The 461,373-nt window shown below is 42.0% G+C and carries 445 protein-coding genes, 10 tRNA genes and 14 pseudogenes; 262 read left to right on the forward strand and 207 right to left on the reverse strand.

From position 1 onward, the window contains the following. Nucleotides 1-20: 20 nt before the first annotated feature. A complete protein-coding gene (locus ABM313_RS08380; protein WP_434687229.1) occupies nucleotides 21-296 on the reverse strand; it encodes a type II toxin-antitoxin system RelE family toxin in 276 nt (91 codons plus the stop codon). Between the two features lie 50 nt (nucleotides 297-346). Here ABM313_RS08380 and ABM313_RS08385 point away from each other — a divergent pair, with 50 nt between their 5' ends. Together ABM313_RS08385 and ABM313_RS08390 are read left to right on the forward strand one after the other, a co-directional pair. Further along, nucleotides 347-847, forward strand: a complete 501-nt coding sequence (locus ABM313_RS08385; RefSeq protein ID WP_434683803.1) for a helix-turn-helix domain-containing protein — start codon at nucleotides 347-349, stop codon at nucleotides 845-847. 2 nt (nucleotides 848-849) lie between these two features. Next, nucleotides 850-1,419: an IS630 family transposase gene (locus ABM313_RS08390; protein WP_434683804.1), complete on the forward strand. Its 570-nt coding sequence runs from the start codon at nucleotides 850-852 to the stop codon at nucleotides 1,417-1,419. Nucleotides 1,420-1,432: 13 nt separating this feature from the next. Here the strand turns inward: ABM313_RS08390 and ABM313_RS08395 are convergent, their stop codons facing one another. Then, nucleotides 1,433-1,693 carry a hypothetical protein gene (locus ABM313_RS08395; protein WP_434687231.1) on the reverse strand — a complete coding sequence of 87 codons (261 nt, stop codon included), beginning with the start codon at nucleotides 1,691-1,693 and terminating at the stop codon, nucleotides 1,433-1,435. Between the two features lie 229 nt (nucleotides 1,694-1,922). Between ABM313_RS08395 and ABM313_RS08400 the strand changes: the two genes are divergently transcribed. Beyond that, nucleotides 1,923-3,953, forward strand: coding sequence for a protein kinase domain-containing protein (locus ABM313_RS08400; protein ID WP_434687233.1), 2,031 nt, complete (start codon nucleotides 1,923-1,925; stop codon nucleotides 3,951-3,953). A gap of 49 nt (nucleotides 3,954-4,002) precedes the next feature. On the opposite strand, the gene ABM313_RS08405 is transcribed toward ABM313_RS08400, so the two are convergent. The 5 genes from ABM313_RS08405 to thrC all read right to left on the reverse strand — a co-directional run bounded on the left by ABM313_RS08405 (nucleotide 4,003) and on the right by thrC (nucleotide 8,307). Further along, nucleotides 4,003-4,131: a hypothetical protein gene (locus ABM313_RS08405; RefSeq protein WP_434687235.1), complete on the reverse strand. Its 129-nt coding sequence runs from the start codon at nucleotides 4,129-4,131 to the stop codon at nucleotides 4,003-4,005. Continuing rightward, a complete protein-coding gene (locus ABM313_RS08410; protein WP_434687236.1) occupies nucleotides 4,103-4,696 on the reverse strand; it encodes a Uma2 family endonuclease in 594 nt (197 codons plus the stop codon). The genes ABM313_RS08405 and ABM313_RS08410 overlap by 29 nt, the downstream gene beginning before the upstream one ends. Before the next feature lie 75 nt (nucleotides 4,697-4,771). After that, the gene (locus tag ABM313_RS08415; protein ID WP_434687238.1) at nucleotides 4,772-5,959 is read right to left on the reverse strand and encodes a DNA double-strand break repair nuclease NurA; all 1,188 of its coding nucleotides are present in this window, start codon (nucleotides 5,957-5,959) and stop codon (nucleotides 4,772-4,774) included. A gap of 57 nt (nucleotides 5,960-6,016) precedes the next feature. Continuing rightward, entirely contained in the window at nucleotides 6,017-6,946 is a 930-nt protein-coding gene (locus tag ABM313_RS08420) for an EAL domain-containing protein (RefSeq protein WP_434687240.1), read from the reverse strand. A 53-nt stretch (nucleotides 6,947-6,999) separates the two neighbouring features. Continuing rightward, nucleotides 7,000-8,307: a threonine synthase gene (gene thrC, locus ABM313_RS08425; RefSeq protein ID WP_434687242.1), complete on the reverse strand. Its 1,308-nt coding sequence runs from the start codon at nucleotides 8,305-8,307 to the stop codon at nucleotides 7,000-7,002. Between the two features lie 270 nt (nucleotides 8,308-8,577). Between thrC and ABM313_RS08430 the strand changes: the two genes are divergently transcribed. Both ABM313_RS08430 and ABM313_RS08435 read left to right on the forward strand, forming a co-directional pair. Further along, entirely contained in the window at nucleotides 8,578-8,853 is a 276-nt protein-coding gene (locus ABM313_RS08430; protein WP_434687244.1) for an AbrB/MazE/SpoVT family DNA-binding domain-containing protein, read from the forward strand. Further along, nucleotides 8,828-9,160, forward strand: coding sequence for a type II toxin-antitoxin system PemK/MazF family toxin (locus ABM313_RS08435; protein WP_434687246.1), 333 nt, complete (start codon nucleotides 8,828-8,830; stop codon nucleotides 9,158-9,160). Before ABM313_RS08430 ends, ABM313_RS08435 begins: the two co-directional genes overlap by 26 nt. Before the next feature lie 42 nt (nucleotides 9,161-9,202). Here ABM313_RS08435 and ABM313_RS08440 read toward each other — a convergent pair whose 3' ends face one another. Then, nucleotides 9,203-11,599 carry a GH36-type glycosyl hydrolase domain-containing protein gene (locus tag ABM313_RS08440; RefSeq protein ID WP_434687247.1) on the reverse strand — a complete coding sequence of 799 codons (2,397 nt, stop codon included), beginning with the start codon at nucleotides 11,597-11,599 and terminating at the stop codon, nucleotides 9,203-9,205. 133 nt (nucleotides 11,600-11,732) lie between these two features. Between ABM313_RS08440 and ABM313_RS08445 the strand changes: the two genes are divergently transcribed. Genes ABM313_RS08445 through recF form a run of 3 tightly spaced genes read left to right on the forward strand, consistent with a single transcriptional unit; the run spans nucleotide 11,733 to nucleotide 13,862 of the window. Beyond that, nucleotides 11,733-12,296, forward strand: coding sequence for an EndoU domain-containing protein (locus tag ABM313_RS08445; protein WP_434687249.1), 564 nt, complete (start codon nucleotides 11,733-11,735; stop codon nucleotides 12,294-12,296). Nucleotides 12,297-12,349: 53 nt separating this feature from the next. Then, nucleotides 12,350-12,676 (forward strand): YacL family protein, encoded by a 327-nt coding sequence (locus tag ABM313_RS08450; RefSeq protein ID WP_434687251.1) that lies wholly within the window; start codon nucleotides 12,350-12,352, stop codon nucleotides 12,674-12,676. 55 nt (nucleotides 12,677-12,731) lie between these two features. Continuing rightward, entirely contained in the window at nucleotides 12,732-13,862 is a 1,131-nt protein-coding gene (gene recF / locus ABM313_RS08455) for a DNA replication/repair protein RecF (RefSeq protein WP_434687253.1), read from the forward strand. Between the two features lie 43 nt (nucleotides 13,863-13,905). Here recF and ABM313_RS08460 read toward each other — a convergent pair whose 3' ends face one another. Then, a complete protein-coding gene (locus ABM313_RS08460; protein ID WP_094529391.1) occupies nucleotides 13,906-14,286 on the reverse strand; it encodes an AbrB family transcriptional regulator in 381 nt (126 codons plus the stop codon). 337 nt (nucleotides 14,287-14,623) lie between these two features. Here ABM313_RS08460 and rppA point away from each other — a divergent pair, with 337 nt between their 5' ends. Both rppA and rppB read left to right on the forward strand, forming a co-directional pair. Continuing rightward, nucleotides 14,624-15,316: a two-component system response regulator RppA gene (gene rppA / locus ABM313_RS08465; RefSeq protein ID WP_434687255.1), complete on the forward strand. Its 693-nt coding sequence runs from the start codon at nucleotides 14,624-14,626 to the stop codon at nucleotides 15,314-15,316. A gap of 93 nt (nucleotides 15,317-15,409) precedes the next feature. Then, nucleotides 15,410-16,744: a two-component system sensor histidine kinase RppB gene (gene rppB / locus ABM313_RS08470; RefSeq protein WP_434687256.1), complete on the forward strand. Its 1,335-nt coding sequence runs from the start codon at nucleotides 15,410-15,412 to the stop codon at nucleotides 16,742-16,744. 361 nt (nucleotides 16,745-17,105) lie between these two features. Here the strand turns inward: rppB and ABM313_RS08475 are convergent, their stop codons facing one another. The 5 genes from ABM313_RS08475 to ABM313_RS08495 form a co-directional block, all read right to left on the reverse strand. Continuing rightward, nucleotides 17,106-18,695, reverse strand: coding sequence for an IS5 family transposase (locus ABM313_RS08475; protein WP_434683668.1), 1,590 nt, complete (start codon nucleotides 18,693-18,695; stop codon nucleotides 17,106-17,108). 503 nt (nucleotides 18,696-19,198) lie between these two features. After that, on the reverse strand, nucleotides 19,199-20,131 hold the full coding sequence (locus ABM313_RS08480; RefSeq protein WP_434687258.1) for a ParA family protein: 933 nt from the start codon (nucleotides 20,129-20,131) through the stop codon (nucleotides 19,199-19,201). 47 nt (nucleotides 20,132-20,178) lie between these two features. Beyond that, a complete protein-coding gene (locus ABM313_RS08485; protein ID WP_281008198.1) occupies nucleotides 20,179-20,544 on the reverse strand; it encodes a hypothetical protein in 366 nt (121 codons plus the stop codon). 62 nt (nucleotides 20,545-20,606) lie between these two features. After that, complete coding sequence (locus ABM313_RS08490; protein ID WP_281008197.1) at nucleotides 20,607-20,948, reverse strand: XisI protein; 342 nt, start codon at nucleotides 20,946-20,948, stop codon at nucleotides 20,607-20,609. Then, nucleotides 20,936-21,355 (reverse strand): XisH family protein, encoded by a 420-nt coding sequence (locus tag ABM313_RS08495; protein WP_407072964.1) that lies wholly within the window; start codon nucleotides 21,353-21,355, stop codon nucleotides 20,936-20,938. The genes ABM313_RS08490 and ABM313_RS08495 overlap by 13 nt, the downstream gene beginning before the upstream one ends. A 233-nt stretch (nucleotides 21,356-21,588) precedes the next feature. Here ABM313_RS08495 and ABM313_RS08500 point away from each other — a divergent pair, with 233 nt between their 5' ends. The 5 genes from ABM313_RS08500 (at nucleotide 21,589) to ABM313_RS08520 (ending at nucleotide 26,717) form a co-directional block, all read left to right on the forward strand. After that, nucleotides 21,589-22,299, forward strand: a complete 711-nt coding sequence (locus tag ABM313_RS08500; protein ID WP_434687260.1) for a DUF305 domain-containing protein — start codon at nucleotides 21,589-21,591, stop codon at nucleotides 22,297-22,299. 103 nt (nucleotides 22,300-22,402) lie between these two features. Next, nucleotides 22,403-24,016, forward strand: a complete 1,614-nt coding sequence (locus ABM313_RS08505; protein ID WP_434687261.1) for an efflux RND transporter periplasmic adaptor subunit — start codon at nucleotides 22,403-22,405, stop codon at nucleotides 24,014-24,016. A 457-nt stretch (nucleotides 24,017-24,473) separates the two neighbouring features. Then, on the forward strand, nucleotides 24,474-24,695 hold the full coding sequence (locus ABM313_RS08510; protein WP_281008718.1) for a hypothetical protein: 222 nt from the start codon (nucleotides 24,474-24,476) through the stop codon (nucleotides 24,693-24,695). Continuing rightward, a complete protein-coding gene (locus tag ABM313_RS08515; RefSeq protein WP_434687262.1) occupies nucleotides 24,688-25,008 on the forward strand; it encodes a hypothetical protein in 321 nt (106 codons plus the stop codon). The genes ABM313_RS08510 and ABM313_RS08515 overlap by 8 nt, the downstream gene beginning before the upstream one ends. A gap of 117 nt (nucleotides 25,009-25,125) precedes the next feature. Continuing rightward, nucleotides 25,126-26,717, forward strand: a protein-coding gene (locus tag ABM313_RS08520) for an IS5 family transposase (protein ID WP_434687264.1) whose coding sequence is annotated in 2 segments (ribosomal slippage) — nucleotides 25,126-25,422 and nucleotides 25,425-26,717 — 1,590 coding nt in all. Because the reading frame shifts where the segments join, the coding sequence is not laid out codon by codon here. A gap of 205 nt (nucleotides 26,718-26,922) precedes the next feature. Here the strand turns inward: ABM313_RS08520 and ABM313_RS08525 are convergent. Beyond that, nucleotides 26,923-28,278 (reverse strand): GTPase, encoded by a 1,356-nt coding sequence (locus ABM313_RS08525; protein WP_434687266.1) that lies wholly within the window; start codon nucleotides 28,276-28,278, stop codon nucleotides 26,923-26,925. Nucleotides 28,279-28,437: 159 nt separating this feature from the next. Continuing rightward, complete coding sequence (locus ABM313_RS08530; RefSeq protein ID WP_434687268.1) at nucleotides 28,438-29,280, reverse strand: hypothetical protein; 843 nt, start codon at nucleotides 29,278-29,280, stop codon at nucleotides 28,438-28,440. Between the two features lie 362 nt (nucleotides 29,281-29,642). Here ABM313_RS08530 and ABM313_RS08535 point away from each other — a divergent pair, with 362 nt between their 5' ends. Together ABM313_RS08535 and ABM313_RS08540 are read left to right on the forward strand one after the other, a co-directional pair. Next, nucleotides 29,643-32,786: an efflux RND transporter permease subunit gene (locus ABM313_RS08535; protein ID WP_434687269.1), complete on the forward strand. Its 3,144-nt coding sequence runs from the start codon at nucleotides 29,643-29,645 to the stop codon at nucleotides 32,784-32,786. Nucleotides 32,787-32,822: 36 nt separating this feature from the next. Next, on the forward strand, nucleotides 32,823-33,323 hold the full coding sequence (locus ABM313_RS08540; protein WP_434687271.1) for a hypothetical protein: 501 nt from the start codon (nucleotides 32,823-32,825) through the stop codon (nucleotides 33,321-33,323). A 1-nt stretch (nucleotide 33,324) separates the two neighbouring features. Here the strand turns inward: ABM313_RS08540 and ABM313_RS08545 are convergent, their stop codons facing one another. Further along, nucleotides 33,325-36,336, reverse strand: a complete 3,012-nt coding sequence (locus tag ABM313_RS08545; protein ID WP_434687272.1) for an AAA family ATPase — start codon at nucleotides 36,334-36,336, stop codon at nucleotides 33,325-33,327. A 138-nt stretch (nucleotides 36,337-36,474) separates the two neighbouring features. Between ABM313_RS08545 and ABM313_RS08550 the strand changes: the two genes are divergently transcribed. Next, complete coding sequence (locus tag ABM313_RS08550) at nucleotides 36,475-36,837, forward strand: hypothetical protein (RefSeq protein WP_434687274.1); 363 nt, start codon at nucleotides 36,475-36,477, stop codon at nucleotides 36,835-36,837. Between the two features lie 243 nt (nucleotides 36,838-37,080). Further along, the gene (locus ABM313_RS08555) at nucleotides 37,081-41,349 is read left to right on the forward strand and encodes a response regulator (RefSeq protein WP_434687276.1); all 4,269 of its coding nucleotides are present in this window, start codon (nucleotides 37,081-37,083) and stop codon (nucleotides 41,347-41,349) included. A 27-nt stretch (nucleotides 41,350-41,376) separates the two neighbouring features. On the opposite strand, the gene cutA is transcribed toward ABM313_RS08555, so the two are convergent. Both cutA and psb29 read right to left on the reverse strand, forming a co-directional pair. Beyond that, on the reverse strand, nucleotides 41,377-41,703 hold the full coding sequence (gene cutA / locus ABM313_RS08560) for a divalent-cation tolerance protein CutA (RefSeq protein WP_434687277.1): 327 nt from the start codon (nucleotides 41,701-41,703) through the stop codon (nucleotides 41,377-41,379). Nucleotides 41,704-41,814: 111 nt separating this feature from the next. Next, complete coding sequence (gene psb29, locus ABM313_RS08565; protein ID WP_434687279.1) at nucleotides 41,815-42,522, reverse strand: photosystem II biogenesis protein Psp29; 708 nt, start codon at nucleotides 42,520-42,522, stop codon at nucleotides 41,815-41,817. A 309-nt stretch (nucleotides 42,523-42,831) separates the two neighbouring features. On the opposite strand from psb29, the gene ABM313_RS08570 reads away from it, so the two are divergent. Next, nucleotides 42,832-44,331, forward strand: coding sequence for a class I adenylate-forming enzyme family protein (locus ABM313_RS08570; protein WP_434687281.1), 1,500 nt, complete (start codon nucleotides 42,832-42,834; stop codon nucleotides 44,329-44,331). A 43-nt stretch (nucleotides 44,332-44,374) separates the two neighbouring features. Here the strand turns inward: ABM313_RS08570 and ABM313_RS08575 are convergent, their stop codons facing one another. The 3 genes from ABM313_RS08575 to ABM313_RS08585 form a co-directional block, all read right to left on the reverse strand. Next, the gene (locus ABM313_RS08575) at nucleotides 44,375-46,168 is read right to left on the reverse strand and encodes a DUF3685 domain-containing protein (protein WP_434687283.1); all 1,794 of its coding nucleotides are present in this window, start codon (nucleotides 46,166-46,168) and stop codon (nucleotides 44,375-44,377) included. A 64-nt stretch (nucleotides 46,169-46,232) separates the two neighbouring features. Continuing rightward, nucleotides 46,233-47,528: a histidine kinase dimerization/phospho-acceptor domain-containing protein gene (locus tag ABM313_RS08580; RefSeq protein ID WP_434687284.1), complete on the reverse strand. Its 1,296-nt coding sequence runs from the start codon at nucleotides 47,526-47,528 to the stop codon at nucleotides 46,233-46,235. A 347-nt stretch (nucleotides 47,529-47,875) separates the two neighbouring features. After that, complete coding sequence (locus ABM313_RS08585; protein WP_434687286.1) at nucleotides 47,876-48,394, reverse strand: photosystem II protein Psb27; 519 nt, start codon at nucleotides 48,392-48,394, stop codon at nucleotides 47,876-47,878. A gap of 338 nt (nucleotides 48,395-48,732) precedes the next feature. On the opposite strand from ABM313_RS08585, the gene ABM313_RS08590 reads away from it, so the two are divergent. Beyond that, nucleotides 48,733-50,016 carry a DUF4912 domain-containing protein gene (locus ABM313_RS08590; RefSeq protein ID WP_434687287.1) on the forward strand — a complete coding sequence of 428 codons (1,284 nt, stop codon included), beginning with the start codon at nucleotides 48,733-48,735 and terminating at the stop codon, nucleotides 50,014-50,016. A gap of 72 nt (nucleotides 50,017-50,088) precedes the next feature. Here the strand turns inward: ABM313_RS08590 and ABM313_RS08595 are convergent, their stop codons facing one another. Then, a complete protein-coding gene (locus tag ABM313_RS08595) occupies nucleotides 50,089-52,371 on the reverse strand; it encodes an FdhF/YdeP family oxidoreductase (protein ID WP_434687288.1) in 2,283 nt (760 codons plus the stop codon). Nucleotides 52,372-52,450: 79 nt separating this feature from the next. Beyond that, nucleotides 52,451-53,581 carry a sensor histidine kinase gene (locus tag ABM313_RS08600; protein ID WP_434687290.1) on the reverse strand — a complete coding sequence of 377 codons (1,131 nt, stop codon included), beginning with the start codon at nucleotides 53,579-53,581 and terminating at the stop codon, nucleotides 52,451-52,453. A 99-nt stretch (nucleotides 53,582-53,680) separates the two neighbouring features. Here ABM313_RS08600 and ABM313_RS08605 point away from each other — a divergent pair, with 99 nt between their 5' ends. Further along, entirely contained in the window at nucleotides 53,681-53,983 is a 303-nt protein-coding gene (locus ABM313_RS08605) for a hypothetical protein (protein ID WP_434687292.1), read from the forward strand. Between the two features lie 124 nt (nucleotides 53,984-54,107). Then, a complete protein-coding gene (dxs, locus tag ABM313_RS08610) occupies nucleotides 54,108-56,027 on the forward strand; it encodes a 1-deoxy-D-xylulose-5-phosphate synthase (RefSeq protein WP_434687294.1) in 1,920 nt (639 codons plus the stop codon). A 52-nt stretch (nucleotides 56,028-56,079) separates the two neighbouring features. Here dxs and ABM313_RS08615 read toward each other — a convergent pair whose 3' ends face one another. Both ABM313_RS08615 and ABM313_RS08620 read right to left on the reverse strand, forming a co-directional pair. Next, the gene (locus tag ABM313_RS08615; protein WP_434687295.1) at nucleotides 56,080-56,937 is read right to left on the reverse strand and encodes a class I SAM-dependent methyltransferase; all 858 of its coding nucleotides are present in this window, start codon (nucleotides 56,935-56,937) and stop codon (nucleotides 56,080-56,082) included. Nucleotides 56,938-57,221: 284 nt separating this feature from the next. Beyond that, entirely contained in the window at nucleotides 57,222-58,433 is a 1,212-nt protein-coding gene (locus ABM313_RS08620; protein WP_434687297.1) for an FIST signal transduction protein, read from the reverse strand. 454 nt (nucleotides 58,434-58,887) lie between these two features. On the opposite strand from ABM313_RS08620, the gene apcB reads away from it, so the two are divergent. The 4 genes from apcB (at nucleotide 58,888) to ABM313_RS08640 (ending at nucleotide 62,083) form a co-directional block, all read left to right on the forward strand. Then, on the forward strand, nucleotides 58,888-59,385 hold the full coding sequence (gene apcB / locus ABM313_RS08625) for an allophycocyanin subunit beta (RefSeq protein ID WP_434687299.1): 498 nt from the start codon (nucleotides 58,888-58,890) through the stop codon (nucleotides 59,383-59,385). A 118-nt stretch (nucleotides 59,386-59,503) separates the two neighbouring features. After that, complete coding sequence (fba, locus tag ABM313_RS08630; protein WP_434687301.1) at nucleotides 59,504-60,583, forward strand: class II fructose-bisphosphate aldolase; 1,080 nt, start codon at nucleotides 59,504-59,506, stop codon at nucleotides 60,581-60,583. Nucleotides 60,584-60,753: 170 nt separating this feature from the next. Beyond that, on the forward strand, nucleotides 60,754-61,662 hold the full coding sequence (locus ABM313_RS08635; RefSeq protein ID WP_434687302.1) for a response regulator: 909 nt from the start codon (nucleotides 60,754-60,756) through the stop codon (nucleotides 61,660-61,662). Continuing rightward, entirely contained in the window at nucleotides 61,649-62,083 is a 435-nt protein-coding gene (locus tag ABM313_RS08640) for an HD domain-containing protein (RefSeq protein WP_434687304.1), read from the forward strand. Before ABM313_RS08635 ends, ABM313_RS08640 begins: the two co-directional genes overlap by 14 nt. Nucleotides 62,084-62,117: 34 nt before the next feature. Here ABM313_RS08640 and ABM313_RS08645 read toward each other — a convergent pair whose 3' ends face one another. Further along, the gene (locus tag ABM313_RS08645) at nucleotides 62,118-62,453 is read right to left on the reverse strand and encodes a hypothetical protein (protein WP_434687306.1); all 336 of its coding nucleotides are present in this window, start codon (nucleotides 62,451-62,453) and stop codon (nucleotides 62,118-62,120) included. Between the two features lie 91 nt (nucleotides 62,454-62,544). Between ABM313_RS08645 and ABM313_RS08650 the strand changes: the two genes are divergently transcribed. From ABM313_RS08650 to ABM313_RS08705, 12 genes are all read left to right on the forward strand, one after another. Beyond that, entirely contained in the window at nucleotides 62,545-62,856 is a 312-nt protein-coding gene (locus ABM313_RS08650; RefSeq protein ID WP_434687308.1) for a hypothetical protein, read from the forward strand. A 170-nt stretch (nucleotides 62,857-63,026) separates the two neighbouring features. Continuing rightward, nucleotides 63,027-63,557 (forward strand): HNH endonuclease, encoded by a 531-nt coding sequence (locus ABM313_RS08655; RefSeq protein WP_434687309.1) that lies wholly within the window; start codon nucleotides 63,027-63,029, stop codon nucleotides 63,555-63,557. Further along, nucleotides 63,550-64,032 carry an alr0857 family protein gene (locus ABM313_RS08660; protein WP_434687311.1) on the forward strand — a complete coding sequence of 161 codons (483 nt, stop codon included), beginning with the start codon at nucleotides 63,550-63,552 and terminating at the stop codon, nucleotides 64,030-64,032. Before ABM313_RS08655 ends, ABM313_RS08660 begins: the two co-directional genes overlap by 8 nt. A gap of 300 nt (nucleotides 64,033-64,332) precedes the next feature. Further along, nucleotides 64,333-64,406: transfer RNA gene (locus ABM313_RS08665), tRNA-Phe, on the forward strand. A 49-nt stretch (nucleotides 64,407-64,455) separates the two neighbouring features. Further along, nucleotides 64,456-64,528 (forward strand) — tRNA-Asn (locus ABM313_RS08670). Nucleotides 64,529-64,539: 11 nt separating this feature from the next. Beyond that, nucleotides 64,540-64,612, forward strand: a tRNA-Leu gene (locus tag ABM313_RS08675). Nucleotides 64,613-64,653: 41 nt separating this feature from the next. Then, nucleotides 64,654-64,725: transfer RNA gene (locus ABM313_RS08680), tRNA-Pro, on the forward strand. Between the two features lie 73 nt (nucleotides 64,726-64,798). Then, a tRNA-Met gene (locus ABM313_RS08685) sits at nucleotides 64,799-64,875 on the forward strand. Between the two features lie 51 nt (nucleotides 64,876-64,926). Then, nucleotides 64,927-64,999: transfer RNA gene (locus ABM313_RS08690), tRNA-Thr, on the forward strand. Nucleotides 65,000-65,149: 150 nt separating this feature from the next. After that, nucleotides 65,150-65,620, forward strand: coding sequence for a hypothetical protein (locus ABM313_RS08695; protein WP_434687312.1), 471 nt, complete (start codon nucleotides 65,150-65,152; stop codon nucleotides 65,618-65,620). Between the two features lie 95 nt (nucleotides 65,621-65,715). Next, nucleotides 65,716-65,787: transfer RNA gene (locus ABM313_RS08700), tRNA-Arg, on the forward strand. Between the two features lie 191 nt (nucleotides 65,788-65,978). Beyond that, nucleotides 65,979-67,199 carry a DUF4336 domain-containing protein gene (locus ABM313_RS08705; protein WP_434687313.1) on the forward strand — a complete coding sequence of 407 codons (1,221 nt, stop codon included), beginning with the start codon at nucleotides 65,979-65,981 and terminating at the stop codon, nucleotides 67,197-67,199. A gap of 367 nt (nucleotides 67,200-67,566) precedes the next feature. Here ABM313_RS08705 and ABM313_RS08710 read toward each other — a convergent pair whose 3' ends face one another. Continuing rightward, nucleotides 67,567-68,805: a Zn-dependent hydrolase gene (locus tag ABM313_RS08710; RefSeq protein WP_434687315.1), complete on the reverse strand. Its 1,239-nt coding sequence runs from the start codon at nucleotides 68,803-68,805 to the stop codon at nucleotides 67,567-67,569. Between the two features lie 394 nt (nucleotides 68,806-69,199). On the opposite strand from ABM313_RS08710, the gene ABM313_RS08715 reads away from it, so the two are divergent. The 17 genes and pseudogenes from ABM313_RS08715 to ABM313_RS08795 all read left to right on the forward strand — a co-directional run bounded on the left by ABM313_RS08715 (nucleotide 69,200) and on the right by ABM313_RS08795 (nucleotide 84,756). Continuing rightward, entirely contained in the window at nucleotides 69,200-69,898 is a 699-nt protein-coding gene (locus ABM313_RS08715; RefSeq protein WP_190579254.1) for a GntR family transcriptional regulator, read from the forward strand. 17 nt (nucleotides 69,899-69,915) lie between these two features. Continuing rightward, complete coding sequence (locus ABM313_RS08720) at nucleotides 69,916-70,554, forward strand: Uma2 family endonuclease (protein ID WP_434687317.1); 639 nt, start codon at nucleotides 69,916-69,918, stop codon at nucleotides 70,552-70,554. Between the two features lie 38 nt (nucleotides 70,555-70,592). Further along, nucleotides 70,593-71,045, forward strand: a complete 453-nt coding sequence (locus ABM313_RS08725) for a DUF29 domain-containing protein (protein WP_434687319.1) — start codon at nucleotides 70,593-70,595, stop codon at nucleotides 71,043-71,045. 110 nt (nucleotides 71,046-71,155) lie between these two features. Continuing rightward, nucleotides 71,156-71,995 carry a YaaW family protein gene (locus ABM313_RS08730; RefSeq protein ID WP_434687321.1) on the forward strand — a complete coding sequence of 280 codons (840 nt, stop codon included), beginning with the start codon at nucleotides 71,156-71,158 and terminating at the stop codon, nucleotides 71,993-71,995. An 84-nt stretch (nucleotides 71,996-72,079) separates the two neighbouring features. Then, a complete protein-coding gene (locus tag ABM313_RS08735; RefSeq protein WP_434687322.1) occupies nucleotides 72,080-72,721 on the forward strand; it encodes a chorismate lyase in 642 nt (213 codons plus the stop codon). Between the two features lie 170 nt (nucleotides 72,722-72,891). Then, nucleotides 72,892-73,377 (forward strand): pantetheine-phosphate adenylyltransferase, encoded by a 486-nt coding sequence (coaD, locus tag ABM313_RS08740; RefSeq protein ID WP_434688422.1) that lies wholly within the window; start codon nucleotides 72,892-72,894, stop codon nucleotides 73,375-73,377. 444 nt (nucleotides 73,378-73,821) lie between these two features. Beyond that, nucleotides 73,822-76,881, forward strand: coding sequence for an ATP-binding protein (locus ABM313_RS08745; protein ID WP_434687323.1), 3,060 nt, complete (start codon nucleotides 73,822-73,824; stop codon nucleotides 76,879-76,881). An 18-nt stretch (nucleotides 76,882-76,899) separates the two neighbouring features. Then, nucleotides 76,900-77,181: pseudogene (locus ABM313_RS08750) on the forward strand (response regulator); the annotation flags it as partial. Nucleotides 77,182-77,365: 184 nt separating this feature from the next. Continuing rightward, nucleotides 77,366-77,962, forward strand: coding sequence for a GerMN domain-containing protein (locus ABM313_RS08755; protein WP_434687324.1), 597 nt, complete (start codon nucleotides 77,366-77,368; stop codon nucleotides 77,960-77,962). Nucleotides 77,963-78,013: 51 nt separating this feature from the next. Then, nucleotides 78,014-79,585 (forward strand): glycoside hydrolase family 3 N-terminal domain-containing protein, encoded by a 1,572-nt coding sequence (locus ABM313_RS08760; protein WP_434687326.1) that lies wholly within the window; start codon nucleotides 78,014-78,016, stop codon nucleotides 79,583-79,585. 2 nt (nucleotides 79,586-79,587) lie between these two features. Continuing rightward, entirely contained in the window at nucleotides 79,588-80,250 is a 663-nt protein-coding gene (locus ABM313_RS08765) for a class I SAM-dependent methyltransferase (protein WP_434687327.1), read from the forward strand. A 94-nt stretch (nucleotides 80,251-80,344) separates the two neighbouring features. Next, nucleotides 80,345-81,808 (forward strand): D-alanyl-D-alanine carboxypeptidase/D-alanyl-D-alanine endopeptidase, encoded by a 1,464-nt coding sequence (gene dacB / locus ABM313_RS08770; protein WP_434687329.1) that lies wholly within the window; start codon nucleotides 80,345-80,347, stop codon nucleotides 81,806-81,808. Beyond that, nucleotides 81,805-82,296 (forward strand): hypothetical protein, encoded by a 492-nt coding sequence (locus tag ABM313_RS08775; protein ID WP_434687330.1) that lies wholly within the window; start codon nucleotides 81,805-81,807, stop codon nucleotides 82,294-82,296. Before dacB ends, ABM313_RS08775 begins: the two co-directional genes overlap by 4 nt. Nucleotides 82,297-82,554: 258 nt before the next feature. After that, nucleotides 82,555-83,334: an MlaE family lipid ABC transporter permease subunit gene (locus ABM313_RS08780; protein ID WP_434687332.1), complete on the forward strand. Its 780-nt coding sequence runs from the start codon at nucleotides 82,555-82,557 to the stop codon at nucleotides 83,332-83,334. Nucleotides 83,335-83,524: 190 nt separating this feature from the next. Beyond that, on the forward strand, nucleotides 83,525-83,821 hold the full coding sequence (locus ABM313_RS08785; RefSeq protein WP_434687333.1) for a hypothetical protein: 297 nt from the start codon (nucleotides 83,525-83,527) through the stop codon (nucleotides 83,819-83,821). Nucleotides 83,822-83,849: 28 nt separating this feature from the next. Next, the gene (locus ABM313_RS08790) at nucleotides 83,850-84,344 is read left to right on the forward strand and encodes a hypothetical protein (RefSeq protein ID WP_434687335.1); all 495 of its coding nucleotides are present in this window, start codon (nucleotides 83,850-83,852) and stop codon (nucleotides 84,342-84,344) included. Between the two features lies 1 nt (nucleotide 84,345). Continuing rightward, nucleotides 84,346-84,756, forward strand: a complete 411-nt coding sequence (locus ABM313_RS08795) for a HEPN domain-containing protein (RefSeq protein WP_434687337.1) — start codon at nucleotides 84,346-84,348, stop codon at nucleotides 84,754-84,756. Here the strand turns inward: ABM313_RS08795 and ABM313_RS08800 are convergent, their stop codons facing one another. Together ABM313_RS08800 and ABM313_RS08805 are read right to left on the reverse strand one after the other, a co-directional pair. Further along, entirely contained in the window at nucleotides 84,757-85,827 is a 1,071-nt protein-coding gene (locus ABM313_RS08800; protein WP_434687338.1) for a nuclease-related domain-containing protein, read from the reverse strand. 82 nt (nucleotides 85,828-85,909) lie between these two features. Then, nucleotides 85,910-88,054 carry a polyribonucleotide nucleotidyltransferase gene (locus ABM313_RS08805; protein WP_434687340.1) on the reverse strand — a complete coding sequence of 715 codons (2,145 nt, stop codon included), beginning with the start codon at nucleotides 88,052-88,054 and terminating at the stop codon, nucleotides 85,910-85,912. Between the two features lie 276 nt (nucleotides 88,055-88,330). Here ABM313_RS08805 and ABM313_RS08810 point away from each other — a divergent pair, with 276 nt between their 5' ends. Continuing rightward, nucleotides 88,331-88,720, forward strand: coding sequence for a universal stress protein (locus tag ABM313_RS08810; RefSeq protein ID WP_434687342.1), 390 nt, complete (start codon nucleotides 88,331-88,333; stop codon nucleotides 88,718-88,720). Nucleotides 88,721-88,808: 88 nt separating this feature from the next. Here ABM313_RS08810 and ABM313_RS08815 read toward each other — a convergent pair whose 3' ends face one another. The 3 genes from ABM313_RS08815 to ABM313_RS08825 all read right to left on the reverse strand — a co-directional run bounded on the left by ABM313_RS08815 (nucleotide 88,809) and on the right by ABM313_RS08825 (nucleotide 91,426). Further along, nucleotides 88,809-89,951 (reverse strand): cysteine desulfurase family protein, encoded by a 1,143-nt coding sequence (locus tag ABM313_RS08815; RefSeq protein WP_434687344.1) that lies wholly within the window; start codon nucleotides 89,949-89,951, stop codon nucleotides 88,809-88,811. A gap of 63 nt (nucleotides 89,952-90,014) precedes the next feature. After that, nucleotides 90,015-90,809, reverse strand: coding sequence for a TatD family hydrolase (locus ABM313_RS08820; RefSeq protein ID WP_434687346.1), 795 nt, complete (start codon nucleotides 90,807-90,809; stop codon nucleotides 90,015-90,017). A 224-nt stretch (nucleotides 90,810-91,033) separates the two neighbouring features. Next, a complete protein-coding gene (locus tag ABM313_RS08825; RefSeq protein ID WP_094529700.1) occupies nucleotides 91,034-91,426 on the reverse strand; it encodes an AbrB family transcriptional regulator in 393 nt (130 codons plus the stop codon). Nucleotides 91,427-92,448: 1,022 nt separating this feature from the next. Between ABM313_RS08825 and argC the strand changes: the two genes are divergently transcribed. Both argC and thiL read left to right on the forward strand, forming a co-directional pair. After that, the gene (gene argC / locus ABM313_RS08830; RefSeq protein ID WP_434687347.1) at nucleotides 92,449-93,507 is read left to right on the forward strand and encodes an N-acetyl-gamma-glutamyl-phosphate reductase; all 1,059 of its coding nucleotides are present in this window, start codon (nucleotides 92,449-92,451) and stop codon (nucleotides 93,505-93,507) included. 39 nt (nucleotides 93,508-93,546) lie between these two features. Further along, complete coding sequence (gene thiL / locus ABM313_RS08835; protein ID WP_434687349.1) at nucleotides 93,547-94,560, forward strand: thiamine-phosphate kinase; 1,014 nt, start codon at nucleotides 93,547-93,549, stop codon at nucleotides 94,558-94,560. A 39-nt stretch (nucleotides 94,561-94,599) separates the two neighbouring features. On the opposite strand, the gene rlmN is transcribed toward thiL, so the two are convergent. Beyond that, entirely contained in the window at nucleotides 94,600-95,670 is a 1,071-nt protein-coding gene (gene rlmN, locus ABM313_RS08840; RefSeq protein WP_434687351.1) for a 23S rRNA (adenine(2503)-C(2))-methyltransferase RlmN, read from the reverse strand. A gap of 292 nt (nucleotides 95,671-95,962) precedes the next feature. Here rlmN and ABM313_RS08845 point away from each other — a divergent pair, with 292 nt between their 5' ends. Further along, the gene (locus ABM313_RS08845) at nucleotides 95,963-96,949 is read left to right on the forward strand and encodes a metallophosphoesterase (protein WP_434687353.1); all 987 of its coding nucleotides are present in this window, start codon (nucleotides 95,963-95,965) and stop codon (nucleotides 96,947-96,949) included. A 53-nt stretch (nucleotides 96,950-97,002) separates the two neighbouring features. After that, nucleotides 97,003-97,755 carry a GvpL/GvpF family gas vesicle protein gene (locus ABM313_RS08850; RefSeq protein WP_434687355.1) on the forward strand — a complete coding sequence of 251 codons (753 nt, stop codon included), beginning with the start codon at nucleotides 97,003-97,005 and terminating at the stop codon, nucleotides 97,753-97,755. Nucleotides 97,756-98,022: 267 nt separating this feature from the next. On the opposite strand, the gene ABM313_RS08855 is transcribed toward ABM313_RS08850, so the two are convergent. From ABM313_RS08855 to glpX, 4 genes are all read right to left on the reverse strand, one after another. Beyond that, complete coding sequence (locus ABM313_RS08855) at nucleotides 98,023-98,466, reverse strand: HHL1-like protein (RefSeq protein WP_434687356.1); 444 nt, start codon at nucleotides 98,464-98,466, stop codon at nucleotides 98,023-98,025. 213 nt (nucleotides 98,467-98,679) lie between these two features. After that, nucleotides 98,680-99,156, reverse strand: coding sequence for a lecithin retinol acyltransferase family protein (locus tag ABM313_RS08860; protein WP_434687360.1), 477 nt, complete (start codon nucleotides 99,154-99,156; stop codon nucleotides 98,680-98,682). Between the two features lie 76 nt (nucleotides 99,157-99,232). Next, nucleotides 99,233-100,534: a glutamyl-tRNA reductase gene (locus ABM313_RS08865; RefSeq protein WP_434687361.1), complete on the reverse strand. Its 1,302-nt coding sequence runs from the start codon at nucleotides 100,532-100,534 to the stop codon at nucleotides 99,233-99,235. Between the two features lie 335 nt (nucleotides 100,535-100,869). Beyond that, nucleotides 100,870-101,913, reverse strand: coding sequence for a class II fructose-bisphosphatase (gene glpX / locus ABM313_RS08870; RefSeq protein ID WP_434687363.1), 1,044 nt, complete (start codon nucleotides 101,911-101,913; stop codon nucleotides 100,870-100,872). Nucleotides 101,914-102,211: 298 nt separating this feature from the next. On the opposite strand from glpX, the gene purF reads away from it, so the two are divergent. Together purF and ABM313_RS08880 are read left to right on the forward strand one after the other, a co-directional pair. After that, nucleotides 102,212-103,723: an amidophosphoribosyltransferase gene (purF, locus tag ABM313_RS08875; protein WP_434687364.1), complete on the forward strand. Its 1,512-nt coding sequence runs from the start codon at nucleotides 102,212-102,214 to the stop codon at nucleotides 103,721-103,723. Then, a complete protein-coding gene (locus ABM313_RS08880; protein WP_434687366.1) occupies nucleotides 103,720-104,181 on the forward strand; it encodes a VOC family protein in 462 nt (153 codons plus the stop codon). The genes purF and ABM313_RS08880 overlap by 4 nt, the downstream gene beginning before the upstream one ends. Nucleotides 104,182-104,205: 24 nt before the next feature. Here ABM313_RS08880 and ABM313_RS08885 read toward each other — a convergent pair whose 3' ends face one another. Continuing rightward, complete coding sequence (locus ABM313_RS08885; RefSeq protein WP_434687367.1) at nucleotides 104,206-104,394, reverse strand: hypothetical protein; 189 nt, start codon at nucleotides 104,392-104,394, stop codon at nucleotides 104,206-104,208. A 170-nt stretch (nucleotides 104,395-104,564) separates the two neighbouring features. After that, nucleotides 104,565-104,915 (reverse strand): Spx/MgsR family RNA polymerase-binding regulatory protein, encoded by a 351-nt coding sequence (locus tag ABM313_RS08890; protein WP_434687369.1) that lies wholly within the window; start codon nucleotides 104,913-104,915, stop codon nucleotides 104,565-104,567. A gap of 582 nt (nucleotides 104,916-105,497) precedes the next feature. Here ABM313_RS08890 and ABM313_RS08895 point away from each other — a divergent pair. From ABM313_RS08895 to hemH, 3 genes are all read left to right on the forward strand, one after another. Beyond that, complete coding sequence (locus tag ABM313_RS08895) at nucleotides 105,498-106,463, forward strand: DUF362 domain-containing protein (RefSeq protein ID WP_434687371.1); 966 nt, start codon at nucleotides 105,498-105,500, stop codon at nucleotides 106,461-106,463. Then, nucleotides 106,450-106,836 carry a response regulator gene (locus ABM313_RS08900; RefSeq protein WP_434687372.1) on the forward strand — a complete coding sequence of 129 codons (387 nt, stop codon included), beginning with the start codon at nucleotides 106,450-106,452 and terminating at the stop codon, nucleotides 106,834-106,836. Before ABM313_RS08895 ends, ABM313_RS08900 begins: the two co-directional genes overlap by 14 nt. Before the next feature lie 220 nt (nucleotides 106,837-107,056). Beyond that, nucleotides 107,057-108,070: a ferrochelatase gene (gene hemH / locus ABM313_RS08905; RefSeq protein ID WP_434687373.1), complete on the forward strand. Its 1,014-nt coding sequence runs from the start codon at nucleotides 107,057-107,059 to the stop codon at nucleotides 108,068-108,070. Nucleotides 108,071-108,100: 30 nt separating this feature from the next. Here the strand turns inward: hemH and ABM313_RS08910 are convergent, their stop codons facing one another. The 18 genes from ABM313_RS08910 to ABM313_RS08995 form a co-directional block, all read right to left on the reverse strand. Further along, complete coding sequence (locus ABM313_RS08910; RefSeq protein ID WP_434688424.1) at nucleotides 108,101-108,862, reverse strand: molybdopterin-dependent oxidoreductase; 762 nt, start codon at nucleotides 108,860-108,862, stop codon at nucleotides 108,101-108,103. Between the two features lie 109 nt (nucleotides 108,863-108,971). After that, nucleotides 108,972-109,556, reverse strand: a complete 585-nt coding sequence (locus tag ABM313_RS08915) for a cytochrome b/b6 domain-containing protein (protein ID WP_434687375.1) — start codon at nucleotides 109,554-109,556, stop codon at nucleotides 108,972-108,974. 88 nt (nucleotides 109,557-109,644) lie between these two features. After that, on the reverse strand, nucleotides 109,645-110,337 hold the full coding sequence (locus tag ABM313_RS08920; protein ID WP_434687377.1) for a cytochrome c biogenesis CcdA family protein: 693 nt from the start codon (nucleotides 110,335-110,337) through the stop codon (nucleotides 109,645-109,647). A 5-nt stretch (nucleotides 110,338-110,342) separates the two neighbouring features. Then, nucleotides 110,343-110,984: a thioredoxin family protein gene (locus tag ABM313_RS08925; RefSeq protein WP_434687378.1), complete on the reverse strand. Its 642-nt coding sequence runs from the start codon at nucleotides 110,982-110,984 to the stop codon at nucleotides 110,343-110,345. Nucleotides 110,985-110,991: 7 nt separating this feature from the next. Beyond that, nucleotides 110,992-111,498: a DM13 domain-containing protein gene (locus ABM313_RS08930; protein WP_434687380.1), complete on the reverse strand. Its 507-nt coding sequence runs from the start codon at nucleotides 111,496-111,498 to the stop codon at nucleotides 110,992-110,994. A gap of 108 nt (nucleotides 111,499-111,606) precedes the next feature. Further along, the gene (locus tag ABM313_RS08935) at nucleotides 111,607-112,047 is read right to left on the reverse strand and encodes a pentapeptide MXKDX repeat protein (RefSeq protein ID WP_434687381.1); all 441 of its coding nucleotides are present in this window, start codon (nucleotides 112,045-112,047) and stop codon (nucleotides 111,607-111,609) included. A gap of 316 nt (nucleotides 112,048-112,363) precedes the next feature. Further along, nucleotides 112,364-113,167 (reverse strand): anti-sigma factor, encoded by an 804-nt coding sequence (locus ABM313_RS08940; protein ID WP_434687383.1) that lies wholly within the window; start codon nucleotides 113,165-113,167, stop codon nucleotides 112,364-112,366. Nucleotides 113,168-113,172: 5 nt separating this feature from the next. Beyond that, nucleotides 113,173-113,739: a sigma-70 family RNA polymerase sigma factor gene (locus tag ABM313_RS08945; protein ID WP_434687385.1), complete on the reverse strand. Its 567-nt coding sequence runs from the start codon at nucleotides 113,737-113,739 to the stop codon at nucleotides 113,173-113,175. 105 nt (nucleotides 113,740-113,844) lie between these two features. Continuing rightward, nucleotides 113,845-114,417 (reverse strand): Npun_F5749 family FMN-dependent PPOX-type flavoprotein, encoded by a 573-nt coding sequence (locus tag ABM313_RS08950; protein WP_434687386.1) that lies wholly within the window; start codon nucleotides 114,415-114,417, stop codon nucleotides 113,845-113,847. 226 nt (nucleotides 114,418-114,643) lie between these two features. Next, on the reverse strand, nucleotides 114,644-114,823 hold the full coding sequence (locus ABM313_RS08955) for a hypothetical protein (RefSeq protein ID WP_434687387.1): 180 nt from the start codon (nucleotides 114,821-114,823) through the stop codon (nucleotides 114,644-114,646). After that, nucleotides 114,810-115,058 (reverse strand): XisI protein, encoded by a 249-nt coding sequence (locus tag ABM313_RS08960; RefSeq protein ID WP_434687389.1) that lies wholly within the window; start codon nucleotides 115,056-115,058, stop codon nucleotides 114,810-114,812. Before ABM313_RS08960 ends, ABM313_RS08955 begins: the two co-directional genes overlap by 14 nt. Before the next feature lie 26 nt (nucleotides 115,059-115,084). Continuing rightward, nucleotides 115,085-115,441, reverse strand: a complete 357-nt coding sequence (locus ABM313_RS08965; protein ID WP_434688426.1) for a type II toxin-antitoxin system VapC family toxin — start codon at nucleotides 115,439-115,441, stop codon at nucleotides 115,085-115,087. An 83-nt stretch (nucleotides 115,442-115,524) separates the two neighbouring features. Then, a complete protein-coding gene (locus ABM313_RS08970; RefSeq protein WP_434687391.1) occupies nucleotides 115,525-115,767 on the reverse strand; it encodes a hypothetical protein in 243 nt (80 codons plus the stop codon). A 199-nt stretch (nucleotides 115,768-115,966) separates the two neighbouring features. Further along, the gene (locus ABM313_RS08975; RefSeq protein WP_434687392.1) at nucleotides 115,967-116,299 is read right to left on the reverse strand and encodes a DNA-binding protein; all 333 of its coding nucleotides are present in this window, start codon (nucleotides 116,297-116,299) and stop codon (nucleotides 115,967-115,969) included. A 31-nt stretch (nucleotides 116,300-116,330) separates the two neighbouring features. Next, entirely contained in the window at nucleotides 116,331-116,753 is a 423-nt protein-coding gene (locus tag ABM313_RS08980; protein WP_434687394.1) for a type II toxin-antitoxin system VapC family toxin, read from the reverse strand. Next, nucleotides 116,750-117,007: a FitA-like ribbon-helix-helix domain-containing protein gene (locus tag ABM313_RS08985; protein WP_434687395.1), complete on the reverse strand. Its 258-nt coding sequence runs from the start codon at nucleotides 117,005-117,007 to the stop codon at nucleotides 116,750-116,752. The genes ABM313_RS08980 and ABM313_RS08985 overlap by 4 nt, the downstream gene beginning before the upstream one ends. Before the next feature lie 123 nt (nucleotides 117,008-117,130). Further along, nucleotides 117,131-119,449, reverse strand: a complete 2,319-nt coding sequence (locus ABM313_RS08990; protein WP_434687397.1) for a tetratricopeptide repeat protein — start codon at nucleotides 119,447-119,449, stop codon at nucleotides 117,131-117,133. A gap of 87 nt (nucleotides 119,450-119,536) precedes the next feature. Continuing rightward, nucleotides 119,537-119,983, reverse strand: coding sequence for a hypothetical protein (locus ABM313_RS08995; RefSeq protein ID WP_434687399.1), 447 nt, complete (start codon nucleotides 119,981-119,983; stop codon nucleotides 119,537-119,539). A gap of 126 nt (nucleotides 119,984-120,109) precedes the next feature. Between ABM313_RS08995 and ABM313_RS09000 the strand changes: the two genes are divergently transcribed. The 3 genes from ABM313_RS09000 (at nucleotide 120,110) to secA (ending at nucleotide 126,670) form a co-directional block, all read left to right on the forward strand. After that, nucleotides 120,110-122,167 (forward strand): hypothetical protein, encoded by a 2,058-nt coding sequence (locus tag ABM313_RS09000; RefSeq protein WP_434687400.1) that lies wholly within the window; start codon nucleotides 120,110-120,112, stop codon nucleotides 122,165-122,167. Nucleotides 122,168-122,384: 217 nt separating this feature from the next. Further along, on the forward strand, nucleotides 122,385-123,668 hold the full coding sequence (locus ABM313_RS09005; RefSeq protein ID WP_434687402.1) for a Glu/Leu/Phe/Val family dehydrogenase: 1,284 nt from the start codon (nucleotides 122,385-122,387) through the stop codon (nucleotides 123,666-123,668). Nucleotides 123,669-123,862: 194 nt separating this feature from the next. Further along, nucleotides 123,863-126,670: a preprotein translocase subunit SecA gene (secA, locus tag ABM313_RS09010; protein ID WP_434687403.1), complete on the forward strand. Its 2,808-nt coding sequence runs from the start codon at nucleotides 123,863-123,865 to the stop codon at nucleotides 126,668-126,670. Nucleotides 126,671-126,775: 105 nt separating this feature from the next. Here secA and ABM313_RS09015 read toward each other — a convergent pair whose 3' ends face one another. The 10 genes and pseudogenes from ABM313_RS09015 to ABM313_RS09060 form a co-directional block, all read right to left on the reverse strand. After that, nucleotides 126,776-127,102 carry a DUF433 domain-containing protein gene (locus tag ABM313_RS09015; protein WP_434687405.1) on the reverse strand — a complete coding sequence of 109 codons (327 nt, stop codon included), beginning with the start codon at nucleotides 127,100-127,102 and terminating at the stop codon, nucleotides 126,776-126,778. Between the two features lie 134 nt (nucleotides 127,103-127,236). Then, a complete protein-coding gene (locus ABM313_RS09020; RefSeq protein ID WP_434687407.1) occupies nucleotides 127,237-127,674 on the reverse strand; it encodes a DUF6036 family nucleotidyltransferase in 438 nt (145 codons plus the stop codon). Continuing rightward, entirely contained in the window at nucleotides 127,619-127,807 is a 189-nt protein-coding gene (locus ABM313_RS09025) for a hypothetical protein (RefSeq protein ID WP_434687409.1), read from the reverse strand. The genes ABM313_RS09020 and ABM313_RS09025 overlap by 56 nt, the downstream gene beginning before the upstream one ends. 134 nt (nucleotides 127,808-127,941) lie before the next feature. Next, the gene (locus tag ABM313_RS09030; RefSeq protein WP_434687411.1) at nucleotides 127,942-128,163 is read right to left on the reverse strand and encodes a hypothetical protein; all 222 of its coding nucleotides are present in this window, start codon (nucleotides 128,161-128,163) and stop codon (nucleotides 127,942-127,944) included. Then, nucleotides 128,156-128,473: pseudogene (locus tag ABM313_RS09035) on the reverse strand (DUF4258 domain-containing protein). Before ABM313_RS09035 ends, ABM313_RS09030 begins: the two are co-directional and overlap by 8 nt. Nucleotides 128,474-128,593: 120 nt before the next feature. Beyond that, nucleotides 128,594-128,992, reverse strand: a complete 399-nt coding sequence (locus ABM313_RS09040) for a type II toxin-antitoxin system VapC family toxin (RefSeq protein WP_434687412.1) — start codon at nucleotides 128,990-128,992, stop codon at nucleotides 128,594-128,596. A gap of 1 nt (nucleotide 128,993) precedes the next feature. Further along, a complete protein-coding gene (vapB, locus tag ABM313_RS09045) occupies nucleotides 128,994-129,218 on the reverse strand; it encodes a type II toxin-antitoxin system VapB family antitoxin (RefSeq protein WP_434687414.1) in 225 nt (74 codons plus the stop codon). Nucleotides 129,219-129,409: 191 nt separating this feature from the next. Continuing rightward, a complete protein-coding gene (locus ABM313_RS09050) occupies nucleotides 129,410-129,706 on the reverse strand; it encodes a hypothetical protein (protein ID WP_434687416.1) in 297 nt (98 codons plus the stop codon). Between the two features lie 114 nt (nucleotides 129,707-129,820). Continuing rightward, entirely contained in the window at nucleotides 129,821-130,141 is a 321-nt protein-coding gene (locus tag ABM313_RS09055) for a DUF5615 family PIN-like protein (RefSeq protein ID WP_434687418.1), read from the reverse strand. Nucleotide 130,142: 1 nt separating this feature from the next. After that, a complete protein-coding gene (locus ABM313_RS09060; RefSeq protein WP_434687420.1) occupies nucleotides 130,143-130,361 on the reverse strand; it encodes a DUF433 domain-containing protein in 219 nt (72 codons plus the stop codon). 168 nt (nucleotides 130,362-130,529) lie between these two features. Between ABM313_RS09060 and ABM313_RS09065 the strand changes: the two genes are divergently transcribed. Further along, complete coding sequence (locus ABM313_RS09065) at nucleotides 130,530-130,874, forward strand: hypothetical protein (RefSeq protein ID WP_434687422.1); 345 nt, start codon at nucleotides 130,530-130,532, stop codon at nucleotides 130,872-130,874. Between the two features lie 124 nt (nucleotides 130,875-130,998). Here ABM313_RS09065 and ABM313_RS09070 read toward each other — a convergent pair whose 3' ends face one another. The 3 genes from ABM313_RS09070 to ABM313_RS09080 are packed head-to-tail and all read right to left on the reverse strand — an operon-like array spanning nucleotide 130,999 to nucleotide 134,900. Then, on the reverse strand, nucleotides 130,999-132,300 hold the full coding sequence (locus ABM313_RS09070) for a DUF1802 family protein (RefSeq protein ID WP_434687423.1): 1,302 nt from the start codon (nucleotides 132,298-132,300) through the stop codon (nucleotides 130,999-131,001). Between the two features lie 2 nt (nucleotides 132,301-132,302). Then, nucleotides 132,303-134,234 (reverse strand): hypothetical protein, encoded by a 1,932-nt coding sequence (locus ABM313_RS09075; protein WP_434687425.1) that lies wholly within the window; start codon nucleotides 134,232-134,234, stop codon nucleotides 132,303-132,305. 27 nt (nucleotides 134,235-134,261) lie between these two features. Next, a complete protein-coding gene (locus ABM313_RS09080; RefSeq protein WP_434687427.1) occupies nucleotides 134,262-134,900 on the reverse strand; it encodes a hypothetical protein in 639 nt (212 codons plus the stop codon). A gap of 209 nt (nucleotides 134,901-135,109) precedes the next feature. Here ABM313_RS09080 and ABM313_RS09085 point away from each other — a divergent pair, with 209 nt between their 5' ends. Continuing rightward, the gene (locus ABM313_RS09085; RefSeq protein WP_434687429.1) at nucleotides 135,110-136,123 is read left to right on the forward strand and encodes an agmatine deiminase family protein; all 1,014 of its coding nucleotides are present in this window, start codon (nucleotides 135,110-135,112) and stop codon (nucleotides 136,121-136,123) included. 692 nt (nucleotides 136,124-136,815) lie between these two features. On the opposite strand, the gene ABM313_RS09090 is transcribed toward ABM313_RS09085, so the two are convergent. The 4 genes from ABM313_RS09090 to ABM313_RS09105 form a co-directional block, all read right to left on the reverse strand. Then, the gene (locus ABM313_RS09090; RefSeq protein WP_434687431.1) at nucleotides 136,816-137,529 is read right to left on the reverse strand and encodes a hypothetical protein; all 714 of its coding nucleotides are present in this window, start codon (nucleotides 137,527-137,529) and stop codon (nucleotides 136,816-136,818) included. Between the two features lie 428 nt (nucleotides 137,530-137,957). Then, nucleotides 137,958-138,704, reverse strand: a complete 747-nt coding sequence (locus tag ABM313_RS09095) for a hypothetical protein (protein ID WP_434687433.1) — start codon at nucleotides 138,702-138,704, stop codon at nucleotides 137,958-137,960. Nucleotides 138,705-139,130: 426 nt separating this feature from the next. Then, nucleotides 139,131-139,853, reverse strand: a complete 723-nt coding sequence (locus ABM313_RS09100) for a hypothetical protein (RefSeq protein WP_434687434.1) — start codon at nucleotides 139,851-139,853, stop codon at nucleotides 139,131-139,133. A 481-nt stretch (nucleotides 139,854-140,334) separates the two neighbouring features. Next, a complete protein-coding gene (locus ABM313_RS09105; protein ID WP_434687436.1) occupies nucleotides 140,335-142,185 on the reverse strand; it encodes an iron uptake porin in 1,851 nt (616 codons plus the stop codon). A 218-nt stretch (nucleotides 142,186-142,403) separates the two neighbouring features. Between ABM313_RS09105 and ABM313_RS09110 the strand changes: the two genes are divergently transcribed. From ABM313_RS09110 to ABM313_RS09120, 3 genes are all read left to right on the forward strand, one after another. Then, nucleotides 142,404-143,369 (forward strand): 50S ribosomal protein L11 methyltransferase, encoded by a 966-nt coding sequence (locus ABM313_RS09110; RefSeq protein ID WP_434687438.1) that lies wholly within the window; start codon nucleotides 142,404-142,406, stop codon nucleotides 143,367-143,369. Nucleotides 143,370-143,449: 80 nt separating this feature from the next. Next, on the forward strand, nucleotides 143,450-143,773 hold the full coding sequence (locus tag ABM313_RS09115) for a hypothetical protein (protein WP_434687440.1): 324 nt from the start codon (nucleotides 143,450-143,452) through the stop codon (nucleotides 143,771-143,773). 498 nt (nucleotides 143,774-144,271) lie between these two features. Then, entirely contained in the window at nucleotides 144,272-144,499 is a 228-nt protein-coding gene (locus ABM313_RS09120; RefSeq protein ID WP_434687442.1) for a hypothetical protein, read from the forward strand. A gap of 96 nt (nucleotides 144,500-144,595) precedes the next feature. Here the strand turns inward: ABM313_RS09120 and ABM313_RS09125 are convergent, their stop codons facing one another. The 3 genes from ABM313_RS09125 to ABM313_RS09135 all read right to left on the reverse strand — a co-directional run bounded on the left by ABM313_RS09125 (nucleotide 144,596) and on the right by ABM313_RS09135 (nucleotide 147,333). Continuing rightward, nucleotides 144,596-144,946 (reverse strand): hypothetical protein, encoded by a 351-nt coding sequence (locus ABM313_RS09125; RefSeq protein WP_434687444.1) that lies wholly within the window; start codon nucleotides 144,944-144,946, stop codon nucleotides 144,596-144,598. A 175-nt stretch (nucleotides 144,947-145,121) separates the two neighbouring features. Next, nucleotides 145,122-146,699, reverse strand: coding sequence for a hypothetical protein (locus ABM313_RS09130; protein WP_434687445.1), 1,578 nt, complete (start codon nucleotides 146,697-146,699; stop codon nucleotides 145,122-145,124). A gap of 13 nt (nucleotides 146,700-146,712) precedes the next feature. Next, nucleotides 146,713-147,333 carry an RNA polymerase sigma factor gene (locus ABM313_RS09135; protein WP_094528826.1) on the reverse strand — a complete coding sequence of 207 codons (621 nt, stop codon included), beginning with the start codon at nucleotides 147,331-147,333 and terminating at the stop codon, nucleotides 146,713-146,715. Between the two features lie 196 nt (nucleotides 147,334-147,529). Between ABM313_RS09135 and ABM313_RS09140 the strand changes: the two genes are divergently transcribed. The 4 genes from ABM313_RS09140 (at nucleotide 147,530) to ABM313_RS09155 (ending at nucleotide 150,150) form a co-directional block, all read left to right on the forward strand. Continuing rightward, complete coding sequence (locus tag ABM313_RS09140) at nucleotides 147,530-147,778, forward strand: hypothetical protein (RefSeq protein WP_434687447.1); 249 nt, start codon at nucleotides 147,530-147,532, stop codon at nucleotides 147,776-147,778. Next, complete coding sequence (locus ABM313_RS09145) at nucleotides 147,759-148,112, forward strand: type II toxin-antitoxin system PemK/MazF family toxin (protein ID WP_434687448.1); 354 nt, start codon at nucleotides 147,759-147,761, stop codon at nucleotides 148,110-148,112. Before ABM313_RS09140 ends, ABM313_RS09145 begins: the two co-directional genes overlap by 20 nt. Before the next feature lie 2 nt (nucleotides 148,113-148,114). Further along, nucleotides 148,115-148,759: an NlpC/P60 family protein gene (locus tag ABM313_RS09150; protein WP_434687449.1), complete on the forward strand. Its 645-nt coding sequence runs from the start codon at nucleotides 148,115-148,117 to the stop codon at nucleotides 148,757-148,759. A 311-nt stretch (nucleotides 148,760-149,070) separates the two neighbouring features. Continuing rightward, entirely contained in the window at nucleotides 149,071-150,150 is a 1,080-nt protein-coding gene (locus ABM313_RS09155) for a DUF1176 domain-containing protein (RefSeq protein ID WP_434687451.1), read from the forward strand. Nucleotides 150,151-150,265: 115 nt separating this feature from the next. On the opposite strand, the gene ABM313_RS09160 is transcribed toward ABM313_RS09155, so the two are convergent. From ABM313_RS09160 to hpf, 4 genes are all read right to left on the reverse strand, one after another. Beyond that, nucleotides 150,266-151,402, reverse strand: coding sequence for an energy transducer TonB (locus ABM313_RS09160; RefSeq protein ID WP_434687453.1), 1,137 nt, complete (start codon nucleotides 151,400-151,402; stop codon nucleotides 150,266-150,268). 53 nt (nucleotides 151,403-151,455) lie between these two features. Continuing rightward, on the reverse strand, nucleotides 151,456-151,890 hold the full coding sequence (locus ABM313_RS09165) for an ExbD/TolR family protein (protein ID WP_434687455.1): 435 nt from the start codon (nucleotides 151,888-151,890) through the stop codon (nucleotides 151,456-151,458). A gap of 57 nt (nucleotides 151,891-151,947) precedes the next feature. Continuing rightward, complete coding sequence (gene queF / locus ABM313_RS09170; protein ID WP_434687456.1) at nucleotides 151,948-152,334, reverse strand: preQ(1) synthase; 387 nt, start codon at nucleotides 152,332-152,334, stop codon at nucleotides 151,948-151,950. A gap of 251 nt (nucleotides 152,335-152,585) precedes the next feature. Beyond that, entirely contained in the window at nucleotides 152,586-153,161 is a 576-nt protein-coding gene (gene hpf / locus ABM313_RS09175) for a ribosome hibernation-promoting factor, HPF/YfiA family (RefSeq protein WP_434687458.1), read from the reverse strand. Nucleotides 153,162-153,619: 458 nt separating this feature from the next. Here hpf and ABM313_RS09180 point away from each other — a divergent pair, with 458 nt between their 5' ends. Beyond that, a complete protein-coding gene (locus tag ABM313_RS09180) occupies nucleotides 153,620-155,209 on the forward strand; it encodes a glucose-6-phosphate isomerase (protein ID WP_434687460.1) in 1,590 nt (529 codons plus the stop codon). A 509-nt stretch (nucleotides 155,210-155,718) separates the two neighbouring features. Continuing rightward, a complete protein-coding gene (locus ABM313_RS09185) occupies nucleotides 155,719-156,255 on the forward strand; it encodes a cyclic nucleotide-binding domain-containing protein (protein WP_434687462.1) in 537 nt (178 codons plus the stop codon). Between the two features lie 332 nt (nucleotides 156,256-156,587). Here the strand turns inward: ABM313_RS09185 and ABM313_RS09190 are convergent, their stop codons facing one another. From ABM313_RS09190 to efp, 3 genes are all read right to left on the reverse strand, one after another. Then, complete coding sequence (locus ABM313_RS09190) at nucleotides 156,588-156,824, reverse strand: hypothetical protein (protein WP_434687463.1); 237 nt, start codon at nucleotides 156,822-156,824, stop codon at nucleotides 156,588-156,590. A 460-nt stretch (nucleotides 156,825-157,284) separates the two neighbouring features. Beyond that, on the reverse strand, nucleotides 157,285-157,776 hold the full coding sequence (gene accB, locus ABM313_RS09195) for an acetyl-CoA carboxylase biotin carboxyl carrier protein (protein WP_434687465.1): 492 nt from the start codon (nucleotides 157,774-157,776) through the stop codon (nucleotides 157,285-157,287). Further along, nucleotides 157,777-158,337, reverse strand: coding sequence for an elongation factor P (gene efp, locus ABM313_RS09200; RefSeq protein WP_190576698.1), 561 nt, complete (start codon nucleotides 158,335-158,337; stop codon nucleotides 157,777-157,779). It abuts the gene before it with no gap. Nucleotides 158,338-158,682: 345 nt separating this feature from the next. On the opposite strand from efp, the gene trxA reads away from it, so the two are divergent. Then, nucleotides 158,683-159,000, forward strand: a complete 318-nt coding sequence (gene trxA, locus ABM313_RS09205; protein WP_094528793.1) for a thioredoxin — start codon at nucleotides 158,683-158,685, stop codon at nucleotides 158,998-159,000. A 32-nt stretch (nucleotides 159,001-159,032) separates the two neighbouring features. Here trxA and ABM313_RS09210 read toward each other — a convergent pair whose 3' ends face one another. Further along, nucleotides 159,033-160,148 carry a CobW family GTP-binding protein gene (locus tag ABM313_RS09210; RefSeq protein ID WP_434687466.1) on the reverse strand — a complete coding sequence of 372 codons (1,116 nt, stop codon included), beginning with the start codon at nucleotides 160,146-160,148 and terminating at the stop codon, nucleotides 159,033-159,035. Between the two features lie 351 nt (nucleotides 160,149-160,499). On the opposite strand from ABM313_RS09210, the gene ABM313_RS09215 reads away from it, so the two are divergent. Next, nucleotides 160,500-161,000 carry a hypothetical protein gene (locus tag ABM313_RS09215; RefSeq protein WP_434687468.1) on the forward strand — a complete coding sequence of 167 codons (501 nt, stop codon included), beginning with the start codon at nucleotides 160,500-160,502 and terminating at the stop codon, nucleotides 160,998-161,000. Here ABM313_RS09215 and ABM313_RS09220 read toward each other — a convergent pair whose 3' ends face one another. Both ABM313_RS09220 and ABM313_RS09225 read right to left on the reverse strand, forming a co-directional pair. After that, complete coding sequence (locus tag ABM313_RS09220; protein ID WP_434687470.1) at nucleotides 161,001-161,345, reverse strand: slr1659 superfamily regulator; 345 nt, start codon at nucleotides 161,343-161,345, stop codon at nucleotides 161,001-161,003. A gap of 86 nt (nucleotides 161,346-161,431) precedes the next feature. Further along, on the reverse strand, nucleotides 161,432-162,019 hold the full coding sequence (locus ABM313_RS09225) for a DUF6272 family protein (RefSeq protein WP_434687472.1): 588 nt from the start codon (nucleotides 162,017-162,019) through the stop codon (nucleotides 161,432-161,434). Between the two features lie 471 nt (nucleotides 162,020-162,490). On the opposite strand from ABM313_RS09225, the gene ABM313_RS09230 reads away from it, so the two are divergent. From ABM313_RS09230 to ABM313_RS09240, 3 genes are all read left to right on the forward strand, one after another. Beyond that, a complete protein-coding gene (locus tag ABM313_RS09230) occupies nucleotides 162,491-162,730 on the forward strand; it encodes a DDE transposase family protein (RefSeq protein ID WP_434687474.1) in 240 nt (79 codons plus the stop codon). 118 nt (nucleotides 162,731-162,848) lie between these two features. Continuing rightward, a complete protein-coding gene (gene trpA, locus ABM313_RS09235) occupies nucleotides 162,849-163,643 on the forward strand; it encodes a tryptophan synthase subunit alpha (protein ID WP_434687475.1) in 795 nt (264 codons plus the stop codon). 102 nt (nucleotides 163,644-163,745) lie between these two features. Then, complete coding sequence (locus tag ABM313_RS09240; RefSeq protein WP_434687477.1) at nucleotides 163,746-164,930, forward strand: coenzyme F420-0:L-glutamate ligase; 1,185 nt, start codon at nucleotides 163,746-163,748, stop codon at nucleotides 164,928-164,930. Between the two features lie 135 nt (nucleotides 164,931-165,065). On the opposite strand, the gene ABM313_RS09245 is transcribed toward ABM313_RS09240, so the two are convergent. Further along, nucleotides 165,066-166,709, reverse strand: a complete 1,644-nt coding sequence (locus ABM313_RS09245; protein WP_434687479.1) for a ShlB/FhaC/HecB family hemolysin secretion/activation protein — start codon at nucleotides 166,707-166,709, stop codon at nucleotides 165,066-165,068. Nucleotides 166,710-167,083: 374 nt separating this feature from the next. On the opposite strand from ABM313_RS09245, the gene ABM313_RS09250 reads away from it, so the two are divergent. Then, nucleotides 167,084-169,621, forward strand: a complete 2,538-nt coding sequence (locus ABM313_RS09250) for a filamentous hemagglutinin N-terminal domain-containing protein (RefSeq protein ID WP_434687480.1) — start codon at nucleotides 167,084-167,086, stop codon at nucleotides 169,619-169,621. A 60-nt stretch (nucleotides 169,622-169,681) separates the two neighbouring features. Further along, nucleotides 169,682-172,108: a CHAT domain-containing protein gene (locus tag ABM313_RS09255; protein ID WP_434687482.1), complete on the forward strand. Its 2,427-nt coding sequence runs from the start codon at nucleotides 169,682-169,684 to the stop codon at nucleotides 172,106-172,108. A gap of 29 nt (nucleotides 172,109-172,137) precedes the next feature. On the opposite strand, the gene ABM313_RS09260 is transcribed toward ABM313_RS09255, so the two are convergent. Beyond that, nucleotides 172,138-172,227 carry a cytochrome b6-f complex subunit PetN gene (locus ABM313_RS09260; protein ID WP_094535177.1) on the reverse strand — a complete coding sequence of 30 codons (90 nt, stop codon included), beginning with the start codon at nucleotides 172,225-172,227 and terminating at the stop codon, nucleotides 172,138-172,140. Between the two features lie 484 nt (nucleotides 172,228-172,711). Between ABM313_RS09260 and ABM313_RS09265 the strand changes: the two genes are divergently transcribed. Then, on the forward strand, nucleotides 172,712-173,536 hold the full coding sequence (locus tag ABM313_RS09265) for a DUF928 domain-containing protein (RefSeq protein ID WP_434687483.1): 825 nt from the start codon (nucleotides 172,712-172,714) through the stop codon (nucleotides 173,534-173,536). 100 nt (nucleotides 173,537-173,636) lie between these two features. After that, nucleotides 173,637-175,946, forward strand: coding sequence for a CHASE2 domain-containing protein (locus tag ABM313_RS09270; RefSeq protein ID WP_434687484.1), 2,310 nt, complete (start codon nucleotides 173,637-173,639; stop codon nucleotides 175,944-175,946). Nucleotides 175,947-176,182: 236 nt separating this feature from the next. Here ABM313_RS09270 and ABM313_RS09275 read toward each other — a convergent pair whose 3' ends face one another. Beyond that, nucleotides 176,183-176,605 (reverse strand): hypothetical protein, encoded by a 423-nt coding sequence (locus ABM313_RS09275; protein ID WP_434687486.1) that lies wholly within the window; start codon nucleotides 176,603-176,605, stop codon nucleotides 176,183-176,185. Between the two features lie 153 nt (nucleotides 176,606-176,758). Between ABM313_RS09275 and ABM313_RS09280 the strand changes: the two genes are divergently transcribed. After that, nucleotides 176,759-177,586 (forward strand): peroxiredoxin-like family protein, encoded by an 828-nt coding sequence (locus tag ABM313_RS09280; protein WP_434687488.1) that lies wholly within the window; start codon nucleotides 176,759-176,761, stop codon nucleotides 177,584-177,586. Here ABM313_RS09280 and ABM313_RS09285 read toward each other — a convergent pair. After that, a complete protein-coding gene (locus ABM313_RS09285) occupies nucleotides 177,583-178,065 on the reverse strand; it encodes a late competence development ComFB family protein (RefSeq protein ID WP_434688428.1) in 483 nt (160 codons plus the stop codon). The two genes, ABM313_RS09280 and ABM313_RS09285, sit on opposite strands and share 4 nt — an antisense overlap. A gap of 99 nt (nucleotides 178,066-178,164) precedes the next feature. Next, on the reverse strand, nucleotides 178,165-180,384 hold the full coding sequence (locus ABM313_RS09290; RefSeq protein ID WP_434687490.1) for a glycoside hydrolase: 2,220 nt from the start codon (nucleotides 180,382-180,384) through the stop codon (nucleotides 178,165-178,167). Nucleotides 180,385-180,387: 3 nt separating this feature from the next. Between ABM313_RS09290 and ABM313_RS09295 the strand changes: the two genes are divergently transcribed. The 4 genes from ABM313_RS09295 (at nucleotide 180,388) to ABM313_RS09310 (ending at nucleotide 185,618) form a co-directional block, all read left to right on the forward strand. Then, nucleotides 180,388-181,020 carry a DUF192 domain-containing protein gene (locus ABM313_RS09295; RefSeq protein WP_434687491.1) on the forward strand — a complete coding sequence of 211 codons (633 nt, stop codon included), beginning with the start codon at nucleotides 180,388-180,390 and terminating at the stop codon, nucleotides 181,018-181,020. A 375-nt stretch (nucleotides 181,021-181,395) separates the two neighbouring features. After that, nucleotides 181,396-181,896, forward strand: coding sequence for a hypothetical protein (locus tag ABM313_RS09300; protein WP_434687492.1), 501 nt, complete (start codon nucleotides 181,396-181,398; stop codon nucleotides 181,894-181,896). Between the two features lie 349 nt (nucleotides 181,897-182,245). Beyond that, nucleotides 182,246-184,129: a glutamine--fructose-6-phosphate transaminase (isomerizing) gene (gene glmS / locus ABM313_RS09305; protein WP_434687494.1), complete on the forward strand. Its 1,884-nt coding sequence runs from the start codon at nucleotides 182,246-182,248 to the stop codon at nucleotides 184,127-184,129. Nucleotides 184,130-184,193: 64 nt separating this feature from the next. Continuing rightward, nucleotides 184,194-185,618 (forward strand): flavin monoamine oxidase family protein, encoded by a 1,425-nt coding sequence (locus tag ABM313_RS09310; protein WP_434687496.1) that lies wholly within the window; start codon nucleotides 184,194-184,196, stop codon nucleotides 185,616-185,618. 35 nt (nucleotides 185,619-185,653) lie between these two features. Here the strand turns inward: ABM313_RS09310 and ABM313_RS09315 are convergent, their stop codons facing one another. Then, on the reverse strand, nucleotides 185,654-188,809 hold the full coding sequence (locus tag ABM313_RS09315; protein ID WP_434687497.1) for a tetratricopeptide repeat protein: 3,156 nt from the start codon (nucleotides 188,807-188,809) through the stop codon (nucleotides 185,654-185,656). 62 nt (nucleotides 188,810-188,871) lie between these two features. On the opposite strand from ABM313_RS09315, the gene ABM313_RS09320 reads away from it, so the two are divergent. Next, a complete protein-coding gene (locus tag ABM313_RS09320) occupies nucleotides 188,872-189,249 on the forward strand; it encodes a CU044_2847 family protein (RefSeq protein ID WP_434687499.1) in 378 nt (125 codons plus the stop codon). A gap of 31 nt (nucleotides 189,250-189,280) precedes the next feature. Here the strand turns inward: ABM313_RS09320 and ABM313_RS09325 are convergent, their stop codons facing one another. Next, complete coding sequence (locus ABM313_RS09325; protein ID WP_434687501.1) at nucleotides 189,281-190,621, reverse strand: efflux RND transporter periplasmic adaptor subunit; 1,341 nt, start codon at nucleotides 190,619-190,621, stop codon at nucleotides 189,281-189,283. Between the two features lie 375 nt (nucleotides 190,622-190,996). Here ABM313_RS09325 and ABM313_RS09330 point away from each other — a divergent pair, with 375 nt between their 5' ends. Continuing rightward, entirely contained in the window at nucleotides 190,997-192,013 is a 1,017-nt protein-coding gene (locus ABM313_RS09330) for an FHA domain-containing protein (protein ID WP_434687503.1), read from the forward strand. Between the two features lie 410 nt (nucleotides 192,014-192,423). On the opposite strand, the gene ABM313_RS09335 is transcribed toward ABM313_RS09330, so the two are convergent. Beyond that, the gene (locus ABM313_RS09335; RefSeq protein WP_434687505.1) at nucleotides 192,424-193,347 is read right to left on the reverse strand and encodes a peptidoglycan DD-metalloendopeptidase family protein; all 924 of its coding nucleotides are present in this window, start codon (nucleotides 193,345-193,347) and stop codon (nucleotides 192,424-192,426) included. 367 nt (nucleotides 193,348-193,714) lie between these two features. On the opposite strand from ABM313_RS09335, the gene ABM313_RS09340 reads away from it, so the two are divergent. The 5 genes and pseudogenes from ABM313_RS09340 (at nucleotide 193,715) to ABM313_RS09360 (ending at nucleotide 197,453) form a co-directional block, all read left to right on the forward strand. Next, nucleotides 193,715-193,927, forward strand: coding sequence for a hypothetical protein (locus ABM313_RS09340; protein WP_434687507.1), 213 nt, complete (start codon nucleotides 193,715-193,717; stop codon nucleotides 193,925-193,927). Nucleotides 193,928-193,931: 4 nt separating this feature from the next. Further along, entirely contained in the window at nucleotides 193,932-194,432 is a 501-nt protein-coding gene (locus tag ABM313_RS09345) for a helix-turn-helix domain-containing protein (RefSeq protein ID WP_434683803.1), read from the forward strand. A 2-nt stretch (nucleotides 194,433-194,434) separates the two neighbouring features. Next, the gene (locus ABM313_RS09350) at nucleotides 194,435-195,004 is read left to right on the forward strand and encodes an IS630 family transposase (protein ID WP_434683804.1); all 570 of its coding nucleotides are present in this window, start codon (nucleotides 194,435-194,437) and stop codon (nucleotides 195,002-195,004) included. Between the two features lie 6 nt (nucleotides 195,005-195,010). Continuing rightward, a pseudogene (locus ABM313_RS09355) lies at nucleotides 195,011-196,357 on the forward strand (bifunctional orotidine-5'-phosphate decarboxylase/orotate phosphoribosyltransferase); the annotation flags it as partial. Nucleotides 196,358-196,577: 220 nt separating this feature from the next. After that, nucleotides 196,578-197,453: a hypothetical protein gene (locus ABM313_RS09360; protein ID WP_434687509.1), complete on the forward strand. Its 876-nt coding sequence runs from the start codon at nucleotides 196,578-196,580 to the stop codon at nucleotides 197,451-197,453. 266 nt (nucleotides 197,454-197,719) lie between these two features. Here ABM313_RS09360 and ABM313_RS09365 read toward each other — a convergent pair whose 3' ends face one another. Continuing rightward, a complete protein-coding gene (locus ABM313_RS09365; protein WP_434687510.1) occupies nucleotides 197,720-198,322 on the reverse strand; it encodes a hypothetical protein in 603 nt (200 codons plus the stop codon). Nucleotides 198,323-198,556: 234 nt separating this feature from the next. On the opposite strand from ABM313_RS09365, the gene ABM313_RS09370 reads away from it, so the two are divergent. Further along, complete coding sequence (locus tag ABM313_RS09370) at nucleotides 198,557-199,369, forward strand: MerR family transcriptional regulator (RefSeq protein ID WP_434687512.1); 813 nt, start codon at nucleotides 198,557-198,559, stop codon at nucleotides 199,367-199,369. Between the two features lie 83 nt (nucleotides 199,370-199,452). On the opposite strand, the gene ABM313_RS09375 is transcribed toward ABM313_RS09370, so the two are convergent. The 12 genes and pseudogenes from ABM313_RS09375 to ABM313_RS09430 all read right to left on the reverse strand — a co-directional run. Then, the gene (locus ABM313_RS09375) at nucleotides 199,453-199,866 is read right to left on the reverse strand and encodes a hypothetical protein (RefSeq protein ID WP_434687514.1); all 414 of its coding nucleotides are present in this window, start codon (nucleotides 199,864-199,866) and stop codon (nucleotides 199,453-199,455) included. Between the two features lie 230 nt (nucleotides 199,867-200,096). Further along, nucleotides 200,097-203,804, reverse strand: a complete 3,708-nt coding sequence (locus ABM313_RS09380; protein ID WP_434687516.1) for a tetratricopeptide repeat protein — start codon at nucleotides 203,802-203,804, stop codon at nucleotides 200,097-200,099. A 263-nt stretch (nucleotides 203,805-204,067) separates the two neighbouring features. Next, a complete protein-coding gene (locus tag ABM313_RS09385) occupies nucleotides 204,068-204,508 on the reverse strand; it encodes a putative toxin-antitoxin system toxin component, PIN family (protein ID WP_434687518.1) in 441 nt (146 codons plus the stop codon). Continuing rightward, nucleotides 204,505-204,912 (reverse strand): hypothetical protein, encoded by a 408-nt coding sequence (locus ABM313_RS09390; RefSeq protein WP_434687520.1) that lies wholly within the window; start codon nucleotides 204,910-204,912, stop codon nucleotides 204,505-204,507. Before ABM313_RS09390 ends, ABM313_RS09385 begins: the two co-directional genes overlap by 4 nt. Nucleotides 204,913-205,040: 128 nt before the next feature. After that, a complete protein-coding gene (locus ABM313_RS09395) occupies nucleotides 205,041-205,457 on the reverse strand; it encodes a hypothetical protein (RefSeq protein WP_434687522.1) in 417 nt (138 codons plus the stop codon). A gap of 84 nt (nucleotides 205,458-205,541) precedes the next feature. Then, the gene (bchI, locus tag ABM313_RS09400; RefSeq protein ID WP_434687523.1) at nucleotides 205,542-206,615 is read right to left on the reverse strand and encodes a magnesium chelatase ATPase subunit I; all 1,074 of its coding nucleotides are present in this window, start codon (nucleotides 206,613-206,615) and stop codon (nucleotides 205,542-205,544) included. A 141-nt stretch (nucleotides 206,616-206,756) separates the two neighbouring features. Next, complete coding sequence (locus tag ABM313_RS09405) at nucleotides 206,757-207,383, reverse strand: DUF938 domain-containing protein (protein ID WP_434687525.1); 627 nt, start codon at nucleotides 207,381-207,383, stop codon at nucleotides 206,757-206,759. Nucleotides 207,384-207,447: 64 nt separating this feature from the next. Continuing rightward, nucleotides 207,448-208,023, reverse strand: a complete 576-nt coding sequence (locus ABM313_RS09410) for a Uma2 family endonuclease (RefSeq protein ID WP_434687526.1) — start codon at nucleotides 208,021-208,023, stop codon at nucleotides 207,448-207,450. 281 nt (nucleotides 208,024-208,304) lie between these two features. Beyond that, nucleotides 208,305-209,345, reverse strand: a complete 1,041-nt coding sequence (locus ABM313_RS09415) for a peptidoglycan DD-metalloendopeptidase family protein (RefSeq protein WP_434687527.1) — start codon at nucleotides 209,343-209,345, stop codon at nucleotides 208,305-208,307. Between the two features lie 9 nt (nucleotides 209,346-209,354). After that, entirely contained in the window at nucleotides 209,355-210,107 is a 753-nt protein-coding gene (locus tag ABM313_RS09420; protein WP_434687528.1) for a biotin--[acetyl-CoA-carboxylase] ligase, read from the reverse strand. Between the two features lie 12 nt (nucleotides 210,108-210,119). Further along, entirely contained in the window at nucleotides 210,120-210,356 is a 237-nt protein-coding gene (locus ABM313_RS09425; protein WP_434687530.1) for a phospholipid scramblase-related protein, read from the reverse strand. A gap of 13 nt (nucleotides 210,357-210,369) precedes the next feature. Next, nucleotides 210,370-210,711, reverse strand: a pseudogene (locus ABM313_RS09430) (phospholipid scramblase-related protein); the annotation flags it as partial. Nucleotides 210,712-210,897: 186 nt separating this feature from the next. On the opposite strand from ABM313_RS09430, the gene ABM313_RS09435 reads away from it, so the two are divergent. The 7 genes from ABM313_RS09435 (at nucleotide 210,898) to ABM313_RS09465 (ending at nucleotide 216,740) form a co-directional block, all read left to right on the forward strand. After that, complete coding sequence (locus ABM313_RS09435; RefSeq protein WP_434687532.1) at nucleotides 210,898-211,386, forward strand: DUF2656 domain-containing protein; 489 nt, start codon at nucleotides 210,898-210,900, stop codon at nucleotides 211,384-211,386. 486 nt (nucleotides 211,387-211,872) lie between these two features. Continuing rightward, on the forward strand, nucleotides 211,873-212,733 hold the full coding sequence (locus ABM313_RS09440) for a phycobilisome rod-core linker polypeptide (protein ID WP_434687534.1): 861 nt from the start codon (nucleotides 211,873-211,875) through the stop codon (nucleotides 212,731-212,733). Between the two features lie 117 nt (nucleotides 212,734-212,850). After that, nucleotides 212,851-213,603 carry a phycobilisome rod-core linker polypeptide gene (locus tag ABM313_RS09445; protein WP_434687536.1) on the forward strand — a complete coding sequence of 251 codons (753 nt, stop codon included), beginning with the start codon at nucleotides 212,851-212,853 and terminating at the stop codon, nucleotides 213,601-213,603. 220 nt (nucleotides 213,604-213,823) lie between these two features. Further along, on the forward strand, nucleotides 213,824-215,020 hold the full coding sequence (locus ABM313_RS09450; protein ID WP_434687538.1) for a phycobilisome linker polypeptide: 1,197 nt from the start codon (nucleotides 213,824-213,826) through the stop codon (nucleotides 215,018-215,020). Nucleotides 215,021-215,031: 11 nt separating this feature from the next. Continuing rightward, nucleotides 215,032-215,574, forward strand: a complete 543-nt coding sequence (locus ABM313_RS09455) for a phycobiliprotein lyase (protein WP_434687540.1) — start codon at nucleotides 215,032-215,034, stop codon at nucleotides 215,572-215,574. Nucleotides 215,575-215,788: 214 nt separating this feature from the next. Beyond that, on the forward strand, nucleotides 215,789-216,397 hold the full coding sequence (locus ABM313_RS09460) for a chromophore lyase CpcT/CpeT (RefSeq protein ID WP_434687541.1): 609 nt from the start codon (nucleotides 215,789-215,791) through the stop codon (nucleotides 216,395-216,397). Further along, nucleotides 216,375-216,740 (forward strand): CpeR family transcriptional regulator, encoded by a 366-nt coding sequence (locus ABM313_RS09465; protein WP_434687542.1) that lies wholly within the window; start codon nucleotides 216,375-216,377, stop codon nucleotides 216,738-216,740. The genes ABM313_RS09460 and ABM313_RS09465 overlap by 23 nt, the downstream gene beginning before the upstream one ends. 77 nt (nucleotides 216,741-216,817) lie before the next feature. On the opposite strand, the gene gcvP is transcribed toward ABM313_RS09465, so the two are convergent. After that, on the reverse strand, nucleotides 216,818-219,799 hold the full coding sequence (gcvP, locus tag ABM313_RS09470; RefSeq protein WP_434687544.1) for an aminomethyl-transferring glycine dehydrogenase: 2,982 nt from the start codon (nucleotides 219,797-219,799) through the stop codon (nucleotides 216,818-216,820). Nucleotides 219,800-220,015: 216 nt separating this feature from the next. Further along, nucleotides 220,016-220,630 carry a GGDEF domain-containing protein gene (locus tag ABM313_RS09475; RefSeq protein ID WP_434687545.1) on the reverse strand — a complete coding sequence of 205 codons (615 nt, stop codon included), beginning with the start codon at nucleotides 220,628-220,630 and terminating at the stop codon, nucleotides 220,016-220,018. 490 nt (nucleotides 220,631-221,120) lie between these two features. Here ABM313_RS09475 and ABM313_RS09480 point away from each other — a divergent pair, with 490 nt between their 5' ends. The 6 genes from ABM313_RS09480 (at nucleotide 221,121) to ABM313_RS09505 (ending at nucleotide 226,529) form a co-directional block, all read left to right on the forward strand. Further along, nucleotides 221,121-222,035: a carbohydrate ABC transporter permease gene (locus tag ABM313_RS09480; protein ID WP_434687548.1), complete on the forward strand. Its 915-nt coding sequence runs from the start codon at nucleotides 221,121-221,123 to the stop codon at nucleotides 222,033-222,035. A 15-nt stretch (nucleotides 222,036-222,050) separates the two neighbouring features. After that, entirely contained in the window at nucleotides 222,051-222,902 is an 852-nt protein-coding gene (gene blaOXA, locus ABM313_RS09485) for a class D beta-lactamase (protein ID WP_434687549.1), read from the forward strand. Nucleotides 222,903-222,936: 34 nt separating this feature from the next. Next, the gene (locus ABM313_RS09490; RefSeq protein ID WP_434687550.1) at nucleotides 222,937-223,785 is read left to right on the forward strand and encodes a carbohydrate ABC transporter permease; all 849 of its coding nucleotides are present in this window, start codon (nucleotides 222,937-222,939) and stop codon (nucleotides 223,783-223,785) included. A gap of 187 nt (nucleotides 223,786-223,972) precedes the next feature. Then, a complete protein-coding gene (locus ABM313_RS09495) occupies nucleotides 223,973-225,637 on the forward strand; it encodes a DUF1565 domain-containing protein (protein ID WP_434687551.1) in 1,665 nt (554 codons plus the stop codon). Nucleotides 225,638-225,727: 90 nt separating this feature from the next. Beyond that, a complete protein-coding gene (locus tag ABM313_RS09500) occupies nucleotides 225,728-226,099 on the forward strand; it encodes a single-stranded DNA-binding protein (RefSeq protein ID WP_434687553.1) in 372 nt (123 codons plus the stop codon). 133 nt (nucleotides 226,100-226,232) lie between these two features. Next, nucleotides 226,233-226,529, forward strand: coding sequence for a DUF760 domain-containing protein (locus ABM313_RS09505; protein WP_434687555.1), 297 nt, complete (start codon nucleotides 226,233-226,235; stop codon nucleotides 226,527-226,529). Between the two features lie 177 nt (nucleotides 226,530-226,706). Here the strand turns inward: ABM313_RS09505 and crtR are convergent, their stop codons facing one another. Further along, nucleotides 226,707-227,591 (reverse strand): beta-carotene hydroxylase, encoded by an 885-nt coding sequence (crtR, locus tag ABM313_RS09510; protein ID WP_434687557.1) that lies wholly within the window; start codon nucleotides 227,589-227,591, stop codon nucleotides 226,707-226,709. Between the two features lie 452 nt (nucleotides 227,592-228,043). Between crtR and ABM313_RS09515 the strand changes: the two genes are divergently transcribed. After that, nucleotides 228,044-229,631, forward strand: a protein-coding gene (locus ABM313_RS09515) for an IS5 family transposase (RefSeq protein ID WP_434687559.1) whose coding sequence is annotated in 2 segments (ribosomal slippage) — nucleotides 228,044-229,008 and nucleotides 229,007-229,631 — 1,590 coding nt in all. Because the reading frame shifts where the segments join, the coding sequence is not laid out codon by codon here. An 18-nt stretch (nucleotides 229,632-229,649) separates the two neighbouring features. Here the strand turns inward: ABM313_RS09515 and ABM313_RS09520 are convergent. Next, entirely contained in the window at nucleotides 229,650-231,368 is a 1,719-nt protein-coding gene (locus ABM313_RS09520; protein WP_434687561.1) for a response regulator, read from the reverse strand. An 850-nt stretch (nucleotides 231,369-232,218) separates the two neighbouring features. Here ABM313_RS09520 and ABM313_RS09525 point away from each other — a divergent pair. Further along, nucleotides 232,219-232,386, forward strand: coding sequence for a hypothetical protein (locus ABM313_RS09525; RefSeq protein ID WP_434687563.1), 168 nt, complete (start codon nucleotides 232,219-232,221; stop codon nucleotides 232,384-232,386). Nucleotides 232,387-232,576: 190 nt separating this feature from the next. Here the strand turns inward: ABM313_RS09525 and ABM313_RS09530 are convergent, their stop codons facing one another. The 11 genes and pseudogenes from ABM313_RS09530 to ABM313_RS09580 form a co-directional block, all read right to left on the reverse strand. Continuing rightward, nucleotides 232,577-233,794 (reverse strand): TonB family protein, encoded by a 1,218-nt coding sequence (locus ABM313_RS09530; protein ID WP_434687564.1) that lies wholly within the window; start codon nucleotides 233,792-233,794, stop codon nucleotides 232,577-232,579. A 30-nt stretch (nucleotides 233,795-233,824) separates the two neighbouring features. Further along, nucleotides 233,825-234,253, reverse strand: coding sequence for an ExbD/TolR family protein (locus tag ABM313_RS09535; protein WP_434687565.1), 429 nt, complete (start codon nucleotides 234,251-234,253; stop codon nucleotides 233,825-233,827). After that, nucleotides 234,246-234,887, reverse strand: a complete 642-nt coding sequence (locus tag ABM313_RS09540) for a MotA/TolQ/ExbB proton channel family protein (protein ID WP_434687566.1) — start codon at nucleotides 234,885-234,887, stop codon at nucleotides 234,246-234,248. Before ABM313_RS09540 ends, ABM313_RS09535 begins: the two co-directional genes overlap by 8 nt. Nucleotides 234,888-235,221: 334 nt before the next feature. Then, nucleotides 235,222-236,142 carry an ABC transporter substrate-binding protein gene (locus tag ABM313_RS09545; protein ID WP_434687567.1) on the reverse strand — a complete coding sequence of 307 codons (921 nt, stop codon included), beginning with the start codon at nucleotides 236,140-236,142 and terminating at the stop codon, nucleotides 235,222-235,224. Between the two features lie 576 nt (nucleotides 236,143-236,718). Further along, nucleotides 236,719-237,057 (reverse strand): annotated as a pseudogene (locus ABM313_RS09550) (VOC family protein); the annotation flags it as partial. A 69-nt stretch (nucleotides 237,058-237,126) separates the two neighbouring features. Continuing rightward, the gene (locus ABM313_RS09555) at nucleotides 237,127-239,778 is read right to left on the reverse strand and encodes a TonB-dependent hemoglobin/transferrin/lactoferrin family receptor (protein WP_434687569.1); all 2,652 of its coding nucleotides are present in this window, start codon (nucleotides 239,776-239,778) and stop codon (nucleotides 237,127-237,129) included. 180 nt (nucleotides 239,779-239,958) lie between these two features. After that, nucleotides 239,959-240,810, reverse strand: coding sequence for an ABC transporter ATP-binding protein (locus tag ABM313_RS09560; RefSeq protein ID WP_434687571.1), 852 nt, complete (start codon nucleotides 240,808-240,810; stop codon nucleotides 239,959-239,961). Between the two features lie 2 nt (nucleotides 240,811-240,812). Then, on the reverse strand, nucleotides 240,813-241,736 hold the full coding sequence (locus ABM313_RS09565) for a FecCD family ABC transporter permease (RefSeq protein WP_434688430.1): 924 nt from the start codon (nucleotides 241,734-241,736) through the stop codon (nucleotides 240,813-240,815). Between the two features lie 127 nt (nucleotides 241,737-241,863). Further along, on the reverse strand, nucleotides 241,864-242,373 hold the full coding sequence (gene fldA / locus ABM313_RS09570; protein WP_434687572.1) for a flavodoxin FldA: 510 nt from the start codon (nucleotides 242,371-242,373) through the stop codon (nucleotides 241,864-241,866). 51 nt (nucleotides 242,374-242,424) lie between these two features. Beyond that, the gene (locus ABM313_RS09575; RefSeq protein WP_434687574.1) at nucleotides 242,425-243,078 is read right to left on the reverse strand and encodes a Crp/Fnr family transcriptional regulator; all 654 of its coding nucleotides are present in this window, start codon (nucleotides 243,076-243,078) and stop codon (nucleotides 242,425-242,427) included. Between the two features lie 185 nt (nucleotides 243,079-243,263). Beyond that, on the reverse strand, nucleotides 243,264-244,295 hold the full coding sequence (locus ABM313_RS09580) for a chlorophyll a/b binding light-harvesting protein (RefSeq protein ID WP_434687575.1): 1,032 nt from the start codon (nucleotides 244,293-244,295) through the stop codon (nucleotides 243,264-243,266). A 239-nt stretch (nucleotides 244,296-244,534) separates the two neighbouring features. Between ABM313_RS09580 and ABM313_RS09585 the strand changes: the two genes are divergently transcribed. Further along, nucleotides 244,535-245,194 carry a class I SAM-dependent methyltransferase gene (locus ABM313_RS09585; RefSeq protein ID WP_434687577.1) on the forward strand — a complete coding sequence of 220 codons (660 nt, stop codon included), beginning with the start codon at nucleotides 244,535-244,537 and terminating at the stop codon, nucleotides 245,192-245,194. 102 nt (nucleotides 245,195-245,296) lie between these two features. Then, complete coding sequence (gene thiO / locus ABM313_RS09590; protein WP_434687579.1) at nucleotides 245,297-246,328, forward strand: glycine oxidase ThiO; 1,032 nt, start codon at nucleotides 245,297-245,299, stop codon at nucleotides 246,326-246,328. Between the two features lie 34 nt (nucleotides 246,329-246,362). On the opposite strand, the gene ABM313_RS09595 is transcribed toward thiO, so the two are convergent. From ABM313_RS09595 to ABM313_RS09605, 3 genes are all read right to left on the reverse strand, one after another. Next, nucleotides 246,363-246,932, reverse strand: a complete 570-nt coding sequence (locus tag ABM313_RS09595) for a Uma2 family endonuclease (protein WP_434687580.1) — start codon at nucleotides 246,930-246,932, stop codon at nucleotides 246,363-246,365. 288 nt (nucleotides 246,933-247,220) lie between these two features. Continuing rightward, complete coding sequence (menD, locus tag ABM313_RS09600; RefSeq protein WP_434687581.1) at nucleotides 247,221-249,011, reverse strand: 2-succinyl-5-enolpyruvyl-6-hydroxy-3-cyclohexene-1-carboxylic-acid synthase; 1,791 nt, start codon at nucleotides 249,009-249,011, stop codon at nucleotides 247,221-247,223. Beyond that, complete coding sequence (locus ABM313_RS09605) at nucleotides 249,008-249,622, reverse strand: nucleoside triphosphate pyrophosphatase (protein ID WP_434687582.1); 615 nt, start codon at nucleotides 249,620-249,622, stop codon at nucleotides 249,008-249,010. Before ABM313_RS09605 ends, menD begins: the two co-directional genes overlap by 4 nt. Nucleotides 249,623-249,976: 354 nt before the next feature. On the opposite strand from ABM313_RS09605, the gene ABM313_RS09610 reads away from it, so the two are divergent. The 11 genes and pseudogenes from ABM313_RS09610 to ABM313_RS09660 all read left to right on the forward strand — a co-directional run bounded on the left by ABM313_RS09610 (nucleotide 249,977) and on the right by ABM313_RS09660 (nucleotide 259,524). After that, nucleotides 249,977-251,422 carry a folate/biopterin family MFS transporter gene (locus ABM313_RS09610; protein ID WP_434687583.1) on the forward strand — a complete coding sequence of 482 codons (1,446 nt, stop codon included), beginning with the start codon at nucleotides 249,977-249,979 and terminating at the stop codon, nucleotides 251,420-251,422. Between the two features lie 551 nt (nucleotides 251,423-251,973). Continuing rightward, nucleotides 251,974-252,555, forward strand: coding sequence for a DUF6232 family protein (locus ABM313_RS09615; RefSeq protein ID WP_434687585.1), 582 nt, complete (start codon nucleotides 251,974-251,976; stop codon nucleotides 252,553-252,555). Nucleotides 252,556-252,567: 12 nt separating this feature from the next. Continuing rightward, nucleotides 252,568-252,933, forward strand: a complete 366-nt coding sequence (locus ABM313_RS09620) for a hypothetical protein (RefSeq protein WP_434687587.1) — start codon at nucleotides 252,568-252,570, stop codon at nucleotides 252,931-252,933. 162 nt (nucleotides 252,934-253,095) lie between these two features. Beyond that, nucleotides 253,096-253,557, forward strand: a complete 462-nt coding sequence (locus tag ABM313_RS09625; RefSeq protein ID WP_434687589.1) for a hypothetical protein — start codon at nucleotides 253,096-253,098, stop codon at nucleotides 253,555-253,557. 135 nt (nucleotides 253,558-253,692) lie between these two features. Continuing rightward, nucleotides 253,693-254,685 (forward strand): PDDEXK nuclease domain-containing protein, encoded by a 993-nt coding sequence (locus ABM313_RS09630; protein ID WP_434687591.1) that lies wholly within the window; start codon nucleotides 253,693-253,695, stop codon nucleotides 254,683-254,685. 216 nt (nucleotides 254,686-254,901) lie between these two features. Then, nucleotides 254,902-256,055, forward strand: a protein-coding gene (locus ABM313_RS09635; protein ID WP_434687592.1) for an IS630 family transposase whose coding sequence is annotated in 2 segments (ribosomal slippage) — nucleotides 254,902-255,343 and nucleotides 255,343-256,055 — 1,155 coding nt in all. Because the reading frame shifts where the segments join, the coding sequence is not laid out codon by codon here. 310 nt (nucleotides 256,056-256,365) lie between these two features. Beyond that, nucleotides 256,366-257,518 (forward strand): annotated as a pseudogene (locus tag ABM313_RS09640) (IS630 family transposase). Nucleotides 257,519-257,709: 191 nt separating this feature from the next. Then, nucleotides 257,710-257,977 (forward strand): annotated as a pseudogene (locus tag ABM313_RS09645) (BrnT family toxin). Then, nucleotides 257,964-258,227 carry a hypothetical protein gene (locus tag ABM313_RS09650; protein ID WP_434687594.1) on the forward strand — a complete coding sequence of 88 codons (264 nt, stop codon included), beginning with the start codon at nucleotides 257,964-257,966 and terminating at the stop codon, nucleotides 258,225-258,227. Before ABM313_RS09645 ends, ABM313_RS09650 begins: the two are co-directional and overlap by 14 nt. Nucleotides 258,228-258,451: 224 nt before the next feature. Further along, entirely contained in the window at nucleotides 258,452-258,952 is a 501-nt protein-coding gene (locus tag ABM313_RS09655) for a helix-turn-helix domain-containing protein (protein WP_434683803.1), read from the forward strand. 2 nt (nucleotides 258,953-258,954) lie between these two features. Next, nucleotides 258,955-259,524 carry an IS630 family transposase gene (locus ABM313_RS09660; protein WP_434683804.1) on the forward strand — a complete coding sequence of 190 codons (570 nt, stop codon included), beginning with the start codon at nucleotides 258,955-258,957 and terminating at the stop codon, nucleotides 259,522-259,524. Between the two features lie 15 nt (nucleotides 259,525-259,539). Here ABM313_RS09660 and ABM313_RS09665 read toward each other — a convergent pair whose 3' ends face one another. The 5 genes from ABM313_RS09665 to ABM313_RS09685 all read right to left on the reverse strand — a co-directional run bounded on the left by ABM313_RS09665 (nucleotide 259,540) and on the right by ABM313_RS09685 (nucleotide 265,465). Next, nucleotides 259,540-260,250 (reverse strand): hypothetical protein, encoded by a 711-nt coding sequence (locus tag ABM313_RS09665; RefSeq protein ID WP_434687596.1) that lies wholly within the window; start codon nucleotides 260,248-260,250, stop codon nucleotides 259,540-259,542. A gap of 182 nt (nucleotides 260,251-260,432) precedes the next feature. Next, on the reverse strand, nucleotides 260,433-261,341 hold the full coding sequence (locus ABM313_RS09670) for a M15 family metallopeptidase (protein ID WP_434687598.1): 909 nt from the start codon (nucleotides 261,339-261,341) through the stop codon (nucleotides 260,433-260,435). A gap of 240 nt (nucleotides 261,342-261,581) precedes the next feature. Then, a complete protein-coding gene (locus ABM313_RS09675; protein ID WP_434687600.1) occupies nucleotides 261,582-261,989 on the reverse strand; it encodes a VOC family protein in 408 nt (135 codons plus the stop codon). Nucleotides 261,990-262,116: 127 nt separating this feature from the next. Beyond that, nucleotides 262,117-263,163, reverse strand: coding sequence for an anthranilate phosphoribosyltransferase (gene trpD, locus ABM313_RS09680; protein ID WP_434687601.1), 1,047 nt, complete (start codon nucleotides 263,161-263,163; stop codon nucleotides 262,117-262,119). A gap of 160 nt (nucleotides 263,164-263,323) precedes the next feature. Then, complete coding sequence (locus ABM313_RS09685) at nucleotides 263,324-265,465, reverse strand: sugar transferase (RefSeq protein WP_434687603.1); 2,142 nt, start codon at nucleotides 265,463-265,465, stop codon at nucleotides 263,324-263,326. 147 nt (nucleotides 265,466-265,612) lie between these two features. On the opposite strand from ABM313_RS09685, the gene ABM313_RS09690 reads away from it, so the two are divergent. Beyond that, nucleotides 265,613-265,897, forward strand: a complete 285-nt coding sequence (locus ABM313_RS09690; protein ID WP_434687605.1) for a DUF427 domain-containing protein — start codon at nucleotides 265,613-265,615, stop codon at nucleotides 265,895-265,897. 84 nt (nucleotides 265,898-265,981) lie between these two features. On the opposite strand, the gene ABM313_RS09695 is transcribed toward ABM313_RS09690, so the two are convergent. The 3 genes from ABM313_RS09695 to ABM313_RS09705 all read right to left on the reverse strand — a co-directional run bounded on the left by ABM313_RS09695 (nucleotide 265,982) and on the right by ABM313_RS09705 (nucleotide 268,949). Then, a complete protein-coding gene (locus ABM313_RS09695; RefSeq protein ID WP_434687607.1) occupies nucleotides 265,982-267,676 on the reverse strand; it encodes a GspE/PulE family protein in 1,695 nt (564 codons plus the stop codon). Nucleotides 267,677-267,789: 113 nt separating this feature from the next. Beyond that, the gene (locus ABM313_RS09700; RefSeq protein ID WP_281007483.1) at nucleotides 267,790-267,978 is read right to left on the reverse strand and encodes a PCP reductase family protein; all 189 of its coding nucleotides are present in this window, start codon (nucleotides 267,976-267,978) and stop codon (nucleotides 267,790-267,792) included. 404 nt (nucleotides 267,979-268,382) lie between these two features. Then, entirely contained in the window at nucleotides 268,383-268,949 is a 567-nt protein-coding gene (locus ABM313_RS09705) for a PadR family transcriptional regulator (RefSeq protein ID WP_434687609.1), read from the reverse strand. A 175-nt stretch (nucleotides 268,950-269,124) separates the two neighbouring features. On the opposite strand from ABM313_RS09705, the gene ABM313_RS09710 reads away from it, so the two are divergent. From ABM313_RS09710 to ABM313_RS09720, 3 genes are read left to right on the forward strand one after another with little or no spacing between them, the layout of a single operon-like run. Then, complete coding sequence (locus ABM313_RS09710; protein ID WP_434687611.1) at nucleotides 269,125-270,141, forward strand: NAD-dependent epimerase/dehydratase family protein; 1,017 nt, start codon at nucleotides 269,125-269,127, stop codon at nucleotides 270,139-270,141. 22 nt (nucleotides 270,142-270,163) lie between these two features. Then, nucleotides 270,164-270,622: a cupin domain-containing protein gene (locus ABM313_RS09715; protein WP_434687613.1), complete on the forward strand. Its 459-nt coding sequence runs from the start codon at nucleotides 270,164-270,166 to the stop codon at nucleotides 270,620-270,622. A 37-nt stretch (nucleotides 270,623-270,659) separates the two neighbouring features. Continuing rightward, entirely contained in the window at nucleotides 270,660-272,084 is a 1,425-nt protein-coding gene (locus ABM313_RS09720; protein ID WP_434687615.1) for a carotenoid oxygenase family protein, read from the forward strand. A 159-nt stretch (nucleotides 272,085-272,243) separates the two neighbouring features. On the opposite strand, the gene ABM313_RS09725 is transcribed toward ABM313_RS09720, so the two are convergent. From ABM313_RS09725 to ABM313_RS09740, 4 genes are all read right to left on the reverse strand, one after another. Then, nucleotides 272,244-272,870: a MotA/TolQ/ExbB proton channel family protein gene (locus ABM313_RS09725; RefSeq protein ID WP_434687616.1), complete on the reverse strand. Its 627-nt coding sequence runs from the start codon at nucleotides 272,868-272,870 to the stop codon at nucleotides 272,244-272,246. Continuing rightward, nucleotides 272,863-273,246, reverse strand: coding sequence for a 30S ribosome-binding factor RbfA (gene rbfA / locus ABM313_RS09730; RefSeq protein WP_434687618.1), 384 nt, complete (start codon nucleotides 273,244-273,246; stop codon nucleotides 272,863-272,865). Before rbfA ends, ABM313_RS09725 begins: the two co-directional genes overlap by 8 nt. Before the next feature lie 208 nt (nucleotides 273,247-273,454). Continuing rightward, entirely contained in the window at nucleotides 273,455-273,757 is a 303-nt protein-coding gene (locus ABM313_RS09735) for a DUF6464 family protein (RefSeq protein WP_434687620.1), read from the reverse strand. 58 nt (nucleotides 273,758-273,815) lie between these two features. Then, entirely contained in the window at nucleotides 273,816-274,019 is a 204-nt protein-coding gene (locus ABM313_RS09740) for a DUF751 family protein (RefSeq protein ID WP_434687621.1), read from the reverse strand. A 413-nt stretch (nucleotides 274,020-274,432) separates the two neighbouring features. Between ABM313_RS09740 and ABM313_RS09745 the strand changes: the two genes are divergently transcribed. Both ABM313_RS09745 and ABM313_RS09750 read left to right on the forward strand, forming a co-directional pair. Continuing rightward, nucleotides 274,433-277,807: a CHAT domain-containing protein gene (locus ABM313_RS09745; RefSeq protein WP_434687623.1), complete on the forward strand. Its 3,375-nt coding sequence runs from the start codon at nucleotides 274,433-274,435 to the stop codon at nucleotides 277,805-277,807. A gap of 231 nt (nucleotides 277,808-278,038) precedes the next feature. Then, complete coding sequence (locus ABM313_RS09750) at nucleotides 278,039-279,118, forward strand: hypothetical protein (RefSeq protein WP_434687625.1); 1,080 nt, start codon at nucleotides 278,039-278,041, stop codon at nucleotides 279,116-279,118. A gap of 15 nt (nucleotides 279,119-279,133) precedes the next feature. Here the strand turns inward: ABM313_RS09750 and ABM313_RS09755 are convergent, their stop codons facing one another. Next, a complete protein-coding gene (locus tag ABM313_RS09755) occupies nucleotides 279,134-281,893 on the reverse strand; it encodes a response regulator (RefSeq protein WP_434687626.1) in 2,760 nt (919 codons plus the stop codon). A gap of 785 nt (nucleotides 281,894-282,678) precedes the next feature. Between ABM313_RS09755 and rplC the strand changes: the two genes are divergently transcribed. The 21 genes from rplC to infA all read left to right on the forward strand — a co-directional run bounded on the left by rplC (nucleotide 282,679) and on the right by infA (nucleotide 294,176). Beyond that, the gene (rplC, locus tag ABM313_RS09760; RefSeq protein ID WP_434687627.1) at nucleotides 282,679-283,320 is read left to right on the forward strand and encodes a 50S ribosomal protein L3; all 642 of its coding nucleotides are present in this window, start codon (nucleotides 282,679-282,681) and stop codon (nucleotides 283,318-283,320) included. Between the two features lie 41 nt (nucleotides 283,321-283,361). Further along, nucleotides 283,362-284,033: a 50S ribosomal protein L4 gene (gene rplD / locus ABM313_RS09765; RefSeq protein WP_434687629.1), complete on the forward strand. Its 672-nt coding sequence runs from the start codon at nucleotides 283,362-283,364 to the stop codon at nucleotides 284,031-284,033. Nucleotides 284,034-284,061: 28 nt separating this feature from the next. After that, complete coding sequence (locus tag ABM313_RS09770) at nucleotides 284,062-284,376, forward strand: 50S ribosomal protein L23 (protein WP_434687631.1); 315 nt, start codon at nucleotides 284,062-284,064, stop codon at nucleotides 284,374-284,376. A 52-nt stretch (nucleotides 284,377-284,428) separates the two neighbouring features. After that, nucleotides 284,429-285,295 carry a 50S ribosomal protein L2 gene (rplB, locus tag ABM313_RS09775; protein WP_434687632.1) on the forward strand — a complete coding sequence of 289 codons (867 nt, stop codon included), beginning with the start codon at nucleotides 284,429-284,431 and terminating at the stop codon, nucleotides 285,293-285,295. Between the two features lie 63 nt (nucleotides 285,296-285,358). Beyond that, on the forward strand, nucleotides 285,359-285,637 hold the full coding sequence (rpsS, locus tag ABM313_RS09780; protein ID WP_094530961.1) for a 30S ribosomal protein S19: 279 nt from the start codon (nucleotides 285,359-285,361) through the stop codon (nucleotides 285,635-285,637). 18 nt (nucleotides 285,638-285,655) lie between these two features. After that, nucleotides 285,656-286,012, forward strand: a complete 357-nt coding sequence (gene rplV / locus ABM313_RS09785) for a 50S ribosomal protein L22 (RefSeq protein ID WP_009625485.1) — start codon at nucleotides 285,656-285,658, stop codon at nucleotides 286,010-286,012. A gap of 2 nt (nucleotides 286,013-286,014) precedes the next feature. Then, nucleotides 286,015-286,761: a 30S ribosomal protein S3 gene (gene rpsC / locus ABM313_RS09790; protein ID WP_094530963.1), complete on the forward strand. Its 747-nt coding sequence runs from the start codon at nucleotides 286,015-286,017 to the stop codon at nucleotides 286,759-286,761. Nucleotides 286,762-286,788: 27 nt separating this feature from the next. Next, the gene (gene rplP, locus ABM313_RS09795) at nucleotides 286,789-287,202 is read left to right on the forward strand and encodes a 50S ribosomal protein L16 (RefSeq protein WP_094530965.1); all 414 of its coding nucleotides are present in this window, start codon (nucleotides 286,789-286,791) and stop codon (nucleotides 287,200-287,202) included. 4 nt (nucleotides 287,203-287,206) lie between these two features. After that, complete coding sequence (gene rpmC, locus ABM313_RS09800; RefSeq protein WP_094530967.1) at nucleotides 287,207-287,410, forward strand: 50S ribosomal protein L29; 204 nt, start codon at nucleotides 287,207-287,209, stop codon at nucleotides 287,408-287,410. A 33-nt stretch (nucleotides 287,411-287,443) separates the two neighbouring features. Next, nucleotides 287,444-287,695: a 30S ribosomal protein S17 gene (gene rpsQ / locus ABM313_RS09805; RefSeq protein WP_094530969.1), complete on the forward strand. Its 252-nt coding sequence runs from the start codon at nucleotides 287,444-287,446 to the stop codon at nucleotides 287,693-287,695. Between the two features lie 3 nt (nucleotides 287,696-287,698). Then, complete coding sequence (gene rplN / locus ABM313_RS09810; protein ID WP_009625480.1) at nucleotides 287,699-288,067, forward strand: 50S ribosomal protein L14; 369 nt, start codon at nucleotides 287,699-287,701, stop codon at nucleotides 288,065-288,067. After that, nucleotides 288,067-288,450, forward strand: a complete 384-nt coding sequence (gene rplX, locus ABM313_RS09815; RefSeq protein ID WP_094530974.1) for a 50S ribosomal protein L24 — start codon at nucleotides 288,067-288,069, stop codon at nucleotides 288,448-288,450. Before rplN ends, rplX begins: the two co-directional genes overlap by 1 nt. Nucleotides 288,451-288,498: 48 nt before the next feature. Continuing rightward, nucleotides 288,499-289,044, forward strand: a complete 546-nt coding sequence (gene rplE / locus ABM313_RS09820; RefSeq protein WP_190579364.1) for a 50S ribosomal protein L5 — start codon at nucleotides 288,499-288,501, stop codon at nucleotides 289,042-289,044. Nucleotides 289,045-289,067: 23 nt separating this feature from the next. Next, a complete protein-coding gene (gene rpsH / locus ABM313_RS09825) occupies nucleotides 289,068-289,469 on the forward strand; it encodes a 30S ribosomal protein S8 (RefSeq protein ID WP_094530978.1) in 402 nt (133 codons plus the stop codon). A 72-nt stretch (nucleotides 289,470-289,541) separates the two neighbouring features. Next, nucleotides 289,542-290,105 carry a 50S ribosomal protein L6 gene (gene rplF, locus ABM313_RS09830; RefSeq protein WP_434687637.1) on the forward strand — a complete coding sequence of 188 codons (564 nt, stop codon included), beginning with the start codon at nucleotides 289,542-289,544 and terminating at the stop codon, nucleotides 290,103-290,105. A gap of 93 nt (nucleotides 290,106-290,198) precedes the next feature. Next, the gene (rplR, locus tag ABM313_RS09835) at nucleotides 290,199-290,561 is read left to right on the forward strand and encodes a 50S ribosomal protein L18 (protein ID WP_434687639.1); all 363 of its coding nucleotides are present in this window, start codon (nucleotides 290,199-290,201) and stop codon (nucleotides 290,559-290,561) included. A gap of 35 nt (nucleotides 290,562-290,596) precedes the next feature. Further along, nucleotides 290,597-291,211, forward strand: coding sequence for a 30S ribosomal protein S5 (gene rpsE / locus ABM313_RS09840; RefSeq protein WP_190579360.1), 615 nt, complete (start codon nucleotides 290,597-290,599; stop codon nucleotides 291,209-291,211). A gap of 51 nt (nucleotides 291,212-291,262) precedes the next feature. Beyond that, nucleotides 291,263-291,706: a 50S ribosomal protein L15 gene (gene rplO / locus ABM313_RS09845; RefSeq protein ID WP_434687641.1), complete on the forward strand. Its 444-nt coding sequence runs from the start codon at nucleotides 291,263-291,265 to the stop codon at nucleotides 291,704-291,706. Nucleotides 291,707-291,957: 251 nt separating this feature from the next. Further along, on the forward strand, nucleotides 291,958-293,298 hold the full coding sequence (secY, locus tag ABM313_RS09850; RefSeq protein WP_434687643.1) for a preprotein translocase subunit SecY: 1,341 nt from the start codon (nucleotides 291,958-291,960) through the stop codon (nucleotides 293,296-293,298). Continuing rightward, the gene (locus tag ABM313_RS09855; RefSeq protein WP_434687645.1) at nucleotides 293,298-293,855 is read left to right on the forward strand and encodes an adenylate kinase; all 558 of its coding nucleotides are present in this window, start codon (nucleotides 293,298-293,300) and stop codon (nucleotides 293,853-293,855) included. The genes secY and ABM313_RS09855 overlap by 1 nt, the downstream gene beginning before the upstream one ends. Before the next feature lie 81 nt (nucleotides 293,856-293,936). Continuing rightward, a complete protein-coding gene (infA, locus tag ABM313_RS09860; protein WP_094530993.1) occupies nucleotides 293,937-294,176 on the forward strand; it encodes a translation initiation factor IF-1 in 240 nt (79 codons plus the stop codon). Between the two features lie 94 nt (nucleotides 294,177-294,270). Here the strand turns inward: infA and ABM313_RS09865 are convergent, their stop codons facing one another. After that, a complete protein-coding gene (locus ABM313_RS09865) occupies nucleotides 294,271-294,846 on the reverse strand; it encodes a gamma-glutamylcyclotransferase (RefSeq protein WP_434687647.1) in 576 nt (191 codons plus the stop codon). A 166-nt stretch (nucleotides 294,847-295,012) separates the two neighbouring features. On the opposite strand from ABM313_RS09865, the gene ABM313_RS09870 reads away from it, so the two are divergent. Both ABM313_RS09870 and ABM313_RS09875 read left to right on the forward strand, forming a co-directional pair. After that, nucleotides 295,013-296,236 (forward strand): chromate transporter, encoded by a 1,224-nt coding sequence (locus ABM313_RS09870; RefSeq protein ID WP_434687648.1) that lies wholly within the window; start codon nucleotides 295,013-295,015, stop codon nucleotides 296,234-296,236. Nucleotides 296,237-296,331: 95 nt separating this feature from the next. Then, nucleotides 296,332-297,057 (forward strand): Uma2 family endonuclease, encoded by a 726-nt coding sequence (locus ABM313_RS09875; RefSeq protein ID WP_434687650.1) that lies wholly within the window; start codon nucleotides 296,332-296,334, stop codon nucleotides 297,055-297,057. Here ABM313_RS09875 and ABM313_RS09880 read toward each other — a convergent pair whose 3' ends face one another. Both ABM313_RS09880 and dnaG read right to left on the reverse strand, forming a co-directional pair. Further along, nucleotides 297,058-297,642 carry a Uma2 family endonuclease gene (locus ABM313_RS09880; protein WP_434688432.1) on the reverse strand — a complete coding sequence of 195 codons (585 nt, stop codon included), beginning with the start codon at nucleotides 297,640-297,642 and terminating at the stop codon, nucleotides 297,058-297,060. Nucleotides 297,643-297,694: 52 nt separating this feature from the next. After that, on the reverse strand, nucleotides 297,695-299,653 hold the full coding sequence (gene dnaG / locus ABM313_RS09885) for a DNA primase (RefSeq protein WP_434687652.1): 1,959 nt from the start codon (nucleotides 299,651-299,653) through the stop codon (nucleotides 297,695-297,697). A gap of 152 nt (nucleotides 299,654-299,805) precedes the next feature. Here dnaG and tnpC (ABM313_RS09890) point away from each other — a divergent pair, with 152 nt between their 5' ends. The 3 genes from tnpC (ABM313_RS09890) (at nucleotide 299,806) to ABM313_RS09900 (ending at nucleotide 302,050) form a co-directional block, all read left to right on the forward strand. After that, the gene (gene tnpC / locus ABM313_RS09890; protein WP_434683540.1) at nucleotides 299,806-301,161 is read left to right on the forward strand and encodes an IS66 family transposase; all 1,356 of its coding nucleotides are present in this window, start codon (nucleotides 299,806-299,808) and stop codon (nucleotides 301,159-301,161) included. A gap of 146 nt (nucleotides 301,162-301,307) precedes the next feature. Continuing rightward, nucleotides 301,308-301,727, forward strand: a complete 420-nt coding sequence (locus tag ABM313_RS09895; protein WP_434687653.1) for an element excision factor XisH family protein — start codon at nucleotides 301,308-301,310, stop codon at nucleotides 301,725-301,727. After that, on the forward strand, nucleotides 301,715-302,050 hold the full coding sequence (locus ABM313_RS09900) for a XisI protein (RefSeq protein ID WP_434687655.1): 336 nt from the start codon (nucleotides 301,715-301,717) through the stop codon (nucleotides 302,048-302,050). Before ABM313_RS09895 ends, ABM313_RS09900 begins: the two co-directional genes overlap by 13 nt. A gap of 90 nt (nucleotides 302,051-302,140) precedes the next feature. On the opposite strand, the gene ABM313_RS09905 is transcribed toward ABM313_RS09900, so the two are convergent. The 3 genes from ABM313_RS09905 to ABM313_RS09915 form a co-directional block, all read right to left on the reverse strand. Further along, the gene (locus tag ABM313_RS09905; RefSeq protein ID WP_434687657.1) at nucleotides 302,141-302,380 is read right to left on the reverse strand and encodes a DUF433 domain-containing protein; all 240 of its coding nucleotides are present in this window, start codon (nucleotides 302,378-302,380) and stop codon (nucleotides 302,141-302,143) included. Between the two features lie 95 nt (nucleotides 302,381-302,475). Beyond that, complete coding sequence (locus tag ABM313_RS09910; protein ID WP_434687658.1) at nucleotides 302,476-304,227, reverse strand: hypothetical protein; 1,752 nt, start codon at nucleotides 304,225-304,227, stop codon at nucleotides 302,476-302,478. A 155-nt stretch (nucleotides 304,228-304,382) separates the two neighbouring features. After that, a complete protein-coding gene (locus tag ABM313_RS09915; protein WP_434687660.1) occupies nucleotides 304,383-306,443 on the reverse strand; it encodes a M48 family metalloprotease in 2,061 nt (686 codons plus the stop codon). Between the two features lie 151 nt (nucleotides 306,444-306,594). On the opposite strand from ABM313_RS09915, the gene ABM313_RS09920 reads away from it, so the two are divergent. Continuing rightward, nucleotides 306,595-307,326: a phycocyanobilin:ferredoxin oxidoreductase gene (locus ABM313_RS09920; RefSeq protein ID WP_434687662.1), complete on the forward strand. Its 732-nt coding sequence runs from the start codon at nucleotides 306,595-306,597 to the stop codon at nucleotides 307,324-307,326. 29 nt (nucleotides 307,327-307,355) lie between these two features. Here the strand turns inward: ABM313_RS09920 and ABM313_RS09925 are convergent, their stop codons facing one another. Further along, nucleotides 307,356-307,937: a phycobilisome protein gene (locus ABM313_RS09925; protein WP_434687664.1), complete on the reverse strand. Its 582-nt coding sequence runs from the start codon at nucleotides 307,935-307,937 to the stop codon at nucleotides 307,356-307,358. Nucleotides 307,938-307,997: 60 nt separating this feature from the next. On the opposite strand from ABM313_RS09925, the gene ABM313_RS09930 reads away from it, so the two are divergent. Next, nucleotides 307,998-308,657: a HEAT repeat domain-containing protein gene (locus ABM313_RS09930; protein ID WP_434687666.1), complete on the forward strand. Its 660-nt coding sequence runs from the start codon at nucleotides 307,998-308,000 to the stop codon at nucleotides 308,655-308,657. A 282-nt stretch (nucleotides 308,658-308,939) separates the two neighbouring features. Beyond that, a complete protein-coding gene (locus tag ABM313_RS09935) occupies nucleotides 308,940-309,146 on the forward strand; it encodes a hypothetical protein (RefSeq protein WP_434687668.1) in 207 nt (68 codons plus the stop codon). A gap of 36 nt (nucleotides 309,147-309,182) precedes the next feature. Here ABM313_RS09935 and ABM313_RS09940 read toward each other — a convergent pair whose 3' ends face one another. After that, nucleotides 309,183-310,943, reverse strand: coding sequence for a SulP family inorganic anion transporter (locus ABM313_RS09940; protein ID WP_434687670.1), 1,761 nt, complete (start codon nucleotides 310,941-310,943; stop codon nucleotides 309,183-309,185). Between the two features lie 171 nt (nucleotides 310,944-311,114). Between ABM313_RS09940 and ABM313_RS09945 the strand changes: the two genes are divergently transcribed. The 4 genes from ABM313_RS09945 (at nucleotide 311,115) to ABM313_RS09960 (ending at nucleotide 313,729) form a co-directional block, all read left to right on the forward strand. Beyond that, nucleotides 311,115-311,390, forward strand: a complete 276-nt coding sequence (locus tag ABM313_RS09945) for a CopG family transcriptional regulator (protein ID WP_434687672.1) — start codon at nucleotides 311,115-311,117, stop codon at nucleotides 311,388-311,390. Next, nucleotides 311,383-311,799 (forward strand): type II toxin-antitoxin system VapC family toxin, encoded by a 417-nt coding sequence (locus ABM313_RS09950; RefSeq protein ID WP_434687674.1) that lies wholly within the window; start codon nucleotides 311,383-311,385, stop codon nucleotides 311,797-311,799. The genes ABM313_RS09945 and ABM313_RS09950 overlap by 8 nt, the downstream gene beginning before the upstream one ends. 113 nt (nucleotides 311,800-311,912) lie before the next feature. Next, nucleotides 311,913-313,049 (forward strand): phosphotransferase enzyme family protein, encoded by a 1,137-nt coding sequence (locus tag ABM313_RS09955; RefSeq protein WP_434687675.1) that lies wholly within the window; start codon nucleotides 311,913-311,915, stop codon nucleotides 313,047-313,049. Nucleotides 313,050-313,081: 32 nt separating this feature from the next. Continuing rightward, nucleotides 313,082-313,729 (forward strand): DUF7003 family protein, encoded by a 648-nt coding sequence (locus tag ABM313_RS09960; protein ID WP_434687677.1) that lies wholly within the window; start codon nucleotides 313,082-313,084, stop codon nucleotides 313,727-313,729. 57 nt (nucleotides 313,730-313,786) lie between these two features. Here the strand turns inward: ABM313_RS09960 and ABM313_RS09965 are convergent, their stop codons facing one another. Beyond that, complete coding sequence (locus ABM313_RS09965; RefSeq protein WP_434687679.1) at nucleotides 313,787-315,478, reverse strand: ABC1 kinase family protein; 1,692 nt, start codon at nucleotides 315,476-315,478, stop codon at nucleotides 313,787-313,789. Between the two features lie 330 nt (nucleotides 315,479-315,808). Here ABM313_RS09965 and ABM313_RS09970 point away from each other — a divergent pair, with 330 nt between their 5' ends. The 6 genes from ABM313_RS09970 to ychF all read left to right on the forward strand — a co-directional run bounded on the left by ABM313_RS09970 (nucleotide 315,809) and on the right by ychF (nucleotide 324,987). Further along, nucleotides 315,809-316,492 carry a hypothetical protein gene (locus ABM313_RS09970; RefSeq protein WP_434687681.1) on the forward strand — a complete coding sequence of 228 codons (684 nt, stop codon included), beginning with the start codon at nucleotides 315,809-315,811 and terminating at the stop codon, nucleotides 316,490-316,492. Between the two features lie 111 nt (nucleotides 316,493-316,603). Continuing rightward, nucleotides 316,604-319,462 carry a BON domain-containing protein gene (locus ABM313_RS09975; protein ID WP_434687682.1) on the forward strand — a complete coding sequence of 953 codons (2,859 nt, stop codon included), beginning with the start codon at nucleotides 316,604-316,606 and terminating at the stop codon, nucleotides 319,460-319,462. Beyond that, nucleotides 319,463-320,020 carry a Rab family GTPase gene (locus ABM313_RS09980; protein ID WP_434687683.1) on the forward strand — a complete coding sequence of 186 codons (558 nt, stop codon included), beginning with the start codon at nucleotides 319,463-319,465 and terminating at the stop codon, nucleotides 320,018-320,020. 98 nt (nucleotides 320,021-320,118) lie between these two features. Further along, the gene (locus tag ABM313_RS09985; RefSeq protein ID WP_434687684.1) at nucleotides 320,119-322,650 is read left to right on the forward strand and encodes a response regulator; all 2,532 of its coding nucleotides are present in this window, start codon (nucleotides 320,119-320,121) and stop codon (nucleotides 322,648-322,650) included. Between the two features lie 171 nt (nucleotides 322,651-322,821). Then, the gene (locus ABM313_RS09990; protein WP_434684046.1) at nucleotides 322,822-323,673 is read left to right on the forward strand and encodes an IS5 family transposase; all 852 of its coding nucleotides are present in this window, start codon (nucleotides 322,822-322,824) and stop codon (nucleotides 323,671-323,673) included. Between the two features lie 222 nt (nucleotides 323,674-323,895). Continuing rightward, nucleotides 323,896-324,987 (forward strand): redox-regulated ATPase YchF, encoded by a 1,092-nt coding sequence (ychF, locus tag ABM313_RS09995; protein WP_434687686.1) that lies wholly within the window; start codon nucleotides 323,896-323,898, stop codon nucleotides 324,985-324,987. A 571-nt stretch (nucleotides 324,988-325,558) separates the two neighbouring features. Here the strand turns inward: ychF and ABM313_RS10000 are convergent. From ABM313_RS10000 to ABM313_RS10015, 4 genes are all read right to left on the reverse strand, one after another. Further along, complete coding sequence (locus tag ABM313_RS10000) at nucleotides 325,559-328,162, reverse strand: chloride channel protein (protein ID WP_434687688.1); 2,604 nt, start codon at nucleotides 328,160-328,162, stop codon at nucleotides 325,559-325,561. Nucleotides 328,163-328,465: 303 nt separating this feature from the next. Then, a complete protein-coding gene (locus tag ABM313_RS10005) occupies nucleotides 328,466-328,957 on the reverse strand; it encodes a GNAT family N-acetyltransferase (RefSeq protein ID WP_434687690.1) in 492 nt (163 codons plus the stop codon). Between the two features lie 47 nt (nucleotides 328,958-329,004). Next, entirely contained in the window at nucleotides 329,005-329,427 is a 423-nt protein-coding gene (locus ABM313_RS10010; protein WP_434687692.1) for a hypothetical protein, read from the reverse strand. Between the two features lie 33 nt (nucleotides 329,428-329,460). Then, nucleotides 329,461-329,871 carry a DUF4259 domain-containing protein gene (locus tag ABM313_RS10015; protein ID WP_434687694.1) on the reverse strand — a complete coding sequence of 137 codons (411 nt, stop codon included), beginning with the start codon at nucleotides 329,869-329,871 and terminating at the stop codon, nucleotides 329,461-329,463. Between the two features lie 452 nt (nucleotides 329,872-330,323). Between ABM313_RS10015 and ABM313_RS10020 the strand changes: the two genes are divergently transcribed. The 5 genes from ABM313_RS10020 (at nucleotide 330,324) to accC (ending at nucleotide 338,166) form a co-directional block, all read left to right on the forward strand. Continuing rightward, on the forward strand, nucleotides 330,324-331,628 hold the full coding sequence (locus ABM313_RS10020) for a serpin family protein (RefSeq protein ID WP_434687696.1): 1,305 nt from the start codon (nucleotides 330,324-330,326) through the stop codon (nucleotides 331,626-331,628). 87 nt (nucleotides 331,629-331,715) lie between these two features. Beyond that, nucleotides 331,716-333,803 carry an NAD-dependent DNA ligase LigA gene (gene ligA / locus ABM313_RS10025; protein ID WP_434687697.1) on the forward strand — a complete coding sequence of 696 codons (2,088 nt, stop codon included), beginning with the start codon at nucleotides 331,716-331,718 and terminating at the stop codon, nucleotides 333,801-333,803. A gap of 289 nt (nucleotides 333,804-334,092) precedes the next feature. Then, on the forward strand, nucleotides 334,093-335,463 hold the full coding sequence (gorA, locus tag ABM313_RS10030; RefSeq protein ID WP_434687698.1) for a glutathione-disulfide reductase: 1,371 nt from the start codon (nucleotides 334,093-334,095) through the stop codon (nucleotides 335,461-335,463). A gap of 757 nt (nucleotides 335,464-336,220) precedes the next feature. Further along, entirely contained in the window at nucleotides 336,221-336,484 is a 264-nt protein-coding gene (locus ABM313_RS10035; RefSeq protein WP_434687699.1) for a hypothetical protein, read from the forward strand. 317 nt (nucleotides 336,485-336,801) lie between these two features. Further along, the gene (gene accC, locus ABM313_RS10040; protein ID WP_434687700.1) at nucleotides 336,802-338,166 is read left to right on the forward strand and encodes an acetyl-CoA carboxylase biotin carboxylase subunit; all 1,365 of its coding nucleotides are present in this window, start codon (nucleotides 336,802-336,804) and stop codon (nucleotides 338,164-338,166) included. A 147-nt stretch (nucleotides 338,167-338,313) separates the two neighbouring features. Here the strand turns inward: accC and ABM313_RS10045 are convergent. The 3 pseudogenes from ABM313_RS10045 to ABM313_RS10055 form a co-directional block, all read right to left on the reverse strand. Beyond that, nucleotides 338,314-338,708, reverse strand: a pseudogene (locus tag ABM313_RS10045) (transposase); the annotation flags it as partial. Between the two features lie 16 nt (nucleotides 338,709-338,724). Continuing rightward, nucleotides 338,725-339,959: pseudogene (locus ABM313_RS10050) on the reverse strand (IS256 family transposase). 76 nt (nucleotides 339,960-340,035) lie between these two features. After that, a pseudogene (locus ABM313_RS10055) lies at nucleotides 340,036-340,563 on the reverse strand (transposase); the annotation flags it as partial. 89 nt (nucleotides 340,564-340,652) lie between these two features. Here ABM313_RS10055 and ABM313_RS10060 point away from each other — a divergent pair. The 4 genes and pseudogenes from ABM313_RS10060 to ABM313_RS10075 form a co-directional block, all read left to right on the forward strand. Beyond that, nucleotides 340,653-341,000, forward strand: a pseudogene (locus ABM313_RS10060) (transposase); the annotation flags it as partial. Nucleotides 341,001-341,036: 36 nt separating this feature from the next. Next, entirely contained in the window at nucleotides 341,037-341,411 is a 375-nt protein-coding gene (locus ABM313_RS10065) for a transposase (protein WP_434687702.1), read from the forward strand. Between the two features lie 24 nt (nucleotides 341,412-341,435). Continuing rightward, complete coding sequence (locus ABM313_RS10070) at nucleotides 341,436-341,900, forward strand: transposase (RefSeq protein WP_434688433.1); 465 nt, start codon at nucleotides 341,436-341,438, stop codon at nucleotides 341,898-341,900. 28 nt (nucleotides 341,901-341,928) lie between these two features. After that, a complete protein-coding gene (locus ABM313_RS10075) occupies nucleotides 341,929-343,185 on the forward strand; it encodes a voltage-gated chloride channel family protein (protein WP_434687703.1) in 1,257 nt (418 codons plus the stop codon). Nucleotides 343,186-343,190: 5 nt separating this feature from the next. Here the strand turns inward: ABM313_RS10075 and ABM313_RS10080 are convergent, their stop codons facing one another. After that, nucleotides 343,191-344,054, reverse strand: coding sequence for an alpha/beta fold hydrolase (locus ABM313_RS10080; protein ID WP_434687704.1), 864 nt, complete (start codon nucleotides 344,052-344,054; stop codon nucleotides 343,191-343,193). 176 nt (nucleotides 344,055-344,230) lie between these two features. On the opposite strand from ABM313_RS10080, the gene ABM313_RS10085 reads away from it, so the two are divergent. Beyond that, nucleotides 344,231-345,013: a rhodanese-related sulfurtransferase gene (locus ABM313_RS10085; RefSeq protein WP_434687705.1), complete on the forward strand. Its 783-nt coding sequence runs from the start codon at nucleotides 344,231-344,233 to the stop codon at nucleotides 345,011-345,013. Nucleotides 345,014-345,139: 126 nt separating this feature from the next. Here ABM313_RS10085 and ABM313_RS10090 read toward each other — a convergent pair. The 7 genes from ABM313_RS10090 to rpsJ all read right to left on the reverse strand — a co-directional run bounded on the left by ABM313_RS10090 (nucleotide 345,140) and on the right by rpsJ (nucleotide 352,319). Continuing rightward, nucleotides 345,140-345,213 (reverse strand) — tRNA-Arg (locus tag ABM313_RS10090). 245 nt (nucleotides 345,214-345,458) lie between these two features. Then, nucleotides 345,459-346,757: a TldD/PmbA family protein gene (locus tag ABM313_RS10095; protein ID WP_434687706.1), complete on the reverse strand. Its 1,299-nt coding sequence runs from the start codon at nucleotides 346,755-346,757 to the stop codon at nucleotides 345,459-345,461. 62 nt (nucleotides 346,758-346,819) lie between these two features. Next, a complete protein-coding gene (locus ABM313_RS10100) occupies nucleotides 346,820-347,701 on the reverse strand; it encodes a M23 family metallopeptidase (RefSeq protein WP_434687708.1) in 882 nt (293 codons plus the stop codon). 353 nt (nucleotides 347,702-348,054) lie between these two features. Continuing rightward, a complete protein-coding gene (locus ABM313_RS10105; RefSeq protein WP_434687709.1) occupies nucleotides 348,055-348,759 on the reverse strand; it encodes a hypothetical protein in 705 nt (234 codons plus the stop codon). A gap of 34 nt (nucleotides 348,760-348,793) precedes the next feature. Further along, nucleotides 348,794-350,554 carry an iron uptake porin gene (locus tag ABM313_RS10110; protein ID WP_434687710.1) on the reverse strand — a complete coding sequence of 587 codons (1,761 nt, stop codon included), beginning with the start codon at nucleotides 350,552-350,554 and terminating at the stop codon, nucleotides 348,794-348,796. 209 nt (nucleotides 350,555-350,763) lie between these two features. Continuing rightward, complete coding sequence (locus ABM313_RS10115) at nucleotides 350,764-351,777, reverse strand: MBL fold metallo-hydrolase (RefSeq protein ID WP_434687711.1); 1,014 nt, start codon at nucleotides 351,775-351,777, stop codon at nucleotides 350,764-350,766. Between the two features lie 227 nt (nucleotides 351,778-352,004). Beyond that, nucleotides 352,005-352,319 (reverse strand): 30S ribosomal protein S10, encoded by a 315-nt coding sequence (gene rpsJ, locus ABM313_RS10120; RefSeq protein WP_009625825.1) that lies wholly within the window; start codon nucleotides 352,317-352,319, stop codon nucleotides 352,005-352,007. Between the two features lie 302 nt (nucleotides 352,320-352,621). On the opposite strand from rpsJ, the gene ndhL reads away from it, so the two are divergent. The 3 genes from ndhL (at nucleotide 352,622) to ABM313_RS10135 (ending at nucleotide 354,920) form a co-directional block, all read left to right on the forward strand. Beyond that, nucleotides 352,622-352,852 carry an NAD(P)H-quinone oxidoreductase subunit L gene (ndhL, locus tag ABM313_RS10125; protein WP_434687712.1) on the forward strand — a complete coding sequence of 77 codons (231 nt, stop codon included), beginning with the start codon at nucleotides 352,622-352,624 and terminating at the stop codon, nucleotides 352,850-352,852. A 62-nt stretch (nucleotides 352,853-352,914) separates the two neighbouring features. Then, entirely contained in the window at nucleotides 352,915-353,244 is a 330-nt protein-coding gene (locus tag ABM313_RS10130) for a DUF3007 family protein (protein ID WP_434688435.1), read from the forward strand. Continuing rightward, on the forward strand, nucleotides 353,241-354,920 hold the full coding sequence (locus ABM313_RS10135) for a hypothetical protein (protein ID WP_434687713.1): 1,680 nt from the start codon (nucleotides 353,241-353,243) through the stop codon (nucleotides 354,918-354,920). Before ABM313_RS10130 ends, ABM313_RS10135 begins: the two co-directional genes overlap by 4 nt. Before the next feature lie 27 nt (nucleotides 354,921-354,947). Here ABM313_RS10135 and ABM313_RS10140 read toward each other — a convergent pair whose 3' ends face one another. Next, nucleotides 354,948-356,384, reverse strand: coding sequence for a type IV pilus twitching motility protein PilT (locus ABM313_RS10140; RefSeq protein WP_434687714.1), 1,437 nt, complete (start codon nucleotides 356,382-356,384; stop codon nucleotides 354,948-354,950). 154 nt (nucleotides 356,385-356,538) lie between these two features. Here ABM313_RS10140 and map point away from each other — a divergent pair, with 154 nt between their 5' ends. The 3 genes from map to ABM313_RS10155 are packed head-to-tail and all read left to right on the forward strand — an operon-like array spanning nucleotide 356,539 to nucleotide 359,281. Further along, nucleotides 356,539-357,384 (forward strand): type I methionyl aminopeptidase, encoded by an 846-nt coding sequence (gene map, locus ABM313_RS10145; RefSeq protein ID WP_434687715.1) that lies wholly within the window; start codon nucleotides 356,539-356,541, stop codon nucleotides 357,382-357,384. 57 nt (nucleotides 357,385-357,441) lie between these two features. Further along, the gene (locus ABM313_RS10150) at nucleotides 357,442-358,116 is read left to right on the forward strand and encodes an SDR family oxidoreductase (protein ID WP_434687716.1); all 675 of its coding nucleotides are present in this window, start codon (nucleotides 357,442-357,444) and stop codon (nucleotides 358,114-358,116) included. Continuing rightward, nucleotides 358,097-359,281 carry a LysM peptidoglycan-binding domain-containing protein gene (locus ABM313_RS10155; RefSeq protein ID WP_434687717.1) on the forward strand — a complete coding sequence of 395 codons (1,185 nt, stop codon included), beginning with the start codon at nucleotides 358,097-358,099 and terminating at the stop codon, nucleotides 359,279-359,281. Before ABM313_RS10150 ends, ABM313_RS10155 begins: the two co-directional genes overlap by 20 nt. Nucleotides 359,282-359,372: 91 nt before the next feature. Here the strand turns inward: ABM313_RS10155 and ABM313_RS10160 are convergent, their stop codons facing one another. Next, nucleotides 359,373-360,128 carry a hypothetical protein gene (locus ABM313_RS10160; protein ID WP_434687718.1) on the reverse strand — a complete coding sequence of 252 codons (756 nt, stop codon included), beginning with the start codon at nucleotides 360,126-360,128 and terminating at the stop codon, nucleotides 359,373-359,375. Nucleotides 360,129-360,218: 90 nt separating this feature from the next. Here ABM313_RS10160 and ABM313_RS10165 point away from each other — a divergent pair. Further along, nucleotides 360,219-360,290, forward strand: a tRNA-Ile gene (locus ABM313_RS10165). 357 nt (nucleotides 360,291-360,647) lie between these two features. Next, nucleotides 360,648-361,508 carry a tetratricopeptide repeat protein gene (locus ABM313_RS10170; protein WP_434687719.1) on the forward strand — a complete coding sequence of 287 codons (861 nt, stop codon included), beginning with the start codon at nucleotides 360,648-360,650 and terminating at the stop codon, nucleotides 361,506-361,508. A gap of 129 nt (nucleotides 361,509-361,637) precedes the next feature. Here the strand turns inward: ABM313_RS10170 and fmt are convergent, their stop codons facing one another. Both fmt and ABM313_RS10180 read right to left on the reverse strand, forming a co-directional pair. Then, nucleotides 361,638-362,573: a methionyl-tRNA formyltransferase gene (fmt, locus tag ABM313_RS10175; protein ID WP_434687720.1), complete on the reverse strand. Its 936-nt coding sequence runs from the start codon at nucleotides 362,571-362,573 to the stop codon at nucleotides 361,638-361,640. Between the two features lie 56 nt (nucleotides 362,574-362,629). Beyond that, nucleotides 362,630-364,423 carry a DUF389 domain-containing protein gene (locus tag ABM313_RS10180; protein WP_434687721.1) on the reverse strand — a complete coding sequence of 598 codons (1,794 nt, stop codon included), beginning with the start codon at nucleotides 364,421-364,423 and terminating at the stop codon, nucleotides 362,630-362,632. Nucleotides 364,424-364,649: 226 nt separating this feature from the next. On the opposite strand from ABM313_RS10180, the gene ftsH (ABM313_RS10185) reads away from it, so the two are divergent. The 4 genes from ftsH (ABM313_RS10185) to ABM313_RS10200 all read left to right on the forward strand — a co-directional run bounded on the left by ftsH (ABM313_RS10185) (nucleotide 364,650) and on the right by ABM313_RS10200 (nucleotide 368,693). After that, nucleotides 364,650-366,521, forward strand: coding sequence for an ATP-dependent zinc metalloprotease FtsH (gene ftsH / locus ABM313_RS10185; protein ID WP_434687722.1), 1,872 nt, complete (start codon nucleotides 364,650-364,652; stop codon nucleotides 366,519-366,521). Between the two features lie 138 nt (nucleotides 366,522-366,659). Then, nucleotides 366,660-367,331, forward strand: a complete 672-nt coding sequence (locus ABM313_RS10190) for a cold shock domain-containing protein (protein ID WP_434687723.1) — start codon at nucleotides 366,660-366,662, stop codon at nucleotides 367,329-367,331. Nucleotides 367,332-367,362: 31 nt separating this feature from the next. Continuing rightward, nucleotides 367,363-368,040 carry an SAM-dependent methyltransferase gene (locus tag ABM313_RS10195; RefSeq protein WP_434687724.1) on the forward strand — a complete coding sequence of 226 codons (678 nt, stop codon included), beginning with the start codon at nucleotides 367,363-367,365 and terminating at the stop codon, nucleotides 368,038-368,040. Nucleotides 368,041-368,249: 209 nt separating this feature from the next. Next, a complete protein-coding gene (locus ABM313_RS10200; protein ID WP_434687725.1) occupies nucleotides 368,250-368,693 on the forward strand; it encodes a UvrD-helicase domain-containing protein in 444 nt (147 codons plus the stop codon). Here the strand turns inward: ABM313_RS10200 and ABM313_RS10205 are convergent. The 3 genes from ABM313_RS10205 to ndhO form a co-directional block, all read right to left on the reverse strand. Continuing rightward, nucleotides 368,658-369,829 (reverse strand): IS630 family transposase gene (locus ABM313_RS10205; protein ID WP_434687726.1). Its coding sequence is split into 2 segments (ribosomal slippage): nucleotides 368,658-369,388 and nucleotides 369,388-369,829, totalling 1,173 coding nucleotides; the frame shifts between segments, so codons are not numbered across the junction. The genes ABM313_RS10200 and ABM313_RS10205 overlap by 36 nt on opposite strands. 46 nt (nucleotides 369,830-369,875) lie before the next feature. After that, entirely contained in the window at nucleotides 369,876-370,151 is a 276-nt protein-coding gene (locus ABM313_RS10210) for a 5'/3'-nucleotidase SurE (RefSeq protein ID WP_434687727.1), read from the reverse strand. A 230-nt stretch (nucleotides 370,152-370,381) separates the two neighbouring features. Continuing rightward, nucleotides 370,382-370,600 (reverse strand): NAD(P)H-quinone oxidoreductase subunit O, encoded by a 219-nt coding sequence (gene ndhO, locus ABM313_RS10215; protein ID WP_281007872.1) that lies wholly within the window; start codon nucleotides 370,598-370,600, stop codon nucleotides 370,382-370,384. 195 nt (nucleotides 370,601-370,795) lie between these two features. On the opposite strand from ndhO, the gene ABM313_RS10220 reads away from it, so the two are divergent. After that, nucleotides 370,796-371,044: a Ycf34 family protein gene (locus ABM313_RS10220; RefSeq protein WP_434687728.1), complete on the forward strand. Its 249-nt coding sequence runs from the start codon at nucleotides 370,796-370,798 to the stop codon at nucleotides 371,042-371,044. Nucleotides 371,045-371,157: 113 nt separating this feature from the next. Continuing rightward, nucleotides 371,158-372,114: an N-acetylmuramoyl-L-alanine amidase-like domain-containing protein gene (locus ABM313_RS10225; protein WP_434687729.1), complete on the forward strand. Its 957-nt coding sequence runs from the start codon at nucleotides 371,158-371,160 to the stop codon at nucleotides 372,112-372,114. A 62-nt stretch (nucleotides 372,115-372,176) separates the two neighbouring features. Here ABM313_RS10225 and prmA read toward each other — a convergent pair whose 3' ends face one another. Further along, on the reverse strand, nucleotides 372,177-373,100 hold the full coding sequence (gene prmA, locus ABM313_RS10230) for a 50S ribosomal protein L11 methyltransferase (RefSeq protein WP_434687730.1): 924 nt from the start codon (nucleotides 373,098-373,100) through the stop codon (nucleotides 372,177-372,179). A gap of 79 nt (nucleotides 373,101-373,179) precedes the next feature. After that, nucleotides 373,180-373,581, reverse strand: a complete 402-nt coding sequence (locus ABM313_RS10235; RefSeq protein ID WP_434687731.1) for a DUF4346 domain-containing protein — start codon at nucleotides 373,579-373,581, stop codon at nucleotides 373,180-373,182. A 211-nt stretch (nucleotides 373,582-373,792) separates the two neighbouring features. Between ABM313_RS10235 and ABM313_RS10240 the strand changes: the two genes are divergently transcribed. Further along, nucleotides 373,793-375,517 (forward strand): protein kinase domain-containing protein, encoded by a 1,725-nt coding sequence (locus tag ABM313_RS10240; RefSeq protein ID WP_434687732.1) that lies wholly within the window; start codon nucleotides 373,793-373,795, stop codon nucleotides 375,515-375,517. 63 nt (nucleotides 375,518-375,580) lie between these two features. Then, entirely contained in the window at nucleotides 375,581-376,387 is an 807-nt protein-coding gene (locus tag ABM313_RS10245; RefSeq protein ID WP_434687734.1) for a DUF429 domain-containing protein, read from the forward strand. Between the two features lie 218 nt (nucleotides 376,388-376,605). On the opposite strand, the gene ABM313_RS10250 is transcribed toward ABM313_RS10245, so the two are convergent. Together ABM313_RS10250 and cobA are read right to left on the reverse strand one after the other, a co-directional pair. Further along, entirely contained in the window at nucleotides 376,606-376,986 is a 381-nt protein-coding gene (locus ABM313_RS10250; protein WP_434687736.1) for a HepT-like ribonuclease domain-containing protein, read from the reverse strand. A gap of 36 nt (nucleotides 376,987-377,022) precedes the next feature. Next, entirely contained in the window at nucleotides 377,023-377,802 is a 780-nt protein-coding gene (gene cobA, locus ABM313_RS10255; protein WP_434687738.1) for a uroporphyrinogen-III C-methyltransferase, read from the reverse strand. A gap of 379 nt (nucleotides 377,803-378,181) precedes the next feature. Between cobA and ABM313_RS10260 the strand changes: the two genes are divergently transcribed. From ABM313_RS10260 to ABM313_RS10280, 5 genes are all read left to right on the forward strand, one after another. Next, the gene (locus ABM313_RS10260; RefSeq protein WP_434687739.1) at nucleotides 378,182-379,384 is read left to right on the forward strand and encodes a pentapeptide repeat-containing protein; all 1,203 of its coding nucleotides are present in this window, start codon (nucleotides 378,182-378,184) and stop codon (nucleotides 379,382-379,384) included. Between the two features lie 64 nt (nucleotides 379,385-379,448). Next, nucleotides 379,449-380,348, forward strand: a complete 900-nt coding sequence (locus ABM313_RS10265) for a pentapeptide repeat-containing protein (RefSeq protein ID WP_434687741.1) — start codon at nucleotides 379,449-379,451, stop codon at nucleotides 380,346-380,348. 223 nt (nucleotides 380,349-380,571) lie between these two features. After that, complete coding sequence (gene pyrH, locus ABM313_RS10270; RefSeq protein WP_434687742.1) at nucleotides 380,572-381,363, forward strand: UMP kinase; 792 nt, start codon at nucleotides 380,572-380,574, stop codon at nucleotides 381,361-381,363. After that, nucleotides 381,350-381,898 (forward strand): ribosome recycling factor, encoded by a 549-nt coding sequence (gene frr / locus ABM313_RS10275; protein WP_434687744.1) that lies wholly within the window; start codon nucleotides 381,350-381,352, stop codon nucleotides 381,896-381,898. Before pyrH ends, frr begins: the two co-directional genes overlap by 14 nt. A 332-nt stretch (nucleotides 381,899-382,230) precedes the next feature. Then, nucleotides 382,231-382,746, forward strand: a complete 516-nt coding sequence (locus tag ABM313_RS10280) for a GUN4 domain-containing protein (protein ID WP_434687745.1) — start codon at nucleotides 382,231-382,233, stop codon at nucleotides 382,744-382,746. A 264-nt stretch (nucleotides 382,747-383,010) separates the two neighbouring features. Here the strand turns inward: ABM313_RS10280 and ABM313_RS10285 are convergent, their stop codons facing one another. Both ABM313_RS10285 and petC read right to left on the reverse strand, forming a co-directional pair. Continuing rightward, a complete protein-coding gene (locus ABM313_RS10285; RefSeq protein WP_434687746.1) occupies nucleotides 383,011-383,994 on the reverse strand; it encodes an apocytochrome f in 984 nt (327 codons plus the stop codon). A 78-nt stretch (nucleotides 383,995-384,072) separates the two neighbouring features. Next, the gene (petC, locus tag ABM313_RS10290) at nucleotides 384,073-384,612 is read right to left on the reverse strand and encodes a cytochrome b6-f complex iron-sulfur subunit (protein ID WP_434687747.1); all 540 of its coding nucleotides are present in this window, start codon (nucleotides 384,610-384,612) and stop codon (nucleotides 384,073-384,075) included. A 227-nt stretch (nucleotides 384,613-384,839) separates the two neighbouring features. Between petC and ABM313_RS10295 the strand changes: the two genes are divergently transcribed. Next, nucleotides 384,840-386,669, forward strand: a complete 1,830-nt coding sequence (locus ABM313_RS10295) for a serine/threonine-protein kinase (RefSeq protein ID WP_434687748.1) — start codon at nucleotides 384,840-384,842, stop codon at nucleotides 386,667-386,669. Between the two features lie 230 nt (nucleotides 386,670-386,899). Here the strand turns inward: ABM313_RS10295 and ABM313_RS10300 are convergent, their stop codons facing one another. Beyond that, on the reverse strand, nucleotides 386,900-389,152 hold the full coding sequence (locus ABM313_RS10300) for an Rne/Rng family ribonuclease (protein ID WP_434687749.1): 2,253 nt from the start codon (nucleotides 389,150-389,152) through the stop codon (nucleotides 386,900-386,902). Between the two features lie 573 nt (nucleotides 389,153-389,725). Between ABM313_RS10300 and ABM313_RS10305 the strand changes: the two genes are divergently transcribed. The 3 genes from ABM313_RS10305 (at nucleotide 389,726) to ribH (ending at nucleotide 392,047) form a co-directional block, all read left to right on the forward strand. Further along, nucleotides 389,726-391,135, forward strand: coding sequence for a histidine phosphatase family protein (locus tag ABM313_RS10305; RefSeq protein WP_434687750.1), 1,410 nt, complete (start codon nucleotides 389,726-389,728; stop codon nucleotides 391,133-391,135). A 121-nt stretch (nucleotides 391,136-391,256) separates the two neighbouring features. After that, a complete protein-coding gene (psbZ, locus tag ABM313_RS10310; protein WP_072143510.1) occupies nucleotides 391,257-391,445 on the forward strand; it encodes a photosystem II reaction center protein PsbZ in 189 nt (62 codons plus the stop codon). Nucleotides 391,446-391,558: 113 nt separating this feature from the next. Continuing rightward, nucleotides 391,559-392,047 carry a 6,7-dimethyl-8-ribityllumazine synthase gene (gene ribH, locus ABM313_RS10315; protein WP_434687752.1) on the forward strand — a complete coding sequence of 163 codons (489 nt, stop codon included), beginning with the start codon at nucleotides 391,559-391,561 and terminating at the stop codon, nucleotides 392,045-392,047. 23 nt (nucleotides 392,048-392,070) lie between these two features. Here ribH and ABM313_RS10320 read toward each other — a convergent pair whose 3' ends face one another. Both ABM313_RS10320 and ABM313_RS10325 read right to left on the reverse strand, forming a co-directional pair. Then, nucleotides 392,071-392,514 carry an RrF2 family transcriptional regulator gene (locus ABM313_RS10320; protein ID WP_434687753.1) on the reverse strand — a complete coding sequence of 148 codons (444 nt, stop codon included), beginning with the start codon at nucleotides 392,512-392,514 and terminating at the stop codon, nucleotides 392,071-392,073. 80 nt (nucleotides 392,515-392,594) lie between these two features. Further along, nucleotides 392,595-392,750, reverse strand: coding sequence for a hypothetical protein (locus ABM313_RS10325; RefSeq protein WP_434687754.1), 156 nt, complete (start codon nucleotides 392,748-392,750; stop codon nucleotides 392,595-392,597). A 343-nt stretch (nucleotides 392,751-393,093) separates the two neighbouring features. Between ABM313_RS10325 and ABM313_RS10330 the strand changes: the two genes are divergently transcribed. From ABM313_RS10330 to ABM313_RS10350, 5 genes are all read left to right on the forward strand, one after another. Next, nucleotides 393,094-393,753 (forward strand): sigma-70 family RNA polymerase sigma factor, encoded by a 660-nt coding sequence (locus ABM313_RS10330; RefSeq protein WP_434687755.1) that lies wholly within the window; start codon nucleotides 393,094-393,096, stop codon nucleotides 393,751-393,753. A 19-nt stretch (nucleotides 393,754-393,772) separates the two neighbouring features. Continuing rightward, entirely contained in the window at nucleotides 393,773-394,261 is a 489-nt protein-coding gene (locus tag ABM313_RS10335) for a hypothetical protein (RefSeq protein WP_434687756.1), read from the forward strand. A gap of 299 nt (nucleotides 394,262-394,560) precedes the next feature. Next, nucleotides 394,561-395,793: an HhoA/HhoB/HtrA family serine endopeptidase gene (locus ABM313_RS10340; RefSeq protein ID WP_434687758.1), complete on the forward strand. Its 1,233-nt coding sequence runs from the start codon at nucleotides 394,561-394,563 to the stop codon at nucleotides 395,791-395,793. A gap of 94 nt (nucleotides 395,794-395,887) precedes the next feature. Beyond that, complete coding sequence (locus ABM313_RS10345; RefSeq protein ID WP_434687760.1) at nucleotides 395,888-396,655, forward strand: hypothetical protein; 768 nt, start codon at nucleotides 395,888-395,890, stop codon at nucleotides 396,653-396,655. 212 nt (nucleotides 396,656-396,867) lie between these two features. Continuing rightward, nucleotides 396,868-398,001 (forward strand): tetratricopeptide repeat protein, encoded by a 1,134-nt coding sequence (locus ABM313_RS10350; RefSeq protein ID WP_434687762.1) that lies wholly within the window; start codon nucleotides 396,868-396,870, stop codon nucleotides 397,999-398,001. On the opposite strand, the gene cbiB is transcribed toward ABM313_RS10350, so the two are convergent. Both cbiB and ABM313_RS10360 read right to left on the reverse strand, forming a co-directional pair. After that, the gene (cbiB, locus tag ABM313_RS10355; protein ID WP_434688437.1) at nucleotides 397,991-399,025 is read right to left on the reverse strand and encodes an adenosylcobinamide-phosphate synthase CbiB; all 1,035 of its coding nucleotides are present in this window, start codon (nucleotides 399,023-399,025) and stop codon (nucleotides 397,991-397,993) included. The two genes, ABM313_RS10350 and cbiB, sit on opposite strands and share 11 nt — an antisense overlap. A gap of 87 nt (nucleotides 399,026-399,112) precedes the next feature. Beyond that, on the reverse strand, nucleotides 399,113-401,281 hold the full coding sequence (locus ABM313_RS10360) for an NACHT domain-containing protein (RefSeq protein ID WP_434687764.1): 2,169 nt from the start codon (nucleotides 401,279-401,281) through the stop codon (nucleotides 399,113-399,115). A gap of 607 nt (nucleotides 401,282-401,888) precedes the next feature. On the opposite strand from ABM313_RS10360, the gene ABM313_RS10365 reads away from it, so the two are divergent. The 13 genes and pseudogenes from ABM313_RS10365 to ABM313_RS10425 all read left to right on the forward strand — a co-directional run bounded on the left by ABM313_RS10365 (nucleotide 401,889) and on the right by ABM313_RS10425 (nucleotide 414,914). Beyond that, complete coding sequence (locus tag ABM313_RS10365; protein WP_434687766.1) at nucleotides 401,889-402,446, forward strand: protoglobin domain-containing protein; 558 nt, start codon at nucleotides 401,889-401,891, stop codon at nucleotides 402,444-402,446. A 30-nt stretch (nucleotides 402,447-402,476) separates the two neighbouring features. Next, the gene (locus ABM313_RS10370; RefSeq protein WP_434687768.1) at nucleotides 402,477-402,935 is read left to right on the forward strand and encodes a hypothetical protein; all 459 of its coding nucleotides are present in this window, start codon (nucleotides 402,477-402,479) and stop codon (nucleotides 402,933-402,935) included. Nucleotides 402,936-403,009: 74 nt separating this feature from the next. After that, nucleotides 403,010-403,381, forward strand: a complete 372-nt coding sequence (locus tag ABM313_RS10375) for a roadblock/LC7 domain-containing protein (RefSeq protein ID WP_434687770.1) — start codon at nucleotides 403,010-403,012, stop codon at nucleotides 403,379-403,381. A gap of 89 nt (nucleotides 403,382-403,470) precedes the next feature. After that, a complete protein-coding gene (locus ABM313_RS10380) occupies nucleotides 403,471-404,010 on the forward strand; it encodes a GTP-binding protein (protein WP_281009122.1) in 540 nt (179 codons plus the stop codon). A 97-nt stretch (nucleotides 404,011-404,107) separates the two neighbouring features. Further along, complete coding sequence (locus ABM313_RS10385; protein ID WP_434687771.1) at nucleotides 404,108-404,986, forward strand: DUF4388 domain-containing protein; 879 nt, start codon at nucleotides 404,108-404,110, stop codon at nucleotides 404,984-404,986. Between the two features lie 176 nt (nucleotides 404,987-405,162). Then, the gene (locus ABM313_RS10390; protein ID WP_434687772.1) at nucleotides 405,163-406,659 is read left to right on the forward strand and encodes a cobyric acid synthase; all 1,497 of its coding nucleotides are present in this window, start codon (nucleotides 405,163-405,165) and stop codon (nucleotides 406,657-406,659) included. A gap of 240 nt (nucleotides 406,660-406,899) precedes the next feature. Continuing rightward, complete coding sequence (locus ABM313_RS10395) at nucleotides 406,900-407,298, forward strand: sugar ABC transporter permease (RefSeq protein WP_434687773.1); 399 nt, start codon at nucleotides 406,900-406,902, stop codon at nucleotides 407,296-407,298. A gap of 6 nt (nucleotides 407,299-407,304) precedes the next feature. Then, the gene (locus tag ABM313_RS10400; protein WP_434687774.1) at nucleotides 407,305-409,131 is read left to right on the forward strand and encodes a caspase, EACC1-associated type; all 1,827 of its coding nucleotides are present in this window, start codon (nucleotides 407,305-407,307) and stop codon (nucleotides 409,129-409,131) included. A 433-nt stretch (nucleotides 409,132-409,564) separates the two neighbouring features. Beyond that, a pseudogene (locus ABM313_RS10405) lies at nucleotides 409,565-409,708 on the forward strand (transposase); the annotation flags it as partial. Nucleotides 409,709-409,766: 58 nt separating this feature from the next. Continuing rightward, the gene (tnpC, locus tag ABM313_RS10410; protein WP_434683540.1) at nucleotides 409,767-411,122 is read left to right on the forward strand and encodes an IS66 family transposase; all 1,356 of its coding nucleotides are present in this window, start codon (nucleotides 409,767-409,769) and stop codon (nucleotides 411,120-411,122) included. After that, on the forward strand, nucleotides 411,119-411,502 hold the full coding sequence (locus ABM313_RS10415; protein ID WP_434687775.1) for a transposase: 384 nt from the start codon (nucleotides 411,119-411,121) through the stop codon (nucleotides 411,500-411,502). Before tnpC (ABM313_RS10410) ends, ABM313_RS10415 begins: the two co-directional genes overlap by 4 nt. 276 nt (nucleotides 411,503-411,778) lie before the next feature. Then, nucleotides 411,779-413,479 carry a dipeptide ABC transporter ATP-binding protein gene (locus ABM313_RS10420; RefSeq protein ID WP_434687777.1) on the forward strand — a complete coding sequence of 567 codons (1,701 nt, stop codon included), beginning with the start codon at nucleotides 411,779-411,781 and terminating at the stop codon, nucleotides 413,477-413,479. A 79-nt stretch (nucleotides 413,480-413,558) separates the two neighbouring features. Then, nucleotides 413,559-414,914 carry a pyridoxal phosphate-dependent decarboxylase family protein gene (locus ABM313_RS10425; RefSeq protein ID WP_434687779.1) on the forward strand — a complete coding sequence of 452 codons (1,356 nt, stop codon included), beginning with the start codon at nucleotides 413,559-413,561 and terminating at the stop codon, nucleotides 414,912-414,914. 98 nt (nucleotides 414,915-415,012) lie between these two features. Here the strand turns inward: ABM313_RS10425 and ABM313_RS10430 are convergent. Then, a pseudogene (locus ABM313_RS10430) lies at nucleotides 415,013-415,800 on the reverse strand (ISAs1 family transposase). Nucleotides 415,801-416,267: 467 nt separating this feature from the next. On the opposite strand from ABM313_RS10430, the gene ABM313_RS10435 reads away from it, so the two are divergent. From ABM313_RS10435 to ABM313_RS10445, 3 genes are all read left to right on the forward strand, one after another. Next, complete coding sequence (locus tag ABM313_RS10435; protein WP_434688439.1) at nucleotides 416,268-417,239, forward strand: ISKra4 family transposase; 972 nt, start codon at nucleotides 416,268-416,270, stop codon at nucleotides 417,237-417,239. A gap of 57 nt (nucleotides 417,240-417,296) precedes the next feature. After that, nucleotides 417,297-418,124: a serine/threonine-protein kinase gene (locus ABM313_RS10440; protein WP_434687780.1), complete on the forward strand. Its 828-nt coding sequence runs from the start codon at nucleotides 417,297-417,299 to the stop codon at nucleotides 418,122-418,124. 259 nt (nucleotides 418,125-418,383) lie between these two features. Continuing rightward, nucleotides 418,384-419,202, forward strand: a complete 819-nt coding sequence (locus ABM313_RS10445) for a hypothetical protein (RefSeq protein ID WP_434687782.1) — start codon at nucleotides 418,384-418,386, stop codon at nucleotides 419,200-419,202. 72 nt (nucleotides 419,203-419,274) lie between these two features. Here the strand turns inward: ABM313_RS10445 and ABM313_RS10450 are convergent, their stop codons facing one another. The 4 genes from ABM313_RS10450 to ABM313_RS10465 form a co-directional block, all read right to left on the reverse strand. Then, nucleotides 419,275-419,523, reverse strand: coding sequence for a hypothetical protein (locus ABM313_RS10450; protein ID WP_434687784.1), 249 nt, complete (start codon nucleotides 419,521-419,523; stop codon nucleotides 419,275-419,277). Nucleotides 419,524-419,630: 107 nt separating this feature from the next. After that, entirely contained in the window at nucleotides 419,631-419,888 is a 258-nt protein-coding gene (locus ABM313_RS10455) for a BrnA antitoxin family protein (RefSeq protein WP_434687786.1), read from the reverse strand. Further along, nucleotides 419,857-420,126: a BrnT family toxin gene (locus tag ABM313_RS10460; RefSeq protein ID WP_434687787.1), complete on the reverse strand. Its 270-nt coding sequence runs from the start codon at nucleotides 420,124-420,126 to the stop codon at nucleotides 419,857-419,859. Before ABM313_RS10460 ends, ABM313_RS10455 begins: the two co-directional genes overlap by 32 nt. A 75-nt stretch (nucleotides 420,127-420,201) precedes the next feature. After that, a complete protein-coding gene (locus ABM313_RS10465) occupies nucleotides 420,202-420,336 on the reverse strand; it encodes a hypothetical protein (RefSeq protein WP_434687789.1) in 135 nt (44 codons plus the stop codon). A 362-nt stretch (nucleotides 420,337-420,698) separates the two neighbouring features. On the opposite strand from ABM313_RS10465, the gene ABM313_RS10470 reads away from it, so the two are divergent. From ABM313_RS10470 to ABM313_RS10500, 7 genes are all read left to right on the forward strand, one after another. Then, complete coding sequence (locus tag ABM313_RS10470) at nucleotides 420,699-421,739, forward strand: M28 family peptidase (protein WP_434687790.1); 1,041 nt, start codon at nucleotides 420,699-420,701, stop codon at nucleotides 421,737-421,739. Between the two features lie 44 nt (nucleotides 421,740-421,783). Continuing rightward, nucleotides 421,784-422,377, forward strand: coding sequence for a chromophore lyase CpcT/CpeT (locus ABM313_RS10475; RefSeq protein ID WP_434687792.1), 594 nt, complete (start codon nucleotides 421,784-421,786; stop codon nucleotides 422,375-422,377). Nucleotides 422,378-422,479: 102 nt separating this feature from the next. Further along, nucleotides 422,480-423,121 carry a hypothetical protein gene (locus ABM313_RS10480; protein WP_434687794.1) on the forward strand — a complete coding sequence of 214 codons (642 nt, stop codon included), beginning with the start codon at nucleotides 422,480-422,482 and terminating at the stop codon, nucleotides 423,119-423,121. A 201-nt stretch (nucleotides 423,122-423,322) separates the two neighbouring features. Beyond that, a complete protein-coding gene (locus ABM313_RS10485) occupies nucleotides 423,323-423,568 on the forward strand; it encodes a hypothetical protein (RefSeq protein WP_434687796.1) in 246 nt (81 codons plus the stop codon). Nucleotides 423,569-423,643: 75 nt separating this feature from the next. Beyond that, complete coding sequence (locus ABM313_RS10490; protein WP_281008048.1) at nucleotides 423,644-423,982, forward strand: YbaB/EbfC family nucleoid-associated protein; 339 nt, start codon at nucleotides 423,644-423,646, stop codon at nucleotides 423,980-423,982. Nucleotides 423,983-424,059: 77 nt separating this feature from the next. Then, entirely contained in the window at nucleotides 424,060-424,305 is a 246-nt protein-coding gene (locus ABM313_RS10495) for a DUF3134 domain-containing protein (protein WP_094532883.1), read from the forward strand. A gap of 40 nt (nucleotides 424,306-424,345) precedes the next feature. Next, nucleotides 424,346-424,576: a TIGR02450 family Trp-rich protein gene (locus tag ABM313_RS10500; protein ID WP_434687799.1), complete on the forward strand. Its 231-nt coding sequence runs from the start codon at nucleotides 424,346-424,348 to the stop codon at nucleotides 424,574-424,576. Nucleotides 424,577-424,630: 54 nt separating this feature from the next. On the opposite strand, the gene ABM313_RS10505 is transcribed toward ABM313_RS10500, so the two are convergent. From ABM313_RS10505 to bcp, 3 genes are all read right to left on the reverse strand, one after another. Then, the gene (locus ABM313_RS10505; protein WP_434687801.1) at nucleotides 424,631-425,734 is read right to left on the reverse strand and encodes a phosphotransacetylase family protein; all 1,104 of its coding nucleotides are present in this window, start codon (nucleotides 425,732-425,734) and stop codon (nucleotides 424,631-424,633) included. Between the two features lie 159 nt (nucleotides 425,735-425,893). Beyond that, nucleotides 425,894-426,769 carry a dihydropteroate synthase gene (folP, locus tag ABM313_RS10510; protein ID WP_434687803.1) on the reverse strand — a complete coding sequence of 292 codons (876 nt, stop codon included), beginning with the start codon at nucleotides 426,767-426,769 and terminating at the stop codon, nucleotides 425,894-425,896. Nucleotides 426,770-426,844: 75 nt separating this feature from the next. Then, nucleotides 426,845-427,300 carry a thioredoxin-dependent thiol peroxidase gene (gene bcp / locus ABM313_RS10515; RefSeq protein ID WP_434687804.1) on the reverse strand — a complete coding sequence of 152 codons (456 nt, stop codon included), beginning with the start codon at nucleotides 427,298-427,300 and terminating at the stop codon, nucleotides 426,845-426,847. A gap of 257 nt (nucleotides 427,301-427,557) precedes the next feature. On the opposite strand from bcp, the gene ABM313_RS10520 reads away from it, so the two are divergent. The 4 genes from ABM313_RS10520 to mltG all read left to right on the forward strand — a co-directional run bounded on the left by ABM313_RS10520 (nucleotide 427,558) and on the right by mltG (nucleotide 430,480). Beyond that, complete coding sequence (locus tag ABM313_RS10520) at nucleotides 427,558-428,199, forward strand: bifunctional 4-hydroxy-2-oxoglutarate aldolase/2-dehydro-3-deoxy-phosphogluconate aldolase (RefSeq protein WP_434687806.1); 642 nt, start codon at nucleotides 427,558-427,560, stop codon at nucleotides 428,197-428,199. Nucleotides 428,200-428,312: 113 nt separating this feature from the next. Next, entirely contained in the window at nucleotides 428,313-428,741 is a 429-nt protein-coding gene (gene ruvX / locus ABM313_RS10525; protein ID WP_434687808.1) for a Holliday junction resolvase RuvX, read from the forward strand. Between the two features lie 130 nt (nucleotides 428,742-428,871). Further along, on the forward strand, nucleotides 428,872-429,426 hold the full coding sequence (locus tag ABM313_RS10530) for a DUF3727 domain-containing protein (protein ID WP_094532895.1): 555 nt from the start codon (nucleotides 428,872-428,874) through the stop codon (nucleotides 429,424-429,426). Continuing rightward, nucleotides 429,389-430,480: an endolytic transglycosylase MltG gene (gene mltG / locus ABM313_RS10535; protein ID WP_434687810.1), complete on the forward strand. Its 1,092-nt coding sequence runs from the start codon at nucleotides 429,389-429,391 to the stop codon at nucleotides 430,478-430,480. The genes ABM313_RS10530 and mltG overlap by 38 nt, the downstream gene beginning before the upstream one ends. A gap of 84 nt (nucleotides 430,481-430,564) precedes the next feature. On the opposite strand, the gene ABM313_RS10540 is transcribed toward mltG, so the two are convergent. Both ABM313_RS10540 and ABM313_RS10545 read right to left on the reverse strand, forming a co-directional pair. Then, complete coding sequence (locus ABM313_RS10540; protein ID WP_434683804.1) at nucleotides 430,565-431,134, reverse strand: IS630 family transposase; 570 nt, start codon at nucleotides 431,132-431,134, stop codon at nucleotides 430,565-430,567. Between the two features lie 2 nt (nucleotides 431,135-431,136). Further along, nucleotides 431,137-431,637, reverse strand: coding sequence for a helix-turn-helix domain-containing protein (locus ABM313_RS10545; protein WP_434683803.1), 501 nt, complete (start codon nucleotides 431,635-431,637; stop codon nucleotides 431,137-431,139). A gap of 99 nt (nucleotides 431,638-431,736) precedes the next feature. Between ABM313_RS10545 and ABM313_RS10550 the strand changes: the two genes are divergently transcribed. Beyond that, nucleotides 431,737-432,279 carry a YqeG family HAD IIIA-type phosphatase gene (locus tag ABM313_RS10550; RefSeq protein ID WP_434688440.1) on the forward strand — a complete coding sequence of 181 codons (543 nt, stop codon included), beginning with the start codon at nucleotides 431,737-431,739 and terminating at the stop codon, nucleotides 432,277-432,279. Nucleotides 432,280-432,412: 133 nt separating this feature from the next. On the opposite strand, the gene ABM313_RS10555 is transcribed toward ABM313_RS10550, so the two are convergent. Next, entirely contained in the window at nucleotides 432,413-435,397 is a 2,985-nt protein-coding gene (locus ABM313_RS10555) for a UPF0182 family protein (RefSeq protein ID WP_434687813.1), read from the reverse strand. Between the two features lie 192 nt (nucleotides 435,398-435,589). Here ABM313_RS10555 and argF point away from each other — a divergent pair, with 192 nt between their 5' ends. Further along, nucleotides 435,590-436,501 carry an ornithine carbamoyltransferase gene (argF, locus tag ABM313_RS10560; protein ID WP_434687815.1) on the forward strand — a complete coding sequence of 304 codons (912 nt, stop codon included), beginning with the start codon at nucleotides 435,590-435,592 and terminating at the stop codon, nucleotides 436,499-436,501. 112 nt (nucleotides 436,502-436,613) lie between these two features. Next, a complete protein-coding gene (locus ABM313_RS10565) occupies nucleotides 436,614-437,717 on the forward strand; it encodes an adenylate/guanylate cyclase domain-containing protein (RefSeq protein WP_434687817.1) in 1,104 nt (367 codons plus the stop codon). 86 nt (nucleotides 437,718-437,803) lie between these two features. On the opposite strand, the gene ABM313_RS10570 is transcribed toward ABM313_RS10565, so the two are convergent. The 4 genes from ABM313_RS10570 to ABM313_RS10585 all read right to left on the reverse strand — a co-directional run bounded on the left by ABM313_RS10570 (nucleotide 437,804) and on the right by ABM313_RS10585 (nucleotide 440,281). Beyond that, nucleotides 437,804-438,874: a response regulator gene (locus tag ABM313_RS10570; RefSeq protein ID WP_434687819.1), complete on the reverse strand. Its 1,071-nt coding sequence runs from the start codon at nucleotides 438,872-438,874 to the stop codon at nucleotides 437,804-437,806. 233 nt (nucleotides 438,875-439,107) lie between these two features. Continuing rightward, a complete protein-coding gene (locus ABM313_RS10575) occupies nucleotides 439,108-439,491 on the reverse strand; it encodes a DUF1636 family protein (RefSeq protein ID WP_434687821.1) in 384 nt (127 codons plus the stop codon). Between the two features lie 116 nt (nucleotides 439,492-439,607). Then, the gene (locus ABM313_RS10580; RefSeq protein ID WP_190580749.1) at nucleotides 439,608-439,886 is read right to left on the reverse strand and encodes a DUF2973 domain-containing protein; all 279 of its coding nucleotides are present in this window, start codon (nucleotides 439,884-439,886) and stop codon (nucleotides 439,608-439,610) included. 77 nt (nucleotides 439,887-439,963) lie between these two features. Continuing rightward, on the reverse strand, nucleotides 439,964-440,281 hold the full coding sequence (locus ABM313_RS10585; RefSeq protein WP_281006949.1) for a DUF2605 domain-containing protein: 318 nt from the start codon (nucleotides 440,279-440,281) through the stop codon (nucleotides 439,964-439,966). A 112-nt stretch (nucleotides 440,282-440,393) separates the two neighbouring features. Here ABM313_RS10585 and mazG point away from each other — a divergent pair, with 112 nt between their 5' ends. Beyond that, nucleotides 440,394-441,215 (forward strand): nucleoside triphosphate pyrophosphohydrolase, encoded by an 822-nt coding sequence (gene mazG, locus ABM313_RS10590; protein WP_434687823.1) that lies wholly within the window; start codon nucleotides 440,394-440,396, stop codon nucleotides 441,213-441,215. Nucleotides 441,216-441,238: 23 nt separating this feature from the next. On the opposite strand, the gene ABM313_RS10595 is transcribed toward mazG, so the two are convergent. Together ABM313_RS10595 and ABM313_RS10600 are read right to left on the reverse strand one after the other, a co-directional pair. Next, nucleotides 441,239-441,418, reverse strand: a complete 180-nt coding sequence (locus ABM313_RS10595) for a hypothetical protein (protein WP_434687825.1) — start codon at nucleotides 441,416-441,418, stop codon at nucleotides 441,239-441,241. Nucleotides 441,419-441,540: 122 nt separating this feature from the next. Further along, nucleotides 441,541-441,621, reverse strand: a tRNA-Leu gene (locus ABM313_RS10600). 394 nt (nucleotides 441,622-442,015) lie between these two features. Here ABM313_RS10600 and ABM313_RS10605 point away from each other — a divergent pair. From ABM313_RS10605 to ABM313_RS10625, 5 genes are all read left to right on the forward strand, one after another. Continuing rightward, nucleotides 442,016-442,936, forward strand: coding sequence for an alpha/beta hydrolase (locus tag ABM313_RS10605; protein ID WP_434687827.1), 921 nt, complete (start codon nucleotides 442,016-442,018; stop codon nucleotides 442,934-442,936). Between the two features lie 238 nt (nucleotides 442,937-443,174). After that, nucleotides 443,175-443,393 carry a hypothetical protein gene (locus ABM313_RS10610; protein WP_434687828.1) on the forward strand — a complete coding sequence of 73 codons (219 nt, stop codon included), beginning with the start codon at nucleotides 443,175-443,177 and terminating at the stop codon, nucleotides 443,391-443,393. Between the two features lie 71 nt (nucleotides 443,394-443,464). Next, entirely contained in the window at nucleotides 443,465-443,692 is a 228-nt protein-coding gene (locus tag ABM313_RS10615) for a DUF2281 domain-containing protein (protein WP_434687830.1), read from the forward strand. After that, entirely contained in the window at nucleotides 443,689-443,943 is a 255-nt protein-coding gene (locus tag ABM313_RS10620; protein WP_434687832.1) for a type II toxin-antitoxin system RelE family toxin, read from the forward strand. The genes ABM313_RS10615 and ABM313_RS10620 overlap by 4 nt, the downstream gene beginning before the upstream one ends. A gap of 140 nt (nucleotides 443,944-444,083) precedes the next feature. Beyond that, entirely contained in the window at nucleotides 444,084-446,135 is a 2,052-nt protein-coding gene (locus ABM313_RS10625) for an endonuclease MutS2 (protein WP_434687834.1), read from the forward strand. A gap of 132 nt (nucleotides 446,136-446,267) precedes the next feature. On the opposite strand, the gene ABM313_RS10630 is transcribed toward ABM313_RS10625, so the two are convergent. After that, the gene (locus tag ABM313_RS10630; RefSeq protein WP_434687836.1) at nucleotides 446,268-446,933 is read right to left on the reverse strand and encodes an HAD-IB family phosphatase; all 666 of its coding nucleotides are present in this window, start codon (nucleotides 446,931-446,933) and stop codon (nucleotides 446,268-446,270) included. 372 nt (nucleotides 446,934-447,305) lie between these two features. On the opposite strand from ABM313_RS10630, the gene ABM313_RS10635 reads away from it, so the two are divergent. Further along, nucleotides 447,306-447,761, forward strand: coding sequence for a nitrate reductase associated protein (locus ABM313_RS10635; protein ID WP_434687838.1), 456 nt, complete (start codon nucleotides 447,306-447,308; stop codon nucleotides 447,759-447,761). A 31-nt stretch (nucleotides 447,762-447,792) separates the two neighbouring features. Here the strand turns inward: ABM313_RS10635 and ABM313_RS10640 are convergent, their stop codons facing one another. After that, nucleotides 447,793-448,470: a response regulator transcription factor gene (locus ABM313_RS10640; RefSeq protein WP_434687839.1), complete on the reverse strand. Its 678-nt coding sequence runs from the start codon at nucleotides 448,468-448,470 to the stop codon at nucleotides 447,793-447,795. Nucleotides 448,471-448,895: 425 nt separating this feature from the next. On the opposite strand from ABM313_RS10640, the gene hemL reads away from it, so the two are divergent. From hemL to ftsH (ABM313_RS10655), 3 genes are all read left to right on the forward strand, one after another. After that, nucleotides 448,896-450,206, forward strand: coding sequence for a glutamate-1-semialdehyde 2,1-aminomutase (gene hemL, locus ABM313_RS10645; protein ID WP_434687840.1), 1,311 nt, complete (start codon nucleotides 448,896-448,898; stop codon nucleotides 450,204-450,206). 181 nt (nucleotides 450,207-450,387) lie between these two features. Next, nucleotides 450,388-451,014 carry a hypothetical protein gene (locus ABM313_RS10650; protein ID WP_434687842.1) on the forward strand — a complete coding sequence of 209 codons (627 nt, stop codon included), beginning with the start codon at nucleotides 450,388-450,390 and terminating at the stop codon, nucleotides 451,012-451,014. 148 nt (nucleotides 451,015-451,162) lie between these two features. Next, the gene (ftsH, locus tag ABM313_RS10655) at nucleotides 451,163-453,049 is read left to right on the forward strand and encodes an ATP-dependent zinc metalloprotease FtsH (RefSeq protein WP_434687843.1); all 1,887 of its coding nucleotides are present in this window, start codon (nucleotides 451,163-451,165) and stop codon (nucleotides 453,047-453,049) included. A 12-nt stretch (nucleotides 453,050-453,061) separates the two neighbouring features. Here ftsH (ABM313_RS10655) and ABM313_RS10660 read toward each other — a convergent pair whose 3' ends face one another. The 4 genes and pseudogenes from ABM313_RS10660 to ABM313_RS10675 all read right to left on the reverse strand — a co-directional run bounded on the left by ABM313_RS10660 (nucleotide 453,062) and on the right by ABM313_RS10675 (nucleotide 455,216). Next, on the reverse strand, nucleotides 453,062-453,235 hold the full coding sequence (locus ABM313_RS10660; RefSeq protein ID WP_434687845.1) for a hypothetical protein: 174 nt from the start codon (nucleotides 453,233-453,235) through the stop codon (nucleotides 453,062-453,064). Nucleotides 453,236-453,293: 58 nt separating this feature from the next. Further along, on the reverse strand, nucleotides 453,294-453,632 hold the full coding sequence (locus tag ABM313_RS10665; protein WP_434687846.1) for a DUF29 family protein: 339 nt from the start codon (nucleotides 453,630-453,632) through the stop codon (nucleotides 453,294-453,296). Beyond that, a pseudogene (gene tnpC, locus ABM313_RS10670) lies at nucleotides 453,592-455,009 on the reverse strand (IS66 family transposase). Before tnpC (ABM313_RS10670) ends, ABM313_RS10665 begins: the two are co-directional and overlap by 41 nt. A gap of 30 nt (nucleotides 455,010-455,039) precedes the next feature. Continuing rightward, on the reverse strand, nucleotides 455,040-455,216 hold the full coding sequence (locus tag ABM313_RS10675; RefSeq protein ID WP_434687848.1) for a DUF29 family protein: 177 nt from the start codon (nucleotides 455,214-455,216) through the stop codon (nucleotides 455,040-455,042). A gap of 57 nt (nucleotides 455,217-455,273) precedes the next feature. Here ABM313_RS10675 and ABM313_RS10680 point away from each other — a divergent pair, with 57 nt between their 5' ends. The 3 genes from ABM313_RS10680 (at nucleotide 455,274) to ABM313_RS10690 (ending at nucleotide 457,519) form a co-directional block, all read left to right on the forward strand. Next, nucleotides 455,274-455,534 carry a hypothetical protein gene (locus tag ABM313_RS10680; protein WP_434687850.1) on the forward strand — a complete coding sequence of 87 codons (261 nt, stop codon included), beginning with the start codon at nucleotides 455,274-455,276 and terminating at the stop codon, nucleotides 455,532-455,534. Between the two features lie 111 nt (nucleotides 455,535-455,645). Continuing rightward, nucleotides 455,646-456,773, forward strand: coding sequence for an AAA family ATPase (locus ABM313_RS10685; RefSeq protein ID WP_434687852.1), 1,128 nt, complete (start codon nucleotides 455,646-455,648; stop codon nucleotides 456,771-456,773). Beyond that, the gene (locus tag ABM313_RS10690; RefSeq protein WP_434687854.1) at nucleotides 456,770-457,519 is read left to right on the forward strand and encodes a DUF4435 domain-containing protein; all 750 of its coding nucleotides are present in this window, start codon (nucleotides 456,770-456,772) and stop codon (nucleotides 457,517-457,519) included. Before ABM313_RS10685 ends, ABM313_RS10690 begins: the two co-directional genes overlap by 4 nt. Nucleotides 457,520-457,563: 44 nt before the next feature. Here the strand turns inward: ABM313_RS10690 and ABM313_RS10695 are convergent, their stop codons facing one another. Further along, on the reverse strand, nucleotides 457,564-458,181 hold the full coding sequence (locus tag ABM313_RS10695; protein WP_434687856.1) for a Uma2 family endonuclease: 618 nt from the start codon (nucleotides 458,179-458,181) through the stop codon (nucleotides 457,564-457,566). A 200-nt stretch (nucleotides 458,182-458,381) separates the two neighbouring features. Between ABM313_RS10695 and lpdA the strand changes: the two genes are divergently transcribed. The 4 genes from lpdA to ABM313_RS10715 all read left to right on the forward strand — a co-directional run bounded on the left by lpdA (nucleotide 458,382) and on the right by ABM313_RS10715 (nucleotide 461,128). Next, a complete protein-coding gene (gene lpdA / locus ABM313_RS10700) occupies nucleotides 458,382-459,785 on the forward strand; it encodes a dihydrolipoyl dehydrogenase (RefSeq protein WP_434687857.1) in 1,404 nt (467 codons plus the stop codon). Nucleotides 459,786-459,882: 97 nt separating this feature from the next. Beyond that, entirely contained in the window at nucleotides 459,883-460,338 is a 456-nt protein-coding gene (locus ABM313_RS10705) for a hypothetical protein (protein WP_434687859.1), read from the forward strand. Between the two features lie 30 nt (nucleotides 460,339-460,368). Next, the gene (locus tag ABM313_RS10710) at nucleotides 460,369-460,707 is read left to right on the forward strand and encodes a hypothetical protein (RefSeq protein WP_434687861.1); all 339 of its coding nucleotides are present in this window, start codon (nucleotides 460,369-460,371) and stop codon (nucleotides 460,705-460,707) included. Between the two features lie 82 nt (nucleotides 460,708-460,789). Then, nucleotides 460,790-461,128 carry a PadR family transcriptional regulator gene (locus tag ABM313_RS10715; protein WP_434687862.1) on the forward strand — a complete coding sequence of 113 codons (339 nt, stop codon included), beginning with the start codon at nucleotides 460,790-460,792 and terminating at the stop codon, nucleotides 461,126-461,128. 44 nt (nucleotides 461,129-461,172) lie between these two features. Here ABM313_RS10715 and ABM313_RS10720 read toward each other — a convergent pair whose 3' ends face one another. Next, on the reverse strand, nucleotides 461,173-461,346 hold the full coding sequence (locus ABM313_RS10720; protein WP_434685516.1) for a hypothetical protein: 174 nt from the start codon (nucleotides 461,344-461,346) through the stop codon (nucleotides 461,173-461,175). Between the last annotated feature and the right edge of the window lie 27 nt (nucleotides 461,347-461,373).

Raw genomic sequence — 461,373 nt, forward strand, 5'->3', positions numbered from 1 at the left:
CGCTTTTTTTGTACTAAAAATTATGGGAAATAGCGATAAATTTCTTTGCGATGCAATACCCTAGAAAATGTAACAGTTTCACCTTCAAAAATCACTCCAATTCGATAATCCCCTACTTTGATTCGATACGCATTTTCATACCCCTGTAGCTTTTTGACATTTTTGATATCTGCTAACCCAGCAAGTTTTGGAATCTCCTCAAATACAAGGCTGTTTATGGGTTTGAAGTAAGGTGTACTTCTGAGAGCCTTAAGTTCTTTAAGAAAGCTAGGAAGATAATTAATACCAAAACACAAAGAAGAGGCAACAGATGATATAAGAGAAAAAGGAGAAAGAGGATAACAAAATGGCAGGGGTATATAGATTAGAAATAAGTGAAAGCGAAGAAGAGCTAAAAGAGATGCTAGGGCGGCAGAAAACAGGCTCAGATAAAGAACGAGTGCAAGTATTGTACTTACTGAAAAGCAAGCAAGCTGGCACAGTGCAAGCCGCCGCTCAACTAATCGGGAGAAACCGTAGCACAGTGCAAGAGTGGATCAGAGGATATCGAGAGGGAGGAATAGCAGGAATACTAAGCCATAAACCAAGAGTAGGCAGAATACCCAAAATCCCAGATTGGGCGCAAAAAGCACTGGACAAACAACTGCAACAGGAAAAAGGATTTAATAGCTACGGAGAGATACGACAATGGCTACAGGAAAAACTAGGAATCGAAAGTACCTATAAAAATGTGCATGACTTGGTGCATTACCGAATGAAGGCAAAACCAAAGGTAGCCCGTCCCTATAGCGCCAGTCAAAACCAAGGGCAACGCGAGGAATATAAAAAAAACTCTCGGATAACCTAGCCATGGTGGCATGGTATGCCGTGACCGTGTTGGGATTAACGGGAAAAGTCCGATTCTTTTGTCAAGACGAAACAAGGATTGGTTTGAAAACCATCAGTGGTCGTAAAATAACGGCTCGTGGGGTCAAACCCAAGGCAAAAGTCCAGTGGCAGTTTCAGGCTACATGGTTATACGGCATCGTCGAACCTGCGACGGGAGAAAGCTTTTTCTATGAATTTAGTCATCTCAACACTGACTGTTTTCAAATATTTCTAGACCTTGTATCAGAGAAATTTGCAGACAGCATAATTATCTTGCAAGTTGATCAGGCTGGTTGTCATCGGGCTAAGCGTTTACGATTACCTCACAATATCATTTTGATATTTCAGCCTGCTCATTCTCCAGAATTAAACCCAATTGAGCGGGTTTGGCTACATTTGAAGCAAGGGTTGAGATTTTCTTTACCCAAAAATATGGATGAGTTGCGGCTTTTGGTCAAGAATCGTCTCTCCGAAATGACTAAATCTGTAATTGCTTCTCTTGTCGGTAGAGATTCCATACTGGATGCTCTATCTGTTGCCTCTCTTTTGTGATTTGGTATAACATTCATTCTCTTTCCATTTCTGCAAGTGCTTCTTGGAGACTAATCGGCTTTTCATCCTTGACTTCTAGCATGGCATGGACAAGCCCTAAATCTTCAATGGCTTCAACAATTGCAGGATCTTGAGAATGGCTTTCTGATTCTGGGGTAACGCTTTCACGAAACAAACGAATAATTTGTAAAAGGTTTGACCAATATTGCTCAGGGATTTTGTCTAACTCGTTGGCTAATTCTTCTGCAAATATAGTTGGGCTATTGGTTGACATCTTGATTATCCCTAAATGCAAGGCATTTTTAGGTTAGCACAGTTGGATTGGGATGATAGTTGTCTTAGTGTATGGAAGTCAAACAATTTTTATGATTTACAAAAACCAAGTAAATATGGCATAAATATAAAACTAGATTGATATTAAGCACAAAAGCTAGGTGTCAAGTATTTTCTAAACCGAGAATCTAGTTTTGTAATGCAAATTCTATGGTGTGAGATTGGTTTGTATGCTTGATCAAATGCTGATGGATCGCTTTCGGATCGTTAAACAGATTGGCTTTGGTGCTTTTGGTGAGACGTTTTTGGCTGAAGATACTCACAAACGCCTTAGCAATCAAGCTAGCTCTCAATGCGTGGTCAAGCGGCTAATTACCCAAACTGATCCTACCCATATTGCAATTACAAGGCAGATGTTTGAGCGTGAAGCATCTAAGTTGGATGATCTCAACCATTGGGGTATTCCTAAACTGATTGCCTATTTTGAAGATAATGGGCAGTTCTACTTAGTCCAAGAATTTATTGATGGTCATCCGCTCTCTGATGAGATTAACCATACTGTCAAATGGTCAGAAGCAAGGACTAGAGGTTTACTGCGTGAAGTATTAGAGATTTTGGCGTATGTCCATAGTCAAGGCTCGATCCATCGGGATCTAAAACCAAGTAATATCATGCGCCGCCGTGCTAATGACAAGATTGTGCTGATTGACTTTGGTGCGGTGCGTGAGGTGCAGCAAAACCAGACTAATATGGCAGTTGGTTTGGCGAGTGGCACGATCGCGATCGGGACGCTTGGATATATGCCTGCGGAACAAACTCAAGGTAGACCATGCTTTGCGAGTGACATCTATGCAGTTGGTTGTATGGCGATCGAGGCTCTCACTGCCGAACCTCCCTATGGTCATGGTTTTGAGCAAGATGCGGAAACGGGTGAGTTTAGCTGGCGGCATAAGGCTCAGGTGAGTGATGATTTTGTGGAATATATCGACAAGATGGTGCGCTATGACTTCCGCCAAAGATATCGCAATGCGGAACAAGCTCTAACAGTTTTGCAAACCCTCAAACCTTTAGCACCACAACCAACGACGATCATAGTCACTCAACCAGAGGCGGCTCTTCCATCACCCAACGAATCAAAAACTATAGAACCAACTCAAGTAACTACTCCACAACCAGATTTATTATCAACTGAGTTATTAGTCTCTCTACCAAATTCTGCATCTTCTTCAACAATAGTTATTCCATCAGAACCTAAGCCTGACTCAACTGCTTCAACTATTGTTACTCAGCCAAATGTTCAGCATGAAGCTTCAACTTTAGAGTCAATGAAAGTGGAAGAATTAAATCAGATAACTAAGCCTGAACCGGACTTGTCTGAGGATGATGGCTCAGAATCTACTTTTAATGATTTCTTAACTGATGAATCCAAATCTTTTTCCAATTCAATAGGATCTGGTGTTATTTCCCAAAAAATGAAAGCCTATCTCTTACTGGGAATTGCGCCATTATGCTTTACGGTGATCGTGTTGTCTATTTTTGCAAGACCATATCTATTCAATCCCACATTTTTTACTTGTTTTATAGCTTTTACATATTTTAGTCTTGCAGCTTATTACTTTATCTATAAACTGTGCGGTAAGAACAAGACTTGGTGGGTGATTCTAGGTGCAGCAATATTTACAGCAGTGGTTGTTATAAGCCCAATTTATCCTAGCTTTTTAAAGTTCTTTAACAGTATTGTGCCTAAGCTTGTTCTAGGGCAACAGGAAGATAGCTTTATCAATGTTTTGAGTAGAAATTTTCTTGTGTGGAGCTTAAGGGATACGCTACTCAAATCTCTTCCAATTTTTGCACTTTGGTTTATTGGTTTACGACTAGGAAAGAAACAGCGTTTGTTTGTAGGTGTTAGCGACCCTCTAGATGGAATTTTGATAGGTGCGGCTTCAGCAGTTGGATTTAATTTAGCGTACATCTTGGTTATCCCTGAATTATTTGTTATTACAGAACTGACAAAATTCCTAGAGAGTCTCTGCATAATATCAGGGGACATAGCATATGGCGGATTATTCGGCTATTTTATTGGTTTAAGTACTGTAAAAACCTCACTGCGTCTGCAAATTCTCACGATTGGATATCTTAGTTCAGCTTTGCTTCACGTACTAATGTGGACAAATAGTAATTTTGCAATAGTCGGTCTTGTCTATTACACAATTTTAATAGTAGCAATTCGTAAAGTCCGTAGGTTGCCTTCAAGGGGGTGATTTATAGCTGACGATCGCTGTTTGATATTGAGATTTAGGTGATCAGTTTTTATTGGTTGTGAGGGGCGATCGCTGTTTGATATTGGGGGAATAGGCGATCGGGTGTTGGGTTGTGGGGGGCGATCGCAGTTTGATTGTTGAATAGGCAATTAGGATTGCTGAAAGTCAACATTTTCATAGATAAGTGACAGTGGAAGACTAAGATCTATGCTCGTTAATTGAACTTCAGGATCGTTAACGGTTAAATCAGAACTATTGATTGTTAGATATTCCCAAACCTCTGTACGATCGCTACGGCGATAGAACTCAATACTCGGAGAATCTGAATTGATAAGCATATATTCTTGTAATGAATCGATCTTTAGATAGTTGCGTAACTTAATCCCGCGATCGCGACTTTCCGTAGCAGGGGATAAGACTTCAGCGATTAAACAAGGATATTGTAAAAACTCACTAGCACCGCGATCGCGAGGATCGCAACTAACAACTACATCAGGAAAGTAATAAACATTACTTGGAATAGTCATGAGTTTTGCATCACCGCCAAGAACTCGGCAACCTCTTCCACGTAAATGACTTCGGAGCAGTACGATCAAATTAAGGGCAATTTCGTTGTTTTCCAGTTTCCCACCTGTCACCTCAATAACCTCTCCATACTCGTACTCATATCTACCTTCTTGTATTACTTCCCACTCTAGGTATTCTGTAGGAGATAGGCTAGGCGATGAAATAGTAGAAATCATACATTTTGCCCACAATTTTATGTTGATTATAATTATAAATAATATTTAGCGATCGCTGTTTTGATGTTGAGATAATTAAGCAATGCTGCTGCGCTTGCGAGACTCCTTGTAAGAAGTGGTCACATTGCGTAAGCCCGATTTCACCATTTGCTGCTCTAGAATTGCAAAAAAGCGGCGGCGATCGCTACCAGTGACTACTGCTTGGTTATGGGCTTCCGCTAGGGCAACAGGATAGCCATAACCCTTTTGTACTTGCGCGAGAATGATTTGCAAAGCCTGCGATCGCAGTTCTACGTCTAGAGCAGTCCAAGCTGGCATCTCAATTCTGGCGATTTCCGTACCGACATGCAGATAACAAAAATAAATCTGATGTTCTCCATATTCTTCCATAATCCTTGCATGGCTTTGCCAAAGAGGACTGCATTCACCTGCTTTCAGCAAGCGACTCCATAAAGTGCCATCGCGTAACGGTTGAATTTGACTGCAAGGCGCAGAATCAAGAGGCTTAGCAAAGCAGTGAGTATTGCAATCAGGCTTCTCAAAAGGACAGAGTTGTAAGCGTAAAAAGTTAGTGGCTTCCGCAGCACGAGGAGCACTGATATAGCCTGCGAGGGGAACCCGTTGAGCTTTCAAATCGTCCCATGCGGCGAGAATATCTGGCAAAAGTTGCGATCGCGGATCGGCTGGAATCTCATCAAACTCCCAATGGACTAAGGCTCCATCGCTAAAAGCTAATATTGGCGACTGAGGATAGCTCGCAATTGTGGCGATCGCTAAATTAGCTAGTGCCACATTCTCGGCAACAGTGCGTTTGAGCGTCATCCATTGCTCTGTCTGAATTCCCCATTGACGGGCTTTATAGAGATCTTCTGTTTTATAAAAGACCTCAGGAACATTATCGAGTAAGGGATAGATTCCAGAATTGTAGTGAATCGCAACTCGACCGACATTAATCAAATAGCAATAGGCAATTTCATGGCGGCTAGGGGCAATCTGTGAGCCATCGGTGGCGAGAACAATGTGCGGTGTGTTTATGGGTAATATTGTTTGAATTTCTCCCAGAGGTTCAACAGGTTCCGCACAATTAAACATGAAGCGATCGCGCAGGATTTCACTATGATTACAAAGATTTGTTTGGTTTTTAGCAGCTTGATGAAATATGGTTTCAGCGAGATCGAGTTTAACTGTCAACTGTTGGGCTTCCCTTTGCAATTGTTCAGACATTCCTTGCATTTGTCCCATCAACTTTTGTAAATCCAGCATAAGTACTTCTCTAAATTTTCTAGTAAAGTTTTAAGGGATTCTACGCAATATCAGTCATCACTTCCCATCAAAGATAGATTGAATAAAATCACTGATGGCCTCCCAAGCATGACGGTCTTGGAAGATATTTATACCTAAGAAACTTTTGATAATATATAGTAAGACTAAAATAGCAATAACTCGGATCAGCATTAAACCAATTAGCCCAAAGGTTTTGGGCTTTTCTTGAGGTCTGCACAAAGAATATCCTTGTACTCCTTTTATTCCTAAATTGTTTGCAAAGCTTAAAGCAAATTTATCATCAATTCCCTTAAGAACACATTGCTTTTGGTAAATTTTACTTGTATAGGCGATCGCGGTTACTAGCTGTTTTTGGGCTAAAGATAAAGGTTGTCGAGCAAAGCTGCGATCTAGTTTAATTAGAGCTACTGGTAATTGTTGTAGTTGCAATAAAGAAAAAAATCTACCCGTAAAGTTATCCATCACAACATCACAGCCCATCATCTGTAATTCTGTAATAAATGGAAGTACTAGTGATTGTTGCTGAGAAAGAATCTCTTCTTCTATTTCAAAACCAATTCTTTTTGCAGAAACTTTATATTGATTGAACCATGTATAAAGTTGGGATAAAAATTCCTGATCTACAAAAATTTCATCAGATAAATTAATCGAAATTTTTATATTAGGTTGCTGCGATAATACGGCAATGGATTTTTCCACAACAATCCGATCTAATTGGTTGAGTAATTGAGTGTTTTGGAGAGCAATTAATAATTCTTGTGGTTGTCGTAAATTGCCTTGTTCGTCTCGCCAACGTACTAGCACTTCATTATGTAATATCTTGCCTGTAGCCAACTCATAAACTGGTTGAAACCATAACTCAAACTTCTCAGCTTCCAACCGAATCTCTGGAAATTCTTCTTCTAATTGGAGATCGATATGAGCAGTGGTAAGGGGATTAAATTCAGGTTCCATAAGTTCGACCATACAAAATAAGAGCAGTGCTTTGCGCTGCTCTTATTTTTAGGAAATGAATAAAATTAGACGGATACAGTTTGCCATTCGAGTTTATCTAAGGTGTGTGAACGCTCTAGCGCACGCTCGAAACTGTCAAGTTTTGGCTCAATTAAGAATGGCTCACCAACATAGCCTTGGATTGCTTCTTGAGTTTTCAATCCATTGCCTGTGATGTATACAACAGTGGTTTCTTCAGGATCGATTTTGCCAGCTTCCACTAATTTCTTGAGAACAGCGATCGTCGTACCACCAGCAGTCTCTGTGAAGATACCTTCAGTTTCCGCAAGCAATTTCATTGCTTGGGTGATTTCATCGTCATTTACAGACTCGATGTTGCCATTGGTCTTGTGAGCAATGTCGATCGCATAGATACCATCAGCAGGGTTACCGATCGCCAAGCTCTTGGCAATAGTTTTAGGTTTAACAGGAGTAATAAAGTCGCGACCTTCCTTGTAAGCGGATGCGATCGGTGAACAACCTTCAGCCTGTGCGCCACTGAATCGAACAGCTTTGTCATCGACTAAGCCAACCTTCACAAATTCATTGAAGCCTTTATAAATCTTGGTGAACAGGGAGCCAGAAGCTAGAGGTGCAACGATGTGATCGGGCAACTTCCAACCGAGTTGTTCGACAACCTCATAGGCAAGGGTCTTGGAACCTTCGGAGTAGTAAGGACGGAGATTGATATTGACAAAACCCCACCCGTGAGTATTCGCGACTTCTGAACAAAGACGGTTTACTTGGTCGTAGTTACCATGTACCGAGAAAACTTTGGGATTGTAAATGGTTGTGCCAAGAACTTTACCTGCTTCGAGGTCAGAGGGAATGAACACACAACACTCTAAGCCTGCATGGGCAGCGATCGCGGCGGTGGAGTTGGCAAGGTTGCCAGTACTCGCGCAAGCAACAGTAGTGAAACCTAATTCACGAGCTCGGCTGAGAGCTACAGATACAACACGATCCTTGAAGCTCAAGGTGGGCATGTTGACAGCATCATTTTTGATGTAGAGATTTTTGATGCCGAGACGCTTTGCAAGACGGTTAGCTTTGATCAAAGGCGTCATGCCAGTGGACACATCGATATAGTCGTCAGTCTTGACTGGTAGGAAATCGCGATAGCGCCAGATTGAGAGGGGACCAGCTTGAATTGTTTCACGGCTGACTCTAGCGGCGATCGCATCATAGTTATAGGCAACCTCTAGAGGACCAAAGCACAGTTCACAAACATGCATCGCTTTGGCTTCATATTCTGCACCGCACTCTTTGCACTTGAGATTACTAAATGTATCAACGCGATCGCTGGTGTAAGGAGAAACAATCGTTGCAGTCATGTTCTTGGTTGCCCTTTGAATCAATAAAAGGTGTTTGTTTTGAATTACTTATTGAAAGGAACATTAACATAGGCATTAATTGTCGTCAAATATACCCGACTGAAATAGTCGGGTATTACTTTGTGAGTTGGATTGTTCTTTACATGGTGCAAAAAAAAATGAGATGCAGCGCTTGTCGCTACATCTCATTTTTTGATTGACATTAATCATATAAGTAACTACAGTAATTACATCTTAAGATTATATAAATCTATTTCCTATCTAGCAGCCATGAAAAATAATCACCGCACCCATAGCATCAAGCTAGTCTCGATTGGAAATTCTAAGGGCGTAAGATTACCTAAACTCATATTGCAGAAGTATGGATTTTCGGACACATTACTTCTAGAAGAAACAGAGCAAGGTATTCTGTTGCGTCAAAAAGATAGTACTAAGTTATCTTGGAAAGAAACTTATCAAGAAATGGCTCAAGAGAAGGAAGACTGGAGTGAGTTTGATAATACTTTGCTAGATGGTCTAGATGATGTTGCAACCGAAACGTTATGAAATCTATTTTGCTGATCTCAATCCTACTCTTGGCAGTGAAATCAGCAAGATTCGTCCTGTGGTTGTGATTAGCCAGAATGACATGAATTCCTTACTAGAGACTGTGATTATTTGTCCTCTAACTTCCAAAATTCATCCCAAATGGCGTAGTCGTCTCCAAATCAATTGTGCTGGCAGCCTTGCGGAAGTTGCTGTTGATCAAATCCGCACTATTAGTAAAACTCGTCTAAAAAATAAGATTGATATTTTAAGTAATGATCAAGCTGCTCAATTGAGGAGACTGATTACAGAAATGTATGGTGAATAATTCCAGTCAGCTAGAGGTCGCAAAGCGACTTCTAGCTAAATCTTAGAGATGAACAGCGATCGCTATTTCCTCTTTCTTATAGAGAGCCAGATCGATGAAGTTAGTTTCTACAACTTCACCATTCACTGTCATTTGTTTAACATCGCTATGATTAACTACGGTCAGCGAGAGAGTCTTACCGCGAAACTTGCGCTGTGCAGTGAAGCCCGACCATTCGCTAGGAATTTTGGGATCGATGATCATGCCTGTGAAAGTAGGTTGAAATCCTAGGATGTAGTCAATACCAATGCGTAGCATCCACACCGCCGTGCCTGTCAGCCATGAATGGCTTGCCTGTCCTTGGGTTTCGTGATCAGGACTAGTCACATATTCAGGATAGACGTAAGGTTCTGTTTCAAAGCGATCGCATTTATCATCAGTGGCTTGTGAGGAATTAATCGGCATCATCCGACGATAGATTTCCCATGCAAATTCGGTGTCACCATTGAGCAGAGAAGCGAGCACAAACCAAGATGAGGCATGATTAAATACTGCACCGTTCTCTTTCTTCCCTGGTACACAACGACTAATTAGCCCAACCGTATCATCAATTTCTGTAAAGGATGGCGCAACGATCTGCATTCCAAAAGGTGTTGCGAGATATTCACGACTACTTGCCATCGCTTTATCAGCGCGATCGCTTGGTGCAAGTTCCGAAATCACTGCCCATGATTGAGCGTTGAGGAAGATTTTGCCCTGAGTTGCACTTGATACACCAATCGGTTCACCATTGTCACGGAAGGCGCGTAAATACCATTCGCCATCCCAACAAATGTCATTAGTTACTTGACGCAAATGTTCATAGAATTTTTGGAATCTGTCGATCGCCTCGCGATCGCCTTGATGTTCACAGACAGGCAATGACTTATTTAACACATAGCCCAAGAAGAAAGCACCCCAAGTAGTTTCGCCCTTGCCCTGTGAGCCAACATGGTCGAGCGTATCATTCCAATCGCCTGTAAAGATGCGGGGCATACCTCGCTCACCTGTGTTGGCGATCGCAAAGTCTAGCGCTCTTACCAAATGCTCATAAACTATCCCTGAAGTATCATCATGGTAAGGAACTACTTCTTCTAAAATCGAGAAATCACCAGTCTCTTTGAGATATTCAACAATGCCAAAAGGAATCCAAAGCGGCGTATCAGAATGGTTAGTGCGTTCGCCAGTATTGGTTAGCACAAAATAATTATGTAAAGTGGAACCGTCCTTAAATTGGAAGTTCAGGGCTTTAATCAATCTTTCTCTGACTCGCGCAGGATCAACCATCACCACACCAAGAATATCTTGGAAGCGATCGCGCATTCCCGTACCAAAAAGCAACCCTCCATGATAGTAGCCCGAATTTCGCGCCATATCAAAAGTTACCGCTGCCTGATACTGATTCCAGACATTGATCATGGCGTTAAATGCTGCATCTGGTGTTTGTACCTGCACACAGGACAAATGCTGATCCCATTTTTGTTTGAGTTGCTCAAATTGACGATCAACAACTTCCACAATCTTGCCCCCCTTTACAAGGGGGGTAGGGGGGATCTCTTTCGGAGCAATCTCCAAAACAACTGCAAAATCTACAGAACTATTTGCCGCCAAGCTAATCTTCGATTGCAACGCCACCACAGGATCGCCAGCCGTGATTTCTGTGTTTTTCATTACCCCTGTTTCTACAGCTTCAGGATTCGATTCCGATCGCCATCTGCCGATGAAAGTATCGAGACTACTATCAAAACCAGAAATCGGTAAACTTTGAGAAAAATAAATCTGATACTTCCAATCAATATTTGGCTGCTTCACGGAAACGCCTTTATTCAACACCCAATAGCGGCGGGTGGCTACTAGGGCTTGCAAATCTTGATCAAAATGAATATCCGTGAAATGTTTGTCATTCGGTTGATTAATTTGATCATTGAGAGCATTCCCCATCAACAATTCCAAAAAGGAATAAACTTCTAAATCTCGCGTCTGTCCTGACAGTTCTGTTAACTTCACGCGCCAAACTTCAGCATTAGTATCGGTGGGAACGAAGTAAGTAATTTCGCCACGAATTCCATTAATCTCTGTCGTGATTTTAGTGTATCCCTGACCATGCCGACATTCATAGAAGTCATAGTTAAGGTGAATTGTCGGCGACCAACTCAGTGACCAATATTTTCCTGTAGCAGTATCTTTGATCATCACATAGCGCCCAGGACGGTCCCAAGGAAGGCAGTTATAACGCATCCGACTAATGCGGTTATCGCGGGGCGAGTCCAAGAAGCTAAAGCCACCTCCTGTATGGGAAATCAGCCCTGCATACTGGCTATTCCACATATAGTTAAACCAAGGGCGCGGGGTGCGCGGATTTGTAATCACAAATTCCCGATAATCTTCGGTGTAATAGCCGTATTGGTTTGCGATCGCCACAGTTTAAAATCTTCCTTCTTTGTATAATAATCATGTTTTGTGGTTAATCAGTGACCATAAAACATAACCAGATTGCGACATAGATTATCTCAATTTTTCACCCCAATTTTTTAGAGCAGTTTTAAATAAAACTATGGCAGGCACAATAATCTCTAAGTTAGTAGTTGGTTTAACTTCGCTCGGTACGCTACTTAGCACAGTTTTTCTTAATCCACAGGCTACCACTCCTCAAACTCAACTTTCTATCCCAACAGTCCAGAACTTCAGCCTTACCACGATCGCTAAAGCTCCTATTGCTAAGGCGTTGACAATTAATAAAACCCACATTTTTCTTGGAGAAATTAATCGCCGAGGCTTGGCAGTTGGTTATCATCATCGTCTTAATGGCAAAGATGCTAATAATGCAAAAATTGTCAAAATTACAGGATTGCCAAATCAGCAAGGCGTTTACATCGGTCGTGTTGAGATTCGTAATCCTGCCAATGGTCAATGGGTTAGCAAAATTTCTAGTTCTTCCTTTTTCCCAGATCGCTGGTCTCAGGCTCAAGTTTTGTCAGAAATTAAAAGTGCTTTTAACTCCGCAAACAAATCTAGAGAACCTTGGCAAGGTACTTCAACTAGCGGATTAAGAATTGAAGGTTATTACAATAAAGCGACAAATACAATTACCACGGCTTATCCCATTTACCGTAGGTAAGTGGAATGTACAATGCATCACATTCCCATTTACCGCATTTTCTCTAAAGTATAATGATCAATATCAAATTCTATCGAGATGAAGAAGGCTACTTTAAAGCTGATACCGAGCCTAAATATCAACTATTTAGTCAATACTTGGAGTCAGAAATCCAAGGCGTTGCGGCTGTATGTGCAGAAATTTTAGCAATAATCCAAGAGATTGAGATCGGCGATCGCCTTCAGGCTGAAGGGATCGGTAATGCTTATGGGCTAAAAATCACTACAAAAACTGTAAACATTTGGAGTGAATATACAGAAACTGAACTAAGCTTAGAACTACCTATTGCAGATTTCAAACAAGCTTTAGAGAGTTGTTACAAATTTTGCGATCGCCTCTAATCCCAATTCTGCGAAGTATCGCGATATTTCGCAAAATTAAGAAAAATACCCTGTAATGTACCTTAAATCTCTACACATCAAGCAGTTTCGTAACTACATCGATCAAGAAGTTAACTTCACAGCACCCAAGACGGTAATCGTGGGTAATAATGCTCAGGGAAAATCTAACTTACTCGAAGCGGTCTTGCTATTAGCAACCCTACGATCACATCGAGTTAGTAAGGATCGTGACTTAGTGCTTAATGGTGAAGCGATCGGAGAAATTGCGGCAACTTGCCAGCGATCGCACATACCAGAAAGCTACCCCGTGGAATTATTGATGCGGATAAGAGCCAGTGGCAAGCGGACTCTGAATGTGAATGGGGTCAATCAAGCAAGATCTCTGGATTTTTTAGGAAATCTAAATGCAGTTATGTTTTCAAGTTTAGACTTGGACTTGGTGCGGGGGAGTCCTGAAAGTCGGCGCAATTGGTTGGATACAGTTTTGATTCAATTAGAGCCAATTTACATCAATCTTTTGCAACAATATAATCAAGTTTTGCGACAACGGAATGCGTTATTAAAGTCAATTAAACAGGGACAAATCAACTATGAACCGCAACAAATGGCTCTGTGGGATGCTCAATTGGTAACTGCGGGGACACGTTTGATTCGGAGGCGATCGCGTTTATTAGAGAGATTAACCCCGATTGCGCGGGCTTGGCATCAAGCAATTAGCGGTGGTAGTGAGTATTTAGAAATTACTTATGTTCCAAAATTTACTTTTGCGCCAATGGATACAGTGGAACATATTCACCAAGCTTTTTTTGATGCGATTTTGCAGAAAGCAACCATTGAACAACATCAAGGCTCAAGTTTAGTTGGTCCCCACCGTGATGAAGTTTATCTGACAATTAATACTACACCTGCGCGAGAATATGGCTCTCAAGGTCAGCAGCGCACTTTAGTACTAGCACTAAAACTGGCTGAGTTAGAATTGCTAGAATCGGTAGTTGGAGAACCGCCATTATTGCTATTAGATGATGTCCTTGCTGAACTTGATCTCCAAAGACAAGATCATCTGCTGAATGCGATTGGAGATCGTGTCCAGACAATTATTACGACTACACATCTTGGCTCATTTGATGCTCAATGGCTAAATTCTGCCCGAATTTTTCAAGTAGAAAATGGCAAAATTTTATCTTAAAAAACACAAAACAAGCTTGTGAAGCAAACTTGTTTTGTGTTTTTTATTCGTCGTCGTCTGCACCAACTTGACGTAAATGAATATGTTTACGTCCGAGGCGAATTTCTAATTCGTCCCCAGCCTGTAAACCCATCAATTGTGTATAAGCTGAGCCAATTAGTAGGTTGCCATTTTTCTGTACACTAACTCGATAACTGGCACTACGTCCACCTTTGCCACTACCTTTTGCTTCAAGTTCAACTCCATCCGCTTCCATCAAGGCATTATAAAACTTCATCAAGTTAACACGAGCTTGATTATTTTTGGTAACAGTAGCATATCCACAAGCCTTAGCTTTTTCTTCTTTCGACAGATGCTCTAGTTCTTTGACTTTCTGTAATAATGCATCACCAGAGAGTTGTACTGGTTGTTTGATTTTTGCCATTTGTTCTTAACAGTTTAATATTTAATATTTATACATTAGTATCTAAGATAATTGTACTACTAGTCAAACTTTTTTGAGAAGATATACAACCTATTAGTTTTTACAGATAACTATCATCTATATCTAATTAAATTATTCATGTAAAGTAAAAGGTTCTTAATAGGTTTGGAACTTAAAACAATGAAATCCATTTTAATCATTAGAAAGACTATAAAATTTATGAAGGCAATTCATGACAATCTGAAGTCTCAAAAATGCAGTAATAATTCAGTAAATGTAATTGACAAACTCAAGTGCAGTTTATCAACCAATTGAAACTTAACTATCAATAAAAAACATGAGAGTTTTACTCGTTGAGGACGAAATTGACTTAGGGATGGCAATTCAACGTAGTCTCAAACAAGAAAAATACATTGTTGATTGGGTGCAAGATGGCAAAGAAGCATGGGACTATCTTGATCGCCAGCCCACACAATATACTGTGGCAATTTTGGACTGGATGTTACCGCAGCTTTCAGGATTAGAATTATGTAAACGATTACGCAAAAATCAAAATCCCTTGCCTGTAATTATCCTTACAGCAAAAGATCGGATTGAAGATCGTGTTCAAGGACTAGATGCAGGAGCCGATGACTATCTAGCTAAACCATTTGGGATGTTAGAGTTATTGGCAAGATTGAGGGCTTTGCAAAGGCGATCGCCCCAAATTCAAGCCACACAGTTAAAAGTTGCTAATCTTGTTCTTGATTACAATACCTGCACCATTGCTGCCTATGACATTAATGGGAAATACCAAATTATTCAATTGACGGCTAAAGAGTTTCAGCTTTTAGAATATTTCATGCAGCATCCTCATCAAATTTTGACCCGTGATCAGATTCTGGGTCGGCTATGGGAAATGCAAGCAGAACCAGAAAGTAATGTGGTTGCTGCCCAAATCAGGCTGTTGCGGCGGCGATTGGCAGAATATGGACAGGAAAAACTAATTGAAACTGTTTATGGTTTGGGTTATCGGTTTAATGTTAACTAAAGCTGTCGCATATCTTGAAAACCCAGTTGTGCATCGCGGCGGAGCCGCGATGCACAACTGGGTTTTAATTAAGCGCAAATCGCTGTAACAACTATGAATCACGATAGTGTCTTTTTCAAAGCAAAAGTATCCTTAGCCCTTTGGTATGCGGGAGTGATGGGAGTAATCTTGGGATTGTCTGGACTTGGTGCTTATCAGGTGATGGCTCATGCTCACTGGCATGGCGTTGATCAAGAGCTAATAGCAGTCTCTGGCAATCTTCACGATGCTTTAGAACCAAATTTGGAACAGACTGGAAAAATTAGTGCCAATGTACAGAGAATTTTACCTAAGCTTTGCATTATTGGGGAATCATGCGACCCCGATCGCGATCGCCATGTTTTAGGAATTACTAAACAAGAGGGCTATTACGTCAGATTGCTCGATCTTTCGGGACGACTATTGGGGACGGTGGGACAACAAGTAGAAGCAGTTTCATTTAGCAAAGAAGCAATAAGTTGGCATACGTTAGAAGACGCTCAGGGAAATCGATACCATCAAGTTGCTTTACTTTTAAAAAATAATGCTGGACAGCCTTGGGGCTACTTGCAAATTGGGCGATCGCTACAAGACTATGACCAGCATCTAAATGAGTCCAAATTTGCCTTATTGACAGGATTACCGATCGCCTTTTTGTTGGTCAGCATGGCAAGCTGGTACTTATCAGAAAAAGCGATGCGTCCAGTCTATGCCTCCTATCAACAAATTCAGCAATTCACCGCCGATGCTGCCCATGAAATCCGCACACCGCTCGCTTCGATTCGGGCGACAGTGGAATCGGTGCTAATGAGTGATTTAGTTTCTGAAAAAGAATCACGGGAAACTCTACAGACTATTGATCGCCAAACGATTCGCCTCTCGCAATTAGTGCAGGATTTGCTAATGCTCTCTCGAATGGAAGGACAGGTTTCCAAGCAATCACCCAGCCAATCCTGTTGTCTCAATGACATTGTGAGTGACTTAATCGAAGAAGTAGCCGCGATCGCGGTGCAGTCACAAATTACGCTACATTTGCAACTCGTGAACAAGATTCCGATCTATGTTGCGGGTAATGAAGAACAAATCTATCGCTTGATTTTTAATATTCTGATCAATGCTATCCATTACACTCCAGAAGGTGGCAAAGTCCAAATATTTTTGGAACAGAGCGATCGCATGGCAACGATCCGTATTGAGGACAATGGTATCGGTATTGCTGAGGCTGATTTACCACATATTTTTGATCGTTTCTATCGCGCCCACAGTGATCGCTCTCGGCAAACGGGTGGAACTGGTTTGGGACTTGCCATTGCTATGGCGATCGCAAAGTCTCATCAGGGCAATATCCAAGTCAAAAGTCAACTCGGCAAAGGCAGTATATTCACGATTCGATTGGGACTTAATGATTGAGAAATCTAATCAAAACCCTTAGATATTCTTAAATGCTGCCAATCATTTATCGCTTTGGGCAAGACAAAGCCAAATTATAGGTAGTCCTAATTAAACAGATAATGATGGGCGTTGCGAGCAACGCCCATCATTATCTGTTTAATTTAGATTTTTAAAGTAATTGACTATGCTCTCTTCAGCTTTAATGACAGGCAAAAATAACTGGTACTCCCATCCTTCTCCAGCAGGCTGATCCTTTTTAGCAATGTAGTCTTGCCTTGGACCGCCTTTGCCTTCCACACCTGCATAACGTTCCACAGCATGAAAGACAAAGATTCTAGCGTAAGCATAGCCGAGTAAGTAGGGCTTGCTGAAAAAGAGACTAAGGGAAAAGTAGTGGGCAAAGAGGAAGGGGATAATACTTTGAGTGTCTACAAGGAAATTGCCAAGAAAAAGAATTAAAGTTAAAAAGGGGTTTCCAAGAAGGAAGAACAAAGAGTTGCCAGCAAAAGATAAACCAAGACAAACCGAAAAAAGCAAGCTGCTTGAGCAGCGCTTCCAAATTCATCACCAAGAAAGTGATAGCGATCGCCGTTTCCGATGTATTTGCCAACTTGGACATGACGCGATTTAGACTGAACCGTCGTTTAGCCAGTCCAAACTTACCTTCAATTTGATTGCGAACCTTAGCATCTTCGAGAGTCTGCTTGCGAATAGCCGCCAACTCATCGGGTACAGGTCTGCCCAAAGGCGGAGCCGTAATCCGAATACCGAGATTTCGACAATAGGCGCGATTGCTGCGAGTGCGGTAAATCTGGTCAACGTAAACCGCTTCAGGATAATGTCCAAAGCGAGATTTAAACAATGCTACTTGTTGCTGCAAATCCCCCGATTCATTGAAGTTATCCCAACTGAGATGGTCGAGAAAGGCATGACCATCGACACAACTAACTGAGAGTTTAGCGCCAAACTCCACAGGTGTTCCTGCCTTACCTCTGACAATCGGACGTACATGAGGTTGCGTAATACTGACGATGCGGTCATCTATGCGATGACCACCTTGCTCGTACATCCATTGTTGTTGCCGATATACTTCACTGACGACTAGCAAGTTCCGATAGAGACTCCTCTTCAATTCCGATAGCTTTGCCCCTGCGGCAATTAGAGTGTCAATATGGGCAAGATTGCGACGCACATATCCCAACTGTTGGCGCAATGCTTTGCGAATCCTTTTACGATTGGGTTGGCGTTGTTTGGCAATTTGGAGATACGCTGTCCTTGCTTCACGGCGATAGGTGCGTGGTTTCTTCGCTAATTGTTCTTTCACTTGTTGGTAAAGAGCATCAATCACTATTTCCGTTTGTTCTCTTGCTTCGTTCAACAGTTTGATGTCAGTGGGATAACGGATGTCGGATGGCGCGACTGTTGCATCTAGCAGCAATTTTCCTTGGTTTGCTGGTTCTGGTTCTTTCTGTTCCTTTTCTATATTCTGCTCTTCTAACTTCTCTTCTATCTCTTCTCTTTCTTCTTTCTTGTACTGCTTTGCTTCCTTCTCTTTTTGTCCCGACTCTTTAGGAGGCTTCACAATCCGTTCGTTGATTCTGCCCACGATCTCTAGATTCAATCGCTTGCGGAAATGTACCATCATGCTTGCTTCAAATGGGGCGTTGTCGCTGTACTCTGATAAGCCTAGGAAGTATTGTAAATATGGATTCTCACGAATTTGTTCTACTGTCTCTTCGTCACTTGTTCCTAGCTTCTCTTTGATGATCAGCGCCCCAAGTGCTATCCGAAATGGTTTTGCTGGTGCTCCTTGTCCTTCGCTAAATTGTTCTGCATATTCATTCTCAAATTCTTCCCACGGCACTAGTTCTGCTAATCTTACCCATCGATTTTCTCCTGATAGTTTGCCGCCAAATGGTAAGTAGAAGTTCTCGAATGATAGCTGTCCTGTGGGGGATTGTCGGTACATGCAATTTTATTGGTGCAAGGGTTTTTCTAGCTTTTCTTGCTTTTTCTTGCATTTTATCTGTTTTCGTTCTCCTTAGAAACCTTTGCTTGTATGCTTTTCTTGCTTTTTCAGTAAGCCCTAAGTATAGGCATAACATACCAAATAGGACAGCGAGCAATTTATTTTTCTTCTGCATAATCATCGAATAAATTGTAAAAATAGCGATGCTAAACTAGCAAATATCTGCAAGTGATTTTGATCTACTGTAAAGACGGCAGAGCGTTTCTAAAAAGTTCCCAATTTGCATCGAACAAACGGGCTAACGGTGTAGCTGCAATCTGATATTAAAAAAATTTATTAGAAACTTACTATTTAAAATTATCTTACGAGGCATCTCAAATTGAATCAAAGCAAGGTGCGTTACATTTCATTAATGCGCCCTACAAGATCAGCGATCTCCCCTCTCCAATTCCCAAAAAACAGCGAACATCATCATGCAATTAATAATTTTGTTTAAATGAAACTTACTTAGTACGGTCTAGTATTTCAGTAACTAGATTTTCCCATTCCATCTGATGAATTTCTTGTTGCTTTTTTAAATTACTATCAGAAGGAGTATATTCAATTAGGGGACGATTATTTGCTTCGGCTTTACGAATAATATCCGCATTTTTAATAAAACTTTTAAATATTACAGAAGCTTTGCTTTTGCGAATGTTTCTTGCTTCCCATTCGCGAAACTCTCTATCCCACTTTTTATTTTCAAGCGTTGCTTGGGAATCAATTTTTGAATAAAGCACCCCAAGCAATTCAACTTCACAGGAAGCTTTGCATTTCTTTAACCGATCTACACGTTCAACAATTTTGTCTAATCCCCAATGGGAATAAGCGTCTAGAAATGTTGGAACTATAAAATAACGACTGAGAGAGAGAGCATTTAGAGTGATCAGTCCAAGACTCGGTGGACAATCAACGATAATATGCGTATAAGCTCTACCGTATGGATCATTTAGTTTGTGTAAAGCATTAAAGAGGATATCTGTTGCACTAAGGTAGTAGCGATGATAGCCCACAAGTTTGTCCTGAATATCAATAAGTTTAAGACTAGATGGAAGTAAATCAAGCTTTAATCCTTCAATAGGCGTTACCCTAATGTTATTGAGATTAAATGTTTCACTATCATCTTCTCTCTTTATTTCATGATCGAAAAGTTGGTATAGTGTTTTGTTGTTTTTATCTATTTCTGTATACTGATCTTTATTCAAAAGCGTCAGTGAAGCATTGCTTTGAGGATCTAGATCGATAAGTAAAACTGATGCTGGTTTCTTATTATTACCAGATTTTGGTTCGAGTTCTCTTTTTGCTAAAGTAGCTGCAACATTTACCGCAGATGTTGTTTTCCCCACCCCACCCTTGAGATTTATAAAGCTAATTACTGTAGCGTTTCCGATCTTCATTTATTTGTCGAGTTTATGGATGTTTTAACAACGTAATTTGGAATTATCTAACGGCGACAAATCTGATTGTAATTGTTTTGTAGAAACTGTTCTGCAACATATCCAAATTCTTTGAGATCAGGAATATATATACGAACCCAAGAAACTCCTTCTGAAACACCTTCACAGCTTATAACATAAATTCGATCTCCTTTGCTTAAAGTTGCGAAAACAAATCCCCCATTACCTTGTCTAGTCGCTAAGTTTCGTACATTCACATCATCTGCGATTACCAGTGTTGTAGACTGACCTCTGATAAATTTTTGAGCAACTGCTTCTCTAGGATTGAATAGTAGTTTGCCAGCATTTGCCGAGAATACGGGAAACAAGCTAAAAGTAATAGCCGTAAGTAGAGAGAAATTTCTAAATGACATTCTAAACATATCTAAAATATTGGCAATTTCTAAAAGTCTATTGGTGACGATGAGTAGAATTTTTAAGCTACAGCAAACTCCGTTAACTTCCGAGTCTCAGGATCATGAAAAGCCAAAACAATATCAGACTTAGGAATACCTTCCGTTAACAACTCATTAGCAATCCCCTCTTCAGTCCAATCCTCCTCGATATAAACCTTCTCATTTTTAATACTAATATGAACATGAGTATTATTGATTCTCTTCTGATTAACCCAATCTATAGACATCCATAGATAATGATCATGCACTTCATCAAAAATCAAGCAAGTTTGATATTTTTTTCTAGCCGAGCGATTAGCAAGATAATCATGCTCCGTCAATATGCTTTTAATGATTTGACGATAATTAGTTAATTTGTCCATTGCACTATCTCTTCCTTTTCTATATTTACAACAAGTAAAGCAAGTTGATTTAATTTGACTATTGCTTGGATTGATTTTCTTTGGAAGAAGGTGTTATATACTTCATCTTTGATAGCCAAGTAAATCTCTTGATATTCATCTTGCAATAATCGAATTAAATCTCGATAAATTATATACTGCCCCAAAGCTAACTCAAAGTCTTTAACCAGTGAAAGACTAATGAAGCTTTTAATTTCAATAATAATTTTGCGCTGCCTTTGTGTTTCTGAAATAAATTTTTCCACAGCTAAATCAGGAAAAAGTTCAAGATCTTCATACTCTAGCGGATAAGGATCAGCCGTAATCATCCAACCATCCTTAACTAAAGCATTTTTGATAGCCTGATGGTAAATATCCTTTGCCATAATTTTCCATGTTTACTCAACATACATTAACAAATTAAGCACCTATTCAATCCCCCTAACCATCGATCACCATACTCATAAACTTTTCAACAAGCAATCAAGCGATCGCACATGCTACTAGAGCAGGCTAGTGATACCATTCGAGTCAAGCTTTACTTTTGAGATTTGCCTTTTCATGCTCATTTCATTTTCTTGTGAAACACTACAGTGTAAGAATCCTACGCACTGTTCAAGATATGACTATGTTATTTACTGCAAAACGACGATTAGCCTCAACTTTACTAATTTTAGCGGCGGCAAGTAGTAATTTAGCGGCTTGCACAGCTAGCACTCAAACATCAGCAGAGACGGCAACAGCCAACCCCGAAGCGATAAAGACCGAAAAGCAAGCAGGTAAACCATCGCCAATGAATCATTCAGGTGGCATGATGTCCCATGATTCTATGGATTTGGGAGTAGCTGATGCAGAATATGACTTACGGTTTATTGATGGCATGACACCCCATCATCAAGGTGCGATCACCATGGCACAAGATGTCTTAAAGAATTCTCAACGTCCCGAATTACGGAAGTTAGCTAACGAGATTATAGCCGCACAGGAAAAAGAGATCGCGCAGATGGGGGAATGGCGCAAAGCTTGGTATCCCAAAGCTGGAGACAAGTTAGTGATGTGGCACGAAGACATGAAGCACTCCATGGAAATGAGTCCAGAGTTTCGTAAAAACATGATGATGACTATGGATTTGGGAAGTGCTGATGATCAATTTGATTTGCGATTTATCGAAGCCATGATTCCTCACCACGAAGGGGCTTTAGTGATGGCAAAGGATGCGATCGCCAAGTCAAAACGTCCTGAAATTCAGAAACTCGCTCAAGAGATTCTTGATTCTCAAAAAGCAGAAATTGAACAGATGCAAGCATGGCGCAAAACTTGGTACGGCAAGTAGAAATGTTTAGCACCACATGTAAGGGCAATTCATGAATTGCCCTTACATGTGGTGAGGGTTTCAATTTGGTTCGGTGCAAATCCTAGATGTAGTAAGGCAATTTATGAAAAGAATTTATGGCACTTGTCTGAGCTTAGTTTTGCTTGTCAATCCCTTGCTTAATCCTGTGGCAATCCATGCCCATGCAGGGCATGGCGATGAGTTTGGACATGGTGATGCGATTGCCAATCCATCGGCGATTGAAATTGATCTGAATACGGCTCAAAAAGTGGGCATCAAAGTTGAACCTGTCAGCAAGAAGACTATGGCGATCGCTATCAAAGCGACGGGGCAGATTGAACCTTTACCAGATGGCAAGGTGAAAGTGACCTCACCGATTAAGGGAACTTTGATTTCTTTGCTAGTGCAACCTGGGGATAAGGTAGAAGCAGGTCAAGTGGTCGCGGTGCTATCCAGTCCTGAACTGACGGATTTGCGGGTGAATGCCCTAGAGAAACAAACTGACGCTGTGGCAAGTGTGCAGGAAGCGATCGCGAATTTACAATTTGCCAAACAGAACTATGGCAATCAACAGCAGATTGTGGAAGCGGAACTGCGGCAAGCGGAAACTGAGTTGAAGATTGATCAGGAACGTTACGAACGCGATCGCGAATTACTGGCAAGTGGCGCGATCGCAAGGCGACAATTCCAAGAATCGGAGAGCCGATTTCTCGCGGCTAAATCAAATCTATCAAAGGCATCAGGTCGTCTGCCGTTGCTAGAAGCGGCTGCTCAAGTCACCAAAGCCGAAGCAATGCTAGAAGCAGCCCAATCGAAGGTTGAGCTAAGTGGTTCGGCATATGCCGCCCGTTTACGACAGTTAGATTCCAATGCTGACGCTGACGGTACGGTGACAATTGTTGCGCCGATTTCAGGTGTGGTTAGCGATCGCGAAGCCACGGTTGGCGAAGGTTTTGAAGAAGCGGGTAAACCAATCATGACGATTGTGAATGATCGCCGCGTCTTTGCTACCGCGAATATTTTTGAAAAGGATATCAATCGCATTAAGATCGGACAAAAGATTAATGTCACTGTCACAGGAATATCAACCAATTCCCCAACTAATACAAAGCTTCAAGGCACAATTACCACCATCGGCTCGGTAATTGCAGGCGAACAGCGCGTTATCCCTGTTAAAGCAGAAATTAATAATGCTAATGGACAGCTAAAAGCGGGGATGTTCGCGGAATTGGAACTTCTCACCAGTCAAGCCTTAAATCCTTTGATCGCAATTCCTGCGATTGCGGTAGTAGATGTGCAAGGCAAACAATTAGTCTATGTCCAGAATGGTAAATCCTTTGAACCAACGGAAGTTACTCTCGGTCAAGCATCCGATGGCTTTGTGGAAGTAAAAAGTGGCTTGTTTGAAGGCGATCGCATTGTGACTGAGGGAGCGCCTTTGCTTTATGCCCAATCGCTGCGCGGTAATCCCAATAAGGCTACGGTTGTAGAGACTAATGCAGATAGTAACAAAGCTTTATCTCTGCCTTGGTGGAGTTTCCTCATTGCCACAGGTGTAGTCGGTAGTGCAGTTTATGGAGGCTATTGGCTGGGTAAGCGCAAGAATTTAGCGACAAATAATACTAACAATGTGTTTTCTCCAAATTCTATAGAAACCATCTATCTCCCTAGCCTGCCAACTTCTGCTGCCACAAAAGCGGAAGGAGATCCAGAATAAACCGATGCTCAACTCTATTCTCAAATGAGCGATCGCTCAGCGTTGGTTAGTTCGGCGCAATTGTGATCACAGGCAGTTACAACCTCACGCGGATGCCCCTCGATGTATTACCTAGCTTTGCGCCGCCACATTCGGAGATCGCTTAATTATTATTTATCTTTGCGGCGGAACGCATCCTGAAAGGAATCGCCAATAACTTCTCGGAACTCATCCACAAAGCCGACAATTTTTGATTGCTTAAACTTGGCTAAAAATAGACAACTTTAACGGGCGTATCGGTTTTGGTATAACGGTCTAGTTGAGCCGACATAGACAAACTTTTGCTTTTACAGATTGCTTTTGAAAGGTGGCTCCAACGCAGTGTTAGAGGGCTTTCGAGGGATGGGGGGTAGCGCAAAGGTGGTGTTATACTGGGATAGAGTGCAAGAAATCAAGATCTATAGCTTTCTTAAAATCTATGCTGACAACTACTCAATTTGTTCCCATGCTTAGGCAATTGTCTTCCTCCGACAAGCTTTTATTACTTAACTTTCTTGTAGCCGAGTTGCTCAGAGAGTCTGGTATTGTACCGCTATCTATTCAAGACGACCTGCCTAGACAAGGTTTACATGACTCTTTTGAGGCTGCTGCCATTCTTGCTCAAGCATTAAAAGAGAAACAAGAATTGACTCATGGCTAATAAGGTAAGATTTGCTTTCACTGAGGTAGATCCTAGTCTTGGGGCATTAAGTACGCTTCCTTATTTACCATTGACATTAACTTATCAAAGTCAATCCTTGAGTGTTTCGGGTTTGTTGGATACTGGCTCTAGTGTTAATGTCTTACCTTATGAAATGGGTCTTGCCTTGGGTGCGGTCTGGGAAAATCAAAGGCTATCCTTACCATTAGGAGGTAATTTAGCTAGATTTGAAGCTCGTGCATTGGTTGTCAATGCTTCTGTTGAAGATTTCCCTGCTGTAGATTTGGCTTTTGCTTGGACTCAAGATAAATAGGGCTTACTGAAAAAGCAAGAAAAGCATACAAGCAAAGGTTTCTAAGGAGAACGAAAACAGATAAAATGCAAGAAAAAGCAAGAAAAGCTAGAAAAACCCTTGCACCAATAAAATTGCATGTACCGACAATCCCCCACAGGACAGCTATCATTCGAGAACTTCTACTTACCATTTGGCGGCAAACTATCAGGAGAAAATCGATGGGTAAGATTAGCAGAACTAGTGCCGTGGGAAGAATTTGAGAATGAATATGCAGAACAATTTAGCGAAGGACAAGGAGCACCAGCAAAACCATTTCGGATAGCACTTGGGGCGCTGATCATCAAAGAGAAGCTAGGAACAAGTGACGAAGAGACAGTAGAACAAATTCGTGAGAATCCATATTTACAATACTTCCTAGGCTTATCAGAGTACAGCGCGACAACGCCCCATTTGAAGCAAGCATGATGGTACATTTCCGCAAGCGATTGAATCTAGAGATCGTGGGCAGAATCAACGAACGGATTGTGAAGCCTCCTAAAGAGTCGGGACAAAAAGAGAAGGAAGCAAAGCAGTACAAGAAAGAAGAAAGAGAAGAGATAGAAGAGAAGTTAGAAGAGCAGAATATAGAAAAGGAACAGAAAGAACCAGAACCAGCAAACCAAGGAAAATTGCTGCTAGATGCAACAGTCGCGCCATCCGACATCCGTTATCCCACTGACATCAAACTGTTGAACGAAGCAAGAGAACAAACGGAAATAGTGATTGATGCTCTTTACCAACAAGTGAAAGAACAATTAGCGAAGAAACCACGCACCTATCGCCGTGAAGCAAGGACAGCGTATCTCCAAATTGCCAAACAACGCCAACCCAATCGTAAAAGGATTCGCAAAGCATTGCGCCAACAGTTGGGATATGTGCGTCGCAATCTTGCCCATATTGACACTCTAATTGCCGCAGGGGCAAAGCTATCGGAATTGAAGAGGAGTCTCTATCGGAACTTGCTAGTCGTCAGTGAAGTATATCGGCAACAACAATGGATGTACGAGCAAGGTGGTCATCGCATAGATGACCGCATCGTCAGTATTACGCAACCTCATGTACGTCCGATTGTCAGAGGTAAGGCAGGAACACCTGTGGAGTTTGGCGCTAAACTCTCAGTTAGTTGTGTCGATGGTCATGCCTTTCTCGACCATCTCAGTTGGGATAACTTCAATGAATCGGGGGATTTGCAGCAACAAGTAGCATTGTTTAAATCTCGCTTTGGACATTATCCTGAAGCGGTTTACGTTGACCAGATTTACCGCACTCGCAGCAATCGCGCCTATTGTCGAAATCTCGGTATTCGGATTACGGCTCCGCCTTTGGGCAGACCTGTACCCGATGAGTTGGCGGCTATTCGCAAGCAGACTCTCGAAGATGCTAAGGTTCGCAATCAAATTGAAGGTAAGTTTGGACTGGCTAAACGACGGTTCAGTCTAAATCGCGTCATGTCCAAGTTGGCAAATACATCGGAAACGGCGATCGCTATCACTTTCTTGGTGATGAATTTGGAAGCGCTGCTCAAGCAGCTTGCTTTTTTCGGTTTGTCTTGGTTTATCTTTTGCTGGCAACTCTTTGTTCTTCCTTCTTGGAAACCCCTTTTTAACTTTAATTCTTTTTCTTGGCAATTTCCTTGTAGACACTCAAAGTATTATCCCCTTCCTCTTTGCCCACTACTTTTCCCTTAGTCTCTTTTTCAGCAAGCCCTAAATATGCACCGCTAATACTAGGACATATGAATTTCTTTCTTGCATTCGATGTGTGTTTTTACAGAGCCGAATCAGCATTTGAGATTAGCCAAAAATAGTTTGACAAAAAAAGAGGTGCGTTACATTTCATTAACTTACCCTACAAGATGGTTGGAACTATAACCCACGAAAAAAATTAGGACTTTCAAATCAAGCCATCGATTATATCTCTAAAATTAAGAGAACCTATTTTAGTTATGTCAGTAAATGCAAATTTCTTTAATTTGCGTTCCATTTGTTCTCTATATTCTCGAAATTTTGACTTTAAGATGTCTTCTTCCGATAATTCTAAGCCAGTTGAAAGCACGAAATTAACTGAAGCAAGCATTGCTCCTGTAATAGATATTGCTGTAATTGCGGCAGCCACTTCAACTATTCCTGTCGGAGGTATAAAGGAAGTAAAGAATAGAAAAACATTCGTTGCTATAGCTTGTCCTGCAAATACTGGGAGAATTGCTAAGGCGGCTCCTTTCGAGAGAATTTTGCCAGTATAAAGGTAATAAAGAGAGCCAATTGCTGCAACTTGGGTAGCAGTAATAAAGAAAGCTTTACCAGGAAAGACAGCTTGTACACCAACGGCTACAACTGCTGCAATTATTATTCCTAGGGCATATGAGCGCTTCTCAGTCATATGCCTAGCTAGTAAAAGCTTTTTTCCCTGAGAATCCAAAAAACTTTCTATATCCTCTCTAAGTTGTATTACTCCACGAACATCCAAGGGGGTATCAGATGGCAACTGTGGATCATACCCAAAGGTGCAGACTGGATAGACTTTATCAGCTTTCAGGCAGTCTTTCCATTGCTGTATTATATCTGTGAGAGCTTTTGGATTGTACCTATCCCATTCATCACGTTTGTTTAGAACCAAGAAAACAGATCTACAACTTTGTTTTAAATCATCAAAATATTGCTTCTGAGATGCATCTATCGCACCAGTAACAACCAATATTCCTACATCAATATTCTTTAAAAAATCTTGAGTAGTTTGACTATTTTCTTCCCGCACATCACCAAGTCCTGGCGAGTCAATCAATCTCACTCTTTCGTCCAACCTGAATACATTTAATTTAGTAGTGACTCCAGCTTTTACCCCAACCTCCGCAATAGCATTTCTGCGTGTACGCATTAGTAGCGCATTAATCAAAGAACTTTTGCCAGAGCTAACGTTTCCTATGACTACAATATTCAAAGTCTTGTGAAAATCTTGGGCGTGTTCTTCATACGCTACTCCAATATCTTTAAAGAAACTCTCTGATTGTTCTTTTTGTTCTTTCTCTACTGCCTTCCACGCTTCTTTGATAAGGCTGTTGTAAAACACTCTATACCGATCATTTAGCAAATCTATTTCAGTAGAATTTCCAACACGATCAATTTTGATCGCCTTTGTTGCACCCTGATGAGCTTTGAGTAACTCTCCGTCATGATTTTTAATTTCTAAAGTCTTAGATGCAAAATCTAAGATGACTGTATAGTGTCTATTCTGTAAATTAAATGTAGCCATAGTACGATTCTGAAAATTTCTGATGATATAAAACTTTGCCGAACTGCTGCTTAATAATTATTAAGTATAATGGCTCAAATCATCGACGGCAGATAACCTCGAATATTTCGCCAGCAGCTTTCGACCGTCAGTTACATTTGTTTTGTTAGATCGCGTCACTTAGTTTTGTTTGACTTTTAACTTGATTTCATCATTTGAGCCATATGGGATATCTGTAAGCTGTTTATTTACGATTAAATCGAATACGTTATCTGCTCCTCTCCGAATACTCTCCGTCAGAACACCAATTCCTATATCCAATTGAGGTTTTACTTCGTCAAATTGTGTTACTACTCCAGAGTCTGAAATACTGGAAGTAAATTCTCTTACAGAAATCAAATTGTTTCTATTAAAGAATGTTGCAAATTGAGATGATCTAAACTCATGGACAAATGAGCATCGATAGAATTTGTAGATAAGAGCAGCGTAAGTGAACGATGAAATTGCCGAGTCTGAATTTTTGAGAGTTAAAGAGTCAGAAATTGGATATTGTCTATGACATTTTTCGTATATCGTTTTTAGCTCCGAAACAGTAGGATCTGCATAAACTCTATGGGATTCACGTTCACGTCGATTTTCCAACCATTTTGCTTTAACTTCATTTGCAAATGGATCTTCAATCTTTTGCTTCTTTAAAGAGAAAACGAGAAAAGGCGTACAGATGCGTTCCATCTGACTGTGGGTATCCAAGTGAATTAGAAAGGCAGTAAACCTATCTCGATTGCCTGAGCATTGACATTGACTAATTGATTCCCAAATAGATGCTAAGCCATCTATAGCAGCACAACTAATAACATAGGCATCAACGTAAAAGTTCGCAAAGGGATTAAAATCTGCGAACGACATTTCCATCCCATGACCATTAACGGTGACTGTTCCATTAATTAATTGTTCACAAAGCAATGCTCTGTAGTAATAAAATTTTTTAACGCGCTCAGCAAAATCTTGTACATCGTTCATCATTAGCCTCAGACTATGTTCTTCCAGAGATCTAACTATATGCTATCTTGCAGATCGCAGGATAAAACCTACAAGAAAAATGTTATACAGATTTTTGCAGGATAATATGCCTGAATAGAGCTTTATTTAGCAAAATACAGCATAAGATTCCTAAATCTATCCTGAAAAGCAATCCGCCTATCCCATCCCCAACTGATCAAGTTGGGCGATCGCCTCGAAAACCACTCGTTCCCGTTAGTGATGCAATTCGAGTCAAGCATTACTTCTAGGATTTGCTTTTTCATGCTCATTTCATTTTCTTGTGAAACACTACAGAGTGCCAACTTCTGCTGCCACAAAAACGGAAGGAAAGCCAGAATAAGCCTATGCTCAACTCTATTCTCAAATGGTCGATCGCTCAGCGTTGGTTAGTTGTCATCGGTGCAATTGTAATTACCATTCTAGGTAGTTACAACCTGACGCGGATGCCCCTCGATGTATTCCCTAGCTTCGCGCCGCCACAGGTAGAAATTCAGACAGAAGCCGAGGGGTTAGCTCCTGAAGAAATCGAATCATTAATTACCTTGCCCATTGAAAGCGCCGTTAACGGTACGCCCGATGTGGTGACTGTGCGATCGGCTTCAGCCGTGGGAATTTCTACGGTCAAAATTATTTTTGATGGCAATACAGATATTTATAAGGCGCGTCAATTAGTTGCCGAACGCTTACAGCAAGTGCGTGCCAAATTGCCTGAGAATGCCAAAGAGCCAGAAATATCGCCAGTATCTTCACCGATTGGCACAATTTTGATGTATGCCTTTACCGTGGAAGAAAATCAAAATAATTCAGAGCCAAAAACTGACTTAATGGAAGTGCGGCGACTGGTCGATCGCAATGTTTCCAATCGCATCTTGGCAGTGGCGGGAGTATCACAGGCGATCGCCTATGGTGGTGATGTTAGGCAATATCAGGTTTTAGTCGATCCTGCTAAATTAGTTGCTTTTAATGTCTCTTTGGAGCAGGTGACTGAAGCCGCAAGTCAGGCGAATCTAAATGCCGCAGGTGGATTTTTAATTACGACCGATCGCGAAGAAATTATTCGCGGGGTGGGACGGATTGAAACCGTTGAACAGTTGGCGGAAGCAGTGGTGACGGCTCGCGATGGTAAGCCTGTGAAATTGAGCGATGTTGCTGAAGTGAAATTGGGAGCCGCCCTCTCACGGGGAGATGGTAGCGTCAATGGCAAGCGGGCAGTCGTATTGCTCATCAATAAGCAACCACAAGCCGATACTCCCACCGTGACCCGTGCCGTCGAAAAAGCGATCGCTGAAGTGCAAGCTGCCCTTCCCAAAGATGTGAAGGTACAAGTTACCTTTCGTCAAGAGAGCTTTATTGAGTCCGCGATCAATAATGTGCGTGACTCCCTCCGTGACGGCATCATCATCGTGGCGATTATCATGATCATGTTCCTGATGAATTGGCGCACGGCTGTCATTACCCTCAGTGCAATTCCTTTATCAATTCTCATTGGGATGCTGATTTTGTCATGGTTTGGACAAGGGATTAATACGATGACTTTGGGGGGGCTGGCAGTGGCGATCGGGTCGGTAGTCGATGACTCCATCGTGGATATGGAAAACTGCTATCGAGGAATGCGCCAGAACCAAGCGGTCGGCAATCCCAAGCATCCTTTTACAGTGGTTTATGATACTTCCGTTGAAGTGCGCGTCAGCGTGATTTTCTCCACGATTATTATTGGTGTGGTTTTTGCGCCAATTTTTACGCTGACGGGAGTGGAAGGAAATATTTTTGCACCAATGGGCGTGGCTTATCTCGTATCTATTTTTGCCTCAACCCTAGTGGCGATGACTCTATCCCCTGCGCTCTGTGCAATTTTATTAACTTCCTGTCAACTACCTAGCGATGAAACTTGGGTAAGTAACTTTGCTCAGAAGCTCTATCGTCCTTTGTTAAATCTATCCATTCATCGTCCCAAATTAATTCTATTTCCTGCGATCGCCGCCTTAGTTGCCTCTCTAATCATCTTGCCCACCCTCGGTCGGGTTTTCTTGCCAGAATTTCAAGAGCGATCGCTAGTCAATACGATATTGCTTTACCCTGGCACTTCGCTGGAACGAACAAATCGCATGGGCTTAGCACTTCAAGACGCACTCAAGGATGACCCGCACTTCACAACTGTACAGTTACGATCTGGTCGCGCCCCTGGGGATGCGGATGCGGGAGGCGTAAACCTTGGTCATGTGGATATAGAACTTAGCGATCGCGGCATCCAAGATCGCGCAGGTAGCATCGCTAAACTACGTCAAGAATTTAATAAATTGCCTGGAGTCGCATCTAACATCGGCGGATTTATTTCCCATCGCATGGATGAAGTCCTCTCTGGAGTTCGCAGTGCGATCGCCGTTAAAGTGTTCGGTCAAGATTTAGAAGAATTAAGGGCGATCGGTAGAGAAGTGGAAACTACGATGAAGGGAATTGACGGGCTGGTGGATTTGCAACTAGAGCCGCAAGTTCCTGTTCGACAATTGCAAATCAAATTTGATCGACCGATGGCAGCAAGGTATGGTTTAACGATTGGACATCTCGCCGAAATGGTAGAAACTTCCCTCAATGGCAAAACGGTATCCCAAGTATTGCAAGGTCAGCAATTATTCGATCTAGTCGTATGGCTGAAACCTGAAGCCAGAAATAACCTTGATGTAATTCAAAATCTATTAGTCGATACCCCCACAGGGCAAAAAATTCCCTTATCACAAGTTGCTCAAATTGAATATGGAACAGGCGCAAATACCATCAATCGCGAAAATGTTTCCCGTCTGCTCGTAGTTTCGGCTAACGTATCGGGACGGGATCTGCGATCGCTGGTTAACGAGATTCAGGAAAAGGTGAAGCAGCAGGTGATCTTACCCGCAGGCTATTTTATCCAGTACGGTGGACAGTTTGAATCCGAAGAACGCGCCACCCAAAACCTACTTGTCTTTGGCAGTCTCGCCGCCCTAATTATCGCAGTGCTGATGTATTTCGCCGTCAAATCCATTCCTGCAATGTTAATGATCATGGTGAATTTACCCCTCGCTTTAGTTGGTGGCATTTTAGCGATCGCCATTAGTGGTAGCGTAATTTCCGTTGCCTCTCTAGTTGGTTTCATTACCCTATTCGGAGTTGCCGTGAGAAATGGATTACTACTAGTCGATAACTACAATCAAAAATTTGCGAAGGGAATTCCCTTCCAGCAAGTAATCCATGAAGGTTCAATGGAGCGTCTAGCCGCCATTTTGATGACAGCTCTCACCTCAGCGCTCGGCATGGTTCCTCTCGTCATCGGCACAGGTGCTGGCAAAGAAATCCTCCAACCTCTTGCAGTTGTGGTATTAGGCGGTTTAGTGACCTCTACGGCTCTAACTCTATTGGTACTACCTGCCTTATATTCCCAATTTGGGAAGTATGTCGCACCTAAACCAGAGCTTGCGTCTCCTGCTAAGCGAGAGACACAAGCCTCTATACTTTAAATTTTCACTCATTCTTCTAAAAGGAACTCTATTTATATGCGATCGCCGAAACTTCTACTCATTGGTATTGTTTTTGCAAATATCCTAGCTGCTTGCAGCAATAGCCCGACTAGCACCAGTCCCACAACAAGCCCCAACGCAGTCACCACAACTAAACCAACTCCTCAAACTGTCGCTAAAACAGACACCAAAGCTGCTCAAAAACCAGAAAATCATGGCAAACCTAATCAGGGTGGACAAGTCGTTGAGGCTGGCGCTTATCATTTAGAACTGTTAATGGTTAAAGAAGAAAACAATATTCATCTCGACTTCTTCCTGCAAACAGGCGACACTCACGAAGCAATTCCTGATGCCAAGGTAACAGCCCAAGTCCAATTTCCCGATGGCTCTCAAAAATCCTATGACCTCACCTATGATGCGCCAAATAAGCATTACGCCACTAACTTACCAACCAACGCTTCAGGAGAATACAAAATTGCAGTTCTCACCGATATTAAGGGTGAAAAAGTGAATGGACGCTTTAACTTTAAATTGTAATTTAGCCAACTAATTGTACAGTGGAGCCTTCCTCACTCTTTGATACTTCGATTAGTGTGTTAAAGGCTTCCTTCATTTGTGGCATATGGGTAATTACCAAGATACATTCAAAATCTGGCGCGATCGCATTAATGGCACTGACAAGGCGATCACAACCTAATTGGTCTTGACTACCAAAGCCTTCATCGATAATTAGGGTCTGCAAAGTGCTGCCTTTGCGCTGGGCAAGGACACGGGAGAGGGCAAGCCGCACCGCAAAGTTAATCCGAAAGGCTTCTCCTCCCGAATAGGTTTCATAGGGTCTAGTACCTTTGGTATCAGCAATCTCGATATCGAGGGTTTCGATAATGCGATCGCTTTTTTTGCCAGATTTTTGGGTGATGAATCGCACGTTTAATTGGCGATCGCTGAGTTGAGCGAGAATTTGATTAGCTTCTACTTCAATTTGTGGCAGTACATTTTCGAGCATGAGGGCTTGAATGCCATTTTTACCAAAGGCTTGATAAAGCTCAGTGTGGATGCGTTGCCTTTGACGGGCTGCTTCGATTTGAGTGAGAGTTTCTTGTTCGCGTTGACGACTTAGCTCTAGTTGTTGTTGGGCTTGCTGAAGGCTACCAATTTGGGCTAGGAGTACATCCATTTGCGATCGCCAATTTTGTAAACTTTGTCTCAAGGAGTTAATTTCCTGTACATGATCGCCATGTACAGCTTGGCATTGTGACTGTAGTTGAGAAATTTGAGTAGTAATGTTTTGTAACTCTTGTTGATTAGTGCTTTGAGTTTGCTGTAAATGCTCAACCTGTTGTTGAAGTTCAGGATATTCCTGCTCAGCATGAGTAAGTTCTTGATAGCGCAGTAATGACGGGGTTAGCTCTTGTTTTTGGGTGCGGAGTTGTTGATGGCGATCAGGTTCGTAAGCTAGTTGAGTAAGGGCGCGATCGCATTGTTCGAGTTCATGCTGTACTTCTAAATCAATGAGGTTTTTGGTGAGACGATCTTGCAATTGGTTAATTTTGGTTTGCAGATCAGGAATTTTTTGAGACAGGTTATCGGCTTGACGCTGAGCATTTTTTAATTCTGACTGCTTGATTTCCGCCCAACGCCAACGCTCGACATCACCACGAGCTAAGGCATGATTTTTTTCATCGTAGGCAAATTTATGAATATTCTTATCGATCAGTTCCATTTCCTCCCATGCGTCACGCATATAGTTTTGATTTTGGAGACGATCTCGTAAATCCACAATCTCTGCATCAATGAGGACTAGTCTTTGCTGTGCTTCCGCGATCGCCTTCAGGCGTTCCTGTAAAGTACCTTTACGTTGAATCAAATCATTTAACGGTGCGATTTCTTTTTTTAAAACGCGATACTCTTCTCGTAAGACTTCTATTTCACAATTGGAAGCGGCTTGCTGTTCCTTCACCACCCAAATATCTGCTTGTAGATCGCGAGATTCCTGTTTGTGCTTTTTCTGGACTAACTGCCAATGGGCTTCATCAAGGGGGCGATCGCAGAGTGGACAAGGAGCATTAGGGACAGTTAACTGACGCATTTTGGCTTCTAATTTATTAAAAGCAGCCTCACTATCCGCCAATCGCGTTTTTAGGCGCTCCAAAAAATCACGCCGTTCTAGCCCTTTTTCATGGACACGCTGTTGATAGACTTGCTTATTTTGCAATAAAACAATTTGCCGATCTAGCTCCTTCGCATTAATCAGTAATTGATCGTGATTTTTGACTTGTAAATATAACTGTTCGCGTTTCGCAACTAATTCATCTAGTTTTGCCGCAAGTTTTGTCTGCTCCCGTTCTAATTGATGCTTAAGAACTTGATGACGGTGCACTAGTGGTGTGGATTGAGCATGGAGGCGATCAAATTCCTGTAATATTGCCCTTGCTTTATGTAATTCAGCGATCGCTGCTTCGATTTCGGTAGCACGACTGAGAATCCCTTTTAAGTCACTTTCCTGCTGCACTAGAGACTCTAATTGGGCTTCATAATGTCTTAACTGCCCTTTGAGTTCACTTTGCAAACTCGTGAGTTTATGGCTAAATTCGCCGCGCCGATCGCAAAGATGTTGGTATTTCTGAAACTTACGCTCTAGGTCTGATTCTTGTGTAGATAGCAATTGATAGCGCTCATAGTTTTGCAAAATCTGCGATCGCGTTGCTATACATAACTCTAATTGCTGTAATTGTCGGCGTTGACTAGAGAGTTGTCTATCAATTTGAGAAAGACTACTGGTAATCGTAGCTTGTTGCTGTTGTTGCCAAGTTAACTGCTGTGAAAGGTTTTGATATTGTTTCTGCAAATCTTCCACCACTTGCAAGCGGGCGCGATCGCGACTTTCCCATGCTTGCAAATCCGTTAACTGTGATCGCAAAAGTTCTAACTGCGGTGCGATCTTTTCTCCATCTTGAATTTGATCCCGCAGATGTACCAGCATATTCTCTAAAACTGCTGACTCGCCTTTGCTAGTTCGCGCAATATCTTTGGCTCGTTCCGCCAACTCGTCATACTGTGACAGAGACAGCATATCAGCAAGAATCTGCTTGCGATCGCTAGGACGTTTTAGCATAAATTCATCGGCGCGACCTTGACGCAAGTATGCCGAATTGACGAAGGTTTCGTAATCCATTTTTAGGTGCGAAATGATAGTCTGCTGTGTTGATTGCACCTTGCGCTCAGTCAGGGATTTAAATTTTCCTTCACTCTGTACCTGAAATTCCAAAGAAGTTGAACTATTGCGCGATCGGGTTCTAATGATCCGATAGACTTCACCACCTGCGATAAAAGTGAAGTCTACTTGTGCTTCTTTAGAACCTACATGAATTACATCATCTTGGCTTGCCACACGGCTTACACCCCAAATCACCCAAGAAATCGCCTCTAATAAAGAAGACTTTCCCGCCCCATTTGCACCACAAATACAAGCAACATGTAGCCCGCTAAAATCTAAGGCTAATTGTTGATAGCTCAAGAAATTTTTTAATCGCAATTTCTGAGGGATCATACTTTCCTGTAATTTGTTATGTCAGAATCTTTCTGATAGAGTTATACTAATTGTTATTTAATTATCATAATAATGTATTGTCTAACAAGAGTTTAGCTCTTAATAGGCGCGGTATAACCAACAAAAGCTGAGAGCGTCATGGAAGTATGGGAAGAAATTAGCCGCCAAAGAGTAAAGTACATCGTCGATAGCTATCAGTTAGATGGCGATGACGATGAAGATTTTTATGAATATTTAGAAGATTTATTACAAGCCTATGCACCACCTCAAATTGAATTAGCGCTTGTAGAAGTTTTAATTGAGAGTTGGCGGTTTACACCGATGATGCGTGGTGTAATGTTTCTAAAGCGATCGCATGATCTGTTAAGAAATTGGGAAACCAATCCGATTACACCACATATTTCCCCCACACATTTCCGTCTAATTACAGGTTTAGATCCTACACCAGTATTTGGTAATGGAGTTATGCAGCCAAGCAGAAATGTATTCTCAACGATTTAAGGTGAGTTTAAAGGAAGTAAAGCCTCTTTAATTCCCTAGTACTTTATTGTGGTTTGTGCTGTTTCCCTTGCCTTACTTTGTACTAACAGAAAAAACGAAACTTTTGAAAGTATTGCTTTGTAACGCTTTTAAAAGTTTTTTATAGTTTGATTGATAAAAATACCATCATCTAAAACCTAAACATATTTATCAGATAGCCTTTGTCTTTGTAAGTTAAAATGAACAAAGAGTAATGATTATTCAATGAACTTTTCTCCTCCAATTGCAAAGTTTCTACGCAAATTTTTTATCGATAAATCTAAAGATGAATTTCAGGATAAATTTCCAAATAGATTCACTCTGAAATATTTGTTTGTATTTTTATTGTTTGCCACTCTAGGATACTTAGGAAATTATTTTCGGCTACCTTTGTTTTTTGGCGTTGACTTATTGTTCGGCAGTATTTCTGTCCTGATCGCTACTTATATCTATGGAACCAAGATGGGGGTAATGGTTTCCGTGGTCGCTAGTACTTATACCTATTTCCTATGGGGACAACCCTACGCCGCAGTGCTATTGATTTTAGAAAGCCTTTGGGTAGGTATAGGGTTGCGTTATCAGGAAAAGCATCAGCAATCACGCAACATGGTGTTCCTTGTGCTGTCCTATTGGTTATTTCTGGGTACGCCATTATGCTTTATTTCTTATATTTTCTTTCTCAAATTTGGATTTAGCTCAGTTGTTTTAGTTGTTCTTAAGCAAGTAATTAATGGCTCCTTTAATGCAGTGATTGCAACTCTATGTATTAACTACTTACCAATAAGACAATGGTTGCGGAAAGAACAAGGCGATCGGCAACACCAGACTATCCAGCAAATGCTGTTTTATCTGTTGTTAGCCTTTGTTTTTATCCCGATTCTCACGATCGCCATTTTGACAGGGCAATATTTTTTGCAAAATATTAACTATGAAATTGATAATCAATTACGTTCTAGTGTGTCATCTCTCAACATTGATCTAAAATTTTGGCATCAACGCAACGCCCAGATTTTACAAAGCCTAGCTAATATTGGATCTGAGGAGAAAAACTTAGAACGCTTACAATTTGCCACTACATCGTTAGGGAAAGGCACACCTACGTTTCTGTCTATTCATACTACAGATGCTGAAGGAAGAGTTTTGACAACATTTTCTCGAGTGCCTGATACAGATATAGCTAGTCTTAGTCAAACTATTGCTAAGACTGATATCTTTCAAAAGGTTAAATCCACTTTAAGCATCACCTTTGGAGATGTTCACATTGATAAAATGACATCTAAACCACATATTGATGTTGCTGTCCCTATCTTTAAAGACAATCGCTTTGATGGCACCGTTATTGCATCTCTAAACATTTCTCATATTAAAGATTTTTTAACAGAAGCAGCAACAACATGGAAAACAGAAGCTTTTCTAATTGATCGCCATAAAAAAATAATTTCTACAACTTCTCCAGATTTTTTGACAGGACAGATTTTCGACTTACACCAAGGGGGAAAAACGATCGCTTTTGGGACTGATCAGATTCAATGGTTTCCGCATCTCAAGGGTGCAGCAGCCATGACTCGATGGCGCAAGTCTTATTATTTACAGAAAGTTTCGATTAATAATGAGATTCCTTGGGATCTAGTTGTGCGTTTATCACCAGTCCCATACATCGATACGCTTGAGTCATTACACACTAAAATTCTCTTGATCATTCTTGCTATCATCCTGCCAGCAACAATTGTCGCAAATTCCCTTAGTCGTAGTTTTGCGAAGCCGATCGCTAAGTTAATGAGACTAACCACAGATCTCCAGAAAAATCTAGCAAAGGACAATGATTTTACTTGGAATGCTAGCAATTTGAAGGAAATTGATACCCTTGGTTACAATTTCCAAGTTATGGCGATCGCGCTTCAAGAGAAGTTTCAAGAAATTGAACAGACCAATCAAAGTTTAGAACTACGCATCCAAGAACGCACTGCTGAACTGCAAGCCAATCAACAAAGGCTAGAACTAATTACGAATTCTATGCCAGGCATGGTATATCAATTTCGGCGCGATCCCGAAGGGAAATATTCTATAACTTACATTAGTAAAGGAGCAGTTGAAATTTATGAAATAACAGTCGATCAGGTTTATGCAGACCCCAACTGTATTATGGGACTAACAGTTCCTGAAGATAGCCACATGGTAAGAGAGAGTATTGAAGAGTCAGCACGAACTTTAAACAAATGGAGCATGACTTATCGAGTTGTTTTGGCAACTGGCAAGCTTAAATGGTTAGCTGGTAGCGCAATTCCGATCCCTCACGATGATGGCAGTACTATTTGGAATGGTGTAATCACAGATGTCACTGATCGCAAACTAGCGAGCGCCACCCTCGAAAAACGGGAAAGTTATCTGGCTATGCTAGTTGAAATTCAACGCCATTTACTTGCCGAAAGTATTAACAATCATGAATATGTCGATATTCTGCGATTACTGGGTAAAGTATCTGATTTCTCAAGTGTCAAACTATTTGTTTGTGAACACAAGCCATTTGAAGAGTCCGATATCAAGATACATTCTGCCTGGTATGCTTCAAATATCAGTCATCCTGAAGAATTAGAACAGACTAGATTTATCCAAATGCTCTTTACTTGGCAATGGATAGCACGACTTACCAATGGCGAAATCGTCAATGAGTCTTTATCAACTATTACCGAAATTGAAAGACCTATTTTAGATTCTAAAAATCTTCGCTCAATTTTAATGATACCTATAGTCGTTAGTGATAAGTTCTGGGGATTTTTGAGTTTCCATGATTACCATAGCGATCGCTTACGCGATCCTGTAGAAGTAAGTCTATTAAGAGTTTCAGCTTCTTCTTTAGCAATGCATCTAGAACGTCAGCAAGCAAAGATGGAAATGCTACAAGCAATGGAGTCCGCCCAAACTGCTAACCGTGCTAAGAGTGAGTTTCTCGCAACCATGAGTCATGAAATTCGCACACCGATGAATGCAGTGATTGGTATGTCAAGTCTATTATTAGATTCAGATCTCAGCCCAGATCAACAGGAGTTTGCAGAAATTATCAGGTCAAGCGGAGATAATTTACTCACAATTATTAATGACATTCTCGACTTCTCAAAAATTGAATCAGGAAAATTAAGCTTAGATATACAGCCTTTTAATTTACGAGCTTGCATCGAAGAATCTTTAGATCTTTTAGCTTCTACGGCAATTAATAAGGGGATCGAGCTAGCCTATTGTATAGATACTGATGTACCTGAACAGATTGTCAGCGATATAACCCGTCTCAGACAAATATTGGTAAATCTATTTAGTAATGCCGTTAAATTTACAGCTCAAGGAGCCGTGACGTTAAGAGTATCGGTACAAGAAGTTGATCAGCAATATCAAAATTATCAGTTACTATTTGTTGTTAAAGATACTGGCATTGGTATTCCAAAAGATCGTTATGAACGCTTATTTAGACCCTTTAGCCAAGTGGACTCATCGACTACGCGCCAATATGGTGGCACAGGTTTAGGACTAGCGATCGCTAATCAATTAACGCTACTGATGGGTGGCGAGATGTCTGTAGAGAGCGAAGTTGGAGTTGGTTCAACTTTTACTTTTACGATTTCTACAGTTGCAGACACGACCCAGATAGTGAATGCAGATTGGGATTCCATGTTTATTGGAAAACGACTATTAATTCTTGAAGATAATGATGTTAGCTGCGAAAGCTTAGTTCTATTGGCTCAAGAATTACAAATGGAAGTGATGGCAACTCAATCTAGTGAGCAAGCGATCGCATGGTTACAGAGTGAGCCCAAATTTGATTGGGCAATTGTTGATGCTAGCATTCCTATATCTAATGCTAATGATCAGGATGCTAGTAATAATCGCGACAATTGTGGCATCAGAAAATTAATGCGGACACAATCAAGTTCTTTGCCAATGATTTTACTTTCCCATCGGTTAAGTTGCGAATTATGCAAGCCTGATCCAATCACAGTATGTCTGAGCAAACCAATTAAGCAATCGCAACTATATAAATCTTTGCTGAAGATTAGTAGTTATCATCCCTTACTTGAAAGCCAATCCAAAATGAAAGATATTTCATTTTTTAATGAAAACTTTGCTACTAGTTTCCCTCTAAAGATTTTACTAGCGGAAGATAATATTGTTAATCAAAAAGTTGCGACTCGGTTTCTCAATCGCTTAGGATATCGGGTCGATGTTGTAGCTAATGGACTAGAAGTTTTAGAGTCAATATACCGCCAAAAATACGATGTAATTTTGATGGATGTGCATATGCCAGAGATGGATGGATTGACTGCCACAAAAAGAATCGTCGCAGAATTTAGGCAAAAGCCTTGGATTATTGCGCTAACAGCTAATGCCGTACAGGGAGATCGCGAGATTTGTCTGGCACTAGGAATGCAAGATTATGTCAGCAAACCGATTCAAATTCAGGATTTAATGCAAGCCTTAGAAAGGGCATACAGTAGTTTGCAATAGTGAGCCGTGCTTGGCGCAGCGCTTGAACTATGGTTGATTGATTACCCAATTAAGATAATCTCGATCAACGGCGATCACAGGAATAGCTATAACTTCGGGGGTTTCGTAAGGATGTAGCGATCGCAGTCTAGAAGATAATGCTTCATAATTGGCTTGCAGAGTTTTGATCAAGACTAAATGCTCTGATTCTTGGCATAGTTCGCCTTGCCACATGTAGGTAGAAGTCATGCTAGGCATCACCTGTACACAAGCAGCCAGTTTTTCTTCAACCAATATTTTGGCAATACTATGAGCTTGATTGACCTCAGGCATTGTTATCATTACAACAATTAAGGTTGGTTCCGAGCTTGACATGATTAGTTTTATAGCGTTAATCAAGTCATTTTAGATCCAAAATAGAATGGCGGCGCTTCGCGCCGCCATTCTATTTTGGATTTTAATTTGGAAGGCTTTGCCTTCTATTTTTTATGTATTTTCGGTAGTTTCTGTAGATGCAGCGCTGATTGAAGCAGATTCTTTTTGAGCACGTTTTTTACGTTCAGCCTCTACCATGTCAGCAATCATTTGACGAGCTTGCTCGATCTTGTCGAGATTGGAGCGATATAGGTCAATATCTTTGAGTAAGCGATCGCTACCAAATTTCAGCGTTTCACCTACTAATTTGATCACTTCTTCACGCTTCGTACTATCAGCAATATCGTCAGGATCGCTAATTTCTAGCAATGCGTAAAGCCCTACACCCAGCAAGCGACTATATTTGAAGTTTTCTTTATTAGCAATCGTCTTTAATTGTCCAGACAAAGGCTCAAGGTGGATACCAGAGTCTAAGCTGGTCAACAGGGTTTTAATTTCTTGAGGTGATCGCGTAGCGAGGTCGCTCAGAGTTGTCGCATCTTGGCGAATGCGATCGGAGTCAAACTGAAGCGCCGAACACAATGCATGAAATACTGCAAAGCGATCGGTTTCAGGCTTGTACCCCACTGTAAAGCGATCGAAAGTAGTCACAAAACCTAATGCAAAAATTGCGTCATATACAAATGTTTGATTGACTTTCAGTAGATGGATTTCCACCAAAAGCTCATCCACAACCCGTCTATAGACTTGATTGACTGGCTTGGGGAAAGCTAAATAAAAATCTTTTTTAGTATCAGAAACAGTACGAACGGTATTCACAGTCAACAAAACCTAAAGACAAGATAGTTCAAATTATCATCGCACAGTTAGCCATAGCATCAGTCTATCGCTATAGATAAATTTTGGTGTATAAAAGCGAGTGGTGACATGAAGCAACGCCACTCACTTTTTTTGTTTTGGTTTTTGATAAAATTACGAGCAGTGCTTTGTGCGGTAACTATAATAATTTCCGAGCAAAGTAAGTGTGGCTTAGCCACATTTACTAAAAAATTTCTTGGTTCATGTTTGAATGCAACATGCTGTAATTCTAGGCGATCGCCACATTAAAAATTTTAGGTAAATCCAGTCATGAATTTAGCTCGGCTAATTTCCGAAACCGCAGCAAAATATGCTGACAAACCAGCGATCGTATTTGGAGACAAAACTTGGACTTACCAAGATTTTGATCTCCTAGTACAGCGTTATGCCACTCATCTCGATCGCCTAGGTATCAAAAAAGGCGATCGCGTTGCAGTCCAATTACCAAAATGCATCGAATTTTTATTTTTTCATTTTGCGATTCTCTCTATTGGTGCGATCTCCTTACCACTCAACCCCGACTATCGCCCTGAAGAAATTGACTATTTCTTGACGGATTCAGGTAGCTCTTTATATGTGACTACTCGCGACATTTTTAGCAAAGTACAATCGGCAATCCAGCATTTATCAGAATTGCAAATCCTACTCAAAGAAGAACAACTTCTCCCATCAGTAGAAGCTATTCTTCCCAAATACATCGCAGGTGGTGATGATATTGCCATGATCTGCTACACATCAGGCACAACAGGACGTTGTAAAGGCGCGGCAATTTCCCATCACAATCTCATCGCCAACATGAAAGCTTTACATAAAGCATGGGAATGGAGCGATCGCGATATTCTATTACATGTCTTACCTCTATTTCATGTACATGGCTTGAATGTCGCCGCTTTAGGATGTCTCTACGCAGGTGCAACCATGATCATGCTAGAGAAATTTGAACCACGCCGCGTCTGGTCAACTTTAACATCATCAAATTGCACCTTGTTCATGGGTGTTCCCACTATTTATCAACGACTGATTAATGAATGGGAAAAACTAGAACCTCAACCAGATTTGCGTAATATGCGCCTATTTGTTTCTGGTTCTGCACCCCTCAGCGATCAACAGTTCTCTCAATTTGAAAATATGACAGGTTTTCGCATCCTTGAACGTTATGGCATGACCGAAACAGGGATGAATGCATCGAATCTTATTGATCCAGAACATCGCAAAGCCAAGAGTGTCGGGTTTCCTTTGGATGGCGTAGAAATTCGGATTGTCAATCGTGATGGTGAAGATGTGGCGATCGCTGAGGTCGGTGAAGTTTGGATTCGTGGCGCAAATGTCTTTCAAGGCTATTGGGGTATGCCAGACAAAACAGCAGAGTCATTTACAGATGGATGGTTTCACACGGGTGATTTGGGATTTCAAGATCCCGATGATCACAACAGACTGTACTTAGTCGGTCGTGCTAAGGAGCTAATTATTACAGGTGGATTTAATGTCTATCCCAAAGAAATCGAAAATGTTCTCGAATCCCATGCAAATGTCAAAGAATCGGCGGTAGTGGGATTGCCAGATACTGATTTTGGTGAAAAAGTTGTCGCTGCGATCGCCCTTAAAGATGCTATTACAATTACCCATGAAGAGTTAATCACCCATTGCAAAAGTCGCCTCGCCACGTACAAATGTCCTAAGCAAATATTCTTTGTCGCAGAACTTCCCCGCAATGCGATGGGGAAAATCCAGAAAAATGTTTTAGTCCAACAGATTAGCACTTTGCCATAAATTGTTGAGCACGCCGCTTAGCCGCAACAAAAAGTAGGCTAGCCTACTTTTTGTTGCGGTTTTCTTGCCAAGCATTGCCTATTCCTTGCACTACACCACGCCCAATCAAACCAATGCCCCGACCAATCACGTTGGTTAATACATACACAAATCCGCTACCAATAAAAGAGATCGCTGATTTTAGTCTTGGTGCGATCGTATCTTGTAATTCCAGTACTAAAGTAACAGCCAGTTGTACTCCTTCTAGCTGTTGTAGCTCTTCATTACGAGGGGTATAGATAGTTACTCTTTTGATGCCGCGATCGGCAAAGGTCAATAAAATATGACGACTCTCAAAGATTAATTGCGGTTCACTAATATACTTTTCTAAGCGATATTTCCAAGATAAATCATTGCGAAATCGTTCGATTTCACGAGTCGCAAGCAAATTATAGCGATAGAAATTATGCTTGATTTCTTCAATATTGGCGAAATTATTTAAGAGTGGTTGAATTACGGCATTAGCAATTTGAATAATCAAATTATCTAATATTATCTCTACTCTCTGCATTGCTTCAGGTGTTCCAATAGCAGCACTAGAGTCATCGATTACTAATTCTGTTTCAAATAATAGATGGGATAGAAAATTATCAAATTGAGGGATTTTATCTAAAAACTCTGTCTGTACAATCTCTTCTTCCTTGAGTAAAATATCCACAACATTAACTTCAGAATCAATATTATTCAGCACATAATATTTGCCAAAAAAATTAATTATTGTTTCCTGCCAAATACTTTTTAAAATATCAGGTATTTTCAGTTCTAATTGTGATGGTTGAATTTGAGAAAACCGTAAATCAGTGATGCTTTGTTCGATTTGGCGCAAAGCAACATATAGAAGTTGTCGCTTTTTCTCATCTTTCAAAATATCAATTTCTAACGGAGTTTTACTTATATTTAATAAGCTAGATTGTAGTTTGTTAACCGTTTTGTCCCATAGACTTGCTTGGACAGCCAAAGCATTATTTCTGGCTTGCTCCTCAGTTTGATCTTGGGCTGTGTTGTTAGCTTTTTTGGTTGTGCGATCGCTTATTTCTCCATCAAAATCAATAAATTTTTCGTCCAGATTAGAAACTGTATTTGCTGGTGGCATAGCTGGTTCTATTTGCTGTCCCCATAACCGATTCACTAACCAACGCGCCGCTTGTAATTCTCTAGCCTGCCCCGCTAAAACCATTTTGGCAATCTGATCGCTAATCTGGTCACTATTGGTACTAGCTAAATTAGCCTTGACTTCAGCTAATACCCGATCAATTCCTCGCATTCCTGACAAATAGAAATTACGCTTTACGATCGCCACAATAGTTTGCTCAGGCAAATTTCTCATTAAGCGATTGGATTGCTTAGATTGATTGATAACAAGTCTTTGGCGATCGTCTAGATACTGATTTCCTAGAGCAACTTGGCGAATCGCAGTTATTAATTCATCAGGATTAGCTCCCTTCAGACAATATCCCTCAACACCAGTGCGCAAAACCATCTCCACTACTGGAGGCTCTTGTGGATAACTCAATACCAAAATTGGCAATTGGGGATACTCCAACTTTAAGCGTTGACATAGTTCTAGACCAGCTTGACAATTGATTGCTGCCAATTCCGAATTTTTTGTGCCTATATTTAGATCGAGAATTGCTAGATCAAAATCTCCTCCTCCCCGCAAAATACCTAAAACCTCAGCCACCGTCTCCGCTTCAGCCACCACTTCCAATTCTGAAAATTGTGCCAGCCACGATCGCATTCCCATCCGAAAAATGCGATCAGCATCTATTAAAAGTAATCTATATATCTCGTCACTCATTGGGAAACTAGTCAGACGATTTTGAACAATATATCTTAAAGTAGTTCCTTGATTAGCTTAATACTTAAATAAATGGCAGAAAGATTGTTAGGATTTCACCGTCATAAGCCGAACTAGTAGAATGCATTCTGACGGTCAGCTTTCCGCCGAGCGCTTTTAGTAAAGTCTTTGTAGTTGGCAAACTCAAACTTAAGGTTCCAGTCTCAGGTTGCAGCATCAGCCATTGCCCTACTGCCTTGAGTAATGGTAAGTCCCCCCCACCTTGTCGCGTTACTTGTGATTGAAACTGTAGCTTTAGATATTCACCAGCACTGGTTAGGATAAGCTGAATATGACTATCGGGCGGAAAACTGCGAACTAAGCGATCAATTAGTCCATTGAGAACTTGAGAGAGCAGGGGAGCATTGCTCAAAATTGCAGGAATCTCCGTCGGTAAGATCATTTCTAAGGATATCTGTCGTCGCCCAGCATGTTCTTGCCAACGCATAAACCCATCACTCAAGATCTCTTCTATTTGGGTTGCTTCCAACATAATTGCGTAACTATCAAGTTGCGCGGCTTCAAAAATCAAATTAAATCGCTCAATCTGCTCTGTACATTCTGCATCAACTCGATCTAATCGCGTTTTTACTTCCGCCGATATATCTTTACGACGCTTTAGCGATCGCACCAACATACGGATCGTCGTCAGCGGAGTTCGCACCTCATGGGTAATTGCCTTGATGATATCAACTTCTTGGATTTCAGGGATCGATAACTCCTGATGAATTGAAGACTGTGCCATTAAAATGGTGCTAAATCTTGCCATGATTGCATAGGAAGGCAAGTTAAGCGGAAATTGTTGCAGCTTTTTTTGTAATAAATTCTGTTGATCATTACGCCGAATCCGCGTTAGAAGCACAGCGATCGCCGCTTGAATAGCATGGGGATGAAGTGACCAAATACAGCTATGACTTTTTGTCGATGAGAGAACTAAAACACTAAAAATGTCAGTGACTAAAATGCAAAACCATTCTTGATTGAGGGGATCGGCTTTGGGGAGCGGGACAACTTGAGTGTTGCTAATTGGTAAAGAACCTGCTGGGAATAGTGAAGATTTACTGGTAGTAAATACCCAAGTTTGTAATTCGGGTTGGCGATAGACCGCATTCGGAAAAATATATGGATGATGAGTTAACAAAAAGCCTTTGAGCTGTGGCTGCATCGAAAATTGCTGGAGAACAGCAATCAATTGATACCAAAATTCCTTTGCGTCAGTTTGATGCAACTCTTCAACAAACTCACGGGTTTGCAGATCTTGATGCAGTGCTTCGTATATTGTCGCCAATCCTGTTGCCAATGTTTCGTCATCCTCAAGCAAGCTAGTTATATCATTTCAAGAAACTGCACTTAAGCCATTATGTAAGCCCCTGTAACACCAAAACATAAAATGGCTATGCCATTTTATGTTTTTAAAACCCTTACGGGTTGTTGTTAATTAACAAAAGTGTCACAACACTTTTGTTAATTTGTCAGTAACTAGGCATAAAAAAGCTCAAGAAGAAACTAAAGCAACACAGTCTAAGATCCCCGACTTTTTCTAAGCAAGCAAAGACTATTTGCAAATTCACCAAAAAAAGTCGCGGATCTGTGCATTTACAGGGTTCTCTTAATGACCTACTTAACCTATTTAATTAAGTCATTCAGTGAAGTTTCGCAAAAGTAAAATTACCGTCCTTGAGTTAAAGCAGTTTCAGCACGGTCAAACTCTTGTAACAAGCGATCGCGAACCTTAGCAGGTACTGCACGCTTGATCGAACCATTGTAGTACCCTGCCAAAGTATTCAATGCAGTTAGCATTGTTGTATAGGAATACAAACCACTCTTTTCGCGATCGGCGCGATAACGGGATACATAGGCATTAATTTTGTATCTTGCTGATGTTTTAACCGCAGCACGGTTTTCAGCATCTTCTGGTAGATTAATCGCTTCTCGCAACGTTTTGATCGTGTCAGTTGTATCAGCGAGATAATTACCTGTCAAACCTGCATTGACAAGCGTTTGTATTTCTTTCGTTGATAACACTTCACCCTTTTTAGCAAACAATGCAGCATTTGCTGCTGGGGTAAAACTGCTAAGTACCACTAAGGCAACCAGTGTAAAAGCGATTGCCGAACGACATAAGCCTTGTAAAGTACCTTTTAAAACTTCTAAAGACTTACATAAAGACTCGTATTTTGCCTTCATATTTATAAAAATACATATTTGTTGTCCCTCTAATCTTATGGCTTTTCGGGCAACCTCCCCTAGTATCCAAAGGAGGGGATCGCAATGTTATGGTTTCATGACATTGCGATCCCCCATTAAATTTGCCCAAGTGATCGCCACAACAATGACAGGTATTTGGTTTTGGCTAAGTATTTGTACTGAAAACTCTTAATAAACTTGTCTAAACCAATAGAAGATAACCCTTTCAGCCATTGACCTTCTCCGAAAATTTGGCAAAATGTATTTAGCTACAGACCGAACCCTCAGTTCAGTGCAACTGAGGTAGATACCATTAAAAGCAGTTGGAGGTTAATTGTATGGCGAGGGAACGTCCTCCCCTAGAAGAAATGACCTTGCGTCAACTTCGCAAAGTAGCAGCAGAGCTAGAGATTTCTCGTTACAGTCGAATGCGAAAATCACAGCTCTTAGCTGATATCCAAACTATTCTTACGGCTCAAGGTGCAGCCTCAACCCAAGCAGATCGTAGTAACTCGGAGACACAGGAAATCGTGGAAGCATCAAAGTTTAATTTAGGTAGTGAAGAAACTGAAGAAGCCCTAGAATCACTTGCTGCCATTGATCAAAGTATCGGTGATTTGCCAAGTGGTTATGGTGAAAGTCGAATCGTTCTATTACCTCGTGATCCTCAATGGGCTTACGTGTATTGGGATGTGCCAAATTCTCAAAAGGAAGAATTACGTCGTCAAGGTGGACAGCAGTTGGCTCTACGTTTATATGATGCCACTGATATCAACTTGGACTACCAAACTCCCAATAACTTACAGGAATATAACAGCGATGAACTCGCTCGCGAATGGTACTTACCAATACCAATTAGCGATCGCGACTATGTAGCCGAACTTGGCTATCGTTGTGCTGATGGTCGTTGGTTAGTGTTAACGCGCTCCAAAGTTGTTCACGTTCCCCCAGTATTCCCATCGGAATGGGTAGAAGACAACTTCATTACCGTACCTTGGGATCAAACACTCAAGGGTCAGACCTTCTTCACTCTGGTTCCTCCAGCTAAGAAAGTTGCTCCTGCTCCCGAAGAAACAGCTACTACCAGCAGCGATACTTCCTACGACGAAATCTTTAATATTGCCCGTGAAGCTGAAGTACAGAGAATCTCTGGCTCTCTATATGGCTCTATGCAGCATGAGTCGGGAATTGGTATGGCTCCTGAGTCAATTAGTTCCTATGTCTTCCCATCTGGTGCAGGATTGTTTGCAGGTGCGGCAGGGGCAATCAGTGCTAGCGGCATTAACTACTCTGGCATTGGCATGTCCAGCTATAGTTTCTTCTCTAGCGAAGCTCCCATCCGCCCTCGCCAATTCTGGCTAGTTGCTGATGCTGAATTGATTGTCTATGGTGCAACTGAGCCTGATGCTTCTGTCACCATTGGTGGTCGTCCGATTAAGCTCAATGCTGACGGTACATTCCGCTTCCATACTTCTTTCCAAGATGGTATTCAAGATTATCCAATCTTTGCAGTTGCTGCGGATGGCGAACAAAATCGCGCTATTCACATGAAGTTCGAGCGTCAAACCCTTGAGCGTCGCACTAACACCAAAGAGGAAGCTATTCCTGAATGGATCAGCTAAGTTCTAAAAAGACCTTGTAAATAAAGAAAGGCGGCGCTTCGCGCCGCCTTTCTTTATTTGGGTTTTAAGATTCTATTTAAAACTTGTATCGCTATAAACAGCAACAGGAACACGCTTAAAAGCAGGTGTGCCACAACGCTGATCAATGGGAGCGCTAAAGATGGCATTAACTTCAGGATAAAACATTAGCGCTGAACCTTCACGGATTTGTCCATAGATGATTTCCACATTTTCCATTTTGCCTGCATTTCCTTTTACTGTTATAGATTGATGTTCTTGAAAGCCAGTGCGATCGCCATCCATTTTATTCATCAAAATGCAATTGCGATGGGGCATTCCCCGATAATAGTCACCATCTTTATACACAACGGTATTGTGTTGTGAATAGCTGCGACCAGTCCCAAGGGAAAGAACAATTGCTTGAGCATTTTTGGGCAAATCAAAGCTAGAAATCGTTGGCAATTCTAGCTTAGGTAAGGGAGTGGCAAACATTTGGGCTTTGCCCGATCGCGTGGGAAATTTTGGCTCATGGAAGATCCGATTGGCGATCGTAAATTCTTGATTCGTATCATCAATTTCACCGATTTTTTCGTAATTTGGAATAGTCTTGGCAATTAGTTGACGTACATATTTTGTGTCTTGGAGCGATCGCCAATTTAATACATCATCACCATGCAGGCGAGCAGCAAGTTCGGTTATAAATTCAACTTCAGAAATTACTTCTGTATCTTGTCGTTGACTAAGATGAGATGTTCCCTCATCATTTAGACGCACAAAGTTATTGCCAGACTCGGTTGTAGTCTTGTGAGGATTCTCAAAACGGGCAAATACAGGCAGGATTAGCGTGTTTGCGTGAGCTAGTCCATGAAAATGTCCAAGGTTCGGTTTTGTAGAAATATAAATAATAGTTTCGATATTACCTAAAGCACGTTTAGCTTGAGTTAAGTCGGGATTTGCAGCGTAGATATTGCCACCCAGACAAAGCAATGTATCGATCTGATGGCGATCGCTTGCTTCGATCAAGGCGCGAGTATCGTAGCCTTGCACTCGACTAAGAGGACGTTGTAATAATTTCTCTAAAGCTTGCATAACCTCTTCTTTAAGTTGAATCGTCACTCCCATTGACCCAAAACCCTGCACATTAGAATGTCCGCGAATCGGCATCGTGCCTGCGCCTTCTTTACCCACATTGCCTGTCAAGATGGCAGTATTGGCAATGCTAAACACATTGTCAACGGCATTAGAATGCTGCGTAATTCCCATCGCCCAAGCAAATACCACCCGTTGCGAAGTTCCAATCATCTGGGCGGCGATTTCGATTTCTTCGCGGGAAACTCCACAAGTATTGAGAATTTCTGCCCAATCTAGCGATCGCACCTGATCGATTACTGCTTCCCAACCTTCTGTATGTGCTTTCAGAAAATCATAATTGACTAAATCATTCTCAATCAGCGCTTTTTGAATTCCTAGAAAAACCGCCGTATCGCTACCTGAAATCGGCTGAATATAATGGGAAGATATTTCAGAACCTTTAAGAAAAGATTTAATGGGATAGGCAGGAGAAGCAAATTTAACTAAACCAACTTCAATGAGAGGATTAATAACAATCACTTTACCGCCGCGATCGCGTAGTTTAATCAATTCATTCATCAAGCGCGGATGGTTGGCAGGAGCATTCGAGCCAATCAGCACGATACAATCGCTTTGTTTGAGATCGGCAAGGTTAACCATCGAAGTCCCAGAGCCAAATACTTCCTTTAACCCAATCGTCGAAGGTGCGTGGCAGAGATCGGAGCAGTCAGCAAGGTTATTCGATCCCAGCGATCTCAACAGTAATTGCAAGAGATAAGCGGCTTCATTCGATGAACGACCTGAACTATACGAGGCAAGACGTTCTGGTGATTTCTGGAAAGCTGTGACAACAATTTCATAGACTTCTTGCCATGAGATACGTTCATAGCGATCGCTATTAGCCCGTTTAATCACAGGAAAGCTCAGACGACCTAAGCGATCTGCTTCCATAGAGCTTAATTTTTGTAGTTCCGATATTGAATGACGTTCAAAAAAATGATGGGAAATTGGCTCCATTAATTCTGAGGCGATCGCTTCAACACTTTTGGCACAGCGCTGCAAATTCTCTTCATCTTCATTCTGAAATCCACCTTTTTGTCCACCCGTTCCCCATGCACAGGACAGACAAGCACTCTTATGCAATAAGGTTTTCCATAGCAATCCTCCCTTCAGATCTAGCGTTTTCTCTGCCCAATACTTAATCACAGGTAGTCCTCCACCCATCTCAGGATGCTTAGTCTGTGAAGTGGCGATCGCTATTTCTGAAGGTGTTGAGTCAGTCATAGTTTTGCATAAAATTGATAAACCATACACCAAATAAGTATTATTGCTCTTCTCCCTTGTATTTTTTAAAAAATGAAGTTTATATAGATCGCTTGAGTGTTACAGCAAAAGTACTACCTTTACCAACTTGACTGATTACATGGATACTGCCTTCCATTTTTTGTACTAATTCATTGGCGATCGCTAACCCTAAACCTGTCCCTGCAATCTCACCCTCTGCCTGTCTACCACGGAAATTACGTTCAAATAAGCGCGGCAAATCTGCATCAGGAATGCCCACCCCCGTATCTTGGACATAGATATAAACTGTGTCGGGTTTAACATCTGCACCTAATAATACATAGCCACCCTTGGGCGTGTATTTGAGCGCATTCTCAGCAAGATTGCTGATCACTTCTCTCAGTGCCGACTCATTTCCTAACACTTTGGGCAAATGGGAAGGGATATTTGATAGAAATTGAATATTCCGTTCTTGAGCGATCGCACTGGCAAAATTGGTAATTCCATCCAGAATTTCACTAAGATCGACTGCTTCGAGTTCCATAGCAGCAGGTAAAAGCGCCTTTTCATGTTCAGCTTCCGATAGCAAAAGTGGAGCAGGGCGATCAGCTTCGCTGAGCAAATCTTGAATATGCTGAGTTTCGCGCAAAATTCCCGTTACAAACTTTTGATTAGGATCATCAGCAACAATCCGCCGTGATAATAACTGGGCAAAGGTGCGAATTGCGGTGAGAGGATTGCGGAGTTGATGCAGCAGTGAGGCTAAAAAATTGCTTTGTTCTTCGTAATTGCGTTGTTGGTTAGCCGCTAGCCATTGATTGCGGCGATCAAGCGCACAGGCGATCGCTAAAGTATTGGCGATTTGCTGAATTTGTGATTGTTCATAATCAAACCAGTCCCGATCTTCCCGTCCCGTCATCAAAAAGCCTAAAATTGCCTCTTCATAAATTAAGGGCAAGACAAAGCGACGTTGTCTCACCAAGCCACTAGCACCTATCGACAAAATAGGATAATTCTCAGCCGCAAAAGCCTCTGGCAGAGCAATCGCCCCCTCTTCTGGAAACACAGCAACTTCGATCAAATTTGGTGGCATCCCATCCGCGACATTTTCGGTAATATACATGGCGCTAGCTACTGCACCCAAGCTCTGGGTCAGTAAAATAATTTGCGATCGAGCTAGGGCGATGAGGTCGGGACTCGCGGAGAGCATGGGAAAGTAAAAACTATGTAAATCTCAGTATAACTCTCCAATGAGTTGATGCTAGTATCTGTAGCAATTAATGAATGTAATCAGACATTCCTTTGCCCTATGAAAAAATCATCCTTAGCTCTTGTAAGCAGTCCTGCTCTATTGGCAACTTTTTTAGCCTCAGGTACTCCTGCTTTAGCAAACACCAGCATTAGCTCTAGTATCAGCAAAGATCCTGATATTTATGCAGAATCAATTGTAATTACCAAAATCACTACTGAGTCAAATAGCCAATCCCTTAGCGATCGCAATGATCTCACCAATATTTTAACCAGCGATCGCATAGGTGATCTTGCAATCAGTGAGTGCGGCTGTGACTGTATGGGATGTCGTCAAGCTGTTCTGTCACTATTCTCAAAGTAATAAAAAGGAGGTGCTAAGCACCTCCTTTTTATTACTGGGTTTTAAGAACTGCGATCGCGATGAACGTTTGTGGGGTGCGCTTCAGTTACACTAATAGGAAGCCATTTTATAAAAATAAGTATATATGCGGTTAAGTGAAATTACCCACCCTAACCAGTTGCATGGTCTAACGATCTCGCAATTGGAGTCTATAGCAAAGGAAATTCGGCAAAAACATTTAGAAACGATCGCTGCCACAGGTGGACATCTAGGACCTGGGCTAGGCGTAGTCGAACTAACTCTCGCTTTATATCAAACTCTAGATTTAGATCGTGATAAAGTTGTGTGGGATGTGGGGCATCAAGCCTATCCCCATAAATTGATCACAGGACGCTACAAAAATTTCCATACCTTGCGTCAAAAGGATGGGATTGCAGGCTACCTCAACCGTCGCGAAAGTGAATTTGATCACTTCGGTGCTGGTCACGCATCGACCAGTATTTCCGCAGCACTGGGTATGGCGATCGCCCGTGATTTACAAGGCGATAATTACAAAACTGTAGCGATCATTGGTGATGGCTCCTTGACAGGTGGCATGGCGCTTGAAGCCATCAACCACGCAGGGCATCTTCCCAAAACTAATTTATTAGTTGTCCTCAATGACAATGAAATGTCGATTTCCCCTAACGTGGGCGCAATTCCTAAGTACCTGAATAAAATGCGCCTCAGCCCACCGATGAAATTTATCACCAACAATTTAGAGGGACAAATCCGCAACATCCCCTTTGTTGGCGAACAAATCAGCCCTGAGATTGAAAGAATTAAGGACAATCTCAAGATTGTGACAATGGTACAAAACAAAGTCGGAGCCGTATTTGAAGAACTTGGCTTTACTTACATTGGTCCAGTCGATGGTCACAATCTCAAGGAACTGATCGACACCTTCAAGATGGCACATACGCTCTCAGGTCCTGTCATGGTTCACGTTAGTACCACTAAGGGCAAGGGTTACAGCTATGCGGAAGCTGATCGTGTTGGCTACCATGCCCAAAACTCCTTTGACCTTGCCACAGGCAAAGCCAAGCCTTCTACCTCTAGCAAGCCTAAGCCTCCCAGCTACTCCAAGGTTTTTGCCGATACACTAATTAAACTTGCCGAGCATGACAAGCGCATCGTTGCCATTACCGCCGCCATGTCCACAGGTACGGGCTTAGACAAATTCCAAGCTGCTTTACCCAATCAATTTATCGATGTCGGCATTGCTGAGCAACACGCGATCACCGTTGCAGCAGGTATGGCTTGCGAAGGAATGCGTCCCGTTGCCGCAATTTATTCCACCTTCCTCCAACGTGGCTTTGACCAGATTATCCATGATGTCTGTATTCAAAATCTGCCTGTCTTCTTCTGTCTCGATCGCGCAGGGATTGTCGGAGCCGATGGACCTACTCATCAAGGTATGTATGACATCGCCTACCTACGCTGCATTCCAAACATGGTGCTAATGGCTCCTAAGGATGAAGCCGAAATGCAGAACATGATTGTCACTGGTTTAACTCATAATGGCGCGATCGCCATGCGTTATCCTCGTGGTAACGGTGTAGGCGCACCATTGCAAGATGAGGATATCGAGCCATTACCAATCGGCAAAGCTGAAGTCTTGCGCGAAGGCAAGGACGTTTTGTTACTCGCCTATGGCTCAATGGTCTATCCCTCGCTACAGGTTGCAGAACTCTTGAATGAGCATGGTATTAGTGCCACTGTCGTTAATGCCAGATTTGCAAAACCCCTAGATACCGAGCTAATTCTACCTCTTGTTCAAAAAATCGGTAAGGTGGTCACCCTTGAAGAAGGTTGCCTGATGGGTGGATTTGGTAGTGCAGTTTTAGAAGCTTTAAATGATGCGAATGTACTAGCTCCTGTTTACCGCATTGGGGTTCCCGATATTCTCGTGGAACATGCTTCTCCAGAGCAGTCCTTTAATTCCCTTGGTATGTCTAGCGGTCAAATTTGCGATCGCATTCTCAATCAATTTGCTTTCAATAAACAACCTGCCATTAGCAGTTAAATAAAAATGGAATAAAAAGGCGGCGCAATGCGCCGCCTTTTTATTTTGGGGTTTAGCGAGTTGCTAAAAAGTATACAGAAGAACGTTCTACGGGATTGAGATTGTGGTCTAGAAAAACTACATCGCTAAAACCAATACGAGTTAGCAATATTTTGATTTCTTCGGGTGTGTAGTAGCGTATTCTCATCATGGTTAGTTCAGAATAAGGACGCTCTGACTGTATTTTCCAAGTTCCTTCCATCCATGCATCAAGTTCTTCTGAGCGAGTCAAGTCTGGAAACTGAATTAGCGCTCTGCCATTTGGTTTGAGGATACGGTAAAATTCATGAAAGAAGGTTACAGCATGTACTTTCTCAATATGCTGGATACATTCAATCGAATAAACAAAAGTTAATGACTGATCAGGAATGGTTTTTAAGTCTAGTCCTGAGCTTCTAATATATGAAACATTTTTGACATCACGATTAAGTTCTTCCGCAACTCTGATGATCGCTTGACTGACATCTACGCCAACTGCGCGTTTACAAAACTTACCCACTGCGCCAACAATCAAGCCATGCCCACAACCAAATTCTAGTACCTCGTCATCAGGTTTAATCAGTTTAGCTAAAACATCATTAGCGATCTCAGCACGGGAAAGACGAAGTTGAGAGAGCAATTCCTCGTATTCTCCTGGAAGAAAATAGAACTTATTTTTGGGATAGAGATAGTGTGGCGAACTGCTGAGAAATTTTTTGGTTAAGAATGCACGAGTTGCCCCTCCACCCATTTTCCACATTAAGTCAATCAATCCATTCCATCTTAGATAATCGTAGTCTCCCTTTTCTGCTTTTAATGGTTTGAATAGAAGATTATATAGGCTAGTAATAAACTTGATTGAACGTAATTTTTTTACATTGATTAGCTGCATACTTCTGATCCTGTACCTTAAAAACTATGGAGAAGTAGTGGAAATTTTAGAGTGATTGTACCAGAGCTAATCTCAATTTTTGGTTTTATCACAATTTTCTTTCAAACAAAATTAACGTAATACCAATTCACGAAAGTGTGGCAACACTTTTGTGAATTGAAAACCAAACCCAATAAGGGTTTTAAAAACACAAAATGGCTACGCCATTTTGTGTTTTGGTATAATTTCGATATAGCAATTTGCATAATGCTTTGCACGCCGCTAATTGCTATATCGAAATTACATCACTTATTTTTGGGTCTCAGAATGCCAAACACTGAAGTATAACCATGTAGGAATGTCGTGCCTCCTACGGGACCAATTTCACCAGAGCAGAAAAAACCACCAAATGGAATTAACCCAAGATGCTTTTGCAGAATCTCAGAGTCAAAGTTTGGTTTGTCATATAGCCTCTCGCCACGCCCCATGCAAGAAAACATTAAAGCTGCGGTAGGAGAAATATTAGGAGCCTCTAAACTCAACTGATTGGTGTAATTTATCAAAGCTTCTTCTAAATCTTCAGCCGAAGCTTTGCCATCGCGTAAATGTAGTTGGATTCTCTGTCCAGGACGCATTCGATCTCCAACAGCGATCGCTCCAGATCGAGGATCAACACCAATAATATTGCGAATCAAGAAATCCCCCTGTGATGGATTTGCCTTAAACTCATTCATCACCACACCAATAAATAGTGAATGCTGAGCCAATTCGCGATCGCTTGGGTTTAAATCGCCCACAGTATCTTGTAATAGGCTTAGAGGCGGCTTGCCCTCTAGTCCCAAAATTAAATTGCGTTCACATTCAGAAACCTGCAAGATTTTGCCAATGGGACGGCAGCCCTGCGCGACTACAGGATCGATAGTCACATCTCCCCATAGGGCTACACCTAACAAACCCGTGCGGTAAAGCTTATATATCCCTTCTTCATGGAAGCAGAACAGTGCATTTGCACCCATACCACCACTACTTGCCAAGCCCCCAACTTTGACAGCATTAGGATAGGCGAAATCTAGCCCTTGAATTAAGTCATTAATCGGAAATGAAAATGGATCACCCACTAACACAAAGCTAGGTGAAACTGCGGGGTCAACATCCGTTAACTTTTCCCAACGATCAGGTGGACTATCAAGATCTGGCAACAGATGGTCATCAAGGTGAAATACTTTTGCCTCAGCATTCGGTAAGTGACCGACTAGCAAGGCGATCGCAGGTTTATCTTCAAACTCCTGACCATTGCCGACAATTCCCCCACCAGAACAGCCAATTAGTTTTTGGATCGGCAATTTTTCCGCTAGCAACGGTAACAAACGCGGATAGTCACTGGCAAAAGCAGTGGAAACAAACAAAAAGCCTAAATCAAGCGATCGATCGCCAAGTAAAGCAAATACTTGCTGTGACAGATCCTGTACCGCAGCTTCCAAAGATATTTTTGTCGAAAGACTAGTAACCCACTTCATAGACCTAGCCCTACATCAACTTTACTTCCAGACATTTCTTTATAAATTGCTTGCAAGGGTTTTAGAAAAACCCCAAGATTTAATCTTTGTATTTGAGCTTTTTTTGAGCTTAATATCTAAGCATAGTATCTAAGCTTACATCGCAGCGACCTACTTCCGACTTTTTCTATAGTGCGATCGCTGAAAAATCAAAATCTAAGTAAAGAAGACGCAGCACTTTGCACCGCTTCTTCTTCATTAGGTTTTATGTCCTAACAAGCGTAAAGAACGCCCAATATGGCATTTATATAGCATTTATATAGAGTAAGACTTGGTAAGGCGCTGAAAGCACAGTAAAATAATTTCGGTAACTGTCCAAAGGATAGGTTGCCAAGTTTAAGTTATATATAGTTTACAAACTTTACAAATACGTTACCGATACATTTATTAAAGACAAATTAACGGAGAAAACAACATGCAGGATGCAATTACCAGCCTGATCGGTTCTTATGATGCAACTGGTAAATACTTTGACCGCGATGCCATGGATACCCTCAAATCCTATTTTGCAACTGGCACAGCCCGCTTAGCTGCTTCTGCGGCAATCACAGCAAACGCAGCTTCACTTGTCCGTAAGGCTGGATCTCAGTTATTTGAAGAAGTCCCTGATTTAATCCGTCCAGGTGGTAACGCTTACACAACTCGTCGTTTTGCGGCTTGCTTGCGTGATTTAGATTATTATTTGCGCTATGCTTCCTATGCTCTAGTCGCAGGCAACAATGATGTTCTTGATGAAAGAGTATTACAAGGCTTGCGTGATACTTATAGCTCTCTGGGTGTACCCATTGGACCAACTGTCCAAGGTATTCAGATCCTCAAGCAACTGGTTTTTGATTTAGTGGGTGAAAATGCTGATTGGCTTGCAGCACCTTTTGACTATATGACTCGCGAACTTAGCGAAAAAAATATCTAACCATCCAACTAAAAAAGGGCGCGATGCGCCCTTTTTTAGTTAGATATAATTCTTCAAAATGATTTAAGATTGTTAATAATCGAAACAAGCTCGATTTAGTCTAGGAGAGAATTTAAATATGGCTTTAGTACCAATGCGCCTGCTGCTCGATCATGCAGCTGAAAACGGATATGGCATCCCTGCATTTAATGTAAACAACATGGAGCAAATCCAGTCGATCATGCAGGCTGCTAATGAGACCAACAGCCCTGTGATCTTACAAGCTTCTCGTGGCGCACGCAATTATGCAGGCGAAAATTTCTTACGTCACTTAATTTTGGCTGCTGCTGAAACTTACCCTCATCTCCCTATCGTGATGCACCAAGATCACGGTAATGCGCCTTCTACTTGCTACTCTGCAATCAAAAATGGCTTTACCAGTGTGATGATGGATGGCTCACTGGAAGCTGATGCTAAAACTCCTGCTAGCTATGACTACAACGTTGCTGTAACTGCGGAAGTTGTAAAGGTTGCTCATGCGATCGGTGCTAGCGTTGAAGGTGAACTAGGTTGTTTGGGTTCACTGGAAACTGGTAAGGGTGAAGCTGAAGATGGACATGGTTTTGAAGGAGCATTGGATCATTCGCAACTTTTGACCGACCCTGATGAAGCTGCTGACTTCGTTGAGCGTACTCAAGTTGATGCTCTTGCAGTAGCGATCGGTACTAGCCACGGTGCTTATAAGTTTACTCGCAAGCCTACTGGTGAAATCCTTGCCATTAGCCGTATCGAAGAAATTCACAACCGCTTGCCTAATACTCACCTTGTCATGCATGGCTCTTCTTCAGTTCCTGAAGATTTGCTTGCTATGATTAATGAGTTTGGCGGTGCAATTCCTGAAACCTACGGTGTACCTGTTGAAGAAATTCAAAAGGGCATCAAGTGTGGTGTACGTAAGGTCAATATTGACACCGATTGTCGTCTTGCAATTACTGCTGCTGTACGCGAAGCATTGTTCAAGAATCCTAAAGAGTTTGATCCTCGCCACTTCCTCAAGCCATCGATCAAGTACATGCAAAAAGTATGTGCCGATCGCTATATCCAATTTGAAGCTGCTGGTCAAGCTAGCAAGATCAAGCAAGTTGGTCTTGATGAGTTTGCTGCTAAGTACGCTAAAGGCGAATTGACCCAAGTTAGCCGTCAAGTTGTTAAAGCTTAAATATTAAAATCCAAGAATTGTTGCGATGAAGCTAAGCTACACAGCAACAATCCTTAGGTAGCAAACGAGGCTTTTTGACACAAAATACAAAAATATAAGGGGCGCATTGCGCCCCTTATATTTTGATAGCATTGCTATACTTACAGTCGGTATTTGACCTACTTTTGCTCATGACTTCTTCTTTGTTTTCTATTGCTGAACCAAATAAAACAAATCCCAAAAAGCCAAAGCTTTTGGTCGTAGATGATGAGCAAGATAACCTTGATTTGCTATACCGTACCTTTCGCAGGGAATTTACGGTGTTTCGAGCGGATAGTGGAATCAGGGCGTTGGAAATTCTGGAAAGCGAAGGGGAGATGGCTGCTATCATATCTGATCAGCGAATGCCTGAAATGAATGGAACTGAGTTTCTCAGCCGCACTGTTTCTGATTTTCCTGATACGATGCGAATCGTGCTTACAGGATATACAGATATTAAGGATCTGATCGATGCGATCAATTCTGGTCAGGTGCATAAATATATTACGAAGCCTTGGGAGCCAGACCAACTTAAGTTGGTTGTGTCACAGGCGACCCATAGCTATGATTTACTGAAGCAACGTTCTGATGAGTTAAGCAGATCTCAGGCTCAAAATGCTCTGCTGTCAGTAATTGTAGCGATCGCCCAAACATCGAAACAGATATCTGGATGTATGCTGCCTCTAGCTGATGCATTTTGGCAAAATTTTGGTGCAGATGGGGTGATCTTACAGTTGGTTGAGCAAGACGCTTTAATCGATACTCAAGCTATATGTGGTGATTATCTTTGGGATCTGGCAACTGATCCTTTAGTACAGATGGCGATCGCAGAGAAAAAGTCACAAATTTCTCTATCTCCAAATCAGCAAGCTGATCTAGATCAACCATGCAAAACTAATTTGGCGATCACAATTACTTTCCGTGAACAGATTTTGGGGATATTGGCGATGCGTTGGCGCAAGGCAAATGCTTTGAGCCTTGATGATGTTGTGGTAATTCAGAAATGTGCTGATGAAGTAGCACTTGCCCTAACTTGTATTCGTTATTATGAAAGATTTTGAAACTCTTCTGGCTTTAGCGATCGCGATTGCCAATCAAGCCCATGCAGGACAACTGGATAAAGCGGGAAAGCCCTACATCTCACATCCATTGACGGTGATGGCGCAGATGGATACGCTCGAAAGCAAAATTGTGGCAGTTTTGCATGATGCGATCGAGGATTCTGATCTAAAAATTGAGGATTTAGTCAAGCAAGGTTTTCCTGAATTTATTACCGATGCGATCGCTGCTATTACCAAACTGGATGGTGAGCCGTATGAAGATTACATTTTGCGGGTGAAGTCTAATGAGATCGCCCGTAAAGTCAAGATTGCGGATCTGACACACAATATGGATATCAGTCGGATTGCCAATCCCACAGAAAAGGATTTTCAGCGTTTAGAGAAATATCAAAAAGTGCTCCAAGAATTAACTACTAACTAAAAAAAGATGCGCGAAGCGCATCTTTTTTTAGTACTTAGAAACTGCCCACGCTTAGGGGAACCCAATCGCCATTGGTGGTTAAGCCTAAAAACATCGATTCTTGCGATCGGATTGATTTACCAGTGAGAGCGCAAGATTCATCTCGCTGAGCCGTTGCGGTGACACTGGCGCGAATTTGTTCTAGGGAAATCCGCTTTTGTATCGGTGAGGATTGCCTCTGATCAATGTAATCCCAGAGAACACCACGGATTAGAGCCTGATAGCCTTGCCCGCCCGCCAATTCTTTGAGCTTTTCCTTTAGTTCCCGCTCTAGGCGAATGCTGGTAACTTCCATGTCTGTGGTCGCAGGCATTTGGTGTAGTGTCTGCATAATTTTTCTCCTAGTTAGTTTACAAAGTTCGATATCTATGTTTATACTACAAGTGTAGTATGACTATCTAAGAAATTCCAAGTACATTCCCATGAAATTCTATTTGTCCATCGGTCAGCATCAGATCGGATATCACCAAGTTTGGCAGCGAGCCAATTTCTTGGCAATATCTGGCTTTGCAATGACCATTTCGGACAGAGATGCGATCGGGATTTGTGGCGATATTTATGGTGATATTTCTTGCAATATTTTGGGCGATCGCGGGAACTTAGAATCCCCCGAACATTCAACCAAACAAGGCTCGCGGAGAGATGCTCTCACCAGCGTTAGCAGATTTATTAGTGCAATTAATCCAGAGACATGCCCAAGCGGGAGGTATCGGCAGGTTGCCGTACCCACATAACGATTAGACAATATAAGTCTTTCGCCCCCGCTTTCAACCCTAAGAAAGCGGGGGCATTTTTTTACGGTTTTCTAATGAGTTCATACTCATTAGAAAATAAAAAATCGCAAGGATAAGGTTTCATATCGCCTACGGCGATATGAAACCAGCAATATCGTGAGGAGAAGCCAATGCAGCTTATTAACCAGTATGAACCAGATGTATTGAGGCAATCGGTAGTCGTTTTTTCGCAAAACTATCTGCCTGTGAGCCGTATCAATATCAAACGGGCGATCGCTTTGCTAGTAACAGGTCGTGCCGAACCCTTGGAACTCATGAGCCAACAAACATGGCAAGTTGTTTCCCCCAGACTCGTCCTGCAAGTGCCAGAACATATCCGTCTGACGCTAACAAAATCAGAACGATTTTGGCGAGTTCCACCCGTTGCCCGTAGAGAAATCCTGCGCCGTGACAATCACACTTGCCAATATTGCGGTAGCACCAAAAAACTGACGATCGATCACGTCATTCCTCGCTCTAAGGGTGGTTTGAATACTTGGGAAAACGTTGTCATTGCTTGCGAATCCTGCAATCAACGCAAGGGCAATCGCACTCCTCAGGAAGCAAATATGACTTTGAGGACTAAGCCGAAAGCACCCGTTCATCCCACCGTTGCTTTTGCGGAACAATTCTGGCGATCGCAAGAAATAAACAGTGGATAGCGATTCTCGCGATTTTCAAGTTACCTACGGCAACTTGAAAATCGCCATCCTACTTAGATTGATATATTCTGGAGCATCAATCACCATGTTAAAACTCACTTATACCGAAGCTGGATTGCACTTGGAGCGATTGGATATCTCCCTAGAGGAATTCGTCACCAATCGGATGTTGCTCAGTTTGCGTTCTGGCTCATCGATCCATATCGAATCCAGTCGCGCCGCATTTCTGTTGACTGCGGATGTTGTGGATTTGTTATTACTAAAGTCTGTCATGTCCGATCAGATCGCGAGCAAGCTGAGTGTGGATAAGGTTGACGATCGCTATGTTGAGGTTTGCTTTAGTGGTACTTGGATCGCTAATGATCTCTGTGCTGAAGAAGGGACTCTCGTTACGGCTTTAGGCGATCGCGTTGAGTTCTATTTGCATAAGCTCTGGAAACTCAGCGAGTCCGCTTTAACATTCGCAAACTTCTAGAAAGGAAGCGCTTGGCGCTTCCTTTCTAGAAAATTAAAAACATTTTGAGAGACCCCTTGACAATCATGTAGTATGTATAATACAAATATACTACAAAGCGATTACAAAAGCTTCTGCACCTTGAAAATTGAATATTTGCATTAGATAACTGATGTTACGTGGAAGGAATTCCTGCGATGTTGAAGGATCGGGGCTGGCACGGAGGCACAGCCCCTACCAAAAATTTAAATTATTCAGGTAGGGGCAACCCCCCGTGGTTGCCCTGCTGTACGAGCAGCAAGAAATTCATACCTCAATCTTCCCTTGGTAGCTCAGTTGGTAGTAGCGCCTGTTTGAAGAACAGGAGGTCGTCAGTTCAATTCTGACCTGAGGGGTTTTAGTTCAAAAAAATTTGCTAAGCAAATTTTTTTGAACTATCAGCGTTGCCTTGTAGCTCAGTGGTAGTAGCGATCGCCTGTTAAGCGAGAGGTCGTAGGTTCAATCCCTACCAAGGCAGTTGGTATTTTTGCTCCTGTAGCCCAATGGAAGAGGCGTTCGGCTTAGAACCGAAGCGTTGGAGGTTCAAATCCTCTCAGGAGTATTGAATAAAAGCATTGCATACCAATGCTTTTATTATCTTTTCCAGGTGTGGCGCAGAGGTAGCGCGGCTGCTTTGGGAGCAGAAGGTCATAGGTTCAATCCCTATCACTTGGATACAGCGCTGAGCGCTGAGCGCAATTAAAGAAAAAAATTGCAAAGCAATTTTTTTCTTTAATTGGAAAAGCTATGCAGGGATGGAGCAAGGGAGGCTCTTGAGACTCATAACCTCAAAATCGGCAGGTTCAACTCCTGCCTCTGCAACCAAATATCACTGAGATTAAGCGTGCTTTGCACGCTTAATCTCAAAATACTTTTGCTGGTGTAGCTCAACTGGCAGAGCATCTGTCTTGTAAACAGAATGTTACAGGTTCAATTCCTGTCATCAGCTTAAAAACTGTAAAGGAAGTCTCCTACGGAGACTTCCTTTACCTAACTAATTTAGGAGAACGATCATGTTGCATTTTTACTCACCAGATTTCTTGAAATTTTTTTACTTCATTATCAGCTTTCAGAATTCCATTATTAGATATTTGAGATTATGAGCGAACATCGCCTAGAAGAAATTGTGATCGAACGTCCGCGTGGTGGCATGAGACAAAGCTCTCGTAGATTAAAAGGTGAGCGCAAGAAACTCGAGCGTTTAACCCTTGTGGCTAGCGAAGATGGTTTACTCAGTCCCTACTTAATCAAAGTGAGACAGAAAACCAAATATTTCTCCGATCATCTGGCTCCATTACGGCGATTTTTACGATCGCATGTTGGTCAACCTTGGGATTTGGTGTATAGCAAACTATGCGATCGCCTAGACCAAAGAACTGTGACTGGACAGCATGTGGTTACGCATCTCTGGCATTATGTGGAACGCTATGTCGAAATTGTCGATGGCAAGCCCTGTCGTAAGCCATATCAACCTCGCTACCTTGGCGATGGCTGTTTTGGCAGAAGGTATGACGAATTTTATGTTCATCCTGAAACAGGACTGCTATGCGAAGCAAAGCGATCCAAATAAACAGAGTGAGTGCTTTGCACTCACTCTGTTTATTTGTTTGTAAAGGAGGATGGGTTTTCATTTTGCTGTAAGCAAAATGAAAACCGCTATATTTTGGGAATGTCGCCTAATGGAGGGGCATCGATCTTCTAAATCGATCTGTGTAGGTTCGAGTCCTACCATTCCTGTTTTGACAACTAAAATCCAAAAGAAGCTGATTTGCCCGCGAAGCGAGCAAATCAGCTTCTTTTGGGTTATTAAACCAATTTACTTACAGCTCACGCAAAACATGCGATTATTTAATGAAAATTTGATTGGTGATAGCGATCGCATTATGATATTTGCACTGTAAATAGTATGCGTACTGAGAGCGAGGTTAATGACTGCCCAAGCAACACATCACAAGTCTGAGCATGAGCCAAGTAGCCCAAAGGACTGGTCGTGGAAATTTTGGCAGGTTGTGCCGCTTTATCCCTATGGTCAAAGACGCACTCTTCGCAAAGAAATTGTCAAGGATGCCATCTGGACTTTTGAGCAGATTCAGGGGATTTTTTATGTAGTAGTCCCGATCAGAATGACAGTTGTGAAGCTGTCGGCTGGAGGACTGTTGGTATATGCCCCCGTTGCTCCGACTCCCGAATGTATTCGCCTCGTAAATGAACTGGTTGCCGAGCATGGCGAAGTCAAATACATCATTTTGCCCACGGTATCAGGAATTGAGCATAAGGTATTTGTGGGACCCTTTGCACGGCAGTTTCCCAATGCTCACGTTTATGTCTCACCCCATCAATGGAGCTTCCCATTTAATTTGCCTCTCAGTTGGTTGGGTTTACCTTGGGGACGCACATCACTGTTACCTGAGGATAGCTCAAAGGTTCCCTTTGCCGATCAGTTTGAATATGCAGTTCTAGGTTCGATCGAACTGGGCTTAGGAAAATTTGCAGAAGTAGCACTATTGGACAAGCGATCGCAAACTCTTTTAGTTACGGATACAATTGTTTCTGTTCCCGAAAAGCCACCAGAAATATTACAAATCGATCCCTATCCATTACTATTTCATGCTAGAGATAGTGCGGATGAACCCATTGTCGATACAGAAGTGAATCGGATTCGCGGTTGGCAAAGAACGGCTCTATTTCTATTCTATTTCCGTCCCCAAGTTTTGGAAACTGTTTCCTTTTTTCAAGCTTTATTGGATATTACCAAAGCCCCAGAGCGATCGCGCAAAGCCTTGTTCGGTTTATATCCCTTTCGCTGGAAATATAACTGGCATCAATCCTTTGAGGCTCTACGCGGCAATGGACGTATTTTCGTCGCGCCAATTTTGCAGACACTCATTCTTAATCGCGATCCGCAAACGGTACTTGCATGGGCTGATAAGGTTGCTAGTTGGAATTTTGTGCGGATTGTTCCTTGCCATTTTGATAATGCGATCGCAGCAACTCCTACTGATTTTCGCCGAGCATTTAGCTTTTTAGAAAAGAATCCAAAACTATCACATACTCCAAACTTGCCTGAAGAAGATTTTGCTGTTCTCAATCAAATCAATAACATTTTGCAAGGCAATCGAATTATTTTTGAAGCTAAGGACAAAATTTAAAAATAGATTCGCGTCTTGGATCGTCAATTCCTTGCAAGAAATATACAACTCTTTTGATTTCACGTTTCAAAGTTTGGCTATTTAGGGCTGACACTATTTCCATTACTAAATATATACATGCAATATATATGAAACTATCTCTATGTTATAGCTTTCAAGTATTGGAATGGCATAGCATCTGAAGGATAAACCAATAAGTTTTGCTGCAAATTTTCTTTTGATTCTTAAGAAAGAGCAAAATGCTGTAATTTAACGTGAGTTCGATATAGATATTTGTGGCGTGCGAAGCACGCCGCAAATATCTGAAAGTGGTAAGAATCTCTTAGTGATTCTTACCACATTTTGCTTTCGTCGAATTGATGTTAATTTACATCGTTTTATCGATCGCTAAAATAGTATGTAATAGAACATTCGCTCCTTGAGCGCATTGTTCAGGAGAAGTATATTCATCCTGAGAATGGCTAATACCATCACGACTCGGCACAAAAATCATCGCCATATCCGTAAAACGACCAATCTCTTGTGCATCATGCCCTGCTCGGCTAGGTAGATAGTCATAACTAAGTTTGAGCTCTTGACAAACATTAGCGATCGCTTCCATTAGTTCAGGTTTAGCTGGAGTTGGCAGCACATGAAGTTTCTGCTCAATGCTGATTTCTGTTCCCGTGCTTCGCGCGATCGCCTCACATTCTTTTTCGATCTGTGCGATTAAATATAGAAGATTTTCTTCGGAGAGGTCACGCAAATCGATACTCATATCCACTCGCGCAGGCACGACATTAGTAGCATTAGGCGACACTGTCAGATGTCCCACTGTTGCAACTTGTTCACCTTCCGTTTCTACACCGAGACGATTGATGGCGAGTACGAGTTGCGAAGCAGCAACAAGAGCATCTTTTCGCATATGCATCGGTGTTGTCCCTGCATGATTTGGGCGACCAATAATTTTCACCATGAATCGATATTGACCGACAATCCCTGTCACCACACCAATTTGTTTGTCTAGTGCTTCAAGCACACCACCCTGCTCCACATGGAGTTCAATAAAAGCGGCGATCTCATGGCGATCGCGTTTAGCGGTATGCAGCTTTTCCCAATCACCACCAACATTTTTTAAGCAATCTTGAATTGAAGTGCCATCTTTGCGGCGGTAACGTTCAGGATCGTTAGGTGCATTGCCTGCGATCGCTTTACAACCAATCACACTATTTTCTTCATCAGAAAAAACTATTACCTCAAAGGGATGACGCAACCGCACCTGATTTTCCTGTAACACTCGCGCCACTTCGATTCCCGCCAAAACGCCCAAGCACCCGTCGTAGCGTCCTCCAATGGGTACGGTATCGATGTGAGAGCCTGTCGCCAAAGCTGCTTTTGATTCTGTTCCAGAATAAGTACCAATAATGTTCCCAACTGCGTCACTACGCACTGACATTCCAGCTTCTTGCATCCAAGATGTCACTAATGCGCGAGCTTGAATATCCTCTTTTGAAAAAGCAAGCCGACATACCCCACCGTTGGGCAATTTGCCAATTTCTGCAAGCCCAGCAATACTGCGAGCAAGGCGATCGCAGTTGATCGCTAGTTTGGGGAGTAGCGCTATCATGTCTCAGATTATTCCTTGAAGATATATTAAGTACTAGTCTATGAATACAATATACTGTATACACATACTTATGATTAATACATGTCTTAATTTCTAGCAACCGAATGTATTTAAAGTATGGTTTTAGCCAAAAAACTAGAAGCGAGTTGCGATACGCAGTATCGTTGCGCCCTGTTAGATTTTGGAGCTTAGCTAAATAGCGATCGCTGTATTTTAAAAATTTCGGAACAATGGTTGTAAGACCTTTGTCTGTATAGACAATAATCGTCATGTCATAGTCATTGCTGTAAATCAAACTTTAAGCCAAACTAAATAGAATCCTCATAATTTAGGCTGATATGTTTGTGGTCAAAATCGTAGAGAATTATTCATACAGATTCTAGGAGATTTCTGATTGTTGCTCTCTTCACCTCGTCCCATCCAGCGTTCTCAATCGTTACGTGAGCAAACCTATCAGGTTTTGCGCTCAGCTATATTGTCAGGGGAATTTTTAGCTGGCTCACGTTTAGTAGAGACACAAATTGCAGAAAAATTACAAGTTAGTCGTACTCCAATCCGTGAAGCACTACAACAGTTGCAGCAAGAACAACTTGTAGTTGCTGATGAAAATGGCAACCTGCGAGTGGTTAGTTTTTCAACGGCTGATGCAAAACATCTCTACCGTTGTCGCTTGGTGCTAGAGCAAGAATCAGTACTAGAGGCTTGCAAAAATGCCACTAGTGAGCAGTTGGCTAAAATCGATTTGGCGGTTCAACAGGCAGAAAAAGCGATCGCGCAGCAACCAAATCAACTCACTAGTTACCAATTACTACATATCGATTATCAATTTCATCGGGCGATCGCGGAATGTTCTGGTAATCCTTGGTTAGCACTTTTGCTGGATCAGCTATTTGACAAGATGGCTTTATTGCGGATGCAGACGGTGCAGCAAAATCTCAAGGTATTAGAGATCCGCTCAGAGCATCGTCAAATTTATGATGCGATCGTGCAGCGTGATCATAAAAAAGCTTTGGAAGCGCTCACCAATCATTTAATGTCCAGTCAAGCCAGAGTTATTCTCGAAATCGAGCAATTACGAAACCAACAGAGCTAATCAATAAAGCTAAAGCTATGACCCAAACTTTATCGCCAAGAACTATCCTTCCAGTGACGACATTTGAGGCTTTTATTGATTGGCTGCCTGAAAGTTCTGGAGTACGGTACGAATTACATAATGGAAATATTGCGGAAATGCTCCAACCCGTCGGAGAACATGAAGAAGCTAAAGGTTTTTTAAATGTAGAAGTTTCCTTTGAAATTAAACGATTAGGATTGTCCTACGTTATTCCTAGTCAAACTCTTGTCAGACCTGAAGGCAAAGATTCGGGCTACTTGCCAGATGTATTAGTGCTGAATCGTGACAATCTGGTTAATGAAAAATTATGGAAAAAAGAGTCTGTTGTTAGTATCGGTGCGTCCATACCTTTAGTAATTGAAATTGTTTCAACTAATTGGCGAGATGATTACTATTTAAAATTTGCTGATTATGAGGAAATGGGGATTCCTGAGTATTGGATTGTTGACTATGCAGCTTTAGGCGGACGGAAATTTATTGGTAGTCCCAAATTACCGACTATCTCTGTTTGTAATTTAGTGGATGGCGAATATCAGGTCAGCCAGTTTCGTGATGCCGAGCGTATTGTTTCTCAAGCTTTCCCCGAATTAAAGCTCACTGCTGATCAGATTTTTCAAGCTTTAATCTCTAACTAACTGTATTGAATACCCTTTGCATTTGTAACTGAAACAAAATGACACAAACAACTGCACCACCATTGACTTTGTATGAACGCGATCTTGATTTGTGGTTAGAGATGGTGATCGTCCAGTTAAAAGCAGGTGACTTTCATAATTTGGATGTTGAAAACTTAATAGAGGAGTTAGAGGGTTTGTCAGGTAGTAACAAGCGTGAAATCGAGAGTAGGCTAATTAGATTGATTGAGCATATTCTTAAGCGCTGCTATGTCAATATGCCTGACTGTTATAGAGGCTGGGAAGTTACGATTATTAACAAGCGAGACAAACTTAGAAGACTTCTAAGACAGTCGCCAAGCCTCAAACGTCATTTCTTACAGTCCTTTGATGAGTCATTTGATACTGCTTTAGAACTGGTAAGGACTGAATATGATCAGACTAATTTCCCTGATACATGGCAGTTTAGCTCGGAGATCGAAATGATGTTAACTGTTAAATTTTGGGAATAGCGATCGCTGTCATTAAAAGCACTACAGAAAGCCAAATTTTGTGATTTGAGTAATTAGTACTAGAATCTTTTAAGCTTAAGTAAGCTTGAGATACTGTTCGTTACAAATCAATGGATGGGGCAATGGACGAGTTAAGCAATGTTCTAACACTGGCGACCGATGAGGAGTTATATCAAATAGCAGATATCCTCTTTCGCCGCAAGTTCAATCCCCTTGATTATTTTGCTACGCCACCCGTTAAAGAATTACAAAGTTGGGATCGCGATGAATTGATCGAAGCGATCGCTAAGCGTTTTCGATTTCTAGCTGCCGATGGATTAACGGTTTTACGCCGCAAAACTAGCGATGTCAGCTATCGCGAGGTTCTAGAGCGCGTATGTCAGCATCTGAATATTAAATATTCTAAAAATCAAACTATTGAAGAGATCGAATCAGAATTATTTCTGAATTTGATTAGCAATTCGTGGAAAAAACTTTCACCTCAAGAGCGTTCAACCATTGATGATTCGATGCAAGCGGCTCTTACGGAGTCAGATTTGCAAAGGGCTTTGCCCCTAGATGCTCAGCGCAACCCAATGAGTTTGCTGGTCAAAGGTGGTAGTGCGATCGCTGTGAGTACGGTGATTCGTTCGGCGGTACTTACGGCGATCGCCCGACAGATGGCTTGGCATTTTGCGTCTTACCAAGTTGGTTATGAGGTGCTTAAGGCTGGTGGTACAGCGATCGCCACAAGATTAAACGCCTATGTGTCAACATATTTAGCCAAACGGGGTATGGCAGTTGCAGCGACGCAATACACGGCGGCACGGACTGTATTTTCAGTGATTACGCCTGCGCTTTGGGGTTTGTTTTTTGCAGATCTAGGCTGGCGGGCGATCGCTACTAATTATGGACGGATTATTCCTGCAATTTTCATTGTTGCCCAAATAAGATTACTAAGGATGTCTTAAACAAAAAGAAACGCGCTTAGCACGTTTCTTTTTGTTTAAGACTACAATAGAGGATATGTTACGGATTGTTAAGAGAAATCCTGTATGACCCTCACTTCACCTCAAAGCATCCAAATTCCTACTTCACCTCTTCCTCAGAGCAAAATTTCTGCTTGGAATCGCATCGAAGAACCCATGTGGCAAGGTAGCGAAGATGATATCCGTAAAGGTTTACCATTTAATCTGCTGTCTCCCACTTGGCAAATGTTCTTAATGGGCGATGGAGCGCCAACCAGACATTTACAGCTACTAACTCAATCGGATATCTCGGTTGAGGTGCTAGCTATGACGAATATTGGGGACAATGATGATAATGCGCCATCGGATATTTCATTGATCGCGGCTCCACGGATTCGCCGACAGATCTTTTTGCGATCGCAACAAACGGGGGAGATCTTCTCCCATGCGACATCTTGGTGGTCAGAAGCGGCGATGCAAAAATATTTAAAAGATCCATCTCTGCCGATATGGGTCAGCCTCAACCAAAAGTACACTGAGCTTTATCGCGATCTCAAGGGTATTTATAAGGGGGCTTGCCCTAACTTGGCGAAAGCATTTGGCTATCCTGATGTTGATACCTATTGGGCTAGACATTATTTGCTATGGCACGGTGGTGAACCGATCACCATGCTCTATGAAATTTATTCACCAGCGATCGGTAAATATCTCGGCTCCAGTAGTCTCTAAGAATAAACCACGCTTTGCGCGTGGTTTATTCTTAAAGCAATTCCCCATCAAACGAACCACAAGAAAATTTTTAAAAGCGTTGCTTCGCAACGCTTTTAAAAATTTTCTTGGTTTGGATTTGAGCGCAAAGCGCTGTTATAATCGCTGTCTGTAGCGATTCGGTGACTGCATTGATTGCAATTTATCCAGGTAGTTTCGACCCAATTACCTTTGGACATCTCGATATTATTAAGCGCGGTAGTCATCTTTTTGAGCGCGTAATCGTTGCCGTTTTACGCAATCCTAATAAAAATCCTCTATTTACAATGGAAGAGAGGATGCTCCAGATCCGTGAAGCGACGAGTCACTTAGATAATGTGGATGTTGATACGTTTACGGGGCTAACTGTTACCTATGCTCATCTCAAACAAGCACAGGTTTTAATTAGGGGATTACGTGCAGTTTCTGATTTTGAACTAGAATTACAAATGGCTCATACCAATAAGACTTTGGCAAATGATATTGAGACAGTTTTTTTATCTACTTCCAACGAGTATAGTTTTTTGAGTAGTAGTGTAGTACGTGAAATTGCCCGTTTTGGCGGTGAGATTGGACATTTAGTCACGCCAGAGGTGGCGATCGCCTTAAGGCACAAATTCCAACAAGGCTCAACATAAATTACTGACTATTAAATTTTTCAAAACATTAAAAGCCCAGCTTTGCAAGGCTTTTAATGTTTTGGCTCCTAGAGAGGATTCTTGCCGCTAATCCTCTCTAGGAGCTATAGCTATAGCCACTTGTCTTGGGACAAATCAAAACCCAAGAATTGATTGGCGGCTCTTTGCGCCGCCAATCAATTCTTGGGTTTTATGTTTTATGTCCTAGTAAACTTGGTGACAGCTACAGTTTGAAATTAACCCAAACTGAGGTTAGTTAATACCAATTCATGAAAGTGTGGCAATACTTTTGTGAATTAAAAACAAACCCCTTAAGGGGTTTAAAAAACACAAAATGCTGTAGCCATTTTATGCTTTGGTATAAAGGCATTGATTCGCGTTGCCACTTATCTTTTGATTTTTGATTTGTCCTAAAAACAAATGAATTTTTGAGAATTTTTTGCCATGACCACTAGTCCTAATGCAACTTGCTTGGGAGAAATTCTGGATCGCATTACTAATCTATCTTTGCAGATTCATAATTCCACCAATTTAACTAATATGTTGAACGTAACCGTGCAACATACTAGAGAGATACTAGGTGGAGATCGCGTCTTAATTTATAAGTTTTTGCCAGACTATGACGGCGTGGTGATGGCTGAGTCAGTGAATGGACCTTGGACAGCAGTTTTAGGAGAATTAATTTGTGATCCTTGTTTTCCTAAATATGCAAAGCTTTATCAAGAAGGCAGATTTAGTGTCATTGAAGATACGCATACTCACCCAGTCGAGCCTTGCTATGCAAATTTGCTAGCAAGGATGCAAGTAAGATCAAATCTGGTGGTTCCGATCTTAGTCAGGCGACCATCATCAACACATCTATTTGGCTTGATCATTGTGCATCAATGCGATCGCCCACGTCAGTGGCAGGCTCAAGAAATTAGCCTCTTGCAGAACATTACAAGTCAGTTGGGGATAGCACTTCGGCATATTCCAAAATTGGAACCATTAAGGCTTTCTCAGACCTCTATCGAAGCTTTGCAAAAACCTTTGCAAAAACCTCAAACGTCAAAGGCTCAACAGATTGAGCAAGACCTGATCTGTAAAAAATTGCTATTACAGTCTATATCTGATGTATCTTCACTAGCCTTTTTTGTAGTTGATAATCGCACTGATGATATTCTTTATTTTAATCACCGTTTCTGTGAGATTTGGGGAATTGAACACTTAGAAGAGAGAATGCAGCGAGGGGAACTAAAAAACAACGATATCATTCCCGATTGTACTTCCTTAATTGCTGACCTATCCACTTTTATCGAATCCTGTCAGCTTTTACAGGATCAAGAGAATCGTGTAGTTGTTGAAGATGAAATCCACTTTAATGATAAGCGGATTATCCGTCGTTTTTCTAATCAAATTCGTGATCCCCAAGATCAATATTTTGGACGATTGTATATATTTGAAGATATTACGGAACGGAAGCAAATAGAAAATGCACTCAAAGCCAGTGAAGTCAGACAAAGAGCCGTTCTTAAAGCTATACCTGATTTGCTATTACGAGTCAAGCACGATGGTTCATGCCTAGATTGTATAATCCCTACTAATGTGAAAGTAAATCAGTTTGTGCCAATTGGGCAGAACATATCTGAGGTATTATCGCCCGATTGCTTCCAAGTACAACTCCAAGCGATCAAACGGGCGCTCTCTACCAAGCAATTACAAGTATACAAACATCAATTTTTAAAATTTGGCAAAATTGCCTACGAAGAAGTGCGGGTTGTGGCGATTAACGACCTTGAAGCCCTAGTAATTGTCCGAGATATTACATCGGAGGTGCAATTAGAGCAGCGTTTAGAACAGATTTCCCACAATATCCCTGGTGTTATTTATCAATATCGTCTAAGACCTGATGGCAGCTCACATTTCCCCTATGCAAGTCAAGGGATTCGCTACATTTACGATGTTGCTCCTGAAGATGTTAATCAAGATGCCTCTGCGATGTTTGAGCGCCTACACCCCCAAGATTTAGAATATGCGATGCAAACGATCGCTGAGTCAGCTCAAAATCTAACGGTATGGCAATGCGAATATCGAGTGCAATTTGCTGATGGACGTATCATCTGGGTCTCAGGACATGCAACACCACAACGTGAACCCGATGGCAGTATTCTCTGGCATGGATATACGCAAGAGATTACACAGCGCAAACAAGCTGAAATCGCATTAAGAGAAAGTGAAGTAAAACTTCGAGATGCCTATGCGGAGCAGAATGCACTATTTGCCGCTTTGACTGATATTGTGCTAATCCGCAATGCTGAAGGCAAATGTCTCAAAATTGTGTCTACACACTTTAATAACTTATTGGAGAATTACGAAGAAGTTCTAAACAAGTCAATCTATGAGGAACTTCCTCAGACAGCAGCTAGCATTCTATCCAGTGCCATCAAGGAAGCTCTAGACACAAGGAAAGTAGTCAGTTGTGATTACTGTTTAGAGATTCATGGTAAAGAAGTTTGGTTTGCCGCTAACATCTCTCCTCTAGCTGAAAATAAGGTGCTTCAGATTTCGAGAAATATTACTGAACGGAAGCAAGCAGAGATATCTCTAGCTCTTGCAAAGGAAGCCGCAGAGTTAGCAACGAGAACTAAGAGTGAATTCTTAGCTAATATGAGTCATGAAATTCGCACGCCAATGAATGGAGTAATTGGCATGACAAAAATGCTCTCATTAACATCTTTGTCTGAAGAACAGCGCGAATATGTGCAGGCAATCTGTGACAGTGGCGATATACTGCTAGCGGTTATTAATGACATTCTCGATTTTTCTAAAATTGAAGCAGGGAAATTAGAGCTAGAAAAACGTCCTTTTATGCTAGCGGATGCCGTGAAGTCAACCTGCTATATTTTGAGTAATCAAGCTGCTAAGCAAGAAACTTCACTCACGTATGCGATCGCTGCCGATGTTCCCACCTACATTGTTGGTGATATTGCTAGAGTCAATCAAATTTTGATCAATTTACTTGGCAATGCAGTCAAGTTCACTAAGCAAGGTAAAGTTCTATTATCAGTTAGTTCGCTTAAATCTTCTCGGTTACCTACTCAATTACTATTCTCGATTCAAGATACAGGTGTTGGCATATCGAGCGATCGCATTAATACGTTGTTTCAACCCTTTATCCAAGCTGATACTTCGATCAGTCGCAAATATGGCGGTACTGGACTTGGCTTAGCAATTTGTAAATATCTAGTCAAGTTAATGAGAGGTTCTATTTGGGTTGAGAGTCAAGGCTGTATATCTGGTGAACCACCCTTAGGTTGGCAAGTTGAGACGACTCCAGCAAATCAAGGTACAACTTTCTATTTTACGATCGCTTTATCCAGTCCTGCATCTGAGGCGATCGCTACGAAAGCCATTACTTCAGTTAAAGCTAACGATCATCAGGTTTTGATGGCGGAGCGGTTTCCTCTGAATATCTTAATTGTTGAAGATAATGAGTTAAATCAAAAAATTGCTTCCCTCTATTAACAGTTTGGATATCTCGTAGATATTGCAAATAATGGCATAGAGGCTTTAAGTATGGTGTCCAATCAAACTTATGATCTGTTATTTATGGATGTGCAAATGCCTGAGATGGATGGATTAACGGCAACTAAATTGATTCGTCAAGATGTCAATATTCAGTCTCAACCTCAGATTGTGGCTATGACCGCTAATGTGATGCTAGAAGATATTCAAGCCTGTTTAGATGCAGGGATGGATGATTACATTAGCAAGCCAGTTCGGACTGATGAACTTTTACGAATACTCACTCGATTTCAAACATAGTTATTGCAGTTTTCATATTGACGTAGAGACTGCATTAGCTTGAAAGCATTACTGATTTTGGTTTTTTAGTTTTCAAATGGGCTTATGCTCATTTGAAAACTGCTATAAAATAGATTAAGGAGCTAATTCGCGTTAGTTTGCGTCAAGAATCATGCAAACTTAAGTAGCGTTGAAGAGCGAAATTATGAAAATTCCAAGTTTAAGCAAAAGTACTTGGTTTGGTTTAGTAGCGGCGGCAGTTGTCGGCGGCTCTGGTGTGGCTGTGTTAGTGCATGGCACTTTTAATAATCAGCCTAACCCCCAAGCATCAGCCCCAACTTCAATCAACCAAGTAACACAATCTCCCCCTGCAACTAGAGCTGTTGATGGTCAATTAGCGGTGTATTGGATTGAGTCCAGTAAGAATAAACTGATCGCTGTACCGATCGCCGTTAAAGCCAAAAGCAATGACGAAGCGATCGCTTCCGTAATTAACATGTTGATTACCGAAAAACCTCCTGAGACAGAACTTTACAGCGCTATTCCTGAGAGTACAAAAGTCTTAAGTTCAACATCAAGAAATAAAGAAATTCGCATTAATTTATCCAAAGATTTTACTAAAGGTGGTGGCTCAGCCTCAATGCAGGGAAGGATCATTCAGGTTTTATACACTGCCACAACTTTAGAACCTGATGCAAAAGTTTATTTGTCCATTGAAGGTAAACCATTAAAATATATCGGCGGTGAAGGTTTAGAAGTACCTCAACCGATGACCCGCAAAGATTTCGCGCTAGAGTTTTAGTGATAGGCGGTGCTTTGCATCGCCTGAACTTAGTCCTGATTTTAGTTAATTATGTTGCCAACTAACTTGCCTGATATTGACAGCCTTAGCCTCATTGAGCAAGTTTCTCAAATGGTGGTTGTTCGCACCTGCGGAATGCTTTACGACCATCAAATCCAATATCCACAGTGGGAGTTAAACAATTCAAAATTACAAACGCTGATCAGTGAATATGGAGTTGGTGGTGTAATTTTACTTGGGGGTAGTGCACCCGAAATTGCCCTCAGAACACAGCAAATGCAGTCATGGGCTAAAGTGCCGTTACTAATTGCCGCAGATATTGAGGAGGGCGTAGGACAACGATTTAGTGGTGCAACGTGGTTTCCCCCACCGATGGCTTTGCAAGCAGTTTCGATGAAGTATGCCGAGGCGATGGGTAAGATTACGGCGGAAGAAGCCTTAGCGATCGGTATCAATTGGTTGCTTGCACCAATTGTTGATGTAAATAACAATCCTGACAATCCTGTTATTAATGTGCGAGCCTTTGGGATCACGGTCGGCGAAGTGATGGGAGCAACGCGAGGATTTATCGCTGGAGCCAAGCAATATCCTGTCCTGACCACAGCCAAGCATTTTCCAGGGCATGGCGATACTTCGGTGGATTCGCATTTACAAACACCAATGATCCCCCACGATCGCCAAAGATTTGAAAATTTGGAGTTTCCACCATTTATCAATGCGATCGCGGCGGGAGTGGATGCAATTATGAGCGCACATATTTTAGTACCAGCCTTTGATCGCCATAATATTGCTACCTTGTCACACCACATTATTACGGGAATTTTGCGGAACGAGTTAGGCTTTGAGGGACTAATTACCACTGATGCACTGATTATGTCAGGTGTGGCAAATTTGGGTAGCCCTGAAGCGATCGCTGTCCAAGCTGTAAAGGCTGGCGTAGATATTTTGCTAATGCCTATCGACCCAATCGCCACAATTCATGCCATCTGTGAAGCCGTAGAATCAAAGGAAATAGACCGCGATCAAATTCGCACCTCAGTTCAAAGGATATGGAAAGCAAAACAAAAAGTTTGTGGCATTCCCCCTAATCTCAAAAAATTAGGCAATCCTCTGAATCTAGGAATTGCCAAAGCGATCGCCACAAAATCAATAAATGTTTATTCCTCAATCGCAAATTTGCAATCTAGTACTGTTCAAGAACGCATCGAAGCAAATTATCTGAACTTAATTATTGTTGATGATCCACTAACTTGTGAAGAATTTCTCAACTCGCGATCGCCTGCGGTATTATTGCCAAAGCTCAGTGGCTATCAGCGTATTGTGGCAGATGCCTTGACTTTAGCAAATCTACAATACAACCAGTTTTCTCAAATATTTATCCAAATCTTTAGTCGGGGTAATCCATTTCGTGGTAGTACCAATCTGCAAGAAAAGATTCAAATTTTAGTGACAGAATTGATACTAGAACATAAATTGCAAGCCGTAGTTCTCTATGGCAGTCCCTACTCACTAGATCGATTATTACCATTATTACCAATCCAAATGCCTTGGGGGTTCGCCTATAGTCAACAGCCAGAGTCACAGGAAGCTGTTTTACAAAAATTGGGTTTTGAACAAAGCTAAATATGGCAACTTTATTGAAATTGATCTTGAAGTTTGTGTTGATTGCTGCCATCACATCATCAACATTATTAGCTTGCAATTCTCTGATGTTTAATAATTCGTCATCGTCCAGTGATCCCCTAGAAAATAAACCATTGCCACCGCTTCCCAGCATAGCAACTAAAGATATTGAACCAGAGCGTATTCCCGATGCTCCGTATGTACAAACGCCGCCAGAAGTAGTCCTCAAAATGCTAGAAATGGCAAAGGTTGAAAAAAATGATGTTGTTTACGATCTAGGTAGTGGTGATGGACGAATTGTGATTACTGCTGCACAGAAATTTGGAGCAAAGGCGGTTGGTATCGAGATTGATCCTGAGTTAATTAGGGAATCAGACCGCGAATTAAAGGCGGCGATCTCGAAAACACCAGAAATTAAAGATCGCATTAAATTTATTAAACAAGATCTTTTTAAAGCTGATTTAGATGACGCTAGTGTAATTACACTTTATCTTCTACCACAGGCAAATCTACGAGTACGCTCTGAAATTTTACCCAAATTAAAAAGAGGAACAAGGGTTGTTTCCCATGAATATGAATTAGGAGATTTACCTCCTAATCAAATTGAGAAAGTTAGGATTGGCAATCACGAACATAGAATCTATCTTTGGATTTTAGATAATTAGATTATTCTAAATATTTTCTGGATAATGTCTTGTAATGTTTTTTATTGTTTTTTATGTTAATCTTTTGTCACTCTTGTTCTAGTCAGTTTGTCCATTGAGAAATACAATATTTGTCAAGATTACTCTAGTTGTAATTTCTCTAATTACGGCTGTTCCTGCTCAGGCGGATAGTAATCATATTTGTCCTGCCCAATTACAAAAAGAAGTAGAAAAAGTTGCCCAATCGCCTAAATTAAAAGCAGCTCGAGTTGGCGTATATGTCCAAACAAATGAACTTAACCCCAAAATATTAGCTAATCTTGATGGCGATCGCTATTTCATCCCCGCCTCAAATGCCAAACTATTTGTAACAGCGATCGCCCTAAAAACATTGGGTAAAAACTATCAATTTGCGACACGTTTGATGTCACATGATTTGCCTAACGCCAAAGGAGAACTAGAAGGCGGATTATGGGTAATCGGATCGGGAGATCCTAGTTTTAACTCCAAGACTAACTTAAAATCATTAGTGAGCCAACTCAAAAAGAAAGGAGTAAATCGGATCAATGGTGGAATTTGGACATTGACATCCCGCAGAGGTGCGGAAGTTGCAGGTAGTTGGGAGCTATCAGATTTACAACATTACTATGCAGCGATCGCCTCTCCTTTCACCATTAATGAAAACGCCCTGAATTGGACAGTGAGTCCTGATACAGTTGGGAAGCCTGCCATCTTTACTTGGGATAATCCTGAACTAGCTAAAGATTGGCGCATCCAAAATCAATCGATTACAGTTAGTGCAGATTCTGCGTATACCTTAACAGTTGTACGCCCCTATGGGCAGAAACTCCTAATCATTACTGGTCAAATCCCTGAAAAATCAGAGCCAGAACTCGGTGGTGTGGCTATTCCCAATCCTGAAGCTAATTTCTTAGATCTGTTACGCCAAGAATTAACCGCTCAAGGTATTGAAATTTCAACAGATATTGCTACCAACCCCTCAAAAAATCTTCCACCTACCAAAGATTTAGCAATCAATCTCTCCCCACCAATCTCTCAATTAATCATCACTACTAACAAAGATAGCAATAATCTTTATGCTGAGCTACTACTAAGAGCTTTAGGCGATCGTCTCCATGAAGTTAGTCCCGATGACAGCGTTAGAGGTGGGATGATAGCTATTAACAAATATTTACAGTCGATGAATATTGCAGTCAACCAAGTTGCTCTAGCTGATGGCTCTGGACTATCTCGACACAATTTAACTACCCCCAAAGTGATCGTCCAACTGTTGCAAACCGTTGCCAATGATCGCAATTTTCGTCAATCCTTAGCGATCGCCAATGTTGATGGCACATTGACCAATCGATTTAAAAATACTTCGGCACAAAGTTTACTTCAAGCCAAGACTGGGACATTGTCAGGCGCAATTGTGTTATCAGGCTATGCTAATCCTCAAAATTATCGTGAAGTTATTTTCAGTATCATCATTAATAACAGCAATCTGCCCTCCAAGGAGTTGCAAAAATATGTTGATGATATCGCTTTACTATTAACCCGCCTTGAACCTTGTGAATGAAAAACTGGTCTACTCAAAATAAATTTTTATTCACTGTTGCTATAGCTTTAACCATAGGAAGTATTTTTACAGTGATTGCTTGGTCTATACAAGCCCCATCGCAAACCACTTCATCTGAGATCAATCCTGCTTTATGTCCAACAATGACAGATAACTTAAGCAAATCCAATAGTTTAAGATTTCATCCCATCAAAGTTGTCGTCGAACCTTGGCGTGGTGAGCATCATGTTTACTCTATCTTTGCTTTGCCTTTGCAATACAAAGAAATCTACTATCGTTCTCAGCTATTGGTCAAGGATACTGATACGCCTTGGGAAGTCACACCCACTGATGGGCTTAGATATGGTGCAATAACTCCAGATGATCATTTTCTCGTAATTGGCTTTTTCCCGACTCGACTCACGCTCTGGTATTGGGTAAGTGGTCGGTTTGGAGATCTCCAGCAACCCTGCAACTGGACACTCCATCTTTTTCCCAAAAAAAGCTAACATACAAAACTTTGCGCTCAAACCCAAAAGATAAGAAGCGACGGATTGCGTCGCTTCTTATCTTCGCCCAATAAGAGAATGGCGGCGCTTCGCGCCGCCATTCTCTTATTGGGTTTTGATTTTGTCCTAAGTCCTAATACAAGCGACAACAGCTATATCTTTCATAATGCAAGTAGCTATGGCTATAATTGCGAAGGCTAAGATAAAAAAATAACAATTGTTTATCGCTTGTCAGTGATGATATAGGAAATTGAAAACATGGGAAATTTTGGCAGTTGGCTAATTAAGCTTGGGCAAAGTTGTTTACTGATCGGACAAATCATCACCCATGTTTTGATCTATCGTCGCTTTCATTGGCGCAACACGATTGAGCAAATGTCGATAGTTGGCACAGAGTCACTACTGATCACATTGATTACAGCTTCCTTTGTCGGTGCTGTCTTTACGATTCAAGTAGCGCGAGAATTTATTAACTTTGGGGCACAACAAGCGATCGGTGGAATTTTGGCGATCGCCTTAGCCCGTGAGTTAATTCCTGTATTGACAGCGGTGATTATCGCGGGGCGTGTAGGTTCTGCATTTGCTGCTGAAATTGGCACAATGCAAGTAACCGAGCAAATTGATGCGCTCTATATCCTCCGCACAAATCCTGTTGATTATCTAGCAACTCCTCGTGCGATCGCCTGTTTGCTCATGCTACCAGTCCTCACAATTTTAGGCTTCTTAACAGGTATGGTAGGTGGCTTATTTCTATCTCAAGCTATGTATGCGATTCCTTACAACATGTTTCTCAATTCTGTGCAGAATTTGCTTAAGCCTTGGGATTTAATTGCGGCGCTAATCAAATCCAGTATTTTTGGTGTTTTAATTGCCGCGATCGGTACAACATGGGGCTTAACAACCACAGGTGGTGCAAAAGGTGTGGGTGAGTCCACTACTACCGCAGTTGTTACCGCATTACTGGCGATCTTTATCAGTAATTTCTTTTTGTCGTGGGCTTTCTTTCAAGGTATTGGCTCAAGTCTAACGGGTTCATAGTGAATGTTCGGTAAGCTGATCCAACAGCACTCAAGGAGATCGTCTTTATAGGAATTATTATGCTCATTTCATTGGCTAACCTCATGAATCATTGGATTTTTTGTCTTCAACTTAAAGAATTAACTAAAAAATAAAAACAATGTCAAAAAGAGGGTAACATCAATGTGTTTAGGTTAAAAACAGCAACAATATGTCAGAACAAGAAAGAGTTGAGCTACAACAAATTAAGCTCTCTTTCCCTTACAATAAAGGAAATTTACCGTCTTATAGTAATGCTGTACTGGTTAATAATCTTGGTGAGGGGACACTTATTATAGATTTTGGATTTTTTGATCCCTTGTCTACAAAGGATTTCCCGAACCTAGATATAACTTTTGAAGTAGATCTAGTAACAAGAGTTTTACTTACTCGGCAAACTGCAATGCAATTGCTTAACAGTCTTTCTTCAGCTTTAAACACACAAATTTCTGATAATATTGAGGACTAAGCAAAAAATTTTGTGTTTAGTGTTAACTATGAGTAAAGATATCATGAACTTTAATTTATTACCTTTTAAGAATGAGTCTTATTCACCTTTCCCATTAGTTAAAAATAAGAAAGTAATTGAAATTTCTAAATATCAGGGTAATAGAGTAAATAGAACTGTAGAAATTTCAACACCAACTGGTAGTACGACTCTTGTAAATATACTTCAAAATGTTAGCAAGAGTAAAATCGCTAGACTATTTAATATTTGTAATCCTCAGGTATTAGCTTTCATTACATCAAATTTAGAATTAACTGATCTACTAATAGATGCTAATGAACAAATTCGTAAATGGTTCCCTTCTGAGAATCTAAGATTAGACTTTATTGATGATATGCCTTCTAAGCTAGAGCTATCTATTTCTGTTTCCCTGAGCGATAATGAAGCATTCTACAAATTTGATGAATTTAACGAAAACTGGTGGTTTACCTGTTCAAAAGAAGCAACAAAACATCTGTTTATTGTACTAGGCTTCCAAAATTAAAATGCATCAGAAATTTGAATGGCTTTGGTATTTAGAGTTAGCAAAAGAATTGTTGTCTTTAATTTCATCAGACCAAGAGGTAACTAATGAAACCATTAAGGAGGCTTACTACCGAACTATCATAAGTAGGGCTTACTATGCTGCATTTTGCACGGCTAGAAATTATTTAAGGGATACACTCAACATAAAAATTAGTAAAGTAGATGCTCATGCCTTCGTTATTAGTGAGTTTAAAGAGCAACGCAAATTAAAGAATTCTAACAATATTTCAAATACTCTGCACTCACTACGCAATTCTAGAAATATGGCTGATTATGATGATATTTGTAAGATGCGTTTGGATGGTGTAGCACAACACACTGTCAAAGAGTCTCAAAGGGTTATTGATTTGATTTTAGCGCTTTATAAATGACTAAAAATTAGTGTGAAATAATCTTGAAGTGTTACATTTTTCGCATTCACTAAAGAACTGCAAACCGCTTTTTCTAATCTTGGCGCGATCGCCGCAGGATGTACAAATATTTTTAATCGCCGTATTTTTACTGCAATCGTTACATTTAAAAAAGTAACTGTGAACATAGGCGATCGATAGATTTGGACTTTGGCAATGGGAACAAGTGTTTGTTGAAGTTGGCTTTACGGTTTTGATTATTGGCTTATGGCTAATGTCTGATTGCTGATGATTGCTTGGAGGGACGGGAATAATCTTTTTCGGCAATGGTGTTGGTTTGTCTGTGGCGATCGGTTTAGAAATTGAAGGATTTGTAATATCTGAACTTGGTTGATTTGAATTATTAGTAGACTTACTATTTATATTGCTAGAAACATTTATTTTCGCAGGTTGGTTGTGAACTAGCAAAAATTGACTGATTCTTGGTATTTCATCCTTTTCAAGCTCATAGGCAATCTCTAAACTAAAGTTGAAGAGGCTATCTTTTTTACGATACGCAGTTGAGATTCCCTTAATCTTGTCAGGGATTTGATCAGCCTTACAAACAATATCAAGCTTGTCACTTTTAGGGCGATTGATAATCCCAGAATCAGAAATTGCTACCAATACATCAATCGGCATCTTCGTAAAATGTGATTGATTTCCAAAAAGTTTTTTATTCAGTAGAGTCTCAACATTAGCCTCTAAATAATCCTTGATAAATTTTCCCTGTCTTTGAGCTTGCAAAATGGGTGAAGGCATTCCTTGCCAAGCATTATTAAACCAACGCTTCCACTCGCCGAGTTCATTCACCTCAACACGAGTTGTTACACTTTTGCTCTCGATGATGATCATTCCATATCGATGCAATACCAAATGATCAATCTGGCAAGCATCCCCCGCTTTTTCAAAACGTAGATTGTTAAAAATTAGAAACAATGGATCGTCTTTAAACTCACGTTTTAGATAAAAAGCTAACTGAGATTCAGCACAAAATCCTGCTTGTAGCAATGGATCATTTGTTTCAATGTGATCCATCTCTTTAATAATCATGATTTCTTAAACCCCCAAAACACTTTTAAACTTTTAACAAAAAAGGGTGGATGCGCGAAGCGCATCCACCCTTTTTGGGAATTTATTCAGCAGATGCAGCAGCAGCACGGGCGGCGGCAGCTTCATCAGGATGGATACCCAAACGAGTTAGGTTAAAACGTCCACGATTATCAACTTCGCGGATTTTAATCAAGACTTCATCACCAACGGCAACTTCATCTTCGACTTTGCCCACACGACCTTCCGCCAGTTGGGAAATATGCACCATTCCTTCCTTACCTGGGAGGAACTCCACAAATGCACCAATCGGAATAATGCGGGTAACCTTGCCAAGATAGACATCACCTGAACCGACGCGACGAGTCATGTTTTCGATGATCCGCTTGGCTTTAAGTGCACCTTCACCACTCATTGACGAGATCATGACAGTGCCATCATCTTCAATGTCGATCTTGGCTCCAGTCTCTTCAGTAATGCCCTTGATGTTCTTACCGCCAGGACCAATGATCATGCCGATTTGTTCAGGATCGATGCGAATGGTCAACAAGCGCGGTGCATAGGGAGAAAGTTGTGGTCTTGGTGCAGGGAGCAGTTCCAACATCTTTTCCATAATATGGGAACGACCAGTCTTGGCTTGGGTGACTGCGGCTCGTACTGTGTCCATAGAGATACTTGTGATCTTCATGTCCATTTGCAAAGCGGTAATACCTGTGTCTGTACCTGCAACCTTAAAGTCCATGTCACCAAGGAAGTCTTCAATGCCTTGAATATCGGTAAGAATGCGAACTTCATCACCTTCTTTGATCAAGCCCATAGCTACACCACTTACAGGCTTAGTGATCGGTACACCTGCATCCATTAGCGCAAGGGTTGAACCACAAACAGAACCCATGGAGGTAGAGCCATTGGAAGAAAGAACTTCTGACACAACCCTCAGGATGTAAGGGAATTCAGATTTAGAAGGGAGTACAGGTAAAAGAGCGCGTTCAGCTAATGCACCGTGACCAATTTCACGGCGACCTGGCGATCGCATTGGTCTTGCCTCACCCACAGAATAGGGAGGGAAGTTGTAGTGGTGCATATAACGCTTTTTCGCGTCAGGATGCAAATCGTCCATTTCCTGTGCATCTCCAGGTGTACCAAGGGTGGCGATCGACAATACTTGGGTTAAGCCACGATTGAATAAGCCGCTACCATGTACACGAGGTAATACACCTACTTCTGTCCAGATTGGGCGGACTTCATCAAGCTTACGTCCATCAATCCGCACATTCTGCTCAATCACTTGCAAGCGCATTAGCTTTTTGGTGAGTTCCTTGTAGGTAGCACTGACCACTTTTTTGTCAGCTACTAGCTTTACAGGATCTTCATCGGGCAGAGCAGCGATCGCCTCTAAAAGCTCAGCCTTGATCGCATCAAGAGCCGCATCGCGAACATTACGATCTTTTTCACAACTTGCCACCACTTGAGCAACTTTATCTTTGACTGCGGCAGTAATAAAGTTTTCTAAAGTGAGATCAGTTTCAGGAGCTATGATTTCAGGTAATGTCAGACCCATCTCTTGCAGCAAATCAACTTGGGCTTTGATCAGCTCTAGTACTGCTTCATAACCAAAGTCGATCGCCTCGATCATGTCCGCTTCAGGCAATTGATTCGCCCCAGCTTCAACCATGATGATCCCTTCGGCAGTACCAGCAACTACCAGATCAAGATCACCTGCTTCTACTTCTGCGTAAGTGGGATTGATAATGAATTCATCGCCGACTAGACCGACACGCACACCAGCCATTGGTCCCATAAACGGTAACCCTGCAATTAAGGCGGCGATCGATGCACCAGTTACCGCTAAAACATCGGGCGGTGCTTTTTCATCGATCGCCATCGTTGTAGCTACAATTTGCACATCGTCACGCAACCAATTGGGGAATAAAGGACGCATGGGGCGATCGATCAGGCGGCAAGTGAGAGTTGCCTTTTCGGGTGGTCTACCTTCACGGCGCAAGAATCCACCTGGAATACGTCCTGCTGCATACAGACGCTCTTCATAATCAACAAGCAGTGGTACAAAATCTACACCGTCACGAGCAGGACCTCTGGTCGCTGTCACTAAAATTGCAGTCTCCCCACACTGGACTAATACTGAGCCGCCAGCTTGAGGTGCAAAAGTGCCAATTCTTAATTTAATTTCCCTGCCATAAAAAGGGATAATTTTTGTTACGGCATCCATCTATAATCTACTTCCGTTTTGACTTTTTTCTCGTTATATATCTCGCAATGTTAGCACTGATGTAGTAGGGTCTGTTGTTTGTTAAGTGTGATCGCTGTAAAAAATGGAGATAAGTGGTTTTCATATGCCTCTAAGCCTCATTATTGGCGATCTCATGTTAAAAATTAAGAAATTTAAATCTTGTCAGGCTCTTTTACTTATTACAATGGATTTAAGAAAGAAAAAATTTCTTGAGCTTACAACTTCATATCCGAATTGCAGTGTTAGGTAGGAATTATGTTTAAAACTGTTTTATTCCCTTTAAACAGAAGTCAAGAAACCCGCCAAGCTGTAGCCATAGTGGTCGATCTCGTTCAAAAATATCAGGCGCAGTTATATGTACTATCAGTTGCTGATCCTGATGCTACTGATAGCGATCGCGCTTCATCGCAAGAACTAATTAACGAAATGGAGGCTTACTTTGCGGAAGTGGGTCTTACAATTAAAAGCAAAATGGCTGAGGGTAAAACCGCTTTTGTAATTTGTGATTTTGCTGATGAGATTAATGCCGATTTAATTGTGATGGGTTCACGGGGAATGAGCCTGACCGAAGAGCATCCCGATGGTAGCAGTGTTAGTCAAAAAGTGATCAATCTATCGCCTTGTCCAGTATTGGTTGTTCCTTAAAAAAGGCGGCGCTAAGCGCCGCCTTTTTTATCTTGGCTTGAACGCTTTGCGCTGTAAGCCAATCTTAGAAGCAATTCATGAATTGCTTCTAAGATTGGCGGCTCAAAATTTGATGCATTACTAAGGACGTCCATTCAATATCAGCTTCATTGTTTGATTTTCCTAAGGTGAGGCGGATACTATTTTTGGCTTCTGTTGGCGAATACCCCATTTCTAAGAGGATCGAGCTTGGTTCGATCGCCCCACTACTACATGCCGAGCCTGAACTTATGGCAAGCCCCGCGAAATTCATTTCGCGCACAAGGCGGCGACCATCGATATGTTTGTGACAGAAACTGAGGTGGTGAGGTAACCTTTCTGAGGCGCTCGCACCAGTAGGAATCAGGTTAGGAATATCTGCAAGTAATACGTATAGGCGATCGCGTAATTTGGTTAACCGCGCTGATTCAGATACTAATTCCTGTTCGGCAAGTTCGGCGGCTAAGCCTAAACCTGCGATCGCGGCAACGGCTTGTGTGCCTGAACGGTAGCCATTCTCTTGTCCACCACCTTGAATTAAGGGAATGAGAGAGCGTTTTTTTGTAGTAAGTGGATTGATATACAGCGCTCCGATCCCCTGCACTCCATAAAATTTATGGGCGGAAAGTGAGAGTAGATCAATCGGTAAAACTTGCACATTGATGGGCATCTTGCCGATCGCTTGCACTGCATCAGTATGGAATAGCACATCAGCATTACGACAAATTTGCCCTAATTTCTCAATCGGCTGGATCGTACCAACTTCATTTTGGGCGGTGATAATCGATACAAGTACGGTATTAGGGCGAAGTGCTTGTGTAAGATCTTTGGGATTAACACAACCTTCGCGATCAACAGGTAAACGGGTAATTTCCCAGCCATGTTGTTCTAAATATTGGGCTGGTAAGCGTATTGCCGAATGCTCAACCGAGGAAATGATCATGTGCTGCGGTGTGCGATGTTGACGCGCAATACCCATCAACACCATATTGTCTGACTCCGTGCCGCCAGACGTGAAAATAATTCCTTCAGGATCAGCATTAATCAAACTGGCTACTTGCAAGCGCGATCTCTCGATCGCCATAGTTGAGCGTTCGCCCCACTCATGCAAGCTAGAGGGATTGCCCCATAGCGATCGCATCACATTAGCCATCAAGTCAATGACTTCTGGTCGCGCAGGAGTTGTAGCACCATGATCTAGGTATATTTGCATAAGACAATTTTATCTTAATCATTCAAAAAGAGCTGGCACGAAGCACCTGCTCTTTTTGAATGATTAAGATAGCGAAAATAGTTTAAAGGCATTACTGGTCGTTTCTAAAGCTAGCGTCTCTAGCTCCACATCGCGCAATTTCGCCACACTTTCAGCCACATGCAGCACATAGGCAGGTTCATTGCGCTTACCACGCTTGGGTATAGGTGCGAGAAATGGACAATCTGTCTCAACTAAGATGCGATCGCTTGGTACAATTTTTGCCGACTCATGTAAATCATGAGCATTTTTAAAAGTAACCACACCACTAAAGCTGATATACATCCCCAAATCCACAAACCATTGGGTTTCTTCAGGATTACCCGCCCAGCAATGCATCACGCCACGAATAGGTTGCTGAGGTGATTCTGCATTGATTTCCAGCAAGACTTCACGAGTTGCCACTGCCGCCTCGCGTGAGTGAATAATTACGGGCAGATTTAGCGATCGCGCTGTGCGAAGTTGTGATTTAAAAGCTTCAATCTGAGCAGTTTTACTATCAGATTTAAAAAAATCTAAACCAGTTTCGCCGATCGCCACTACACGTTGATCGCTAATTGCCAAAGACTTAATGCGATCACCAACTTCAGGATTCCAACCTAATGTATTTAAGTTTTTATCTAATGGATGTAACCCAACCGCAAAACTCACTTCAGGAAATTGATCAGCGATCGCTTGAATCTGATGAAACTCATCGGGATTCACACAAGAATGCACCAGTCTTGTTACACCATTACCTAGCCAGCGATCGCGAACTGCCTCAAGATCAGATTGAAAATCTTTGAAGTTGATATGTACATGTGTATCTACTAGTTGCATAGAAAGAAACTCTAAAAATCAAAATCATGCCGAAAAGCAGACTGTATAAAAACAGCGAGAAAATCAAACACTTCCCCACAAAGCTGTATTAATCTTCTCGCTCAAATTTGCTGGTCAAACAATCTCCCTAGTTAAGGTATAAAACTCATCGCCAAGAATAAAAATTCAGACGATTAACTTTTAATTTTGACCTTATCTAACAGAGATTTAATATATGCGTTGGCTTACTCTTCAGGATCTTCCGATTGCTCATTACTCAACTGGATCAGATGAATATGCTTGTAGCCAAGCTTAATTTCAAACTCATCCCCTTCATTCAAACCCATTGATCTTGTATAGGTAGAACCAATTACGATTTGTCCATTTTTATGAACGCTAACTCTAAACGTAGGTTCACGACCGCGACCGTCTTTATTCTGTTCAGGATTAATTGCAAATCCTCTGGCAGCAAGCACTGCTTCATAAAATTCTGTCAAATTAACACGATCTACCCCATCTTTCCCACGAGTGAAATACCCGCATTTTTTAGCTTGCTCACGCTTGGGTAAATTATTTAGCTCTTTTGCTTTTTGAAGAAGCGCCTTTCCTGTTAAAGGAGAAGTTACAGTGTCTGTCATAAGATTATCAGAAATTTCAAGATTTCAAAATTGAAAACTTCTTTTTTCTAAGAATAGAAGAAGTTTTACAAATCTTGGGTTTTTTAAACCACATAGAATTGCTATCTCATTGTCGTACATTTTTAAACATATTGGACAAAATATTAGGCAAAATTGAAAAATATTTTTAAGATTTTCTATAAGATTAAAAAAAATATGCCCGATAATGTCATAGCACCTTAGCAAATATATGGAAACATAAAAGAAATATGCGTAGAATTTGACTTAATATTTCAGTCTTGATACTTCAATAAGGATTAATATACCTGCTTTTAGATTAACTTATACCCAGAACTAATTAGACATTATTCTATGTAGGATTTGAGTATCGATATTATTGTAATTATTATTGTAATTTTCTGATATGAGCAATGAAATATTGATTTTAATCATTCCTTTACTTAAAACCTCACACTAATCAAAGCTATATTTCTTCACCCATATAGGTGATTCATCCATTTTGCGATTTAGACTCTCCCCAATATTCATTTTGCTCTCTGTTGCAAAATATAGCTAAACCATACAAGAGATTAATAAATGCAAAATATGCATCTAAGGTTTCTATAGCAATACAAGAGATCGCTAGGACAAATCAAAACCCAAATAAAAGAAGATAGCAGCAAGAGCCGCATTCATTTATTTGGGTTTTACACTCTAAGCAAAACTTACATTGATCTAAATGAAATAGACATTATGTCTATTTCGATTAACTTAGTATGAACGGATAAAGAGTATCCCACAGTTTAATGTAAAGCATTAATTTAACGCCAGTGCGACGGCATCGGAAAATTGTAGTAATCGCTAGGAGATTACTACAATTTTCCGCCATTTGCGTCTTGTGAAGCATGATGCTAATGGCTATATCAAACTCAAGTTAATTTAGACATTAATTTTGGATATTAATTGGGGTTCGGTCTTGGCTTATGCTAAGTTGTTACCCCAAACGCGAAAAGCATTTTCAATATTTTTGATGGAGTAAGGGTATGAGCGCACAGGATCGAGTCCCCGTAGGTATTATTGGCGCGTCGGGTTATGGTGGTATCCAATTGGTTAGGCTGCTGCTAGAGCATCCATTAGTAGATATTACTTACATGGGTGGCAGTGGTTCCGTAGGACAAAACTTTGCTGACTTGTACCCACATATTGCCCATGCAGTGAACTTACCCATCGAAAATCTCGAACCTGAAGCGATCGCCGATCGCTGCAAAATTGTCTTCTTGTCATTACCAAATGGCTTAGCTAGCAAAATTGCACCTCGATTATTAGCTAAGGGCTGCAAAGTCCTCGATTTATCCGCAGATTATCGCTTCACCGATCTGCAAGTTTATGAATCTTGGTATAAAGAGGCGCGTACTGATGCTGAGGTTAATGCTAAAGCTGTGTATGGACTGCCCGAAATCTATCGCGATCGCATTGCTACCGCCGATTTGGTTGGCTGTGCGGGTTGTTATCCTACGGCTAGTTTATTAGCTTTACAGCCTTTGCTTAAGCAAGGTTTAGTCGATCCGAGTACGATTATTATTGATGCTAAATCAGGTACATCTGGTGGTGGTCGTCAACCAAAAACCAATCTTTTACTAGCAGAGGCGGATGGTTCTCTTGCCGCCTATGGTATTGCGAGTCATCGCCACACCCCTGAAATCGAACAGATCTGTAGTGATATGGCAGGTCAAGAGGTGCTAGTTCAATTCACGCCTCATCTTATCCCAATGATTCGCGGTATTCTGTCTACGGTATACGCTAAGCTGCGTGACCCTGGGCTGGTGAAGGAAGATGTGCTGACTATTTATAAGTCTTTTTACCGCAATTCCGAATGGGTGCAGGTATTACCTAAGAATATCTTCCCGCAAACTAAGTGGGCTTTGGGTACAAATCTCTGTTATCTAGGTGTGGAAGTCGATGAGCGGACAGGACGAGTTATTGTGGTTTCAGCGATCGATAACTTGATGAAAGGTCAAGCTGCCCAAGCAGTGCAATGCATGAATATCATGATGGGCTGGGAAGAGTCGATGGCTTTACCTAAGTTAACTTTCTATCCATAATCGAGCAAGGGGCTTAAGCCCCTTGTCTTTTTTTAATGTATGACAGCAAAGGTCAAAAGTTTAGGTGAGCAAGGATTGCTGAAAATTTTTCGGCAATATTGTAGTGAGTTAGTGGGTGATGATGCGGCGATCATGGGGGAAACTTTTGCCGATCGCCAGATGGTCGTAACCACAGATATGTTGGTGGATGGTGTGCATTTTAGCGATCGCACAACTAGTCCTGAAGATGTCGGTTGGCGGGCGGCGGCGGTGAATTTATCGGATTTAGCGGCAATGGGAGCAAAGCCTTGGGGCTTGGTCATGTCGGTAGGATTACCACCCGATACAGAAATTGCTTGGATTGAAGGCGTATATCGTGGCTTTAGTGAATGTTTACGCACCTATGGCACGAAGTTAGTCGGTGGGGATACGGTGCGATCGCCTGTCCGCACTCTGTCGGTAACTGCTTTTGGGCAAGTACCTAAAAATCAAGTCATTCAAAGGAATACGGCGAGAGTCGGTGATGCAATTGTGATGACAGGTCGGCATGGACTCTCAAAGGCAGGTTTAGAACTTCTATTAGATGAAAAATTACAAGAGAAGTTACTCGCTCCGATGCAAATAGGCGAACGCTCCTTAGCAGGACAAGAGCTAGTAAAAGCAATCTGTAACTATCATCAGCGACCAATTCCTCGTTTTGATGCAATTCATCTTTTGCATCAAATTCTGCAAGAGGAAAATCACTTGAGTGGTTTTCCTGTCTCAGGAATGGACAGCAGCGATGGATTAGCTGATGCGATCGCCCAACTTTGTCGCGCAAGTAATGTCGGTGCAAAGATCTATTGGGATGCGTTACCAATTCCTGAATTAGTGCAGATCTTGGCTGGAGATCGTGCTTTGGAGTGGGTTTTGTATGGTGGCGAAGATTTTGAGCTGGTTTTATGTATGCCTTTGGATTTAGCAGAGAAGTTTGTAAAGCTTTTATCCAGTGCTGTAATTATTGGCGAAATTGTTGAAGGCAGTCAACTTGATGGGTTAGATATGCGATCGGCTTTTCAACATTACGAACCCTAAATGTTTTGATACTTTTGCTTCGCAAAAGTATCAAAAATCTTATTTGGCTAGAGCTTTCTCATGTTGTCCTCGTAGCTGACCACAAGCTGCATCTGCTTCTAGCCCCCTTGTGCGTCGCACACTTACGGCAATTTTATAATTTTCTAAAACCTGTACAAAGGTTTGAATCGCTCTTTCGCTTGGGCGTTTGTAATCAGCATCGCTGACAGGATTGTAAGGAATCAAATTAACATGACTTTGGAAACCACGAATTAAGTAGGCGAGTTCTTCAGCCTGTTCAGGCGCATCATTGACTCCCGCTAGTAGTGTGTATTCAAAACTAATTCTTCTACCCGTGATTTCTACATATTCGCGGCAGTCATCCATTAAGGCGATCAGAGGATAGCGATCGGCTGATGGAATCACTTGAGCGCGAACTTCTTGAGTTGGTGCATGGAGACTGACCGCGAGAGTTACTTGCAAATGTTCTTGGGCAAAGCGGGGAATCTGATTGGGAATACCGACAGTAGAGACAGTAATATTGCGCTGACCGATCCCGATATCTTTGTTAATAACATTAATTGCACCAACCAGATTTTCATAATTAAGTAATGGCTCACCCATGCCCATAAATACGATATGGCTAACACGCTGCTGCATGACTTCCTGCACAGTCAATACTTGATCGATAATTTCATGCTTTGCCAAATTGCGCCGAAAGCCGCCTTTGCCAGTGGCGCAAAAATCGCACGCCATTGGACATCCCACCTGAGTCGATACGCATACGGTCAAGCGCTTACTGGTAGGAATACCAACGGTTTCGACAATTTCACCATCAGCAAGTTTAAGCAGAAACTTCTCCGTACCATCGCGAGTTTGTTTGTGAAGATGAATCTGCGATCGCCCAATTTCCGCAGTCGGATTCAGGGCAAATTCTTCGCGCCAAGCTTTAGGAAACACCGTAATGTCTTCTAGGCTGCGTGCGCCTTTGGTGTACAGCCATTCATAGAGTTGCTTACTCCGATAGCGCGGCTGCCCTTGTGATTCTACCCATTCGGTTAGTTCCGATAGCGATCGCCCCAATAGTGGTAGGACTTTGGAAGCAGTATTTGGGAGCTTATTGGCAATCATGACAGAGTAGCAAATGGGATAAGTATATTGATTTTATCAAAAAATTAGAATCGCTGCTGTAACTCTCATTATGAAATCGATTGTAGTGTTGCCAGCACCGAAGGCGTTGGCAACACTACAATCGGCTTCTTGAAAGCCCTTGATGCATTAATTGCTGAAAGTAAAGGCAATTAATGCATCGCCCTTACAGTCGGGATATCGGGTATGACGCACTACATTGACCTTTTCAATTTATTGATATATTAAATTTGACCGATATTCGCTCTGATATTCGCTTATTCGCTTGGCATTTATGAAACGTCGTCAACTTTTACTGACATTATTTGGTGTACCTGTAGTTGGTTCATTAATTTATGCAGCGATCGCCAAATCTAAAGTTCAGTATGAGCCTGTCTCAGCGCAGTCACCTGAAAGTAGTCCTAGCCAAAACCCTGAAATAAAATCTAGCAATAGTGACTCTCAAGCCAACTCGGAAATCCTTGAAACGGCTGAAGAACCATTATTGCGGTTTGCAGCGATCGCAGATAATGGATTTGGGAGTCCCGATCAGTTTGCCGTTGCTAAGTCCATGTGGGAAGCCTATCAGCAAAAGCCCTATGCTTTCGTTCTTATGGCAGGCGATAACATTTATTCCTACGGTGAAATTAGTCTAGCTAAAGCCCGTTTTGAAGATCCTTATGCACCTTTGCTGAGCAAAGATGTGAAATTTTATGCCGTGCTAGGCAATCATGACATTATTAAATCTAATAACGGGTTAGATCAGATTAATTACCAGCCTTTTAATATGAGTGATCGCTACTATTCCTTTGCCAAAGGTGATGTCAACGAAGGAACAGTAGAATTTTTTGCACTTGATACTAATCGTAACGCTCCCTGGGATGCCCAGATTGCATGGCTCGATCAGCAACTAGCCAAAAGTACAGCTCCTTGGAAAATCGTCTACGGTCATCATCCTCTCTACTCTTCAGGTAGGCATGGCAGCAGTCCCGAATTAACTGCTAAGCTCGCGCCCATATTCGCTAAACATAAAGTTCCTCTATATCTTTGTGGACATGATCATGGCTATGAGCGATCTATCCCCCTTGATGGCACTATCTACATTGTCAATGGTGGCGGCGGCGCACCTTTATACAAATTCGGGAGATCGCCACACACAGCTTTTGTGAGTTCACAGTTTAGCTTTATGACTTTTGATGTCTATCAAGATAAAATCATCACAAAAGCGATCGCTACCGATGGCAAAGTATTTGACCGTGCCATAATTACTAAACTCGTTTAAAGTGAGTAGTCCTTTGCGCTACTCGCTTTAAGTTAACTAAACTATTAATTCCTATGAGCCTATACCTGTACGCGATCTTGCAAGCTGAAAATCTGGATCTGATCAAAAACCTCGAACTTAAGGGAATGAACGATCAGCCCGTCCAGTTTCACGCAATTCCACCTTTTGCGATCGTCTACAGTGAAGCCCAACAGGAGCGTTACCTCGCTAGCCGCGCCCATCTTCTCACCCATGAAACCGTTTTAGAATCGCTTATGAAGGCGATTGATCCACATCAAGCGGTTCCCTTACCATTGCAATTCGGACTAGTTGTCGATACATGGGAAGAAGTTCAAAAGGATTTGTTGATTCCCTATGAAGATCAACTCACAAAACTTATTCACAACTTAATTGGTAAGAGGGAAGTCAGCGTCAAACTATTCTGGAATCAGACTGAAGAGTTAAATCTTGCTGTTGCCGAAAATGAAGGATTACGCCAAAGACGGGAAGCCCTAGTTGGTAAGATTTTAAGTATGGATGAGGCGATCGCGATCGGGCAAGAACTAGAAGCAGCGATCGAGTTACGCCAACAAGTAATTATTGATGCTTTTATCGATACCCTGAAGCCTCTATCCCATGAATATGCTGAAGGAGAATTACTCACTGAAAGTATGATCTATAATGGTTCCTTCTTAATCGATTGGGATAAGGAACCCGAATTTGCTGCCGCCGTTGAAGCTCTCGATCAACAATTTGAGAACCGTCTCCGAATCCGTTACAACGATTTTACTGCTCCCTATAACTTTGTCAATGTAGATCGAGAATAGAGAATTATAGCTGTCGCCAAGTGTATTAGTACATAAAACCCAAGAAGAGAATTGCGGCGCTTCGCGCCGCAATTCTCTTCTTGGGTTTTGATTTTGTCCTAACGCGAGCGGCGATAGCTATAATTTACATTTCCTTTAAAGGAAACCGAATACGCAAGAAAAAAAGCCAATAGTGTGAGGCGGCGCGAAGCAACGTCTCACACTATTGGCTTGGTACAGGTGTCTATGGATATAAATCGCATTAGTACACCTTAAATTTCTTTATATCTATTTACCTTGATTCTTCTTAGTTACACTATTGAAATATTCCTTAGCCTTGGTGAAAGCATATTGGAATTTATCACCGATCGTCGGCTCAGGCAAAACGGCAACTGTAATTTCCTCATCAGGAAACTCTTTTAGCCGATATCCATATTCCAAATTGTCCTTGAACTTCCGCAAGATAGGATATAAACGGATTGCACCTTTCAATAACTCTGCTTCTTGTTGGAAGATAGCCCGACTAATGAGATTACTGCGTTCCACAGCCATTGAACCCGCAGGAACCCATTCCTTCCCCTTGATGCGAATAAAAATATTGAACTCAGGCAAGCCTTTGTCCTTCATCTCATCATATTTACTCGCAGCCACTTGATGCTTGTTGGGAGCTTTTTTCTTTTTCTTGGACTGTCCCGTACCTTGTGCAAATCCAGTTGGTTTAGTTACTGACATAGCTTTACCTTTGACTTTAAAAAATAGTTTTGAAGAATTTGATATGTGATGCTTTGCAGCGCCTGTCAAACTTTTGTAATTATTAAGTGCATTTACAAAAGTTTACTTTAGTGGAGGATGCAAGCACAATCATTCTTTAGGTAAACAATTTTCGATTAGCGGTCTAAAGATTTCTAATACCCACTCTAAGTAAGGAGTTCTTGTCCTGCGCTACTAAAAGCTTTGCCTTCCACTACGGCAGTAATTAGCAAAATGTTCACAATTTTCAAACAGCAAGCTGTACTTAAATTTTCGCTCTTTCATAGCTTTTTTAGCTCGCTTTACTACTTTATCTAGAGTTCCTTTACGATTGCTGTGAATGATTCCGTAACGCTTATTTCTCGAACTTCTACAGAATTTCTCTAAACTAATTTCACAGATACCTTTTTTTCCATCGAAATGTATTACTCGGCTGTCTCCAATGTAGATTCCATGATGTTGATACCTAACACCATGACGTTTTTGATTGACAAAGATATGTGTGCCTTTATCGGGTTGCTCTGTATATTTTCTTTTCGGTTTCGAGGAATCTAGTAGATTACGAATAACTACAGGAGTAGTCAGTTTTGGGGATTTTGATTTGACTAACCTAACAATATTTTTAGGTTGTTTAACGATTTTGCGTACAGTTTTTTTGATTAAAGATACCATAGCCTATTCTTAGCTCAGACTTTACTATGTATAACAAGACAGGAAATAAAAAAGCCGCCTACAGGCGGCTTTTTTATTACCCTTCTTTCAATTGGCTAGAGGGTGAATCTAAGTCAAAAAGGACTTGTAACATTTGCATGGCGCGACGGCGGGTCTCGATATCCTGTTGGGCGCGAAGCTGCACCATTGGATCATGCAGGATTTTATTGATGATGCCGCGAGTCATGCTCTCGATCACATCTTGATGTTTATCAGCAAAATCATTACCAAGTCGAGATAGGGCTTTCTCCATCTCCTGTTCACGGATGATTTCCATCTTTTGACGCAGCTTGCTGATCGTGGGGACAGTCTCTAGCGATCGCCACCAGCTATCAAACTCAGCCACACAACCTTCCAACAAAATTTCGGCTTGCATCGCCATTTGGCGACGACTTTCTTGATTCTCGGCAACTACTGCTTGCAAGTCATCAACATTGTAGGCTCTGGTATTTGGCAACTCGTTTACATCAGAACTGATATTGCGAGGCACAGAAATATCAACGAGAGTCAAGCCAGTGTGATTTGAAGCGATCGCCTCAAGATTTTTGCGGCTCAGAATTACCTCTGTAGAAGCAGTACTCGTAAATACAAGATCAGAAATTGACACACAATCTAGCATTTGATCGAGCGGACGAATATCAAACTGTGCCTCGCTAGTTTCAAATTCCTTGAGCATGGCAGCAGCGCGATCGCGCGATCGGTTAACGATCGCAATCTTTTGTGCGCCCTTAGAAATTAGATGCTTGACCAACAGGCGGGACATCTTGCCAGCACCGATGATCGTAGTGTGTTTATCTGATAAATTTTGCAGCTTAATTTGAGCTAGTTCTACTGCTGCTGAACTGATTGACACTGCGCCCGTGCCAATTTCAGTCTCAGTACGAACTCGTTTACCTGCCGAGAGAGCTTGTTTAAAAAGTTGGTTGAGAATTCGACCTGCACCATTGTATTGTTGGGCGAGTCGATGGGTATTCTTGACCTGAGCGAGAATTTGACCTTCACCAAGTACCAGACTATCCAAGCCTGATGCAACTCGCATCAGATGAGTCACGGCATCTTGGCGGAGCAGAATAAACAGATAACGACGTAGGTACTGTAGAGGTAGTTGGCTAAATTCCGAAAGAAACTGCATAATTTCACGAATACCACCTTCGGCTTCGCTAGTAACTACATACAACTCTAAGCGGTTACAAGTGCTTAAAATTGCAGCTTCCTCAATATTCGGATAGCTCATCAGTTGAGCGATCGCTGCTTCCATGCGATCTTCGGGAATACTCAACTTTTCCCGTACTTCCACAGTCGCCGTTTTATGACTCAAGCCAACAACTGCAATATTCATATCGTAAATGCGTTTCTTATTTAGGACTGGAAATAATTATCTTATTGGATGAGCTTATCAGGAGATAGCTACTAGTGTAGTAGGTACTTATTACTCCTTAACGTTCTGTAATATAGCTGCCACCATTCTTTAAAAACCCCAAAAAAGTAGAGGAAAGTGCTTCGCGCTTTCCTCTACTTTTTTGGGGTTTAGAACTACTAAGTAGCTAGGCATAAGTAAACTAAAAACCAAAAAGGTTGTTCTGCCCGCTACGCGGGCGGAACAACCTCTGGTTTTAGATTTTAATTAAGCCCAGCTACTTAGCACCATAGGTACTAGTAGTTCTAACTAGGTTATTAACGTAAATTAATAGTCTTAGGAGACTCACCAGACAAGTGAATCGTATCAACGAAACGAGCAGTCTTCGATTGAGTTGAGATAACCAAAGACTGAGTACGACAACCGCCACCAAAGAAGCGGACACCTTCCATCAATGTACCTGGGGTAATGCCACAACCAGCAAACAATACATCTTTACCACAAGCTAATTCATGGGCATCATAGACCTTATCGCCATCTTCGATACCCATTTCCTTGAGGCGAGCCAAGTTACCTTCACGAGTCCACTTTTCGCTTTCAGGAGTATTGACTTCAGCAGGGTCATAAACTAGACGACCTTGGAAATGTCCACCCAAGCAGCGCATTGCGGCAGCCGAGATTACACCTTCAGGAGCAGCACCGATACCCATCAAAGCATGGATGTTTGTTCCAGCAAAACCACAGCAAATTGCGGCGGATACGTCACCATCACTGATCAAACGCACACGCGCACCTGCGGCACGGATTTCGGAGATCAAACCTTTGTGACGAGGACGATCCATAACTACGACGACCAATTCTTCGATCGAGCGATTTAGGCATTCCGAAAGAATTTTCAGATTTTCAGTAGGTGTTTTGCGAATATCTACATGACCTTTAGCCGCAGGTGGCGCAGCTAATTTGTCCATATAAAAGTCAGGAGCACGGAACAAGCCATTGCGTTCAGAAATTGCCAAAACTGCCATCGAACCGTTTTGACCATAGGCAACAAGGTTTGTCCCTTCGCAAGGATCAACAGCGATATCAATTTCTTGTAATTCTTCAATGGTGCAGAACTCGGCAGCATTTGGCTGTGTGCAAATACCTACTTCTTCGCCAATATAAAGCATGGGTGCTTCGTCACGTTCACCTTCACCAATGACGATACGACCACGCATATGAATTTTGTTCATGCGCTCGCGCATTGCTTCAACCGCCGCTTCGTCAGCTTCGTCTTTTTTACCCAAGCCCATCCACCGAGAAGATGCGATCGCAGCCTGTTCAACGACCTCAATAATCTCAAGGCTGATTGTATTATCCATGCGTAGGAATCCTTACTTATCTAAATTTTATAACTATTAAGCCTTTGTTGTGTTCTAGAAAATTTCCAGAAACAGAAAACAAAATTAAGTTAGTTGTGTCTTACTACACAACCTCGTAATTAAGTTTACAGGGCAGAAGGACAAATTAAAACCCAGAAGGAGGAGGGCAACGTAGAGTGTCTCCCTCCCCCTTCTGGGTTTGCTTTGCTAATTTTGGTTAAGAAATGCTTAACACTGGTACGATCTAGAGAGTGGGCTTTTCTCTTCTACCCAAACTAATGTATTGCGTATAACTGCTATGTTGCCAGACCATTCTGACCATTCTGTTTTTGCTGATGAGATGCCTAAAAAACTGATAAATCATACTGATGATTTCAACAATGACATTGAAGATGACAAACCACAGGAAGCTTGTGGTGTTTTCGGGGTACTAGCAGCAGAAGGGGATGTTGCTAAACTTGTATACTTCGGGCTGTACGCCTTACAGCATCGTGGGCAGGAATCAGCAGGTATTACTGTCTACGATGATCGCGGCACGACCCATACCCACAAAGCAATGGGACTAGTTGCTCAAGTATTTAATGAAACGATCCTCTCAGAAATGAAGGGTGCTTTAGGGATTGGGCATAACCGCTACTCAACCACAGGTTCGAGTAAGGTTTGTAACGCTCAACCCATTGTCATAAATACGAGATTGGGCGATTTCTCGCTTGCTCACAATGGCAACTTAGTCAATGCCACTGAGTTACGCGGCGAACTGTCGGCTCAGGGTCATGCCCTTGAATCAACTACAGATTCTGAAGGAATTGCTTTTGCGGTTGGCGAAGCCGTAGAAGAGGGTAAAAATTGGCAAGCGGCGATCGTAACGGCGCTAAAGCGCTGTCGTGGAGCATTCAGTCTGGTAATGGCAATTCCTAATGCGATTATCGGCGCAAGGGATGCCTATGGCGTGCGTCCTTTGGTGATCGGCAAAACCCCTGATGGCTCCTATGTTTTGTCTTCAGAAACCTGCGGCTTAGATATTATCGGTGCAGAATATGTACGTGAGGTCAAAGCTGGAGAGCTAGTGATCATTACCATGGACAAAGGGATTGAGTCTTGGCAATGGGAAGAATCTCAGCCAAAGCTCTGTGTTTTTGAGATGATTTATTTTGCAAGACCCGATAGTGTCATGCATGATGAAAGTCTTTACACATATAGATTGAGAATTGGGCGAGAACTAGCTAAAGAAAATTTTGTGGAAGCCGATATTGTGATTGGCGTGCCAGATTCAGGCATTCCTGCGGCGATCGGGTTTTCACGAGAGTCAGGGATTCCTTACGGTGAGGCTCTGATCAAAAACCGCTATGTAGGGCGTACCTTTATTCAGCCAACCCAAGCAATGCGGGAGTCTGGCATCCGTATGAAGCTGAATACGCTTAAGGATGTTTTGCAGGGTAAACGGGTAATTGTGATCGATGATTCGATCGTAAGGGGAACGACGAGTCGTAAAATAGTAAGAGCATTGCGTGAGGCTGGTGCAACCGAAGTACATATGCGTATTTCTTCGCCTCCTGTTACTCACCCTTGTTTTTATGGTATTGATACGGACTCGCAAGATCATTTGATCGCAGCACAGAAATCTGTCGATGCGATCGCCAAACAGATTGAGGTTGATACGCTTGCGTATCTCAGTCATGACGCAATGTTAAAGGCGACACAAATTGATACCACGCATTTTTGCACGGCTTGTTTTACAGGAAAATATCCGATTGAAGTTCCTGATAAACTCAAGCGCACCAAACTTATGCTAGAAAATACGGCAACATGACCAAGATCCTCTTTCATCTCGCATTTCCAGTCAAAGATATTCCAAGCACCAAAGCTTTTTATATTGATGGTTTGGGTTGTTTGGCAGGACGTGAGTCAAGCGACTCGCTGATCATGAGTTTGTATGGTCACCAGTTGGTCGCGCACGTTGTTCATGAATCTCTTGAATCGCAACGTGGTATTTATCCGCGACATTTCGGACTGGTTTTTTATTCCGAAAACAACTGGATGGCTTTATTGGAAAAAGTCCATGATAAGCGTCTTCAGTTTTATCAAAAGCCAAAAGTTCGCTTTGTGGATACACCTTTGGAGCATAGAACCTTTTTCTTGGCTGATCATTCAGGCAATATTTTAGAGTTCAAGCATTACAAGTTTGAAACTGCAATTTTTGGTGAGACTGATTTTCACGAAGTTGGTGATGCAGATTTTGCACAGCAGGTTCCTGTGGTTACGCATTAAAAAAGGCATCTCTATGAGATGCCTTTACCCCAAACAAAAAGAGATGGCACTGGTGCCATCTCTTTTTGTTTGGGAATTAATTCCTGCTTTTAATTTTTTACGAAGCATTTGCAATTGTTTTTTCTTTTGGCGTTGGCGTGCTGAGCCACCTTTACCTTTATCGTTTCTACCTTCTTTGCGTGGTGATTCCCATCGCTTTAGTCTTTGGCTCATTATTGTTTTTACCCATGAGATTGAATTTGTTGAAGATAACTAAGCATTCACTGAACTACGAATTATGAATTGATAATTCGTAATTTAATATACTTTAGCTCACATAGGAATTACTATCACTCTTTAGAATGAGCGTGTATGGCAACAATACGCCTCATTTAGGCTAAATTTCAAGCTAATTTTTGTTTAATTTCTTCAGGATTTCTAAATCCGATCGCGATCGCCTTACCATCTTTAACAAATAAAGGTCGCTTTAATAGCATCGAATCTTTGGCATAGGCTTCAATCCATTGAATATGTGACCATGTTTCTTTTTCAGATCCAAGCGATCGGTATGATTGTCCAGAGGTATTTCGCAATACTCTTTCTCCTAATGCATGTACCCATTCAGCGATCACAGTTCGAGTTGGGGGATAGTCTTTAGTGTTGATAAATTCGTATGCAATTCCTTGATTGTCTAACCAAGCGATCGCTTTTTTGCAAGTCCCACAATTGGGTATGCCATAGACTTGAATAGACATAAATTTACTCAGATTATGACTTTTTAAAAAACATAGAAATATGAAAGCCCACTCCTTCAGCGGTTTTGGCTATCTATAGCTATTGTATGGCAATAACTTAATTAAGCCCAAATAAATGGAGGCAACGCGAAGCACTGCCTCCATTTATTTGGGCTTGGAGATCGAGGATTGCGATGATCGCCCTGCAAAGATCTTTTAGTCTTAACTACTACCTTCCCACCTAAGAATTAGTGGTGCGGCGCTTCGCACCGCACCACTAATTCTTGGATTTTAATGTCTATTTTTAGACTGGGAAGGGAGTAATACCAATTCACGAAAGTGTTGCCACACTTTCGTGAATTAAAAAACAAACCCAGTAAGGGTTTTATAGTTGTCGCCATTTGTACTAGGACAAATCAAAACCCAGAAGACGAGTTGCGGCGCTTCGCGCCGCAACTCGTCTTCTGGGTTTGTATCCTAACAAGACTAGTGACAACTATAAAAACAGAAAATGGCTACGCCATTTTCTGTTTTTGTATAAGACATAGTTACTAGGTTATATTTTTAAATAGTTTGCTGACCCACCACCTTCTAGACATATTCATGAAACCAATCGTCAGTCTTCTACATACCTCTAGCTACGAAACTGCATCACTGATAACAGCACTAGAGGCAGTACTTGCACCCCTAGGAGGTATGTCCAACATCGTCAAAACAGGCGATCGCGTTCTCCTCAAGCCCAACTTACTCACAGGCTCACGACCCACTAAAGAATGCACCACTCGCCCTGAATTGGTGTACTGTGTCGCTAAAATGGTACAAGAAGCAGGCGGGAAGCCATTTTTAGGAGATAGCCCTGCCTTTGGTAGTGCCAAAGGAATTGCTAAGGCGAATGGCTTGCTACCCCTTGCCGAAGAATTGGGCTTACCAATTGTCGAGTTTCATGGCAAACGCTACGAAACCGAGGGAGAAGGTGAACTACAACATTTGCGTCTCAGTAAAGAAGCGATGGAGGCAGATGTGGTAATCAACTTGCCTAAGGTCAAATCACATATGCAACTGACCCTAACCCTCGGTGTCAAAAATCTATTTGGTTGCGTCCCAGGCAAGATGAAAGCTTGGTGGCATATGGAAGCTGGTAAAGATGTCGAACGATTCGCGCAAATGTTAATCGAGACAGCAAGAGCAATTAATCCTGAACTGACAATCCTTGATGGTATTGTCGGGCATGAAGGGAATGGTCCTAGCGCTGGAGAACCAAAAGAATTAGGTGTTTTGGCAGCTTCCTGTGATGTTTTTGCGCTGGATCGCGTTATGGTGGAGATTCTTGGAGTTAAACCTCTCGACGTGCCAACGGTTGCAGCCGCCATCCGCACAGGACTTTGTAGCGATCTTGATGCTATTGAGATCATCGGCGATCCGATCGCTCAATTGCAAAGTAGCGATTGGAAACTACCAGAAACGATGATGGCGATCGACTTTGGAATGCCCAGAGTCCTGAAATCGACCTTTAAACATCTCTATATCAAGTTCATCAAAGAACCGCTCAGCACCTATGCCCGCACTTAACAGCCCACCGCTAATCTTAGTGGTCGAAGATGCCCCTGACAACCAAGTTTTGGTGGAACAGGTGTTTCAAGATTCAGGCTATCGCGTCACTTGCATCCAAGATGGTCAATCAGCGCTAGATTGGCTAGTAACTAATCGTCCTGATCTGATTTTGCTAGATTTATCTTTGCCAGAAATCGATGGATGGGAAGTAGCTCGACAACTCAAAGCAAGCGATCGCACGGCTAATATCCCCATAATTGCTGTCACGGCTCATGCAATGAAAGGAGATAAAGAATCGGCGATCGCCTCTGGTTGTGATGATTATCTGACAAAGCCTTTAGACATTGATTTGTTGGAAGCCTGTGTCAAGCAATGGCTAGATAAGCAATAGGGTTAGAATATTACTCTTTTAACACTCTACTTTGTGCTTAAGCAGCCTAAAACAAAAGCTTATACTTATCTGTAACTTAGACTAAGATCTAGACAGCGTTTTAAAATTTCACTTAATATTTCACTTAATAAAATAATCCATTTATTCATCACTATGGGCGAGGCTTTGCGTCACTCATATTAATCAAACTATCAACTTATAAAATTCAGGAAATTGTTTTATGTCTGGTCGCGTTGGAGTAATGCTATTAAACTTGGGAGGTCCTGAAAAGTTAGAAGATGTCTATCTTTTCTTGTATAACCTATTCGCTGATCCAGAAATCATTCGCCTCCCCTTTCCCTTTTTACAAAAGCCGATCGCCTCATTGATCGCTGCTAGTCGCGCCCCCATCAGTCAAGAAAATTACCGCATGATTGGTGGTGGCTCACCGTTGCGTCAGATTACTGAGGAGCAGGGTGAAAATATTGAAAACGTTTTGCAGCGTCATGGAGTTGATGCCAAAGTATATGTTGCCATGCGTTACTGGCATCCCTACACCGAAGAGGCGATCGCCCAAATCAAGCAAGATGGCATTACGCGCCTTGTGGTGTTGCCTTTATATCCACAATATTCCATCAGCACCAGTGGTTCGAGCTTTAAGCAACTTGATGCACTTTGGGAAAATGACCCCGAACTCCAAGCGATCGAGCGAATTACAATTAAATCTTGGTATGAGCGCACTGGCTATATTCGTGCCATGAATCAATTGATCGAGGCGAAATTGCAAGATTTTGCCGAGCCTGAGAATGTGCATATTTTCTTCAGCGCTCATGGCGTACCTGTGAAATATGTCACCAAATATGACGATCCCTATCAGTCAGAAATGGAAAACTGTGTTGATGGCATTATGAAGTCTCTGCGCCGAGACTATCAACGCTATAACGCGCATACCCTCGCTTACCAAAGTCGTGTTGGTCCCGTTGAATGGCTCCAACCCTATACCGAAGAAGCAATTAAGAATTTAGCAAAGCGAGGCATTAACGATCTTTTGGTTGTGCCAATCAGTTTTGTGTCGGAGCATATTGAGACTTTGCAAGAAATCGATATTGAATATCGTGAAGTTGCCGAAGAAGCAGGGATTCACAACTTTGAGCGTGTTCCTGCTCTAAATAGTCATCCAATTTTTATCAATGACCTTGCGGAATTGGTAATGGAATCACTCGGTACAACTAAAGCGACAGCGATCGCGGCTTAAAAGAGAAAGGGCGCAAAGCGCCCTTTCTCTTTACAATCCTGCAAACCATTCATATCCCTCATCTACCCAGTAACCTCGGCGTTGTTGAACAAGCTCATTGGTAAATGTAACGCGAATTACCCATTTTGATTGCTTGTAACCAAGCTTAATTGGAGAAGCTAGGCGCAGAGGCGCGCCATTCTCAATTGGAATGTCTTGACCATTTTTTTGATATGCGAGTAAAGTTTGTGGATGTAAAGCTGAAGCAATATCCCAACTTTCATAATAATTATCGGCAGATTCAAAATAGACATAACGCGCTCCTGCTTTGGGCTGGACTAACTTCGCTAAATCGTATAGACGCACTCCTCCCCACTGCACGATCGCTGCCCAACCTTCCACACATACATGACGAATTACCATCGATATTAGAGGTAGCGATCGCACATCGTTCATGCTCAATTGCATGGGATTATTTACCGCTCCATCTACTATCAATTTAAAAGAAGTGGGATTGATTACAGGTGTGGTATCAAAAGAATTAATCAATAAAGCATTAGGCTCAATCGCACTAATTGGATATTCTGGGGCAGGAGTCTTCGCTTGAAAGATCAACTCTTCAATACTTTGATTGAGAGGTTCAAATAAAGAGCGAACTTTATCTGATTGTTGATTGAGTGGCTTAAAAATAGGACTCACTCTCGATCCAGAATCTCCACAACTACCTAAGAGTAAGCCCATGCCTGATAGACTCGCATATTGCATCAACTGACGACGAGAAAATCGATGGTGCTGAAATTTGTCAAATTGCATTTTTGTCATCCTAATCAATCTCTTGAGTAATTCTTTAACAGCTACTAGTAGTTATCTAGAGGGGATGATATGCGGCGAGTGCCGCACATCATCCCCTCTAGATAATTAACTAAATAAACATCGAGCGAATCATTTTTAAACCACCCACTTTCAACGATAGAAATATATGGGCGATCGCAAAAATCAGCACAATGGGAATTGTTAAAAAATGAGCAACACGGAGATTTTGCCAACTACCAAATAATCCTGAAATCCATGCAAACTGTACAGGTTTATACATACATAACCCAGAGAGAATAGCTAACAGCAGAATCGGAATGATTGCAGTATATGCAAGACGATGCCAAGCATAATTTTTGCGCTTAGGATTTTTGGCTTGGAGGGCTTGAATATCTTTCTCAGAGGCAAAACGATGCTTCCATCGGCGCGTGATAAAAATATAGATTCCATAAAAGAGCAAGCTCATGGAGAAAAGCCACATGGAAGCAAAATGCCAATTGCGACCTGCTCCTAGCCATCCGCCCAAGAGTAACTCTTTAGGAAAACGCCATCCTGCACGTCCTCCAAATACAGGATTAGCGTTATAAATTTGCAAACCACTAGCTGTCATTAGGATTAATGCAATCAGATTAATGGAATGGAACGACTTCACAAATATGGCTTGTTTGGGAGCGGGAGCAGTTTTTGGACTCATAACAGGAACCTTGACTTAGTGAATTTTGGCTGCTAATTGTCATAAGAATCTATTTTTGGTGCGGCTTCACCGCACCAAAAATAGATTCTTACAGATCTAATAATGGAGGGAAGAAAGGTGCTAACCAAAGTTGGATTTGGACATCCCAACCAAGAATAATAGCGATCGCAGTCATGGAGATCAGTAAGCCACCGATTTTCTGTAAAAGCTGGCTGTGAGAACGTAACCGCAAAAAAGACTTACTAAAATATCGACTAGCGTAAGCGATGATCAACATCGGAATACCTGCTCCAAACCCGTAGAACAATAGCAGAACGAAAGCACTAAAAACCTGCTGTTCAGCCACCGCTAAAACGAGAATACTACCTAAAACTGAACCCGCACAGGGAGTCCATAACAAACCTAGTTGCGAACCTAAAATAAATTCTCCCATCAGGTTGACTCTATTTGGCTGCTTAAACTTCGGAAGTGGCAACTTGGATAGCAACAAATAATTTAACTTGGGAAAAATTGAGAGAATCCCTAAAATCAATAGGAATGCGATCGCTGTAATCCGCATAAAATTTGCTAAGTCTGTTAGCCACATGCTAGCTATACCCAGCAAACTACCAGCGATCGCAAATCCACTCATAGTTCCTGCGACCAAGGCAGCGGGGCCGTAGCGATGGGTTTGGAGCGAGCGCCCAATCAGGATAGGCAAAATGGGCAAAATACAGGGTGAAAAAGCTGTTAATAAACCACCCAAAATCGCTAAGGCGATCGCTAAAGGAGTGAGTCCCATCGCGGTTATCCCAATAATTGTTTAATTGTTTGTTCTGTTTGTGTGTAAGCGCCTTCGCCGATGTGATCATATCGTAAATTGCCTTCGCGATCGGCTAAATAAAGATGCGGCCAATATTCATTTCCATAGGCTTTCCAAGTCTTGAACTCGTTATCCAGAGCCACTGTGTAGTTAATGCCATGTTTCTGCATGGCATTTTTGATGTTGTTCACATCTCGCTCAAAGGCAAACTCTGGTGTATGCACACCAATTATCTTTAAGCCCTTAGCAGCATACTGTTCATGCCATCGCGTCACATAGGGTAATGTGCGCTGACAGTTGATACAGCCAAAAGTCCAAAACTGAATCATCACGACATTTCCCTTTAAGTCTTGAATTGACAAAGGATTAGAATTTAGCCATGTGGAAATTCCTTGAAATTCTGGTAGTTTTTGGCTACTCGACTGAGCAGAAGCGATCGCCTCATCAGGATTACTAGATTTAGTCAGATCAGACACAGGAATTATTTCTGTAGATGTTTTAGGAACAATTGGGTTAGAGATTTTTGAAGAGCCAATTTGAGTGGCGATCGCTGCACTTCCTACTCCCAAAACACCTAATCCTGCATAGGTTAAAAATCGACGACGACGCAATAAACTCTTGTCCATATTAGCCTCAAGACAAAGGAGCAAAGCCAAAAGTAGCATTAAACTTGCGACACCAAACCGCTATGGATTGGTAATTGTCGATCTGAATATCCTTAGGTATGGCATAGCGTTGCTTTCCATTGAAACTCTTCAGTGGAGCAATCAATGTGTAGTCTCCTTCAGCGATCGCATAGTCAGGGGGCTTGGATACGTTCAGAATATTTGGCGATCGATGCAAAATCACAAATAGGTCAGGACCATTCTCTGAGGTCTTAAAAGTTTGGTCAAGTTCAATAAAATGGTTTCCATTTTCCTGAATAATACTTGCCTTGCCATTAGTAGTATGCTCACCACTGATAAAGCTACCAGAACGCAATTTGGTATTGGCTTTTGTATTAGTTTCTTTAGAAGTAGCGGCAACTGGTGTGGAACTTGCTTCTGCTTGAGAGGTTTTGGGGATGTTGGTTGGAATAGAAGAGCATCCCAACACTAAAACTACAGCCGCAGTGGCTAGACTCAGATTTTTTATAATCATAAATAGATAGAGATTCTGTTTGTAATTTACATTAGGAGCAATTGATGAATTGCTCCCCAATTTTGTAATTAGTCTATAGTTCTTAACTCAGTAAAGATGAGAACTAGACTATTGCTTGGGAGCTTCCGCAGGCTTCCCATCCTTCATAGCATCGCTTTTCATGGCATCACTTTTCATAGCATCGCTCTTCGTCGCGTCATTCTTCATTGCGTCATTTTTCATGGCATCGCTCTTCATTGCATCGCTAGATTTATCTTTCATAGCATCGCTCTTCATCGCGTCATTCTTCATCGCATCGCCAGACTTATCCTTCATCGCGTCGCCTTTCATGGCATCATTCTTCATGGCATCGCTCTTCATCGCGTCGCCAGACTTGTCCTTCATCGCGTCGCCTTTCATGGCATCGCTCTTCATCGCGTCAGCAGGCTTTGCCGCAGGAGTAGATTGAGTTGCGGGAGTTGCCTCAGGTGTGGTGGATGTGGCGGAACATGAAACAATTCCAGCAGTCAAAGCCAAACCAGCAATAAGACCAATAAATCTGTAGTTCATCGTTGTAAGCTCTCTTCCAAAAAATTGATATCAAGTAATCCCTTCGAGGGTTACTTATTGGATATACGGATGAGTTAGCAAATTGGATGAAGTAATTTTATAGCTGTAGCCATTTGTACTATGACAAATCAAAACCCAGAATACGAGTTGCGGCGCTAAGCGCCGCAACTCGTATTCTGGGTTTGTTTCCTAACAAGACTGGCGACAACTATAAAATAAATCTCTACACTCAAATTCAACCCTCAAAAGATTTTTTGAAAGTCTTGCAAAGCAAAACTTTCAAAAAATCTCTTGGGGGTCGTTTGATCGATAATTGCTAAACTTCCCCTTTCATAACCATTTCGCCTGTGGGTTCGGGCATATCTTTATTTGGCTCAATCGTAATAATTAATGTTGTAGACTGCTTAAGAGCGCTACCTAGCGGCACTTTCATAAAGACCTTGCCTTGTTCATCAGGACGAAACTGAGCGCAATCAACCTTTTTGCCATCAACGATCGCCCAAAGCCGATAACTATTATCTTGAGGAATGGGCATCAAATTCTGAATGCTGATCATCGCAGTTTTTTCAGTTGGCGCAATCATTACACTTCCCGAAGCAGCAGGAATTGCTCCCATGCCCTTAAGAGAGATCATCCGATTGTCCGCACCTTGCAACATGGCAATGGTTTGGCGATGTTTTTGTAATTCGATTTGATTAGAGGCGATTTGTTGACGCATTTGATAATTGTCAAAGCCAAGCGCTATTAGAGCGATCGCCCCAATACTACTTAAACCAATCGTTGCTAATTTCCAAATATTTCTGCGGTGAGGCGATCGCTTGATTGATGCTACAGAATCTATAGACGAATCTAAAGGATCTGCTAATAGAGCCTCAACATCAGTGGGAATAGCTGCCGCCGCAATGCGATCGCGCAGACTACTAGCTGGATGAGTTTCACTTAAGCCCAGCGGAAGCATCGCTAACGTTTCTTGCAAATGATCGATTTCTGTAACTATTTCTGGATGCTTTGCAATAAGTTGATGCATCTCGGTTACTTCTTCAGGTTCGAGATCCCCTAAAACATATCCTGCTAATAATTCTTCCCATTCACGGGGATATTTATTTCGTGGTGTTGTCATAATAATCACTCCAAAGCATCCTGCAAACTTTCTCTCAATCGAATCAATCCACTTCTCGCCCAAGACTTTACTGTTCCCAAAGGAGTATCTAAAACTTTAGCAATTTCAGTTTGGCTCAGTCCATCAAAATATGCCATTTCTAATACTTGGCGATGTTTTTCAGGCAACTTGGCTAGGGCTAATTTTACTTTTTCTGAACGTTCAGTAAGTGACGCATTTTCCATGAGTGATGAGTTTCTGATGTCATGTTCTGAAGAAATGCTCTGTTCCCATTTTTGAAGATGCTGTTGTTGCGATCGCGTTTTGCGAATACGATCAATTGCTCGCGATCGGGTCAAGACTGACAAAAAAGTGGTGATTGAACCTCTTTTACTATCGTAGGTACTATTCCGACTTAGCAAAATAAATATCTCTTGGGTCAGATCTTCCGCTTCTTGCGGGCTACCTAAGATCCTTAAGGATAAACGGTAAACCAACTCACCATAGCGATCGTAGAAGATGCCAAAAGCTTGACTGTTTCCCGATCGCCAAGCTTGCAGTATTTCTACATCGGTTTGCTCGGAGAGTTTCATAGCGAGAGTAAATAAGCATCATTACTATACATACGCATCCTAAGCCAGAACGGATGAGTTATCAACCTTAGTCTTGCGCTCAAGTGCGGGTTAATCACCCGAAAGTTATGGGTTAACTTCTTGCTCTTTCCAATTTCCTTGCCCATCCCGTAGATAGATCCAGCGATTTTGGGGCGTACCTCGTAATTCGAGGCGATCAACTTCAATGGGTTGTAGCAATAGTAAACAAAAAGAAGCCAGTGGTTGCATAGGATTTGGTGGGGACACTTCGAGAAATTCAACTCGCGGCTCTCTTGGATGCGCCCATGTAAACTGCGTTCTTGCAGGTTCTGAAAGAGCTTGCCATGCCTCTACGCGCACTTGCTGTAGTTCTAAATCTGATTCACTATCAATTAATAGCAGTTTGCCAAGTATCCGAAACTGAGATCGCGTTTTTGTGAAATACCAACTTATCTCCGCCCAAGGGTTTGCGGCTATTTGCTCAATCTTTTGACTACGCGCATCGGTCACGATTTTTAGACAGTCTTGAAAGCGATCGCTATTTTCGAGAAACCCACGAAATACAACGGTGCGGTTGCGTGGACGCTGCTCCAAATCAATCGTGGCAAGTTGTAAAAAACGTGCTTCGGGTTGGTTGCGGTGCTGATGTAAGCTTCGAGCTAGATGCGATCGCCACATAAAAAAATGTTGCAGAAGTGATGAGAGGGTTAAGTTTGCTAAGCCACTTGTATAGTCTACCGATGACTAAAACAGACATCTAGTTTAATGACAATCTGATCTAATCCCATAGTTTTTACTTTAGTTTCTCAATAATTATTTTATAAGTAGCTAGGCATAATTAATTACAAACCAAAACCCATAGAGTTGCGCCCCGCAGGGGCGCAACTCTATGGGTTTTGGTAATTTATTTTGCACAGGTACTTATTAGGCGATCGCCCGTGATTCTGTTGTCAATACTAAGGTCGTTTGTCAGTGTACTCAGGCGAATGAAGCGATCGCCTAAATCAAAACCAAAATACACTCGCGATCTCTTGGCTGCTTTAAAAATTACGGATGTTTTTTTGGGGTGGTTATGCGATCGCATAGCCTGATACTTGACGAATATAAACGGGCTGAAAACCGATGACGATATCTTCTTTTGGAACGCATTTTTCGACGAGGGATTGACCAATATCGAGTTCGGTATTGTTGATTTGAATCCAAATTTTGCCATTTTTAATATCTAAGTGCATGGAACAACCGTAAACTCGTGTTTTTTGATCCCATCCCACTCCTAATACTTGATAGTGATCGTGTTCTGTATCCGATAGAAACTGCATCTCGATCTCGCCATGAGAGGGATTAACTAAACAGACGGATCTCTAACCAATCTGGAAATATGCTCTCCCAGTCTGGTGAAGTGTTTGGAGTTCATCGTCAGCAATACATCCACATTAGCCTTCAGGGCAGCTTGAGCAATAATGGCATCATAAATTCCACCACCTGTAATCTTTAATCTTGCTACATTTCGGATAATTTCTAGATAATCGCTACTTTCTAAATCAACGGGATGAAAAGATTCAAGGTTATTTACAATTACATCATGAACTTGTTGTGAGCTAAGCGGCTGGGCTAAGGGTAGCCGTGTCATCACGGCATAGAATTCGGCGATGGAATGTGTGGAGATATAGCCCTGAATGCTTTTGCCTCTGGCTTGCTGTATTCAAGGGAGACTGATGGCATGATTTGGATGAGCTTCGATTGTTGCAGCAACTAAAATATTAGTGTCGAATAGTACTTTCATCATTACATCAGGTCGTTGATTCTTTCTTCTCGGACAAAAGATACCCAATCAATTTCTGGTAATGGATTTTGGCTTTTAAGCACCATGAAACCGTCAATATGTTTAAATGGATCTTGATTTATTGCGGTGGTTGGTAATGTGATTTGTGCTTGGGATTGGAGAAGATTTAAAAAGCTAAGTAACTGTGAGGCAAAGCTTTCAGGAGATTGCTCGATTTCTTGGATTAGTTTTTCTTTGATTGTCATATTTTTTCTCCTGTTATCTTTCGCTTAACGTGTCACATTAATCGCATAGTTCATCAAGGTTCTTTTTTGCATAATCAACTGTAACTTGATACATATATTTTATTTGCCTAAGATGCTTTCTTTGAGTAGCTGCATTATATCATCAGGAGAAGATCGCCTAAATCAATACCAAAGTACACTCGCGATCAGCAGAGATATTTTAAACACAAGTAACAGTTTGTACTTTGATATCGACTTGAAGGGTTTTACGCAAAACCTTGAGAATAGCGGTGAGATTATCCATTGTGGGATTTCCTTTTGCAGAGAGCCTTCTATGAAGGCTTTTGCTGGGTTTTGAGGTAGCGATCGCCAGTTCTTCAAATCCGATAGTTGCATTAACGAGATCTCTCAATATGAGTCTTGCGGTTTCTGGTTCACCATTGAGAAAAAGGGAAATAGCTTCGTCAAGTAAAGCAGCAGCAAATGCGGAATCTCTTTGGACTCTGGCATTAACTGTTTCTTTAAAGTCGCATGTTAGGGGTGTAGTTGTCATTTTTTCTTATTACTTTCGCATCAGAGATCGCTCAATAGTCCCAAGGGTTAATGATTGTGATTTGGCAATCTAGAAAGTCGTCAACATTGCGAGTGACGATCGCTGCATTATTAGCCAGACATATAGAGGCAATCAGAGCATCAGCTTGAGCTATTGGTTTACCTTTTTTGCGGCGATCGCTTGTGATTTGAGCAAAACAGTTTGCTGAGTCTGAGTCAAAAAATAAAATCTGTCCTACAAAATCTTCAGTAAACATAGCTTGTGCAGATTCTTGTAAAGCTTTGCTGCGTTTACCTTCTGGCATAATAGCGATACCACCAAGGATCTCAGCTTGGTTAATGCTAGTGGTAAATAAGTTTTCTCTAGGCTGAGAAGCTACCCAAGATTTGACTGTTTCTGAACCTTGCGGCTTCATCAGTTCAGATAGAACGTTGGTATCAAGAACAATTTTCATAGATCGCCCATGTCGAAGGTTGGTAAGGGGCGCATGGGTTCTCTAGGTATTTCAGGGATTTCAAAATCTCCAAAGTCTGCAAAGCGTCTATTAATGGCGGTAGCGAGGTCAACATTGCTTGGCTTTTTTGGGGCTAATACGCTTTTGAGAATTGCTTTAATTTCAAGCTCGATGGTGCGACCATGTTGGGCGGCGCGTTGCTCTAGCTGTTGGGCAATGTCTGGCTCTAGTTGATGAATAGTGATGATTGACATGGCTTGGCTGCTTTAAAAATTACGGATATGTGTAAAATTTGCAAATCGCAATAATTTCCACATTTTCAATCTTACCTAAAATCTCAAATTTCATTACTTATAAAAAATCCCAATTTTTTCCTTTTAACTTTTAACTTTTTCCTTGATCGGTTGTAGCCAACTCAGCGCGGCTTGGGTGTTGGGATGATCATTGCCGAGGGTTTGCTGATAAATCTGAATCGCTCTCTGGATCAAGGTCATTGCTTCGGAATGTCTTTGCGTTTGATGATAAAACACTGCGAGATTAAACAAACTTCCAGCGACAGAGGGATGGCGATCGCCTAACAGTTCTTGCCTCAAAGCGAGGGCTTGTTGAAAGAGTTGTTCGGCTGCTTCATATCTCCCTTGCGAATAGTAAAGCAATGCGAGGTTATTGAGACTATCTGCGACATTAGGATGGAGATCGCCTAAAAGTTCTTGCCACAAAGCGAGGGCTTGTTGATAGAGTGGTTCGGCTGCTTCATATCTCCCTTGTGAACGATACAACTCTGCGAGGTTGTTGAGACTGGTTGCGACATCGGGATGGCGATCGCCTAAAAGTTCTTGCCTCAATGCGAGGGCTTGTTGTAAGAGCGGTTCGGCTGCTTCATATCTGCCTTGCGAATCGTACAACGCTGCGAGGTTGTTGAGACTGGTGGCGACAGAGGGATGGCGATCGCCTAAAAGTTCTTGCCTCAAAGCGAGGGCTTGTTGATAGAGAGGTTCGGCTGCTTCATATCTGCCTTGCGAATCGTACAACGCTGCGAGGTTGTTGAGACTGGTGGCGACAGAGGGATGGCGATCGCCTAACAGTTCTTGACTCAAAGCGAGGGCTTGTTGACAGAGCGGTTCGGCGGCTTCATATCTGCCTTGCGAATCGTACAACGCTGCGAGGTTGTTGAGACTGGTGGCGACAGAGGGATGGCGATCGCCTAACAGTTCTTGACTCAAAGCGAGGGCTTGTTGATAGAGCGGTTCGGCTGCTTCATATCTGCCTTGGGACTTGTACAGCAATGCGAGGTTATTGAGACTAGTGGCGACAGAGGGATGGCGATCGCCTAACAGTTCTTGCCTCAAAGCGAGGGCTTGTTGATAGAGCGGTTCGGCTGCTTCATATCTGCCTTGGGACTTGTACAGCAATGCGAGGTTATTGAGACTAGTGGCGACATCGGGATGGCGATCACCTAACCTTTCTCTTACGGAAATCAAACGTCTTTGCCAATGATCTTCGGCTAAGGCGTAAAGTCCTTGTCCTTCATAGAACCACGCGATTCCTGTAAATGCCCAACCCAAATCTTCTTCAGGATTGGGAATATCATCGAGCATTTCACGACTCAACATATCTAAATGCGGAATCGCAGGAGCTACTGCGGCAACCTGATCTCGCGTTGGTGATTGGGGGATTTGTTTGGCTTTGTTGAGCAAACTGATTACAAAGGTTTCCTGAAATAGGCGATTGGTATCCGAGTCTTGAGCGAGTTTCCATTGCAAAAACTCCCTAGTCAGCGAATGCATTGCAAATCTCGTGCGTTCCTGATCCACAGCCTTGAGCAGATACAAATTATTAAGCTGCTTTCTTCCCTCCCGCAGATCCGCCACCTCGATTAAATTTGCTGCAATCTCCTCCACTAAACCCCAAGCAATATCCGCAGGAGCAAACAACCCCAACAACATCGCCACCTTGCCCGTACTCGCGCTCAACTCCTGCCAACTTAACTCAAACGCCGCAATCACACCCCGCGCCGCATTAATTTCTTCCGTTTCCTGCAAAGCCAACGACTCATCGGTAATCTTTAAGCGTTGTTGATAATCGCGCAGCGACAGATCCTCATCCAGTTGCAAATATCGCGCCGCCAACTCCACACCCAAGGGCAAATAACCCAAATCTTTACAAATTGCCTTTGCCTCGTCCTCCTCCCGATTCACCCGCGCCGCGCCCAAAAACTTCCTCAACAACTCCAAAGCCTCAGCCTCAGAGATCACATCCAAAGGAACATCCGCAAATTGCGAACTCAACTTCCGCTTGCGAGTCGTCACCAAAACCTGAAACCGCTCCGCCAATGGTCTTGCCTGTTGCGGAATACTCTTCAGATCCGTCACATCATCCAAAATCACCAATACCTTCCCCGCAGTCGGTGTCCAGTTTTGCCAATACCATTCCGCCTGAGCCTCCACAGTTTGCGACTGCATCACCTCTGGCAAATCCAGATAGCGACTCGCGAAAGTCACCACCGCCTGCGCCAACCCCATCCCCCGCAACGAAAACCAATACCGCGCCGCATATTCCTGTCGATATTCCCAAGCATAGCGCCGCGCTAGTTCGCTCTTGCCCACACCGCCCATGCCCTCCACCGCACAGACACTCACCCCCTGCCCCGCCTGTAACTTGGCATGAATATCTGCAAGCTCCTTCACTCGCCCCACAAAGTTCGGCAAAGCGATGGGTACATTGTCAGGAATGATCTTAGGAGAACTTAACTTTGTCCGCGCTCCTGATTCAGACGAGTTTAGTCAATCATCATCACTTGTCCCAAAATACATTTTTTCGGCAATGTATTGCTTTCCACCCTGCTCAGCCTTTGCCTGAACATTCATGTTGTTATCACCCGTGACATTCTGCACCATATTGCTGTTATCTTGCAGCTTGCCAGCATGGATTTCTTTTGCCAGCACTTTTAACTGTTCGGCAAACTCTGGCTCATCATCTAGCACCACATCTAGATTTTTGGCAATAGTTGAGATTGCAGTGCGATCGCCCTGCTCGGCTTTTGCCAATGCCTCATCCACCTTTGCCGACCTGCCACGCAGCTTATTCCAGATCGCTTGACGCAACTCATCCATCTTCGCGATCGCCTCAGCAGTGAACTTCTTTGCCAATTCACCAGCACCCGACTCGATAAACTTCTGAAAAGCTAAATTTGCGATCGCTCCAGCCGTTAACGTTAAAGGATCTGCCATAGCGGTATTTCTATAACTTAGATAAAACTCATAATAACACTACTTTTAGCCTACAATGGTTAACCAAGCTGAAGGCAATCACATTGATGCTAACTACCGTAAAGATAATAGAACTGAAAGTCTGATATGACGAATTTATGGATTGAAGGTGGTAGTAGGAGCGGCAAAACTAAGGAAATAGTTCAGCGATTTTGTGATTGGGCAGAAACAGATTTTGCTTACCAGTCTAATCCTCAAGCTGCTTCCCAAAAAGTTTTGGTTCTTACCGTCGATTCTCAACAACGTCGAGAACTTAGCGATCGCCTGACAATGGCAGCCCACGGCAGCTATCCCGTCACCGCTATTACCCCCATCAGTTTTTTCCGGGATGAAGTGCGTTTGTTCTGGACATTACTAGTCAAAAAGCTAGATTTCAAAGCTCAGTTTCCCTTACTGCTGAGAGTTGAGAATGAGCAGGAACTAGCAAATAAGCTCTGGAAAAACCGCATGGAAACGGGAACTTTGCTAATGGAAGGAGTTGGACGCGATCGCCTTGTACGCAGATTATTAGACTTGTTTCTATTGGCTGCTTATGGGGGGCGCGAGATTAATGAAATTCCTGCCATTTTAAATGCTGGTATTGAGACTAATGCGATTGATAATCTTGAAGATACTGAGAATAAAATATTAGAACAATGGCAAGAAATTGGTGAAGCTTTACTAGAGTGGCGCAAATATTGCTGGGATCGAGGCTTACTTACCTATGGAATCATCACGGATTTATTCGCTCATTACTTGCTTCCTAATCCTCAATATCAACGGAAGCTCAAAGAGAGATTTCGATATATAATTGTCGATCGCGCCGATGAGATGCCAGCGATCGCCTGTGATTTATGTAAGTTTCTGATTGAGAATGGGGCGATTGGAATGTTTACTTTTAATCCTGATGGATCGGCAAGGTTGGGATTAGGAGCCGATCCTGAATATTGGCAAGAACTCAAATCTGAATGCGAAATCATCAATTTACCCCATGCTGATAACACCTTGGGTGCTGAAGTCGCTGAATCAGTTCTACAAGTCGTTAACGAACCAATTTTACAATTTATCGAACCCTACGCTAACATTCGTTCCATTGAATCGGTTTCACGGGCTAAGCTATTCCGCAATGTTGCCGAAACGATTGCGGAAGCGATCGCCTCTGGTGAAGTCAAAGCTAGTGACATTGCCATATTTGTCCCTGGTCTTGATAACATCGCCAAATATGCGATCACCGAAATTCTCCGTAAAAAAAATATTAGTATTGAATCTCTCGATGATCAACGCCCCCTGTCTTCCTCTGCACAAGTACGATCTCTGCTAACTCTACTCGCCTTAGTTTATCCCCATCTTGGCAACTTGATTAGTCGGGATCACATTGCCGAAATGCTAGTGGTTTTAACCGATGAGATCGATCCTGTCCGTGCTGGTTTGCTTGCTCAATACTGCTTTGCGCCCCATCCCGACAATCCCCAACTTCTACCCACCGAAATCTACAATCAATGGAATCGCCTCGGCTATGCAGCAACTCAAGCCTACGAAAACCTGCGCCAATGGATAGAACAACAATCTCGCACTCTTATACCACCTCTTATACCACTTATACTTATAGATCGGGCAATTAACACCTTTTTTAAACCTCGCAAACCTAGTTATGAGCATACTTCAGTCTTTCAATCCCTAATAGAAACCGCCCAATATTATTGGCAATTCAAACGTCGCCTTGATAGTAACTATGAATATTCTGATGATGATTTTATTCCCGATTTTATCCAACTCATCCGAAAAGAGACTGTCTCCTCTAACCCTTATCTCCCCAGCACTCATCAAAACAGCATTGTCCTTGCCAACATTTTTCAGTACCGCATGGCAAGACTTTTCCATCCTTGGCAATTTTGGTTAGATGCTAGTTCTGATCTGTGGTTACAGGGTGGAACCGCGTCTCTATTCGGTGCGCCACTTTTTCTTAAGGGTTGGAATGGTGAACGATGGACAATCGAGAATCAACGTGAGGCAGATATGCAAAGGTTGCAGCGATTGCTTAGGGATTTACTTGATCGCACAGGCGATCGCTTATATCTCTGTCACAGTGAACTCAGTACTAATGGACAGATCCAAAACGGTGTATTACTTCCACTAATTGAGATTAGCACTACAATATCTTCCTAAAGCAATTGCCAATCAAACAAACCAATAAAGATTTTGAAAGAGTTGCAAAGCAACTCTTTCAAAATCTTTATTGGTTCGGGTTTAAACGTAAAGCTTTGGTATTAGGGTGGGCTGCGCAAAGCGCCGCCTATCCTAAGATTAATATCAATTAATGAAGCAGTAATAGCCCCTGTTTTATGATTAAGACTTACTAGAACAAGAACTACGGGAGTTATTGGTGTCAACGTCTTTATTTGATCAGGCAAGCGAGAGACTAGCCGATGCGATCGCCCATGTGAATATTTCTGAAGATGCGATCGAGCGATTAAAATCTCCGAAAGCAAGTTTGCAGGTTTCTATTCCAGTGAGAATGGATGATGGAACCTTGAAAGTTTTTCAAGGCTATCGAGTGCGCTACAACGATTTGCGGGGACCTACTAAAGGAGGAATTCGCTTCCATCCTAGTGTAAATATGGATGAAGTAAAGTCCTTAGCATTTTGGATGACATTTAAATGTGCAGCGGTAAATTTACCTTTTGGCGGCGCAAAGGGGGGGGTGGCAGTCGATCCAAAGCAGTTATCCAAGTTTGAATTAGAACGACTCAGTCGTGGCTATATCGATGCGATCGCTGATTTTATCGGTGCAGATGTGGATATTCCTGCGCCTGATGTACAGACCAATCAGACGATTATGGGATGGATGGTGGATGAGTATAGCAATATTCAACGACGGCTCTGTCCTGCGTCAATTACAGGCAAGCCGATCGCGATGGGCGGTAGTCTGGGACGCGAAACCGCAACAGGATTAGGAGCTTTTTTTGCGATTGAAACTTTGCTGCCATTATTAAAAATGCAACGTGAAAGGACAACCGTGGCGGTACAAGGCTTTGGAAATGTAGGTGCAGCGATCGCTGATCTGTTGAGCAAGGCAGGTTACAAAGTTGTGGCGGTCAGTGATTCTAAGGGTGGGATTTATGCTAAGCAAGGGCTAGATGTACCAAGCATCATTAGTTATAAAAATTCGGCTCGTAGCTTTCAGGCTGTGTACTGTCAGGATTCAGTTTGTAATATTGTCGAACATCAAATCATTACCAATGAAGAATTGCTCAAACTAGATGTCGATATCCTGATTCCTGCGGCGCTAGAAAATCAAATCACAGAACATAATGCTCACGAGATCCACGCTAAATATATTTTCGAGATTGCCAATGGACCAGTCACACCTGCGGCGGATGCAATTTTAGAAAAACGCGGAATCATGGTATTCCCTGACATTTTAGTGAACGCAGGTGGTGTCACCGTCAGTTATTTTGAATGGGTACAAAATCGCAGTGGCTTGTATTGGACAATCGAGGAAGTAAACGATCGCCTCAAACACAGCATGATTGCCGAAACCCTAAGGATTTGGAAGATAGCTGACCAAAAACAAATCTCCATGCGAACCGCAGCCTATGTCCATGCCTTGACACGCCTCAGTGAAGCGATCGACGCTAAAGGTACAAGGGCTTATTACGCTCAGTAAAACTAGGGGCAAAGCCCCTAGTTTTACTGATATTGTTTCGGTTTTAAGTGCAAAGCGCTGTAGAAATACTTTCGCGATCGCTTCGGTTATCCGAAGCTTGTAATCTCAACAGTCGGGTAATATATACTTGTAGTCCAAAATCGTATTAAATATCACGTTTGGCGCATCCCCTGTTTTAACTGCATTCGGTAGCTATGTTTAACCTAAAAAACCTGATTGGCGATCCTAATAAGCGTAAGCTTGACAAACTCCGTCCCGAAGTGGCTCTCATTAACTCCCTAGCCCCAGAGTTAGCGGTGCTAAGCGATCGCGAATTGCAAGGAAAAACAGGAGAGTTTAAACAGCGTCTCGAAAACGGGGAACCACTCGATGACCTCCTACCTGAAGCCTTTGCTGTTGTCCGTGAGGCTGCTACCCGCGTTTTAGGCTTGCGTCATTATGATGTGCAGATGCTCGGCGGTATGGTACTGCATCGGGGTGAAATAGCCGAAATGAAAACTGGGGAAGGCAAAACTCTCGTCGCCACATTGCCCAGCTATCTCAATGCCCTCTCAGGTAAAGGCGTTCACGTAGTTACCGTTAACGATTACCTCGCCCGTCGTGACGCAGAATGGATGGGGCAGGTGCATCGCTTTTTGGGGATGTCCGTCGGCTTGATTCAAAACTCCATGGAGCCAATCGAGCGACGTAAAAACTACAGCTGTGATATCACCTACGCTACCAATAGTGAACTCGGTTTTGATTATTTACGTGACAACATGGCGACTAGCATCGAAGAAGTGGTGCAGCGTCCCTTTAATTTCTGTGTAATTGACGAAGTTGACTCGATCTTGATTGATGAAGCCCGTACCCCCCTAATTATTTCAGGCATGGTCGAGCGTCCGACGGAAAAATACATCGGCGCGGTAACAATCGCTGATCAATTGCAAAAAGAAACCCACTACGAAGTTGACGAAAAGCAACGCAACGTGGTCATGACCGATGAAGGTTTTGAACTTGCCGAAAAACTACTCGGCGTTACGGACTTATTTGATCAAGCTGATCCTTGGGCGCACTATGTATTTAATGCATTGAAAGCCAAGGAATTATTCCTCAAAGATGTCAACTACATCGTGCGCGATGGCGAAGTGACGATCGTTGATGAGTTTACAGGTCGTGTTATGCCTGGTCGTCGTTGGAGTGATGGATTACACCAAGCGATCGAAGCGAAAGAAGGTGTAGATATTGAGAATGAAACCCAAACTCTGGCAACCATTACCTATCAAAACTTCTTCCTACTTTATCCAAAGCTTGGCGGCATGACTGGTACAGCCAAAACCGAAGAAGCCGAACTTGGCAAGATTTACAATCTTGAAGTTACGACCATGCCCACCAATCGCAAGAGTGGACGTAGCGACTGGTCAGATGTAGTTTATAAGACTGAAGCTGCTAAATGGCGAGCCGTTGCCGAGGAATGTCGCGAAATGCATGAAACAGGTCGCCCCGTTTTGATCGGCACTACCAGTGTGGAGAAATCTGAAGTTCTCTCACGATTGCTGAGCGAAAAAGATATTCCTCACAATCTGTTAAATGCGAAACCAGAGAATGTGGAACGAGAAGCAGAAATCGTTGCTCAAGCAGGACGCAAAGGCTCCATCACGATCGCCACCAATATGGCAGGTCGAGGTACAGACATTATCCTTGGCGGTAATGCGGACTATATGGCGCGTCTGAAGGTACGTGAAAGCTTCATGCCGATGATTGTCCGTCCTGAAGATGACGATGACTTCACCAATGAAGGTCAGCGCATGTTTAGCGATCGCCCTCAAAAAGGACAAGGATTCGGTACAACGGATGGCAAGAAGAAAAAGACTTGGAAAGTATCCGATAGTCTCTATCCTTGCGATCTCTCCAAAGATGCTCAGAACATGCTCAAAGAAGCTGTAGATTTTGCGGTTGAGAAGTTGGGTCGCATGAGTCAATCGGAGTTGGAAGCAGAAGACATGCTTGCAATTGCTTCCGAGAAAGCACCTACTGATAATGAAGTCATCCAAAAACTTCGTGATGCGTTCACTTTGATCAAACGCGAATATGAAGAAGTCACCGATGCTGAGCATGAGCAGGTAACAAAACTTGGTGGCTTGCATGTCATCGGCACTGAGCGTCACGAATCTCGTCGTGTGGATAATCAGTTGCGCGGTCGTTGCGGTCGTCAAGGTGACCCAGGCTCGACAAGATTTTTCCTCAGCCTTGAAGATAACCTGATGCGGATTTTCGCTGGCGATCGCGTGGCAGGCTTGATGAATGCCTTCCGTGTTGAAGAGGATATGCCGATCAGTTCGGGAATGCTCACCAGCGCTTTAGAAAACGCTCAGAAGAAAGTAGAAACCTACTATTACGACATTCGTAAACAGGTGTTTGAATACGATGAAGTGATGAACAATCAGCGTCGTGCCATTTACGCTGAGCGTCGTCGCGTGTTGGAGGGTGAAAACTTACGCGATCGCGTGATTGAGTATGCCGAGCGCACGATGGACGATATCGTCAATGCCTATGTGAATCCAGAGCTTCCCCCTGAAGAATGGAACCTCGTCGCGATGGTGAAAAAGGTGAAAGAGTTTGTGAACCTCCTTCAAGATCTTGAACCCGATCAGCTTGATGATATGTTCTTACCAGAGATGCAAGCTTTCTTGCGGGAAGAAGTTCGCCGCGCCTACGAAATTAAAGAAGCACAGGTGGAATCATTACAAGTTGGCTTAATGCGTCAAGCTGAAAGGTTCTTCATTTTGCAACGGATCGATTCTCTCTGGCGCGATCATTTACAAGCGATGGAAGCTTTGCGTGAATCAGTCGGCTTGCGTGGTTATGGACAAAAAGATCCCCTGATTGAATATAAGAGCGAAGGTTACGAAATCTTCCTAGATATGATGACGCAAATCCGTCGTGATGTTGTCTACTCACTATTCGAGTTCGATCCACGTCCTCAACAACAACCTGAGACCATCGAAGCTGAGTTTGTCTAAAAGCAAAGGGAGTGCAATGCACTCCCTTTGCTACTTTTGGCTTATCGTAGGTTTGACGACAATTCTAGGGAATTGCTCATCGGCGTAGAGACGTGCCGTGCCATGTTAAGCTGCCTCTTGCCTATGAATGGCTGCTTCTATCTCATCAATGTGAGTTTCAGCGTATCGCCATGCGTTTACTAGGTCTGTTGCGGATAGGGTGGGATAGTCTTCGAGGATGTAGGCTTCGCTTGCACCTTGACGTTGAAGGCTCACTAGTAGCCATACGGGTATGCGGGTTTGTCGAATGCAAGCATCTCCACCCATGACTCTGGGATTTTTTTCGATGCCTTGCCATGTATTGCTGAGGCTTTGGACTAGGATTTGGATTGCTTGAGATTTTTCTTCGGGGGTTAGGGCTAGTAGTTGTGGTTGTAGTTCTTTGAGTGTCATGTTATGTGTCCTTTTCTATCGGTAAGTCTCATAAATAGTAAAAGCGATCGCATTTTTTACCATTCTCTTCAACTTTTCCCAAATATCTTAGGCTAATGAGAAAACGTCAATGGCGATCACCTATTCATTGCTAATTAGCAGAGATTTTCTAAATCTGCCAAGTCTTGCAGTCTGCCAGATGCTAGTTTGTTCCTTTTAAGATTATCAAGATCGATGAATTTAACGGCTATATCGTCAAGCATTACTTCTATTTTCGATTCATAACAGGTCTGGAAGTCAATGCCATCTGGACTGGTGATTAAGTCAATGCGATTAGGTGGATAACCAAGTTGAATGATTTGATGCGGTTCTTGAAAGTCTTGGGCAGTTAGTCCTAAGCTACCGAAGCCAAATTCTGTTAATGCGGCAATTATTTTTTGTGAGTTTTCTTCGCTGATTTCTATCCAAATATCGATGTCTTTGGTGTATCGTGGATGTCCATGTATAGCGACTGCATAGCCGCCAATGACTAAATAGTTAACTTGGTTGTCGTTTAATAATTGTATAAACTCTTTGAAGTCTTGGTTGAGCATTGTATTTGTATTGATGATATTCTTGGCGAATTTGTTCGAGAGTTTCTAGGCGTGTCTGGGGTGTTTGTTGTTGCCAGTATTGAAAATCACTGACTTGTTGTTTGATGTTAGTTTTAATGATTACTTTTTCCATGTTGTTTCTCTTTGTTTTAGTCTTCTTATTCTATCGGTAAGTCTCGTAAGTAGTATAAGCGATCGCCTTTTCTCCCATCACTCCTAATCCTTCCCAAATATCCCGCCAATGGTGAAAAAAATCAGGTTCTAGAATTAGGTGGCGTAGTTATAAACGGGTGTCTGAATTACACGCTTTGGTTCTTGACCATCCAAAATAATTTGTTGTAACAACATCACAGTTGATGGCGCAAAGAATTGTTCTCCTGCTTCTTCATTTATGCGAGCAGGAACGTTCTCAATCAGGATGAATTTGCCGTTTAGTTCTAATGAGTAGGTTACGCGCTTTTCGACAAGTTGTTCTTGATTATTATTCATTGTTTGTTCTCCTTACTGTGAAATCGTTATTCCATTTATTCGGATCGGGTTCATATACTGTGATGATTTTAACCAAAGCGCGGCTAGGATAGCTGGTTTGGATATGAATTGCTCTACCAGTTTGAGTTATGCCACAAATGAGTCAGCTAGGAGCGTATTTGTCGTTAGGATAGTCTTCGATAATCTGACCGTTAGCGATCGCTTCTACTATCTCATGCAAACGAATTTGGTGAATAATGGATTGATCGACGGCATGTTTAGAAAACTCATATTGTTCGTTGGCAATTTTGGTCTGAATATCTTCAATCATAGGCATGAGTAAATATTGAGTAGTATTTTAAGTAGATAAGTCTCGCAGTTAGTAAAAGCGATCGCCTTTTTCTCCATCACTCTTATCTCTTCCCAAATATCTTAGGCTAATGAGAAAATATTAATCCCATATACGTGAAACTGGATAAGAATCAAAAGCGGTATCTTTGCTTACTAAGTTGAAGGAATAGTTTATTGCTTGGGCAATTAATATGCGATCAAATGGATCTCGATGTTTTATAGGTGTGTTTGGTAATGGAAGACTGGAATATATCTCAATATCCCTAATTGTAATTGGTAGAATTTGGATATTCATATATTGAAGTTCTATTGGTAATGCTTCAATAGGTCGATTGATTTGCAGTTTACCAATATTAATTTTAATGGAAATTTCCCAAAGACTGACAATACTAAAGTGCAGTCCATTCCGCCCATCTACGATTGCTTTTGCTTTGGTACTAAGTTTAGGATCTTCGCTCAAGTACCATAAAATTAAGTGTGTATCTAGAATATATTTCATTTTACATATATTCCTCTAGTTCTTCCAATGGTTCATCAAAATCACTTGACATAAAAATTTGACCAGCCCAACTACCATAGCCATGCTGTTGTTTTGTAGGTTGCTCATCAACGGTTTTGGCTATTGGATATTTGTTAAGTAGATATTCTGCATAATGCAAAAGTTCTGTTTTGAGTGTGTCTGGCATATTGATGACAACTTGCCATAAGGCGGTATCGGTATTCATAATTTCTCCTTTTTATGGTTCACTAAAAATATATTAACTTGCCAAGTCTCTCAGATAGTAAAAGCGATCGCACTTTTTCCCTTTCTCTTCAACTCTTCCCAAATATCCCGCGAACGGTGAAGTTTGTTTCTATTATTTCCGTCAAACAAATGATTCAACAAGCATAGAGTCCAAAAAGATAATCTGACTCATTAGATAGAAAGACCTTCAACAGATTCAATTATTTTCAAAGTTTCCTTCTGCTCATCTGCACTATCTAAAACAGCCAATGTTGAAAATAATTGACTGATTCTTTGTCGTCTGATACTTTGTCTTTCTGGATTGCTACTATTAATTTCACTCATTGCAACATCCCAAGCACTTGCCGATGAAGATTTTGTAATTCGCTGTTGATGAAAAAAATGTACAAAATCTAATAACGCAGGAATGTATTCTTCGGGAGTTTGTGCGATCACATCTAATAGTTCAAGCCTTTGTTTAGTTAACATGTACAAATCCTCCAACCAATACACTGAAATATTTGAGTTTACTAAATATTTTAGCAATACTCTCAATGCAATTGCCCTACTCACAAATCTGTAAAAAATCAGCTAGGAGCGATCTCATTCTGCAACAATCGTAACTTGACCTTTACTCGCAGAATCCAGAACTACTAAAAGCTTTGCGGCTAAAGGTTTGAGCGCCGCTAAACTATTTGACGGTGCTTGCAAAACCACTACAGCAATATCAAATTGTGGCAAATTCTGTTGAAAAGACAAATTGCGATCAACCGTCACAAATACATCAAATTCCTCTACAGCAAGAGCTAAAAGCTTTCCGTTTTTTACGCCTGCCCATCCCATCTGCGGAACTGTTTTTACTTCATAGCCAATGATTTCTCTAGCAAATCGGCGATCAATACATTCATCCAAAAGAATCCTCATATTAAGCAGCCACACTCAACAAACTTCTTCCTAGCTCTTCCAAAAAGTAAATAACCTGTTCTCTCGTTACAGTCGGAAATCCATCCAAAAAATCATCAATCGATTCTCCCGCCTTGAGATAATCCAAAAGTGTCTGCACGGGAACTCTGGTATTTGTAAATACAGCCGTACCACCCATAACATCGGTCGATCTACTAATAAACTTTGAGTCTCTAAACATAAATTTGTGATATTTAGATATATTTAATATTCTAGCAACTATTGATATTGCGATCGCCACACTCATAAACCTATCAGCAAGTAAAAGGCAATCGTCTATGCCGAGAATCATTAGGCAGTGTCATAATATAAAGCATCGTAACCAATGCGATCGCTGAAGGTAAATTTTATGAACGCTAAACTGATTAATGGACAAACTAAGCTATCTATTAACGTCTTAGTCAAAAATGAAAAAGATGGCAGAGTCAGCGCTAGAGTCTTAGGATTACCTGAATATAGCGTTACTAGCAGCGATCGCAAATCAGCTATTTCTGAATTAGATCGATTAATTACTGCAAACTTATCAGAGAATGAAGTCGTATCTCTAGAACTTGAAATTCCTAGACGAGAACATCCTTGGCAAAAATTTGCAGGAATTTATAAGAATAGTCAGCTATTTGACTCCGTACTAACCAACATTGACTTTCATCGGCATAAACTAGATTCACAAACAAATTCTAAACTTAACAATTGAAGATTGGTCTACTGAAAAATCCTCTTCCTACATCTTCCAGATAATAAATAACATGTTACCTGCTTGACATAAAGAGATATGGATGTTCATGATTCCTCCTATTAGTATTTTCTTTAGAAGTAAATTAATTGGGTAAATCTCGCAAGTAGTAAAAGCGATCGCCATTTTCTCCATTACCCTTAACTCTTCCCAAATATCCCGCCAATGGTGAAGAAAGCTCAATTAAAATCTCATACAGTTCTTTCTCCTCTAGAGAATCGGGATAGTCTGAATTATCGTAAACTCCAGACAAGTACTCGATTCCAAATTCTTTATTAGCCTTTTTTGCTAGGTTAACAATATGAGATCGCAATTTGATTTTACCTTCCACCTTCTGGATATACTCATCAATCTTGCCGTCAATTTGTCCTGCTTGCAAACATTCCTTAAGTTCAAATAGATTGATTGCGCCATCATATTTGGCTTTGAGTTCAACGAGTTTTTGTAATGTCATGGCTTTGATAATATTAAATTTAATTCCTACTTCATCCCTCGATCTAATAGCAGATTCTTTTAGTTGCTTGGAAGGTTCTGCTGCACCGATGATTAATCCAACTGCTAAATGATAATTTTTTAAATGTCTTCTAGCAATTCTATTGAGTTGCTCAGTGGATTCGTCAGGAATTGATTTACCTGCTTTACATTCTCCTGCAACAGGATAAGGTTTTGAGCAAAATAGATCCAGACCACCTGAACCTCCTTTGTATGCCTCTTCAACTGTAAAGCCAAGAAATTCTAAACTTCGTTTAACAATATTTTCAAAGTCTGTACCTGCTTGATAGTTGCTTTTGCCTTTATCTTCTTTAATGCTGCGATTGCCTAAAGTTGTAATAGTTTCAATCCAATCAAGTTTTTTTAGAGATTCTATCTTGCGCTGAAACTCTACTTCTTCTAACATTTTCTGAATTTGGACATCTAGCGGCTCTGGTGGTTCTAGATTTTCAACTTCTCTTTTTCGCTTTTCATAGTTGGAGTCGTCTAAAACAGGTTGCAGTTTGTTGATGTAAATTCTATTCTCTAAGGCTATAAATACTCCTTTTGTACTGTTTTTGATGATGATAGGTGATGGCAGATGATAAACCCGCAGATAGCTAAGCCAAATAAAACCATTTTGCTCTATGGCATTTTGCAAACTTTCTATAGGTATTTGTAGATGTGCTGCGAGTATGTCACATTTATCTTTTTCAGAGAACTGTTGACTTCCCTCACAACGCGCCCATGTGGATATTTTGACTTCACTAGCTGCTGTGTCATTACTGCATAAAGCAAAGTCTTGTTTTGGTCTATTGAAAGATTGAGCATAAATGGCTGTAATACTTCCCGATTCAAGAGAAGACAAAATGCCCGACGGCAGGCGTAATGCAGCAAAAATTGTTGCTTCTATCATGGCTATTCAGTCAGTAAACTGTCATCGGCTTGCAAATCACTGTCTTCGCCATTATCTTGGACTGACAAAGACTGAGGAATACTAGCAAGCTTATTGATATCTGATGGCTTCGCGTTTTTGGGTGGTTTTCCTTCTGGCTTACTCAAAATCTCTTTGATTAAAGCATTCTCAGTTAGAAGTTTTTCCGAGTCCACATACTCCATAACCTGTTCTGGAGTCAACTCGTATTGCTCTAGTTTTTCGGCTTTTTCGGCTAAAGCTTGCAGTGCCAGCAGAGGAGCTATTTGCTCCGCAACTATTCCCACCCACTCACCTCCATTATTAAGAAGTGTTAGAGCATGATTTTGAGCCGTTGCCCCAGTAATATTTTCAGAACGAACCATGCAAGCTCTTGTTTGCTTGAGATTATTAAAATCAACCAATTTAGATAGAGCGCTAGTTAGTGCATTCCCTTTCTTTTGGATTACAGCAACGCCAATAAATGTAAATGGGCCGGTTACATTTTCAGCTTTACGGACTTTAATCTTGAAAGGGACGAGATCGCTATATTTTTTATCTTGCTCTTCAACCAATTCATAAACTCGGAAACCCTCAATAACCTCCTCTACTAAAAGTCTAAAAGCCAGATCGAGAGCCTTTGAAATTTTGTCTGAGTCATCAATAATATCGTCTATACGATCATAAACTTCCATCATCTGTTCTTTGAAGCATTCGGCAACTCGATTGCTAGTCGAAGTAGTCGGCGCAACAGCAGGGAGATCTGTCACACCAATAATAATTGGTGGCTTTGGTGTCCAATTTTCCTCACACCAACGTAAAACTTGACGAGATGGGGCTCTATCACTCGCAAAGATTTGTCTTAATTTATCCTCTTGAAAAGGGTAGAAAGAATCGGGAGGAATAACATCGTGCTGTTTATAAAATTGTTGTAAACGATGCTTGATCAAAGCAAGGCTAGACTGTTCATCAAGAAATTCTAAGCGAATTTGATGATCGAAGCGATCATATGCAGCGCGAGTCTGACTACTAACAGAAGACTGAGCAGATAGAATATCTTCTTCAAGTGTCTGCGGAAATACAGAGAGCAAAATAACAATTCGTTTTATATTGTTTCGTAAGTATTTTGCTAAATCAATCAAGACTTGAACAAGCGTAAGCATCTGACTATTCACTTGAGGAGTATCTAACTCGTCAAAACAAAAGACAATAGTTTTATATCTCGTGATTAGATTTAATAGATCGCATGTGTAGGCAAAAGAATCAGGTTCCCGATCTACTGGTAGATTTAAACTCTTGGCATCCTCTTCTGCTAATTTCTTTCCCGCAAGCCACATAGCAGCAAATGGAGCAGCTTCAGGCAAAAGTGTCCATAAAATTGCTCTAATCAAGAATACATTTTTTATATCGGGACATTTTTTCGCTATTCCATTAGTCCAAGCATTGATCTTGCTTGGATCTTTTGCAAAAATACTAGGGAATTGATTTACAAGATGTTCGACTGAACACGGGGTATTTCCTCTTGCATCAAAGTACATTGCCGCAGCTAGAGCTTGCCATTGGGTGACATTAGGGCAATATTCTCGTTTGAGGCTATATACAAGGGATTGCAAAAATTCTGACTTGATTAGATCAAGGTTGTCATATTCACCCATGTAAACAAAAAAAGCTTTGTCATTGGCGTTTAGATGGTGATGCAATCGGGCAAATAACTGTGTTTTTCCTAGACCACGTTCGCCAATTAGTACCGCCCCCTCTGAAGTTGACTTACCTATATCAACATCATCAATAAGTCTCAGGACACTATTAAAAGCATTCTGATTAATTTCTGCTACGCCAGAATAATCGAGACTCCAAACATTATGCTGGGCTGTTACTTTGGCAGAGAATGGATTGTATTGTTCAATAAGTTGATTCAAAACTTTAATGTCAGTCATTTGTTGTAGCACCTTTTCTTTTATCTCTTATTTTGTTTTCTTGGTTGCATAGCATCGCAAACCACTAATAGGAGTTGAAACAGAATCCTGTAGTTTGTCTGGTGAGCTATCCTCCACTCCACTTTCTTGAAGTAGCAAAATGTCATCGGCTTGCATCTTAATCAACCACTCGTTAAACTCTGAGCGAGTTACAAGATCCCCAATTGAACGGCGAATTTTGTAAATAGGGACAAAGTTATTGTGACTAAACTCAAAATTAATCCGATCATAAGTTTCTAAAGCCACAACCTTAAACTCATCGTAAGTCGAGATCTTAGATGCGATCGCATCCACACTCACACCTTGATATTGCCTAAACCATCTTAGAGCTGCATTCGCCAATCGACTGCCCACCAACTGCCCCTCAAACCCAAAATCCGCCGACAGCAAACCCGTCGCCAACTGTTGCAAACCCGCATCCGTCAGCGACAACTTCGGCACTTTCTTATCCATCGTCAAGGCGATCGCCCCACGTTCAGCAAGATCCTGCAAGCTCACCTCATATACCGCCTTCTTCTCCTTACCCTTGTAAGGACGCAAAAGCTCACTTCTCTTGACTAGCCCCTGACCATTCCCCAATCCCCACAAATTTAGGAGCAAACGTATTTCGTTATTAACTGTACTCATTGTTATTTATTTAGGCTGCAAACCTGAACTATGTATATTTTCAAAGCAAAAAATTAGACTGAAATTAAGCAACCACACCCACTATTTTTAGGATAATGCTTTTGCGTCCCGTTTTCTAAGTTTTTTGAGGCAAGTAGCGTCAGCAATAGCGCGATCGCCCAAAATAAAGGTAGGATTTCCGATGGATTATTAACAACACCGCAACCGTCATGGATCACCCCAAAACCTTGGGCTACTCACAGCCAGCCGAATGGCAACCCCACACCGCCTGTTGGCTAGCCTTCCCCAGCCATCGCGACCTGTGGTTAGAATATCTCGATATCGTCCAAGCGGAATTTGTCGCCCTTGCCAAAGCGATCGCCACATCCGAACAGCTAGAAATCTTAGTACTAGAAGAAACTGCTGCCCTAGCAAAAGAACTACTCGGTGATTTGCCCGTGCGCTTTCATCAGATTCCCTTTGGCGATATCTGGATGCGCGATATCACACCGATCTATGTCAAAAATGCAGAGGGAAAATTAGGAGCTTTGCGTTTTCAATGGAACGGTTGGGGAGGCAAATATATGCTCGAACATGATGATCGCGTGGCTACGAATATTCTTTCAACCCTTGATATTCCTAAATTTGAATTTGACTGGGTACTTGAAGGTGGTGCGATCGAAGTCGATGGAGCAGGAACCTGTCTCACCACTAAGCAATGTTTACTCAATCCCAATCGCAATCCTCATATGGATCAACAAGCGATTGAATTAGGATTAAAAAATGCCTTGGGAGTAGAAAAGGTACTGTGGATTGAGGAAGGACTTCTCAATGACCATACCGACGGGCATATCGACACGATCGTACGTTTTATCGCACCTCATACCGTCATGTGTATGCAGCCAACCTCTGAAGATGATCCTAATTACCAAGTTCTCAATGATATTGCCAACCAATTAGAAGCGATGACCGACGCTCAGGGGCATAAATTAAATGTAGTTAAAATTCCTTCACCAAGTCTCGTTCTCGATGACGAAGGCGAAATTATGCCCGCCAGTTATCTCAACTTCTACATCTCCAATGACAGCGTAATCATTCCGCTCTATGGTTCTGCTAATGATCAGCTAGCAGTTCAAGCCATCGCTAAGCATTTCCCTAATCGCCAAGTGATCGGGCTTTCAGCAAAGCATATTCTTCTTGGCGGTGGTGCTTTCCATTGCATTACTTGTCATCAGCCCAAATAGTAAGTTCGGATAGCCATAAAATTGCTATTCCATCGCACAGGGCTGACTACCGAATTACAAACTTTTGTAGTTAAAAAGTTTGAAGTTTTAACCAAGTTAAATATACACAATAAATATCTTGATGCAATTAAGAAACCATTTAAGAATTGTCTAGATCCCCCCCAGCCCCCCCCTTATAAAGGGGGGAGAATTAATTAATTTTTCTTCTCTTTACAAGGGGGATTGAGGGGGATCATTAAATCCCCCAATTCTGGGGGACTTTGAAAGAATTTTATTTTCTTGTTCCCCCAGAATTGGGGGCTAGGGGGCGATTAATTGTTGACTTGACTAGGTTTTATGACTTGTGTGTACACGGTAGCCTTAAAAAGGGGGGAGAATTAAATTCTTCCCCCTTTTTAAGGGGGATTGAGGGGCATCTCTTAGGGCTTTCAGCGCCAGAAGGTAATTCTTAAATGGTTTCTAAAATCCAGAATCAAAGCCTGTATCGCTCGTACAGAAAGCAACCGAGTTAATAATTAGAGATGATCGGCTAAGCCGATCATCTCTAATTATTAACTCGGTTGCACAAAAAGGTAGGGGCAATTCATGAATTGCCCCTACCTTTTTTGTTTTGCTTATATAGTGGTAAGTTGATAAACGCTATAAACCGTAACTTGCTCTGCTAATTAAAAAACAGAAATTGGGTTACGAGCTTATTTGTTTTCTAGACCGAGAACGCGACCGCCGTCAAAAGATGATGTTGAAAAATTATTTCTACTATATTCCTGACTATATTCAGGCTGTTGCGAAGCTGGTGATAGAAATGTTGAATTGGAAATACGGAGATCAGGAATAACATTTAAGCAGTCGGTGCAAGTTACAACTGGTGGTACTACAACTGGTGGTACTACAACTGGTGGTACTACAACTACAGGTGGTGGTGGTGCGGGAAGTGTGATACTGCCACCTGAAACTGGGGCTGGGAAAATACCAGCAACTGCTGTTGATTCAGTTATATCAGCACTGAAATTGATTGTAGTAGGGGCATTTGTGAATGTACCATTTGGACCAGTTCCATTGGTGGTTCCAACAAATATGAGCGGGTTAGGACCACCATAATACCAATCAATAAGCAGATTATTACCCACATTACTCACATTACTAGGGACTGATGAGGTCACTGCGTCGGTGATAGAAATACTTGAATTTGTTAAATCACCGTTGAATCCGTCGGCGTCAATACTTACAGAACCAATGGGTGTGAGAACAGTAGAACTACTGAGATTTAAAATGGTTGAACCGTTATCCAAGTTTAGATTAACTGTCCCACTTATAATTGGAACGGTTTGAGCAGAACTCGGTGCTGCTGAGAGCATACCAGTGCTTACAGCACTGAGCAAAACAGACAAGGTAACAAATTTTTTCATGATTTTTAGATTCGCTAGAAATGTAAAGAACAAGGATTTTCGGACAAAGACATAGAGCTCGTTCCCCCCTGCGATTACCTGACAAAATCAGCAATATCAATCTGCCAATAGTTCAGTAATCCACTTGATGTTCAATATGCCTGAATTAAAATGCTGAACGATCAACATTGATAGGAACTGAAATAATGACTAAAGCATTATTTCGATTCCTACTATAAAAAGCGATCTTTTAGAACCCATTTAAGAATTGCCTGACACTTCAAATCTTTAGGGCTTACGCAAAAATGACTTGAAACCTGCATTTTATCGTAGGGGCAATTCATGAATTGCCCCTACCTTTTTTGTTTTGCTTATATAGTGGTAAGTTGATAAACGCTATAAACCGTAACTTGCTCTGCTAATTAAAAAACAGAAATTGGGTTACGGGCTTATTTGTTTTCTAGACCGAGAACGCGACCGCCGTCAAAAGATGATGTTGAAAAATTATTTCTACTATATTCCTGACTATATTCAGGCTGTTGCGAAGCTGGTGATAGAAATGTTGAATTGGAAATACGGAGATCAGGAATAACATTTAAGCAGTCGGTGCAAGTTACAACTGGTGTTACGACAACTACAGGTGGTACTACAACTACAGGTGGTACTACAACTACAGGTGGTGGTGGTGCGGGAAGTGTGATACTGCCACCTGTAATGGGAACGTTAACAACTAAAGGGATGGGAAGTTGAAATTCGCTAGTAGAAAATGTTGCGTTGATTGTAGTTGGCGCATTGGTAAATGCATTATTTGGTACAAACGGAGCTGTTCCATCTGTAGTACCAGTAAATATAAATGTAGTGAGCGGTGCATCATTCCCATTAAAAAAGTCAGTCTCCCCATTAATATTTGTGATTTGTGATGCAACTACGTCGAATAAACCAACACCTATATTAGGTGTAGTAGCAGCGATGCTTCCATTCAATGCACTAACACTGACAGCGCCAAGAGGTGTTAGAAGAGTCGTATTTACAATAATAAATGAAGGTGTAGCTCTATCCGGACCAGTTGGAGTAACATCGAGACCAATAGTTGTACCAGTGATAGGTACAGTAACAGTCTGGCTAAAGCTGGGGGATGCAGCAAGTAGTATTGTGGATGCGCTGAGACAAACAGACAAGGCAACAAGTTTTTTCATGATTTTTAGATCCTCTAGAAATTAAAGAACAAGGATTTTCGGACAAAGGCATAGATCTCGTTTCCCCCTGCGATTACCTGACAAAATCAGCAATATCAATCTGCCAATAGTTCAGTAATCCACTTGATGTTCAATATGCCTGAATTAAAATGCTGAACGATCAACATTGATAGGAACTGAAATAATGACTAAGCATTATTTCGATTCCTACTATAAAAAGCGATCTTTTAGAACCCATTTAAGAATTGCCTGACACTTCAAATCTTTAGGGCTTACGCAAAAATGACTTGAAACCTGCATTTTATCGTAGGGGCAATTCATGAATTGCCCCTACCTTTTTTGAGTTGCTTATATAGTGGTAAGTTGATAAACGCTATAAACCGTAACTTGCTCTGCTAATTAAAAAACAGAAATTGGGTTACGGGCTTATTTGTTCTCTAGACCGAGAACGCGACCGCCGTCAAAAGATGATGTTGAAAAATTATTTCTACTATATTCCTGACTATATTCAGGCTGTTGCGAAGCTGGTGATAGAAATGTTGAATTGGAAATACGGAGATCAGGAATAACATTTAAGCAGTCGGTGCAAGTTACAACTGGTGGTACTACAACTGGTGGTACTACAACTGGTGGTACTACAACTACAGGTGGTGGTGGTGCGGGAAGTGTGATACTGCCACCTGAAACTGGGGCTGGGAAAATACCAGCAACTGCTGTTGATCTAGTTATTTCAGCACTGAAATTGATTGTAGTAGGGGCATTTGTGAATGTACCATTTGGACCAGTTCCATTGGTGGTTCCAACAAATATGAGCGGGTTAGGACCATTATTTGAACTGTAATCCCAATTAATATTCAAATTATTACCCTCATTACTCACATTACTAGGGACTGATGAGGTCACTGCGTCGGTGATAGAAAGAACTGAACTTGTTAAATCACCGTTGAATCCGTCGGCGTTAATACTTACAGAACCAATGGGTGTGAGAACAGTAGAACTACTGAGATTTAAAATGGTTGAAAAGCTATCCAAGTTTAGATTAACTGTCCCACTTATAATTGGAACGGTTTGAGCAGAACTCGGTGCTGCTGAGAGCATACCAGCGCTTACAGCACTGAGCAAAACAGACAAGGTAACAAATTTTTTCATGATTTTTAGATTCGCTAGAAATGTAAAGAACAAGGATTTTCGGACAAAGGCATAGATCTCGTTTCCCCCTGCGATTACCTGACAAAATCAGCAATATCAATCTGCTAACAGTTCAGTAATCCACTTGATGTTCAATATGCCTGAATTAAAATGCTGAACGATCAACATTGATAGGAACTGAAATAATGACTAAGCATTATTTCGATTCCTACTATAAAAAGCGATCTTTTAGAACCCATTTAAGAATTGCCTGACACTTCAAATCTTTAGGGCTTACGCAAAAATGACTTGAAACCTGCATTTTATCGTAGGGGCAATTCATGAATTGCCCCTACATTTCGTTCTTTTGCGTAAGTTCTAATCTTGTTTAAAGCTCTAGGTATCTAGCCCCCTAAGTCCCCCAATTCTGGGGGACTTAAATCTGGTTCCCCCCAGAATTGGGGGGCTAGGGGGGCTAGAAGTACAATTCTTAAATGAGCTTTTAGAACGAAAACGTAGTTCTCAAAGCTCCAATTGTGATCGTGTCGCTACTAGCGGTATTACCAGGACTAAACACAAATACCACTCCAGGGGTAATACTGATGTTCTTGGAAATAGGATAGCGATAGAACAACTCAAGATGGGTTGTGGTCGCAGGTTGAGAACCCGTGATACCACCCGTGCCACTGAGCAAACTAGGGAAGTTGATATTTCCACTCAAGTTGCTGCTGGTGATGCTAGGTGGTTGTCCAACATAAAGTCCAAACAAATCACCTTCCTTAAACAGGTCAATCAAGTTGGCATAGGTCATCCAATTAAAAGTATTCACATTGCCAGAAAATCCAGCATTCTGAATATTAGAATTAGTGAAACCAAGCCAACCACCAAGATTGAGTTGATTGGTTGCCCGCCAAGTAAGCGATCCACCAAAGGCATTGGTGTTAAACTTCGAAGCGACATTGGTTGGGAAAGTGATGCCCACGAAGTTATCACCAACAGCACTGCCGAGCGTACCGTTATTGGTGTAGGAATTGAGGTAATAGATCGAAGCATCGACGCGCTCAAAGATAGTGGCAGCTAACTGCACACCAATCGAAGTCGGTCCACCAAACAAACCACCATCATCAGTCGCCGCCGCCGCATTACCTGCTGAGTAAACACCCTGCAAGCTGAACCCTTTGGCAATCTGCCAGTCAAAACCTAAACCTGCTTGTCCAGCATTGAGACTAATGATCGGGTTGCGCTGAGCAAAGAGTGAGATCGGACCACTCCCTGCACTTTCGATGCGATTTGCGCCACGAAATACGTTGACTGCACTTATGCCCCTAGGACCAACAATAATCGCAAGGCGATCGCCTAGATAAAAGCGATAGTTGAGATCAGTTAGCCTCAATGTATTACCTGTATTGCCTTCATAGGCTAGACGAGTAAAGCCATTGTTGAGCGCATTAAAGCTGGTAAATGGTGCATCAGTGGAAATGTTACCTGCTTGTAAACTGGTCAGTAACAAACTGCGATCGGGAAACTGAGTTAGTAAACTAAGTTGAACATTTGCTCCAAAGTTAACATTCGTCGCAGGATCTGCCGATACAGCACCAACAACTCTAGGCAGATTGGCATTGTTATTCAGGCGACCTTGTAAACCAAAAATAGCTTGACCAAAAAGTTTAGTCGTTGTCGAGAACTGCTGTGCTTCGAGTTTCGCAGTCTTCGCATCAAGGGCATCTACACGACCACGCAGAGTAGCAAGTTCAGCAGCGAATTCTTCTTGAAGCTTTTGCAATGTGGCAAGATCTTCTTTGCTGACTTTATCAGCCAGTCCTGCGGAAATAATCTCATTGATTTTGTCTAAACAAGCATTCAACCCAGCCGCAAATTCATAGCGACTAGTTGCTTGTTTACCGCGAAAGGTGCTGTCAGGATAACCTGCAATACATCCATAGCGCTCAACCAGAGATTGCAATGCGGTAAAAGCCCAATCTGTTGGGCGCACATCACTTAGTTGAGAAACTGATGAAACGTTTTGAGCTGTTTTTGCTGACGGACGCTCGATTTTAAATTGATTAATCTCATGAATCAGTGACGATTCGCTAGATTTGTTTGTTACAGGAATAGTTTTGTCTAGAGGGATCTTTACCATCGGATCGTTACCGATTGCTCTAATCAAACTAGATTCATTTTGATCCTTGGTAACAGTTGGAGTCTCAGCCTGAGCAACATCTGCGATCAGCATAGAAGATGCGATCGCAGCGCTAGCCAAAGCCAAGTTTGACAGCTTACTATACTTACGAATTTTTAAATGCATTGATAAACCAATAAAGCCCCACCCACAACGATTATCTACATATATCATATGTATTTATTTAAATCTATCATTTTCAATAGTTTTGTTCAATAATTTTGTTGTTAAGTCAACAGTATTTTGTCGTATTTCTCATGATGAAACGAATCTACTGGCTTTAACAACTATTCCCAAATCTGCTAATAATTGTTAAAGAAGCTTTGTGTAATGATTTCAAAGACATCATTTTTCATAATGAGAATTGCTGATTAAATGGAAGGAAACTAATTATGTCATGGATAGAATTGAGCCTCGATACTACTAATGAAGCCGTGGATTGGATTTGCACATTACTTGCCAATGCGATCTCAACCGAAGATATGCACATCCGCGAATATCGCGATCGCTCAGCCGAATGGACATTCACAATTCAAATGTATCTACTCGAAGATGACCAAATTCATCAACGTATAGAGACTATTTCTTCTATCTTAAAACCACTCCATCGCACAGGTATGACTAGCGAACTACAAACTTTTGTAGTTGATCAGAAGCCTCCTAAAATGGAACATAATCCCGAAAATTCTTTAATTCGGCGAATAGGCGATCGCTTTGTAATTCTATCGGCTGACTCTGACTATCAAGCTATTAATTCCCAAGAGATTATTCTCCGTCTCCAAAATAGTCTCGCCTTTGGCAGTGGATTCCATCCCGCCACAATCCTGAGTTTGCAACTAATAGAACGCTTAATAGAACACCATACTCAGCCACCACTTGATGCTCTCGATCTTGGGTCTGGTTCAGGGATTCTCAGTGTAGCTCTAGCCAAACTCGGCGCGACAGTGTTGGCAATTGATAATGATCGTATCGCTGTAGATGCTACTCAAGATGCAGTGGAACGCAATCAAGTCTCGCAACAGGTCACTGTCAAATGCGCCAGCCTCGGCAGTGCTAGCCAGCTAGGGCATTGGATGGGTGGTGATAGCATTGAGTCTGTTCCTGAAGTTCAAGCTAATGGACAATTCGATCTGATCGTTGCAAATATTTTTGCGCGAGTTCATATTTCCCTCGCCTCCGATTTTTACAAGGCTCTACGCAATACTTCTACACATTCAGGAACCCTAATCACCGCAGGATATACCAGCGATCGCGCCGAAGATGTCACCCAGTCCATGATAGAAGCAGGCTTTGAACAATGTGATCACGTTCACATGAACGAATGGATCGCGATCGCCTATCGTGTTCGCGATCGTTAATAAAATTTGAGTGTAAAGCGAAAGCTAGAAAGATGCTTTTCAACTGAGAGACAAAGCAAAAATCAATATTAAAAATCCCTATGAACTATCTAAAACTATTGCCAATCTTGAGTGTGTTTGCCTTTCCTGCTATGGCTGTAGCACAATATCCGATTATTTTTAATCACGTCAAATATATTTCTATGAGCCAAGATTCCTGTATCAGAAGAGCAGAAATAGCTGCCAAAGATGCTGGATTTGATAGTAACTTTGAGCCACTGGCTAATGGAGCCTTTGGAGTCAATGGCAACTATAGTGTATCAATCCGCTGTGAAGCAAAACGAGGAGTTGTGTTCTTTGCTGTAGCAGGTCCCGACAACCAAACATCAAGTAATCTCGTAAGAAGGGTACAAAGGATTTTTTAAGGGGTTTATTTCTGAAATTGTTTTTATAAGTAGCTGGGCTTAATTAAAATCTAAAACCAGAGGTTGTTCCGCCCGCGTAGCGGGCGGAACAACCTTTTTGGTTTTTAGTTTACTTATGCCTAGCTACTTAGCAATAAAAGTTTTGCTTAGGACATAAAACCCAGATATATGAAGGCGGCGCGAAGCGCCGCCTTCATATATCTGGGTTTTGATTTATCCTAGCTAACTCTTTTATTGCTATACAACCCAAACTCAAGAATATAAGTGGCGATGCTTTGCACCACCACTTATATTCTTGAGTTTGGGCTGTAATTGAACTTAACAATTGCTTAGACGTAGCTAAACACAAAAGATTGATTAAAGTCAGATAATAGTAATCATCTGGGCTAGTAGCGATCGCTACTAACTCAACTTATGCCTTGATTAGACTAAATACCAGTTTAGAAATAGGCTAGCTATTTCTAAACTTTTAAATCACAAAGAGGAGTTGGGAAATATATGGTGTATACCCCTTTGATCGGTTTTACTCTATTTGTCATCCTATTTTTAGGAGTCGCATTTACCCTCAGTTATTTCTGGTGGGCCGATCGCTACAAAACTCCAGAAGTCATTGCCGCAGAAGTAATGCAGTTTTCCGAACAATTCACTAACGCATTGTCAGTTTTTGCGGTGGGAATGCTTGCCTTTGGCATTATGTTGATATTTCTTAACTTTTCCATCAAATAAAAAAGGGAGTGCATAGCACTCCCTTTTTTATTTGATAGAAGGGCAGCGCGAAGCGCTGCCCTTCTCTTATTGGTAAGACAAGCAGGGCTTGGACAACTATAAAAAACCTACCGCCCCACCCAGCAAAACTCCCATCCCCGCGATCGCTAAAGGATGAATAACCAAAGCCCAAATACGCGGAATTTTAATCCCTTCACAAAGTGGAAATAATAAACTAGCGATCGCCGCATTAATTATTAAAAAGCAAATTGCCCATAGGGGAATCCATCGCAGATTTAAGCCTACTAGTGCAATCCATACAAAAATATTGGCGATCGCCACCAGTCCCACACCTTGCAACCAAGCTTTCCCAGACTCAATATGGTGATTTGGTGACATCCAGACTAGCCCCATCCATGTTAGGGCTGCCAATAAACCGCAGGCGATCGCATCGAAAACAAAGTGCATATATTTTTGCGTCTCGCTAGTAACTTCTCATTGATATAGCGGTCTTTACTTTGCCTACGGCAAAATGAAAACTTAAACCCCTTACTAGGATTAGTTGTTTGTTTTCAAATGAATAGGAACTCATTTAAAAATTGATAAATTGTGTAGAGCTTCGCTCTACACAATTTATCAATTTTTATTCAATTCTGGCAGGAATACCTTGACGGCGCAATTGCTCAATCCGTTGTTGAGCCGCATTAGGATCTCGATAAGATCCAACCTGTACTTGTCCATCACTAGGCCGTACATAAGCATCCTGCTCAATTTGCTGAGCACTAGCTGCATAGCTATTATCCACAACTACACGATAGCTACTACTACTTGGGGCGGTAGTCGCAGGAGCAGGAGCCGATGATAACGGAGCAGCATACTTCACCGCAGTATTTGAGCGTGGGGTAACATATACAGTCGTGGGGGCAGCAGTATTTGTGTTAGCACGACTTACAGGTGTTGTGGAAGTTGCTTTAGCTGGACTGGGCGCAGGAACAGCTTTGCTTGCAGGACGCGGAGCAGGGGGTCTATAGGAACTTGCAGGAGCAGGTGCCGAATCGTAATTCCTGTTACTCGCAGGTGGGCTATAGCTACGCTCCACAGGTGCTGGTGCTAAAGCAGGTGGTAGTGGCGCAACTGAAATGGACGGCAATGAAGTTGATGGTACAGTTCGCAAAGGTGTACTCGGTACAAAAGCACTATTTGGGGCGAACAAACTTGACGACTTCGTTGATGGGTTAGTTAAGGGATTTTTGGGGGCGATCGCAGGATTAGCTAGGGTTTTACTACTATTATTTGCTAATTCAGCTTTATCACCAGCAAAAGGTACAAAAGACAAGCTTGAATCATTCGCTTTCTGCTGATTTTGTAAATTAATATCACTACCTAAATCCGCATTTTTGCCATCAGTTTGAGCCGCTTTGGGCTTTGTTTCAGGCTTAAAAATCTTCATCACACCCGATGGATCGACCATCAGATAGCCGATCGCAGCACTAGAGCAGAGCAATAACAATAGTGAAATAATCCCCACAGGATTCATCAAACTGCGTAAGGCACTCTTTTCAGTTGGTGCATTAGGCATCGGATAAGCTGACTCTTGATCAATGGAATCCTGATAGTGATCTGCATAGTCATTAGCAAAGCTTTGCAAAATATCATCATCATCAGGTGCAGGTATTTTTGCCATCGTCGGCGAATTCATACTGCCGCTTGTAGCTTCACCATAGCCATTCATATCTTGTGCATAAGGTAGATCTGTCTCTACACCAGCATCAGACAAATTCTCAAGACTCTGGAGAGCTTCTAGCCCTCGGAAGTTATGTAACTCAGCCGTAGATATGTTGATCGATGGATTTACTGCTGATACCGTCCCTATAGCTGGCATTACAGGCATTTGGATCGTCCGTCGATCGCTATTAGTGGCTGGCTCAACGATTGGAGCGATCGGGGAGAGTGCATCCGACAAACTCGGTGAAGTCCAAATCGATTGAGTTGAGACAGCGCGGGGTCTAAAAGGATTGAGATAAGAGATGGTTTGACCGTTAGCTTGCCAATGGCGATAACGATCTAGCTCGTCATTGAGGCTCGCATCCAAACCAGCCAACGCTGTTTGCAAGACTGAAGACTGAGCGATCGCAGGCAAAAGATCAGTCTCTGAATTAGTGACTCTTTGGTTGCTTGTTTTAGAAATCGTTGGAGAGATGGTAGGACTCAATGTTTGCATAATAATCTTTACCTCAGGCAGTAACAGCGGTTTGAGCTAGGTAAATGTCTCGAATATCTTCGGGAAGGGCATCTTCTAGGGCGTGATAAGCCTTGACTAGAAGTTGTTTAACATCACTAGCAGAGATGTTCTCACCTTCAGCATGTAAGTAGGCAGCGATGCGCGTATGGCTCCACTGAAAAGTTTGAGACAACAATAGTATCAGACGTAGGTTACCAGCCATTTGATTTAGCGCTTGATTAAGGTAGCACCAAAATACGGGCGGAGTATCTTTGAGCGAATATTGAATGTCTTCAACGGGGGGGACTTCGGCACGATTGATCATCATCGCCGCAATATTAATCAGCCAACTTTGCAACGAGAGATGCGGTTTGTTAGCCCGCAAGTCTAGCACTCGCATCTCGTGGTAGATATATTCCCAAGTCTTTACAAATAAGTAGTCTGATTGCACTGGCGATCGCGTTGCTGTACCAATTAAGGTATATAGCACCTGTCCATAGCGACAAAAAATCGCTGCAAAATATTGACCCTCTTCAGGATGTCTTTGAAATAGCGTCACGAGTTCGCGATCGCTCTTCTGAAAAAGCGCCTGAATCTTAGGGTGATGAATTTCGGGAAGGGGGGGAAGCTGCACGGTCACGGCTATTGCTAGCTCACTTTTTAAGTTTTCAAATTTGATGCACACATACTAGCAGCAAAGTATGATAATGCAACCCGTAGTTCGTACTAAATTGTTTTAAGATACCAAAAAGAGAGGCGGCGCTTCGCGCCGCCTCTCTTTTTGGTATCTTAAAAGATAACTTCGCTCCAAAATTATGGAATAGCTCGTTATGCTCACCAGTTTTGAAGGTCTTTACCGTAATGGACAGATCAAAATCGCCGATCTACCCACAGGCATACCCGATGGCACAAAAGTTATCGTTACATTTCTAAAGTCAGATGAGATTAATTTAGAAGCCCTTGGTATTAATAGAGCCGACGCACAGATATTACGAGCTAGTTTATTTACTTTTGCTGAAGAGTGGGATAGCCCCGAAATGAGTATTTACGATAATTACGATGTCGCCAAAAAACATTAAACGCGGAGATGTTGTTCTTGTAGTTTTCCCCAACTCAGATCTGGCTACAGCCAAAACAAGACCAGCAATAATTGTCCAAGCTGATAACTTGCAAACAGGACTGCCACAAGTAGTGGTTGCGATGATTACTAGTCGGATGATCAGGAGTATTCATCCTAGTCGGGTCTTGGTAATGTTGAATACGATCGCTGGAAAGCAATCAGGTTTACTAACTGACTCAGTGATAATGACCGATAACCTGACAACGATCACGACTTCCGCAATTTACAATGTGATCGGCTCACTGCCAACGACTGAAATTGATCAAGCTTTGAGACATACTCTCGGTATTTAACTATGATTTATCGCAGCTTGGCTGATATTAATATTTATGATTCACCCAAACTCGATCGCCTCGCGACGCAGATGGCAAAGGGTAGATATCTAGAAGTATTAACATCTGAGCCAAGTTTTCTAAAAATCCAACTGCTAGAAGATAACTATACGGGCTTACTTGATCGTCAAGATGTTGAGAAGTTAGAACTAAGCGATCGCCAAAGTTTTATCAATAATTTACCGCCAGCTTTGAGTGCTAGCGAAATACGCGATCGCCTTCCCGATGTGATCACTTTTATTCGACAAGCAATGGCAACACCCAATGAGTATTTGTGGGGGGGGACAGTTGCCCCCAATTATGATTGTTCAGGATTAATGCAAGCGGCTTTTGCATCGGTTGGTATTCTGATTCCGCGTGATGCCTACCAACAAGAAGCATTTGCAGAAGCAGTAACCCTAGAAGACATCCAAATCGGTGATTTAATTTTTTTTGGAAATGTGACAAAAGCAACTCATGTTGGCATCTATATCGGTAATGGCGAATATATTCATAGTTCAGGAAAAGAGCATGGACATAATGGAATTAAGATTAGTCAACTAGCAGGAATAGATCCAGTTTCCCAATGGTATGCCAAGCAATTACGTGGGGCGGCTAGAATTACATAGGAAAAAAGTAATGAATTGCCGCACTAAGTGCGGCAATTCATTACAAAAATGATCGGAACTCTCTATAGGGTTTTATGTCTTAAACTGTAGGGCTTTGCAAAATGAAAAAACAATCATAGTCAGGGTTTACGTTTTTTATCTTGCCTACATCAAAATCGCGATACAGTCTATTGAGGTTTTAAGTAGTACAGAAATATTTTTGAAAGCGTTGCGAAGCGACGCTTTCAAAAATATTTCTGGGGTTTATGTCAGCGCAAAGCGCTGTAAAGTAGCGATCGCTATACTAGAGAGCAATTATCAGGAGAAGGTTCATGTTGCAAAATCGACTTGGCTTAACGGCAGCAATGGTTAGTCTGATATTTCTTGGATGCACCAATCAGGAAACCCCAAACTCATTAACATCACCCCCGAACAGTTCGCAGTCCACAACCACAATCACCACGACAACCACTTCTAAAACAGTTTCTCCGTCTCCTGATGCGAATCTCCAAAAGCCTGTTTCTGCTTCCTCAAAAGCCTCAACAAAAGCGATCGCTGTTGGTGATATCAAAGAAATTGAAGGCGATATCATCTGTGGCAAAACAAGAGTGATTTATGCTTACGGAGAGACTTCCAATTATCGAGTTTACATTTGTGCCGATGCAAAGGAACCTAATCGTCCACGTTATTACATCAGCCGTAATAAAGATGGTAGCGGCGGATTGGACTTAGAAGCAACCAATTATAATCCTCAAAAAGATGGGGTGATCGAGTTTAACAATGAAGGTTATATATATACTCTCGAAGCGCCTACCACTCAAAATCCTGAACCTGTATTGCGAGTGACTTTTCCCAATCAAAAATTAACAGAAGAGCAGTTACTACGCTATCTTACCCGTTCTAATAAATCCAATTCGTCGGCAACAAATTCTACTTCTGATCCATTGCAATATGTACTCCAAAATCGTGAAAGTTTGGGAGTTTGCAAGGATAACTTCCGTGCCGAAGATGGAAAAAATGGCATGGGTTCCAAAGCATTCCAAATCACTGATAAAAAGTATTTAGTCCAAATTCAATGTTTTCTAGCTGCTTATCAAGGCAACTTTGAATATGTCCTATGGATCGATGAGTCTCCAAAACCCCGTGCTATCCCTCTCGAATTTGATAGTTTCCAAGAGCCAAAAGCAGGTGAAAAGCCTAAACGGATTACCGATCGCTCAATCGCAGGTTTGCCTAGATTTAATGTACGATCGCAGACGTTAACCAATTTCACCAAGTTTCGAGGGGTTGGTGATTGCGGATCATCGGCTCTTTACAAATTAGAAGGCGATCGCATGGTTTTACAAGAATATCGGGCTAAATATGCCTGTGATGGCAATTATGTTCAAGATTTTCCCATTATTTATCCCTAAGCAAGGCTTGAAAAATAGTAATGGCGGCGCGAAGCGCCGCCATTACTTATTGTTACAAAAGGTGTCACTTTGCGACAACTTTTGTTTTTTTTAAGACGGTGCTTTGCTCCACCTTCTAAGGAAAATCATATTTAGCCGTCACAAGACGATATTTACCACTTTGAGGATCTTCAATTGGTTTAAATTTGTAGTCTTTAACCGTTTCTCTAGCAATATCATCTAACTCCTTAATGCCACTGGACTTTAAAAACCTAGTTTGGACTTCACCGCTAGGATCAACAAGCCACATAAATGTGACGGAGCCACTTTTTCCAGAAGTATTAGCTACTTTTGGAGGAATCCATGTCACTCCTTTCTCCCTGTTGAGATCAGGGTTAGAGATCAAAGCATCAGCAGGGGCAATTTGAGTATTCCTGATTAAATTTTTAGATAACAAATCAATGATTTGCTTGTCGGTAGTATAAAGTGCCGAAATATTACCAATCTCTTTTTCTTTGCGATCACTATTAGAAGAGTTAGCGGCTACGGCTCCTTGTAATTTTTTTGTGGTATCAGCATCTTTACTATTGCCAGATTTTTTGGTTGGTGCAGTCACATCCTTCTTAAGACCACCATTTTGAAACTCAGGCTTGATATTATCTGTTTGCTTAACAGGAGGACTAGTGTTGTCAATTTGCCCAGACTGAGTAAAGCGCTGCTGAGTGGGTGGAGTTTTGGATGGTGTAGATACAGAAGGAGTTTGCGGTTTTACAAACTGTGGTTTCTCAGGGTCATCGGGCAATGGGGAAATAGAGAACGGGTCGGCAACTGGTGGTAAATCCTCAAGATTACTTAAGCTATCTAGGTCTAAGGTAGTTAATGGGCTACTGCTAGATATATCGGGAAATGGATTTAGGGGTGAGTTAGTTTTGGGTGCAGATTTGACAAATAAATTATCAATGAGTGATTTATTTGGCTTTGAGTTAGTAGTTAATGTCTTGGGAGGTAACTTGACAACTGGAAGCGTTGAGACGACAACTTCACGAGGTTCTGCTTTTTTGAGTGGATTTGGTGCGACCAAAGCAAAGGCGGTATGGATACCGAGTGAACTCAACACAAGTACCCAAAACGGGTACTTCATAATCAGACCACCTGCTTTGTTAGCAAATTGACGTATCGGATTATTTTTTGCAACAACTGTATTTTTAGAGTTCAACATGGGTTGCTCTGTTTGACTTACAGTTATTTCACTCTTTGGTTCAGTCGGCAACATGGTTTTGTGTTAAGTATTTTGTAAGTATAAATTTACTAAGCAAAGCACTTGAATCAAGATCGAGACGTGGCGATCGCCACTCGATTACCTGCAATTGCCCTTAACTCTGACAGACGGCTAATGACGATTTGATAAGAGACAGTTGAATCGTCAGCGCTCAGTACAACCACACCTCGCGCAGAAGTTGCTAAGAATCTATTGATCTCCTGCGCCAACTGTTGCGGTGGAATCAATTTTTCATCCTTCAACATTTGTCCCGCAGGATCAAGTGTGATTACGAAAACATCTTCTGGTTGGAGATCCCCTGAGTTTGAGTCACCCTTACCACTGCGATCGCTAATTGGTAAATCAATTCCAATTCGACTTGGTACAGTTAAGGCGGCTGACAACAAGATAAAAAACGCCAGAATTGAAAACACTACATCTAACAAAGCAGTTAGATTGATTTCAGCATTAGCCGATGTTTGGTATTTTTTATGGATTTTCATAAATCAACTGCCCTCATACCAATATGACGCATCCTAAAGTTAGATTGTTTCTGGGGGCTAGATTGTTTCTTGGGGCTTGGAATAATTTACTTCCACAACTGTATGCACATTCCCACGAGGCGTAAAGTCACCTTTGACATTAATTCTTAGAGGATCTCCTGCCTTTACAAAATCATCCAAAATCTGATTGACCGCCTCTTCATGGGAAATAAAGCGATCGCGATAGCTATTGATATACAGCTTAATTGCCTTGAGTTCTACCAGCACAAGATTAGGTGTATAGGAAATGTAGATAGTGGCAAAGTCGGGATAGCCTGAAAATGGACATTTACTAGTAAATTCAGGAAGGGTAATCTGAATGTTGTAATCTCTACCGATGCGAGGGTTCGGAAAAGTGGTGAGAGTTGCTTCTGCGATCGCTTGTTCGCCGTACTTAACAGTCATGTCTGCTCTAGGATAAAAAATAACAAATAAAAGAAATGAAACTGAGCAAGAATTTGCTTTAGGGCTTTGAGCTTTAAATAAAGAACCTGATTTCTGTTGCCTCGGCAACAGAAATCGGCTCTTTATTTTACTGCACATCCCTTATCCTTATAGCGTAGCAAATTTAAACCTAAAAAAAGGAAGAGCGCTTTGCGCTCTTCCTTTTTTTAGAAGATAGAAGATGGCAAAGCGCTCTCTCCTATAAGCTGTGGCTAATGTTTTTTGACATCATGGGGCTGGATCACACCATACCCGCCATGATTACGTTCATATACAACATTGATTTCCCCCGTATCAGCATTGCGAAAAACATAGAAATCATGATCAATTAACTCCAACCGTTCCAGAGCCTCATCCACAGACAAAGCAGGCATAGCGAAGTATTTATTTCGTACCACTTGAGTGGGCAACTCAACTACACGATTACCGTTTGGCACAGGGACAGGCGGTTGTTCAACAACAGCAATACTAGTTTTCGCAGCAGTGCGATCGCTCTTGCGTTCTTTAAATTTCCGCAACTTACGAGCAATCTTGTCAGCAACTAGGTCAATACTTGCATACAAATTTTCGCTCTTTTCCTCGGCACGGATCACAGATCCGTTCGCATAGACTGTTACTTCAGCCGATTGGCTAGAAGCAATGCGAGGATTACGAGCCACAGAAAGATGCACATCTACCTCTGTGGTTAATGTTTGGAAATGGCTCACCGCTTTGTCGATCTTTTGCTCAACATATTCGCGGATGGCTTCCGTGACTTCAATATTCTTGCCTTGAATTACAAGTTTCATCTCTATGACCTCGCTTCTGAGTTCCAAATCAGTTAATAAAGTTGACACACGCAATCTTGTTTTTAATTACCCCACTGCGCCGAATAGCTGATTTGGCTATGAGATCACCATAACACTTTGCTGGTGTTAGCAACCCAACTTTGATGCACTTCTTAACGTAGACTTAATAACCGATTTTGGCGTTTTTATCGCCTATAGCGCTTAAAACAATAAATCTAAAAATCCTAGGCGATCGCAATCTGTAGAAATAACATCAAACAAGGTTGCTATTTATCACTTACGATTGGGACTGTGCATCTCCTTAGGAACGCGCAGTAAAATAAAGAACAAATTTTTTATGGGGTGGTAAAGCCCCACCACAAAAAATCGGTTTCTTGATTAAATCGCACAACCCTTAAGTTATGCACATTTAAGCTATGCACATTTAAGCTATTCACAAAGAGCAAAGTGAGGTTCGTATGAGTTCGGCTGTGGAACTGTGGCAACGTTATCAAGACTGGCTGTACTACCATTCAGAGTTAGGTCTTTACGTAGATATCAGTCGGATCAGGTTTACGCCAGACTTTGTGACAGAGATACAACCTAAGTTTGTCAAAGCTTTCGCAGATATGAAAGCGTTAGAGTCAGGCGCGATCGCCAATCCTGATGAGCAACGTATGGTCGGACATTATTGGCTGCGATCGCCTGAGATTGCCCCCACGGAAGCATTGCGTAAAGATATCACTGAGACTCTTGATCGCATCGAAGACTTTACCAACAAGGTTCATGCAGGTATCATCCATCCACCACAGGCATCAAAGTTTACGGATATTCTCTCAATTGGTATCGGTGGCTCGGCTTTAGGTCCTCAGTTTGTAGCCCAATGCTTTTCTAAGGCGGATGTACCCCTTAAAATCAGTTTCATCGATAACTCTGATCCCGATGGGATCGACTTGGTGCTTGATCTATTAGGCGATCGCCTCAGCACCACATTAGTATTAGTAATTTCTAAGTCTGGCGGTACCCCTGAAGCCGCCAATGGCATGAAAGAAGCTGAGTTTGCTTTTAAACAAGCAGGTTTAGACTTTGCAAAACAGGCGATCGCGATTACAGGTGTTGGTAGTGCGTTGGAGAAATACGCGATCGCCAATGGCTGGCTCGATCAGTTCCCCATGTATGACTGGATTGGCGGTCGAACTTCAGAACTATCGGCAGTTGGCTTATTACCTGCGGCTTTACAAGGGATTGACATTCGCGAAATGTTACGTGGTGCAAGTTTAATGGATGCAGCCACTCGCGTTGAAGATATTCGTCAAAACCCTGCGGCACTTCTCGCGTTGTCATGGTACTTCACGGGCAATGGCAAGGGCGAAAAAGATATGGTGGTCTTGCCCTATAAAGATCGGCTGCTGTTATTCAGTCGCTATCTGCAACAACTGGTAATGGAATCTCTTGGTAAAGAGAAAGATCTTGATGGCAATACTGTGTATCAGGGGATCGCGGTCTATGGGAATAAGGGATCTACAGATCAACATGCCTATGTACAACAACTGCGTGAAGGCGTTCCCAACTTTTTTGCAACTTTCATCGAAGTGTTACAGGACTCCGCAAAAACACATCCCGAAGTAGAAGAAGGTGTTGTCACAGGCGATTATTTGTTAGGTTTTCTTCAAGGTACTCGCAGTGCTCTATATGAAAATGGTAGAGACTCAATTACTGTTACGATCCCTTGTGTTTCTGAACTTACTGTTGGCGCATTAATTGCTCTGTACGAACGTGCTGTAAGTTTTTATGCTTCGTTGGTGAATATTAATGCTTATCATCAACCAGGTGTTGAGGCTGGCAAAAAAGCTGGCGCAAAGGTACTTGCTTTACAAAAGAAACTTGTGGATGCATTGAAAGCATCAGATGTCTCTCTCTCTCTAGAAGAAATTGCAGACAGAATAGACGCTTTAGATGAGATTGAGTCTTTGTATCACATCGCTCGTCATCTTCATGCCAATTGCAAAATTCTATTTGAAGGAGACCTATCAAAACCAACAACTTTAAAAATGATGTTGGTTTTGTAAATCAATCCTAAATTTATAAATTTCCCGAAACAAAAGCAGCAAGCAATTTCTAACGCCTTTATCTTTATAAAAAACACAAAACGGCTACGCCGTTTTGTGTTTTTAAAACCATTAATGGGTTTAATTTTTAATTCACAAAAGTAGGGCGACACTTTTATGGATTGGTGTTACATTTAGAAATCTTAAAATCACTACACCAATGCAAGAAATAGCAAAGGCAAATCAAAAACCAAAACAAAGATAAGTGGCGACGCAAAGCGTCGCCACTTATCTTTGAGGTTTTATGTCCTAAGCAAAACTTAAATCTAGCCGTCACCTATATCCTTACAAAGCTAGTGTAAGGCGGCACTTCGTGCCACCTTACGCTATTTAATTCTTATGTGCTAGCAAGAATGGCAACAGATATACATTGCTATATTTCTTAAATTTTTTAATTATCATTACTATTTGTACAAAAGAATCTGCAAGAATATGACTTCTTACGTTTTATCCAGTTACAGAGGTTAAATGTGAAGAAAATTTTACTTTTCTTTAGCGAACTTAATAATAGTGACCTTGACTGGTTTGTCCAGAAAGGCAAAAGGGAGAAAATTGCACCTGATCGTTTACTAATACGTGAAGGTCAAATCAGCGAAGCTCTGTACATTGTCGTGAGTGGTGCGTTCAGTGTTGCTATTGAGTCACAAGATCATAAAGAACTTGCCAGAATTTCTGAAGGAGAAATTGTTGGCGAAGTATCTTTTATCGACACTCGCCCTCCCCTTGCTAGTGTGCGATCGCTAGAAGAAAGCATCGTACTATCCATCCCAAGAGTACAACTCTTATCTAAACTACAACAGGATACAAATTTTTCTTCACGATTTTATCGCGCTATTTGTCTTTGCCTTTCTGACCGCCTACGTGGCACTGTGAGCCGCCTTGGATATGGCTATGATCTCGATGACTTAGAATCCCATCTAGGTGGGTTTGGTCAGTCTATGATCGGCAACTTAGAATTAGCCGAAGCCAAATTTAATTGGTTGATCAAAAATGTACGTGGTTCTTAGACTTCCCTCTATTTCTCGAAGGCTCATAACTCAAAGCCTCACAAGTAGATGAACGTAATTAACGTGAGTTCGGGATAAGCTACAAAATTTTAAAAGCCAAAGCAGTAACGGCATCGCTTCGCGATGCTTTTACTGCTTTGACTCCTAGAGATGCGCTGCGAACCCTCTCTAGGAGAAAGTTTAAATTTAACCCGAACTGAGGTTAATTAATTACAAACAGAAACCCGTCAAGTTGCAACTTTCATGGCTTCAACTTGACGGGTTTCTGTAATTTATTTTGTCTACGTGCTTAGTAGATTGGAGATCGAGATTTGATAAGTAAAATAGTAAATTTAAAACACATGAAAAATAGTAACGCCAAGAATTGATTCCACTACTGTCGCAATCACTAATCCAGTCCAAAATCTTCCTGCGGCTCTACTGAAACCTAGGGCATTATCTTCACGACTTGCTGTAAAAAACATTGACCAAGCTTGGGTTTCACTTAGACGCGCAAATTGATTAAAGTCTTCACGAAAAGCGATCGGGGTGAAAAGTTTTTCGCCACTAAAGTCAAATTTGGTTTCCATAGTTCTCTCCTTAAGATTGAAAGTTGCTTGATAAGTTACTTTTTTGATGTAATTACCTTAACAATTATTTACAATTGAGCGCAATATCTCTTAAGTGAGGTCTAAAAATATCAGAAGGCATAGAAAAAACAGATCATTCATATAGATGTCGCCAAGTGTATGAGGACATAAAACCCAAGAAGAGAATGGCGGCGCTTCGCGCCGCCATTCTCTTCTTGGGTTTTGCTTTTGTCCTAACACAATCGACAGCAGCTATAAGTCTGTTTTCTGTTCTTCTACCCAAACTTAAAGACTTTTTGAAATTGTATAGCAAAGTAAGTTTTACTTAGGATATAAAACCAAAAAGATGAGTGGCAGTGCTTTGCGCTGCCACTCATCTTTTTGGTGCTGAGAATCAATTTCAAAGAATACCCTAAAGGTAAATTGATTGATAATTTCGGTCAATCAGATCTATTTTGGGTTAATTTGCTTCAATTCGCATTAAAACTTGACCATACTCAACTGGTTGAGTGTTTTCTACTAGAATTTCTACAATTTTGCCAGAAGATTCTGATTCAATTTCATTCATTAGCTTCATCGCTTCGATGATACAAACTGTGTGACCTTTTTTGACAGTATCACCAATCTCTACAAACGGAGCTTCATCAGGGGCTGGAGAACGATAAAACGTACCAACCATCGGTGATGTGATCTCAATGAGTTTTTTAGAGGGAAGAGAGTCAGCAACTGTAGTGGTATGGGCGACAGAACTTGTAGATGTATGCTCGATCGCTGCCGAGTTTACGGCGGAGACGAACGTAGATGTTGGCATAGCTACAGGTATTGCCGAAACTCTAGTTTCGCTTTTACGGATGCTCAGACGGACATCGCCTGATTCTAGCGTCAGTTCGGTAATATCCGTCTTATTTAGAATCGTGACTAATTCACGTACTTGATCTAAGCTAAATTCCACCTAATTTTCACGCCCCAAATACGTGTCTTCACGAGTATCAATTTTGATGCGATCGCCAATATTCACAAATAAAGGAACATTGATCGATGCGCCAGTTTCCACCTTAGCAGCTTTGCTACCACCCGTTGCCGTATCACCCTTTAGTCCGGGATCAGTTTCGATCACTTCTAATACAACAGTATTGGGCAACTCCACATCAATTACGCGATCGCCCCAGCGCACAACATTGACTTCCATGCCTTCTTTGATGTATTTGACACGACTGCCGATTTGAGCCGAAGTCAAATTAGCTTCTTCATAGCTTTGCATATCCATAAAGACATAATCTTCTCCGTCTTTATAGGTGTGCTGCATAGAGCTTTTTTCAAGAACAGCTTGAGGAACCATTTCCCCAGCTCTGAAAGTTCTTTCTAGGTTTTTACCTGTCATAGCGCTTTTTAGAGTGGTACGGACAAATGCCGAACCTTTGCCTGGCTTTACGTGTAAAAATTCAACTACACGCCAGACTTCGCCATCAAGTTCAATTGTTACGCCGGGTCGAAAATCGTTACTAGAGATCATTGCAGATTGAGTAATAGCCAGTAACAATTTTATCCTAGCGATGTAACCTTTGCGACAAAAAAATTCAAAACCCAAAAGAGAGTTGCAGCGCGGAGCACTGCAACTCTCTTTTGGGTTTTGGTTTTTATAGCTAGTCACCTGTATCAGGACAAATCAAAAAACAAATAGTGTGAGGCGGCGCTTCGCGCCGCCTCACACTATTTGTTTTTTATGTCCTAACAAGCATGGCGACAGCTATAACTAAAATTTGGAGAAATTCTACCGATGGTTTAAAGCCCCAAAATAGCATCTCCTACTTTTATGGCAATTGTTATAGAATTGAGTTTTTAGAGGAGTGATCGCTACATGTCAGTAAAAAAGCAGTTTGGTAGTTTTGATGAGCTATTAGAAAGTTCAGAATTGCCTGTTCTAGTAGACTTTTATGCGCCTTGGTGTGGTCCTTGTCAATTGATGACAGGGATTTTGGACAAGGTTAGTGAAAAGATGAAAGATAAAGTTCAAATTGTAAAGATTAATACTGATAACTACCCCGATCTTGCCTCGCAATACAAAGTTTATGCTTTGCCAACATTGGTGCTATTTAAAGATGGAGCGCCTGTTGATCGAGTTGAAGGGGTAATTCAAGCCGATCAACTATGCGATCGCCTAGCCGTACATGCATAATCAAAAAAGCACCCATGAGGGTGCTTTTTTGATTAAACGAGACAGTCTGTAAGCTGTGCTAATAATTCTTCGCGGTGTAAATTTCGCCCAATAATGACTAACTGATTGTTTAAAGATTTACCACGATCATCAGTTTTGAGTTCGTAGCGTTTGCCACTCAGTTGAAAGACATAGCGATTGTCAATATTTGCGAAACATAAAATGCCCTTAGCACGGAAAACATCAATTGGTAATTGCTTGTCTAGAAAGTTTTGAAACTTATCAAGCTCAAATGGGCGTTCGCTTTGGAATGAAATTGAGATAAAACCGTCGTTATCTAGGTGATGAGAATGGTGATGATGATCATGATCGTGATGCTCCTCTTGGCAATTGGCATCATGGCAATGTTCATGGGTATGAGTGTGGTTATGGTCGTGGTGGGCGTGATCGCCATGATCGTGATGATCAGCCTCTTGACTGGAAGAACTAGTAGGAATGATCGCTGATTGGTCAATTTGGACATCTAGAATTAATGGCAATGGCACAACGCCCATCTGCGATCGCAAGATCCTTGCTTTAGTCTTGGTCTTGTTGATATAAGTCTCAAGTTCTTGCAACTTTTCTTCACCAACTAGATCGGTTTTGTTGAGAATGATAATGTCGCCATACATGATTTGGGAGTAGGCTGCCTCGCTTTTGAAATGCTCAGAGGTAAAGGCTTCAGCATCAACGACCGTCAAAATCGAATCAAGGCGAGTCAAGTGCTGCAACTCAGTACCCAAGAAAGTGAGCGCGATCGGTAAGGGATCAGCAACACCTGTAGTCTCGACAATCATGTAATCAATGCGATCGCCTTTTTCAAGGACATTGTACACAGCATCAACGAGACCATCATTGATGGTGCAGCAAATGCAGCCATTGCTCAATTCCATCATGTTTTCATCGGTAGACACCAACAACTGACTATCAATGTTGATATCCCCAAACTCATTTACTAAAACTGCAACCTTCAAATCCTGTTGGTTTTGCAAAATGTGATTGAGTAAAGTGGTTTTGCCGCTGCCCAAAAAACCTGTAATGATCGTGACGGGCATCCCACGTTTAGGGACATCTACATCAATAACGGCGGGTGTATTTTCTTGTTTAACAGTGCGATCAGAAGTGAGCATGAACTTTGGCAAGAATAACTTTGCAGTTCATTTTAGCCGATTATCATAAGTCTAATGTGAAAACTGTATCCAGCAAAGGTTGGGCAAAGCGTCATCTTTACTTTATGAGTTTTATGCCCTAATTTTACTAAGTAATACCAATTCTCGAAAGTGTGACAACATTTTTGGGAATTAAAAAATAAACCCAGTAAGGGTTTTTAAGTAAAGAAATCTTTACTTGGAGTAATTAGGCATAAGTAAGCTTAAAATCGGGGATTTTGAGCTACCCACTATGAAGGTGGCTCAAGCTCTGGTTTTGGCTTTTAACTATACTGAGCTACTTAGCAATAGATTTATTTAGTGCGAATCACCATGTCAGCCCCTCAAACTAGCATTGCCCCCAGTCTCAACGATATCCTCTCAGCTCTAGAATTGCGACTGGAATCAGAAGAAGCAATTAATAAGTTGCCATTAACTAGAGCATTAGAGCAATGTTTATCATTTGCACAGGCTAATAACTGTATTGAACTTTCTGAGTTAATTAAGCAAGAGCTTTATGGGTTTAGTAGCCAGCCCCCTACCTACCGATATGTCCAGTTGAGTTATTTTGATGCTGGTGGACAGTTTATCAATGGGTTAAGTCAATACAGTGTCTATCCTGTAGTTACAGGAGTTTGTAAGTTAGAACTACATCTCAAAAACGGGCTGACATTAATTTTGCCAAAACAAATTTTGACGTTTTTATCACAAGTCTCAGGGCGTGAGGTAGATAATGGGCATGTTTCACCAGCCGTGATCACTAACCTTTTGGAAATTATTCGTAACGAAATCACCTATAAAATCAGTAAAGATATTCCCAAGAAAGTCAATTAGCTAAATCCAATCCAACTTTAGAGAGGGCATTAATCTTTGCAAGTTTTTTAAAGATTTCCCTTGCCAAGGTATGTTTTCAGAGCCTTGTACCGTAATCTTAATGGTCTCTTTTTGGCGAACTTTGATCACAAACTTAGATAAAACATTAATGCCCGAACTATTTAAAAATTCTAATTCACAGAGATTTAAAGTGATCTTTTTAGGATTTTGTGCAATTACATTTTCTAAAATTTGGACAATTGGGGCATATTCCTCTGTACCTGCTAGACGTAAAGATCCTTGGCAATAGATAACTGTATCTGATTGTTCATACCAGACCCGATAATCATCTCCTTTAACTTCCATTATTTAAAAATCTCCTAATACAAACTTGATTAATATGTTTAGTAACACTAACTAGAAGCAACTCTAATAATTTTTTAAATATGTCGCTAGAGAGGTAGCTGCACCATTGTTGTTACCATTGTGACGGGATTATTGTCAGAAATCTGTTCAAACTTCCACCCTAGGACTGCTTCATAATCCATAATCATGGTCAAGTAGCCAAGCCCTGAGCTTTCAGATTCATCAATATCAACACTTTTTTCAACTTGGTTAATATACATTTCTCCAACATCACCAGTGGTGATTTTTTGTAAATAAGTCTGAAAATTAGCGATCGCATTTTGATGAACACTATTTTTTGATAGAAATATTAGGCGATCACTAAACAAATGTACTTCCAAGTTAATTGGTTGTCCTGCACTTTTATCACTATATTTCATTGCATTCTCTAGCAATTCATTAGAAACGAAACTAACTGCATGACGTACTTCAGTTTGTTTGTTTAAAGCAGCGCTAGTATCGCCTGGGAAAAAGTTTTTAACATAGTCTCCTAGAAAATCAGCCGAAAGTCCATTTGTCTTCCAGCGCAGTTGAATTGGTAAAGAGGATGGAGAAAATCCGAGAACCAAAAACTCGCTTCTTTCCGAAAAATCTTCTGTAAATTCTCCAAAAATTTGCGCCATAGTTAACGCCATTTGTAATGTTTGTATTTATTTAGGATCTCTTAAGTAGCTTGCAATATTTTACAAAACTTTAACAAACCTATATTTTCTTGTACTACGTTTAGGCACATGATGCAAGCTGCTAAGTCACATAAACTATGAGATTTCATCGTCGGTGTGTACTGATGCTGAGTAGAGTCTTCCTAGACAATTTACAAAATTATACGAATTTGTGAGACAAGTAAGAACGGACTGAACTTCCCACAACTCATTTAGGATTGCTATATTGCTAAGTAGCTAGACATAAGTAAACTAAAAACCGAGAAGTTTGTTCCGCCCGCGTAGCGGGCGGAACAAATTCTGGTTTTGGGTTTTAATTAAGTTGAGCTACTTATATAGCGATCCTAAATGAGTTATAAGATTTGGAGGGTTGTGAGAGTGCGTCCCAAAGGGATGTACTCTCACAAACTATTTAGGACTGCTATATGCATGTAATCTACCACTGTGACTAATCCTATGTTTGCTCAAATTGACAATTCACAGCATCTCTCTGATCACGATGATCACGCATTAAATCAGTGGTTTATTTGTAAAAGAGATACTGGTGTTTGCGAAATTGTCAACAGCGATCGCCGCGAGGAAATTTTAAATGCTGTAGAAACATGGGGTGCATTTGCCTCCCAAGGTGAAGCGATCGCTAAACGAGTCGGACTAATTCGCACTGGAAAGTGTAAACCCCAATAAGACTGAAATCGTTACGAATCCCCGACTTCAGTCTTATTGGCTTGAACTGGTATCAGTAACAAGTAGCCATGAGGCGCTACTATAATACGGGACTACATTTTGTGGGAATTTTTACGTCATGATATCCGTTTCCGCTCGATTTGAAGAACTGCGAGCTAAAGGGCAACCCGCTCTTATTCCATTCATTACGGCTGGTGATCCTAGCTTAGAGACAACAGCAAAAGCTTTGCGGGTCTTGGATCAAAACGGTGCGGATATGATCGAGCTTGGTGTCCCTTACTCTGATCCCCTTGCCGATGGCCCCGTAATTCAAGCCGCAGCGACAAGAGCTTTACAGAATGGGACAACCCTAGAAAAAGTTTTAGATGTTGTCCGAGCCGTTGCGCCAGAACTACGATCGCCAATTATCTTATTTACCTACTACAACCCAATTTTGAATCTAGGTGTAGAAAATTTTTTACAAACAATTTATGAAGCCGGTGTTCGCGGTCTAGTAGTACCCGACTTACCTCTTGAAGAATCCCATGTTTTGTTAGAACCCGCTCAAAAAGCAGGTATTGAAGTGATTTTATTAGTAGCGCCCACTAGTCCTCCTGATCGCGTAGCAGCGATCGCCGCAAAGTCACAGGGCTTTATTTATGTGGTCAGTGCTACGGGAGTTACAGGTGTGCGGACTGAAGTTGCTAAGGGTGTCAAAACGATGATTGAGCAACTGAGAGTGATCACAGATAAACCAATCGCTGTTGGTTTTGGGATCTCGCAACCTGAACATGCTAAGCAAGTAATCGATTGGAATGCCGATGGAGCGATCGTTGGTAGTGCGATGGTGAGGAAACTCGCAGAGCCTGATGGTGGCTTACATGCGATCGCGGAACTTTGTAAAACTCTGAAGCAATCTATTAGTAGAGATTAAAGGTTAGCGACCAATTTTTTTGTGAAGCAGCTTTGCTGCTTCACAAAAAAATTGGTCATTACTATTAGGGCTTAAAGATTAGGAAGTAGGTATTTAAGGCTTATGAATATTTTGATTGGTGTGGGTATTGCGATCGCGGTTTTGGGTGGTCTAGTTGCGCTGTTGTGGTTATTGTTTGAGTGGCAATACACAACTCGTCAAGGCAATTTATTAGAGTTTGATAGTGGAATTTGGCAGTTTTTGACCTATGAACCTGATCACTATCGTTTGGAATTACTACTAACAGCCACAAACAAAACTCGTAATCTGGATGTGTTCCTAGTAGAAGTAGATCCTGTAATCTCCATATTGTCTAGTAACAGTCTTGATGGGATCAAGAGCCAAGTGCAATTGCGATCGCGCCATCCTAATGCCACCAGTCGCAATGACAACTATTGGGAATCATATATTGTTACCCCTAGTCATAGTACAGGAGTTGAAATTCAGATTGACCTGAGTGGCAAAAACCTAGAAGAACTAAAAACTGTATGGGTACGTGTTCATTACACAATTTATGGTCCCGCAGGTCGTGAAGAAAAAATCAAGCATTGCATTATCCCCTTACAGTTCCCCGATGCAAATCAAAGGGAACGCTGGCGACCCACACCTGACGCAGATGTACTGCCTATCCGCACACATATCTTATCGGCAGGAGATAATCCCGTAGAGGTAATGCAGCGCTATGTAATGAGTCACGCTCAAGCAGGTGATATCGTGACGATCGCGGAAACTCCGATCGCAATTATGCAAGGCAATTTCTATCATCCCAGTGACATTAAGCCCAAGTGGTTAGCCAAGCGTCTTTGCTATTACTTTAAAAGTACATCTAGCCTCGCTACAGCTTGCGGTTTACAATCACTGATTAATGAGTCAGGGGCTTGGCGCGTTGCTTTTGCCTTTATTGTCGGTGCTTTAGCCAAAGCATTTCTGCGCGTGCCTGGTGTGTTTTATATGCTGGCTGGAGATCAGGCGCGACTGATTGATGATGTAACAGGAACTCTGCCACCCTATGATCAATTTATTGTTCTAGGTCCTAAAGATCCTCAAGCAGTGGTTGATGAGATCAAAGCAGGCACAGGACTAGAAGCTGCGATCGTCGATGTCAATGATTTACGCCGTGTCAAAGTGTTAGCAGCCACTTCAGGAGCCTCCGAAAAACTTCTCAATCAAGCACTACTAATGAATCCTGCGGGAAATGCGGCGGAACAGACTCCCATCGTCTTGATTCGCCCCAATGGTGGTGCATAAAAAACAGAGGGGCGGGGCAAAGCCCCGTCCTTCTGTTTTTTACAGAAATTTGCTCTCCAATCAACCCCAAGAAAAATTTTGAAAGCGTTGCTTTGCAACACTTTCAAAATTTTTCTTGGGGTTCGTATAACATGCCTAGAACTGATAACCCAAGCTGAAATAAAAGGCGGACTCTTGTAAATTTGTACCGCGATCGCTGAGATTGACAAAGGGAATTGCGTAATCTAAGCGTATGTTTAATTTCTCTAGGGGCGTAAATAGTAAACCTAGCCCACCACCTGCTAAAAAGTTTTGACTGGGTAAAGTATTAGGATTATTGGCATGATTCCAGATTGCACCAGCATCTAGAAAGGGAATCACCTGTAGCAAAGCTGCGTTCTGCTCATTGCGAAGCACCACAAATCGATTTTCTAAGGAGAAGCGAATCCCATTGTCGCCAGTACGCGCATTTTGACGAAACCCTCGCAAAGACTGACCACCACCAATGGTAAATTGCTGTGAAGATAACAGAGGATCGGCAGATAATTGCAGATCTAAAGCACCGATTAAGAGCGCATCAGTTCCCAAAGATTGCACACGCTGAATCTGTCCTAGCCAACTTAGAAAAGAGCCACTAGGTGTCGTGACACTGGTAGAACCAAATAAACCTGTACCTAAGCTGAACTGCGATCGCAAAGACCAAGCCCCAAATAAATCACGTAATGTATAGTCTTGCCCAAACTTAATCACACTGGTGCGGGTTGTGCCATCGGCTTCTGGTCCAATCCCAAAGGGTGTAGCAAGATCGTTAAAGGCAAATGTCTGTCCTTTTTGATAGCTATAGCCGAGCGATAGAGCGAATTCTTCTACACTGGTTCTAACCAACGGCTGCCGAAAAGTTAGGTCAAATAAATTGTTATTTCCACGGATATTCAATATATCAAAAGGAGACTGCGTAATCCGATAGTTACTAGGAGAATATCGCAAAGATAAAGTTCCATTCATTGGATTAAGTGGAATACTATAGGAAAGATCATATTGGTTAGATCCTCCTGTTGTAGTTCCGTAATAGGAAGCGGTGAATGTATCACCATTACCAGATAGATTCCGAAAGAATAAGCCCCCACCATAACGCTCTGAACCAACTGCGGGAGGGGAGAAGTTGTCGATACTAGCAAATCCACCAAACTGATTCGCTTCTTTCACATTAACGACAAGAATACTGCTATCAGCTTGACTTCCTGCTTTTAAGCTCGCTTCAACATCACTAAATATGGGATCGGCACGTAACAATCGTAATTGATCTTCGAGTTTAGCAGTGTTGAGAGGTGTACCTGTGCCTAACTCTATTCGCGATCGCACATAGTCAGGGTTCGTATGATTTAAGCCAAGAACTTCAATTTTTTCAATTCTTCCTTCAATAACTTGAATCGTAACTGTGCCATCAACTACTTTCTGTGGATCGACTACTGCTTGAGAAGTAATGTAGCCGCGATCGGCATAGATTTTAGTAATTGATTGGGCAGCCTGTTGGATTTGTTCGGTAGTTACTTGTTGTCCTTCTAGACTCTTAGAGATTGTCGCTAGCTCTGCACTAGTTAAAATCGTACTACCAATAATTTCAACTTTTTTAACTGTGATCGCTTGAGCAATTGGAGAAGAAACTATGGGTGCTGGTGTAGTTAGAGAACTGTCCGAATTAACCGTTTCTGCTGCTACCGTTTCTACCAAGCTAAGCAGAACACAGCCAGAAATCAAAAAAAGCGATCGGTAATGACTAATTAGTTTGAAGAAGCTCATGATACTGATATCAATTTTGGTTAGCGACAGTTCAACAAAGAATAACTTGAGAACACAAGTTTAGAGCATAATTTTTTTTAGATCCTATATTCAATATACAAAAGTTAATACTATTTGACATATTGTTAATGTGTTTAAATGTTATAAGAGTCTTTTAACGCTCCTTACTATTCAAAGGTTTAAGGAATTTGAGAATTAAGTAGATGGACGTAATTGATGTAAATTCGGATCCTACAAGTTTCACCAATGCAGGGTGCAACTTTATAGGTTTTGAAAATTTATTTTGTACAAGTACTTATTACAAATATTATCTAAATCAAGGTAATTAAAAGCAATTAATATCTGTTCCTAAGTTATAACAAAGGAGAAGCAAAATGTCTGTAGTTGTCAAGAGTAATTTCGCGCAAATTAGACGGGTAGCGATCGCACTACTACTGATGCAACCCTTTGTTATGGGAAGTTCGGCATTCGCTCAGTCAATTGCGCCAAATCAAGGTGTTGGGAATCTAGGTACACAAGTCTCTCCCGATGCTAATAATGCTCAGCAATTAAACATCACAGGTGGGACACAGGCAGCCGCTAATCTCTATCACAGTTTTCAGCAATTTGGCTTAACTCAGGGAGAGATTGCCAACTTTATGTCCAACCCCAGCATCCAGAATATTCTGGCACGGGTTACGGGTGGTAATACTTCGGTAATTAATGGACTAATTCAGGTTACGGGTGGTAATTCTAATCTCTATTTATTAAATCCTGCGGGAATTATTTTTGGCTCTAATTCTAGTTTGAATGTTCCTGCGGCGTTCACCGCAACTACAGCAAATGGAATTCAAGTGGGAAATGGTTGGTTTGGTGTGAATACAGTAATTGATGATGTTAAAAAGTTAACTGGCACACCCCAAGCTTTTGGTTTTGCTAGTTCTACTACCATGCCCCCAAGTGATCAACCAGTCGCAGCGATCGCTAATGCAGGTAATCTCACAGCTAAAGAAGGACAAAGCATTACTCTCGTAGGTGGTTTGGTAATTAATACAGGCACGATTTCCACAGAATCAGGCAAAATCACGATCGCCGCAGTACCTGATGGGAAGTATGTCAAAATTACACCCGAAGGCAGTCTACTGAGTTTACAACTACCCATCGCCGATCAAAATCAATTAGCTCAGTCTTCAGTTCAGGCGAAGGATTTACCCAATTTGCTAACAGGCTCAGCAACCCTTCGCAATATGACGGGCTTAAATGTTGATACTTCAGGTAATGTGCTGGTGGCAGGAACAGCAATTCCCAAGACTTCGGGAACGGCGATCGCATCAGGACATCTCAATGTGTCTAGCAATACGAACAAAGGTGGAGAGATTAATGTTTTAGGCGATCGCGTTGGTCTGGTTTCAGCAAATTTCAATGCTTCTGGTGCGATCGGTGGCGGTACTGTCTTAATTGGTGGTGATTATTTGGGTAAAGGTATTATTCCCAATTCCAAAATCACCGTGGTTGATCAATCATCAACAATTAAAGCTGATGCAATACTGTCAGGAAATGGCGGCAAAGTCATTGCTTGGGCAGATGACAAAACTAGTTTTAGTGGAAAAATCTCAGTACGTGGTGGGCTTAACGGAGGTAATGGCGGCTTTGTCGAAACCTCTGGCAAAAACTATCTCAATATTCAAAATGCTACTGTTGATGCTGCTGCTCCAAAAGGAAGCATCGGCAACTGGCTCCTCGATCCGTTTAACATTATCGTGCAGAACGGAGGAGCAGCGACGTTAGTAGATGTAGCTAATGCCGCAGATACAGTCAATACCTTCACAATTGCCCCTGCAACAATTCAGGCGGCGGTGGCAAATGTGACGCTCGTAGCATCTAACAATGTCACCTTTAACAACAGCATATTTATGGCGAACGCTGGAGTGGGGTTGACGGTCACGGCTGGTAATAGCTTGACTGTCGCTTCTGGAGTCAATATCAATACAGATAATGGCGCGATTAATTTTACGGCTGCGAATATGAACATCGCTGGTATTCTGGGCAATGGCGGTAATGACTCACCAATTAACTTGAAAGCCACAGGTGATATCACGATCGCGTCTCAAGGAAATACTTTCTTTGACCCCGCTATTACTGCTGGTAATGTCTCGATTGTTAGCACAAATGGCAATATTTCCACAGGAAGCATTAAATCAATTACAGCTACAGGTAGTAATGTTTCTCTAATTGCCAACAATGGCAACGTTACTCTTAATGGTTATATCCAATCTGGCTTTGTGAATAATGCTCCAAATGACAGTACGATCACGATTAGAGGCAACAGCTTTCGGGCTATCAACCCAATTCAAGGACCCGCGAATATCGGTAACCAAAGTATTCCACTTAGTCTAGTAGTTTTTAACGCTAACCAACAGAACAATAATCCTACTACTCCAGATCCACGAAGGATAGAACTAACCCTACCCAACGACACTCAACCAAGAATTATTGCTGGTAGTGCAGCTAATCCTTTAAGCATTTCAATTGTGATTTTAAAAGATACTTCGTTTAAGTTCTCTAAAATCACGCCGACTGCTTTTCCAGCAGTTCCGCCAATCGATCAATTGCCTAGTACAGGAAGTGGTATTGAAGGAGCAATTAGTATTGGCACAACGAATATTCCCCCAAATGTCTTAGTTCTCCTTTCTGACCAATCATTTAGCTCTAATAGTAATGTGGTCGCGAATGCCTTGAATGGAGGCTTAAATGGGGAAGCGATCGCTACTGCAAGAACTGCTGACTTACAAGCAAATGCTGGTGATGTACAGGAATGTGAACCCACAGGTACAAAGAAACCACTGTTAACAATCACCGCCTCATTGCCATCAGTTCCAACTCGCGCCGCCCAAAGTTCTACCGCCTCTAAACTCCCGCCTTGCAAAGAATAAACAGTTTGTAAGATTACGTCCCTTTGGGACGTAATCTTACAAACTAGTAAGGATTGCTATATGAAAAACAAAATCTATCTCACCGCGATCGCCAGTGCAATTCTGCTCATAACACCACTCTCAGCATGGGCTGCTGCACCTATCAGCCCTACACCTACGATTCCGACTAGTTCTCCAGCAGATGAACTTGTCCAAACTGGGTTACAGCAGTTTCGAGCCAAAAAGTTTGATCTAGCGATCGCTAGTTGGCAACAAGCACTAAAAATTTATCAACAGCAAAAGAATCACAAAGGCGCGATCAATGTCCTTGAGACTTTAGCAGAAGCATCAAAAATGCTTGGCAAATATGACCAAGCGATCGCTTATTTGCAGCAGTTATTAGCTTTGGCACAAAGTCTAGGCGATCGTCAAACGGAAGCCAATGCCCTCGGTAATCTCGGTAACAGCTATCGGGTGATTGGGAACTATGCTAAGGCTCTAGAAGTTCAGAACCAAGGATTAGTAATTAGAAAAGAACTCAATGATCAACAAGGAGAAGGACAGGTTCTAGCTAGCCTCGGTAATATTCACTATGATCTTGGCAACTACAGGATCGCCGTTAATTTTTATCAGCGTAGTCTTAAAATTGCGAAAGAGGTAGGGAATGTCAGTGGAATTGTGTTTTTGCTGAATAGCTTAGGTGCGATCGCAGGTACACAAGAAGAATATCCTCAAGCTATTAAGTACTACCAGCAGAGCCTCGATAATGCTAGAAAAATTGGGTTTCGGGAAGCGGAAGGAAACGCGCTGAATAATATTGGCTCTAGCTACCATGTACAGCGCAAATATAAAGAAGCGATTGCCTATTACGAACAAGCTTTAACAGTAGCCAAGGAAATCAAAAATCCTCGCCTTGAAGGTGCAGCAATCGGCGGCATGGGTTTAGCCTATGTATTTTTACAGGAATACGATAAGGCTTTATCTCTACAAGAGCAAAGTTGGAAAATAGCTGAACAAATCGGCGATCGTCGTCTCGAAGCAATGACGCTAAGCAATTGGGGATATACATTATGGCGATCGCAAAAATATTCAGAAGCAGAACAAAAGTTTCTCACTAGCCTAAATTTATTGGAATCTTTGCGCTCTAACTTAAGTGATGGCGATAAAGTTTCCATTTTTGATACGCAACTTCATGCTTTTAATTTGTTACAGCAGATAATGGTTGCTCAAAAAAAGCCTGAAGCCGCCTTAGAGATTGCCGAGAGAGGTCGCGCCCGAGCATTTGCAGAACTTCTCTCCCGTCGTCTTAGCCCACAACAAATTGAACCCAAACCCAAACTTCTTATAGAATCCCCACGCAGCGAAGATTCTATAAGGAATCTAGATATTGCGGATATTCGTCGCATTGCCAAACAACAAAATGCCGTAATGGTGGAATATTCTCTGATTGCCGATCCTACATTTATTGGACAGGGAAAACTCAAGGGTGAATATATCAAACTGTATATTTGGGTAGTCCAACCTTCTGGTGACATCGCTTTTCGGGAGGTCGATCTCACAAAACTTGATCTTGCCATCGGTGATCTGATTGCTGATGTCCGTAGCCTATTTAATGATTCAGGTGCGATCGCCGAAGATCCCAAGGAAGTATTGGATAAGTATGCCGATCTGAAGCTATTAAATGAAATTCTGATCCAGCCAATTCAAGACTTACTCCCTCAAGACGAGAATACGAGAGTCATTTTTTTACCCCAAGGATTACTTTTTCTAGTTCCATTCGCGGCTCTGATTAATTCTCAAGGTCAATTCTTAATTGAGCAGCATACGGTGCAGATTGCCCCAGCAATTCAAGTTCTCGATCTCACCCATCAACTCCGCCAACAATTGCAAAAAGTTAATTTGCAAGCCACTCTAATTGTTGGCAATCCCACTATGCCTAGTTTGGGAGATCCACCGATCCAATTACCAACTTTATTGGGAGCCGAAAAAGAAGCCAAAGCGATCGCCTCGTTACTAAATACGACATTTTTAACAGGTGACCAAGCCACAAAGAAGGAAGTTGTCACGAAAATGAAATCTGCTCGATTTATACATCTAGCCACCCACGGCTTGTTAGAGGAATACCGCAAAGGAGATATCCCAGGAGCGATCGCTCTTGCGCCTAGCTCAACGGACGATGGTTTTTTGACGGCTAGCGAAATTGTGACTATGCGCCTAAGTGCGGAGATGGTGGTACTAAGTGCTTGCAAAACTGGACAGGGTTTATTAACGGGTGATGGTGTAATTGGTCTATCGCGATCGCTAATTACCGCAGGAGTACCTAGTGTCGTGGTGTCGCTATGGGAGGTTCCTGATGATCCGACAGCTTTATTGATGACTAAGTTTTATCAAAAATTTCAGGCTGAACCGAACAAAGCAAAGGCAATACGTCAAGCCATGCTTGCCACCAAAGCAAAGTACCCAGATCCTCTCAATTGGGCAGCTTTTACATTAATCGGTGAGAATTAAAAAAGGGCGCAAAGCGCCCTTTTTTAATCTTATAGACCGTTGCGTCCCCAGACAACAAAAGCGATCGAAAGTGTAAACATTCCGAGTACACCAAACCAACCCAATGACAAGATATCCATAGTTTTGTAACGATTTAAATTAAATAAATTTTTCTAAATATCATAATACGCTTTACCGTGCCAAAGAGAAAGCGACGAAACCTTATTGCCGTAATTCTCATGAAACTTGCTTTTAGTGTTTCTAAGTACCTGTGCAAAATAAATTACCAAAACCCGTAAAGTTGCGCCCCTGCGGGGCGCAACTTTACGGGTTTTGCTTTGTAATTAATTATGCCTAGCTACTTATAGCAGTCCTATATCATTTGTGGATTTTTTTTGTTTATGGAAGGACACCCCTTCGGGGTGTCCTTCCACAAACCATTTAGGATTGCTATAGCACCTTCGGTGCTAGAAACATTAAAAATGTTCAGTCGAATGTCCATAGCAACTTTTTGCGAAGAAATGCAATCTTTATTAGTACCAAGCTATCTCGTGGGTGTGCTAGTAGTAATTTAAGCTGCATACCATACCTACAAAGATCATTTTTTCTAGAGGCGATCGCATCATGTCTTTACAGAAATTTTCATCCAAAAAGCTCTTGATAGCATCGGCTTACTCATGCTTAGCTGTCAGTGCAGTAATTGCTTTGCCATTGTCTTTTAGTCTTTTTATGCCTTCTGCTCAAGCTCAGTCACGCAGGGTACGCTATGTTCCACCTAGCAATCTTGGGACTCTTACTGTTTCCGTGCCAGGAGCCACCCGTAGCGCTGGTTGTACCGAGCAAGCTTGTCTAATTGGGCTAGTGCCAGATTTAGTAGCACAAACTTCGCCAGTTCCTCAGACGATTGCAGAACGTCCAACATTTTATTTCTTAATCCCAGAAATTGATGGTCAAGCATACTTTCGTCTTTTTGAATCTGATAGCTCGCTAGCTAAAGGCAAACGAGTTTACCGCACATCTTTTAAAATCAAAAACAAAGCAGGTATTCTTACTTTTAAAATGCCTGATAATGCTCCAATTTTAAAGCCTAATCAAAACTATATATGGGAGTTTGTCGTTGGTGATTTAACAGATGCAGAGACCGTGAGCGGCTCTATACGTCGAGTTTTGCCCAATCAAAATTTAGTTGATCAACTCAAAAAAGTTTCGCTACCTTTAGATCGCGCTGCTTTATTTGCTCAAGAGGGGATCTGGTTTGAAACTGTGCAAACTTTGGCTGAGGCTCAAAAAGGGGCTTATAAAAAGCCAGAAATTGTCAGTGAATGGACTGAGTTACTGAAATCAGCAACGCTTAATCGGGTGCTTCCATTTGCTTTCTTGAAAAACTCAGTAACCACACCTGAGCAAACTTTAGAGCCTACAAAGCCTCCACAAAGATACGGCTATTAGCAAGTACAAGGCGCTAAAGCATCATCAAGTCTATGCAGCCGCTATATGAGAAAAATAGACTTTGAGATTTTATCTGGCAAATCTTTACTTGAAAATGGCGATGAAATCTCGATTAAAAAACATCCTATGGAAATGGCGCGGGATTGCGATCGCTGCGCCCACAATTTCCCTATTAGTGATCAGCTTACGGCTAATTGGTGGACTTGAAGCCCTCGAATTAGCCATGCTCGATCAGTTTTTTCGATGGCGATCACCTGAGCCAGAGGATCGCCGCATTGTGATTATTGGCATTGACGAAGCTGATATCCGTCAATATCAATGGCCGATTGATGATGCTTTATTGACTGAATTATTAGATAAAGTACGGCAGCAAAAGCCCCGTGCGATCGGTTTAGATCTTTCCCGTGACAAGACCGATAATTCTGGATATCCACAATTAGAGAATCTATTTAAGACTACTCCTAATTTAATTGGAATTTATAAAACCCCTGATTTAGTAGCATCAAATTTCTCAGTTTCAGATATTAAACCGCCGCCTGCGCTTGCCAAAGTCGATCAAATTGGCGCAGTCAATCTTCCTCTGGATACGGACGGACGAGTGCGGAGAGGCTTACTATCTTTGACGCTACCTGACGGTAAAGTAGGGCTTAGTTTTGGCTTGCAGCTAGCTTTGCTCTATTTAGACGGTGAAAAAATAGTTCCCTTTGAACAAGCTCTTAACCCACCCAAATTACAAACAAATGATGGTGGTTATAATCGCATTGATGCGGGTGGTCATCAATTTATAATTAATTACCGCCGATCACTGCAAGGTTTTCAGACTGTGCGCATGGCGGATGTTTTAGAAGGAAAAATCGCACCAGATCTTTTGCGCGATCGCATCGTGATGATTGGGGTAACAGCGGTTAGCATGAGGGATTGGTTCTTCACTCCCCTTGACGGTGGGCTAGGCAGTACCAGAATTTTGACATCGGGGGTGGAAGTACATGCTCAGGTTGTGAGCCATATTCTCAGTAGTACCCTTGACGGCAGAGTCACAATTCAGTCATGGGAAGAACCTTGGGAATGGCTTTGGATTTTTGGTTGGTCACTAGTTGGCTCCACCTTGATTTGGCAATGGCGCAATATCAACATCCAGAACCGAAAAATTCAATTGTTAATATGGCGATCGCTGAGCATCTTAGTCTTAGCAGCAGGGCTATTTGCATCTTGCTTGATCGCCCTAACCTATGGCTGGTGGTTGCCCTTTGTCCCTGCGGCGATCGCCTTTTTCGGTGGCGGTGTGATTGTCACTAGCTATCTAGCAATCACAGCAGCGCAGATTCGGACTTACTTTAGCCGTTATTTGACCGATGCTGTGGTCAAAAGTTTATTAGAAACACCTGAAGGTCTAAAACTAGGGGGAGATCGCCGCAAAGTAACTATCCTCATGTGCGATCTACGCGGCTTTTCCACGATTTCCGAGAAAATGCCCCCCGAAAAGGTTGTGGAAATTCTCAATGTGTTTCTTGGCACGATGACCGAGGCGATCGCTACTTATCAAGGCACAATTGATGAGTTTATTGGGGATGCGATTCTGGTGTTATTTGGTGCACCAATTTATCGAGAAGATGATGCTGCAAGGGCTGTAGCTAGTGCGATCGCCATGCAATTAGCAATGCGATCCGTAAATGAGAAACTTGCCCAAATGCAGTTGCCCGAAATCGCCATGGGAATTGGCATTAATACAGGTGAAGTCGTAGCGGGTAACATCGGCTCCCAGTCTCGCGCTAAGTACGCTGTAGTTGGCAATCATGTAAATCTCACCGCCAGAATCGAATCCTATACTGTGGGAGGACAAATCTTAATTTCAGAAACTACCTATGCAGAAATACAGGAAATCGTCAAAACTAATGGCTCTATGGAAGTCGAGCCTAAAGGTGTATCGCATCCGATTTCAATCTACGATATTTGCGGAATTGGTGGTACTTATAATCTCGAACTTCCTTCTCTTAGTGATTCGTTGCAAATATTACCTACGCCTATTCCGATTACCTACCGTATTTTAGAAGAGAAGCACCTCGGCTCAGAAATATTTGCGGGAGAACTGCGACAGCTATCTCCCTATGGAGCAGAGATTTTGTCTGATCATGCGGTTCCTGTGCTATCCAATCTCAAACTCCATCTTCAAGTTTATGACCAAACTCAACAGCTAGAGATTGAAGGTGAAATCTATGCCAAAGTGTTAAAGCATCAACAACCTGATCAACATCTACCAGAACAAGTCACATCTGAGGCATTAATACTAGATAAAAAGCTGCCGATCTCTAATATCTCCCAACCGCGATCGCCATATACTAAAACGATTTATGTACATTTCACCACAGTACCAACTCATCTCAAGGCGTGGCTCAAGTTAGTTATTTGTTAAAAAGCTGCCCACCCGCGTAGCGGGCAGGCAGCTTTCTAGGGTTTATGTATGGTGAGCTACTCATTAACTGACGTTACGTGGAAGGAATTCCTGCAATAGCAAAGGTTGGGGGCTGGCACGGGGGCACAGCCCCTACGGAAATCTTTGAATTTTGGGGTAGGGGCAATCCCCCCGTGGTTGCCCTGCTTCGCTACTAGCAAGAGATTCACCATCTGAGTTCCACGTAACATCAGTCATTAATCATCGGCATATGGTTCGACCTTAACTTCGGGACTATCGATCGCCGTCATTACAAAAAGGCGATCTTTGTAACGGAAGATGAATGATGTTGGACTGATCCAACGCATAAACCGAAATCCATTAATCTCATCTGTAAAGCCAAATTTTTTAGAAAAAGTTCTGAGATCAACCATACGTGCGTTAGTTACTTTTTTGCAACAACCTTCCGTCCCAAATGTTACCTGCTCAATAAATACTCTGTTATAAATATCCTCAAGGAGAATGACAACTCGATAAGCTTGTCCTTGAACCTTTGCATTGACATCACTAGCAAACCAATCAATTGGACTTTGGGAGAGTTGTACAATCCAAGGATAGTAATTCGTATTAGCTGGAGTTGTTTTGATAGTGACTGGCTCAGCCAATGCAGCACTGGGCATTATTGCCAGAAAAAGAAACACTAAAAGATGAAAGGGAGGTTTCATTGGCTTTACCATCACATATTTTGCAATTAGATGATGCGATTACATCAAAAGATGTTTCTTAAATTGATCATATAATTTTTCTTGCGATCGCAATCTCAATACAATCCCATGCAGCAAAACATTTACAAAATTCTTAGTCAAGCACAACGACAACGTGTAAGTGATGGTGTCGTCACCTCAATTTTTGATAATTGTCCAGCAGCATTTCGCAAACTAATTTTAGTTTTACCTCAACTAGGTGATTTTGATAGTCTCGAATATATTTGGTGGATACAGAGAGACATCGAACGCCTGAAATTAGCAGAAATCGCAGTTCGGGCAATTGGCATCGGTGATCGCCAATCGGGAGAATATTTTTGTAAATTTACTGGCTTTGATCCTAGTTGGATGTTTGTCGATACTACGGGTGAACTGCATCGCCAATTAAATCTCTACTCAGGACTAACTACTAAATTTCCCCTACTATCATCAGGACAAAGTGCTTGGGTCAATCTGATGCTAATGTGTGCAGGCATTGGGAGCCAAGGAACTTTAAAGGAAGTTTTTCGCGGTTATCTTGGCGATCGCCATGCACCACAACTCATCAGCGATCAAGAAATAATTAAAGCATCTCCATTACCACCCTTGAGAGGTTCCTTCTTTAAATGGGCTGGTGGTAGTGGATTTCAGCGTCCTTTTGAACTAGCAACTTTGCGACTGCGAAATATGGCAGAGGTTTTGAGAAATTGGAACGCCTATGTTCCCGACGCATCGTATATGACACAACGCGGCGGTACTTTCTTATTTGATGCTCAAAACGCATTGGTTTATGAACATCGCGATCACGGCATTTTAGGATTCGCTGCTAACCCCAGCTATCCCCTGTCATTTCTATTTACCGATCAAGCCACTCGACCCAATAATCAAGAAAATAATCAAGAAATAATCAACGCCTAAGCCTTTTCCTCAAAGTCAGGAGCATAGGCTTGGAGGAGGTTACTAAGCTGCGACAGGACTGAATCTTTGTTTACCGAACCAAAAGTAGAGCGATCGGGGAAGAATTCAGGACGATCTAGGTTGCGATCAATCGCTTCCTTGACCTGCTGGGAGATTAAATGTTGGAGATCGGCAAGCGCTCTCTCCCGTTGATAATTAGCCCCTTGCTCAGTAGTGGCGTACAAAGGCGGTAAACGGTTGAGCGCATAGGCAGCAATATCCCCCAAATCCAAAACTTTATTAGTATTGGCTTCGATCTCAGCGACCCTTGCCACAGCTTCACTTAAAACCAATTCTTCCATGACGTTGATAAATTGCTTGCGAGGTACAGCAACGACTTCCCCCGTAAGCAATGCACCCATCAAACGATCAAGAGCCATGTACTCTTCAACTGATAGCTCAAACGCGCTATCGCAAATCCGCCCCACTTCGGCTTCCATCGCAGGAGTTAGGTAGCCATCTTGTAAAGCCTGTTCAACAATAGACTCAATGCTGGTCTTTTCTAGCTTTTCCACTGTTATCTCTTTAATAACGCAACACTAAGGTACTTCAATAGGAATAATCGTATATTCGGGTAGAGACATCTGAAAATGCTCTTTTTGGCTGAGCAGGATTACCAGCCGTGCTACAGACTGGGGCTTAACTGCCAAATCGCTCCAAGGTATAGCAACTTCTAGGCACTGCTCAAAACCTATTTTTGTGTGAGTTGCGATAGTTTCCCATTGAAATTTTTCTGTGGATTCTTGAAGTTTGACTGACTTATCAGCAAAATTGATCGCTAGATGATGGCGAAATAAATAATTTAGCGGCGATACGTCAGGCATACCAAGAAGTTCTACAGGACTGTTGGGATGAATCCGACTAGGATAAAACCACAACAAGTGTAGTTTACTTTGGGCGATGCTCTCTAGATTACTAAATTCTAGGCGCAAGTAGCAATAAAAATGATCGTAACCATACCATAGACGCTTGACAGGTGTGTTTTGGTGCATCGCACCCCTCGCCCCGCTAATTTCGATTTTACCAGCACCTTGCCAGTCATCACTTTCAAACCTGCCGTTAATCATCGGCTCAATTAAGCTCGTAGGACGATCGCTAGTAGACACATCATGTGGCTCAAGGGGATAGAGCAAAGCATGGGGTACTGGCTCATTGAGGGCACGATAGATTACCTGTAAATGCTCACGAAATAGGCGATCAAACATTGCGTCATCGTTGGAGCTATGCCCTTCACCAAACCACCAAAACCAATCTGAGCCTTCCGCAGCCATCAGGCTTTCCCATACTTCAGGATTATTCTCAGGTGTCGCTTCATGATGACCTGCCAAGACATGCCGCGCTTCAGCGAGCAATTCCCAAGCCCGATTTTTAACAGGATCGCCAATCCATGTCGTAAAGCTAGAGTCAATCCATGAGCCACTGTGCAACTGATGCGGTGGAATTTTATCGATTGGTGGGAATTTGTCTAAATATTCCGATGGCGTTACCAGTTTCAGATTTTCGTTGTTAGACAAATTCTCATACAGCGTCTGCAAGAAAGGGTTGCCATCTTGAGGATAAAATTCCCAACAGTTTTCACCATCAAGGGCGATCGTCACTAGCCAAGGCTTACCTTCAGGATGCTCAGCTAAATATTCATTTTGCTGTTTTTGAATTGTCATCAAGCGATCGCATAAGTCATCGCTAGCAGCTTGGGGCAACAAGGCTCCGTAACTAAAGCCAATCAAATCAGAAAGTAGGCGATCGCGAAAAATAATAGCCAAGTCACCATGAATAGTTTCAAGGCGATAGGGCTGATAGAGCAGGTGCGGCGCATCGATCGCTCCCCGTTCATCACGACGGAAATAATGTCCGAGACTCCAACCTAATACTCCCTCATCGGAGCATAGCCACGAGAAGCCCTGCTTAGAAACATGGGGCAAGATGGCAGGGCTGACGGATTGCTCTGATGGCCATAAACCTCTGGGATTGCAACTAAAGTGTTGACGGTAGACTTCTTTGGCTTTTTCTAAATGTAAGGTAATGTCTGGTTCATGACGAAAGCGATGATTGGGCAAATACATTTGCGGCACAGCAATCCTTCCTGCCTGCGTGTCAGCCAAAAGCGGCATGATCGGATGCGTATAAGGTGTAGTCGTAATTTCTAGTTGTCCATTTTTTTGCATGAGCCGATGCTGTGGCAAAATCCGTGAAATAATCTCACGCTGCTTGCTATAGATCCTCTGGCGATCAGCAAGGGTAAAATCTTTGCCGCGATCGTACCATTCCGCAATTTCAGGATCGGCTTCGCGAAAGAGGGGATCAATCCAAGCCAAGTTGTGCCAAGCCAGTAAGTCGCTAAAATCTGGGGCTAGCCAATTATTGACACACCACTCGATCCCATAGGCTTGCCTTTGCGCTAACAAGTCAGCATAGCGATGATATGGCTCAATCATGGTCTGATGATTGGCATCAAAGAAATGCTCGACGATAAAATGCTTTTGCGATCGCGTTAACGTATCGACAGGAGTCAGAGTCAACGCTAAATAAGGATCAAATGCCCTCCCCTCAACATAATCTTGCAGTTGTAAAATAAGAGATGGCACTAGATTGATCGTTTGATGTAGTTTTGGATATCTTGACAACATCAACGCCAGATCTAAGTAATCTTTTACGCCATGCAACCTCACCCAAGGCAAATGATATTTGCCTGCGATCGCGCTTTTGTAGAGGGGTTGATGTTGGTGCCAGATAAATGCGATATGTAGAGGATATGACATAGGATGACTGGCAATATGACTGGCGATACTTCTAGAAATTGTGACACACCTAATCCTAGTTCGATCCAAATACTTTGTATAAAGCTATGTACGTTTAGCCTGAGTATTTGCCTGATGGGTTGTGCGCCTGCTGCTACTGAAGTGCCAAAGACAGCAACTCCGTCAGTAACTACTACATCATCGCCTGCTCCTCAGACAATTGCACCACAAACTAAACCCAAACCAACCTCTGAACTGGCTCAATACTTGCCAATTACTGCTACAGCCACCATTGCAGGACGTGAAATTCATTTAGAAGTGGCTAGTACTGTCAAGGAGCAGGAAAAAGGATTAATGTTTCGTCCTCCTTTACCTGATGATCGCGGCATGTTATTTCCCTTTACGCCTGCACGTCCTACCGCCTTTTGGATGAAAAATACTCCTTCACCCCTCGATATTATTTTCTTGCTTGATGGTGAAGTGAAAGCGATCGCCCGCAATGCGACGACTTGCCAAAGCGATCCCTGTCCAATTTATCCTGAGGGTGGTGTTGTTGCGGATAACGTGATTGAAGTGAGGGCTGGGCTGACCCAAGAACTCGGTTTAAAAGAAGGCGATCGGATTTCTGTTAAATTCTTGTTGCCAAAAAATCAATGACCACTATAATTCTAGAGTCTGAAATTATTTGCTACAGAGATTTGTGCTCAAACCCAAACCAAGGAATGTTTTGAAAGGGTTGCTTTGCAACCCTTTCAAAACATTCCTTGTAGTTAGCACAATCATTAATTGCTGTAAGGATCTAGACATAATTAGACATTCAATCTCAAAATCTGTGGCGATCGCTGCATGTTCACCTTAGGTTTTGCATCTATCCTTACTAATTATGTCTACCTATTTAATAAAGATCTTGCAAAGCAATATTTTTATTAGAAAGTAAATAAATCCCAAAATGTTCAAAACTACTTGGTAATTTCTCCCCGAAAGTGCTAAAAGTAGCAGTGGTGAATCTTGAGTGAAAGAAGAGTTAAAAAAATGACAGCTAGCAGAGCGAGAAGCCCTGAACCACAAAGATCTCCTCAGCCTCTCGATCGCAAGAGCAAACGAGGACAAGCGAGTCGCCAGCCAGCCAGTAATCGCAACGTCAAGCGGCTGCCAAGAACTAACTCGTTTCCTTTGCCTCTGTGGTTGCGAGTTTTGATGACTACGCAAAAACTTTCCATCGCCGCAACTGTTTTACTCACGATTTCGGTATTTGTCATCTACGGCTGGACTGTATATGCTCAAGAGCAGTGGAATCAACAATATAAAAAGCTCGAACAACTCAAGCGCCAAGAAAGACAATTAACCAATGCGGCTGGCTCCTTTGATAACGAGATGCTGCAATCGGTGCAAAAGAAACCCGGGGATCTAGTGCGCGAGAGTCCAGAAAAATCAATTTTTTTGCAAGCGGCTCCTCTGCGCCCCAAGCGCGAAGTTCCATCTAATGTCTCTGAGCTACCTAAAGATAAAAATAACGAAAGTTTAGGATACTAACGAAATAAGGGGCGCTTTGCGCTCCTTATTTCGTATAACCAAGAAAAAACTTGAAAGCGTTGCTTTGCAACGCTTTCAAGTTTTTTCTTGGGTTGGGTTTGAGCGCAAAGCGCTGTAATACCAATTCTCAAAAGTGGCGGCACGCTTTTGTGAATTAAAAACCAAACCCAGTAAGGGTTTTAAAAACACAAAATGGCGTAGCCATTTTGTGTTTTGGGATAACAAGCTTGACTACAGCCATAGTAGGAACTTCGCGTGGTTAAATACAGACAGTTTGTTAGTGATTAATTTTTGGTGCTTTGCACCAAAAATTAATCACTGAAATTTTAGATATTTGTAACTAAGCATTATGTGTGGAATTGTTGGCTACATCGGACATCGCTCGGCAAATGAAGTTTTAATCTCAGGGTTACGCAAACTCGAATATCGCGGCTACGACTCCGCAGGCGTAGCCACAATTCCCTTACTTGATCGCCCAGCCGATCGCAGTTTGCATCGGGTCAGAGCCAAGGGTAAGCTCATCCAACTCGAAGAAAAGCTAAATGCCGATACCGCACCTCTAGCACCAATTGGCATTGGTCACACCCGTTGGGCAACTCACGGCAAGCCTGAAGAGCATAATGCCCATCCCCATACCAACACAATGGGTAACCTTGCCGTTGTCCAAAATGGGATTGTAGAGAACTATCACCTACTGCGAACTGATTTAAAAGCGCTGGGTCATATTTTTGTCAGTGAAACAGATACAGAGGTAATTCCCCATATGATTGCGGAATTTCTCTCACAATTAGAGAAGCAAGGCAATATTATTCCTGACAAGTCGCCTTCGGTACTGTTTGAAGCTGTGCGACTAACGGTTGAGAAATTGCAAGGAGCCTATGCGATCGCCGTTATCCATGCTGACTATCCCGATGAATTAGTGGTTGTGCGGCAACAGGCTCCCCTTGTGATTGGGATTGGTAAAGATGAGAACTTCTGTGCCTCCGATACCCCTGCGTTGGTAGCCTATACCCGCACCGTTATTCCCTTAGAGAATGGAGAAATTGCAAGATTAACCAGAGAATCGGTACAGGTCTATAACGCCAAAGGCGATCGCCTCCGTCGAACACCCCAGACACTAAACTGGAATCCGACAATGGTGGAGAAGCAGGGCTTTAAGCACTATATGCTTAAGGAAATCTATGAACAACCAGGAGTATTTCGCGCAGGATTAGCCAGTTACATCAGCGAAACAAATTGTATTCAGTTAGGTTTGCCAACTGGTTTTATCGATCAGATTGAGCGAGTGGAAATTATTGCTTGTGGAACTAGTTGGCACGCTTCCTTAGTTGGCAAGTATCTTCTAGAGCAGCTTGCAGGTGTTCCGACTAGCGTCCAATATGCTTCGGAATATCGCTATTCGCCACCGCCTTCTTTAAAGAATACCCTTGTCATCGGCGTGACTCAATCGGGCGAAACGGCGGATACATTAGCAGCTTTAGAACTTGCCAAATCCAGAGGCGATCGCTGCCTTGGTATTACCAATCGTGTGGAAAGTTCGATTGGACGAATTTCTGATGCGGTGATTGATACTCAAGCAGGAATTGAAATTGGGGTTGCTGCGACGAAAACCTTTGTGGCTCAACTGCTGATGTTCTATTTACTAGCTTTAGAATTTGGTATTGCAAAGGGTGCATTAACTGAAGATAAGGCTCAAGAAATCATCGAAGGATTGCGACAACTCCCTGCCTATATGGAACGGATTCTCGAAAGCCAAGAGCGTTACATTGAGGATCTTTCCCGTCAGTTTACCCATACTAAGGATTTTATTTTCTTAGGTCGTGGGATTAACTTCCCGATCGCCCTCGAAGGTGCGCTCAAACTCAAGGAAATCAGCTATATTCACGCAGAGGGCTATCCCGCAGGCGAAATGAAGCATGGACCGATCGCATTGCTGGATGAAGATGTGCCTGTTGTGGCGATCGCTACCCCTGGGGCTGTATATGAGAAGGTTCTCTCAAATTCCCAGGAGGCAAAGGCTAGAGATGCGAAATTGATTGGTGTTGCACCACTCGACGATCCTGCGGCGCATGAGGTGTTTGATCACATTTTGCCGATTCCTGTAGTTGATGAGATTTTCTCGCCAATTCTCACTGTGATTCCTTTGCAGTTGCTGTCCTATCATGTGGCGGCGCATCGTGGCTTAGATGTCGATCAACCCCGAAATCTAGCGAAATCTGTCACTGTTGAATAGATAAAAAGGCGGCGCAATGCGCCGCCTTTTTATCTATATGAGTAAAGTGGTAATCAAAATTTTTATGGACAAATATAATCGTCGAAAATTTTTACTTCAGGCTCGCAACTTAACCTATGTTGGGGCAACAAGTTGGCTTTGTGGCTGTGGAGGTGCACTTAGCAAATCTGATAACTCAGCCAATCCATCACCAAACGGCGAAGATAAACAGCAAGTAATTGTCATTGGAGCAGGTATTGCAGGTGTCACGGCTGCCAAAAAATTACAGGCTCAAGGATATCAGGTAATTATTCTCGAAGGTCGCGATCGCATTGGCGGCAGGATTTGGACAGATAATTCTTTAGGCTTTCCTTTAGATCTTGGTGCTGCATGGATTCATACCATTGATGGGAATCCTCTCTCTCCTTTAGTCAAACAATTTGGCATCCAGACTGTGGTCTCTGATCTTGAATCACAATGGAATTATAAAGGTGTCAACCAAGTGCTGAGTAAATCTGATGAACTGCTTATAAGCAAAGCTTTTCAAGCATTTATGGATAGGGTTAAACATCTAAAAAAAGATCCTCAATCATTACAGCAAACCACCCTAGCAGATGTCGCTCAACAAATAATTGAATCAGAAGAAATTACAGGAATCACTCTTAAGGGCTTTCGGGCAACTCTATCTTCGACTATTGAGAGTGAAGTTGGAGAAGATATTGCGAATTTAGGAATCAAGGGTTTTGAGGAAGATTCAGAATTTACAGGAGCAGATGTAGTTTTTCCGCAAGGTTATATCCAGCTTGTACAGGCTCTATCCAAAGATTTGGATATTCGGACTAAACATCTTGTGCAGCAGATTGCCTATGATGACAATGGTGTACAGGTGACCACCGATCGCGAAGTTTTTAGTGGTTCGCAGGTGATTGTCACGGTTCCATTGGGTGTACTGAAACGGGGGTCGATTAAGTTCTCACCAGCATTGCCTGAAGAGAAGTTAGCAGCAATTGAACGATTGGGTATGGGCGCTTTAAATAGATTAGTATTAAAATTTCCTCAACAGTTTTGGCCATCACAACCTCACACGATGGCTTATATCAATGGCAATATTCCCGATCGCTATGTTGAATTTTACAACTGGCAGAAATATATTCAGCAGCCGATTTTAGCCGCTATGTTTAGCGGTGATTTTTCGCGATCGCTATCACAAATGCCTAAATCTCAGGCAATCCAGAACATCATGTCTGATTTGCGATCTATGTTTGGCAAAGATATTCCGTTACCTACTGCCACATTATTGACGCAATGGCACAATGATCCTTTTGCCTATGGTTCTTACTCTACTTTTTCGCTCAATGGTTCTATTCAAGACTGCGATCGCTTGGCAGAACCCATAGGCGATCGGGTGTTTTTTGCGGGTGAGGCAACCTATGGAAAATATATAGGAACAGTTCATGGTGCTTTATTGAGTGGAGAGAGAGAAGCTAATAGAATCATACAAAAAACTTAAATAACTGATGTTACGTGGAACTATCACTCCATCGGTTATTCTCCTAAGTTCTCCTGAATTTTTGCTAGGAGTTCTTCGCAGTCTTTGACTAAAGGAATGCCAAGTTCTTGAGAGAGGGTGAGGGCGGCTTGGCAATGGGTGAGGGCGAGTTGGGGTTGATTGGTTTGATGGGCAATTTCGGCAAGGAATTTAAAACTATGGGCTGTCAAAATTTTAAAGTTAATCTCTTGTGAAATAACTAAAGACTTTTGAATTTCCGTTTCTGCTTCGCTGTAATTTTCAAGTTTGAGCAATGCCTCACCTATATTATGTAAAGAAATTGCCACCCCTTGCCGAAAGCCAATTTCTTCACTGATGTCGTGATATTGCTGGTGATAGGCGATCGCTTTTTCATACTGCCCCAAGGAAGCATAACAATTGCCTAAATTCCCTAGAGAAATTGCTACCACTTGCCGATTGCCGATTTCTTCACTGATGTCGTGACATTGCTGGTGATGGGTGATCGCTTTTTCATACTGCCCCAAGGAATCATAACAATTGCCTAAATTGCCTAAAGATCTTGCCACCCCCTGCCGATCGCCAATTTCTTCACTGATATCGTGAAGTTGCTGGTGATAGGCGATCGCTTTTTTATACTGCCCCAAGGAATCATAACAACCGCCTAAATTCCCTAGAGAAATTGCCACCCCTTGCCGAAAGCCGATTTCTTCACTGATGTCGTGATGTTGCTGGTGATAGGCGATTGCTCTTTCATACTGCCCTAAGGAATGATAACAAAGTCCTAAATTACCTAGAGACCTTGCCACCCCTTGCCGATCACTGATTTCTTCTTTGATTTCGAGAGATTGCTGGTGATAGGCGACCGCTTTTTCATACTGCCCCAAGGAATAATAACAAAGTCCTAAATCACCTAAAGACCTTGCCATCCCTTGCCGATAGCCGATTTCTTCACTGATATCGTGATGTTGCTGATGATAGGCGATCGCTTTTTTATACTGCCCCAAGGAATAATAACAACTGCCTAAATTGCCTAGAGAATTTGCCATTCCTTGCCGATCACCGATTTCTTCACTGATGTCCTGATATTGGTGGTAGAGGGCGATCGCTTTTTCGTACTGCCCCAAGAAATAATAACAATTGCCGAGAAGTATTAACGAGTTGCGATAACAAACTTGTTCTCGTTGACTCCCCGCGATCACCTGCTCATATAACTGCGCTTGCTGACGATAAAACCACTGTAACTTCAAAAACTCATCAACCGATTTATTTTTCCCTTCTCCCCCTCGATCCTCGTTCAAAATATCATAGGCTAACTGCCATTCTCCCAATGCCCCTGCATGGTAAAACCCCTCTAAATACGCCGTCAAATCCTCCAACGATTCCCAAGGTGGCGCAGGTAAATGTGCCAAAAAATAATCCAACGCAGCCTGATGCGCCGATCGCAACAACTCAGAATCTGCTTGCTGTTGCACCACCATCGAAATTAAAGGCAAAAACTGAAACCGTCGCGGTTTTCCCTTGAGCGGTTCGGGGGGAAACTCCTGCAACAACGACAAACGGGCTAAATACCGTAACTCCGCCTCCGTTACCTCGGCAGTTAACCCCTGAGCTAACCCTAGATCGAAAATCCCTCGCAATACCGATAACCGCTTTAAAATATCCCCTAACCTTGCCGACAATCGCGCCAAACTCGCCGCTACCACTTCCCTAACACAGGTGTCCGTATCACGGTGATAACCCTCCACCGTAAACAAATCTAAGCCCAAATTTTCCGCCTCTGTCACACAAACCCCTTCCCCCAACTCCTCCCGCATCCAACTCGATACCAGTTGCATCAAGAGAGGATGCCGATCCATTCGGTTCACAAAATGGGCTAATTCCTCCTGCGTTCCCGTTAAACCATAGTCTTCCGTCACCAAACGCATCGCATCGGCTTCTGCTAACCCCTTTAGAGCTAACCAATAACAACGCGGCAGCAAATTGGCGCTAAACACTGGCTGTTCCCGACTGGTGAGCAGTAGCTTACTATTACTCCCATTCCCTAACCATTGGCTCAAAAATTGACCATAAACCGACTTCCCTTCTGCTGGTATTACAGTTTCCATATTGTCCAACACCAACAAATAAGGCTCAGCAATCAACCCTTCGACGATCTGCCCAATTAACGTCTCCTCATCCCATTTCTCATCATAATCTCGTCCCATCTGCTCCAATAACCATCGCCCAAATTGCGCCAAGGGATAAGACTGGATAAAACTTACCCACAACACCCGCCAATTAGGGGTTAACTGCTCCTTGAATTTCACTGCTAAAGCCGATTTACCATAGCCTCCTGCGGCGGTAATTCCGATTAAACGTACTTTGTCATTGCTTAGGGCGGTTTGGAGTTCCTTGATTTCATCCTGTCGTCCCTGCCATTCAACCACAGGCGGAGGTGTCGTATTCAGGGTTGCGGCGATCGCTTCTTGGCGAGCACTACTCCTTTCCCAAAACTCAATAATTTTATTTGGTGTGCGATAAAACTGCGGCATTTGCGGATACTGCAAGCGTTGCAAACCTTCCCGAACCGCATCCTCGATCGCTGCACAAGTGATTCGCCGTGCCGTTGTACCCGTTCTCGCCAAAGCTTCTACTAACACCCTCGTAAATACACCCATTTCCCCCGCAATCTCTTGATATGCAGGATCTTGGTCACGGGAAGCCGTGATGATAAATCTCGTTTTGCCATCATTGCGATCGCATATTTCCCGAAAATCTGCCAAATCGCCGCCATAACAACAGTCCAACCAAACAATTTGCTCTCTAGCTGGACAATCTCGCAAAAATTGCTTGAGTAGATCAATCTCAATGGATTTGCGATAACCATCATCTAGGACTTCACTCTCAGAAGTTGCCAAATATGTCTTGGGATAAGGCTGCTTGCCTTGCACACCATGCCCCGAATAATAAAACAACACCGTATCCAGATCTGTCGCCGTGAATAAATCTTTGATTTCGTTCTGTAAGCGATCGCAAGGCAGACTACTTTTACCCACGACCACGCGATCGACATTTATGGCTTCAGGTAAGCGCTTCACCTTAAAATCTGGCTCTAAAATATCGGCGATCGCATTAGCATTATTAGCAAAACTCTCAAGACTACGCAACTTACTGTATTGACTGACCCCAACCACAAGAGCTTTACGTTGCATAACCTGAAAATCTCGCAAATTATGTCTGTTATTCTATAGCCATTAACAAAGCAAAATCAATTATGACTAGCCTCACACCTCTGCAAATTGACGAAAACACAATTATCTATATCGAAGCCAGTGAAGCTGTTGACGTTCCCACCATTCCTACTGGTGAAGCAGGATTAGTCACCTATGGAGATACATCATCGAATACTGAAAAGATTAGAGAGAACTTCGATCGCCTCAAATCCACTCTCACCCATTACACTCTCAGCACCATCGATGCTTTCAAAAAAGCAAACAATACCGATATTGCCAACATCGACAAAGTAACCCTTAAATTTGGTATTAAAATTGCAGGCGAAGCAGGTATTCCCTACATCACCAAAGGTACAGCCGAAAGTAATCTAGAAATTACTGTGGAATGTTCTTTTCCAAAACATCAGCCAACTCCATAAAAAGAAGGAGTCGCTAAGCGACTCCCTTTTTTTATGGAGTTGTTTTTGTTTCTGGTAGTTTCACAAATACGCGATCGCCTACTTTTGCACCACTTAAAATTTGAGTCTGATTATCCACCGTTGTCCCAATCGTCACGGGTTGAAATTTAGACTTACCCTTTTCATCAGCAATTAATAAACCAGTTTGCCCTTCTTGCGTAACGATCGCCACCGTCGGTACAACCAAAGCACCATCAATTCTCTGACCAATAAAGCGCAAATCAGTATTCATCCCCGATTGCAACTTATCTTTGCCAGTCTCTAAGGTTACCCGCACTTGGAACGATGTCACATTCTGCTCAATGATTGATTCAGGCGCAATCAAACGGACTTTGCCCTTAAACACCTCAGTGGGGAACGCATCAGCAACAATTTCTACTTCCTGCCCGATTTTAATTTGAGAAATGTCCACTTCAGGGACTTTAGCAATGATCTCTAAACCATTAGCGATCGCCACAATCGAAGTCGAAGTTGAAGAATTGGTTGACGAAGCAGATGTTGTCGGTGTAACAAAGGCTCCTGCATTAGCATACTTTTGAGTGATGATGCCCGCAAAGGGAGCGCGAATAATTGTATCTTCGATCTGGACTTCGATAATTCTGATCCCTGCGATCGCTTGGGCAAGTTGCGCTTCAGCTTGAGCAATATCTTCAACACGGCTACCATTGCGGGCTTCTTCTAATAGACGAGTAGCCTCCATCAGATTAGCTTGAGCCGTTTGCAAATCAGCCTGAGCGCTGCGATCATCGGTTAGCACTTCATCAAAGCGATCGCTAGAAATAGCCCCTTCAGTTTGTAAACTCCGAAAGCGAGAGGCTTTCATATTGGTCAAGGCTAAACGCGATCGGGCTGCATCCAAACGACCACGAGCCGCATCCACCCTAGCCTGAGCCGCCGCAATATCTTCAGGACGACTACCATTGCGTAATCTGGCTAAATTAGCTTCACTTGCCGCTGCCGCAGCTTGAGCCTGATAAAGCTGCGGGATCAAATTCGTATTGTCCATTCTGGCGATGACTTGTCCCTGCTTGACTCGCGCCCCCTGCTCAACTAATAGCTCCATTAGTTTTCCCGCTTGCTTGGGGCTGAGGTTGACGGTTTCAATTGGGACAACTGATCCGCTAGCTTTAATTTTGATATCTAAAGACTTAGACTCAACTAATTGAGTTTTGTCATTGATTGATGTTCGGTTTTGATTCATGCTAGCCAAAACACGAAAGGCTGTAAATCCACCGCCTAGGACAACGACGAGTAAAACTACAAAGAACCAAGGCTTTGTCCAAAAACTTTTGGGTTGTTTATTTGCTTGTTTGGGGGAAACAGTAGTTTGCATCGAAATTAAGCCTGAACAAAGCTAACGGCATGAAAAATTATATCTATATAGATAAGCTATGGTATTAGCGTTTATTTTGCATCACCCCTCAGCAGCATTGCTACGGAATTAATACCAAAACACAAAATGGCTACGCCATTTTGTGTTTTTAAAACCCTTATTGGGTTTGGTTTTTAATTCACAAAAGTGTTGTCACACTTTCGTGAATTGGTATAACTCGAGAACCCTAAGAACAAAGGATCGCCAAGCGATACCTTTGTTCTTAGGGTTCTCGCAACTCTCAAAAAACGGTATATTAGCAAAAGCAAGGACTCAAAGAGACGCAAAATATTTGTAAATCCACTCGTAAATTTATATTTGGGGGTTAATAACCTTGTGAGTCAGCCTGTCACAACTTGGGATGAAAAACCACATATCGTACTTCATGGATCTCAAGGTGCGATGCAGATTCCCCTTGTGAATGCATATTCTTGGACTTTAGGGCGCGGCTCAGAAAATGATATTCCCCTATCTGATAAATGTGCATCGCGCAACCACGCTATGTTTCAAATTGTGGGAGAAAGTAGTTATTTTCTGATCGATCTTGGTAGTCGCAATGGTTCATTTGTGAATGGACGGCGGGTGACCATTCCTGTCAGCTTAAAAAATGGCGATCGCGTCACCCTTGGTGAAACAAATTTAGAGTTTTATTGTCCCGAAACGATCACTTCTCCCGATACTAGCAGTACTCAAAACGAAGAAAATACGGATGCAGCAGCGACAGCAATGCTACATAAGCGGCAACTAATTACAGTTTTAGTCGTGGATATTCGAGATTTCACCAAACTGACACAGCAAATGGATGAGCATATTCTCTCAGAGGCGATCGGCACATGGTTTCGCCGCGCTGGTGAGATCATCGATCGCCATGGAAGTTGGGTAGATAAGTACATTGGTGATGCGGTAATGACAGTCTGGATTCATGACGCTGGCAAAGGGTCAGATACTGTCGCTACCCAAGATATGCTCAAAGTCTATCGCGCCCTCTATGAACTGTATGAGATGAGCAATGAACTCAATCAGCAGTTTGAATTACCATTTCAATTGCGTGTAGGTGCTGGCATCAATACTGGCTATGCCATGGTTGGACAAATGGGAACTAGTGAGCATCCAGACTATACGGCTCTTGGCGACACAGTGAATGCAGCTTTTCGATTGGAGTCCTCAACTAAGCAATTGGGCTTGGATGTAGCGATCGGTTCTGCAACTTATAGCCATACGCCCTATGCTGCGGTATTACTACCACTCAAGCAATATTCTGTGGAGCTTAAAGGCTATACGACTCCCACCATCACCTATGCTGGTACATTTACGGAATTAGGAACCTATATCCAGAAACTAGACGCGGATTAAAACTGTCAAAGAAAGCCCTACCAAGGAAAGCTTTCTTTGATGATCCTATGGCGAATATGCACTGATGTTACGTGAAACTTAGTTGATGAATTTTTTGCTGCTAGCGTAACAGGGCAACCACGGGGGGATTGCCCTGTTACCAAAATTTAGAATTACCGTAGTGGCTGCGCCCCCGTGCCAGCACTAGACTTATGCGATCACAGGAATTCTATCCACGTAATACCAATTCACGAAAGTGTTGCAACACTTTTGTGAATTAAAACCCAAACCCAGTAAGTGTTTTAATTCACAAAATGGCTACGCCATTTTGTGTTTTGGTATAACAATAGTATTCAGATAATGTAGGGATTTGGTTCCCAACTCCTCTTTCAAAAAAGTAGTGGCTGCGCTTCGCGCAGCCACTACTTTTTTTAATCTTTAAAACTATTAGAGGCTAAATCAAGGGTCACTTGGCGAAGTTGTAAATAATCCATAGGATCGACGGCAGTTCTGCCATCGGGTTGGATTTCAAAATGTAGATGCGGTCCTGTACTACGTCCTGTAGAGCCAACTTCAGCGATCGCCTGTCCCTTATTAATAACTTGCCCCTTTGATACAAACACCCTGTTGGTATGGGCATAAAGCGTCAACTCACCATTCCCATGACGCAACTCGACAACATTGCCATAGCCATCATCCGTCCATCCCGAATAAGTGACTACGCCATCAGCCGCCGCAAAAATTGGTGTACCTGTGGGAGCCGCAAAATCAACGCCTTTATGCAGCTTGCGTTCCCCTGTAATAGGATGCACACGCCAGCCAAATCCAGAACTAATCGCGGCTCCTGTAACAGGAAGAGAAAAATTAGAAATACTATTAAGGTCGATCGCCGCAATATTTTGGGGAAGCTGCATCGTCCAATGCCCTGGTTGTCTAGATTTAAGGCGTAAATCTTGAGGATTGAGAGTGACTTCGGGCGAAAGCTCTACAACCATTCTGGTGGTATTGGCATCAACTTGACCAACGCGCACTGCTTGCACTCCACGTCCGACTCGCCGCCTTACCGTTGGTCCCTGATAGACAATCCCTGGTAAGTCAATCACGATGCGTGTGGGATTACTAATCACAGTTCCCTTTGGCTCAATGTCGTTTTTGAGCGAAAACTCGATTTTGCTATCGGTCAAATCATAGACGAAGGTTTCGAGTCGATTTGCTTGGGCTGTAGGTGTCGCGATCGCGAAACTACCAGCGAAACCACACAGAGTTAGTGATAGCAGACGGATAGTCAGGGATTTGGATTTATTAGCTAATTTACGATTAGCTAATAAATTAAATAACTGGTGGGAGCGAGACATAAAGTTTTGCATGGGAACGTTGCGCTGTAGGACAGGGAAGAGCAGGCTACAAGCCATACAAAAATGTACAAAAAGCCCTGTGATTCGACTTGTAGAAGGCTAGGGATAATGCTCTGAAGATTTGCGTAACGAGAACGAGTGAGATTCTACATCAATTTTGGTGAAATATGACAACTCGCGATTATTAGTCAGATAAAAAGTTGTTTTTACAGACAAGTACTTGTCTGTAAAAACAACTTTTTATAGTAGATGCAAAAAAATCTATTTTTGGTGGCGCGGCGAAGCCGCGCCACCAAAAATAATGAATCTCTAAGCGGTATATTTGTTGCAACCTCAAAAAATCCGCTTGCATCTAAGCTGTTAAATTATGAGCTTTGCCTCAAAACTCAGGACTGCGATCGCTGCTAATCAGAGCATCTTATGTTTGGGACTTGACCCCAACCCTGAAGTGATGCCTGCCAAGTACAAGGCAAAATATGACTCGGAAATGAAGTCTGGAGCATATCCCGATCATGCAGTTATACCAAAACACAAAGAAGAGGCAACAGATGATATAAGAGAAAAAGGAGAAAGAGGATAACAAAATGGCAGGGGTATATAGATTAGAAATAAGTGAAAGCGAAGAAGAGCTAAAAGAGATGCTAGGGCGGCAGAAAACAGGCTCAGATAAAGAACGAGTGCAAGTATTGTACTTACTGAAAAGCAAGCAAGCTGGCACAGTGCAAGCCGCCGCTCAACTAATCGGGAGAAACCGTAGCACAGTGCAAGAGTGGATCAGAGGATATCGAGAGGGAGGAATAGCAGGAATACTAAGCCATAAACCAAGAGTAGGCAGAATACCCAAAATCCCAGATTGGGCGCAAAAAGCACTGGACAAACAACTGCAACAGGAAAAAGGATTTAATAGCTACGGAGAGATACGACAATGGCTACAGGAAAAACTAGGAATCGAAAGTACCTATAAAAATGTGCATGACTTGGTGCATTACCGAATGAAGGCAAAACCAAAGGTAGCCCGTCCCTATAGCGCCAGTCAAAACCAAGGGCAACGCGAGGAATATAAAAAAAACTCTCGGATAACCTAGCCATGGTGGCATGGTATGCCGTGACCGTGTTGGGATTAACGGGAAAAGTCCGATTCTTTTGTCAAGACGAAACAAGGATTGGTTTGAAAACCATCAGTGGTCGTAAAATAACGGCTCGTGGGGTCAAACCCAAGGCAAAAGTCCAGTGGCAGTTTCAGGCTACATGGTTATACGGCATCGTCGAACCTGCGACGGGAGAAAGCTTTTTCTATGAATTTAGTCATCTCAACACTGACTGTTTTCAAATATTTCTAGACCTTGTATCAGAGAAATTTGCAGACAGCATAATTATCTTGCAAGTTGATCAGGCTGGTTGTCATCGGGCTAAGCGTTTACGATTACCTCACAATATCATTTTGATATTTCAGCCTGCTCATTCTCCAGAATTAAACCCAATTGAGCGGGTTTGGCTACATTTGAAGCAAGGGTTGAGATTTTCTTTACCCAAAAATATGGATGAGTTGCGGCTTTTGGTCAAGAATCGTCTCTCCGAAATGACTAAATCTGTAATTGCTTCTCTTGTCGGTAGAGATTCCATACTGGATGCTCTATCTGTTGCCTCTCTTTTGTGATTTGGTATTACCTATCTGTGGGAATGGATGAACTTTATCATTCAGTCCACGGCTGATCTGGTCTGTGCCTATAAACCGACTTTAGGATTTTATACAGCGTTAGGGGCGAGCGGTTTAGAGCTATTAGCCAAGACCTTAGCCGCCATTCCGCCAGAGATTCCGATTATTCTTGATGCGAAACATGCGGATCTCAATAGCAGCACAGTGATGGCAAAGACTGCCTTTGAGCAGTGGGGTGTGGATGCGATTACCTTAAGTCCCTATGTGGGGCAAGATTTGGCAGCGAGATTTTTGATGTATCCCGATAAATCCATTTTTGTAAGTTGCTATTCATCAAATACAACTGCCAAAGAGTTTCAAGAATATCCCAATCCTGAGCAGCCTTTATATCTAAATGTGGCGCAAAACTGTCAAGCTTGGGCAGGATTGGATAATTTAGCCCTAGAAATAGGGGCAGCAAATCCTGAAGCTTTGGCAAAGGTGCGATCGCTGGCTCCTGAGCGCTTAATCTTGGCGAGAAGTATCTGGGCAAATAGTCAAGGTAGTGGTCAGCGGATCGAAAACCTAGCAGCCATTCTCAATGCTGGGCTAGATGCCAATGGTGGCGGCTTAATTTTACCTGTGAATCAAGATGCGCTGGCAATTGGTGAACCTGCCCAATTAGTGCGATCGCTACGGGATGAGGTCAATCAAGCGATCGCTTTGACTACGCACCAACGTCCTACCTGCGATCTGTGGATGCCCAACGTTTGCTTGCTCGATCAAGCAGGACATCCCCATGCCAATCTGATCTTGCAGTTGTTTGATATTGGTTGCATTACCTTTGAAGAAACCGTGCAAGCCTCTGGTCAAGTTTTTCCCTATTACATCGATTTACGGCGAATTATTTCCAATCCTCAAGTATTTGATGCGGTAATTGGCACGTATGCGGAGATCTTGCAAGATCTGAAATTTGATCGCATTGCAGGGATTCCCTACGGCTCATTACCCACAGCTTCAGGGCTAGCATTGCGTTTAAATTTCCCTCTAATTTTCCCGCGCAAAGAGGTAAAAGCCTATGGAGCCAGACGCTTGATTGAGGGAAATTATGAAGCAGGTGAAACTATAGTCGTGGTTGATGATATTTTGATTTCGGGTAAGAGTGCGATCGAGGGGGCGCAAAAAATTGAAAGCTGCGGCCTAAAGGTCTGTGATATCGTCGTATTTATTGATCATGAGTCGGGAGTATGCGATCGCATCCAAAAAAGTGGATATTCACCCCATGCGGTGTTAAAAATCTCTGAAATAAATGAGACACTATACCAATCAGGGCGTATAACAGAAAAACAATTTATTGCTTTATCGCATTCTTAGAAATCATTTAGGAGTTGTCTAGATCCCCCCCAGCCCCCCTTAAAAAGGGGGGAGAATTAAATTATTCCCCCTTTTTAAGGGGGATTGAGGGGGATCTCTTAAAGCTTTTGACCGTAGAAAGTAATTCTTAAATGGCTTCTTAAATATCACGAGTACAAATTTGTCTATGACAAATTCGTACTCCAATCTCATCCTTACAGGTTATTGATTAGAGTTACGCATGTTCAAAAGAATTAGTCTATTACTTGTTTCTGCGGCAGTTGCCACGCTTGCGCCGATCGCCAATTCAGCACTTGCTGCCCAATCATCTAAACCTGCTCCACCCGAACTGGAAAATATCGTATTTGCGCTGGACAAGGCAGCCAGTAAGCAAGATATTGAAACGGTGATGAAATATTATGCTCCGACTTTTAATCATTCCGATGGGCTAACCCGCGATCTCTACAAGCAGACATTAAGCGAACTCTGGCAACGTTACAAAAACATTACCTATCGCACTGAAATCTCCAAATGGGAAAAAAAAGGAGACTTGATTACTGCGGAAACAGTGACGATGGTTCAAGGAATGCGTGGGGCTGAGAACGATAACTTCAAGTTAGATGCTAGGTTGATTTCGACACAGACCTATAAAAGTGTCAATGGACAGCTACAGGTTGTGTCGCAGCAAGTTTTAGCAGAGCAATCTTCATTGAGTACGGGTGATGCCCCTCCACCCGTTAAGCTGAAAGTGCCTGAACTGATCGGCGTAGGTCGGCAATATGTCCTTGATGCGATCGTCACCGAGCCACTGGGTACAAGTTTATTGTTAGGGGCAGCGATCGAGGAACCTGTCGAAGCGAAGAATTATCTAAATGAAAACATGATCAACCTGCGCCCTTTGCGTGCAGGTGGATTATTCAAGATTGGTCAGGCTCCTTTTTCGTCAGGCGATCGCTGGATCTCTGTGGTGTTGGTGCGCGAGTCGGGCATTACGATCGCCAGCCAACGCTTACGAGTTAGCAAAGATTTCACAGGCAATCAATATACGCCTCTACCTGAACCAGATACGACTCCTAGCCGTGTCCGTCCACGCCCTAACAACGATCAAACTCTCTAATCCAAAAACATAAAATGGCTACGCCATTTTATGTTTTGAAACCCCTTATTGGGGCGAGAAACTAATAACTGATGTTACGTGGATAGAATTCCTACGATCATCTAAGTCTAGGGCTGGCACGGAGCCACACCCCCCTACAAAAATCTAAATTATTGAAGTAGGGGCAATCCCCCCGTGGTTGCCCTGTCGTGATAGAAACTAGAGATTCATCATCTGAGTTCCACATAACATCAGTAATAAAAAAGCACCCTTCGGGTGCTTTTTTATTAGTTTTTAAATCGAGGTGGTGGTGGCTCGACTTTAAAGATGGTTTTCCAAGCTTCTACTGTGCCTGCGCCAATAGGAAAATCAGTGGTTTGATCATTGTTCCACACAGCCCGAATCGTCGTATTACCTGCGGGTAAACTTGTTAAAGCAGCAGCTAGCTCAGGATCAACCTCACCATCGGTATAGGTGTAAATTTTGCCTTGAACACTAAATAAAAGCGCTTTGGGCGATCGCGATCGCTCTCTCTTTTCATAAATAGGCTCTGGATCGCTATAGCGCTCATTAATATAGCGATCGTGATGCCAAATACGACGATTTTTCCAAACGCGGCGATAACCAACTACATCTGACCAATATTCCGTATATGTCGCTTTAATTCCCTGCTTTGACCAACTGGAAACAAAGGCAAAATCATCGCTAAAGTGCTTGTCATAAACAAGTTTGCCATCAAAGGGATTTTCAACAACATTCGACCAAGATACATTAGCGTCTTGGTTTACTGATACAGGTGTTACCGCAAAAGCACTAGGGGCGATCGCCAACAGTAGACCGAAGCTCATTCCCCAAGCACTAATTCTCCAATCTAAGGATTTGTGGCGCATAGTACAGCTAACTAAATGAGTAATGTAGACACTTTTGAGCAGCCATTTGTTCCTATATTCTAACTACAGCGCTTTGCGCTCAAACCAAGAAAAATTTTGAAAGCGTTGCTTCGCAACGCTTTCAAAATTTTTCTTGTGGTTGCTTTGATCAGCAATTACTTGGCACATCCACTATTGACTCTACCCTTAGGGGATAGTGTGTAATCACAACAAGAGGTTCATGAGGTCAACGAAATGCTCAAAATTGGAGATTTTTCTAAACTCAGTCAGGTGACTATTAAAGCCCTACGCCTCTATGACGAAATGGGTTTACTTAAACCAATCTCCGTCGATCGCTTTACGGGATATCGCTTTTATTCGGCGAGTCAATTGCCCAGACTCAATCGTATCCTCGCCTTCAAAGATTTGGGATTCTCTTTAGAGCAAATTTCTCAACTGCTCAATGAAGAGATTTCTCCTGAACAGATGCGCGGAATGTTGCGAATGAAGCAAGCGGATTTGCAACAGCAGATTGAGGAGGAACAAGCACGATTGGTGAGAGTAGCAGCCCGCCTTAAACAAATAGAACAGGAGGATGTTATGTCTAATTACGAAGTTGTGATTAAGAAGTTTGAACCGATTACAGTTGCTTCAATTCGCGAGATTTTGCCTAATTATGCGGCGATCGCTAATCTCTTTCAAGAGCTATATCAGGATCTCGCGCAGCAAGGAGTTACTAAGTTTGAGTACGATGCTGGGATCTGGCATGATTCTGGATATAAGGAAAGCGATGTGGATAGTGAGGCAGTTGTGTCTGTGCCTGCTTCAGTCAAAGGGAACGATCGCATTAAGGTCTATGAGCTTCAGGGGTATGAGGCGATCGCCTGTGTGGTTCATCATGGCAGCTACAGCACTCTTAATAATGGTTATCAACATCTACTAGCTTGGATGGAGAATAATGGCTATCGCTGCATCGGTGCAAACCGTGAGTTCTATATTCAAGGTGGTGCTGAGTTAGATAATGAGTCTTACATTACTGAGATTCAGTTCCCAGTCGAGAAGGTTTAACTTGCGAGTTTTTGGACAAAGCATTCCCTATGAGAATTTCTACGGGAATGCTTTGCCCCTGAAGTTTTTGGGTGTTTATATTGCTAGGCAGAAATCAGTTGTAGGGTTTGTTGATTTTGTAGGTACTCTAAGACCAATAGTCTGAGATAGTCCAACATACAGATATATGACTGCATCTGTGGATAATGCGATCGCGCTTCGCTGTAGAGTTGAACGATGAGATGGTTGTTAAATACGCTTAGTTTTTGGAGTTCGGCGATCGCTTGGCGATCGTTTTTTAAACTTCCTGATGCGGCGATTTGGCTGGCGTAACCCCGAATACTTACTGTCAGCAATTCAATTTCTTCTAATGGAGTAAATTCTTCTTCAGAATTGGAGAAGTTTTGGGTAATTTGTTTGCGTTCTAGTTTGGTGTTTTGATAGTTCACGGTTAATTGCTCTAGGAGTTGAGCAATATAGTTTCGCTGAGATGTTAATTGATTTTGAGTTTGTGTCATTTATTCCTTTGTTCAATTTTATGAATGAGTTCTTCTAATTAGAATGGAATTGTAGGGGCAGAGCATTCCCACCACAATCTCTAATTTTTTAGATAATCTTCTTTTGGGAATGCTCTGCCCAAAACCTCACAACGCAGGGACAATTTGTCTGTAAAGGCACAGAGGGCATAGCATTTGCGGATCGAGATTTCTGTGATGAGTTTTGAAATTGTGACGCAAATGCTATGCCCCTACGGTCTTTTTACTTGCTCAAGGATGGCAAGGACAATTTGAGAATCAATACTATCCAATCCTTCGCAGAGAATATCTTCATTGCGTTGTCCGTTGAGGATTTGCCGAATCGCGGCATTGAGATTTTGCCACTCTGAAGGAGCATTTTCCATTTCAGATTCTAATTGCTGTCTAACCTCGGCATCGTCAACTGCTCTCACTACACCGTCGATAAGCTGGGCGTATTGGCGTAGCTCGTAAGATGTGCCTGCAAAGTTGGCGCGGGCGGTGCGAGAAAGGCGGCGATAGTCCTTTACTTTGGCTTGATCGCCTAGTTTATCGCTAATCTCTGCCAAAATGTTATAAATCTTCCAAATCTGAGCCGCCGCAGGATCGAGGGTTTTGTCTATGGCTAGTCCTTCTTCCGCTAACTGTTGGGCTTCGTTGAGGCGATTCGGAAGTTGTTGGAGGAGATCGGCAAGGTTAGTTAGTACCTTAGAAGCACTTGGCAAATCACCAATAGACTTAAAGTAGTTGAGAGTCTTCCGATACCATGCCTCCGCTTCCGTCAGTTTCCCCGCACCTTTGCTCACGATCGCCAACTGATTCCAAGTCGTTGCTGCCCCATTCGATCCACCAATTAAGCCCTGCGCTTCCCTAATCTGTGCGGATTGGCGATAGTGTTGCTCTGCGGCTTCCCATTGGCGCGATTCTTCAAAGGTTCTGCCCAACTGATGCCATACAGATGCTTCTGATGTGGGTTCGTTGAGTTGCTGAAAGATTTGCAGTGCTTCTTGGTAGCGTTGGGCGGCTTCGGTGAGGTTGTTTTGCACTAGTGCCAATGTTCCTAGTTGTCCTTGTGTAACAGATTCCCCTCGACGATCTCCAATTTCTTTTTTAATCGCTAACGATGCCTCGTAGGACTCACGGGCGCGATCATAGTCCCCCATATCTCTCAACACACCCGCAAAATCGTTCTGTAATAAGCCCATCTGTCGCTTCACGCTGTTATTTTGCTCTAGCAGTGCTGCCACCTCTAAGCCAAGGCGATAGCTTGCAGCCGCTCGTTTTGGCTGTCCCGTTGACCCATAGCACCGTCCAAGGTTGCCAAGTATATAACAACGCTGATAGCTAGGAGTCGCGCCCAAGCCTGCCAAAATCTCATTAAACACCGCCTCTGCTTCGGTATAGCGCCCTGCATTCCACAACTGTTCGCCAGCACTAGTGCGCGTCATAAACCAAGTTTGGGAGCCAACCTTACCGCCGATATGTTGCGCCTTTGCTGTCAAGTCTTCGCGATCTTGATTCAGTCCGAAGTTGTCCAGAAACTTGTTAACCTTCACCACAAAATCCACTGCAAAGTCTGCACCTGCGGCGATGCTACCGCGCACCGCATAGAGAAAGTTCGGCAGTTCTCGTTGGGCGATGCCTCTCATTGCAAAGGGATTTTTATCATCTTCAAAATACAAATAATTTGACAGTTGGTAATAGCGTAGTCGATGGCGGATGAGGAGTTGCTGTTGTTTGAGTTCGGTCAGCCGAGACCACATCGCAGGGGCAAGGGTCGGATGAAACTTGAGAAAAGTTTGACCATTTTCCAAAGATTCAGAGCGCATTAGTCCTGTTGCTTCTAGCTTCGTTCTGAGTTCATTCCATTCCGTTTCCGCAATTTCCGTAATCTCAATCAAATAATTCTCAAAAGTCCCTCCTTGAAACACTCCCAACCACTTAATCCATTCCTGCGCTATAGGATCGAGCCGACTCACCGACAGATTCAGCGAAGCAAGTAACGGATTATCAGGAGATTGAACCATTAACTCCTCCAACTCCTTACGCACATCCAAAACCTGCCGATCCTTCAACTGTGCTGCCAACAAACTGATCGCTAAAGGCAAACGCTGCACAAGCTCAAACAACGCCAACAAATCCTCACGAAACGGTAAATCCAAACGTGGCGCAGGAGGCAACTTCAACAGACTTTGGAAATAGTTCACCGCATCATCAGGTTGCAAACCCTCCAATTGCAAAGAAACGTGCCTACTTCTACGCCCGATCGCAATCGGATAATTGGGATAATCAGGATGACGCAAATCAGGAGTGCGTGTGGTCAGCAATACCCGACTTTCTCCCGCCTCCGACCATTCCTTTGCTGCATCTAGCAAACCTACCAACTGCTCCGCATCCAACGACTCCAAATTATCCAAAATCACCAGCACCGACTGATCCGCTAACTCCCTCGTCACCGCCGCCGCATCGATCAAATTTGTTTCCAATACTGTCGCCAACACGCTCACCGCATAGGATACCGCATCGATCCCCTGAAAATTGGCATAGCCCACCAAACACACCCGCGCAAACATCCCCGTCCGCAACAGCCAACGCCCCGCCTCTTCAGCCAAATAAGTCTTCCCCATCCCACCAAAACCCGAAATCGTCACCCGCCGCGTATCCCGCACATACGCTCTCTCGATCTGCCACAACTCCCAAGCCCTACCCCAAAAGCCAGCCTTCTGCACCTCACTAAGATTGCCTCTAATCTTCTCCCCCTTTTCCAAGCGGGGCTGAGGGGGATCTCCCGCAAACAACGCCCGATCGCTCCCCACCTGATACAACGCAGGTAAAAACCAATCCTGTAACCGCAAAGTAACCCGATCTCGTCCACGCTGGCGATCGCCCCGTTCCCGATGTGCATACAAATACCGCCGCGCATTTTCCAACGCCTCGCCAAATCTCTGACCCTGTGTCAAATGTTCGTAAAAAGCCCCAAACATCCGTTCCATTGTTGACGTTAGCACCGAATATTGCATCGCCAAAACTGTCGGAATCCCTTCATGGGTCAGCCCTGCCGCCACACTTCCTATCGCCTCTTCACCCGCCACCGCCGCCGTCTGACAAGCCGAAAGCAACATTGCACTGATACCAGCCTGACTCAAACTTTCCCCAACTTGCGCCGCCGAAACGCGATCACTATTACCACCAATATCCTCAAACAACAGATAACCAATATTCTTATTTGCATCAAACACCCCATGCCCATCAAAATGCACAATATCTACAGGTGGTAAATTTTTATCTGCTAGACGTTCTACCAATTTATCGAGAGTTGCAGGACGCAAAAACTCCACATCAATTAATCCCTGTGCATTTTTAGCGATCGCCTCAAGAGTTGCCAAGGCATCTTTACGCGGATCGAGAAAACCTGCACCTATGGGGCGGCTAATCACAAACAGCAAACGCAACCGATTTTTGGGAGGGACAATACTTTGCTTAACTGAATCTTGCTTAAATTCTGACTCATTTGTTAACTGCGAAAAACTACGCCTTATCGAAATTGGATTTTCTTCATGCGATAAATAAGTTCCCTTTGGATCGCGCAACAGTTCCCAAGGTAAAGCCAAAATAAGCGGATGACTTGCTGAAATTGTTAAGATCTTGTCTCGTTGATCACTATCCTGAAAATCGTTAAATATTTCCTTCGCGTCACCAACACTAAAAATTGCTTCAAACAATGCTGCACCCCACAAAGGCAATTTCGCCTCAGTCCTTTCAGCACTGCGATCGTCCACATCCATCATGTAAAGTGATGTATATTTCTCCAAATAATCACGAATCTCAGCGAGATCGCCATCATTCACAGGTGCTACAAATTCCAGAGCATCCGTCTCGCGATCGTCGAACTTAATGACAAAGCGATCGCTACTCGTAAACCGCACATTTAGCTCAATCATCAATACACCTCATCGTTCATGGCGATCGCCATGAATGATTTATAACAACAAACTTGTAGGGGTTTAGCATTTGCGCCAATATTTTTATATTTCCTACGATAATCTCAAAACGCAAATGCTAAACCCTTTTCGCATTCACCAATAAGTTGTCCCTGCGTTACGAGTTTAGGGCAAAGCATTCCCAAATTAAAATAGTCTAAAAACACAAAGATTTCTGTGGGAATGCTTTGCCCCTACCGATCATCATAGACAGTAACTCAGCATCATATTTCTTTTTCACCAGACATGCTTAGTCGAAAAACATCTAAAAAATCAGTAGGATTCAGAATCGGAATACCTGCAAATTCTTCAAGCACCAGCAAATCAAGATCTCCTGAAACAACCAACATAGCTTTAGCGGCGATCGCTGTTCCCAAAATCACTGCATCATCAGGATCTCGTAAATTAGGGACATTAACCGAGAGCGGTACACAAACTTGAGAAAGTTGGCGCACAAGATTCATCAAGTCTTGAGAAGTTATGCCTAGCGATCGCATTTTCGACTGAAATTTTTTACGTGCCAATACCTCTTCCAACTCACTCAAAATCGGCTCCGAGACAAAGACCGTTACTGCTCTGGATCTCGCTAAACCAATGATTTGTTTGGGAACGCCTTGCCATAACAAACCAGAAATCCAGACGTTAACATCTAAAACTAGCCTCATCCAATTTCAGCCCTGCGAGACTTTCTTACCTCTTTAACGATTTCACTAATTTCTTGTAGCGATGGTTGTTCTGGATCTTCACCTGCTGTCTCAATCCTTTGAGACAATTCTTCCCAAGTCAAGGCATTTGGACTAATTTTTTTGAAGACGATCTCATTGCTTGTCACCGAGACTTCGTAACGATCCGAAGCCTCTAACTCAGCTTGCAATTTTTGAATCTCTTCAATATCAGTAGTAAATGTCAGGTTGCCGCTTTTTTCCTCAGCTACACTATCTAAATAATTCCGATGAATCTCATCGCGCCGACGCTCAATTTGGCGATTACGAATAATTTGTAATAACAGATCTTGCTGATCGCTTGGTAACTGTTCAACAACCTCAATCGCTGTCGCAAGTGTAACCATTTCAAAATACTCCACTTATGCAAATCAAACTATACAGATCTTAAAAGATCCCCGACTTTTTCTTTGACTGTCAAAATTTATCTGTAATTGCAAAGAAAAAGTCGGGGATCTGGGCATTTGCGAATTTCTTAGCTTTCCTTGCGATCGCCATATTCATCACAAAATGCCTTCACCCCAATATGCAACACAATCACCGTCACCGCCACGATCAACGTTGGCAACACATTACCCGATAAACCTAGCCCAGCCAAAATTCCTTTAAAGGTGGAAATTGTCTCCTTATTATCCAGATCGCCCCACTTCTTCCATTGCTTATGCAGCACCCCATCTTCCTCACAGAGATCCGCTTTGGCTGCTTTCCAAAACTTTTGTAAAAAACTCTTTGCTGGTTCCTTAGTTGCGGTTGCGATCGCCTCATTTTGCTTAACCAGTTGTGCCTCTTTATCTCCAGATTTTAGAGACACATCACCAGACAGCGAACGCAACTCCAATAATTGAGCATCAATTTCCGCCGCAATTCGAGAAATCTCTTGATCAGAAAACATAAGTCCTTCTCCGCACCAGCTATTTCAAATTATTGGACAATTCTAAACTAAAAAGAGTGAAGCAATGCTTCACTCTTTTTAGTTCTATTCTTCTTCTATCCCAAAAACTTGATTAAAGGTTTTGAGAACTTTATAACCAGTATCAATCGACTCCAGAGGATCTTTGCGGAGACGGTGACGTAAGCATAGACCGATGACTCGTTTGATATCATCTACTTCTACTTCTTTTCGTCCCTCAAAAGCAGCGATCGCTCTAGCCGCACGGTTACTGACAATATCACCACGCAACCCGTCAACATTAAGCTCTGAGCAAACCCTAGAGATATTCAACCGCAGATCTTGAGGAATATCAACTTCACTGAGAAGTGTTTGCGCTCTCACGATTTTGGCTTGGAGTTCTTCTTGTTGAGTGGCATAGTCTTTGAGAAATCCATGGGGATTACCATCAAAATTAGTGCGTTCTTCTACAACTCGCACACGTAGCTCTGGTTCGCGCACAGTGCGAATTTCAGCATACATGCCAAAGCGATCGAGTAATTGAGGACGTAATTCGCCTTCTTCAGGATTCCCTGAACCAACTAACACAAATCTAGCAGGGTGACGAATCGAGATACCTTCACGCTCAACAGTATTCCATCCTGAAGCAGCAGAGTCCAGCAACACATCAACAAGGTGATCATCAAGAAGGTTAACCTCATCAATGTAGAGAATGCCGCGATTTGCCTTAGCTAATAGTCCAAGTTCAAAGGCTTTAACACCTTCTGATAGAGCCTTTTCAATATCGATTGTGCCACATACACGGTCTTCTGTTGCGCCGAGAGGCAAGTCCACCATAATTACTTGTTTGGTGGTTACAGGTAAGGTTTCTCCATTGGCAACGCGGCGGCGCACTTCTTCACTTTGGAGATCGCCATCAGTGGGATGGCTGCTAAATGGATCATCAGCAACAACTTCGATTTCGGGAAGGAGGTCGGCAAGGGCGCGAACGGTGGTGGATTTGCCCGTACCGCGATCGCCCATGACCATCACCCCACCGATTTTGGGATCGATGACGTTGAGCAACAGGGCGAGCTTCATTTCTTCCTGTCCGATCACGGCGGTGAAAGGAAATACAGGTCGTCTTGTCGTTACAGTTGGTTTAATGGGAGTTGCAATCAAGGTTTTTTAAATTTTGTATCGATAAATATGTCACTCTAGCCAATATACAGCTTTTCACAACCCAAAAGAAGAGGGGCAAAGCTTAGTGTTCTCATCTTCTTCTAAGGTAGACCCAAACAATAGAGTGCTTAGCGGCTTTGTTCACTCTATTGTTTTCCGAAAAATCACACTGAGATTATTGGCTGGCATAGGTTTTACTGTTTGTAGCACAAGGTTTTGTGCTACAGCAACATCAATTACTGACTCAAGATCGCGAACTCCCCATTCTGGGTTTTGATTGCGTAGGCTAGCATCAAAGTCAGCATTGCTAGGAGCAGTATGCTTGCCGTTTTGTTTATATGCACCGTAAAGATATAAGAGTCCACCCTCTGTCAAAATCTTGTTTGCCCCAGACATTAGCCCTAGGCAAGCTGTCCAAGGCGCAATATGAATCATGTTGATATTGACGATCGCCTGAATGTCTTGATTTTGTAACTGTGGATGGGTTTGCCAATCGGTTTCAGTCACATCAATCATGAGTGGTGTAAGGAGATTAGGCGATGGATAATATTTTTGCCAAGCGGTGATGCTGGAAATAGCGATCGGGTTAGGGTCAGAGGGTATCCATTGGCGCGGTTGCAGGTGTGGCGCGAAGTAGACGGCATGTTCTCCAGTGCCGCTAGAGATTTCAAGAATATTTCCTGTGGGTGGCAAAATTTGCAATAGCGTTTCTAAGATCGCTTCACGATTTCTCAATGTGGCTGGCGCATATTGTCTGGCATCTTGCATAGGTTCGGTTTTGGGATGATGGTGATGGATGATGCCGAATTATCAGATGGCGCGATCGCGATCATTAAACTCTCAACCAAGCAAAGATATCGCTGGCTGTAATCTGCCAATTTTCTAAGTCAGTTAGGACAGGTAAAGGCTGGGGGGAATCAGTTTCGGCAAAGTATATCTGGGTGGAGCCGTTTTGAAAGATCATCACGGATTTAGTAGCAGGATCGATGAGCCAGCCAATTTCGCTACCGTGAGCTAGGCAAAAAAGAATTTTTTCGATAACTAAAAGAGGAGATTGATCGGGCGATAGGATTTCAATAATCCAGTCGGGGGGATCGCTGAATTGGTTGCTAATTTCACCATCAGAATCGAGAGGTAGATTTTGCCAACGAATTACGGCAATATCAGCAACAATGGAGCGCCCTGCGAAAGAGCAGCGTAACTCAGTGAGGGCATAAGCAGATTTTTTGGGTTTGGTTTGTTGATTAATGGCTGAGGCTAGTTCAACTTGGATTATGCTGTGTTTACCTTTGGGCATAACTTTTTGGGTAATGATTCCGTTAGCATATTCACTGGATGGTTGAGTTTCAGGAAGGGCAAGAAATTCTTCAAGGGAGAGGGTTTGTGGCTTTTTTATTGTCGTTACCATGTTTATTCTCCGATGCTATCTGGTTTGATTATATAGCTGTCGCCAAGTGTATGAGGACATAAAACCCAAGAAGAGAATGGCGGCGCATCGCGTCCCCATTCTCTTCTTGGGTTTTGATTTTGTCCTAACACAATCGACAGTAGCTATAGAGAGCAAAAATAGGCGATCGCCTATTTCCATTTTCACCTAATACAAAAAAACAAAATGGCTATGCCATTTTGTTTTTAATCCTTAAAAGAAGATTTTATGGCGCGGCAAAGCCGCGCCATAAAATCTTCTTTTTAAGCTTTATTAGTTGATTTAGGTGATTGGGCGAGATACTTTTGTAGCTGTTCCATAGCAAGCATTAACTGCGGCGTAGGATCGATCGCTACCAATCCCTCTTGCATCTTTTGCCAAATCTCAAAATGCAGGTGAGGACCAGTTGCTAGCCCTGTACTGCCAACTAAACCGATCACATTGCCCTGCTTGATCTCTTGCCCTGGCTTGACTAAAACCTCAGACAAGTGAGCATACCGCGTCTCATGGGTATCACCGTGGGAAATGACCACGATTAAGCCATAGCCTCCGAGCCAACCTGCAATTTCCACTCGACCACTAAAGGCGGCAACTACAGGTGTACCTTCAGGGGCGGCTAAGTCTGTACCTTGATGAAAGCGAACTTGACCCGTAACAGGATGTACACGAGTCCCAAATATCGAACTAATTACCGAGGGAGCGATCAAGGGGAACAGCATTTGCTTGTCACCATTGCTAGGTAAGCTCATCGCGGCAATTTCTTTTTCCGTTAGGCGGCGCACTTGTACGGATGTGTCACCCGAAGCCGCAGCATAAAGAACATTGCCATTTTGATAATATTTTTGAGCATTATTTTTAGAGACGATCGCTTCAGGATTACAAAGATCAGCATTGCGCTCTAAAAGGCTACTAGCCTTGAATTTACAACCAGTGGATCGATTTTCCAAGACAATTTCGACGGGTTGTCCGATGGGTTGCGATCGCTTTGCTGCTGCTTTTGGTGATGGAGTAGCAGACTCAATGTTCACTTGGACAGACTCGCGATTCCCCACATTAGTTATTACAGGCTGATTAGCTGGAGCCGCATTACTACGCTCACTTTGAATCTCAATGGTGGTCGGTGCAGGAGCAATCTCAGGTTGAGGTTGTGCTTGAGGGGCTGGCACAGAAGGTTGAGAAACTGCAATATCAGGTGATACAGCCGACTTGGACGCGGCATATGCTGAGCCAACTAGAAAGTAGTTATTTGTGGAGAGGCAGAGCAATGTAGCCAGTGTGATGCTTGAGATTGTTGATTTTCGCATATTTTAATTCTACTGATAGCCGACAGAAAAAGTTTGAGGCTGATAGATTGCGTCTTGGGAATTGCCCTCCCATCTTACTACCAGTTCGCCTGTTGGTCTAATGTCGATTATTTGCCCCTGAAGTTCCCGTCCATTAATCGTTTGACGCACATTTTTATCGCTAAGCATCTCCAAATATTCCGCCAAAATGCCCATAATTCCTTCTTGATCGCTACGTGTTTGACCTAATTCAAGCCCTTGTAGCACCACCTCGATCAGTTCATCCATGCTTGACAAAGTAGTTGGCAATTCGCCCAAGGCGATCGCGCCTTCAGGTACATCATTTGTCCAATTAATGCCGATCCCCACCACCGCATAAAGAATTTTCTCACCTTCAATCCTTGTCTCGGTGAGAATACCTCCTAATTTGCGGCGATCGATTAAGAGATCATTGAGCCATTTGAGCTTGACATTTGCCCCTGTAGCATTGAGAGCTTTGGCGATCCCCCAAGCTGACCAGAGCGTAATTTGGTGAGCATTTGCGGCGGCAACATTGGGCTGCAAAATCACCGACATAAATAATCCGCCCAAATCAGACTGCCAACTATGACCACGTTGCCCCCTACCCTTAGTCTGACGTTTGGCAATGATCACGGTATGGCAATCAACCTCAGAGGGGGGATTGCCATTTTGAGCTTCGACAGAATTTAGGCGATCGATTAAGCGCCAAGCTTCGCTATTAGTGGACTCAATTTCTTCGTAACGGATGATCTGAAAATTCAAAGTAATTTTTAACTATGAAGAAGCTTTAGTTTCAAAGTATAAAAGATCGGTAAACACTACACCCGCAAGTAACAACAACTTTTCATCAGCAGTTAATTTTGCATCAATAAATCGCACCCTAAAGTTATCAGCATCGGTAAATAGCTCTTTAGATAGCCCCGTCCATTTCTTTTCAATTACAGATACTTCCCTTTCCCCTTTTTTAATCGGGAATGTCCAAATTTTCCAAATCGGCGAATTCATCGTCATGATCACTCGCCCCCTAAGTATCGAGAAAATCAAACTTTTTGTTAAACCACGCAAATCTCTGTTGCAAACTTCCCACAGGGCGATCGCCTGCGCCAAAAACAACCAGATGCTGAAAGAACCAGCGAAAAGGATGATAAGCGCGAAAAACCTGTTGATTATGCAGATCAGTTTCCACGATATTAAAAACCTGCCAATGTCCTAAAAACTGACGCATAATCGCATCTGAAAAACCTAGCTTTGGTTCAGCACAGTAACCAAACTGCTGACCATCATCTGTTTGAATTTGATAACGGTTGCGAGTTTCAAAACCAAATATTTCCGCTATTTCAAATTTTTGTTTGACATAAATTGCATTGGCTTGAGCGAGGGTTTATAAGAAAATACTCATATTTGTATTCAAAAGCTGCCCTTCAGAATACAGCATCCTAATTTGCAACCTCAAAATTGTTGTGATAGACAAAACCCTTCACAACAATTTTGGGGTTTGAACTGCATGGTTTGCTATGTTTTTTAGAGGTTCTAAAAATATTGAGGGATGATCTTGAGTAATTCATTTAAAGAGCGAATGCTGCTCTCTCACAATTTTGACATTTCACCAGACACCGCACCGCCCCTCAGTCGAGAGGAATTTGCTGAAGTATTTCATTTAGGGTTAAGCGATCGCCCATCTTGTCAAACACGCTTAGTCAATCATCCCCATTGGACAGTGGAAATTTTGTTTGATCAAGATCAGTTTTCACCGCAGCAAATTGGTGAGTTTTGCGCTCAGTCCTTAGCATCCAAACGTATTAGTCAGGGATTAGACCATAATTCACCCCTTGAAATTTTAGTTTTAGGGGGTGTCAAAACTACCCCACCAACCAGTGATAATCCCGATGCTTTGCAAACAGGAGATTGGGGTGTGGATGTAGTGGAGACAAAGGTGGGTACAGCCTTTTTACAAAGTATTTCGTGGGATACAGCGATCGCCTCAAAACCTGCGGAATCAGTTTTTAAGGTTGAGTTTTGGGTATCAGAGTCAAGTAAGTAGTCCCAAATTAAACACAAGAGTGATGGCATCCCAGAAGCACTGCCGCCATCACTCTTGTGGGTTTGATCAATTAACTTTAGTTATTACCATTTGCCGCCATTTGCGGCGAGCAAAGCACGCCGCAAATGGCTAAAACATTAAAACCCAAGAATTGATTGGCGGCTCGCCGCCAATCAATTCTTGGGTTTTATGTCTTCGTACACTTGGCAACAGCTATAAAAATATTGATTACGTAAATATTGATTGTGATTGATTGTGTAAATATTGTGCAAATATAAGCAAAATTCACAAATCTTGATATTTAAGTTTACTTACTTGTAAGAGAATCGATTATAGCGAAGCGTATAAACTGCGCTTTATTCAGATTTTTATTCAGATTTCAGACGTAAGGTCAAGCAATGCTGAGCTTTATATCTAAAATCTGTCTAATTTCTATTGAAATACTTTTAATACATACTCTTTCGTTAAATCAGGAGATATTGTCTAATGCCTTTTGGACCAGCTTCACGCTTGGGTGTCAGCCTGTTTGATGAAACTCCTCCCATTGAATCAGTTAATGGTCTTTCTTCAGAAGGGCTAGAAGCTATTATCAATGCAGTTTATCGTCAAGTACTAGGTAACGCCTATGTAATGGAGAGCGAAAGACTCAGCGTTCCTGAATCCCAATTCAAGCGTGGCGAATTAAGCGTCCGTGAATTTGTAAGAGCAGTTGCCAAATCTGACCTCTACCGTTCCCGTTTCTTTACTAACGCTGCACGTTATCGCACAACTGAACTCAACTTCCGTCATTTGCTTGGTCGCGCACCAATCGATTATGCGGAAGTACGTAGCCATAGCGATATCCTTGACACTAAAGGATTTGAGGCTGATATCGACTCCTATATCGACAGTGATGAATACCAAAATACCTTTGGTGAAAACATTGTTCCTTATATCCGTGGCTATAAAACCGAGGCTATTACCAACTTGGTACAGTTTACCCACACCTTTGAATTGGTTCGTGGAGCCTCTAGCAGCAGCTTGAAAGGTGATTTGGCAGGCAATAGCCCCAAACTAAATTCACTAATCATCAACTCCACTCCCACGGCTGTCATTCCTTCAACGGGTGATAGTGGAACCTTCCGTACTCCTGCTGATGCACCACTTACCCGTCGTGGTTCCTTTGGCACTCCGAGCAGCAAGGTTTACCGTATCGAAGTTACTGGCTACCGTGCCAAATCTGTCAACAGTATTTCCAAGTTCCGTCGGAGCAACAAAGTTTATTTGGTGCCTTTCGAGCAACTTTCCCAAGAATACCAACGCATTCATCAACAAGGCGGCGTAATCGCTAGTATTACTGCTGTTTAATTTTTTATTCGCTAGAGGTTGCTTAGTAGCATCTAGCGAATTTAACTAGATTTTTTTTATTACAACGTTAATTAAATACTTTCATCAATTCTTAATAATATTTGGAGAGAATTTTATATGGCAACTTTATTAGCTGCTCTAGAACTGTGTCCTAATAGTAGTTCCGAAGAGTTGGAAACAGTTATCCGTGGCATTTACAAGCAAGTTTTGGGCAATCCTCACGTTATGGAAAGTGAGCGTCTGTTGTCTGCTGAATCAAAATTGTGCGATCGTTCTATCTCAGTACGCGAATTCGTAAGGATTGTTGCTAAGTCTGATTTCTATCGCGATCGCTATTTCACCTCTTGCGCTCCTTACCGCTTCGTTGAACTCAATTTCTTGCACCTACTAGGTCGCGCTCCACAAGATCAACGTGAAGTATCCGAGCATATTGTGCGGACTGTTGCTGAAGGCTACGATGCTGAGATTGATTCCTACATTGATAGCGATGAATATCAAGCTGCCTTTGGCGAAAATACTGTACCTTATAATCGTGGTAAAGACAGTGCTAACAACGCCTATCAGGTTGGCTACAACCGTATTTTCGCGCTTGATCGTGGTGCAGCCCAGTCTGATAGCGCTGTGCAATCTTCACAGTTAGTTTATGAAGTTGCCACCAACAGCAGCAAAGCAATTAAGCCTTCTACCGCCACCGTAATTGGTTCTGGCACTGAAAAACGCTTCAAGATCTTGGTATCTGGTTCCAAGTTTGACACTCGCCGTCGCGTCAGCTCCACTGAGTACATCGTCACAAAGAGCAACATGACTGCTCAAATCCAACGGATTAACCGCACCTCTGGCAAAATCGTTAGCATTACAGAAATTGCTTAATTTTTAAGCAATTAGAAGAATAGCTATAGCATTCTTTTACCAGTAGAGATAGGTAAGTACTTGACACAAATATTACAAAAGATTACTAAGCAGTCTTTTGTAACATTTGGGACATAAAAAAACTGATTTTTAGAGACGTTTTTACGGAATACTTATACGGATCATTTAAAAATGTTTTGATATGTGGTCGCGCAACTGCGATCGCTAGGATGAGTTTGACATGAAAAGTATAGATATTAATTCCGCTAACCCAAACTTGAGCGTTGATCCCAGCCACCGTATCACCATTGAGTTTACAGGCGGTAATCAAGCCAACAAGATGCAAAGTGCTAGATGTACAGTAACAGTTCCCTATAGCTCCCTTTCTAAAAGGTTGCAGTCAATCCAGCGCTTTGGTGGCAAGATTACAAATATATCTATTCAAGGACTTCAGCCTAATTTGACCACAGTTGAACCTGTGATTGCATTAGTCGAAGACAACAAGGCTACTGTCGAAGCAACTCCTGCGATCGCGATCGAACAAGCTGTTACGACTCCTTTAGAAACTCATTCAGAGCTTACTGTGGAAAGCACTGCACAAAGTGTTACTGAAGATACCTCTGAGATAGTTTCCGAGTCTGTACCTGAAATTAAGCTTGAACATGTATCAGAACCAATTTTAGAAAATATTCCTTCAGTTATTCTTGACGACGCTCCTGAAATCAGTTCTGAAAACACTTCAGAAGCAGCAGTATCTACTTCTAAACCTGAAAAGGTTCTCTCTGAAACAACAGCTAAACCTAAAAAGACAAGGGCTTCTACTAAGACTGGACATGGTTTTAGTAAAAAGGAGCCTAGTACTCCAAGGAAAGAGCCAGTAGCGATCGCTGAGGTAGTTACTGAGCCAGAGCCTGTTATGGAAATTATTTCCGAATCCATCTCAACCAATCAAGAGCCTGTCGCTGAACCAACTGTCAAAGCCCAAAAATCGCGCACTTCTACTAAGACTAAAACTAGTAATAGTATTAGCAAGAAAGATTCTAGCCCTCAAGGACAAGAACCAGCGATCACTGAGATAGTTGCTGCGCCAGAACCAGTTGTAGAGATTGTTCCAGAAATCACTGTAGAGCCAATTTCAGAAACAGTTGTAGAGACTGCTGCAAAATTTAGTCCTGAGCAAGATACCAACCATCTTCCCGAAACCTCTTCTGAGCAAATTTCTGACATCATTCTTAATGGTCTAAAAGAAACTGTTAAGAATAATGTTGAAGCAAGTCTACCAGTCACAACAGTAGAGCCTGTAATTGAATCATCTGAAGTGGTTACACCATTATCTAAATCGAAAAAGACCAAAACCTCTAGTAAATCAGGTAATGGTTTTAACAAGCCCAAAAGTGATCTTCAAGTACCGCGATCGCCACGGAAACCCAAAAATTAGTTAAAAAGTTAATGGATATTCAGGAATTTGTAGAGAAATCGATCGGGCATTGGCGCTCACAACGTAGTGCTCATCATTTAGCATTCGGTCATTTTGAGGCTGTTCAGTCGGAGATTGATATTACTTCAGTTTCCACTGAAGCCTCAGAAGTGGTCGAACTCTGCAAAACCTACAATATCGATCCGCAAACGGTGGCATCACCATTTCGGATGAGTTGGGAAGGTCAATCTGACTGGGAAGATAGCGAAGCAATTAAAGGTAATTGCGTCTTAATCCCAGTCCCAGACCCTGTACAGCCTAGGAGAGGAAAACTACTCCGTGAACGTGGCTATGCAGAAGAAGTTGCGGCAATTGGGGAATACCACTTTACTGATGATGGTACGTTTGTGCTCATCACTGCTTATGATCGCGTAGCAGCCGAAGAAAAAATCTGGTTTGTTAATCCTAATGTGCGCTGTCGAGTATCGCTAATCAAAACCAGTGCAGGTACGGGCTTAGTCACGGCTTCTTTCTCTTCAGAGATTCGCCAAAAGTCTCAAGATGCGGATAAGTAGTGTTAGACATTGTCAACATTGCTTCCTTAAATCTGGAGGCTAAGATTTACAGCAATTTGCAATCCAATAAACCACCAACTTTTTAGAAGAAGTCTTGCTTTGCATTACTGATCAATAAAAGTTTGGATTTCACTTAGGCACACAGCGCTGTAAGTGATGTTTTGCATTATCAATTCTCATCCTGAAATCTAAAGATTAACCAATATCTCCGAAAATGATGGATAAAGCTGAAGTGACATCAACTGATTTGCTCACCCTTGCTCGTTGGATGGCAGGAGATTTTAGCAACTATAAACAAGCATCGGCTAGCCCTAAAGATTTTGCCCATATCCATGTTTTCTTTCGTCCTTTGCCTTTTGATTTCTTCTCAGGGATCGGACTCTATTCAGAACAGGTCTACGATTACGATCTATGGACTCCTTACCGTCAAGGAGTTCATCGCTTAGTCAATCGCGACAATCATATTTATATTGAGAACTTCAGTCTCAAAAATGCCATGTTTTATGCTGGCTCAGGGCGTAACTTGGACATTCTCAATACGATTTCGCCTGATGTGATTGAGCGTCGCCATAACTGCTCAATGGTATTTAGAAGAGAAGGCGATCGCTTCTTTGGAGAGGTAGAAGGGAATAGCTGCTTTATCGAGAAAAATGGCTGTAAAACCTATCTCGATAGCTATGTCGAAATCACCGAAACGACTTGGGTGAGTCTCGATAAAGGGATGGATGTTCATACCCATCAACAGGTCTGGGGTTCTACAACTGGTCCACTAAAATTTGAAAAACAGGAGAGCTTTGCCCATGAAGTCCCAACTGTCTTATAAACTTCCTGCGATCAATTTAGAGTCAAATGAAGCCAAAATGCTGCCACCAGAAGCTCAAAAAAAGATGCAATGCTGGATTCGTAGTCGCCATCTAATTTGTTCAGGAAACTTCTTTGTATTTGAAAGTGTTGACTACAGTGCCGTAGAACGTTTCTCTGAATGCGTTGTGGCTCTTGGCGGAACCGTTATTTCTGTCGATCCCGTTGGTAAAATTTGGATGGGTGATCATCGTCAAGTGCTGCTATATAGATCGAAAGCTAGCTTACACACACCTCACCATCAACTAAAGCAATATTGGATTAAGTATGGAAATTTCCGTACTAGATTTGATGCCCAACCTTAAAATTTCAAAGAGAGTTATCGCAATGACTGAACTCTTTAAGAGAGAAAATGGCGTAGCCATTTTCTCTCTTGATAGAACTATTCGTAAGCTTCAATTGGTAAGCAAGAGCAAACGAAATTGCGATCGCCAAAGGCGTTATCAATGCGCCCTACACTTGCCCAGAACTTATGTTCCTTAAGCCAAGGTGCGGGGTAAGCGGCTTGGTGGCGACTATAAGCATGAGACCAGTCATCGGCAAGTAAGGTTTCAGCAGTATGGGGGGCATTTTTGAGCGGATTGTCTAGCCTGTCGAGATCACCAGAGGCGATCGCATTTACCTCTTGCTTAATGGCGATCATCGCATCACAGAAGCGATCAAGTTCCGCTTTGGATTCACTTTCCGTTGGCTCAATCATCATCGTTCCTGCCACTGGCCAAGAAACCGTCGGTGCATGGAAACCATAGTCCATCAAACGCTTAGCAATATCATCCACCTCAATTCCTGCAATATTCTTACAATCATGGAGGTCAATAATACATTCATGGGCAACTAAGCCATTTTTGCCTGTATAGAGAATCGGATAGTGGGGCGCAAGCCGTTGAGCCATATAGTTGGCGTTGAGAATCGCTACTTCGGTAGCCAGTTTCAAGCCTTTCGCTCCCATCAAAGCAATATATACCCATGAAATTGTGAGAATACTCGCACTACCCCAAGGCGCTGCCGAGATCGCATTTGGTTCTGCAACTTCTGCCAAAGGATGCTCAGGTAAAAATGGAACTAACTGAGAAGCGACACAAATTGGTCCCATTCCCGGTCCGCCACCACCATGAGGAATGCAGAAAGTCTTATGCAGATTCAAGTGGCAGACATCCGCACCGATATCCCCTGGACGACAGAGACCGACTTGGGCATTCATGTTTGCGCCATCCATATACACCTGTCCGCCGTAATAGTGAATAGTGTCGCAAATATCCTTAATTGATTCTTCAAATACGCCGTGAGTAGAAGGATAGGTCACCATCAGCGCAGCGAGTTCATGCTGGTATTTCTCCGCCTTTGCCTTGAGGTCAGCAACATCAATATTTCCTTCTTGATCGCAATTTACGGTTACCACCTTCATCCCTGCCATGACTGCGCTTGCAGGATTAGTACCATGTGCCGAGGTGGGGATTAAGCAAATATGGCGATTGGTTTGACCTCGATGTTGATGGTAGGCGCGAATGGTGAGTAAACCTGCATATTCACCTTGAGATCCTGCATTCGGTTGAAGTGACACACCCGCAAAGCCTGTGATTTCCGCAAGCCAAGTTTCCAATTGTTGAAACAGAATCTGATAGCCTTGGGTTTGCTCCAATGGTGCAAAGGGATGAATATTGCCAAATTCAGCCCATGTCACAGGCAGCATCTCAGAAGTAGCATTGAGCTTCATCGTACAGGAACCAAGGGGAATCATCGATGTAGTCAGCGATAAATCCTTCGACTGCAAGCGATAGATATAGCGTAATAATTCTGATTCGGAATGATAGGAATTGAATGTGGTATGGGTGAGATAGGGAGAATTACGAATTAGGGAATTGGGGATTGGGAATTGGGAATTGGGAATTGGGAATTGGAGATTGGTTGTTTTTTCGTTAGCAAAAATTTCGATGAGGTCGGTTAAATCTTGTTTAGAGACGGTTTCATCTAGGCTGATGGCGATCGCATTATCAGCTAAATACCGTAAATTAATTTGTTTAGCGGCGGCTCTAGTTTTAATCTCGTCGCTAGAGATTCCCTTTAGATCAATGCGAATCGTATCGAAGAAAGCTTGATGCGTGACTGTATGACCAAGATCGGCGATCGCTTGGGCAAGACTTGCAGTTAAAAGATTAACTCGCTGAGCAATCCGTTTTAATCCCTCTGCACCATGATAAACCGCATACATACTCGCCATAATTGCCAGCAATACTTGCGCCGTACAAATATTGCTAGTTGCCTTGTCACGACGGATATGTTGCTCGCGGGTTTGCAAGGCTAGACGCAACGCAGGACGACCATGCACATCCTTGGAAACTCCCACTAAGCGTCCTGGCATTTGTCGCTTGTAGGCTTCCTTAGTTGCCATATAAGCAGCGTGAGGACCGCCATAACCAAAGGGAACACCAAATCTCTGGGCGCTACCGATCGCAATATCTGCACCCAATTCGGCAGGAGCTTTAATTAACGTGAGTGCTAATAAGTCTGCGGCGACAATCGCTAAACCACCCTGAGCATGGATTTGTGAAATAACTTCTGTGTAGTCATAGATCGCACCATCACTAGCAGGATATTGCAATAAAGCACCAAAGTAATTCTTGTCAAATACGACTTGATCATGCTTGGCAATTACTACCTCAATTCCTAAGGGAATCGCACGGGTTTTGACGACAGCGATCGTCTGTGGATGACAGTCACTGGATACAAAGAACTTATTCCCCTTATTTTTGGCAATTCCCGCCGCCATAGTCATCGCTTCCGCCGCCGCCGTTCCCTCATCTAAGAGCGAAGCATTGGCAATTTCTAAGCCCGTCAAGTCGATAATCATGGTTTGGAAATTGAGCAGAGCTTCCAAACGACCTTGAGCAATCTCGGCTTGGTAAGGCGTATATTGCGTATACCATCCTGGATTTTCCAAAATATTGCGCTGAATAATTGGTGGCGTGATGCAGTTGTAATAGCCCGTGCCGATATATGATCGCCAGACTTGGTTTTTCGAGGCGATCGCCTTCAATTCTTGTAACAGTTCATATTCCCCGCGTGCTTCCCCTAGTTGCAATGGCTGCTTAATTCTGATCGCCGCAGGCACGGTCTTATCAATCATTTCATCGAGAGAGTCACAACCGATCGCCATGAGCATTTGCTGAATTTCCGAAGAACTCGCGCCAATGTGACGACGAACAAAACTATCGGTTGGCGCAAATTCTGCATTGCTAAAGGCAGATCTGAGGTAGTCTTGAGCCGTTTGAGCTAGCGCAAAATCTGGAACCTTCAATGATGGTGTTTTGGTGGTTTCTGCAATGGTCGAGTCTTGGGTTGTCACAGCTAGAGAAGGTTCCAACATAGAGGTTATTGTGTAGAGTCATCCCCTATGCTATTACAAATTCATTACAAAGTGTTAAGCATGACTGAGTTTTGTAAATCTACAGCAAGTGGATTTAACTTTTTTGAATGCGTCCTAACGCTTGGTTCGGCTGTACCGCTTGCGATGTCACATTAACGCACTTAATGTAATAAGAATATGCGTTTTATTCGCCCTCGACTCTGATCGCGTTTGGAACTAACTGTCTTTATAAGATTGGTCTTGAAGGTTTATTGAATTGCGACTGTTTGGCGCTCTGGCAAGTTTCTTCAATATATACAGAGATCTGTCAGCACGAGCCAAAGCCTGATCGAGAGATTCTTCACGATGCCACGGAACCATGCCGATGCTGCTTGAGACTAAAATCGGTTCCCCGTTGTCTTTAATGTTCAATGTGAAACTGCCGCAGTGGGTATGGATCTCCTGTATAACTTGTTTGGTTCTGTCATGAGAACCAGTAATTAAGAACGCAAACTCGTCACCTCCCAGCCGACCCACAATATCCTCACCAAGAACTGATTGCAAGCGACGTACGACTGTACAGAGAACTTCATCCCCGAACTGATGCCCAAAGCTATCATTGAGAATCTTGAAGGAGTCTAAATCAACCATGCCCACGAAAACAGAATCAGTATGATGCAGGTTGTTGAAGCGGGAGGCGGCCTCAGCAAAGAATCCGCGTCGGTTGGCTGCACCAGTCAGAGGATCGGTGATAGATAGCTTGAGTAAAGTCAAATAGGCATTGTCTAGCCGAACCAGTAAGCTTATAAACAGTCCCACTGTGATGGGAGCGACGATTAAAGGTATAGTCACGGCGATTATTAGTGAGACCGCTAATATGAGATCGTCCGAATATTCCAGAGAAAACTGCGGCACGACCAAGGCAAGAGTCGCCAGAACAGACAGCATGATTGAGGCAGTCGTAATTATGGCAATGACACCTTTTGCACCAATTTGGCGACAGAGTATTAAGATTGCCCGCTCAAGGGGCTTTAGATGCATTTGATAACTATCCATAAATTTTTTATATTGTATCAATGCTTTAAACGATGACTCTTTTCAGCATTAAGTTAAATGTAAAAACCTAAGATATTTAACTGAACCCTGAATTCCATTAAGATCAATTGTAAGTCATTGTATGGTTCAGATTTCTAGTACTACTGACTGGACTAAAAGTATGCTCAGTTAATTAGATTTGTGTAACATGCTCTTTATGAAATTTGTTAAGCTTATCAGACAAGTAGTTTGGTAGGATAAAGAGCATTATTTAGTTAGTTATAGCTCTTAACTTTTGTGATTTTCTATGAAGCCCAATACCAAGCTCAAAAAGCAAAATTTTGGTAAGAAATTTTCTTGGACTCCATATTTATTCTTATTACCAGCGATCGCCTTTCTCTTTTTGACATCGTTCTTACCCGTATTCCAAGCCATATATTTAAGTTTTACTAATTATGATTTTGTTGGCAGTCCTGAATTTATTGGTTGGAAAAACTATCTCAATCTTTGGAAAGATCAAACTTTCTGGAAGACTTTAAGTAATACCTTAGTCTATTTAATATTTGCAGTTCCTAGCCTTATAGTTTTACCGTTAGCTTTAGCAATATTAGTCAATCAAAAACTACGCAGTATTAAATTCTTTCGAGCTATTTATTATTTCCCAGTGATTGTTTCTGTAGTAGTCGCTGGTATCGCTTGGAAATGGGTTTATGCCCAAAATGGCATCTTAAATTATTTTCTGTCAACGATTTCATTTCAAGATATCAAAATCCCTTGGTTAACTAACCCTAAAACCGCTATTTTTGCGATTATTGCCGTGGTGATTTGGCGTGGCGTTGGTTACTATATGGTCATCTATTTAGCAGGTTTACAGGCTATTCCCGTAGATTTATATGAGGCGGCGGCAATCGATGGTTCCGATGGTTGGCAAAAACATTTAGATATTACGATTCCATTAATGAAGCCATATATTATTCTCGTCGCTGTTATTTCTTCAATTGGAGCAATGAAAGTCTTTGAAGAAGTTTATATCATGTCTCAAGGAGGTCCTGCTAATAGTACAAAAACTGTGGTTTATTACTTATATGATAAAGGCTTTACGAGTTTAGAAATGGGTTATGCGTCAGCGATTGGAGTGTTTCTATTCTTAATCATTTTTATTATTTCAATTCTGACTTTTAAATTTATTAATCCAGCTAAAACTATTGGTGAAGGGAATTAGTTAATGAAGTTATTTATGGTTAAAATTTTTCTGGTTTTAGTTGGTATCACTTTGGCGATCGCACAACCTATTCACGCAGAAACCCTATCTCCAAACACTGCTCCTAAATCTCATCTCATGTTCCAATCGCAGTTCTCGCGGAATCTAGCTCAAAATCTCCTAGCAGCCAACTCTGAGGGATGTTTTATTTTGTATGACTTAAAGCGCGATCGCTATATTCGCTATAACTCTCAACATTGCCAAAAACGATTTATTCCTGCATCGACATTTAAGATCTTTAATTCCTTAGTTGCCCTCGAAACTAAAGCGATCTCTGATGAAAACACCATAATTCCTTGGAATGGCGCAGTTAACAATGAATTTACCGCATGGAATCAAGATCAAACTATGCAGACAGCCTTTACGCGATCGGTAGTTTGGTTTTATCAAGAGTTAGCTAGAAGGGCTGGCAATGAAAAAATGAGCAAGTTTATTCAGGCTGCTGACTATGGCAATCAAGATATCAGTGACAAGATTGATTCTTTTTGGTTAAATGGCAGGCTGAGAATCTCACCAGAGGAGCAAATTAAATTTTTAGTGAGGCTGTATAAAGAAGATTTACCATTCTCGCCTGCGACAATGCAAACTGTTAAAGACGTTATGGTGATTGAGCGCCAAGATAATTACACGCTCAGAGGTAAGACTGGTTGGGGTAGAGATGTTGATGGCATAAAAAACATTGGTTGGTATGTTGGTTATTTAGAAAGAGATAACAATGTTTATTTTTATGCTCTAAATATGATTAATCAAGATCCAAAATTCCCGATGATTCCTACTCGCAAGAAGATTTTATTTGACACTTTTAAGGATTTACAACTCATTGATTAATCAACAAATCTATCAACATCATTTCATCTAAATCATGAAAAGTAAAAAACTAAAATCATCATCAAATATCCTTAATAATATTCCTCAATTTATTCTTTTAATTGCGATCGCCACTTTAACGGTATTTCCTTTGCTCTGGCTAGTAAGCACCGCTTTTAAATCACCAAGCGAAAATATTTTTCAGGCTACACCACAACTCTTACCTGCCCAGCCCACCTTTGAGAATTTCCTCAAGGTCTGGAAAAATTCCCGTTTCGATCTTTATCTTTGGAATAGTTTTTTGGTTGCTAGCGTCACCGTCGTTTTAAATTTACTATTCTGCTCCCTCGCCGCTTTTCCCCTTGCCAGACTAAATTTTAAAGGACGAGATTCGATATTTTGGGCGATCGTTGGCACAACAATGATTCCATTCCAAATTACGATGATTCCCCTATATATTCTTGCCGTGCAGCTCAATCTCAAAAATACCTATGCTGGCTTGATTTTTCCCTATGTAATTTCTGCCTTTGGTATATTTCTACTACGTCAAGCCTTCCAAAGCGTTCCCAAAGAAATGGAAGAAGCGGCGCGAATGGATGGTTGCTCTAGTATGGGAATTTGGTGGCATGTGATGTTACCTGCGGCGCGTCCTGCGCTAACAACCCTTGCTGTATTTACCTTTGTAGCAATGTGGGGCGATTTTTTATGGCCGTTGGTGATCGTCGATAAGGCTGAGCTTTATACATTACCGAGGGGGATTGCTAGTCTGGCAAGTGCCTTCTCTGAGGATTGGCGCTTAATTGCCGCAGGTTCTGCGATTTCGATGCTACCCGTATTTATCGTGTTTGTATTTCTGCAACGCTACATCATTCCTACCGAGGCTAGTATTGGAGTCAAAGGATAAAGACGACGCGCTGCGTCGTCTTTATCCTTTGACTTGTTGCTCTTGCCATAGTTTTGAACTTAGGGTAGTTTATGATTCTTAAGACTTGAGTTTTAAATTTAATATAGATTTAATATTTTCAGTCAGCCTGCCCACTATCCTGTTCAGAAACTTCAGCAAATTTAAGGGAAGCAATCCGCACATAAAAATGAGCATCTGTAAGACATTTCAAGGCTTTATTTTTCAAAACCTGATTTATTTGCTTCCGATCGCAATCTTGTCACCAACCTTAGCGATCACCTCCCCTGTTGCCGCTCAATCACAGGCATCGCCTAGCTCACCAGCGATCACGCAAAATATCATCTATGTAAATCCCCAAACAGGTAGCGATCGCCCAGAGCAAGGAAGCAATACTGCACCGTTTAAAACAATTACCTATGCGATAAGTCGCGCTGAAGCTGGACAGATTATTCAACTAGCCTATGGAACCTATAGTAGTGCTACGGGTGAGCAGTTCCCAATACGTCTACGTCCTAATGTGACATTAAGGGGTAACGAAGCCACTAAGGGCAAAGGCATCATCATTCTGGGTGGGGGAACATTACGCACAGGATCGGGGTTTCCTCAAAATGTGGCGATCGCACTTAGCGATGGAGCAGAATTGAGAGGCGTGACTGTGACGAATCCTAATCCTAGAGGTTATGGACTGTGGATTGAGAATGCTAGTCCTGCGATCGCCAATAATACTTTGATCGATAATCAGCAAGATGGCGGCTTAATTACGGGTAAATCAACGGCGATTATTTCAGCAAATCAATTCTTTCGCAATGGAACCAGTGGTTTAGCGATCGAGGGTGAAGCTAGTCCAGATATTCGCGGTAATCTATTTCAGCAAACCACTTTTGGGATGAGTATTCGCCAAGATGCGGCTCCCCAAATCACGGAAAATACTTTTACTCAAAATCAAAATGGACTCCTAATCCAATCCAATGCCAGACCCATTTTGCGCGGCAATGCGATCATCAATAATCGTGCTTATGGCGTAACAATTTCTGATACTGCCAAGCCAGATCTGGGCAAACCTAACGATGATGGTAACAACACTTTTCAGGGAAATGGCACATTCGATCTACAAAATGTCAGCCGTAATGCGGTTGCTGTGATTGGCAATCAGTTGGACAGTAAAAGAGTGAAGGGAAACTTGCAATTGTCAGGTATACGTCCGCCAGCCAATCTATTTGCTAGTCTTGCTAGCAGTCCTTCGACAAATGTAGCAAAGGCAAATGCTGCGGTTGTGAGCAAAACCTTACCCGCCACACCCAAGAGCGATCGCTTTGCCAATATCAACCAACAACTTGAACAACAGATTGCTACCAGTCAGCCCATGAATCTTGCGCCTCCTCTTGATAATCCGCCAGCATTGGTTAGATCGACATCTTCGAGCATCAATCAAGGCAATCAAGCAAATAATCCTTTCTGGTACGAGCCTGTTACCTCTGTAATCATTAGAATTACACCTAAGAGTTTTAACTCTCCCATACCTGCTAATCCTGAGATTAGTACTAGTTTGCCCCCCGTTCGATCTAGTCCTCCTAGCGGCGAACCCGTCAATCAACCAATTCAAATTGCGCCACTGGCTAATACCAGTTTCAAGCCCCAAACCCCACCTCGGTATCGAGTAGTTGTGCCTGTTTCTTCACCTAACGCTGTTGCCCAAGTACGTCAAATTGTGCCAAATTCCTTTGCTTCTAGACTTAATGGCTACTTAGTAGTGCAGATTGGAGCCTATAGCGATCGCCGTATCGCTGAAGTGCAGGTGTCTCGCCTCGCCCAACAAGGTCTATCAGCAAGGATTGAGTCAATTAATCCATAGATCTAAAATAGAGGCGACACTTCGTGTCGCCTCTATTTTAGGGTTTTGCTATAAAATGCAGATATCTAAATCTTTTTTGATAATTGTCCTATGACCTTAAACAAAGTTCACCTAGTTGGACGTGCAGGACGCGACCCTGAAGTTAAATATTTTGAGTCTGGCAAAGTGGTTTGCAACTTCACGATCGCAGTTAACCGTAATACTAGCAACCGCGATGAGCCACCCGATTGGTTTGACTTAGAAATTTGGGACAAAACTGCCGAAGTTGCTAAAAACTTTGTCAGAAAGGGCAGCTTAATCGGTGTATCAGGATCACTAAAGTTTGATCGCTGGAATGATCGCACCACAGGTGATGAGCGTCAAAAGCCCGTAATTCGTGTGGATCGCCTAGAACTACTTGGCTCTCGCAAGGATAATGAAGCAGCAAGCAATAGTAGCGGTAGCTATGACGATGACTTCTAAATCCAAAAGCCTTGCTTAGCAAGGCTTTTAGTATTTTTTATTCGGTTGAATACGGTTTTCCTACCCAAAAATCAGCGATCGCATCAGTAAGAATATATTTAGATATTTTCGTTAAAGATGTAAGGAACCGATTATGTTTAATCTTGGCGAGCTAAACTCCTCCAACAACCTTTTGCTTGATTATCTCAAAAATCAATCACCTGAAACTCTAGCAACTGTCGCTCAATCTGTTAGTCCCGAAGCGCAGCAGATCATTACCCAAAATATTCAAAACTTGTTAGGTATTTTGCCTCCACAACACTTTAATGTCAGTATCACCACTGATCGTGAAAACTTAGCAGGATTGATTGGCTCGGCAATGATGACTGGTTACTTTATCCGTCAAATGGAAACGAGAATGCAGCTAGACCGTTCCTTGGATACACTATAGCCCTCATAAAGTTAAAGCCAGTGCTTTGCACCGACATAGCTTTTTATAGCTGCCGTCGATTGAGTTAGGACAAAAGCAAAACCCAGAAAGAGAATGGCGGCGCTTCGCGCCGCCATTCTCTTTCTGGGTTTTATGTCCTCATATAAATAAAAAAGGGAGCGCTAAGCGCTCCCTTTTTTATTTGTGCTTATGACTGTGAAAACGAATACCCAAGAACACATCGTATAGAAAACCAGCTAGATCGGGCATTTTGAAGATTCCCAAGGTCTGCGGTGAGCCATTAGCATCCAGCAAAGGCTTCATTTGATAATATGCTTTCTCGTAATAGTACCAAGGCACATTAGGCCACAGATGGTGAACTAAGTGATAGTTTTGACCTAATAGCAAGATATTTAAAAATCTACCTGGATAAACTCTGGCATTTTTCCAGCGCGATCGCTCAACAAAAGGACGATGAGGCAAATAGTCAAAAAACAAGCCTAACAAAAGTCCCATAACAGCTGCTGGCACAAACCAAAAGTTCATCATATAGCCAAGAAAACCATATTGATAACCAACAAATATGGTTGCAACTACAATTAAACGGCTAATCGCCCATTCTAAAAGCTCGTAATTCCTCCATAAACGACGTTGGAAAAAGAAAACTTCGTGATAGAAAAAGCGTGCAGCAATTAACCACAATGGTCCACCCGTAGAAACATAGTGATCAGGATCATCTTCCTCATCATTCACATGGGCATGGTGCTGCATATGCACCCTTGTAAATACTGGGAATACAAACCCTTGCAATATTGCAGCAATATGCCCGATCGCAGCATTAACAATGCGATTTGGGTGAGCAACGTTATGGCAAGCATCATGAATTACTGTTCCCAGTACATAAAGCGCCGAAAAATTACAAACAAATACGAGCCAGTGCGCCCAGCCCCACACCCAATACCCTGTTGTCGATGCAGTTGCTAAAACAATCGAACCCAGTAGCAGTAGTATCGTCGGATTAAATCCCTGTGCTGCACCCATCAGACCGATTGGAACAGTTAGGGCTTTGCCCTGCTGCTGCATTGTGTCACTCCTTACTCAAATTTCCTATCTTTATATCCAAATATGCATTTGGGGCTTGCCTGTTGCAAAAACCAAAAACATTTGATTGTTGCGTTTTATTACATTTTTTATTATTCCCTATGCTACCGATAATAGAGCGAGATTGCAACTGTGATTTTGAGGCAATCAGTTTTTGGAGTACAAAGAAGTTTTAAAAAAGCTTATTTTACAAGCTTTTTTAAAACTTCTTTGGGTGTTACATAATAAATCACTCAACAATAGGCTACGCGATCGCTAAGCTGCCCATCCTACATTTAGTTCCCGCAACTTACTGACAAACTATATAAACTATTTAGGGCTTACTGAAAAAGCAAGAAAAGCATACAAGCAAAGGTTTCTAAGGAGAACGAAAACAGATAAAATGCAAGAAAAAGCAAGAAAAGCTAGAAAAACCCTTGCACCAATAAAATTGCATGTACCGACAATCCCCCACAGGACAGCTATCATTCGAGAACTTCTACTTACCATTTGGCGGCAAACTATCAGGAGAAAATCGATGGGTAAGATTAGCAGAACTAGTGCCGTGGGAAGAATTTGAGAATGAATATGCAGAACAATTTAGCGAAGGACAAGGAGCACCAGCAAAACCATTTCGGATAGCACTTGGGGCGCTGATCATCAAAGAGAAGCTAGGAACAAGTGACGAAGAGACAGTAGAACAAATTCGTGAGAATCCATATTTACAATACTTCCTAGGCTTATCAGAGTACAGCGACAACGCCCCATTTGAAGCAAGCATGATGGTACATTTCCGCAAGCGATTGAATCTAGAGATCGTGGGCAGAATCAACGAACGGATTGTGAAGCCTCCTAAAGAGTCGGGACAAAAAGAGAAGGAAGCAAAGCAGTACAAGAAAGAAGAAAGAGAAGAGATAGAAGAGAAGTTAGAAGAGCAGAATATAGAAAAGGAACAGAAAGAACCAGAACCAGCAAACCAAGGAAAATTGCTGCTAGATGCAACAGTCGCGCCATCCGACATCCGTTATCCCACTGACATCAAACTGTTGAACGAAGCAAGAGAACAAACGGAAATAGTGATTGATGCTCTTTACCAACAAGTGAAAGAACAATTAGCGAAGAAACCACGCACCTATCGCCGTGAAGCAAGGACAGCGTATCTCCAAATTGCCAAACAACGCCAACCCAATCGTAAAAGGATTCGCAAAGCATTGCGCCAACAGTTGGGATATGTGCGTCGCAATCTTGCCCATATTGACACTCTAATTGCCGCAGGGGCAAAGCTATCGGAATTGAAGAGGAGTCTCTATCGGAACTTGCTAGTCGTCAGTGAAGTATATCGGCAACAACAATGGATGTACGAGCAAGGTGGTCATCGCATAGATGACCGCATCGTCAGTATTACGCAACCTCATGTGTCCGATTGTCAGAGGTAAGGCAGGAACACCTGTGGAGTTTGGCGCTAAACTCTCAGTTAGTTGTGTCGATGGTCATGCCTTTCTCGACCATCTCAGTTGGGATAACTTCAATGAATCGGGGGATTTGCAGCAACAAGTAGCATTGTTTAAATCTCGCTTTGGACATTATCCTGAAGCGGTTTACGTTGACCAGATTTACCGCACTCGCAGCAATCGCGCCTATTGTCGAAATCTCGGTATTCGGATTACGGCTCCGCCTTTGGGCAGACCTGTACCCGATGAGTTGGCGGCTATTCGCAAGCAGACTCTCGAAGATGCTAAGGTTCGCAATCAAATTGAAGGTAAGTTTGGACTGGCTAAACGACGGTTCAGTCTAAATCGCGTCATGTCCAAGTTGGCAAATACATCGGAAACGGCGATCGCTATCACTTTCTTGGTGATGAATTTGGAAGCGCTGCTCAAGCAGCTTGCTTTTTTCGGTTTGTCTTGGTTTATCTTTTGCTGGCAACTCTTTGTTCTTCCTTCTTGGAAACCCCTTTTTAACTTTAATTCTTTTTCTTGGCAATTTCCTTGTAGACACTCAAAGTATTATCCCCTTCCTCTTTGCCCACTACTTTTCCCTTAGTCTCTTTTTCAGCAAGCCCTATTTAGAGTTGCTATATCTCGTAAAAATATTCACAATATCTTCAATCTGAATTGGCTTAGTAATAAAGTCGTTCATCCCAGCATCTAGGCATAATTGGCGATCTTCTGGCAAAGCATTAGCTGTCAAAGCCACAATCCAAGGCTGCTGTTTAAAATCTTGACGAATCTTTTTAGTAGCTGTGATTCCATCGACCTTAGGCATTTGTATATCCATAAAAATTACGTCATAGTTTTCTTGGTCGAGAGCTTCTAGCACTTCTAAGCCATTGTTTGCAAGCTTCGGACTATAACCCAGACTTTCTAGAAATAATGCAAGTATCCTTTGATTAACAAGATTATCCTCAGCAATAAGGACTTGGAAATTAGCTGATGGAAGATTTGGTTGGACTAGAGGAGATAAAGTTGGTTGAATGACTTGATTGATCTCTGTTTGGCTACTTTTTGTAGGCACATTTTCCATCATGATCGTAAAGTAGAACTTGGAGCCTCGCATGTATATAGACTCAGAATTAAATATCCAATCATCAGGAGGATTGCCACCGATTCGCCCATTGGTCTCCACCCAAATAGTCCCCCCCATTAACTCCACTAAACTTTTGCTGATTGCTAGCCCTAGTCCTGTTCCACCATATTTGCGACTAATGGAAGAATCAGCTTGAGTAAAGGGTTGAAACAATAAGTTTAGTTGCTCGTATTCAATACCAATACCTGTATCTGCAACTGTGAAAATTAATTCGCATGATTTATCGCAATTGTCGCCGCTATAGCTAGAAGATAAACGAGATGTAACGGAGATCTCCACATGACCTTGGAGGGTAAATTTAATGGCATTACCTAACAGATTAATTAAAACTTGACGAATCCGCGAAGCATCACCTGAAAGCTCTTTGGCAATCTCAGGATTTATCGAATATTGAATGTTGAGACTTCTATCTTTCGCTTGTTTGCTTAAAAGTTCGCAGACCGATTTAATAATATCTTCCAAAAATAAAGGTTGGCTTTCTATTTTTAGCATTCCTGATTCAATTTTAGAAAAATCAAGAATGTCATTAATGATCGTTAACAGTGCATTACCGCTATCACGGATAACTTGTACATAATCTCTTTGATCTTCTGTCAATTTAGTAGTTGCTAGTAAATCTGCCATTCCAATTACACCATTCATCGGGGTACGGATTTCATGGCTCATATTGGCTAAAAAAGCACTCTTTGCAGCATTTGATGCTTCAGCCATCTCTTTAGCGTGAGCAAGAGCTATTTCTTTTAGCTCTAGCAATCGTACCTGTTTGATCGCTTCTTCCAATTTTTGTTGTTGTTCATGTAAACTAGTTACAAAAGCAAGGGTTTTATTAATCGTAATTTCTAAGTCTTCAAAATCAATTGGTTTAGTTACAAAGTCAAAAGCACCGCAATTCATCGCCATTCGGATATTTTGCATATCCCCATAGGCTGAAACTACTACTGCTTTTAAGTTCTGATCAAGTTCTGCCAATTTGGAGATTAAGGATAAACCATCCATTTCTGGCATCCTAATATCAGTTAGAACCATGGATATACAATGCGAGCCTTTCAAGATTTCGATTGCTTCTATCCCATTTGAAGCAAATATAAAATCTAGTTCTTCAGCTTGAATTCTTTTTCTAAATCTCTGTTTAAAAAGTCTTTGGACTTCAATTTCGTCATCAACTACTAAAATCGATTTTACTTTATTTTTCATAATTTAAAGCTGCCCAGATTTGCCAAAAACCAACTAAAATTCTTATTCAATGTAGCTATCTCAAATCACTTATAGGATCGTGGTGATTTGATTGTCTTGCGACCTCAGTGTCAGTGACTTCCATCAAATCATTTAAGACTGCTAGACAATACTTCCGTTTGACTTAATAGTAGATAGAATTTATGAGTCATTGTCATTGCCTGACAGATATTTTAGAAATTATAGAAATAATTTATAAACTTTATAGGGTTTTCACATAATAAATCTTGGATTTGAACTATAATATATCTCCTAACTGATACATATAGCAAAGATAAATAGTTTCTTAAAATCTCTATTTATAGCAATGGTGTTATCGCAATATTGCGAGTATAAAAAATAGTTACTCATACAATTACATATTCTTACATGTTATTTTACTACGTTATTAATAACATGTTAACTTGTTGTACCAATTCATTATGTTAAATAGACGGCATTTTAACAGGCTCTCTTTGGGATTATTGGGAATAGCAAATCGCTCTTGATCATGTCTTCTATCGCAATCAAGTTCAAAAAGAACGTAGCTACTAGGCTATGCCATTGTGGCAATCAGACGACTATATTCACTACAGGGAAAACCTCATAGAAGAAATTGGATTTACACAACAGGATGTTCCGAGAGAATGGGTTTTGGCAATTTTGGCGAACTGCTCAAACACTGTTACGAGCTAAAAAACATCCAAATATTTATGGTGTTGGTTTATGTAAGTAGCTAGACATAAGTAAACTAAAAACCGAGAAGTTTGTTCCGCCCGCGTAGCGGGCGGAACAAACTCTGGTTTTGGGTTTTAATTAAGTTGAGCTACTTATGTCTGCAATTGGGTTTGATCCATACACATCTCCAGAGATGTGTATGGATGCCTATGATGTCTCTGTAGTTAGCGATGATGAACAACTCCTGCTATCGAAGCCAGAAAACCGCCAAAAATTTATGACTGCATTAAGGGAGTTTACCAATTTTTATTTGCAGGGATAAGTCCCACCTGTGGCATCTCAGTGGTTAGGTGCGGGTAATAACAATAGTTTACTCAATGGCGAAATCGTAATGACTCAAAACCTAACATTATCAATTCCTCTTACCCAAAAACTATCTAATCCTAGGTAGTCCTAAAAAGGTAAGGATAGGCGGCGCTTCGCGCCGCCTATCCTTACCCATAGAAAAACTACTATGAGGATGATGGAGTTTTTTCTGGGGTAATTGGGGACTCAATCGGAGGAGGTGGAAGCACAGGAAGATTATCCACTACTGGTTCTGTAACTGGCTGTAAGACTGACTCGGTAATAGCTGGTGCTGGTGAATTGACAATTGGCTGAACTGGAGTTGTATTTGGCTCAGGTACATTCATCGGCGGCTCTGGAGATCGCACAGGTTGGGAATTAAGAGGAATAGTCACAGCCGTCGGTTTAGAGATTTCTGCTTCCCTTTGACGACGATCTTCTGCTAATTTTCTTTGTTCAGCCTCTTGAGCAGCTAGCTGATCAGCCTCCTGACGACGACGTTCCTCGTTTTGGCGTTGAAATTGAGAACCTTCTTCTTCAAAGGTAACGCGCACTTTCACATTAGTTCGCCCCCCCTCAGGCACAGTTTGCGGATTAAATTGCCATTTGCCCATCGCTTCAATAGTTTCGCGATCGGTCTGCTCATCACCGCTAGACTGGCGCAGTCGCACATTAGTAACTCGACCATCGGGTGTAATGTCATAGGTCACTCTGGGAGTACCTTCCTTACCACGATATTGAGGTTTAGGGCAACTGAGACATTCCAGTTTTACGGATCTAGTTTCTACAGGTGGGGCGGGGGGTGAAGCACTAGTTTGAGTACCTTTACTATCTGGTTTACCATTGGTAATTCCACCAACGACACCATTCTTCTTGCCATCGGGATTACCATTCTTTTTACCACCCAGAATAAATCCTGTCGGAATTTTGTTGTTACCAAAACCAGAACCAATTCCATTATTGGCAATAATTGAACCACCTCCCTGTGGCACTTTAACATCACTAGTGTTTTGGGTTGTCAATGGATTTAAATCATCAGGAGCCGCAGCATCTTTACCTTCTTTTACGGGTGTGATCGTTTCGGGCGCAATGGCGATCGCTACAGGAGCAGTTTCAATCTGGGGAATCTCTTCATTTACAGGGAGAATTGGTTCTGGTTCTTTGGGTATTTCGGGAAATTTTTCTTCAGTGGATTGTTTTGCTTCAACCACTATTTCGATGGTGTCGTCTGGCTCTTTGTTAGTTGTTTTCCATAGAGTCGGGACTGGTGCAATTAGAACTGCTGCATGAACACAGGAAGATCCAACTAAGCCTATGAATATTATGGATGTTAAAGCTTTGTTTTCTTTTTTCACTAGAGCGTCAACAAGTTTAGGTTCATGCATAGATTGATCTCCAAGTTAGTATGTAATCATTTAATTGTTTTTGGTAGCGATCGCCATTTTGACATGGGGAATTTGCCGCAGTTGATCCATAATTTGCACGACATCGCCATGCTGGACGCTGCGATCGGCATTGAGAACAACGACAAGATCTTGGTTAGGTTCTAATAGCTGCTTGACGCGATCGCTAACTTCGGTAATGCCAATTTTTTGCTTGTTTAGAAATACTTCCGCCTTTTCATTAATGCTAATTGTGGCGCGAGCAGGAGTTTTTTGGAGCGTTCCTGACTGTGCTTTGGGGAGGCTAACGGGAAGTCCTTCGGTGCGATTTAGGAATAATGAGGACATCACAAAAAAAGTTAGCAATGCAAAAATTACATCCATGAGAGGCAAAATATTTTTGACCTCAATTGGTTGACCAGTCAGGTCATGATTTTGGCGGCGGCGCGTTCTTCTAGACATGAGTTTTTACCTGTCGGTGCGATCGCAGATGTTGCAGTTCTAATTGAGCGCAGGACTCGTCCATATAGGTTATTTGCTGAGTATAGAGCGAACGAAAAATGCTTGCAGCAATCAAAGCCATGACTGCCACAACCAATCCAACTGCGGTGGATATTAGTGCTTCGCTAATGCCTCCTGTTACATTGAGGGATTTAGAACCACCAACATCACCAAGGGTAAGAGAACCAAAGGAAGTAATTAATCCTGTTACCGTGCCAAGCAATCCTAATAGAGGGGCTAGTCCTACAATAATTTCAAACACATTGTTAAAACGTTTGAGAAGAGATTCCTCGGACTGAGTTCTAGCTTCTAGAGCTAGGGAAAATTCAGTGGGTGTGGCATCAGGGATCGATAGCGCTTCTAAATAGATGCGAGCGATCGCTAAATTTAGATGTTGTTGAAGGAATTCTGCTGCTTGGCTAGGGGATTCTTGATAAATTTGTAACGCAGTTCTAACGATGCGTTTTTGATGTTTATTAATACGTGACCAAAAAACAGTTCGTTCGATTGCTAAAGTAACTACCAGAAACGAACAAATCATTAGTGGAATAATTGTAATTCCACCAGCAACGAGAGTATCAAGAAGCTTGGACATATATTAGCAAAGTTGTAGTTTTTAAAACCAAGGAAATTAATTCTTTTAGATTTTTACCGTTTCCATTAGAAAAGTCATACCAACTAAAGCAAGGCTCCATTTATCACGGGATCAATTACCTGAATGCCTTCGCGAAAATATGATTAAGAATGGAGCAAGCATAGAATTAACCGAAGAGTAATTGAGAATTACTACTAATAACTAGTTTGAATATAAACCTAATTAGGAATTAATGTCAACTAGTTTCTGAGGCATCCTCTATCATCTCCAAGCAATATCTCATCAAAAAAAGAGGCGGCGCTTCGCGCCGCCTCTTTTTTTGATGAGATAGCAATTAACTCACGATCGCCTGTAGCTTATTGCAAGCTTTGGTGATTGCGTCGATGCTTCCGGGATTAACTAATCCGTAATAGTCGAAGGTATAAACGCGATCGCTAGTGACAGCATCAAGTTTGTTCCAAAAGGGAGTTTCCTTTAATTTATTAATCGTGCCGTCACCTATATCAACGAGAATAAGAACCTTCGGATTGGATTCTAAAACCTTTTCCGCAGATAGTGTGATGTAACCACGCATAGGACTTTGTCCTTGTATCTCGGCAGCTACATTATCAATCTGGAATTGGGTTAATAAGTCCCCCGCCCAACTGTTCTTATTAGGGGCAAGGATTGGTTGGGAACTGACCAAAACGAGGGTTGGTTCTGGCTTTGCCGATTTAGCTGGTAGGAGGGATTGATAGGACTGAATTAGCGCCGTGGGATCGGCTTGAATTTCGGTGGCGATCGCTTTTGTTAATTCTGCTAAGGACTGCCAACTAGTAATACTAGAAGTCATAGTTTTGATACCCAATCCCTTGAGTTTTGCCAAAATTTGATCGTGAAATCCCGTAGCGCCAATTACTAAGTCAGGCTTGAGCGCAATGATTTTCTCTAAGTTAGGTGGGGTTTGACCTTCACTAATTTGAGTAATTTTCGATAGGTCTGCATTCTCTCTCAACAATCGGCTTCCGGGAATACCAACTAATTTGTTTTTATCAAGGCGATAGATAATATCTGCGGACAATGAAGTTAGGGCAACTACTTTAGAAGCACCAACGGGCTTGACTTCTGCAACTTGGGATTTAGAAGGATTATTGGCAGTTGGAGCCACAGATTGAGAAGGGATCGCGGGATTACAAGCTACGGTAAATATGGCGATTAAGGTAATTACTAACCAATTTCTAAGTGATCGCATGAATTGAAATACTCGATAAATCATCTTCTCTAATATAGCGGTTAGGTTTTTAAGGTTTTTTTGGAGTGGCTTTGCCACTCCAAAAAATGATGTTTATTCACTTAAAACATTGGCGATCGCCTGTTTTTGTTCAGCGTCATAGCCCCATTTCTCAAGGAATGTTGCATACTCGCCATTGTTTGCAATAGCAGAATCTTGCATTTGCTTGGCAATGGCACGAACTTCGGGCAAATCAACTTTTTCGATTAATAGGGCAGTGCGTTTAGCGACGCGATCGGAATCATTAGCTTGATCAGGGTTACCATTGCGGCGATGGGTGATAGCCATCGCCGTGGACATGGCGAGATTTTTGACTAGCAACTCAGAGATCGCCTTGGGTTCTGCTTGTAAGGCTTGAATGATCGCAGGGCTAGGATTGTCAGCGAGTTCCCATGCACCTGTTAAGAAGCACACGAAAAAACCTCTGGCTCCATTGGAAGTTTTGACAAGGTTGGTGATTTCCGCTTGCAGTTGAGCATCATCGAGATCGCTGCGGGATAGCAGGGTTTCAGTATAGGAGATCGCTTCTTCAAAGGTCATTGGTTGCTGAGTAGGTTTATGTGGTTGCAACAAGCTTAGCAAATGTCCTTCGGGCGATCGCATGGCGGCAACTTTACCAAAGGCAGGTTCCCGTACCCGCCCCTGTAAGGATGCGCCGAGGGACTCTAACTTAGCGATCGTTTCCTGCAAATTCTCCACATGAAAACTAAGAATAGGTGATCCACCTACTTCTGCTTGGTTTTCTGCACCATGAATAATGATTTTTGTGCCATTGGCATCTAGCTCTGCCATGTTAGGACTAGCATTGACCACAGTCAGCCCTAAGCCTTCTTCATAGAACTTCACCGCCGCAGGGACATCTTTAATCATCAGCATAATGTGACGGAATTGAATAGTCATTTTGAATTTCTCCTAAATAGAAAAAGAATTGATGCTGATGTGTCGTGCCACGCACGACACATCAGCGCACTAAAATACAAAGGTCAAACCTGCTCTCAGACTGATTCCTGATTGAGCAAATCTAGCCAGATCCGTTGGTGCAGGGGCGGTAATCAAAGGACGCACATCGGAATAAAGGAAGTATTGAGTATTAAATAGATTGAAGATGCCCATATTTAAGGTGAGTTGAGGAGAAATTTTATAAAATCCTGTCAGGTCAACCACAGTATAGCCTTGCGGCGTATAGGAATTGGCGGGTCGGTTACTGGCAAGTCGAGGTTGCCCTGCAAAGGTCGCTATCAAATCTGCACCCCAAATGTTTTCGGGAGCGCGATAGCGTAAACCTGTCACCAACTTGATCGGATCGACAGTTTCTAGGGGCTGATTGGTGGTCAAATTATCGCCAACGGTCAACCCTAGTGCCGAAATCAGACTAAATCCATGATTCTCAGGGCTAAAGCGATACTCGCTGCTTAGCTCAAAGCCATAGGTACTAGCCCTCGCCACGTTTTGAGTCTGAAAGAGGTTGACATTGGGAATACCATTAACCGTTCCCCTACCTAAGCTCGCAAAGGATTGAATAAAATTGTTGTAACTGTTGTAAAAGCCAGTCAGAGCAAAGTTAAATTGGGGATAGTTGGCGCGAATTCCTAGCTCAAAGGTATCGCTAGTTTCTGGTTTGAGGTTAGGATTTGAGAGAGTTTGATAGCGATTGAAAGGATTAGTTAAGTTTGTAAAACCAGAGTTGATTTCACTATACAAGGGAGTGCGGAAGCCTTTGGCATAGCGCCCCACTAACGTCCATTCGGGAGCAGTTTGCCAGACAAAGCCAAGACTAGGGGAAACTGCCGAATCACTAAAGTCAGCCGCGATCGCACTGGGAGAATTATTGAGGTAAAGTTGATCGATTTTGGTGGTGAGTTTATAGGAGTCAAAGCGCAAGCCTGCAATGAGTGAAAAGGTATCACTAAAGTTAAACTCATTCTGGGCATAAATCCCTAAACGGAAGGTGTCAGAATCAGGAAAGTCTTTGACTGGAAAGCTATCAGCACCAACTACATTGGTACTTAGGATATTTACGCCAGCCCCATTAAAGCGATTTTCGATGCCGTTGCGAATCCTTTGATTACTGGTGTTAGAAATATCAACCCCATAGGTCAAAATATTGGGAATCTGATCGATTTTAAATTGACTTTGGAATTGGACTTCACCACCAAATAGGCGATCGCTAAAGGTATTTGTAAGATTACGGATTCGTCTTTGATCAACGCCTGCTCCCGTTCTCACAAAATCTTGAACTCGCAACTCATCGACATTGGCATTTTGGTAATACAGCAAAGCTTTAGCGGCAGTTAAGAATCCTGTACTACTGGGATCTTTGTACTCATAGGAAATGCTGAAGCGATCGCGCGAGGTGTTGTAATTGAGCGTTTCATCCTGACCCCGAAATCCTGTTGGACCTAACAAGTCCGCCACTGTAATCGGTGCAACCTTGAAGTTATCACGATTACGGAAAATTTCCGCCGCCACACTGATTTTGCTGGTTTGGTCAATGCGATAAACCAATTTGGCGATCCAGTTATTGCGGGCATTGCTGCGACTATCGACAAACTCATTACCCGTCGGAACCCTTGCCTCGGCTCCATCACGGCGCGTATAGCCAAGTAGACCTTCGAGGTTCCCATCCCGAAAGGCGATCGCGGCGGTATTCGTAAAACTGCGATCCGTAGTTTCATAATTAGTGGAAAGACTAGTCACCACCGATTGATTAGGACGCTTTTTTAATAAGTCCTCTGGATCGATGCTACGGAAACTCACCACTCCACCGAGAGCATCACTGCCATAGAGTGCCGAAGCAGGTCCCCGCACAACTTCTACTCGTTGTAGACCTTCAAGATCTACATAGTCGCGCCCAATCGAAGGTGTGCCGAAGGAGAACTGTGTGGGAATACGAATGCCATCATTGAGAATGAGAACACGATTACCGCCTAGTCCGCGAATATTGATGTCCTGCAACCCATAGCGGCGATTATTGCCTACGGAAACGTTAGGCTCATAGCGGAAGACATCGCGTAAATCTTGAGCAAGATTTTGATCTAGTTTATCGGCATCAATGACGCTAACGGAGCTTGGCGTAAGCCGTACAGGACGCGCTCGTCTTGCCCCTGTAACTGTGATTTCTTCTTCAGGATCATCATCACGATTGAGACTGTATAGGACACCTTGAGTCTTTAAGGTCACTTCCTGCACGGGTGGATTAGCTTTACCCGTTACATTGACACGAATCGTACTTCCATCTATTTGAACTAGCCGAATGTTGCTAATTTCGGCGGTAGGATTAGTGCTGTTAAATTCTTTTTGATCAGGAATCGCTAACACCGCATTGGGAATATCAGCAACAAGACTATTCCCTTCAATCCGAAAGTTATTAGTGTCAATCTGAAGCGATCGCCCCTCTGCGGTTTCCAAAATGATCTCTAGCCTAGAGCCAGTGGGATTAATCTGCACATTGGTTATCTGCACAGGGGCAGCTTGGGCGAGTTGTGATGCAAGGGGCTTAAGCCCCTTATCTTCTAGTGTAACTTCTGGTGTAGCGATCGCGCAGTCCTCAAGGACAAGCAGTATGGGAATGCCAAGCAATAAAAAAGCGGCATTCTTGAGCAGAATGTAATGAAGTTTCATATGATATTGATGTCGATTTGATATTGAAAATTCGATATTTGAGGGCAAGTTGGCGCTTGCCCTTTTTTGTTTGGGGAATTAGCAAGACCCTCACCCCCAGCCCCTTCTCCCAGAGGGAGAGGGGAACAAGAAATTAGTCTTACTCCCCTCTCCCTCTGGGAGAAGGGCTAGGGGTGAGGGCTAATCTTTAGAAACAGTCGGGTCGCGACTCTTCACCAAAGTTTGCGATGGCGAGAGCAAGCAGATCTGTAAACCTACAGGCGTAATAATCGTCACAGCCTCCACATCAAAGACTTGACGCAGATTATCGGGAGTAATGACATCTGCCGATCGCCCGATCGCTTTGATTACGCCCTGCTTTAACATCGCTAGGCGATCGCTATAGCGCATCGCGAGATTAATGTCATGCAGCACCGTAATGATCGACAATTGCCGCTCTTGATTGAGGGTCTTCAGCAGTTCCAATAGTTCTAATTGATGATGCAAATCCAAAAATGTGGTTGGTTCATCTAGCAAGAGAACTTGAGGATTTTGGGCTAAGGTTAAGGCTAAAAAAGCCCTTTGGCGCTCACCACCCGAAAGCTGTTCGACAGGGCGATCTCTTAATTCGGTGAGTTGCGTTTGAGCGATCGCTGTCTCCACCATTTGCCGATCCTCCACATCCAAATCCCATTGCCACCAAGGTTGATGGGGCGTGCGTCCAAGACTCACTAGTTGTCGCACCGTCAAACCCGATGGAACCGTCTGCTGTTGCGGCAAAATCGCTAACTGTCTGGCAACAACATTGGCAGGCTGTTGGTGAATGGCTTTACCATCGAGTAAAACCGTACCTGTTTGCGGGGTCAGAATCCGACTACATAGCTTCAGCAAAGTCGATTTGCCTGAACCATTAGCGCCCACTAAACTCAACCACTCTCCTTTATGGAGAGATAGGGAAACATTCTGCAAAATTGTCTGCTTGCCATAGCCACCGACAAGATTTTGCGCCTCTAACAATGCATCAGAGAGATTATATTCTAGGGAATCTTCCATTACTAACCTCTCTGACCGCGCCGATAGAGTAGCCAGATAAATAAAGGTGAACCGAGCAACGCCGTCACTGCGCCTACAGGTAATTCCACTGTGCCGAGTCGCGATAGCAAATCCGCCAACGTCAGCACCCATGCACCACCGATCGCGGAACAGGGCAAAATCCATCGGTAATCAGAACCAACGAGCAAGCGCACACCGTGCGGCACAACTAAACCGACAAAGCCAATTAGTCCCGCCATACTCACAGCACTTGCGGCGAGTAAACTTGCCACTGCACCAATCGCTAAACGCGATCGCACTAGGGAAGTTCCTAAACCTGATGCGAGGTCATCACCAAGATTTAGCAAATTCAGGGGACGCGCTAATAGACAACCTGCAATTAGCGCCATACCGACATAAGGCGCAACATTATTTACCTCATTCCAGCCACGTCCATTCAGGCTACCAATCAGCCAATTTAGCGCCGACTGAATTCTGCCATCATCGGCAAGTAAGAGCAAAGTAGTTTGGATTGCGCCAAACATCGAACTAATCGCCACACCTGCCAAAATTAAGCGCTCAACGGATAAACCTCCGCCCAAATAGCCAAGGGTGTACACAAGAATTGCCGTAGCGATCGCACCAAACCAAGCACCTACTGGAACTAAAGTCTGAGCTACGCCAAGGGTAATCATGGCGATCGCGACGAGTCCTGCCCCTGCGGAAATCCCTAACACAAAGGGATCAGCAAGTCCATTTCGCAACATTCCTTGCAGCAAAGCTCCTGACATTCCCAGTGCCGCACCAACCACCATCGCCGCTATGATGCGTGGTAATCGCAATTCCCAAATAATCGTTTGATTGACCGATTCTCCTTGATGCCAAAGTGCTTGCCAGAGTTCATTCCAACCCATCGGTACGGCTCCTTGGCATAGGGAAACTGCCATGGTAATAAGCAGTCCGACTGTCAACAAAACTAGCGTGGGCAGGAAGCGATCGCGCAGCAGATGATTAAATTTAACTTTCTGATTTACTTTCTGAACTATCATTAATCTAAATTAACCTAAGAATTCTTTAGACACCGAACTCAGACCTCAAGAGTGTTACCCACTTCTTCAATCTCTGCTCCGTCAAATCTGATTGATTGGTATCATCAAGAGCCAGACCGACAAATTTACCATTGCGAACTGCCTTGGATACATCAAAATCATAGCCTTCCGTTGACCAATAGCCAACAGTCTTGCCACCACGTTCAGCGATTTTCTCTTCGAGAATACCGATCGCATCTAAGAAATTATCCGCATAGCCAACCTGATCACCACAACCGAAATAAGCAACTTTCTTACCAGAAAAATCAAGATCATCAAGTTCAGGAAATAATCCTTCCCAATCCGATTGAAGCTCACCAATATTCCAAGTTGGACAACCAATAATCAAGCAGTCGTAGTCTAGCAGATCACTAGAATCGGCTTTAGCGACATCATGCAGATCGACTAATCCCGAACCAAATATTTTTTGGATTTCTTCAGCCGCACTCTCCGTATTGCCAGTCTGAGTTCCAAAAAACAAACCAATCTTAGCCATAGATATATTTTTCCTTGTTTAGAGTAAGCAAATGTCGAGAATGTTGAAGATTTAGATAGGAGATTCCCAAAAAGAAGGAAATATTTTTTCAGGAAAATCTTGATGTAATGTCAAATAGTGATTTTTCCAACTGAGTAAACCCTGTATTCGGAGTTGATTAAGCGATCGCGTCATGGTTACTCTAGTTGAGCCAATTGTATCGGCAATATCTTGATGGGTGAGCTTGATACCGATAGTGATGCCGCGATCGCAAGGTTGTCCAAACTTGTCTGACAACCAAGATAGAAACTTCTTGAGTTTTAGGTCGATCGTTCGACAATGAGCGATGCTTAGTAACTGTTGTGTCTGTTGGCAATGATTAATAATTGCTGTAGAAGCCTGTTCCCATAAAATCGATGGCAAAACTTCCAATTCAACATCATTCAAGCATTGAATCTGATAAGGATCGAGAGTTGACATGAGGCTCCCGACAATATCACCTTCTTTCCATAAACCCAAGACAATTTGGTTACCATCTTCGTCCCAAGTCATCGTCCGCACAATTCCCTTTTTGATGCACCACAATACATCGTTGCGAAGTGGAACATACTCATACCGCTTGAAGTTGTAGATCTTAAGTCCATGATTGGCAAGATGTAAAAATTTGGGAGGTTCGATTGAAATTGATAAATGATTATCAGCTAATTTAACGAATGTGGAATTCATGACTTGAACCTCTATAAAGCTCTATATATTTACCTCTGGATCAAGGTCATCAGTAACCAAAAGTTGACCAGATAAGTTAATGAAGCGATCGTGAGCAGACCACCAAGAAACATCGCCATGATTTAGTTCTCTAATATTTTTTTTCTTTTCAAAGGCGTGGCTTTGCCACACCTTTGAAAGCGAGGTTATTCCGCAGTCGACATATTCAAAGCCCGACTAACACGACTGAAATCAAAGCCGATCGCCTTCAGTGCATGATACAAATGTCCTTGCAAGAAGAAGAAGGCAAGAATGAAATGGGCATTAGCTAACCAGCAACGGGGAGTATGCGCTCCCAAAGGTAAAGAAACAGTGTCAGCATAGAAAGGCATCACACTCAGTTTCACTTGCAAAACTTCGCCATAGAACTCCACAGGATAAGCAAGAGTATTTACCGCACAGAAGTAAGAAGCAACAAAACCAGCTAGAGCGATTCCACCTAAGGAATAGGACAAAATTGCTTCACTAGAAAAAATCAAGACTCTCTTTGCCCAAGCCATTGGCGGCATGACAATATGCCAAATCCCACCGCCAATCATCATCAGTCCGACATAAATATGACCACCAACCAAGTCTTCTAGGTTATTTACATCGGCAAAATGGGTTTGATAACCATAGATAGTTAGAGGATTTAGCGTTGGATCGGTAACCACCCTCACAGCGTGAATTGTGGAATCATAAAGCCCACCCCAGTACATTGCTTTTGCCGTCAGCAATAATGCACCAGCCCCCAAGAACAATAAATGATGTCCCAAGATGATCCCCAATTTGCGCGAGTCAGTCCATTCAAAGTGGAAATTTTTGGCAAAGCCCTTAAGTTCTTTAAGACTAGCTGGAGTTTTGGTGAGGTGAAACAAGGCTCCTGCCGCTAAAACTGCGGATGCGATCAGGTGGATTGAGCCAATCACAAAATAGGAATAACTATCAATAATAATACCACCTTCACCAACGCCAATTCCTAAAGAAGCAAGATGGGGCAGTAAAATTAAGCCTTGGCTACCCATCGGCAGATCAGCTCGATACCAAGAGATTTCATACAAAGTAAACGCACCAGCCCAAAAAGCAATCAATGCGGCTTGAGCCACATGCGCCACGATAAAAAGACCAGATAGATCGGCAAAACGGGCATTTCCTGCCCACCAATCAGATTTTACGTTAGGGTTTTCAGAGATTTGCATAGCTACCTAGAATCAACAATAAGTTATCAAAAGTTAAGATTTTGAGATGCAACTAATAGGAATTACTCTCAATAATTTGCTTCTTTTATCCTACTTGAGAAACCTTTATTGAGAATTACTTTCATTAGAATCTTAACAAAACTTAATTATGGGTTGTTTTAGTGGCGCGGCGAAGCTGCGCCACTAAAGCATTTTTGAGTATGATTAAGTTCTTATCTCTTCTCTTTTGCTAACCATCTATGCAACTTGCCTCAGAACAACGTACCAAACTTGATAACTCTGATGATGCGCTGTTCTATGACTATCCGCGCTTTGTCACCCATGTAGACGATCGCTTTATTCAGCAATTGACAGAGCTTTATCGTCAGAGATTGCAGCCCAATACAAGAATTCTTGATTTGATGAGTAGTTGGGTGTCGCATCTACCCGAAGATATGGAATTTAGCCATGTAGAGGGACATGGACTGAATGCTGAGGAATTGGCACGAAATCCGCGCTTAAATCATTATTTTGTCCAAAATCTCAATCAGCAACAGGTATTACCCTTTGCTGATCAATCCTTTGATGCCGTGTTAAACACAGTCTCCGTACAGTATTTGCAATATCCAGAAGCTGTATTTGCCGAAATTCATCGCATTCTCAAAGTTGGTGGAATCACAATTATTAGTTTCTCAAATCGGATGTTTTATCAGAAAGCAATTCAAGCATGGCGGGACACTGAAGAAAGCGATCGCACTAAGTTGGTCTTTAAGTATTTTGCTTCTGTGCCGAAAGGGTTTTCCCGTCCTGAACTAGTGGCAAATGTGCGCCCAAGTTCTCCTTTGTTAGCAATGTTTGGTATGGGTAGCAGCGATCCGTTTTATGCTGTAGTAGCAACTCGTTGCGAACTTGAAAACTAAACCACCAGATTTTTTAAAAGTGGAGCAAAGCTCCACTTTTAAAAAATTTTGGGTTTTAATTTAGCGCAAAGCGCTATAGCAATGTGAATTTGGCAAAATAGAATGACTGATGTTTTAATAATTGGCGGCGGGATAATTGGCTTAGCGACAGCGATCGCCCTTTCTCAAAAAGGCGCAAACGTGACTGTGGTTGAGCGAGATTTTTGTGGACGTGGCGCAACATGGGCAGCCGCAGGAATGCTCGCACCTGAAGCAGAACGACTAGAGGGAGATCTCCTAGAGTTTGGGATTCGCAGTCGGGAAATGTATCCGCAATGGATAGCGAACTTGATGCGATTATCAGGACAAGACTGCGGCTACTGGTGTTGTGGGATGATCGCGCCAGTTTTAGAAGAAAGAGATCGCCAAGTTATCTCTGAACATCCCAAATATATTAATCGAGAAGAATCTCGCAAACGTCAATCTGGCTTAGGGGAAGATATTTTAGGCTCTCTATGGTTACCTGAAGATGGACAAGTTAACAATCGCAAACTTATCCAAGCTCTATTAACAACTGCGCGATCACTCTCAATTAAAATCCTAGAAGGAACAACGGTCTATCAAATAGTGCGTGACCAAAATCGTGTGACGCATCTCGATACTAGTGCTGGTAAATTGCAGAGCGATCGCTATGTGTTGGCAACAGGGGCTTGGACGCAATCGCTGCTGCCTTTGCCGATTAAACCCATCAAAGGACAAATGCTTTCAGTATTTGATGGCGATCGTAAATTACAACGAGTGATTTATGCACCAAGTTGCTATATTGTGCCGCGCCAAGATGGAACTATTGTGATCGGTGCAACGGTTGAGGATAATGGCTTCTCGCAGGGTAATACCGCCGCAGGAATAGCTCAATTATTAAACAGAGCCATTGCTGTATATCCTGCGATCGCCGATATGCAAATCACTGAAACATGGTGGGGATTCCGTCCCCATGCGCCCAATGAAGTTCCACTGCTAGGGGCTAGTGATTATGAAAATCTAATTTTGGCAACGGGGCATTATCGCAATGGGATTCTCTTCGCACCAATTACAGCTAAACTAATCACCGATTTTATGGTTGATGGCATAACCGATTCTATCTATTTGCAGTAACTTAAAAGCCATGCGAAGCATGGCTTTTAAGTTACTAGAATGTAACGCGCTTGTATAAATCTCGCAAACTAATTTCAAAATTTACTGATTCTAGTTTTAGAATTGCATCTTCACCTAAATATTCAGTTACGATCCACCTGCCATCATTTTGCTTAGTATATTGATCCACGCCATAACTACTTTGATCGATAAGAATATATTCTTTAAAACTAGCAATAGAACGATAAAGCTTAAACTTATTGGAGCGATCATATTCTCCTGTGGAGTTAGAGAGAACTTCGACAATTAAGCAAGGATTAGTAATCCCTGTCTGTTTCTCATCTGTAAAAACTGGCTGTCCCTCAACCACCATCACGTCAGGATAGGTGTAGCGCTTCTGATCTGGCATCCATAGACGCATATCACTCATAAAGACAGCGTAATCTAAATCTTCTAGAGCTAACAAAATTCGAGCTAGAAACTTAGCAGTCAAAATATTATGATTTGCCGTTGCACCTGCCATAGGTATGATCTCTCCGTTGACAAATTCACTTTTAAACTCAGCTTTTTCTTCTAGTTCAAGATATTCATCTACGGTGTAGCGCTTAGTTGTTGCAAGTACCATGAGTTTTTAGCCTCCCAACTTTGATTCAATTATAGCTATAGTCACCTGTATCAGGACAAATCAAAACCCAAATAGTGAGAGGCGGCGCGAAGCGCCGCCTCTCACTATTTGGGTTTTATACCAATTCACGAAAGTGTGGCAACACTTTTGTGAATTAAAAACCAAACCCAGTAAGGGTTTTAAAAACGCAAAATGGCGTAGCCATTTTGTGTTTTGGTATTATGTCCTAACAAGCATGGCGACAGCTATATATACGAAGGGCAGAGCCTCGCTCCGACCTTCGTAGTTTTAGAAATTACGATCGCAACTTGCGATCACTTTATTCCAGATCGCAAAATGGAGTTCTTTATTACGCTTGCGATCGCTTCTAATTTCTAAAACTTGGGTTCCCTTCGCACTCAAAGAACTAGTAAGGCGATCGCGAAAATCTTGCCAATCTTGAATGAGCATATGTTCACAACTATATGCCGAGATGATCGTTGCAAATTCTAGTCCATGACTTGTTCCGAAGAATTCTTCAAAGGTATCTTCAAATTTAGAAATGGGTAGTAAATCAAAAATACCACCGCCATCATTATTGAGCAGAATTACCGTGAGCGAAATATTATATTTTTTTGCTGCCAATAATCCATTGAGGTCATGATAGAACGCTAGATCTCCACAGATGAGAACTATCGGATGATCGCATCCCCACGCCGCTCCAAGAGCGCTTGATAAAGTTCCATCAATACCATTTGCACCACGATTGGCTAAAACTGTAATCGGGCGATCGCTATGGAAGAATGTATCAAGATCGCGAATAGGCGTACTACTAGCCACATAAATATATGTATCCGCAGGTAGAATCTCGGCGAGTTCTGCATAAACTTTGCCATCAAACAATTCATCAATTTCTGCAAGAGATTCAGCGATCGCATGTTCGGCGATACTCTCTGCTAGTTCAAAATCTAATCGCCATTGCTTATCTTGCCAAATTGGTTGAGCATAATTTTCTAAATAATTGGCTAACTGCAAGCAAAAGCTAACGGGCTGAACATTTAGCGCTTGAGTAAGTCCGTGGGTCGGATCGCTATTAGTGCTACCGACAATGATCTGCTGACAGCCAATATGCTGCTGTAGCCATAGCATGTAACTTTTAGAAGTTGGCATTGCTCCAAAACGAATCACGATTTCAGGAGCATGAGCCTTAGAGAAATTCGGCGATCGCAAAAAACTATCATAATGTCCAATTTCATCACGACGATGCGCTCCTGTGGCTTCGATCAGCAATGGATAACCCGTTGCTTTGGCTAGCTTTCGGACAGCATCTAAAAAGTCTGGGGGCGAGTCATACACACCCACAACTAGTACACCCTTGGGATGACTAATAATCTGATTAGCCATAGCCGCGATCGCATCTGTACCGAGCGATCTCATTCCCGTAATGACTTGACTATAGGCGGCTCCCGATGGATTGCCAAACATCGCTTCTGGACTGCTAAGTGCTAAATCTTCTGGCACATCATTAGCCACAGGCACAGGTGGCATCGGATCGGCAAAGGGGAAGTTGAGGTGAACTGCACCTGCGGGGCTGTCACCTTTGCCCATGGATATACTGACAGAACGGCTAATCAGCGATCGCAAATAACGCAGTCGAAAACCAAGAATTTCTGGTGTTCCTACTTCAAAAAAGTAGCGAACATGCTTTCCATAAATATTAATCTGATCGATAGTCTGCCCTGAGCCACAATCACGCATTTCTGGCGGGCGATCGGCTGTCAAGACCACAAGGGGAATCTGACTATAATAACCCTCTATAATCGCAGGGTAGTAATTAGCTGCGGCAGTTCCCGATGTGCATAGTAGCGCCACAGGAGCCATTTTTACCTTCGCTAAACCTAGGGCAAAAAAGCTGCTTGAGCGTTCATCAATATGCACCAAAATCTGAAAATCAGGACAGCGATCGCGCAGTTCCGCAAAAGCGATGACAAGCGGTGTAGACCTTGATCCAGGGGACACACATACTGTGCGTACACCTGAGCGATAAAGTTCTTCAGCAACAATACTTGCCCAGAGCGTATTCCGATTGGCAGTATTCATCTGATTACAGTTCCATTCGCACTAAAGTGAATGCTGTAACCTAGTTCAGCTAACATTTGCCGCAAAATCGGTAAGCTCAATCCCAAAACGTTGGTGTGACATCCTTCAATTTTATCTATGAGCAATCCCCCCAGTTTCTCCAAAGTAAAGCATCCTGCACAGCATAGCGGCTCGCCCGAATCCACATAGCTATCAATTTCTGCATCAGTTACTTCCGAGAAATGGACTTTAGTTACTCCGTATCGTAGAACCGATCGCTCATTGTTAGCATCAATCAAACAATGTCCTGTATAGAGTTCGCAATAATTGCCGCGCATCTTTTGCCATGTAGCGATCGCCGTTTGCTTAGAGTCGGGCTTACCGTAAATCATGCCATTGAGATACATGATCGAGTCACAGCCAATAATTAATGCATTCTGTCCTGTAAATTCTGCGGCGATCGCTTTGGCTTTGCACTGCGCCAAGGTCATTACTAATGATGTGGGATCGCTCACCTGAATCGCCTCTTCGTCAAAGTGACTCACTCTGATCACTGGCTTGATACCAGCATTTTCTAAAATGCTCTTGCGTGTGGGCGAAGCGGAAGCAAGGACAAAAATGGGATTGGACATAGGATCTAGCAAAGTAAAAAAGAGAGAATATTCAGAATCTGCGCTAACTTTTCTCTTATTTACCCTACCCTATTTTCGTTAGTGACTCATGTTACTTGTAAATCAGATGATGAATCTCTTGCTGCTAGCGAAGCAGGGCAACCACGGGGGGATTGCCCCTACCCCGATAATTCAGATTTTGTAGGGGCTGCGCCCCCGTGCCAGCCCTAGACTTAGTATGATTGCAAGAATTCCATCCGCTTAAAATCAGTTAGTGATTGCCAGCATTGTCTTCTGACGATGGCTATCAACTTTTCTAGATTGATACTAAAATATACTTAGATTAAAGTTTCTTAATATTTGGGCAATCGTATCGTGCTAATCCAATCAGACTGGCTCAAAAGACTACGAGGGCGCTCGTTTGACCTAGAGTTGGGGGCGATCGCAATAATTTATTTTGTGCAAGGAGCCATGGCAATTTCGCAACTTGCCGTCAGCTTCTTCCTTAAGGATGACTTGGGACTTAGCCCTACGGAAGTTGCCTCAATGGTTGGCATTACAATGTTACCTTGGACGGTTAAACCCTTATATGGCTTAATCTCTGACGGATTTCCTGTTTTTGGCTATCGTCGTCGCCCTTACCTATTGCTATCAAGCGTTTTAGGGATTTTTGCATGGGTAAGTATGAGTTCATGGGTCGCCACTCCTTTTTGGGCGATCGCCATGATTGCGACTGGTTCCTTATCACTTGCCTTTTCTGATGCAATTACTGATGCTCTGATTGTCCAACGCGCCCGACTAGAACCAGAAGGCGATGCAGGATCATTACAGTCCTTTAGTTGGATTGCTTCGTCGATCGGGGCAATTATCTCTGCTTATTTGAGTGGCTATCTATTAGAACATTTTGGTGCGAAATTCGTTTTTGAAATTACAGCGATTTTGCCACTTTTGGTGGGCATTTCAGCCTTTGCGATCGCCGATCCTCCCATGTCTACAATTTTTATTGTGACTCCCGATACTTCTCATAATTCCGCCGATGGTACACCATCATCACCGACAGAAGCACTTACAAAGCCAGGAAAGCCAGAACAGTTATCGCGAAATTCACAGATCTGGATGTCGCTCAAGTTTAACTGTATCCAATTACGTCAAGCCTTTACAAATAAGGCGATTTGGCTACCTGCGGCTTTCTTGTTCTGTTGGCAGGCTTCACCAAGTGCCGATACTGCTTTCTTCTATTTCACAACCAATGAGCTGAATTTTAATCCTGAGTTTCTTGGGACAATCCGATTTTTTGGAAGTTGGGCGGGACTATTAGGTGTATGGCTATTTCAGCGCTTTTTTAGAGGTGTACCAACTCGCAAGATATTCTTCTGGACAACGATTGTCTCGACTTTATTAGGACTTACGAGTTTATTGCTAGTCACCCATGCTAATCGCTCACTGGGTATTGACGATCGCTGGTTTAGTCTTGGAGACAACTTAATTTTGACTGTGGCAGGGCGGATTGCTTTTATGCCTGTGCTGGTGTTAGCAGCACGGCTATGTCCTGAAGGTATCGAGGCTACTTTATTTGCATTGTTAATGTCAGTGTTGAATATTTCTGCGCTATGTTCTTTTCAACTAGGGGCAGGTTTGACTTATCTACTAGGCGTTACCGAATCTAATTTTGATAATTTATGGTTATTGGTTTTAATTGCCAATCTCACCAGTCTTTTACCATTACCGCTTTTAAAGTGGTTGCCCGAAGATAAAAATATTAAGCAAGAAACTTCTCCTCAAGTTCCTGTTAGCACTACTGAAGAGGCTCTCAATTTATAAAACCCAAAGGTGATGGCGGCGCTTTGCGCCGCCATTATATTTGATTTTTGAAAGCACAAAATGGCGTAGCTTACTTTTCCTGTTATCTTTTTATTCCAGCGTAACCGTCAATATGCATACCGTCAGAGTCCCTATTCTAGCGTTATATATTGTCATTAAGTAAGACTTATTGCGAATAAGTTTATTTATAAAACCCTTGTATACAAAGCGTTTTAGAGATGGCGTAAAAAGTAAGGTATGCGATCGCTTACTCTGTCTAGCAATTTCCGAGGTGGCAGCTTAGGCTACGGAATAAAATTATAAAGAAACTAATCCGAATAATGTATTATACTGTCGGGCTAACACACCATTTAGGTGATTAGGCAGAATTTTTCTGTATAACATTCCATATAGGGTAAATAGCCCGAATTTTTCTGTATAGTATCTCGTATAGGGTGATTAGACAGAATATTGACTTTCAGCCTATATCGCTTATAGTGACATTAGACAGAATTTTTCCGTCTAATACATAGTTAGACCGATTAGAATACTAGACGTTTTGGGAAATTAGGATGAGTCAATCGCTTCAGTCTCAACTGCACCAATTGTTACCTCAAGGAAGTAACGAACAAGAAGGCAAGACAATCAAAACCAGTTTACTCAAGATAGTTGATAATACTCTTGTATTCGGTAATACGGTTTATCAAGTTCGGAACATTTCAAGTGTTACACTTGCTGACCTTTCGGAAACATATGCAGTTAATACAAATGTGCCAACATGGTACTGGTTTCTCGTAGGACTCGGAGTCGTTCTCTTGTTCGTTTTTATCGGCATTTTAATTCTGGGCTATGCTGCATGGCTATTTTGGCAGCATAGTCAGTTAGACAAAACTCGAAAGGTCGAGAAGTTTGGATTAAAACTCGTAATGAACTCTGGCGAATCAATGATCCTTACAAGTAAAAGCAAAGATTTCGTTCTGAGTATTATTCTGAACATATATCGCGTTCTGAATAGTGAAGAGCCAAAAGCTTTGACATTTAACTTTGAAACTCTTCAGATTGAAGACAAATCAATCAATATTGGTCAAAGCTATGGTTCTTCTGTTGTATCTGGGCAGGTTTCAGGTGACGTAGTTAATAACCTCAGTATTTAGGAGAAATAGGAAATGATAGACAAGTCTGTTAGCGCTAGTGATGTAATTGGCGGCGTTATTTCTACTGGTAATGTTAATGGAAATATTTCCGTTAGTAGTGTAAACAATGTGGTAGAATCCGAGCCAAGAAGTACTCTTGCAGAAGCGGCTGAAGAGATACAAAGCCTTTTAAAACAACTTGAGAAAACAAATCCAAGTGCAACTGAAATGCAACAAGTCGCCTACATTGACATAGCAGCTAAACCTGATCTTAAACAACGCGCAATTGCTGCACTAAAAGAAGGTGGTCAAACCGCTATTGAGGAGTTTTTTTTAGATAATAAATACCTCAAAGTTGGTAAAGCGGTTGTCAAGGGTTGGCTTCAAGCAAGTATCTAACGTTGTCAAGCTACCATCGGTCTAACACTTCGTTGGAGCGGACAAAGTTGTGATATTTTAGTATTAGTTTAGAGGCGATCTTTTGCCGCTCAACTAAGCCGTTAGACTGAATATCGGGAAATAATCTAGAATCCACACCAATGTAATCACTGGTAGAACTTTATGATTTCTACTGCCAACAAACCCTTTCTTTTCAAAGAGCCGCTACAATTGCCCCTTGAGGATCGCTTTAAGATCGTCAAAGACTGGGATTTTTCCTGTGTTAGAAAGCGTGTCATGAAATACGCTTCAGCAGACTTTGATATTGACAAGGCGATTGAAGAGTACCAGAGTTGGATGGTTCTTCTATCGTACGTCACTGATCGTTGGCTTTATGTTCCAAATCCTGAGTTAGATGAAATTTGGCACAGTCATTTGATCTTCACACGAGATTACCTAAATCTTTGCGCTGCTCTTTGTGGCAAGGGATCTTACATTCATCATCAGCCTGAAGATGTTGACAACAAGATGAGTGATGAAGAAATGAAAATCATGTCTTCATACGCTGAAGCACATTTAGGATGTGTTCCCTTCCGAGTATCTCCGTTTTTGACAAGCTGTGGAGGTCAGTGTTGGTCTTGCTAAACAACTTGCTATGGAAATCGTTAGTAGCAAATCTTGTAAGGTGCGTTAATAAAATTTAGCTCACCTTGCTTTGATGCAGTTTGAGATGCCTTGTACAATACTATTAAATATTAAAGTTTTCAGTAAAATCACTTAATGTCAGACTCTTTGCATCCTCAATTTGCTGAAGTTCTCACTCTTATCAAAACTGTCCAGCAAAAGGTCATCGCTACTGCAAACCAAGAACTGATCAAACTATACTGGAGCATCGGTAAATACATCAGCGATCGCTTGGCAACTAGCGAATGGGGGCAAAAAACAGTTGAACAACTTGCAACCTTTATCCAAACTCAAGAGCCTAATCTCAAAGGATTTGAAAAGCGTAACCTTTACAGAATGCGACAATTTTATGAAATCTATCCAAATTCTGGAATTGTGTCGTCACTGCTGACACAATTAAGCTGGACTCATCATTCTATCCTCATCTCACGCTGCAAGACTGAATCCGAGCGACTTTTTTATCTAGAACTCGCTGCTACCGAACGTTACAGCACCCGTGAACTTGATCGCCAAATCAATAGCGGTATCTTTGAGCGCACACGTCTCGCCGATGATAAACTTTTGCAAATTGCCCACCCTAAACCGCTCGCTGGAATCTTTCGAGATAGTTACGTCCTCGATTTTCTCAACCTGCCATCTAATCACTCTGAGAATGAGCTAAAAGCATCTCTTGTCGCCTATCTTAAAGAGTTTATCCTAGAACTTGGTCGAGACTTTACTTTCCTTGGAGAAGAATATCGACTACAAGTTGGCAATAGTGACTTTTTCATCGATCTACTTTTCTATCATCGTGAACTTCAAAGCCTCGTTGCTTTTGAACTCAAAATCGATAAATTTCGACCTGAATACCTCGGACAACTTGAATTCTACCTCGAAGCCCTTGATCGCGACATTAAAAAACCTCACGAAAATCCTAGTATTGGTGTTCTGCTTTGCCGAGACAAAGATGATGAAGTTGTAGAATACGCTCTCAGTCGATCTATCAGTCCTACCGTTGTTGCAGAATACGAAATCACACTCATCCCGAAAGAACTTTTGCGAAGAAAACTGAATGAGTTCTATGAATTACTCGCAAACAGAGAAGAATAATGCTGAGGCTAAAATGCAAAAATATTTCGCTCTCAATCTTTGCCTGCGTGAGGTATGGTCTAACACTGCGTTGGAGACGACTTCATCAAAAGTGATCTTTAAAAGCTAAAGATTGACTGAGGCGGCTCAACTAGACCGTTAGTGCGATCACCGATCTTGTAGTGGACTGTTTCATCTAAAATAGTGCAATAGATATTGGTTTGGAGAGCCCTAATCATGGGAAGAGGAAGGCGAGATAAAGTCTATTTAGCAGTAGAGGATAGAGAAAACTTAGAACAAATTAGTCGAAATGGCTATGCACCTGCAAAAAAGATCTTGCACGCCAGAATTTTACTGATGTGTGATGAAGGAAAATACAGCAAGAGAACATGGACTGATGAAGAAATAGCAGAAGCATTGCAGGTGCATAGAAACACCGTAGGTCGAATTCGCCAAAGATTTCTGCAAAAAGGTGAAAAACCTGCACTAGAGAGACAATTAAGGAAAACGCCCCCCACACCGCCCAAGGTCGATGGCTCTAGCGAAGCCCACATAATTGCTCTGTGTTGTGCAGACCCACCAGAAGGACGTGCTGAGTGGACAATCAGACTATTAACGTCAGAACTCAAGCAAAGACAAGTTATTACCGAAATTTCCGCATCAACGGTGTGGCGTACTCTAAAAAAAACGAATTACGACCTTGGAAAACCCAGAGATTTTGTATTCCCGAAAGAGATTTAGCAAGATTTGTGGCAGAAATGGAAGTCGTCCTTGACTTGTATAGCACGGAGCCATGCGAAGAAGAACCGTTGATTGCAATGGATGAAGCATCAAAGCAACTACTCGGAGAGGTTTATCCACCAATAGCGATGCAACCTGGACAAGATAAAAAAGAAGACTACCACTATGAGCGTGAAGGTGTTCAAGCCCTATTCATGTTTGTTGACCCTCATCGAGGATGGAGACGGGTGAGTAGCCGAGATAGTCGAACAAGGATAGATTGGGCTGAGGAAATACGTCAATTGTTGGATGAGGACTATCCGAATGCACGAAAAGTAAAGCTACTCAGTGATAATCTGAATACCCATAATATAGCTTCGCTGTATGAAGCATTTCCTGCACCAGAAGCTCATCGTTTAGCAAGAAGACTAGAAATTTATCATACGCCGCGTAATGGTAGTTGGTTGAATGTAGCCGAAACCGAATTGAGTGTCTTATCAAAACAATGTTTAGATAGACGGATTCCTAGCAAGGACAAACTCAAAGAGGAGATAGACGCTTGGCAAAAGTCTCGAAATCAGAATGCATCCAAAGTAATATGGAGGTTTTCGACAAGCGATGCCAGAGTCAAACTGAAACATCTTTATCCAGTATTTGAGCAAGAAGAATAACCGTATCTATTGCACTATTTTAGATGAAACAGTCCAGTAGTGGACTGTTTCATCTAAAATAGTGTAATAGAAAACTAGGTGAAGTCAGTCTTAACAAGCTTTTTGATAGATCGACTATTGCATCACTTTAGATGAAACAGTCCAGTAGTGGACTGTTTCATCTAAAATAGTGTAATAGAAAACTAGGTGAAGTCAGTCTTAACAAGCTTTTTGATAGATCGACTATTGCATCACTTTAGATGAAACAGTCCAGTAGTGGACTGTTTCATCTAAAATAGTGCAATAGATATTGGTTTGGAGAGCCCTAATCATGGGAAGAGGAAGGCGAGATAAAGTCTATTTAACAGTAGAGGATAGAGAAAACTTAGAACAAATTAGTCGAAATGGCTATGCACCTGCAAAAAAGATCTTGCACGCCAGAATTTTACTGATGTGTGATGAAGGAAAATACAGCAAGAGAACATGGACTGATGAAGAAATAGCAGAAGCATTGCAGGTGCATAGAAACACCGTAGGTCGAATTCGCCAAAGATTTCTGCAAAAAGGTGAAAAACCTGCACTAGAGAGACAATTAAGGAAAACGCCCCCACACCGCCCAAGGTCGATGGCTCTAGCGAAGCCCACATAATTGCTCTGTGTTGTGCAGACCCACCAGAAGGACGTGCTGAGTGGACAATCAGACTATTAACGTCAGAACTCAAGCAAAGACAAGTTATTACCGAAATTTCCGCATCAACGGTGTGGCGTACTCTAAAAAAAACGAATTACGACCTTGGAAAACCCAGAGATTTTGTATTCCCGAAAGAGATTTAGCAAGATTTGTGGCAGAAATGGAAGTCGTCCTTGACTTGTATAGCACGGAGCCATGCGAAGAAGAACCGTTGATTGCAATGGATGAAGCATCAAAGCAACTACTCGGAGAGGTTTATCCACCAATAGCGATGCAACCTGGACAAGATAAAAAAGAAGACTACCACTATGAGCGTGAAGGTGTTCAAGCCCTATTCATGTTTGTTGACCCTCATCGAGGATGGAGACGGGTGAGTAGCCGAGATAGTCGAACAAGGATAGATTGGGCTGAGGAAATACGTCAATTGTTGGATGAGGACTATCCGAATGCACGAAAAGTAAAGCTACTCAGTGATAATCTGAATACCCATAATATAGCTTCGCTGTATGAAGCATTTCCTGCACCAGAAGCTCATCGTTTAGCAAGAAGACTAGAAATTTATCATACGCCGCGTAATGGTAGTTGGTTGAATGTAGCCGAAACCGAATTGAGTGTCTTATCAAAACAATGTTTAGATAGACGGATTCCTAGCAAGGACAAACTCAAAGAGGAGATAGACGCTTGGCAAAAGTCTCGAAATCAGAATGCATCCAAAGTAATATGGAGGTTTTCGACAAGCGATGCCAGAGTCAAACTGAAACATCTTTATCCAGTATTTGAGCAAGAAGAATAACCGTATCTATTGCACTATTTTAGATGAAACAGTCCAGTAGGGTGCGTTAATGAAATGTAACGCACCTTATCTAATATTCAAAATTCGTGTGTTACGCTGACGCTACCATACCCTACAGTATCCTAAACGGGATAAGTTGTTAAGACTAATTTTTGGAATAGGATCACAGCACAACTTGCTACAACAGCTAAATGAAATTTGAGTGGGACAAAAATAAAGCAGCCAAAAATCTTGCATGGAGTTTCCTTCGATGAGGCGAAAACCGTCTTCGATGATCCCCTTTACGTTGACTTCTACGATTCACACCATTCGGACAAAGAAGCTCGATACCTTATTGTTGGTCAGTCCAATCGAGGACGTTTGCTGATTGTTTCGTATACTGAGAGAAGAAATTCAATTCGCATTATCAGTGCAAGAGAAGTCACAAAATCGGAGCGTGAAGCATATGAAGAAGGCTGAATTAGAAATGGAAGACGACCTTCTAGATGAATATGATCTAAAAAGTTTGCGTGTGAGGAGACTAGGCTCAGGGCGAAAGAGTTTTGGCACTGCAATGGTACGTTTAGACCCTGATGTGGCAGAAATATTCTCTAGTGCAGATGCAGTTAATGAAGCCCTAAGATTTTTGATCAAAGTGACGCGGCAAAATCAGCTACCTATCCCCACGGCACAGCCTAACACTGCGTTGGAGCCGACCTCTCAAAAGTAATCTTTAAAACCTAAAGTTAACTGAAACGTCTCAACTAGACCTTTATACCGAAACCCGATATGTCCGTTAAAATTAACGCGAGTTCGATACTGCCATTTGCGGCGTGCAAAGCACGCCACAAATAGCAAAAAATGTTAAGAAGTAAGAGCGCCACAAAGTGATACCAAAACACAAAGAAGAGGCAACAGATGATATAAGAGAAAAAGGAGAAAGAGGATAACAAAATGGCAGGGGTATATAGATTAGAAATAAGTGAAAGCGAAGAAGAGCTAAAAGAGATGCTAGGGCGGCAGAAAACAGGCTCAGATAAAGAACGAGTGCAAGTATTGTACTTACTGAAAAGCAAGCAAGCTGGCACAGTGCAAGCCGCCGCTCAACTAATCGGGAGAAACCGTAGCACAGTGCAAGAGTGGATCAGAGGATATCGAGAGGGAGGAATAGCAGGAATACTAAGCCATAAACCAAGAGTAGGCAGAATACCCAAAATCCCAGATTGGGCGCAAAAAGCACTGGACAAACAACTGCAACAGGAAAAAGGATTTAATAGCTACGGAGAGATACGACAATGGCTACAGGAAAAACTAGGAATCGAAAGTACCTATAAAAATGTGCATGACTTGGTGCATTACCGAATGAAGGCAAAACCAAAGGTAGCCCGTCCCTATAGCGCCAGTCAAAACCAAGGGCAACGCGAGGAATATAAAAAAAACTCTCGGATAACCTAGCCATGGTGGCATGGTATGCCGTGACCGTGTTGGGATTAACGGGAAAAGTCCGATTCTTTTGTCAAGACGAAACAAGGATTGGTTTGAAAACCATCAGTGGTCGTAAAATAACGGCTCGTGGGGTCAAACCCAAGGCAAAAGTCCAGTGGCAGTTTCAGGCTACATGGTTATACGGCATCGTCGAACCTGCGACGGGAGAAAGCTTTTTCTATGAATTTAGTCATCTCAACACTGACTGTTTTCAAATATTTCTAGACCTTGTATCAGAGAAATTTGCAGACAGCATAATTATCTTGCAAGTTGATCAGGCTGGTTGTCATCGGGCTAAGCGTTTACGATTACCTCACAATATCATTTTGATATTTCAGCCTGCTCATTCTCCAGAATTAAACCCAATTGAGCGGGTTTGGCTACATTTGAAGCAAGGGTTGAGATTTTCTTTACCCAAAAATATGGATGAGTTGCGGCTTTTGGTCAAGAATCGTCTCTCCGAAATGACTAAATCTGTAATTGCTTCTCTTGTCGGTAGAGATTCCATACTGGATGCTCTATCTGTTGCCTCTCTTTTGTGATTTGGTATGACGCTCTTACTTCTTGTGTATAGATAGTTCTTGATCAATGGTTTGGCAGCAATCTTCGACGGTTGCACCACTGAGCATTTTCTCGCCAAGCTTAATTAATACTGAACGCCGATCGCTTAATAAATTACGAGCATTTAGTAACGCCCAACGCTCTTGAGTCATCGGATTGGGTAAATGAGAAATAGCTTGGCGTAAGCGTTGCATATCATCAATACCACCTTCAGTTTCACCTTCACACATCAGTTGTTCAGCCGCAATACCTGCCATATAGACGGTACTGTAACGATCAAGTAAATTCGCTGATAAATTAGTCGATAAGTTGCCAGAACTACTCACATCAGTAGTCTCAATTTCTACACCACCTTCAATACCCGTAAAGTTCTCATCAGCTAAGATCTCACCTAACGATCGCCCAACAATACCCGCGATCGCATATTTGACAACTTTAAACCCCAATACATGCGCCACTAGAAAATGTCCTGCTTCGTGATAGGAAACTCGCTCGCGGTATTTAGGCGATCGCGCCCTCAGCCACGCTTGAGCATAGGCTCCAAATTTCCCTTGCCAAAAGCCAATGTCCAGCCCCCAGATGCTGAGTAAAGTAATGGCGATCGCACTAGGAACGATTGGTGACAAGCCCGCCATCGTCCCCACCAAAGACATCATCGTAATTGTAAATATGGCGATCGCCAGTAAATCTGTAGCATTAACATTCATGGCAAAGTTCAAAAGTAAACCCAAGTTTGGGATGTGCTGCACTATGAAGTTGGTGAGGGAGACAAAGCCTCTCTCCACAAGAAAATTATGGCTTAAGTTTTTATGGTGGCGGCAAAGCCTCTCTCCACAAGAAAATTATGGCTTAAGTTTATGTGGGGCGGCTTTGCCGCCCCACATAAACATTATGGCTTTTTAATAAATGAACTACTGCGATTGGATTTCTTGTAGAAAGTTGCGAGACTATCATCATCACCCACAAACCGCCAATGCCAAGGCTCATACATTACACCCTGTGGGTTATTAGGCGGAAAAGACATCTCAAATCCATACTTGGCTGCATTACTTTGTAGCCATTGAAAGGCAGCAGTTTTCTCAAAATTAGTAGATAGATTGGCACTTGGAACGGCTGCATCACCGATATCTAAAGCATAGCCTGTGTGATGTTCACTATGTCCTGGAGGAGCGCTAACCTTGGCGCGTTGGGCTGGAGTTTGATTACGTTGTTTACTGATATCAAAAAAAAGTTCTTGCTGCTCTGCGATCGTTCGAAAGCCTGAAATCACAACAAAATCGATCCCATCAGCCTTGGCATCAGCCTCCATTTTCAGATAACTTTTTGCGGCTGCTTCATGGAGACGAATTTCATAACCATCTCCTGCTCTACCAATAGTCCGTAATTTATTTGCAGGAGCCTCACTAAAAGCATGATGACCAAATAAGTCTGGTGGACTGTCGGTATCTTTAGCGATGACCTCTGGATTTTCGCCATTGGCTTTAGCTGTAGGAGTTGTGCTTATAAATGGTGCAACGGTGTGACTCACAGATGGTTGTACTGACACTGATGTAGGTGGTGAACTTTCAACAGGTGTAGTAATTTCTTTGGGTTGATTGATAGCGTTAGCGTTCAGGGCGAACCAGATGCGGGTGCTGACAATGGGTGATAAAAAAGCTAGGAATGCTAAACCATATGCCCACCAAGGAACTGCCTGTAGCGATCGCGAAATTGAATTAACTTTTTCAGGTTGCTTTTGGGGCGATCGGTTAGGATCGCTGACTCTTTGAGCAACGGGGATATCGTTTTGGGTAGGCATAGGTATACAAACGTTTGAAGTTTTAACCAAGGTCAAATATATACTCTCTTTTCCAAAATACCAAAGATATAGCAAAGCAAGTTTTGCTTAGGCCCAAAAACAAGAAGCGAGTGGCGGCGCTTCGCGCCGCCACTCGCTTCTTGTTTTTAGTTAACTTTTGCTTTGCTGTATATCTATGCTTGCAGCTATCCGAACCAATAAATTTTCTAAAACTGTTGCAAAGCAACAGTTTTAGAAAATTTATTGGTTCGGGTTTGCTTGGACAATTTCGAGAATATTGCCATCAGGATCGCTTAAAAATAAAATTCTTTGTCCCCAAGGCATAACTTCAGGTGGTGAGATGATATCTAATAGCTTACTTTCTTGAATGCTAAGTTGCCGATCGCATATTTGCTGATAAACCTGATCGAGATCAGCAACGGTCATCGATAGCAAAAATGGATTACCACTAATTATTTGCTTGCCGCGATCACCAAATAATTTTGGCAACCAACTGCGATCATAAATGCCAATTTTTAGATTGCCGCTGTATCCCTCCACGCCGTCAGGTTTGGCTGGTTTGTCAAAGCGAAATCCCAAAATATCACGATAAAAAATCAGCGATCGCGCCACATCTGACACAAATAGGGCAATGTAATCTATTTCCATAAATTTAAGAGCATAAGTGGCGGCGCTTTGCGCCGCCACTTTTTTAAGAGCGTAAGTAGTAGCGCAAAGCACCGTCACTTTTTTAAATAATTTAAGAGGTGGCGCTTCGCGCCACCTCTTAAATTATTTATTTTAAGAAAGCGACTAATGACTCAGCTTTTGACCATGCTGCACCACTTTTGAGAATTTCGGAAGCAAGACTGACACCTTCTGCCCAAGTACTTGCCGCGCCACCAATTCTTAGAGCTAAGCCACTATTAAGGGCAACACAATCAGTTTGAGCTTGGCTTCCTTTACCTTGCAAAACTGCCCGTAAAATCTCGGCATTTTCCTGAACATTACCACCCTTTAGTCTTTCGATTGGAGCAGGAGTTAAACCTAACTCTTGAGGAGAGATCGCTTCTTCCGTCACCACGCCATCACACAAAAACGAGATGTCTGTCAGATCTCCTAAACCTGCTTCATCCATCCCTTCTCGACTATGGAGAACCACAGCTTGTTGGCGATCGAGTAAACGCAAAGCTTCCGCAACGGTATGCGTTAGTTGCTTATTATAAACTCCTAAAACTTGAGCCGTAGGATGAAGTGGATTGACCAGTGGTCCAATCAAGTTAAATACAGTCCGAACTCCTAAACTACGACGAATTGCACCAACCGCTTTCATCGCAGGATGCCAACTTGGAGCAAATAGGAAGGTAATCCCCACCGCAGGTAAAGCTTCGTAAATTTTTTCTGTGGATGTACCAAGATGAATCCCGATCGCTTCCAAAACATCTGCCGAGCCAGAGCGACTCGAAACCGCCCGATTTCCATGCTTCGCTACAGGAATTCCTGCCGAGGCAACAACAAATGCAACAGAAGTAGAAATATTAAACGTCGATGCACCATCACCTCCAGTCCCACAAGTATCAATCAAAGGTTTAGTGCGATCGACAATATGACCAAATTGTTCTTTAAATTTTTGACCTTCACTTTGAGATTGCAGCACATTTGCCATAGCAGCTAATTCAGAAGCCTCAATCCCCTTAAATTGCAGAGCCGTCAAAATTGCCCCCGATAGCTCTGGGGCGATCGCTCCTTCTAGCCAACCCTGCATCAATGCTGTAGCCTGTTCGCTTACTAGGGTTTGTCTATCCATAAGCTGCTTTAGCAGTTGTGACCAATTCTGTTCCATAATCCCTTCTATATATAACTATTGCTTAAAAGGATACAATGCTTTAGCGCTTTACGCTGAGATAAGAGCCACAATATTTTTGTTAAAAGTGTTGCAAAGCAACACTTTTAACAAAAATATTGTAGCTCCCTTAATTTCAAACACATGAGTTTTTTGTTGATTACACAGCCTTATTCTTTTTATCAAACAGAACGATAAAAGTTTGCACAATCAGTTTGAGATCGTACCAAATACTCCAATTTTTACGATACTCAATATCATAGTTAACCACTTCAGCAAAAGTTCTCACATTAGAGCGACCATTTACTTGCCACACACCAGTAATTCCTGGTTTAACATCTAGACGATTCCATTCTGTATAGCGCTCATCATGATACTCAACTTCCAATTCATAGGAGTTAATCTCATTAAAAGTAGGAGGACGAGTTCCCACTAAGCTCATATCTCCAATTAAGACATTCCAAAATTGTGGAAATTCATCTAGACTAGTTTTTCTTAAGAATTTACCAACTCTAGTTACACGCGGATCATCAGCATTCTTAAAAAACTTGCCACTTACGGTCGTATCATCCCCACCGACAACAGTAACATTTGAGCTTGCCTCAACCTGATTCTCAACTTTGATTTGAAGTTGCTCAGCATTCTTTACCATTGATCGAAACTTCCAAATTTTGAAAGGCTTACTCAACAGACCACAACGAATTTGTCCAAATAAAACATTACCTTTGCTCTCTAATGTAATCGCAAGCGCGATCGGGATAAATAGAACAGCAGTAAAACTGAGACCAATTAAAGAACCAATTATATCGATTATTCTTTTGATTGGGTTACGTACTGAAGGATGCACAGGCACACTAGGATCGATGTCAATAAAGGGGAAAAGAAACTTTAGAACAGGATAGAAAATTCTGAGTACAGGAATTTTTTTAAGTAGTCGCTGAGTCCGAAATAGCAATAAACCAAACATCGTAATATTGCTGACTTTGGTTCTTTGGATTGAATTAGAAAATCTAAAAGTATTGCTAGTTGGCTCAGTTATAAATAAATTACTGATTGAAGATAGTCCAATCAAAGCACTCACAGCGTCACTAACACTCCATAAGGTTAACTGAGTCTTGTTAGCTGTAGCCATTCGCAGGCAATTGGTTAAAGCTCCTAGCCCTGCGCTATCCATAACTGTGGTGTGACTCATATCGATCACAATCTTTTTATAGGATTCATCGATATTACAAATAGATTGAAAATCAAGCAAAAATTCTCTGGCAGTGGAAAACACTAACCGTTCAGGACTAAATATAAATGCGACTTCATCAAAGGTAACTATTGAAGCTTGTTTATAATCTCTATTTTGCTTGGTGCTATCACCAAGATTATCACTAACAGGAATATAGACGGCTTCAGGATATAAATTAGCGATCGCTTTACTTCTCACCACAATTAGGTCAAGCACTCTTAATTTCATGAGTACCCACGCTGGCAAGCCGATTTTTTGAAAGCGCGTTTTCGATTCTATAAAAACAACTTTACTGCCACAAAATAACTTAGCAATTAATAAATAGGGAAGAGAAAACCCTGAACCTGTAGAAACAACTAGATCTGGCTTATAGCGAGGTACAGCTCTAAAAGCTAAGACTAAATTACGAATAATATTTAGTAAGTTATCTTTTACGGGAACATAGCCCCAATAGCGATGACTATCTTGTATTTCACGCTCAGTAATGCTAGTCCGCACTGATATCCATAGACGATCGCTATAGGTTTCCCAAAAACTTTGGAAGCTTTGCATATAGCGAAAGTATCCTCCCGCGGCACAAACCAGCATCAACTTTTTTTGAGATTTATATCGATCTTTTAAATATTCACATAATTGAGCCTCAGATACTTTAGGGCTTACTGAAGATGTCTGTCGTAATTTAATAAATTTGACTAGATCTCCTGGGGATCTAGCGATCGGAATGCCTCGACGCTCAAAGTCATCAGCAACTTCCATTTGATGATTGTCAATAAATTCTCTAAACCGATGTAAGCGAGGTACAAGGACATAAGGGGTGTCTTTATCTTCTAAAAGTTGGGCAATATCTTCATCACAATGGCTAATGATTAAATTAGCGCTATCCACAAAGTTTAAAAATTCTTGCTCAGAAAAATTTCGATAAGCTTTAGACCCATCAGGTAAATGCGTTGAAGCCCCATATTGTACTAATACATCTTCGTTAATTAGTTGGTACTTAATCAACAATTCTATCCAATGCATTAGAGCGTTAAATTGATATTGTTCTGTCCCAACTGTGATTAAAAGCATGTCTCAAGCCTTACTACATCAAAACTAAACAATTTTCAGCATTTCTAGTATTCTATACCTAGAGAATTATAGTAACGCTAAAGTTGACTAGCTGAGTCTATCAAACATTACAATAACAAATAAAATAATTGTAAAAGCCTCAAGTTTATGTCAAAAGCTATTTGGAATGGTGTTGTTCTTGCAGAAAGCGATCGCTGTGAAGTGGTTGAGGGTAATCAGTATTTCCCTGCGGATTCGCTGAATATGGAATATTTTAAACCTAGTAATACCCATACAACTTGCGGTTGGAAAGGTGTGGCAAGTTATTACAGCATCGAAGTTAATGGCGAAACCAACAAGGATGCGGCATGGTACTACCCTGAGCCAAAGGATGCGGCTAAGCAAATTAAGGGTCATGTAGCATTTTGGCGTGGGGTAAAAGTCCAGTCTTAGTTAGAAGACATCCGCGATCAGCACAGATATCTTTATTTGTTTAGAAGATATACTCGCAGATCGCAGATGTCTTTTCTTTATTTTTTATGAGTTAATAGCCTTGATGTGAGCTTGGCGAGCCGTAGGTGAATTGACTCGATATATAGCGCTACGTGGCAACACCCGCAAAACTTCTTCAGTTGTGGTTATACCAGCATTTAGTTTGTCGATCGCGGCAAGTCGGAATGAATTAAAATCAGTCTCATTAAGATAACGATTCATTTGGGTGATTGTCCCTTCATAAATCATTTGCCGAAAAGCATCATCAATATCGATCAATTCAACAACAGCTTCTCGCCCAATATAGCCAGTGAAAAAGCATTTCTCACAACCTTTGCCTTTGCGCCAATGACTGGGATCAATATCTTCACGATCCAGTCTTAGGGATTGTAGTTCCGCCAAGGTAGGATGATGGGGTGCTGAACAATGCGGACAGTTTTTGCGAATTAGACGCTGAGCGACCACACCCAATAAAGCATCACTAATCAATCCTGGATCTGGGCCTAAATCTTTGAGGCGTGGGATAGCGCTAGCCGCATCATTCGTATGCATGGTGGATAAAACTAAGTGTCCTGTGAGCGCAGCCCGCACTACAGTTTCCGCAGTTTCAGGATCACGGACTTCACCCACCATCACAATATCAGGATCTTGGCGTAAAATAGCCCGCAATCCTGCGGCAAAGGTCATACCTGCGGGTTCACAAACTTGAGTTTGAGTAATATTTGGCAAAATATATTCAACGGGATCTTCAACGGTGATTACGTTGACATGTTCTTGGGCGATCGCTTGCAAGCTGGTGTAAAGAGTACTAGTTTTGCCTGAGCCCGTAGGACCAGTCATGATGATTAGTCCTTGGGGTTGCCGCAACCAACTGTCATAAATTTTGAGGGTGCGATCGCTAAATCCTAAACATTCCAGATGATTAGAAAAAGGATTATCACGGGGCAACAATCGAATTACTGCTTTTTCGCCACATACACAGGGTAAAGTACTCACCCGCATATCAAGATTGAGGTGCAGACTCTCATCACTGGTGTATTCTTTGCCAATGCGTCCGTCTTGAGGGCGACGACTATCGGCGATATCCATATCCGACATAACCTTCAAGGCGACAATTATTTTGCGGCTGATTTCAAGCGGTAATGTTTTGATATCACGCAAAATGCCATCAATGCGATAGCGTACTCTAAGTCCTGTAGGAGTTGGCTCTAGGTGAATGTCACTTGCCCGATGCTGCAAAGCGATCGAGATCAAGGCATTAATGCGACGGGTCTGATCTACTGCTTGAGACAGATACAAATCGGTAACTTCGCCAATATCGACCTGCTCAGCTTCCCCTGTGAGTGGATTAATCGCCTGTGCAGAATGAATCTGATTAGGATTAGGAATATTTTGATGACGAAACCATTTGCGATAGCTATCGGCAGTAATCTTAATCACTTTGATATCGGTCAAAGTGCGATCGCTGATCAGCTTGATTTGGTCATTGTCTAGAGTTTTTGGGCTACCAACATAAAAGCAATTGCGCCATAGTAATAATGGAATTACAGGCTGCAATATACTACGGTCTTCAAATACTCGAAAGAAACGGTGAGTTAGATCTTGGTCAAGCCAATCCAAATTCACATTTCCTTCAATATTTACTAGAAATTGTAATGCTTCTTCGCAGGTTGCAATGTTGCCATGACGCAGTCTTTTCCAGACTGATTCCCCTACTGACTGCTCAGATGTTTGACTCATATTTTATAAGCTCTGTGTTAGAACCTTTCCCTATTTTAATAATAAGGGCTTTGCCCTAATCACAAAATGGCAGCGCCATTTTGTGATCTTCAAACCATTACTGGGTTGTTTTTTTAATTCATTTGGTCGTATTTTTTATTGAACATTTTCTTAGCTTGATCGTAAATCTCGACTGTAATTGGCGAGAAACTATTATCTTGAGCATATTTTTCAATCTTTTTACGGGCAAAAGGACGCACAAAAAAAGGAATATCTTTAAGCTTTGCTTCGGCTTCGGCAGTCCATACAATCTTTTCGCTCATTGATTTTTAGGTTTTATCTGTATTTATAATTTTGTAGCTGTCGCCAGTCTTGCTAAGACACAAACCTAGCAGACGAGTGGAGGTGCGAAGTACTTTCACTTGCTTCTCAGATTTTGATTTTGCTAATACAAGTGGCGATAACTATACTTAGCGGTTTACAAATTTTAACCTAGCAATACCCCAAAAAGAGATGCATCATTTCGGGCTACATTTCTTTTTTAACAGAATTATGGAGCAATAAAATCTTCTCGCAACCAACCCACAGCAAAATACTTATAGCTGTCGCCAAGTGTATGAGGACATAAAACCCAAGAAGAGAATGGCGGCGCTTCGTGCCGCCATTCTCTTCTTGGGTTTTGCTTTTGTCCTAAAACAATCGACGGCAGCTATAGATACTACCCAAATCAACTATGTGACTTGCTATAGTTTTGAGCCTGCCAAGTTACTAAGATTGATAACGCTTCATCACACCAATCAAGCCAGCCCTTTTCAAAATTAATCCCCCGCCGCAAAGTTAAGTAAGCAAAGCGAGATTCAATATTGCACTTTTCAGGATGACTAAAAAAGTTGCGCTCGATCGCTTGATAAATTTCTAGTTGTTGCTGATGTAGTTGGCGATGATCTTGGATTTTTTGGACGATCGCCTGTTCAGGGATTAAATACCCTGCATAAATTTTAAGCAAAAATTCATCCTTGACCAATGCAGCATCATTGGATTGCAGTAGCCATGTTTTTAAGTGCGACAAGCCTAGTTCGGTTACTGAGAAGATTTTTTTGTCTGGTCTTCCTTCTTGGGCGATCGCTTCGGCAGAAATCAAATTTTGCTGCTCTAGTTTGGTTAACTCCCGATAAATCTGTTGGTGCGTGGCTTGCCAGAAAAATCCCACCGATCCATCAAATTGTTTGGCGAGGTCATAACCACTTTTTGGCGCATGAATTAGGGAAACCAAGAGAGCGTAAGCAAGAGACATATTTTTGAAAGTTGGGAAAGTAAATTAGAAATAGGGTTGACATATGCACTTAGTTGAGTATACATTATCTAGCATATTCAATTAAGTGCATAGTAACTTAGTTGAATATAAGATTGTTGGTTTCTAAGATCTCTCTTTTATCCCACCTCTCAACTTGCTGTAGGAGACTCAAAACATGGAAGCTTCTCAAGATGGACTTCACGTTATTTTTGGTACAGGTGCATTGGGCATAGCGATCGCCTATCAACTGATCGCCAAGGGTAAAAAAGTGCGCATGGTCAATCGCCATAATCAAGTACATCTGCCTCAAGGAATAGTGCTAGAGATCGGCGATGCAACCGATCCACGCTTTACACAGAGAGTTTGCCAAGGAGCTACGGTGATTTATCACTGTGCGGGACCAAGGTATAACTTCAAAGCTTGGGTTCAGGAATTCCCCCCATTGCAGCAAGGTATTCTCGCTGGGGCGATCGCTAGCGGCGCGAAGTTGATCTATGGCGATAGTCTCTATGGCTACGGCAAGGTCAAAGAACCAATGCGTGAAGATTTTCCCTATGCAGCGCATACCAAAAAGGGCAAAATGCGGGCAGCCCTTGCAGAAACTTTGATGTCGGCTGATCGCGAAGGTAAAGCCAAAGTAGCGATCGCCAGATCCTCTGATTTCTATGGTGAAGGCGTTCTCAATTCTGTATTTGGAGATCGCGTGTTTATTCCTGCAATCCAAGGCAAAACAGCCGAAGCGATCGGGAACTTAGATTTGCCACACACCTATACCTATATTAAGGATTTCGCCAAGGCAATGATTGTTTTGGGAGAGCGAGAGGAAGCGATCGGGCAAGTCTGGCATGTGCCTAATGCACCAACTGTTTCCACAAGGGAAATGTTAAATATTCTCTTTGAGGAATTAGAACTACCAGCCAAAATGAATGGCATGGGTAAATTGATGATGCAAATCGGTGGTGTTTTTATTCCTGAAGCTGCTGAATCAGTTGAGATGATGTATCAGTTTGAGAATCCTTTCGTTGTTGATAGTTCTAAGTTTGTCAAGACTTTTGGCAATATTGCCACATCGCATCGTGAAGCAATTCGCAATACAATTGCATGGTATCGGCAATATCTATCGCAAGCAGAACAGGAACAAGTGAAAAGCAAAGCTTCCCAATCCGCTCAGAAGATTGCCACAATGATTTAAAGCAAATTCTAGCCACAAATCTATGACCATAATTGATCCTAGCCAAGTACCCAGCCGTAAAGGAAGTAACTATCCAGATCGCTTCAAGCCAGTAGTTGCAGGACGAGAAAAAAAGCGCTTAGGTGAAGCCGCAGGTCTGAAAAACTTTGGCGTGAATCTGACTACACTTTCACCAAAGTCCCATTCTGCTCTGCGTCACTGGCACACAAAACAAGATGAGTTTATCTATGTCCTATCGGGAGAGTTAACCCTGATTACTGATGCAGGAGAATCAATTTTGCAAACTGGACAAGCGGCGGGATTTCCTGCAGGTGAAGCTGATGGACATTGTCTCTACAATCACACTGATGAAGTTGCTACTTATCTAGAAATAGGCGATCGCACTCCTCATGATTCCGCAACCTATCCCGATGATGATCTGATTGCGATCGCTTTAGATCAAGGCTGGCAATTTACCCATAAAGACGGAACACCCTACTAATCTCAACATAAAAAACATTACTTCTACGGAGAATATCATGACTACAACTACGCAAAGACAAGCCTCTTGGGCAAAGGCGATCGCAAAACCAGCGACAGAATTCCCCCTCACCCAACTCTCAACTATTTCTGGCAAGATTCCTGAATCTCTCAAAGGTTCTCTTTATCGCAATGGCCCCGCAAGATTAGAACGTGATGGATTAAAAGTGGGACATTGGTTTGATGGTGATGGCGCAATTCTTGCTGTACATTTTGCAGAAGGACAAGCTCGCGCTACCTATCGCTATGTGCAAACTGAAGGATATTTAGAAGAAGAACGCGCCAATAAATTAATTTATGGCAATTATGGCATGGTTGCCACTGGCTCATGGCTACAGCGTTTTGGTAAGTCGTCTAAGAATGTGGCGAACACTTCTGTTTTGGCATTACCTGACAAGCTGCTTGCACTTTGGGAAGGTGGTTTACCCCATGCTTTAGATTTGGAGACTCTCGAAACCTATGGTTTAGAAAATCTTGAAGGATTGGAAAATCGTTTGCCATATTCGGCTCATCCTAAGCGTGATCCTCTGACAGGTGAGATTTTCAATTTTGGAATTTCCTATGGCAAGAATGCAACGTTACATATTTACCGAAGCGATCGCGCAGGTAAGCTGATTAAAAAGAATCAGGCTACTTTGCAAGGTCTACCAATGATTCATGACTTTGTGCTGGCTGGAGATTTCCTAATCTTTTGCGTACCACCTTTGCGGATGAATCCATTTCCTGTGTTGCTAAATTTACAGAGTTACAGCGAGTCATTGCAATGGAAACCTCAAGAAGGTACCGAAATCTTAGTGTTCAACCGCCACAACCTAGAATTGATCAGTCGCAATGTTGCTGAGCCTTGGTATCAGTGGCATTTTGGGAATGGTTATAGCGATCGCTTTGGCAATGTAGTCTTCGATTTAATCCGCTATCCCGATTTCACCACCAATCAATTTCTCAAAGAAGTTGCGTCAGGACAAACTAAAACTAAAGCCGAAGGCACTCTCTGGCAAATGCGACTAGATCCGAAAACAGGTGAATTTCTCGAAGCTTCGCAATTGTTAGATCGCGGTTCTGAGTTTCCTAGTGTGGCTCCTGCGGAAGTTGGTCAAAACTCTCGCTACACCTACCTTTCAATTCATCGCCCTGATGCCGTAATTAATCAAGAGATATTCGGTACGATCGCTCGTTACGATTACAAAACCCATACTCTCACCGAAGCTGATCTTGGTGCAAATCGCTATGGGATGGAACCATTATTTGCCCCTGATGCCACTAATCCTGATCGCGGTTATGTAATTACAGTCGTGTTTGATGGCGATCGTCAATATTCAGAAGTCTGGATTTTTGACAGCGATCGCCTAGATTCCGAACCGATTTGTCGTTTAGCTCTGCCAAGTATTGTGCCAATGGGCTTTCACGGTACTTGGCGAGCATAGGGACTTGCGATTAATTAAAGTACCTACGGCTTCGACTTCGCTCAGCCAACGTTGGCTGAGCGAAGTCGAAGCCATACAAACTCGGTGGTATATTTTTTCTCGTCAAGTCCCATAGCAAAAAAATGAGGTGCTTTGCACCTCATTTTTGGGCTTAGTGGTTTACGCACGGCGTTGCCAATTTTGACGATAGATCAGCTCTAACTGATTGCCAAACTTCATAAATAGCTTGCTTTGCTGATCTTGAAGTGCCAAAAATAAACGGTGAAATGCCGAAGCAAAAATGGCAATAACCAGCCCTGTCGCAGTCGTAATTAGAGCTTCCGCAATACCCTCGGTGAGTGATCCCGACTTTGCATTAGCCGCAACATCACCAATTTTGAGAGAACCAAAGGAACCAATCAGCCCTGTTACAGTTCCTAACAGTCCCAGTAGAGGGGCGAGGGTAATTACCGCTTCTAGTAATTTTTCACCCTTGAGCATTCCTGACAGTTCTTCATCAGCCGTACTTTCAAGAGCAAGGCGGAAAAGCTCAGGTTCAGGATCTTCTAAGGCTAGAGGAGCATATAGAAACCTTGCTACAGGGACTTTTAAGGACTGCTGAGCCGCCACTGAGGCGAGTTTTAAATCTTGACGGGCGATCGCCAAAATATTCTCGGCAGTTTTTTGTTCTTGCTTAATGATGTCGAACCAAAAAATAAGACGCTCCATGATCCCAGCCAAAGCAAACACTGATAGTGCCATGAGTGGGTACATGACTGGTCCACCCGCCTTGATCAACTCAATCACTTAGATTAGACTCCTTTTCTTCGCGTTCTCGGCTGAGTTGATTGATTAGTGACAGAACCTTTACACCACGCTCAAAGGAGCGATCTTCATGGAAGACAACTTCAGGAACACGGCGTAAGGCTAGTCTCTGACCAACTTCACGTTTAATGAATCCTGTAGCTGAGGCTAAGGCTTCCATAGTTTGTTGTCTTGCTTCTTCAGTACCGTAAATACTGACAAAAATTTTCACATGTTGGAGGTCGCCTGATAGTTCAGCATCAGTGACACTGACCATGCCCATACCTACGCGATCGTCTTTAATATCTTTAAGCAACATATTGCTGACTTCTCGCTTAATTAATTCAGCAACACGCGCAACTCGTCTTGTAGTAGCCATAGATTTGTACTTATCACAGTAAACTTTTAAACTTTAATTTTTGACTTTGTTGTCCTCTACCCCTCCCTAGCCCTCCCCTTGCAAAGGGGGGGGGAACGAAATCTCTAGTCTTCCCCCTTTGCAAGGGGGAATTAAAGGGGGGTTTGGTACTTGAGTGTACAGGGTAGCCTCATGGTAAAGGCTAGTGGTGAGGGCTTAGAACCTCTGATCATATGCTGTCGTAATGCCGACAATCTTGACATGGACCACTAGGATTGATCGCACAGCGAATATAAAGCGATCGCGCATTGTATTTACAACTAACTTTGCCAATCACATAACCAAACCCATCAATGCAGGTCATATCAGCGGGCGGTAAAGCTTTTAGATTTAGGGTTATAGGAGTTGCATTTACAGCCGAATTTATTTGCCGATAGTGAGCTTGGGTACGATGAAGTATCCAGAGAGACAGGATTGGTGGTGCTACACCCACTAATAAGATAATGACGATATCTAACATATTGCTGAACATGGTGATATTTCAACATGTGGCGAAATTGTGGATCGAATCGAATTTGGATGCAGATCTACTAAGCGATGTCTAGTCCTAGCATAGCTCTTAATACTAGAGATACGCCAATAAATCCGCTAACAATCGCAGTAATCATCGCGATCGCAGTAACAGGCTTCTTGAGTAATGGAATAATTGGTGCAATCACCACCGACAGAACACCGCCAATGATAAGAACTAAGAATTTGGGATAACGGAGTAAATTTTGGATAAAGTTTTTCATTGTTTAATTTAGTTTAATACGTTAGCGCAAAAGGCAATTAGAGCCTTGAGGTTTTAAAAACACAAAGTGGCTACACTACTTTATGTTTTGGCATTACCTGTGGATAAGGCATAGTTGAGACTTGATGAGTCTTATGAGTAGAGTTTTCTGACAAATATTTTGTCAAAGCATCAGAATGATAATCCCAGTTTAATAGACCAGATAGTCCCATAAATTGTTATCTTCTATAACCTCAGAAATATCAGATATTTCCATAAATTTTTGCTATGCACTCCTAAATAAATATTTGTTAAACTTAGAGAAGTTATGACGGGCGAAGCAAAATTTCGCCTGATTTTAACCTTTAAAATATTGCTGACTTTAGCAGCTAAATTATATGACAACGCGATAGGTGATCCAGTTTTGGAAAATTTATGATGCAGAAATTTACGTTACAAGAACAATCTATACAAAAAAAATCTATTCGCGATCGCCTAGGATGCAATCTAATAAAGAGACTAATTCTTGACAACATAACTTCAACATGCGATCAAGAATCAGTTCCTTATTTTACAGCGAATCCCCTATCAATCTTATTCTTGTTAGGAATGACATTGGCTTGGTCGGAACTTAGTACAAATCCTTCCTATGCTTTGAGCAATAACGTCACTAAAGAAAAAACTATCGAATATGTAGCTCAACCTGTCACAAAGACAACTTCTGCACCAAGCTCTAAATCAACAGATGTCCTCTTACAAAAAGCTGAGCGCCTATTTGATCAGGGACGGTATCAGGATGCTTTGGCACAATATCAACAGGTCTTGAATATTTATCGTCAACAAGGAGATCGCTTAGGAGAGGCAATTAGCCTGACATGGATCGGAGCAGTACAGATTGGCTTAAGACAGGAAAAACAAGCACTCAACACTTTACTCGAAGCAAACTTAATTTTGCAAAGGGGCTTGCAAAACTCGACTAACTCAGACAAGAAACTCTATCGCAAAGCTGAAGGGGAAAATCAGTATCAATCTGGCAGAGCCTATCTTAATTTGGAGGAATATGCTACTGGGTTAAAAATACTGGAGAATTCCCTAGCAATTCGGAAAGAAGTAGTCGATCGCTACCGTGAAGGCAAAACTCTTACAGCGATCGCTATTTATCACGTTAAAAAATTTGATTTCCCAAAAGCTCTAGAATATTTAGAAAAAGCACTCCCAATCAATCAGACTGAAAAGAATCAAGCTGCTGAAGCTCAGAACCTATTTTTTTTAGCCTCTGTCTATGGGCTTCTCGGTCAGAAAGACAAAGCATTAGCGTTCACCCAACAAAGTGCGATCGCCTATCAGTCTCTCGGTAACCTCTTAGGACAAGCCAATGCCCTAAATCTAGAGGCAAATATTTTAAGCTTATCTTTAAACTATACAAAGGTTGTCCAGCTAAACCTGAAGGCTCTTGAGCTAGCGCGACAAGCTGGCGATCGCGCCCTCGAAGCTGAGCAGTTAAATGCAGTTGCAGTATCCTATCGCAATCTTAATGAATATCCCAAAGCGATTGAGTTCCTATTGCAAGCTGAGAAGGTTTATCGAGCTTTAGGCGATCGCGCTGGTGAAGCACGCAACTTAAAAAATATTGCAGAAATTCGTCTTGCTCAGGGACAGAATCGTGAAGCCTTAACTCTCTACAGTCAAGCAAAGACAATTTATCAAGATTTGACTAATGTTCCCAATCCTAAACCTAGCGATCAACAGACTCTGGCAAGTATTCTCGTTGATGAAGGTAGTCTCTATACCTTACTCAGCCAATATCCTAAGGCGATAAGCACCTTACAAGCAGCGCGATCTCTCTATCAATCCCTAGGCGATAAGTTGGGCGAAGGTGTGGCGGCAATGTATTTGGCAGGAGTTTATCTGCAATTGGGGGAGACCGCAAAAGTTACAGAAATCTTAAAGCTGCTGCCCTCCTTAACCAAAAACTCTCCACAACTGCAACAGATGGGACAAATTTTGCTTACCATGTTTAGCAACAATCCTGACTCATCGAATCCTCAAAGCCAATTAAACTCAGCGCTGAGTTTACTAGAATTTTTTAAACAATCAGGTAATCGCACCACAGAAGCAGGTATGCTTTCGCAGATTGGCGCTTTGTATTTTGAACTAAAACAACCTGACAAAGCGATCGCTTCACACCAACAAGCATTAGAGATCTATCGAGCGATCGGTGATCTCGCAGGTGTAGGTAATGCATTTTATAATCTTGGTTTAGTCTATGCATTGTCAGATCAAAGCGATAAAGCCTTTACCGCCTTTCAAACTGCGCTCCAATTTGCTCGCAAAGTCGGCAATCGCAATCAGGAAAGTAAACTCATCGGCAACTTGGGCTTATTAGTCCAACGTCAATATCCTGAACTCGCGATCGCCTTTTACAAACAATCCGTGAATGTCACCGAAGCAATCCGTAAAGAATTACGGGTACTAGAGATTGAGCAGCAAAAGTCCTATCAGCAAACAATTGCTGCAAACTATCGAACTTTGGCAGATTTACTATTACAAAAAGGGCGCGTCATGGAGGCGTTACAAGTTCTTGATTTGCTGAAAGTACAAGAGTTACAAGACTATTTGCAAAATGTGAAAGGGAATGAACGCACTGCTCAAGGATTGTACATGTTTTCTGAAGAGGAATTGCAAACTAAAGCGATTGCCAGTCAGCCCCTAAATTCCTTGCAACCTCTGATTGATGGCAATCAAAAAATTGCCCAACAGTTAAGTAAAATTCCTCAAGCAGAACTCAATCAGGTTCCCGAATACTTACAAAAACTGCCTCAAGGTCACGCACTGCTATATCCTCTAATTTTAGGCGATCGCTTAGAACTGATTCTATTTATCCCCAATAAAACACCGATTCATCGATCTGTAGCGATTAAAGAAGCAGATATCACTCAATTAGTTGTAGATTTTAAGATAGGGCTACGCGATCCTGACTCGCTAGATGTAATTGAACCTGCAAGCAAGCTCTATAACCTTCTCATCAAGCCCATCGAAGCCGATCTCGCCAATACGAATACTATTCTCTATTCCCCTGATGGACTACTACGCTATGTCCCCATTGCGGCTCTCTATGATGGTAAAAAATGGCTAGTTGAGAAGTATCGTGTCAATAATTTGGTTTCCTATAGTTTGAGTGATTTCACTCCAAAACCAACAAAGCCAATGCGTATTTTTGCGGGGGCATTTGGCGGCGCACAAAACACCACCAAGTTTGGTCAGATTGGACTACCTGCCACAGTTACCGAAGTTCAATCTATTTCTGAGGCTCTGCCCAATACAACCAAGCTCGTAGCCAATGATTTCAGTCGTAAAGCAACTGAATCACAGATGCAAAATAAAAATATTGTCCATTTGGCGACCCATGCCGAGTTTAACTCTGGTAAGCCCGAAGATTCATTCCTAATTTTTGGCAATGGCGATAAAGTCCTGCTCAGTGAAATGAAGGATTTACCAATGAGCAATGTCGATTTGATCGTTCTCAGTGCTTGTCAAACAGGTGTTGGGAAGTTAGGCAATGGCATCGAGGTCTTGGGCTTTGGCTATCAGGTGCAAAGGGCTGGCGCAAAAGCCGCGATCGCTTCTCTCTGGCAAGTTAGTGATGAGGGTACGCAAGCTTTAATGCAGGCATTTTACAATGATGTGAAAAAAGGCGATCGCTCTAAGGCTGAGTCTTTACGCCAAGCGCAAATTGCTACAATTCGCTCTAAGGATTTCTCACATCCCTACTACTGGTCAGCATTCATTTTAATCAGCAATGGTTTGTAGCAATGTAAGAGTATTACAAACCAAGAGATAAATATCGGCGCGAAGCACCGATATTTATCTCTGTAGCCATGTTTGTTAGGACATAAAACCCAAATGCGGCGCTTCGCGCCGCATTTGGGTTTTGATTTATCCTGATACAGGTGACTATAGCTATATCTCTTGGTTTAATGTCCTAAGCAAAACTTTCATTGCTATAGTAAAATTCCTGCATGGTGGTATACATGAGTAAACATGGTGGATATTCATACAGTTGAACTTTCTTTCAAGCGAATACCCGAATATAATGCCAAGCTTGCAAAAACCGTCCCTTCAAGTACCAAGACAAATTATTTAGTTGGTTCAATTATCGCAATTGGGATTGGTCTATTTACCTTATTAGTCAATTCTCAAAGCATTCCCAATATCCTTGGTGGTAGTCTAGCAGTTGGAGGTGTGGTTACATCCATTTATATATTACAGCGCACAACAGACGATTCGAGTGAAGCGCAAGAAGAGCGAAAAAAGTTCCATATTGCTGAAAGTATTCACAAGGCAAAGATAAATGTTAAAAATGAACAGGTTAGGCTAACTAATGCTGCCCACAGTTGGCATTCGTTTGGTTTTGACACCACAAATACAATTGGCGATCGCATTGCATTTAATTCCTATACCGTCAAAGTAACTGATAGACCAGATAGTATCAATATTGGATTGAGAATAGATAAAATCCTCTATCGCACTGAATTCTATACAGAGTTTTACACAGCTAAACAAGACAAATTAAAATCACGTCAATGTAAGCGTAAAATTCCAGATCGCATAAAATTTACGATCGCTTTTCCAACACGTAAACGTGCAGTAAAGGGGATAATGCCATTTGATAGTTACAATCAAATGGTGACTCTGTATAACGCCAGACATCAGAAAGCTCAAGAGTTAGTTGAGTTTAGTCAGCGCTATGCGATCGCTGAAGAGAATATCCGCAAGCATGGCGATCGCATTTATTTTTCTCCAGAAGAAAAGAAAGCAATAGAAGATTTAGAAAACTTAGCCAGTTTCGATCTGCGCCTCAATCAAATTGGGAAAGAGGTAGCGATCGTTGTTGACGAGAGTAAATTTGCGAAATTTGACCAAAAACTAGGTTTAGAATCATTTTCTGGCAGTCTAGATAATAAATCCAGTGATGATCGCATCATAAAATTTACAGATTTAGAACTTAAAGCGATCGGGCTACCAACAATTCGGAAGCAGTTTAATATTACTGCTCGTAGCTATAATGAAGCAATTACGAAACTGAATGCCAAAAATGCCAAAGGAATCACCGTAACATAAATGATGCCAGCTATATCATTGAAGTTTTTTCAGCACGTTAGCCAGATCATCTATTCGTACAGGCTTACTAATAAAATCGTCCATCCCAACCAGAATACAGTTCTCACGATCTTCTGCCATTGCATTCGCAGTCATCGCTACGATTTTTATCTTTTTAAGTGACGATATATTTTTCTCAATGAGACGTATTTGGCGAGTTGTTTCCAAACCATCCATCTCTGGCATCTGCAAATCCATAAAAATTAGATCGTAGGATTTACTTTCTAATGCTTTCAAAACCTCTAATCCATTTATAGCGCAATCTGCTTGATAGCCAAGTTTTGCTAAAAGCCTCAAAGCAATCATTTGATTAAAGGTATTATCTTCAACCAGTAGAATTCGCAAAGAACTGGGAACAGCTTGTGTAAACTCCTCTTCAGCAATTACTACGTTAGGTTTCTCAGAATCTATTTGCTGATGCGTTTCAACTTCTTCACAAGGTAATTGCTCAACAGCAATATCAAACTGAAAAACTGTACCTTTATTTAAGGTACTACTTACACGAATATGACTACCCATAAAATGAGCAAACTGTTGACTGATTACTAGTCCTAAGCCAGTTCCAGTTTGCGTTGCTCTACCTGAAGTTGTCTGGACAAACGCTTCAAACAGCTTGTCAATTTCTTCTGGAGCAATCCCTAGACCAGAATCTTCTACTTCAAAATGAATAACAACTTTTGAGGAAACTTCTTCTATATTCGTCTGAGAAACACGAAGGAGTACATAACCCTTACTCGTAAACTTGATCGCATTTCCCAGCAGATTTAATAAAATTTGGCGAATTTTTCTTTCATCAGCCTTGACATATTGAGGACAATTTGGATGTATAGCAAAGATCAACTGTAAATTTTTATCCTTTGCCTTAATTTGCAACATTTCTTGCAGATTATTTAGAAATACATAAAAATCAAACTTAGTTTCCTCAAGTACTATCTTTCCTGCTTCAATCTTTGACATCTCTAAAACATCATCAATTAAGTTCAACAGATGTTCGCTACTATGACTAATGATACTAACGTATTCCCTAAGCGCCTGAGTCAAAGAATTATCATGATGCATTAATTGAGTACATCCCAGAATCGCATTAAGAGGAGTCCTCAATTCATGACTCATTCTCGCTAGGAAATTACTTTTAGCCTGACTTGCAACTTTTGCTCTCTCTGCTTCCAATTTGAGAGACTGTTGAGAAAATTCTAGGGCAGCGAGTATAAGTGTACCTCTCAACTCCAAAGCAGCTTCTGTTTCCACTACAGTCCAAGGCAAAGACTTAGCCTTGACCGTTTCCTTCCATAGCTCAAAGGATCTACGAGGAGACGGCTCTTCATCGTCGTCATCTATATCTAACAACTTACTTGGATCACCAGCCCAGTTAACTGTTTGGATAACTTCTTCCCGAAACCAAATAATATGATAGGAGCTATAATTGAGAGAAATAGAAATGGATAATAATCCACTCGCCTGATCTTTAACCTGCAAAGCCTCTGGATAGCTCTCACTCAGGCAAGTAGTATAAAAAACATCTTGAGATTTAGTCTCTATCCATTTAGTTAATCCAACAATAAAATCACGAGGAGGACATATCCCAATCTCATAGATATTGTCTCCAAGGCAAATAACTGCTCCTTGAGCATTAACTAGACTTAATAAGCTATCAGGATCTTGAGAAAAGGTATAGATTGATTGGCGATCGCCTAATATATTTTGCTTTAACCTAGACTGAAGCATTGCAATCTTCTCTTGGGCTTTCTTCAGTTGGTGTTCATGTTTGTTAACGATTTCTACAGACATGATTTGACCTAGAAATTCACAGGTTTTTCTATTCTCATAGTCAATATATTTGGAAGTATAGTGATGACAAACAACCAATCCCCATAGCTTCCCTGAATCTACCAATGAAATACTAAAAGAAGCTGCAACCCCCATCTTTTGTAAGTACTTGACATGAAATTGAGAGACACTTCTTAGATTGCTATAACTTAAATCAAGGGTTCTTTGTGTAAGTGGATTGTGAAGAGGAATGATAGGCACTGGTTGATAATTGACATCGACAATTAGCCTAAGCCAATTTTTACAGTAAAGGGTACGCGGGATTTCAGGAATATCTGATGAGGGATAATGCAAGCCTAGCAGAGGTTCTAAATGTTCAGCTTTATTTTCAGCAATTACTACACCGTTACCGTCTGAGTCAAATTTATAGATGAGTACACGATCAAATTGGGTGATTTTACGGATTTCCTGTACTAACAAATTTGCCATTTCAGAAAAATCCTTAGCCCTACGAATATTAGCCGCAGCAATTTTTGATAAATAGTAAAACTCTAGATTAGAGTTAACATCTTTTGACAAGCGCTCCAGTTCTAGAATCAGTAAACCTTCAGAGCGATGGATTACGCCTTGGCAATGGTGCTTTTTACTTCTAATTTGTAAGGTTAGTTTAATTGGATTAAATACTTCTATATCTTCTTGAGAGAGGAATGACTGTAATTTCTCAATTTGAGATTGTGGAAACAGAATCGTTAAAGGCTGGTTAATTAGAGAACTAGCAGATAAACCAAAGAATTTAGCTGTATTTTCACTGACCTGCAAAATTTTTAAGTCTGATTCATCAATGCAAATTAGAACTCCATGGGGCTGAATATGTCCAAGTAAGTGAATCTGCTCGCGATCGCACTCTTTGTATCTCACCAATTCAGAAATTTTAGAAGCCTTAGAAAATATCGATTGTGTTGTTTCCATTCTCCACTCTCGCCGCTTAACCTATTTCACATAAAATAAAGCTCAACAATATCTTGGTGTTTTGAGCAAATGCTTTTAACTTCCCCTCAAAAATGTCTTACGCTGTCCAGACAACCAATTAAGTTTAAGCATCACGTATAGGACATAGATTAATATACTCAAATATTGCCTGTGTATACCTACTGAAATATGCATCATGTGACCTATCGATAGGTCTGCTTATAATTTTTTAGTGAGTAACTACTCCCTTCCCAGCGAAGAAATAGACATATAAAACCAAGAAATAGCGTTGCTGGACGAAGCGCCGCAACGCTATTTCTTGACTGGAAAGAGAGTAGAGGTGAGTTCGATATAGCCTTTTGCATACTCAGGTTACATAAGTGGATTTTGAATTGGGACAATGATTTTGCTAGTTTTTTAATTTTTTTCTAAAATTCATAGACAAAATATGTCATATAGAGTTATGATTGTTAATCGTGACTAAAAACAGAAACTGAGAAGAATAAGTCAAGAGCTTACCTCCTTAAGTCTGAGTCATGCATTGGTATAGTGAACTAAAGAAACTAAAAAGTCTTTAACCTATAGCAACCAACCCAAGAGATTGTGTTTCTCACGTCTAGTAGTTAGGCTAGACATCTTCTGTAAGTCGTCTCGAAGTCCATTAAACAGCCTTCAAAACTCATACTTCTTACTAAGATCGAAACCGATCTCTTTTGAGCCTGTCAAAAATCGGCAGAATATATCTGCGCGAAAATTTGAAAGTCAAGCAAGCGGAGCTAATTTTAATGACTGTCGGAATTCTCGGCACAAAACTTGGGATGACCCAAGTATTCGATTCGGATGGCAACGCTGTTCCTGTAACAGTCGTTCTTGCTGGTCCTTGTACAATTACCCAAGTTAAGACTGAAACCAAAGAAGGCTACAAAGCTATTCAAGTTGGTTACGGTAAGACTCGTGAAAAACTCCTCAGCAAACCAGAGTTAGGACATTTGAAAGTGTCAGGTGCTGAGCCTGTAAAACACCTCCGTGAATATCGTCTCGACAACATTAGTGATTTCACTATCGGTCAGACTCTAGATGTAAGTCAATTCAAGGATGGCGACATCGTTGATGTGATTGGAACTAGCATTGGTAAAGGTTTCGCTGGTTATCAAAAGCGCCACAACTTTGGTCGCGGTCCGATGGCTCATGGTTCTAAGAACCACAGACAACCTGGTTCGACTGGAGCAGGTACCACTCCAGGGCGTGTTTATCCTGGTAAGCGTATGGCTGGTCGTCTTGGCGGTAAGCAAATCACCGTGAAGAAGCTAACTATAGTCAAAGTCGATGCAGCGAACAATGTGTTGCTAATTAAAGGAGCAGTCCCTGGTAAGCCTGGCGCATTGCTTAACGTTATTCCTACCGTAATTATCGGCAAGGCTAAATAAGGACTAAGTAGTTTGTTCGTGATATCGAGAGAATATAAGTTATGCCTACAGTAATAGATTGGACAGGGAATGAGGTTGGTGAAATAAACCTTGAGTTGCGGGTTGCGAAAGAAGCAAGTGCAAAAGGTTTAGTTCATCGCGCCCTTGTCAGACAACTAGCCAATGCCCGTCAAGGCACAGCCAGCAGCAAAACTCGTGCTGAAGTCCGTGGTGGTGGTCGCAAGCCTTTTAGACAAAAGGGTACAGGTCGCGCCCGCGCAGGTTCGACCAGATCTCCATTGACCCGTGGTGGTGGTGCAATTTTTGGACCTAAGCCTAGAGATTACGAAACCAAGATGAATCGTAAGGAACGTCGTCTTGCCCTTCGTACCGCATTTATCGGTCGTACCGCAGATTTGATTATCGTTGAAGATTTTGCCGTAAACCTTGCTCAGCCTAAGACTAAAGAATTATGTCAAGCTCTTGAGCGTTGGGGTGTGACTGTTGGCAAAAAGACGCTGATTATCACCGATCGCAAAGATGAAAACATTGTTCTTTCTGCACGTAATATTCAGAATCTACAATTGCTTGCGGCTGATCAGCTCAACATGTTCGACATTCTGAACTCTGAAAAGATTGTGGCAACTCGCTCAGCGATCGCCAGAATTCATGAGGTGTACGGTGGCGATGCAAAGTTAGCAACAGAGATCGTTACGGTCGAAGATGCAGAATAACGGAATCTAAGTAGAAGAAAGAAACACCATGGCTAAGATCCCTAACGAATTCGATCCCCGTCGCTTGCCCGACATCATTCGTCGCCCTCTGCTCAATGAAAAGGCAACCCGACAATTAGAAGACAACAAATATACCTTTGATGTTTTCCACGATGCCACCAAGCCTGAAATCAAAGCTGCGATCGAGAGCCTTTTCTCAGTCAAAGTTAAGAAAGTAAATACCCATAATCCACCCGCAGCAGCGCGTCGGATTGGTAAGTTTGCAGGCAAACGCGCTCAAATCAAAAGAGCAATCGTCACCCTTGCTGAAGGCAGCAAAATCGATTTGTTCCCAGATGTATAAGCACTAGCTTAAAAAAACCAGAGAACTGTTCCTTTAACAACATCAGATAATTATGGGCGTTCGTGCATACAAACCTTATACCGCTAGTACTAGACAAACTGTTGTCTCAGACTTCTCGGAAATCACCAAGTCAGAACCCGAAAAGTCTTTAACTAGCCATGTCCATCGTAAAAGAGGACGCAATAATCGCGGTGTCATCACCAGCCGTAGACGTGGCGGTGGTCACAAGCGACTCTATCGGATTATCGATTTCAAACGTAACAAACGCGATATCATCGCTGAAGTCATTGCGATCGAGTACGATCCCAACCGCACCTCTCGGATTGCTCTACTGCAATACGAAGATGGCGAAAAGAGATACATCCTTGCTCCTAAGGGAATCGCTGTTGGTAACAAGGTTCAAGCAGGTACAAACAATGTACCTTTTGAAATCGGTAACGCGATGCCATTGGTAAACATCCCTCTTGGTACGATTGTTCACAATGTGGAACTCGTCCCTGGTAAAGGTGGGCAAATAGTGCGCTCAGCTGGTGCTGGCGCTCAAATTGCCGCTAAAGAAGGCGATTTTGTTACCCTCAAGCTTCCTTCTAGTGAAGTTCGTTTGATTCGTAAGGATTGCTTCGCAACCATCGGACAAGTAGGCAACCTCGATCACAGCAATACCAGTCTTGGTAAAGCAGGACGCAGCCGTTGGCTCAACCGTCGTCCTAAAGTCCGTGGTATGGTCATGAACCCAGTTGATCACCCCCATGGTGGTGGAGAAGGTTGCGCCCCTATCGGTCGCAGCGGACCTGTTACTCCTTGGGGTAAACCAACCTTGGGCTACAAGACTCGCAAGAAAGGCAAACTCAGTGACGCTTTGATTGTTCGTCGTCGCCGCAAGTCCTCGAAGCGCGGTAAGGGCGGACGTAACGCTTAATTTTTTGCTTAGCGACTACTTTGCAGTCGCCAAGCGCAAAGACTTATTTAGAGAGTACAAACTATGACGCGATCGCTAAAAAAAGGTCCTTTTGTTGCTGATCACCTAATGACCAAAATTGAAAAGCTCAACGCCAAAGGCGAAAAGCAAGTTATCAAAACATGGTCACGCGCTTCCACCATTCTTCCTCAAATGATCGGGCATACCATTGCTTGTCACAACGGAAAACAGCACGTTCCTGTATATGTCACGGAGCAAATGGTAGGACACAAACTCGGTGAGTTTGCCCCTACTCGCACCTTCCGCGGTCATGCCAAGAGCGACAAAAAGGCCAAGAGATAGGTAGACAGGTAGTTAAAAATGATCCTCGCCCAAAACGAAATCCCTGCCGTAGCCAAATATATTCGGATGTCACCCCATAAAGTGCGCCGAGTACTCGACCAAATCCGTGGTCGTAGCTACCGCGAAGCATTGATGATTCTTGAGTTCATGCCCTATCGCTCCTGCGAACCAATTACCAAAGTATTGCGTTCGGCAGTTGCTAATGCTGAGCATAACGCAGGACTTGATCCTGCATCCCTAGTAGTTAACCAAGCCTTTGCCGATATGGGACCTAGCCTCAAGCGCTTCCGTCCCCGCGCTCAAGGTCGTGCTTACCAAATCCGTAAGCCAACGTGCCACATTACGATCACCGTCAAACCATCGGAGGAAGAATAGGTATGGGTCAGAAGATTCACCCAACAGGGTTACGCCTCGGCATCACCAAGTCCCATCTTTCCCGTTGGTACGCTGATGTCAATCGCTACGGTGTCTTGGCTGAAGAAGACAGCAAAATCCGTAAGTTTATTGAAAAAACTTTGAGTAATGCTGGTATCGCAGAAATCTTGATCGATCGCAAAGCCGATCAAGTTGACCTCGAAATTCGCACTGCTCGTCCAGGCGTTGTTGTCGGTCGTGGTGGAGCTGGTATCGAGCAATTGCGTGTCGGACTAGTTAAGTATCTCGAACAAGACGGCTCTCTGAAAAAGACAGGTACTAGCCAAGTTCGGATTAACGTCACCGAAGTAACCAGAGTTGATGCCGAAGCGCCTCTTATCGCTGAATACATCGCACAGCAAATCGAACGTCGTGTGTCCTTCCGCCGTGTTGTTCGTCAAGCTATTCAAAGAGCGCAACGTGCAGGCATTGAAGGTATCAAGGTGCAAATCAGTGGTCGTCTTAACGGTGCTGAAATTGCGAGAACTGAATGGGTTCGTGAAGGTCGTGTTCCTCTGCACACGTTACGTGCTGATATCGACTACAGCTACAAAACTTCCAGAACTATTTATGGTGTCATTGGCATTAAAGTCTGGATCTTTAAAGGCGAAATCATTCAAGGAGAAGAAGCCCCTGCTCCAGCCGCTCAACCCCGTCGTCGTCAGCAACGTCGTCCTCAGTTTGAGGATCGTTCTAGCGCTGAAGGATAAATTTCTGTCACCCTTTAGTTTTGAACCATGTTAAGTCCTAAACGTACAAAATTTCGTAAGCAGCAACGCGGTCGGATGGCGGGTCCTGCTACCAGAGGAACTGAAATCAACTTTGGTGATTATGCCATGCAGGCTCTAGAGCCTTCTTGGATTACCGCTCGTCAAATCGAAGCAGCCCGTCGTGCCATGAACCGCTACATTCGTCGCGGTGGCAAGATTTGGATTCGCATTTTCCCAGACAAGCCCGTAACTATGCGTCCTGCTGAAACCCGTATGGGTTCTGGTAAAGGTGCTCCCGAGTTTTGGGTATCAGTGGTTAAGCCCGGTCGCATCATGTTTGAGGTTGCTGGTGTAGCCGAAGAAACTGCAAGAGAAGCTATTCGTCTTGCCGCAGCTAAAATGCCGATCAAAACCAGATTCGTTATCCGTGAGAAGGAGTAAAGATATGGCACTCCCAAAAGTCCAAGAAACCAGAGAACTATCTGATGATGAGTTGCAAGCTCAGATCTTGACCGTCAAGAAAGAGCTATTTGATCTACGCTTTAAGCAGGCTACTAGACAACCTGTCCAGCCACATCAGTTCCAACATGCTAAGCATCGTTTGTCTCAGCTGATGACCGTCGAACGCGAACGTCAGTCCAGAGCTTAAGAAAGCTATTTACAAAACATAGGAATTTTAGCAATGGCAGTTAAAGAAAAAGTTGGCGTTGTCGTCAGCGACAAAATGCAAAAAACGGTGGTGGTTGCGGTTGAAAATCGTACCTCTCACCCAAAATATGGAAAAATCGTGGTCAAAACGACCAAGTTTAAAGCCCACGATGAAGAAGACAAAACCCGTGAAGGCGATCGCGTCAAAATTCGGGAAACCCGTCCCCTCAGCCGTACAAAGCGATGGGAAGTTGTAGAGATTCTCTCATCTAGCTCGGAAGCATAAGTCATGATTCAACAAGAGTCTTATTTAAACGTTGCGGATAATAGCGGAGCTAAAAAGCTGCTATGTATTCGCGTCCTAGCTGGTGGTAATCGCGCCTTTGGCGGAGTTGGTGATGTAATCATCGCTACTGTTAAAGACGCTGCGCCCAATATGCCAGTCAAAAAATCTGATGTTGTTCGCGCCGTGATTGTTCGTACCAAAGCATCGATTAACCGTGAAAGCGGTATGAGAATTCGCTTTGACGACAATGCCGCTGTAATCATTAACCAAGACGGCAACCCCAAAGGAACCCGCGTATTTGGTCCAGTTGCGCGTGAATTGCGGGATAAAAATTTCACTAAAATTATCTCCCTAGCGCCAGAGGTACTGTAATGTCATTCAAGTCAAAACCTGCCTATCGCGGCAACCGCAAGTCTTTTAAGATTCACGTTAAAAAAGATGATGTGGTTCAAGTAATTTCAGGAAGCTCTAAGGGAACTGTGGCGAAGGTGCTACAGGTTTTCCCTAAAGACAGCACCATCATCGTTGAAGGTGTGAATGTTAAGACTAAGCATGTCAAGCCTCAGGCTGATGGCGAGTCTGGACAAATCATTACTCGCGAGTTCCCGATCCACAGTTCTAAAGTGTTGTTATATTCCGAAAAGGAAAAGACCGCTAGTCGTTCTTGCTACACCTTCACTGATGATGGCAAGAAAGTGAGAATGTTGAAAAAGACTGGCGAAATCGTTGATTCCGTTAAGACTGAGAAGAAATAATTCTATACAACCTGACCAAGCCCAGGAAAAATCATCGAGGAAGATAAAATGCTAACACCGTTTGCCGAAGTCTATGCCAAACAAGCTGTTCCTAAATTGATGGAACAGTTTAAGTACACCAATATTCATCAAGTTCCCAGATTTGAAAAGGTGGTGATCAATCGCGGTCTAGGTGAAGCTGCACAAAATGCAAAATCTCTAGAAGCTTCTTTAACCGAAATTGCCACGATCGCAGGTCAAAAGCCCGTGGTAACTAGAGCTAAAAAAGCGATCGCTGGTTTCAAATTGCGTCAAGGAATGCCCGTCGGCATGATGGTCACCCTCCGCCGCGACAAGATGAATAACTTTTTGGATCGTCTAATCAACTTCTCATTGCCTCGCATCCGTGACTTTCGCGGTGTTAGCCCCAAGAGCTTTGATGGACGTGGTAACTATACCCTCGGTGTCCGCGAGCAACTTATCTTCCCCGAAATCAGCTACGACAGTATTGAGCAAATTCGGGGGCTTGATATTTCCATCATTACCACTGCTAACACGGACGAAGAAGGACGTGCGCTCCTGAAAGCAGTTGGTATGCCCTTTAGAGAATCATAAGTAGATCGAATTAGGAGATAAGGATGGCTACCAACGACACCATCTCGGACATGCTTACCCGCATTCGCAATGCAACACTTGCAAAGCACCAGACAACTTCCATTCCTGCCACAAGAATGACGTTGAGCATTGCCCGAGTGATGAAACAAGAAGGTTTTATCGCAGATTTTGAAGAAACAGGCGAAAGTATCGACCGTGCCTTGGTCGTCGCTCTCAAGTATGAAGGCAAAAATCGTCAATCGATTATTAAGCGCCTCAAGCGCGTTAGTAAACCAGGTTTACGAGTTTACTCAAACTCCAAAGAATTACCCCGTGTATTGGGTGGGATCGGTATTGCGATCATCTCCACCTCTAAAGGGATCATGACCGATCGCGAAGCCCGTAAACAGGGAGTCGGCGGTGAAGTCCTTTGCTATATCTGGTAATTCAGATCGTGAAGATCTGGTAATTCAGGCTGTTAACTCAGCAAACAACATTACAAGCAACGGAAAACAGACATGTCTCGTATTGGAAAACGTCCCATTCCTCTTCCCCCCAAAGTTGCGGTTTCGATCGTAGGGCAAGAGGTAACCGTCAAAGGACCTAAAGGCGAACTCAAGCGCGTGTTGCCACCTACTGTGGAAGTTCTTCAAGAAGAAAACAACTTAGTTGTCAATCGCGCCAACGAATCTCGTCCCGCAAGGCAACAACACGGTCTTTTCCGCACCCTCGTCGCTAACATGGTCGAAGGTGTGTCCACTGGCTTTCAGCGTAAGTTAGAAATTCAAGGTGTTGGTTATCGGGCTAACTTGAACGGCAGCAATATTGTTCTTACCGTCGGCTATAGCCATACAGTTGATATCATTCCTCCTGCGGGCATATCTCTGGGAGTTGAAGATGCTTCTGGTAAGAAGGTTCCTCAAGGCACATTCATTGTTGTAGAAGGAATTGACAAAGAAATCGTCGGAAACTTAGCTGCGAAAATCCGCGCTGTACGTCCACCTGAAGTGTACAAAGGCAAGGGTATTCGTTACCTCGGTGAATTCGTCAGACGTAAGGCTGGTAAGACTGGTAAGAAGTAAAACTAGGATTTTTAGATCTAGGATATTTCGGCTTCTTTATTTAATTTTCATTTTATATAGAATCGATACAGAATCGATAGGTTACGAACAAATATGAGTGTCAGTCGTAGACAAGCAACCATAAGCCGCCATAAGCGAATTCGCAAAGGTATGTCAGGCACACCCGAACGTCCTCGCTTGGCAATTTATCGCTCTAACAATCACATCGTGGCGCAAGTGATTGATGATGTAGCACAACATACTCTCGTTGCTGCATCGACCCTCGAATCCGATGTTCGTGCTAGCCTTAGCACTACTGCCAATTCTGAAGCTTCAGCTAAGGTTGGTGCGTTGATTGCTGAAAGGGCGATCGCACAGGGAATTACCAAGGTTGTATTCGACCGTGGTGGTAACCTCTATCATGGAAGAGTCCAAGCTCTCGCTGAAGCTGCCCGCGAAGCAGGTCTCGATTTCTAAATCATCCAGCAGTGAATCAGTAGATAGAAACAAATATGGCTAAGAATAGAGAATCAAGACCAGGTGGTGGTCGCGACAGTGGCAGCGGCGACAGTGGCGATAACCGCGATGAAAAACGCAAAGGCAAGCGCGATAGCAAGAAAAGTGATCGCGCTCGTACTGAAAAAGAATCCGAATGGCAAGAACGGGTTGTCCAAATCCGCCGTGTAACCAAGGTGGTTAAAGGTGGTAAAAAACTCAGCTTCCGTGCGATTGTCGTGGTCGGTAATGAGAAAGGACAAGTTGGTGTTGGCGTTGGCAAAGCTGCTGATGTTATTAATGCCGTCAAGAAAGGTGTTGCCGATGCTAGAAAGCACGCGATCGATGTACCTTTGACCAAGAGTAACTCCATTCCTCACCCTACCAATGGTATCGGTGGTGGTGCGAAGGTGATGATTCGTCCTGCATCTCCAGGTACTGGGGTAATTGCTGGGGGAGCCGTCAGAACTGTATTGGAACTAGCTGGAGTCAAAAATATTTTGGCGAAGCAACTCGGTTCTAGCAGCCCTCTAAATAATGCTCGTGCTGCAATTAATGCACTTTCAACCCTGCGTACATTTGGCGAAGTTGCCAGAGCGCGTGGTATTACCCTTGAACAGCTATTTAATTAATGCAATAACGGTGCTATGCGCCGTTATTGTCAAAAGTAGAAAGGAAAAACTATGAGAATTGACGATCTTCAGCCTCAAGAAGGCTCACAGCATCGCAAGCGTCGTTTAGGACGCGGCATTGCCGCAGGGCAAGGTGCTAGCGGTGGTTTCGGTATGCGTGGTCAAAAATCTCGTTCAGGTCGTCCCACCAGACCTGGCTTTGAAGGTGGTCAAATTCCCCTTTATAGACGAGTACCCAAACTTAAGCATTTTACAATTGTTAATCCTAAGCATTTCACAATTGTTAATCTCGACCAATTAAGCGGATTACCTAAAGGTACAGTAGTAACTCTTGAGTCCTTAATGGACGCAGGTATTATTACTCAAAATGACGGTGTATTGCGCGTCTTGGGTAGAGGTGATGTGAGCGTAGCACTTACAGTTCGCGCTCATTCGATTACTGCATCTGCCAAGGCAAAAATCGAAGCTGCTGGCGGCACTGTAGAAGTTGCCTAGTCATAAAGAGAATATGTGGCGGAGCGCTAAGCGTTTCGCCACATATTCTCTTTTGTTGTTTTAATACCAAATTCAACTCAGTAAGAATTGTAAAAGCACAAAAAAGGATAAGCCTTTTTGTGAATTGAGATAAGGCGATCGCGAGTTGCCATATTCTTGATACAACTACAATATTTAAATAATCTTTAGGAACAGATGTGCCATACGCAGTCTGTCCTTAACCTACTAGATGCTTTGAGGTAAGTTTAGTTATGGTTGTCAGTAAAGGAAAAAATCCGACTGCACAAGAAACTTTTATGCAAATGGCTCAAGCCGCAGGGTTAAGAGGTCGTTTGTTGGTTACTGTCGGTGTTTTGATATTAGTTAGACTTGGAATCTATTTACCGTTACCAGGGGTTGACCGTCTCCGATTTACGGAAATTGTCAGAAATAATGCCGTAGTTAATTTCTTAGATATTTTTTCTGGCGGTGGCTTATCACTACTAGGTATTTTTGCCCTTGGTATTCTGCCATTTATCAACGCCTCGATCATCATGCAATTGATGACTTCTGCTCTCCCAAGTTTAGAAAATCTTCAAAAGAATGAAGGTGAAGCTGGTCGCAGGAAAATTTCCCAATACACACGTTATGTTGCCTTTGTTTGGGGTGTCATCCAAAGTTGGGGTCTCGGGGTTTGGGTACAGAACTCTGGCGTGCTTTCCGAAGCCACATCCAATTGGATCACAGTTGGTGACGGTCGCGTGATTTTGTCCAGCTTTATCTTTCAGACTACGGTAGCCTTGGCGGCTGGCTCGATGTTTGTGATGTGGGCAGGTGAACTGATTACTGAAAAAGGCGTTGGAAATGGTGCATCTTTACTAATTTTTATTAGTATTGTGGCTAATTTGCCATCTTCTTTGGGAGATACGATCGCCCTTGCTCAGAAAGATAGCTCACGAGTTGGTGGCGTAATCTTGCTGCTGTTTATCTTTTTGGTCATGATCATTGGCATTGTGTTTGTTCAGGAAGGAACAAGGCGGATTCCCATTATTTCAGCACGCCGACAAGTGGGACGTAAGCTCTATCGCGAACAAGCTTCTTATTTGCCTTTGCGTTTAAATCAAGGCGGCGTTATGCCGATCATTTTTGCCTCATCGGTGATGATTTTGCCAGCCTACTTGAGTCAAAGTATTAATAATGAAGTGTTTGTGGCGATCGCTACTTGGATTTCTCCTAGTGGCGCTGGTCACATTCCTGTGTATATGTTGCTAATTCTGGGATTTAGCTTCTTTTACTCAACACTAGTTCTGAATCCTGTGGAGTTGTCGCAGAACCTCAAGAAGATGGGTAGTAGTATTCCTACAGTGCGTCCTGGAACAGCAACTTCGGATTACATCAGCCGTATTTTGAACCGCTTAACTTTACTTGGTTCAATTTTCTTGTGCGGCATTGCGATTATTCCTAGCGCGTTGGAAAAAGCTACTGGTGTATCGACCTTTAGTGGCATTGGCGCAACTTCTTTACTGATTTTGGTCGGTGTGGCGATCGAAACCTCGAAGCAAATCCAAACTTATGTGATTTCTCAGCGTTATGAAGGCATGGTGAAACAGTAATGCCTAGAGTAATTCTGATGGGACCACCTGGAGCAGGTAAAGGTACACAGGGCGAAATTTTGGCTGAAGCTTGGCAAGTGCCAAAAATTGCCCCTGGTGATATTTTTCGTGCTGAAATTAAGCAAGGTACTGAGCTAGGACTGAAAGTTAAGTCTTTTAGTGATTCTGGGCGACTTGTACCTGATGAGGTTGTAATTGAGGTGATTGAGTCACGCTTGAGACAGCCTGATACTCAAGTTGGTTGGATTCTTGATGGCTTTCCACGCACAGTTGCCCAAGCTGAGGCTCTAGATGCACTATTAGCGGAGATTAACCAACCCTATGACGCGGTTGTAAATCTAGATGTACCAGATCAGTTTTTAGTTGCTCGCCTACTAGCAAGGGCGATCGATCAAGGGCGTGCTGATGATACGGAAGAAGTCATCAAAAATCGGCTGGAAGAGTACAATGCCAAAACTAGACCTTTGCTAGAATTTTATGGAAAACATGTCACACAAATTGATGGCACACCGTCGATGCCAGAAGTAACTGAGACAATCAAAAAATTCTTTGCATAAAGGTGATATTGAATTAAGCTCCACTTAATTCAATATCTACAATAAACATAGAGAACTTATACTAAATTTGGGAGAGTTTGTTTGTCAAAAGAAGATTCTATTGAAATGGAAGGGACGGTAACTGAGTCTCTTCCTAACGCTATGTTTCGAGTTGCACTCGATAACGGATTTAATGTACTTGCTCACATTTCTGGTAAAATTCGCCGAAACTACATCAAAATTTTACCAGGCGATCGCGTTAAGGTGGAACTAACGCCCTATGACCTTACTAAAGGACGCATTACTTACCGCCTCAAAAATCAAGGCGGCGGCAAGAAATAATCAACAAATAAAAAAGCAACGTATTTGAATACGTTGCTTTTTTATTTGTTGAAAAAAAGGTGATAGTGCTTAGCACTATCACCTTTTTTTGACTTTAGCCGTATTGACGTTTGTGATATGACTGCAATTGGTAAATATGATAAAACAATTGCCAAAAATATTTTTCGGTTAATCCACAGGTAGAAGCACCGCGCAGTACCACATTGGAATACCAGTCATTAGGAGCGAGTTCACGAGATAGCTTATTAACGACGCTATAAGTTCTGACATTTGTATAAACAGTTTGACCAACGCTAACTGTGATCAGTTCATGTTGGTAGCCACCTCTCGATACATCTTCGCGAATGTCAAGCTGATCGCTTAGACGCATCGGTAAGCAATACAAAACACCTTCTACGTAAGAATTGGGATCTTTGACAATATCTAAGCAGCCACAATCACGATGAGGTGATCGATAATAAAACCCAAGCTTGTAACCATTTAAACGCGCTACACCAACAACATAATGATGGGCTGTCTCACCAAGCGATCGCTTCAAATCCACAGGACACATACAGGAACCGTAAGCAAAATAATAAAACATCGGTTCTGACTGACCACATAACTCCAGATTAGGATCTTCTGAAGCCTGCAACTTTTGTATTTGCTGTGTTTTGAGCGGATCTACCATATCTGTAAGTTAGGCAAAAGCTTTTTAGTATTCTGGGATACCTGCCAAAAGTATAAGGCTTTGTGTATGCTCATCAGAGTTAACAATTAGATGAATTTTTTAAGTTAAAAAAGACTCTATTGCTAATTGATCTAATCAAGTATGTCGCACCTAATTTCAAAAAAATATGCCCGAATATACAAAAGAAGATCTAGAACCAGAATCTTTGTTAGATGCTCAAGATCAAGAAACTCAGTTATCGGCAAAGCCACAATTATGGGAATTAGCAGTAGTTTTTGCGAAGCTTGGTGCGATCGCCTTTGGGGGACCAGCCGCCCATGTTGCCCAAATTGATTTAGAAGTAGTGCAAAATCGTCGATGGTTGAGTCGCGAGAAATTACTAGATTTATTGAGTATTAGTAACTTGATCCCAGGACCTAACTCGACTGAGTTGGTAATTCATGTGGGATTAGAACAGGCTGGAATATTAGGGGCGATCGTTGCAGGAGCAAGTTTTATTATTCCTGCGATGTTATTGGTATGGGGATTAGCAATTGTTTATGTCCAGTACCAAACTATTCCTACGGTTGGATGGCTGCTATATGGAGTTAAGCCCGTAATTATCGCGATTGTTACTCAAGCATTATGGAAGTTAGGACGATCGGGGCTAAAAAATGCTGCGGCTTGGAGCGCAGGAATTTTGGTATTGGCTTTATATTTTCTCAGAGTTAATGAAATTGTCCTGATGATCGGAGCAGGTATTGCTGTAACCCTAGTTCGTAACCTTAACTTCCTCAAAAATCCTAAATCTCTCTCTAGCGTTCTTTTTCCTTTTTCCTTTTTCCCTTTACCTTTAAGCGCCGTTACTACTGAAATCATGCTTAGACCTTGGACGGCTGTATTCTTAAGCTTTCTAAAAATTGGTTCAGTACTCTATGGTAGTGGCTATGTACTATTAGCCTTTGTACAACAGGAATTTGTCGATCGCAATCATTGGTTGACTTCGCAACAGTTATTAGATGCGGTGGCGATTGGGCAGTTTACCCCAGGTCCTGTATTAACTACAGCAACATTTATCGGCTACATCCTAGCGGGAAATTTGGGTGCGATCGCTGCCACGCTTGGCATCTTTTTACCAGCTTTTATTTTAGTTCCTGCAATTAATCCCTTTGTCTCCAAATTACGCAAATCGTCTTGGACAGCAGGGTTTCTGGATGGAGTTAATGCTGCTTCCATTGGACTGATGGCGGCTGTAGCTTGGGAGTTAGGTCGCGGTACTTTGATTGATATCTGGACAATAGCTGTAGCGATCGCTAGTCTGACAATTCTCCTTAAATTTCCTAAAGTTAATTCAGCTTGGTTAATACTTGCAGGAGGTGCGATCGGTTGGCTGCTTAAATTTAATCAATAACTACCTGCGCTTCGCGCAGGTAGTTATTGATTAAATGACGAACCGTTATACTAAACACAGCGAATCACTTAAATTTTGCGGTTGAGGTTACTTTTATGGTTCTCCAAGTCTCACCCACTAAAATCGAGCCAAACATTACTTGGGAAGCTTTACCTACCGACTTTGTACTACCTGATGATCCCGTGGAAAATATTCAACAACCGATCTTGGCGGCGGCTCTGACCGATGCGTTAGGAGCCGCAGGACTGATTCAGTCTGAAATGCTGATTGGTTCTAACTTTGGTCTAGTTGCCTCAGTCAACTCTCGCACGATCGTCAAAGCTCCTGATTGGTTCTATGCACCTAAGGTCTATCCCATTAGTGAAGAATTTACTCGGCGCAGTTATACCCCTAATCTAGAAGGTGAACCTGTAGCGATCGTGATGGAGTTTCTATCAGAAACAGAAGGTGGTGAACTTTCGATCAGAGCAACTCCTCCCTATGGCAAGCTTTATTTCTACGAAAGGATTTTGCAAGTACCAACCTATGTTATTTACGATCCTGCTGTACCAAGTTTAGAGGTTCGCTGTCTACAGAATAGTCGTTATGTGCTTCAAGAAGCTAATACTCAAGGACAAATATGGATTCCAGAATTAGAGCTATTTCTAGGTATTTGGGCAGGGAAAAGGCTAGGACAGTCGATGAATTGGTTACGTTGGTATGATCAATCTGGCAAGTTATTATTATGGAGTGCTGAACAGGTAGAGCAAGAAAGACAAAGAGCAGAAATATTAGCGGCGAAGTTACGTGAACTTGGAGTTGATCCCGATACTTTGACTTGATTAAAAGGATAATTCTTGAAATAGTTCTGATAAGGGAAGACTAAAATTAGGAATAACATCTTCTCCATCAAGGTTGTCTTCTAACTGCAAAAGCTTTGATGGTTTAGGTTTATGGTAAACCAATACACATTCTTCATCTGGCAAAATAACCCATACCAAGCGAGTTCCATTCTCAAAATACTCTACTAACTTGTTATGGATTTCCTCAAAAGTATTATTGGGTGAAATGATTTCTACAGCTAAGTCAGGAGCGCCATCAAAAAATCCTTTCGGTAATAGCTTTAGTCCTTGCAAACGTTCTTTAGCAATAAATGCAAGATCAGGCGATCGCTTGTTGCCAGTTTTCATCTTAAAAGCAGTACTAGAGTCGCAAGTCACACCAAGCTTATGAGTACGCACAAAGCCCGTCAAAAAATATCCGAGCGTCAGCGCTAGGTAGCCATGCTCTACACCTGAATTTGCCGCAACAATTAACTCTCCATCCACATATTCATAAAGGTTGTCATTTTCAGGCAATGACATAAACTCTTGATCTGTCAAAGCTTGAGAGGTAGAGAATCCTAGATTAGCGATCGCTTGAGTCATTAGATTTAAGTCCACAGATTAAACTAATGGGATTGTTATAGCTTATAGCATTTTAAAACTCGATAATGTTCTTCTCGTTTGTGCTAGTACCTGACAGATCGAGATAATTAACTTCAATCTGTTTACGGATTTCGGCTTTACGTTGCCTTGCTTCCTTAATCTTAGCTTGACATTCATAGCCAAAAGCGGGATTAGCAATCACATCAATACTTTGATATTTGCTTAACCAATCCTTTTCGTGTTTCTCACACATAATGTACTGAATCTTTGCGATCGCTGTTCTCACAACAATTTGCGGACGCAGTAAACCAATTCGTGAGTTTTCATCAAGCCAAAGTAAATGCTGCAATTGTCTTGCAACATCTTCTTTCTCAGCACAAAGGATCTGTAATTGCTGCACTAGATGATCAGGATAAGGTTCTTCAGCAGCAAGGGAAGTTTTATTTTCTTGAAGTAGATTGAGAATCATTTGCCAAAGATAACGATGATTTGATTGTGTAAATTCGATATTTTCTTCTTCAGCAATCTCTTGATATAGATAAGCACGATGTTGTGGGAAATGTAGATATATTTGCAACAGTTGAGTTTCGGCTATATGTAATGCGTTGGTGGTAGTGGTCAGAGAAGGAGCGGGTTTATTGCTATTCCAGCGTGTATTCCGTAACTGACGACGGAGGTCTTGCTCTAGCCTTAGAGCTAGATAGGAATTACCTTGAGATAGTTTTTGAGCAGAAGTATGAATGTAATGGGTACGAAAGAAGGAATCAACTGGTAGGTTATTGAGCAATTGCGCGATCGCTTGACTACTTTTTTGAAAACGATCAGCTTGGTTAAGATCTTGCCCTGTAAGTATTTGATCGATCTGCCAATCAAGAAATAATGGGGCATTTTTGAGCAAGTCTCGATAAGCTTCAGCACTATGTTGTTTGAGATATTCATCGGCATCCTTGCCATCAGGCATCGTCAACACCCGTAATTGTACAGTTCCATTAAAAACCAGTTCCTTAAAGCCTGCGATCGCCTTTTCCGCCGCCGTAATCCCTGCTTTATCTGCATCAAAATTCAAAATTACATTCTTGGATTCGCTATAGCGCAGTAACTGCTTCATTTGGTCAGCATTGAGCGCTACACCCATCGTCGCGATCACCTGTTCAATTCCTGCTTGATGTAAAGCGATCGCATCAAAATAACCCTCCACCACAATCGCCTGATCAGATTTAGATATAGCATCTCGTGCCTTATCCATCGCAAACAGAACCGTACCCTTACTAAAGAGTTCTGTTTCAGGAGAGTTTAAATATTTTGGTTCTTCATCTCCCAGCGATCGTCCTCCAAAAGCAATCACACGCCCACGAGTATCATGAATAGGAATCATTAAGCGATCGCGAAAGCGATCATAAAATCCATTCCCCGTTTTGCGCGGAACGATTAAACCTGCTTCTTCTAATAAACTGACAGGAATCTGCTTTTGCTGCACTAGATATCCCATTAAGGTTTCCCAACCCGCAGGCGCATAACCCAGTTGAAATTTCTGGATTGTCTCTTTGCTCATTTGTCTCTTTTCGGCAAGATAGGCAAGAGCCAGCCTTCCCTGTGGTGCATAGAGCGCATGTTGATAAAAACTTGTCGTCAAAGCCATCACTTCATAGAGGCGATCGCGATGGGAGATTTGACGCTGAATTTCTTTTGCTCTTTCGGGTTCGACAGTTTGAATGGGAACGTTATAACGTTTCGCTAAATCCAAAACTACGTCAGAGAACGATCGCTTATCGATCTCCATCAAAAACTTCACTGCCCCACCTGCTGCCCCACAGTTAAAGCAGTGATACATCTGCCGTGATGGATTCACCGTCAGCGCTGTAGCATTTGTACCATTATGAAAAGGACAAGCTCCCCGAAAATTCGCCCCACTTTTGCGTAGCACAACGCGCTCGGAGACGATATCTACGATGTCTGCCCTTTGACTTACTTGGTCAATGGTGTCTTTGTGGATTTGGAACTGTGCAGACATAATCGCGATCGCCTATTTGTAAACCGCAGTATGCTCAATATATTTTATATCAATCACCTTCAAAAAAGCAGAGCTAATATTCCCTAAACAAAATAAGTAATAGCTCAACGTAGGAAAATTGACAAAGGGGCAAAAGCTGATAAATTAAAGAAATGAAAGAACTACCCAACCTAAAAGAACTAACAGACGAGGCAAAAGAAGCCTTGATAGTTAAGTTATGGGAAGAACTACAAAAACTACAGAAGCAGTTAGAAAAGAAACCAAAGAAGACTTCAAAGAACTCAAGTTTGCCACCAGCCAAAGGATTTAAAGCGGAAATCAATAATCCAGAAGAAACAGAAGGCAAACGAGCAGGAAGTATAGGAAGAGATGGAGGAGGTCGTCAACTGAGTGAAAATCCAGACCAAACGCTCAAAGCAACTGTAAAAAGTTGTGCAGAATGTGGGAAAGAGATCGCTGAATCAATGCAGGTATTACTGGAACGATACGACAAGATCGATATACCACCAATCAAGCCCATCGTTACCAGAATCGAAAGGTATGGATGCAAGTGTGAGCATTGTGGACAGGAACAAATCGCAGCATTACCCGTAGGACTTGAAGTAGGAAGTCCCTTTGGAGAAAGAATAGCTGCCCTAGTGACAACGATGAGATACAGTCACGGTATAAGCTATGGAAGAATGCAGCAAATGCTGAGTGAAGTATTTGGCTTAGAGATATCAGAAGGAGGTATCGCCAATCTCTTAACAAGGGTGAAAGGACAACTAGAGTCGGAGGTGACAGGAATACTCCAAGCCCTAAAAACATCTCGTCTAGTATGCAGTGACGAAACCAGTGCAAGGGTAAACGGTAAAAATCAATGGGAATGGGTATTTCAGAACGAACAAGTATGTTTTCATATCATCCGACCGTCTAGAGGCGCAGATGTCATCGCCGAAGTGATGGCAGAGCATCAACCAGAGGTGTGGGTATCAGATTTGTTTAGCGCCCAAAAGACCAATCCAGCGACAGAATGGCAAGTTTGTCTTGCCCATCAACTCAGAGATTGTCAGTATGGAATTGATGCAGGAGACCAGATTTTCTCTGGCAGGATGAAAAAGCTGCTGCTACGAGCTTTGGTGCTGCGAAGGCGATGGTCGGATTTAGCTGACTCTACTCGTTATCAATATCGATGTCGATTGTATCGAGACCTCGACAATATTTTAGCTCTGTTACCTACTCAAGAAGATGGACTTAGATTACAGAAGCGATATCTAGAATTACGAGAAAACTTATTTCTGTTTTTGGATGACCACACCATCCCGCCAACTAATAACTCTAGCGAACAGGCTTTACGTTGGAGTGTCATTTTTAGAAAAGTTACGAATGGTTTTCGCTCCGATTGGGGGCGTGACTTATTTGCGGCTGTTCGTTCCATTGTCAATACTGGAAAAAGACAAGGCTTTTCTGCTTTTGAGTCCATTCTTATCGCTTTGAATCCTCTCAAATCATTGTTTTCTATAGGTTGAGCAATTACCAAAATAATTAGCGCGTTAGTAATTCATTCAGCCATATCGGCGATCGTATTTACAGGTAGTGGGATCACGCAAGCAATACTTTGTAAGTTTGCTGTAAAATTGGGGTTAAGCATTGGTGCATTTGCAATCCTTAAATCATGTCTGCTAAAGATATTTATCACGATGTTGTCAAAACTGCTTTGCAAAAGGATGGTTGGCAGATTACAGATGATCCTCTGATTCTGACATTTATCCCCAAGCGTCAATTGAAAATTGATTTAGGTGCAGAACGTTTGATTGGTGCTAAAAAAGAAAATCAATATATTGCCGTTGAAATCAAGACGTTTCTTGCTCCTTCTTCGCTTTCTGAATTTCATGCTGCTCTGGGACAGTTTCTTAACTATCGACTAGCTCTAAGGCTAAAACAGCCTGATCGACAATTGTTTCTGGCTATTCCAAAGGAAGTTCATCAGAGCTTTTTTGCAGAAGAATTTACGCTGCTCAGCATTTCTGAATACAATCTCAAAATCATGGTTTTTGATGTTCAACGCGAGGAAATTTTACAATGGATAAATTAACTCTCTATCGTCAACATATTCAATCCATCTTAACTTATCACTGTCAAATCGATCCTGTTGGTGAAGCGATGGAAACCTATACTGTGTTTGACACAAGAGGCGATCATTATCAAGTGGTTAGTGTGGGATGGGAAGATGGCTTTCGGATGTATGGCTGTTTAATTCATGTGGATATTAAAGATGGAAAAATTTGGATTCAATATGATGGAACCGAGTATTCGGTTGCCAATGAACTAATTGATCTCGGTGTGCCTAAGCAAGATATTGTCTTAGCTTATCACGCGCCCTATGCCAGAAAGTACACAGAGTTTGCTGTGAGCTAGCAATAACACAAACACAACTTCATAACCTAATTCCAAAAGCCATGTTGATAAAGCGCCACTAGCATTGACATCAAGTAGAAATCTCATTCTTTAGGATGCTACCACTCGATCAAATACTTCTTCATGGGTAACAAGACGCTGTGCATAAAGTAAAGCCGCGTATATGTCAGCTATTTCTAGCTCTGGGTAATCCTCTAGAATTTCTTGGATACTTGCTCTTTTTGCCAGAAGTTCTAATATCATGGCAACTAAAATCCGCAAACCCCGAATGATGGGCTTACCACATAGAACTTCTCTGCTAAATGTAATCCTTGAAAGTAGGTTTTCCATATTAAAATTATTTCAGTAAAATTTAGTTTGTAATGTAGCATTGTAGTTATTTTTACTCATGGATAAGTTTGTATTTTACTGAGTACGGTGAATTACTATCGAACGATTTTGTAAACACGCACACCAGTTCGTGCTTCCTCCTTAGTTAAATTAGTTTTAGTTCCAACAAGCATCCCTATTTCAGCAATTTCAATAGAGTGTCTTTCAGATTCCAATGACTCACACTCTTGCTCTTCAAAAACAACTGGAAGTTCAAAAGCTATCCTGTCTCCAATCCTAAGGTTTGATGCCTCTATTTGGATACCTAAAATCCCTCTTTCTGGAATAAAACGCTGAATTGTACCAATAAATTCATAATGGCTAGGTATGATCAGTATGCGTCCAACCTTATAGAATAAGTTTTTGACATCTTCATGTTCCCATCCATTTTGAATGAAACTTCTCGTTAAGCGATGTAAATCCCATGTTGTAAGTAATCCAATATTTTGTTGTTCAGAAGCAACCAACATTTCTTGTCTAAAAGGTAAATCATTGTTTCGATCAAGAGGAGGAAGATGTCTCTGATGATTAACTATAGTTAAACCTTGGACATTAACGGTATTCCATTCCCTCATACGCAAAACAACATATTTTTGCACTGCTAGAGTGTCGTCATCCGAGGGGAATCCACTGATTCCTTTCACCTCAAGCACTAGGGTTATTTCATTGTCATGAATACGTAAATCTTCCCTGTTTTGTCTTTGAATCCCTTGAGACTCTAATTCTTGATCAATATCTTTAATTTGCTTGAATCCTAATATCATTAAGGTTGTTTTAATTGCTTGAACTAATGAATCTCCTGTTTCTGTAAGCAAATTAAATAAATATGAGAAGTTGTTTTTCTGGCTTTCTATTTCCTGCTCTAATTCTGCAATTTTTAAACTTGTTTGCTCTCGGACTTCAACAATTTTTTGTTGAAACTGATTAACTTGAGGCAAACAATATTTAACATCATTTACCCAACTCAAATATTCTTGTTCAGGGAACAATGCTGGTGCAAGATTAGGCAAGAGTTGAGTAATTAACTTAGTAGTAAAATTTACTTTGTCTTTTAAATTTGGTAGGATTATAATCCATCCTTTCCTTTCTTCAGATGGGGTAATTATGCCAGCAATATCAATCTCATACTTGTTTTTCAATAAGGATACCCAATTATTTGGGAACCACGAAGTTAATGAAAATGTGCAATTGTAAGTTGCTTGGTCTAAATACTCAGAGAGCAATGACGTAATTAACCAATCTTTAGGAAGTTCTTGAGAAAATCTGATTGAATCACCATGATCATTCGTGATTTTTCGTTCGGCTAGAACACCTATAACGCTAAGAAAGTTCCAATTGTTGTGGTATTCTTCCTGATCGATTTGAAGTCTTGAGTAGATGTCTTTATGTCCAAAACGATAACTTATAATCTCTAAGGCATCTGCAAAGATTATAAATACCCCTCCCGTGGTTAAAATTCTATCAAAGTCAAATTGGATGCTTCGACTACATAGAGGTCTTGGGTTAACGTATCCTTGACTGTGGTTGATCCACCATTTATCAATTCCTCCTCCTATTTCTTCTGCAATAACTTGATAATTGTTATGTTTAGGCTCGTAGCACATATCAATAACTACGATATCCTGCTCTTTATAATCTTGTGGAACTTGTAGATTGTTTTCCAAAGGAAAGAATCTATTTACCTTTGTAACCATGTAAGGATTTCCTAGACTAGCGGGAGACACATTATATCCAAGTTTTTCTAAATCCTTAGTTGAATCTTCATGCATATCAACTAATAAGATTTTAGGATACTGGTATTTGAGCATATTATCTATCTATAAACCGTAAGTTATACATAATAGCACTGTCTAAACTTACTATAGAAGTCACTATAGAAGAAATAGCCTGATTGTCAAGTTTTAGTCTGTTTCTACTATAGTGAAAACTAAGCAATAAAAACTGAGCTAACTTGCTTAGGGGGTTAGAACAACCGCGAAGTTAGTAGTAAAAGCGATAAACCTAGTAGAACTAGAATCGAACTGCCGATGTTGTTCCAGAATTGATGATAGCTGGTTAGAGAAGCGCGTTGCTTGGGGCGATCCTCCATGATTGGTTGTAACGTCGATAGATCAATGATTGGGAACTTGCCCCGTCGAAACCAACCTGTCGCAATTACCGAGCGATCGCATAACATTTCTAGATTTTTAATCGTACTAGAAGGATCGATAATCCATTGACGGAAGTTGGGAATATAGTTGATGAAGGCTAAGCCACCTTGATCCTCTAGGCGTAGCATATAACCAATGTAAAAATCATCAGTACCATAGCCGAGCAATTCACCAGGGATTTGGACAGGAGTACCTTGGACGTAACTGGCATAGGGATCGATCAAGAGGCTCACGAGATCAGTATCAGCCACTTTCCGAAAGTCAGGATAGCGTAAACTACCCTGAAACATAAAACCCAGACCCAAGCCAATTAGCAACAAACTTAGTAATAACCATCGGTTGTAAAGTTGCGAGAAAAGCATAGCGATGATTATCGCGATCGCTACACCAACAACGGGCGAAATTTGAATTAGCAAATCGCGCCAAAAGTTTTGATATAAAGCTTTTTTATTGAGTTTTTTCTCTTCTTTTAAAAGTTCCGCAAAATCATATTCAGTTAACAGCCCCAATTGTTTGGAATATCCCGATAGAAACTTCAAACGCTTCCCAACTAAGGGATGAGTGGAATGAATTTCTAGCCAACGCCGCCAAGGATTGAATAGTTCCCAAAGAAATACGCGATAGGGATCTTGATCGGTTTGTCCGACATGGGCAATTTCCATTGCTAGCCCGATCGCAGTCATGGTTTGGCGATCGCAAATACCGATGGCTCTAGTCGATTCCAATAGACGATTGGTGGGCATGGCAGGCTGATTGTAGGGCAACATTTGTCGTGCCATCTTTGGCAATGCACGGGCTAGGGCATTGGGGTTGCCTGTAATTTCTGCGGCAAAGCGATCGCTGACGATCGTACTCGCATGGGAGAGCCAAATCAACAAATAATTGCTGAGGGAATAGAGAACATTGGCAAGGGTTGCAACAACTTGCCAGATCTGTTTGGCACTTTTAGCGCGATAACTTTGACGACTGAGTAACACATAAACGTAATAAAGGACTTGAACAGGAGCAGAAACAAAGGTCAAAACCGCAAAGCTCTTGTTCTGAATCCTTCCTAATTGATAGGCATAGACTGCCGCAATTTCATCATCATCTAGACATTCAAATAATCCTCGACTGACGACAATTCTTGCTGAGTTGGAGATTACGCCATAGATAAAAGCCACAGGCGCATCATCTTCAATCCATCCCAATCGCGGCACAAATATATTGTACTTTTCACAAAAATTCTCAATGATTTCTACAGCCTCAGGACTCTTTTCATCCAAATCGGCAAGGGTAATCCACTGAATGCGGTGATATTGCTTTTGGGTAATGTCGATGATCCAAGGCGACATAAAAAACAGCAAAATGCTAAATACTACTGACACAATTGCCGTTGTGTATACCCAAGCTTCCGAAAAGTAATCGGTAAAAAGCCGCGAAATTCCAAAGCTGATTAAAAATTGCAAGCCGATGATCGCACAAACCGTCAGAATGATCGCGGCAATCAGAAAATATGTATAGCGAGAGGGAAGCGATAAGGTAACGTTTTTTTTGCGATAGCGGCGAGGATCGGACTTGATTACCGAAGCGACATCTTCATTGCGCTTGATGCGATCATCTGTTGGTGCGTCAAGCAAGCCCCGAAGTGTAATTAAGGATTTTTGCGCCCATTTTTGTAATTGTGGATCAGAAGATGATGCTAATTTTTCACAAATAGCGATCGCTTTATCAGCACGACCTGTTTTTTTGTACGCTGAAACTAGCCAAATCTGCGCTTGCACATAGTCTTTGGAGGTCTGATCATTACTCTCTTGGCCATATTCAGTCAAGATGGCGATCGCCTCAGTATAGTGCTTTCTTAGCAACGCTTCTTTGCCAGCTTTTAGTGACATCGTTTCGCCTCAATCTCACAACGTTAGAACTTATTTTGACACTTACCGCACGAAATATTTTTAAAAAACTTTGCTTCGCAAAGCTTTTTAATTCTTGTAGAGTTTTGACAATCACCGTTCTATACTCAAATAGAAACGTATATCGAAGTTTATGTCAGCATCACTGCGAAATCGCCAACATCCTTTAATTTGTCAGTTAGCAGACTGCATCGAACAAGTATGGCAAACCAATCTAGATCTGTCGCCCTATAGCGTCCCAGAGGGACTTGGCTATATTGAAGGACATCTAGAAGGCGAGAAGCTGGTGATTGAAAATCTTTGTTATCAAGCGCCCCAATTCCGTAAGCTGCATCTTGAACTGGCTCAAGTTGGTAACGGACTGGATATTTTGCATTGCGTAATGTTTCCTAATCCTGAATATGCTTTGCCCATCTTCGGAGCCGATATTGTCGGCGGACGTGGAGGTGCAGTTAGTGCAGCGATCGCCGATCTCTCACCAGTAAATGCCGAGCGATCGCTACCTATTAAATATAGTCAAGCTTTGTCAGTACTGCCCGATCTCAACTTTGCACAGCCCCGTGCTTTACCAGAATGGGCGGATATTTTCTCGGAATTTTGTTTATTTGTGCGCCCAATGGGTGAACTGGAAGAACATGCCTTTTTGCAACGGGTGCGTGACTTTTTGACTATTCATTGCCAAATTGCTAGTGTGACTAAACCTTTGACTTCGGAGCTTGAAGTTGCCAACGCGATCGCAGGTCAGCAATATTACTGCGAAAAACAACAACAAAATGACAAAACCCGTCGCGTACTCGAAAAATCCTTTGGTGCAGAATGGGCGGATCGCTACATGACCACCATGTTGTTTGATTCTGTTGCATAATGTTTTGCCGTGTCAAGTACGGCAAAACATTATGCAAATAGTTTTAACTGCTCGATCAGACAATCAAAATATTGATCTAGTTCAGATTTTTGTGACAGTTCCAGTTGTTTTAAACTTGCTGTTTTAATCCCCTCTAAACCAACAACCATCGCATCTAAAGGCACTTGCAACTCCTGATATAGCAAGTTCATATATTGCAAACCCTCTGCACTTAGATAGTCGGTACGTTGTCCCACAATGCCGTAAGTAATGCATCGTAAAAAATGCCAAAAATCGCGCCAGCAAGCATTGGCTCTTTCGGGAGGATATAGTCCTCCACCTTCTTGAGTAATATTCGGAAATACTTGCAAAACCTCCGCTCTAGCTTCATCGATGATCGCATTGACGCGATCGCGGAGTAATTTTACAACAGGAACATTTTTGGCGATCGCAGGCTCAAGCTCTTGAATTTGTTGTAAATCTGCATCCGTAAGATAACGGCTTTGAGCATCGGCTGTTTGCAAACACTGAATTATCTCAATAGAACAAGTATCTTGCCAAGTTACAAAACTTACGATTCGCGATTTTTTAATCAGTTCGAGAACTTTATCACTCAGTTGAAATTGGGACATCGTTAAAAGGTTTAATAAATATATTGTTTATATTGTCATCCTACCGAAACATCTCACCCTATGGATCTCACTCAAATCGAAACCGATCTCCAAAATTCCGATTTTCAATATCGGTTGAAAGCGATCTCGGCTCTTAAAGATTATGCGGCTGATATAGCTGTTCCCCTCTTAACGAAACAGATAAAAGATCCAGAATTTTTAGTGCGAACTTTTGTAGCTAGAGAACTTGGTAGACAAAAAACATCGGAATCCTTTGCCGCGCTTTTGCAAATCATGCGCTATGACAACACGCCCAATGTTAGAGCAGAAGCGGCAAATTCTCTATCTCTATTTGATCGCATTTCTGCTTCTCATTTAGTGCAAGCCTTCATTACCGATGATCACTGGCTATTACGTCGCAGTATTCTAGCCGCTTTAGTGGAAATAGAATGCCATGAAGAAGTCTTAGAAATTTGCAGCCTAGGTTTAGAAGGTGAAGATGCAACGGTCAAAGAAGCTTGTATTGATGGTTTAGGAGCTTTGTCCAAAACACGGCAGTCTGAAGCAGCCCTAGCAAAACTCTTAAGCCTCAAAGATTCAGAATTGGAATATATTCGCGTCAGACTTGCCTATGCCTTAATGCAGTTTGATACTCCTGAATCGAAGGAAGCTATATCTATGCTCAGACAAGATCATGATTATCGAGTAGTTGGTGCTGCAATGGAAAATCTACTTCCTTAAAATCACAAGATATTTCTCGAAAATGCTTCCTCACAACACTTTCAAGAAGTATCTTGGCTCGAATTTAAGCGCAAAGTGCTGTAAATGAATAAGCTGCACTTTGCTATTCATGCCTTTAGATATAGGTGAGTGTAGAAGGCTTGCATATACACTAATCTGACGATAAAGGCTATACTAAAAGTAGCTATATTTACAGAATTTAATATTGGGATCGCCAAAATTGTCCATAACAACTGGTAGCTCATACCAATGTTGTTCTGGTTAACATAACAGGAGGAGACCATGTCTAATATCCCAACTGGCGGTCAAATGATTTGGAAGCTTGAAGATGGCGAACGTGTCTTACATTTACGCCACAATGCCGCCGAACAATGGCGACACTATGAAGATTTCCCTGAATATGCAATGCAAGACCCTGTAGGATTTTCCAAAGGTATTGCCACTTTTGTCACATTACTAAAGAGAGATTGGGTAGCAATTAAGTCCTAAGACGTTAAAATGCGGTGCGTTGCACCGCATTTTCGTTTATTCATCCCAATCATGCCATTCGACTTTATTTACTTCCAAATACATGTCCACAGCCTGTCCAATTGTGGGAAAGAAGTCATCTTTACCGATCTTGCTGAAGAGTCCATAACGTTTGAGACGATCTTTAGTTGGTCCCTTCATTTCTGCAAAACATAATTCTATATGTGCTTCGCATAGAGTTTTATCAAGTTCTGCGATCGCATCCGCAGCCGTAAGATCAATATCAGTCACAGGTTCTGCGGCTACTAATACCCACTTAGTCATCGTGGGTGCAGCTATCACCGCTTGCAACACCCGTTCACAAAAGGTTTCGGCATTGGCAAAAAAGAGCGGTGCATCCCAACGAAAGATCACTAATCCCGGAATTTGTCTAGCTTCAGGATGACGTGAGACATCGTGATAGCCTTTGATGCCATCAATCCGACCCAGTACGGCATAATGTGGTCGCCATGCACTCCAAACAAAAGCCATCAAAGCCAAAACGACAGCACTAAAAATGCCTTGAATTACTCCTAGTACTGCAACACCGCAAAAACAAACAATTGACAGAAAAAATTCAAACCTTCGCAACTGATATAGACGTAAAGTTCCTTTAATTTCAAAAATGCCTAGCCCAGCCGAGATAACCACAGCGCTGAGAGCAGCTTGGGGCAGATCTCGTAATAACATCGGTGCAAACCATAAAACTAGAGCAAGACAAATTGCACCCACCACTCCTGTAATCTGCGTTTTTGAGCCTGCTGCTTCAGCTACAGGTGTACGCGAAGCACTACTACTTACTGAAAATCCTTGAAATAATCCCGCCGCAATATTGGCGATACCCAAGGCAATTAATTCTTGATTGCGCTCAACTTTATAACCGCCCCGTATGGCAAAGGTTCGTGATAAAACGCTCAGATCGGCATAGGATACCAAAGCGATCGCTAAAGCACTAGAAAACAAAGTGTTGAAGTTGATCGGTGTAATGTTGGGAACATGGAATGATGGTAACCCCTGTGGCAAGACTCCGACTACAGATATGCCCGATCCCTGAGCAAGGTCGTATAGAGAACTAATGATTGTCGCCGCCACCACAGCCACCAACACCCCCGAAATTTTAGGGGCTATTCGTTTGAGAACTAGAATTACTAACAAACAAGATAATCCGATCGCTAGTGCAATCGTGTTGGTTTTACCGTCTTGAACACCTTGCCCAAATCCAATCAAGTCTTCCCAAATCGTATTACCTTTTACCGAAAACCCAAAAATCTTCGGTAATTGTCCAATTAAAACAGTGACAGCAATTCCATTGAGATATCCATAGCGAATTGGTTTAGAAAGTAATTCGGTAATGAAGCCAAATCTTGCTAGCCCTGCAATAATGCAGATGACTCCCGAAAAAATTGCTAACACCCCTGCGATCGCGATCGCCTGTAGAGGATTGCCATTAGACAATGGGAGTACTGTCGCCGAAATAAGCGGAATTAGGGCAGAGTCAGGACCTAATACCAAAATCCGACTAGGTCCAAAAATTGCATAGGCAATTAGTGGCACAATCGTGGAATATAGCCCATAAATGGCAGGTAAACCTGCGGCTTCGGAATAACCCATACCTGCGGGAATGAGAATCGCAGTCAGAACCAGTCCTGCAACCACATCTTGGATCAGCCAAGGTAGTTGATAATTCCTTAGCACAGCGATAATAGGTATCCATCGGGATAACCCATGAGGATTTGCAGCAAGGGGAAGGGAATTAATTGGTGGGGGCTTTGTCAACAAGTTACCTCAATTTAATTTTTTGAGTAGATCTTCCAGATTACCCAAAAAATGACACTTTACTCATCAATAATCTTTACTTGCTTTAGACTTAAGATAGCAATATTACCAACTAGTAACGATGCGTTGAGTTATTGGATTAAGATAGTTGCAAACAAATCAGAAAAAATAGCTATGGCTAAAACATTCACGATTACCCTTCCTGACAATCTAGAAAAAGCCTTGAATGCTCAAGCTGAACGCTTAAATAAAGCTCCAGAGGAAATCGTCTTACAAGCCTTGTTGAAACAGTTAGAATTTTTAAATCAGTCTACTTTAATAAAATCAATAGAAACAGATCCTCTCCTAAACTTAATTGGTTCTATCAATGTGGATATTCCTAAACTAGCTGAGAATCATGATTACTACATTGGCAAAGCTTTACATCAAGATTTAAACTGGGATGAGTAATTTGTTTATTGATACTTCAGGATGGGCAAGTCTTTTTATCAGTACTCAAACTTATTATCCACAGGCAGAGCAGTATTTTCGTTTAGCTCTCCAACAACAGAAAAAAATTTATACGACCAACTATGTAATTACTGAATTGGTAGCCTTACTAAACAGCCCACTGAAAATTTCTCGTTCTCGGATATTTGAAATTGTGGACGCTATCAAAATAGTGACTTATGTTGATGTGATACATATTGATAATGAGACTGACGATCTAGCTTGGCAATTATGTAAAGGTAGAATAGACAAAGCTTGGTCTCTTGTTGACTGCTCATCTTTTGTTGTGATGCAACAACTAGGCATTCAGGAAGCTTTGACAACTGACCAACATTTTGAACAGGCTGGACTTATTCGTTTACTCAAATGATTCGTGCATCTAGGTAAAGATGATTATGTCGGAATAGCTTTGCAATCAGCATACAAAGATTAGCACGCAAAAATATTTAGCTTGGTTGATTCATCTGACAATACCTAAGAAATATGCATCAAAATGACCAAATTGATAAACTAGCTCGATCGCAGATTATGGCGATCGCTCATCAGTTCTCCCTTCAAAAACAAATTGCTGACATTCAACCCTTTGGCAGTGGCAATATTAATGATACTTTTTTAGTCTCTTTGCAAGAAGTAGAAGCTCAGCCTTTTATCTTGCAACGCATAAATACTAAAGTGTTTCGAGAACCAAAGTTGGTCATGCAGAATATGCGGATTTATGCGAATCATGTACGCGATCGCCTTCAGAAATCTCCATTAGATCGACGATGGGATATACCCAAAATATTACCAACGCAGCAGGGGCAAGACTATTGGAAGACTGACAGTGGCGAATTTTGGCGATCGCTTAGTTTTATTGCTAATTCGCAATCCTTTGATGTAATGGGAAATATTGAACAAGCGCGAGAAGTTGGTTATGCTTTGGGAACATTCCATCATCTGACTAGTGATTTGGTTCCTGAACAGTTGGCTGACACATTAGCAGGCTTTCATGTTACGCCGCGATATTTACAGCAATATGAAGAAATTTTTGGGACGAGAAGTATTAATAAATCTCCTGAAATCGATTACTGTTTACGGTTTGTCAGCGATCGCAAGGGATTAGCGCATATTTTAGAAAGTGCCAAAGCCGATGGGAAACTACCTTTGCGAACGATGCATGGAGACCCCAAGGTAAATAATATTTTATTTGATCGACAGACTCAACTAGCGGTAAGCATAGTCGATTTGGATACGGTTAAGTCTGGATTGGTACATTATGACATCGGTGATTGTCTGCGATCAGGTTGTAATGTTATTGGGGAAGAGACTGAACAATGGCAAGATGTTCAATTTGAGATGGAACTTTGTCAAGGGATTTTGCAGGGATATCTATCAACGGCGCGATCTTTTCTCACAGAATATGACTATACCTATATTTATGATGCAATTCGGGTGATTACCTTTGAGTTGGGATTACGCTTTTTTACAGATTATTTATCAGGCAATATCTATTTTAATGTTAAACATCCTGAGCATAATCTATGGCGATCGCTTGTCCAGTTTCGTCTATTAGAGAGCATAGAAGCACAAGAGTCAGTTATTCAGAAAATCATTAAAGATATAAAATATAAAGCGCTGTAAGAAATACGGCTTCTATCGTAAATTAAAAATACATGGAATCACCACAACAAATTTTAGAATTTCTAGATCGCAGTTTTAATGAGATCAAAATACCTTGCCTAGGCAATTTAAATGTTGACTATCTTTCTTCAAGACTTTTAGCATTTCGGGATGAGCATCAATGGATTATTATGTTCAACTCAATTACTTGGTGTCCTGCTGGTGAAGGACTAACTACAATTATTGAATGTGTAGGCAACTGTAATTCACAGAAAAATAATGAGCAGCAAAATTTCCATTTTGGCAGTAATCTCTCCCTAATTACAGGACAAATTAAATACGATGAATTACTTAACGACTATCTTGTAACTGTGCGAGGTAAATCTATTCCTTTAACAGGATTAAATATCATTTTTCGTCCAGACTTATTTTCAGAGCATGAGCCTGATATTGCGATCGCTTTATTAGCAAACTATCGTGAAGAGTTATTGGCTAATCGGGAAGAATATGGAGGACTCATTCCTGAAGGCTTGACTGAGGTTTTATGCCTTGATGAGTGGCATCATCCAAATTGGGATTGTCCGCCAAGTCAGACTGAGAGTTTCCCACTAATTGCTGAAGTTCTATACACAGGTAATCCTAATTTGTACAAACCACCATCAAGCCCCAATACTGATTGGCGCTTTTGGTTCCCCAAGTAAAAAGAGATGGCGGCGCTTCGCGCCGCCATCTCTTTTTACTTGGTTTAACGTGAGTTATTATTGTTCAGCAATGCTATCTATTTTTTCACGGATAGATAGTTGAATAAGGGCGCGAATTAGCGAAAATCCAGAGAAAAAAGCACCTATAAAAGTAGCGATCGCCCAGCCAGAGTAAGCAGTAGTACCAACTAATAGCACAGCTCCAACTAAAGCCAAAAAGCCTGTTAGACAAGCATAGATTAAAGCTTTAACGGCAATATTAATCCTCTTAAGAGTGCGATCGCTTTCGGAAGACTTGACCTGAATCATCAACTCACCACGCTCGATTCTCTCTTCTAACCGTTCTAATAAAATTTCCATCCGACTAGGTTTATTAAGCTGATAGACCAAAAAATCTTTAGCTTGTTGAGCCAAAGCTCCCAATGTATTACCCCGACCTTTAGTAAGCACAATGCTTTTTACAAAGGGCTGGGCGGCAGTGGTGAAGTTGTATTCTGGGTCAAGAATTCTGGCAATACCGTCAAGAGTAGTTAAAGACTTGAGTAGATAGGTCATTTGGGGAGGCAAACGGAAGGGCTGCTTCTCAAAGATGGCTACCACTTCACCTTTAATTTGCTCGAACTCATAGATATTCACAGGTCTTTCGGTGAAGCGATCTAAAACAAACTTTAACATGCGTTTAATCGGACTCATATCTGCGATCGGTTCAATAAATCCCATGCTCAGTAGGCTGTCAACAACTTCATTAGTGTCTTTACGCAGCACTGCAAAGAAAGTCTTCACCATTTGATCCTTTGCCATAGTTTTGACTTCAGCCATCATGCCGTAATCATAGAATATCAAACTTCCACTAGGGCTAACAGCTAAATTTCCAGGGTGGGGATCGGCATGAAAAAAACCATCTTGGAGAAGCTGTTTAAGATAACAACAGATTCCTAATTGATTAATTTCTTTGGGGTTTAATCCACAGGCTTCCAAGGCTTGGCGATCATCTATTTTGATACCAGGCACATATTCCAAGGTCAAAACCATGGAGGTGGAATAGTCCCAATAAATTTTGGGGACAACAATGCGTGGATAACCTTCAAAATTTTTGCGGAAGCGATCGGCATTGCCGCCTTCGATCGCATAATCAATTTCTTGATAAAGAATCGTGAAAAACTCTTGATAAATCCCTTCTAAATTATATTTGCGTGTCCAAGCAAAATAGCGTCGAAATACTTTGAGAAGTTTACCAACCGCAAGTAAATCGAGATCGAACAATTTCCTTAACCCTGGGCGTTGGACTTTGACAACAACTTCTTCGCCAGTGTGGAGGGTGGCACGATGTACTTGTCCGAGGCTAGCAGCAGCCAGAGGAATTTCATCAAAGTCACGATAGATCGTATAAAGAGATTTACCTAGTTCGAGTTCGATAATTTCTCTGGCTTCTTTAACACTAAAGGCTGGCACTTTGTCTTGGAGTTGAGCCAGACTACTAATGTATTCAGGTGGTAACAGATCGATGCGAGTGGATAGGGATTGACCAATTTTGATAAATGTTGGACCCAGTTCGAGCATATTGCGAACTAACCATTCAGCCCTTTTACTGCGCGTCCGAGATGTATTATTTTGCCAAAATTTATCCCACCATATAAAAAACAGGAATGTAAACGCAGCTAAAAAAACCTCACGTTGACGGGCTAATGAAGAACTTTTGCTTCTTTGCCAGCGTAGCTTTTTGTATGGTAATTGGGCGATCGCAGACATATTTTGCCAGTAATAACAAAGCTAACTAGCATTGCTGTGTTTATATTACCCAAATTAATAACAATTCTGCGAAGTAACGCGAATTATAGCCATAACTAAAAGACAGCAAAAATGGCAAGACTTTGCTATGGTTATGTTTAGTGGCGATCGTCAGAAATATTATGCATACCGAAGTTTTTACATTGGCATGGACAATATAAAAATCGCAAACCAAAATTAACATGGGTTTTACGGTTTGCAAGCTGTCTTAGACAACCTGCAAACCGCAGTATGTAGTGCCTTGAGACTAAAAACTTTCTACCTGTTCAAATCATTCCTAGAGGTAACCTAATGGGTGAAATCACCAGAGATGAGATCCGCGAACGCTTAGGCAATATCGATCAAATTCGCGATATCATTTTCGGCGCACATTTGCGCGAATACACTAGTCGGCTAGATAAAGCCGAGTCGGATATTTCAGCTATTCAGCAAGATGTCCGCGATCGCCTTAACGACTTGAAATCAGTGTTAGCCAGTGAGTTACGGGCGGCAGTTGAGTCTATTGATAAGCGACTAAAAACGATTAGCACCTCTACTCAGGAGGAGGCTGCTGACCTACGTCAACAGTTTGATCGTATTAATCGCAAGTTTACCAATAGTATTGAGACCCTTGATGAGACTGTTGAAGCGCAACGGGTAGCGCTACGTGAAGAAATTGCCCAAACTAGAGATAATTTACAAAATGACACTCGTGAACTGCGATCGCTTGTTCTAGAAGAGCTAGACCGCCATTTCTCAATTCTGCGGGAAGACAAGCTTTCTAAAGATGACATGGCAGAGTTGCTATTTGAGTTAGGTATGCGACTTAAGGGTTCTGAGTTTGTACCTGAACTGCGTGAGGCAGCCGAAGAAAAGGTGGAAGAAAAGTATGAGCGGGTGAGTATCCTCGATTCTGAGCCAAAAGTCTCACCTAGTGCGGAATCAACTAGCTCTACAACTAGAACCACATCACGATCTTCTAAAGCCAAGCCATAAATCAATACAAAGTAAAAAGCGTTAATATAACGCAAATGCAAAACAAGGGGCCGAAGCCCCTTGTTTTGCATTTGCTATAGTACGAAAACATTGTCATTATGCAAAAGTAATATGTCAGAGCCAAAAGGAGAGCAAAAGGGTAACTTCCAGAATAAAGCGCTCAGTGATGTTGAGAAGTTTTTACTCCTGCTCTCTGAGCTAAATATTATTGACTCTGAAAAACCTAAAAGTTCTCAGGAGCAGCAAGGTATACAAGACGCAAGTCTATTAAATATTGATCATAAAGATACTCAGTCTATAGACATTCAGTCTAGTCAGACTAGCTCAAGACTATTAAAGAGCGAGCAAGGTTTATCAGCTAAGTCTAATCCTAAATATTTAGATGGGGTATCTTTAGATACGCGATCGCCAAATGGACAGAACTCATTGGCTAAGCCCAGACCAAAATCACTAGATGAAGATTTTTCAGATATCGGGCAGCGATCGCCTTCCCTATATTCTTTCCCTAGCCTACTAGATGAGCTACCTTTTTTAAGAGATATTCCGCCCGCTAAGAATGGTTTTGATCCTAATGTTAAAGATCGACAAACAGCAGAACAGACCGAGGGAAATTTAAATCTAGCTGACAATACTAAATATTCTCGATTAGAACAAATAGAGCCTTCAAAAAAAGAAGAAATTGAAACAGTCAATCTCATCCAAGAGATTCTCTTAGGTAGTGATAAAGTCCAAATAGGCTCTCCACCAATTGCTCAATCAACCTCTTTGCCACCATCTCAAGACATCTCTGTCCCAACTTCTCAACCTCCACTTCAACCACCACAGTTTCAACCATCACAGCCTCAAATCTCTTATTTAGAAAGCTCATCAGATGATGAGGCAATCCATATGTTGCAGGATATTCTGGTTGTACCAGAGTTAGAAGATCTGCGAAGCTTTAAGATAGCGGTTGAACAAAAGCTGGGAATTGTTGAAAGTCAGGTTAACAATCCTGAAATAATGAACAAAATCGAGGGTTTAGAAAGTCTCCTGCACAATGCTTCTCGTAGACTGTCGGCAATGGACGATGAAAATAGCAATATCCCGATGGAAATTGATGAGGTTAGAGGTCGTGTTGCTCAGTTAGAAAATCAAATTAATCAACCAGCAGAACTAGTACAGCTTTTGCTACCAATTATTGCTGAGTTACTCAGTATCAAAGCTGATCAAGCTAGAGAAGAAATGTGTCAAGCCATTACACCAATTATTGCTGAGGTAATCTTTGAGCGATCGCAATTAGATCGTTTGTCAATGAGTCATGCGATCGCTGATCTCTTACCCAATGCGATTAGTGAGCAAATTCGTAATAACCCTGAGCAAATTGCTAAGGCTCTTGGTCCAGAAGTTGGGGCAGCCATTCGTGAACAAATTCGGATTGATCGTGATGAAATTGTTGATTCTCTTGCGCCAGAAATGGGATCGGCAATTAAGCGCCAAATCGACCTTGAACGCGATGCCATGGTTGATGCCCTATATCCTGTAATTGGGAATACAATCGCTAAATATTTTGCGGAAGCAATTCGTTCTATTAATGAAAAAGTTGAACAGACTTTTAGCGTAGAAGGTATACAGCGTAAAATTCGCGCCAGAATACAAGGTGTTTCTGAAGCCGAATTGATTCTTAAAGAATCAGTTCCCTTTGAAATTCAAGCTATATTTTTGATTCATAATCTATCAGGACTGGTAATGATCGACATCCAAAAAAGTGATCTCGATTCTTTAGTCGAGCCAATTGATTCAGACATGCTAGCGGGGATGTTGACAGCGATTCGGAGCTTTGCCAATGAATGTATATCGAGATCGGAAAGTACAACGGAACTTGATGCGATTAACTATAGTGGTTCTAAGATTTTGCTGGAAGTGGCAGGATATTGTTATCTAGCAGTCATCATTCAAGGAGAACCTGATGCCGCTCTGGTAAATAAAATTCGCGATGTTTTTGGTCGAGTTGTGCAAAGCTATGGCGATCGCTTTAAAGAATTTGATGGTGATACCAGCACGATTCCAAAGCAAGTAGAAATTCAACTCAAAACGTTAATAGAAGTCGAGCAGGCTAAATCTTCCAAACAGTTGCCCCAAGCATTGATTTTGACAGTTTTGGCTGTACTTGCCTTAATTTGTATACCCATAGGAATTTATCAACATCAATCTAATCGAGATCGTCAACTTGAAGCTAAAGTTTTAGAAGCATTTGCCAGTACTCCCGAACTAGCTGTCTATCGCCTGAATGTTACAGCTAATGGAGAGCACTTAAAATTAGGAGGCAAATTACCAAATCAACATTTGCGCGATCGCGCCCTGCAAGTGGCGATTTCTGCCTCAAAAGCAGAAATAGAAATCAGCAAAATTAATAACAGTATCTATACTGTCAATATACCTCCCGATCCTGAGCTTGTGGCGATCGAAGTCCAACGACTGACTAAAGCACTCAACTATACCCAAGGAGTAAATATTCAGAGTCAATTTAAAGATGGGCAAGTAACAATTACAGGATTAATTGAACAGCCGAGGCTGATCCCAAAAATCACACAAACTTTTACCAAAATTGCTGGAATTACGACAGTTAGCAATGCAGCTACAATTCAGACCCCAAAGATATCTACACGCATCTACTTTCCAATATGGGTGACAACACTAGAACCAAGTGACACCGAAAAACTAATTGAAGTTCAAGCTTTTCTAGATCTTTACCCAGATTACAATCTTAAGATTCTGGTAAAAAATGATAATATTGGAGATCGCGCTATCAACTATCAACTAGGAATGAAACGCGCTCAAACCGTTCGAGATGCTCTATTGCAAAGAGGAGTAAATGCTAAACGCTTACATATTTCTGGAATAATAGACGTATCTGTTCAGCAGCCCTCTGACCAAATGTTAAGGTGGGTAGAGTTTCAACCAATTTTAAAGCCAATGTCCGTATCTAATTAAATGCATTCTCCTACCAAAGTAATTTCTCAAAAAATATGTCTGATTGGCGATTTTGGTGTTGGTAAAACTAGCCTAATTCGACAATTTGTTGATCGTCAATTTAGTGATAAGTATTTATCAACTGTTGGTGTAAAAATCTCACGTAAATTAGTATCTATTAATGATGCCAGTGTAAAAGATTCTTCAGTAGAATCAACACAATTACAGTTAATTATTTGGGATATTGAAGGCAGCACCCGTTTTAAGGCGATCGCACCTAGTTATTTGCAAGGTGCAAAGGGAGCGATCATCGTTGGCGATGTGACCAGAAACTCAAGTATGCAAAACCTCAAAGATCATGTGCAGCTTTTCAAATCCATTAATCCTCAATCTAACCTGCTCATCGCTTTGAATAAAGTTGATTTAATTGAAAGTCATGAAAGAGAGAGTCTATTGCAATCTATTCCTACTAATTTTGCTAACCTAAATATATCGATAAACATCACATCAGCTAAAACTGGTGAAGGTGTTGATGAAATATTCCAAAAATTGGCGTTTCAGATGCTAATGCTAGAATAAAGACTCTATGACTAAAATCAAAGTATTAGAAACCCACAGGTGAAAATATTCTAAGTAAATAGTCCTTTGGTCTTCTATTTATCAAATCATAAACTGCTATGAAACAGTCAAAACTTCTAAAAAAACTTCTCACTGCTTCAGAGCGATCATTTATTACGATTGATCGTCAGTTTATGATTACTGATACTTCCTATGGAGCTGAAAGATTTTCTGAATATCCCTACGAGCCATTGCTAAATAAAGATATTCGGAACGCATTTCCAGAAATGATTGGGTTAGAAGAATCTTTTCATAATATTTGGCAGAACCAACTTACTAGTTTTGAAATTAAAGGAGTATGTCGTTCACACAATCCTCAAAAACCACTCTATTTTAATTTTTATATTATTGGGACAAATGAATTAGAAGACGAAGACAAAAACATTATTATCTGCATTGAAGATGCCACAGATATGATGATGATGTCTCAGACGCTAATGCAAAGAGCCAATGAATCTGATTTACTCGCTAATGCTTTATTAAAGTCAAAGGAATATATTGACAAAATTATTTCTGCGATGGCTGACGCTCTAATTGTCACTAACTATCAGGGAAAAATTAAAACTGTCAATCCTGCTGCCATCAACTTATTTGGTTATTCTCAAGATGAACTAGTAAATGTGTCGATCGCTTCATTATTTAAGAACCCCAATCAGCTAAATTTAATTCATCAAAATTATCTAGAAAACCAGTTACATAGTGAACAATCTTTAGATAGCGATCGCTATTTTACAAATATTGAAATATTGTGTTTGTCGAAAACTAATGAAGAGATTTTGATCTCTTTCTCTTGCTCGACTATCCAAAATCATCAACTTGAGTACAGTGTAGAATCTAGCCATGATTTTGTTTATGTCGGTCGTAACATTACAGAACTGAAGCGAAAAGAACAAGAATTATTAGCCGCTAGACAATTTGCTGAGCAATCGGCAAAAGCTAAGACTATTTTTTTAGCAAATATGAGTCATGAAATTCGGACTCCCATGAATGGGGTCTTAGGAATGACCGACCTGTTACTTGGAACACCTCTGGATGATCGGCAACAGGACTTTGTAGAAAACATTCGATTGAGCGGTAATTTATTGCTTAGTTTAATTAATCGTATTTTGGATTTGTCAAAATTAGAAGAAGGACAGTTGAAATTAGAAAGTCTGCCCTTTGATTTGGAGAACTGTATAGAAGAAATTCTGGAACTCTTCGCATTGCAAGCACATAGTCAGGGGCTGGAAATTAATGCTTGTTTTGAAGATGGCTTACCAACTTTATTAATCGCAGACACCGTTAGATTTAGACAAATCATGATGAATTTAATTGGTAATGCAATTAAATTTACTACTGAAGGCGAGATCGTTGTGCGGGTCGAACGCGATCACAATTTTGAGCAAGCTAATCCTTTAGCAAATAAAGATTCGTCACAATCACCAATCTATTTGCGATTCTCAGTCATCGATACTGGTATTGGTATTCATCCCGAAAATCAGGATAAGCTATTTAAGCCTTTTTCTCAAGTTGATGCTTCTACCAATCGTCGTTTTGGTGGTACTGGCTTAGGACTCGCAATCTGTCGTCAGTTAGTAGAGCTAATGCAAGGTGAGATTGGTATATTTAGCCCCGTCGAGAATGGCAAAGGAACTTGTTTTTGGTTTAGGATTCCTTTCACTTCCCAGCCAATTCAGAACTACCTATCTTTAGGTGATAATGCTCGCACTTTAAGTAAGCGAAGTATTTTAATAGTTGACGCAAATCAACATACTCGCCATGCAATACGTTATTACCTCACTAAATTTGGTGCAGCAATCCATGAAGTATCGAATATTGCTGATGCAATGAAATATTTGGATAATAGGAACAAAGTTGATATAGCAATTATAGATTGGAAGCTAACGGATTTTAATGGCTCTAAATTAGTGCAGCAAATTCATGGGAAAGAGGACTTTATGAATTTACCAATCATGGCAATGTTATCAGCCAATAGGCAGAGCGAGGCTGAAACAGTCATTAATCAGGGCTTTTGTGGATATATAACAAAACCTTTCAAGGAGCAGCGATTACTCAAAGCAGTACTTTCATCTCTAGGAATTGAGAATCCAGTTATAGCTAATGATGCTTCTTCGAGTGCAGTTATTCCACATTTTCGAGATCGCCCTAAGCTGAATATTGGATTAGAAGATCTAAAAAGATCAAGGATTCTATTAGCAGAAGATAACATTGTCAACCAGAAAGTGACAATGACATATTTATCACAACTAGGATGCCAAGCAGACTTAGCTGAAAATGGGGAGCAGGTGCTAGAGTTAATGCGAAATAAAGATTACGACATTATCTTGATGGATTGTCAAATGCCTTTATTGGATGGATATGACACAACTCAAGCCATCCGCCAAATTGAATCTGCTGCTAAGAAAACTAAACATGTAGTGATCATCGCGATGACTGCTAATGCTTTTACTGAAGATCGCGATCGCTGCTTAGCAATGGGAATGGATGATTTTCTGAGTAAGCCAATCCGTAGACAACAGCTTAAGGAGACTCTTGAGGATTGGATTATCAAACAAAAACTTAAAGAGAATCTTAGGAATTGGATCATATAGCAACGCGAGTTATATGGTGCTTTGAACCCAAACCAAGATATTTTTTGAAAGTGTTGCGAAGCAACACTTTCAAAAAATATCTTGGTTTTATTGATCGTTAATTACTAGACCTCTTGCAGAACCAAAAACATGTTAGATTTATAAGCTTTTTATCAGATCTCAAATTAAGCGATGAAATACGAAGCCAGTCAAAATCTATCAGCGACAGAATTTAAACGGTTATTTGGGGTAAGAAGAGAAACATTTGCGCAAATGACGGAGCTAATGCAACAAGCAGCCCAAAGCAAAGGACAAGGTGGTGTAGAACCAAAGCTAAGTCTAGAAGACCAAATATTGGTTACTTTGCAGTATTGGCGTGAATATCGCACCTATTTTCATATTGCTAGCGACTGGGAAGTGTCAGAATCGACGATTTGCCGCATCGTCAAAAAAGTAGAAAATGTCTTAATTAAATCGAAAAAGTTTCGGTTAGCAGGAAAAAAGTCATTGTGGCAGGAGAAGGCTCCAGCCATAATTGCCATTGATGTAACTGAGACAAAGGTTGAGCGCCCTAAATATCACCAGAAACATTTTTATAGCGGTAAGAAAAAGCATCATGCCCTCAAAGCCCAATTGGTGGTCGATCTGACTAATTTCAAGATAGTTTGTACCGCTTACGGTAAGGGCAAGCAGCATGATTTCTCATTATTCAAGGCAAGTGGAGTTCATTTTCACGCACAGACACAAGGTTTGGCAGACAAGGGTTATCAAGGCTTACAAAAGTTGCATCCTAACTCGCAAATTCCTATCAAAAAGCCTCAAAATGGCTCATTATCCAAGGAAGATAAGCGTTGTAATCGCCAACTTGCACGTCAACGTATTGCGATTGAGCATGTTAATCGTCGCTTGAAGATTTTTAAGATTCTCTCTTTACCTTATCGTAATCGTCGTCGTCGTTTTGGTTTGCGTTGTAATTTGATTGCTGCCATTTATAACTTTGAAGTCGCTCTTGTTGCTTCTAAAACTTTCTCTGCTCTGGATTAATTTTCAGTTCTGCAAGAGGTCTACTGGATGAGTAGCGACGCAATGCGCCGCTACTCATCTTTACAAATCCAAGCCCGTAAAGTTGCGCCTCAAAGAGGCGCAACTTTACGGGCTTGGATAATGATGCTTGGAGCTAAATTTTGGTAAAAGTCTCACCAAGTGAGACTTTTGTGACAGAATTTATAAGCACAAGTCAAAAAAGTTTTCGTTTAGATAGCCATCATGCTCAAAGCTGGGATTGTCGGACTACCCAATGTGGGGAAGTCTACGTTATTTAATGCTCTAGTTGCCAACGCCAAGGCGGAAGCAGCCAACTTTCCCTTTTGTACGATTGAACCCAACGTTGGCTCGGTGTCCGTCCCTGACGATCGCCTACATACTCTCGCCGAAGTCGGTAAATCTGCACAAATTATCCCCACCCGAGTCGAATTTGTCGATATTGCTGGCTTGGTCAGAGGTGCAAGCAAGGGCGAAGGTTTAGGAAATCAATTCTTAGGAAACATTCGTGTCTGCGATGCGATCGTTCATGTGGTGCGTTGTTTTGAAAATGATGACATCATTCATGTTGAGGCTTCCATCGATCCAGCCCGCGACATTGAAATCATCACTCTCGAACTAGCTCTATCTGACCTATCCCAAGTTGATCGTCGGATTGAGCGCACTCGTAAAGCTGCTCGCGCCGATGCCGATGCTAAAGTCGAATTAGCTGCCCTTGAAAAAGTTCGCGAAACCCTTGATGCTGGCAAGCCTGCTCGTTTAGCCAATCTCACCGATGAAGAAAAAGAAGCAATTTCGGTGTTGCAATTGCTGACCCTTAAGCCAACGATTTATGCAGCAAATGTCTCTGAAGATGATCTGGCAACTGGCAATGCTTTTGTCGATAAAGTCAAAGCGATCGCGGCGGCTGAGAATGCTGAAGTCACTATTGTTTCGGCTCAGGTTGAAGCTGAACTTCTAGAATTGCCAGATGATGAGCGTCAAGACTTTCTGGAATCCCTTGGAGTCAAAGAAGGCGGATTGAAATCCTTAATTCGCGCCACATATCACCTTTTAGGCTTACGCACCTACTTCACAGTTGGTCCCAAGGAAGCCCGCGCTTGGACAATTCATGCTGGGATGAAAGCCCCTCAAGCCGCAGGTGTAATTCACTCTGATTTTGAGAAAGCCTTTATTCGGGCGGAAACAGTTGCCTTTAAAGACCTTGTGGAGTGCGGCTCGATGAGTGCGGCTCGTGCTAAGGGATTGCTACGCAGTGAAGGTAAGGAATATGTGGTGCAAGAAGGTGATGTAATTTTATTCCTGACTAGCGCCTAGGATCAAAATATTGCTTCGCAATATATGGCTGTCGCCATTCTTGTTAGGACATAAAACCCAAATAGTGTGAGTCGGCGCTTCGCGCCGACTCACACTATTTGGGTTTTGGTTTGTCATGATACATGTGGCTATAGCTATATATAGCAAGTAGTGGCGGCGCTAAGCGACACCACTACAAAAACAAAAAGACCTAGCCAATGGCTAGGTCTTTTTGTTTCGGAATACTTTAGGATCTTTAGGTCACAGTCAACTGCTGGAAGGATCTCAGGTTTACTAGGAAATTAGACTAGCGAACTAGAGATAATTAACTAAATACCTTACAGAACAGCCCCAGCACACAGCTCGGAAACCTGAAGACCCATACGTTTACCGTTACTACTATCTGATTGCATGGGCATCACCTCCTGTTGTCTAAATGTTTATTATCAAGTGTGATTTGGCTTGACACCAAAGGTTTATTCAACCTGAGATGTAATATAACTGACAAATCAAAATTTGACAATACCCCATAAGCGAGTGGCAGCGCTTTGCGCTGCCACTCGCTTATGGGGATTGATAGCATCGCTCTCTATCAGATCGCTTTGCGAAAAATAATGATTGTTCTATTACTGTTTTGAGCGATCGCTTCGGGAATATTCCCATGCATAATTTGCTGTAAAATCCCTTCACGACTTGCCCCCAACATAATTACATCACTTCTCTCCTGATTTGCGAGATCTAGAATTGCATCAGCAATCGATTTAGAACATATAGAAATTGTCCCCACGGAAAAATGGAGCGATTTATATAAAGAATCAGCATACTTTTCTAACTGGCTTGTTTTATGTTTTTCATCGTTTGGAGAAAAAATTTGACAGAGGCAAACTTCAGGATAAGGAGAAAGGGATAGCAAGGCAGGGAGTAGTAGCAACGCATTCTCAGTATTTGGCCCCCCAGCAATTGGAACTAACCAACGATTGAAGGAAATATTTGGCTTCTTAAATTCTTGATTAAATGGATTAACCTTTTGCAGGCGATCGCTAAATTTGACCAGCATCACGTCACAATTTGCTTGCTTCACCACTGTATCAACAGTGTCACCAAATATACGATCTGGAGCTTTTGAATTACCATGCCAGCCAATTAACAACAAATTGAGTTGGCGATCGCTAGCTACTTCTAAAATTGCTTGACCTGCATCATGGGCTACGCGCACTTGCGTATGAATCGAAACTTTCCTAATCTTGGCAGTATCAGTAATCTGCTGAAATAGTTCCAAGCTAGGATTCAAATCAACAGTAGTGGTTGATGGGACAAGATGCGGTGAGATAGAAATAATATGGAGGCATTCTATTTCATAGTTGTGCTTTTCAGCGATCGCTACGGCAATTTCAATCAAATAGATTGCAGTCTGAGGATTGCTCAAAGGTAGTAACAGTCTCCCTTTCCCCGTAGCAGTACCACGTTGTTGGTAAACAAGATAGGATGGTTTCGATATTTGGGAACTCACTCCTCGCAATCGTTTTGCCTGAGCGCGTAAAATATCACTGCGGGTGATAATTCCGACGAGTTTATTACGATCAATTACAGGTAATCGCGAAAGTTTGTAGTAGGACAGCAAATATAGAACTTGAGTAAGCCGCTCTTCAGGACTGACTGTAATTGGCTGAGGGGTCATGATTTGACTAATCGCCATATCTCCCGACACCTTACTTTCTTGAGCTTTCACCAAATCCATTTGGGTGATAATACCAACTAGATGCTCATTTGCAACCACAGGAAAGCCTCGATGACGCGATCGCGCAAAAGCCTGCATTGCCTCATTGATCAGCATTTCACTGTTTAAGGTTTCTACTTGTCGCTGCATCACATCAACAGCTCTCAGCCCATCCCATAATCCATCAGTAACGGTTTCTGCTTCAAGATGAATGCCTTTTAGTTCCAATAAATGTGTGTATAGAGAACCAGGAGCATATTTTTCTGTACAAAGGTAAGCAACTACACTGGTAATCATCAATGGCAGAATAATATTAAAATCTCGCGTGATTTCAAAAACAATCACAAAAGCAGTAATTGGCACTTTCGCGACTGCTCCAAAAAAAGCCCCCATACCAGATAATGCATAGGTTCCTAGTGTTCCCATACCTAATAGTGAATGTTCTAAATTCCCCACTAGTGAACCTAGCGCTGCTCCTAAAATTAAACTCGGTACAAATAATCCTCCAGAAGTCTCGGCGCTACAAGCAATAAGGGTAAGGATAAAACGTACTACAAAAGCTCCTGCTGTTAGTTGCCATTCAGATTGTCCCATTGCTAAAAACATCTGTAACCCTGTACTGTCACGAAAATCACTAGGTAACATAGCGATCGCTATGCCAGACAAACAACCTGCGATCGCAATTCGCCATGCTAATCCAACTTTAAAAAAGCTCCGATTCAATTTCGTAACCGCAAGGACACTGTGGTTAAAGAATGCAGCAAACCATCCAACCAGTAACCCTAGCAATAGTAAAAAGGGAATTTCTTGGGCGGAAAATTGAATTGTAGGGATGACTGAGGCAAGGCTCTGCCCTGACAGCATCAAAGAAACAACTCCGCCAATAAAAGAAGCCAGAATAGCAGTTCCTAAAGTCAAGCTAGAGACATCATGCAGCAATTCTTCAATTACAAATAAAACACCTGCGATCGGGGCGTTAAATCCTGCGGCAAGTCCTGCGGCTGCTCCTGCGGCGATCAGTTGGCGTTGATATTCGGGAGAAGTGGGAATCCACTGACTCACCTGTCCTGCGATCGCAGCTCCAATCTGTACGGTTGGTCCCTGACGACCGAGTGCTAATCCTGAACCCAGCGCCAAAATTGTACTGGCAACTTTAACAATGGCAACACGCAAATTTAGAGCGATCGGTACATAGCTCAGGGCAGCCTTCACTTGGGGAATACCACTGCCTGAAGCCTCAGTTGCAAATTGTTCAATTAAAAACCCTGAAAGATATCCACCAGTCAAGCCAATGATCGGCAATGCGAACCATGCAGGTAAGTCGTTAGCAATCTGTAGCCGCCAACCGCCGAGCCAACCAATCCCCTGTTTCAACATGACGGCGGCTAAGCCTGACAATACCCCAATCAAACAAGCTTCAAAAATGGCTAGCCGTTTTGGTTTCAACCATTTATGCAGCGATAATATGCCTGAAGCCATAAAGAGTTACTGAGTCTAGCGATAAAAACTCATTACATTGAATATTTAAGTAGTTTAGCCGACAATGAGTAGGCGATCGCCTAACATCGCTTTCGATTCATCAAGAGATTGCCTCAAACATTCCTCATCAAAACAAATGGTAAGAATGGGCGGCGCTACGCGCCGCCCATTCTTACCTCTAGATCACTACCAAAACCAAAAAATAATTATCGTTTAATCTGATTGGGGAAATTAGGGACTAATAGAGATTGAGATAACTCCTCACACATTATTTAGAGAAGTTGAATATGGAGTACATTTCACTTAAACAATAAACTTATAGACCATATTAAAAGAAATACCACCAACTCGATTCACAACTTCGCTGCCTTCGACTTTCTCAAAGCCCAATCGTTGATATAAATTCACCACTGGATTATCAGATCGAACACTCAGACATACCGCAGGAAATAAACTTTCAGCCGATCGCAAAACTTGCTTTAGCAAAGTAGTACCAACGCCATTACCACGATACTCAGGCAACACAGCCATCGCTAACTCTGGGATGTCGGGAGCAATGTACCCAAATCCTGTGTCATTTTCTGAACCTAAACGTAGCCAAGCTGAGGCAATCGCCTTTTCTCCCACTAAGGCAACAAATCCCATATCCCCTAGCCTTCCCCATCCATCTACATAGCGAGAAAGTATTGGCTGGCGTTGCACGGACTCAAGTGAAGGTTCATGAGCCGCATACATGAGCATCGTCCAAAGAATCGGCTCATCAGCAATTGTTAAAGCTCGAACTGTATAATCCATATCTAATGCAAAATTGAGTTTATTAATTTGTATGTTTGCACTTGGAGTTACAAGACGACACAGAAATGGAATAAATCTCCCTCTGTCTCAATCTTCTCAACCTTTGCAATGCAATCATCTAAATCCTCAAGCAATTCTTCTGAGAGATGCTCTTTACCTTGCTCCAAAAGACTTTCGCCCTCAGCGCCATTATTTACCACATATTCACGCAAAGATCTCAGCATTGGTAAAGCTGCCGATGGATTGAACCATGATGCTTTATCACTCAGTATTTCCTCATCAGGAAAATCATCATCTTCAGACATGTTTGCTTCAAAGTCCGTCCAATCAAGAAATTCAGATATCTTCGTTAAACCTAGTTGCTCACATATAGGATCGAGCTTCTCGACAGCATAAAACAACGCTGAATGATCCCAGTCATCCCCATCTGTCATATTACCGTTACTTAATACCCAGATTGTAGTTCCCATTGAACGTCTCCGCCTCAACTAAATGAGCAAATTTTATAAATTAACGCGATTCTTTAAATCAGCTACAGATGCTAACCAAGCTTCATAGTCTCTACTTTCTTTCCATAATTCGTGCAATTCAGAATTTCCCGCAAGAATGTGATCGATCGCTAAATGAGCTTTCTGGACTAAATCCGTTGAGGGCTGAATTTGGTTAGCTTCAACCCAATTGTCAAGCCTCTCGGAATAGGCACTACGCTTACCCCAATTGCCTTGCAATCTGGCAATCACTTCAATCGCCGCGATCGCATTAGTGGCTTCATAGGAGTCCACGCCGCTATCACCAGAATTTAACACTGCATCTAGAGCATCTTCAACTGGTGAAAGGTTTTGAGACTTTTCGATTTCATAAGTCCAGTCACAAGCATCATCATTTCCAAAGGAATCAACAGCCCAAGTTCCCATAGCTCTTTCTTAAAAAAGTCATACATTAGTCTGAATAGCTGGTGTTACGTGTAAGCTTACAAGACCCTCACCCCTAGCCCCTCTCCCAAAAGGGGAGAGGGGAACAAGAAATTAGTCTTACTCCCCCTCTCCCTTAATGGGAGAGGGGGTTGGGGGGTGAGGGCGATGCTCATTCTACGTAATATCAGTGAATAAAGGCAAATTACCGCAGATTTCGACTCTACGTCAATCGCAAACTACAGCGCTTTGCGCTTAAATCAAGAGATTTTTTTGAAAGTGCTGCGAAGCAACACTTTCAAAAAATCTCTTGGTTGATCGGTAATTGATGTCGGTCAATAGCGATCGCACTGCACTACTCACATTGAGTTACGGAAAATGTAACGACGATAGGCGATCGCAAATTATGTCCTAAGCTAAAAATGTAGAAATCTTGAGGTTTAGAAATCAGTATTATGAAAACTTGTTATCTTGCCACAATTATCAGCTTTTTAGCTTTAGCCCTAATGGGATGTGCAGCGCCAAACAATTCTAATCCTCAAGTTTCACTAATTAGCACAGTCAGTCCAGCCCCCACTGTAGCGACCTCTCCAAAACCAACTATCAATGATCGTGCTAATCGCAAAGTGAAACTTGATGAGCGCTTAGTTAAAGCAAGTAGCAGTTTCGGCTTTCAACTATTCGATCGCATTGCGAACAAAGATATTAATAAAAATATATTCATCTCTCCTACAAGTGTCGCGATCGCCCTATCGATGACATATAACGGCGCGAGTGGTGAAACTCAACAGGTGATCGCCAAGGCTTTAGAACTACAGGGCATCAAAATCGATGAGGTCAATGACTTCAATCGAAATATTCAACAATTACTAACCAATGGCGATACCAATGTTGAGTTAAATATAGCGAACTCGCTCTGGGCAAGAAAGGGTATTGCCTTGGATAAAACTTTTTTGAATAAGGTCAAGGAGTTCTATCAAGCCGAAGTTACTAATCTTAATTTTAATGATCCTAATTCTATAAATACAATTAATGCTTGGGTAAAGCAAAATACCAAGGACAAAATCGAGAAAATCGTTGATCGCATCGATCCCGATAGTCTCCTCTTCTTGATTAATGCGGTCTACTTTAAAGGTAAATGGGAAGCTCCCTTTGAGAAAGCACTTACTAAGCCCCAGCCCTTTACTCTAAGTGATGGCACTAAGATTCAACATCCTGCCATGTCACGATCTGGTGAATATCGCTACTACGATGCACCAACCTTTCAAGCAATTAGTCTACCTTACGGTTCTGGACGCTTCAGTATGGAAGTGTTTTTGCCAAAGTCTAACTCTAATCTCGTAGAGTTTCAGCAACAACTGACAGCAAAAAATTGGCAAGAATGGTCAACCAAATTTACACGTAGAGAAGGCTTAATTCAACTGCCACGCTTTAAAGTGGAATATGAAACCAGCCTCAAAAATGTTTTACAAAATATGGGCATGGCGATCGCCTTTAATCCCGACAAGGCAGATTTTCGTAATCTGACAGCCGTTAAAGCTTTTATCAGTGATGTTAAACACAAAACCTTTGTCGAAGTTAACGAAGAAGGCACAGAAGCGGCGGCTGTTACTTCAGTCGAGATGCGTGCAACCTCAGCCATGCCCAATGAAGAACCTCCATTTAAGATGATCGTTGATCGTCCATTTTTCTTTGCAATTAGCGATCGGCAAACTGGCACAATCATCTTCATGGGTGCGATTCAAAATCCATCTAAATAATGAAATGCGGCGCGAAGCGCCGCATTTCATTATTTAGATGTTGGCAGCTATAATTAAACAGATCAAGTTTTGTAATACAGCAATATTGTGACTGACATCTCTCCCAATCTTGAAATCCAAGCAAGATTATTAGAACTACGCAAATTACTGCAACGCGCTAGCTATGAATACTATGCCCTTGATGCTCCCACAATGGAGGATTCAGTTTATGATGCGCTTTATCAGGAATTACAAAAACTTGAAGCTCAATATCCACAGCTAATTACTCTCGATAGTCCTACTCAGAGAGTAGGCGAAAAGCCAACTACTCAATTTCTATCGGTTCAGCATCACATTCCCCTTTATAGTTTGGAAAATGCATTTACTTCTGATGATGTAAACGCTTGGCAAGAACGATGTCAGAAGGGATTAGCTAGTAATTCAGAAGAAGTAAGTGGTACTTCGCGACAAGCTAATAATTTTTTAGATAGTGTCTGTGAACTAAAAATTGATGGATCAGCGATCGCCTTAACCTATGAACATGGGATCTTAGTACGCGGGGCAACCAGAGGTGATGGCACATCAGGCGAAGATATCACTCCAAATATTAAAACCATTCGTTCCATTCCCTTACGATTAAATTTAGAAAATCCTCCCGATCGCTTAGAAATCCGTGGAGAAGCATTCCTGCCGATCTCTATTTTTGATGAGATTAACCAAGAGCGATCGCAACAGGGAGAATCACTATTTGCTAATCCTCGCAATGCTGCCGCAGGTACATTACGCCAATTTGATTCGCGCATTGTTGCCAAACGTCGCCTTGATTTCTTTGCTTATACAATCCATATCAATCAGGCAGATTTTGCTTCGCAAAATCTGCCTGATATTTCTTCTCAATGGCAAGCTTTAGAATTTTTGCAACAAATTGGCTTTCGCGTAAACCCAAATAAACAACTCTGTAAATCCACTCAGGAATTACAAAACTATTATGATTTTTGGGCAACGGAGCGGCATAAACTGCCCTATATGACCGATGGCATGGTGATGAAGTTGAATGACTTCTCTCAGCAGGAACAACTCGGCTTTACACAAAAAACTCCACGTTGGGCGATCGCATGGAAATATCCCGCCGAAGAAATGCCCACCATTATTGAATCGGTAACCGTGCAAGTGGGACGCACAGGCACTCTCACCCCCGTCGCTGAATTACGTCCCGTATTACTAGCTGGCACAACTGTTTCGCGAGCAACTTTGCACAATAGCGATCGCCTTGCCGAACTAGATTTGCATATTGGCGATACGGCGATCGTTCGGAAAGCGGGAGAGATTATTCCTGAAGTGGTGCGTGTATTGCCTGAATTGCGTCCCAATGGGGCAACTCGTTTTATGATGCCCACCCATTGCCCTGAATGCGGTCAACCCGTTTTCAAACCAGAGAATGAAGCGGCGACCCGTTGCATTAATCTCCAATGTCCTGCAATTGTGCGGGGTGCGATCGAGCATTGGGTTAGCCGTGATGCCCTAGATATTAATGGGATTGGGGAGAAATTAGTCAGGCAATTAGTTACTGAAAATCATATTAATTCCGTCGCTGATTTGTATCAACTAACTAGCGATCGCCTACAAACCCTTGATCGCATGGGGCAAAAGTCGGCTGACAAGATCATTGCCGCGATCGCCCAATCAAAAACCAAACCTTGGGCGCGAGTGCTGTACGGTTTAGGAATTAGGCATGTGGGTAGTGTTAACGCTCAAAATATTGCTGATAATTTTCCTAATGTCGAATTATTAGCCAGATCTACGCCTGAAGCGATCGCTTCTATTTTTGGGATTGGCGAAGAAATAGCTCAATCCATTTATGACTGGTTTCGCCAAGAGGCTAACCAGAATTTGATCCAGCGTCTACAAGCAGCAGGTTTACAGTTTGTTGGCGAGAAGAAAGACGAGCAGGCGATCACGATCAATCCAAATATTGCTGGTAAAACCTTTGTGGTCACAGGCACATTGCCAACTCTGAAACGTGATGAAGCCAAAGCTCTAATTCAATCCGCAGGTGGCAAAGTTACGGATTCTGTTAGCAAAAAAACGCATTATCTCGTCGTTGGTGCAGATGCAGGCTCAAAGTTAGAAAAAGCTCAATCTTTAGGTGTGCAATGTCTTTCAGAAGAGGAATTATTACAATTGATTGGCTCATAGCAGCGCAGCAGCCCTGCACTCAAGTGCGGGCTGAAAGCTCAAACCCGTTGCAACGGGTTAATTAGAAATCTTTTTGCAAAACCCAAAGGGGAAAATCAGCGCGAAGCGCTGATTTTCCCCTTTGGGTTTTAGCACAGCTATATATAGCTATAGCCAACTGTATCAGGACAATTCAAAACCCAAATAGTGTGAGGCGGCGCTTCGCGCCGCCTCACACTATTTGGGTTTTATGTCCTAACAAGAATGGCGGCAACTATACTTATCAAAGAAGACGAAATTTTTTTGTAATATGACAAGTTTTGATTACGACCTATTTGTGATTGGTGCAGGCAGTGGCGGACTCGCTGCCTCAAAACGGGCTGCGGCACTTGGCGCAAAAGTAGCGATCGCTGAAGGCGACTTAGTCGGTGGTACTTGTGTAATTCGGGGCTGTGTACCCAAAAAACTGATGGTATACGCATCGCATTTTTCACATTTCCCTCAAGAAGCATCTGGCTATGGGTGGGATATTACCGCAGGTAAACTGGACTGGAATAAGCTCCGTGAAGCCATTCAAACGGAAGTATCTCGCTTAAATAAACTACATATAAGCTTCCTAGAAAAAAGTAATGTCGAGCTAATTTCAGGATTTGCTAAATTTGTGGACGCGCATACGGTGGCTGTAGGCGATCGCCAATTTACCGCCGAACGCATTCTCATCGCCGTCGGTGGTGAAGCTTCTAAACCAGATTTAGCTGGTATGGAACATGCCATCACCTCCAAGGAAATGTTTTTAATGCCAAAATTTCCACAGCGCTTTGCGGTGATTGGTGGGGGGTACATCGGTACTGAGTTTGCAGGAATTATGCGTGGGTTGGGAGCCGATGTCACCCAAATAATTCGCGATCGCTATGTTTTGCGCGGTTTTGATCAGGATGTCCGCCTCAATGTCCAAGAAGGCATGGTCAATCATGGGATTAAATTTCACACTTGCATTGACAGTGATTCTCTAGCTATTTCTAAAAACGCTTCCAAAGATGAAAGTGAACTCACGATTTCATTTAAGGATGGGGATGGGAACTTGCAGCAAATCAATGCTGATACAGTTCTAGCCGCCACAGGTCGTCAACCAAATCTTGCACCTTTGAGCTTAGACAAAGCAGGTATAGAAGTTGTGAAGGGGGCGATCGCTGTCAAAAAAGATAGCTGTACAAATCAACCCCATATCTATGCGATCGGCGATTGTACCAATCGGGTAAATTTAACTCCCGTCGCGATCGCTGAAGGTCGTGCCTTTGCTGAAACAATTTACGGACATACGCCCAGATTTATCAGTCATACCAACATCCCCTCCGCTGTATTCTCGCAACCTGAAGCCGCTACCGTTGGCTTATCTGAAGAAAAAGCCAGAGAACTATATGGCGATCGGGTAAAAGTTTATAAAACCAAATTTCGTCCGATGTTTTACAGCCTTGCAGGAGGTGATACCAAAACAATGATGAAACTAATCGTTGTGGGGGAAGAAGAAAGGGTTTTAGGTTTACATATGGTAGGAAAAGATGCTGCCGAGATCATTCAAGGCATGGCGTTAGTCGTAACTATGGGAGGTAGCAAAAAAGACCTCGATAACACTATGGCAATGCATCCAACCGCAGCAGAGGAATTTATGACAATGCGGTAAATTGATGCAAAGTTTTACCAAATAGCCATTTGCAACGTGCTTCGCACGCTGCAAATGGCAAAAAACATTTTTTGCTTTCGTCGAACTGATGTTAAAAACACAAAATAGCTACGCCATTTTGTGTTTTGGTGTAACTCAATTTTGGAGAACTCACTAAACCTATATATGTAGGGTCAATTCATGAATTGTTCCTACGTTTAAATAAAATCAAACAACTGTATTGTGAAGAAATATTTAAAATTCTTGGAACTTCTTTAAATATATTTATATTTATTTAACCAAATAAAATCTTGTAAAGATTTATAAGGATTATGCCATGAGTATTAATCTTTAACTATTTTTTAATCATCAATCAACTCCTTACAGCCAAGCAGGGTCTAGTAATTAGTTCTTGTTGTTTTCAAAGCGGGGATCGCTTATCTGGTAATGATCCCCATTTTTTATGCTTATAATCAATGCATGTTTAAAATTGATTTTTAAATTTTATCTCACACTTACTTTTTTAAATCTAAATTCTCAAATTTATTTAAATATTTCTAACTATTCCCTTAGAAATACTTTTGACAAGCCCCATTATTTTTTTAACTTCTGAAGAAATCTAAACCTTTACTGTAATGAACCCATTACAAATGCTGAATAATCGCGAAATATAATGTACTGATTAAAAGTTTACTATATTTCTTTAATAAATCAGCTATCTCAAAACTTTCTTGAAACCTATTTAAAATCTACTTATATATTTAAGGACTTAACTAAAATGATTGAATCTATACGCTGCCCTAACTGTGGTGCGATCGCTGAACGTCACCACCTCTCATATCTTGCTCAAGTTAAAACCCAATGCGAAGCCTGTGACTATCTATTAGTAATGTGTACTCGTAGCGGACATGTCCTAGAGTCCTATGCTCCAGGATTACCATCAGAGCCTCGTCCAATACAACCTATCTCTGCTCGCATCACTCCTTTTGCTCAAACTCACAGCAATAATTCCCGTAAAGACGTTGCTGCTTTAACAATTTAAGTTGCAATGTGAGGAAATTGGGATTTAGATGCAATCACCTACATACACAAAATGGCTCTCTTAGATTTGATTCACGAGTTAATCAAATCTAAGAGAGCTAAAAATTTTATAGTTAGAATTTCATAGAATGCCCCAGTATGGTTGCTAACGAACATAACCACAAACTTGATCAACATAGCTACCCAAAAAAAGTTAAAATTCAAAAGCTCTAAGTCATATGTCTACGACTGAAAGCTCAATCGGGATTTGAAACCTATCAAAACAGAGCAACCAATCACCGATTACCAAACCCCAAGCCCCACTTACCGTTCTGAAACATGGCTCCAATCGCCAAACTACTGATTGCCAATCGAGGTGAAATTGCCCTCCGAATTATTCGGACTTGCGAAGAACTCGGAATTCCGACAGTTGCCGTTTATTCTGATGTCGATCGCAATTCTTTGCATGTACAACTAGCCCATGAAGCTGTCTGCATTGGCGATTCACCTAGCAGCAAAAGCTATCTAAATATTCCCAATATTATTTCGGCAGCACTTACCCATAATGCTACTGCCATCCATCCAGGCTATGGTTTTCTATCAGAAAATGCTAGATTTGCCGAAATTTGTGCTGACCATAACTTGATGTTCGTGGGGCCAAGCCCCCACTCGATCCGCTCGATGGGTGACAAGTCCACCGCCAAAAAGACGATGCAAAAGGCAGGTGTACCAACTATTCCTGGCAGTGAAGGCTTAATTGAGTCGGAAGAGCAGGCGATTAAAATTGCCCATGAGATTGGCTATCCTGTGATGATCAAGGCAACCGCAGGCGGCGGCGGTCGGGGGATGCGCCTAGTCACTAATCCTGATGATTTACTCCGATTACTGAGGGCTGCCCAAGGTGAAGCTGAGGCAGCCTTTGGTAATGGCGGTGTCTATATGGAGAAGGTGATCGAAGAGCCGCGCCACATTGAAGTACAAATCTTGGCGGATATGCATGGGAATGTTGTCCACTTAGGGGAAAGAGATTGTTCAATTCAGCGTCGTCACCAAAAGTTATTAGAAGAAGCTCCTAGTAGTGCAGTAAATCCCAAATTGCGCGAAAAAATGGGTGAAGCAGCCGTTAAAGCTGCGAAAGCGATTAATTATATCGGTGTTGGTACGGTTGAATTTTTGCTGGATAAGTACGGCAAGTTTTATTTCATGGAAATGAATACCCGTATCCAAGTTGAGCATCCTGTGACGGAAATGATTACAGGTATTGATTTGATTGCCGAACAGTTACGAGTTGCCCAAGGCGATAAGCTACGATTCCATCAAAAGGAAATTGAAATTCGTGGTCATGCGATCGAATGTCGGATCAATGCCGAAGACCCCGATCACAATTTCCGCCCGAATCCTGGTCGCATTAGTGGCTATTTGCCTCCTGGTGGACCTGGTGTGCGGATGGATTCCCACGTTTATACCGATTATGTGATTCCGCCCTATTACGATTCGCTGATTGCGAAGTTGATTGTCTGGGCAAGCGATCGCCCTTCGGCAATTTTACGGATGAAACGAGCTTTGCGTGAATGTGCGATTACGGGTGTACCAACGACGATTCCTTTCCATCAAAAGGTTTTGGATGATGAGGAATTTAGACAGGGTCATGTGTATACCAACTATGTACCATTGCTGCAAGCGAGACTAGCGGAACAAGAATAAAGAAAAGCACCTCGTTGAGGTGCTTTTTTAACGTGATGTGCAACTAAGAAAGTGCAAAAAAAACTCACAGCCGAAAGTGTTAGAAAATAGGACTAAACCCATTAGCGGTGAGCATCATGTTTTCTATACGCGATGTGCAACTAAGAATTAAGAAACAACCAAGGATTCAAACTGTAAAGGATGAAGGGAGTGACGGTTGAGCCAAAAACAAAGAGTATGAGCAAGGATTTTACGATTAAGGCGACTAGAAAGATGCCAGATGTCCCTAGCCCAAACCTTATCAAGATGAAAACGAGCAACCAATTGAGCAATAACCGTCTCAATCAAACGCCGTACCTTGACACAATCAATCTTACCCACCAACGAGGACGGGAATCATGCATATTCGAGCGCAGAGACGTTTGTAAATCAACGGCAAATGTCTGTAAATCCTGCTTGAGTGGCTGACTAAGATATCCTTTGTCCCCAATCAGGAACCCATGAATGTTGGAGACTAAATCCCAGAGAGTTTCCCGTTCATTGCCGAGACTGTCAAGCAAAGTGTGTAAAGTCTAGAAACTAGAAGTGGAGACGATCCTCGAAGAGGATGGCAAAGCGATTGAGGGCAGGTTTCCAGTCACGAATCGGCATCGTCCACTTCTTCGAGATATTCCGCATCGCCAAATAAACCAGCTTGAAAGCAGCCTCGTCAGAGGGAAAAATCTGTTGAGATTTAATCACTTTCCGCAAACTGCTATTCATCGACTCAATCGCATTGGTGGTATAAATCGCCCTACGAATCTCGGACGGGAAAGCAAAGAAGGGGATAATGTTCGCCCAATGACTGCGCCAAGACTTGGAGATCGATGGATATTGCTTGTCCCATTTTTCAGCAAAGAGTTCAAGGTTAAATTCCGCCTCCGATTCCGTTGCCGCCGCATAAATCGCCTTGAGGTCAGCACAAACTTGCTTACGTGGTCAGTGAGCTTGTCGAACTGTTGCTGCCAAGGGACGAAAGCAACTGAATTTCTGACCATGTGGACAATGCATAATTGCACCTGTGTTTTAGGAAACACCGTCTCAATGGCATTAGGAAAACCAGTTAAACCATCGACGCAAGCAATCAAAATATCTTTGACTCCACGGTTGTGAATTTCGGTGAGAACTGACAACCAGAATTTTGCACCCTCATTGGGGGAAATCCACATACCCAGTAATTCCTTGTATCCATCCATATTCACCGCCAAGGCGAAATACAGGGACTTGTTAATTACCCTGCCATTGTCTCGGACTTTGATGACCAGACAGTCCAGAAATACGATCGGATAGACCGTATCTAGGGGACGATTTTGCCATTGCTTTACTTCATCAATTACCTCATCAGTGACATTGGAAATGAGCGTTGGTGATACTTCGACACCATACATTTCTTGCAACTGCCCTTGGATATCCCTGACACTCATACCTCGCGCATACAAGGCAATGATCTTCTCATCTAGTCCTGACAATCGGCTTTGTCCTTTCTTCACCATCTGCGGTTCAAACTCCCCTTTCCGATCGCGGGGGACTGCGATTTCTGCTACGCCAAAGTCGCCTTGGACTTTTTTCTGGCTATAACCGTTACGACTGTTGTTTTGTCCTTCTGGTCTGGATTCATGCTTCTTGTACCCTAGATGGGTCGATAATTCTGCTTCTAAGGCTCGCTCCACCAACGCGGTGGTTAGTTGTTTGATGATTCCTCCTTCTCCGAATAGGTCGGGTGGTGTTTTACATTCTTGCAACAATTCATCTAGCAATTCTTTGCGTATATTCATCGGTTTTAGTGTTGGTATTGTGTGTCTAGATTGTCTCTCTGTATATATCCCAGACTTTACACATTTCACTTTACACTCTCTCATTGCCATTAGCAGGAGTAAGTGCAAACTGCGTAATTACACCACTACCACTAATGAGAACATGCCCATGAAAGCCATAGTAATGCATGTCCTTGGCTGCACAGTAACCATAGTCAGCAATATCTTCAAAGCTACGACAACGGGATGCACGACAGAGGTAACACAGAGGTATGGGTACTCCATCAATCAGATGTACATCATCATCTAAAGCACCTAACTGTTCTGCTAGTTTTTGTTGGAGTATCGCTTTGTACTGCCACAGATTAGCTGCCTGTCGGACAAAGGTGGTGCGACTTTTTAAGGCGGGAAACCATGCTTGCCAATGCTCGCGAAAATATTTCCAGATCCCTAGGTCTGTCTCTATTCCTCGATACTCAGCAACTATTTCCATCGTCATCACTTCGCTGTCACTTAGGGCTGGGGCAAATCCTTTTGCTCTGACTCCATGCTCTACCGTTATTTCTTTGAGTAACTCATCAATTTTGCAAAAGACGGCAATGATAAAATATTCTATAGAAAACATGATGCTCACCGCTAATGGGGTTAGTCCTATTTTCTAACACTTTCGGCTGTGAGTTTTTTTGCACTTTCTTAGTTGCACATCACGTCAAAAAGGTGAAACTATTCTGGGTCACTGTTTCTCCTAGCAGGGCAGAATATGTCGTGACTAACGACTTAACTCAAGACTACACCCCTGAAGTACATGCTATTTGCTCCATCAGGTGGAATATTGAGGAATTTCATCGTGAACTCAAACAATTGACAGGTATTCAGTCTTGCCAGTACCGCAAATCTAGAATTCAGCGTAATCATATTGCTTGTGCCATGCTTGTTTGGCATCATCTTAAACGTTTAGCTTTTCAAGCTGGTAATACCATCTACAAACTTAAATCTGGGCTTTTGTCTGATTATTTAAGATCCCAACTTAAGTGTCCTTCTATTCCTATGCTTCTTGCGTAAGTCCTATGGTTATTAAAGATCCTGCATCCGAAGGGATTGCATTGTCCAAGTGGACACGCAATACCAGCAGGACAAGCGCCACACGATCGCCAACGCGCACCAATCGTCAAATACAAGTGTCGGGAATGTGGGAAAGTGTTTCACATTTTTACAGGGACAGACTTATCAGGAAGTCATTACACCTGTGGTCAGATCGTGCTGATATTGCGTGGATTCTTACAAGGACAAACGACACAACACATAGCAGAGGAACTAGGACTTGACTATGGGACGTTATTGTCTTGGCGACATCGCATTCAACGTCGAGGATTTGCCCATTTGATTAATAGTAGTCTGCCTGACGAAGAAGCAGAGATGGACGAGATGTTTCAGAATGCAGGAGAAAAGGGAGCAAAAAAAAAGACCCAATAACAGACCCACCAAGACGACGCGGAAATCAACGCAAAGGAGGGAACCATGGCGAATGACCGTCCACCTGTTGTTGGCACGGTTGGACGCAGCAGTGGTCAGATCCGCATGAAGGTCTGTGACAATACTCAACAAATCACGATTCAGCCGCAGGTAGAGATAACAACTTTACCAAATACAACAGTCTATACCGATGAATCTGATGCTTACAATCGTATACCTGCTTCTGGTCGTGAGCGTCAAACTGTTTATCACTCTCATCGCGAGTATGCCCGCGATGAAGATCAAGATGGTTTTTGTGAGGTTCATTGCAATACTATGGAGGGCATTTGGGTTGGTTTACGCAATTTCCTGCGTCCCTTTCGCGGTATTCACAAAAAGTATTTGTATCTGTATGTAGCCATGTTTGAGTGGTCATACAATCTGCGTTGGATTGATTTTGACTTTCTGCGTCGTCTTCTGTTTCCTCCTTCCACCTATTTCCCTACATGAGCGAATCTGTAAACCCAAATCTTTTGCTATGCAATATTTATCTCAATTTAAGCAGTTTATAACAGTCATTCTGCAACTTAGCAAGTGGTTTATGATTGCTTGTATAGTTGGCGTTCTTTCAGGTTATGGTTCGGCTGCTCTTTTAGAATCTCTAGAATGGGCTACCGATTGGCGAGAAGCTCACTTGTGGATTATTGCTTTACTTCCATTGGGCGGATTTTTGAGTGGTTGGCTTTATCATCGTTATGGCAAATCCGTAGAAGGAGGTAACAATCTTTTACTAGAAGAGATCCACAATTCCAAAAAGATTATTCCGTTACGGATGGCTCCAATGGTTTTATTCGGAACCACTTTAACCCATTTGTTTGGAGGTTCCGCAGGTCGAGAAGGAACAGCTTTGCAGATGGCAGCCTCTCTTGCTGATCAGTTGACAAAGATCTTTAATTTCCCACCTCGCGATCGCCAAATTTTATTGATGGCTGGACTTAGTGGCGGATTTGCTTCAGTTTTTGGAACTCCTTTAGCTGGTACGATCTTTGGGTTAGAAGTTTTAGTAATTGGCACGATTAAGCATAAGGCGTTGTTCCCCTGTTTAGTTGCTGCTGTGATCGGCGATCGCGTCACCCTAGCTCTTGGTCTACATCACACATCATATCGTCATGCCCAGCTTATCCCAACCATAACGCCAATGGCTCTAATTTCAGCGATTGTGGCTGGGACTACTTTTGGTCTTGTAGCTATGCTTTTTGCCAAGCTAACTCATAAAATTAGCCACCAATTTCAATCTCAAATATCCTATGCTCCTTTACATCCTGCAATCTGCGGTTTAATGATTGCTTTGCTCGTTTGGGCAATTGGTTCTACTAAATACATTGGCTTAGGTATTCCCACGATTGTAGAAGCATTTAATGGATATTTACCACCTTGGGATTTTGCCTCCAAAATAGGCTTGACCGCCTTGACGTTAGGTGCAGGTTTTAAAGGCGGTGAAGTAACGCCTTTATTCTTTATTGGTGCAACCTTAGGAAATGCTTTATCCTTAATTTTGCCTTTACCCACACCCTTATTGGCGGGCATGGGATTTGTGGCAGTCTTTGCTGGTGCTGCCAATACACCGATCGCTGCTACATTAATGGGAATTGAACTTTTTGGAATAGAATCTGGGGTATTTGTAGCGATCGCCTGTGTGATGAGCTACCTTGCTTCAGGTCATGCTGGTATCTATAGCGCTCAGCATATTGGTTCTGGGAAATATCATTTCATGTCCAAGGAAGAAGAATTATAGCTCGACTAGAGACAAGAAGAAGCAACAGGTTTAGCTAATAAATCCAATAACAGGCTATGTAATAGATTTGTTTGCTCTAGCATTGCCATATGTCCACAGTTAGGAAGTTCAAATACATTCTCGCCATAGCCATTAAAAGAATGATGAAAACTAGCAAGATGGCTTACATACTTTGGTTCCATAATTTTGTCATTTGCCCCAGCAACAAAATAAACTGGTTGTCTCAACTTCGATACGATCTGCGGCAATTTGTGAACTTCTACTTCACTAGTAGAACCCAGCAAAGTTCCTCTCGCGGATGGATATTTGGCAGAGACAAAATCGATCGCTCTTTGTCTCCCCCAACCACGATCTAAGGTGCTGTAAACACTATCTTTAGCAAATTGGGCATGAACTAAGGGAAGATTCTTCAGCCATTGGGGACGCAATCTTAAAAGAATTTTACCTGCGGTACGAAATTTCTCAAACTCTTCTTTAATATAAATGCCGCCACCTGCATTCAGGCAAACCACACCCAAAACCCGATCGCTTAATAAATTAGCAGCCCATAGAGCAATTGCCCCACCAAGGGAATGCCCCACCAACCAAACCTGAGAAATCTCCAAACGATCAAGTAATTCTTCTAAATCCCTCGCATAGCTAATTAGCGAGTATTCATCGCGATCGCCAATTTCAGAAAGTCCAAACCCCCGTAGATCATAAGCTAAACATTGAAAATCAGGTTGTAACTGAGCAATCAATGGTTGCCAATAAGCTTTACTTAGCATCCAACCATGCAAAAAAGCAATTGTGGGAGCTTTATGCTTCGACTGAGCAGGAGAAGTGAGGCTGTAGCTGTGTTTGGCTCCTTGAATGATGACACTAGACATATAGAGAAAAGCCTATAGTTACAAACAAAATGCGATCGCTGATCCAATAATATAGCAAGACAAGTAGTTTAAGCGCCTTGTTCCATAGATAGGTATAGGGTTTTCCTATGGATAACGTAAAGCGCTATATTAGTTTATAGAGAAAGTAATCCGTCTGTAAGCAAGTTTCTGGGCAAATGACTAGGATCAAACAAGTAAATCGCCTACAATCACAAATTAGTCAGGCAATTCAAGCCAATCAGCAAGAGACGATAGAACCTTTTGTGGTGGCTGCTTTTTATCATTTTACAGAATTATTAGATTATGAAGCCATGCGAACTCCACTGAAGGAGTTTTGTGATGCTCTTAAACTCAAAGGAACAATCCTACTAGCCAAGGAAGGGATTAACTCTACGATCGCAGGTAGTCGCGAAGCGATCGATGCTTTACTAGCCCATTTGCGTAGCGATCCTCGTCTTCACAACTTGGAGCATAAGGAATCCTATTGTGACGGAATTCCATTTCAAAAGATGAAAGTAAGGCTTAAAAAAGAAATTGTGACTCTAGGTGTACCAGATATTGATCCTAGATATCGAGTTGGTACCTATGTTGCACCTAAAGATTGGAATGCATTAATTGCTGATCCTGATGTGATTGTGATTGATACGCGCAATAATTATGAAGTGGAATTTGGCACATTTAAAGGGGCGATCAATCCTAATCTAGAAACTTTTGGTGAGTTTCCTGACTATGTACAAGCACAACTCAGTCCTAAGAAACATCAAAAAGTTGCTATGTTCTGTACAGGCGGAATTCGCTGTGAAAAGGCTAGTGCCTATATGCTGTCTCAAGGTTTTAGCGAGGTATACCATCTACAGGGAGGCATTCTCAAATACATAGAAGAAGTACCAAAGGAAGAAAGTGTTTGGGAAGGTGAATGTTTTGTCTTTGACGATCGCATCAGCATTGATCGGGTTTAGATAAAGTGCCGCGCGAAGCGCGGTACTTTATCTAAACCCAAACCAATAAATCTGTTAAAAGTGTTGCTCTGCAACACTTTTAACAGATTTATTGGTTTGGGTTTGAGCGCAAAGCGCTGTGATTAACGAGACTGATCGGGATCGAACCGATGGCCTAGCGCTTAGGAGGCGCTCGCTCTATCCAACTGAGCTACAGTCTCTCTTGATCAAATTACGGATATATTCACAAAAGTGACTCAGACATTATAGCAATTGCTCGTGAATTATACCAAGACACAAAATGGCTACGCCATTTTGTGTCTTTAAAACCCTTACTGGGTTTGGTTTTTAATTCACAAAATTGTTGCCACACTTTAGTGAATTGGTATTAGAAGCGATCGCCTCAAATTGTCTAGTCACAAAACAAAAGTGGCGACGCTTCGCGTCGCCACTTTTGTTTTGTGACTTATCGAGATGTGATTGATAGCCCTTCAACGATCATCGCAGGTACATATAGCGAACCGTGCCATTGCCGATCACTGCCTACCGCCCCCACATGATTGAGTGCAGTATAGACATTTCCCGATAGCATCGTATCCTTGACCCGTCCGATAATTTTGCCATTTTTAACACGGTAGCCCAAATCCACATTGATCGAAAAATCCCCTGACAGATCCAGATCGTCACCTAAGACCTGATCGACGATTAAGCCATTTTTTAAGGTCGCCGCGAGTTCTAAAATATCACCTTGGATCGTTTGACTAGCCGCGATCGCCAAATTAAATAATCCAGGACTGGGATAATTACCTAAATCTCCGCGAAAGCCATTGCCTGTCGCCTTAATTCCCAAATCCTTACAAGTACGCATATCCCCATAAAACCCTTGCAAAATCCCGCGATCGATCCAAGTGATTTCCTGTGTAGGTGTACCTTCATCATCAAAGGGAGAACTATAAACGCCAAAATTAGGATGTTGGGTGACCGTGAAAATATCAGAAATTACAGGCTGTCCAGTCTTGTCTAGCCAAGGTGTCGCCTTTTGCTGCACCTGTCTCCCACTCATAGCGATCGCCACTACCCCCCATAACAAATCTGCCGCTTTGCTCGTAAAGATCACAGGCGATTTTGCCGATGGAGCAGGAGCATTTTTCTTTGCCCAATCGAGATATTGCAAAACTTTTTTAGCGATCGCATCAGGTGGCAAATTACCCCGTTCCGATTGACCATACCAAACATTGAGAAAGTCATCTCCCCGTGTTAACTCTGCACTCAGAGAGCCATCTACTGTAATATCGGTATAGCCACAGTCTAAACCTTTGCTATTGAGGATGCGTACCGTTTCGTGACTACAATCCCAATCAGCGCCACATACAGCCTCAGGATAATGATCGAGAACCTGCGCGATCGCCTGTTTTCCCCAATCCACCATCTGCTCAACAGTAACTTCCTGTCCATATAGTTTGGGATAGTCAGCAACAGTGGATTCTCGCAATAAGATCTCTTCAGATTCATTCAAAGCACTCAAGGCGATCGCCTGCTGTACCAAATCTTCAGGCTCTACGGCTCCATAGGCGATCGCTAAGCCTACTTTGCCATCTTTCCAAATTCGTAACCCCACCCCCTCTGAGTCAATGCTTTCTAGCTGCTTCAGCCGATTTGCCTCAAAAAATACGGGTCGGGAAACTGAGCTTGAAGCATATACCTCAGCAGCTTCAGTTCCCGATTTGAGCGCAAGTTCTAATAATTTTTCAGGGTTAGTTGTCATAGCGATCTCTGGCTTATAAAAGAAAGTGCTTTGCACTTTCTTTTATAAGCTTATCAGGACAACTATTCGACACCTTCATATCGCCAAGCAACAGGATCAATCGCTGCCCCATTCACATATAATCCCCAATGTAAATGTGGTCCTGTCACTGCACCCGTCGCCCCGACTGCGCCAATTACTTGACCAGCCTTCACAAAATCTCCTTCTTTCACATAGATTTTACTGAGATGCAAAAAGATACTTGCCACGCCCTGACCATGATCTAAGCCGATCGTATTGCCATGTAACAGAAACCCCTGAGATACAGTCCCTACTAAACGGATATATCCAGATGCTGGTGCAATTACAGGTGAGCCTGTGCCTCCTGCATAGTCCACACCACGATGGTAATAGTCATCAGCAAATACACCATTGTAATAACGCTGAATCCCGAAACCTGACGTAATTTCACCTTCATTTGGTCTGAGGAATGCCCCATTCCAGAATTTCTGAGGTGTCACTAATTTTTTAAAAGCTGAAACCTTGTCCCATTCGTAATCTGTAGGTTCTGATCCACCACCCGAATCATTAATCCAAATACTTTGAGTCGGAAATTTGCGATCGCCTAGTTGCATTGGCAAGGTTTGTTGTACACCATCAGCCTTGACTATTACTTGTCTTAGCCCAGCCTTATCCAGTGGAGTTGTAGGAATAAACGCTCGCCAACGATTTTGAGACATGGGGAAGGCGGGATATTGTTGGCTATTTACCGATACTGTTGGCGGCGTGCTTGCTGGTTTATCAGTCGCAATCCAAACCGATACTGTATCGCCAAGTTTGGGATCATTGGGTTTAAGCATTGATTGCAATGCATCGGCACGAGATACAGTGAAGATTACAGAGGCGATCGCTGACAGTAAACTCAGAGCAATTAGCAAAGGTAATTTGAGAGGACGAACAGCCATAACAGTATTTACAAAAAAATAGGACGTACTCAATCCGTCTTATTTTAGCGTTAGTTCAATAAATTAAGTTAAAGGTTTGTCTAATACCAAAACACAAAATGGCGTAGCCATTTTGTGTTTTTAAAACCATTATTGGATTCGTTCTGTAACATGAGTTTGGGATAAGCTACAAAATTTTAAAAGCCAAAACAGTAAAATCATCGCTTCGAGATGATTTTACTGTTTTGGCTTTTAGAGAGAGTTTGAAATTAACCTGAACTGAGGTTTTTTAATTTCCAAAGCAAAGCTTTAACCAAACGACAGAATGAAAGAGCCGCAAGGCGGCTCTTTCATTTTTATTAAGAAAAGAGTTGTCAATCTAGATATGGAGATACCTTTGAAGATAGAGAGGAGGTATAAACTGCATTCGGATCAGCAGAAAATACTGCGCTAGGATCAGAAGAAAAAGCGGTAACAATTTGAGAACTAATACTAGGATTAGCATTAATAAATGCAGGATCAAGGATTACAAGTGCACTTGTAATCCCAAGACTCTGAACTGTAACTGTCTGGCTGGAAATAGGAGTAGGAGGAGGGCTAACGATAGAACTAGTTGGGATAGAAATATTTCCACTGTTAATAGCTAAACTGATGTTAGTATCGGCTAGAGGTAAGACACCAACTACTATTGTATTAATAGCAGGATTAGTAGGAGCAGAAATAGCTGTAACAGTTGCGTTAACAGTTGTTGGCGCAGCAACGAAACTGGCAGTTCGACCATCATTGAATACGACCCCACCTGTTGTTGTACCACCTACATCGGCATTTGTACCAACAGAGAGAATTGGAACAGGTAGACCTCCTGATGTAACACTTGTGATAGTCCCAGCAGTTCCTGAAATAGTACCAACAGGACTTAGAAGCGAATAACTGTTGAGAGAAACTGCGCCAGTGGTAAATACAGTTCCAGATATATTTCCAGATACAGGAATATTGGTAACTTGGGCAAAGGCTGCTCCACTGGAAATAGTAGTGATCGCTGCGGCAAGAGGTAGCCCTAAAGAAAGAACACGAGACATAGATTGCATCTTGATTATCCTCATGAGTTAATAGTTAGAATGTGAACGTTGTTCGGACTACCCCAATTGTGACAGTGTCACTAGTAGACGTATTACCAGGACTAAACACAAACACTAGCCCTGGAGTAACGCTAATATTTTTGGAAATGGGGAATCGATAGAAAGCTTCAACATGAGTAGTCGAAGCTGGCTGAGAACTAGGAACTCCGCCTGTACCGCTCAGGATACTGGGGAAGTTAATATTGCCGCTAAGGTTACTACTAGTTATACGTGGAGGTTGACCAACATATAAACCAAATAGATCACCTTCTTTGAATATATCAAGCAAATTTGCAAACGTCATCCAGTTGAATGTTTCGACTGAGCCAGAAAATCCAGAATTCCGAATACTTGATGTAGTAAAACCTAGCCATCCGCCAAAATTAAGATTGCGGGTTGCTTGCCATGAAAGTGAACTACCAAAAGCATTGGTGCTGAAATTTGACGGAACTGGCGCAACGCTTCCGATAATTGTGTCACCAACAGCACTATTTAATGTGCCGTTGTTAGTATGAGAATTGAGGTAATACAGAGTAACGTCGAGTCGCTCAAATAGGTTTGCGGCAAGCTGCACCCCAATTGAAGTTGGTCCACCAAATAAACCGCCATCTCCCGATGCACTGGCTGCATTACCTGCGGAATAAACTCCCTGTAAACTTACACCCTTAGCAATTTTCCAATCAAAGCCAAGTCCAGCCTGTCCAGCATTGAGACTAATGACAGGATTGCGTTGAGCAAACAGAGAAATAGGTCCATTTCCTGCACTTTCTACTCGATTAGGTCCTCGAAAAACATTAATGGCATTGACTCCTCTTGCGCCAACAATAATGCCAAGATTATTACCAACTAGGAAACGATAGTTGAGGTCACTGAGCGTAAAGGTATTACCCGTACTGCCTTCGTAGCCAAGGCGAGTAAAAGTGTTGTTTAGCGCAGCAAAGCTAGTAATGGGAGCGTCGGTTGATAAGTTACCTGCTTGCAACCCAGTTAACAAAATTCCGCGATCGGGAAACTGGGTAACCAGACTCAGTTGAGCTTGATAACCAAACGTGACATTAGTGGCGGGATCGGTAACTCTAGTACCAGAAGTTCGAGGAATATTAGCAGTGTTATTGAGCCGTCCTTGAAGCCCAAAAATAGCTTGACCGTATAGTTTGGTTGTTGTGGAAAATTGCTGCACTTCTATTTTTGCCGTCTTAGCATCAAGAGCATCCACACGACCACGTAAAGTTGCAAGTTCAGCCGCAAATTCTTCTTGAAGTTTTTGTAAAGTAGCGAGATCTTCTTTGCTGACCTTATCAGCTAAACCTGCGGAAATGATTTCATTGATCTTGTCTAAACAAGCATTCAAACCAGCCGCAAATTCGTAGCGACTAGTTGCTTGTTTCCCACGAAAAGTGCTGTCAGGATATCCCGCAATACAACCGTAACGCTCTACCAAAGATTGCAAAGCGGTAAAAGCCCAATCAGTGGGACGTACATCACTGAGTTGCGAAACTGAGCTAACACTTTCAGCTTTCTTAGTTGTAGGACTAGAAACTAACTCTTGATTAATTTGATGAATGATCGCAGATTCACCAGTCTTCGGTTGACTTATGGCTTGGGATGGACTGACAACCATCGGATCGTTGCCAATTGCATGAATCAAACTAGAATCAGATTTAAAACTTGGATTAACCTGAGTTGGTTGGGTTTCTGCATTAGCTCTGCTGCTGAGAATGGCAGAGAAGGAGATAACTGTACTAAGCAGAAGCAACTGACAACTTTGCTTAGAGCCACAAAATTTTATAGCCAACTTAAAATAATCCTCACACTAAAAGGAAAAAATAGTAAGCACCTTATTGTTTTTATTATTTAGTCCTTTTTTTTTCATTGTCAAGTATTTTTTAGTTTGCTGTAGTAATATTTTACAAAAGGAAAAGGCGGCGCAATGCGCCGCCTTTTCCTTTTAGCTTTTAATGTGTTCTACGGAATCAAAGGAATTGTGGCACTACGAGTGAACTGCTCATAGGCTGAATCTAGGTTAAGAGGGTATATCGCCTTAAATTTGTAGTCTTTGTAAGCATCAGGAATTTTGGCAAATTTTTCTAATACTTGCTCCTTAGACAAAATTTGACCTTTCCACTCTAGAGCTTGACGTTCTAGCCAACTGAAATAAGCCTGTTGTGCTTGTAAACCCGTTACGTCGGTGACATCACCATGACCGGGGACAACTTTAGCTGCGGCATAAGTTGCAACTAAGCGATACAAACTTCCTTGCCATTGACGAATATCACTATCAGCAGTGTAAGGAATGCGCTTATTGAATACCATATCTCCTGTAAACAGTACTTTCGCATCGGGGATGTAGGCAACTAGATCGGTTCCCGCCGAATGTCCGTCTACGCGCTCAATCCTAACTTGGCGATCGCCTAGCCAAAGATCTGTTTGACTATTGATAATTACTGTTGGTGGTGTTATACCACCAGTATTATTTTTGCCACTTTGAATATATTCACGAATTACGCCGCGCCCTAATACAGGAATTTCCCGCTTCACAAATACGGAATTGCCACCTGTGTGATCAAAGTGATAATGCGTATTCAAGACATACTTAATTGGCTTATCGGTCAATGATTTGACGGTGGAGAGCATCAGTTCACCTAGTTCAGGTGTTTGGAATGGATCGATCACCAACACCCCATCACTACCAATCACAATGCCGCCATTAGCGATCGCCAAAGCAGGACTCGCAGGTGGAAAATCAGTGCTGGCAACTAGGGCATAAATTCCTTGAGCAATCTCTTGTAGTTGCAAGCCTGCATTTTGTAGGCTTACAGTCTTAATACTTGTTTCGGCAGATGGATTTTGAGCCTGAACTTGTGGCTGACTTTGAGCATTAACAGGCATCCACCCATGTCCGAGTGTTATTGACATTACTGTGGCGATCGCCGCCAACAAAAATGCCAAAAGGTATTTAATCTTTAGCTTTTTCAGCATCTTCATTCCTTAGAGCTAGATTTTGAAGCTTAGCAACTTCAAAACTAGTGTAAACCAAATCAAAAACTAAAAAAGAAATGGGGCGCAAAGCGCCCCATTTCCTCAAAATTAAAAAGCCCATAGTTATGAAAGCATTAAACTTGGCGACTCGTTGGTCACCACTCTGCCACTTTCATAATTCTGGGCTTTTCTAAAACATTGCATATGTTGAACTTTAAAGTTGAACTCTAGAGCTTAACTTCGATGTCCACACCTGCGGCTAAATCAAGCTTCATCAATGCATCAATGGTTTTTGCCGATGGTTGGTAAATATCAATAATCCGACTATGAGTACGGGTTTCAAAATGCTCGCGGGAGTCCTTATCTACGTGAGGAGATCTGAGAACGCAATAGATACGACGACGGGTTGGTAGAGGAATAGGACCAACAGCCGCAGCGTTTGTACGATTAGCAGTTTCGACGATTTTTTCGCAGGATGAATCTAGCAGGCGATGATCGAAAGCTTTTAGACGAATCCGAATCTTTTGTTGTTGAGGTGCCACAGTTCTTAGGGATTTATTCGGGTAAAATTTTCAGCGTTTCTTATATTACCACTGCAACAACCTAAAATCAAATTATTTGGAGGACAATTCTGATGATAAAAATCCGATTTTTGAAAGCCAGCCGTAGGCTGGCTTTCAAAAATCGGATTTGGTTGTTTCTATCGCCAGCGGTGCTGGAAATACCTAAATCGTTTCCATAATGAGAATTGATGGGGCTGACTATAGCTTTTTCGATTTGTCGATTACTATCCTGTTACAATTGCTAGATAGATACATCCACACAATTTTATCTAGCTAGAAATATGTCTTTGCTTCTCTCTGCCCCCATATTGGCTGCAATTGTCTATGCCGCGATCGCAGGTACATATTTACTGGTGATCCCCTTAATCGTGTTGTTTTATTTCAAGGCGCGTTGGTACAAAACAGGATCTATAGAAAGAGTGTTTCTATGTTTTCTAGCCTTTTTCTTTTTCCCCGGTTTGTTACTACTTTCTCCCTTCTTTAACTTTCGACCCACAGCACGGCAAATTTAAACCCAAATTAAACTGAGCACTTCCTGCTCAGTTTAATGAAAAATATTTCAGAGACTAAAAATATGCGCCGCATTGATGCCATAGCAATTACCCTTGCTTTTTTTGGATTTGGTGGAGTTGCCTTTTGGGTGTTTCGCTCCTCTGGCTTAGATGCGACTAATGCGGGTGTTTGGAGCCAAGTAGTTTTAGTAGGTGTATTAATCGCTTGGATCTCCACCTATGTATTTCGGGCTGTCACAAAGACGATGACTTATAATCAGCAGCTAGATGAGTACAAAAAAGCAGTTCTGACTAAGAAGTTAGAAGAAATGTCTCCTGAAGAAAGAGAGACTTTACTAGCAGAAGTAGCTACTGAAAATCTAATAGCTCAAAATGCCGCCAAAGATGAATGAATCAGCGATCGCCTTACTACTCTCTATTTCATCCTAAGCCACTTGCTAAGCGGATTAGTTCTTTTGGCTTCCCAAGAGATTTGGGCGATCGCTTTCAAATAGTGCAGAAATGGTTGTATTTTGCAAAAGATGGTGAACCATCAAACCTGATTGCCGAAGCTCAATTTTTGCATGATATTTTTGTTGACATTTTGGGATATAAATCTCCCTTTGAGAGCAATGGGGGGGCTTGGGAATTAGAACTACATCCACACCCTGCCCTTGGATTTTTTACAGAAACTTCAGCTAATGTAATTGCTGAAATCCGAGTTAATGCTGCCGAAGAAGGGGCGATCGTTAAGCCAGAACCAGAACATGAAGCAACTGAATGGCTAATTGTCTTGGATTATCGAGAAATATGTCTTTATCATCGCAATGTATCGAGCCTATTCTGTCAGAGATTTGCTTGGGACTCGTTAGCAGATCTAGAGCAACTTAAATCCTTTTACTTTTTATTGTCAAGGCGAACTCTTCTTAGAGGAATCGCCAATAGTGAAGAGCGATCGCGTACCACTCATTTACTAGAAGAATCTCATCAACTGGAATCTGAAGTTCTCAAAAATTTCTATAGTCACTATTACAAAATTCGTAGTCAACTGATCAAAGATTTCCGCTATCGGCTCCAACTCTTAGCACATCCTGTTGAAGATGCCGAAAATCCTCTCCAAATCAAAGCCGAAGATGCGATCACGATCGCTATTTATCAAGCTCAAAAGCTCTTAAATCGGATCTTGTTTGTGGCTTATTGCGAAGATCGGCAGCTTTTACCTGAAAATTTAATTAAAGACGCTTATGAGTTTAAAAACCCCTACATTGTGCAACCGATTTGGGAAAACTATAAAGCCATATTTAATTGGGTGCAAAATGGTAATGCGACTTATCACAACCCCATTAATGCTTATCCATTTAGTCTATTTGAGAGCGATCGCATTTTAGATCAGGCTTTGTTTGTGGGTGATGAGCTATGCCGTCAGATTAAAGAGATTGCCCGCTTTGATTTTAACGAAGATATTACGCGCCATATTTTAACTTGTCTGTTTGATGAATCAATTAAAGAATTATCCCAATATCGTAAAGATTTAAGTAATCTCAGTAAACGACGTACCCCTAAATTACCTTGTAAAGCAATTTTGCAAAGTGAGTCAGTAATTCGTGCCTTGCAGCAGCATCTATCGGGATTAAAACATAATTGCGATAGCGATAGCCAATTTGCTCAAGATACTCTAGCCTATTGCCAAGAATATCAAGAACGTCTATTAAAAATCAAAGTTATTCATCCTAAATGTGGTGCAGGCGTATTTCTAGCAACGGCTTTAGAATTTTTACTTTCTGAACATGAGCGCATTCATTATCTATTAAATAAGTTTTCAGATAATTCAGACAATGTAGAAGCGATCGCTCACAAAACCCCAACAGAAGTAGTAACGCATATCTTGCAACACAATCTTTTTGGTTGTGATGTTGTTGAAGAATCTATTGAAATCACCCGTCTTTCACTCTGTTTGCGATCGCTCGAAATCAATGCATCATTGCCAGACTTTGAACGCAATATTCAACTAGGTGAATTAGCAAATTGTGATTTTGGTGAAGAGTTTAGAACTGCAAGCGATCGGGGCGAAGTGATCATCTTAAAATAGCAAATGCCCCTAAGGGGCATTTGCTATTTACATGCGACCACGTAGCATTTGTGCCATTTCATTTGGTTTTGGCGAGTTCTCTACCGCAGTTTCCTCGGTAATCCGACCATCTTCGTAGAGCTTATAGAGTGACTGGTTCATGTTGACCATTCCTTCATAGGTACATTTAGGAATTAGAGCCTCAATTTCATCCACTTCACCTCGCTTGATGTAGTCACGTACCGCATCAGTATTGATCATGATTTCATGAACGGCGGCTCGCTTCCCATCGGTGGTACGCACCAATGATTGAGCAATAACTCCCACCAAAGATTCAGAGACTTGAATCCGCATCGGACCTTGCTGTTCAGGTTCGTAAAGGTTGAGAATCCGCTCAATCGTTTTCACCGCACTATTGGTGTGTAATGTTCCAAACACTAAGTGTCCTGTTTGAGCTGCTTTGAGTGCAGTGTTCACGGTTTCTTTGTCGCGCATTTCCCCAATCAGAATGATGTCAGGATCTTCGCGTAAAGCTGCCTTCAGTGCATTATCAAACTTAAGGGTATGGATACCAACTTCCCGTTGTTTGATCAGTGCTTTTTTACTTTGATGCACAAATTCAATCGGATCTTCAATGGAAATTAGATGCTTCTGCATTTCACTATTGATGAAGTCCACCATTGCCGCCAAGGTAGTTGATTTACCTGAACCCGTAGGACCAGTTACGAGAATCAACCCTTTGTGCGTATAGCAAAGCTCACGGAATACCTCTGGCAAACCAAGCTGATCAATCGACAAAATCTTGAGGGGAATCAGTCGCAATACCATGGCTGAGCCACGTAACGAATCAAAAACATTGATCCGACAACGGGCAAATTCGTACTGAGTTGCGCCGTCAAACTCTAGGGTGTCTCGAAATTGCTGGATTTGCTTGTCATCCATAATTTCTGTCAACCAGGTATCAAAGGTTTGCTTATCTGGGACTGGATATTGCTCCTGTGTCACCATTAAGCCGCGACTCCGAAATCGGACTGGTTCATTTACGCCAGCATGAATATCAGAACAGCCTTGTTCATGGGCATCTTTGACGATCTGGGCGAGAGTGGGTTGCCCAGTACTTCGCTGCAAAATCGCTGGTACACCTAGTCCTGGTAAGTTTGGCGGTGGACCTGGACGAATTGGCGGACGGGGATTTGGTGGTGGTGGCACACTCGTAACTTGAGTGTCTGTGGGAATTGTCATCTGGGCTTGGCGGGCGGCGGCGGCAGCACGGGCTTGTTGCGCTGCTTGTGCTTGTTGCAGTTGTGCGGGAGTGAGTCCAGCACGGGCTTGTTGTGCAGCCTGCGCTTGAGGATTTGGAGGTGCTTGAGGATTGGAGGGAGGAGCGACACGCTGCTGGGCGGGTGCGGCGGGGTTTGTACGTGGCTGTGGCACACCACCACCTGAAGAAGGTGGCGGTACGGGAGGCATCCCAGATTGCGTCATAGTTGAACCTCGAAAAGTGCTGTAGGTGGGGATCAGATTTGATGAGGAGCTTTTTGCTATTCAAATTCTGCTATTTGACCTAAAAATAACCAATCCTGTTACTTAATAGGCTAAAAATATATTAGCCCTTGTAAATACTATCCTCAAATAATTAATGAATATTCTCAGTGCCCTGCGATCTAAACCGAGCGCAGAAAGCAAAAAACCTGCTAAGCAATCAACTCCTAAACAAACCAAAGGTATTGAAATTAAGTCTCAACGTGAGTTGGACTATATGCGTGAATCATCTCGCATTGTGGCAACCGTACTCAAAGAAATTTCGGAGATCATTGCCCCAGGGATGACTACGATGGATCTCGATGCCCATGCGGAGAAGCGAATTCGGGAAATGGGTGCTGTTCCTAGCTTTAAGGGATATTGTGGCTTTCCTGCTAGCATTTGCTCCAGCATTAATAATGAAGTGGTACATGGTATACCTAGTGCTAGAAAAGTAATCAAGCTTGGCGATCTAGTAAAGATTGATACTGGTGCTTTTAAGAATGGATTTCATGGAGATTCTTGCATTACTGTCGCTGTTGGCAATGTTAGCGAGAAAGCTGCTAAGTTAATGCGTGTTGCCGAAGAGGCTCTTTTTAAAGGGATTGAGCAAGTGAAGCCAGGTAATTGTATGCTCGATTTGGCGGGAGCAATTGAGGATCATGTTAAGGCTAATGGTTTTGCAATTGTCGAAGATTTTACAGGTCATGGAGTGGGGCGGAATTTGCATGAAGAACCTTCAGTATTTAATTTCCGTACCCACCAGTTGCCAAATGTGCGCTTTCGTCCAGGAATGACCTTGGCGATCGAGCCAATTCTGAATGCTGGTTCAAAGCGAGTAAGGATTTTAGCCGATAAGTGGACAGCAGTAACTGTGGACAATCAACTTTCGGCGCAGTTTGAACATACGGTTTTGGTGACTGAAACTGGATATGAAATTTTTACCGATCGCTCTAAAGTCTAAGCAAGATCAAAAAACTTTGCGCAGCAAAGTTTTTTGATGAAATAGATGAAATAACCTATGCAAAATATTTTTCTAGCTGGTTCTAGTCGTGGAGTTGGGCGCGAAATTGCCAAGCTGCTACTAGAAAATGAGCCGCCATCAGTAAATTTATTAGTATTGCTACGCAATCCTACTTACGCAGTTGAACTAGAGGCACTGGGCGCAAAGACCGTATTTGGTGATGCCTTAAACCCTGCTAATCTCGAAGTGGCTTTACATGGTCGTGCAATTGATGTAGTGATTACGACCATGGGTGGTTTGCCAAGCGATCGCGGTGAACGTGCTGACTGCGAAGGCAATAAAAATCTGATTGATGCTGCGGTCAAGGCGGGAGTCCAGAAATTTGTTCTGGTTTCCTCGATTGGTAGTGGTAATAGTGTGGTGGCGATCGCCCCGCAGGTATTGCAAACATTGGGTGCAATCCTCAAGGAAAAAGAAAAAGCTGAGCAATATCTAGTTGCTAGTGGCTTAACCTACACAATTATTCGCCCAGGCGGATTGAAGTCCGAAGTTGCCACAGGAAACGCTGTACTTACAGAAGATCCTACGGTTGCGGGGATTATCCATCGTGCTGACGTTGCCAAGTTAGTTTGTGATTGCGTCACTTCTGATAAGGCAAATAATAAAGTTTTTTCAGCAATTGATCGGAATATGCTGTTTAAACCTGTAGAGTTTGAAACGTTCGATTTGTGAGACAGCTATGCAGGAATATATTGTTAGAGCTGGAGATACGCTATCAGCGATCACGAGACGCTTTTTGGGTGCTAATGGTGATTGGCGCGAGATTGCCCGACTTAATAACATTACTAATCCCGCAAGTCTGCAAATTGGTCAAAGACTGCTAATTCCTGTTGCTGCAAGACCACCGATCGCCCAAAATCCTGAAGTCGCTATGGTCAGGAACACATTGCAGGGAGTTTATCCTCCCAATAAAACTGCAATTTCTTTTACCACCGTTGGCAGTGATGTGATCGCCAAGTTGTTAAATACAGGACAACAAGAACCCTTTGCCAAAACTAGAGATCTGGGGCTATATCGCCTAGGAATTTTTAAACTGCGTGATTTTATAGCCTATGGCTCAAGCTTACTCCAACAGGTGCAGATGAGTTCTTCGGAAATCAAGGTAATGTTGGTAACTTCGGCAAATGAAGGTAGCCTTGATGCGATTAATACTTGGGATAGTCAATATCTCAGTTTTGGTATATTTCAATGGACATTAGGAAGTGCAGGACAACAGGGTGAATTACCTGCATTACTCAATAATTTAAAAAGGCGTTATCCGTCAGAGTTTCAATATTATTTTGGACAATTTGGCTTGGATGTTACTTCTCTAGATGGCATCACGGGCTGGATGTCCCTCAATGGCAATCGTCTAGTTAATGCCGCCGATAAAAACCTGATGCGACAACCTCTTTGGGCGTTACGGTTTGCGATCGCAGGTATGGATGCGCTAGTGCAGTCGGTACAGGTGTTACATGGGATTTCTCGACTAGATCGCTTTTATTTTACGCCCACCCAAACTTTGCAAGGATTTGCCCTTTCTCAACTGCTAAGCTCAGAATTTGCGGTCTCTTTACTGCTTGATCACCATGTCAATCGTCCTAGCCATGTGATTCCATGTGTTGCTGACGCGATCACGAGATCTGGTTTAACTCCTGCTCAGGTTGCTCAAAGCTCTATCGATAATGAAGCTCTAGTTATTCAAAATTATTTAACCCTGCGCGAAACTTTTGGCGGCACAAGTGCCATGACTAAATCCCGTGAACGTGCTGAACTCGCCAGACAGGCTATCTCTACTAACAATCTTTCTCCCCAGAGATTTTCATTTCGCTCTAACCGTCAAGCAAGATTTATTTAAAAGAAATGGCTTGTTTGCAAGATATTTCTGAACAAATAAAGGCGGCGCAAAGCGCCACCTTTATTTGTTCTAGAAGCTTTACAAGCTCATGTCAGCGTCGATTGAGATCTACGGTGCTAGGAGTTAGTTGATTGGGAATAAACAAACTGCCTGATGGTTGTGGCAAAACCTCAATAATCTCGACAGTAACTCGTCTAGGGTTGCTTACTAAAGCTGCGTCTCGATCTTCCCAGCGATCGCGGATAGGTGTTAGCTCTACTGGCGTAGACAATAAAGATAGAGATGGACTGTTAGCATTATTCGCAATAGGGCGATCAAAATTGTCATAGGTGCTGCGACTGCTGGTATAAACCCTCTGACGTAAAGCGGCAATTCTTGCTGCGATCCGTGCATCAGCATTCTCAGAAACCGCTAGAGGATCTCGCATGGAATTGTAGGCTCGGTCAACTCTGTTGTATATCCTTTTGCGATCGCTAATGTTAGCCTTAGCTACAAAAGCTGGTCTTGTCAGCCCCCCTAGCTCTTGCTGCGATCGGGCTTGCATTTCGGCTATGACTTCAGCTTCATCTAAGAAAAAAGAAGTTTTACCGTCAGTTTGACTTTGAGGAGAAGCTTTCGGTGACTCTTTAGGCTTAGAGGCTGGACTCGCCTTAGGTAATTTTATCCCCGCAGGTGAAGGGTTAACTCCTTCAAGTGCTTGTTTACCAAAGCTATAAGCTACTAGCCCAGCTACAGAACCGACTACAATCATGGCGAATAGCAGCACCAGACTATAACTTAGTCTAAATTTTTTAGGTGGCTTTTTTTTCTTGCGGAGACGCTTTTGGGGTTGGGGTGTTGCCATCACAAACTTGTTTAGCTAATAATTGCTATTAGGCAACCTGCAAGGTAGCTTGTTTGATAGCATATAATACTTACGTCTATAATCACAATATTCCCAAGGTTGGCTGACTGGTAAAGCAAACGACTCATAATCGTTGATATGTCGGTTCGATTCCGACACCTTGGATTTAATCAAACAGCAGCGAGTAAATAACTTTCATTCAATAAATGCTTATGGAGGCGGACAATTATTAAACAACTACAGTTCTGAAGTTGTTAGACTTATCTCCAAAGAGAGCAAGCTAATTCCATCTTGTGACATGTTTTTATATCCGTAGTCAAATTTATTTAGTACAATTCAAAACCAAAGAAATGAGGTGTAGTAATCCTCGCCGCCCATCATTTCTTTGGTTTTATACCTTAACAAGACAGTTGTAAAATTTGGAAGGTTTTGAGTGCGCGCACGCACTCTCACAACCTATTTAGGATTGCTATAGTTACAGTTGGGGTAGACTATGATGTATTTGATTTTAGGGTAAATATCGTGACACAACGTACAGCAAGGCAATGGATTATTAATGGGGTCTTAATTGTAGTTACGCTCTCGTTTTTGGGTGTATCGATCGCCCCACTGATTGGCGGCTTATTTGCCCCACCTGCCCAGCAAGCAGCTAATAACCCCAACCAAAACACATCAGAGCAAGAGCGGATAAAAATTCAGATCGAGGGGTTTGAGGCTGTACTAAAAAGCGATCCTAAAAATCAAACTGCGCTAATTGGGCTTGTAAATCTTAGAAATCAACTTGGCAAAGTTAAAGAAACCATTGAACCTTTGCAAACCCTTGCTGATGCTTTTCCAGATCAGCCCGAATATCGGATGACCTTGGCACGTACTTACATCGAACTCAAAGATCCTAAAAATGCATCAGCAGAGTACCGCAAGATTTTAACTACTAAACCAGGATATATCCCTGCAATCCAAAGTCTAGTCAGTATTGAGCTAAACGATAAGCGTCCTGAAGCGGCGATCGGGATTCTCCAAGATACTCTCAAGACTGCGGAAACTGCTAACAAAGTCCAAGCAAATACAGTGGATACTGGTTCAGTACGTTGGATTTTGGGAGAAGTCTATCGTCAACAAAACCGTATTGATGACTCGATCGCCACATACGATCAAATGATTAAGGAAAATGCCAAAGATTTTCGTCCCTACGTTGGTAAGGCTCAATTAAGACAAGTTCAAGGTAAGGAAGACGAAGCTAAGAAACTTTTTGATAAAGGGTTAGAGCTTGCTCCTGCTGAATTTAAAGATGAAGTAAAACGACTCGCTTCTCTTCCTGCACAAAAGGCTCCTTTTACTGATCCAGCCCAAGCTCCTAGTAATGCTCCAGTTAAAAAACCATAAGCAAAAGTAGCCCTGCACTCAAGTACGGGCTAAAAGCTCAAACCCTTGAAAGCGGGTTAATTAGAATAATTCTTTAGTCTGCTTCAGCAGACTTGAGCCTTTAGCCAAGAACTTGAGTTCTTGGCTTTTTTATGACAAAGATTCGCCGATCTCTATTCTCATACCATTAACGAAATCCCAACCTGATTGTAATTTTTTACCCGCAGGCTGAACTTCTTTAACTAGCAATAGCCCTTTGCCAGTCTGTACCACAAATCCTTTGCCTTTGCGAATCTCTGCCACTGTTCCCACAAGATTAAGATTCTCATCTTCACAAATAACTTCTGTCTTTGTAATTTTCAATCTTTGTTCACGAAAATCCGTGTAGCAGTTGGGATAGAAAGCACGAATCCGATTATGCAAGGTGATCGCCTCCAGATTCCAGTCTAGTTGCCAATCTTCGCGCCCAATCATTGGCGAATAGCAGGATAAAGCATCATCTTGAGGCTCAGGTGTAATCGTCTCTACGCGCCGTAAAGTATCAATTAATAAATCTGCACCAAGGTTGGCTAATTTTATACTCAAGGTGTCAGTGTTGTCTTCAGGCAAGATTTCTAATTCGGCTTTTAGTAACATTGCCCCTGTATCAATGCCTGCATCCATTTGCATGGTCGTAATACCTGTGATGCTTTCACCATTAGCAATCGCCCATTGGATCGGAGCTGCACCCCGATATTTTGGCAGCAATGAACCATGTACGTTAATGCAGCCATGCTTTGGCATATTCAAGATTTTTTGTGAAAGGATTTGACCATAAGCTACTACAACAAAGACATCAGCTTCAAGTGATTCAATTTCAGAGAGTACAGCTTTATCCTTTTTGAGGCGATCTGGTTGCCAAATTTTTAGATTGGGATTTCGAGCGATCGCGGCGGCTTTGACTGGGGACGGACTCACTTGGCTACCACGCCCACGTCTTGTATCGGGTTGTGATACCACGCCCACCACTTCAAAGTCTGGTTCGGACAATAATTTTTCTAAGGTCGGAACAGCAAAATCGGGAGTTCCAAAAAATACAATACGCATAGTAAATTCAAATAATAAATCAGCTATGTTGCGCGAAGTGCAGCATAGCTGATTTATTATCCCTCTTTTGGATTGATCGCAAACTGAAATAACACTTTCCCATCCTGTTGTAAATTTTGGGATTCGGAACCTGTAATATTGAGATTTTGAGTAATATCTAAACGATTATTGGGAACTTGCCATTTAGATTCTAAATATGAGACGATCGATTGAGTCCGTACTTTTCTTAATGCATTACTCTCTAGATTCCGCAAGCTGACTGACATCAATAACTTGAGATTAGGATAACGTTGCAGTAAACTCCCAATCTGATCGAGTTTTGCATTAGCGTCGCTAGGTAATGATGTTTTGTTCTCCTCAAAAATAATCTCTCCCCCATTGGTATTGATATATTCTAAATTTATCTTTGCCTCGGCTATGCCGATCCTTGTCTTCACATCTTGAATTACTAAGGCTTGGGCATCAGCACTAATTGGGCGATCGCTCAAATAAGTAATCGCCAATAACATTGATTGGGATTTGCCAATAGTTATGGCATAGTCGAGTAATTGTGCATTTGGTGGCAAAGATAAATCGGCGATCGTCGCACCAAGATCCTGTAAGAGGTTAAACTGCAATTCACTGAGACTAGGTGGTTTAACCACCGCAGGCAAGGCAACTTCTTCCTTCTTAGCCAAAATCTCATTAGAAGCAGTGGGAATCTCAGTCAAAATAAATTGAATTTGTTGAGGATTTTTACCTAGTTTTTGAGCTAGTTCTTGAACATACTGTTCCTTCTCAGCCTCAGAATAAAGTTTGCTGGTAAATACATTTAATCGTAAAGTCACAAACTGATTTTGTTCTGTAATCGAGATTCGCTCTATAGAAGAGCGCAACTGACCATCTGGATCATTACTAAATCTAGCTTGCCAAATATTAGTTGCATTACGACGCAGAGTGTTTTGTTGTTGTTTCTGAGTGACCTCCTCGCCTAATCGACCAAAGGCACTGCTGAGGGGAACTAAAAGAGCCAAGATCGTTAATACTGCTACCAACAGTCTTCCTGGTAGGCTTCCAATTGGGCGTAACCTTTTCAAGAAAACATAACGACCCAAGAAATTTTGCACAGCTAGACTTTCTTGATCGCTAGATTCCCATAGTTTTACTCTTTCGCGCACTGTTTCTGTGTCAATGTGCAGCATCAGAAAAACTAATAAAGATGCAAAGGAAATTGCCACTAAGTTAGTCAGGAATAACAAACCACCACCCTTAGCAATCTGTAAACCTTCATTCCAATTTAGACTGAAAGAAACACCAATGCCAAAGCCGACTACACATAACGGAGGCATTAGAGCCACAGCGATCGATACCCCTGGGATGGAAGTAACTACTCCTTTGACAGGACGGCAAATCGCGATCGCCCCGATTGCACCCGAGAACAGAGCCACACCCAAGTCCAATGTATTTGGTTGTGTTCGAGCTAAGATTTCACTAGTTGTTTCCTTAAAGGGCAATGTAAAAATCAGCAATATGGCAAAACTAATTGCCACAGAACAACTCAAGGTAAGATTGGCGATCGTCCTTGCTAACAAAATAAAATCCCCAGCCGCCAAAGCCAATCCAAGCGAAAGAATTGGTCCCATCAAAGGGGAAATAAGCATTGCCCCAATAATTACCGCAGGACTATTTAGCACCAAACCTAACGTCGCGATTCCTGCTGCAAAAATGATTTGTAACCAATAGGTTGTATCTCTTAAAGTCGCAGCTTGCGAAATTTCTAGATACACCTCAGTTTTGCGTTGCTCATCTACCCCCATTTGTGAAGCAAGGCGATCGCGATAAGTTTGCCAGAAGTCCATATATTTAGCCATATTGGTAAATTATCGGTTTTTAGTGTCTAAAAAAACAATTAAACCCCAATATTAACGAGTTGGGCTTAGCTCGCCTTGATAAATTGCGATGCACTACTATCGATCCAAAGATGGATTCTGGCGTGACTTGGACAGATTCTAGACCGCTTGCGTTAAGATTAGTTAATTAAATCATCCGTTCTTGGCAAAATCGTCTAGGAACACCTCTATTGATGGAGCAGTAGTAGTGAAAAGCAATAATAAAAACGACAATAATAATAAAAAGTGGAAAAATTTTGGTTTATATGCACTGCTAGGCATTGTTGTCATTACCTTGGGAACAACCCTGCTCGATAGTCAGCCGCCCACCCAAGGTGAATGGCGCTATAGCAAGCTACTTGAAGAAATCAGAAAAAAACCTGCTGGTGTCTCCAGAATCACTCTTAGCCCTGATCGCACTTTTGCTGAAGTAACAGTTCCTGGTGGACCTGAAGGCAAGAAAAAAGTTCGCGTAAATCTACCTAATGACCCTGAGTTTGGCAAAGTTGTTCAAGAAAATAAAATTGAACTGGATGTTGCTCCTCGTCGTACTGATGGCGCTTTAGTCCAAACCTTGAGCAGCTTAATTTTGCCAATTTTGCTATTAGTCGGTTTGTTTTTCCTACTACGCCGCGCTCAGTCTGGACCTGGCAACCAAGCCATGAACTTTGGTAAGTCCCGCGCTCGCGTGCAGATGGAGCCTCAAACCCAAGTAACTTTCACCGATGTTGCTGGTATTGAACAAGCCAAATTTGAACTTACTGAAGTTGTAGACTTCCTCAAAAATCCTGATCGCTTCACAGCAGTTGGCGCAAAGATTCCTAAGGGCGTACTGCTCGTTGGACCTCCTGGAACTGGTAAAACTCTTCTAGCCCGTGCGGTTGCGGGTGAAGCTGGCGTACCTTTCTTCAGTATTTCTGGCTCCGAATTTGTCGAAATGTTCGTCGGTGTGGGTGCATCCCGTGTACGTGACCTATTCGAGCAAGCCAAGGCTAATGCCCCTTGTATCGTCTTCATCGATGAAATTGATGCCGTCGGTCGTCAACGTGGCGCTGGTCTCGGTGGTGGTAACGATGAGCGTGAACAAACCTTGAACCAATTGCTCACCGAAATGGATGGCTTTGAAGGTAATACAGGTATCATCATCGTTGCGGCAACTAACCGCCCTGATGTATTAGATGCAGCGTTACTACGTCCCGGTCGTTTCGATCGCCAAGTTGTTGTTGATCGCCCCGACTTTGCTGGTCGTCTTGAAATCCTCGGAGTCCATGCACGCGGCAAAACTCTATCTAAGGATGTTGATCTGGAAAAGATTGCCCGTCGTACCCCCGGATTTACAGGTGCGGATCTGTCTAACCTCTTGAACGAAGCTGCTATTCTCGCGGCACGTCGTAACTTGACCGAAATCTCCATGGACGAAATCAATGATGCCGTCGATCGCGTCTTGGTTGGACCTGAGAAAAAAGATCGCGTGATGAGCGAAAAGCGCAAAGAATTAGTTGCTTACCATGAAGCAGGTCATGCTCTGGTTGGAGCATTGATGCCCGACTATGACGCAATCCAAAAGGTAACAATCATTCCTCGCGGTCGTGCTGGTGGTTTGACATGGTTCTTGCCTACTGAAGAGAGAATGCAAAGTCGTGCTTACTTGCAGAACCAGATGGCAGTTGCCCTTGGTGGTCGCATTGCCGAAGAAATTGTTTTTGGTGATGAAGAAGTTACTACGGGTGCATCCAGTGACCTTCAACAAGTTGCATCGATCGCTCGTCAAATGGTGATGCGTTTCGGGATGAGTGAGAAGCTTGGTCCAGTTGCCCTCGGACGCTCCAATGGCAATATGTTCCTTGGTCGTGACATTGCTGCTGAGCGTGACTTCTCTGAAGAAACAGCGGCAACTATCGATGAAGAAGTTGGAATTTTAGTAGCTGATGCTTATCGCCGCGCTAAGCAACTTCTCGTTGATAACCGTCATGTTCTCGATAAGATTGCCCATGATTTGATTGAGCGCGAAACTGTCGATGCTGACGAGCTACAACAAATTCTAGAAACCAGCGATTTGAAGTTAGCAGCAGCTTTGTAATCACAACTGCTTTAAATTAATTTCCACAAAATGCAGACGATACAATGTATCGTCTGCATTTTTTATGTTTTTCTTGGTTGGAAATCTAAGCTGTCATTTTAGGTTAATCTAGGAAAAAGACAAAACTAACGATATTTTATGCAATCTTTTCCACATCAGGGGCAATTAACAACTTGGAAAGATGATCGAGGGTTTGGATTTATTAAACCTAATGATGGCAGTAAAGAAGTTTTCTTACATATCAGTGTGTTAAGAGGAGCAAGCCGTCGCCCCATCGTGGGAGATACCATCTTTTACGAAAAAGTTACTGAAGAAAGCGGAAAAATACGTGCATCTAAAGCTTCAATTCAAGGTGTTATCAGCCAACCTAATGTATCAAATCAAAGATCGCGTAATTCTAATCAAATATCTAATAATCAATCGAAAGTTAAGCAAATAGACGGAAATACACCAATCAACAAACGCGATATGCGTAAAGCGATGCAGAAGGTAATACCTACTGTGTTTTTGATTGGTTTAGGGATTAGCTTAATTTCGCCTGCAACAAATTTTGTGCGTAGTCAATTTGTAAAGCCCTCTAAACAGACTTCCCCATCTCCAGCTATACCCGTAAACTCTCCAATCGCAGCCACGGCAAATCAAAACTGTACTATCAAAGGCAATATTTCAATCAGTACAGATGATCGCTTGTATCATCTGCCAAATATGCGTGATTACGCGATCACCAACATTGATGAAACTAAGGGAGAGCGATGGTTTTGTACAGAATCTGAGGCGATCTCTAATGGTTGGAAGAAAGCACCAAGATAAAATTAGGTAAAACTATATCTCGACAGTAATCATGATGATCTTAGATCGCGTTGTTCCATTTGGACGCTCTAAAACTGAGTATGATTTAATGTTCGATCTTACAGAAAGCGATCGCCTTAAATCCATAATTGGCATAGGCGATGGACCAGCAAGCTTTAATGCCGAAATGACTGCCGTAGGTTATCAAGTTACATCGATCGATCCGATTTATCAATTTACAGGTGCAGAAATTAAAAGTCGCTTTGATGCTTGTATCGATGGCATTATCGAACAGGTTCGCAATAGTCCAAATAACTGGGTATGGAGCTATCACAAGTCTCCTGATGACTTACGCGCAAATCGTGAGAAGGCTATTTCGTTATTTCTCAAAGATTATGATCGCGGCAAAATTGAAGGTAGATATCTCAATGCCGAACTACCCAAACTAGATTTTCAAGATAAGCAGTTTCAGCTTGCCCTATGTTCACATTTTCTGTTTCTCTATTCTGAACATCTTAGTTCTGAATTCCATTTAGAATCAATCCGCGAACTATGTCGCATCGCTGAAGAAGTGCGGATTTTCCCATTATTGAACTTGGCTCAAGCGCGATCTCCTTACATCGATCAAGTTTGTAGCATATTAGCTAATGAAGGCATTAGCTCAGAAATTCTGCAAGTCCCCTACGAATTACAAAAAGGTGGCAATCAGGCGATTATTTTTCGACAATAAAAAAGATCTCATGGAGAGCCATTTTTATTAATGTGGAACGGTGGACTAGCCCTCCTAGTTTGAGTTCGCCATTTCTATCAGATTTTTTAATTCCATAGATGAGAGGCACTATCTATAAATCTTTGCAATTCATAGTGATTGCACGAGTATCAAGGTTAAATGAAAACTGCTATAAGTAATCAAAGCTAATGCCTCTACCTGAAGTATAAATGTCCTGTAATGAACTAAATCCTGAACAAGGTGCGATCGCTAGTCATACTGAAGGCGCAATTTTAGTGTTGGCTCCTGTTGGTACAGGCAAGACTCGTGTTTTAGCAGAACGAGTTCTATGTGCAATCAATAGAGGTACTTCTCCTCAAAAAATTCTTTGCCTGACGTTTACGAATCGCGCCGCCAAGGAAATGAGCGGTCGGCTATCTCAATACTGTCCAGAGCAGTTCCGTCATATAACGATTAAGACTTTTCATGGTCTATGTGCCTCGTTGCTAAGAGTTGAGGCACGTCAGTTTGGCTTAGCGGCAGATTTTGCTATCTATGACGATGCAGACTGCATTGAATTACTTAAAGAGGTTTTTGCTTTGACGGATGATCGAGAAGCTCAGCAATTATTTGTTGATTTAGCTAACTGCAAAACTCAGGCTAGTAGACAGTGAAGTAATTATTGACGGATAGAGGCGATGCAATTTAATTCGAGCATCAGCAGTAGTAAATTGCCAGTTAACTTTACAAGAGAGAGAATTTCTGCAATTTTGCCAAGCTGAGATTTCCTGAATCAAAAGCTGTTTATCAGGAATACGACGGTCGAGACATTGCCGATTTAAAACACTCAACTCAATTTCAGCCATGTTTAGCCAACTACCATGTTTAGGCGTGTAGTGAAATTCGATTTTGTCCAGAATTCTTCTGGCTTCAGAAGGCAAAAAAGCCTTGTAAAGAGATGCTTTAACGTGAGTATTTAGATTGTCTTGAGTCAGCCGAATCTTGATGGCATGGGGATAACGTTGGTCAACCAAATATTTGATTTGGTGAGCATAATCAATTTGGGTACGATGGTCAGTCACGACCACATGCCGACATCCAACTAAAGGCTCAAACATCATAAACAAATTACAAACGCCTTCGCGTTGATATTCATAGTCATAGCGTTCGACTTGTCCTGTTGATGCGGGTATAGGTGGTCTGACTTCAGAAATTAATTGCTTAGAGCTTTCATCAAGACAAACTAAGGGGTAATCAGGGTCATAAGGCAGAGTGTACAAATCGAGAATTTCTTCCATCTGGCAAACAAACTCAGCATTAGCTTCAGGAGGTATCACCCATGATGCATTTAACCAAGGCTTAAGTTCGTTTTTTTTAGCACCTGTCTCACACTTTCATGGGAAATACTCTCGACATATCCCATAGTGACAATTTGGTCAGCTAATAATCTTAATGTCCAACGACTACGACCTTCTGGTGGACTACTGCAAGCTATAGCTATCAAATGTGCTTCTGTTTCTCTGTCTAGTTTTTTCAGTTTCAATGTATGCCGTGGACGGGGTACGAGTGCATTGTATAATCCCTCTTCGACAAATCTTTGCCTCACTCGTTCAATTGTTCTGATGCTGATGTTAAAAATGTCACTAATCGATTGCTCTTTCCATCCTCCTTCCTCTTGATTCTCATCGGCTTTTAGCAAAATATGAGCATGATTAATTTTGGCTGCTGCTGATTTGCCATTTTTGGTGATTTGTTCTAGCTTTTGTCTTTCTTCTTCGCTTAACTTCACTTTGTATCGTTTTGCTGGCATAGATTTTTCCTTACTCTTTTCCTATGCCTTTATCTTACCCGTCAATTTATCTTTGACCGTCTACTAGTTTCACATCACTATACAAATGTGAGATCGCCACCCTTACACAGTCCGCAGGAGAGCCATCAATAGTATAGGTATGTTCGTCACGTTGAGAAATTGCGATCGGTGCATGGGTAGTGACTTGATGTCCGCATCCTGAATATTCACGGATTGGTGCAGCGATCGCCCCTTTAGTTCCAAATGCTAGTTCTGTAGCTTGCTGCAAAGACCAAATCCCTTCAGCATCAATGCCATCATCATTGGTCAAAATAATTGTCATGTTTGTTAAAGTGCTTTACGCTAAATTAAAAACCATAGAGATTTTTGAAAGCGTCGCGAAGCGACGCTTTCAAAAATCTCTACGCTAAAACGATCTCTTACAGCAATTACCGATCAAACGAACCACAAGAAAAATCTTGAAAGTGTTGCTTTGCAACACTTTCAAGATTTTTCTTGGTTTGGGTTTGAGCGCGAATCGCTGTATGTTTGAGCGCAAAGTGCTGTAAATGATTAAGCAGCTTGTTCTTCTAGTTGATCCTTGTGTAGCCAAATTACAGGAGTTGGCACTTTACCAAATTTAATTTGGACATAATCACCACGAAACTCCAATACTTCTCCCCATGTTTCAAATAGGTAAGAAGACCAGCGAGTATCATTTGCCATTGCCTCAGGGCTATTTTCTAATTTTTCACGAATAGCGCGAACGAGTGTGCCTTTCTTCAGTGCCATAGTGTTTAATGCAACAAATTATTAAGGATTTATAACTGCTAGTAGGTATTGTATAGCAAACCGATATGTTGTTTTCAGCGCCTACGGCGCTGAAAACAACAAAAAAATCCAAAAGACAAGTGGCGGCGCTTCGCGCCGCCACTTGTCTTTTGGATTTTTTTGTTAGGATAGCCCCATGAATTAGGTATAACTGCCATGTGCATCTGCATCAATTGCACCTATGTCGATCGCTGCACCACCTATCACTCTGTTGAATCGCTACATTTGCAACCACATTTGACAGATCATCCAGACTTTGAAGCAATCTCACCAACGATTAATGTCAATATTCGTACTGAGTCTGAAGACATTCAAATGGAATGGGATGTGGTCGGTTGTGAGAGTTTTGCCCAAGAGATCGGAAAATGGATGAAATTACGACCTGGGGAACTGGTTCCGACATAAAACCCCAAAGATGAGTGGCGGCGCTTCGCGCCGCCACTCATCTTTGGGGTTTTATGTTCTCAGCAAAACTTATGTTGCTATACTGCTAAGCCTATGGACTGAGTGCAGGGTTTATGCAAGAAATTGACAATCTATTTTTTATGTGTTCCTTGCTAGGCAACATATTTATCGGGTTCCCTACCAATAATTGTATTCAGCATCAGCAAGAGCAACCTCGACTAATATCTAAGCAACAGATCACTGCACCTCACCAGCGATCCGATGCAAATATTGATACCCCAATTGATACCCAAAAGTTAGAATATCAGCGATTGATGCAGTCATTTGGAGATCGCCAGTTATCCCAATTAACCATAGACAAAGTTCTGCAAACTGTATCTGCCAAATTTCTAGGTGCAACCTATCGCGAAGGTTTATTAGATCAAAGTGACAGTGAAAAACTATTTATCTCACTTACAGAATTCGACTGTGTACTTTTTGTGGAAACGGTTTTAGCATTCTCACGCAATTTACTTTCCCAAAGCCCAAGTTACGAGAATTTTGTGGAGAATGTACAAACAGTTCGTTATACAGATGGCAAACTAGATGGTTATTGCAGTCGTTTGCATTATTTCTCAGCATGGATACGCGACAATCAAAAAAGGAATATTTTGCGCGATCGCACTGCTGAATTAGGAGGGATTCCCCTCAATAAGACTCTGAACTTTATGAGCAGTAACTGGCAAAAGTATCCACGTCTAAAGAATAGTGAAGCTAACCGTCAATGCATTTTAGCAATGGAAAAGCAGATCGCATTAGAGATGCGATCGCATCCACTACGATATATTCCTAGCTCCAAAATTCGTTCTATCTATCCATTACTCAAAGCGGGTGACATTATTGCTGTGACGACTGATATTCAAGGGCTGGATACTACGCATACAGGCTTTGTTTATCCTACTAGCAATGGGCTTGGACTGATCCATGCATCACCATCAGGAAGAGTCAAAGTTTCTCCCGATTTACAGCGTTACGTTGAAGGGGTTGATCATGCGATTGGCATCATGGTTGCAAGCCCCATTCACCCATAGGGACAATTAATTCATCGACTCTACAGAATATTAAAGAACAAGGAGCTGAAGCTCCTTGTTCTTTAATATTCTGATCGCCTAATTGTCAAACAAGCCCATTCTTGCCGCTTCCAAAATGTAGCAATTACCCATTTGTGGGCATCCAGAGCTTCAGCAACCTTTGGTACTTGTTCAACTAAAATTCCACTTAAAATCCCCCAGCCATTTTCACCAACCAGCTTATCGAAATGGGGAACCATATCAACAATGATATCGGCAAGAATATTACAGGTAAAACCATTCGCAGGCGCAGGCATATGGGCAATCAAATCTTGAATACTGCCTTCTGCAACCCAGATTTTATCTTCAGAAATATCATTGAGCTGGCGATTGTGATTAGTTGCCTTGATTGCCAGAATATCATTATCGATCGCGTAGGTTTGACTTGCTCCAATCAGCAAAGCCCCAATACTGAGAATCCCTGAACCACAACCAACATCGGCAACCACGATGTTATCTTCGGGCTTTGCACCCCAAAGACGCATTTCTAAAGCTTCTAAACAAAGCTGTGTCGTGGCATGAGCGCCAGTACCAAAAGCACTGCCAGGATCGAGACGTAGAATTTTGCGATCGCCATCGGTGGGTGGATCAATCCATGCTGGATAAATTACTAGCATGTCACCGATTTCCTGTGGACTCCAATGTTGTTTCCAGCTTGATGACCAATCTTCGTCGTTAATTACTGTCCATTGGGTAATTGGTGCTTCATAATTCCAAGCGATCGCATCTTGCTTTAGCCATAGCGCCAAAGCCGCTAGATCTAAAACGTTACCTTTTTCAACAGGCAAATAACTACTAATGCGAATCTCTCCATCTTTTTTTTGGCTTGCCATTCCTTGACAGCCAAAATTTTGTAATCGCCAGAAAATCTGCTCTTCTAGAGACTGTTCGGCTATAACTTGGATTTCCCACCAACTGTTGTTAGAGGTAAGGCTCAAAGGTGACATCTGGCGCTTATGACTATGATATGAGTGATTATATTTGGGTATATGCGATCGCGTGAAGCGCTGAATATCGTAACAATCTCTAGTCTTGGATATACTCTTGTTGCTGCAACAAGGCTAATTCTGCTCGCTGCGCTTCGCGTCCTAAATATGCAGCATGGTCAAACAGTGTAACAGGACAAGGTTGAGTGTTTTCAAAGATTTCTACACATAGTTCCTTAGCAGTACGACCTGTAAAGAACTGCACTGCTTGACGATCAACTTTACCTCTAGCAGGAATTGGTTTTCCTGTCTCAGGATCAACGGCTAAGCCCTGATCGTTGATGATATTGCTATAGTGCTTTGCACAAATTAAATTTTGTTGGCGATCCACATAAATAATAAAGTAGCCACTAGGATCGAGAGCTAGCGATCGCTTTGATAATTGCTCATCAATGTTCTGGAGTTGTTGAGTAAGTATGTTCGTGTCAGCAGTCAAGTTCATTAACTTTGAGGCAAAAGAATATTTTTCTTATCTATGATACGACTTACAGCGCTGAAGTTTTGCAGAACTAACTAATCCTATACAATGAAACATAGCAATCCTAGATGATTTTTGAGAGTACTCCTTCGGGGTGCTCTCAAAAATCTGCAAGTCTTACAATATATAGCAAGTTTCCCACTTGCCATAGCCTATAACTAGAGGGGCGATCGCCATGCCAGCCAAAGTACTTGATGGACGTTACAAACTAATTAAGCAAATCGGTGCAGGTGGATTTGGGCATACATTTATTGCGAGGGATATGCGCCGCCCAGGATCGCCACCCTGTGTAGTCAAGCAACTAAAACCTGCTAGTGATGATCCTAGCTTTATTCGGGAGGCAAGACGGCTATTTAACACTGAGGCAGAAACTCTCGAAAAGTTAGGCAGGCATGACCAGATCCCGCAATTGCTTGCATACTTTGAGGAAGATAAGCAGTTCTTTTTGGTGCAAGAATTTGTAGAAGGGCGATCGCTTCATGACGAACTCAAAGCACCATTGCCTGAAGTGTCAGATTTAGACAACACACCTCAAGATCGAATTCTTGCAGAATTAGATAATATTGATGCACCCCCAAGAGACAAGCAACTAAGTGAAGTTGAAGTACTCAAAATTTTGAAAGATGTTCTTGATGTTTTGGAATTTGTTCATTCAGAAGGGGTAATCCATCGTGATATTAAGCCAGATAACTTAATTCGCCGCAAAAAAGATCAAAAAATTGTATTAATCGACTTTGGTGCAGTGAGAGCTATGCAAGATGCTAGTACCCAACTAACTGCCAACGAGAAAGGGGAATCAAGATTTACGGTCACCATTGGTACACCTGGTTATATGCCCAGCGAGCAATGTGCAGGCAGACCGACTTACAGCAGTGATATTTACGCTTTAGGGATGGTGGCGATTAAGGCTCTTACAGGCTACGGACCTACTGATTTACCAACCGATCCTGCTACAGGGGAACTAGTTTGGCGCGATAAAGCACAGGTTAGCAATGGACTAGCCATGGTACTGACTCGAATGGTGCGATATCACTATACACAACGATATCAATCAATACGTGAGGTCAATCAAGGTATTAGCACCTTTGCTACGATGACTGAAGTGGAGCGTCAAGCAACTACAAGTAAGATTGTCAGGTCAACTATTCTCACTGGAACGGACAATTTAGCTAAATCTAATGCAGCGACTTCCTACAAATCTAGTTCTCCGACTCGTCGAACAGTTCCTGCTCCATCTGCTAGCTCTAATTCAGGAGTTCTATTTCTATTTGGTGGACTGTTGGCAGTAGTAGCGGTAATTGCTGCTTTTGCTTTACCAGCAATGATGCGAAATAATCAGCCCGCAGTTATTGTCAATAATCCAGCAATACCTGTCAAGCCGATAGTACCTGAAGCTAGTCCTAGTCCAACATCGGCAACGATTGCTAATACTTCCCTAAATCAAGTTATCAATTTAGAAGCTAACAAAGATTCCTTCTTTCCTAACAAGATCGTGGGCGATGGCACACATACTTATACAATTCAGGCTAAGTCTGGTCAATTGCTCAGTACAGCGATTACAGGTAGTGGACTATTACTTACTGTCCTGAATGCTCAAGGGGTTCCCCTATCCAATGCTGTTAATGTTGTCAATGCCGATGTCCCCATTACATCTGATGGAGCCTATGTCGTGCAGATCAAGGGGATTGGAGGCACTTCTGAAATTCCCTATCAATTAAAACTCAATCTGAAGGAGACGGCGATCGCTCAACCAACAGCCAGTCCCACAACTCCTCCCTTAACTTCTCCATTAGTGTCACCAACTCCCACAGCAGGAACACCTAGTCCTAGCTCTCCAACACCTACCGCAACACCCACACCTCCACCTCCACAAATAGAAATCAAAGTTAGAAACAGATAAGAACTAGATTTTTTGTAGCGCGGCAAAGCCGCGCTACAAAAAATCTAGTTCTTTGAGAACATCATGAAAATATATGGAATTGATTTTACGAGCGCACCTAGTAAAACTAAGGTAATTACTTGTGTAGAGTCATTTCTAGAAACGGATATTCTACATATTGAGAAGTTCTATCGCTTTACAGACTTTCTCTCTTTTATGGATTTTCTTCAGCGATCGCCTTCTTGGATTGCGGGAGTTGATTTCCCTTTAGGACAACCACGCAAATTAATCGAGAACTTGCGATGGGGAGAAACTTGGGCAGAGTATGTAGCTCTCATTGGGCAAATGACAAAGCAAGAATTTGTAGAAACCTTAAATCAATATCGTCAGGGTCGAGCTAACGGCGATCGCGAACATCTACGCCAAACTGATCGACTCACAGGCGCAATTAGTCCGATGAAAATTTATGGTGTGCCTGTAGGAAAAATGTTTTTTGAAGGTGCACCCAGAATGCTTAAGGCAGGGTTTAGCATTTTGCCTTGTCACCCGACTAATGATTCACGCATTGTCATTGAAATTTATCCTGCACTAATCGCAAGAAGTATCATCGGCAAGCAAAGCTATAAATCCGATAACAAGCAAAAACAAACCTCGGAAATGCAATTTTTGCGCCAAGAGATAATTAATCAGGTGCGATCGCCTATATCTCAGATAGAATACGGCTTTATTGTCGAAGTTAATCAACAGCTTGACGGGGAATGTGTAAGTGATCCATCAGGAGACACAATTGATGCTGTACTTGCGGCAATTCAAGCAGCACAGGCTTCTCGACAAGTAAACTGTGGAATTCCTGAAACCTGCGATCGCCTTGAAGGATGGATCTGTGCATAACAAAAGCAGCACTTCGTGCTGCCTTTTTTGCCAAAATATTGTGAGGCGGCGCTTCGCGCCGCCTCACAATATTTTGGGTTTTATGTCCTAATACCAATTCACGAAAGTGTGGCAACACTTTTGTGAATTAAAAACCAAACCCTGTAAGAGTTTTAAAAGCACAAAATGGCTATGCCATTTTGTGCTTTGGTATAGCAAGAATGGCGACAATTATAGATTTATAAATTGGCGATCGCTTTTCGCATTAACTCTTTGATAAAAGGCACATCTTTGTGAGTCAACTCCCACAAAGTATTGAGATCTACTTCTAAGTACCCAAACATTAAGCTATCACCCACACTAGTCAATCTTCGCCAATTAATTTGGGGATACTGATCCATAAAACTAATCGGTAATCTCTTCGCAGTTGCACCGATCAGACCAATTGCCCTTTCTACTGCAAAAATCGTTTTTTGATCGCGACTAAACTGCATAAAATCTATCTCTAATACAAATGACTCCGTAGCCGCGATCGCTTCTAAAATGTCCTGTATTTGTACTTCAAGACGATGGTTATTATTCTCGATTTCAGCAGGAATACTCGCTTTACTATTTGTCATTAGCTTTTTTCCCTTAAAAAAAATCTAGTTTAACATTCAGACGCAATTGCGAAAATTGACAATATTGCCGATGACAGCGATCGCAGGGGGCGTAAAGTTACTTTCTTTAACAAGTTCAACAATATTACCCAAATAGCCAATTAATTCTGACTGATCAGCACGGGTTCCCTGACGAATTAAAGCTACAGGTGTCGATTCAGGTAAGCCCGCCGCGATTACTTGGGGAACGATTTCACCTAAATTATGTAGCCCCATATAGACCACTATTGTTTCCGCCGCTTGCGCGATCGCAGTCCAGTTAATCTGTGGACGATATTTCCCCGCCGACTCATGCCCTGTTACAAAAATTACCGATGAGCTAAAATCACGATGGGTAAGGGGAATGCCTGCATAGGCAGGAGCCGCAATCCCTGAAGTAATACCTGGAACAACCTCCACTGCAATTCCCGCCGCTCGCAAATCAGCAAGTTCTTCGCCGCCACGCCCAAAAATAAATGGATCTCCACCTTTCAAGCGCACTACTATGGCATGTTCTTGAGCTTTCTCGATTAATAATTTCGTAGTCTCTTCTTGCAGTAAAGAATGATTACCACGCCGCTTACCTGCATGGATTTTCTCAGCGATCGGGTTAATCATGGCAAGAATCTCATTGCTGACTAAAGCATCGTAAAGTACTACATCACAGGTTTCCAATAATGCTTTGCCTTTTAGAGTCATTAATCCTGAGTCGCCAGGACCTGCGCCAACTAGATAAACCTTACCTAAAAAATGATTTGAGGCAGGCTGAATAACTTGTTGTAAATCAGTATTTGTCATTCGTTATCAAACCCTTAATCAAAACTTGAGTATCTAAGCCAAATATTGCAAGGCGATCGCATCTTCATTTTCCTCATGTATTGTATTTATAGAAGTTATAAAGCACGAAGCAAAGCGTCGTATTTTGTAACACATTACTCCAATTGTAGAAGTTATAAAGTCAGGCGCTTCGCGATGAACTTTATAAAAATATTCTAGAAGTTAAAAATCACATCAGGAATCGTCATGATTCCTATAAATTGAGACGCAGCCATCTTGTCAAGCCAAATCAAGGAGAACTAAAGAACGCTCACATAGCTCACATATTTAACTAATTTAAGAATATGTCTAAAAATCTTCTTGAGATGTAACGAGTACAACGAATCAAAATGAGGCAGGCGTGAATCTTACCGACTTTACTAAAGCAAATCTTACCAAATCGAGCCTAGAAGGAATCAACCTCAAAGGAGCAGATCTCAAGCGCGTTAATCTGAGTGATGCCAAACTTGCAGATGCGCTGCTTTCCAAAGCGAACCTCACAGGTGCATTTCTCCATAGAGCTGATTTAAACAGAGCCAATCTGGTCGAAGCAAATTTAACCGAAGCAAATCTTACTTCGGCTTTCTTAATCAAAGCCGATCTTCAAAGAGCCTGCCTCAATGAAGCCTATCTAGTAGCCGCCAATCTCAACTCGGCTAATTTAACTAGTGCATCTTTGATCAATGCCGATCTAAGTCTTGCCACTCTCACAGGAGCTTGTCTCAACGGTGCAAATCTTAGTCGGGCTAAGCTAAATGGCACATTCTTTATTGAGTCGAATTTATTGGGAGCAGATCTAAGTGATTCTGACTTCACAGGTGCACTGATGATTAAGGCGAATCTCAGTGGTGCAAATCTAAGTCAGGCTTGCTTGATGAACGTTGATTTGACGGAAGCAAATCTTACAGGCGCAGAATTACATGGAGTCGATCTTGGTGGTGCAATCTTAAATGCCGCAAATCTTAATGCTGTTGATCTTGTTGAGGCAAATTTAAGTGGTGTTTCACTTAGCCGTGCTAACTTGGGCTGGGCAAATTTACTAGGAGCAAACCTAGAAAAAGCAAATTTAGTAGGTTCTGATCTGAGTTGGGCAAATTTGAACGAAGCTAATTTGTCTGAAGCTGACCTAAGTTGGACAAATCTCACGGGTGCATTTTTGATGAAATCAAACCTCAGTGGTGCAAATCTGAATGGGGTTAATCTATCCAATGCCAATCTCAGTGGTGCAAATTTAAGTGGTGCTAACTTAATGGGTGCAAATTTAAGTGGTGCTGATTTGAGCAATGTCGATCTACGTGGTGCTTACTTAATCCGCACTAATTTACATAATGCAATTTTGAACGAAGCAAATCTAACTGGTGCAAATCTTGATGAAGCAGTACTCAACGGAGCTAGTTTAAATAGGGCAAATCTCAATCGCGCCAACCTCACTAGAGCCAGTTTGACAGGAGCTAATTTGAAAGGTGCTTTTATGTTGTGGACAAACTTGAGAGGGGCTTTCATGCTATGGACAAATTTAGACGGGGCAAATATGACTGGGGCAATTTTGCCAACGGACAAGTAATAACCGCATAGGATTTGGCTTTGCCCCATCCTATGCGATCGCAAAAATATGGTGTGAAAGAGTAATGAAAGCTAGAGAACTGATTGATCGCTATAACCAAGGCTTTCGAGATTTTAGTGATATCGATCTCAGCCGTGAAAATCTGAGTGGTGTGGGTTTAACTGCGATCAATTTGGCTAATGCCAATCTGAGTGAAGCCAACCTATCTTGTACTACTTTAAATGAAGCCAATTTGTACAGCGCAAAGCTAAAAACTACTGTTCTATACCGTGCTAGTCTCAGCGATGCAAATCTCTGTGAGGCTGATCTAAATGGTGCTAGTCTGATTAAGGCTGATTTGCATGGTGCTAGGTTGGAACGGGCTAATCTAAGGGATGCTGATCTAACTGGCGCAAATCTCAATGCCGTGAGTCTTGCCAACTCTGACTTGACAGGAGCCAATTTAAGTTGTGTGTCTCTAGTCGGAGCCAATCTAGAGGGAGCAAATCTTGCAGAAGCATTTTTGAAAGGAGCTAACTTAGATGGGGCAAAATTAAATGGAGCTAATCTCGAAGGCGCTAATCTAAGTGGGGCAAGTTTTAGTGAAGCTAATCTTAGTCATGCAAATTTCTCGGCATCAGACCTTTCCCATACAAATTTGTATGCAGTCAACCTCTGTGACGCTTTATTATCCAAAGCGGATCTAAGTGGAGCAAATCTAAGCAAGGCAAATCTAAATGATGCGGATCTCAAAGATGCGGATCTTAATGGTGCATTTTTGGTTGATGCTCAGTTAGGTCGCGCATGTTTAGAGGGTGCAAATCTTAGCAAATCAAATTGCTATAAAGCTAATTTTAATGGTGCATTTTTACTAAGAACAAATCTCAATGGGGCAAATCTGAATTGTACAGATTTCTCCAATGCTTCTCTGCAATCAGTCGATCATGAGGCAGATCGTAATCCAGAGTATGTAATACCAAGTTAAGAAATTCTGTAGCTATTCCTTAACTGAAAACCCTTGCTGGATATGGGCTTTAATTCATAAAGGTGTTGTCACACTTGTGTGAATTGGTATAACTGATTGGAAAGGTTAGTAAAAGTTAAGCCATTTGCCGTAGAAACTGTAATGGTATGTAGGTACGTCTTGTCTAGAGAGAGAAAACCATAAAAAGCGATCGCGCTAGAAAATAATCAGTTAGGAATGAAACATGAACGCAACTACAAAAGAAGTCGAAAAAGAAACAACAGAACCAACAGTAAAGCTTGCTATCCCAAAATATAAACGTATTTTATTAAAACTCAGTGGCGAAGCGCTTATGGGCGATCGCAGTTTTGGTATTGATCCTGAAGTCGTTCAAGATATTGCTTTGCAAGTTGCCGAAATTGTTAAAGATGGGATCGAAGTAGCGATCGTTGTTGGTGGTGGCAATATCTTTCGGGGCATTAATGGCGCGGCTAAAGGCATGGATCGAGCCACAGCCGATTATATTGGCATGATCGCTACCGTGATGAACGCACTTACTCTACAAGATGCTTTTGAACAATTAGATGAGCCGATTCCTACAAGAGTGATGTCAGCGATCGCTATGCAAGAGATCGCTGAGCCATATATCCGCCGTCGCGCCATCCGCCACCTTGAAAACAATCGGGTGGTTATTTTTGGCGCAGGTTCAGGCAACCCCTATTTCACAACTGATACAACGGCAGCTTTACGTGGAGCCGAAATTAACGCTGATGTCATTTTGAAGGCAACTAAAGTTGATGGCATTTATGACAGCGACCCTAAGAAAAATCCTGACGCAAAACGCTATCAATCCGTTAGCTTTGACCATGCCTTAATCAATGATTTGCGTGTAATGGACGCAACAGCCTTTGCCCTGTGCAAAGAAAATGGCATTCCAATTATTGTGTTTGATCTCGGTGTTACAGGTAACATTCGTCGCGTCGTCATGGGAGAATCGATTGGTACTTATGTTGGAGGTTCCTGTGAAATTAACTGATGTTGAGGCGCGAATGCAGAAAGCTGTAGAAGCGACCCAGCACAATTTTAATAGTGTGCGAACGGGGCGTGCTAATGCTTCGCTATTGGATCGAATTACTGTGGAATATTATGGGGCGGAAACACACCTCAAGGCTTTGGCGAATATTTCATCTCCTGACGCTACGACCTTGATGATTCAGCCTTTTGATCGTAGTAGTATGCGTGCAATTGAGAAGGCTATATCTGAGTCGGATATTGGGTTAACCCCAAATAATGATGGTAGTAGCATTCGCCTAAATATTCCCCCATTAACTACAGATCGTCGTAAAGAGTTGGTAAAAATGGTTGCCAAGCTCGCTGAGGAAGGAAAAGTCGCAATTCGCAACATCCGCCGTGATGCGATCGATTCATTGAGGAAGCTAGAGAAGGCAAAAGAAATTTCTGAAGATGATTCTAAAAGTCAACAAGAGCAAGTAGATAAGTTAACGGAAAAGTTCGTTAAAACTATCGATAAGGTAACAGCCGAAAAAGAAAAAGAAATTTCCACAATCTAAAAACAAAAAGCGGCGCAATGCGCCGCTTTTTGTTTTAGATTGTGGATTAAGTAAGGTTTTACCCCTTGCAATCGAAGTAGATGCAAATGAGGTATCACCATATTTTTTCAGATGCGGACGTGTTACCTGAATTTATTTTAAGTTTTGACGTGATTTGGAAAATCAATAGCAAATTGTCTAGAAAGTAATAAATTATTCAGTATGAGAAAATAAAGCATAATTTCTATAAATATTGTTATTAGTTTGTGGAGTATGATTCCAAATTAGCTAGCAATGGTTAGAAATAATGATTATTTAAATAACTGTTTAGAAAAACTGTGAAATTAATGGGTATGAAAGGTATTAATTATCGCGAACTAGAAAAAATATTAAAAGCAAAAGAATTAGAGAAACTACTAAAAGCCGATGAATGGGTTAAGGCTGACCAACTAACGGCTAAGCTCATGTGTCAAGTTACAAAGCGAGAAAAAGAAGGTTGGCTAAGTACTGAACATATTGATGCTTTCCCTTGCGAAGATCTACTAATGATTGATCAACTATGGGTTGATAACAGTAATAACAAGTTTGGCTTTAGTGTCCAGAAAAAATTGTGGCTAGAATGTGGAGGTGAAGTAGAGAAATACACTTCTATATCATGGAAAAAATTTGCATCTGAAGTTGGTTGGTATCATCCACAAAATGACGACTGGAGGACATATCCAGAGTTTATGAATGACACCCAAAATGCTCAAAATATTTCCCCAGCCAGTCTCCCATATTCATACATATGTATCGATCATTTGATGGGTGGGATTGGGATGATGATGTTTTCTTCTCTCGTTCAGAAACTTGTGAAGTGCCACCTCTAATCTATAACAAGGATTAAGTTATCCCAAAACATAAAATGGCTAAGCCATTTTATGTTTTCACAAACCTTACTGGGGCTGTTTTTTGATTCACAAAAGTGTGCTGACGCTTTTGTGAATTGGTATTAGTAGTCTTGCGTAGGACATAAAACAAGAAGATGAGTTATAGCGCTTTGCGCTATAACTCATCTTCTTGTTTTTGGTTTGTACTAGATAACTCTTTTTTGTCTATAGGACAAAACTTGAGGTGATGTGACTTTTCCTGACTTAGAAGTTCATTTCTACAGCTTGAACTTTTTCGACTTGCTTCTTCTTCAGTACCAACAAAATTTGGGTAACGATGACCGAGGCAAAGAATGCTAGCAACCACTGAATGCGGCGAGGGTCTTGAAGAACGATTTCGCCATCATGCTGACCAAAACCACCAACATTAGGATTTGTGGTTAGAGGTGCGCCAACCTTAACTTCACTGCCAGGCTCGACAACTAGTTCAGCTCCAGCAGGAACCTTCTCAACAGCAATACTGCCATCAGTAGTTTGGACTGAAATTTCATAACCACCGTAGATACCTTCATCTTCATTTGGAGTGATTGGGCTAATTTGGGTAACTAGACCAGAAACAGATGAAGTGTATTCGTTGTTATTGCTCTTTTCACCAGTGGGATAAACTTGACCACGACCACGGTTACCGCCAGCATGGACAGCATATTTCAAGAAGTGAATATTCTTGTCTTTGGCAGGATCAGGCGCAAGTACAGGAAAAACAATTTCTGAATAATCATCACCAGATACTGGACCAACTAGGACAATATTTTCTTGAGTATCGCTGTAGGGTTGGTAGTAGGTATCCTTAATTTTTTCCTTTAGTTCTTCAGACAAGCGATCTTCAGGAGCAATTTTAAATCCTTCAGGCAATACTAAAACTGCGCCAACGTTCAAACCTGTTTTGCTGCCATCAGCGCTCACTTGTTGTTGGGTGTGATCGTAAGGAAGTTTAACAACTGCCTCAAATACGGAGTCGGGTAGCACTGCTTGAGGCAGTTCTAATTCGATTCCCTTTTGGGCGAGGTGGCAGTTAGCGCAGACGATGCGACCTGTAGCTTCACGAGGATTCTTATAAGCTTCTTGAGCAAAGTAAGGATATGCAAAAGCAGAGGGGGCATTAAGCCCAAATAGTAAAGTTAAACTTGTGAGGACACATAGACTGACTCCCACAATCAAACGGTTGGCACGGAACAAAGCTTTTTTCATGTATAAGTTCAAATGTAATTTAAAGACCAATTTACAAAAGTTTTAGTAAGCATTCACAGCAAACTTACCAAAACCGTTTTAAGCCCACCAAGGTGCTTCATTAGTGCGGAAGTCAGTTTCTGTCCATGTGCTAAATTGCACCACATCATCGCTAACTGTGGCATGGGCAAGTGCGAGGGACAATGGTGCAGGACCACGTACAACTTTACCTTCAGCGTTGTACTGAGAGCCGTGACAAGGACACATAAATTTGTTTTCGGCAACGTTCCAAGGTACGACACAACCAAGGTGAGTACAAACTGCGTTTAGTCCGTAGGAAGCAATTTCTTTATTGTCAGTAACAACAATATAGGTTGGGTCGCCTTTGAGTCCTTGAGCAAGTACGCGATCGCCTGCTTGATGCTCTGCTAAGAATTTTGAAGCAATCACATCATTACCCAATGCGTCCTTAGCAGCAACGCCACCACCAGTTCCACCGCGAGAAGGTGGTACAAAGTAGGCGAGGAAAGGCACAGCCGCTCCAAGGGTGGTTACGGCTGCAGACCCCCCTAAAATTAAGTTCATAAATTGACGACGACCCATACTAGGGACATCGGCGGATGCAGAAGCTTGACTCATAAATTTGACTAAGGATTTGGCTGAGAAATATTACGTTTTATATATCACTTCCTACCATGATATCGACAATCTTTGGACTTCTCTCTAGTTGTTTTGCAACGAAATGTTAAGCATCATGATTTTAGGGAATATTGTTAAGCTTAACGGCTGTTAGATTTAAGTTTCTACAATTTAATAAACAACCAGATTTTTGATGGTGCAGCTTCACCGCACCTTCAAAAATATTTATGGAGAAGTCATTAAGGACTTTTGGGCTAAGAGAGGGGGTAAGCTTAGCTGAACTAGTTTTAATTTCCCTGAGACTTGATTATGCCCATATGAATGAAAAATCCACTTCGCAGTTCTCTAAATATCGAATCTTGGGCTTAGTTGGCAGGGGGCAATTTGGCAAGGTTTTGTGTGCGCGGATGCGAGATACAGGTAAATTGGTTGCGCTCAAAGAACTGGAACATCAGCGATTTCCCACTAGTAAGCTCTTACGAGAACTGCGCTTTCTGTTGACTTTACAACATGAAAATATTGTTACCTGCACAGCTCTGATGCATCACCAAAATTATCGTTATTTAGTGATGGACTACTGCGAGGGTGGGACATTGCGTGATTTGATGAACCATAGCAAAACATTATCTGTACAACAATGCTTTGCTTTAATTAATGATATTTTGCTGGGCTTAGAACATGCTCATGCAGCAAATATTATCCATTGTGATATCAAACCTGAGAATATACTGCTAAAGATTACAGCTAAAGGATGGCAGGCAAAAATTTCCGACTTTGGCATTGCTCGGCTCAGTCAAGAAATTGATTCCGATGGTAGTAATACTGGCTCTCCTGGTTACATGGCTCCTGAACGATTTTATGGTCAGTTTTCATCAGGATCAGATATTTATGCAGTTGGGATTATTTTGTATGAGATTCTAGTTGGTAAGCGACCCTTTACGGGAATGCCCACAGAGTTGATGAATGCTCACTTAAATCATCGGATCGTTATTCCTGATAGTTTGCCGCGATCGCTTGCCAAGATTATTGTGCGATCGCTAGAAAAGTTACCGAAACGTCGATACACTTCAGCCTCTGAGATGCGCCAAGATCTTGAAGCCATCCATGCTGAAGATTTTAGCCATGTTAAAATGGGACTTGATTCTGAAAGTAGTACGACTATTTTCTTTGATAAAAAATCTCAACATTTTGCCCAAAAAATTACATCCGAAAAGATTATTGGGCTAGTTGGTGCAGAGAAATCGCGCTTTTATAGTACTTCTAGTTTTCTTTTACATTGGCATAGTTTGGCATTAGATAAGTCAGAACAGATTGCCAAATCTGAATATGAAATTGAGGCGATCGCTTTTGCCCGAAAGACTTTATTTGCGATCACCAAGCGCTCGATCTATCAGTTTGGTCAAGGAAAACCAAAATCTCTATATCAATCGTCTCAAACTTTCAAATGGGCTATTTCTCCTCATGGTGATTGGTTTGCTATATCTACGGGGAAACAATTAGAAATCCGAAATTTAGTTTATGGTCGAGCGATGCGCTTGGAGTTTGCCACTAGAGACTTAAGTTGCATCATTGCCTTCGATCAACATCATTTGTTAGCAATCGCTAATAAGCCAGAAACTAATGAAAGTCGGGCGATTGTTATCTCTCGGCGTTGCAATATTATGTATCGTCTATCTCTGCCCATACCCATTGATTCTGGGATTGCGACATTTACCAGCGATCGTCTACTGTTGCTAGAAGCTGGTAACCATAAAAATATCTATCTGCTGGACATCAAGCCTTATCGGCTGATGCGAATTCCCTTAGAATACGAAGTCTTAATCATGACAGCAACCCCTTGGGGCTATGCGATTACTGCTAGTTACAATGAGTATCAGACTATTTTGATGTTGTTAGATTTGCGCGGTAATAATATTAATAACTTGATTATTGATGGTGAGGTGACAGCGATCGCTCCGATTGATATTAATTTATTAGCGATCGCGATTTCTGATGTATCAGGTTACAAACTATCCACCATTAATCTTAAAAAGCTAGAAATTGATCTTGTTTTCTAAAACAAAAAACTAAAACAAAAAATATAGCAATCAAAGTTTTTGCTTAGGACATAAGTACCTGTGCAAAATAAATTACCAAAACCCGTAGAGTTGCGCCCCGCAGGGGCGCAACTCTACGGGTTTTGTTTTGTAATTAATTATGCCTAGCTACTTAAAACCCAAAAGATAAGGGCAGGTGCGAAGCACCTGCCCTTATCTTTTGGGTTTTAATTTGTCCCCAAAGTAATTTTTTATGGTTGAGCTGCTGAAGATCGCTTACGTCTTGAAGCTTCAGGAGATTGGATTGGTACAAACTCCTTAGAAATTTCCGATGACTCAGATCTTGATTCTAAATTTTCTTCATTGTCCGATGACTCAACTGGTTGCGCTCGATTTACTCTTAAAATTACACCGTTAGAAGTACCATTTTTGACTGGAATAACTACTGGATTAATGGTTACAGGCTCAATGGGTGGCTCGATGATTTCTTGTTCAGCTAATCTTTCAACAAATTGTTCTTCTCTCTCTACCGAAAGATTTACTTCGGTATTTGATTCAAACCCTGAATCAGATCTTGACTCCATCACTGATTCCGATCTTGCTCGAAGATTGCCAATATTATTCGCAATTTTTGGCGCTTGACCAGGTAAAGCAACAGTCACAATCACATTGCGAGGGTCTTTAACCTCGCGATCAAGCAATACCAAAGGAGAAACGCCGATTAATGAATAAACATCTTGCTCTTCCTCAGTCATTTCCACCACAATTAGCTCTGGTGGCTCAATAACTTTGGTGCGAATTTCTCGCTTATTAGGACGCTCAGGTAGATTCTCAGGAGAAACTACAGGTACAGCATCAAGCGCTTCGACTAATTCTTCGCTAGGCTCGGCGATCGCTTTAGCTGTAGGAATGTTTGGTAAAGATAACTTAGGTGGCACTGAACGATCAACTACGATGTCGCGCTCGATGCGTGGCTCAAAGCGTGGCTCAATTAAAGGTTCGATCCTTGGCTCAAAACGCGATCGCACATCCGCAGGTGTAACTTTTTCTGGCTCACGCGACTCGCGCGCATCTTTGTTGAGCATGGCTCGTTTACCACGTCTACGCAGGTTACCTCGTTCCTGATAGCTAGGATGATTCACCAAATTAGGCTCAAGTCCACCACCTAACTCAGAATCTCCATCTTCATACTCAGAGGTAAAATCAAGCTGATTCGATTGCTTGGATTCCCAAGTGCGTGATGTTGCATCAACAGGTTGACCTGCTGCTTCCCCTGGCAAATGCATTAGATGTCCTAAGCCACCACAGGTCGAACAAGGACGACCAAACAATTCATAAATACTCTGACCCTGACGCTTACGGGTAAGCTCAACTAGCCCCAATTCAGTAAGCTGAGCAATTTGAGGGCGGGACTTATCTGCTCGCAGCGCTTTATTAAAATGTTCTAAAAGTTGTAATTGATCGCGGCGAGTATCCATGTCAATGAAGTCCACCACGATTACACCAGCAATATTTCGCAGACGAATTTGGCGGGCAATCTCCACGGCAGCTTCACAGTTTGTCCACAACACAGTCTCGCGGGAGGTTTGAGACTTAGTAAATGATCCAGAGTTAACATCAATTACGGTCAATGCTTCAGTTGGCTCGATAATAATGTAGCCCCCACTAGGCAGATCAACCCTAGGCTTAAGGGCTTCACGGATACCTGCGTTTACCCGAAAATATTCTAAAATTGGTGTGCGCTCGCGATGATGGTCTAGCATTAAGCCGCTAGGAATTTTGCCATCCGCCCAGCCCAATAAGTGCTGCTTAATACGGCGTAACCCATCACTAGTATCGGTGACAATACGATTTACTTCAGTGCTATACAAGTCACGCAATACTCGTTGTACAAAATCCCGTTCGCGATCTAGCAAGGTCGGCTGGCGTGTAGTTGCCACATCCTGCTGAATACCTTCCCACTGGCGTTGCAAATTATCGAGATCTTCAATAATCTGCTCCTCTGGCATTCCGTCGGCTTCAGTCCGCACCAATATACCCATACCCGCAGGCTTAACCAAAATGGCAAGGGCGCGAAGACGGTTACGTTCAGCCTCACTGCGAATACGTCGAGATAGGTTCACCCCCCGACCAAAGGGCAATAGGACAACATAACGTCCAGGCAACGAAATATTTCCTGTCAGTCTGGGACCTTTATTTCCTGTTGGCTCCTTCATCACCTGCACCAGCACACGCTGTTGCGGTACGACTAGATCGCTGATAGAGCCAGACGATCGCCGCATTTTCAAAGGACCGAGATCTGTAATGTGAATAAAGCCGTTACGATCGCCATCGCCAATATTTACAAAAGCCGCATCAATACTAGTTAAAACATTTTCGACAACGCCCAAGTAAACATCCCCAACTTGGTGAGTTCCTGCGGCAACAACAATTTCTTCAATTTGATCTTCACTAAAAACAGCAGCAATTCGATACTGCTCGGCAATAATTATTTGCTTTGGCATTCAATTTCCTCAGAATTTCTTCGATTCAAAAGAGCCAGTCTAAGAACCTACCAGAAAAATATTTTTTCTAAACTTCGTATAAAAAATATTAAAAAAAATATCTTTCAAACCCTTTAATAAACAGACTCAAAAAGTCTTAGGGGCTTCACAACAGAACATACCAATAACGAAAACAAGAAAAAATTTCGATTGCAAGCTGTCTATATCGTCAACCAGTCACTTAGCTATGTACCGAAGCTTGCAACTGGCTGCTGTGTCTGCTCTGACATCACGATAACGAGACATATTGCTTTGTATGGAAAATTGGTGGGGTTTCGTTAAAAGAATTAGTTATTTCTTAGACTGGCGTTTATTAGACTATCTAAAAGGTGCTTACACCATTTGCCTACAGCATTCAGCCTGTAAGTAAAACAGCGTACTTGATGGTTCAAGTTTATGATTATGGTTAGTAAGCTCGATTACTTAACCAGCAGCTAGATGCGTTTTAGCTAGCAGCCAGCTTAAGCCTATCGTAGTATTATAGCGCAGCGTTGAGCGTTACAATTTCTTAATAGTGTTTTAATATTGATAGTTATGTTAGGGGTTCGGTTGCGCTGTACCTCCAACTTTAAAAACCAAGAAAACGAGGGTAAAATTCTGAGTACGCGAGTAGTTATCGTCCGTCACGGCGAAAGTAATTTCAATATCTTAAGCAAAATTCAAGGACGAGGTAATTATGATCGCCCAGAATTGCAGTCCGTTTTGACCGATAAGGGCAAACAGCAGGCTAAGCTCGCAGGAAAGGCGCTATCAAATCTCAATATTGATGTTGCCTATGCTAGTCCTTTGGTACGCGCTCAACATACTGCAAAACTTATTTTGGCTGAAAATTTTAATCCTCCAGAGTTAGTTACCACTGAGGGTTTACTCGAAATTGATCTCAGTGAGTGGGAATCGATGATCGCTCGTGACGTTAAAGAACAATTCCCTGAAAAATATCACCTTTGGCAAAATGAGCCAGAAAAATTTCAATTAGGAGATCGCTACCCCATCCTCGACTTATTTGAACAAGCTAAAGCGTTATGGAGTGAGATTTTAGTCACAAATCAAGATAAAACAATTTTGTTGGTAGGGCATAGTGGCATTAATCGCGCTCTAATTTGTTCGGCGATCAGGATTCCTGTGAGTCTTTATCACAATATTCAGCAAGTTAACTGCGCCATAAGTGTACTCAATTTCCAAGGTACAAGTATCGCCGACGGCGTGCAGCTTGAATCCCTCAACCTCGCTAGCCATCTTGCGGATATTTCAGGCTCCCCATTACCTCCTGTCAAGAAAAATCACAATGGACTCCGTTTATTATTAGTCCGTCATGGTGAAACCGAGTGGAATCGCCAAAAACGTTTCCAAGGACAAATTGATGTCCCACTGAATAACAATGGTCATGCCCAAGCACGACGGGCAAGCGAATTTTTAGCAAAGGTTAAAATCGATAAAGCCTTTAGCAGTCCAATGTTGCGCCCTAAAGACACGGCTTTAGAAATTTTGAGCAAGCACCCCAACATTAAGCTGGAATTATTTGATGAACTCAAAGAAATTTCCCATGGACTCTGGGAAGGCAAATTTGAGCATGAAATCGAAGCTGAATTTCCAGGACAACTAGCTCTCTGGCAAGCTCAACCTGAAACTGTGCAAATGCCTGAAGGTGAGAATTTACAACAGGTTTGGGATCGCGTTGCAATTATTTGGCAAAAGATTGTCGAATCAGTTCCCGCAGGCGAAACGGCTCTGGTTGTTGCCCATGATGCTGTCAACAAAGCTATTCTTTGTCTATTGTTTGGATTCTCACCCGAACAGTTTTGGGTATTTAAGCAAGGTAATGGTGGTGTAAGTGTGATTGATTATCCTCAAGGCGCACAGGGAACCCCAATCTTGCAATCTGGAAATATTACAACGCACTTATCTGAAGGTATTCTCGATCGCACTGCCGCAGGTGCTTTGTAATTTGAAGTAAATGGTGCTTCAGCACCATTTACTTCAAACCTTAAGAGAGACGCATTTTCTGCTAATTTGGTGTAAAGGATTTGTCTTAGTATTTTGTTTTAGTATTCGGAGTTTAAATAAAGTGACTATTCTATTCCAACTTTTATTGGCAGCTTTTGTATTGTTTTCCTTCGTTTTGGTGATTGGCGTGCCCGTTGCTTACGCATCCCCTAGCTCTTGGAACCAAACAAAACCTCTTTTATTTCTTGGTTCTCTGATTTGGTTAGCATTTGTAATTGTCATCGGCATTTTGAATGCTTTTGTAGCTTAGGTATAGCTAAATAAAGTCCCCAAAAAAGTTTTAAAAAGCCTTGCTAAGCAAGGCTTTTTAAAACTTTTAATTTGATTAAATATTTGAAAATTGCTACAAACATTTAAAATCCTATGACCGTTTTTGAAGGTAGCTTTACCAATACAGATAGTTTGCGCTTTGCGATCGTGGTAGCTCGGTTTAATGACCTGATCGTCGGTAAGCTTCTCCAAGGATGTCAAGATTCACTATTGCGACATGGTATTGATGTTTCGGAGACTGGCAGCCAAGTTGACTATGCATGGGTTCCGGGAAGTCTGGAAATATCAATGGTAGCAAAGGAGTTAGCAGATTCAGGACGTTATGATGCAATTATTTGCCTAGGGGCAGTTATTCGTGGGGATACTCCCCATTTTGACTATGTGGCTAATGAAGTTTCTAAGGGAGTTGCGGCAACCTCTTTTCAGACTGGTGTACCGATTATTTTTGGTGTGTTGACTACGGACACGATGCAGCAGGCTCTAGAACGTGCTGGCATCAAGGGCAATAAAGGCTGGGAATTTGGGATGGCAGCGATCGAGATGGCTAACCTTATGCGCCAAATTCGCTCGAAATCTGTTTAAATAAGCGAGCTTTGCTCGCTTATTTAAACTATAAATCCTGCGCTTTGTCCTTGGGATGCTTGCCAACTGCGAGCATCGTAATATAAATCTTCTAAACAAATACTGTAAAGAACATCCTTAAGTTTGCGATCAAGTCTTTGCCATAGGGCAAATGTGACCCAATCAGAGGCAAGTTTTTCCTGTGGCTTGAGTTTGGGCAGAGGATAAGTATCTTCGCCAACTGCCGATAAAATTTCACCAAGAGAAATATCTTTGGGCGATCGCTTCAGTTTGTAGCCTCCCTGTACACCACGGATCGATTCCACCAAATCCGCTTGGCGTAAAGCCATTAAAATTTTTTCTAAGTAAGGGGCAGGAATAGCTTGGCGATCGCTAATTTCGCGGACTGAGGCAGGCTTGCGTTTTGCCCAAACCACCAGATCGAGCATCGCCTTCACACTGTAATGACCTTTTCTGGTTAATTTCATAAAATCCCAAAATCTAGAGCGAAGCGCTTTGCACTTCCCTCTAAATATAGAGCGTCACGAAGTGAGGCTCTGTATGAACATCAAAAAAGAAAGGACAGATCAACAGGAGCAGGTAGCATTTCGCCGCCGCGCCAATCAAGTACTTGTACCAAAATTAAATAGCCCACGCCCAATACTACGGCGATAACGCCTGTCAAAACTGATATCCACTGCGATCGCTGCATAAGTAAATCCAAACAAATTTAAGTAAAAAAAATCAGGTGAAAAATCTAAGGAAACCTATGAATTAGCAAAAAACGCCCAAACTAACTGCTATTATCCCTCTTGAAATATCTTTAAATATCGATATTTAGAAGTACATTGCGCTGATAACAACAGATTTTTTTGGAAAGTCTTACTAAGTAAGACTTTCCAAAAAAATCTATGGGTTTATTAATGCGGCAAAGTGTTATATATCAATTAAAGCTCTGTTTTGGTAGGAACAAACTTTTCTAATTCTCCGTCCTAAAACTTGAACATAAAGACACAGCCCTGTATCAAGGCAAGTGTAGATTCAAGTCCAGTAGGAGCGAGTAATTGATGAGTTATAGCCTATCTTGGTCAACCAGCATCGGAGGGTACGCGCCCTCCAACTCCGTGTCCGTTGATAAGCTCCCCATCGTTGAATTGGTACAACTGTGCCAAACCGAAGCGCAAACCAGTAGGTCTGCGTTTGCAGAACTTATGCGACGTAATCAGTCCTATGTCGATCAAGTTCTATACAAACTCGCTCCTGACTGGCAAGATCGCGCTGACCTTGCCCAAGAAGTATGGTTGCGTGTTTACCGAAATATCAAGCGTTTACAAGAGCCTGAAAAGTTTCGAGGTTGGCTGAGTCGAATTGCCACTAATTTGTTCTATGACGAATTGCGTAAGCGCAAACGAGTTGGCAATTCAGTTTCCCTTGATGCACCATTTATGTCTGGCGATGGTGATGAGATGAATTGGGATTTACCTAGCGCTGCCCCTAGCCCGATCGAAAACATGTCTACGCAGGAGTTTTATGAGCAACTTCGCAAAGCCATTCAAGATCTGCCTGCTAGTTTCCGTGAAACTATTGTGCTAAGGGAAATTCAAGGTTTATCCTATGAAGAGATTTCTGAGCTAACAGGTGTATCGCTTGGTACAGTAAAATCACGTATAGCTAGAGCAAGATTAAAGCTACAAGCGCAATTACAACCCTATTTGTCAAATATGTAACGAGGGGTGTATTTAAGTTATGAGTGCTAACCAAATTTTTAATAGTTCTATGATTATTCCAGAGGAGCGCTTTGAGTTACTCAGTGCGTATATAGATGGCGAAGTAACTGAAGCTGAAGAGCAACTTGTCGAACAGTGGCTGTCCGACGATATTGATTTTCGTCGCCTCTATCAACAACAATTAAAGTTACGTCAATCCTTAATTGATCTACCAGTACCTGTGGCAGCACATTCGTCGGTAAAGGCAGAGACAGATGTAATGATTAATCGTGTCTTTGCCGAGATTGATAAGCGATCGCAGCGACGTAAATGGAAATTGGCAGGTATTGGGATATCTGTTGCGGCTGTGGTTGGGGTACTCGGCTCGATGTTTACCTTTAACTCTAGTCCTCAATTTAGCCCAGTCACAAATAACATCAAGGCTCCTACCCAAGTAAAAGAAGAACCAATCTTAATTGCTATGGAAGAGCCGCTTGTGCCTTTGCCAAAATCGATGAGTTCTAAATAACAAATTGTGAGAGAGCGCCCGTCAAGGTGCTCTCTCACAATTTGTTTAAATCGGCTCTGGTGGGTGATGCATTATTTTTTAAAATTATGTCTAATTTACATATCTGTAGTCGGTTGTATTAGAACAAATCAAAATCCAAGAAACGATTAGTGGTGCTTCGCACCACCACTCTTCTTCTGGTTTTATGTTCCAACATGATGGAAGACAGCTATAAATGACGGTTTTCCGTCTGGTGGCAAAGATTAACATGACAAAAAATCTTTAGTAGAATTTAGACATTATTGGTCGCGGAAATAGCTATGAGAGACTCAAATAAAAAATCTCGTTACAAGCAACCTTTGATTTATGCTTCGATGCTTCTTTTGGGTGTAATTTTGGGAGCTTGGGCGGTGGTATCTGGAGTGCGATCGCCAAATACAACATTAGTTACGCCCGTAACTCAAGTTGCATCGATATCACCAGTGGTTGCACAGGAGAGTGACAGAGCTAAATCGATTACCGTACCTCGCAATTATGTTGTGGAAGCCGTTAATCGTACTGGTCCCGCAGTTGTTAGAATCAATGCTTCTCGCACTGTGGCAAGCAACCAACAAATTCCTCAGGAATTTTTGGATGATCCCATGTTTCGTCAGTTTTTTGGTGATCAACTACGCCGTATGCCCAAAGAAAGAGTTGAACGGGGTACTGGCTCTGGCTTTATCATTAATAAAGAGGGCGACATTATCACCAATGCCCATGTTGTTAGTGGCGCAGACAAGGTAACTGTAATTCTCAAAGATGGTCGCCAAATTGAAGGTAAGGTAATTGGTAGCGATGAACTAACCGATATTGCGGTGGTACAGGTTAAGCCAGACAACTTGCCTACCGTGAGTCTTGGCAGTTCCGCAAATTTACAACCAGGAGACTGGGCGATCGCCATCGGTAATCCACTGGGGCTAGACAATACAGTTACGGCTGGCATTATCAGTGCGATCGGTCGTAATAGTGGACAAATCGGTGTTGATAAGCGGGTTAGCTTCATTCAAACCGATGCTGCAATTAATCCTGGTAACTCAGGTGGTCCTTTGCTTAATCAAAATGGTGAAGTTATTGGAGTCAACACTGCAATTATCCAAGGCGCACAGGGTTTAGGTTTTGCAATTCCGATTGAAACTGCTCAGCGCATTGCGAAGCAACTAATTGCGAACGGTAAAGTCAGCCGTGCTTATCTTGGTATTCAAATGGTAACGGTTGATCCAAATGTCAAAAGACAGGTCAATCAGGACGCTGACTTTGGTATCCAAATTTCTGAAGATAAGGGCGTATTGATTACTAGAGTCGTAGATGACTCTCCTGCTGCAAAAGCTGGCGCTAAGCGTGGTGATGTGATTGTCAGATTTAACGATAAAGAAATTTTGACTGCTGATCAAGTTACCCAATTAGTTGAAGATCGGGCCGTTGGCGACAAAATCCGTATGGAAGTTAAGCGTGCTGGTCAAACAGTTGCTTTAAATGTAGAAACTGCACAGTTCCCACAAAAATTCCCTAATTAGGATTATCCAAACAAAAGATAAAAAGCGGCGCAGAGCGCCGCTTTTTATCTTTTGGCATAGTTCAATAGACTTTAAAATATTTGCTGATAATCCTATGGGTAATTTTATTGGTTGGCTTGGCGCTTTACTATTGATATTTCTGGCAGGATTTGGACTAACTCAATGGTTAAATTTGCCATTTGGTAATTTTATTGATTGGGGAATTGGCGCAAGCATTTTTGTATGGCTGATTATCATCGTCACTGTGCCTTGGAATGTTTATTTTCAGTCCAAGGCAGTACTCAACCAAGCGACAATTTCCAAGGAAAAAGGTATTAATGTTGATGATAACCAATTACCTTATGTCAAATCGCTGGCTCAAAAATCCTTAGGATTAGCACTGGGATTACATGTAATTTCAGCGATCGCTCTCTATGCTTTAGCATCGAGTGGCATTGGTACTGTTGGTTATGTGGGGGCGATCGCCGCGCTTTTACTTACCATATTACGCCCTGCCATTAGCGCCTATGAGTATATATCCCAACGATTGAGATCGATTTCCCAGCAAATTGATTATCCTCGTGAAGATGTGATGGAGTTGCGCCAAAGATTTGCCAATTTGGAAGAGTCAGTACGACAAATTAATGAGCAACTCAGCAGCGAAAATCCCTATTCATGGGTTGCAAAATATGCACAATTTTCTGAAGAAACACGCAAAGATTTATCGCGCTTAGGTGCAAACCTTGAAGATCTACGTGCCACTAATGATCGTGATCATGAGCGTTTAGTTCGAGAATCTCGGCAGGCGATCGCCCAGCTCAGTAACGATAGCCAATTTTTAGAACATGTCCGTGAAATAATTCGTTTCTTTAAGAGCGCATAATACCAAAACACAAAATGGCTTAACAATTTTTGGTTTTGTAAAAGATTAAATGTAACGTAAAGCATCGTATCTGATTGCTTCAGCCAAATAGCTTATTATTGCTTATTGCACCTTGGATGTGGGTAGGTTAGTTTTAATCAATGTCATAATTGTTAACTACCTGATTATTCTGACTATTGAGCTCTTCGTAATTAGCTATCGCCCCTCTTACTATGACTAACAGATCCATCATTCCGCAAGATGCAACCGTAGTTGAAGGCAGTCAATTCGAGCATTATCTAATTTTGAAAGATCCAGAAGGAAAGCAACGAATCTTACTAGATGGCAAGAACTATATCCTTGGAAGATCGCCAGAAAATGAGATTGTGTTGCGATCGCAATCAGTATCGCGTGAACATGCAACTTTAACAGGAATAGCTGTATCAGAGCCACTATTACAAATATTTCGACTAAGTGACGGCACACCTGAAAAAGGAAAAAGTACCAACGGGTTGCTGATCAATGGTGAAATGCGTGAATCTTGGATATTAATGCATGGAGATGAAATAGTTTTTAGCAGCAATACTATTGCTACTTATCGAATTGAGCCTGATCCTCCCTATGCTAATGGTAGGATTGGCATTTTTTTGGAATGTTTATACGATCTAGCTCAAAAAGATCGCAAGTCTGGTAAATACAGTGAGGCTGAAAAATATCTTGAGCAAATTTTAATTATCAATCAACGTTTGCATGGAGAATCTCATCCTCATATTGCTAACAATTTAATCGATTTAGCAGTTCTAAGTTATTCACAAAATCTATTTGATAAAACTGAAAAATTATTTCTACAAGCGATCGCTATTCGTAAGCAAGCATTAGGTGAAGAGCATCCTGATGTCGCCTCAGTGATGTTAGATCTAGCTGCAATTTATAATGCCCAAGCCTTTTACCAGAAAGCAGAATCATTATTTTTGCAAGCATTAGAAATTAAAAAGAAGGTATTAGGTGTAGAGCATCCAGAAGTTGCGGCTAGTTTAGTAGATTTAGCGGCTATGTACTACTCTCAAAAGCGTTATCAAGAGGTCAAAAATCTTTATGAACAGGCGATCAAAATCTATAAGCGATCGCTAGAGGATAAACATCCTAATGTTTTGTCAGTTCAGAAAAAACTAGCTAGTATCAAAAAGAAATTACGCCCCAAGTGGCTATCTTTAAATGTACTAATTCCTGCTTCTTTGATCTTACTTTCAGGAGTTATTGCCTATACTTTCTTTGCACCAAAAACAGATATTACTTGTGTAAAGGTTTTACCCGATGGTAGTGCTAAATCAATTTCTGGGGATGAGTGTCGCCAAATCAGTAAATAGTTTGCAAGGCAAGTCCACCACCAATCAGCCAAATTAGGAAACAGATACTCGTTAGTTTGAGAGCCTGTGAAATCTTAGGTGCGGCGATCGCCTCAATTGCATCTCCCAGTAAAGGCTTTTGTTTGACAAGTCCTCGATAGCGATTTTCGCCGCCTAGCTGCACTTGCAAGATCGCCGCATAGACACATTCGCTCCATCCTGAATTAGGGCTAGGATCTTGCTTAGCATCGCGTTGGCAGATCTGCCAAACATGAATTGGCTTACCTGAGAGTAACGCTAAAGTGATGACTGTTAATCGACAGGGCAGCCAAGTAAGCACATCATCGGTTTTGGCACTGAACCAACCCAGATCGGTATAGGGTGCTTCCCGATAGCCCACCATTGAATCAAGGGTACTAGATGCTTTGTAGGCGATCGCAAGGGCAACACCACCATAATTAAACAATGCCGAACCAATCAAGGCATAAAACAATGGCGAAGTAACAGCATCGATCGCATTTTCGGTCACAGTTTCTAGCACTGCCCGTAAGATTTCTAATTCTGTTAAATCTTCTGTGTCACGCCCTACATAACGACTTAATTCTTGGCGAGCATTGTCAAGATTACCCGTTTGCAAGACTGCTAATACTGACTCGGCGGCATTGCGAAGACTGCGCCCCGCAAAACATGCCGCGAGTAAGATGCTGGAAACTGCGATCGCCAAAAGCGGATGGACTTGTGCGGCGGCGATCGCGATCACCCAGCCCACAATTCCACTTCCCAAGATCATGCTCATTCCTAAAATTATGCCTAACATTTTCATGTCTAGGGCTGCAAATCGGGGAATGCGGGCGTTCGTGACAGGATCTTTGATCAGCACCAAATTAGTAAATTGCGAGATGATCCAACCCATCACCTGCACGGGATGTAGCCAATTGACTGGATCGCCAATTAGGCGATCGAGGCTAGCTGCAAAGATTAAAATTAGCAAATTTACATTCATTCCATTTAGATGTAAATCTAAGAATGGACTCCAAGCGGTCATCATTAGTTCAGGAATAGAAGTTGCTCAGTTCAAAACTCAATTATTGTTGAGATAGATTTTGCTTACCTCAACAATAATAAGTTCTATTTAATTTGTGATTCTTAGCATCCGTGATTCAATCTCTTGCCAAGCTTTTCTGGAAATAGCGATCGCCTCATTTTTACATTGCACCATTAACAAATTTGCATAGAGATAGTTCTCTAGGTTGGTGATTTCTTGATATGAAAGCTGATTGGAATCCAATGGAAGATATAGAGTTTGCAGCCAAGTTCGGCTAATCTGATTGCGAAACTGTAATCGCACATCAAATGGCTGATCATAGCTAGGGGCTTGCGTATGCAACTCATTCAATTTTTTACTTAAAGCTCTAAAGTTAATTTGGCTTGGGTCATAGTCAACTTTAAGCAAAGACTGTTCTAAGTTAGAACAAAGTTGTATTGCCAAATCAAGTTCTGTGGAACTATCAAAATCTAGAGCTTGAGCAAGACTCAGTGAAAGTTCTGCTTCAAAAATCTTGTCAAAATTCAGCGGTGAATCAAACTTCTCATACAGGTTACGTGCCAAAAACAACATTCTTGTCAAACTTAGGGCTGGTGCAAGTTCCGTCAAAAAACGAGGACGAGCGAGAAACAAAGTCGCAATTCGTTTGGATATGTTCTTTAAGTCACCTGAAGTGTTAACAGCTACTTTCTCTAGCCAAATTAGCAGATTAGTTAGTTTTGATGAATTAATATATTGAGTAGCCTGAAACTCTATATCAGTTAATAGTTCCTCCGCATTACCGCTCATCATTCCTGCTAGGAAAAGGAAAACATTTTGCCAATGACGATCGTGAAGATATTTAGCAACTAAATTTTTAGTTTGATTATGTCTATGAATATATAAAGCAACAAAATATTCTTGAAAATTAATATGGGTAAAGCTAAAACTAGCTCCACTTTCAGAATTAATAATTTTACAAATTCCAATTTTCTTCAAAATCTTGAACACAAAATCAGTGGACAGTTCTTGAAGCCCTTGAAAATAGTTAGCAATCATATCTTCTAAATAAGTTGCTACTAGCTCTAAAGGCAATGTTAGTTTTCGGACTTCAAAACCTCTAAAGGCAATTTCGGCGAGTGTTAATTCCAAAATATCAGTACTAAGACTGTTATAAGCTTCAATATTACCTAGTTGTTGATTAAGAACCTGTTCTTCAATTAGTAACTGAATACTTTTTTGATAAAGTCCACTAACATTTCTGGGCAAGCTATAGTGTCGATCGCACAATAGGCAGAGCAGAGATAAACTCAACGGTGATTTCGCTAATTCCCTAGCGATCGTATTGACCTGTAAAATCTCCCAACAACGTTGAGCTATTATCGACGCATTGTCATTAAATACATCTTGAGAGGAATCATTTTTAAAAGTCTGATGGAGCGTACACCACTTATGAATATATTCCTGTACATGTAAATCCCCCCAAGGCTGAAGTTCAACTTCTAGAAATTGACCAAAACTATTTTCATAGGAATCCAAACGACTAGAAACAATATAACGATTACGTGGATAAGCCGTTACAAAATCTTTGATCAGACGAGAGAGTTGATTATGAGATAAAGCAGCCTCATTTAGCCCATCAATTAGAATTAGTAACTTGCCCTGTTCTAACATCCATAACGCTAGCTCCTGTGGTACAGGAAACCCACATTTCTCAAACTCTTCGGCGATCGCCTGCAACAAATTATCTGTAGTTCGATAGAACTTGTGGATATGTAAAAATACAGGCAGAATATCATGCTTGTAACGACTCTTAGGATAGCGTAAAGCTTCAGATCCAATATATTTTAGATAAGTTGTTTTACCTGAAGCAGGAAGCCCCAAGACCATCAGATATTCTTCTTCATTGGCAATATTCAAACCCAGTAAATTGTGCACTTTACAAGAAGAGCTTCTCTGGAGATCGCGAGTAAATGCCTCCTCTAGATCATCCACCGATTCAAAACTACGAATTGAAGTATGGGCTTGAAATTTTTGGGTAATATAAATTGAAGCTAAAGAAGTAGATCTTTGAGTGCCAATTACTTGAATAGCAGTATAAGATTCTACATAATTTTTGATATAACGAAGTACAGATTTGGAAATCGCATGATTAAGATATACTTGATCGATTTCATCCCTGCTCACTTTTTTGTTGTCAATAAACTCTGACAATAACACTTCAAATCTATTGACAACTTCACGAATGCTTTGCTCTTGTCTTGTATCTACTGCCATTCTAAAATTCGCTCAAATAACGCCCAAACAATATTAAATAATTTTGCCTAAACGTGCTACGGGCAAGGTGCTTTTTACCCTTGAGGTAAACTTGGGCAAAGGATTACCCTAGATAGTCTTGTCAATACAATTGTATAGTAACCAGAGCCTACTTTCTCCCCAAAAAATGTAGATACTATAAAGATAAGAACTAATGACGTGAGGCAAGGTTTCACACCATCAATTCTTACAGCAATTACTGAGCAAACAACCCAAAAGATTTTATGAAAGTGTTTCTCCGCAACACTTTCATAAAATCTTTTGGGTTGGATTTGAGATTAAAGCACTGTGACTGAGAAAGAAGTGTCTATTAAACACGATTGCATTATTACCTTATGTTGCATTTAGTTTGTAAATACACATATTAGAGGGATAATTAATTTCGGGGTTGGAAAATAATAAACCTTAATTTGGGGGGAGTCGATGAGCAAGCTAAGCAGGATGATTTATCCTCTTGATACTGCGATCCTAAAAAGGGTTTCGCAATTGTTTTGATTAACAATAATTAAGGTTTAGAAAGTGTTTCTCCCAAAAAATTCTTATAACTATCTTAAAGAGTGAAGCATCTATGGTACTCGATCCTCAGGCTTTCATGGCAACTATGGAGAAACGTATATCTTTCTCTGATTCTGACAAAGCTCTACTCCAAGAAAATGCTGCATGGGGAAGGTCGATCGCATTGCAAATGGCAGAAGTCTTTTATGCCTACCTTGCTCGCGATCCCGAAATGAATGAAATCCTTAACGCTAAGGAAGGTAGAATGCACCGCTTAAATGAGACCTTCATTGAGTGGTTTGGGGAAATGTTTACAGGTATGGATAACTGGGGAAGTGCCTATGCATCCCGTCGTTGGCGGATTGGATTAGTGCATGTGCAGATCGGGATCGGTCCACAGCATGTTGTTCCTGCGATGGCAACTGTGGTCAATGAAGTTGGAAAACACCTGAAGTCAGCAGGGCTTACTGATGATTTGCGAGAATCATTAGGGAGAATCTGCATGATCGATCTTGCTTTCATTGAGCAAGCTTATGTTGAGGTTTCTTCACAGGCTGTTCTCAGGGAAACTGGCTGGACTGAGGGGTTGTTTAAGCGTATGATCTCTACGGGGGCATCTGGCATGAAATAGGAGTGCCATTTAAAAAATATTGAGGTTGTTATGCGTACTGAACTTGGTGAATTTAGTAGTATTGTTTGTTTTAAAGCGGTAGTGACTGGGACTGAAGAAGCCTTAGGCGAAAAAGCCGCCGCGATCGCGCTGATCTCCGCAGGTCGCAATCGCGGCAAGCAACTTGCCGAACAGCTTGGAGTTAAAGGGAAAAACATTTCTCATGATGAACTTGTGCCTCTTCTTCAAAAAGCTTTGGGTAAAGATGGGACTAGGCTTTGCATTGTAGACAATATTGAGGAAACCGATGCATTAATTAAAGTTTCCTGTCGGGAAACAATTTGCTCTGCTGGTGAACCCGAAGGTTCTCCTCGTAAACTGACTTTTACATTAGGAGCAATTCAAGGTGTGCTGGAGCAGCTTGAGGGAAAACGTCTGCGCGGCAAGCAAACAGAATCTGTTTTGCGCGGCGGTTCCCATGATGTGATTGAGTATGAGGTTATCGGTTAGCTGCATAATCTTTTCACTAAGTCTACAAAACTAAATCTACAAATAATTCAAAATTCAAAACAAGGAGAAAGATAATGGGTATTAACGTTGCAAAGCTGGAAAGTATTTTACAAAATCTGGTAACCAGCACCAGTGATGTCCAAGGAGCAGCCCTAGTATCGCCCGATGGCTTGCCTCTAGCTTCTACTTTGCCAAGTGGAATGGATGAAGAGAGAGTATCAGCGATGTCAGCCGCAATGCTCTCTCTTGGTGAGCGCATTGGTAATGAGCTAGCTAGAGGTGTAATCGATCGCCTATACGTTGAAGGCGACAAAGGCTATGGCATCTTGACCAGTTGTGGAGAAGAAGCCGTACTCTTAGTCTTGGCAAGTAAAGCCGCAAAACAAGGTTTGTTGATGCTGGAGATCAAGCGAGTGACAGGTGAACTTAAGGCTGCTCTTGCCTAGTTAAATTTTCTAGTTGAATTTTCACGGATGCTATGCGTCCGTGAAAATTATATTGATTAGATAGCTATAGGCAAAGAATAAAAAAATTTATGGAAATTATGCGTTTGGTTGTAGCTGGAACTGTTGGGGCGGGGAAGTCAACTTTTATTCGGACAGTAAGTGAAATCGATGTTGTTGATACCGATCGCTGCGCCACAGATGAAACAGCAGAAATAAAACATAAAACTACGGTCGCGATGGACTTTGGTAGATTGACCTTTGGACCTGAGATGGCTTTACATATTTACGGAACTCCCGGACAACAGCGCTTTGACTTTATGTGGGATATTTTGATTCGCAAAGCCCATGCTTTCATTCTCCTAGTTGCAGCCCATCGTCCCCATGAGTTTCGTTATGCAAGGCGCATTCTCAGTTATATGAATCGACGGGTGCAGATTCCTTACATCATTGGAATTACTCATATGGACTGTGAAGGTGCATGGTCAAGTGAAAATATCAAGCTGGCGTTGGGTTTTGTCGATGAGAAAAATCAACCCCCAGTCATCGTTTTAAATGCTGAGGAGCGCGATACAGTTATTCAGGCGATCGTTGCTTTGGTGCAATACTATATTCAAAGGTCTGCTGCTTGATGTGATCGTTTATTCTAGCTACATAACGGCCAAAAACAAGTTAATCCAAATCTTAATATAGATACAGATCTAAGCATTTACTCTCTAAGTTACAGTTATGGCAATTACAGGCTCTTTATCCGAGTTTTCTCTTCCAGAGATATTCCAGTTTTTAGATCAAGGACAAAAAACTGGAATCTTAACAATTAGAGATCCCCAAAATGTACAGACGGGAAAGCCGTTTTTACGACATATTTGGCTACAAAATGGAAGGGTTGTCGCAGCAGGCGATCGCTTAGATAATCGTGGACTAGTACGATTGATTGAACAAAGAGGTTGGCTGAATGACAACCAAAGATTAGAACTAGAGCGCTTGATCAAAGAGGAGGCGCTTTTAGGACTCAATCTAAAATCCTTGGGTATATTGCAGCCAGATCAACTCAAACTATTATTTAGTGTTCAAGTACTTCGACAGGTTTGTGCGCTCTTTCAGGTGGAGACAGGGTTATTTCGTTTTGATGCTAATGCAAACTTGCCTAAAGCGGAAATGACAGGCTTGAGCTTGCCTGCCACCGAGACAACGTTAATGGGATTACGCAGTCTTAAGGATTGGAAAATCTTAGAAAGTAAGTTACCTGAAGCAAATTCGACTTTATTCAATATTATTTCTGGTCAATCTCCTTTACGTTTGGATAATAATGAGACGCAAGTATTGTCACTGGCGGATGGTTACACAAGCATCAAAAAAATGGCGGAACAACTTAGTTTATCGATCACCAAGGCGCAACAAATAGCATTTCGGTTGATTGTAGTTGGACTGGTAGAGGAAGTTCCTGATATTGATATGGGAATGTCTAGTAACTCTAATAATACGGATAATACCATTGCGATCGCTGGGGATACTAATAATGGACAGGTCAGCAATGCTCCAGAGCGAACACCAATTAGTAATACTTTTTTGCAAAGTCTAGTTGGGTTTTTACAGCATAAAGCTTAATACCAAATCACAAAATGGCGTAGCCATTTTGTGATTTTAAAACCCTTACTGGGTTTAGTTTTTAATTCCCGAAAGTGTAGTCACACTTTTGGGAATTGGTATAAATAGATTAGCAAGAGTGCACCCCTACAGGGCGCACTCTTGCTAATAAAAAAAATTACCTTCGCTTGATATTTATGAAAGCCATCTCTGTTTTAGGAACTTCATCTAATGCTGGAAAAAGCTGGATGGTCACAGCTTTAGGAGCATGGCTAAGGCGTAATGGTGTCAAAGTTGCACCATTTAAAGCCCAAAATATGTCAAATAACTCCTATGTGACCTTGGAGGGTGGGGAAATAGGACGGGCGCAAGCAGTGCAAGCGATCGCCTGTGGGATGCGTCCAATCGTAGAAATGAATCCAATTCTGTTAAAGCCTTCGGGAAATGGAACTTCGCAATTAGTTTTATTAGGTGAAGCGCGGCAACATATTGCGGCAATTGATTACTATCAACATATCGAAACGCTCTGGGAAACTGTACGGGACACCCTTGAGTTTTGGCGCGATCGCTGTGATGTTTTGCTGCTAGAAGGTGCAGGCAGCCCTGTAGAACTAAATCTCATGCATCGTGATCTGGTGAATTTACGCCCAATCATTCATTTGCAAGGACGTTGGATTCTTGTTGGTGATATTGAGAAGGGAGGTGTATTTGCTCAGATAATTGGTACAAATCAGCTTCTACCCGAACCTGCAAAGGATTTAGGATTAGGCTTTATTGTCAACAAATTTCGTGGGGATTTGAGGTTGTTTAGTGATGCCGAAAAGCACTTCCATCAATATATGCCAAATCTTCCCTATTTAGGAGTTCTTCCCTATGCTTCAGAATTGCAACCTGAGAGCGAAGATAGCCTATGCAGTGAAGCAGAAGCTAAAGGGCAAGGGGCAAAGATTGCTTGGATTAGATTTCCCCATTTGTCCAATTCCCAAGATAGTCAGCCTTGGCAATTAGATTTAGGAATAGAAACCGTTTGGGTGCAGACAGTTGCCGATTTGGACAATGCGAAGATAATTATTCTCCCAGGTAGTAAAAATACTCTTAGCGATCTGCAATGGCTACGAACTACGGGATTAGCCGATGCAATTCTCGCAGCTCATCAGCGCGGTGTGCCGATCGCTGGCATCTGTGGTGGTTATCAAATGTTAGGGAAATATCTGTGCGATCGCGAAGGTATCGCTGGTTCTCAAGGTGAAGTAGCAGGACTGGGGCTACTACCAATTAGCACCGAATTTATGGCAACCAAACAAGTACGTCAGGTGCAGGCGATTTGGCAAAGGTCGCAATCTATCGATAAATGGATGACCTACGAGATTCATATGGGAGTGACCAAATTAATTGACGGAAGTGAATCTTCGCAAATCCAACCTTTACTGCAAGTGCAAGGCGATCGCGAGTTTCGTGACGAAGGAATGCAATGCGATCGGGTCTGGGGTAGTTATTTACACGGTCTATTTGAGTCCGCCAATGTCCGCAAAGCTTTAACTCAATTAGCGAACATTTCTGAGCATCAAACTTCTTCCCAGTCTTGGCAAGAACATCAGCAGAATCTTTATTACAACATGGCAGATTTAATCGAAACACATCTAGATATGACTCCAATTCGTCGCTATCTGGATATCTCAACTACTTCACAATAGATAACTGACAACTTAATACTTGATGTTTCGTGGAAAGAATTCCTGCTTAGGCAAAAATCTAGAGCTGGCACGGGGGCACAGCCCCTACAGGATTTAAATTATTTGTGTAGGGGCAATCCCCCCGTGGTTGCCCTTCTTGGCTAGTAGCAAGAGATTTATCATCTGAGTTCCACGTAACATCAGTTAATATTTTTCTGGTAAGCTGGATTTCATTAAATTGTTAGAAAATCAATAAATTTTATGGATGCCAATATTTGCGTTAACTTGGAATTAGTAGATCCCTCACTGGATGCTGAGGACTTACAAGCGGCGGCGCGTAATTTGCTGAAACAGGTTAGGGCGGTTGATGGTGTCGAAGAAGCGGATCTCGTTGCGGTAACTGATGTTCCTGACGGTGCGATGGCTTTGGGTGGATTTGTGGTGGGATTGCTAACAGCAGAGGTTAGTGCAGATAATTTGAAGAAATTGGGCGGTTTTCTCAAGGATCGGATCGTTGGCAAAACCTTGAAGATGTCGGTTGAGGCTTATGGCAAGAAAATCGCGATCGAGGGTAGTAGTCAAGTAGAATTTGAATATGCACTCCAAAAAGCTAACGAACAGATTGCACAGTGGGCAAATCAAGGTCAGGAAGGAAATTAAGTCTGCATGAAACGTTTGGCTTTGTTGGTTGGCACAAGTGAATATCCTCAATGTGAAAAACTTTCACCTTTGCATGGCTCATTGCTGGATGTGGATGCGATGCAGCGTGTGCTGATTGCCAATGGTGAGTTTGACTCGGATGATGTTGTTGTTTTAAAAAATGCTTCGCGACAGGCGATCGAGGATGCGATTTACAATTTGTTTAATGCGCGCGATCGCCAAAAAGACGATCTAGTACTGTTTTATTTTTCGGGTCATGGGATCGTTGATGAGGCGAACAAGCTATTTTTGGGTACGCCTAGCACTCGTAAGGAGGGAAATAAGATCGTTAAGCCCACGACTGTGGCGGCAAATTATTTGCAAGATGCGATGAATGATAGCAAGTCACAGCATCAGGTATTGATTTTTAACTGTTGCTTTAGTGGTGCGTTTGCTCAGGGCATGACGGTGATGGATGATGGTTCGGTGAACCTCAAAAATCAACTGGGTGGTAAAGGACGAGCGATTTTGACTTCTTCGAGTTCAACCCAGTTTTCGTTTCAGCCTGATGGGGAAATGTCGATCTATACGCGCTATTTGGTGGAGGGGATTGAGACGGGGGCGGCGGATCGGGATGGAGATAGGAATATCTCCATTGATGAGTTACATGAATATGCAGCACTAAAAGTGTCACAAGAGTCGCCGAACATGACTCCTGCGTTTTATCCTGTGGAGCAGGGTGGCAAGATTTATATTGCCAAGGTTGCTCAAGCGAAGGACGATCCGCGATTGGTCTATCGGCGTGAGTTAGAGGGTCGGATCGTGGATGGGAAGTGGTCGCTTCCTGCTAGGAAAATGTTAGAGGCTTTGCGAATTAGATTGGAATTGTCGGCAGAGGATGCTGAAGGGATTAAGTCAGATGTTTTAAAGCCGATATTGGCTAAGGCTCGGAAGTTAGAAGAATATGAGGAGTTACTAAAGGAGATGTTGGCAGAACGGAATCCCCCAACGACTCAAGAGCTAAAGGATTTGCGCGACTATCAGAAGGATCATTTGCGATTGCGCGATGAAGATGTTGCGGATATTGATCGTAGATGTGGATTAGTAGTCGCTAGCCCCATAGTCGTAACACCTACAGAGGTTGAGAAAACCCAAAAAGAATCTAACGATCTAGTTTGGGATTTGCCAAATGGTGTGAAATTGGAATTAGTGGATATTCCTGCGGGAAGTTTCTTAATGGGGAGTGATGATTATGATGATGAAAAGCCAATTCACAAAGTTACCTTGAAAGCTTTTAAAATGGGCAAATATCCGATTACGCAGAAGCAATATCTGGCAGTGATGGGAAATAATCCTTCCCATTCCCAAGACAATGAAAATCTTCCTGTTGAACAGGTGTCATGGAATGAGGCTATTGCCTTTTGTAAGAAGCTATCGGGAATAGTTGGGCAAACAATCAAACTGCCTAGCGAAGCCCAATGGGAATATGCTTGTCGGGCTGGAAGTACGGGAAAATATTGTTTTGGTGATGATGTTAGTCAATTAAAGAACTATGCATGGTATCGTGAGAACTCTGAAAGTAAAACTCATCCAGTGGGAGAGAAGTTAGCAAATTCTTGGGGATTGCATGATATGCATGGCAATGTCTGGGAATGGTGCGAAGATGTAAGGCATGAAAATTATAATGGTGCGCCAACAGATGGAATGGCTTGGTTAAAAGATGGCGATCAAGATGTACGCTCCCTGCGTGGTGGTTCTTGGTGCACCTACGTTTTCTATTGTCGTTCAGCGCTTCGCTTTGGGTTCAATGCAGTCAAACGCCTCAACAATATCGGTTTTCGAGTTGTTGTTTGAGTTTTTCTCTTCTTGTTTTTGGGCGTGAGGACTTAATTCTTTACACTATTTCTCTTTTTTCTTTTCACTCTTTATTATATCCTCTTTTAGCGCCAGAGGGCGAGCACGGGGGCATCGCCCCTACAGGGAAATTGCGATTGATCATTCCATTCCTTTATATATTTGTTTCCATATTAGGTGTAGGGGCGATGCCCCCGTGCTCGCCCTTCTCCGCAGATAGCAGAAAATCCTAATATTGAGATATTCCCCAAAACATTAAAAACTATTCCGTATTTGAGAATTGTCCCAACAGAATAACAAGGGCGAGCACGGGGGCATCGCCCCTACAGGACAATTATTTTTGTCGCCATCCCTCGTGGTTGCCCTTCCCTGTCGCATTATGGGACAATTTATACCTTGTTTCCCAACAAAACAAACATCCTGAAAATATGATATGTCCTACAATCCCGACATTCATCATCGCCGTTCCATTCGACTCCAAGGATATGACTATTCACAAGCAGGCGCATATTTTGTCACTATTTGCGTCAATCAAAGACAACCATTGCTAGGGGAAATAGAAAATGGAATAATAAAACCGTAATAGCTCAACGTAGGAAAATTGACAAAGGGGCAAAAGCTGATAAATTAAAGAAATGAAAGAACTACCCAACCTAAAAGAACTAACAGACGAGGCAAAAGAAGCCTTGATAGTTAAGTTATGGGAAGAACTACAAAAACTACAGAAGCAGTTAGAAAAGAAACCAAAGAAGACTTCAAAGAACTCAAGTTTGCCACCAGCCAAAGGATTTAAAGCGGAAATCAATAATCCAGAAGAAACAGAAGGCAAACGAGCAGGAAGTATAGGAAGAGATGGAGGAGGTCGTCAACTGAGTGAAAATCCAGACCAAACGCTCAAAGCAACTGTAAAAAGTTGTGCAGAATGTGGGAAAGAGATCGCTGAATCAATGCAGGTATTACTGGAACGATACGACAAGATCGATATACCACCAATCAAGCCCATCGTTACCAGAATCGAAAGGTATGGATGCAAGTGTGAGCATTGTGGACAGGAACAAATCGCAGCATTACCCGTAGGACTTGAAGTAGGAAGTCCCTTTGGAGAAAGAATAGCTGCCCTAGTGACAACGATGAGATACAGTCACGGTATAAGCTATGGAAGAATGCAGCAAATGCTGAGTGAAGTATTTGGCTTAGAGATATCAGAAGGAGGTATCGCCAATCTCTTAACAAGGGTGAAAGGACAACTAGAGTCGGAGGTGACAGGAATACTCCAAGCCCTAAAAACATCTCGTCTAGTATGCAGTGACGAAACCAGTGCAAGGGTAAACGGTAAAAATCAATGGGAATGGGTATTTCAGAACGAACAAGTATGTTTTCATATCATCCGACCGTCTAGAGGCGCAGATGTCATCGCCGAAGTGATGGCAGAGCATCAACCAGAGGTGTGGGTATCAGATTTGTTTAGCGCCCAAAAGACCAATCCAGCGACAGAATGGCAAGTTTGTCTTGCCCATCAACTCAGAGATTGTCAGTATGGAATTGATGCAGGAGACCAGATTTTCTCTGGCAGGATGAAAAAGCTGCTGCTACGAGCTTTGGTGCTGCGAAGGCGATGGTCGGATTTAGCTGACTCTACTCGTTATCAATATCGATGTCGATTGTATCGAGACCTCGACAATATTTTAGCTCTGTTACCTACTCAAGAAGATGGACTTAGATTACAGAAGCGATATCTAGAATTACGAGAAAACTTATTTCTGTTTTTGGATGACCACACCATCCCGCCAACTAATAACTCTAGCGAACAGGCTTTACGTTGGAGTGTCATTTTTAGAAAAGTTACGAATGGTTTTCGCTCCGATTGGGGGCGTGACTTATTTGCGGCTGTTCGTTCCATTGTCAATACTGGAAAAAGACAAGGCTTTTCTGCTTTTGAGTCCATTCTTATCGCTTTGAATCCTCTCAAATCATTGTTTTCTATAGGTTGAGCAATTACATAAAACCAATACCTGCGGGAGAAATGGTACAAACAATTTGGGATGAAATGCCCTTACATTATTTGAATATAGAATTAGATGCTTTTGTGCTGATGCCTAATCATATTCATGGCATTATTGTTTTAAAATCACAAAATGAATCCTCAATGGCATTAGGTGATATTATTCATCGATTCAAATCCCATACAACTGCAAAATACCGTCATGGAGTAAATCAGGAAAAATGGCAAACATTTGTAGGCAGACTATGGCAAAGAAACTACCACGAACATATTATTCGTACAGAGGAATCTCTTGATCGACTTCGACAATACATTGCGAATAACCCCTTAGTATGGGAAGTAGATAGTTTAAATCCTAATGCTATTTGAGATAGGAAGTGATGCTAAGTGTAATGCATATGTAACTTACTAATTGATGTTACGTGGAACTCAGATGATAAATCTCTTGCTGCTAGCTTGACAGGGCAACCACGGGGGGATTGCCCCTACCCTAATAATTTAGATTTGATAGGGGCTGTGCCCCCGTGCCAGCCCTAGACTTTTGCTATAGCTCAATTGCTACAAAATCAAAAAGTTTAAATTGGTTTCTACGCCTTGAAGCGTGATATTTTAGCTTGAGATGCCTACACTCATTCCTTAGAAACCATGCTGCTTGAAGTCGAAAACTTGACTATTCGTTATGGCGATGCAGAACCTGCGGTCGATCGCGTTACTTTCCACTTACAAGCAGGTGAAGCACTAGGGTTAATCGGCGAAAGTGGCTGTGGTAAATCGACGATAGGGCGATCGCTAATTAAGCTATTACCCCAATATGCCAGCATCGAAGGAACGATTTGTGTCGATGGCGAAGCGATCGCTGAGAAAAAAGATGGCACATGGCGCGGCGAAAAAGTCGGCTTAATATTTCAAGATCCGATGACAAGGCTCGATCCCTTGATGAGCATCGAGGCGCATGGTTTAGAGGTGTTAGCGTCCCATTATCCTAAGTTATCAGCCCAGTCCGCGAAACAACGCCTCAACGATGCGCTCAAAGCTGTTCGCATCGATCCATCGCGAGCTAAACAATATCCCCATGAATTTAGCGGTGGGATGCGTCAGAGAGTAGCGATCGCCCTGTCGTTGCTGTTAAATCCTGTTTTATTGATTGCCGATGAACCAACCACCAGTCTGGATGTAACCGTTGCCACCGATATTCTCAAAGAACTAACTGAACTTCGCAAAAGCCGTTCTATGGGGTTACTATTAGTCACCCATGATCTTGGTATGGTTGCCGAATATTGCGATCGCATTGCCGTGATGTATAACGGAGTAATTGTGGAGACAGGCTCGGTTGAAGAAATTTTTCGATCCCCCCAACATCCCTATACACAAAGCTTACTGGCTTCGGTTCTGCATTTCCATCCCGAAGTGTTATCTTCTAGTTTAGATATTCAAGAAGTTGAAGATGTCTCAGAACCTGTTTTAGAAGAGAGCCAAGATCAGGAAGAAGCGAATGTAATTGAAAAAATTCAGAGTTCTCCCAAATCGTCACCCAGAGTAATTCTCTATGTCAACAATCTGCAAAAGCATTATGTAACAGGTGGAAATTTACTCACAAGATTAGTTGATCCTTCGATTGGTTTGGTTAAAGCCGTTGATGGCATTGACATGGAAATCCTATCAGGGGAAACCTTTGGCATCATTGGCGAAAGTGGCTCAGGCAAAAGTACAACTGGACGCGCAATCCTGCAATTGATCAAACCCGATCGCGGTTCAGTAAGGTTTAATAGCGTCGAACTAACTAGGCTCAAAGGTGAACAACTGCGCCAAATGCGATCGCAGATGCAAATGATTTTTCAAGATCCGCGTGCTTGCTTCAGTCCCTACATGACCGTATTTAACAGCGTCGCCGATCCCTTATTGATCCATAAACTTGTCCCAAATCTCGAATCAGCCCGTGAAAGAGTCTATGCAATTCTTGAAAAAGTAGGACTTAATTCCCAACTAGCTGAACGCTATCCTTCTGATTTGTCGGGTGGTCAATTGCAGAGAGTCGCGATCGCTCGTGCCTTGATTACTAACCCTAAACTGGTGATCTGTGATGAGCCTGTGAGTATGCTTGATGCTTCAATTCAGAGCCAAGTTTTGCGGTTAATGCGCGATCTCAAGGAAGAATTTAAGCTTACCTATATTTTCATTACCCATGATCTCGCTGTAGCTCAATTTTTCTGCGATCGCATTGCCGTGATGCGTAGCGGTAAGATTGTAGAGCAGGGCAGTACCGCAGAAGTGTTGACCAATCCTCAGCACGAATATACCAAGGCTTTGATTGCTTCAATTCCACGTATTCCTTACATCAACAGCTAAACCCAAAGACTTTTCAAAAGTGTTGCATAGCAACACTTTTGAAAAGTCTTTAGATACAACTTCTTTGAAAACTGCGACAATGCCCGACTTCCAAAAAAATCTTTTTCTTGATTCTCACTTCCTAAATCCCGATCGCTCTAATCTTGAAGACATCCGCAAGTTGGGATACGCCTTTGTCGATTTGATCGTGGATTCAGTTTTGGATACTCAAAATCAGCCCTTTGTCAAAGATGAGTCTGCTTTTGATATTCTCATTCCTGAACAAGGACAAGATTTGCAAGAATTGATGGCAGAGGTGCGATCGCAGATTTTGCCACGTACTGTTAACTTCCAGAATCCTCGCTATATGGGACATATGGATAGTGTGCCTAGTGCGATCACGATCTGGGCAGATGCGTTAGTTTCGGCGATTAACAACAATATGCTGAGCTATGAACTTGCGCCTGTATTTACGGAAATGGAAGCACAATTGATGCAATGGTTTGGTAATCTTTTTGGAATGGGAACTGATTGCTTTGGTACACTCACCGCAGGTGGTAGCCTTGCCAATATTTCAGGACTATTATTAGCGAGAAACTGGAAACAGCCTCAGAGTAAGGCTTCAGGTAATTCCAGTAATTTAGTAGCTTTTGTGTCCGATGCAGCGCACACTTCCTTTGAGAAGGCGATGAATGTGATTGGCGTTGGCAAAGAGAACTTAGTGCGAGTTCCCACAAACTATCGTGGCGAAATTATTTTAGAAGAATTAGAATCTGCTATTCAAAAAGCAATTAGAGAAGGGAAACAACCTTTTTTTGTAGCGGCGATCGCAGGTACTACGGTAACAGGAGCAATTGATCCGATTCAATTAGTGGGAGAAATTGCTAAACGTTATGATTGTTGGTTTCATATCGATGCTGCCTATGGTGGAGCAGGTATTTTTACACCCAAGCTAAAACCTTTATTCCAAGGCTGTGAACTTGCCGATTCTATGACATTCAATCCGCAAAAGTGGCTATGGGTAGCGCGAACCTGTGCCATGTTGATTGTCAAAAATAAGCAACATCTTATTGATGGTTTTGATGGGGAACTTCCTTATATGGATGATCGCACACTCAATTTCGGGAATCTCAATTTACAGGGAACTAGACGTACTGATAGCCTCAAGTTATGGATGGCTTTAAAGGCGATGGGAATTTCGGGTTGTCGTTACCTAGTTGAGCGATCGCTTGATCTATCTGATCATCTGCGTCAATGGATTGAGGATTCGCCAGAGTTAGATCTGGTCTGCGAACCAACTTTAAACATTATTTGCCTCAAATCCAATGATCCGCAGCTTAGTAGCGCGAACCTGCGCCAACAATGGATTGATGCGGGTAAGTTATGGCTATCGTTGCCACTTTGGAAAGGCGATCGTATTCTCAAAGCTGTGGTTTTACATCCCTATGCAGGCTAGTATCAACCCAAGAAGAGAAGGGATGCGCTTCGCGCATCCCTTCTCTTCTTGGGTTTTGTTTTTGTTCTAACACAGGTCAGGGCAACCGCATAAAAAAGTCAAAGGTTAAGGAGATGAATTAGATAAGCCAGATCCCAAGCCGCCTTATTACGTTTCGCCCGCATACTGAACTTAGAAGACTTATCGCGACTATCTATGGACTGGCAAAAGTCATGGTCTACATCCACAAAATCAGTGTTTATAGCTTGCTCAAATAACCACTGCACATCTTCAAATAGTCCTCCCTGATTACCTTTGAGTGCTAAGTCATAATCGGCTCCTTGTTCCACGATTTGGCTAGCTATTTCTTTTTGACATCCCATTGCGTCAATCGTGACAATACAGCCTTTAATTTCTAACAGCTTTAATAACTCTGGTATGGCGGTGATTTCGTTGGATTTTTCATCGACTTTGCTTTGACCTAATATCAACCGATTTGCGCTTGCCCATGCACTCACCATGTGAATTGCGCCTTTGTCTGCACCTCGGTCGTAGGAGTGTCTCAAGGTTTTGCCATCGATGGCTACTACCTCTCCTTTCAGTACTTGGCTTACTGATTTCACCCAACTGATGAAGTTGTTTTGCATCTGTTGCGGGTTCAGTCGCGCAAACACTCTGACAAATGTGTTATCACAGGGGATCCCATTCGGTAGTTCAACAAATGTCCCCAGCCATTCTTGTTTTGATGCTCCAAATAGCGCTCTTCCCAGTTTTCTCCCCCACTTATCACCGCACAAATTGCGATTACGATTATGTCTAGCAAGTTATGCTCTTTCCCTCGATTATCTCTTGGGTCTTCTACTCCTTCAAAGTATCTTAGCAAACTGACTTCGATAGGGTTATTCATTGCTGTTTTACTTTTGTTATTTTCTCCTAATTTTATTCACTTTTTTATGCGGTTGCCCTGTAGACTGTTCGTAATGAATGGACGGTCAATACAGCCTTGAGTTAGACTTATAAAAATACAATTGTAATTGTTGGTTATTTAGATGTCAGCTAGCAGATTCGGTGATAGATGGGAACGTATAGAACCAGATCCAATTGGGGAAGGTGGACAATCACAAGTATTTCTAGTGAGAGATATAACTGGTGAATTCAGTGATAATTGTGTTCTGAAAAGATTGAAGAATATAAAAAGGCTTGATCGATTTGGGAGCATGTCACTTTTGCAAAAAGCGAGAGAAAGGAGGGAAAATAGAATAATTTAGAGTTCAGTAAAAGAATGACACCAGAACAAGCCGAGAAATTACAAGAACATGTGCAGGAGATCGCCAAAATACTTTACGCAAATACCGAAGTAGAAGCGCTAAAGACATTTTCAGGGATCGAACAAGCCGTGCGAGAACAGATGCAACAGCATGTGATGCCCGAAGTAGGAATTTTTTTGTCTCAACAAGTACAGGAACAACAGAAGGACGAGAACGCAAGCTCAAAAGCATCCTTGGAGAAATAACTGTAACCACTCAACAAGCAGAGCAACTGGGAATTAAGGCACATACTCGTCTGAGTCCATATCTGGAAATGTGTTGTTTGCGAGTCAGTGCAAATAGCTCCTATGAACACACCAAAGCAGATGTGACAATGTTTACAGGAATTCGAGTCCCAGCCAAGACCCAACAGCGTTTAGTCCATCGACAAACCTTTGAATTACCCCAAGCAGAGCAAGAGATTAACGAACTGAGTGCAGATGGCGGTAAGATCCGCATCAGAACACCTCTGGGGGAAGAAAGTCGATGGCTAGACTATAAAGGAGTGAGATTGCATGAGTTTGCTACTGGAGCTTGCTTTCAGGACAATCAGCAGTTAGTCGATTGGGTACGCCAGCAACCCCTGAGTACGCCAATAACTTGTTTAGGGGATGGACATGATGGAGTATGGAATTTGATTAAGCCCATAGCTACTGAAGAGCAACGACGTGAAATTCTCGATTGGTATCATCTGATGGAGAATCTAGAAAAAGTGGGTGGTTCAATACGTCGCTTAAACGATGCGAGAGCTTTACTTTGGAAAGGTAATGTTGATGATACTATTACTCTTATTGAACAGTGTAAACGCAGGCAGGCTGTTAATTTCTGTGCCTATCTCCGAAAACATAGACACCGTATTGTCAATTATGAGTACTATCAGAGTGAGCAGATTTGTTCTATCGGTTCAGGAGCAGTTGAGTCTGCGGTAAAGCAGATTGACCGTCGCACTAAAATCTCTGGTGCTCAGTGGAACAAAGAAAATCTCCCTCAGGTGCTTGCCCATCGTTGTGCTTATCTCAATGGTTTATTGGCTTTCTAGACTATCCAAAAAAAGTGACATGCTCCCGATCGATTTCAGCAAGAAGTTAAAGCTGGTATGGAACTAAACCATAATCAAATTGCTCCTATTCTGGATTTTTCCTATGAAATCACACAAAAGAAGGATAAGCCATACTTTGTGACTAAGCAATACTTAGGAAATACACTTACACAACAAGCTCCTCTCCAGCCCCTTGAAGCATTGGCTATATTTATCAAAATCTGTGATGCAGTGTCTTATGCACACTCAAAAGGCATAGTTCATCGTGACTTAAAGCCTGATAATATAATTCTTGATAGCGATGGCAATCCAATTATTTTAGATTTTGGAATTTGTTATTTTTTAGACGAAGAAAATAATCGCTTGACAGAAACGATGGAGCAAGTAGGGTCTCGATATTATATAGCTCCTGAACTTGAAGACGGGCGTAGTTCTCTAGTCACAGAGGCTGTCGATACATATGCTTTAGGAAAAATACTATATTTTTTGCTGACTAATAATATCTTTGCGCGAGAAAACTACAAAGGTTCTAATGATTTATCGAAGTTGCTCAATAACCCTCAACTCGATTATATCACTCAAAGAATTTTAGATAAATCGGTTGTTAACTCTCCAGAACAACGAATCTCAGTTGAAGATCTTAGAAAAGAAGCTATAAAAATCCATAGACTCTTAAACGAGCATTTTTATCCTAATAGAGTGGGTTCACAATGTCGATTCTGTGGTGAAGGAAACTACCAATCGTTAATCCTTGATGGAGTGAATGTGTGGCATTATATTCAAGAGAATTCTCTTTTATCAATTCCTAAGGATTCTCGCATTAAATGTAATGCTGTTGCCTGTGATAATTGTGGCAATATTCAGTTGTTTAAAGTTGCAGATTAGGTAATACTTGGGGAAAGAAAGAGTAAGATTAGGATTGAGGCTGGTAATTATGGGTTGGTTTGGAATTAGGATATTGATATTAGCCTATATGAACTTTGGAATAATAAAGTTACCTTCAAAGATAGTAGAATATATTTGATTGAGAAAATATTTTAGCTTGATCTCATATTACTATGGTTTTAAGTTCCAAGAAAAATCAGTAGACTTTTAGATTGTTGCAAGTAAATTAACATTTTGTGCGTGGATATATTCTTTAGTTATGCAAGAAGATTTAATTGAGATTGCCAAGCACATTAGACGACTTGGCTTAGCTTCATTAGCTCATGCCCAGCAACATACTTTCTTTTATAGTTCTGATAATACTTATTGGGAAGATTTGGCTGTCCTTCAAGCTGCCCATGCCGCTGAAATTCTTATAAAGGCTAGAATAGCGGAACACCATCCATTATTAATTTTTAGTGAAATCCCAAAATCAACAAAAGTCAATGAGGAAAAGCTAAGCTTACGCGCATTATTGGAATCAGGTAAGACGATCCAATACAACGAATTACCAGAAAGATTATGGGCTACAAGTGGCTATAAAATTAAAAACGATAACATCTATCAACGCTTTGGGAAATTAAGAAATACAATTCAGCACTTTACGACTCCACAAGACAAAGACTTAACTCAAGAAACTTTAAAATTTATATTTGGAATTATTGATCCAATGATTCACGATTTCTGGGGATTATACGCGGTTGATTATATTGAAGACCCAGATGCTCATGAGTACATATTTAAGACCTTACTTAAATACAATATTGATTTTCTTATTCCAGATCATTACAAAGAAAAAGTTGAGAAAGACAGATTGGAACTAGAGACTACTGTTAAAGTAATTACATTTATAAAAGATTCTATTAATGTTTTTTCTTCAGACACAGAAATAGATAGATTTGAAATAATAAAGTATATTCAGAACAGCTTTAATCTTTCAGAATGGCAAGCGCAACGCTTATATTATGATGCACGAGATAAAATAGGTTCAGATGATGACAGCTATCTTGAATGGAGAATAACTCCTTTTATATCTTAGTAATTCTGACACTTAGTTTGGCTTATTATCTAAGGACATTTATCATAATTACCAACGCTAGCAGCCTTACCCTTAGTTGTACGAAGCTGTTTGGCGTTGAGATCTGGGTAATCGCATTTTATGGGTGGTGATGGGTGATCGCTGTTTGATTTTGGGAATAGGCGATCGGGTTTTGTGGGTGGTGATGGGCGATCGCTGTTTGATGTGGGGAAAAGGCGATCGGGTTTTATGGATGGTAAGGGGCGATCGCTGTTTAATTTTGAGATTTAGGCGATCGGGTTTTGGGTGATGAAGAGGTGATCGCTGTTTGATTTGAGGCAATAGGCGATCGGGTTTATGGGTGTTGAGGAGCGATCGCTGTTTGATGTTGGGAAATAGGCGATCGGGTGTTGGGTGATGAAAGGGCGATCATGCCTTGATTTAATAGTTTATTGTAAAACTTTTCTCGATTCTTCCTGCTCCTTCGCTTGGCGTAAAATCTCATTAATCAAATTTTGATAGCCAACTTCTCCCGCTTTCAATTTGAAATACTCAATAAGATTAGCATCTAAGGAAATAGTAACACTTTGCTTGCGTGGCATAGGTTTAAGAGCAATACGAAACTTTGCCCGATCTAAATCTGCTTGTGTTACTTCGGAATATTCATCGCGCTCGTTAGAGATTTCTGAAGAAGAGAAGTTGTTCATTTTTGTTTGCCTCGCGCATGGAAATAATACGGATTTCGTCTTCGGTTTCAGTATGTACGATAACAACAACTTTCATGCCTAAGAGTCCAAGCGTTACCCAACGCTGTTCTCCATAGTTGTCACGGTTATCTTCAAACGTAAATGTCGAGCCTGTAAAGACTTTTTCAGCATTCACAAAATCGATAGCGTGCTTTTTTAGATTGCTTTGCCTTTTAACCTCATCCCATATGAATTTCATATATAACTTTCATTATACATACTTTAGATAACTCGTTTCTTGAGAATAAAGTTTAGCATTTAGAGTATGGCGATCTCAGTGAGGGAATAGGCGATCGCATTTATGGGTGGTGAGGGGCGATCGCTGCTTGATTTGAGGAAATAGACGATCAGGTTTGTGGGTGTTGATGGTGCGATCGCTGTTTGATTTTGAGAAATCAGCTTGACTCAATAGGAGGAAGGTTCATTCCAATGTAAGTATAGACTTTGTTTCCTTAGAGATTTGGATGACGATTTGAAAAATCTGCTCGTAAATATGCTCAAACGGCTATATATTCCCTTACCCATTACCCAATCAATTTGAGAGATGGCAAAGCGACATCAGCTTTTATCGATGTGGCATTGAGCTTATTTTTAGAGATGCCCCTAGCTTAAAATAAGATTGGGATGAAAGATTTGACTTTAACTACTCATCTGCGCTCTATGATCTGAGTGCGGATTATCCAGATACAAATTTTCCTGAAGCATGGGAATTTGAAAGAGACATTGAATCAATTTTGCATAAAAGATTTTGGAAATAGCGATCGCGAAATTATGTGCCAGTCCTCCAATAAACGTAGATTAAAATTCCAGATTGTTAGTAAACCAGCATTAATTCGTCTAGCTATATTCTTCGGGATTTTACTAATTCTCAGTGCATGGGGATGGTTCACCATGTTTGCGATGCCAGCACAAAGTTATAGAGGTCAATTTACAGCTTTAAATTCTGAAGAAATCGCATTGCAAACTTTGCTAAAACAGGACATTCAAAAAATCGCCTCGGAAATTGGAGCCAGAAATTCTGGACAATATGCAAAGCTAAATGCTACCAAAGCCTTTCTTGAAGAAGCATTTACTAAAGCAGGTTATAAGCCAAAATCAATTGAGTACAAAATTCAGGACAAACCGTACTACAACATAGAAGTTGAAAAAATAGGAACCGATCAACCTCAAGAAATTGTGGTAGTGGGTGGTCATTATGACACCGCTTTTAATAGTCAGGGTGCTAACGACAATGCTACAGGAGCAGCAGCAACACTAGAACTAGCTAGAATATTTGCCACAAAACCCACAAAGAGAACTATTCGGTTTGTGGAATTTACGAATGAAGAACCACCCTATTTCTGGACAAAGGATATGGGGAGTTTAGTGTATGCCAAACAATTACACGAGCAAGGCGAAAATATTGTGGCAATGTTGAGCCTAGAGACGATGGGATACTTTTCAGATATTGAGAAAAGCCAGAAATATCCTTTTCCTATCGGCTTACTTTATCCAAACCAAGGGAATTTCATTGGTTTTATTGGCAATATCCAATCTGGAGATTTGGTACGAAAAGCGATCGCCTCTTTTCGTAATCATGCCCAATTCCCCTCTGAAGGCGCTTCTTTACCTGATTGGATATCTGGAATTGGTTGGTCAGATCATTGGTCTTTTTGGCAACAGGGATATCCCGCAATCATGGTTACAGACACTGCTACTTACCGCTACACCCACTACCATACAGAACAAGATACTTTTGACAAAATTAATTTTGATAAGCTTACAAGAGTCGTAACTAGCTTAGTCAAAGTTATATCTGACCTAGCCAATTAGTTCTTGAATAAATCTCATACGCAACCACCTAGCATTAGTTATTTATGTCACTTACAAGTATTTCTAAAGAACTCTCAACTCTAACTTCATGGATGGCAGGAGAATTTAGCAATCGTGAACAATCGCTAGATCAACCTGTTTGGTTTGTGAATTTAGTCTGGTGGCAGCGTCCCATCCCATTTAAAGTTTTGGGCAGCATTGCTATCTTTGCCGAACAAGCCAATGCCCTAATTCTCGATCGCCCCTATCGTCAGCGCATTTTGCAATTTGTGGAAAATGACGGCAAAATTCAAGTGAAATATTGGGGATTTAAAAATCCTGCGGCATGGACTGGGGCTGGACGCGATCGTGATCGGCTTAATCAAATCACCATTAATGACATCGAACCCCTCGCTGGTTGTTTACTAGATGTATCATTTGCCAATAGTCGCTACAAAGCCGAAATGCCTAAAGATGCTAAATGTTGTTTTCAATATTTAAACGAATCTCGTCAAGTTGTTTTAGGCTTTGAGGTTAGCGCTAATGAATTTTGGAGTGGCGATCGCGGGGTTGATCCTGAAACAGGAACAGCAATATGGGGTGCAACTGTGGACTTTTACAAATTTAAAAAAATCCAAGACTTTAGCCTTGAGGTTTAGATTGCGTATGTTCACAGCAACAAATAATAGGCTGTGTTACCATCAGGTTAACGTAATCTCAAATAGTCTATTGTCAACTTCACCAATTAGAGGGTAAATACTATGCTAAATATCTCTCAAATTGCGCTCGACAAAACCGCAAATGAAGACTTAACTTTAGTTGTCTTAGGATTACTTGCTCAAGGTTCTGAGATTTTAAATGTTGCACAAGTAATTACAACTAATACAAACAGTATTGTAAAAGACTCTATAGAGGTTTCCATACAAGAGGTTTCTCTGTCTGACGAGGCATACCTAAAGAAAAACTTGCTTGGCTCAGAGTTATGGCTAACAGATATATCTCGAGACTGCGAAAATATTTTGCGTTGTATTACCTATGCTCTCATCGGTAGAAATGAACTAGTTTTAGATAAATTGAATCTGCATACTCTGGAAAGTAAATATTTAGCATTAGGAATTCCTATTCAATTTGTCATTAAAGTTGTCAGACAAATGAAAGCATTGATTGCTCCATTAATTAATAACTCTGACATTGCTGAGATACTAGACGGATACTTTGAGGATGTAATTTCCAGATTGGATAATCAAGATCGATTAACGATATTACAGAAACAGAATAAAGGCTTAGCAAGATTAAGACAACAATGGCTTGCAGAAGATGCAGACGAGCAAACTGAGACTTGGAATTATTTGCGTGATGCTCTGAACCCAGATTCGCCTTTCTATAGTCCTGTGTCTGTATGAGTCCATCGTTTTCTTAGATAGGGGGGGGTAGGGGCTGTAACAAATCCTAATGCAAAGCAATCTAGCAATTTAGCTTGTTTAGAATGGTTAGTCGGATTACCTTCAAGAGGATATGAAGTAGCAATACCCGAAATAGCTGATTATGAGTTAAGGCGAGAACTACTAAGGGCTAAAAAACTTAGGGGGATTCAACAGTTAGATTTGTTAAAAGTTGAGGTTGTTTATTTACCCATTACTACAGGTGTAATGCTACAAGCTGCGGAGCTATGGGCAGAAGTAAGACAAAGTGGTCAAGCAACGGCTGATCCGAAATCATTAGATGGGGATGTGATTTTAGCGGCTCAAGCATTGTTACAAGCACAACAAGGATACGAGGTTATTGTGGCAGCTACAAATGTCAAACATATTTCTAGATTTGTTGATGCACGTCTATGGACAGATATCTAGATGACCGTACTTACCGAACCGTGACGATTAGTGACATAATGTACAAGAAAACTTAGGATTAAAACTGATACTGCTATGTCAGAGGGAAAAGGATTTGGCTTTGGTTTAGGCAAAATGAAAGAAGCCTTCCAAAAAGCCCAGCAAATTCAAGAAGGCGCTAAAAAGCTGCAAGAAGAATTAGATGAATTGCGTTTAACTGGTGAATCTGGTGGTGGTTTGGTAAAAATCACTCTAAGCGGCAACCAAGAACCTCAAAGTGTGGAAATTGCTCCTGAAGCTTTGAATGAAGGCGCAGAAGTTTTATCAGACTTAGTACTCGCAGCCCTCAAGGATGCTTATCAGCTTTCTACTGGCACAATGAAGCAAAAAATGGAAGACCTCACTGGTGGCTTAGGTTTGCCCGCAGGTTTCTAAATTTTCAATCAGTGTTTTCAAGCAGTTTGCAAAGCAAACTGCTTGAAAGGGACTAAAGATTTTTATTTGATATTTTTATGATTAACAACCCCGCCTTGCGCGTACAGCGTCGTAACCAACCCGCAGCACTCATCCCTACACAACAGGAAGTTTCTATTCTTGATTGGCTAGAGTCCACAGGGCGCTTAATTGCCAGAGAAGGCACTGAGTCAAGCTTAAAGTTTGATGATGAAGCTGAAGAACTAAGTGAATTGATGTTAGGCGATGACCCTAGTTACATCGATGATGACGACGATGACAATGATGACGATGATATTGATTAGACATAAAAAATGCGGCTAGCCGCATTTTTTATGAGGTGATATGTCTAAAAAACAAAAATTTCCGCATCTAATAGGGTCCAAATGGACGGCGATGCAAGAAACTTTCGGGTGGCGACATTTTGTTGTAGTCAATCGCAAAAATGAAGGAGATTTAGTTTTTGCAGAGATCAAAGCAGCTTGTGACGACTCAGTAAGGTTTTGGCTAAATGCTAAGGCGCTGAAAAGGCGATCGCTATGGCTACCTGGTTGGAAAACATTACAAGAAATGTAAACACCCTGTTTCTTTAAAAAAAGAGATAGTGCTGTGCTATCTCTTTTTTTAGATTTAAGCTGTAGCTAACGCTTTGATGTTCATTAACTTTAAGAAGCGATCAAAGTTGAAATGTTTTCCCATCATGTGGCAAATACTGGTTACTTTCACGCCCTCATGTAGTCGTACTTGTCCTAGACAGCCCTCGATAATACTGACCGTGCTGAGGGTGTCTTTGCTAACTGAGAGGATCGGTACACCTAATTCCATAGCCTTATGGGCGACATCATCACTAATAAAAGGACGACCTGTCAGAATTAGACAATTTGTCGATGTTTCTAGCGCAGCAAACTGGAGATCAATGCGGCTACTGCCCGTAATTACAGCTTTGTTGTAGGACTTGCGGAAATAGCTTTGGGCGGAGTTGACATCCATCGCCCCAATTTTGAGTTCCTCAACCATAATTTTTCCTAAATCAATATTTTCAGGACGGCAGAGGATGTTTGCACCCAGTTGCTCGATAATTTCAGAAACGCTAACACTTCGCAATGTGCGATTCTCAGGCATGAGTGCAAATACGGGAATACCTTGATTTTCAAGATAGGGGTGGAGAACTTCGATCGCTGTTTCATACTGCTCATCAGGAATATCATTGATTACCACTCCTAATAAGCGATCGCCAAAGCGTCGTTTTGCCATCAAGATATGGTCAACCACTAACAACGAGCCAAATCGCATGACTAACAAAATAGGAGCTTCGAGTTGATCTGCCATTTCCTCTAGGGAAAGCCCAAATATTGCGCCTTCGGCTGTGTTGGCAGGGGCTTCTAAAAGTACGAGATCCCCCTCAATTAATTTTTTATACTCATCCAACTTAGTGCTGTAATCAGCTTTATCTTCACCAGATAGACGGTATTGGAGGGCAGATCTGTCGAGATTAAGTAGAGTGGGTCGCAAAAGGGATTGCGGCAAATTTAGCGCTTGCTTAATAAATTCCACATCAGCTTCAGTGCGTTCGGCTGATTCGGGTAATTCTTTGGTCGTAAAAGTACCTATTGGCTTACCATAGCCAATCTTGTAACCTTTAGCTTGCAAGTTATATGTTAATCCCAAAATTGTTGCTGATTTTCCACTGCCTGATCGGGTGGAACCAATCAGCAAATGCTTAGCCTGTGGCACGTCTTGCCCTCTAAAAAATGATTACAAACTTTACTGGATTGTATTAAAGCCTACATCCTGTTTGGCTATTGTAACTGATGGACTGTTACGGATACTTTTTGATATTGGCATTTATGCATGGTGATTATGCAATATATCGATAGGCTCTCAAATTCTATTTTATCGATATATGGCATCACTGATTTGACAAGCATCAAATATTTCTTTGGGATCATGTACTCGTAGAATATCTGCACCCCCTGCAATACAGGCTGTACATGCAGCGATGGTTCCAAATAGGCGATCTTTAGGGTCGGGGCGATCGCAAAGCTTACCAATAAAACTTTTACGTGATACTCCCATTAACAAGGGTGCGCCAATTTCTTGAAAGGTTGGCAAATTTCTTAAAAGTTCAAGATTATGTTCGGTGGTTTTACCAAAACCAATCCCTAGATCGATCGCGATTAAATCCTTAGGAATGCCGCAAGCCTTGGCGACCAAAATCGCATCGGCAAGAAATTGCTTCACATCCTTTACCACATCGCGATATTTAGGATTTTCTTGCATCGTGCGTGGTTCCCCTTGCATATGCATTAAAAAAATTGGTACTTGTAGCTTTCCCGCCAGAGGCAACATTTCAGGATCGAATCGACCTGCGGACACATCGTTGAACATGTCGGCTCCTGCGGCGATCGCTGATTTCGCGACACTTGCCTTGACTGTATCAATGGAGATGGGTAATTGGGGGTATTCAGCCCGAACTGCTTCGATGATCGGCAAAATGCGATCACTTTCTTCTTCAGCACTAACTGGCTGGGCATTAGGTCTCGTCGATTCGCCACCAATATCAAGAATGTCAATGTAGGGTAACATCTGTGCGACTTGCCTTAAAGCTGCATCCCGTGAGTTAAATTGACCGCCATCGCTAAAACTATCGGGTGTAACATTCAAAATACCCATTAGGTAAGTGCGATTTCCCCAAATAAATTGGCGATCGCGAATTATCCAATTAGTTAATTTAGTTGATTTAGCAGTCTTGCTTGTGCTTAGAGTCAATGTTTCAACCTCAGAAATTTTTACAGCGCTTGACGCTATCAATTAAAGAGGAGGCTATTTACGCCTCCTCTTTAATTAGATATCTGCGAGAACTTGGGCGGGATGGGGTTCGGCTTTGACCGCGAGATAAATTTTCTCGATTTTACCCTCAGGATCGATCACAAAGGTATTGCGGAAAATACCCATGTATTCTTTGCCCATCATTTGTTTCTTGCCATAGCTCTCGTAGGCTGTGGCAACTTGAGCATCGACATCGCACAGCAACGGGAAAGGTAAGTCAAATTTCTCAGTGAACTTTTGGTGTGACTTAGCATCATCGGTGCTAACACCAAAAATTAATGTATTTTTTGCTTGAAACTGGGCATAGTTATCGCGAAAGCCACAGGCTTCTTTAGTGCATCCAGGGGTGTTATCACGAGGATAGAAGTATAGAACTACACGCTTACCTTTGAGGCTAGAAAGGGTCACGATATTGCCATGTGTATCAGCCACGCTAAAATCTGGGGCGCGATCGCCAACTTGCAAAGCCATAGATATTCTCTATAATTTGTTATCCAAAAGATATTATGAAGCACGACAGCCTAAGAGCGCATCTCACTTTTGCAACTTTAAAATAGCATTTAGGGCTTCGCCGTAAAATAAGGAAGGGATTTTTGATGGCACGGGTTTGCCGCGCCATCAAAAATCCCTTCCTTGTTAAATTGCAGAACCCTTGTGTTTGCAAAAACAATGCTTTGTGTAATGATCTTTGGGAGTTAAACGCAAATGCAACTTTTTGCACAAAACCTGTGAATCCTTGGCTCAGTTTGTTGCAGCAGCATCGTATTATCGCCGTTATACGTGCTAATAATGTGGTGACTGCACGGGAAATGGCACTTGCCGCCGCCGCAGGTGGGATTAAGCTGATCGAAATTGCTTGGAATACGGATCGCGCCGAGTCCCTAATTCCCAAATTACAGCAGGAGTTACCTGATTGCAAAATCGGGACAGGCACAATTCTAGATATCGATAGTGTAGAGAGAGCTATTGGCTGTGGTTGTAGCTTTCTCTTTACACCCCATACCAATCCTGAGCTAATTGCTAAAGGTGTCGAAAATAATATTCCTGTAATCGCTGGAGCATTGACTCCGACGGAAATAGTTACAGCTTGGCAAGCTGGAGCAGCCGCAGTTAAGGTCTTTCCGATAAAGGTAGTTGGGGGAATTGATTATCTAAAATGCTTACAGCCTGTGTTGCGTGATATTCCGTTAATTCCTACGGGCGGGATTACGATTCAAAATGCTGATCAATTTCTTGCCGCAGGGGCGATCGCTGTGGGCATTTCTAGCCATTTATTTTCACCAGAAGCGATCGCGGAAGATGACTGGACAACAATCATTGCCCGATCTCAAACACTCATCCAAAAAGTTCAACCATTTCAAAACCAATAGTGTGTCTTGCTTTGCACGACCCACAAACCCCAAAGAGAGTTGCAGTGCTACGCACTGCAACTCTCTTTGGGGTTTTGTTTTAACATGACTAGCGACAGCTATAAAAGTGATTTATGCAATACGCAGCATTAGGTTTAGATGTCGGCAGAAAGCGCATTGGTGTCGCAGGATGCGATCGCCTTGGTATATCAGTACATGGCATTACCACAATTACTCGTAAATCATGGGATGAAGACATGGCAATCCTGCAATCACTAATAGTCGAGCGCAATATTGACACACTTGTGGTGGGCTTGCCTTACAACATGGACGGCTCCCTCGGTCATCAAGCCAAACATGTTCAAAAATTTGCCAATGGTGCTGCCAAACAATTAGGTATCTCAGTGGAATTTGTTGATGAACGTCTAACTTCCTATGAAGCTGAAGAAATGATGCGATCTCAAGGTATTTCTACAAGACATAACAAGGAAATGATCGATCGCAAGGCGGCAGCCCTAATCTTGCAACAATGGCTAGCGCTAAAGCGTCAACCAATCCCATAGAAAAGTCTTGCAAAGCGAGACTTTTCTATAAACTGTCCCCTTTGCTGTCATAATGCTTAAAAGCGCCAAAAGCCTTATACAAGAGGGTTTCTCTGAGCTAGTAGTGCTATAGGATACAAAACAGCAATCTATGGAAGGATCGACGATCGTACTTAAGGATGACGCAGGTAAGAGCTTGCCTTGCACTGTCGAAACCGCGTTTAAAGTGGACAGCACCGAATATTTGCTGCTGCAACCAGTTGACTTTTCTGTGCAAATCTTTGCATGGCAAGAAACCGATGACGAAGAAGAAACTGAATTAGTCGATGTCACCGAAGAGGAAATTGATCTAATTTTCCCAGTAGCTCAGGCGGTTTTAGCAGAACAAAATCTTTCACTAAAACGCTCGGCACATACATTGACTGTTGAAGGTGAATTACCTGAGCCAACTGAAGAAGATATCATTGAGATCGATACCGAAGAAGATGGAAATTGTGGTGAGTTTCAAGAACTAGCTCATTTCTACTATGAAGAGCAAGCTTTTTCTGTATTTACGTCCCTTGATCCTTTGATGTTTATTGCTAAAGTTGGAGATGACGGTCAGCCTGAAGTCCTTACACCAGAGGAAATGGCAGCCCTTGAGCCTTATGTGGAGCAATATCTAGACCATGTCCTCAGCACAGAAGATGCCGAAGAAGAGTTCTAAATGGCTATTTTATGGTGTTGCCGTTCCCTTAACTATCCTTGTTACTGGTATTGTTAGCAGTTCTTGGTGGATTTGGGCAAGTGCAGCACCTAGCAATTTTGGGGCGAAAATTCGACTAACTATATCCGATGGAATGCCAACGCAAGCGATCGCTCAAGAGCTAGAATCAGCAGGCGTGATTCGTTCTGCCTTAGCTTTGCGCTTGTGGGTAATGTGGCAATCGCTGCGAAGTAGTGAGTCAGTAGCCTTGCGATCGGGAACCTATGATTTCGCCACAAACCAGTCATTGCCAGAAGTGGTAGCCCAAATCCAGACTGCCAAATCTTCAGAAGTAAGATTTACGATTCCTGAAGGTTGGTCGATCGCACAGATGGCAAGTTTATTTGAGGAGCAGGGCTTTTTTGCAGCTAAGGATTTTGTAATTGCGGCTCAGCGTGTCAGTCCGAGGCGACGCACTTGGCTGCCTGAAGATATTCCTAGTCTAGAAGGATTTCTTTTTCCTGATACCTATCAAATCTTGCCATCGGAAGCGACACCTGATCGGATTATTGATTTGATGCTTAATCGCTTTGAAGAAGTCGCTTTACCGCTTTATCAAGACAATCAATCTAGTAAACCGAAGGTCAAAATCAGTCTCAAAGATTGGGTCACTCTGGCAAGTATTGTGGAAAAAGAAGCGGTAATTGAATCAGAAAGACGGATCATTTCTGGTGTTTTCTGGAATCGCATCAAAAAAAATATGCGTTTAGAATCCGACCCTACAGTTGAATATGGCTTAAATATTCGCCAAACACCTGAAAATCCTCTCACCTTAGATCAAGTACGTACTGCTTCACCTTATAACACCTATTTAAATGAAGGTTTGCCACCTGGGGCGATCGCTTCTGTAGGGTTAGCTAGTCTCAAGGCAACTCTTGATCCAGCGACGACCGACTACTTATTTTTTGTAGCTAAATTTGATGGCAGTCATGTATTTAGTCGTACTTTAGAAGAACACGAAAAAGCATTGCAAGTGATCGACAAAAAAATTCAGCAAAAAACACCTAAACAGTAAAATATCCCGCCCTCTGCGCGGGATATTTTACTAGAACAATTGAGTTTGCTCAACTGTTCTAGCTCAAAGCGCTGTAATACCAAATCACAAAAGAGAGGCAACAGATAGAGCATCCAGTATGGAATCTCTACCGACAAGAGAAGCAATTACAGATTTAGTCATTTCGGAGAGACGATTCTTGACCAAAAGCCGCAACTCATCCATATTTTTGGGTAAAGAAAATCTCAACCCTTGCTTCAAATGTAGCCAAACCCGCTCAATTGGGTTTAATTCTGGAGAATGAGCAGGCTGAAATATCAAAATGATATTGTGAGGTAATCGTAAACGCTTAGCCCGATGACAACCAGCCTGATCAACTTGCAAGATAATTATGCTGTCTGCAAATTTCTCTGATACAAGGTCTAGAAATATTTGAAAACAGTCAGTGTTGAGATGACTAAATTCATAGAAAAAGCTTTCTCCCGTCGCAGGTTCGACGATGCCGTATAACCATGTAGCCTGAAACTGCCACTGGACTTTTGCCTTGGGTTTGACCCCACGAGCCGTTATTTTACGACCACTGATGGTTTTCAAACCAATCCTTGTTTCGTCTTGACAAAAGAATCGGACTTTTCCCGTTAATCCCAACACGGTCACGGCATACCATGCCACCATGGCTAGGTTATCCGAGAGTTTTTTTTATATTCCTCGCGTTGCCCTTGGTTTTGACTGGCGCTATAGGGACGGGCTACCTTTGGTTTTGCCTTCATTCGGTAATGCACCAAGTCATGCACATTTTTATAGGTACTTTCGATTCCTAGTTTTTCCTGTAGCCATTGTCGTATCTCTCCGTAGCTATTAAATCCTTTTTCCTGTTGCAGTTGTTTGTCCAGTGCTTTTTGCGCCCAATCTGGGATTTTGGGTATTCTGCCTACTCTTGGTTTATGGCTTAGTATTCCTGCTATTCCTCCCTCTCGATATCCTCTGATCCACTCTTGCACTGTGCTACGGTTTCTCCCGATTAGTTGAGCGGCGGCTTGCACTGTGCCAGCTTGCTTGCTTTTCAGTAAGTACAATACTTGCACTCGTTCTTTATCTGAGCCTGTTTTCTGCCGCCCTAGCATCTCTTTTAGCTCTTCTTCGCTTTCACTTATTTCTAATCTATATACCCCTGCCATTTTGTTATCCTCTTTCTCCTTTTTCTCTTATATCATCTGTTGCCTCTTCTTTGTGTTTTGGTATAAGATATTCTTAATTATTTAATTAACATTCTCAAAATATTTGTGAAAGCTTGGCATCTTATTGCTCCTGACCTAGTTTTGTCATCACCTATTTACGCGATCACACCGCAACTTATGACAACCTATGGGTTACGTGGTTTGATTTTGGACGTAGACAATACATTAATTGGGGATGATGAAGCTGATGTGTCAGAAGAAATTCGTCTTTGGGTAGGGTTAATGCGTTCACAATATCCCATCTGGTTAGCAAGTAATAATTTTAGCGATCGCCGCATTCAGAGAGTTGCCGAGAGCTTGAATCTTCCCTATCGCAGTCGTGCTGGCAAACCATCGCGCCGTGTGGTACGCCAAGTTCTCGAAGCGATGGAGTTACCAGCTTCGCAAGTGGCGATGGTAGGTGATCGCCTATTTACGGATACGATCGTTGGTAATCGTTTAGGTTTATTCACAATTTTGGTACAGCCTCCTTGTGAAGAGTTGATATTCAAGCCATCGATCTCCACCATCTTTAAAGCGCGATCGAGTTTTCTCCGCAATTGGGAAATTTGGATTGCCCGTAAATCTGGCGTGAAAATCTAAAAAAGCAGAGATTGCTATGCAACCTCTGCTTTTTTTAACGTCGGTTCGACGAAAGCGAAAAATGGTAAGAATCGCTAAGCGATTCTTACCATTTTTCGTCATTTGCGTCGTGCGAAGCAAGGCGCAAAACTTCTTAAGGTGATGGCGTTGGGGCTTCGACTGGGCGAATGATGGGCGGTGTAATTTCTTGGTCTGGCTTAAAGATGGCAGCGATCGCCTGCTGTAAAGTCTGAGCCATCACGATTCGATTCTCATAGGCAACAATTACACGCACGAGAGTTGGCAATTTGTTTTGAGTTGACTCTAAATAAAGTGGTTCTACATACAGCAGAGATTGTTCAATGGGAATGATCAGTAGATTGCCTTGAATTACTCGTGAACCTTGACGATTCCATAGCGAAATTTGTTGAGAAATTACAGGATCTTGGTTAATTCTGGCTTCAATTTGTTCTGGTCCATAGACAAGAATTTGCTTGGGAAATGTATAGAGCAAGAGCTTTCCGTAGTTCTCTCCATCTGACCTTGCTGCTAACCATGCCACCAGATTTGTCCGTTCCTTAGGCGTAAAAGGTAATAGGAGAATAAATTCCTCAAAGGGAACTTCAGGTAAACTTGTAATTAAATAATAGGGTTCTACTAGACGTGGTTTATCACCATAGACCTCATTGGGAATTTGCCACTGATCTTCACGGTTATAGAACACTTGAGCATCAGTCATGTGATAGGTCATCAAGCGTTCTGATTGAATTGAGAACAAATCGACGGGATAGCGTAAATGCTGCCGCAGTGGCTCAGGCATTGCACTGAGGGGTTTAAACAAATCAGGGAAAATCCTTGCCCATGAGCGGATAATCGGATCACTAGGATCGGCAATATAGAAATCTACATGACCATGATAGGCATCAATCACAACTTTAATCGAGTTGCGAATGTAATTAATTCCTTCATTGCCAGTATCCGAATAGGGATAGCGATCGCTAGTGGTATAAGCATCAACAATCCAATAGAGAGAGCTAGGATCTTCTGGCTGAGCACTTGCTTTGGCTGCTACTAGATAGGGATCACTGTCGTAACGTAAAAAAGGAGCGATCGCCTGAATCCTTTGCATAATGTTCCGCCGAAATAACAACTTAGTTTCGGGCAGGAATTCGGGAGTCACCGCCATCCGCCAATCATTTAGATATTTAGCAAATAACATCCGCCGCCAAAAGGAATCAAGGGGAATACCGCCTCTTCCATCATAAATGTTGTAAACATTATCATTATCGCTAGGATAATCGAGTTCCTTAACCTTGGTTCCAGTCATCACATAGGTATTAGTATTCTCTCCGTAATAAATACGTGGTGCACCAATCGGAATACTCTCCCGCACAGCTTCGCTAGAGGTGGTGAGAGGACTGCCTTCGGTGATGCCAATATCTTTAATGAAATATTCAGGTAGTCCACCCGCACCGACCCGATTGACTGGACTGAGGGTAAAGCCATAGCCATGGGTATAAATCAAATGCTGGTTTACCCAAGTTTGCGCTTCTTGAGGAACTGCCGTATAGTCCAACTCTCTCGCGGCGATGAGTACCTGTTGCTGACTAGCCGCAGTTTTGGATAGCTTCTCTTCATTAATCGTATAACGATCAATATCCGCATCAGGAAAACTATAGTAAAGACGGATTTGTTGAAGTTGACGATTGGTGGCAAGTAGTGGTTGTTTATCCCAAAGCCGAATATTGCGAACCGTCAAGTCATTATTTTGAATGGATTTTTCGGTTAACTTGCCCTGTGGATTAAAAACCTGAGAATTAATACTTTCGAGTCCGAATGCTTGACGGGTAAAGGAGATTGTGCGTTGGATGTAGGGCTGTTCACGGGCAAGTTCATTGGGTTGCACAATCAAAGATTGCACGGCAATTGGTAAACCGACACCTAGCCCGATCGCCATCACTAGATATACAACTAAAGCGAATACCACTGGCTTACGACTTACAGGTTGACGATGAAATCTGACCCACCGCAGAATTAAGTAAATGGCGATCGCGAAGGCGAGAATACTTAGCCCTGTATAGACTGGTAACTGTACCACTGTATCTGTATAGCTAGCACCATAGGAAACCCCACGCGGTGAATATAAAAGCTCGTAACGATTGAGCCAATAACTAAACCCAATTACTACCATCAACACACCGCCGAGTCCGTAAAGGTGTCGCTGTTGATCGTGGGAAATACCGATAAATTTACCTTCGCTCAGGCTATTTCCTGATAGCAAGTAGGTTAGGAGGACGGCAATAAAACCATACAGACAAACGCCAACTAGCCCAAATTCCACAACTTCCAAAGTTGGCAAATTGAATATATAAAAGCTCAGATCTTGATTAAAAAGGGGTTCAGTTTGCTCAAAACTAGTGGGTTGAAAATAAGGAATAATCCGCATCCATTGTCGTGAAGTCACCCATGCAGTAAACACACTAATGACAACAGCGATCGCCTTTAGCAAGAACTTGGGATAAATTAGCAAAGAAATTGCCGCCCCAATAGTCACAACTGCCGAGAGTCTCGCCGTAAATATCTGAATTACCAATCGACCAAGTAGTTCGGGTCTAAATAGTAATGGTGCGATCGGGGCAATACTGGGTTGGAGCGCTGATGGTTTCCATTGAACGAGTGCTACTTGTCCATAATGAATTAGGAGTGAGCAAATTAGGAGACTTAAGCCCAAAACTAGAGGCAGAAGCCAACGTAATCGAAAAGATGTGGGTATGTATTTGGATGAAGTTGGTGATTGATTATTTAGTTGTTTTGGGAGAGATGATCGTTTGCGGAGTTTTGATTGTCGCCGTTCAGACTCATTAGGTAGATCGTCATATTTCAGTGATTCAGCAATCTGCAAATTTCTGAAGAGATAGCCTAAGGCGATCGCGAATATCGCAACTCCTAATCCAATTTGTACTCCGAGCCGTAATAAATACATGGGCAAATAGCCCATCTCTTGAAACCATAGAATCTCGCCGCCTAGTCGAGATACAGTCTCACTTCCAAAAACTAAACCTGCTATTCCCCCTAATAGCCAAAGGTAATAATGCTTAGAAAACTTGAATGTATTTAGTTTTAAGGAGGTTAACTTCATAAATTCACCTAGAAACTAGGTTTAATTTCATTGTCTAAAGCTGCTGATATCACTTAGCAGATGCGCTAAACCCATAGCTTTTTCAGCAAAACACTGCTTTACATTACTTTCCTAAAAAAGCGGTTTTTGATCAGGGTAAAGCGCTGTAAGTTGATGATACAGTCATTACAAGATCTTTTCTAACTAACAACAATGGGAAACCTTCAGGGACGCGATCTTCTTAGTTTGGCAGATTTGCAACCAAGCGAAATTCAGGAATTGCTGACACTTGCCAAACAACTCAAAGCAGGAGAAGTCCAGTTTGACTTTCAGCGTAAGACTCTTGGCTTGCTGTTTCGCAAAGCGTCAACAAGAACGCGAGTTAGCTTTACCGTCGCCATGCATCAACTGGGGGGACATGTGATTGACCTCGATCCAAATGTGACTCAAGTCAGTCGTGGCGAACCCATAGAAGATACTGCCAGAGTTCTTGATCGCTATTTAGATGTTTTGGCAATTCGTACCTTTGAGCAAGCAGAATTAGAAACCTTTGCCAAATTCTCGAAGATCCCGATTATTAACGCCCTCAGCGATTTAGAGCATCCATGCCAAGTGCTTGCGGATTTGCTAACCGTGATGGAAAACTTCGGCTCTTTGAAAGGTTTAACCCTTACTTATCTTGGTGATGGTAATAATATGGCGCATTCCCTGATGATTGGTTGCGCCCTTGTGGGGATGAATGTGCGGATTGCCTCACCCAAAAACTTTATGCCCGATCCGACCATTGTTGCGCAAGCCAAAGCTTTAGCTGAAAATTCGGAGGTTATTGTCACCGAAGATCCAAAATTAGCATCACGGGCTGCCCATGTACTTTATACCGATGTATGGGCAAGTATGGGGCAAGAGTCAGAAGCAGAAGATCGGATTCCCATTTTTCAGCCCTACCAGTTGAATGCAGAGCTAATGGCTTTAGCCGATCAGCAAGCGATCGCCCTACATTGCTTACCTGCCCATCGTGGTGAAGAGATTACTAATGAAGTAATGGAAGGATCGCAATCACGCATTTGGGATGAAGCCGAAAACCGCCTTCATGCTCAAAAAGCTTTGCTAGCTAGCGTGCTCTAGATTAAAGCCGCACGCAAAGCGGCTTTAATCTCATTTTTTGAGAAGTACACTTGAGACGCATCAGTTCATAAACAGCCAAATTAATCGCCTTAGCGATATTGAAGATGCAACTATGCTAAATCTCTTTAATTCATCAAAAAATAAGACTAATCAGGCGATTTCCCAAGCCGTAAAGTCCTTAAGTCGGTATGGGGTTAGCACGATTGATCAAGACAATTTTATTGATTTTTTACAGGGTCAAGATAGCCGATTTCTTTACCATACCAATCCCCGCCTCATTGCTGAACATTTGAAACTCTCAGAGCGCGAGACCTTAAAACTTTTAGTCATGGCTCTAAAGGAAGGAATTGTGATGCTGAATTGGGATATTCAATGTCCAAAATGTCAGGGAATTGATTTTGCTGCAACTCAATTGGGAGAGCTAAGAACATGGCATGTTTGTCCCGTATGTCATCACAAGCATGAATCTGATGCTGACCAACAGGTGCGCGTTACCTTTAGCATTGATGAACGATTGCGTTCGCTACCACAGGAAGCAAATGATCCAGTATTTCGCGCTCATAACGATGCAAAATATGGCGTAGTTTCAGGACATCGGCTCTTAACTTTGCAAATGTTTCGTGAGCTATTTCCTCGCGAGACTATACCGCCCAATGAGAGTTTACTGATTCGACAAGTCACAATTCTCTTTACTGATTTAGCTGGCTCCACTGCTCTCTATAGCCAAAAAGGAGATTCTCAAGCCTATAGTCTGGTACGTCAACATTTTGACTTTCTCTTTGAAATCGTCGATCAGCATAATGGAGCCGTAATTAAGACCATCGGTGATGCAATTATGGCAACATTTACTTCGCCAGATGATGGACTCAAGGCCGCGATCGCCATGCAGTCAAAAATGCAAGATTTTAATCGTCGTTTTGAATCTGCGGAGCAGCAACTAATTCTCAAAGTTGGTGTCCATGCGGGTGCTTGTATTAGCGTTAATCTCAATGATCGCTCGGACTACTTTGGGACAACCGTTAACACAGCAGCAAGAGTCCAAGGACTAAGCGAAGGCAATGACATTGTGTTCACAGCCTCTTTACGAAATCAAGCTCAAGCGATCGAGGCGATAAAAGATTACATTTGCGAAGAGAGTTCTGTATTTTTGAAAGGTTTAAGTGAACCAGTATCAGTTTTTCGGATGAGAGCTAATCAAACGACAAAACCCAAATAGTGTGAGGCGGCGCGAAGCGCCACCTCCTCACACTATTTGGGTTTTGAGTTGCACTAACGCATCCTACAAAAATTGAGCTTTCTCACTTAGCGCTTACAATATTTTTCTACTGTTGTCAGTAATTCTTTCTCTCCAAATGGTTTAGTTAAATATTCCGTAGCTCCCACCATCCGAGCTTTAACGCGATCAATGAAGCCATCTTTTCCCGTTAGCATGATAATCGGAACCTTGGCAAATGCACTCGATTTACGCAGCATTCCACATAGTTCGTATCCATCAATCTCTGGCATTGTGATATCACACAAAATCAGATCAGGATTATGTTGAAAAATCAAACTTAAAGCCTTAATCGGACTCGAAACCGCCATAACTTGAAAGCCATGATTATGCAAAATATACTCAACTGCCCGACAGATGGTCACACTATCGTCAATACATAAAATTCTGGGCGACTGTACCTTTACTTGTAGCGGTACACTCATCGCTAATGGCGTAATCGCAACCTGTCCAACTGCGATCGCATCATAGATCATCTGTCCAATTTGACTAACATCCTTCCCCGCATATCGCGATAACTGACGAATTGTCGTCTTGCCATCAATCCAAGAACTTAAAGATGGCAAAGACTCTTGAGTGAGCAATACAGGACATTGATCGATCGACTGTAAAACTGGATAAAATTTCTTCCATGTTTGCAGTTGGCGTAAATATTCAGAACTAAACTGCGAAAACTTAAATCTTGTTAACTTTGGTGTGAGCGCAGCACTAATTTCAAAAACAAATGTGCCTTGATAGAGACCGATAATATCAAAAAGTACCTCTCGGATTGTGCTTTCCAGAATTGACTTAGCCTGAGTAGGACTGAGAATTTTGGATTCTAGAAGTGCCCAAATTTGTCCATATTCTAAAACATTAATTCCTAGTTTTGAGCTAGATAACTGATCGAGTGCATGGTCTAACCCTAATCCATGCAAATAATCGTGCAGACGAGTCAAGTTGCTATCAGTATCGGTGGCGTAGATCAATTCTCCGTTATCAAAAAATAAAAACCAGAATTTCCCTGTACTAGATTCAATCAACAACTCACCAGTTCGCTGTCCAAACTCGATCAGGTTGATAATAGTATGTACGTCAATTTCTCTGAGCGTGCCTTGCATGGGGTGTTACAAATTTGAGTTTTATTTTTGTATGTACAGAGGTCTGTCCACATTACCAGAATTTCTTTTAGCCCCTTGATTTTAAGGCTTTTTTACAGCAATTCTCATTATGAAAACGATTTTGATGTTTCCAGCACCGAAAGCACTGGAAACACCAAAATCGTTTTTTTGAAAACCTACCGACGGTGGGCTTTCAAAAAATTATAAAAAAAGAGCGTTAAACGCTCTTTTTTCTATAAAGGGGGGATACGGGCAATTACACCACTTTTCAGTGGTTCAGGACGCTCTTTCCAAGCAAGCATCCCATCGGGGCGATCGCTATATATTTCAGCACAGGACAAGATTGCTGATGCGGTGGTTGCCATATTTTCTACATCACTGGGTAAATCGCCAAACAAGTAGGAATATTTACCCTCAGAGGCAAAGGCTACAGCGCAAGCATGGCTACATGCACTCATACAGGAAACTGCACGAATTTCAAACTGCGATCGCTTTTCCCAATTTTGGTGTAATTGAGAAAGTGTTTTTAGCAATGTTTCACCGCCACTAATACCTACCTTATTGCCATTTTGCCAAGTGCTGGCACAGGTCGTACAAACTAATAGCCTATGGGTCATCCGTACCTCAATGAAAAACAAACCAATGCACAAATATTTTGAAATTCTTACTTTGTAAGAATTTCAAAATATTTGTGCATTGGGGCTTGAGCGCAAAGCAATGTGACTTAACCTTACTATTTGTCGCCACTAGGTGACGAGTTATAGAGAGCATCTAGTCTTGAACGCGCATCATCAACATTAATCGATTTGATTACCATTAATGGCTCATCGATATATTTGCCATCTTTATCCCATAGTTCAGGATGAGCGTATTGAGGCGATACTCGGCGACTACGATTATCTTGGTAGCTGCGTGAGTCATTTTGGGAAAGTGCGATCATGCTGCGAATGAGATTACTAATCGCAAAAATGGAGAGGATCGTAAAAGCGAGTATATAAAGGATCTGTACCATATCTACTTTCCTAAAAAAATATGTAAATTAAGTGAACTAAAGTTTGAGAGGAGAAATCAAGGATCAAAATTAAAGTTTTAAATTACTTGATTACGATAGTAGCGCATCCCCACGGCTTGACACTCCATAAGTAGTTGATGCCAAGGTTTCATTGTTGCCATGTCTACGCCAACTTGGTGTCCTGTAACGCGAAACAAGGAGATCGCCACAGCAACTTCTTTAAGAGCATTTTCAACTCGTTCTAGTAAATTTCTTTGTTCAGTCTCTTGCAAAAAATCTATGCGTTCACTGGAGAGTAGTTTTTGAGAGCGGTCAAACCAATAGGTGAAATCTTCTAGTAATGGCTCTAGAAGTTGTCTGAGCATTTCAGGATCAGGACTAGCAGTATTACTCATAGGTCAGATCTCTAGCAGCAAGATTGGTGCTGTGTATAGTGTGTTAAAAGCAGTTTTTTTTATACTAATTATTATAGCATTTTGTTACTTTTCTTAACATTAAACAAATCTTATGACTTTTGAGCCAACCGTTGAAGCTTCGGCAAACTTGATCGCATTGCAGCACCTAATTGATGTGGTAGCGAAATTACGATCGCCTGATGGTGGATGTCCTTGGGATTTGGAGCAAACGCCTAAAAGCTTGATTCCCTACGTGATTGAGGAAGCCTATGAGGTGGTGGATGCAATTCAGGGTGGTGATAGTAAGGCGATCGCCGAAGAGCTAGGTGACCTATTAATGCAAGTGGTCTTGCAGTCCCAAATTGCTAGTGAAAATAATCAATTTGCGATCGCCGAAGTTGCCGAAGGCATCGCCCAAAAGTTAATTCGTCGCCATCCTCATGTATTTAGCGATGTCAAAGCTGACAGCATGGATGAAATTCATCAAAACTGGGAAAAGATTAAAGCTGAAGAAAAGGGAGAAAATTTAGCAGATACTCAAAAGCTGAGCTACAAACTCAAGCGGTATGCGCGATCGCTGCCGCCTTTAACGGCTGGAATGAAGATTTCCCAAAAGGCAGCCGCCAATGGGTTTGAGTGGGACAATGCCGATGGGGTATGGGCTAAGTTTCATGAAGAGTTAGATGAGCTGCGCCATGCCCTAGAGCATGAGTCTAAAGAAAATCAACAGGCGGAATTAGGGGACTTATTATTCACGCTGATCAATGTGGCGCGTTGGTACGATCTCGACCCATCCGAGGCTTTACAATCTACTAACCGCAAGTTTATTCAGCGTCTAGAGATGATTGAAACTTTAAGCGATCGCCCTATTGATAGTTTCACTGCCGACGAGCTAGATAATCTCTGGAAGCTTGCTAAAGAAAAACTCAGATAAATAAAGACTCGCAAAGCGAGTCTTTATTTATCTGTAGGAGCATCTGGAGGCAGAAAACGGGAATCAGAAATTTCAATCAACTTATCAATTGAGGTTTCAGCTAAAAGTTTACGAGCTTTAGCTAGATATTCTAAATGTGGGCATTTATCCCCAAGGACACAGCCATTGGTGCATTCTTCTTGACAATTAACTTGGCGAGACATGGATTTAAGAACAGTTTATACACTAAGACTCAAGGCTACTACAATCTCAGGACAGTCTCAATGTTGACCGTAAAAAAGAGAAAAGAGAGCGCAAAGCGCTCTCTTTTCTCTTTTTTATTTTATGCGGTCAGAGAGACTCGAACTCTCACAGCTTTCGCCACCACCACCTCAAGATGGCGTGTCTACCATTCCACCATGACCGCAATTGCTTTTTTAGTGCTTAACTATATTACAGCAGTGACGCATAATTGCAACATATTTTTGTTCACGCCATCAATTCTCATTTTTTGGCGCGTCGAATACGCGCCAAAAAATTTATGTTTCTAAGTGTTTTAAAAATACAAAATGGCTACGCTAAGTAGCTAGGCATAATTAATTACGAACCAAAACCCTTAGAGTTGCGCCCCGCAGGGGCGCAACTCTAAGGGTTTTGGTAATTTATTTTGCACAGGTACTTATTTTGTTACCTAGTATTATCGCTGCGGACTTTAACCTAAAAATTGGTTTCATAATTACAATTACTGTAGTCGATTAAAATTTAGGCACATTTTTTGGACTCTTCGTATCTTCACTGACAATATGGATTCTAAAACTTCAATGACTGAATCATCTCTAGAATCATCGCAACATGATCAGAGTGGGAAGCAAGCGCCAAAGCATTGGTTACGTCCTGTAGCGATCGCAGGAATTGCGATCGCTAGTTTTTATGGTTCAGTTTGTGCAGGATTATGGTTTGGTCAAACGAAGTTGGTGTTTTCACCAGAAAGGGAAATTACTACCACTCCTGCTCAATTTAATGCCAAGTATGAGGATGTCTTAATTCCAGTCAAAAATGCTGATGGTACAAGTGAAAATATTCATGGTTGGTGGTTACCTAATGCCAAACAGGAAGAAAAAGCAAATTTAAGCGATCGCCAAGTAATTTTGTATTTGCATGGCAAGGGTAAAAATATTAGTGCTAATGCTAAACATGCCAATCGCTTGATGCGAATGGGCTTGTCAGTATTATTGATTGATTATCGGGGCTATGGCAGAAGTGAAGGCGGATTTCCTAGTGAATCATCGGTTTATACAGATGCTCAGACAGCTTGGGATTATTTAATCAAAAAAGGCTATCAACCAAAGCAGATCATAATCTATGGACATTCGTTAGGTGGGGCGATCGCGATCGATCTTGCTATCAAGCATCCTGATGCCTTGGGAATGATTATTGATGCGTCATTTACATCTATGAGTGATATGGCACAACTCGATCCTAAATATCGAGTTTTCCCCATTGATTTATTGATTCATCAGCGCTTTGATTCGATCTCTAAGGTGAGATCGCTCGCTGTACCCGTACTTTATATCCACGGTACTGCGGATGATCTGATTCCTGCGGCAATGTCTCAACGCTTATACGAGGCAACTCCAACCAGAAAACAAATTGTGCTTATCCCCAATGGCGGACATAACAATAACGCCTCTACCAATGAGCCGTTATATTTAAATTCTATTCGTAGCTTCTTTAAGCTGTAAATACTACTAATCCTCTCCCAGTCAAGAATTTATGGTGCGGGGCAAATCTTTGCACCATAAATTCTTGACTATTGTTAAGTATTGCGTCAAAAGATTACGCTTCGTATCTAGGTAGATCTACCAAGAACGGCTGTATGATAAGTTCTATATCGAAAGTTATAGAAATAACTTCTCTAATCTCAATAAAACTAACAATTAGTCTTAAAAAATTACATTTAGTTTACATTCACATATTTTCATGAGAGGTAACGCGGTGACTAGCAATAAATCTGTAGCTCTTAAGCAAATTGATGTTCAAGGCGATCTGAGTGAATATGTCGCACATTTACAGTTACACATGGCATTGCAAGCTCGTAACCTCGTCCCGAATTTAAGTGGCGATCGCGCTCAGGATAGCCGTAGCAGAATGCTATCAAGTACTCAAGCCGATTTTGAGAGATTAGCTTCTCGCTTGTAATTTAAAAAAGGGGAGCGCATCGCGCTCCCCTTTTTTGTATTTGCTATGATTTAGAGAAAACAGTCCAAGCAATGACTACGAAAGAAAAGCTTATTCAAGAAATCGAAAAAACCCCCGATATACTGCTGGATAATTTATTGGATTTTCTTCTGTTTGTCAGAAATCGTTATGAAGACAAGAAAATTTCTGAAGACAATGAAATCTCTATGGAAGAGCAAGAAATTATTGTTGCTTCAAAGCAAGCTTTTGCATCTGGAGATTATCTTACGCTTGATGAGTATCTAGTCGGTCAGGCATGAGCTACCAAGTTATTATTCCGCGGCCTGTCCAGAAACAACTGAGCGTTTTCCCAAAATTATTTCAAAGTCGGATTATCACTGCTATTCAGCTTTTAGCTGAAAACCCTCGTCCAAACGGAGTTAAAAAACTCAAGGGGTATGAAAATACATATCGCATTCGGGTAAATGATTACCGTGTTATTTACGAAATTAAAGATCAAGAGTTAATAATTCTTTTGCTAAGTTGCAGTCATCGTAAGGATACTTATTGACAAGCAAATCTTTACCTTGATCAAGAACAGTGGGCTTAAGCCCCTTGTTCTTCAATTTTTTGGCACAATAGAAAAGTATGATCAAGACAAGTCAGCGCTGCTGACTTGTTTTGATGAGTAAAAAGCTATTTTGAGGTGTCATGCAAGCTGAGACGTTGGATTTGTTGGAATGGAATCGTTTATGTCAGCATTTATCAACATTTACAACGACAAAGCTGGGCGCGATCGCCTCGGCACATTTACCCATACCTGATCGCTATGAAGACACCTTAGAGTTACTTACCCAAACTAAAGAAGCCTATGCCCTCGAAGAGCGAAGTGCAGGCGTATCTTTAGATGGGATTCAAAATATTACGGAGGCCGTATTTCGTGCCGAAAAACAGGGGATTTTGTCGGCTGCTGAGCTATGGGCGATCGCGACGACTTTGGCAGGAGCGCGAAACTTGCGTCGTCAGCTAGACAATGCTGATTACTGCCCAAATTTGCAAGTACTGGCTAGCGAATTGCGGACTTATCCTGATGTCGAGCAGGAAATTTATCGCTGTATTGATGAAGGCGGAAATGTCTTAGATCGTGCTTCGGTAAGGTTAGGGGAAATTCGCCATGAGTTAACCTCAGTGCGTGATCAAATTATTACGAAACTGCAAAATATCATGCAGCGCAATGCTAGCTCGTTGCAGGAGCAGATTATTACCCAACGTAGCGATCGCTATGTTTTATCAGTAAAGTCGCCCCAACGCGATCGCGTCCCAGGAGTCATTCATGATACTTCCAGTACAGGGATGACTCTATTTGTCGAGCCAAACTCGATCGTACAGTCCAATAATCGCTTGCGGCAATTGCTAAAAATGGAGCAAGCCCAAATCGAGATTATTTTGGCGGAACTGAGTGCCAAGATTACGGCGATCGCTGAAGATTTACAAAGATTGCTAATTATCGTGACTAAGATCGATCTTGCTGTAGCAAGAGCAAGGTATGGCTATTGGCTAGGAGCGAATCCACCTCATTTTTTAGAGAGTGAGGCGATCGTCTTGCGCCAGTTGCGTCACCCATTACTGGTATGGCAACAACAAAACGAGGAAGGTCGTGAAGTTGTGCCTGTGGATGTGTTGATTTCACCGCAGATCTCCGTAGTTGTCATAACAGGACCAAATACAGGCGGCAAAACCGCAACTTTAAAAACTTTTGGATTAGCGGCTCTAATGGCAAAGGCGGGAATGTTTATTCCCGCTAAAGAACCTGTAGAAATGCCTTGGTTTGATCTTGTACTTGCTGATATTGGTGATGAGCAGTCATTACAGCAAAATCTATCGACTTTTTCAGGGCATATTCGCCGCATTGGGAGAATTTTAGACTCACTTTCGCACCAATCTCTAGTACTTCTCGATGAAGTTGGGGCAGGGACTGATCCATCCGAAGGCAGCGCGATCGCTACGGCTTTGTTGGAATATCTGGGCGAACATACAAGACTCGCGATCGCCACGACGCACTTCGGCGAACTCAAGGCTCTGAAATACCAAAATCCTAAATTTGAAAATGCTTCAGTAGAGTTTGATGATGCCTCCCTTGCGCCCACCTATCGTTTGTTATGGGGCATTCCTGGGCGTTCTAATGCCCTTGCGATCGCAGGTCGGTTAGGTTTACCACAGGACATTCTCGAAGCAGCGCAGGTGCGCGTGGGTATTGGCTCTGCTGAGATGAATGATGTAATCGCGGAACTGGAAGCCCAACGCCGTGAACAAACCCAAAAAACTGAAGCTGCTGCCCATTTGCTCTCAGAAACAGAGCGCTTGCATAAAGAAATTTTGGATCGTGCTGAACTAATGCGATTGCAGGCTAAGGAATTGCGTGAACGTCAAGAAAAAGAGGTGAATGCGGCGATCGCTCAAGCCCAAAAGGAAGTCGGTCGAGTCATCCGCAAATTGCAAAAAGGTGAACAATTAGGTGAACAGCTAGTTGCGGATGTACAACGTACTGAGCAGAGAATTGAGGAACTAACCAAGCGTCATCTACCTGTGGTGCCTGAAGAAAAAGTTGAGGTGCAGGTAAAAATCGGCGATCGCGTTCGCATTCCCAAATTTGGGAAGGTTGCTCAAGTGCTGACAGTTCCCAATAGTTCGGGTGAATTTTCGGTGCGGCTTGGACATATGAAGCTATCAGTTAGTCTCGCCGACATCGAAATTATCAAGTAGATTAACACGGTTGAATCTATAGCTGTCGCCAAGTGTATTACCCAAGAGGCGAATGGCGGCGCTTCGCGCCGCCATTCGCCTCTTGGGTTTTGCTTTTGTCCTAACATAAGTGACGGTAGCTATACTTGAGAACTAATGAGCAGACCCTTCTAACGGAGTTAGCTCTTTGCTTAAATATTGAGCTAGCCGATCGCGAACATCAAAAAAATCGTTCCATGCAAAATATGGCTTGTGATATTCCTCATCTAAATAGTTGGCAAGGCGATCGCGGGCAAACACAATCGGTACATGTAGCGCCATCTGCAAATCCGTAATCGAGTCACCGATCGCGATCGCCTCATCACAATCATATGCTGCGATCACCTGCACCTTAGCCATTAGCTCGTTTCCATGCTCGTACTGCGAACTAACTTGCAAAAATTCACCCGTGCGATCAAGTTCACAGGCATGAAGCCCCAACAAGCGATCACGCAGATCGCCAACTACCGTTTCAACCATGCAGCGCAAACCACCTGAAACTATGACAAGGGGAATATTTTGAGCATCCAGAAAATCCAAAAACTCCACAAAACCACGTCGAATTTTATAGGGCTTGGATAGTTCAATAATTTTGTCATAGCTTGCCGTGGGAATTTCTTCGATCAAGAGCCGCACCCCATCACGTAGGGTTAGCCGTCGTGCAAAAATTTCAGGCAAAATGCGATCGCAAGTTTCAGGGACAATTTGCCGCAGGATCGTCACAAAGGTGTCTTCGGTCGTAATCGTGCCGTCAAAATCACAAAAAACTATCCGCTTCACAAACGCCTCTCACTATGCATTATTAAGTTTCTTAAACAAGTATATATACTTATTCCCAAAAGCATAGGCAGCGCTTTGCGCCATCTATGCTTTTTAATTTCTATTAGAGCGTGAAGCGCTATAAAATGCGATCGCATCTTGTGGCAATTTTTAAAAGGACGCTAAGGAATATGCAATAGGATAAAGGATCGATTTTTGTGACGAGGCAAAGTTGCATCACAAGGCAATCTGATTCTTTATCAAATCGCGGAACCATCACCTTTTGAAAATCCAAAAATCTGATTAGCTTTTGTTTTTAATTTTTTGAAGTGTAGTTAGACTTCAAAAAGTTGAAATGAAAGCAAGTTTTCTCATCGCATAGCCCTGTCCAATATGTTGCAATTTTTCCATTTTGAAGCCGATTTTGTTGCTGCCTTGCGCTGTATTCCTATGCAGGTACGCTACAAGCTAGACACCTGTGGCATTAAACTCTCATTGCAACATTGGCTAAGTTTTTCCACGGTACAGCGTCAAAAACTAATTGATTTGCCTTGTGCTACTAGCGAAGAAATCGAAAAATATAGAGAACATCTGCGATCGCAAGTTTTTCAAAATTTCAACATATATCCTAGTAATTTGCCCATTGAACAAGAGCCTGCGTGGATGCAAACCAATGTGCTTCCCCTTAGTGTTTTACAGCAAGCGCAGGAGTTAAACATGGCGATCGCCCTAACTCAATGGCAAAATCTCACCCCACTACAACGTTTTGCTCTAATTAAGCTCAGTACATCCCATCACGAAAACAATAATTTCTTACCCGCCTTGCGAGAATTTGGGCTTACTACATAAAGAAAAAGGAGTGCTTTGCACTCCTTTTTCTTTATGAAAGCTGACTTAAACGATAGCCAACACCGTGAATCGTCTCGATCAAATTGTGAGGAGCAGCAGCACCCTTCAACTTGTTCCGCAGACTCTTAATAGTGGCATTGATGGTATCTTCTCTAGGTGGATCAGTAAGCGACCAAACATGTTCCACAATCGTGATCCGCTTTAGGACTTGACGACCATGATGGAGCAACAACTCTAATATGTTGTACTCCTTAGGAGTCAAATGCACAGATTGTCCTGCATAGGAAACCTCATGCATACCAGGATCGAGTTGCAGTTCCCCCCAACGCAAAACTGTGGGTTCTGCAATCTGAGCACGGCGTGATAAAGCACGAATACGAGCCATCAACTCAGGTGGATCAATCGGTTTGACGAGATAATCATCAGCACCTGCATCTAGACCCTGAACCTTGTCAGAACTCATATCAAGTGCAGTCACCATCAAAATCGGGATGTTATTGCCATGCGCCCGTAAACGACGACATAAGTTAATTCCATCCAGCTTTGGCAGCATTACATCTAGCAAGATCAGGTTATAATCGTCGGCTTGAGATTTCTCCCAGCCTTCTTCACCATCTCTCGCAATGTCTACAACACAATGTTGACCAGTTAACACTTCGGCTAACGTGTCAGCTAAATTGGCATCATCTTCTACAAGGAGAATTCTCATTGGATCGATCAAATCTCAGTTATTTAAGTTTGATAGGTGCTTAGCTATATGCTAACGGATACCTTTGCAGGTTTATGAAGAATATGAACTTTATAAATCTCGTTAACATGATTCACCCCTATCTAATTGCATCATATACGAAAGATCGAATGCTTTTTCATAAATGCAAAAATTTTAAGTATTATTGCGACAAAAAAATCTATATTCGTTTTTAAACAAGAAATATATAGCAAAAAAATCATGTATAGCGCTTTGCGCTCAACTAATAATCCAGAGAAATTTTTGAAAGCGGCACGAAGCTAAGCTTTCAAAAATTTCTCTGTGCCACTGCAACTTTCTATTTGATTTCTGTGACGCTTGGATCGTTGCTGAGTTAAATTGATTCTATAGAGACTCAACAAACCCTAAAAAATCTTTGTTAAAAAATGATTGCGAATTTATCTACCTTTAAAACAACTGCATCTCAAGAAATTTTTACTAAAGCCAAGGAGCTAATGCCAGGCGGCGTAAGCTCTCCTGTCCGAGCCTTTAAATCAGTTGGTGGCGAGCCAATCGTGTTTGATCGTGTCAATGGAGCCTATGCGTGGGACATTGATGGCAATAAATACATTGACTACATCGGCTCATGGGGTCCTGCGATCGTGGGACATTCCCATCCCGAAGTCATCGAAGCATTACATAAGGCTCTCGAAAAAGGCACAAGTTTTGGCGCTCCTTGTGTTCTTGAAAACCAACTCGCCGAAATGGTCATCGAAGCTGTGCCTAGTGTAGAAATGGTACGCTTTGTAAACTCTGGCACTGAAGCTTGTATGTCCGTATTGCGCTTGATGAGAGCATTTACAGGTCGTGACAAAATTATCAAGTTTGAAGGTTGCTATCACGGTCATGCGGATATGTTCTTGGTTAAGGCTGGTTCGGGTGTCGCTACCCTTGGATTGCCTGACTCCCCTGGTGTGCCTAAATCCACAACAGCCAATACATTGACTGCTCCTTATAACGATCTTGAAGCAGTCAAAGCATTATTTGCAGAAAACCCTGATCAAATCTCTGGCATAATTATTGAGCCAGTAGTTGGTAATGCTGGATGCATTGTGCCGAAGGAAGGATTCTTGCAGGGATTGAAAGATCTCTGTAGTGCCAATGGTGCTTTATTGGTATTTGATGAAGTTATGACAGGATTCCGACTTTCCTATGGTGGTGCACAGGCTCGTTTTGGCGTTACTCCTGACTTGACCACAATGGGCAAAGTCATCGGTGGTGGTTTGCCTGTAGGAGCCTATGGTGGTCGCAAAGATATTATGTCGATGGTTGCACCTGCTGGCCCCATGTATCAGGCTGGAACATTGTCGGGTAATCCTTTGGCGATGACCGCAGGGATCAAAACGATGGAAATTCTCAAACGGTCTGGTTCTTACGAATATCTCGAACAGATTACCAAGAAATTAGCTGAAGGTATGTTGGCGATCGCCCATGAAACTGGACATGCGGCTACAGGTAATATTGTTGGGGCGATGTTTGGAATGTTTTTCACTAGTCAACAAGTTTATGACTATGAAGATGCCAAAACTAGCGATACAGCTAAGTTTGCTAAATTTCATCGTGGCATGTTAGAGCATGGCGTTTATCTTGCGCCTTCGCAGTTTGAGGCTGGTTTCACCTCCCTTGCTCATACTGATGCTGATGTGGAAGCGACATTAGCCGCGACTCGTGCAGTATTGTCGCAAATTGCCGCTTAAAACAATTTTGATGAGATGGGCTTTGCTCATCTCATCAAAAAAAGTTCATATCGTAACAGCTTTCGCAAAAAGTCATTTACAATGTTGGTTAATTATTTCTAGGCTGATTCGCTTAAGCTCATTTCGCAAGTCCATTCAGCTTAGAACATCAAAGCATTGAAATTTCTCCTACACAAATCTGATGCTGACAGAAAACTCAACTGCTAGTACTAAATCTAATAATGGTAATTACAACGGCTCCCCTGCGCCTTTACCAAGAGCCGATTACTACATGAGCTTACACAAAGAGCTAGACCATCTTGAAGAAATGGTGCTGGAAAGTGGCCCTCGCGTGATGGGTCATACCGTCATCGATGAAGAAAAACTATGTCAGCAGATCGATCGCGTGAGATTGTCCGTACCTGAATCGATCGCTAAAGCCGAGGAGATCTTGCTCTACAAACAAGATCTAGTGGCTGAAGCCCAACAATACGCTGAGGATTTGATTAAATCTGCTGAATTAAGGGCAAGCCAGCTTTTAGAAGAATCAATGATTATTCGTCAGGCTGAGCAAGAGGCTAATCAAATTCGACGTGAACTCCAAGAGGAATGTGAACAGGTGCGATCGCAAACTCTTAATGAAGTCAATCAAATGCGTCGTCAAGCCCAAAAAGATCTGGACTTATTGCATCAACGAGTAACAGGTGAAGTCCAAGATATGCAGCGTGGTGCTGATGAATATAGCGATCGCGTGTTAGGTAATTTGGAATCTCAGCTAATCGACATGATCAAAATTGTGCAAAATGGCAGAAAAGAATTACGCCTCTAATACCTAATATCTACCAAAAGAAAAACACCCCCAAATGGGGGTGTTTTTCTTTTGGTAGATATTTACGATTGCGCGATCCCATTGATTGAGGATCATGGTAAGTTAAGTTTAGTTAAGAAATTATTTTGAACATCAGGCTCTTTGCTATATGAAATCCTCTTGGAGAACTGCACTGCTGTGGTTACTACCCATAGCGATCATCGGCTTTTTTGGCTGGCAGACTTTAATTGCTCGTCCTGCCCCTAGTCGTCCCACTGTGAACGCGGCAAATACCCGCATCGCCTACGGAAGATTCCTTGAATATCTTGATGAACATCGGGTACGCAAGGTTGATATTTTTGATGGTGGTCGCACGGCAGTAATCGTAGCAAGCGATCCCCAAATTGAAGGTAAAGAGCAACGCGCTAGAGTTGATTTGCCACTCTATGCACCTGAATTGATGGATAAACTCAATGAAGGCGGCGTAGATCTTGCCATTTATCCACCTAGCAACAATGGCGCAATCTGGGGCTTTATTAGCAATTTAATTTTCCCGATCGCTTTAATTGCTGGCTTGTTTTTCTTGTTCCGTCGCTCCAATCAAATGGGTGGACCTGGACAAGCAATGGACTTTGGTAAATCCAAGGCTCGTTTTGCGATGGATGCAAAGACAGGTGTAATGTTTGACGATGTCGCTGGCATCGAAGAAGCGAAGGAAGAACTACAGGAAGTTGTGACTTTCTTGAAAAAGCCCGAACGCTTTACGGCGGTTGGCGCAAAGATTCCTAAAGGCGTTTTGCTAATTGGTCCTCCAGGAACTGGTAAAACTTTGCTAGCCAAAGCGATCGCTGGTGAAGCTGGTGTACCTTTCTTCTCTGTGTCTGGTTCTGAGTTCGTGGAAATGTTTGTGGGTGTTGGTGCATCTCGTGTACGCGACTTGTTCAAGAAAGCTAAGGAAAATGCTCCTTGCATCATCTTTATCGATGAAATTGATGCCGTCGGTCGTCAACGTGGTGCTGGCATTGGTGGCGGTAACGATGAACGCGAACAAACTCTTAACCAAATCCTCACGGAAATGGATGGTTTTGAAGGCAACTCTGGCGTAATTGTCATTGCGGCAACTAACCGTGCCGATGTGCTTGACTCGGCACTGCTACGTCCAGGTCGTTTCGATCGCCAAATTGGTGTTGATCCACCTGACATCAAAGGTCGCTTGCAAGTTTTGAATGTTCATGCTCGCGATAAAAAGATTAGCCCTGAAGTTTCTCTAGAAGCGATCGCCCGTCGTACTCCAGGTTTTGCAGGTGCTGACCTTGCGAACTTGCTCAATGAAGCTGCAATTCTCACCGCTCGTCGTCGTAAGGATGCCATGACGATGGCGGAAATTGATGATGCAGTAGATAGAATTATTGCTGGTCTGGAAGGTAAAGCTCTCGTTGACAGTCGTAACAAGCGTTTGATTGCTTATCATGAAGTTGGTCATGCGATCGTCGGTACTTTGATGAAGGATCACGATCCTGTTCAGAAGGTAACTCTAATTCCCAGAGGTCAAGCGGCTGGTTTGACATGGTTCACTCCCGACGAAGAACAAACGCTAATCTCCCGTGGTCAAATTCTCGCAAGGATTACGGCGGCTCTCGGTGGTCGTGCTGCGGAAGAAGCGGTATTTGGTGCTGCGGAAGTAACTACAGGGGCAGGTGGTGACTTACAGCAAGTAAGCGGCATGGCACGTCAAATGGTCACTCGTTTTGGCATGTCGAATATTGGTCAGCTTGCCCTTGAAGGTCAAAGCTCTGAGGTATTTCTCGGACGCAGCATGGGTGGTGGATCGCAATATTCTGAAGATATTTCCGCTAAGATCGATCAGCAAGTTCGTGAAATCGTGCAGAAATGCTATCAAACAGCACTTCAGATCGTGTATGAAAATCGCACAGCGATCGATCGCGTTGTTGATCTTCTAGTTGAGAATGAAACTCTTGATGGTGACGAGTTCCGTCGCATTATTTCTGAGTACACTCCGCTTCCTGTAAAGGAACGTTTTGTTCCTCAGATCTAATAAAATCTATTTCTAAAAAAGTAGGAGCAGTTCATGAACTGCTCCTGCTTTTTTTGTAGGTAGTGCTAAATAGGTAAAGATGGGCGGCACTTCGCGCCGCCCATCTTTACCATAGTAAATTCGTAATGCATCAGGTAGTTGCTTTAAGCTTTTTTCGATATTTTGAAAAGTTTTTGTTGGTAGCATAGTTATTTTTGACTTGATTTGATTGAATTCAAGCTACTTTTTCAATAATGTAAGACAGTTATTTCCAAAATCTTTTATTCAAAATTGTCTCAATATCTCGCTCAAATTCCCATGTTTCGGGGAAATTTGTATCTGGATAATCGGCAGTCAAATCATAGAGCGCAGATGAGTAGTTAAAGTCAAATCTTCCATCCCAATTTTCTTTTAAGCTAGGAGCATCTCTAAAAATAAGCTCAATACCGCATCGATAAAAGCTGATGTCGCTTAGCCATCTCTCAAACTGATTTGGTAAGGGGACGTATAGCCGTTTGAGCATATTTACAAGTAAGTTTTTCAGCTTGTCATCTAGTAAGAATTCAGGTAAGAATAGGGATGAGAGAGATGGAAGAAGGATCAATTAAAGCTTGACGGAAAAAATCAATGACAGATTTACCTTGAGCTTTACAAGTTTGAATAACCGTCAATAAAGCGGCGGTATTGCGAAAACCATCCATAGAACGGGAGCCACCACAAACTTTGCGTTTGGTAACAGCAAGTCTGAGATTACGCTCGGCACGATTATTGTCAGGAGGGACATGAGGATTTTCAAGGAAATACCACCATTGAGCCGATTTCTTCTTGAGGGACTTTAATAAATTACCTGCGGCATAGCCAACTTTGGGCATCCAATCCGAGATAGCTTGGCTGACTCGTTTTTTAAAATCAATCGCCCAGTTAAAATATGGTCGAGTATCACGATTTTTTTGCCAAGTCGCATGATGTTCAAATGCTTCATCAATCAGCCTAATGAATATACGCCCAATTTCTTGTTGAGATTTAAGGGTTAATTTAAGTAGTGCTTTAAAGTGTCGTCTTAGGTGAGCCAGACATTTCTGTTGTCGCTCAACGGCGTAACCGTTATACACACTATAGTCGTCACTACACAATACGCCATCATAGCTTTCTCCCAACATTGACTCTAGTTCGGCACGACTACGAGTATCTGCACCACGATATAGCGCATAACCTTCACCACTGAATGACCATAGCCATTCTTTTACGCCTTTGACGAGCCACGGTGTTTCATCGACTTGAACTTGGGGTTGGTCTTTAATCCAATCTGCTAGCTCTTCCACTTTTGCTTCAATACTGTCTGCTACTCGCTCATTGGTGGCGGCGATGGTTCCTAGTCCGATTTCGACTAGTCCCATCTCTTTTAGCATTCTTGCTGTTTTTTATAACTCATATGTCCATAATTCCCTAACCATACCAACATCCCTTGTAGGCTTGCTTCTAGGTCTTGTTCGCCAATCACATCTTTAGGCAATTCTCCCCACACCACTGCGCCACAGTGCTTACATTGACATTCCTGTTGCTGATATTCAACGATTTCAATTGGTTGTTCTACCAATCTTGCTGTTTGTCTGATGCTGACTCCTATCTCTGTCCATGCTTGTCCTCCGCAATTTGGACAGCCTTCGGGCGAGAGCGTCTCAAAGCGATCTACTCGATTAAATCCTTTTCTCGTTTTTCCTTTATGTCCGAATTGTCCTCCTACTTTTTTCTTACCCTCCTCTTCTGCTATTTCTTCGACTTTTTTCTCTGACCGTTTTAATAGGTCGCTTGATGGCGGTTTTGATGAGTCTTTGCTACTTCTGTTGTTGACTGCTTTTAGGCTCTCTATTTCTTCATATATTTGCTGTGCCCATTCTTGTTGGCGCACGATTACTTCTACCAGTTCTCCTACTGGCATGTTTTCTAGTGCTTCTCGTTCATATTGTGGTGGTTCTTTCATCCCTTTACTTTAACCACTTTGACTCTTTTGTCAATTTCTTACCTGATTCTTTACGTCATCTAAATCTCTTTTGAGAATAAAGATTAAGCTTTCAAATTCTTCAATCAGGTTGTCTAAGTCCAGATTTTCAAAGTCTTTGGCTTTAAGCTTGGCGACATTTTCCTGAACCCAAAGTATATAATCTTCATCAAATAAAGACTGATTCATTCTAATCTTTGCCTGTAAAATCAGGTGAGTATACTAGGAAAATCCGCAACTGTTACTATGTTATCTCCCGCACTAGAATCAGTGAAGGATGATTGGAATTTTCTTGAGGTTTGGATCGATCCAATGCAGTCGCCGCCTTATCTGCTAATGCTAATGGGCGATCGCATGGGTGTATGTCGTGTTTGTGATCCTATTGAGAACTATAAGGTTGTTTTAACTAGTCAAAGCTATGAAGAAGCGCAATTATGGTTATTAGAAGATGAGTTTGAGCCAATTAACGGAAGGCTTTCTCTTTCTGAAGTTTTAAGAGGGTCTTAATTACCTATTTTTTAATCCTATAAAATCAAGTGATGATCGCTTTCTTTGCCATCAAAATATCAGCATTAAACTTCTTGTATAATTAAGACTGATTGCAACTAGCAAAATAATATGAAACTTAAAAGAGTCATTATCAAAAGCCTAAACAATAAAGTTGATTGTAATCGGTATTTTCACGATGACATAAATATTGTCACAGGCATCAATGGCTGTGGAAAAACAACATTCTTAAAAATAATTTGGTATGCAATTTCAGGAAATATCGAGCGTCTTATATCTGACATAAGTTTTGAATCATTTTACTTAGAAACTAATCATTTTTGTTTGTCACTATTCAATATAGATGGTTGTATTCAATGGCAACATATCTCAAATGAAATCAAACAAAATGGTTTTATTAATTTAGGTGAATATAATTCAGCAGATGAGATCGGAGTATTAAAATCTTTAATCATAAAAGATAGAACATCATCTTTGTTCTTTCCGACTTTTAGAAGAATTGAAGGGACATATTTAAAGACAATAGCAAATATTCGCAGTATGGGGATGACAGAAAGAATTCTTTCAGATATTTTGGACAAGCCGATAGATGCATTTAGTATAAAAATACAAGATGATTTTGAAAAATTATCAAATAATATGTCAGCTGCTGAGCATAAATTTATATGTTCTATATCAACTCATGATCTTGGCTATTTACTCCGCTTACACCATGCCAAGACAACTGAAAAAATTGATGAATATTCTCTTGCATTAAATAAATCATTAATTAGTAAGCTGGAAAATATAAAATCTGGCATTGAAGATAGTAAAGATGAATCGTTAGCTATTGTTAGTAAACTACAGCGAGAAGTGGCAGATGTTGACAATAAGCGAGATGAACTTCTTCAACCTTTTAAAGTACTATCTGAATTAGTTACTAAAGTTATGCACTATAAAGGTGTCAAACTTGATGATTTCACTATTGGAGACTCAAATAATGCTATTGATTCCAGATTGCTTTCGTCTGGCGAACAACAAATGCTTAGCTTTCTTTGCTATAACGCATTTTATGAGAACTCAATAATATTTATTGATGAGCCTGAGTTAAGTTTACATCCAGACTGGCAACGTAGATTATTCCCTAACTTGATGAAACAACAATCAAGTAATCAGTTTATTGTGGCTACACATTCTCCAATGATTTACTCTAAATACTCAGACAAGGAAATTATACTTTCATCGGAGAAAGGTGAATGAGTAAAGGAAAGTATCTTTCTGAAGATGAAATTGTAGATCTATTAAGAAAAACATCACTTCCAACAATTTTAGTTGAAGGTAAAGATGAGCTAGCGGTTTATACTAGATATTTAGAAAGCAAAATTAATATTGAGGATGTTGATGTATTGCCTTGCCAAGGAAGAGTTACACTGCTTAATATCTTTGACAGGAGAGCAGAGTTTAAACATAAGAAAGTTGTCTTTGTCGCAGATAGAGATATGTGGTTTTTCGTTGGCATTCCTCAAGAGAAAAGATATGAGGAATATATTGTCTTTACGGATGGATATTCATTAGAAAATGATCTTTACATAGAATCGCTATTTAGTCAGCTATTAGATAAAAAAGAAACAATTGATTTTTATAAATTAATTAAAGAACTTTCGATTTGGTTTGCTTTTGAAGTTAATCGATATATACAAACTGGATATTCACAATGTGATTCTGATTTACAAAAAATATGTCCAAATAATGTTATAGATAGTAAATTCAAACAAAAAATAAATTTTGTTGATCCACCACAAGAACTCATAGATAAAATTTACAATGACTACACTAGAGCTTTGCGTGGGAAAAATTTATTTCAAGCTCTATTAAAGTTCCTTACCACTCAAAAACATTCTAATTTAGGACGCGAAAATCTTCTGGAATTGGGAGCAAGATTTAATAATCCACGCATAGAATTACTTGTTAGTAAAATTGTTCAGAAGTTTCAAGAGTACAGTTAACCATTTAATGCTTGCTTGTATCCTATAAAGCATAGTTTCACATCCTAGCCATTCAAAACTTGTCCAGCCGTTAAGTTCAAATTTGGAAATGTTGGCGAAGCGATCGCATCATTACTACGAAACAAATTAATTTCATACTCCCCATCTACCAACGTACAAACAGAAAGAGTAGGTTGTTTTGGTTTACCAATATGTCGAATCCCACCCAAACCTAAATAATCGGCAATCCAATATTCAGGAATACCTAAAGCCGCGTAATCCTCAACCTTACGCGCATAATCATTTTGCCAATTACCACTCACAACTTCTGCAACAAACTTAATTGAGCTACCCCTTGTAATGATCGATTGTTCTTGCCAGAGAGATTCTTTCGCAACTTCCGTCCGATCTACAACCATCACATCAGGACGAAAAGCCGTCATACTTGTGCTAGCGGGACGAAACAATCCCCTTTGCAACACAAACCAAGGCAAACCTAATTGATCAATCTGCACACAGATTTTTGCTGTGATCAAAGCCGCAACTTCCTCATGCTGCCCCGTTGGTTCTAAGTCGAATATTTCTCCATCAATCAATTCATAGCGATTATCACCACCATAACGGGCGATAAACTCATCTAGGCTGACAGGTTGATGCTGTACTTGTGCGATCGCAAGGGTCATAGCTCATCTAGCCCCAATTAGTATTTTCAGCTTACCAAATTTTAGAATAACCTAAGAGATGAGTGGCGGCGCTTCGCGCCGCCACTCATCTCTTAGGTTTTGATTTTCCTGTGCATTGCTATAGTAGCTAACACTGACTAGCTAACACGATGTCCAAACGATGCAAAAATAGTAGATCGATTCTACTGGAGAAAGATTAGGTGTCGGACAAATTTGATTACGATTTGATCATTATTGGTGCTGGCGTTGGTGGACATGGCGCAGCCCTCCATGCCGTTGCCTGTGGCTTAAAAACAGCGATCGTCGAAGATGGCGTAATGGGCGGAACCTGCGTTAATCGTGGCTGTATCCCCTCCAAAGCACTACTTGCTGCTTCAGGACGGGTGCGCGAAATGCGGGCAAAGTCTCACCTAAAGGCATTAGGCATTGATGTGGGTGAAGTAAATTTCGATCGCGGGGCGATCGCTAGTCATGCCGATAACTTAGTACTGAAATTGCGCGGCGACTTGACCAATAGCCTCAAACGACTAGGCGTAGATATTTTGGAAGGTCGTGGTCGTGTGGCAGGTGTACAAAAAGTTAGCGTTGGCGATAAGACTTACACCGCCAAAGATATTATTCTCGCCACTGGTTCCGAGCCATTCGTCCCTCGCGGTATTCAAATCGATGGCAAAACTGTTTACACCAGCGATCAGGCTGTGCGTCTAGAAACCTTGCCTCAATGGGTCGCAATTATCGGTAGCGGTTACATCGGATTAGAATTTGCTGATGTTTACACAGCACTAGGCTCAGAAGTGACGATGATCGAAGCCTTAGATGTCTTAATGCCCGGCTTCGATCCTGATATTGCCAAGATTGCCGAGCGTGTACTTCTCAAACCTCGCGATATCGAAACTAGAACAGGTGTATTTGCCACCAAGATTACCGCAGGTTCTCCCGTCAAAATTGAACTAACTGATGCGAAGACTAAGAAGGTAGTGGAAGTTCTGGAAGTAGATGCTTGCTTGGTTGCTACAGGACGGATTCCGCTTACGAAGGATCTTGGTTTAGAAAGCGTGGGTATTGCGCCGAATCAACGAGGATTCATTGATGTGGATGACACGATGGCAACTTCCGTTCCCCATCTTTGGGCAATCGGCGATGCGACGGGCAAGATGATGTTGGCTCATGCAGCTTCGGCTCAGGGCATTGTCGCTGTGGAAAATATGTGTGGTCGTGCGACTACGGTTGATTATCAAAGCATCCCTGCGGCAGCATTCACCCATCCTGAAGTTAGCTTTGTCGGCTTGACTGAACCACAGGCTAAGGAGAAGGGTGCAGCAGAAGGCTTTAAGGTGGCTACCGCCAAGTCTTACTTTAAGGGTAATTCCAAGGCGATCGCCGAGGGAGAAACTGAAGGTTTAGCGAAGATTGTTTACCGCGAAGATACGGGTGAACTCTTGGGCGTGCATATCATCGGTATCCATGCTTCGGACTTGATTCATGAAGCATCAGCAGCCATCCGCGATCGCCAAACGGTACAGAAGTTAGCGACGGTGGTTCACGCGCACCCCACGCTCAGCGAAGTCTTGGATGAAGCTTACAAACGCGCCGCTCATATCTAAATTAAGAAAGCACTCCGATAGGGGTGCTTTTTTGTTGAATCTTGAGGTTAAGAAGCTCATGGAATGCAACATAGTCTAAAGTGAAAATCACCAAAAAATGACAATTAAAGGGAAACCTGAAGTTATCTTTATCGTGTTTTTAAGTGTTTGGGGTTCAGCTTGTATGACTCCATTATTGTCTTTCCCTTTTATTGCTTATGAAAGTCTCTATTCTATTGGGACAAAGACTCTAACCTGTGAGCATAATGTATCCAAAAAAGTTGTTTGTAAACAAACTTCCGATCACTTATTAGGATATGCCAAGCCTGAAGGAACAACATGGCAAAATGTTACTAAAGCTGATTTTCATTTGGTCGCCACTAAAAAATGGCGTGAAGAAAAAAGGATTACTTTAAAAACTAATGACAAAGAGGTAAACATATTTAGCGATCGCATGTCTCCTTACCTGAATATTGAGTCTGTGGAGCTAGCCTCATGGGTAGAAAAATTCAATAAATTTGTTGTTTCTGGTGATGGAAAAATCGAATTAACTTATCCTGCCAATCAACAATAATGGCAGGTTGTATTACTACCGTGTTTACTTTTGTTATTTCCTGCGATCGGAATATTTCTAGCCTATCTACTATTGCAATGGCATTGTTTAACTTTTGACCATGACAAACAATCTTTGATTTGGGAAGTACAAACAATTTTTGGTAAGCAGAATTATCAATTTTTACTAGCAGATATTCAAGAAATTAAAATTACTAAGGTGAGGGGATGTAGAGGCGGAATTTTCTACTATATTAAAATCTATATTTCTAGCAGAAAAAGTCCTATACCTTTAGTTTTTAGTTCCATTACAAATGCTCAAAGTACGGCTCAAAGTTTAGGTCGGTTTTTAAGGATTAATGTTCAAGATCTGACCGATCGATGGAGCTAGAGCTTGTGAGGTAGCTCTAAAATATATAGACTATATATCTAATTAATATATAATCAGTTATAGATTGTATGTATATTAGGTTATGGCACGCAAAAAGTCTGATGATCCCTTAGATCTTACGCCCACCGAGGAGATGGTGCTATATGCTGTACGCGATCGCGAGCGTTATGGTCTAGAAATTATCGATGCGATCGCGAAGGCGAGTAATGGTAAACGTAAAATCGGTTTTAGTTCGCTATATCCGACGCTGAAGAAACTTGAGGAAAAGGGTTTTGTAACTTCCCGTTGGGGTGATGAAACTCCAGAAGAATTAACTGGCGCAAGGCGGCGTTATTATGTGATTGCTGGTGAGGGTAGTCGCGCTCTTGATGAAAGAGAGGTGTTTTTGACAGGTCTAACTTCTGTAACAGCAATGGGATAGGCGTAACTATGAAGCGAAAGACAGAAGCACAGAAAAAATTCCGCTCATGTAGGGAAATAGGTGGAAGGAGGAAACAGAAGACGACGCAGGAAGTCAAAATCAATCCAACGCAGATTGTATGACCACTCAAACATGGCTACATACAGATACAAATACTTCTTGTGAATACCGCGAAAGGGACGCAGAAAATTGCGTAAACCAACCCAAATGCCCTCCATAGTATTGCAATGAACCTCACAAAAACC

It is taken from the genome of Pseudanabaena minima str. Chao 2107 (assembly GCF_051131155.1).
GTDB classification, from domain to species: domain Bacteria; phylum Cyanobacteriota; class Cyanobacteriia; order Pseudanabaenales; family Pseudanabaenaceae; genus Pseudanabaena; species Pseudanabaena minima.

Bases quoted from the DNA above. Each gene is read 5' to 3' on its own strand.
- ABM313_RS08570 (WP_434687281.1), top strand. From the start codon at position 42,832: ATGAATTTAGCTCGGCTAATTTCCGAAACCGCAGCAAAATATGCTGAC.
- ABM313_RS10380 (WP_281009122.1), top strand. From the start codon at position 403,471: ATGGAAATTATGCGTTTGGTTGTAGCTGGAACTGTTGGGGCGGGGAAG.
- ABM313_RS09460 (WP_434687541.1), top strand. From the start codon at position 215,789: ATGATGGATAAAGCTGAAGTGACATCAACTGATTTGCTCACCCTTGCT.
- ABM313_RS08855 (WP_434687356.1), bottom strand. From the start codon at position 98,466: ATGTCAGTAACTAAACCAACTGGATTTGCACAAGGTACGGGACAGTCC.
- ABM313_RS09070 (WP_434687423.1), bottom strand. From the start codon at position 132,300: ATGATAGAAGCAACAATTTTTGCTGCATTACGCCTGCCGTCGGGCATT.
- ABM313_RS09100 (WP_434687434.1), bottom strand. From the start codon at position 139,853: ATGAAAAAATTTGTTACCTTGTCTGTTTTGCTCAGTGCTGTAAGCGCT.
- ABM313_RS10085 (WP_434687705.1), top strand. From the start codon at position 344,231: ATGACTAGGATCAAACAAGTAAATCGCCTACAATCACAAATTAGTCAG.
- ABM313_RS09625 (WP_434687589.1), top strand. From the start codon at position 253,096: ATGATTTCTACTGCCAACAAACCCTTTCTTTTCAAAGAGCCGCTACAA.
- argF (WP_434687815.1), top strand. From the start codon at position 435,590: ATGGGAAACCTTCAGGGACGCGATCTTCTTAGTTTGGCAGATTTGCAA.
- rplE (WP_190579364.1), top strand. From the start codon at position 288,499: ATGCTAACACCGTTTGCCGAAGTCTATGCCAAACAAGCTGTTCCTAAA.
- ABM313_RS09315 (WP_434687497.1), bottom strand. From the start codon at position 188,809: ATGCAACGTAAAGCTCTTGTGGTTGGGGTCAGTCAATACAGTAAGTTG.
- ABM313_RS10585 (WP_281006949.1), bottom strand. From the start codon at position 440,281: ATGAGTAATACTGCTAGTCCTGATCCTGAAATGCTCAGACAACTTCTA.
- ABM313_RS08955 (WP_434687387.1), bottom strand. From the start codon at position 114,823: ATGCGATCGCATAACCACCCCAAAAAAACATCCGTAATTTTTAAAGCA.
- ABM313_RS09620 (WP_434687587.1), top strand. From the start codon at position 252,568: ATGATAGACAAGTCTGTTAGCGCTAGTGATGTAATTGGCGGCGTTATT.
- ABM313_RS08940 (WP_434687383.1), bottom strand. From the start codon at position 113,167: ATGACAACACCACGAAATAAATATCCCCGTGAATGGGAAGAATTATTA.
- ABM313_RS09915 (WP_434687660.1), bottom strand. From the start codon at position 306,443: ATGTCACTAAAAGCTGGCAAAGAAGCGTTGCTAAGAAAGCACTATACT.
- ABM313_RS10150 (WP_434687716.1), top strand. From the start codon at position 357,442: ATGCAAAATATTTTTCTAGCTGGTTCTAGTCGTGGAGTTGGGCGCGAA.
- accC (WP_434687700.1), top strand. From the start codon at position 336,802: ATGGCTCCAATCGCCAAACTACTGATTGCCAATCGAGGTGAAATTGCC.
- ABM313_RS08825 (WP_094529700.1), bottom strand. From the start codon at position 91,426: ATGACAGACACTGTAACTTCTCCTTTAACAGGAAAGGCGCTTCTTCAA.
- hemH (WP_434687373.1), top strand. From the start codon at position 107,057: ATGTCTGGTCGCGTTGGAGTAATGCTATTAAACTTGGGAGGTCCTGAA.
- ABM313_RS08980 (WP_434687394.1), bottom strand. From the start codon at position 116,753: ATGAAAATTGTTCTTGATACCAACGTTCTATCTGAACTGATGAAGCCG.
- ABM313_RS09865 (WP_434687647.1), bottom strand. From the start codon at position 294,846: ATGGTAGATCCGCTCAAAACACAGCAAATACAAAAGTTGCAGGCTTCA.
- ABM313_RS08500 (WP_434687260.1), top strand. From the start codon at position 21,589: ATGACTATGTTATTTACTGCAAAACGACGATTAGCCTCAACTTTACTA.
- ABM313_RS08935 (WP_434687381.1), bottom strand. From the start codon at position 112,047: ATGAACTACAGATTTATTGGTCTTATTGCTGGTTTGGCTTTGACTGCT.
- ABM313_RS09370 (WP_434687512.1), top strand. From the start codon at position 198,557: ATGCTCAAAATTGGAGATTTTTCTAAACTCAGTCAGGTGACTATTAAA.
- ABM313_RS09945 (WP_434687672.1), top strand. From the start codon at position 311,115: ATGGCTAAAACATTCACGATTACCCTTCCTGACAATCTAGAAAAAGCC.
- ABM313_RS09985 (WP_434687684.1), top strand. From the start codon at position 320,119: ATGAAACAGTCAAAACTTCTAAAAAAACTTCTCACTGCTTCAGAGCGA.
- ABM313_RS10475 (WP_434687792.1), top strand. From the start codon at position 421,784: ATGTCACTTACAAGTATTTCTAAAGAACTCTCAACTCTAACTTCATGG.
- ABM313_RS09360 (WP_434687509.1), top strand. From the start codon at position 196,578: ATGTTCAAAAGAATTAGTCTATTACTTGTTTCTGCGGCAGTTGCCACG.
- ABM313_RS09165 (WP_434687455.1), bottom strand. From the start codon at position 151,890: ATGAAAATCCATAAAAAATACCAAACATCGGCTAATGCTGAAATCAAT.
- trpD (WP_434687601.1), bottom strand. From the start codon at position 263,163: ATGGAACAGAATTGGTCACAACTGCTAAAGCAGCTTATGGATAGACAA.
- ABM313_RS10420 (WP_434687777.1), top strand. From the start codon at position 411,779: ATGCTGCTTGAAGTCGAAAACTTGACTATTCGTTATGGCGATGCAGAA.
- ABM313_RS08415 (WP_434687238.1), bottom strand. From the start codon at position 5,959: ATGCTGGATTTACAAAAGTTGATGGGACAAATGCAAGGAATGTCTGAA.
- ABM313_RS10035 (WP_434687699.1), top strand. From the start codon at position 336,221: ATGATTGAATCTATACGCTGCCCTAACTGTGGTGCGATCGCTGAACGT.
- ABM313_RS10200 (WP_434687725.1), top strand. From the start codon at position 368,250: ATGTCCTGTAATGAACTAAATCCTGAACAAGGTGCGATCGCTAGTCAT.
- ABM313_RS09490 (WP_434687550.1), top strand. From the start codon at position 222,937: ATGAAAAGTAAAAAACTAAAATCATCATCAAATATCCTTAATAATATT.
- ABM313_RS08765 (WP_434687327.1), top strand. From the start codon at position 79,588: ATGGCAACTTTATTGAAATTGATCTTGAAGTTTGTGTTGATTGCTGCC.
- ABM313_RS10385 (WP_434687771.1), top strand. From the start codon at position 404,108: ATGGCAATTACAGGCTCTTTATCCGAGTTTTCTCTTCCAGAGATATTC.
- ABM313_RS10575 (WP_434687821.1), bottom strand. From the start codon at position 439,491: ATGACCCATAGGCTATTAGTTTGTACGACCTGTGCCAGCACTTGGCAA.
- efp (WP_190576698.1), bottom strand. From the start codon at position 158,337: ATGATCTCTAGTAACGATTTTCGACCCGGCGTAACAATTGAACTTGAT.
- ABM313_RS10100 (WP_434687708.1), bottom strand. From the start codon at position 347,701: ATGGCTGTTCGTCCTCTCAAATTACCTTTGCTAATTGCTCTGAGTTTA.
- ABM313_RS09530 (WP_434687564.1), bottom strand. From the start codon at position 233,794: ATGCATGAACCTAAACTTGTTGACGCTCTAGTGAAAAAAGAAAACAAA.
- ABM313_RS09155 (WP_434687451.1), top strand. From the start codon at position 149,071: ATGTTGCAAAATCGACTTGGCTTAACGGCAGCAATGGTTAGTCTGATA.
- ABM313_RS08475 (WP_434683668.1), bottom strand. From the start codon at position 18,695: ATGTACCGACAATCCCCCACAGGACAGCTATCATTCGAGAACTTCTAC.
- mltG (WP_434687810.1), top strand. From the start codon at position 429,389: ATGTCCTCAGCACAGAAGATGCCGAAGAAGAGTTCTAAATGGCTATTT.
- ABM313_RS08915 (WP_434687375.1), bottom strand. From the start codon at position 109,556: ATGAGTCCAAAAACTGCTCCCGCTCCCAAACAAGCCATATTTGTGAAG.
- ABM313_RS10010 (WP_434687692.1), bottom strand. From the start codon at position 329,427: ATGGGAACTACAATCTGGGTATTAAGTAACGGTAATATGACAGATGGG.
- ABM313_RS08600 (WP_434687290.1), bottom strand. From the start codon at position 53,581: ATGCTCTCCGCGAGTCCCGACCTCATCGCCCTAGCTCGATCGCAAATT.
- ABM313_RS09925 (WP_434687664.1), bottom strand. From the start codon at position 307,937: ATGTCCCAATTTCAACTGAGTGATAAAGTTCTCGAACTGATTAAAAAA.
- ABM313_RS10330 (WP_434687755.1), top strand. From the start codon at position 393,094: ATGAGTTATAGCCTATCTTGGTCAACCAGCATCGGAGGGTACGCGCCC.
- ABM313_RS09695 (WP_434687607.1), bottom strand. From the start codon at position 267,676: ATGAGTCAAACATCTGAGCAGTCAGTAGGGGAATCAGTCTGGAAAAGA.
- ABM313_RS09425 (WP_434687530.1), bottom strand. From the start codon at position 210,356: ATGACGATGAATTCGCCGATTTGGAAAATTTGGACATTCCCGATTAAA.
- ABM313_RS10685 (WP_434687852.1), top strand. From the start codon at position 455,646: ATGAAACTTAAAAGAGTCATTATCAAAAGCCTAAACAATAAAGTTGAT.
- ABM313_RS09975 (WP_434687682.1), top strand. From the start codon at position 316,604: ATGTCAGAGCCAAAAGGAGAGCAAAAGGGTAACTTCCAGAATAAAGCG.
- ABM313_RS08780 (WP_434687332.1), top strand. From the start codon at position 82,555: ATGGGAAATTTTGGCAGTTGGCTAATTAAGCTTGGGCAAAGTTGTTTA.
- ABM313_RS09445 (WP_434687536.1), top strand. From the start codon at position 212,851: ATGGCAACTTTATTAGCTGCTCTAGAACTGTGTCCTAATAGTAGTTCC.
- ABM313_RS09670 (WP_434687598.1), bottom strand. From the start codon at position 261,341: ATGCCTACCCAAAACGATATCCCCGTTGCTCAAAGAGTCAGCGATCCT.
- ABM313_RS09095 (WP_434687433.1), bottom strand. From the start codon at position 138,704: ATGAAAAAACTTGTTGCCTTGTCTGTTTGTCTCAGCGCATCCACAATA.
- ABM313_RS09615 (WP_434687585.1), top strand. From the start codon at position 251,974: ATGAGTCAATCGCTTCAGTCTCAACTGCACCAATTGTTACCTCAAGGA.
- ABM313_RS09320 (WP_434687499.1), top strand. From the start codon at position 188,872: ATGACTAGCCTCACACCTCTGCAAATTGACGAAAACACAATTATCTAT.
- ABM313_RS09655 (WP_434683803.1), top strand. From the start codon at position 258,452: ATGGCAGGGGTATATAGATTAGAAATAAGTGAAAGCGAAGAAGAGCTA.
- ABM313_RS08800 (WP_434687338.1), bottom strand. From the start codon at position 85,827: ATGATTATTAAAGAGATGGATCACATTGAAACAAATGATCCATTGCTA.
- ABM313_RS08970 (WP_434687391.1), bottom strand. From the start codon at position 115,767: ATGACAATCAAAGAAAAACTAATCCAAGAAATCGAGCAATCTCCTGAA.
- ABM313_RS09980 (WP_434687683.1), top strand. From the start codon at position 319,463: ATGCATTCTCCTACCAAAGTAATTTCTCAAAAAATATGTCTGATTGGC.
- rpsC (WP_094530963.1), top strand. From the start codon at position 286,015: ATGGGTCAGAAGATTCACCCAACAGGGTTACGCCTCGGCATCACCAAG.
- ABM313_RS10135 (WP_434687713.1), top strand. From the start codon at position 353,241: ATGAATCAGCGATCGCCTTACTACTCTCTATTTCATCCTAAGCCACTT.
- ABM313_RS09220 (WP_434687470.1), bottom strand. From the start codon at position 161,345: ATGGAAGTTAAAGGAGATGATTATCGGGTCTGGTATGAACAATCAGAT.
- ABM313_RS09145 (WP_434687448.1), top strand. From the start codon at position 147,759: ATGTCGCCAAAAAACATTAAACGCGGAGATGTTGTTCTTGTAGTTTTC.
- dxs (WP_434687294.1), top strand. From the start codon at position 54,108: ATGCGGTTAAGTGAAATTACCCACCCTAACCAGTTGCATGGTCTAACG.
- ABM313_RS10225 (WP_434687729.1), top strand. From the start codon at position 371,158: ATGCAAGAAATTGACAATCTATTTTTTATGTGTTCCTTGCTAGGCAAC.
- ABM313_RS10280 (WP_434687745.1), top strand. From the start codon at position 382,231: ATGAAAGGTATTAATTATCGCGAACTAGAAAAAATATTAAAAGCAAAA.
- ABM313_RS09595 (WP_434687580.1), bottom strand. From the start codon at position 246,932: ATGGTACTTGCAACAACTAAGCGCTACACCGTAGATGAATATCTTGAA.
- ABM313_RS09875 (WP_434687650.1), top strand. From the start codon at position 296,332: ATGGTTCTCCAAGTCTCACCCACTAAAATCGAGCCAAACATTACTTGG.
- ABM313_RS10425 (WP_434687779.1), top strand. From the start codon at position 413,559: ATGCCCGACTTCCAAAAAAATCTTTTTCTTGATTCTCACTTCCTAAAT.
- ABM313_RS10320 (WP_434687753.1), bottom strand. From the start codon at position 392,514: ATGAAATTAACCAGAAAAGGTCATTACAGTGTGAAGGCGATGCTCGAT.
- ABM313_RS08400 (WP_434687233.1), top strand. From the start codon at position 1,923: ATGCTTGATCAAATGCTGATGGATCGCTTTCGGATCGTTAAACAGATT.
- ABM313_RS10235 (WP_434687731.1), bottom strand. From the start codon at position 373,581: ATGAACTTGACTGCTGACACGAACATACTTACTCAACAACTCCAGAAC.
- ABM313_RS08525 (WP_434687266.1), bottom strand. From the start codon at position 28,278: ATGGCTACATTTAATTTACAGAATAGACACTATACAGTCATCTTAGAT.
- ABM313_RS09630 (WP_434687591.1), top strand. From the start codon at position 253,693: ATGTCAGACTCTTTGCATCCTCAATTTGCTGAAGTTCTCACTCTTATC.
- ABM313_RS08975 (WP_434687392.1), bottom strand. From the start codon at position 116,299: ATGACAACTACACCCCTAACATGCGACTTTAAAGAAACAGTTAATGCC.
- ABM313_RS10105 (WP_434687709.1), bottom strand. From the start codon at position 348,759: ATGTCTCGTGTTCTTTCTTTAGGGCTACCTCTTGCCGCAGCGATCACT.
- ABM313_RS08920 (WP_434687377.1), bottom strand. From the start codon at position 110,337: ATGGGACTCACTCCTTTAGCGATCGCCTTAGCGATTTTGGGTGGTTTA.
- ABM313_RS09880 (WP_434688432.1), bottom strand. From the start codon at position 297,642: ATGACTCAAGCGATCGCTAATCTAGGATTCTCTACCTCTCAAGCTTTG.
- ABM313_RS08540 (WP_434687271.1), top strand. From the start codon at position 32,823: ATGCGATCGCCGAAACTTCTACTCATTGGTATTGTTTTTGCAAATATC.
- ftsH (WP_434687843.1), top strand. From the start codon at position 451,163: ATGAAATCCTCTTGGAGAACTGCACTGCTGTGGTTACTACCCATAGCG.
- ABM313_RS10470 (WP_434687790.1), top strand. From the start codon at position 420,699: ATGTGCCAGTCCTCCAATAAACGTAGATTAAAATTCCAGATTGTTAGT.
- ABM313_RS09650 (WP_434687594.1), top strand. From the start codon at position 257,964: ATGAAGAAGGCTGAATTAGAAATGGAAGACGACCTTCTAGATGAATAT.
- ABM313_RS09910 (WP_434687658.1), bottom strand. From the start codon at position 304,227: ATGCTCAAATACCAGTATCCTAAAATCTTATTAGTTGATATGCATGAA.
- ABM313_RS09920 (WP_434687662.1), top strand. From the start codon at position 306,595: ATGTCAGCATCACTGCGAAATCGCCAACATCCTTTAATTTGTCAGTTA.
- ABM313_RS09190 (WP_434687463.1), bottom strand. From the start codon at position 156,824: ATGGAAACCAAATTTGACTTTAGTGGCGAAAAACTTTTCACCCCGATC.
- ABM313_RS09665 (WP_434687596.1), bottom strand. From the start codon at position 260,250: ATGAATGTTAATGCTACAGATTTACTGGCGATCGCCATATTTACAATT.
- rplX (WP_094530974.1), top strand. From the start codon at position 288,067: ATGTCATTCAAGTCAAAACCTGCCTATCGCGGCAACCGCAAGTCTTTT.
- ABM313_RS08640 (WP_434687304.1), top strand. From the start codon at position 61,649: ATGAAAGATTTTGAAACTCTTCTGGCTTTAGCGATCGCGATTGCCAAT.
- ABM313_RS09540 (WP_434687566.1), bottom strand. From the start codon at position 234,887: ATGTCCAAGCTTCTTGATACTCTCGTTGCTGGTGGAATTACAATTATT.
- ABM313_RS10370 (WP_434687768.1), top strand. From the start codon at position 402,477: ATGCGTACTGAACTTGGTGAATTTAGTAGTATTGTTTGTTTTAAAGCG.
- ABM313_RS09495 (WP_434687551.1), top strand. From the start codon at position 223,973: ATGAGCATCTGTAAGACATTTCAAGGCTTTATTTTTCAAAACCTGATT.
- ABM313_RS08505 (WP_434687261.1), top strand. From the start codon at position 22,403: ATGAAAAGAATTTATGGCACTTGTCTGAGCTTAGTTTTGCTTGTCAAT.
- ABM313_RS08785 (WP_434687333.1), top strand. From the start codon at position 83,525: ATGTCAGAACAAGAAAGAGTTGAGCTACAACAAATTAAGCTCTCTTTC.
- rplD (WP_434687629.1), top strand. From the start codon at position 283,362: ATGCCTACAGTAATAGATTGGACAGGGAATGAGGTTGGTGAAATAAAC.
- ABM313_RS09075 (WP_434687425.1), bottom strand. From the start codon at position 134,234: ATGACTGACATTAAAGTTTTGAATCAACTTATTGAACAATACAATCCA.
- ABM313_RS09055 (WP_434687418.1), bottom strand. From the start codon at position 130,141: ATGAGGATTCTTTTGGATGAATGTATTGATCGCCGATTTGCTAGAGAA.
- ABM313_RS08900 (WP_434687372.1), top strand. From the start codon at position 106,450: ATGCCCGCACTTAACAGCCCACCGCTAATCTTAGTGGTCGAAGATGCC.
- ABM313_RS09335 (WP_434687505.1), bottom strand. From the start codon at position 193,347: ATGTCTCGCTCCCACCAGTTATTTAATTTATTAGCTAATCGTAAATTA.
- ABM313_RS09525 (WP_434687563.1), top strand. From the start codon at position 232,219: ATGTCTGCAATTGGGTTTGATCCATACACATCTCCAGAGATGTGTATG.
- ABM313_RS08930 (WP_434687380.1), bottom strand. From the start codon at position 111,498: ATGATTATAAAAAATCTGAGTCTAGCCACTGCGGCTGTAGTTTTAGTG.
- ABM313_RS09270 (WP_434687484.1), top strand. From the start codon at position 173,637: ATGAAATCTCGATTAAAAAACATCCTATGGAAATGGCGCGGGATTGCG.
- ABM313_RS09365 (WP_434687510.1), bottom strand. From the start codon at position 198,322: ATGCGCCACAAATCCTTAGATTGGAGAATTAGTGCTTGGGGAATGAGC.
- ychF (WP_434687686.1), top strand. From the start codon at position 323,896: ATGCTCAAAGCTGGGATTGTCGGACTACCCAATGTGGGGAAGTCTACG.
- ABM313_RS10620 (WP_434687832.1), top strand. From the start codon at position 443,689: ATGAGCTACCAAGTTATTATTCCGCGGCCTGTCCAGAAACAACTGAGC.
- ABM313_RS09120 (WP_434687442.1), top strand. From the start codon at position 144,272: ATGGTGTATACCCCTTTGATCGGTTTTACTCTATTTGTCATCCTATTT.
- ABM313_RS09505 (WP_434687555.1), top strand. From the start codon at position 226,233: ATGTTTAATCTTGGCGAGCTAAACTCCTCCAACAACCTTTTGCTTGAT.
- ABM313_RS08535 (WP_434687269.1), top strand. From the start codon at position 29,643: ATGCTCAACTCTATTCTCAAATGGTCGATCGCTCAGCGTTGGTTAGTT.
- ABM313_RS10460 (WP_434687787.1), bottom strand. From the start codon at position 420,126: ATGAAATTCATATGGGATGAGGTTAAAAGGCAAAGCAATCTAAAAAAG.
- ABM313_RS10220 (WP_434687728.1), top strand. From the start codon at position 370,796: ATGTGCATCTGCATCAATTGCACCTATGTCGATCGCTGCACCACCTAT.
- ABM313_RS08885 (WP_434687367.1), bottom strand. From the start codon at position 104,394: ATGAGCCAAAGACTAAAGCGATGGGAATCACCACGCAAAGAAGGTAGA.
- ABM313_RS10340 (WP_434687758.1), top strand. From the start codon at position 394,561: ATGAGAGACTCAAATAAAAAATCTCGTTACAAGCAACCTTTGATTTAT.
- ABM313_RS09710 (WP_434687611.1), top strand. From the start codon at position 269,125: ATGGAAGCTTCTCAAGATGGACTTCACGTTATTTTTGGTACAGGTGCA.
- ABM313_RS10245 (WP_434687734.1), top strand. From the start codon at position 375,581: ATGAAAATATATGGAATTGATTTTACGAGCGCACCTAGTAAAACTAAG.
- ABM313_RS10495 (WP_094532883.1), top strand. From the start codon at position 424,060: ATGATTAACAACCCCGCCTTGCGCGTACAGCGTCGTAACCAACCCGCA.
- ABM313_RS08530 (WP_434687268.1), bottom strand. From the start codon at position 29,280: ATGATGAACGATGTACAAGATTTTGCTGAGCGCGTTAAAAAATTTTAT.
- ABM313_RS10075 (WP_434687703.1), top strand. From the start codon at position 341,929: ATGCAATATTTATCTCAATTTAAGCAGTTTATAACAGTCATTCTGCAA.
- ABM313_RS09855 (WP_434687645.1), top strand. From the start codon at position 293,298: ATGCCTAGAGTAATTCTGATGGGACCACCTGGAGCAGGTAAAGGTACA.
- ABM313_RS08745 (WP_434687323.1), top strand. From the start codon at position 73,822: ATGACCACTAGTCCTAATGCAACTTGCTTGGGAGAAATTCTGGATCGC.
- ABM313_RS10190 (WP_434687723.1), top strand. From the start codon at position 366,660: ATGCAATCTTTTCCACATCAGGGGCAATTAACAACTTGGAAAGATGAT.
- ABM313_RS08710 (WP_434687315.1), bottom strand. From the start codon at position 68,805: ATGATAGCGCTACTCCCCAAACTAGCGATCAACTGCGATCGCCTTGCT.
- recF (WP_434687253.1), top strand. From the start codon at position 12,732: ATGTACCTTAAATCTCTACACATCAAGCAGTTTCGTAACTACATCGAT.
- rppA (WP_434687255.1), top strand. From the start codon at position 14,624: ATGAGAGTTTTACTCGTTGAGGACGAAATTGACTTAGGGATGGCAATT.
- ABM313_RS09970 (WP_434687681.1), top strand. From the start codon at position 315,809: ATGGGTGAAATCACCAGAGATGAGATCCGCGAACGCTTAGGCAATATC.
- ABM313_RS10720 (WP_434685516.1), bottom strand. From the start codon at position 461,346: ATGGAGGGCATTTGGGTTGGTTTACGCAATTTTCTGCGTCCCTTTCGC.
- ABM313_RS08635 (WP_434687302.1), top strand. From the start codon at position 60,754: ATGACTTCTTCTTTGTTTTCTATTGCTGAACCAAATAAAACAAATCCC.
- ABM313_RS08650 (WP_434687308.1), top strand. From the start codon at position 62,545: ATGAAATTCTATTTGTCCATCGGTCAGCATCAGATCGGATATCACCAA.
- ABM313_RS09295 (WP_434687491.1), top strand. From the start codon at position 180,388: ATGACTGGCAATATGACTGGCGATACTTCTAGAAATTGTGACACACCT.
- ABM313_RS09105 (WP_434687436.1), bottom strand. From the start codon at position 142,185: ATGATATATGTAGATAATCGTTGTGGGTGGGGCTTTATTGGTTTATCA.
- ABM313_RS10080 (WP_434687704.1), bottom strand. From the start codon at position 344,054: ATGTCTAGTGTCATCATTCAAGGAGCCAAACACAGCTACAGCCTCACT.
- ABM313_RS09085 (WP_434687429.1), top strand. From the start codon at position 135,110: ATGGATCACCCCAAAACCTTGGGCTACTCACAGCCAGCCGAATGGCAA.
- ABM313_RS09720 (WP_434687615.1), top strand. From the start codon at position 270,660: ATGACTACAACTACGCAAAGACAAGCCTCTTGGGCAAAGGCGATCGCA.
- ABM313_RS09440 (WP_434687534.1), top strand. From the start codon at position 211,873: ATGCCTTTTGGACCAGCTTCACGCTTGGGTGTCAGCCTGTTTGATGAA.
- ABM313_RS09580 (WP_434687575.1), bottom strand. From the start codon at position 244,295: ATGCAAATCTCTGAAAACCCTAACGTAAAATCTGATTGGTGGGCAGGA.
- apcB (WP_434687299.1), top strand. From the start codon at position 58,888: ATGCAGGATGCAATTACCAGCCTGATCGGTTCTTATGATGCAACTGGT.
- ABM313_RS10115 (WP_434687711.1), bottom strand. From the start codon at position 351,777: ATGCTGAAAAAGCTAAAGATTAAATACCTTTTGGCATTTTTGTTGGCG.
- ABM313_RS10640 (WP_434687839.1), bottom strand. From the start codon at position 448,470: ATGAGAATTCTCCTTGTAGAAGATGATGCCAATTTAGCTGACACGTTA.
- ABM313_RS08795 (WP_434687337.1), top strand. From the start codon at position 84,346: ATGCATCAGAAATTTGAATGGCTTTGGTATTTAGAGTTAGCAAAAGAA.
- rpsH (WP_094530978.1), top strand. From the start codon at position 289,068: ATGGCTACCAACGACACCATCTCGGACATGCTTACCCGCATTCGCAAT.
- rbfA (WP_434687618.1), bottom strand. From the start codon at position 273,246: ATGGCTACTACAAGACGAGTTGCGCGTGTTGCTGAATTAATTAAGCGA.
- ABM313_RS09950 (WP_434687674.1), top strand. From the start codon at position 311,383: ATGAGTAATTTGTTTATTGATACTTCAGGATGGGCAAGTCTTTTTATC.
- hpf (WP_434687458.1), bottom strand. From the start codon at position 153,161: ATGAAACTTGTAATTCAAGGCAAGAATATTGAAGTCACGGAAGCCATC.
- ABM313_RS09565 (WP_434688430.1), bottom strand. From the start codon at position 241,736: ATGGCAGTTTCCCTATGCCAAGGAGCCGTACCGATGGGTTGGAATGAA.
- ABM313_RS09325 (WP_434687501.1), bottom strand. From the start codon at position 190,621: ATGCAAACTACTGTTTCCCCCAAACAAGCAAATAAACAACCCAAAAGT.
- ABM313_RS09275 (WP_434687486.1), bottom strand. From the start codon at position 176,605: ATGCCCAGTGCTGCATTGGCTGAGCCAGTCACTATCAAAACAACTCCA.
- rpsE (WP_190579360.1), top strand. From the start codon at position 290,597: ATGGCTAAGAATAGAGAATCAAGACCAGGTGGTGGTCGCGACAGTGGC.
- ABM313_RS08585 (WP_434687286.1), bottom strand. From the start codon at position 48,394: ATGAAGGCAAAATACGAGTCTTTATGTAAGTCTTTAGAAGTTTTAAAA.
- ABM313_RS10675 (WP_434687848.1), bottom strand. From the start codon at position 455,216: ATGAATCAGTCTTTATTTGATGAAGATTATATACTTTGGGTTCAGGAA.
- ABM313_RS09225 (WP_434687472.1), bottom strand. From the start codon at position 162,019: ATGGCGTTAACTATGGCGCAAATTTTTGGAGAATTTACAGAAGATTTT.
- rplN (WP_009625480.1), top strand. From the start codon at position 287,699: ATGATTCAACAAGAGTCTTATTTAAACGTTGCGGATAATAGCGGAGCT.
- dnaG (WP_434687652.1), bottom strand. From the start codon at position 299,653: ATGTCTGCACAGTTCCAAATCCACAAAGACACCATTGACCAAGTAAGT.
- rppB (WP_434687256.1), top strand. From the start codon at position 15,410: ATGAATCACGATAGTGTCTTTTTCAAAGCAAAAGTATCCTTAGCCCTT.
- ABM313_RS09465 (WP_434687542.1), top strand. From the start codon at position 216,375: ATGAAGTCCCAACTGTCTTATAAACTTCCTGCGATCAATTTAGAGTCA.
- ABM313_RS09385 (WP_434687518.1), bottom strand. From the start codon at position 204,508: ATGAGGCTAGTTTTAGATGTTAACGTCTGGATTTCTGGTTTGTTATGG.
- ABM313_RS10530 (WP_094532895.1), top strand. From the start codon at position 428,872: ATGGAAGGATCGACGATCGTACTTAAGGATGACGCAGGTAAGAGCTTG.
- ABM313_RS09520 (WP_434687561.1), bottom strand. From the start codon at position 231,368: ATGAAAAATAAAGTAAAATCGATTTTAGTAGTTGATGACGAAATTGAA.
- ABM313_RS08890 (WP_434687369.1), bottom strand. From the start codon at position 104,915: ATGTCTATTCAAGTCTATGGCATACCCAATTGTGGGACTTGCAAAAAA.
- ABM313_RS09125 (WP_434687444.1), bottom strand. From the start codon at position 144,946: ATGCACTTTGTTTTCGATGCGATCGCCTGCGGTTTATTGGCAGCCCTA.
- ABM313_RS08430 (WP_434687244.1), top strand. From the start codon at position 8,578: ATGAAAAATAATCACCGCACCCATAGCATCAAGCTAGTCTCGATTGGA.
- ribH (WP_434687752.1), top strand. From the start codon at position 391,559: ATGACCGTTTTTGAAGGTAGCTTTACCAATACAGATAGTTTGCGCTTT.
- ABM313_RS10020 (WP_434687696.1), top strand. From the start codon at position 330,324: ATGAAAACTTGTTATCTTGCCACAATTATCAGCTTTTTAGCTTTAGCC.
- ABM313_RS09700 (WP_281007483.1), bottom strand. From the start codon at position 267,978: ATGAGCGAAAAGATTGTATGGACTGCCGAAGCCGAAGCAAAGCTTAAA.
- ABM313_RS08550 (WP_434687274.1), top strand. From the start codon at position 36,475: ATGGAAGTATGGGAAGAAATTAGCCGCCAAAGAGTAAAGTACATCGTC.
- ABM313_RS08450 (WP_434687251.1), top strand. From the start codon at position 12,350: ATGATCAATATCAAATTCTATCGAGATGAAGAAGGCTACTTTAAAGCT.
- ABM313_RS08595 (WP_434687288.1), bottom strand. From the start codon at position 52,371: ATGACTGACTCAACACCTTCAGAAATAGCGATCGCCACTTCACAGACT.
- ABM313_RS09380 (WP_434687516.1), bottom strand. From the start codon at position 203,804: ATGATTGAGCTAAATGTGCGGTTTACGAGTAGCGATCGCTTTGTCATT.
- rplO (WP_434687641.1), top strand. From the start codon at position 291,263: ATGAGAATTGACGATCTTCAGCCTCAAGAAGGCTCACAGCATCGCAAG.
- ABM313_RS10360 (WP_434687764.1), bottom strand. From the start codon at position 401,281: ATGGCAGTAGATACAAGACAAGAGCAAAGCATTCGTGAAGTTGTCAAT.
- ABM313_RS09285 (WP_434688428.1), bottom strand. From the start codon at position 178,065: ATGGAAGCCGAAGTGGGGCGGATTTGCGATAGCGCGTTTGAGCTATCA.
- ABM313_RS08555 (WP_434687276.1), top strand. From the start codon at position 37,081: ATGAACTTTTCTCCTCCAATTGCAAAGTTTCTACGCAAATTTTTTATC.
- menD (WP_434687581.1), bottom strand. From the start codon at position 249,011: ATGAATACTGCCAATCGGAATACGCTCTGGGCAAGTATTGTTGCTGAA.
- ABM313_RS08655 (WP_434687309.1), top strand. From the start codon at position 63,027: ATGCAGCTTATTAACCAGTATGAACCAGATGTATTGAGGCAATCGGTA.
- ABM313_RS08735 (WP_434687322.1), top strand. From the start codon at position 72,080: ATGACCCTCACTTCACCTCAAAGCATCCAAATTCCTACTTCACCTCTT.
- ABM313_RS09870 (WP_434687648.1), top strand. From the start codon at position 295,013: ATGCCCGAATATACAAAAGAAGATCTAGAACCAGAATCTTTGTTAGAT.
- ABM313_RS08725 (WP_434687319.1), top strand. From the start codon at position 70,593: ATGACACAAACAACTGCACCACCATTGACTTTGTATGAACGCGATCTT.
- ABM313_RS10130 (WP_434688435.1), top strand. From the start codon at position 352,915: ATGCGCCGCATTGATGCCATAGCAATTACCCTTGCTTTTTTTGGATTT.
- tnpC (WP_434683540.1), top strand. From the start codon at position 409,767: ATGAAAGAACTACCCAACCTAAAAGAACTAACAGACGAGGCAAAAGAA.
- gorA (WP_434687698.1), top strand. From the start codon at position 334,093: ATGACAAGTTTTGATTACGACCTATTTGTGATTGGTGCAGGCAGTGGC.
- bcp (WP_434687804.1), bottom strand. From the start codon at position 427,300: ATGGCTTTGCAAGTTGGCGATCGCGCCCCAGATTTTAGCGTGGCTGAT.
- ABM313_RS08395 (WP_434687231.1), bottom strand. From the start codon at position 1,693: ATGTCAACCAATAGCCCAACTATATTTGCAGAAGAATTAGCCAACGAG.
- ABM313_RS09415 (WP_434687527.1), bottom strand. From the start codon at position 209,345: ATGCGAAAATCAACAATCTCAAGCATCACACTGGCTACATTGCTCTGC.
- ABM313_RS09090 (WP_434687431.1), bottom strand. From the start codon at position 137,529: ATGAAAAAATTTGTTACCTTGTCTGTTTTGCTCAGTGCTGTAAGCACT.
- ABM313_RS10015 (WP_434687694.1), bottom strand. From the start codon at position 329,871: ATGGGAACTTGGGCTGTTGATTCCTTTGGAAATGATGATGCTTGTGAC.
- ABM313_RS10000 (WP_434687688.1), bottom strand. From the start codon at position 328,162: ATGGCTTCAGGCATATTATCGCTGCATAAATGGTTGAAACCAAAACGG.
- ABM313_RS10605 (WP_434687827.1), top strand. From the start codon at position 442,016: ATGACTGAATCATCTCTAGAATCATCGCAACATGATCAGAGTGGGAAG.
- ABM313_RS08950 (WP_434687386.1), bottom strand. From the start codon at position 114,417: ATGTGGCGATCGCATCTAGCTCGAAGCTTACATCAGCACCGCAACCAA.
- ABM313_RS09560 (WP_434687571.1), bottom strand. From the start codon at position 240,810: ATGGAAGATTCCCTAGAATATAATCTCTCTGATGCATTGTTAGAGGCG.
- ABM313_RS10265 (WP_434687741.1), top strand. From the start codon at position 379,449: ATGAAAGCTAGAGAACTGATTGATCGCTATAACCAAGGCTTTCGAGAT.
- ABM313_RS08485 (WP_281008198.1), bottom strand. From the start codon at position 20,544: ATGTCATTTAGAAATTTCTCTCTACTTACGGCTATTACTTTTAGCTTG.
- ABM313_RS08575 (WP_434687283.1), bottom strand. From the start codon at position 46,168: ATGAGTGACGAGATATATAGATTACTTTTAATAGATGCTGATCGCATT.
- rplC (WP_434687627.1), top strand. From the start codon at position 282,679: ATGACTGTCGGAATTCTCGGCACAAAACTTGGGATGACCCAAGTATTC.
- ABM313_RS09245 (WP_434687479.1), bottom strand. From the start codon at position 166,709: ATGAGCTTCTTCAAACTAATTAGTCATTACCGATCGCTTTTTTTGATT.
- ABM313_RS10390 (WP_434687772.1), top strand. From the start codon at position 405,163: ATGAAAGCCATCTCTGTTTTAGGAACTTCATCTAATGCTGGAAAAAGC.
- rplR (WP_434687639.1), top strand. From the start codon at position 290,199: ATGAGTGTCAGTCGTAGACAAGCAACCATAAGCCGCCATAAGCGAATT.
- ABM313_RS09500 (WP_434687553.1), top strand. From the start codon at position 225,728: ATGACCTTAAACAAAGTTCACCTAGTTGGACGTGCAGGACGCGACCCT.
- ABM313_RS09930 (WP_434687666.1), top strand. From the start codon at position 307,998: ATGGATCTCACTCAAATCGAAACCGATCTCCAAAATTCCGATTTTCAA.
- ABM313_RS09450 (WP_434687538.1), top strand. From the start codon at position 213,824: ATGAAAAGTATAGATATTAATTCCGCTAACCCAAACTTGAGCGTTGAT.
- ABM313_RS09345 (WP_434683803.1), top strand. From the start codon at position 193,932: ATGGCAGGGGTATATAGATTAGAAATAAGTGAAAGCGAAGAAGAGCTA.
- ABM313_RS10580 (WP_190580749.1), bottom strand. From the start codon at position 439,886: ATGGTACAGATCCTTTATATACTCGCTTTTACGATCCTCTCCATTTTT.
- ABM313_RS10480 (WP_434687794.1), top strand. From the start codon at position 422,480: ATGCTAAATATCTCTCAAATTGCGCTCGACAAAACCGCAAATGAAGAC.
- ABM313_RS10295 (WP_434687748.1), top strand. From the start codon at position 384,840: ATGGAGAAGTCATTAAGGACTTTTGGGCTAAGAGAGGGGGTAAGCTTA.
- ABM313_RS08760 (WP_434687326.1), top strand. From the start codon at position 78,014: ATGTTGCCAACTAACTTGCCTGATATTGACAGCCTTAGCCTCATTGAG.
- ABM313_RS09140 (WP_434687447.1), top strand. From the start codon at position 147,530: ATGCTCACCAGTTTTGAAGGTCTTTACCGTAATGGACAGATCAAAATC.
- ABM313_RS08850 (WP_434687355.1), top strand. From the start codon at position 97,003: ATGAGCCTATACCTGTACGCGATCTTGCAAGCTGAAAATCTGGATCTG.
- ABM313_RS09150 (WP_434687449.1), top strand. From the start codon at position 148,115: ATGATTTATCGCAGCTTGGCTGATATTAATATTTATGATTCACCCAAA.
- ABM313_RS10595 (WP_434687825.1), bottom strand. From the start codon at position 441,418: ATGTCTCGCCAAGTTAATTGTCAAGAAGAATGCACCAATGGCTGTGTC.
- ABM313_RS08590 (WP_434687287.1), top strand. From the start codon at position 48,733: ATGGCGAGGGAACGTCCTCCCCTAGAAGAAATGACCTTGCGTCAACTT.
- ABM313_RS08755 (WP_434687324.1), top strand. From the start codon at position 77,366: ATGAAAATTCCAAGTTTAAGCAAAAGTACTTGGTTTGGTTTAGTAGCG.
- ABM313_RS08960 (WP_434687389.1), bottom strand. From the start codon at position 115,058: ATGCAGTTTCTATCGGATACAGAACACGATCACTATCAAGTATTAGGA.
- ABM313_RS10195 (WP_434687724.1), top strand. From the start codon at position 367,363: ATGATGATCTTAGATCGCGTTGTTCCATTTGGACGCTCTAAAACTGAG.
- ABM313_RS09080 (WP_434687427.1), bottom strand. From the start codon at position 134,900: ATGAGTACAGTTAATAACGAAATACGTTTGCTCCTAAATTTGTGGGGA.
- secY (WP_434687643.1), top strand. From the start codon at position 291,958: ATGGTTGTCAGTAAAGGAAAAAATCCGACTGCACAAGAAACTTTTATG.
- ABM313_RS10350 (WP_434687762.1), top strand. From the start codon at position 396,868: ATGACTAACAGATCCATCATTCCGCAAGATGCAACCGTAGTTGAAGGC.
- ABM313_RS08790 (WP_434687335.1), top strand. From the start codon at position 83,850: ATGAGTAAAGATATCATGAACTTTAATTTATTACCTTTTAAGAATGAG.
- ABM313_RS10540 (WP_434683804.1), bottom strand. From the start codon at position 431,134: ATGGTGGCATGGTATGCCGTGACCGTGTTGGGATTAACGGGAAAAGTC.
- ndhL (WP_434687712.1), top strand. From the start codon at position 352,622: ATGTCTTTGCTTCTCTCTGCCCCCATATTGGCTGCAATTGTCTATGCC.
- ABM313_RS08895 (WP_434687371.1), top strand. From the start codon at position 105,498: ATGAAACCAATCGTCAGTCTTCTACATACCTCTAGCTACGAAACTGCA.
- ABM313_RS08805 (WP_434687340.1), bottom strand. From the start codon at position 88,054: ATGGATGCCGTAACAAAAATTATCCCTTTTTATGGCAGGGAAATTAAA.
- ABM313_RS08435 (WP_434687246.1), top strand. From the start codon at position 8,828: ATGATGTTGCAACCGAAACGTTATGAAATCTATTTTGCTGATCTCAAT.
- ABM313_RS09410 (WP_434687526.1), bottom strand. From the start codon at position 208,023: ATGGTAACGACAATAAAAAAGCCACAAACCCTCTCCCTTGAAGAATTT.
- tnpC (WP_434683540.1), top strand. From the start codon at position 299,806: ATGAAAGAACTACCCAACCTAAAAGAACTAACAGACGAGGCAAAAGAA.
- ABM313_RS10490 (WP_281008048.1), top strand. From the start codon at position 423,644: ATGTCAGAGGGAAAAGGATTTGGCTTTGGTTTAGGCAAAATGAAAGAA.
- purF (WP_434687364.1), top strand. From the start codon at position 102,212: ATGTTGCCAGACCATTCTGACCATTCTGTTTTTGCTGATGAGATGCCT.
- ABM313_RS09180 (WP_434687460.1), top strand. From the start codon at position 153,620: ATGAGTTCGGCTGTGGAACTGTGGCAACGTTATCAAGACTGGCTGTAC.
- ABM313_RS09690 (WP_434687605.1), top strand. From the start codon at position 265,613: ATGTCAAAAGCTATTTGGAATGGTGTTGTTCTTGCAGAAAGCGATCGC.
- ABM313_RS09065 (WP_434687422.1), top strand. From the start codon at position 130,530: ATGAACGCTAAACTGATTAATGGACAAACTAAGCTATCTATTAACGTC.
- thiO (WP_434687579.1), top strand. From the start codon at position 245,297: ATGACTGATGTTTTAATAATTGGCGGCGGGATAATTGGCTTAGCGACA.
- ABM313_RS08865 (WP_434687361.1), bottom strand. From the start codon at position 100,534: ATGAATATTGCAGTTGTTGGCTTGAGTCATAAAACGGCGACTGTGGAA.
- ABM313_RS10250 (WP_434687736.1), bottom strand. From the start codon at position 376,986: ATGACAAATAGTAAAGCGAGTATTCCTGCTGAAATCGAGAATAATAAC.
- rpsQ (WP_094530969.1), top strand. From the start codon at position 287,444: ATGGCAGTTAAAGAAAAAGTTGGCGTTGTCGTCAGCGACAAAATGCAA.
- ABM313_RS10440 (WP_434687780.1), top strand. From the start codon at position 417,297: ATGGAACTAAACCATAATCAAATTGCTCCTATTCTGGATTTTTCCTAT.
- ABM313_RS08845 (WP_434687353.1), top strand. From the start codon at position 95,963: ATGAAACGTCGTCAACTTTTACTGACATTATTTGGTGTACCTGTAGTT.
- ABM313_RS09905 (WP_434687657.1), bottom strand. From the start codon at position 302,380: ATGGAAAACCTACTTTCAAGGATTACATTTAGCAGAGAAGTTCTATGT.
- ABM313_RS09390 (WP_434687520.1), bottom strand. From the start codon at position 204,912: ATGGTTACACTTGCGACAGCGATTGAGGTTGTTGAACAGTTACCAAGC.
- rplF (WP_434687637.1), top strand. From the start codon at position 289,542: ATGTCTCGTATTGGAAAACGTCCCATTCCTCTTCCCCCCAAAGTTGCG.
- ABM313_RS10300 (WP_434687749.1), bottom strand. From the start codon at position 389,152: ATGCCAAAGCAAATAATTATTGCCGAGCAGTATCGAATTGCTGCTGTT.
- ABM313_RS09675 (WP_434687600.1), bottom strand. From the start codon at position 261,989: ATGGAAATAGATTACATTGCCCTATTTGTGTCAGATGTGGCGCGATCG.
- ABM313_RS09340 (WP_434687507.1), top strand. From the start codon at position 193,715: ATGAGCTTTGCCTCAAAACTCAGGACTGCGATCGCTGCTAATCAGAGC.
- ABM313_RS10660 (WP_434687845.1), bottom strand. From the start codon at position 453,235: ATGCTACCAACAAAAACTTTTCAAAATATCGAAAAAAGCTTAAAGCAA.
- cbiB (WP_434688437.1), bottom strand. From the start codon at position 399,025: ATGACCGCTTGGAGTCCATTCTTAGATTTACATCTAAATGGAATGAAT.
- ABM313_RS10095 (WP_434687706.1), bottom strand. From the start codon at position 346,757: ATGACAACTAACCCTGAAAAATTATTAGAACTTGCGCTCAAATCGGGA.
- cobA (WP_434687738.1), bottom strand. From the start codon at position 377,802: ATGACAAATACTGATTTACAACAAGTTATTCAGCCTGCCTCAAATCAT.
- ABM313_RS09210 (WP_434687466.1), bottom strand. From the start codon at position 160,148: ATGCTCACTTCTGATCGCACTGTTAAACAAGAAAATACACCCGCCGTT.
- ABM313_RS09660 (WP_434683804.1), top strand. From the start codon at position 258,955: ATGGTGGCATGGTATGCCGTGACCGTGTTGGGATTAACGGGAAAAGTC.
- crtR (WP_434687557.1), bottom strand. From the start codon at position 227,591: ATGCAGCAGCAGGGCAAAGCCCTAACTGTTCCAATCGGTCTGATGGGT.
- ABM313_RS09575 (WP_434687574.1), bottom strand. From the start codon at position 243,078: ATGAATTCCACATTCGTTAAATTAGCTGATAATCATTTATCAATTTCA.
- ABM313_RS08810 (WP_434687342.1), top strand. From the start codon at position 88,331: ATGTTTAAAACTGTTTTATTCCCTTTAAACAGAAGTCAAGAAACCCGC.
- ABM313_RS10445 (WP_434687782.1), top strand. From the start codon at position 418,384: ATGCAAGAAGATTTAATTGAGATTGCCAAGCACATTAGACGACTTGGC.
- ABM313_RS09280 (WP_434687488.1), top strand. From the start codon at position 176,759: ATGCAGCAAAACATTTACAAAATTCTTAGTCAAGCACAACGACAACGT.
- ABM313_RS08460 (WP_094529391.1), bottom strand. From the start codon at position 14,286: ATGGCAAAAATCAAACAACCAGTACAACTCTCTGGTGATGCATTATTA.
- ABM313_RS09990 (WP_434684046.1), top strand. From the start codon at position 322,822: ATGAAATACGAAGCCAGTCAAAATCTATCAGCGACAGAATTTAAACGG.
- ABM313_RS10140 (WP_434687714.1), bottom strand. From the start codon at position 356,384: ATGACGCAATCTGGGATGCCTCCCGTACCGCCACCTTCTTCAGGTGGT.
- ABM313_RS10395 (WP_434687773.1), top strand. From the start codon at position 406,900: ATGGATGCCAATATTTGCGTTAACTTGGAATTAGTAGATCCCTCACTG.
- glpX (WP_434687363.1), bottom strand. From the start codon at position 101,913: ATGGATAATACAATCAGCCTTGAGATTATTGAGGTCGTTGAACAGGCT.
- ABM313_RS10400 (WP_434687774.1), top strand. From the start codon at position 407,305: ATGAAACGTTTGGCTTTGTTGGTTGGCACAAGTGAATATCCTCAATGT.
- ABM313_RS10545 (WP_434683803.1), bottom strand. From the start codon at position 431,637: ATGGCAGGGGTATATAGATTAGAAATAAGTGAAAGCGAAGAAGAGCTA.
- fmt (WP_434687720.1), bottom strand. From the start codon at position 362,573: ATGCGTATTGTATTTTTTGGAACTCCCGATTTTGCTGTTCCGACCTTA.
- ABM313_RS08615 (WP_434687295.1), bottom strand. From the start codon at position 56,937: ATGCAGCTAATCAATGTAAAAAAATTACGTTCAATCAAGTTTATTACT.
- ABM313_RS09715 (WP_434687613.1), top strand. From the start codon at position 270,164: ATGACCATAATTGATCCTAGCCAAGTACCCAGCCGTAAAGGAAGTAAC.
- ABM313_RS10715 (WP_434687862.1), top strand. From the start codon at position 460,790: ATGGCACGCAAAAAGTCTGATGATCCCTTAGATCTTACGCCCACCGAG.
- ABM313_RS10210 (WP_434687727.1), bottom strand. From the start codon at position 370,151: ATGACAATTATTTTGACCAATGATGATGGCATTGATGCTGAAGGGATT.
- ABM313_RS09455 (WP_434687540.1), top strand. From the start codon at position 215,032: ATGGATATTCAGGAATTTGTAGAGAAATCGATCGGGCATTGGCGCTCA.
- ABM313_RS09015 (WP_434687405.1), bottom strand. From the start codon at position 127,102: ATGACACTCAAAGAACTACAACCACAACTACTAGCCCTAACCCCCGAA.
- ABM313_RS10570 (WP_434687819.1), bottom strand. From the start codon at position 438,874: ATGCAAGGCACGCTCAGAGAAATTGACGTACATACTATTATCAACCTG.
- trpA (WP_434687475.1), top strand. From the start codon at position 162,849: ATGATATCCGTTTCCGCTCGATTTGAAGAACTGCGAGCTAAAGGGCAA.
- ABM313_RS10500 (WP_434687799.1), top strand. From the start codon at position 424,346: ATGTCTAAAAAACAAAAATTTCCGCATCTAATAGGGTCCAAATGGACG.
- vapB (WP_434687414.1), bottom strand. From the start codon at position 129,218: ATGAATACCGATACCGCCTTATGGCAAGTTGTCATCAATATGCCAGAC.
- glmS (WP_434687494.1), top strand. From the start codon at position 182,246: ATGTGTGGAATTGTTGGCTACATCGGACATCGCTCGGCAAATGAAGTT.
- pyrH (WP_434687742.1), top strand. From the start codon at position 380,572: ATGAACGCAACTACAAAAGAAGTCGAAAAAGAAACAACAGAACCAACA.
- ABM313_RS09290 (WP_434687490.1), bottom strand. From the start codon at position 180,384: ATGTCATATCCTCTACATATCGCATTTATCTGGCACCAACATCAACCC.
- rplV (WP_009625485.1), top strand. From the start codon at position 285,656: ATGATCCTCGCCCAAAACGAAATCCCTGCCGTAGCCAAATATATTCGG.
- secA (WP_434687403.1), top strand. From the start codon at position 123,863: ATGTTTAACCTAAAAAACCTGATTGGCGATCCTAATAAGCGTAAGCTT.
- ABM313_RS09000 (WP_434687400.1), top strand. From the start codon at position 120,110: ATGACGAATTTATGGATTGAAGGTGGTAGTAGGAGCGGCAAAACTAAG.
- ruvX (WP_434687808.1), top strand. From the start codon at position 428,313: ATGCAATACGCAGCATTAGGTTTAGATGTCGGCAGAAAGCGCATTGGT.
- ABM313_RS09300 (WP_434687492.1), top strand. From the start codon at position 181,396: ATGACAGCTAGCAGAGCGAGAAGCCCTGAACCACAAAGATCTCCTCAG.
- ABM313_RS08420 (WP_434687240.1), bottom strand. From the start codon at position 6,946: ATGGTCGAACTTATGGAACCTGAATTTAATCCCCTTACCACTGCTCAT.
- ABM313_RS09395 (WP_434687522.1), bottom strand. From the start codon at position 205,457: ATGTTTTCTGATCAAGAGATTTCTCGAATTGCGGCGGAAATTGATGCT.
- ABM313_RS09535 (WP_434687565.1), bottom strand. From the start codon at position 234,253: ATGTCTAGAAGAACGCGCCGCCGCCAAAATCATGACCTGACTGGTCAA.
- ABM313_RS08705 (WP_434687313.1), top strand. From the start codon at position 65,979: ATGACTGCCCAAGCAACACATCACAAGTCTGAGCATGAGCCAAGTAGC.
- ABM313_RS10610 (WP_434687828.1), top strand. From the start codon at position 443,175: ATGAGAGGTAACGCGGTGACTAGCAATAAATCTGTAGCTCTTAAGCAA.
- ABM313_RS08925 (WP_434687378.1), bottom strand. From the start codon at position 110,984: ATGGACAAGAGTTTATTGCGTCGTCGTCGATTTTTAACCTATGCAGGA.
- ABM313_RS09405 (WP_434687525.1), bottom strand. From the start codon at position 207,383: ATGCAAGATGCCAGACAATATGCGCCAGCCACATTGAGAAATCGTGAA.
- ABM313_RS08410 (WP_434687236.1), bottom strand. From the start codon at position 4,696: ATGATTTCTACTATTTCATCGCCTAGCCTATCTCCTACAGAATACCTA.
- ABM313_RS10625 (WP_434687834.1), top strand. From the start codon at position 444,084: ATGCAAGCTGAGACGTTGGATTTGTTGGAATGGAATCGTTTATGTCAG.
- petC (WP_434687747.1), bottom strand. From the start codon at position 384,612: ATGAGTCAAGCTTCTGCATCCGCCGATGTCCCTAGTATGGGTCGTCGT.
- ABM313_RS09215 (WP_434687468.1), top strand. From the start codon at position 160,500: ATGTCAGCCCCTCAAACTAGCATTGCCCCCAGTCTCAACGATATCCTC.
- prmA (WP_434687730.1), bottom strand. From the start codon at position 373,100: ATGTCACCTTTGAGCCTTACCTCTAACAACAGTTGGTGGGAAATCCAA.
- ABM313_RS10650 (WP_434687842.1), top strand. From the start codon at position 450,388: ATGCTGACAGAAAACTCAACTGCTAGTACTAAATCTAATAATGGTAAT.
- ABM313_RS09110 (WP_434687438.1), top strand. From the start codon at position 142,404: ATGTCATGGATAGAATTGAGCCTCGATACTACTAATGAAGCCGTGGAT.
- ABM313_RS09050 (WP_434687416.1), bottom strand. From the start codon at position 129,706: ATGTTAACTAAACAAAGGCTTGAACTATTAGATGTGATCGCACAAACT.
- rpsS (WP_094530961.1), top strand. From the start codon at position 285,359: ATGACGCGATCGCTAAAAAAAGGTCCTTTTGTTGCTGATCACCTAATG.
- ABM313_RS09555 (WP_434687569.1), bottom strand. From the start codon at position 239,778: ATGAAACTTCATTACATTCTGCTCAAGAATGCCGCTTTTTTATTGCTT.
- fldA (WP_434687572.1), bottom strand. From the start codon at position 242,373: ATGGCTAAGATTGGTTTGTTTTTTGGAACTCAGACTGGCAATACGGAG.
- mazG (WP_434687823.1), top strand. From the start codon at position 440,394: ATGACTTTTGAGCCAACCGTTGAAGCTTCGGCAAACTTGATCGCATTG.
- ABM313_RS09960 (WP_434687677.1), top strand. From the start codon at position 313,082: ATGGAATCACCACAACAAATTTTAGAATTTCTAGATCGCAGTTTTAAT.
- ABM313_RS08480 (WP_434687258.1), bottom strand. From the start codon at position 20,131: ATGAAGATCGGAAACGCTACAGTAATTAGCTTTATAAATCTCAAGGGT.
- ABM313_RS09965 (WP_434687679.1), bottom strand. From the start codon at position 315,478: ATGTCTGCGATCGCCCAATTACCATACAAAAAGCTACGCTGGCAAAGA.
- rpmC (WP_094530967.1), top strand. From the start codon at position 287,207: ATGGCACTCCCAAAAGTCCAAGAAACCAGAGAACTATCTGATGATGAG.
- ABM313_RS09745 (WP_434687623.1), top strand. From the start codon at position 274,433: ATGATGCAGAAATTTACGTTACAAGAACAATCTATACAAAAAAAATCT.
- ABM313_RS09480 (WP_434687548.1), top strand. From the start codon at position 221,121: ATGAAGCCCAATACCAAGCTCAAAAAGCAAAATTTTGGTAAGAAATTT.
- cutA (WP_434687277.1), bottom strand. From the start codon at position 41,703: ATGTCAAGCTCGGAACCAACCTTAATTGTTGTAATGATAACAATGCCT.
- ABM313_RS08620 (WP_434687297.1), bottom strand. From the start codon at position 58,433: ATGAAGTGGGTTACTAGTCTTTCGACAAAAATATCTTTGGAAGCTGCG.
- ABM313_RS09750 (WP_434687625.1), top strand. From the start codon at position 278,039: ATGGTGGATATTCATACAGTTGAACTTTCTTTCAAGCGAATACCCGAA.
- ABM313_RS10455 (WP_434687786.1), bottom strand. From the start codon at position 419,888: ATGAACAACTTCTCTTCTTCAGAAATCTCTAACGAGCGCGATGAATAT.
- ABM313_RS09740 (WP_434687621.1), bottom strand. From the start codon at position 274,019: ATGAAAAACTTTATCCAAAATTTACTCCGTTATCCCAAATTCTTAGTT.
- map (WP_434687715.1), top strand. From the start codon at position 356,539: ATGAATATTCTCAGTGCCCTGCGATCTAAACCGAGCGCAGAAAGCAAA.
- ABM313_RS09375 (WP_434687514.1), bottom strand. From the start codon at position 199,866: ATGACACAAACTCAAAATCAATTAACATCTCAGCGAAACTATATTGCT.
- fba (WP_434687301.1), top strand. From the start codon at position 59,504: ATGGCTTTAGTACCAATGCGCCTGCTGCTCGATCATGCAGCTGAAAAC.
- ABM313_RS10680 (WP_434687850.1), top strand. From the start codon at position 455,274: ATGTTATCTCCCGCACTAGAATCAGTGAAGGATGATTGGAATTTTCTT.
- ABM313_RS10335 (WP_434687756.1), top strand. From the start codon at position 393,773: ATGAGTGCTAACCAAATTTTTAATAGTTCTATGATTATTCCAGAGGAG.
- ABM313_RS09955 (WP_434687675.1), top strand. From the start codon at position 311,913: ATGCATCAAAATGACCAAATTGATAAACTAGCTCGATCGCAGATTATG.
- ABM313_RS09265 (WP_434687483.1), top strand. From the start codon at position 172,712: ATGTCTTTACAGAAATTTTCATCCAAAAAGCTCTTGATAGCATCGGCT.
- ABM313_RS09685 (WP_434687603.1), bottom strand. From the start codon at position 265,465: ATGCTTTTAATCACAGTTGGGACAGAACAATATCAATTTAACGCTCTA.
- ABM313_RS09250 (WP_434687480.1), top strand. From the start codon at position 167,084: ATGTCTGTAGTTGTCAAGAGTAATTTCGCGCAAATTAGACGGGTAGCG.
- ABM313_RS08605 (WP_434687292.1), top strand. From the start codon at position 53,681: ATGAAAAAATCATCCTTAGCTCTTGTAAGCAGTCCTGCTCTATTGGCA.
- argC (WP_434687347.1), top strand. From the start codon at position 92,449: ATGAGCGCACAGGATCGAGTCCCCGTAGGTATTATTGGCGCGTCGGGT.
- ABM313_RS09770 (WP_434687631.1), top strand. From the start codon at position 284,062: ATGGCTAAGATCCCTAACGAATTCGATCCCCGTCGCTTGCCCGACATC.
- blaOXA (WP_434687549.1), top strand. From the start codon at position 222,051: ATGGTTAAAATTTTTCTGGTTTTAGTTGGTATCACTTTGGCGATCGCA.
- ABM313_RS10005 (WP_434687690.1), bottom strand. From the start codon at position 328,957: ATGGATTATACAGTTCGAGCTTTAACAATTGCTGATGAGCCGATTCTT.
- ABM313_RS10555 (WP_434687813.1), bottom strand. From the start codon at position 435,397: ATGAAGTTAACCTCCTTAAAACTAAATACATTCAAGTTTTCTAAGCAT.
- ABM313_RS10695 (WP_434687856.1), bottom strand. From the start codon at position 458,181: ATGACCCTTGCGATCGCACAAGTACAGCATCAACCTGTCAGCCTAGAT.
- queF (WP_434687456.1), bottom strand. From the start codon at position 152,334: ATGACTGTTAAGTACGGCGAACAAGCGATCGCAGAAGCAACTCTCACC.
- ABM313_RS09545 (WP_434687567.1), bottom strand. From the start codon at position 236,142: ATGATTTATCGAGTATTTCAATTCATGCGATCACTTAGAAATTGGTTA.
- ABM313_RS08910 (WP_434688424.1), bottom strand. From the start codon at position 108,862: ATGCAATTTGACAAATTTCAGCACCATCGATTTTCTCGTCGTCAGTTG.
- ABM313_RS09255 (WP_434687482.1), top strand. From the start codon at position 169,682: ATGAAAAACAAAATCTATCTCACCGCGATCGCCAGTGCAATTCTGCTC.
- ABM313_RS08945 (WP_434687385.1), bottom strand. From the start codon at position 113,739: ATGAAACTCTCCGAGCAAACCGATGTAGAAATACTGCAAGCTTGGCGA.
- rplB (WP_434687632.1), top strand. From the start codon at position 284,429: ATGGGCGTTCGTGCATACAAACCTTATACCGCTAGTACTAGACAAACT.
- ABM313_RS09240 (WP_434687477.1), top strand. From the start codon at position 163,746: ATGAATATTTTGATTGGTGTGGGTATTGCGATCGCGGTTTTGGGTGGT.
- ABM313_RS09020 (WP_434687407.1), bottom strand. From the start codon at position 127,674: ATGCTCAACCAAGACTTCAAAGAGTTTATACAATTATTAAACGACAAC.
- gcvP (WP_434687544.1), bottom strand. From the start codon at position 219,799: ATGTTGGAACCTTCTCTAGCTGTGACAACCCAAGACTCGACCATTGCA.
- ABM313_RS08390 (WP_434683804.1), top strand. From the start codon at position 850: ATGGTGGCATGGTATGCCGTGACCGTGTTGGGATTAACGGGAAAAGTC.
- ABM313_RS08995 (WP_434687399.1), bottom strand. From the start codon at position 119,983: ATGGCAGATCCTTTAACGTTAACGGCTGGAGCGATCGCAAATTTAGCT.
- hemL (WP_434687840.1), top strand. From the start codon at position 448,896: ATGATTGCGAATTTATCTACCTTTAAAACAACTGCATCTCAAGAAATT.
- ABM313_RS09705 (WP_434687609.1), bottom strand. From the start codon at position 268,949: ATGTCTCTTGCTTACGCTCTCTTGGTTTCCCTAATTCATGCGCCAAAA.
- ABM313_RS08645 (WP_434687306.1), bottom strand. From the start codon at position 62,453: ATGCAGACACTACACCAAATGCCTGCGACCACAGACATGGAAGTTACC.
- ABM313_RS09605 (WP_434687582.1), bottom strand. From the start codon at position 249,622: ATGTCCAATCCCATTTTTGTCCTTGCTTCCGCTTCGCCCACACGCAAG.
- ABM313_RS10375 (WP_434687770.1), top strand. From the start codon at position 403,010: ATGGGTATTAACGTTGCAAAGCTGGAAAGTATTTTACAAAATCTGGTA.
- ABM313_RS08815 (WP_434687344.1), bottom strand. From the start codon at position 89,951: ATGCAAATATACCTAGATCATGGTGCTACAACTCCTGCGCGACCAGAA.
- trxA (WP_094528793.1), top strand. From the start codon at position 158,683: ATGTCAGTAAAAAAGCAGTTTGGTAGTTTTGATGAGCTATTAGAAAGT.
- ABM313_RS09160 (WP_434687453.1), bottom strand. From the start codon at position 151,402: ATGTTGCCGACTGAACCAAAGAGTGAAATAACTGTAAGTCAAACAGAG.
- ndhO (WP_281007872.1), bottom strand. From the start codon at position 370,600: ATGGCACTGAAGAAAGGCACACTCGTTCGCGCTATTCGTGAAAAATTA.
- ABM313_RS09115 (WP_434687440.1), top strand. From the start codon at position 143,450: ATGAACTATCTAAAACTATTGCCAATCTTGAGTGTGTTTGCCTTTCCT.
- ABM313_RS09040 (WP_434687412.1), bottom strand. From the start codon at position 128,992: ATGAAATATATTCTAGATACACACTTAATTTTATGGTACTTGAGCGAA.
- ABM313_RS09755 (WP_434687626.1), bottom strand. From the start codon at position 281,893: ATGGAAACAACACAATCGATATTTTCTAAGGCTTCTAAAATTTCTGAA.
- ABM313_RS09260 (WP_094535177.1), bottom strand. From the start codon at position 172,227: ATGGATATCTTGTCATTGGGTTGGTTTGGTGTACTCGGAATGTTTACA.
- ABM313_RS09895 (WP_434687653.1), top strand. From the start codon at position 301,308: ATGTCTGCTAAAGATATTTATCACGATGTTGTCAAAACTGCTTTGCAA.
- ABM313_RS09130 (WP_434687445.1), bottom strand. From the start codon at position 146,699: ATGCAAACATTGAGTCCTACCATCTCTCCAACGATTTCTAAAACAAGC.
- ABM313_RS08730 (WP_434687321.1), top strand. From the start codon at position 71,156: ATGGATGGGGCAATGGACGAGTTAAGCAATGTTCTAACACTGGCGACC.
- ABM313_RS10690 (WP_434687854.1), top strand. From the start codon at position 456,770: ATGAGTAAAGGAAAGTATCTTTCTGAAGATGAAATTGTAGATCTATTA.
- ABM313_RS08545 (WP_434687272.1), bottom strand. From the start codon at position 36,336: ATGATCCCTCAGAAATTGCGATTAAAAAATTTCTTGAGCTATCAACAA.
- rlmN (WP_434687351.1), bottom strand. From the start codon at position 95,670: ATGATTGCCAATAAGCTCCCAAATACTGCTTCCAAAGTCCTACCACTA.
- ABM313_RS08490 (WP_281008197.1), bottom strand. From the start codon at position 20,948: ATGGACAAATTAACTAATTATCGTCAAATCATTAAAAGCATATTGACG.
- ABM313_RS08515 (WP_434687262.1), top strand. From the start codon at position 24,688: ATGGCTAATAAGGTAAGATTTGCTTTCACTGAGGTAGATCCTAGTCTT.
- rplP (WP_094530965.1), top strand. From the start codon at position 286,789: ATGTTAAGTCCTAAACGTACAAAATTTCGTAAGCAGCAACGCGGTCGG.
- ABM313_RS10565 (WP_434687817.1), top strand. From the start codon at position 436,614: ATGCTAAATCTCTTTAATTCATCAAAAAATAAGACTAATCAGGCGATT.
- ABM313_RS09935 (WP_434687668.1), top strand. From the start codon at position 308,940: ATGTCTAATATCCCAACTGGCGGTCAAATGATTTGGAAGCTTGAAGAT.
- ABM313_RS08385 (WP_434683803.1), top strand. From the start codon at position 347: ATGGCAGGGGTATATAGATTAGAAATAAGTGAAAGCGAAGAAGAGCTA.
- ABM313_RS08775 (WP_434687330.1), top strand. From the start codon at position 81,805: ATGAAAAACTGGTCTACTCAAAATAAATTTTTATTCACTGTTGCTATA.
- ABM313_RS08720 (WP_434687317.1), top strand. From the start codon at position 69,916: ATGACCCAAACTTTATCGCCAAGAACTATCCTTCCAGTGACGACATTT.
- ABM313_RS10615 (WP_434687830.1), top strand. From the start codon at position 443,465: ATGACTACGAAAGAAAAGCTTATTCAAGAAATCGAAAAAACCCCCGAT.
- ABM313_RS08405 (WP_434687235.1), bottom strand. From the start codon at position 4,131: ATGAAAATGTTGACTTTCAGCAATCCTAATTGCCTATTCAACAATCAA.
- ABM313_RS08695 (WP_434687312.1), top strand. From the start codon at position 65,150: ATGAGCGAACATCGCCTAGAAGAAATTGTGATCGAACGTCCGCGTGGT.
- ABM313_RS08510 (WP_281008718.1), top strand. From the start codon at position 24,474: ATGCTGACAACTACTCAATTTGTTCCCATGCTTAGGCAATTGTCTTCC.
- ABM313_RS08860 (WP_434687360.1), bottom strand. From the start codon at position 99,156: ATGGTATCTTTAATCAAAAAAACTGTACGCAAAATCGTTAAACAACCT.
- ABM313_RS09310 (WP_434687496.1), top strand. From the start codon at position 184,194: ATGGACAAATATAATCGTCGAAAATTTTTACTTCAGGCTCGCAACTTA.
- ABM313_RS08445 (WP_434687249.1), top strand. From the start codon at position 11,733: ATGGCAGGCACAATAATCTCTAAGTTAGTAGTTGGTTTAACTTCGCTC.
- ABM313_RS10345 (WP_434687760.1), top strand. From the start codon at position 395,888: ATGGGTAATTTTATTGGTTGGCTTGGCGCTTTACTATTGATATTTCTG.
- ABM313_RS09350 (WP_434683804.1), top strand. From the start codon at position 194,435: ATGGTGGCATGGTATGCCGTGACCGTGTTGGGATTAACGGGAAAAGTC.
- ABM313_RS10285 (WP_434687746.1), bottom strand. From the start codon at position 383,994: ATGAAAAAAGCTTTGTTCCGTGCCAACCGTTTGATTGTGGGAGTCAGT.
- ABM313_RS09735 (WP_434687620.1), bottom strand. From the start codon at position 273,757: ATGTTCAGCAATATGTTAGATATCGTCATTATCTTATTAGTGGGTGTA.
- ABM313_RS09030 (WP_434687411.1), bottom strand. From the start codon at position 128,163: ATGAATAATAATCAAGAACAACTTGTCGAAAAGCGCGTAACCTACTCA.
- ABM313_RS10240 (WP_434687732.1), top strand. From the start codon at position 373,793: ATGCCAGCCAAAGTACTTGATGGACGTTACAAACTAATTAAGCAAATC.
- ABM313_RS10635 (WP_434687838.1), top strand. From the start codon at position 447,306: ATGTTGCAATTTTTCCATTTTGAAGCCGATTTTGTTGCTGCCTTGCGC.
- thrC (WP_434687242.1), bottom strand. From the start codon at position 8,307: ATGACTGCAACGATTGTTTCTCCTTACACCAGCGATCGCGTTGATACA.
- thiL (WP_434687349.1), top strand. From the start codon at position 93,547: ATGACAGCAAAGGTCAAAAGTTTAGGTGAGCAAGGATTGCTGAAAATT.
- ABM313_RS10365 (WP_434687766.1), top strand. From the start codon at position 401,889: ATGGTACTCGATCCTCAGGCTTTCATGGCAACTATGGAGAAACGTATA.
- ABM313_RS08985 (WP_434687395.1), bottom strand. From the start codon at position 117,007: ATGTCAATCATCACTATTCATCAACTAGAGCCAGACATTGCCCAACAG.
- ABM313_RS09025 (WP_434687409.1), bottom strand. From the start codon at position 127,807: ATGGAAAAAGTAATCATTAAAACTAACATCAAACAACAAGTCAGTGAT.
- ABM313_RS10305 (WP_434687750.1), top strand. From the start codon at position 389,726: ATGTTAGGGGTTCGGTTGCGCTGTACCTCCAACTTTAAAAACCAAGAA.
- ABM313_RS10705 (WP_434687859.1), top strand. From the start codon at position 459,883: ATGACAATTAAAGGGAAACCTGAAGTTATCTTTATCGTGTTTTTAAGT.
- ABM313_RS09060 (WP_434687420.1), bottom strand. From the start codon at position 130,361: ATGTTTAGAGACTCAAAGTTTATTAGTAGATCGACCGATGTTATGGGT.
- ABM313_RS10180 (WP_434687721.1), bottom strand. From the start codon at position 364,423: ATGGCTAAATATATGGACTTCTGGCAAACTTATCGCGATCGCCTTGCT.
- ABM313_RS09585 (WP_434687577.1), top strand. From the start codon at position 244,535: ATGCAACTTGCCTCAGAACAACGTACCAAACTTGATAACTCTGATGAT.
- ABM313_RS09900 (WP_434687655.1), top strand. From the start codon at position 301,715: ATGGATAAATTAACTCTCTATCGTCAACATATTCAATCCATCTTAACT.
- ABM313_RS08820 (WP_434687346.1), bottom strand. From the start codon at position 90,809: ATGCAACTAGTAGATACACATGTACATATCAACTTCAAAGATTTTCAA.
- ABM313_RS08880 (WP_434687366.1), top strand. From the start codon at position 103,720: ATGACCAAGATCCTCTTTCATCTCGCATTTCCAGTCAAAGATATTCCA.